The organism is Pseudomonas sp. FBCC-B1667 (genome assembly GCF_059133255.1).
The window spans coordinates 4,707,807-5,162,497 of sequence record NZ_CP101437.1 but is presented as its reverse complement, the minus strand read 5'-3'; the positions used below and the strand labels follow the sequence as shown (position 1 = coordinate 5,162,497).

Annotated in this window: 429 protein-coding genes, 8 tRNA genes, 13 pseudogenes and 1 riboswitch (2 of these 451 cut by a window edge); of the genes and pseudogenes, 275 read left to right on the top strand and 175 right to left on the bottom strand. The window is 58.0% G+C overall.

All coding sequences use genetic code 11. The features are described 5' to 3' along the window. The 12 genes from NL116_RS23870 to arcD (NL116_RS23815) all read right to left on the bottom strand — a co-directional run. On the bottom strand, window positions 1-266 hold the 5' portion of the coding sequence (locus NL116_RS23870) for an RDD family protein (RefSeq protein ID WP_494374303.1). 223 nt of this gene lie to the left of the window's left edge; the window shows 266 of its 489 coding nt (coding positions 1-266); its start codon is at window positions 264-266; the stop codon falls past the left edge of the window. A gap of 95 nt (window positions 267-361) precedes the next feature. After that, complete coding sequence (locus tag NL116_RS23865) at window positions 362-574, bottom strand: cold-shock protein (protein ID WP_003175786.1); 213 nt, start codon at window positions 572-574, stop codon at window positions 362-364. A gap of 404 nt (window positions 575-978) precedes the next feature. Next, entirely contained in the window at window positions 979-2,103 is a 1,125-nt protein-coding gene (gene gcvT / locus NL116_RS23860) for a glycine cleavage system aminomethyltransferase GcvT (RefSeq protein ID WP_494374302.1), read from the bottom strand. Window positions 2,104-2,140: 37 nt separating this feature from the next. Beyond that, window positions 2,141-3,517 carry an L-serine ammonia-lyase gene (locus NL116_RS23855; protein WP_494374301.1) on the bottom strand — a complete coding sequence of 459 codons (1,377 nt, stop codon included), beginning with the start codon at window positions 3,515-3,517 and terminating at the stop codon, window positions 2,141-2,143. Between the two features lie 204 nt (window positions 3,518-3,721). Continuing rightward, the gene (gene gcvP / locus NL116_RS23850; RefSeq protein WP_494374300.1) at window positions 3,722-6,571 is read right to left on the bottom strand and encodes an aminomethyl-transferring glycine dehydrogenase; all 2,850 of its coding nucleotides are present in this window, start codon (window positions 6,569-6,571) and stop codon (window positions 3,722-3,724) included. 12 nt (window positions 6,572-6,583) lie between these two features. Then, window positions 6,584-6,967, bottom strand: coding sequence for a glycine cleavage system protein GcvH (gcvH, locus tag NL116_RS23845; RefSeq protein WP_494374299.1), 384 nt, complete (start codon window positions 6,965-6,967; stop codon window positions 6,584-6,586). A gap of 347 nt (window positions 6,968-7,314) precedes the next feature. Continuing rightward, window positions 7,315-8,823: a transcriptional regulator GcsR gene (gcsR, locus tag NL116_RS23840; RefSeq protein ID WP_494374298.1), complete on the bottom strand. Its 1,509-nt coding sequence runs from the start codon at window positions 8,821-8,823 to the stop codon at window positions 7,315-7,317. 214 nt (window positions 8,824-9,037) lie between these two features. Continuing rightward, complete coding sequence (locus NL116_RS23835; protein ID WP_494374297.1) at window positions 9,038-9,400, bottom strand: DUF5064 family protein; 363 nt, start codon at window positions 9,398-9,400, stop codon at window positions 9,038-9,040. 12 nt (window positions 9,401-9,412) lie between these two features. Then, window positions 9,413-10,342: a carbamate kinase gene (arcC, locus tag NL116_RS23830; protein WP_494374296.1), complete on the bottom strand. Its 930-nt coding sequence runs from the start codon at window positions 10,340-10,342 to the stop codon at window positions 9,413-9,415. A 108-nt stretch (window positions 10,343-10,450) separates the two neighbouring features. Continuing rightward, a complete protein-coding gene (locus tag NL116_RS23825; protein ID WP_494374295.1) occupies window positions 10,451-11,461 on the bottom strand; it encodes an ornithine carbamoyltransferase in 1,011 nt (336 codons plus the stop codon). A 69-nt stretch (window positions 11,462-11,530) separates the two neighbouring features. After that, a complete protein-coding gene (gene arcA / locus NL116_RS23820; protein ID WP_494374294.1) occupies window positions 11,531-12,787 on the bottom strand; it encodes an arginine deiminase in 1,257 nt (418 codons plus the stop codon). A gap of 35 nt (window positions 12,788-12,822) precedes the next feature. After that, window positions 12,823-14,250 carry an arginine-ornithine antiporter gene (gene arcD, locus NL116_RS23815; protein ID WP_494374293.1) on the bottom strand — a complete coding sequence of 476 codons (1,428 nt, stop codon included), beginning with the start codon at window positions 14,248-14,250 and terminating at the stop codon, window positions 12,823-12,825. A gap of 460 nt (window positions 14,251-14,710) precedes the next feature. Here arcD (NL116_RS23815) and arcD (NL116_RS23810) point away from each other — a divergent pair, with 460 nt between their 5' ends. Both arcD (NL116_RS23810) and NL116_RS23805 read left to right on the top strand, forming a co-directional pair. Continuing rightward, window positions 14,711-16,138, top strand: a complete 1,428-nt coding sequence (gene arcD, locus NL116_RS23810) for an arginine-ornithine antiporter (RefSeq protein ID WP_494374292.1) — start codon at window positions 14,711-14,713, stop codon at window positions 16,136-16,138. Then, window positions 16,135-16,998, top strand: coding sequence for a DNA-3-methyladenine glycosylase family protein (locus NL116_RS23805; protein ID WP_494374291.1), 864 nt, complete (start codon window positions 16,135-16,137; stop codon window positions 16,996-16,998). Before arcD (NL116_RS23810) ends, NL116_RS23805 begins: the two co-directional genes overlap by 4 nt. A 131-nt stretch (window positions 16,999-17,129) precedes the next feature. Here the strand turns inward: NL116_RS23805 and NL116_RS23800 are convergent, their stop codons facing one another. The 5 genes and pseudogenes from NL116_RS23800 to gap all read right to left on the bottom strand — a co-directional run bounded on the left by NL116_RS23800 (window position 17,130) and on the right by gap (window position 22,433). Continuing rightward, window positions 17,130-18,461: a CoA transferase gene (locus NL116_RS23800; RefSeq protein WP_494374290.1), complete on the bottom strand. Its 1,332-nt coding sequence runs from the start codon at window positions 18,459-18,461 to the stop codon at window positions 17,130-17,132. 91 nt (window positions 18,462-18,552) lie between these two features. Continuing rightward, a pseudogene (locus NL116_RS23795) lies at window positions 18,553-19,080 on the bottom strand (methyl-accepting chemotaxis protein); the annotation flags it as partial. Window positions 19,081-19,458: 378 nt separating this feature from the next. Beyond that, window positions 19,459-20,424: pseudogene (locus NL116_RS23790) on the bottom strand (methyl-accepting chemotaxis protein); the annotation flags it as partial. A 525-nt stretch (window positions 20,425-20,949) separates the two neighbouring features. Next, complete coding sequence (locus NL116_RS23785; protein ID WP_494374289.1) at window positions 20,950-21,414, bottom strand: methylglyoxal synthase; 465 nt, start codon at window positions 21,412-21,414, stop codon at window positions 20,950-20,952. Window positions 21,415-21,431: 17 nt separating this feature from the next. After that, a complete protein-coding gene (gap, locus tag NL116_RS23780) occupies window positions 21,432-22,433 on the bottom strand; it encodes a type I glyceraldehyde-3-phosphate dehydrogenase (protein WP_494374288.1) in 1,002 nt (333 codons plus the stop codon). A gap of 219 nt (window positions 22,434-22,652) precedes the next feature. Between gap and edd the strand changes: the two genes are divergently transcribed. The 11 genes from edd to NL116_RS23725 all read left to right on the top strand — a co-directional run bounded on the left by edd (window position 22,653) and on the right by NL116_RS23725 (window position 36,178). Then, the gene (gene edd, locus NL116_RS23775) at window positions 22,653-24,479 is read left to right on the top strand and encodes a phosphogluconate dehydratase (protein WP_027922964.1); all 1,827 of its coding nucleotides are present in this window, start codon (window positions 22,653-22,655) and stop codon (window positions 24,477-24,479) included. Beyond that, window positions 24,476-25,426, top strand: a complete 951-nt coding sequence (locus NL116_RS23770; RefSeq protein ID WP_494374287.1) for a glucokinase — start codon at window positions 24,476-24,478, stop codon at window positions 25,424-25,426. The genes edd and NL116_RS23770 overlap by 4 nt, the downstream gene beginning before the upstream one ends. Window positions 25,427-25,582: 156 nt before the next feature. Then, the gene (locus tag NL116_RS23765; RefSeq protein WP_140667520.1) at window positions 25,583-26,314 is read left to right on the top strand and encodes a response regulator; all 732 of its coding nucleotides are present in this window, start codon (window positions 25,583-25,585) and stop codon (window positions 26,312-26,314) included. Continuing rightward, window positions 26,304-27,773 (top strand): ATP-binding protein, encoded by a 1,470-nt coding sequence (locus NL116_RS23760; RefSeq protein ID WP_494374286.1) that lies wholly within the window; start codon window positions 26,304-26,306, stop codon window positions 27,771-27,773. The genes NL116_RS23765 and NL116_RS23760 overlap by 11 nt, the downstream gene beginning before the upstream one ends. A gap of 235 nt (window positions 27,774-28,008) precedes the next feature. Then, entirely contained in the window at window positions 28,009-29,268 is a 1,260-nt protein-coding gene (locus NL116_RS23755; RefSeq protein ID WP_494374285.1) for a D-mannose isomerase, read from the top strand. Window positions 29,269-29,385: 117 nt separating this feature from the next. Continuing rightward, window positions 29,386-30,678: an ABC transporter substrate-binding protein gene (locus tag NL116_RS23750; RefSeq protein WP_494374284.1), complete on the top strand. Its 1,293-nt coding sequence runs from the start codon at window positions 29,386-29,388 to the stop codon at window positions 30,676-30,678. Window positions 30,679-30,826: 148 nt separating this feature from the next. Continuing rightward, a complete protein-coding gene (locus tag NL116_RS23745) occupies window positions 30,827-31,735 on the top strand; it encodes a carbohydrate ABC transporter permease (RefSeq protein ID WP_027922970.1) in 909 nt (302 codons plus the stop codon). After that, window positions 31,728-32,573, top strand: coding sequence for a carbohydrate ABC transporter permease (locus NL116_RS23740; RefSeq protein ID WP_157713172.1), 846 nt, complete (start codon window positions 31,728-31,730; stop codon window positions 32,571-32,573). The genes NL116_RS23745 and NL116_RS23740 overlap by 8 nt, the downstream gene beginning before the upstream one ends. Window positions 32,574-32,575: 2 nt before the next feature. After that, window positions 32,576-33,736 (top strand): ABC transporter ATP-binding protein, encoded by a 1,161-nt coding sequence (locus tag NL116_RS23735; protein WP_494374283.1) that lies wholly within the window; start codon window positions 32,576-32,578, stop codon window positions 33,734-33,736. A gap of 127 nt (window positions 33,737-33,863) precedes the next feature. Then, on the top strand, window positions 33,864-35,210 hold the full coding sequence (locus NL116_RS23730; protein WP_494374282.1) for a carbohydrate porin: 1,347 nt from the start codon (window positions 33,864-33,866) through the stop codon (window positions 35,208-35,210). Window positions 35,211-35,323: 113 nt separating this feature from the next. Beyond that, on the top strand, window positions 35,324-36,178 hold the full coding sequence (locus NL116_RS23725; protein WP_494374281.1) for a D-hexose-6-phosphate mutarotase: 855 nt from the start codon (window positions 35,324-35,326) through the stop codon (window positions 36,176-36,178). Window positions 36,179-36,254: 76 nt separating this feature from the next. Here NL116_RS23725 and NL116_RS23720 read toward each other — a convergent pair whose 3' ends face one another. After that, complete coding sequence (locus NL116_RS23720; RefSeq protein WP_175649041.1) at window positions 36,255-37,115, bottom strand: MurR/RpiR family transcriptional regulator; 861 nt, start codon at window positions 37,113-37,115, stop codon at window positions 36,255-36,257. Window positions 37,116-37,341: 226 nt separating this feature from the next. Between NL116_RS23720 and zwf the strand changes: the two genes are divergently transcribed. The 4 genes from zwf (at window position 37,342) to NL116_RS23700 (ending at window position 41,141) form a co-directional block, all read left to right on the top strand. Then, the gene (zwf, locus tag NL116_RS23715) at window positions 37,342-38,811 is read left to right on the top strand and encodes a glucose-6-phosphate dehydrogenase (RefSeq protein WP_494374280.1); all 1,470 of its coding nucleotides are present in this window, start codon (window positions 37,342-37,344) and stop codon (window positions 38,809-38,811) included. Beyond that, entirely contained in the window at window positions 38,798-39,511 is a 714-nt protein-coding gene (gene pgl / locus NL116_RS23710) for a 6-phosphogluconolactonase (RefSeq protein ID WP_494374279.1), read from the top strand. The genes zwf and pgl overlap by 14 nt, the downstream gene beginning before the upstream one ends. A 17-nt stretch (window positions 39,512-39,528) precedes the next feature. Further along, the gene (locus NL116_RS23705; protein WP_140667510.1) at window positions 39,529-40,194 is read left to right on the top strand and encodes a bifunctional 4-hydroxy-2-oxoglutarate aldolase/2-dehydro-3-deoxy-phosphogluconate aldolase; all 666 of its coding nucleotides are present in this window, start codon (window positions 39,529-39,531) and stop codon (window positions 40,192-40,194) included. Between the two features lie 221 nt (window positions 40,195-40,415). Further along, on the top strand, window positions 40,416-41,141 hold the full coding sequence (locus NL116_RS23700) for an intradiol ring-cleavage dioxygenase (RefSeq protein WP_494374278.1): 726 nt from the start codon (window positions 40,416-40,418) through the stop codon (window positions 41,139-41,141). 2 nt (window positions 41,142-41,143) lie between these two features. Here the strand turns inward: NL116_RS23700 and NL116_RS23695 are convergent, their stop codons facing one another. After that, window positions 41,144-42,325, bottom strand: a complete 1,182-nt coding sequence (locus tag NL116_RS23695; RefSeq protein ID WP_494374277.1) for an aminotransferase class V-fold PLP-dependent enzyme — start codon at window positions 42,323-42,325, stop codon at window positions 41,144-41,146. Window positions 42,326-42,343: 18 nt separating this feature from the next. Continuing rightward, entirely contained in the window at window positions 42,344-42,580 is a 237-nt protein-coding gene (locus NL116_RS23690; protein ID WP_007949456.1) for a DUF3820 family protein, read from the bottom strand. 204 nt (window positions 42,581-42,784) lie between these two features. Between NL116_RS23690 and NL116_RS23685 the strand changes: the two genes are divergently transcribed. Beyond that, a complete protein-coding gene (locus NL116_RS23685) occupies window positions 42,785-43,252 on the top strand; it encodes a ferritin-like domain-containing protein (protein WP_027923861.1) in 468 nt (155 codons plus the stop codon). A gap of 58 nt (window positions 43,253-43,310) precedes the next feature. Here NL116_RS23685 and NL116_RS23680 read toward each other — a convergent pair whose 3' ends face one another. Both NL116_RS23680 and NL116_RS23675 read right to left on the bottom strand, forming a co-directional pair. Next, the gene (locus NL116_RS23680; protein ID WP_494374276.1) at window positions 43,311-43,781 is read right to left on the bottom strand and encodes a MaoC family dehydratase; all 471 of its coding nucleotides are present in this window, start codon (window positions 43,779-43,781) and stop codon (window positions 43,311-43,313) included. A gap of 42 nt (window positions 43,782-43,823) precedes the next feature. Then, window positions 43,824-44,768, bottom strand: a complete 945-nt coding sequence (locus tag NL116_RS23675; RefSeq protein WP_494374275.1) for an alpha/beta hydrolase — start codon at window positions 44,766-44,768, stop codon at window positions 43,824-43,826. Between the two features lie 245 nt (window positions 44,769-45,013). Here NL116_RS23675 and fadD2 point away from each other — a divergent pair, with 245 nt between their 5' ends. Further along, window positions 45,014-46,702 carry a long-chain-fatty-acid--CoA ligase FadD2 gene (gene fadD2 / locus NL116_RS23670; RefSeq protein ID WP_494374274.1) on the top strand — a complete coding sequence of 563 codons (1,689 nt, stop codon included), beginning with the start codon at window positions 45,014-45,016 and terminating at the stop codon, window positions 46,700-46,702. A gap of 385 nt (window positions 46,703-47,087) precedes the next feature. Continuing rightward, window positions 47,088-48,788: a long-chain-fatty-acid--CoA ligase FadD1 gene (fadD1, locus tag NL116_RS23665; RefSeq protein WP_494374273.1), complete on the top strand. Its 1,701-nt coding sequence runs from the start codon at window positions 47,088-47,090 to the stop codon at window positions 48,786-48,788. A 171-nt stretch (window positions 48,789-48,959) separates the two neighbouring features. On the opposite strand, the gene NL116_RS23660 is transcribed toward fadD1, so the two are convergent. Continuing rightward, entirely contained in the window at window positions 48,960-49,337 is a 378-nt protein-coding gene (locus tag NL116_RS23660) for a hypothetical protein (RefSeq protein WP_027923866.1), read from the bottom strand. A 200-nt stretch (window positions 49,338-49,537) separates the two neighbouring features. Between NL116_RS23660 and NL116_RS23655 the strand changes: the two genes are divergently transcribed. The 3 genes from NL116_RS23655 (at window position 49,538) to def (ending at window position 51,398) form a co-directional block, all read left to right on the top strand. Beyond that, window positions 49,538-49,729, top strand: a complete 192-nt coding sequence (locus NL116_RS23655; protein ID WP_053122994.1) for a CsbD family protein — start codon at window positions 49,538-49,540, stop codon at window positions 49,727-49,729. Between the two features lie 173 nt (window positions 49,730-49,902). Then, on the top strand, window positions 49,903-50,862 hold the full coding sequence (locus NL116_RS23650; RefSeq protein WP_494374272.1) for a YihY/virulence factor BrkB family protein: 960 nt from the start codon (window positions 49,903-49,905) through the stop codon (window positions 50,860-50,862). After that, window positions 50,859-51,398 carry a peptide deformylase gene (def, locus tag NL116_RS23645; RefSeq protein ID WP_027923869.1) on the top strand — a complete coding sequence of 180 codons (540 nt, stop codon included), beginning with the start codon at window positions 50,859-50,861 and terminating at the stop codon, window positions 51,396-51,398. Before NL116_RS23650 ends, def begins: the two co-directional genes overlap by 4 nt. A gap of 48 nt (window positions 51,399-51,446) precedes the next feature. Here def and NL116_RS23640 read toward each other — a convergent pair whose 3' ends face one another. After that, window positions 51,447-51,863, bottom strand: coding sequence for a GNAT family N-acetyltransferase (locus NL116_RS23640; RefSeq protein WP_494374271.1), 417 nt, complete (start codon window positions 51,861-51,863; stop codon window positions 51,447-51,449). A gap of 338 nt (window positions 51,864-52,201) precedes the next feature. Between NL116_RS23640 and NL116_RS23635 the strand changes: the two genes are divergently transcribed. From NL116_RS23635 to NL116_RS23610, 6 genes and pseudogenes are all read left to right on the top strand, one after another. Further along, window positions 52,202-53,143, top strand: coding sequence for a fatty acid desaturase (locus NL116_RS23635; protein ID WP_494374270.1), 942 nt, complete (start codon window positions 52,202-52,204; stop codon window positions 53,141-53,143). A gap of 66 nt (window positions 53,144-53,209) precedes the next feature. Next, on the top strand, window positions 53,210-54,001 hold the full coding sequence (locus NL116_RS23630) for a phosphate/phosphite/phosphonate ABC transporter substrate-binding protein (RefSeq protein ID WP_494374269.1): 792 nt from the start codon (window positions 53,210-53,212) through the stop codon (window positions 53,999-54,001). Window positions 54,002-54,119: 118 nt separating this feature from the next. After that, on the top strand, window positions 54,120-54,653 hold the full coding sequence (locus NL116_RS23625) for a sigma-70 family RNA polymerase sigma factor (RefSeq protein ID WP_494374268.1): 534 nt from the start codon (window positions 54,120-54,122) through the stop codon (window positions 54,651-54,653). Beyond that, entirely contained in the window at window positions 54,650-55,663 is a 1,014-nt protein-coding gene (locus tag NL116_RS23620; protein ID WP_494374267.1) for an ABC transporter substrate-binding protein, read from the top strand. Before NL116_RS23625 ends, NL116_RS23620 begins: the two co-directional genes overlap by 4 nt. Before the next feature lie 474 nt (window positions 55,664-56,137). Then, window positions 56,138-56,860, top strand: a pseudogene (locus NL116_RS23615) (PAS domain-containing protein); the annotation flags it as partial. 24 nt (window positions 56,861-56,884) lie between these two features. Continuing rightward, entirely contained in the window at window positions 56,885-57,457 is a 573-nt protein-coding gene (locus tag NL116_RS23610; protein WP_494378122.1) for a methyl-accepting chemotaxis protein, read from the top strand. 50 nt (window positions 57,458-57,507) lie between these two features. Here NL116_RS23610 and NL116_RS23605 read toward each other — a convergent pair whose 3' ends face one another. The 3 genes from NL116_RS23605 to NL116_RS23595 form a co-directional block, all read right to left on the bottom strand. After that, a complete protein-coding gene (locus NL116_RS23605) occupies window positions 57,508-58,041 on the bottom strand; it encodes a hypothetical protein (protein ID WP_494374266.1) in 534 nt (177 codons plus the stop codon). 140 nt (window positions 58,042-58,181) lie between these two features. Further along, window positions 58,182-58,814, bottom strand: a complete 633-nt coding sequence (locus tag NL116_RS23600; protein ID WP_494374265.1) for a glutathione S-transferase family protein — start codon at window positions 58,812-58,814, stop codon at window positions 58,182-58,184. 56 nt (window positions 58,815-58,870) lie between these two features. Then, window positions 58,871-59,302 (bottom strand): PACE efflux transporter, encoded by a 432-nt coding sequence (locus NL116_RS23595; protein WP_494374264.1) that lies wholly within the window; start codon window positions 59,300-59,302, stop codon window positions 58,871-58,873. Between the two features lie 121 nt (window positions 59,303-59,423). On the opposite strand from NL116_RS23595, the gene NL116_RS23590 reads away from it, so the two are divergent. Beyond that, window positions 59,424-60,296: a LysR family transcriptional regulator gene (locus NL116_RS23590; RefSeq protein WP_494374263.1), complete on the top strand. Its 873-nt coding sequence runs from the start codon at window positions 59,424-59,426 to the stop codon at window positions 60,294-60,296. 107 nt (window positions 60,297-60,403) lie between these two features. Here the strand turns inward: NL116_RS23590 and gntR are convergent, their stop codons facing one another. After that, the gene (gene gntR, locus NL116_RS23585; protein ID WP_494374262.1) at window positions 60,404-61,435 is read right to left on the bottom strand and encodes an HTH-type transcriptional regulator GntR; all 1,032 of its coding nucleotides are present in this window, start codon (window positions 61,433-61,435) and stop codon (window positions 60,404-60,406) included. A gap of 214 nt (window positions 61,436-61,649) precedes the next feature. On the opposite strand from gntR, the gene NL116_RS23580 reads away from it, so the two are divergent. Both NL116_RS23580 and NL116_RS23575 read left to right on the top strand, forming a co-directional pair. Continuing rightward, on the top strand, window positions 61,650-62,183 hold the full coding sequence (locus NL116_RS23580; RefSeq protein WP_494374261.1) for a gluconokinase: 534 nt from the start codon (window positions 61,650-61,652) through the stop codon (window positions 62,181-62,183). Between the two features lie 82 nt (window positions 62,184-62,265). After that, complete coding sequence (locus NL116_RS23575) at window positions 62,266-63,618, top strand: GntP family permease (RefSeq protein ID WP_494374260.1); 1,353 nt, start codon at window positions 62,266-62,268, stop codon at window positions 63,616-63,618. A 156-nt stretch (window positions 63,619-63,774) separates the two neighbouring features. Here NL116_RS23575 and alaC read toward each other — a convergent pair whose 3' ends face one another. After that, entirely contained in the window at window positions 63,775-64,992 is a 1,218-nt protein-coding gene (gene alaC, locus NL116_RS23570) for an alanine transaminase (RefSeq protein ID WP_494374259.1), read from the bottom strand. Window positions 64,993-65,131: 139 nt separating this feature from the next. Between alaC and NL116_RS23565 the strand changes: the two genes are divergently transcribed. The 3 genes from NL116_RS23565 (at window position 65,132) to NL116_RS23555 (ending at window position 67,157) form a co-directional block, all read left to right on the top strand. Further along, entirely contained in the window at window positions 65,132-65,794 is a 663-nt protein-coding gene (locus tag NL116_RS23565; RefSeq protein WP_494374258.1) for a LysE family translocator, read from the top strand. Between the two features lie 66 nt (window positions 65,795-65,860). After that, window positions 65,861-66,355, top strand: coding sequence for a GyrI-like domain-containing protein (locus NL116_RS23560; protein WP_494374257.1), 495 nt, complete (start codon window positions 65,861-65,863; stop codon window positions 66,353-66,355). Window positions 66,356-66,668: 313 nt separating this feature from the next. After that, a complete protein-coding gene (locus NL116_RS23555; RefSeq protein ID WP_494374256.1) occupies window positions 66,669-67,157 on the top strand; it encodes a GNAT family N-acetyltransferase in 489 nt (162 codons plus the stop codon). A gap of 72 nt (window positions 67,158-67,229) precedes the next feature. Here the strand turns inward: NL116_RS23555 and NL116_RS23550 are convergent, their stop codons facing one another. Next, complete coding sequence (locus NL116_RS23550; protein ID WP_494374255.1) at window positions 67,230-67,715, bottom strand: GNAT family N-acetyltransferase; 486 nt, start codon at window positions 67,713-67,715, stop codon at window positions 67,230-67,232. Window positions 67,716-67,856: 141 nt separating this feature from the next. On the opposite strand from NL116_RS23550, the gene NL116_RS23545 reads away from it, so the two are divergent. From NL116_RS23545 to NL116_RS23530, 4 genes are all read left to right on the top strand, one after another. After that, the gene (locus tag NL116_RS23545; protein WP_494374254.1) at window positions 67,857-68,282 is read left to right on the top strand and encodes a YybH family protein; all 426 of its coding nucleotides are present in this window, start codon (window positions 67,857-67,859) and stop codon (window positions 68,280-68,282) included. 67 nt (window positions 68,283-68,349) lie between these two features. Continuing rightward, window positions 68,350-68,694 carry a YciI family protein gene (locus tag NL116_RS23540; protein ID WP_194940643.1) on the top strand — a complete coding sequence of 115 codons (345 nt, stop codon included), beginning with the start codon at window positions 68,350-68,352 and terminating at the stop codon, window positions 68,692-68,694. A gap of 27 nt (window positions 68,695-68,721) precedes the next feature. Beyond that, entirely contained in the window at window positions 68,722-69,213 is a 492-nt protein-coding gene (locus tag NL116_RS23535) for an SRPBCC family protein (RefSeq protein ID WP_494374253.1), read from the top strand. Then, window positions 69,213-70,448, top strand: a complete 1,236-nt coding sequence (locus NL116_RS23530) for an RNA polymerase sigma factor (protein WP_494374252.1) — start codon at window positions 69,213-69,215, stop codon at window positions 70,446-70,448. Before NL116_RS23535 ends, NL116_RS23530 begins: the two co-directional genes overlap by 1 nt. Window positions 70,449-70,551: 103 nt before the next feature. Here the strand turns inward: NL116_RS23530 and NL116_RS23525 are convergent, their stop codons facing one another. Then, window positions 70,552-71,406: a LysR family transcriptional regulator gene (locus NL116_RS23525; protein WP_494374251.1), complete on the bottom strand. Its 855-nt coding sequence runs from the start codon at window positions 71,404-71,406 to the stop codon at window positions 70,552-70,554. A gap of 90 nt (window positions 71,407-71,496) precedes the next feature. Here NL116_RS23525 and NL116_RS23520 point away from each other — a divergent pair, with 90 nt between their 5' ends. Then, the gene (locus tag NL116_RS23520) at window positions 71,497-71,934 is read left to right on the top strand and encodes a multidrug/biocide efflux PACE transporter (RefSeq protein WP_494374250.1); all 438 of its coding nucleotides are present in this window, start codon (window positions 71,497-71,499) and stop codon (window positions 71,932-71,934) included. 264 nt (window positions 71,935-72,198) lie between these two features. Here the strand turns inward: NL116_RS23520 and NL116_RS23515 are convergent, their stop codons facing one another. From NL116_RS23515 to NL116_RS23500, 4 genes are all read right to left on the bottom strand, one after another. Next, on the bottom strand, window positions 72,199-72,921 hold the full coding sequence (locus NL116_RS23515; RefSeq protein WP_494374249.1) for a TylF/MycF/NovP-related O-methyltransferase: 723 nt from the start codon (window positions 72,919-72,921) through the stop codon (window positions 72,199-72,201). Beyond that, window positions 72,918-73,784, bottom strand: a complete 867-nt coding sequence (locus NL116_RS23510) for a 2OG-Fe(II) oxygenase family protein (RefSeq protein ID WP_027923890.1) — start codon at window positions 73,782-73,784, stop codon at window positions 72,918-72,920. Before NL116_RS23510 ends, NL116_RS23515 begins: the two co-directional genes overlap by 4 nt. Before the next feature lie 244 nt (window positions 73,785-74,028). Then, window positions 74,029-75,648 carry an inorganic phosphate transporter gene (locus NL116_RS23505; RefSeq protein WP_494374248.1) on the bottom strand — a complete coding sequence of 540 codons (1,620 nt, stop codon included), beginning with the start codon at window positions 75,646-75,648 and terminating at the stop codon, window positions 74,029-74,031. 152 nt (window positions 75,649-75,800) lie between these two features. Then, on the bottom strand, window positions 75,801-76,823 hold the full coding sequence (locus tag NL116_RS23500) for a transporter (protein WP_494374247.1): 1,023 nt from the start codon (window positions 76,821-76,823) through the stop codon (window positions 75,801-75,803). A 273-nt stretch (window positions 76,824-77,096) separates the two neighbouring features. On the opposite strand from NL116_RS23500, the gene NL116_RS23495 reads away from it, so the two are divergent. Together NL116_RS23495 and NL116_RS23490 are read left to right on the top strand one after the other, a co-directional pair. After that, window positions 77,097-78,719 (top strand): methyl-accepting chemotaxis protein, encoded by a 1,623-nt coding sequence (locus NL116_RS23495; protein WP_494374246.1) that lies wholly within the window; start codon window positions 77,097-77,099, stop codon window positions 78,717-78,719. 111 nt (window positions 78,720-78,830) lie between these two features. Then, the gene (locus NL116_RS23490) at window positions 78,831-79,259 is read left to right on the top strand and encodes a hypothetical protein (protein WP_494374245.1); all 429 of its coding nucleotides are present in this window, start codon (window positions 78,831-78,833) and stop codon (window positions 79,257-79,259) included. On the opposite strand, the gene NL116_RS23485 is transcribed toward NL116_RS23490, so the two are convergent. The 3 genes from NL116_RS23485 to NL116_RS23475 all read right to left on the bottom strand — a co-directional run bounded on the left by NL116_RS23485 (window position 79,256) and on the right by NL116_RS23475 (window position 82,104). Continuing rightward, entirely contained in the window at window positions 79,256-80,434 is a 1,179-nt protein-coding gene (locus tag NL116_RS23485) for a GAF domain-containing sensor histidine kinase (protein WP_494374244.1), read from the bottom strand. The two genes, NL116_RS23490 and NL116_RS23485, sit on opposite strands and share 4 nt — an antisense overlap. Window positions 80,435-80,560: 126 nt before the next feature. Further along, window positions 80,561-80,878: a PepSY domain-containing protein gene (locus NL116_RS23480; RefSeq protein ID WP_494374243.1), complete on the bottom strand. Its 318-nt coding sequence runs from the start codon at window positions 80,876-80,878 to the stop codon at window positions 80,561-80,563. 98 nt (window positions 80,879-80,976) lie between these two features. Beyond that, window positions 80,977-82,104, bottom strand: a complete 1,128-nt coding sequence (locus NL116_RS23475; RefSeq protein WP_494374242.1) for a glycerophosphodiester phosphodiesterase — start codon at window positions 82,102-82,104, stop codon at window positions 80,977-80,979. A gap of 236 nt (window positions 82,105-82,340) precedes the next feature. On the opposite strand from NL116_RS23475, the gene NL116_RS23470 reads away from it, so the two are divergent. Continuing rightward, window positions 82,341-82,667: a DUF2025 family protein gene (locus NL116_RS23470; RefSeq protein WP_494374241.1), complete on the top strand. Its 327-nt coding sequence runs from the start codon at window positions 82,341-82,343 to the stop codon at window positions 82,665-82,667. A 125-nt stretch (window positions 82,668-82,792) separates the two neighbouring features. Here the strand turns inward: NL116_RS23470 and NL116_RS23465 are convergent, their stop codons facing one another. Continuing rightward, entirely contained in the window at window positions 82,793-83,101 is a 309-nt protein-coding gene (locus tag NL116_RS23465) for an antibiotic biosynthesis monooxygenase family protein (RefSeq protein ID WP_494374240.1), read from the bottom strand. After that, on the bottom strand, window positions 83,098-83,805 hold the full coding sequence (locus NL116_RS23460; protein WP_494374239.1) for a CTP synthase C-terminal region-related (seleno)protein: 708 nt from the start codon (window positions 83,803-83,805) through the stop codon (window positions 83,098-83,100). Before NL116_RS23460 ends, NL116_RS23465 begins: the two co-directional genes overlap by 4 nt. Window positions 83,806-83,820: 15 nt before the next feature. Here NL116_RS23460 and NL116_RS23455 point away from each other — a divergent pair, with 15 nt between their 5' ends. After that, the gene (locus NL116_RS23455; protein ID WP_494374238.1) at window positions 83,821-84,762 is read left to right on the top strand and encodes a LysR family transcriptional regulator; all 942 of its coding nucleotides are present in this window, start codon (window positions 83,821-83,823) and stop codon (window positions 84,760-84,762) included. A 5-nt stretch (window positions 84,763-84,767) separates the two neighbouring features. Here NL116_RS23455 and NL116_RS23450 read toward each other — a convergent pair whose 3' ends face one another. Both NL116_RS23450 and NL116_RS23445 read right to left on the bottom strand, forming a co-directional pair. Continuing rightward, window positions 84,768-85,301, bottom strand: a complete 534-nt coding sequence (locus tag NL116_RS23450; protein ID WP_494374237.1) for a DUF1003 domain-containing protein — start codon at window positions 85,299-85,301, stop codon at window positions 84,768-84,770. Window positions 85,302-85,421: 120 nt separating this feature from the next. Next, window positions 85,422-86,039 carry a TetR/AcrR family transcriptional regulator gene (locus NL116_RS23445; RefSeq protein WP_494374236.1) on the bottom strand — a complete coding sequence of 206 codons (618 nt, stop codon included), beginning with the start codon at window positions 86,037-86,039 and terminating at the stop codon, window positions 85,422-85,424. A 214-nt stretch (window positions 86,040-86,253) separates the two neighbouring features. On the opposite strand from NL116_RS23445, the gene NL116_RS23440 reads away from it, so the two are divergent. Next, a complete protein-coding gene (locus NL116_RS23440; protein WP_494374235.1) occupies window positions 86,254-87,312 on the top strand; it encodes an MBL fold metallo-hydrolase in 1,059 nt (352 codons plus the stop codon). A gap of 47 nt (window positions 87,313-87,359) precedes the next feature. On the opposite strand, the gene NL116_RS23435 is transcribed toward NL116_RS23440, so the two are convergent. The 3 genes from NL116_RS23435 to NL116_RS23425 form a co-directional block, all read right to left on the bottom strand. Next, the gene (locus tag NL116_RS23435; RefSeq protein ID WP_494374234.1) at window positions 87,360-87,620 is read right to left on the bottom strand and encodes an XRE family transcriptional regulator; all 261 of its coding nucleotides are present in this window, start codon (window positions 87,618-87,620) and stop codon (window positions 87,360-87,362) included. 11 nt (window positions 87,621-87,631) lie between these two features. Beyond that, on the bottom strand, window positions 87,632-87,949 hold the full coding sequence (locus NL116_RS23430; RefSeq protein ID WP_494374233.1) for a helix-turn-helix domain-containing protein: 318 nt from the start codon (window positions 87,947-87,949) through the stop codon (window positions 87,632-87,634). 93 nt (window positions 87,950-88,042) lie between these two features. Beyond that, entirely contained in the window at window positions 88,043-88,810 is a 768-nt protein-coding gene (locus tag NL116_RS23425; protein ID WP_494374232.1) for an AraC family transcriptional regulator, read from the bottom strand. Window positions 88,811-88,922: 112 nt separating this feature from the next. Here NL116_RS23425 and NL116_RS23420 point away from each other — a divergent pair, with 112 nt between their 5' ends. Beyond that, window positions 88,923-89,738: a sulfite exporter TauE/SafE family protein gene (locus tag NL116_RS23420; RefSeq protein WP_494374231.1), complete on the top strand. Its 816-nt coding sequence runs from the start codon at window positions 88,923-88,925 to the stop codon at window positions 89,736-89,738. Window positions 89,739-89,744: 6 nt separating this feature from the next. Here NL116_RS23420 and NL116_RS23415 read toward each other — a convergent pair whose 3' ends face one another. From NL116_RS23415 to NL116_RS23370, 10 genes are all read right to left on the bottom strand, one after another. After that, a complete protein-coding gene (locus NL116_RS23415; RefSeq protein WP_494374230.1) occupies window positions 89,745-90,677 on the bottom strand; it encodes a hypothetical protein in 933 nt (310 codons plus the stop codon). Window positions 90,678-90,828: 151 nt separating this feature from the next. Further along, on the bottom strand, window positions 90,829-91,056 hold the full coding sequence (locus NL116_RS23410; RefSeq protein ID WP_494374229.1) for a DUF7683 domain-containing protein: 228 nt from the start codon (window positions 91,054-91,056) through the stop codon (window positions 90,829-90,831). Continuing rightward, window positions 91,053-92,231 carry a colicin E3/pyocin S6 family cytotoxin gene (locus NL116_RS23405; RefSeq protein WP_494374228.1) on the bottom strand — a complete coding sequence of 393 codons (1,179 nt, stop codon included), beginning with the start codon at window positions 92,229-92,231 and terminating at the stop codon, window positions 91,053-91,055. Before NL116_RS23405 ends, NL116_RS23410 begins: the two co-directional genes overlap by 4 nt. A gap of 470 nt (window positions 92,232-92,701) precedes the next feature. Continuing rightward, the gene (locus NL116_RS23400) at window positions 92,702-92,956 is read right to left on the bottom strand and encodes a colicin E3-like toxin immunity protein (RefSeq protein ID WP_494374227.1); all 255 of its coding nucleotides are present in this window, start codon (window positions 92,954-92,956) and stop codon (window positions 92,702-92,704) included. 7 nt (window positions 92,957-92,963) lie between these two features. Continuing rightward, window positions 92,964-94,181: an S-type pyocin domain-containing protein gene (locus NL116_RS23395; RefSeq protein ID WP_494374226.1), complete on the bottom strand. Its 1,218-nt coding sequence runs from the start codon at window positions 94,179-94,181 to the stop codon at window positions 92,964-92,966. Window positions 94,182-94,372: 191 nt separating this feature from the next. Beyond that, window positions 94,373-95,086, bottom strand: a complete 714-nt coding sequence (locus NL116_RS23390; protein WP_494374225.1) for an HNH endonuclease — start codon at window positions 95,084-95,086, stop codon at window positions 94,373-94,375. Between the two features lie 113 nt (window positions 95,087-95,199). Continuing rightward, a complete protein-coding gene (locus NL116_RS23385) occupies window positions 95,200-95,733 on the bottom strand; it encodes a BRO-N domain-containing protein (protein ID WP_494378121.1) in 534 nt (177 codons plus the stop codon). A 366-nt stretch (window positions 95,734-96,099) separates the two neighbouring features. Next, the gene (locus NL116_RS23380; protein WP_007943877.1) at window positions 96,100-97,350 is read right to left on the bottom strand and encodes a ribonucleotide-diphosphate reductase subunit beta; all 1,251 of its coding nucleotides are present in this window, start codon (window positions 97,348-97,350) and stop codon (window positions 96,100-96,102) included. Between the two features lie 517 nt (window positions 97,351-97,867). Then, complete coding sequence (locus tag NL116_RS23375) at window positions 97,868-98,182, bottom strand: hypothetical protein (RefSeq protein ID WP_494374224.1); 315 nt, start codon at window positions 98,180-98,182, stop codon at window positions 97,868-97,870. 188 nt (window positions 98,183-98,370) lie between these two features. Then, window positions 98,371-98,634 (bottom strand): DUF2790 domain-containing protein, encoded by a 264-nt coding sequence (locus NL116_RS23370; protein WP_494374223.1) that lies wholly within the window; start codon window positions 98,632-98,634, stop codon window positions 98,371-98,373. 416 nt (window positions 98,635-99,050) lie between these two features. On the opposite strand from NL116_RS23370, the gene acs reads away from it, so the two are divergent. From acs to argR, 7 genes are all read left to right on the top strand, one after another. Continuing rightward, the gene (gene acs / locus NL116_RS23365) at window positions 99,051-101,006 is read left to right on the top strand and encodes an acetate--CoA ligase (RefSeq protein ID WP_494374222.1); all 1,956 of its coding nucleotides are present in this window, start codon (window positions 99,051-99,053) and stop codon (window positions 101,004-101,006) included. Window positions 101,007-101,705: 699 nt separating this feature from the next. Beyond that, entirely contained in the window at window positions 101,706-102,482 is a 777-nt protein-coding gene (locus NL116_RS23360; protein ID WP_494374221.1) for an ABC transporter substrate-binding protein, read from the top strand. A gap of 91 nt (window positions 102,483-102,573) precedes the next feature. Beyond that, window positions 102,574-103,263 (top strand): ABC transporter permease, encoded by a 690-nt coding sequence (locus tag NL116_RS23355; protein WP_027923922.1) that lies wholly within the window; start codon window positions 102,574-102,576, stop codon window positions 103,261-103,263. Beyond that, a complete protein-coding gene (locus NL116_RS23350) occupies window positions 103,260-103,958 on the top strand; it encodes an ABC transporter permease (protein WP_140667450.1) in 699 nt (232 codons plus the stop codon). The genes NL116_RS23355 and NL116_RS23350 overlap by 4 nt, the downstream gene beginning before the upstream one ends. 1 nt (window position 103,959) lies before the next feature. Next, window positions 103,960-105,072 (top strand): M14 family metallopeptidase, encoded by a 1,113-nt coding sequence (locus NL116_RS23345; RefSeq protein ID WP_494374220.1) that lies wholly within the window; start codon window positions 103,960-103,962, stop codon window positions 105,070-105,072. A 27-nt stretch (window positions 105,073-105,099) separates the two neighbouring features. Next, a complete protein-coding gene (locus tag NL116_RS23340; protein ID WP_007943885.1) occupies window positions 105,100-105,864 on the top strand; it encodes an ABC transporter ATP-binding protein in 765 nt (254 codons plus the stop codon). 113 nt (window positions 105,865-105,977) lie between these two features. Next, on the top strand, window positions 105,978-106,958 hold the full coding sequence (gene argR, locus NL116_RS23335; RefSeq protein WP_494374219.1) for a transcriptional regulator ArgR: 981 nt from the start codon (window positions 105,978-105,980) through the stop codon (window positions 106,956-106,958). Window position 106,959: 1 nt separating this feature from the next. Here argR and NL116_RS23330 read toward each other — a convergent pair whose 3' ends face one another. After that, complete coding sequence (locus NL116_RS23330; RefSeq protein ID WP_494374218.1) at window positions 106,960-111,825, bottom strand: dermonecrotic toxin domain-containing protein; 4,866 nt, start codon at window positions 111,823-111,825, stop codon at window positions 106,960-106,962. Window positions 111,826-112,112: 287 nt separating this feature from the next. Between NL116_RS23330 and NL116_RS23325 the strand changes: the two genes are divergently transcribed. The 7 genes from NL116_RS23325 (at window position 112,113) to astE (ending at window position 119,979) form a co-directional block, all read left to right on the top strand. After that, the gene (locus NL116_RS23325) at window positions 112,113-113,333 is read left to right on the top strand and encodes an aspartate aminotransferase family protein (protein ID WP_059182301.1); all 1,221 of its coding nucleotides are present in this window, start codon (window positions 112,113-112,115) and stop codon (window positions 113,331-113,333) included. A 200-nt stretch (window positions 113,334-113,533) separates the two neighbouring features. Continuing rightward, complete coding sequence (aruF, locus tag NL116_RS23320; protein ID WP_494374217.1) at window positions 113,534-114,553, top strand: arginine/ornithine succinyltransferase subunit alpha; 1,020 nt, start codon at window positions 113,534-113,536, stop codon at window positions 114,551-114,553. A gap of 84 nt (window positions 114,554-114,637) precedes the next feature. Continuing rightward, a complete protein-coding gene (gene astA, locus NL116_RS23315) occupies window positions 114,638-115,663 on the top strand; it encodes an arginine N-succinyltransferase (RefSeq protein ID WP_494374216.1) in 1,026 nt (341 codons plus the stop codon). Further along, window positions 115,660-117,129, top strand: a complete 1,470-nt coding sequence (astD, locus tag NL116_RS23310) for a succinylglutamate-semialdehyde dehydrogenase (protein WP_494378120.1) — start codon at window positions 115,660-115,662, stop codon at window positions 117,127-117,129. Before astA ends, astD begins: the two co-directional genes overlap by 4 nt. 166 nt (window positions 117,130-117,295) lie before the next feature. After that, entirely contained in the window at window positions 117,296-118,642 is a 1,347-nt protein-coding gene (astB, locus tag NL116_RS23305; RefSeq protein WP_494374215.1) for an N-succinylarginine dihydrolase, read from the top strand. 26 nt (window positions 118,643-118,668) lie between these two features. Continuing rightward, window positions 118,669-118,956: a hypothetical protein gene (locus NL116_RS23300; RefSeq protein WP_046031534.1), complete on the top strand. Its 288-nt coding sequence runs from the start codon at window positions 118,669-118,671 to the stop codon at window positions 118,954-118,956. Window positions 118,957-118,968: 12 nt separating this feature from the next. Then, the gene (astE, locus tag NL116_RS23295) at window positions 118,969-119,979 is read left to right on the top strand and encodes a succinylglutamate desuccinylase (protein ID WP_494374214.1); all 1,011 of its coding nucleotides are present in this window, start codon (window positions 118,969-118,971) and stop codon (window positions 119,977-119,979) included. Between the two features lie 149 nt (window positions 119,980-120,128). Here astE and NL116_RS23290 read toward each other — a convergent pair whose 3' ends face one another. Beyond that, the gene (locus NL116_RS23290; protein WP_494374213.1) at window positions 120,129-120,641 is read right to left on the bottom strand and encodes a 6,7-dimethyl-8-ribityllumazine synthase; all 513 of its coding nucleotides are present in this window, start codon (window positions 120,639-120,641) and stop codon (window positions 120,129-120,131) included. A gap of 101 nt (window positions 120,642-120,742) precedes the next feature. Beyond that, window positions 120,743-120,914: riboswitch (FMN riboswitch) on the bottom strand. Between the two features lie 195 nt (window positions 120,915-121,109). Here NL116_RS23290 and ltaE point away from each other — a divergent pair. From ltaE to NL116_RS23255, 7 genes are all read left to right on the top strand, one after another. Next, window positions 121,110-122,114 (top strand): low-specificity L-threonine aldolase, encoded by a 1,005-nt coding sequence (gene ltaE / locus NL116_RS23285; RefSeq protein WP_494374212.1) that lies wholly within the window; start codon window positions 121,110-121,112, stop codon window positions 122,112-122,114. Between the two features lie 146 nt (window positions 122,115-122,260). Beyond that, window positions 122,261-124,885 (top strand): alanine--tRNA ligase, encoded by a 2,625-nt coding sequence (gene alaS / locus NL116_RS23280; protein ID WP_494374211.1) that lies wholly within the window; start codon window positions 122,261-122,263, stop codon window positions 124,883-124,885. Window positions 124,886-124,976: 91 nt separating this feature from the next. Beyond that, on the top strand, window positions 124,977-126,218 hold the full coding sequence (locus NL116_RS23275) for an aspartate kinase (protein WP_027923937.1): 1,242 nt from the start codon (window positions 124,977-124,979) through the stop codon (window positions 126,216-126,218). Window positions 126,219-126,406: 188 nt separating this feature from the next. Next, window positions 126,407-126,595 carry a carbon storage regulator CsrA gene (gene csrA, locus NL116_RS23270; protein WP_002554426.1) on the top strand — a complete coding sequence of 63 codons (189 nt, stop codon included), beginning with the start codon at window positions 126,407-126,409 and terminating at the stop codon, window positions 126,593-126,595. A 62-nt stretch (window positions 126,596-126,657) separates the two neighbouring features. Further along, window positions 126,658-126,748, top strand: a tRNA-Ser gene (locus NL116_RS23265). A gap of 107 nt (window positions 126,749-126,855) precedes the next feature. After that, window positions 126,856-126,932, top strand: a tRNA-Arg gene (locus tag NL116_RS23260). A gap of 72 nt (window positions 126,933-127,004) precedes the next feature. Next, window positions 127,005-127,081 (top strand) — tRNA-Arg (locus NL116_RS23255). 19 nt (window positions 127,082-127,100) lie between these two features. Here NL116_RS23255 and NL116_RS23250 read toward each other — a convergent pair. After that, window positions 127,101-127,619: a cell envelope protein SmpA gene (locus tag NL116_RS23250; protein ID WP_494374210.1), complete on the bottom strand. Its 519-nt coding sequence runs from the start codon at window positions 127,617-127,619 to the stop codon at window positions 127,101-127,103. Window positions 127,620-127,938: 319 nt separating this feature from the next. Here NL116_RS23250 and mgtE point away from each other — a divergent pair, with 319 nt between their 5' ends. Continuing rightward, window positions 127,939-129,381: a magnesium transporter gene (gene mgtE / locus NL116_RS23245; protein WP_010457218.1), complete on the top strand. Its 1,443-nt coding sequence runs from the start codon at window positions 127,939-127,941 to the stop codon at window positions 129,379-129,381. 103 nt (window positions 129,382-129,484) lie between these two features. Here the strand turns inward: mgtE and NL116_RS23240 are convergent, their stop codons facing one another. Further along, window positions 129,485-129,811, bottom strand: coding sequence for an Arc family DNA-binding protein (locus tag NL116_RS23240; protein ID WP_003178899.1), 327 nt, complete (start codon window positions 129,809-129,811; stop codon window positions 129,485-129,487). A 386-nt stretch (window positions 129,812-130,197) separates the two neighbouring features. Between NL116_RS23240 and phnN the strand changes: the two genes are divergently transcribed. Further along, the gene (gene phnN, locus NL116_RS23235; protein WP_494374209.1) at window positions 130,198-130,758 is read left to right on the top strand and encodes a phosphonate metabolism protein/1,5-bisphosphokinase (PRPP-forming) PhnN; all 561 of its coding nucleotides are present in this window, start codon (window positions 130,198-130,200) and stop codon (window positions 130,756-130,758) included. Here phnN and NL116_RS23230 read toward each other — a convergent pair. Both NL116_RS23230 and NL116_RS23225 read right to left on the bottom strand, forming a co-directional pair. After that, on the bottom strand, window positions 130,733-130,912 hold the full coding sequence (locus tag NL116_RS23230; protein WP_494374208.1) for a PA3371 family protein: 180 nt from the start codon (window positions 130,910-130,912) through the stop codon (window positions 130,733-130,735). The two genes, phnN and NL116_RS23230, sit on opposite strands and share 26 nt — an antisense overlap. A 23-nt stretch (window positions 130,913-130,935) precedes the next feature. Further along, the gene (locus NL116_RS23225; protein ID WP_494374207.1) at window positions 130,936-131,166 is read right to left on the bottom strand and encodes a hypothetical protein; all 231 of its coding nucleotides are present in this window, start codon (window positions 131,164-131,166) and stop codon (window positions 130,936-130,938) included. 289 nt (window positions 131,167-131,455) lie between these two features. On the opposite strand from NL116_RS23225, the gene NL116_RS23220 reads away from it, so the two are divergent. Continuing rightward, window positions 131,456-131,532 (top strand) — tRNA-Arg (locus NL116_RS23220). A 92-nt stretch (window positions 131,533-131,624) separates the two neighbouring features. Then, on the top strand, window positions 131,625-132,962 hold the full coding sequence (gene chrA / locus NL116_RS23215) for a chromate efflux transporter (RefSeq protein ID WP_494374206.1): 1,338 nt from the start codon (window positions 131,625-131,627) through the stop codon (window positions 132,960-132,962). 186 nt (window positions 132,963-133,148) lie between these two features. On the opposite strand, the gene NL116_RS23210 is transcribed toward chrA, so the two are convergent. Further along, on the bottom strand, window positions 133,149-133,289 hold the full coding sequence (locus tag NL116_RS23210; RefSeq protein ID WP_494374205.1) for a hypothetical protein: 141 nt from the start codon (window positions 133,287-133,289) through the stop codon (window positions 133,149-133,151). A gap of 75 nt (window positions 133,290-133,364) precedes the next feature. Continuing rightward, the gene (locus NL116_RS23205) at window positions 133,365-137,510 is read right to left on the bottom strand and encodes a CheR family methyltransferase (protein ID WP_494374204.1); all 4,146 of its coding nucleotides are present in this window, start codon (window positions 137,508-137,510) and stop codon (window positions 133,365-133,367) included. Window positions 137,511-137,719: 209 nt separating this feature from the next. On the opposite strand from NL116_RS23205, the gene NL116_RS23200 reads away from it, so the two are divergent. The 4 genes from NL116_RS23200 (at window position 137,720) to NL116_RS23185 (ending at window position 142,897) form a co-directional block, all read left to right on the top strand. Then, window positions 137,720-139,324, top strand: a complete 1,605-nt coding sequence (locus NL116_RS23200) for a response regulator (RefSeq protein ID WP_494374203.1) — start codon at window positions 137,720-137,722, stop codon at window positions 139,322-139,324. Next, the gene (locus tag NL116_RS23195) at window positions 139,321-140,013 is read left to right on the top strand and encodes a sensor histidine kinase (RefSeq protein WP_494374202.1); all 693 of its coding nucleotides are present in this window, start codon (window positions 139,321-139,323) and stop codon (window positions 140,011-140,013) included. The genes NL116_RS23200 and NL116_RS23195 overlap by 4 nt, the downstream gene beginning before the upstream one ends. Window positions 140,014-140,212: 199 nt before the next feature. Then, entirely contained in the window at window positions 140,213-141,454 is a 1,242-nt protein-coding gene (locus NL116_RS23190; protein ID WP_494378119.1) for a glutamine synthetase family protein, read from the top strand. A gap of 69 nt (window positions 141,455-141,523) precedes the next feature. Further along, window positions 141,524-142,897 carry an MFS transporter gene (locus NL116_RS23185; protein ID WP_494374201.1) on the top strand — a complete coding sequence of 458 codons (1,374 nt, stop codon included), beginning with the start codon at window positions 141,524-141,526 and terminating at the stop codon, window positions 142,895-142,897. A gap of 67 nt (window positions 142,898-142,964) precedes the next feature. Here the strand turns inward: NL116_RS23185 and NL116_RS23180 are convergent, their stop codons facing one another. The 4 genes from NL116_RS23180 to flgA all read right to left on the bottom strand — a co-directional run bounded on the left by NL116_RS23180 (window position 142,965) and on the right by flgA (window position 145,576). Beyond that, window positions 142,965-143,711, bottom strand: a complete 747-nt coding sequence (locus NL116_RS23180) for a flagellar brake protein (RefSeq protein WP_494374200.1) — start codon at window positions 143,709-143,711, stop codon at window positions 142,965-142,967. 92 nt (window positions 143,712-143,803) lie between these two features. Beyond that, window positions 143,804-144,271 (bottom strand): flagella synthesis protein FlgN, encoded by a 468-nt coding sequence (locus tag NL116_RS23175; protein ID WP_494374199.1) that lies wholly within the window; start codon window positions 144,269-144,271, stop codon window positions 143,804-143,806. Window positions 144,272-144,320: 49 nt separating this feature from the next. Next, on the bottom strand, window positions 144,321-144,647 hold the full coding sequence (gene flgM, locus NL116_RS23170) for a flagellar biosynthesis anti-sigma factor FlgM (RefSeq protein ID WP_494374198.1): 327 nt from the start codon (window positions 144,645-144,647) through the stop codon (window positions 144,321-144,323). Window positions 144,648-144,814: 167 nt separating this feature from the next. Further along, the gene (gene flgA / locus NL116_RS23165) at window positions 144,815-145,576 is read right to left on the bottom strand and encodes a flagellar basal body P-ring formation chaperone FlgA (protein WP_494374197.1); all 762 of its coding nucleotides are present in this window, start codon (window positions 145,574-145,576) and stop codon (window positions 144,815-144,817) included. 82 nt (window positions 145,577-145,658) lie between these two features. On the opposite strand from flgA, the gene NL116_RS23160 reads away from it, so the two are divergent. The 6 genes from NL116_RS23160 (at window position 145,659) to flgE (ending at window position 150,704) form a co-directional block, all read left to right on the top strand. After that, entirely contained in the window at window positions 145,659-146,591 is a 933-nt protein-coding gene (locus tag NL116_RS23160; RefSeq protein WP_494374196.1) for a chemotaxis protein CheV, read from the top strand. Between the two features lie 46 nt (window positions 146,592-146,637). Next, window positions 146,638-147,465 carry a protein-glutamate O-methyltransferase CheR gene (cheR, locus tag NL116_RS23155; RefSeq protein WP_010457158.1) on the top strand — a complete coding sequence of 276 codons (828 nt, stop codon included), beginning with the start codon at window positions 146,638-146,640 and terminating at the stop codon, window positions 147,463-147,465. 298 nt (window positions 147,466-147,763) lie between these two features. Then, complete coding sequence (gene flgB, locus NL116_RS23150; protein ID WP_027923954.1) at window positions 147,764-148,171, top strand: flagellar basal body rod protein FlgB; 408 nt, start codon at window positions 147,764-147,766, stop codon at window positions 148,169-148,171. A 3-nt stretch (window positions 148,172-148,174) separates the two neighbouring features. Next, on the top strand, window positions 148,175-148,618 hold the full coding sequence (flgC, locus tag NL116_RS23145; RefSeq protein WP_123432836.1) for a flagellar basal body rod protein FlgC: 444 nt from the start codon (window positions 148,175-148,177) through the stop codon (window positions 148,616-148,618). A gap of 15 nt (window positions 148,619-148,633) precedes the next feature. Continuing rightward, window positions 148,634-149,359, top strand: coding sequence for a flagellar hook assembly protein FlgD (gene flgD / locus NL116_RS23140; protein ID WP_494374195.1), 726 nt, complete (start codon window positions 148,634-148,636; stop codon window positions 149,357-149,359). A 31-nt stretch (window positions 149,360-149,390) separates the two neighbouring features. Beyond that, a complete protein-coding gene (flgE, locus tag NL116_RS23135) occupies window positions 149,391-150,704 on the top strand; it encodes a flagellar hook protein FlgE (protein ID WP_494374194.1) in 1,314 nt (437 codons plus the stop codon). Between the two features lie 285 nt (window positions 150,705-150,989). On the opposite strand, the gene NL116_RS23130 is transcribed toward flgE, so the two are convergent. After that, the gene (locus NL116_RS23130; RefSeq protein ID WP_494374193.1) at window positions 150,990-153,884 is read right to left on the bottom strand and encodes a ribonucleoside-diphosphate reductase subunit alpha; all 2,895 of its coding nucleotides are present in this window, start codon (window positions 153,882-153,884) and stop codon (window positions 150,990-150,992) included. Window positions 153,885-154,621: 737 nt separating this feature from the next. Here NL116_RS23130 and NL116_RS23125 point away from each other — a divergent pair. Next, window positions 154,622-155,344, top strand: a complete 723-nt coding sequence (locus NL116_RS23125) for a response regulator (RefSeq protein WP_494374192.1) — start codon at window positions 154,622-154,624, stop codon at window positions 155,342-155,344. After that, a complete protein-coding gene (locus NL116_RS23120) occupies window positions 155,341-156,951 on the top strand; it encodes an ATP-binding protein (RefSeq protein ID WP_494374191.1) in 1,611 nt (536 codons plus the stop codon). The genes NL116_RS23125 and NL116_RS23120 overlap by 4 nt, the downstream gene beginning before the upstream one ends. A 124-nt stretch (window positions 156,952-157,075) precedes the next feature. Here the strand turns inward: NL116_RS23120 and NL116_RS23115 are convergent, their stop codons facing one another. Further along, window positions 157,076-157,801 (bottom strand): 4'-phosphopantetheinyl transferase family protein, encoded by a 726-nt coding sequence (locus NL116_RS23115; RefSeq protein ID WP_494374190.1) that lies wholly within the window; start codon window positions 157,799-157,801, stop codon window positions 157,076-157,078. 69 nt (window positions 157,802-157,870) lie between these two features. Next, window positions 157,871-158,662, bottom strand: coding sequence for a dienelactone hydrolase family protein (locus NL116_RS23110; protein WP_494374189.1), 792 nt, complete (start codon window positions 158,660-158,662; stop codon window positions 157,871-157,873). Between the two features lie 147 nt (window positions 158,663-158,809). On the opposite strand from NL116_RS23110, the gene NL116_RS23105 reads away from it, so the two are divergent. The 4 genes from NL116_RS23105 to NL116_RS23090 all read left to right on the top strand — a co-directional run bounded on the left by NL116_RS23105 (window position 158,810) and on the right by NL116_RS23090 (window position 162,398). Next, window positions 158,810-159,412: a hypothetical protein gene (locus NL116_RS23105; protein WP_494374188.1), complete on the top strand. Its 603-nt coding sequence runs from the start codon at window positions 158,810-158,812 to the stop codon at window positions 159,410-159,412. A 118-nt stretch (window positions 159,413-159,530) separates the two neighbouring features. After that, window positions 159,531-160,208, top strand: coding sequence for a response regulator (locus NL116_RS23100; protein ID WP_494374187.1), 678 nt, complete (start codon window positions 159,531-159,533; stop codon window positions 160,206-160,208). Further along, the gene (locus NL116_RS23095; protein ID WP_494374186.1) at window positions 160,205-161,551 is read left to right on the top strand and encodes an ATP-binding protein; all 1,347 of its coding nucleotides are present in this window, start codon (window positions 160,205-160,207) and stop codon (window positions 161,549-161,551) included. Before NL116_RS23100 ends, NL116_RS23095 begins: the two co-directional genes overlap by 4 nt. A 484-nt stretch (window positions 161,552-162,035) precedes the next feature. Next, window positions 162,036-162,398 (top strand): DUF6124 family protein, encoded by a 363-nt coding sequence (locus NL116_RS23090; protein WP_494374185.1) that lies wholly within the window; start codon window positions 162,036-162,038, stop codon window positions 162,396-162,398. Window positions 162,399-162,544: 146 nt separating this feature from the next. On the opposite strand, the gene NL116_RS23085 is transcribed toward NL116_RS23090, so the two are convergent. Further along, on the bottom strand, window positions 162,545-163,543 hold the full coding sequence (locus tag NL116_RS23085; RefSeq protein WP_494374184.1) for an AraC family transcriptional regulator: 999 nt from the start codon (window positions 163,541-163,543) through the stop codon (window positions 162,545-162,547). A 338-nt stretch (window positions 163,544-163,881) separates the two neighbouring features. Between NL116_RS23085 and NL116_RS23080 the strand changes: the two genes are divergently transcribed. After that, a complete protein-coding gene (locus NL116_RS23080; RefSeq protein WP_494374183.1) occupies window positions 163,882-165,216 on the top strand; it encodes a dicarboxylate/amino acid:cation symporter in 1,335 nt (444 codons plus the stop codon). Between the two features lie 143 nt (window positions 165,217-165,359). Continuing rightward, entirely contained in the window at window positions 165,360-166,541 is a 1,182-nt protein-coding gene (locus tag NL116_RS23075; RefSeq protein ID WP_494374182.1) for a CaiB/BaiF CoA transferase family protein, read from the top strand. 126 nt (window positions 166,542-166,667) lie between these two features. Here NL116_RS23075 and NL116_RS23070 read toward each other — a convergent pair whose 3' ends face one another. Next, window positions 166,668-167,162 (bottom strand): SprT family zinc-dependent metalloprotease, encoded by a 495-nt coding sequence (locus NL116_RS23070; RefSeq protein WP_494374181.1) that lies wholly within the window; start codon window positions 167,160-167,162, stop codon window positions 166,668-166,670. A 149-nt stretch (window positions 167,163-167,311) separates the two neighbouring features. Next, complete coding sequence (locus tag NL116_RS23065; protein ID WP_494374180.1) at window positions 167,312-167,914, bottom strand: Yip1 family protein; 603 nt, start codon at window positions 167,912-167,914, stop codon at window positions 167,312-167,314. A 280-nt stretch (window positions 167,915-168,194) separates the two neighbouring features. Between NL116_RS23065 and ttcA the strand changes: the two genes are divergently transcribed. Together ttcA and NL116_RS23055 are read left to right on the top strand one after the other, a co-directional pair. Further along, entirely contained in the window at window positions 168,195-169,019 is an 825-nt protein-coding gene (gene ttcA / locus NL116_RS23060) for a tRNA 2-thiocytidine(32) synthetase TtcA (protein ID WP_494374179.1), read from the top strand. Window positions 169,020-169,143: 124 nt separating this feature from the next. Then, the gene (locus NL116_RS23055; RefSeq protein WP_494374178.1) at window positions 169,144-169,818 is read left to right on the top strand and encodes a DNA-3-methyladenine glycosylase I; all 675 of its coding nucleotides are present in this window, start codon (window positions 169,144-169,146) and stop codon (window positions 169,816-169,818) included. Between the two features lie 99 nt (window positions 169,819-169,917). On the opposite strand, the gene NL116_RS23050 is transcribed toward NL116_RS23055, so the two are convergent. From NL116_RS23050 to arsC, 3 genes are read right to left on the bottom strand one after another with little or no spacing between them, the layout of a single operon-like run. Further along, entirely contained in the window at window positions 169,918-170,343 is a 426-nt protein-coding gene (locus NL116_RS23050; protein WP_494374177.1) for a DUF2069 domain-containing protein, read from the bottom strand. Window position 170,344: 1 nt separating this feature from the next. Further along, window positions 170,345-170,941 (bottom strand): NAD(P)H:quinone oxidoreductase, encoded by a 597-nt coding sequence (wrbA, locus tag NL116_RS23045; protein WP_027923973.1) that lies wholly within the window; start codon window positions 170,939-170,941, stop codon window positions 170,345-170,347. Beyond that, window positions 170,938-171,291 carry an arsenate reductase (glutaredoxin) gene (gene arsC, locus NL116_RS23040; RefSeq protein ID WP_494374176.1) on the bottom strand — a complete coding sequence of 118 codons (354 nt, stop codon included), beginning with the start codon at window positions 171,289-171,291 and terminating at the stop codon, window positions 170,938-170,940. Before arsC ends, wrbA begins: the two co-directional genes overlap by 4 nt. 114 nt (window positions 171,292-171,405) lie before the next feature. Here arsC and NL116_RS23035 point away from each other — a divergent pair, with 114 nt between their 5' ends. Beyond that, window positions 171,406-171,873, top strand: a complete 468-nt coding sequence (locus NL116_RS23035) for a TlpA disulfide reductase family protein (protein ID WP_494374175.1) — start codon at window positions 171,406-171,408, stop codon at window positions 171,871-171,873. A gap of 61 nt (window positions 171,874-171,934) precedes the next feature. Here NL116_RS23035 and NL116_RS23030 read toward each other — a convergent pair whose 3' ends face one another. Both NL116_RS23030 and NL116_RS23025 read right to left on the bottom strand, forming a co-directional pair. Further along, window positions 171,935-172,339, bottom strand: coding sequence for an META domain-containing protein (locus NL116_RS23030; RefSeq protein ID WP_494374174.1), 405 nt, complete (start codon window positions 172,337-172,339; stop codon window positions 171,935-171,937). Further along, window positions 172,339-172,773 carry a hypothetical protein gene (locus NL116_RS23025; RefSeq protein ID WP_494374173.1) on the bottom strand — a complete coding sequence of 145 codons (435 nt, stop codon included), beginning with the start codon at window positions 172,771-172,773 and terminating at the stop codon, window positions 172,339-172,341. Before NL116_RS23025 ends, NL116_RS23030 begins: the two co-directional genes overlap by 1 nt. Before the next feature lie 134 nt (window positions 172,774-172,907). Between NL116_RS23025 and NL116_RS23020 the strand changes: the two genes are divergently transcribed. Beyond that, entirely contained in the window at window positions 172,908-173,321 is a 414-nt protein-coding gene (locus NL116_RS23020; protein WP_494374172.1) for a hypothetical protein, read from the top strand. A 6-nt stretch (window positions 173,322-173,327) separates the two neighbouring features. On the opposite strand, the gene NL116_RS23015 is transcribed toward NL116_RS23020, so the two are convergent. Further along, entirely contained in the window at window positions 173,328-174,317 is a 990-nt protein-coding gene (locus NL116_RS23015) for a 2-hydroxyacid dehydrogenase (RefSeq protein WP_494374171.1), read from the bottom strand. Window positions 174,318-174,392: 75 nt separating this feature from the next. After that, on the bottom strand, window positions 174,393-177,149 hold the full coding sequence (locus NL116_RS23010; protein ID WP_494374170.1) for a response regulator: 2,757 nt from the start codon (window positions 177,147-177,149) through the stop codon (window positions 174,393-174,395). 215 nt (window positions 177,150-177,364) lie between these two features. Here NL116_RS23010 and NL116_RS23005 point away from each other — a divergent pair, with 215 nt between their 5' ends. The 8 genes and pseudogenes from NL116_RS23005 to NL116_RS22970 all read left to right on the top strand — a co-directional run bounded on the left by NL116_RS23005 (window position 177,365) and on the right by NL116_RS22970 (window position 186,631). Continuing rightward, a complete protein-coding gene (locus tag NL116_RS23005) occupies window positions 177,365-178,087 on the top strand; it encodes a response regulator transcription factor (protein ID WP_494374169.1) in 723 nt (240 codons plus the stop codon). Then, window positions 178,074-179,504 carry a sensor histidine kinase gene (locus NL116_RS23000; protein WP_494374168.1) on the top strand — a complete coding sequence of 477 codons (1,431 nt, stop codon included), beginning with the start codon at window positions 178,074-178,076 and terminating at the stop codon, window positions 179,502-179,504. The genes NL116_RS23005 and NL116_RS23000 overlap by 14 nt, the downstream gene beginning before the upstream one ends. Window positions 179,505-179,572: 68 nt before the next feature. Then, window positions 179,573-180,367 (top strand): annotated as a pseudogene (locus NL116_RS22995) (PDDEXK nuclease domain-containing protein); the annotation flags it as partial. A 114-nt stretch (window positions 180,368-180,481) separates the two neighbouring features. Then, entirely contained in the window at window positions 180,482-181,384 is a 903-nt protein-coding gene (gene cysM, locus NL116_RS22990) for a cysteine synthase CysM (RefSeq protein ID WP_494374167.1), read from the top strand. Beyond that, window positions 181,384-182,736, top strand: coding sequence for a 23S rRNA (uracil(1939)-C(5))-methyltransferase RlmD (gene rlmD / locus NL116_RS22985; RefSeq protein ID WP_494374166.1), 1,353 nt, complete (start codon window positions 181,384-181,386; stop codon window positions 182,734-182,736). Before cysM ends, rlmD begins: the two co-directional genes overlap by 1 nt. Before the next feature lie 123 nt (window positions 182,737-182,859). After that, window positions 182,860-185,103 carry a GTP diphosphokinase gene (relA, locus tag NL116_RS22980; protein ID WP_494374165.1) on the top strand — a complete coding sequence of 748 codons (2,244 nt, stop codon included), beginning with the start codon at window positions 182,860-182,862 and terminating at the stop codon, window positions 185,101-185,103. 123 nt (window positions 185,104-185,226) lie between these two features. Then, on the top strand, window positions 185,227-186,060 hold the full coding sequence (gene mazG / locus NL116_RS22975; RefSeq protein WP_494378118.1) for a nucleoside triphosphate pyrophosphohydrolase: 834 nt from the start codon (window positions 185,227-185,229) through the stop codon (window positions 186,058-186,060). A 28-nt stretch (window positions 186,061-186,088) separates the two neighbouring features. Then, window positions 186,089-186,631, top strand: coding sequence for a DUF2058 domain-containing protein (locus NL116_RS22970; protein WP_494374164.1), 543 nt, complete (start codon window positions 186,089-186,091; stop codon window positions 186,629-186,631). A 70-nt stretch (window positions 186,632-186,701) separates the two neighbouring features. Here the strand turns inward: NL116_RS22970 and NL116_RS22965 are convergent, their stop codons facing one another. The 6 genes and pseudogenes from NL116_RS22965 to NL116_RS22940 form a co-directional block, all read right to left on the bottom strand. After that, a complete protein-coding gene (locus NL116_RS22965) occupies window positions 186,702-186,890 on the bottom strand; it encodes a hypothetical protein (protein ID WP_140667387.1) in 189 nt (62 codons plus the stop codon). A 341-nt stretch (window positions 186,891-187,231) separates the two neighbouring features. Beyond that, window positions 187,232-188,452, bottom strand: a complete 1,221-nt coding sequence (fabB, locus tag NL116_RS22960; RefSeq protein ID WP_494374163.1) for a beta-ketoacyl-ACP synthase I — start codon at window positions 188,450-188,452, stop codon at window positions 187,232-187,234. 11 nt (window positions 188,453-188,463) lie between these two features. Next, window positions 188,464-188,979, bottom strand: coding sequence for a 3-hydroxyacyl-[acyl-carrier-protein] dehydratase FabA (gene fabA, locus NL116_RS22955; protein WP_008148022.1), 516 nt, complete (start codon window positions 188,977-188,979; stop codon window positions 188,464-188,466). Between the two features lie 247 nt (window positions 188,980-189,226). Further along, the gene (locus tag NL116_RS22950) at window positions 189,227-191,128 is read right to left on the bottom strand and encodes an ATP-binding protein (protein WP_494374162.1); all 1,902 of its coding nucleotides are present in this window, start codon (window positions 191,126-191,128) and stop codon (window positions 189,227-189,229) included. After that, the gene (locus NL116_RS22945) at window positions 191,125-192,057 is read right to left on the bottom strand and encodes an ABC transporter substrate-binding protein (protein ID WP_494374161.1); all 933 of its coding nucleotides are present in this window, start codon (window positions 192,055-192,057) and stop codon (window positions 191,125-191,127) included. The genes NL116_RS22950 and NL116_RS22945 overlap by 4 nt, the downstream gene beginning before the upstream one ends. 147 nt (window positions 192,058-192,204) lie before the next feature. Next, window positions 192,205-192,408: pseudogene (locus NL116_RS22940) on the bottom strand (hypothetical protein); the annotation flags it as partial. Between the two features lie 196 nt (window positions 192,409-192,604). Between NL116_RS22940 and NL116_RS22935 the strand changes: the two are divergent. The 10 genes and pseudogenes from NL116_RS22935 (at window position 192,605) to NL116_RS22890 (ending at window position 200,748) form a co-directional block, all read left to right on the top strand. Next, on the top strand, window positions 192,605-193,630 hold the full coding sequence (locus NL116_RS22935) for an NAD(P)H-dependent glycerol-3-phosphate dehydrogenase (protein WP_494374160.1): 1,026 nt from the start codon (window positions 192,605-192,607) through the stop codon (window positions 193,628-193,630). A gap of 31 nt (window positions 193,631-193,661) precedes the next feature. Continuing rightward, complete coding sequence (locus NL116_RS22930; protein WP_494374159.1) at window positions 193,662-194,006, top strand: DUF4389 domain-containing protein; 345 nt, start codon at window positions 193,662-193,664, stop codon at window positions 194,004-194,006. After that, complete coding sequence (gene sixA, locus NL116_RS22925) at window positions 194,003-194,455, top strand: phosphohistidine phosphatase SixA (protein ID WP_494374158.1); 453 nt, start codon at window positions 194,003-194,005, stop codon at window positions 194,453-194,455. Before NL116_RS22930 ends, sixA begins: the two co-directional genes overlap by 4 nt. A gap of 211 nt (window positions 194,456-194,666) precedes the next feature. Beyond that, window positions 194,667-196,334: an AMP-binding protein gene (locus NL116_RS22920; protein ID WP_494374157.1), complete on the top strand. Its 1,668-nt coding sequence runs from the start codon at window positions 194,667-194,669 to the stop codon at window positions 196,332-196,334. A gap of 32 nt (window positions 196,335-196,366) precedes the next feature. Beyond that, window positions 196,367-196,810: a hotdog fold thioesterase gene (locus tag NL116_RS22915; protein ID WP_140667376.1), complete on the top strand. Its 444-nt coding sequence runs from the start codon at window positions 196,367-196,369 to the stop codon at window positions 196,808-196,810. A gap of 143 nt (window positions 196,811-196,953) precedes the next feature. Next, window positions 196,954-197,760, top strand: a complete 807-nt coding sequence (locus NL116_RS22910; protein WP_494374156.1) for an alpha/beta fold hydrolase — start codon at window positions 196,954-196,956, stop codon at window positions 197,758-197,760. Continuing rightward, on the top strand, window positions 197,757-198,611 hold the full coding sequence (locus NL116_RS22905; RefSeq protein ID WP_494374155.1) for an alpha/beta hydrolase: 855 nt from the start codon (window positions 197,757-197,759) through the stop codon (window positions 198,609-198,611). Before NL116_RS22910 ends, NL116_RS22905 begins: the two co-directional genes overlap by 4 nt. Before the next feature lie 50 nt (window positions 198,612-198,661). Beyond that, window positions 198,662-198,787: pseudogene (locus NL116_RS22900) on the top strand (thioredoxin domain-containing protein); the annotation flags it as partial. Window positions 198,788-198,819: 32 nt separating this feature from the next. Beyond that, window positions 198,820-199,626, top strand: a complete 807-nt coding sequence (locus NL116_RS22895) for a DUF4892 domain-containing protein (RefSeq protein ID WP_494374154.1) — start codon at window positions 198,820-198,822, stop codon at window positions 199,624-199,626. Between the two features lie 66 nt (window positions 199,627-199,692). After that, window positions 199,693-200,748, top strand: coding sequence for an AI-2E family transporter (locus NL116_RS22890; RefSeq protein WP_494374153.1), 1,056 nt, complete (start codon window positions 199,693-199,695; stop codon window positions 200,746-200,748). A 131-nt stretch (window positions 200,749-200,879) separates the two neighbouring features. Here the strand turns inward: NL116_RS22890 and NL116_RS22885 are convergent. From NL116_RS22885 to NL116_RS22875, 3 genes and pseudogenes are all read right to left on the bottom strand, one after another. Next, window positions 200,880-201,041, bottom strand: a pseudogene (locus tag NL116_RS22885) (histidine kinase); the annotation flags it as partial. A gap of 112 nt (window positions 201,042-201,153) precedes the next feature. Next, a complete protein-coding gene (locus tag NL116_RS22880; protein ID WP_494374152.1) occupies window positions 201,154-202,200 on the bottom strand; it encodes a sensor histidine kinase in 1,047 nt (348 codons plus the stop codon). Further along, window positions 202,200-202,958 carry a response regulator gene (locus NL116_RS22875; RefSeq protein WP_494374151.1) on the bottom strand — a complete coding sequence of 253 codons (759 nt, stop codon included), beginning with the start codon at window positions 202,956-202,958 and terminating at the stop codon, window positions 202,200-202,202. The genes NL116_RS22880 and NL116_RS22875 overlap by 1 nt, the downstream gene beginning before the upstream one ends. Window positions 202,959-203,252: 294 nt before the next feature. On the opposite strand from NL116_RS22875, the gene pyrF reads away from it, so the two are divergent. Continuing rightward, on the top strand, window positions 203,253-203,951 hold the full coding sequence (gene pyrF, locus NL116_RS22870) for an orotidine-5'-phosphate decarboxylase (protein WP_494378117.1): 699 nt from the start codon (window positions 203,253-203,255) through the stop codon (window positions 203,949-203,951). Between the two features lie 131 nt (window positions 203,952-204,082). On the opposite strand, the gene NL116_RS22865 is transcribed toward pyrF, so the two are convergent. Continuing rightward, the gene (locus NL116_RS22865; RefSeq protein ID WP_494374150.1) at window positions 204,083-205,087 is read right to left on the bottom strand and encodes an NADP-dependent oxidoreductase; all 1,005 of its coding nucleotides are present in this window, start codon (window positions 205,085-205,087) and stop codon (window positions 204,083-204,085) included. Window positions 205,088-205,314: 227 nt separating this feature from the next. On the opposite strand from NL116_RS22865, the gene NL116_RS22860 reads away from it, so the two are divergent. From NL116_RS22860 to NL116_RS22845, 4 genes and pseudogenes are all read left to right on the top strand, one after another. Further along, on the top strand, window positions 205,315-206,076 hold the full coding sequence (locus NL116_RS22860) for an SDR family oxidoreductase (RefSeq protein WP_494374149.1): 762 nt from the start codon (window positions 205,315-205,317) through the stop codon (window positions 206,074-206,076). Window positions 206,077-206,260: 184 nt separating this feature from the next. Then, a complete protein-coding gene (locus tag NL116_RS22855) occupies window positions 206,261-207,640 on the top strand; it encodes an aminotransferase-like domain-containing protein (RefSeq protein WP_494374148.1) in 1,380 nt (459 codons plus the stop codon). Window positions 207,641-207,748: 108 nt separating this feature from the next. After that, a pseudogene (locus tag NL116_RS22850) lies at window positions 207,749-208,804 on the top strand (methyl-accepting chemotaxis protein); the annotation flags it as partial. A gap of 27 nt (window positions 208,805-208,831) precedes the next feature. Continuing rightward, window positions 208,832-209,713, top strand: coding sequence for a methyl-accepting chemotaxis protein (locus NL116_RS22845; RefSeq protein ID WP_494378116.1), 882 nt, complete (start codon window positions 208,832-208,834; stop codon window positions 209,711-209,713). 64 nt (window positions 209,714-209,777) lie between these two features. On the opposite strand, the gene NL116_RS22840 is transcribed toward NL116_RS22845, so the two are convergent. After that, window positions 209,778-210,548 (bottom strand): hypothetical protein, encoded by a 771-nt coding sequence (locus NL116_RS22840; protein WP_494374147.1) that lies wholly within the window; start codon window positions 210,546-210,548, stop codon window positions 209,778-209,780. Between the two features lie 378 nt (window positions 210,549-210,926). On the opposite strand from NL116_RS22840, the gene NL116_RS22835 reads away from it, so the two are divergent. The 4 genes from NL116_RS22835 (at window position 210,927) to NL116_RS22820 (ending at window position 211,340) form a co-directional block, all read left to right on the top strand. Continuing rightward, window positions 210,927-211,002 (top strand) — tRNA-Glu (locus tag NL116_RS22835). A gap of 2 nt (window positions 211,003-211,004) precedes the next feature. Further along, window positions 211,005-211,080: transfer RNA gene (locus NL116_RS22830), tRNA-Gly, on the top strand. 105 nt (window positions 211,081-211,185) lie between these two features. Next, window positions 211,186-211,261, top strand: a tRNA-Glu gene (locus tag NL116_RS22825). Window positions 211,262-211,264: 3 nt separating this feature from the next. Continuing rightward, a tRNA-Gly gene (locus tag NL116_RS22820) sits at window positions 211,265-211,340 on the top strand. 125 nt (window positions 211,341-211,465) lie between these two features. Here NL116_RS22820 and NL116_RS22815 read toward each other — a convergent pair. From NL116_RS22815 to NL116_RS22800, 4 genes are all read right to left on the bottom strand, one after another. After that, the gene (locus NL116_RS22815) at window positions 211,466-213,205 is read right to left on the bottom strand and encodes a dipeptidase (protein WP_494374146.1); all 1,740 of its coding nucleotides are present in this window, start codon (window positions 213,203-213,205) and stop codon (window positions 211,466-211,468) included. A gap of 197 nt (window positions 213,206-213,402) precedes the next feature. Beyond that, on the bottom strand, window positions 213,403-214,041 hold the full coding sequence (locus tag NL116_RS22810) for a LysE family translocator (RefSeq protein ID WP_494374145.1): 639 nt from the start codon (window positions 214,039-214,041) through the stop codon (window positions 213,403-213,405). 1 nt (window position 214,042) lies between these two features. Beyond that, window positions 214,043-214,813 carry a 2OG-Fe(II) oxygenase gene (locus NL116_RS22805; RefSeq protein WP_494374144.1) on the bottom strand — a complete coding sequence of 257 codons (771 nt, stop codon included), beginning with the start codon at window positions 214,811-214,813 and terminating at the stop codon, window positions 214,043-214,045. A gap of 92 nt (window positions 214,814-214,905) precedes the next feature. Continuing rightward, window positions 214,906-215,532: an alanyl-tRNA editing protein gene (locus tag NL116_RS22800; RefSeq protein WP_494374143.1), complete on the bottom strand. Its 627-nt coding sequence runs from the start codon at window positions 215,530-215,532 to the stop codon at window positions 214,906-214,908. 90 nt (window positions 215,533-215,622) lie between these two features. On the opposite strand from NL116_RS22800, the gene NL116_RS22795 reads away from it, so the two are divergent. Continuing rightward, the gene (locus NL116_RS22795; RefSeq protein ID WP_494374142.1) at window positions 215,623-216,621 is read left to right on the top strand and encodes a LysR family transcriptional regulator; all 999 of its coding nucleotides are present in this window, start codon (window positions 215,623-215,625) and stop codon (window positions 216,619-216,621) included. A gap of 58 nt (window positions 216,622-216,679) precedes the next feature. Here the strand turns inward: NL116_RS22795 and NL116_RS22790 are convergent, their stop codons facing one another. Both NL116_RS22790 and NL116_RS22785 read right to left on the bottom strand, forming a co-directional pair. Continuing rightward, on the bottom strand, window positions 216,680-217,087 hold the full coding sequence (locus tag NL116_RS22790; RefSeq protein ID WP_027924016.1) for a PA2817 family protein: 408 nt from the start codon (window positions 217,085-217,087) through the stop codon (window positions 216,680-216,682). 74 nt (window positions 217,088-217,161) lie between these two features. Beyond that, window positions 217,162-219,609, bottom strand: coding sequence for an acyl-CoA dehydrogenase (locus NL116_RS22785; protein WP_494374141.1), 2,448 nt, complete (start codon window positions 219,607-219,609; stop codon window positions 217,162-217,164). A 248-nt stretch (window positions 219,610-219,857) separates the two neighbouring features. On the opposite strand from NL116_RS22785, the gene NL116_RS22780 reads away from it, so the two are divergent. From NL116_RS22780 to NL116_RS22765, 4 genes are all read left to right on the top strand, one after another. Next, window positions 219,858-220,517: a transglutaminase-like domain-containing protein gene (locus NL116_RS22780; protein WP_494374140.1), complete on the top strand. Its 660-nt coding sequence runs from the start codon at window positions 219,858-219,860 to the stop codon at window positions 220,515-220,517. Between the two features lie 43 nt (window positions 220,518-220,560). Beyond that, the gene (locus tag NL116_RS22775) at window positions 220,561-221,184 is read left to right on the top strand and encodes a glutathione S-transferase family protein (RefSeq protein WP_494374139.1); all 624 of its coding nucleotides are present in this window, start codon (window positions 220,561-220,563) and stop codon (window positions 221,182-221,184) included. 131 nt (window positions 221,185-221,315) lie between these two features. Beyond that, window positions 221,316-222,248 carry an ABC transporter ATP-binding protein gene (locus NL116_RS22770; protein WP_494374138.1) on the top strand — a complete coding sequence of 311 codons (933 nt, stop codon included), beginning with the start codon at window positions 221,316-221,318 and terminating at the stop codon, window positions 222,246-222,248. Continuing rightward, window positions 222,245-223,024 carry an ABC transporter permease gene (locus tag NL116_RS22765; RefSeq protein WP_494374137.1) on the top strand — a complete coding sequence of 260 codons (780 nt, stop codon included), beginning with the start codon at window positions 222,245-222,247 and terminating at the stop codon, window positions 223,022-223,024. The genes NL116_RS22770 and NL116_RS22765 overlap by 4 nt, the downstream gene beginning before the upstream one ends. A 103-nt stretch (window positions 223,025-223,127) precedes the next feature. On the opposite strand, the gene NL116_RS22760 is transcribed toward NL116_RS22765, so the two are convergent. Next, window positions 223,128-223,643: a DUF2062 domain-containing protein gene (locus NL116_RS22760; protein ID WP_494374136.1), complete on the bottom strand. Its 516-nt coding sequence runs from the start codon at window positions 223,641-223,643 to the stop codon at window positions 223,128-223,130. A 135-nt stretch (window positions 223,644-223,778) separates the two neighbouring features. Between NL116_RS22760 and NL116_RS22755 the strand changes: the two genes are divergently transcribed. The 12 genes from NL116_RS22755 to NL116_RS22700 all read left to right on the top strand — a co-directional run bounded on the left by NL116_RS22755 (window position 223,779) and on the right by NL116_RS22700 (window position 235,250). Continuing rightward, entirely contained in the window at window positions 223,779-226,013 is a 2,235-nt protein-coding gene (locus NL116_RS22755; protein ID WP_494374135.1) for a DNA internalization-related competence protein ComEC/Rec2, read from the top strand. A gap of 98 nt (window positions 226,014-226,111) precedes the next feature. Continuing rightward, window positions 226,112-226,750 (top strand): MotA/TolQ/ExbB proton channel family protein, encoded by a 639-nt coding sequence (locus tag NL116_RS22750; RefSeq protein WP_494374134.1) that lies wholly within the window; start codon window positions 226,112-226,114, stop codon window positions 226,748-226,750. Beyond that, complete coding sequence (locus tag NL116_RS22745) at window positions 226,747-227,175, top strand: ExbD/TolR family protein (RefSeq protein ID WP_494374133.1); 429 nt, start codon at window positions 226,747-226,749, stop codon at window positions 227,173-227,175. Before NL116_RS22750 ends, NL116_RS22745 begins: the two co-directional genes overlap by 4 nt. After that, window positions 227,175-228,185 carry a tetraacyldisaccharide 4'-kinase gene (gene lpxK, locus NL116_RS22740; RefSeq protein ID WP_494374132.1) on the top strand — a complete coding sequence of 337 codons (1,011 nt, stop codon included), beginning with the start codon at window positions 227,175-227,177 and terminating at the stop codon, window positions 228,183-228,185. The genes NL116_RS22745 and lpxK overlap by 1 nt, the downstream gene beginning before the upstream one ends. A gap of 24 nt (window positions 228,186-228,209) precedes the next feature. Further along, a complete protein-coding gene (locus NL116_RS22735) occupies window positions 228,210-228,395 on the top strand; it encodes a Trm112 family protein (protein WP_007945752.1) in 186 nt (61 codons plus the stop codon). Further along, on the top strand, window positions 228,392-229,156 hold the full coding sequence (gene kdsB, locus NL116_RS22730; protein ID WP_494374131.1) for a 3-deoxy-manno-octulosonate cytidylyltransferase: 765 nt from the start codon (window positions 228,392-228,394) through the stop codon (window positions 229,154-229,156). The genes NL116_RS22735 and kdsB overlap by 4 nt, the downstream gene beginning before the upstream one ends. Further along, window positions 229,156-229,620 carry a low molecular weight protein-tyrosine-phosphatase gene (locus tag NL116_RS22725; RefSeq protein ID WP_494374130.1) on the top strand — a complete coding sequence of 155 codons (465 nt, stop codon included), beginning with the start codon at window positions 229,156-229,158 and terminating at the stop codon, window positions 229,618-229,620. The genes kdsB and NL116_RS22725 overlap by 1 nt, the downstream gene beginning before the upstream one ends. Continuing rightward, window positions 229,617-230,636: a UDP-N-acetylmuramate dehydrogenase gene (murB, locus tag NL116_RS22720; protein ID WP_494374129.1), complete on the top strand. Its 1,020-nt coding sequence runs from the start codon at window positions 229,617-229,619 to the stop codon at window positions 230,634-230,636. Before NL116_RS22725 ends, murB begins: the two co-directional genes overlap by 4 nt. 240 nt (window positions 230,637-230,876) lie before the next feature. Next, window positions 230,877-231,347: a (2Fe-2S)-binding protein gene (locus tag NL116_RS22715; RefSeq protein WP_494374128.1), complete on the top strand. Its 471-nt coding sequence runs from the start codon at window positions 230,877-230,879 to the stop codon at window positions 231,345-231,347. Beyond that, window positions 231,344-233,674 carry a xanthine dehydrogenase family protein molybdopterin-binding subunit gene (locus NL116_RS22710; RefSeq protein ID WP_494374127.1) on the top strand — a complete coding sequence of 777 codons (2,331 nt, stop codon included), beginning with the start codon at window positions 231,344-231,346 and terminating at the stop codon, window positions 233,672-233,674. The genes NL116_RS22715 and NL116_RS22710 overlap by 4 nt, the downstream gene beginning before the upstream one ends. After that, the gene (locus NL116_RS22705) at window positions 233,674-234,657 is read left to right on the top strand and encodes an XdhC family protein (protein WP_494374126.1); all 984 of its coding nucleotides are present in this window, start codon (window positions 233,674-233,676) and stop codon (window positions 234,655-234,657) included. The genes NL116_RS22710 and NL116_RS22705 overlap by 1 nt, the downstream gene beginning before the upstream one ends. Then, a complete protein-coding gene (locus tag NL116_RS22700) occupies window positions 234,654-235,250 on the top strand; it encodes a nucleotidyltransferase family protein (RefSeq protein ID WP_494374125.1) in 597 nt (198 codons plus the stop codon). Before NL116_RS22705 ends, NL116_RS22700 begins: the two co-directional genes overlap by 4 nt. A 101-nt stretch (window positions 235,251-235,351) precedes the next feature. On the opposite strand, the gene rne is transcribed toward NL116_RS22700, so the two are convergent. After that, entirely contained in the window at window positions 235,352-238,552 is a 3,201-nt protein-coding gene (gene rne, locus NL116_RS22695) for a ribonuclease E (protein WP_494374124.1), read from the bottom strand. A 700-nt stretch (window positions 238,553-239,252) separates the two neighbouring features. On the opposite strand from rne, the gene rluC reads away from it, so the two are divergent. The 3 genes from rluC to NL116_RS22680 are packed head-to-tail and all read left to right on the top strand — an operon-like array spanning window position 239,253 to window position 241,878. Next, window positions 239,253-240,215: a 23S rRNA pseudouridine(955/2504/2580) synthase RluC gene (rluC, locus tag NL116_RS22690; protein ID WP_140667341.1), complete on the top strand. Its 963-nt coding sequence runs from the start codon at window positions 239,253-239,255 to the stop codon at window positions 240,213-240,215. Next, the gene (locus tag NL116_RS22685) at window positions 240,202-240,864 is read left to right on the top strand and encodes an HAD-IA family hydrolase (protein ID WP_494374123.1); all 663 of its coding nucleotides are present in this window, start codon (window positions 240,202-240,204) and stop codon (window positions 240,862-240,864) included. The genes rluC and NL116_RS22685 overlap by 14 nt, the downstream gene beginning before the upstream one ends. A gap of 24 nt (window positions 240,865-240,888) precedes the next feature. Next, entirely contained in the window at window positions 240,889-241,878 is a 990-nt protein-coding gene (locus NL116_RS22680; RefSeq protein ID WP_494374122.1) for a S49 family peptidase, read from the top strand. Window positions 241,879-241,927: 49 nt separating this feature from the next. On the opposite strand, the gene NL116_RS22675 is transcribed toward NL116_RS22680, so the two are convergent. After that, a complete protein-coding gene (locus NL116_RS22675; protein ID WP_494374121.1) occupies window positions 241,928-242,506 on the bottom strand; it encodes a Maf family protein in 579 nt (192 codons plus the stop codon). 106 nt (window positions 242,507-242,612) lie between these two features. On the opposite strand from NL116_RS22675, the gene NL116_RS22670 reads away from it, so the two are divergent. From NL116_RS22670 to NL116_RS22605, 14 genes are all read left to right on the top strand, one after another. Beyond that, window positions 242,613-243,140, top strand: a complete 528-nt coding sequence (locus tag NL116_RS22670) for a YceD family protein (protein WP_494374120.1) — start codon at window positions 242,613-242,615, stop codon at window positions 243,138-243,140. 13 nt (window positions 243,141-243,153) lie between these two features. Then, on the top strand, window positions 243,154-243,336 hold the full coding sequence (gene rpmF / locus NL116_RS22665; protein ID WP_003179396.1) for a 50S ribosomal protein L32: 183 nt from the start codon (window positions 243,154-243,156) through the stop codon (window positions 243,334-243,336). 4 nt (window positions 243,337-243,340) lie between these two features. Beyond that, window positions 243,341-244,351, top strand: coding sequence for a phosphate acyltransferase PlsX (plsX, locus tag NL116_RS22660; protein ID WP_494374119.1), 1,011 nt, complete (start codon window positions 243,341-243,343; stop codon window positions 244,349-244,351). 126 nt (window positions 244,352-244,477) lie between these two features. Beyond that, a complete protein-coding gene (fabD, locus tag NL116_RS22655; protein WP_494374118.1) occupies window positions 244,478-245,416 on the top strand; it encodes an ACP S-malonyltransferase in 939 nt (312 codons plus the stop codon). A gap of 16 nt (window positions 245,417-245,432) precedes the next feature. Beyond that, a complete protein-coding gene (fabG, locus tag NL116_RS22650; protein ID WP_027924041.1) occupies window positions 245,433-246,176 on the top strand; it encodes a 3-oxoacyl-ACP reductase FabG in 744 nt (247 codons plus the stop codon). Window positions 246,177-246,367: 191 nt separating this feature from the next. After that, complete coding sequence (acpP, locus tag NL116_RS22645) at window positions 246,368-246,604, top strand: acyl carrier protein (RefSeq protein WP_003442511.1); 237 nt, start codon at window positions 246,368-246,370, stop codon at window positions 246,602-246,604. Between the two features lie 109 nt (window positions 246,605-246,713). Continuing rightward, window positions 246,714-247,958: a beta-ketoacyl-ACP synthase II gene (gene fabF / locus NL116_RS22640; protein WP_027924042.1), complete on the top strand. Its 1,245-nt coding sequence runs from the start codon at window positions 246,714-246,716 to the stop codon at window positions 247,956-247,958. Then, entirely contained in the window at window positions 247,958-248,773 is an 816-nt protein-coding gene (pabC, locus tag NL116_RS22635) for an aminodeoxychorismate lyase (protein WP_494374117.1), read from the top strand. The genes fabF (NL116_RS22640) and pabC overlap by 1 nt, the downstream gene beginning before the upstream one ends. Before the next feature lie 3 nt (window positions 248,774-248,776). Next, a complete protein-coding gene (gene mltG / locus NL116_RS22630) occupies window positions 248,777-249,994 on the top strand; it encodes an endolytic transglycosylase MltG (protein WP_494374116.1) in 1,218 nt (405 codons plus the stop codon). Between the two features lie 258 nt (window positions 249,995-250,252). Continuing rightward, window positions 250,253-250,888 (top strand): dTMP kinase, encoded by a 636-nt coding sequence (gene tmk, locus NL116_RS22625; protein WP_494374115.1) that lies wholly within the window; start codon window positions 250,253-250,255, stop codon window positions 250,886-250,888. 13 nt (window positions 250,889-250,901) lie between these two features. Then, window positions 250,902-252,893 (top strand): hypothetical protein, encoded by a 1,992-nt coding sequence (locus NL116_RS22620; protein WP_494374114.1) that lies wholly within the window; start codon window positions 250,902-250,904, stop codon window positions 252,891-252,893. A 4-nt stretch (window positions 252,894-252,897) separates the two neighbouring features. Further along, window positions 252,898-254,958, top strand: a complete 2,061-nt coding sequence (locus NL116_RS22615; protein ID WP_494374113.1) for a tyrosine-type recombinase/integrase — start codon at window positions 252,898-252,900, stop codon at window positions 254,956-254,958. Window positions 254,959-255,001: 43 nt separating this feature from the next. Then, complete coding sequence (locus tag NL116_RS22610) at window positions 255,002-255,979, top strand: hypothetical protein (protein ID WP_494374112.1); 978 nt, start codon at window positions 255,002-255,004, stop codon at window positions 255,977-255,979. Beyond that, entirely contained in the window at window positions 255,980-257,269 is a 1,290-nt protein-coding gene (locus NL116_RS22605) for a site-specific integrase (protein ID WP_494374111.1), read from the top strand. Between the two features lie 584 nt (window positions 257,270-257,853). Here the strand turns inward: NL116_RS22605 and NL116_RS22600 are convergent. Both NL116_RS22600 and NL116_RS22595 read right to left on the bottom strand, forming a co-directional pair. After that, window positions 257,854-258,189 carry a hypothetical protein gene (locus tag NL116_RS22600; protein WP_494374110.1) on the bottom strand — a complete coding sequence of 112 codons (336 nt, stop codon included), beginning with the start codon at window positions 258,187-258,189 and terminating at the stop codon, window positions 257,854-257,856. A 369-nt stretch (window positions 258,190-258,558) separates the two neighbouring features. Further along, window positions 258,559-259,056 (bottom strand): helix-turn-helix domain-containing protein, encoded by a 498-nt coding sequence (locus tag NL116_RS22595; RefSeq protein WP_494374109.1) that lies wholly within the window; start codon window positions 259,054-259,056, stop codon window positions 258,559-258,561. Between the two features lie 256 nt (window positions 259,057-259,312). Between NL116_RS22595 and NL116_RS22590 the strand changes: the two genes are divergently transcribed. The 3 genes from NL116_RS22590 (at window position 259,313) to NL116_RS22580 (ending at window position 260,684) form a co-directional block, all read left to right on the top strand. After that, window positions 259,313-259,708, top strand: coding sequence for a DUF6957 family protein (locus NL116_RS22590; RefSeq protein ID WP_494374108.1), 396 nt, complete (start codon window positions 259,313-259,315; stop codon window positions 259,706-259,708). A 211-nt stretch (window positions 259,709-259,919) separates the two neighbouring features. After that, the gene (locus NL116_RS22585) at window positions 259,920-260,210 is read left to right on the top strand and encodes a hypothetical protein (RefSeq protein ID WP_494374107.1); all 291 of its coding nucleotides are present in this window, start codon (window positions 259,920-259,922) and stop codon (window positions 260,208-260,210) included. Window positions 260,211-260,300: 90 nt separating this feature from the next. Continuing rightward, entirely contained in the window at window positions 260,301-260,684 is a 384-nt protein-coding gene (locus tag NL116_RS22580; RefSeq protein WP_494374106.1) for a hypothetical protein, read from the top strand. 969 nt (window positions 260,685-261,653) lie between these two features. On the opposite strand, the gene NL116_RS22575 is transcribed toward NL116_RS22580, so the two are convergent. The 8 genes and pseudogenes from NL116_RS22575 to NL116_RS22540 all read right to left on the bottom strand — a co-directional run bounded on the left by NL116_RS22575 (window position 261,654) and on the right by NL116_RS22540 (window position 270,177). Next, entirely contained in the window at window positions 261,654-262,808 is a 1,155-nt protein-coding gene (locus tag NL116_RS22575) for an alpha-hydroxy acid oxidase (protein ID WP_494374105.1), read from the bottom strand. 93 nt (window positions 262,809-262,901) lie between these two features. Continuing rightward, a complete protein-coding gene (locus NL116_RS22570; RefSeq protein WP_494374104.1) occupies window positions 262,902-263,819 on the bottom strand; it encodes a LysR substrate-binding domain-containing protein in 918 nt (305 codons plus the stop codon). A 694-nt stretch (window positions 263,820-264,513) separates the two neighbouring features. Beyond that, window positions 264,514-265,029, bottom strand: a complete 516-nt coding sequence (locus tag NL116_RS22565) for a TetR/AcrR family transcriptional regulator (protein WP_494374103.1) — start codon at window positions 265,027-265,029, stop codon at window positions 264,514-264,516. After that, a pseudogene (locus tag NL116_RS22560) lies at window positions 264,998-265,728 on the bottom strand (MFS transporter); the annotation flags it as partial. The pseudogene NL116_RS22560 and the gene NL116_RS22565, both read right to left, overlap by 32 nt. 206 nt (window positions 265,729-265,934) lie before the next feature. Then, window positions 265,935-267,164 carry a Zn-dependent hydrolase gene (locus tag NL116_RS22555; RefSeq protein WP_494374102.1) on the bottom strand — a complete coding sequence of 410 codons (1,230 nt, stop codon included), beginning with the start codon at window positions 267,162-267,164 and terminating at the stop codon, window positions 265,935-265,937. A 22-nt stretch (window positions 267,165-267,186) separates the two neighbouring features. Beyond that, complete coding sequence (locus NL116_RS22550) at window positions 267,187-268,116, bottom strand: 2-hydroxyacid dehydrogenase (RefSeq protein ID WP_494374101.1); 930 nt, start codon at window positions 268,114-268,116, stop codon at window positions 267,187-267,189. Continuing rightward, window positions 268,113-268,868 (bottom strand): class II aldolase/adducin family protein, encoded by a 756-nt coding sequence (locus NL116_RS22545; protein WP_494374100.1) that lies wholly within the window; start codon window positions 268,866-268,868, stop codon window positions 268,113-268,115. Before NL116_RS22545 ends, NL116_RS22550 begins: the two co-directional genes overlap by 4 nt. A gap of 13 nt (window positions 268,869-268,881) precedes the next feature. Then, window positions 268,882-270,177: an MFS transporter gene (locus NL116_RS22540; RefSeq protein ID WP_494374099.1), complete on the bottom strand. Its 1,296-nt coding sequence runs from the start codon at window positions 270,175-270,177 to the stop codon at window positions 268,882-268,884. Window positions 270,178-270,328: 151 nt separating this feature from the next. On the opposite strand from NL116_RS22540, the gene NL116_RS22535 reads away from it, so the two are divergent. Continuing rightward, entirely contained in the window at window positions 270,329-271,297 is a 969-nt protein-coding gene (locus NL116_RS22535; protein ID WP_494374098.1) for a LysR family transcriptional regulator, read from the top strand. Between the two features lie 137 nt (window positions 271,298-271,434). Here NL116_RS22535 and NL116_RS22530 read toward each other — a convergent pair whose 3' ends face one another. The 6 genes and pseudogenes from NL116_RS22530 to NL116_RS22505 form a co-directional block, all read right to left on the bottom strand. Then, window positions 271,435-271,701, bottom strand: a complete 267-nt coding sequence (locus NL116_RS22530) for an arginine deiminase-related protein (RefSeq protein ID WP_494374097.1) — start codon at window positions 271,699-271,701, stop codon at window positions 271,435-271,437. Continuing rightward, window positions 271,692-272,213: pseudogene (locus tag NL116_RS22525) on the bottom strand (arginine deiminase-related protein). The gene NL116_RS22530 and the pseudogene NL116_RS22525 overlap by 10 nt, the downstream one beginning before the upstream one ends. Window positions 272,214-272,578: 365 nt before the next feature. Then, window positions 272,579-273,505 carry a hypothetical protein gene (locus NL116_RS22520; protein ID WP_494374096.1) on the bottom strand — a complete coding sequence of 309 codons (927 nt, stop codon included), beginning with the start codon at window positions 273,503-273,505 and terminating at the stop codon, window positions 272,579-272,581. Window positions 273,506-273,578: 73 nt separating this feature from the next. Beyond that, entirely contained in the window at window positions 273,579-274,307 is a 729-nt protein-coding gene (locus NL116_RS22515; protein WP_494374095.1) for a hypothetical protein, read from the bottom strand. Between the two features lie 131 nt (window positions 274,308-274,438). Further along, window positions 274,439-274,660: pseudogene (locus NL116_RS22510) on the bottom strand (DUF7693 family protein); the annotation flags it as partial. Between the two features lie 31 nt (window positions 274,661-274,691). Then, a pseudogene (locus NL116_RS22505) lies at window positions 274,692-275,128 on the bottom strand (inositol monophosphatase family protein); the annotation flags it as partial. A 129-nt stretch (window positions 275,129-275,257) separates the two neighbouring features. Between NL116_RS22505 and NL116_RS22500 the strand changes: the two are divergent. Beyond that, window positions 275,258-276,022: a hypothetical protein gene (locus NL116_RS22500; RefSeq protein ID WP_494374094.1), complete on the top strand. Its 765-nt coding sequence runs from the start codon at window positions 275,258-275,260 to the stop codon at window positions 276,020-276,022. A 3-nt stretch (window positions 276,023-276,025) separates the two neighbouring features. On the opposite strand, the gene NL116_RS22495 is transcribed toward NL116_RS22500, so the two are convergent. The 5 genes from NL116_RS22495 to NL116_RS22475 form a co-directional block, all read right to left on the bottom strand. Beyond that, window positions 276,026-276,835: a DUF5677 domain-containing protein gene (locus NL116_RS22495; protein WP_494374093.1), complete on the bottom strand. Its 810-nt coding sequence runs from the start codon at window positions 276,833-276,835 to the stop codon at window positions 276,026-276,028. Between the two features lie 403 nt (window positions 276,836-277,238). After that, window positions 277,239-277,832, bottom strand: coding sequence for a hypothetical protein (locus NL116_RS22490; RefSeq protein WP_494374092.1), 594 nt, complete (start codon window positions 277,830-277,832; stop codon window positions 277,239-277,241). A 135-nt stretch (window positions 277,833-277,967) separates the two neighbouring features. After that, window positions 277,968-278,516 carry a hypothetical protein gene (locus tag NL116_RS22485; RefSeq protein ID WP_494374091.1) on the bottom strand — a complete coding sequence of 183 codons (549 nt, stop codon included), beginning with the start codon at window positions 278,514-278,516 and terminating at the stop codon, window positions 277,968-277,970. A gap of 83 nt (window positions 278,517-278,599) precedes the next feature. Further along, window positions 278,600-278,734, bottom strand: a complete 135-nt coding sequence (locus NL116_RS22480; RefSeq protein ID WP_258347475.1) for a hypothetical protein — start codon at window positions 278,732-278,734, stop codon at window positions 278,600-278,602. A gap of 237 nt (window positions 278,735-278,971) precedes the next feature. Beyond that, window positions 278,972-279,151: a hypothetical protein gene (locus tag NL116_RS22475; protein WP_494374090.1), complete on the bottom strand. Its 180-nt coding sequence runs from the start codon at window positions 279,149-279,151 to the stop codon at window positions 278,972-278,974. A 530-nt stretch (window positions 279,152-279,681) separates the two neighbouring features. On the opposite strand from NL116_RS22475, the gene NL116_RS22470 reads away from it, so the two are divergent. Beyond that, a complete protein-coding gene (locus NL116_RS22470; RefSeq protein WP_494374089.1) occupies window positions 279,682-280,209 on the top strand; it encodes a hypothetical protein in 528 nt (175 codons plus the stop codon). A 215-nt stretch (window positions 280,210-280,424) separates the two neighbouring features. Continuing rightward, window positions 280,425-280,634, top strand: coding sequence for a hypothetical protein (locus NL116_RS22465; protein ID WP_494374088.1), 210 nt, complete (start codon window positions 280,425-280,427; stop codon window positions 280,632-280,634). A gap of 87 nt (window positions 280,635-280,721) precedes the next feature. Here NL116_RS22465 and NL116_RS22460 read toward each other — a convergent pair whose 3' ends face one another. From NL116_RS22460 to NL116_RS22445, 4 genes are all read right to left on the bottom strand, one after another. Next, window positions 280,722-280,913: a hypothetical protein gene (locus NL116_RS22460; protein ID WP_053160612.1), complete on the bottom strand. Its 192-nt coding sequence runs from the start codon at window positions 280,911-280,913 to the stop codon at window positions 280,722-280,724. 221 nt (window positions 280,914-281,134) lie between these two features. Then, window positions 281,135-281,734: a hypothetical protein gene (locus NL116_RS22455; RefSeq protein ID WP_494374087.1), complete on the bottom strand. Its 600-nt coding sequence runs from the start codon at window positions 281,732-281,734 to the stop codon at window positions 281,135-281,137. Further along, entirely contained in the window at window positions 281,731-282,168 is a 438-nt protein-coding gene (locus tag NL116_RS22450; RefSeq protein WP_494374086.1) for a hypothetical protein, read from the bottom strand. The genes NL116_RS22455 and NL116_RS22450 overlap by 4 nt, the downstream gene beginning before the upstream one ends. Window positions 282,169-282,198: 30 nt before the next feature. Further along, the gene (locus NL116_RS22445) at window positions 282,199-282,471 is read right to left on the bottom strand and encodes a hypothetical protein (protein ID WP_494374085.1); all 273 of its coding nucleotides are present in this window, start codon (window positions 282,469-282,471) and stop codon (window positions 282,199-282,201) included. A gap of 239 nt (window positions 282,472-282,710) precedes the next feature. Between NL116_RS22445 and NL116_RS22440 the strand changes: the two genes are divergently transcribed. Next, window positions 282,711-283,100: a hypothetical protein gene (locus tag NL116_RS22440; protein ID WP_494374084.1), complete on the top strand. Its 390-nt coding sequence runs from the start codon at window positions 282,711-282,713 to the stop codon at window positions 283,098-283,100. Here NL116_RS22440 and NL116_RS22435 read toward each other — a convergent pair. The 6 genes and pseudogenes from NL116_RS22435 to NL116_RS22410 form a co-directional block, all read right to left on the bottom strand. Further along, window positions 283,017-283,238 (bottom strand): annotated as a pseudogene (locus tag NL116_RS22435) (Sir2 family NAD-dependent protein deacetylase); the annotation flags it as partial. The gene NL116_RS22440 and the pseudogene NL116_RS22435 overlap by 84 nt on opposite strands. Before the next feature lie 238 nt (window positions 283,239-283,476). After that, window positions 283,477-285,240, bottom strand: coding sequence for an anti-phage-associated helicase HerA (gene herA / locus NL116_RS22430; protein ID WP_494374083.1), 1,764 nt, complete (start codon window positions 285,238-285,240; stop codon window positions 283,477-283,479). Beyond that, window positions 285,237-286,487, bottom strand: a complete 1,251-nt coding sequence (locus NL116_RS22425; RefSeq protein WP_494374082.1) for a DUF4297 family anti-phage-associated protein — start codon at window positions 286,485-286,487, stop codon at window positions 285,237-285,239. Before NL116_RS22425 ends, herA begins: the two co-directional genes overlap by 4 nt. Window positions 286,488-287,499: 1,012 nt before the next feature. Next, window positions 287,500-288,123, bottom strand: a complete 624-nt coding sequence (locus tag NL116_RS22420; protein WP_494374081.1) for a DUF6338 family protein — start codon at window positions 288,121-288,123, stop codon at window positions 287,500-287,502. A gap of 124 nt (window positions 288,124-288,247) precedes the next feature. Next, entirely contained in the window at window positions 288,248-288,607 is a 360-nt protein-coding gene (locus NL116_RS22415) for a 4-fold beta flower protein (protein ID WP_494374080.1), read from the bottom strand. 66 nt (window positions 288,608-288,673) lie between these two features. Continuing rightward, window positions 288,674-288,820, bottom strand: coding sequence for a hypothetical protein (locus tag NL116_RS22410; protein WP_169922231.1), 147 nt, complete (start codon window positions 288,818-288,820; stop codon window positions 288,674-288,676). A 384-nt stretch (window positions 288,821-289,204) separates the two neighbouring features. Here NL116_RS22410 and NL116_RS22405 point away from each other — a divergent pair, with 384 nt between their 5' ends. After that, a complete protein-coding gene (locus NL116_RS22405) occupies window positions 289,205-290,080 on the top strand; it encodes a helix-turn-helix transcriptional regulator (protein WP_150757618.1) in 876 nt (291 codons plus the stop codon). Between the two features lie 29 nt (window positions 290,081-290,109). Here NL116_RS22405 and NL116_RS22400 read toward each other — a convergent pair whose 3' ends face one another. Continuing rightward, complete coding sequence (locus NL116_RS22400) at window positions 290,110-290,955, bottom strand: hypothetical protein (RefSeq protein WP_494374079.1); 846 nt, start codon at window positions 290,953-290,955, stop codon at window positions 290,110-290,112. 23 nt (window positions 290,956-290,978) lie between these two features. Between NL116_RS22400 and NL116_RS22395 the strand changes: the two genes are divergently transcribed. Next, window positions 290,979-291,155 (top strand): hypothetical protein, encoded by a 177-nt coding sequence (locus NL116_RS22395; protein WP_494374078.1) that lies wholly within the window; start codon window positions 290,979-290,981, stop codon window positions 291,153-291,155. A gap of 468 nt (window positions 291,156-291,623) precedes the next feature. Further along, a complete protein-coding gene (locus tag NL116_RS22390; protein WP_494374077.1) occupies window positions 291,624-292,118 on the top strand; it encodes a PH domain-containing protein in 495 nt (164 codons plus the stop codon). 312 nt (window positions 292,119-292,430) lie between these two features. Here NL116_RS22390 and NL116_RS22385 read toward each other — a convergent pair whose 3' ends face one another. Together NL116_RS22385 and NL116_RS22380 are read right to left on the bottom strand one after the other, a co-directional pair. Then, window positions 292,431-292,754, bottom strand: coding sequence for a hypothetical protein (locus tag NL116_RS22385; protein ID WP_494374076.1), 324 nt, complete (start codon window positions 292,752-292,754; stop codon window positions 292,431-292,433). Between the two features lie 179 nt (window positions 292,755-292,933). After that, window positions 292,934-293,272, bottom strand: a complete 339-nt coding sequence (locus NL116_RS22380) for a hypothetical protein (RefSeq protein ID WP_494374075.1) — start codon at window positions 293,270-293,272, stop codon at window positions 292,934-292,936. A gap of 895 nt (window positions 293,273-294,167) precedes the next feature. Between NL116_RS22380 and tmk (NL116_RS22375) the strand changes: the two genes are divergently transcribed. From tmk (NL116_RS22375) to NL116_RS22290, 18 genes are all read left to right on the top strand, one after another. Further along, window positions 294,168-294,791 carry a dTMP kinase gene (gene tmk / locus NL116_RS22375; protein WP_494378115.1) on the top strand — a complete coding sequence of 208 codons (624 nt, stop codon included), beginning with the start codon at window positions 294,168-294,170 and terminating at the stop codon, window positions 294,789-294,791. Further along, window positions 294,784-295,770, top strand: coding sequence for a DNA polymerase III subunit delta' (locus NL116_RS22370; RefSeq protein WP_494374074.1), 987 nt, complete (start codon window positions 294,784-294,786; stop codon window positions 295,768-295,770). Before tmk (NL116_RS22375) ends, NL116_RS22370 begins: the two co-directional genes overlap by 8 nt. Before the next feature lie 42 nt (window positions 295,771-295,812). Further along, the gene (locus NL116_RS22365; protein ID WP_494374073.1) at window positions 295,813-296,169 is read left to right on the top strand and encodes a PilZ domain-containing protein; all 357 of its coding nucleotides are present in this window, start codon (window positions 295,813-295,815) and stop codon (window positions 296,167-296,169) included. Window positions 296,170-296,183: 14 nt separating this feature from the next. After that, on the top strand, window positions 296,184-296,972 hold the full coding sequence (locus NL116_RS22360; protein WP_494374072.1) for a TatD family hydrolase: 789 nt from the start codon (window positions 296,184-296,186) through the stop codon (window positions 296,970-296,972). A gap of 387 nt (window positions 296,973-297,359) precedes the next feature. Continuing rightward, window positions 297,360-297,998 carry a TetR/AcrR family transcriptional regulator gene (locus tag NL116_RS22355; RefSeq protein ID WP_008152317.1) on the top strand — a complete coding sequence of 213 codons (639 nt, stop codon included), beginning with the start codon at window positions 297,360-297,362 and terminating at the stop codon, window positions 297,996-297,998. A gap of 139 nt (window positions 297,999-298,137) precedes the next feature. Next, the gene (locus tag NL116_RS22350; RefSeq protein WP_494374071.1) at window positions 298,138-299,106 is read left to right on the top strand and encodes a GTP 3',8-cyclase MoaA; all 969 of its coding nucleotides are present in this window, start codon (window positions 298,138-298,140) and stop codon (window positions 299,104-299,106) included. 112 nt (window positions 299,107-299,218) lie between these two features. Continuing rightward, window positions 299,219-299,824, top strand: coding sequence for a DUF4823 domain-containing protein (locus NL116_RS22345; protein WP_494374070.1), 606 nt, complete (start codon window positions 299,219-299,221; stop codon window positions 299,822-299,824). A 15-nt stretch (window positions 299,825-299,839) separates the two neighbouring features. Next, entirely contained in the window at window positions 299,840-300,400 is a 561-nt protein-coding gene (locus NL116_RS22340; protein WP_494374069.1) for a DUF1285 domain-containing protein, read from the top strand. Between the two features lie 189 nt (window positions 300,401-300,589). After that, entirely contained in the window at window positions 300,590-301,306 is a 717-nt protein-coding gene (locus tag NL116_RS22335; RefSeq protein WP_494374068.1) for a FadR/GntR family transcriptional regulator, read from the top strand. 44 nt (window positions 301,307-301,350) lie between these two features. Continuing rightward, entirely contained in the window at window positions 301,351-302,226 is an 876-nt protein-coding gene (locus NL116_RS22330; RefSeq protein WP_494374067.1) for an SMP-30/gluconolactonase/LRE family protein, read from the top strand. A gap of 196 nt (window positions 302,227-302,422) precedes the next feature. Further along, entirely contained in the window at window positions 302,423-303,241 is an 819-nt protein-coding gene (locus NL116_RS22325) for an SDR family oxidoreductase (RefSeq protein WP_494374066.1), read from the top strand. A gap of 122 nt (window positions 303,242-303,363) precedes the next feature. Then, a complete protein-coding gene (locus NL116_RS22320) occupies window positions 303,364-304,368 on the top strand; it encodes a substrate-binding domain-containing protein (protein WP_494374065.1) in 1,005 nt (334 codons plus the stop codon). Between the two features lie 63 nt (window positions 304,369-304,431). Continuing rightward, entirely contained in the window at window positions 304,432-305,976 is a 1,545-nt protein-coding gene (araG, locus tag NL116_RS22315) for an L-arabinose ABC transporter ATP-binding protein AraG (protein ID WP_494374064.1), read from the top strand. A 12-nt stretch (window positions 305,977-305,988) separates the two neighbouring features. After that, complete coding sequence (gene araH / locus NL116_RS22310; RefSeq protein WP_494374063.1) at window positions 305,989-306,957, top strand: L-arabinose ABC transporter permease AraH; 969 nt, start codon at window positions 305,989-305,991, stop codon at window positions 306,955-306,957. Between the two features lie 199 nt (window positions 306,958-307,156). Then, entirely contained in the window at window positions 307,157-307,870 is a 714-nt protein-coding gene (locus NL116_RS22305) for a GntR family transcriptional regulator (RefSeq protein ID WP_494374062.1), read from the top strand. After that, window positions 307,867-308,865, top strand: coding sequence for an ADP-ribosylglycohydrolase family protein (locus tag NL116_RS22300; RefSeq protein ID WP_494374061.1), 999 nt, complete (start codon window positions 307,867-307,869; stop codon window positions 308,863-308,865). Before NL116_RS22305 ends, NL116_RS22300 begins: the two co-directional genes overlap by 4 nt. Before the next feature lie 123 nt (window positions 308,866-308,988). Beyond that, window positions 308,989-310,455 (top strand): purine-cytosine permease family protein, encoded by a 1,467-nt coding sequence (locus tag NL116_RS22295; protein WP_494374060.1) that lies wholly within the window; start codon window positions 308,989-308,991, stop codon window positions 310,453-310,455. Then, window positions 310,448-311,377 (top strand): PfkB family carbohydrate kinase, encoded by a 930-nt coding sequence (locus NL116_RS22290; protein WP_494374059.1) that lies wholly within the window; start codon window positions 310,448-310,450, stop codon window positions 311,375-311,377. The genes NL116_RS22295 and NL116_RS22290 overlap by 8 nt, the downstream gene beginning before the upstream one ends. A gap of 122 nt (window positions 311,378-311,499) precedes the next feature. Here the strand turns inward: NL116_RS22290 and NL116_RS22285 are convergent, their stop codons facing one another. From NL116_RS22285 to NL116_RS22265, 5 genes are all read right to left on the bottom strand, one after another. Continuing rightward, a complete protein-coding gene (locus NL116_RS22285; protein WP_494374058.1) occupies window positions 311,500-311,880 on the bottom strand; it encodes a Rho termination factor N-terminal domain-containing protein in 381 nt (126 codons plus the stop codon). A gap of 25 nt (window positions 311,881-311,905) precedes the next feature. Next, window positions 311,906-312,160 (bottom strand): hypothetical protein, encoded by a 255-nt coding sequence (locus NL116_RS22280; RefSeq protein WP_494374057.1) that lies wholly within the window; start codon window positions 312,158-312,160, stop codon window positions 311,906-311,908. Window positions 312,161-312,204: 44 nt separating this feature from the next. Continuing rightward, window positions 312,205-312,543, bottom strand: a complete 339-nt coding sequence (locus NL116_RS22275) for a hypothetical protein (protein WP_494374056.1) — start codon at window positions 312,541-312,543, stop codon at window positions 312,205-312,207. Between the two features lie 83 nt (window positions 312,544-312,626). After that, the gene (locus NL116_RS22270; RefSeq protein WP_494374055.1) at window positions 312,627-313,832 is read right to left on the bottom strand and encodes an MFS transporter; all 1,206 of its coding nucleotides are present in this window, start codon (window positions 313,830-313,832) and stop codon (window positions 312,627-312,629) included. 112 nt (window positions 313,833-313,944) lie between these two features. Then, on the bottom strand, window positions 313,945-314,595 hold the full coding sequence (locus NL116_RS22265) for an HD domain-containing protein (RefSeq protein WP_494374054.1): 651 nt from the start codon (window positions 314,593-314,595) through the stop codon (window positions 313,945-313,947). 130 nt (window positions 314,596-314,725) lie between these two features. Between NL116_RS22265 and NL116_RS22260 the strand changes: the two genes are divergently transcribed. From NL116_RS22260 to NL116_RS22235, 6 genes are all read left to right on the top strand, one after another. Continuing rightward, the gene (locus NL116_RS22260) at window positions 314,726-315,208 is read left to right on the top strand and encodes a GNAT family N-acetyltransferase (RefSeq protein ID WP_494374053.1); all 483 of its coding nucleotides are present in this window, start codon (window positions 314,726-314,728) and stop codon (window positions 315,206-315,208) included. A 155-nt stretch (window positions 315,209-315,363) separates the two neighbouring features. After that, the gene (locus NL116_RS22255) at window positions 315,364-316,356 is read left to right on the top strand and encodes a 2-dehydro-3-deoxygalactonokinase (protein WP_494374052.1); all 993 of its coding nucleotides are present in this window, start codon (window positions 315,364-315,366) and stop codon (window positions 316,354-316,356) included. A 19-nt stretch (window positions 316,357-316,375) separates the two neighbouring features. Beyond that, on the top strand, window positions 316,376-316,996 hold the full coding sequence (locus NL116_RS22250) for a 2-dehydro-3-deoxy-6-phosphogalactonate aldolase (protein ID WP_494374051.1): 621 nt from the start codon (window positions 316,376-316,378) through the stop codon (window positions 316,994-316,996). A 47-nt stretch (window positions 316,997-317,043) separates the two neighbouring features. Then, the gene (gene dgoD / locus NL116_RS22245) at window positions 317,044-318,192 is read left to right on the top strand and encodes a galactonate dehydratase (protein ID WP_007903915.1); all 1,149 of its coding nucleotides are present in this window, start codon (window positions 317,044-317,046) and stop codon (window positions 318,190-318,192) included. Window positions 318,193-318,379: 187 nt separating this feature from the next. Further along, the gene (locus NL116_RS22240; protein ID WP_494374050.1) at window positions 318,380-319,690 is read left to right on the top strand and encodes an MFS transporter; all 1,311 of its coding nucleotides are present in this window, start codon (window positions 318,380-318,382) and stop codon (window positions 319,688-319,690) included. A gap of 60 nt (window positions 319,691-319,750) precedes the next feature. Continuing rightward, window positions 319,751-320,554: an IclR family transcriptional regulator gene (locus NL116_RS22235; RefSeq protein WP_123432731.1), complete on the top strand. Its 804-nt coding sequence runs from the start codon at window positions 319,751-319,753 to the stop codon at window positions 320,552-320,554. Here NL116_RS22235 and NL116_RS22230 read toward each other — a convergent pair. Continuing rightward, entirely contained in the window at window positions 320,551-321,603 is a 1,053-nt protein-coding gene (locus NL116_RS22230; protein ID WP_494374049.1) for an NAD(P)-dependent alcohol dehydrogenase, read from the bottom strand. The genes NL116_RS22235 and NL116_RS22230 overlap by 4 nt on opposite strands. A gap of 190 nt (window positions 321,604-321,793) precedes the next feature. Here NL116_RS22230 and NL116_RS22225 point away from each other — a divergent pair, with 190 nt between their 5' ends. Then, complete coding sequence (locus tag NL116_RS22225) at window positions 321,794-322,684, top strand: AraC family transcriptional regulator (protein WP_494374048.1); 891 nt, start codon at window positions 321,794-321,796, stop codon at window positions 322,682-322,684. A 184-nt stretch (window positions 322,685-322,868) separates the two neighbouring features. Here NL116_RS22225 and NL116_RS22220 read toward each other — a convergent pair whose 3' ends face one another. Then, window positions 322,869-324,533 carry an electron transfer flavoprotein-ubiquinone oxidoreductase gene (locus tag NL116_RS22220; RefSeq protein ID WP_494374047.1) on the bottom strand — a complete coding sequence of 555 codons (1,665 nt, stop codon included), beginning with the start codon at window positions 324,531-324,533 and terminating at the stop codon, window positions 322,869-322,871. A gap of 547 nt (window positions 324,534-325,080) precedes the next feature. Between NL116_RS22220 and NL116_RS22215 the strand changes: the two genes are divergently transcribed. The 10 genes from NL116_RS22215 (at window position 325,081) to NL116_RS22170 (ending at window position 334,506) form a co-directional block, all read left to right on the top strand. Further along, window positions 325,081-325,830 carry an electron transfer flavoprotein subunit beta/FixA family protein gene (locus NL116_RS22215; protein WP_007945693.1) on the top strand — a complete coding sequence of 250 codons (750 nt, stop codon included), beginning with the start codon at window positions 325,081-325,083 and terminating at the stop codon, window positions 325,828-325,830. Beyond that, complete coding sequence (locus NL116_RS22210) at window positions 325,831-326,760, top strand: electron transfer flavoprotein subunit alpha/FixB family protein (RefSeq protein ID WP_494374046.1); 930 nt, start codon at window positions 325,831-325,833, stop codon at window positions 326,758-326,760. Between the two features lie 80 nt (window positions 326,761-326,840). Beyond that, window positions 326,841-327,674 (top strand): substrate-binding periplasmic protein, encoded by an 834-nt coding sequence (locus tag NL116_RS22205; protein ID WP_494374045.1) that lies wholly within the window; start codon window positions 326,841-326,843, stop codon window positions 327,672-327,674. 9 nt (window positions 327,675-327,683) lie between these two features. Then, window positions 327,684-328,040 (top strand): DUF4398 domain-containing protein, encoded by a 357-nt coding sequence (locus NL116_RS22200; protein WP_027924077.1) that lies wholly within the window; start codon window positions 327,684-327,686, stop codon window positions 328,038-328,040. After that, a complete protein-coding gene (locus NL116_RS22195; RefSeq protein WP_494374044.1) occupies window positions 328,037-328,849 on the top strand; it encodes an OmpA family protein in 813 nt (270 codons plus the stop codon). The genes NL116_RS22200 and NL116_RS22195 overlap by 4 nt, the downstream gene beginning before the upstream one ends. 210 nt (window positions 328,850-329,059) lie before the next feature. Beyond that, a complete protein-coding gene (locus tag NL116_RS22190) occupies window positions 329,060-330,499 on the top strand; it encodes an aminotransferase-like domain-containing protein (protein WP_123432724.1) in 1,440 nt (479 codons plus the stop codon). 89 nt (window positions 330,500-330,588) lie between these two features. Next, window positions 330,589-331,062 carry a translation initiation factor 2 gene (locus NL116_RS22185; protein ID WP_494374043.1) on the top strand — a complete coding sequence of 158 codons (474 nt, stop codon included), beginning with the start codon at window positions 330,589-330,591 and terminating at the stop codon, window positions 331,060-331,062. Between the two features lie 165 nt (window positions 331,063-331,227). After that, entirely contained in the window at window positions 331,228-331,482 is a 255-nt protein-coding gene (locus NL116_RS22180; protein ID WP_494374042.1) for a YkgJ family cysteine cluster protein, read from the top strand. A gap of 41 nt (window positions 331,483-331,523) precedes the next feature. Beyond that, window positions 331,524-332,129, top strand: coding sequence for an START domain-containing protein (locus NL116_RS22175; protein WP_494374041.1), 606 nt, complete (start codon window positions 331,524-331,526; stop codon window positions 332,127-332,129). A gap of 283 nt (window positions 332,130-332,412) precedes the next feature. Next, window positions 332,413-334,506 carry an LTA synthase family protein gene (locus NL116_RS22170; protein WP_494374040.1) on the top strand — a complete coding sequence of 698 codons (2,094 nt, stop codon included), beginning with the start codon at window positions 332,413-332,415 and terminating at the stop codon, window positions 334,504-334,506. A gap of 70 nt (window positions 334,507-334,576) precedes the next feature. Here the strand turns inward: NL116_RS22170 and NL116_RS22165 are convergent, their stop codons facing one another. Continuing rightward, window positions 334,577-334,735 carry a DUF3309 family protein gene (locus NL116_RS22165; RefSeq protein ID WP_172825980.1) on the bottom strand — a complete coding sequence of 53 codons (159 nt, stop codon included), beginning with the start codon at window positions 334,733-334,735 and terminating at the stop codon, window positions 334,577-334,579. A 279-nt stretch (window positions 334,736-335,014) separates the two neighbouring features. On the opposite strand from NL116_RS22165, the gene NL116_RS22160 reads away from it, so the two are divergent. From NL116_RS22160 to csrA (NL116_RS22150), 3 genes are all read left to right on the top strand, one after another. Continuing rightward, a complete protein-coding gene (locus NL116_RS22160; RefSeq protein ID WP_494374039.1) occupies window positions 335,015-335,830 on the top strand; it encodes an SDR family oxidoreductase in 816 nt (271 codons plus the stop codon). A 64-nt stretch (window positions 335,831-335,894) separates the two neighbouring features. Continuing rightward, window positions 335,895-336,227 (top strand): YnfA family protein, encoded by a 333-nt coding sequence (locus NL116_RS22155; RefSeq protein ID WP_494374038.1) that lies wholly within the window; start codon window positions 335,895-335,897, stop codon window positions 336,225-336,227. Between the two features lie 153 nt (window positions 336,228-336,380). Next, entirely contained in the window at window positions 336,381-336,566 is a 186-nt protein-coding gene (csrA, locus tag NL116_RS22150) for a carbon storage regulator CsrA (RefSeq protein ID WP_140667295.1), read from the top strand. Between the two features lie 5 nt (window positions 336,567-336,571). On the opposite strand, the gene NL116_RS22145 is transcribed toward csrA (NL116_RS22150), so the two are convergent. From NL116_RS22145 to NL116_RS22130, 4 genes are all read right to left on the bottom strand, one after another. Beyond that, window positions 336,572-336,799, bottom strand: a complete 228-nt coding sequence (locus NL116_RS22145; RefSeq protein WP_007945785.1) for a YheU family protein — start codon at window positions 336,797-336,799, stop codon at window positions 336,572-336,574. Between the two features lie 140 nt (window positions 336,800-336,939). Beyond that, entirely contained in the window at window positions 336,940-338,130 is a 1,191-nt protein-coding gene (locus NL116_RS22140; RefSeq protein WP_494374037.1) for an osmoprotectant NAGGN system M42 family peptidase, read from the bottom strand. Window positions 338,131-338,272: 142 nt separating this feature from the next. Then, window positions 338,273-340,018 (bottom strand): N-acetylglutaminylglutamine synthetase, encoded by a 1,746-nt coding sequence (ngg, locus tag NL116_RS22135; protein ID WP_494374036.1) that lies wholly within the window; start codon window positions 340,016-340,018, stop codon window positions 338,273-338,275. Between the two features lie 3 nt (window positions 340,019-340,021). Continuing rightward, the gene (locus NL116_RS22130) at window positions 340,022-341,794 is read right to left on the bottom strand and encodes an N-acetylglutaminylglutamine amidotransferase (protein ID WP_494374035.1); all 1,773 of its coding nucleotides are present in this window, start codon (window positions 341,792-341,794) and stop codon (window positions 340,022-340,024) included. A 297-nt stretch (window positions 341,795-342,091) separates the two neighbouring features. Here NL116_RS22130 and NL116_RS22125 point away from each other — a divergent pair, with 297 nt between their 5' ends. Beyond that, window positions 342,092-346,894, top strand: a complete 4,803-nt coding sequence (locus NL116_RS22125; protein ID WP_494374034.1) for an NEL-type E3 ubiquitin ligase domain-containing protein — start codon at window positions 342,092-342,094, stop codon at window positions 346,892-346,894. 6 nt (window positions 346,895-346,900) lie between these two features. Here the strand turns inward: NL116_RS22125 and mnmC are convergent, their stop codons facing one another. Continuing rightward, a complete protein-coding gene (gene mnmC / locus NL116_RS22120; protein WP_494374033.1) occupies window positions 346,901-348,880 on the bottom strand; it encodes a bifunctional tRNA (5-methylaminomethyl-2-thiouridine)(34)-methyltransferase MnmC2/FAD-dependent 5-carboxymethylaminomethyl-2-thiouridine(34) oxidoreductase MnmC1 in 1,980 nt (659 codons plus the stop codon). Window positions 348,881-349,009: 129 nt separating this feature from the next. Between mnmC and pap the strand changes: the two genes are divergently transcribed. Together pap and NL116_RS22110 are read left to right on the top strand one after the other, a co-directional pair. Next, entirely contained in the window at window positions 349,010-350,524 is a 1,515-nt protein-coding gene (gene pap / locus NL116_RS22115) for a polyphosphate:AMP phosphotransferase (RefSeq protein WP_494374032.1), read from the top strand. A 102-nt stretch (window positions 350,525-350,626) separates the two neighbouring features. Beyond that, window positions 350,627-351,811: a thiolase family protein gene (locus NL116_RS22110; protein ID WP_494374031.1), complete on the top strand. Its 1,185-nt coding sequence runs from the start codon at window positions 350,627-350,629 to the stop codon at window positions 351,809-351,811. Window positions 351,812-351,933: 122 nt separating this feature from the next. Here NL116_RS22110 and NL116_RS22105 read toward each other — a convergent pair whose 3' ends face one another. Further along, complete coding sequence (locus NL116_RS22105; RefSeq protein ID WP_494374030.1) at window positions 351,934-352,128, bottom strand: DUF6316 family protein; 195 nt, start codon at window positions 352,126-352,128, stop codon at window positions 351,934-351,936. Between the two features lie 183 nt (window positions 352,129-352,311). Here NL116_RS22105 and NL116_RS22100 point away from each other — a divergent pair, with 183 nt between their 5' ends. Beyond that, a complete protein-coding gene (locus tag NL116_RS22100; protein ID WP_494374029.1) occupies window positions 352,312-353,271 on the top strand; it encodes a DMT family transporter in 960 nt (319 codons plus the stop codon). A 130-nt stretch (window positions 353,272-353,401) separates the two neighbouring features. Here the strand turns inward: NL116_RS22100 and NL116_RS22095 are convergent, their stop codons facing one another. Next, a complete protein-coding gene (locus NL116_RS22095; protein ID WP_494374028.1) occupies window positions 353,402-354,796 on the bottom strand; it encodes a class II fumarate hydratase in 1,395 nt (464 codons plus the stop codon). Window positions 354,797-354,988: 192 nt separating this feature from the next. Between NL116_RS22095 and NL116_RS22090 the strand changes: the two genes are divergently transcribed. The 5 genes from NL116_RS22090 to NL116_RS22070 all read left to right on the top strand — a co-directional run bounded on the left by NL116_RS22090 (window position 354,989) and on the right by NL116_RS22070 (window position 359,323). Further along, window positions 354,989-355,516, top strand: a complete 528-nt coding sequence (locus tag NL116_RS22090) for a DUF2059 domain-containing protein (protein WP_027924097.1) — start codon at window positions 354,989-354,991, stop codon at window positions 355,514-355,516. A gap of 12 nt (window positions 355,517-355,528) precedes the next feature. Further along, window positions 355,529-355,828, top strand: coding sequence for a BolA family protein (locus NL116_RS22085; protein ID WP_008151216.1), 300 nt, complete (start codon window positions 355,529-355,531; stop codon window positions 355,826-355,828). A gap of 101 nt (window positions 355,829-355,929) precedes the next feature. Beyond that, a complete protein-coding gene (gene trhO / locus NL116_RS22080) occupies window positions 355,930-356,871 on the top strand; it encodes an oxygen-dependent tRNA uridine(34) hydroxylase TrhO (protein WP_494374027.1) in 942 nt (313 codons plus the stop codon). Window positions 356,872-356,910: 39 nt separating this feature from the next. Beyond that, a complete protein-coding gene (locus NL116_RS22075; protein ID WP_494378114.1) occupies window positions 356,911-357,513 on the top strand; it encodes a DsbA family protein in 603 nt (200 codons plus the stop codon). Beyond that, window positions 357,506-359,323 (top strand): ABC transporter ATP-binding protein, encoded by a 1,818-nt coding sequence (locus NL116_RS22070; RefSeq protein WP_494374026.1) that lies wholly within the window; start codon window positions 357,506-357,508, stop codon window positions 359,321-359,323. The genes NL116_RS22075 and NL116_RS22070 overlap by 8 nt, the downstream gene beginning before the upstream one ends. Before the next feature lie 13 nt (window positions 359,324-359,336). Here the strand turns inward: NL116_RS22070 and NL116_RS22065 are convergent, their stop codons facing one another. After that, entirely contained in the window at window positions 359,337-364,028 is a 4,692-nt protein-coding gene (locus tag NL116_RS22065) for a hypothetical protein (protein WP_494374025.1), read from the bottom strand. A 178-nt stretch (window positions 364,029-364,206) separates the two neighbouring features. On the opposite strand from NL116_RS22065, the gene NL116_RS22060 reads away from it, so the two are divergent. Together NL116_RS22060 and NL116_RS22055 are read left to right on the top strand one after the other, a co-directional pair. Beyond that, a complete protein-coding gene (locus NL116_RS22060; RefSeq protein WP_494374024.1) occupies window positions 364,207-366,666 on the top strand; it encodes an EAL domain-containing protein in 2,460 nt (819 codons plus the stop codon). Between the two features lie 78 nt (window positions 366,667-366,744). Further along, window positions 366,745-367,506 carry an iron-containing redox enzyme family protein gene (locus tag NL116_RS22055; protein ID WP_494374023.1) on the top strand — a complete coding sequence of 254 codons (762 nt, stop codon included), beginning with the start codon at window positions 366,745-366,747 and terminating at the stop codon, window positions 367,504-367,506. A 73-nt stretch (window positions 367,507-367,579) separates the two neighbouring features. Here NL116_RS22055 and NL116_RS22050 read toward each other — a convergent pair whose 3' ends face one another. The 5 genes from NL116_RS22050 to NL116_RS22030 form a co-directional block, all read right to left on the bottom strand. Continuing rightward, window positions 367,580-368,506, bottom strand: a complete 927-nt coding sequence (locus NL116_RS22050; RefSeq protein ID WP_494374022.1) for a GGDEF domain-containing protein — start codon at window positions 368,504-368,506, stop codon at window positions 367,580-367,582. Window positions 368,507-368,880: 374 nt separating this feature from the next. Continuing rightward, window positions 368,881-369,621: a YciK family oxidoreductase gene (locus NL116_RS22045; protein ID WP_494374021.1), complete on the bottom strand. Its 741-nt coding sequence runs from the start codon at window positions 369,619-369,621 to the stop codon at window positions 368,881-368,883. 178 nt (window positions 369,622-369,799) lie between these two features. Further along, on the bottom strand, window positions 369,800-370,471 hold the full coding sequence (mupP, locus tag NL116_RS22040; protein WP_494374020.1) for an N-acetylmuramic acid 6-phosphate phosphatase MupP: 672 nt from the start codon (window positions 370,469-370,471) through the stop codon (window positions 369,800-369,802). 4 nt (window positions 370,472-370,475) lie between these two features. Then, entirely contained in the window at window positions 370,476-371,174 is a 699-nt protein-coding gene (gene ubiG / locus NL116_RS22035; protein WP_007945809.1) for a bifunctional 2-polyprenyl-6-hydroxyphenol methylase/3-demethylubiquinol 3-O-methyltransferase UbiG, read from the bottom strand. Window positions 371,175-371,232: 58 nt separating this feature from the next. Beyond that, window positions 371,233-372,567 carry a TRZ/ATZ family hydrolase gene (locus NL116_RS22030; RefSeq protein ID WP_494374019.1) on the bottom strand — a complete coding sequence of 445 codons (1,335 nt, stop codon included), beginning with the start codon at window positions 372,565-372,567 and terminating at the stop codon, window positions 371,233-371,235. Window positions 372,568-372,675: 108 nt separating this feature from the next. Between NL116_RS22030 and mtnA the strand changes: the two genes are divergently transcribed. The 32 genes from mtnA (at window position 372,676) to fabF (NL116_RS21870) (ending at window position 411,888) form a co-directional block, all read left to right on the top strand. Beyond that, the gene (gene mtnA / locus NL116_RS22025) at window positions 372,676-373,752 is read left to right on the top strand and encodes an S-methyl-5-thioribose-1-phosphate isomerase (RefSeq protein WP_494374018.1); all 1,077 of its coding nucleotides are present in this window, start codon (window positions 372,676-372,678) and stop codon (window positions 373,750-373,752) included. Window positions 373,753-374,170: 418 nt separating this feature from the next. Beyond that, complete coding sequence (gene gyrA, locus NL116_RS22020) at window positions 374,171-376,825, top strand: DNA gyrase subunit A (protein WP_027924108.1); 2,655 nt, start codon at window positions 374,171-374,173, stop codon at window positions 376,823-376,825. A gap of 228 nt (window positions 376,826-377,053) precedes the next feature. Beyond that, window positions 377,054-378,139 carry a 3-phosphoserine/phosphohydroxythreonine transaminase gene (gene serC, locus NL116_RS22015; RefSeq protein WP_494374017.1) on the top strand — a complete coding sequence of 362 codons (1,086 nt, stop codon included), beginning with the start codon at window positions 377,054-377,056 and terminating at the stop codon, window positions 378,137-378,139. Further along, a complete protein-coding gene (gene pheA, locus NL116_RS22010; protein WP_007899727.1) occupies window positions 378,139-379,233 on the top strand; it encodes a prephenate dehydratase in 1,095 nt (364 codons plus the stop codon). Before serC ends, pheA begins: the two co-directional genes overlap by 1 nt. 10 nt (window positions 379,234-379,243) lie before the next feature. Further along, on the top strand, window positions 379,244-380,356 hold the full coding sequence (gene hisC, locus NL116_RS22005) for a histidinol-phosphate transaminase (protein WP_494374016.1): 1,113 nt from the start codon (window positions 379,244-379,246) through the stop codon (window positions 380,354-380,356). A 28-nt stretch (window positions 380,357-380,384) separates the two neighbouring features. Continuing rightward, window positions 380,385-382,592, top strand: coding sequence for a bifunctional prephenate dehydrogenase/3-phosphoshikimate 1-carboxyvinyltransferase (locus tag NL116_RS22000; protein ID WP_494378113.1), 2,208 nt, complete (start codon window positions 380,385-380,387; stop codon window positions 382,590-382,592). Then, window positions 382,589-383,278 (top strand): (d)CMP kinase, encoded by a 690-nt coding sequence (cmk, locus tag NL116_RS21995; RefSeq protein WP_027924112.1) that lies wholly within the window; start codon window positions 382,589-382,591, stop codon window positions 383,276-383,278. The genes NL116_RS22000 and cmk overlap by 4 nt, the downstream gene beginning before the upstream one ends. Before the next feature lie 120 nt (window positions 383,279-383,398). Continuing rightward, entirely contained in the window at window positions 383,399-385,090 is a 1,692-nt protein-coding gene (gene rpsA / locus NL116_RS21990) for a 30S ribosomal protein S1 (protein WP_027924113.1), read from the top strand. A gap of 218 nt (window positions 385,091-385,308) precedes the next feature. Further along, window positions 385,309-385,587: a hypothetical protein gene (locus NL116_RS21985; protein WP_494374015.1), complete on the top strand. Its 279-nt coding sequence runs from the start codon at window positions 385,309-385,311 to the stop codon at window positions 385,585-385,587. Between the two features lie 144 nt (window positions 385,588-385,731). Beyond that, window positions 385,732-386,028, top strand: coding sequence for an integration host factor subunit beta (ihfB, locus tag NL116_RS21980; protein ID WP_003369729.1), 297 nt, complete (start codon window positions 385,732-385,734; stop codon window positions 386,026-386,028). Between the two features lie 27 nt (window positions 386,029-386,055). Continuing rightward, window positions 386,056-386,295 carry a lipopolysaccharide assembly protein LapA domain-containing protein gene (locus tag NL116_RS21975; protein ID WP_494374014.1) on the top strand — a complete coding sequence of 80 codons (240 nt, stop codon included), beginning with the start codon at window positions 386,056-386,058 and terminating at the stop codon, window positions 386,293-386,295. Between the two features lie 307 nt (window positions 386,296-386,602). Then, window positions 386,603-387,565 carry a UDP-glucose 4-epimerase family protein gene (locus NL116_RS21970; protein ID WP_494374013.1) on the top strand — a complete coding sequence of 321 codons (963 nt, stop codon included), beginning with the start codon at window positions 386,603-386,605 and terminating at the stop codon, window positions 387,563-387,565. Further along, window positions 387,562-388,575 carry an MraY family glycosyltransferase gene (locus NL116_RS21965; RefSeq protein WP_494374012.1) on the top strand — a complete coding sequence of 338 codons (1,014 nt, stop codon included), beginning with the start codon at window positions 387,562-387,564 and terminating at the stop codon, window positions 388,573-388,575. Before NL116_RS21970 ends, NL116_RS21965 begins: the two co-directional genes overlap by 4 nt. Window positions 388,576-389,208: 633 nt before the next feature. Next, window positions 389,209-390,063 carry a dTDP-4-dehydrorhamnose reductase family protein gene (locus tag NL116_RS21960; RefSeq protein ID WP_494374011.1) on the top strand — a complete coding sequence of 285 codons (855 nt, stop codon included), beginning with the start codon at window positions 389,209-389,211 and terminating at the stop codon, window positions 390,061-390,063. A 16-nt stretch (window positions 390,064-390,079) separates the two neighbouring features. Next, window positions 390,080-391,090: a polysaccharide biosynthesis protein gene (locus NL116_RS21955; protein ID WP_123432689.1), complete on the top strand. Its 1,011-nt coding sequence runs from the start codon at window positions 390,080-390,082 to the stop codon at window positions 391,088-391,090. Continuing rightward, a complete protein-coding gene (gene wecB / locus NL116_RS21950; protein ID WP_494374010.1) occupies window positions 391,083-392,204 on the top strand; it encodes a non-hydrolyzing UDP-N-acetylglucosamine 2-epimerase in 1,122 nt (373 codons plus the stop codon). Before NL116_RS21955 ends, wecB begins: the two co-directional genes overlap by 8 nt. Before the next feature lie 41 nt (window positions 392,205-392,245). After that, window positions 392,246-393,262 carry a class I SAM-dependent methyltransferase gene (locus NL116_RS21945; RefSeq protein ID WP_494374009.1) on the top strand — a complete coding sequence of 339 codons (1,017 nt, stop codon included), beginning with the start codon at window positions 392,246-392,248 and terminating at the stop codon, window positions 393,260-393,262. Beyond that, window positions 393,259-394,473 carry a glycosyltransferase family 4 protein gene (locus NL116_RS21940; RefSeq protein ID WP_123432686.1) on the top strand — a complete coding sequence of 405 codons (1,215 nt, stop codon included), beginning with the start codon at window positions 393,259-393,261 and terminating at the stop codon, window positions 394,471-394,473. The genes NL116_RS21945 and NL116_RS21940 overlap by 4 nt, the downstream gene beginning before the upstream one ends. Beyond that, the gene (locus NL116_RS21935) at window positions 394,470-395,693 is read left to right on the top strand and encodes a glycosyltransferase (RefSeq protein WP_494374008.1); all 1,224 of its coding nucleotides are present in this window, start codon (window positions 394,470-394,472) and stop codon (window positions 395,691-395,693) included. Before NL116_RS21940 ends, NL116_RS21935 begins: the two co-directional genes overlap by 4 nt. Next, window positions 395,690-396,487 (top strand): ABC transporter permease, encoded by a 798-nt coding sequence (locus NL116_RS21930; protein WP_494374007.1) that lies wholly within the window; start codon window positions 395,690-395,692, stop codon window positions 396,485-396,487. The genes NL116_RS21935 and NL116_RS21930 overlap by 4 nt, the downstream gene beginning before the upstream one ends. A gap of 8 nt (window positions 396,488-396,495) precedes the next feature. Beyond that, a complete protein-coding gene (locus NL116_RS21925; protein WP_494374006.1) occupies window positions 396,496-397,878 on the top strand; it encodes an ABC transporter ATP-binding protein in 1,383 nt (460 codons plus the stop codon). Between the two features lie 7 nt (window positions 397,879-397,885). After that, window positions 397,886-398,932: an acyltransferase gene (locus NL116_RS21920; RefSeq protein ID WP_494374005.1), complete on the top strand. Its 1,047-nt coding sequence runs from the start codon at window positions 397,886-397,888 to the stop codon at window positions 398,930-398,932. Window positions 398,933-398,984: 52 nt separating this feature from the next. Next, window positions 398,985-399,788, top strand: coding sequence for a glycosyltransferase family 2 protein (locus NL116_RS21915; RefSeq protein WP_494374004.1), 804 nt, complete (start codon window positions 398,985-398,987; stop codon window positions 399,786-399,788). Window positions 399,789-399,803: 15 nt separating this feature from the next. Continuing rightward, window positions 399,804-402,254, top strand: coding sequence for a hypothetical protein (locus NL116_RS21910; protein WP_494374003.1), 2,451 nt, complete (start codon window positions 399,804-399,806; stop codon window positions 402,252-402,254). Between the two features lie 217 nt (window positions 402,255-402,471). After that, window positions 402,472-403,473, top strand: a complete 1,002-nt coding sequence (locus NL116_RS21905; RefSeq protein ID WP_494374002.1) for a lysylphosphatidylglycerol synthase transmembrane domain-containing protein — start codon at window positions 402,472-402,474, stop codon at window positions 403,471-403,473. 54 nt (window positions 403,474-403,527) lie between these two features. After that, the gene (locus tag NL116_RS21900; RefSeq protein ID WP_494374001.1) at window positions 403,528-404,550 is read left to right on the top strand and encodes a glycosyltransferase; all 1,023 of its coding nucleotides are present in this window, start codon (window positions 403,528-403,530) and stop codon (window positions 404,548-404,550) included. Window positions 404,551-404,555: 5 nt separating this feature from the next. Continuing rightward, complete coding sequence (locus NL116_RS21895; protein ID WP_494374000.1) at window positions 404,556-405,572, top strand: glycosyltransferase; 1,017 nt, start codon at window positions 404,556-404,558, stop codon at window positions 405,570-405,572. Continuing rightward, entirely contained in the window at window positions 405,569-406,795 is a 1,227-nt protein-coding gene (locus tag NL116_RS21890; protein ID WP_494373999.1) for a glycosyltransferase family 4 protein, read from the top strand. Before NL116_RS21895 ends, NL116_RS21890 begins: the two co-directional genes overlap by 4 nt. Window positions 406,796-407,138: 343 nt before the next feature. Next, window positions 407,139-409,133, top strand: a complete 1,995-nt coding sequence (locus NL116_RS21885; protein WP_494373998.1) for a polysaccharide biosynthesis protein — start codon at window positions 407,139-407,141, stop codon at window positions 409,131-409,133. Window positions 409,134-409,245: 112 nt separating this feature from the next. Next, entirely contained in the window at window positions 409,246-409,581 is a 336-nt protein-coding gene (locus NL116_RS21880) for a ComEA family DNA-binding protein (protein WP_494373997.1), read from the top strand. 205 nt (window positions 409,582-409,786) lie between these two features. Continuing rightward, the gene (locus tag NL116_RS21875) at window positions 409,787-410,581 is read left to right on the top strand and encodes an SDR family NAD(P)-dependent oxidoreductase (RefSeq protein WP_494373996.1); all 795 of its coding nucleotides are present in this window, start codon (window positions 409,787-409,789) and stop codon (window positions 410,579-410,581) included. Window positions 410,582-410,613: 32 nt separating this feature from the next. Continuing rightward, complete coding sequence (fabF, locus tag NL116_RS21870) at window positions 410,614-411,888, top strand: beta-ketoacyl-ACP synthase II (protein WP_494373995.1); 1,275 nt, start codon at window positions 410,614-410,616, stop codon at window positions 411,886-411,888. Here fabF (NL116_RS21870) and NL116_RS21865 read toward each other — a convergent pair. Then, entirely contained in the window at window positions 411,885-412,442 is a 558-nt protein-coding gene (locus tag NL116_RS21865) for a TetR/AcrR family transcriptional regulator (protein WP_494373994.1), read from the bottom strand. The genes fabF (NL116_RS21870) and NL116_RS21865 overlap by 4 nt on opposite strands. 175 nt (window positions 412,443-412,617) lie before the next feature. Between NL116_RS21865 and NL116_RS21860 the strand changes: the two genes are divergently transcribed. Both NL116_RS21860 and NL116_RS21855 read left to right on the top strand, forming a co-directional pair. Next, window positions 412,618-413,271: a GntR family transcriptional regulator gene (locus NL116_RS21860; RefSeq protein WP_494373993.1), complete on the top strand. Its 654-nt coding sequence runs from the start codon at window positions 412,618-412,620 to the stop codon at window positions 413,269-413,271. Window positions 413,272-413,286: 15 nt separating this feature from the next. Continuing rightward, window positions 413,287-414,138 carry an urea carboxylase-associated family protein gene (locus NL116_RS21855; protein WP_494373992.1) on the top strand — a complete coding sequence of 284 codons (852 nt, stop codon included), beginning with the start codon at window positions 413,287-413,289 and terminating at the stop codon, window positions 414,136-414,138. A gap of 44 nt (window positions 414,139-414,182) precedes the next feature. On the opposite strand, the gene NL116_RS21850 is transcribed toward NL116_RS21855, so the two are convergent. Both NL116_RS21850 and eat read right to left on the bottom strand, forming a co-directional pair. Further along, window positions 414,183-414,350: a DUF2897 family protein gene (locus NL116_RS21850; RefSeq protein WP_081744012.1), complete on the bottom strand. Its 168-nt coding sequence runs from the start codon at window positions 414,348-414,350 to the stop codon at window positions 414,183-414,185. Window positions 414,351-414,473: 123 nt separating this feature from the next. Next, window positions 414,474-415,838, bottom strand: a complete 1,365-nt coding sequence (eat, locus tag NL116_RS21845) for an ethanolamine permease (protein WP_494373991.1) — start codon at window positions 415,836-415,838, stop codon at window positions 414,474-414,476. Window positions 415,839-416,263: 425 nt separating this feature from the next. On the opposite strand from eat, the gene kdpF reads away from it, so the two are divergent. From kdpF to NL116_RS21815, 6 genes are all read left to right on the top strand, one after another. Then, a complete protein-coding gene (kdpF, locus tag NL116_RS21840; RefSeq protein WP_007899818.1) occupies window positions 416,264-416,353 on the top strand; it encodes a K(+)-transporting ATPase subunit F in 90 nt (29 codons plus the stop codon). A gap of 8 nt (window positions 416,354-416,361) precedes the next feature. Continuing rightward, window positions 416,362-418,059 (top strand): potassium-transporting ATPase subunit KdpA, encoded by a 1,698-nt coding sequence (gene kdpA, locus NL116_RS21835; RefSeq protein WP_494373990.1) that lies wholly within the window; start codon window positions 416,362-416,364, stop codon window positions 418,057-418,059. 22 nt (window positions 418,060-418,081) lie between these two features. Further along, window positions 418,082-420,139 carry a potassium-transporting ATPase subunit KdpB gene (kdpB, locus tag NL116_RS21830; protein WP_494373989.1) on the top strand — a complete coding sequence of 686 codons (2,058 nt, stop codon included), beginning with the start codon at window positions 418,082-418,084 and terminating at the stop codon, window positions 420,137-420,139. Window positions 420,140-420,284: 145 nt separating this feature from the next. Continuing rightward, complete coding sequence (kdpC, locus tag NL116_RS21825) at window positions 420,285-420,830, top strand: potassium-transporting ATPase subunit KdpC (protein ID WP_494373988.1); 546 nt, start codon at window positions 420,285-420,287, stop codon at window positions 420,828-420,830. A 132-nt stretch (window positions 420,831-420,962) separates the two neighbouring features. Then, a complete protein-coding gene (locus tag NL116_RS21820; protein ID WP_494373987.1) occupies window positions 420,963-423,614 on the top strand; it encodes a DUF4118 domain-containing protein in 2,652 nt (883 codons plus the stop codon). Window positions 423,615-423,662: 48 nt separating this feature from the next. Beyond that, a complete protein-coding gene (locus tag NL116_RS21815) occupies window positions 423,663-424,361 on the top strand; it encodes a response regulator (RefSeq protein ID WP_494378112.1) in 699 nt (232 codons plus the stop codon). A 42-nt stretch (window positions 424,362-424,403) separates the two neighbouring features. On the opposite strand, the gene NL116_RS21810 is transcribed toward NL116_RS21815, so the two are convergent. Then, window positions 424,404-425,444 (bottom strand): patatin-like phospholipase family protein, encoded by a 1,041-nt coding sequence (locus NL116_RS21810; RefSeq protein WP_494373986.1) that lies wholly within the window; start codon window positions 425,442-425,444, stop codon window positions 424,404-424,406. A gap of 226 nt (window positions 425,445-425,670) precedes the next feature. Here NL116_RS21810 and NL116_RS21805 point away from each other — a divergent pair, with 226 nt between their 5' ends. From NL116_RS21805 to NL116_RS21795, 3 genes are all read left to right on the top strand, one after another. Continuing rightward, a complete protein-coding gene (locus tag NL116_RS21805; protein ID WP_494373985.1) occupies window positions 425,671-425,949 on the top strand; it encodes a hypothetical protein in 279 nt (92 codons plus the stop codon). Between the two features lie 39 nt (window positions 425,950-425,988). Next, window positions 425,989-426,756 carry a CHAD domain-containing protein gene (locus NL116_RS21800; RefSeq protein ID WP_494373984.1) on the top strand — a complete coding sequence of 256 codons (768 nt, stop codon included), beginning with the start codon at window positions 425,989-425,991 and terminating at the stop codon, window positions 426,754-426,756. Window positions 426,757-426,899: 143 nt separating this feature from the next. After that, a complete protein-coding gene (locus tag NL116_RS21795) occupies window positions 426,900-427,697 on the top strand; it encodes an acyl-CoA thioesterase (RefSeq protein ID WP_494373983.1) in 798 nt (265 codons plus the stop codon). Here NL116_RS21795 and NL116_RS21790 read toward each other — a convergent pair whose 3' ends face one another. The 3 genes from NL116_RS21790 to NL116_RS21780 all read right to left on the bottom strand — a co-directional run bounded on the left by NL116_RS21790 (window position 427,698) and on the right by NL116_RS21780 (window position 430,688). Then, a complete protein-coding gene (locus NL116_RS21790) occupies window positions 427,698-428,063 on the bottom strand; it encodes an Mpo1-like protein (protein WP_027925694.1) in 366 nt (121 codons plus the stop codon). It lies immediately after the preceding gene. Between the two features lie 208 nt (window positions 428,064-428,271). Continuing rightward, a complete protein-coding gene (locus NL116_RS21785; RefSeq protein ID WP_494373982.1) occupies window positions 428,272-429,753 on the bottom strand; it encodes a methyl-accepting chemotaxis protein in 1,482 nt (493 codons plus the stop codon). A 119-nt stretch (window positions 429,754-429,872) separates the two neighbouring features. Continuing rightward, window positions 429,873-430,688: a TatD family hydrolase gene (locus NL116_RS21780; RefSeq protein WP_494373981.1), complete on the bottom strand. Its 816-nt coding sequence runs from the start codon at window positions 430,686-430,688 to the stop codon at window positions 429,873-429,875. Between the two features lie 235 nt (window positions 430,689-430,923). On the opposite strand from NL116_RS21780, the gene NL116_RS21775 reads away from it, so the two are divergent. From NL116_RS21775 to NL116_RS21765, 3 genes are all read left to right on the top strand, one after another. Further along, a complete protein-coding gene (locus NL116_RS21775; protein ID WP_494373980.1) occupies window positions 430,924-432,345 on the top strand; it encodes an MltF family protein in 1,422 nt (473 codons plus the stop codon). A gap of 103 nt (window positions 432,346-432,448) precedes the next feature. After that, window positions 432,449-432,883, top strand: a complete 435-nt coding sequence (locus NL116_RS21770; RefSeq protein WP_027925698.1) for a DoxX family protein — start codon at window positions 432,449-432,451, stop codon at window positions 432,881-432,883. A gap of 248 nt (window positions 432,884-433,131) precedes the next feature. After that, a complete protein-coding gene (locus NL116_RS21765) occupies window positions 433,132-433,455 on the top strand; it encodes a class I SAM-dependent methyltransferase (protein WP_494373979.1) in 324 nt (107 codons plus the stop codon). A gap of 3 nt (window positions 433,456-433,458) precedes the next feature. Here NL116_RS21765 and greB read toward each other — a convergent pair whose 3' ends face one another. Genes greB through NL116_RS21750 form a run of 3 tightly spaced genes read right to left on the bottom strand, consistent with a single transcriptional unit; the run spans window position 433,459 to window position 437,178 of the window. Continuing rightward, window positions 433,459-433,956, bottom strand: coding sequence for a transcription elongation factor GreB (greB, locus tag NL116_RS21760; RefSeq protein WP_494373978.1), 498 nt, complete (start codon window positions 433,954-433,956; stop codon window positions 433,459-433,461). A gap of 34 nt (window positions 433,957-433,990) precedes the next feature. After that, a complete protein-coding gene (locus tag NL116_RS21755; protein ID WP_494373977.1) occupies window positions 433,991-436,495 on the bottom strand; it encodes an ABC transporter permease in 2,505 nt (834 codons plus the stop codon). Further along, window positions 436,495-437,178 (bottom strand): ABC transporter ATP-binding protein, encoded by a 684-nt coding sequence (locus NL116_RS21750; protein WP_007943616.1) that lies wholly within the window; start codon window positions 437,176-437,178, stop codon window positions 436,495-436,497. The genes NL116_RS21755 and NL116_RS21750 overlap by 1 nt, the downstream gene beginning before the upstream one ends. Before the next feature lie 10 nt (window positions 437,179-437,188). On the opposite strand from NL116_RS21750, the gene NL116_RS21745 reads away from it, so the two are divergent. The 3 genes from NL116_RS21745 (at window position 437,189) to NL116_RS21735 (ending at window position 439,220) form a co-directional block, all read left to right on the top strand. After that, the gene (locus NL116_RS21745) at window positions 437,189-437,794 is read left to right on the top strand and encodes an arylesterase (protein ID WP_494373976.1); all 606 of its coding nucleotides are present in this window, start codon (window positions 437,189-437,191) and stop codon (window positions 437,792-437,794) included. A 57-nt stretch (window positions 437,795-437,851) separates the two neighbouring features. Continuing rightward, window positions 437,852-438,145, top strand: coding sequence for a hypothetical protein (locus tag NL116_RS21740; RefSeq protein ID WP_003226812.1), 294 nt, complete (start codon window positions 437,852-437,854; stop codon window positions 438,143-438,145). Between the two features lie 103 nt (window positions 438,146-438,248). After that, entirely contained in the window at window positions 438,249-439,220 is a 972-nt protein-coding gene (locus NL116_RS21735) for a L,D-transpeptidase family protein (RefSeq protein WP_494373975.1), read from the top strand. A 122-nt stretch (window positions 439,221-439,342) separates the two neighbouring features. On the opposite strand, the gene oprI is transcribed toward NL116_RS21735, so the two are convergent. After that, the gene (gene oprI, locus NL116_RS21730; RefSeq protein ID WP_003199355.1) at window positions 439,343-439,594 is read right to left on the bottom strand and encodes an outer membrane lipoprotei OprI; all 252 of its coding nucleotides are present in this window, start codon (window positions 439,592-439,594) and stop codon (window positions 439,343-439,345) included. Window positions 439,595-439,790: 196 nt separating this feature from the next. Between oprI and NL116_RS21725 the strand changes: the two genes are divergently transcribed. Next, window positions 439,791-440,168, top strand: coding sequence for a hypothetical protein (locus NL116_RS21725; RefSeq protein ID WP_494373974.1), 378 nt, complete (start codon window positions 439,791-439,793; stop codon window positions 440,166-440,168). A gap of 66 nt (window positions 440,169-440,234) precedes the next feature. After that, window positions 440,235-440,516, top strand: coding sequence for a GNAT family N-acetyltransferase (locus NL116_RS21720; RefSeq protein WP_046031797.1), 282 nt, complete (start codon window positions 440,235-440,237; stop codon window positions 440,514-440,516). A 65-nt stretch (window positions 440,517-440,581) separates the two neighbouring features. Here the strand turns inward: NL116_RS21720 and NL116_RS21715 are convergent, their stop codons facing one another. Both NL116_RS21715 and NL116_RS21710 read right to left on the bottom strand, forming a co-directional pair. Then, on the bottom strand, window positions 440,582-441,658 hold the full coding sequence (locus NL116_RS21715) for a 3-deoxy-7-phosphoheptulonate synthase (protein ID WP_123432647.1): 1,077 nt from the start codon (window positions 441,656-441,658) through the stop codon (window positions 440,582-440,584). A gap of 128 nt (window positions 441,659-441,786) precedes the next feature. Continuing rightward, entirely contained in the window at window positions 441,787-442,230 is a 444-nt protein-coding gene (locus NL116_RS21710) for a PilZ domain-containing protein (RefSeq protein WP_494373973.1), read from the bottom strand. On the opposite strand from NL116_RS21710, the gene NL116_RS21705 reads away from it, so the two are divergent. The 5 genes from NL116_RS21705 (at window position 442,229) to cysB (ending at window position 446,183) form a co-directional block, all read left to right on the top strand. Further along, window positions 442,229-442,615: a thioredoxin family protein gene (locus NL116_RS21705; RefSeq protein ID WP_494373972.1), complete on the top strand. Its 387-nt coding sequence runs from the start codon at window positions 442,229-442,231 to the stop codon at window positions 442,613-442,615. The genes NL116_RS21710 and NL116_RS21705 overlap by 2 nt on opposite strands. After that, window positions 442,612-443,565: a putative 2-dehydropantoate 2-reductase gene (locus tag NL116_RS21700; protein ID WP_494373971.1), complete on the top strand. Its 954-nt coding sequence runs from the start codon at window positions 442,612-442,614 to the stop codon at window positions 443,563-443,565. Before NL116_RS21705 ends, NL116_RS21700 begins: the two co-directional genes overlap by 4 nt. Before the next feature lie 24 nt (window positions 443,566-443,589). Beyond that, window positions 443,590-444,495: a 5'-nucleotidase gene (locus NL116_RS21695; protein WP_494373970.1), complete on the top strand. Its 906-nt coding sequence runs from the start codon at window positions 443,590-443,592 to the stop codon at window positions 444,493-444,495. 96 nt (window positions 444,496-444,591) lie between these two features. Continuing rightward, window positions 444,592-445,131 carry a universal stress protein gene (locus tag NL116_RS21690; protein WP_494373969.1) on the top strand — a complete coding sequence of 180 codons (540 nt, stop codon included), beginning with the start codon at window positions 444,592-444,594 and terminating at the stop codon, window positions 445,129-445,131. Window positions 445,132-445,208: 77 nt separating this feature from the next. Continuing rightward, window positions 445,209-446,183, top strand: a complete 975-nt coding sequence (gene cysB, locus NL116_RS21685) for an HTH-type transcriptional regulator CysB (protein WP_027925712.1) — start codon at window positions 445,209-445,211, stop codon at window positions 446,181-446,183. 9 nt (window positions 446,184-446,192) lie between these two features. Here the strand turns inward: cysB and NL116_RS21680 are convergent, their stop codons facing one another. Next, window positions 446,193-446,675 carry a GreA/GreB family elongation factor gene (locus NL116_RS21680; protein ID WP_494373968.1) on the bottom strand — a complete coding sequence of 161 codons (483 nt, stop codon included), beginning with the start codon at window positions 446,673-446,675 and terminating at the stop codon, window positions 446,193-446,195. Window positions 446,676-446,677: 2 nt separating this feature from the next. Continuing rightward, on the bottom strand, window positions 446,678-447,088 hold the full coding sequence (locus NL116_RS21675; protein WP_494373967.1) for a hypothetical protein: 411 nt from the start codon (window positions 447,086-447,088) through the stop codon (window positions 446,678-446,680). Between the two features lie 124 nt (window positions 447,089-447,212). Between NL116_RS21675 and earP the strand changes: the two genes are divergently transcribed. Further along, entirely contained in the window at window positions 447,213-448,370 is a 1,158-nt protein-coding gene (gene earP, locus NL116_RS21670) for an elongation factor P maturation arginine rhamnosyltransferase EarP (RefSeq protein ID WP_494373966.1), read from the top strand. Window positions 448,371-448,418: 48 nt separating this feature from the next. Then, entirely contained in the window at window positions 448,419-448,988 is a 570-nt protein-coding gene (locus tag NL116_RS21665) for an elongation factor P (protein WP_007943632.1), read from the top strand. A 96-nt stretch (window positions 448,989-449,084) separates the two neighbouring features. Here NL116_RS21665 and NL116_RS21660 read toward each other — a convergent pair whose 3' ends face one another. From NL116_RS21660 to NL116_RS21645, 4 genes are all read right to left on the bottom strand, one after another. Further along, entirely contained in the window at window positions 449,085-450,101 is a 1,017-nt protein-coding gene (locus NL116_RS21660) for an alpha/beta hydrolase (RefSeq protein WP_494373965.1), read from the bottom strand. Between the two features lie 33 nt (window positions 450,102-450,134). Beyond that, window positions 450,135-450,554 (bottom strand): organic hydroperoxide resistance protein, encoded by a 420-nt coding sequence (locus NL116_RS21655; RefSeq protein WP_494373964.1) that lies wholly within the window; start codon window positions 450,552-450,554, stop codon window positions 450,135-450,137. A gap of 345 nt (window positions 450,555-450,899) precedes the next feature. Then, window positions 450,900-451,361 carry a MarR family winged helix-turn-helix transcriptional regulator gene (locus NL116_RS21650; RefSeq protein ID WP_494373963.1) on the bottom strand — a complete coding sequence of 154 codons (462 nt, stop codon included), beginning with the start codon at window positions 451,359-451,361 and terminating at the stop codon, window positions 450,900-450,902. Window positions 451,362-451,431: 70 nt separating this feature from the next. Then, entirely contained in the window at window positions 451,432-452,388 is a 957-nt protein-coding gene (locus NL116_RS21645; protein ID WP_494373962.1) for a LysR family transcriptional regulator, read from the bottom strand. 107 nt (window positions 452,389-452,495) lie between these two features. Here NL116_RS21645 and NL116_RS21640 point away from each other — a divergent pair, with 107 nt between their 5' ends. Then, window positions 452,496-453,245 carry a sulfite exporter TauE/SafE family protein gene (locus tag NL116_RS21640; RefSeq protein WP_494378111.1) on the top strand — a complete coding sequence of 250 codons (750 nt, stop codon included), beginning with the start codon at window positions 452,496-452,498 and terminating at the stop codon, window positions 453,243-453,245. Here NL116_RS21640 and NL116_RS21635 read toward each other — a convergent pair. Further along, the gene (locus NL116_RS21635; protein WP_494373961.1) at window positions 453,235-454,089 is read right to left on the bottom strand and encodes a LysR substrate-binding domain-containing protein; all 855 of its coding nucleotides are present in this window, start codon (window positions 454,087-454,089) and stop codon (window positions 453,235-453,237) included. The two genes, NL116_RS21640 and NL116_RS21635, sit on opposite strands and share 11 nt — an antisense overlap. 96 nt (window positions 454,090-454,185) lie before the next feature. Here NL116_RS21635 and NL116_RS21630 point away from each other — a divergent pair, with 96 nt between their 5' ends. Together NL116_RS21630 and NL116_RS21625 are read left to right on the top strand one after the other, a co-directional pair. Then, on the top strand, window positions 454,186-454,401 hold the full coding sequence (locus tag NL116_RS21630) for a DUF1127 domain-containing protein (protein ID WP_494373960.1): 216 nt from the start codon (window positions 454,186-454,188) through the stop codon (window positions 454,399-454,401). Between the two features lie 64 nt (window positions 454,402-454,465). Further along, on the top strand, window positions 454,466-454,691 hold the beginning of the coding sequence (locus tag NL116_RS21625; protein ID WP_494373959.1) for a winged helix-turn-helix domain-containing protein. The gene runs 1,004 nt beyond the window's last position; the window shows 226 of its 1,230 coding nt (coding positions 1-226); it begins with the start codon at window positions 454,466-454,468; its stop codon lies beyond the right edge, outside the window.

Below are 454,691 nucleotides of genomic sequence, written 5' to 3'. Positions count from 1 at the left end.
GACCAGGTCCAGAACTTGGCGAAGAAACCGAACAGCACAAACAGCAGCACCGTCGAGAGTAATGGGTCCCCGTCCAGCGCGCCGGCTTCAGTCAGGGTGCGCATTTTCTCTTCGCCGAGGATCGCCATCTGGATCATCTTGTAGACGCCACTGGTCACGATCAGCAGGGCGGTACACAACAGGAAGTCATAGAACATCGCTGCCAGGCGACGACCCAGGGTGGCGGCGGGAAAGTCGCCCTGGGGATTGAGCAGGTGTTTCGACATGGCAGCCTCTGGGCGGAAAAAGAAGCCATTTTACGGATTTACGCGCACAAAAAAGCCCCTGATGTCAGCATCAGGGGCTTTTTCGTAACAGAAGATTAGGCTTCTGCTTGTACTTCGTCAGCCTGCATGCCTTTCTGGCCTTGCACAGCTACGAAAGTCACTTTCTGGCCTTCTTTCAGGCTCTTGAAGCCGTTGCCCTGGATGGCGCGGAAATGCACGAACAGATCCGGACCGCTTTCAGGAGTGATAAAACCAAAACCTTTCTCGTCGTTAAACCACTTGACGGTACCGCTCTGACGTTGGGACATTTCTTATTTCCTTTGACGCAAAAATTAATGGCAGTCTCCTTCTCATGAAAGAGTACTGGGGCTGGTTGCAGGAGAGTAAGAAGACGTCGAACGGGATGTAGCTAACTTGTAGGCTACTGCCCAGGTCACGATTCCAAGCGACCCATGCAAACACAGTGATCAAACTCTACGCCAACTACGGGAGAAAAAACAAGCCCCGTCAGAGGCCCGGATTTGCTCAGGTTGAGGGTATTAGTCGATCCACTAGTGCTGTCTTATTCGTTGTCGCTGTTCCCTCGTTTTCGATCGTTATAAGCAACGTTCATAAACGAAAGCTGGCTATAAAGATATGCACTGTTTTATGGCGGTTGCGTTACACATTAGTGCACTGTTAACGCAACCGCGTTACTTATAGAAACAGTCAATCAGCCGCGATAGTAGCGTTGTGCAACAAATGGCATTTTGCTTACAAGCAAAGGCACCTTTTTCCCACGGACAATCGCCCATACAGGTGTGTCGATAGCGATATAAGCGCTGTCAAGGTAACCCATGGCGAGAGGGGCGCCCAGGGTCGGACCGAAGCCGCCACTGCAAACGGTGCCGATGATGTCGCCAGCTTCGTTGACGATTTCTGCGCCTTCACGCACCGGCGTACGTTCCTGAGGCAGCAGACCGACGCGCTTGCGGCTGACGCCACCTTGTTGTTGTGCGAACACGGTTTCAGCGCCAGGGAAACCGCCGGCCCGTGCGCCATCGGCACGACGAGGCTTGGAGATGGCCCACAGCAGGCTCGCTTCGATCGGGGTGGTCTCGGTGTTCATGTCGTGGCCATAGAGGCACAGGCCGGCTTCCAGGCGCAGCGAATCGCGGGCGCCGAGGCCGATGGCCGCCACTTCTGGTTCAGCCAGCAGCGCGCGAGCCAAGGCTTCGGCATTGGCGGCCGGTACCGAGATTTCGAAGCCGTCTTCTCCGGTGTAGCCCGAGCGGCTGACAAAGCAATCCACGCCCAGCAGTTTTACGCGGGCAAACTGCATGAAGGTCATCTTCGACACTTCAGGTGCCAGACGCGTCAGCACGGTGACGGCGGCAGGGCCTTGCAGCGCGAGCAGCGCGCGTTCTTCGAACAGCGACTCGATAGTGCACTGCTCGCCAATGTGCTTGCGCAGGTGTGCCAGGTCCTGGTCCTTGCAGGCCGCGTTGACCACCAGGAACAGTTCGTCGTTACCGAGGTTGGCCACCATCAGGTCGTCGAGAATGCCGCCGTTTTCGTTGGTGAACATCGCGTAGCGCTGCATGCCCACCGGCAGGTCGATGATGTCCACCGGCACCAGGGTTTCCAGGGCCTTGGCGGCGTTGGCGCCGGTCAGGCGGATCTGCCCCATGTGCGACACGTCAAACAGTCCGGCCTGATCACGGGTGTGCTGGTGTTCTTTCATCACGCCGAGCGGGTATTGCACTGGCATGTCATAGCCGGCGAACGGCACCATGCGTGCGCCGAGCTCGATGTGCAGTGCGTGCAGCGGGGTTTTCAGCAATTGTTCGGTGGACATATCCAGCTCCTGAAAAAGTGTGCAGTGCGCGTGAGCATCAGCACTCGATAATGTTGACCGCCAAACCGCCGCGGGCGGTTTCCTTGTATTTGCTTTTCATGTCGGCGCCGGTCTGGCGCATGGTGCGGATGACCTTGTCGAGGGAGACGAAGTGCTGACCGTCGCCGCGCAGGGCCATGCGCACCGCGTTGATCGCCTTGACCGACCCCATGGCGTTGCGCTCGATGCAAGGTACTTGCACCAGCCCGCCAATCGGGTCACACGTCAGGCCGAGGTTATGTTCCATGCCGATTTCCGCGGCGTTTTCCACTTGCTGCACGGTCCCGCCCAGGACCTCACACAAGGCACCGGCCGCCATGGAACAGGCCACGCCAACCTCGCCCTGGCAACCGACTTCGGCGCCGGAGATCGAGGCGTTTTCTTTGTAGAGAATGCCGATGGCCGCCGCCGTCAGCAGGAAACGTACGACGCCGTCTTCGGTCGCGCCGGGAATGAAGCGCATGTAGTAATGCAAGACCGCCGGAACGATCCCGGCCGCGCCGTTTGTGGGTGCGGTCACGACGCGTCCGCCATTGGCGTTTTCTTCATTGACCGCCAGGGCGTACAAGTTGACCCAGTCCAGCACCGACAACGGATCGCGCAACGACGATTCCGGGTTTTTGCACAATTGTCGGTGCAGGGCTGCGGCGCGACGTTTGACCTTCAAGCCGCCAGGCAAGATGCCTTCGTTGCGGCAACCGGCATCGACGCAGTCTTGCATCACTTGCCAGATCTTCAACAAACCGGCGCGGGTTTCCGCTTCCGGGCGCCAGGCACTTTCGTTGGTCAGCATCACTTGGCTGATGGACAGGCCGTAGGTGGTGCAATGACTGAGCAGGTCCTTGGCGCTTTTGAACGGGAAGGTCAGCGGTGTGGCGTCCTCGACGATGCGGTCGGCACCGGCGGCGTCTTCATCGACCACAAAACCACCGCCGACCGAGTAGTACTCGCGACTGCGGATCTGCAGACCGGCGGCGTCAAAGGCGCGAAAGATCATGCCGTTGGGGTGATAGGGCAAGGGTTTGCGAATCATCGCCAGGTGTTCTTTCTCGTTGAACGCAATGCTGTGTTCGCCGAGCAGGTTCAAGCGACCGTTGCCACGGATTGCTTGCAGGCGGGCGGCGACGGTTTCGGTATTCACGGTGTCCGGGTGTTCACCTTCAAGGCCGAGCAACACAGCCTTGTCGCTGCCGTGGCCCTTGCCAGTGGCGCCGAGCGAGCCATAGAGCTCGACTTTGACGCAGGTGGTTGCCGCCAGAAGCTCTTCGCGGCGCAAACCTTCGGCAAAACGCGCGGCTGCGCGCATCGGACCGACGGTGTGGGAGCTGGAGGGGCCGATGCCAATCTTGAACAGGTCGAACACGCTTAACGACATGGTTGTTCTCCGGTTTCTTGTTATAGGTATGGGCGAAATCTGATGCCTGGTACCGAACCCTGTGGGAGCGAGCTTGCTCGCGATGTCGGCCTGACATTCAACATTGATGTCGACTGACACGCCCCCATCGCGAGCAAGCTCGCTCCCACAGGGTTTTGTGGTGTTCTTGAATGTGGGGGCGAGTAGACCCACCCCCTTATCCGTTTAAGCGTAGCTTTCGATCGACGGGCAGGCGCACACGAGGTTGCGATCACCAAACACGTTGTCGACGCGACCGACCGGTGGCCAGTATTTGCCTTCGATCAGGGAGGCCACCGGATACACCGCTTGCTCGCGGCTGTACGGATGCGTCCACTCGCCAACAATTTCCGCTGCGGTGTGCGGAGCGTTCTTCAGCGGGTTGTCTTCCTTGTCCAGAGTGCCGTTTTCCACCGCGCGGATTTCTTCGCGGATGCGGATCATGGCGTCGCAGAAACGGTCCAGTTCTTCCTTGGATTCGCTTTCGGTCGGCTCGATCATCAGCGTGCCGGCGACCGGGAACGACATGGTCGGGGCGTGGAAGCCGAAGTCGATCAAACGCTTGGCGACGTCGTCAACGCTGATGCCGCTGCTGTCTTTCAACGGACGCAGGTCGAGGATGCATTCGTGCGCGACCAGGCCGTTGCTGCCGGTATACAGCACTGGGTAATGCTCTTCCAGGCGACGGGAAATGTAGTTGGCATTGAGGATCGCCAGCTGCGAAGCGCGTTTCAGGCCGGCGCCGCCCATCATCCGAATGTACATCCAGGTGATCGGCAAAATGCTCGCGCTGCCGAACGGTGCCGCGCAGACCGCGCCTTCCTTGCGTTCCATCTGTGCGTGGCCCGGCAGGAACGGGGTCAGGTGCGATTTCACGCCAATCGGGCCGACGCCCGGGCCGCCACCGCCGTGGGGGATGCAGAAGGTTTTGTGCAGGTTCAGGTGTGACACGTCGCCGCCGAACTTGCCCGGTGCGCAGAGGCCGACCATCGCGTTCATGTTGGCGCCGTCGATGTACACCTGGCCGCCGTTGTCATGAATGATGCCGCAGATTTCGCGGATGCCTTCTTCGAACACGCCGTGGGTCGACGGGTAAGTGATCATCAGTGCGGCGAGGTGTTCGCGGTGCTCGATCGCCTTGGCGCGCAGGTCTTCGATGTCGACGTTGCCGCGTGCGTCGCAAGCGGTCACGACCACACGCATGCCAGCCATATTGGCAGTGGCCGGGTTGGTGCCGTGGGCGGACGACGGGATCAGGCAGATGTCGCGACGGTCTTCGCCGCGGCTCTGGTGGTAGGCGCGGATGGCCAGCAGGCCAGCGTATTCACCTTGCGAACCGGCGTTCGGTTGCAGCGAGATCGAGTCGTAACCGGTCGCGGCGCAAAGCATCGCTTCCAGTTCGTCGGTCAGTTGTTGGTAGCCGGCGCTTTGCTCGGCCGGGGCGAACGGGTGCAGGGCACCGAATTCAGCCCAGGTCACCGGAATCATTTCGCTGGCAGCGTTGAGTTTCATGGTGCACGAACCCAGCGGAATCATGGTGCGGTCCAGCGCCAGGTCTTTGTCGGCCAGCTTGCGCAGGTAGCGCATCAGCTCGGTTTCCGAGTGATAACGGTTGAACACCGGGTGGCTGAGGATCGGCGATTGACGCACCAGCGCAGCTGGGAGGGTGCTCTGTACCGAGGCGGCCAGCGCGGCGAAGTCCGGCAGGGTCTTGCCGTCGGCGAACAGCGCCCACAGGGTTTCGATGTCAGCCTGGGTGGTGGTTTCGTCCACCGACAGGCCCAGACGCTGAGCGTCGATGACGCGCAGGTTGATCTGCCGGGCGTGTGCCTTGTCGTGCAGCGCGGCGGTTTGCGCGCCGGTGGCCAGGGTCAGGGTGTCGAAGAAGCTGGCTTGTTCGACGGTCAGGCCCAGAGCGTTCAAGCCTTTGGCCAGAATGGCGGTCAGGTGATGCACGCGGTTGGCGATTTGGGTCAGGCCTTTCGGACCGTGGTACACGGCATACATGCTGGCGATGTTGGCCAATAGCACCTGGGCGGTGCAGATGTTGCTCGTGGCTTTCTCGCGACGGATGTGTTGCTCGCGGGTTTGCATGGCCAGGCGCAGGGCTGGCTTGCCGAAGCGGTCCACCGAAACACCGACCAGACGGCCCGGCATGTCGCGCTTGAACGCATCTTTGGTAGAGAAGTACGCCGCGTGCGGACCACCGAAGCCCAGCGGAACGCCGAAACGCTGGGCGCTACCGATGGCCACGTCGGCACCGAATTCGCCGGGCGGGGTCAGCACGGTCAGGGCCAGCAGGTCAGCGGCCACCGCCACCAGTGCGTTGGCAGCGTGGAAGCGTTCGGTCAGCTCGCGGTAATCGAACACGTCACCGTTGCTGGCCGGGTATTGCAGCAGCGCGCCGAAGAACGGCGTCACGTCAGTCAGTTCGAGTTCGTCGCCGACCACCACGTCGATGCCCAGCGGCTCGGCACGGGTGCGCAGCACGTCGAGGGTCTGCGGGTGGCAATGCACGGAGGCGAAGAAGGCGTGGCTGCCCTTGTTCTTGCTCAGGCGTTTGCAGAAGGTCATGGCTTCGGCAGCAGCGGTGGCTTCATCGAGCAAGGAAGCGTTGGCAATCGGCAGGCCGGTCAGGTCGCTGATCAGGGTCTGGAAGTTCAGCAACGCTTCGAGACGGCCCTGGGAAATTTCTGGCTGGTACGGGGTGTAGGCGGTGTACCAGGCCGGGTTTTCCAACAGGTTGCGCAGGATTGGCGACGGCGTGTGGGTGCCGTAGTAGCCCTGGCCAATGTAGGTCTTGAACAGTTGGTTTTTGGCCGCGATGCCTTTGATCATCGCCAGCGCGTCAGCTTCGCTCAGGCCGTCTTCGAGGCCCAGGACGCTGGTGCCTTTGATGCTGTCCGGGATCACGCTGGCGCTCAGGGCTTCCAGCGAGTCGAAGCCGAGGCTGTTGAGCATGGCTTGCTCGTCGCCGGCACGCGGGCCGATGTGACGGGCGATGAATTCGTTGGCGGTGGTCAGATTGATAGTCATGTCGGTTGCTCCTCAGGCGTCGGCTTGGGCTTTGATCAGACGGTCGTAGGCGTCCTGATCCAGCAGTTGGGCGACGGCAGAGGCGTCGCTTGGCTGGAAGCGGAAGAACCAGCCTTCGCCCAGCGGATCTTCGTTGACCAGTTCAGGGCTGTTGTCGAGTGCCGGGTTGACTTCCAGCACCTCACCGTCGAGCGGCATGTAGACACCGCTGGCGGCTTTTACCGATTCCACGGTGGCGGCTTCAGCGCCTTTGTCGTAGGACTGCAGCTCAGGCAGTTGTACGAAAACCACGTCGCCCAAAGCGTTCTGTGCGAAAGCGGTGATGCCGACAGTAACAGTGCCGTCAGCTTCGGTGCGCAGCCATTCGTGATCTTCAGTAAAACGCAAATCGCTCATGAGAACTCCTGGGGGGCCAGACTCGTCTGGTGGACGCTATTGAATGCTTGGGCAAAAGCCCTGTTATGACGGACTACATAGCAAGAACACGGCCAATGTTGGTTTTATCTCTATTAATCAGTGGTTTGGGGTGTTTTACAGGGCTGGCAAATTCGCTCGCTGTAGCGAAATCGATACGGACAAAGTCAGGGAAGAAAGCTGAGGTGGATCAAAGCCTTGCACAGCCGTCATCGGGGAGGGGTGTAGCGATATCGTTCCGCTGTAGCGCTTTCAGTACAGGTGGAGGTCGTTTTTGAGCAGGAGTTTCAGATAACACACAAAACCTGTGGGGGGGGTCAACCTCAACCTCAGGGCTTGTTGGGTATGCCGTACTTGCGCAACCGATGGGCAATCGCCGTGTGTGAAGTTTGCAGGCGGCTGGCCAGTTGGCGGGTCGAGGGGTAGCTGACGTAGAGTTTTTCCAGCAGGGTTTTCTCGAACGCTTCCATCGCCTGCTCCAGGCTGTCGACGTCGCTGTCGCTTTGGCGCGCCACCGAGGTGCCGGCGATGTCGAGGTCGCCGATGTCGACCAGGGTGCTTTCGCAAATCGCCGCGGCGCGGAAAATCACGTTCTGCAATTGCCGCACGTTGCCCGGCCAGCGATTGCCCAGCAGTGCCGGGTAGGTGCCTGGTGCCAGGCGACAGACCGGACGCTGGATTTGCGCGCAGGCCTGCTGCATGAAGTAGCGGGCGAGCAACAGAATGTCCTGGCCACGTTCGCGCAGGGGCGGGACTTCAACGTTCAACACGTTAAGGCGATAAAACAGGTCTTCGCGGAAGCTGCCTTCGCTGACCATTTTTTCCAGATCGCGGTGGGTGGCGCTGAGAATTCGCACATTGACCTTGACCTCACGATCACCGCCGACCCGGCGAAAGCTGCCGTCATTGAGAAAACGCAGGAGTTTCGCTTGCAAATACGGCGACATCTCACCGATTTCATCGAGAAACACCGTGCCCTGGTTGGCCAGTTCCATCAGCCCCGGTTTGCCGCCTCGTTGCGCGCCGGTAAAGGCGCCGGGGGCGTAGCCAAACAATTCACTTTCGGCGAGGTTCTCCGGCAATGCCGCGCAGTTCAACGCGAGAAATGGCGAACTGTGCCGAGCGCTGATGGCATGGCAGGCGCGGGCAACCAATTCCTTGCCGGTGCCGGTTTCGCCCTGAATCAATAACGGCGCATCGAGTGCGGCCACCCGTTGCGCGCGTGCCTTGAGGGTACGGATCACCGGCGATTCGCCGAGCAAAGCGTCGAATCCTTCGGCGTGATCATGGTGCAGCGCCGAGAGGCGTTCGCCGATGCGGTTGGGTTGATACAGGGTCAGCAGGGCGCCCGCGTCGGTGATCGGCGTGGCGTCCAGCAGCAAGGTCTGACCGTTGACCGTGATCTCCCGCAGCGGCAGGCGAAAGCCCTGTTCCAGCAAGGTGTCGAGCAGCGCCGGGTCGGCAAACAGATCGGCGATGCTTTCACCGGCCGGTTCGCGCCCGTACAGCGCGATCAATGCCGGGTTGGCCAGCAACACTTTGCCGGCACTGTCCAGGGCCAGTACCGGGTCGGTCATGGCCGCGAGCAATGCGTCGAGTTGCAGGTGTCGGCGCTGGCCGGGAAGGATGTCGACCACCGTCACCGCTTGCACGCCACGCACGCTGAACAGCGCATCGCGCAGCTCTTCGAGAACTTCCGGGCTCAGGGTCGGGGCATCGATGTAAACGTTGGGCGGGACCATTTCCACCGCGTCCAGATTGAGATTACGCCCACCGAGCAGGGCCAGGACTTCCTGGGTGATACCGACGCGGTCGATGAAACTGACGTGGATACGCATGGGGCGGTTTTTGGTTCTGGAGTGCGGAGGGGCGCAAGTATGCCTTGGCGGACGGGGAAGGTGAAATCCGGCTCAGGATTTCAGGGCCTACACCGATCCCTTGCAGGAGTGAGACCGGCAAGCCGGCGATAGCGGTGCATCAGTCGACATCCATGGCGAATATCAGTCCGCTATCGCCGGCAAGCCGGTCTCACTCCTACAGGGGGAGTGTGGGTTACTCGAATTTCTCGAGGTCTACCGGGTCGCCGGATTTCATGTCGAGCTGCACGCGAATGTCTTCAAACATCAAATCGTAATGCTTGTGAACCGAGCCGATCTGGCTGTGTGTCTTTGGAATGCCGTACTGCTCGGCGATTTTCGTCACGTTGCTGGCGAAGTTGTAGGCCTCGACCTTGGGCAGAAAAAAGGACTCTTTCATGTCCTTGTCCTGAATGCTGCCTTCCATCCTGAACTGCATCCCTTTTTCCCCTTTGGGACCCTTGCTCACCTCATAGTAGAGGTGAATGTTGTAACTGACATCATCCGGGGTCAGCGCGTGACGCTCGATGTGTAAGTGACCCGGTTCAAACTGTGCCATGGACGTCTCTCCCTACAAGTAAGTAATGCCAGGTTTCGCCGTGCTGATGCGCGTACCTGCCTTGCCCTGGACGATCGCTTCAATGTCCGAGAGTGAACCGATTACCGCAGTTTTTCCAGTGTGGCGGGCGAACTCGCAAGCGGCTTGAACCTTGGGTCCCATGGAGCCTGCGGCGAAGCCGAGTTTTTCCATTTCATCCGGGTGAGCCTGGCCGATGGCTTTCTGGGTCGGCTTGCCGTAGTCGATGAAGGCGGCGCTGACGTCGGTGGCGATCACCAGAATATCGGCTTCAAGTTGTTCGGCCAGCAGCGCCGAACACAGGTCTTTATCGATCACCGCTTCCACGCCTTCCAGTTTGCCCGGCGCCGTGTACATGGTCGGGATGCCGCCACCACCGGCGCAGATCACGATGCTGCCTTTTTCCAGCAGCCATTTGATCGGGCGGATCTCGAAGATACGTTTTGGTTTCGGACTGGCCACCACACGACGGTATTTGTCGCCGTCCGGGGCAATCGCCCAGCCTTTCTCGGTGGCGAGTTTTTCCACTTCGGCCTTGGCATACACCGGGCCGATCGGTTTGGTGGGGTTCTGGAACGCCGGGTCGTTGGCGTCGACTTCGACCTGGGTGAGCAGGGTCGCGAAGGGCACTTCGAAGTCCAGCAGGTTGCCCAGTTCCTGTTCGATGATGTAGCCGATCATGCCTTCGGTTTCGGCACCGAGCACGTCCAGCGGGTAAGGGGACACCGAGGTGTAGGCCGCGGCTTGCAGCGACAACAGGCCGACCTGCGGGCCATTACCGTGGGCGATCACCAGTTGGTTGCCGGCATGGATCTTGGCGATTTGTTCGGTGGCGATCCGGATGTTGGCGCGCTGGTTGTCCGCGGTCATGGGTTCACCACGGCGGAGCAGGGCGTTACCGCCCAGAGCTACGACGATACGCATAATGCAGTCCTTCTACAGAGAGCTGGCAAGTGACTCGGTCCACTGTGGGCGCGAGCAAGCCCGCTCCCACATTGACCGTATTTTGTCAGTGGGAGCCGGGTGAGACTGTTAGATATCCGCCAACGCCGACACCAATATCGCCTTGATGGTGTGCATGCGGTTTTCCGCTTGCTCGAAGGCGATGTTAGCCGGCGATTCGAAGACTTCTTCAGTCACTTCAACGCCATTGGCCAGGTGCGGATAACGCGCGGCGATGTCCTTGCCGACCTTGGTTTCGCTGTTATGGAACGCCGGCAGGCAGTGCATGAACTTCACGCGCGGGTTGCCCGAGGCTTTCATCATTTTCGCGTTGACCTGGTACGGCAGCAGTTGCTCGATGCGCTCGTCCCACGCTTCCACCGGCTCACCCATCGACACCCAGATATCGGTGTGAATGAAATCCACGCCTTTGACCGCCTCTTGCGGGTCTTCGGTGATGGTGATGCGCGCGCCGCTTTCTTCGCCAAAGGCTTTGCACTGGGCGATAAAATCCGCGTGTGGCCAAAGTGCTTTCGGTGCGGCAATGCGCACGTCCATGCCCAGTTTGGCGCCGATCATCAGCAGCGAGTTGCCCATGTTGTAGCGCGCATCACCGAGGTAGGCGTAGCTGATTTCATGCATCGGCTTGTCGCTGTGCTCACGCATGGTCAGCACGTCGGCGATCATTTGCGTCGGATGGAATTCAGCGGTCAAACCATTGAACACCGGCACGCCGGCAAACTTGGCCAGCTCTTCGACGATTTCCTGTTCGAAGCCACGGTACTCGATGGCGTCGAACATCCGGCCCAGCACGCGGGCGGTGTCTTTCATGCTTTCTTTGTGGCCGATCTGCGACGACACCGGATCGATGTAAGTGACGTGGGCCCCTTGGTCATGGGCCGCGACTTCGAAGGCGCAACGGGTGCGGGTCGAGGTTTTTTCGAAGATCAGCGCGATGTTCTTGCCTTGCAGATGTGGACGCTCGGTGCCGGTGTACTTGGCGCGCTTGAGGTCCCGGGACAGGTCGATCAGGTAGTTGAGCTCGCGAGTGGTGTGGTGCATCAAGCTCAGCAAGCTGCGGTTGCGCATATTAAAAGCCATGGTGGATCTCCTTAGGTTTCGGTTATCCCCCGACCTCACACTTTATGAGGGTGAGGTCGGGCTCAAAGATTAATAGTCGATAGGGTCACGAATGATCGGGCAGGTCATGCAGTGGCCGCCCCCGCGTCCACGCCCGAGTTCGCCGGCGCTGATGGTGATGACCTCGATACCCGCCTTGCGCAGCAAGGTGTTGGTGTAGGTGTTGCGGTCATAACCGATAACCACGCCCGGCTCCACGGCCACCACGTTGTTACCGTCGTCCCACTGTTCGCGCTCGGCGGCAAAGCTGTTGCCGCCGGTTTCCACCACCCGCAATGCTTTCAGGTTGAGGGCCTTGGCCACGGTGTCGAGGAACGTACCGTCTTCGCGTCGGATGTCGATGCCGCCCGGTTTTTTCTCGTCGGGACGCAGGGTGAAGGCGACGATCTGGTTTACGACTTCGGGGAAAATGGTGACGAGGTCGCGGTCACAGAAGCTGAACACGGTGTCCAGGTGCATCGCTGCGCGGGATTTTGGCAGGCCGGCGACGATGACTTTTTCCACGGCGTTGTTCTTGAACAGGTTGAGCGCCAGTTGACCAATGGCCTGGCGGGACGAACGCTCGCCCATGCCGATCAGCACCACACCGTTGCCGATCGGCATCACGTCGCCGCCTTCAAGGGTGGAGCTGCCGTGATCCTGGTCCGGGTCGCCGTACCAGATCTCGAATTCGGCGTTGGTGAACTGCGGATGGAATTTATAGATGGCGGTGGCCAGCAGGGTTTCCTGACGGCGCGCTGGCCAGTACATCGGGTTCAGGGTCACGCCGCCGTAGATCCAGCAGGTGGTGTCGCGGGTGAACTGGGTGTTCGGCAGCGGCGGCAGAATGAAGCTGGAGTGGCCGAGGAAGTCGCGGAACATCTGGATGGTCTTGCCACCAAAGCTGTCCGGCAGGTCATCGGCGGAGACACCGCCAATCAGGAACTCGGCGATATGACGCGGCTCCAGGCTTTTCAGCCAGGACTTCACTTCGTTGATCAGGCCCAAACCCACCGAATCGGCGGTGACCTTGCGCTCCAGAATCCAGTCCAGCGCTTCGGGAATGGCGACGATGTCGGTCAACAGGTTGTGCATTTCCACAACGTCGATCCCGCGCTCGCGCATTTTGGTGACAAAGTCGAAGTGGTCACGCTTGGCTTGGGCGACCCACAGCACATCGTCAAACAGCAGTTCGTCACAGTTATTCGGGGTGAGCCGCTGGTGGGCCAGGCCGGGGGAGCAAACCATGACTTTGCGCAGTTTGCCGGCTTCGGAATGCACGCCGTACTTAACTTTTTCCGTGGTCATTACAGTGATCCTCCAGATGACAAATCATTCAGGTGTTACAGGGTCAGGAAGCCGGAATACAGGCCGTAGGCTGCCACTACGGCACCTATGATTACGGCTGCAAAAATCAGCTTCTCGACGTTGGTGAAAACAGGTTTGCCCAGTTCCCGCTTGGCCTTGGCGAACAGGATCACGCCGGGCGCATAGAGCAGGGCGGACAGCAGCAGGTATTTGGTGCCGCCGGCATAGACCAGCCAGACCGCGTAGACCACCGAAATGACACCGATCAACAGGTCTTTCGTGCGTTCGCCCGAGTCGTTCTCGTACGTCTCGCCGCGCACCGCCAGCAGTAGCGCATACGCCGCCGACCACAGGTAAGGCACCAGGATCATCGAGGTGGCGAGGTAGATCAGTGACAGGTAAGTGCTGGCCGAAAACAGGGTGATGATCAGGAACAGCTGGACCATCGCGTTGGTCAGCCACAGCGCGTTGACCGGCACGTGGTTGGCGTTTTCCTTGCGCAGGAACTCCGGCATGGTGTGGTCCTTGGCGGCGGCGAACATGATCTCCGCACACAGCAGCACCCACGACAACAAGGCCCCCAGCAGCGAGATGATCAGCCCGACGCTGATCAGCACCGCGCCCCAATCACCGACCACATGCTTGAGCACGGCCGCCATCGACGGGTTCTGCAGCTTGGCCAGTTCCGGTTGGGTCATGATCCCCAGGGACAGTACGTTCACCAGCACCAGGAACAGCAGCACAGTGATGAAGCCGATGACGGTGGCTTTACCCACGTCGCTGCGTTTTTCAGCGCGGGCCGAGAAAATACTTGCGCCCTCGATGCCGATGAACACCCACACGGTGACCAGCATCATTTTGCGCACCTGGTTCATCACACTGCCCAGGTCCGGGTTTTTCAGGCCCCAGATGTCGGCGGTGAAGATGTCCAGTTTGAAGGCGAAAATCGCGATCAAGACAAACAGCACCAGCGGCACGATCTTGGCGACCGTGGTCACCAGGTTGATGAACGCCGCTTCCTTGATCCCGCGCAACACGAGGAAATGCACACCCCAGAGCAGTACCGATGCACCGATGATGGCTGCCACCGTGTTGCCCTCACCGAAAATCGGGAAGAAATAGCCTAGGGTGCTGAAAAGCAGAACGAAGTAGCCGACGTTGCCCAGCCAGGCACTGATCCAGTACCCCCAGGCGGAAGAGAAACCCATGTAGTCGCCGAAACCGGCTTTGGCGTAGGCGTACACCCCGCCATCCAGATCAGGCTTGCGGTTGGCCAGGGTTTGAAAGACGAAGGCCAGCGTGAGCATGCCGACGGCGGTAATGGCCCAGCCAATCAGGACCGCACCAACGTCGGCACTGGCAGCCATGTTTTGTGGCAAAGAGAAAATCCCGCCACCAATCATTGAGCCGACTACCAGTGCAACCAATGCACCGAGTTTCAGTTTTCCGGGGGATTCAGACATCGCATGACTCCAGTGCAGGAGAAGAGAGACAACAGAGTAAATCTGTTAATTGTTCAACTATCTGACTTAGATCAGTGATTGGCGCATTCCATTGTTAATAAAAGACTTTTGGATGTTGCTGAGGCCACTGACGGATTGCCGAAGAAGGCTAATCCAGAGGGCTTGCTCAGCGCTATCCGAAATAAGAGAGTTTGGCTGGCGATCTTTAAATTAGTTTGTTTTGGCTTTTTCGCAACTATTTGGCGCCCCTTTCCAGTGCGAGATTGAATAATTAGGATTGACCCACGAAATCGCTCTTTTGAATGCCGTTCATAGCGTGATCGGTTATAAATAAAAGGGCCTGAAATGGCGTTATCTAATAAACGTTATTACGCTGTACCTATTTAGTTAACCCAACCCTATGACGGTTTCAAGAACATGACAGCCCTGGCCGACTGTGGAAAAAAATGGAGATGCAGGAATGTCACAACCGACGCAAAAGCTACGCTTGAGCGCACTGATCGCCCTGGTGGTGGGGTCGATGATTGGCGGCGGGATTTTCTCGTTGCCGCAGAACATGGCAGCGCGGGCCGATGCAGGGGCGGTGCTGATCGGATGGGCCATCACCGCTGTCGGCATGCTGACCCTGGCATTCGTGTTCCAGACCCTGGCCAACCGCAAACCCGAACTGGACTCCGGTGTCTATGCCTACGCCAAGGCCGGCTTCGGTGACTACATGGGGTTCTCGTCGGCCTGGGGGTACTGGATCAGTGCCTGGCTGGGCAACGTCGGTTATTTCGTGCTGCTGTTCAGCACCCTCGGTTATTTCTTCCCGGTGTTTGGCCAGGGCAACACGCCGATTGCCATCGGCTGCGCTTCGGTGCTGCTGTGGGCCGTGCATTTTCTGGTGATGCGCGGGATCAAGGAGGCGGCGTTCATCAATCAAGTGACCACCGTGGCCAAGATCGTGCCGCTGATCATGTTTATCGTCATTGCCGCTGTTGCGTTCGAGGCCGACGTCTTTACCCGGGACATCTGGGGTCGCAGCAACCCGAGTTTCGGCGGGGTGATGGACCAGGTGCGCAACATGATGCTGGTGACAGTGTTCGTGTTTATCGGCATTGAAGGCGCCAGTGTGTATTCGGCGCGCGCGGAGAAACGCTCGGACGTGGGCCGGGCGACGGTCATCGGCTTTCTCGGGGTGCTCGCGTTGCTGGTGCTGGTGAACGTTTTGTCGCTGGGCATCATGAGCCAGCCGCAATTGGCGAACTTGCAAAACCCGTCTCTGGCAGCGGTGCTGGAGCACATCGTCGGGCCCTGGGGCGCGCTGCTGATCAGTGTCGGCCTGGCGATTTCGCTGTTGGGCGCGTTGCTGTCCTGGGCGCTGCTGTGTGCCGAGATCCTGTTCGCCACGGCGAAGGACAAGACCATGCCGGCCTTCCTGAAAAAGGAAAATGCCAATCATGTGCCGGTGAACGCGCTGTGGCTGACCAATGTGATGATCCAGCTCTTCTTGCTGATTACCCTGTTTTCCGCCGGCACTTACACCAGCCTGATCTACCTCGCGTCGTCGATGATTCTGGTGCCGTACCTGTGGTCGGCGGCGTATGCGGTGTTGTTGAGCGGGCGCGGCGAAACCTACGAACACGCCAGCGCCGAGCGCACCAAAGACCTGATGATCGGCGGCATCGCGCTGGGGTATGCGGTGTGGTTGCTCTATGCCGGCGGGGTCAAATACCTGCTGCTGTCGGCGCTGCTGTATGCGCCGGGGGTGATTCTGTTTGCCAAGGCCAAGCATGAACAGGGCGAGCCGTTGTTCACTCACATCGAGAAGGGCATTTTTACCAGTGTCCTGATTGGCGCCGGGCTGGCCGCCTATGGGTTGTACAGCGGTGTGCTGTCGTTGTGAGGTTGTTGCTGGCGTATCAACCACCGTATGACGGGGCGGCGATGTTGCGGTTTTTGACGGCGCGGGCGGTGGCCGGCATGGAGGTCGTGACCGATGGAGTGTACTCGCGCAGCATCGGATTGAACGGCGTTCACGGTACGTTTTCGATCGGGCCGGCGGACGGTGATGCACTTGAACTGACGCTGGATTTTCCAGATGAGTCGGCGGTGCCCGAGATCGTCGGGCGAGTGCGGCGGATGTTTGATCTGGATGCGGATTTGCCGACGATTCACCGGCAGTTGCAGCAGGACCCGTTGATGGCGCGCTTGATTGCCGAGCGTCCGGGCTTGCGAGTGCCGGGGGCCTGGGATGGGTTGGAACTGGCGATTCGCGCCGTGCTGGGGCAGCAGATTACCGTGGGCGCGGCGATCCGGCTGGCGGGTAAATTGGTCGCGCAGTATGGCGTGCCGTTGCAGTCGCCATTGGCGGGATTGAGCCATGTGTTTCCTGAGCCGCAGGTGTTGGCTCAGGCGGATCTGGCGACGTTGGGCATGCCGAAAAGCCGCGGGCGGACCTTGTCTGGCGTGGCCCAGGCGCTGTTGGATGATCCGCTCTTGTTTGAGCCAGGGCGGGAGGGCGGTGTGGCGCGGTTGTTGGCGTTGCACGGGATTGGTGACTGGACGGCGCAGTACATTGCCTTGCGTCAATTGCGTGAGCCGGATGCGTTTCCGTCCGGGGATGTGGGGTTGATCAAGGCATTGGCGGCACTTGAAGGCGTGCCGGTGACGGCGCGGGAGTTGTTGCTGCGCGCCGAGGCGTGGCGACCTTGTCGAGGGTATGCGGCGCAGTTGCTTTGGACATCGCTGGGGCGGATGGACTGAGCTGATCCGGGAGGTGTGCTGAATATTTTGGCCCCTTCGCGGGCAAGCCCGCGCCCACAGTTGACCGAGTTCTTCCAGAAGGACTGAGATCGAATGTGGGCGCGGGCTTGCTCGCGAAGGCGATCTGGCAGTCACCACCACTGCGCGCGGTGGGAACCCAATTCAGTGGCCGGCAGTGCCCATTGCAACGGGGTACCGGTGATTTTCAACGGCACATGCAGCCGATGCGCCGTCCCCCAAGGTGTCTGCTCAAGCACCAGCCCTTGATCGTTGTCATCCTCCGCCCGCAACGCCTTCGCAGTTCCCGCGCCATGTTCAATCAACAATTTCGCCGTACGCGCCAACGAAAGCCGCGCCGAACCCCCGCGCCCCAACAACCTGATCGCCGCAGCTGCCATCAAATACCCGGTCGCGTGATCGAGTGCCTGCACCGGCAACGGCGTCGGTTTGTCTGCGCGCTTCCATCGCATCCCGGCCTCGGCAATCCCGCTGCTCATCTGCACCAGGCTGTCGAAACCACGGCGGTTCTGCCAGGGACCGCTCCAGCCGTAGGCGTTGAGGCTTACATCGATCAGTCCCGGCGCCAGTCGCCTGCGTTCGGTAGCGCCGTACCCCAAACGTTCCAGTGCATCGGCGCGGTAGCCGTGCAGGAGAATGTCGGCGTCCTTGAGCAGGGTGTCGAACACGGCGCGATCTTCGCTGTTGTGCAGATCCAGGCGTGCGCAGCGTTTACCCAGGGTGACTTCGGGCACCACGCCGGGTTCGTTCCAGGTCGGTGGGTCGATGCGCAATACATCCGCCCCGAGGCCGGCGAGAAAACGGCTGGCGACCGGACCGGCCAGTACGCGGGTCAAGTCCAGCACCCTGAGTCCGGCCAGCGGCTGAGCGACGGAGCCTTGCCACGGTTTCGCGGGTTGTGCCTGGTCGCGGCTGAATTGAATCAACGGCTCGTCATTCACGGCCAAACCTTGTGGGTGTTGCTGCCATTGCGCCCAGGTGCGCATCTCGGCGGCGCATCCCCCAGCGTCGACCACGGCCTGTTCCAGATCACTGTTGGCCCATTGCGCCACCTTGCTTGCCATCGCGGTGCGGTCGGCGCAGGTGCCAAGCACACTTTCAGCCGCGACTCGGTGATGGGGTGCGTTGGTGTGCAGGCGGATCCAGCCGTCCTTCGTCGCGTAGTCACCGGCAATCGGGTCCCACAACGGCGGAACGCTCCAGCCGACGGGGCGGATCGAGGTGGCGAACCAGAAAGAGGCGAGTCGGCGGTCGACTTCAACACCGGGCAAGCGGCCGGTGTGTTGCTGCAATAACTCGCTGACCGCCTGCCCGGCCACGGCGATGCTGGCGCAGGCGAGGTCGGTCACGGCAAACGCCGAGGGCAGGGCACCGCTCGACGTGAAGGGGATCGGGGTATGGGGCAAGCCGAGTGCGGCTTGAATGGACGTGATTAGATCAGTCATCGAAGGCCCTCCGGAACGAGAGCCCGATCATAGTTCAAAAATCCGGTCATTGATCGTTCCCACGCAGAGCGCGGGAACGATCCTGGTCCCATCAAACCCTGAACTGATCCATCAATTTCATCTGTTGCGTGGTCAGCGAGTTGAGCTGGCTGCTGATCTGCGCCGATTCGGTGGCCTGGCCGGTCAGGGTTTCAGTGACGGTGCGGATTGCCGAGACGTTGCGGTTGACCTCTTCGGCCACCGCGCTTTGCTGTTCGGCAGCGCTGGCGATTTGCAGGTTCATGTCGCTGATCACCGTCACCGCATCACTGATTTTGCCCAAGGCCTGGACCGCTTGCTGAATTTGTCCGGCGTTGTTGTGGGCCTGGGTCTGGCTCGAATGCATAGTGGCAACCACGCCGCGCGTGCCGCTCTGGATACGTTCGATCACCAGGCGAATTTCTTCCACCGAGTCCTGGGTGCGCTTGGCCAGGTTGCGCACTTCATCGGCCACCACCGCAAAGCCGCGACCGCTCTCGCCGGCACGGGCCGCTTCAATCGCGGCGTTAAGTGCCAGCAGGTTGGTCTGCTCGGCAATGCTGCGGATCACTTCCAGGACCGAACCGATCTGCTCGCTGTTCACCGCCAGCGCTTCGACTTCGGTCACGGCTTTGCTGACTTCGTCGGCCAGTTGATTGATGTCGCGGGTGCTGCGCTCGATGATTTGCATGCCGTCACGGGCCGACTGGTCGGCTCCTTTGGCGGCGTTGGCCGCGTTCGAAGCACTGTTGGCGACGTCGTGCGCGGTGGCGCTCATTTCGTTGGACGCGGTCGCGACCTGGTCGATTTCGCGGAACTGCACCTGCATGCCTTCGCTGGTCTGACGGGCTATTTCCGAAGACTGATCAGCAGTGCCGCGGGCGTCGGTGATGCTTTGCTTGATCTGTGCGATGGTCGGTTGCAGCTTGTCGAGGAAGCGGTTGAACCAGCTGACCAGCTCGCCCAATTCGTCTTTCTTGCGGTAGTGCAAACGCTGGGTCAGATCACCGTCGCCGCTGGCAATTGCCTTGAGCATCTCGGCCACGCTGTTGATCGGCCGGGTCACGCCCGAGGCGGTGAGCCAGGTCAGCAACAAACCGATCAGACCGGCCACGACAGCCACCAGCACCGCTTTGATCGTGCCGCTTTGTTGGGCGTCATCGAGGACTGCTTGCAGTTTCACCGAGTCGGCCAGCAACACCTGTTTAGGCAGGTCGACCACCACGGCCCAGGCCTTCGCGTCGGCAATCGGGCTGACCGGGTACACCGCGCGAATCAGTTCACCTTGCTGCAAAACCTTCGGCGCACCACCGCTGAGCAATTGCAGAATGTCCTTGCCGTCCGCGCCCAGAGTATCGCCGATAGACTTCCCGACTTTACCGGCGTCGACACTGTAGGCCGCCAGCACGCCGGTGCCGGAGACGATCAGCATGTGCCCTGCGCTGTTGAACAGTTCACGCTGGGAATCGACCGCCGCCGCTTGCAGCGCGTCGAGGGCAATGTCGACGCCGACCACGCCAATGGGCTTGCCATCCACCAGCAGCGGCACGGAAATGGTGGTCATCAACACTTCTTTTTTCTCAGTGCCGATGGTATCGGCATAGGGGTCAAGCAGGCAGGTACGCTTGCTGTCGCGCGGGCAGGTGTACCAGACGTTGTAGGGTGTACCGCTGAGGTTCAGGGTGGTTTTGGTCAGGTCCTCTTCGACCATGATCGTGTTAAGTACCTCGCCTCCGGCACGGCTCCAGTACGTGGCGAAACGCCCGGCTTCGTTGGACTGGCGGACCGCGTCATTGACGAACTCGCTGTCCTTGCCATCCAGGCCATTGGGTTCGAAGGCCAACCAGACACCTAATACCTTGCCGTTACGCTCGAACGCGGTCTTGATGCTTTGGTTCAACTCTTCACGCAGGGCTCCGGCCTCGATAGAACGCTTGGCGGCCATGTTGCGCATGTCCTTGATCTGGTCCGCCAGGGCGGTCACTACCGTCAGGGTCTCGCCGAAGGTCTTCTGCAGCCGCGCCGCTTGTTCGGCGGCCTTGGCTTGCAGCAGGTCTTGCACACTGTCGGTGAGCATCTTGCTGCTGGAGGCGTTGACCAGATCATCGTTCTGGTTGGTCTGGTAAATGTTCATGCCGACGATCAAGACGACCACGCCGAGCAAACACAGACCGGACAGCAAAACGATTTTCAGACGGATAGAGAGAGAGTCGAACATAGGGCGAGCTCACAAATGGATGAGGTGTTGGCAAGGAGTCGCTATCGACTCGGTACGCCAAATCCATTCAGCGCCATCCAATGCACATCGGCGCCATGTGACGGTTACATGAACCGATGCCGACGAACGGTATGAGGTGAACGTTTGCGCAGGTAAAAGCCCTGAAATGGCCGGGAATTCAGGAAATTCTCGGCAGTGATTGGCGGGTATCCGGGATGCAAGCGCGAGCCAGTTCCGGTCTCAGGTGAAACTTCAGGAGCGACCCAGCAGATAAGTCGAATAGTCGGGTATTCGATGGTCGTGTGCCTGATCCATCAACGGGCTGCTCAGCAGGTAATCGGCACTGCATTCGTTGCAGGCCACCGGGATGTTCCAGACCGCCGCGACCCGTAATAAAGCCTTGATGTCCGGGTCGTGAGGCTGTGGTTCGAACGGGTCCCAGAAGAACACCAGCATGTCGACGCGCTGCTCGGCGATTTGCGCCCCCAATTGCTGGTCGCCGCCCAGCGGACCGCTGATCATGCTCTGCACTGGTAAATCCAGGCGATGTTGTAACAACAACCCCGTGGTGCCGGTGGCGACCAATTCATGCTGCGCGAGTCTGTCTTTATGCCGCTCGGCCCAGTCCAGCAAAAACACCTTGCAGTGGTCGTGGGCGACCAAGGCGATACGCTTGCGCGCCGCCATGGTCTTTTGCATAAAACTGATACCGATCATCGGTTGCTGCTCCACGATCATTCTGCGTTGCACAACGCCAGGCAGTTATCGAGCATGCGGTTGGAGAAGCCCCATTCGTTGTCGTACCAGGCCAGCACCTTCAGCAGCTTGCCGCTGGATTTGGTGTGGTTGGCGTCGAAGATCGACGACAACGGGTTGTGGTTGAAGTCGCTGGAAACCAGCGGCAGGGTGTTGTAACCGAGAATCTTCGAGTGCTGGCTGGCTTCTTTCAGCAGCGCATTCACTTCGTCGGCCGACGCTTCGCGTTTCAGCTGCACGGTCAGGTCCACCAGCGACACGTTGATCACCGGTACGCGCACTGCCATGCCGGTCAATTTGCCCGCCAGTTCCGGTAGCACCAGGCCAACGGCTTCAGCCGCACCGGTCTTGCTCGGGATCATGTTCTGCGTGGCGGAGCGGGCGCGGTAAGGGTCGGTGTGGTAGACGTCGGTCAGGTTCTGGTCGTTGGTGTAGGCGTGGATTGTGGTCATCAGACCGCTCTCGATCCCCAGTTCGCGGTGCAGCACTTGAGCCACTGGCGCGAGGCAGTTGGTGGTGCACGACGCGTTGGAAATGATCTGGTGGTGCTGGCGCAAAATGTCGTGGTTGACCCCGTACACCACGGTGGCGTCGGCGCCCTTGGCCGGTGCCGAGATGATGACTTTGCGTGCGCCGGCCGTAATATGCGCGGCGGCTTTGGCGCGGTCGGTGAACAGACCGGTGCATTCGAACACGACATCAATCTTTTCCGCCGCCCAGGGCAACTCCGCCGGGTTGCGAATGGCGCTGACCGCAATACGGTCACCGTTGACCGTCAGGCTCTCCTGATCGTGCAGGACATCGGCGTCGAACGTGCCGTGAACAGTGTCGTATTTGAGCAGATGAGCGTTGATCGCGCTGTCACCCAAGTCGTTGATGGCCACGATCTGCAGATCCTGGCGATAGCCTTGGGTATACAGTGCGCGCAGGACGTTGCGGCCAATCCGGCCAAAACCATTGATTGCGATTCGAAGAGTCATTTACAGCGCCGCCGTCGTTTTGTTGTTGGAATTACAAGATTATTCGCATAAAAATAGAAAACAAGCCTTTTTAATGGCAATATTTTGTTCAATCTACAACGAGTGACCTGAATCAACTGGTCCGACCGATCAAGAAAACCGTCTGTCATCCCGATCACAGCGGTCCTTGTTCAGCATAGACAATCAGGTCGCCACATCCGTTAGCCTGGAGTTCTACACATGCATCCCCGCGTCCTTGAGGTCACTGAACGGCTTATCGCCCGTAGCCGCGCCACGCGTGAGGCCTACCTTGCACTGATTCGCGGTGCGGCCAGCGACGGTCCGATGCGCGGCAAACTGCAATGCGCCAACTTCGCTCACGGCGTGGCGGGTTGCGGCACCGAAGACAAGAACAGCCTGCGGATGATGAACTCCGCCAACATCGCCATCGTTTCGTCCTATAACGACATGCTCTCGGCGCATCAGCCGTACGAAGTCTTTCCGGAACAGATCAAGCGAGCGCTGCGCGAGATCGGTTCGGTCGGCCAGTTCGCCGGCGGCACCCCGGCCATGTGTGATGGCGTGACCCAGGGCGAGCCGGGCATGGAGCTGAGCCTGCCGAGCCGCGAAGTGATCGCGATGTCCACCGCCGTGGCGTTGTCCCACAACATGTTCGACGGCGCGCTGATGCTCGGCATCTGCGACAAGATCGTGCCGGGCCTGATGATGGGCGCGTTGCGTTTCGGTCATCTGCCGACGATTTTTGTCCCGGGCGGGCCGATGGTGTCGGGCATTTCCAACAAGCAGAAAGCCGATGTGCGCCAGCGCTATGCCGAAGGCAAGGCCAGCCGCGAAGAGCTGCTGGAGTCGGAAATGAACTCCTACCACAGCCCTGGAACCTGCACGTTCTACGGCACAGCCAACACTAACCAGTTGCTCATGGAGGTGATGGGTCTGCACTTGCCGGGCGCTTCTTTCGTCAACCCGAACACGCCGTTGCGCGATGCCTTGACCCGCGAAGCGGCGCATCAGGTCACTCGCCTGACCAAACAGAACGGTGATTTCATGCCGATCGGCGAAATCGTCGACGAACGTTCACTGGTCAACTCCATCGTGGCCCTGCACGCCACCGGCGGTTCGACCAACCACACGCTGCACATGCCGGCCATCGCCATGGCGGCGGGCATTCAGTTGACCTGGCAAGACATGGCCGACCTCTCCGAAGTCGTGCCGACCCTGAGCCACGTCTACCCGAACGGTAAAGCCGACATCAATCACTTCCAGGCGGCGGGCGGCATGTCGTTCCTGATCCGCGAACTGCTGGACGCCGGGTTGCTCCACGAAAACGTCAACACCGTACTCGGCCATGGCCTGCGCCGTTACACCATGGAACCGTTCCTCGATAACGGCGAACTGGTCTGGCGCGAAGGCGTGACCGACAGCCTCGACGAAAGCATCCTGCGCCCGGTCGCTCGTGCGTTCTCGCCAGAGGGCGGTTTGCGCGTGATGGAAGGCAACCTCGGTCGCGGTGTGATGAAAGTCTCGGCCGTCGCATTGGAAAACCAGATCGTCGAAGCACCGGCCATGGTGTTTCAGGATCAGCAGGATCTGGCAGACGCCTTCAAGGCCGGTCTGCTGGAGAAGGATTTTGTCGCGGTGATGCGCTTCCAGGGCCCGCGTTCCAACGGCATGCCGGAACTGCACAAGATGACGCCGTTCCTCGGCGTGCTGCAGGATCGTGGTTTCAAAGTGGCATTGGTCACGGACGGACGCATGTCCGGCGCCTCGGGAAAAATCCCCGCGGCGATTCACGTCAGCCCCGAAGCGTATGTCGGTGGCGCTTTGGCGCGGGTGCAAGAGGGCGATATCATCCGCGTCGATGGCGTCAAAGGCACTCTGGAGCTTAAGGTGGACGCCGACGAATTCGCGGCGCGCGAACCGGCCAAGGGCCTGTTGGGCAATAACATTGGCAGCGGACGCGAGCTGTTTGGTTTCATGCGCATGGCCTTCAGCTCCGCAGAGCAGGGCGCCAGCGCCTTTACTTCTGCCCTGGAGACGCTTAATTGAAACTGGCTTTGGTCGGTGACATCGGTGGGACCAACGCTCGTTTCGCGTTGTGGAAAAACCAGCAACTGGAATCGGTCCAGGTGCTGGCGACGGCTGATCACGCCAGCCCGGAAGAGGCCATTGCGGTCTACCTGGGCGGGCTCGGTCTGGCGTCGGGTTCGATCGGCTCGGTGTGCCTGTCGGTGGCCGGCCCGGTGAGTGGCGATGAATTCAAGTTCACCAACAATCACTGGCGCCTGAGCCGCAAGGGTTTCTGCAAGACCTTGCAGGTCGAGCAACTGTTGCTGGTCAACGACTTCTCGGCCATGGCACTGGGCATGACCCGTTTGCAGCCGGGCGAGTTTCGAGTGGTCTGCGAAGGCACCCCGGAGCCGTTGCGGCCAGCGGTGGTGATTGGCCCGGGCACAGGCCTGGGTGTCGGTACCTTGCTGGACCTTGGCGAAGGGCGTTTTGCCGCGTTGCCGGGGGAGGGCGGTCACGTCGATCTGCCGCTGAGCAGCCCGCGGGAAACGCAGCTGTGGCAACACATCTTCAATGAGATCGGGCATGTCAGTGCTGAAACCGCGTTGAGCGGCGGCGGCTTGCCTCGGGTTTACCGGGCGATTTGTGCAGTCGACGGCCATACGCCGGTGCTCGAAACACCGGAAGCGATCACCGCTGCCGGGCTCGCAGGCGATCCGATTGCCCTGGAAGTGCTGGAGCAGTTTTGCTGCTGGCTCGGCCGCGTGGCCGGCAACAACGTGCTGACCACCGGGGGGCGCGGCGGCGTGTACATCGTTGGTGGCGTGATTCCGCGGTTTGCCGATTTCTTCGTCAAAAGCGGTTTCGCCCGATGCTTCGCCGATAAAGGCTGCATGAGCAATTACTTCAAAGGCATCCCGGTGTGGCTGGTGACCGCGCCGTATTCCGGCCTTGTCGGTGCGGGTGTCGCGCTCGACCAGGCCTGAAACCGAGTCGACTTCATCGCGGGCAAGCCCGCTCCCACAGGATCACCTAAATCCCTGTGGGAGCGGGCTTGCCCGCGATGGGGCCAGAACAGACAACAAATACTCAAGGTCCATCAGGCATAATCCGCCCAATTCAAACAACAAGGACGCCGCCCCGTGAGCTCAGTCAACAAGTCGATTTTGTTGGTCGATGACGATCAAGAGATACGCGAGTTGCTGGATACCTACCTGACTCGCGCCGGTTTCCAGGTCCGCACCACACCCGATGGCGCCGGTTTTCGCCAGGCCTTGAACGAGGCCCCCAGTGATCTGGTGATTCTCGACGTGATGCTCCCGGACGAAGACGGCTTCAGCTTGTGCCGCTGGGTTCGCCAGCACCCACGGCAGGCGCAGGTGCCCATCATCATGCTCACCGCCAGTTCCGACGAAGCCGACCGCGTCATCGGCCTGGAACTCGGCGCCGACGATTACCTGGGTAAACCCTTCAGTCCACGAGAATTGCAGGCGCGCATCAAAGCCTTGTTGCGACGCGCGCAATTCGGTCAGGAACGCAATGGCGGTGAAGTGCTGGCCTTCGACGACTGGCGCCTGGACATGGTCAGCCATCGGCTGTTCCACACCGATGGCGAAGAAGTGATTCTGTCCGGCGCCGACTTCGCACTGCTGAAACTGTTCCTCGATCACCCGCAGGAAATCCTCGACCGCGACACCATCGGCAACGCCACTCGCGGGCGCGACCTGATGCCGCTGGACCGCATCGTCGACATGGCGGTCAGCCGCTTGCGTCAACGCTTGCGAGACACGGAAAAGCCGCCACGACTGATCCGCACCGTGCGCGGCAGTGGCTACCAGCTGGCAGCCAATGTGGTTGCCAGTAATGGCCACTGAGTTTCTGCGCAAGCTCGCCGAGCGCGTGCCGGTGCCCCGTTCGTTGCTGGGGCGGATGTTGCTGCTGACGTTGCTGGCGGTGCTGTTCGCGCAGACGTTGTCGAGCGTGATCTGGGTCTCACAATTGCGTGCCACGCAGCTAGAAGGCCTGGTCACCGCCGCCCGCAGCCTCGCGCATTCAATGACGGCCAGCGTGAGTTATTTCCGCTCATTACCCGTCGCTTTCAGGCCGTTGGTGCTGGATCAGTTACGCAGCATGGGCGGCACCCGTTTTGTGGTGACACTCAACGACAAACCCTTGGGTATGGAAGTGCTGCCGATCACCCCGCGCAAGGAAGCCGTGCTCAAAGCGGTGGACCAGGTGCTGCGCGAATCCCTGGGTCATGACACGGATATCTCGGTGACTTTTGTCAGCCCTGAAGACCTGCGGATCTTCAACAGCGGGCTGAAACTCGATGAGTTGCCGCGCTCCTGGGCGCATTACGCGTTGACACTGGAACCCGTGAACCCGCCCGTGCTGGTCACGCAAATCCAGATGGCGCCGGGGGAATGGCTGTACATCGCGTCATTGCTGCCCGAGCCTTACACCAGTCTTGAAGAGCAAGGCCTGCCGGCGCAGCAGGTCTGGTTCATCGTCCTCACCAGCAGCTTTTTGCTGTTGTTCATCGGCTTGCTGGTGCACTGGCAGAGCCGCCCGCTCAAGCGCCTGGCGCGAGCCGCGCGCGACATGTCGCTGGGGGCTGATGTGCAACCGGTGGCCGAAGGCGGTGGCAGTGAAGTGGTCGAAGTGGGGCGTGCGTTTAACGCCATGCGCGAACGGATCAGCCGTTACCTGACTGAGCGCAGCCAGTTGTTCAGCGCGATTTCTCATGACCTGCGCACGCCCATCACCCGTTTGCGCCTGCGCGTGGAATTGCTGGAAGACGAGAAGCTGCAAGCCAAGTTCGGACGTGATCTGGATGAGTTGGAGTTGCTGGTCAAGGGCGCGCTGCAATGCGTGAAAGACACGGATATTCACGAAAACATCGAGCCGGTGGACCTCAATCATGTGCTCGATTGTCTGGTGGAGCCGTATCTGGCGCCTCACGGCAATGGCCGCGTGACCCAGCAGGGCCGGGCGGTGGCGGCGTATCCAGGTAAACCGTTGGCGCTTAAACGCTGCATTGGCAACCTGATCGACAACGCCCTCAAGTATGGGCAGAACGCGCATTTGCACATCGATGATGATGAGAGCGCGTTCATCCTTCATGTCGATGACGAAGGGCCGGGCGTGCCGGAGCAACGGCTGGAGCAGGTGTTTGAACCGCACTTCCGCCTGGCCGGGCAGCAGCAGGGTTATGGGCTGGGGTTGGGGATTGCGCGCAACATTGCGCATAGTCATGGCGGGGAGGTCAGCCTGCAAAACCTGCGTGAGGGTGGGTTAAGAGTGACGCTTCAACTGCCGCGCAGTGTCGATTAGTAATACCGAGTTATCGTTCTTCGCGAGCAAGCCCGCTCCCACATTCAATCGCATTCCAACTGGATGAACTCGATCGAATGTGGGAGCGGGCTTGCTCGCGAAGGCGTCAGACCATTAAACAAATTTCTCAAGCCAAATGTCACAAGTCAGTGACATAACTCGCCCCCTTCGTTACAAGCCCGCCTCCGCCCGTTGTTTAGACTGCCCTCAGTCAAAACAACAAAAAAGGCACCCCATGGACACCTTCCAACCGGTCTTCAGCAGTTGGCTCAACGCGCCTGCCCATCAGCAATGGCTTGGCGCCGAAGGTCTGCGCCTGCTGGCATTCGCCAAGGCTTCAACGCTTCCCGACGGCTTCGGCAATCTCGATGAAAAAGGCCATCTCTCGGCCAACGCCCGCGCTGAAACCATGAATACCGCGCGCATGACGCACAGCTTCGCCATGGCCCATATTCAGGGCTTGCCGGGATTTGCGGAGCTGGTGGATCACGGTGTCCAGGCCCTCAGCGGCCCGTTGCGCGATGCCGAATATGGCGGTTGGTTTGCAATCGCTGAGGCGCTGGATGACAACACCGGCAAGGCCGCTTACCTCCATGCCTTTGTCGCCCTGGCCGCCAGTTCTGCGGTGGTTGCGCAACGTCCCGGCGCACGCGCCTTGCTCGATGATGCGATCAACATCATCGACACACATTTCTGGAGCGAGGAGGAGGGCGCCATGCGCGAATCCTTCAGCCGCGACTGGAGTGAAGAAGAGGCCTACCGGGGTGCCAACAGCAACATGCACGCCACCGAAGCTTTCCTGGCGCTGGCCGATGTCACCGAAGACAACCGCTGGCTATGCCGTGCGCAGCGCATTGTCGAGCGGGTGATCCACGGTCATGCCGCGGCCAATGATTATCGAGTGGTCGAACATTTCGACCGCCAGTGGCAGCCATTACGGGAATACAACCACGACAACCCGGCCGACGGTTTCCGTCCCTACGGCACCACGCCAGGCCACGGTTTTGAATGGGCACGCCTGCTGCTGCATCTGGAAGCAGCGCGGGTTCAGGCCGGCATGCTGACGCCGGGCTGGCTGGCCACCGATGCGCAAAAACTTTTCGACCACAACTGCCGTCATGGCTGGGATATCGACGGGCTGCCCGGGATTGTCTACACCCTCGACTGGGACAATCGCGCGGTGGTTCGTCATCGCCTGCATTGGACTCATTGCGAAGCCAGCGCTGCCGCCAGTGCGTTGCTCAAACGTACGGGCGATGAGCAATACGAACGCTGGTACCGGCTGTTCTGGGAATTTTGTGACACTCATTTCATCGACCGTTGTGACGGCAGCTGGCATCACGAACTCGATCCGCAGAATCGCCCAAGTGCCGATATCTGGGCGGGCAAACCTGATCTGTATCACGCCTGGCAAGCGGTACTGATACCACGGCTGCCATTAGCGCCCAGCATGGCCACGGCGCTGGCAAGGTTGTCCCAGAGCGCTCCTGTGTAACCATGTGGTGACATTCAAGCGTCCCTTCGTTACCTGCGAGGGGATAACTCCTGTTTAAAATCCTGTGCAGCGCAAGCACCAGACTTGCATGCATAACAACAAGAAAGGTACTTCTAGATGAATGCGATTTCTCGCCTCGCTACTGTCATTTCTCTCGCCTCCCTGTCTGCGCTCCCTCTCAGTGTGCTTGCCGCCGAATCCAAAGGTTCCGTGGAAGTGGTTCACTGGTGGACGTCGGGTGGTGAAAAAGCAGCGGTCGATGTGCTCAAGGCCCAAGTCGAAAAAGACGGCTTCACCTGGAAGGACGGCGCTGTGGCCGGTGGTGGCGGTGCTACAGCCATGACCGTGCTCAAGAGCCGCGCCGTTGCCGGTAACCCGCCGGGTGTGGCGCAGATCAAAGGTCCGGACATCCAGGAATGGGCGTCTACCGGTCTGCTCGACACCGACGTCCTGAAAGACGTTGCCAAATCGGAGAAGTGGGACAGCCTGCTCGACAAGAAAGTCTCCGATACCGTGAAGTACGAGGGTAACTACGTGGCCGTGCCGGTGAACATTCACCGCGTCAACTGGCTGTGGATCAACCCGGAAGTCTTCAAGAAAGCCGGCATCACCAAAAACCCGACCACCCTCGAAGAATTCTACGCCGCCGGCGACAAGCTCAAGGCAGCGGGCTTCATTGCGCTCGCCCACGGCGGTCAGCCTTGGCAGGACAGCACCGTGTTCGAAGCCGTGGTGCTTTCGGTCATGGGCGTCGATGGCTACAAGAAAGCCCTTGTCGATCTGGACAACGCCGCGCTGACCGGTCCGGAAATGGTCAAGGCGCTGACCGAGCTGAAGAAAGTCGCGACCTACATGGACGTCGACGGCAAAGGCCAGGACTGGAACCTGGAAGCGGCCAAGGTCATCAACGGCAAGGCCGGCATGCAGATCATGGGTGACTGGGCCAAGTCCGAATGGACCGCCGCCAAGAAAGTTGCCGGTAAGGACTACGAGTGCGTAGCGTTCCCGGGCACCGATAAGGCGTTCACCTACAACATCGACTCCCTCGCCGTGTTCAAGCAGAAAGATGCGGGCACTGCGGCCGGTCAGCAGGACATCGCCAGGATCGTCATGGGTGAGAACTTCCAGAAAGTCTTCAGCATCAACAAGGGCTCGATCCCGGTTCGCGACGACATGCTGAAGGACATGGACAAGTACGGTTTCGACGCCTGCGCCCAGACCGCTGCCAAGGACTTCCTGGCGGATGCCAAGTCCGGCGGGCTGCAGCCGAGCATGGCGCACAACATGGCGACCACGCTGGCCGTACAGGGTGCGTTCTTTGATGTGGTGACCAACTACATCAACGACCCGAAAGCCGACCCTGCCGATGCCGCCAAGAAACTCGGTGCAGCGGTCAAGTCTGCCAAGTAATGCTTGGCCCCTGTAGTAGCGAGACTGCTCGCGATTGCAATCTGTCAGTCAATGATTGAGTGACTGATACACCGCCATCGCGAGCAGGGCTCACTCCTGCAAGGGGAAGCATTTTCAAAGTGATTTTTCTCCCGTACTGGATTTTCCCATGAGTTCTGTCGCTGTGTTCAGCAAGGCCTCGCCGTTCGATGCATTGCAACGCTGGCTGCCCAAACTGGTGCTGGCGCCGAGCATGTTCATCGTTCTGGTGGGCTTCTATGGCTACATCCTGTGGACGTTCGTTCTGTCGTTCACCAGTTCGACCTTTCTGCCGACCTACAAATGGGCGGGGCTGGCGCAATACCAGCGGCTGTTCGACAACGACCGTTGGTGGGTAGCCAGCAAGAACCTGGCGCTGTTCGGCGGCATGTTCATCGGTATCACCCTGGTAATCGGTGTGCTGCTGGCAGTGTTTCTTGACCAGCGCATTCGCCGCGAAGGTTTCATTCGCACCATTTACCTGTACCCGATGGCGCTCTCGATGATCGTCACCGGTACTGCCTGGAAGTGGTTGCTCAACCCGGGCATGGGCCTGGACAAATTGCTCCGTGACTGGGGCTGGGAAGGCTTCCGCCTGGACTGGCTGATCGATCCGGATCGTGTGGTGTATTGCCTGGTGATCGCTGCAGTCTGGCAAGCCTCGGGCTTTATCATGGCGATGTTCCTCGCCGGGCTGCGTGGCGTTGATCAGTCGATCATCCGTGCCGCCCAGATCGACGGCGCGAGCATGCCGCGCATTTATCTGAAAGTGGTGTTGCCCAGCTTGCGTCCGGTGTTCTTCAGCGCCGTGATGATCCTGGCTCACATCGCGATCAAGAGCTTCGACCTGGTGGCGGCCATGACGGCCGGTGGTCCGGGTTACTCCTCCGATTTGCCCGCGATGTTCATGTACTCCTTCACCTTCAGTCGCGGCCAGATGGGCATGGGCTCGGCCAGTGCGATTCTGATGCTCGGTGCGATTCTCGCAATCATCGTGCCTTACCTGTACTCCGAGCTGAGGACCAAGCGTCATGACTAGTTTCGCTGCCAAACCTTCCATCAGCCTGAGTCGCATCGCGATCTACGCGGTGCTGATCCTTGCGGTATTCCTGTACCTGATACCGCTGGTGGTCATGCTGTTGACCAGCTTCAAGACACCGGAAGACATCAACACCGGCAACCTGCTGAGCTGGCCAACCGTGGTCAGCGGCATTGGCTGGGTCAAGGCCTGGGGCACCGTCGACGGGTATTTCTGGAATTCGATCAAGATCACCGTTCCGGCGGTACTGATCTCCACCGCCATCGGTGCGTTGAACGGCTATGTACTGTCGATGTGGCGCTTTCGCGGCTCGCAATTGTTCTTCGGCCTGCTGTTGTTCGGTTGCTTCCTGCCGTTCCAGACCGTCCTGCTGCCAGCCTCGTTCACCCTCGGCAAGATGGGGCTGGCCAGTACCACCACGGGCCTGGTGTTCGTCCACGTGGTCTACGGCCTGGCGTTCACCACACTGTTTTTCCGCAACTACTACGTCAGCGTTCCGGATGCGCTGGTGAAGGCGGCGCGGCTCGATGGTGCGGGGTTTTTCACGATCTTCCGCCTGATCATCCTGCCGATGTCCACGCCGATCATCATGGTCTGCCTGATCTGGCAGTTCACCCAGATCTGGAACGACTTCCTGTTCGGCGTGGTGTTCTCCAGCGGTGACTCGCAACCCATCACGGTCGCGCTGAACAACCTGGTCAACACCAGTACCGGGGCCAAGGAATATAACGTTGATATGGCGGCGGCGATGATCGCCGGGCTGCCGACCCTGCTGGTCTATGTGGTCGCAGGCAAGTATTTCGTGCGCGGGCTGACGGCCGGCGCGGTCAAGGGGTAATCATGGCTACGCTCGAACTTCGTAATGTAAACAAGACCTATGGCCCGGGCCTGCCGGACACCCTCAAGGACATCCATCTGTCGATCAAGGACGGTGAGTTCCTGATCCTGGTCGGACCTTCGGGTTGCGGCAAATCGACCCTGATGAATTGCATCGCCGGCCTCGAAACCATCACCGGCGGCGCGATCATGATCGACGATCAGGACGTCAGCGGCATGAGCCCGAAAGACCGCGACATCGCCATGGTGTTCCAGTCCTACGCGCTGTACCCGACCATGAGCGTGCGCGAGAACATCGCCTTTGGCTTGAAGATTCGCAAAATGCCCGCCGCCGACATCGAAACCGAAGTGGCGCGGGTGTCCAAGCTTTTGCAGATCGAACACTTGCTCAACCGCAAGCCCGGCCAGCTTTCCGGTGGTCAGCAACAGCGCGTGGCCATGGGCCGGGCCCTGGCGCGTCGGCCGAAGATTTACCTGTTCGACGAACCGCTGTCCAACCTCGACGCCAAGCTGCGGGTCGAGATGCGTACCGAAATGAAGCTGATGCACCAGCGCCTGAAAACCACCACGGTCTATGTGACCCACGACCAGATCGAAGCGATGACACTTGGCGACAAAGTGGCGGTGATGAAGGACGGGATCATTCAGCAGTTCGGCACGCCGAAAGACATCTACAACAACCCGGCCAACCTGTTCGTGGCGAGCTTCATCGGTTCACCGCCGATGAACTTCATCCCCTTGCGTTTGCAGCGCAAGGACGGTCGTCTGCTCGCGCTGCTCGACAGCGGCCAGGCCCGTTGTGAGTTGCCGTTGGGCATGCAGGACGCCGGGCTCGAAGACCGCGAAGTGATCCTCGGCATGCGCCCTGAGCAGATTGTGCTGGCGAACGGCGAGCCGAACGGGTTGCCGACCATCCGCGCGGAAGTCCAGGTCACCGAGCCGACTGGTCCCGACACTCTGGTGTTCGTCAATCTGAATGAAACCAAAGTCTGCTGCCGGCTGGCACCAGACGTTGCACCGGCGCCGGGCGAAACCCTGACCCTGCAGTTCGATCCATCGAAAGTGTTGTTGTTCGACGCCAAGACCGGGGAACGGTTGGGTGTGGCCGGTCAACCGCAAGGTGAAGCCCGGTCTGCGAACGTCGCACAGTTCAAAGGTCGCTGAAGAACAAATGTGGGAGCGGGCTTGCTCCCACAGGGGGAATAAGCGGCGGCTGGCCTGTCATCCGTCGCAACTGATGTAACCACGTTAGAAAAAGAAAAGTTAATAACAATAAAACGAGGATGTAGGGATGAAGAAGAACAACAACGCTCAGCTTATCTGCCAGTTGTCAGCAGTTGCAGCCATGATGCTGGCCGGTAGTGTGCACGCGGCTGACGCGTTCAGTGCTGATTCCGAATGGATGACCGGTGATTGGGGTGGTGAGCGGACCAAGCTGATCGAGCAAGGCATCGACATCAAGATGGACTACGTCGGTGAAGTCGGCGGCAACCTCCACGGCGGTTACAACAACGACAAAACCGCACGTTACGCCGACCAGTTCGGCCTGGGGGCGGCACTGGACCTGGAAAAACTGTTTGGTTGGGATAACACCCAGGCCAAGATCCAGCTCACCAACCGTAATGGCGAAAACATCTCCAACGACCGCGTCGGCGACCCGCGTACCGGCACCTTGAGTTCCTCGCAGGAAGTCTACGGCCGTGGCCACATGGTCCGTCTGACCCAGTTGTGGATCAAGCACCAGTTCCTCGACGGCAAACTGGACGTCAAGGCCGGTTACTTCGGTGAAGGCGAAGACTTCAATACCTTCCCTTGCGAGTTCCAGAACCTGGCGTTCTGCGGTTCCCAAGTGGGTAACTGGGCCACCAACATCTGGTACAACTGGCCGGTCATGCAGGCTGCGGTCCGTGTGAAGTACAACATTTCGCCTGAGTTCTATGCGCAGATCGGCGCGTACAACCAGAACCCGTCGCAGCTGGAACACGGTAACGGCTTCAAGCTCAGCGGCAGCGGCACCGCCGGGACCGTGTTGCCAGTCGAGCTGGTCTGGTTGCCTAACCCGAACAACCTGCCGGGCGAATACCGTGTCGGTTACTACAAAAGCACGGCCGAGGCCAATGACGTCCTTAAAGACGACAGCGGTACGGATGCGGCAACGACCGGCCAACCCTATCGCGAACACAGCAGCAAGCACGGCTACTGGTTCGTTGCACAGCAACAACTCACCAGCCACAACGGTGACAAGACTCGCGGTCTGAACATTGCGGCCAACGCGACGTTCCACGACAAGGACACCAACGTCGTCGACAACTACCAGTCGCTGATGTTTGTGTACAAGGGGCCGTTCGATGCGCGTCCTAAAGATGACATGGGCATCGGTTTTGCCCGTATCCATGTCAACAATGACGTGAAGAAAAACGAAGAAGCGACCAACGCGGCCAACAATGTCACTCAGTACGAGGATCCACTGTTCTCGCCACTGCAGACCACCGAGTACAACTACGAAATCAACTACGGCTTCCACGTTACCAACTGGCTGACCGTGCGCCCTAACCTGCAATACATCACTCACCCAGGCGGTGTGGATGAAGTCGATAACGCGTTGGTAGCCGGCCTGAAAATTCAGTCGGTGTTCTAACGCTGTTGCGATAAGCTCCTCTCTATGTGCGCATATTTGCGGACAGCCCAGGCTGTCCGCTTTTTTTTGGGGTGGCGCACCCCGGGAACAGATGATTTTCAGGACAGTGGCACATGCATGAGCATCCGCTACAACGCTTCTTCAAATCCTTGCGCAACCGTCCGGTGTTTGTGTGGGAGCGCTATCAGAAGCGCGACGTGTTGGTGATCGACCATCCGTTGTGTCAGGCGGTGTTCAGTCGCCAGGGCGCGCAGTTGCTGCATTTCCAGCCCACGGGTCAAAAGCCATGGCTCTGGTGCGCGGCGAAGTGGCCGCAGGTGGGTGCGATTCGCGGCGGCGTGCCCGTGTGCTGGCCGTGGTATGGACGTCATCCGAGCGAAAACGCCTGGCCTTCCCATGGTTGGGCTCGGTTGATCGACTGGAAGCTGCTCGACAGCAGCCACGACGATGATGGCGTGCGATTGCACTGGCAACTTCAGCTGTGCGACTGGCAAGTGGACCTGCATGCGCACCTCGGCGAACGCATGGATTTGCGCCTGAGCACCGAGCATCAAGACACCTTGCCCTGCCAATTGAGTCAGGCGTTGCACGCTTACTGGCGTATAGGTGACGTGGGTGAGATAGCGCTGTCTGGGCTTGAAGGTGCGCAGGGATATGACCATTTGAACCGCCAGAGTTGCCAGCAGGAAGGTGAGTTGCGGGTCGATGGCGGGTGTCAGCGCGTGTTCCAGCATGACGGCGAATTGCAGCTCAAGGACCACGCCTGGCAACGTGAATTGTGCATCGATACCGGCGACCATGCGGACACGGTGGTCTGGCATCCAGGTTCGCGGCCATTGCTCGGCGTGACCTGGAATGAGATTTCAGAGTTTGTGTGTGTGGAGGCGGCCAGCGGCGGCGCGCATAGCCTGAGCCTGGCGCCGGGGGAGAGGGCGCATTTGAGTTTGCAGGCGCGGGTTGGGGGGTAGCTCAAGACTGGCGGTCTTGCGGCTGGCCCCTTCGACTTGCTCGCGAAGAGGCCGGTCACGCAGTCAAGATGTCGGACTAGTTAAACTCATCCCCAACCGGATACCGGCTCGCATTCAGGCTCTCTTTGATCTTGCGCAAATGCGGCTGGAAATCCACCCCGCGGCGTAGCGTCATACCGGTCGCCAGCACGTCCAGCACGGTCAACTGAATGATGCGCGAAGTCATCGGCATGTAGATGTCGGTGTCTTCTGGCAGCGGAATATTCAGGCTCAGCGTGCTGGCCTTGGCCAAGGGCGAACCCTCGGCGGTCAGGCCCAGCACCGAGGCACCGTTCTCACGGGCGATGCGCGCCACCTCCACCAGTTCGCGGGTGCGGCCGGTGTAGGAAATGATCACGAACAATTCGCCAGTGTGCGCCACCGACGCAATCATGCGTTGCATCAGCACGTCGGCGTGGGCGGTGACGGCCAGGTTGAAGCGGAAGAACTTGTGCTGCGCGTCCAGCGCCACCGGGGCCGAGGCGCCGAGGCCGAAGAAGTGGATCTGCCGGGCCTGGATCAACAGGTCGACGGCGCGGCTGATCAGGTTCGGGTCCAACGCCTGCAGGGCACTGTCCAGAGAGGCGATGGCGCTGCCGAAAATCTTCTTTGTATAGGCTTCGGGATTGTCATCGGCCTCGACTGCGCGGCTGACATACGCAGCGCCACTGGCCAGGCTTTGGGCCAGTTGAAGTTTGAGTTCGGGGTAGCCGCTGACGCCGAACGAACGGCAGAAGCGGTTGACGGTCGGCTCGCTGACCTTGGAGGCCTGGGCGAGCGCGGCGATGCTGAACCGTGTGGCCTGCTGTGGGTTGAGCAGGATCACTTCGGCGACTTTACGTTCAGCCTTGTTCAGGTCTTCAAGGCGATTCTGGATCTGTTCCAGTAAATTTCGCACGCGGTCCATATATGTTCCTTGGGTCAGCTGCGCAAATTAGAGTTCGGCTATGCCAAAAGGGCCTTTGATGCAGCCCCAAACGGTGGCCTATCCTACTGATGGCTCCGACCGGCTACCACTCGGAATCTGTATTTTGCGAAAATGTTGTGGTTATTACTACATTTTCTCTTGAGCGATGCCTTGAAAAAAGGTATTTGTAGCTTAACTTGATAAAAGAACAAACATCATGCCTTCGATTACGGTTGAACCGTGCACCTTTGCCTTGTTCGGCGCCCTCGGCGACCTGGCCTTGCGCAAGCTGTTTCCTGCCCTCTATCAACTCGATGGCGCAGGCCTTCTGCACGAGGATACGCGCATTATCGCGCTGGCCCGCGAGCCTGGCACCGAGCAGCAGCACCTGGCATTCATCGGCGCCGAACTGCGTCGTTATGTGGGCGCGAAAGAGCTGGATGAGGCGGTTGTCGAGCGCTTCCTGGCGCGGCTGACCTACCTGCACGTGGACTTCCTCAACGCTGACGATTACATCGCCTTGGCCGACATGGCTGGCAGCGCCCAGCGCGTGATTGCCTACTTCGCCACGCCAGCCGCTGTGTACGGCTCGATTTGCGAAAACCTGGCCAAGGTCGGCCTCGCGGAAAACACCCGCGTGGTGCTGGAAAAACCGATCGGCTCGGACCTGGAATCCTCGCGCAAGGTCAACGACGCCGTGGCGCAGTTTTTCCCGGAAAATCGCACCTACCGCATCGACCATTACCTGGGCAAAGAGACGGTTCAAAACCTCATCGCCCTGCGTTTTGCCAACAGCCTGTTCGAAACCCAGTGGAACCAGAACTACATCTCCCACGTGGAAATCACCGTGGCCGAGAAGGTCGGGATCGAAGGCCGCTGGGGTTACTTCGACAAGGCCGGGCAGCTGCGGGACATGATTCAGAATCACCTGCTGCAACTGCTTTGCCTGATCGCCATGGACCCTCCGGCCGATCTGTCCGCCGACAGCATCCGCGACGAGAAAGTCAAAGTGCTCAAGGCGCTGGCGCCGATCAGCCCGGAAGGCCTGACCACTCAGGTGGTGCGCGGTCAGTACATCGCCGGTTACAGCGAAGGCAAACCGGTGCCGGGTTACCTGGAAGAGCCGAATTCGAATACCCAGAGCGACACCGAAACCTTCGTCGCATTGCGAGCTGATATCCGCAACTGGCGTTGGGCCGGCGTACCGTTTTACCTGCGCACCGGCAAACGCATGCCGCAGAAACTGTCGCAGATCGTCATCCACTTCAAGGAACCGTCGCACTACATCTTCGCCCCTGAGCAGCGCCTGCAAATCAGCAACAAGCTGATTATCCGCCTGCAACCGGACGAAGGCATTTCCTTGCGCGTGATGACCAAAGAACAAGGCCTGGACAAGGGCATGCAGCTGCGCAGCGGTCCGTTGCAGCTGAATTTTTCCGACACCTATCGCAGCGCGCGGATTCCCGATGCCTACGAGCGGTTGTTGCTGGAAGTGATGCGCGGCAATCAGAACCTGTTTGTCCGTAAAGATGAAATCGAAGCCGCGTGGAAGTGGTGTGACCAGTTGATCGCCGGCTGGAAAAAATCCGGTGATGCGCCCAAGCCGTACGCGGCCGGGTCCTGGGGACCGATGAGCTCCATTGCTCTGATCACGCGGGACGGGAGGTCGTGGTATGGCGATATCTGAATTGAAACTGCCTCAGGGCGTCAGCGCCCATGAGTTCAAGAGCCCGGTGTTGTTGGCGCAAGCGTTGGCACTGTCGGTGGCCAGGCAACTGAGTGAAGCAATCGAGGCCCGAGGCACCGCCACGCTGGTGGTATCCGGTGGCCGCAGCCCGGTGGCATTTTTCCAGCACCTGGCCAAGCAGGCACTGGACTGGTCGAACGTGGTGGTTAGCCTGGCTGACGAGCGTTGGGTGCCGGTGGAACATGCCGACAGCAATGCCGGCCTGCTCAAGCGTTATCTGTTGCAAGGCCCGGCGGCCAAGGCTCAGTTTCTGAGTCTGTACAGCGCCAGCGCCAACCTGGAACAGGCGGCCGAGCAGGCCGACCGCTTGTTGTCCGAACTGCCGGTGATCGATGTCCTGGTGCTGGGCATGGGCGACGACGGCCACACCGCCTCGTTGTTTCCGAACAGCCCGAACCTCGCCGACGCCCTGAAAGTCGACGGCACACGTCGCTGCTACCCGATGCTGGCGCCGACCGTGCCGCATCAGCGCTTGACCATGAGCCGTGCGCTGCTGGCCTCGGCCAAACACAAAGTGCTATCGATTTCCGGTCAGTCCAAGCTGACCACCCTGAGTGCCGCATTGGCCGTCGACGATGTCGCCGCCATGCCGATTCGCGCGTTTTTGCAACCTACGTTAGAGATTTACTGGTGCCCATGAGCCAAGGAACAGCCGCTATGACAACCCCATCCCCGACCGTATCCATGGCGGACAAAGTTGCCCTGATCGACAGCCTCTGTGCCAAGGCGCGGATCCTGCCGGTGATCACCATCGCCCGCGAACAGGACGTGCTGCCACTGGCCGACGCCCTGGCTGCCGGCGGCCTGACCGCCCTGGAAGTGACCCTGCGTTCGCAGTTCGGCCTCAAGGCCATCCAGATCCTGCGCGAACAGCGCCCGGAACTGATGACCGGTGCCGGCACCGTGCTCGATCGCCACATGCTCGCCGCTGCCGAAGCGGCCGGCTCGCAGTTCATCGTCACGCCGGGCATCACCCGTGATTTGCTTGAAGCCAGCGTCAACAGCCCGATCCCGCTGTTGCCCGGCATCAGCAACGCCTCCGGCATCATGGAAGGCTATGGCCTGGGCTATCGCCGCTTCAAGCTGTTCCCGGCGGAAGTGAGCGGTGGCGTCGCCGCCATCAAGGCCCTCGGCGGTCCGTTCGGCGACGTGAAATTCTGCCCGACGGGCGGCGTCGGCCCGGCCAATATCAAGAGCTACATGGCGTTGAAAAACGTGATGTGCGTGGGCGGTAGCTGGATGCTTGATCCCGAGTGGATCAAGAACGGCGACTGGGCCCGCATTCAGGAATGCACCGCTGAGGCCTTGGCGCTGCTGGACTGATCCGCTTTACCTGACACTTCGTTGTGTGTTCTACGGCTTTACGGTGCGCTTGGTCGGTGCACCGTTTTTTTTTGCCCAAGGAAAACCAACAGGCAGCCGAGATTCCTTGTAGCAGCAGGTTTCGCCAGCTGCTCCAAATTCGCCTCAGGCGATACATAGTTACCGCCTTCCGACGGTCGGCCAATGCTAGCCTGCGTTCATCTTATGGAAGAGAGAACGTCATGGACGACAACACCCCCGTTGCACCCACATCACCGCTTTACCTGCTGTCTCCCGAGCAGATTCCCGGCCCGTATTTCCGCAATCCGAAATTGATCAGACGCAACATCAGCGAAGGCGCCGATGGTGTTCCCCTGGTCCTGCGCCTGGCAATCGTCGATGCCATGACCGGGCAGCCTGTCATCGGCGCGCTGGTCGATATCTGGCATTGCAATGCGCGCGGGTCCTATTCGGGCTGGAGCAAAATTGATCCGGACAAGGAAGTCGACAACGGTGACATCGGCTCGGTCCCGCGCACCGACGACGACACTTACCTGCGCGGTGGGCAATTTACCGACAAGGAGGGCGTCGTGCGCTTTACCACGGTCTATCCAGGGTTTTACGCCGGTCGCGCACTGCACATTCATGTCGCCGTGCGTATCACCGCCGGCAACAATTACCTGGAAGAACGGCATGTTGCCTGGGTTGGCCAGCTGTATTTACCCGAAGTGGCGTCGCGATCGGTCCTCAACTCCCGTGAGTACGGCGGCCGAAAGGCCTTGGCGTTGACTAACGATCAAGACGTTTATTACAAATACCATGGCGGCGAAGCGTCGACCTTGAACGTGCATACCCTCAGTCGGGATTCGAAAGAGGATGGCTTCTTCGGCGCCACGACCATTGGCATCGACACCTTCGCGGTGTCCTCGCACATCAAACCCGAGGACTTCGACAAATACACGGTGTGACCTCAGCGCAACTCGGTCAGCGCCAGGGCCAGCAGTTCCATGTGTGCGGCAGTGGTGGTCAGGCCCGGCGTGATACGAATGCACGGACCACTCGCGGCGCCGCTGCGCATCACGGTGAACAGGTTGTAGTCGGTGAGCAGCCGCTCGACCATCGGCTGTTGATCGGCCTGTCGGGTGAAACGCATCGACGTGATCCCGCAATACAGGCGAGGATCATCCGGCGTCATCACTTCGATGCCCGGGAGTTCGCGCACCGCACGCACCCACAGGTTGCGCAAGTAGTTGAGCCGGGCACTCTTGGCGGCGGACCCACCCATGGCCTGATGCTCCTCGAACACCAGCGGCAAGGTCAGCAGCGCCGGAATGTTGGGGGTGCTATACGGCGTGCGTGCGCGAATGTCGGTGATCGGGAAATGCATCTCGCCCATGTCAGGGTCGATATCGGCCAGGCGCTCGAGGGCGATGTAGATAAAACCTAGCGTCAGCGGCGCACCGATCCACTTGTGCAGATTGAAGCCGGCGAAGGCGACACCGAGTTCGTCGAGCTTGAAGTCCAGCTGCCCCAGTGCATGGGCGCCATCGAGGATCACGTCGATCCCGTGTTCCTTGGCGGCGGCGGCAATTGCCTGCACCGGCATCACCAGGCCTGTGCGATGGGTGACGTGAGTCAGCGCTATCAGTTTGAGCTTGGGATAGCGCGCAAAGGCGTCGCGGTAGCTGGCCAGCAAACTGTCGAAACTCGCAGGATGCGGGATCTCGATCTCGATCACCTCGACCCCGCGATGTCGCGCCAGCCAACGCATCGCGCCTTTGACGGTGTCGTATTCCAGGTCGCTGAACAGCACCTGATCGCCCGGTTGCAGGCGGTTGTAGTTGCGGATCAACGATTGCAAGCCGTCCGAAGCGTTGCGGGTCAGGGCGACGGTCTCGACAGGCACGCCCACCAGCTCGGCCAACTGCGTGGTGATCTTCAGGGCTTCACCCTGTTCGAAGCGCTGGCGCACATACACCGAGTTGCTGCGATTGATGAGTTCGATGTTGCGCTGGTATTCCTCGACCACCGTTCGCGACATGCGCCCGAAGTAACCGTTTTCCAGGTTGATCGGGCCGGGTTCGACAGCGTAACGGTCGGCAAAGGTCTGCCAGAAGGATTCATCACGGGCGCGGCGGGTGTTATCGGGCATGGGCTAATCGGCTCAGGATCAATGGCGGGGCGCAGGTTTGCCATGTTTGGCGCGCAGGGGTTCGAGCAATTCCGACAAGCCGTTGTGGTCGATTTCCTGCATCAGGGCCAGCAAGCCACCCAGTTCGCCATGGGGAAATCCTTCCCGGGCGAACCAGTTCAGGTACTGGCCGGGCAAGTCGGCGATGATCCGGCCTTTGTATTTGCCGAAGGGCATTTCGCGGGTGATCAACAGTTCGAGTTTTTCAGGGTTCATCAGTCGGTCGTCTTGATTCTATCGGTCTGGAAAATACAGGCATTCTGCATGCAGGCCAATTGACAGATCATGCAAAAAAAACGGATACAGATTTTAAGGTTTTCACTAACTATTTGAATATTAACGAATAAGTAATCCATAAGAAGCTGGCATGCAGGGTGCAATAGTTCATACATCTTTCATCAACCCGCAAGGAATTGAAAAATGACCGACATGAATAAAGAAGCCATCTCTGTACTTAACGACCTGATTGAAACCAGCAAAGACGGTCAGGAAGGGTTCAAGACTTGCGCTGAAGACATCAAGCACCCAGAACTCAAAACGCTGTTCGTTCAGCGTTCTGCCGATTGCGCCACTGCGGCGGCCGAACTGCAATCCGCGGTGCGTTCGATGGGCGGTGATCCGGAAACGTCCACCAGTGTCAGCGGCGACTTGCACCGTCGCTGGGTCGACGTGAAGTCAATGTTCACCGGCAAGGATGAAGAAGCCGTGTTGAACGAGGCAGAACGCGGTGAAGACCATGCGTTGAAGGCTTACCGCGAAGCCATGGAGAAAATCAACAAGCACAACCTGGTGGGGATTCGTGATCTGGTTGAACGTCAGTACCACGGCGTGCAACGCAATCATGATCAGGTGAAAGCCCTGCGCAACCAGGCTCGCGCACGCTCGTAAGCGTTCGTTGCCTGCCAAGAAACGCCAGCCTGCCTGGCGTTTTTTTGTGCGAGGTCGATTAACCGATGCTGATCGCCGGCAATACCGGCAACGTTACGGTCTGCTGCTTGCGCGGCGCGAGGATTTCGGCTTCGCCGTCCACCACCAATTCATCATTCTGGTTGAACACACGGGTGGCGATGCGCACACGAAACTTCGGCAGTTTCTCGAGGATCTCCAGACGCACAGTCAGGGTGTCGCCAATCTTGACCGGCTTCTGAAAGCTCATCTGCTGTCCGATATAGATAGTCCCCGGCCCAGGCAGCTCGCAAGCGACGGCGGCGCTGATCAGTGCACCACTGAACATGCCATGCGCGATGCGTTCCTTGAACATGGTGCCCGCGGCAAATTCGGCGTCCAGGTGCACCGGGTTGTGGTCGCCGGACATCGCGGCGAACAACTGAATGTCGCGCTCTTCGACCTTCTTGCTGTAACTGGCGGTCTGGCCGACTTCGAGGGCTTCGTAAGGGGTGTTGGTAACCTGGGTCATCTGTCTCGATTCCTGTGACGAATAAATGAATCCACAAAAAAACTATTCCGACCGGGGTGGCCGGCGGTGGCTGAGAGCCTCGGCGATCCACTGCAGCACGTCGTTGATCACTTCGTCGCGGTTGCGCTCATTGAACAGTTCATGCCGCGCCTGTGGGTAAATGGTCAGGCGCAGGTTCTGGCTGCCGGCTGCGCGCAAGGCGTCAGCCAGATCTTTCAGACGTTTGCCTTCGCTCACCGGATCACATTCGCCGCCAATCACCAGCAGCGGCAGGCCCGGATCGATCTGGGCGAGATTGGACGCTTTGCTGATTTGCTGCAACCCACCGAGCAAATCGATCCACAGCTGATTGGTGCAACGAAAGCCGCAGAGCGGGTCGTTGGCGTACAGGTCCACTTCTGCCGGGTCGCGACTGAGCCAGTCGAAACGGGTGCGCGCCGGTTTGAATTGTTTGTTGAACGAGCCGAAGGACAGCCATTCGATCAGTGCACTACGGCCCTTGGACCCTTGGCGCAACTTTTCCAGACGGGCGATCTGCCGTGCCGCACGATAGAGCGCCACGGGCTGGAAGTTTGAACCGCTAAGTACCGCACCGTGCAGGCTGGCGCTGTGATGCAGCAAATAAGCCTGGGCGATGTAACTGCCCATGCTGTGACCGAGCAACACAATGGGCACGCCAGGATGTTGTTGACCAATGTGCTGGTTGAGGCTGGCGAGGTCGCCGACGACCTTGCACCAGCCATCGTCGTCGGCGAAATGGCCCAGCGTTCCGTTTTCGGCAGTTTTGCCATGTCCACGCAGATCCGGTGCATACACGCCGTAGCCTTGCTCGCAGAATTTTTCCGCCAGCCGGGCGTAGCGAGCACTGTGCTCGGCCATGCCATGGGCCAGCAGGATCACGGCTTTTAACGGCGAGGCGGGCAGCCACTGGTTGACGAAGAGGCGGCTGTGGTCACTCGCGGTCAGCCAGAACGTGTCGTGGATCATGGCGATTCCTTTGCATGGGCTGCATATGGCATGGGCGTGATTGCATTGTATAGCGCATCCCGCGCTTGCCGTCTGATCAGGCCGCGCCACGGCAGGAAGATTCACGCGGTCAATGACGGCGTTGGCTGTATTTGCCTGAATCGCCATAACTGCTAGTGTCCGTGAAGCCCCGCCTTTCGCTTCATGTTTTTTAGAAGTGACAGAAAAGCGGCCCGGATAGGCTCAGGTCAAAGAGGACAAGAACAATGCAACCTGATTTCTGGAATGACAAGCGCCCGGCCGGCGTGCCCCTGGACATCGATCTTGGGGCCTATAAGTCGGTGATTGAGGTGTTCGAGCGTTCCTGCAAGAAATTTGCTGACCGCCCAGCCTTCAGCAACATGGGCGTGACCCTGACCTACGCCGAACTGGAACGCCAGAGCCTGGCCTTCGCCGCGTACCTGCAGGCCCACACTGACTTGGCGCCAGGGGATCGCATTGCGGTGCAGATGCCCAACGTCCTGCATTACCCGATTGCCGTGTTCGGTGCCTTGCGCGCCGGGCTGATCGTGGTCAACACCAACCCGTTGTACACCGCGCGGGAGATGCGTCATCAGTTCAAGGACTCCGGCGTACGGGCGCTGGTGTACTTGAACATGTTCGGGCAGAAGGTCCAGGAAGTGCTGCCCGACACCGACATCCAGTACCTGATCGAAGCGCGAATGGGCGACCTGATGCCCGCCGCCAAAGGCTGGCTGGTCAATACCATGGTCAGCAAGGTCAAGAAAATGGTCCCGGCGTATTCGTTGCCGCAGGCCATTTCCTTCAAGAGCGCGCTGCACAGGGGGCGTGGCCTGGGGATCAAGCCGCTGAAAGTCAGCCTCGACGACATCGCCGTGCTGCAATACACCGGTGGCACCACCGGTCTGGCCAAGGGCGCGATGCTGACCCACGGCAACCTGGTGGCGAACATGCAACAGGCGCGAGCGTGCCTGGGGCAGTTCGGCACTGACGGCCAGCCGCTGCTGCGCGAAGGGCAGGAGGTGATGATCGCGCCGCTGCCGCTGTACCACATCTATGCTTTCACGGCGAACTGCATGTGCATGATGGTGACCGGCAACCACAACGTGCTGATCACCAATCCGCGCGACATTGGCGGCTTCATCAAGGAGCTGAAGAACTGGCGTTTCTCGGCGTTGCTGGGGCTCAACACGTTGTTTGTCGCGCTGATGGACCACCCTGACTTCAAGACCCTGGACTTCTCCAGCCTGAAGCTGACCAACTCTGGCGGTACTGCGCTGGTCAAGGCCACCGCCGAGCGCTGGGAGCAGCTGACCGGTTGCCGCATCACCGAAGGTTACGGCCTGACCGAAACCTCACCTGTGGCCTGTACCAACCCGTACGGCGATCAATCGCGGATCGGCACGGTCGGCCTGCCGGTGCCAGGCACCACGTTGAAAGTGATCAATGATGAAGGCGTCGAGCAGCCGTTGGGCGAGCGCGGCGAACTGTGCATCAAAGGCCCGCAGATCATGAAGGGCTACTGGCAAAAGCCGGAAGCCACCGCCGAAGTGCTGGATGCCGAGGGCTGGTTCAAATCCGGCGACATCGCGGTGATCGACCCGGACGGTTTTGTGCGCATCGTCGATCGCAAGAAAGACATGATCATCGTCTCGGGTTTCAACGTGTACCCGAACGAGATCGAAGACGTGGTAATGGCTCACCCGAGAGTCGCCAACTGTGCGGTCATCGGTGTGCCGGACGAGCGTTCGGGGGAGGCGGTGAAGTTGTTTGTGGTGGCGCGTGAAGCGGGGGTCAGCCTTGAAGAGTTGAAGGCGTACTGCAAGGAAAACTTCACAGCGTACAAAGTGCCCAAGCACATCGTGTTGCGTGAGTCGTTGCCGATGACGCCGGTCGGGAAGATTCTGCGGCGGGAGTTGCGCGATATCGCTTGATCATTGAATGGCAGACGCTTCGCGCAATCGCGGGCAAGCCACGCTCCCACCGGTTTGGCGTTGTGCACAAAGCATCTGTGCGACGCAGAACCTGGGGGAGCGGGCTTGCCCGCGATGCTTTCAAGGATCTGGAAAGGCCCGGATTTCGGGGCTTTCCAGGCTTAATAGGTTTTTTGCTCTAAAATGACCGCTGGCAATTCTTGAGTCACAAATGTGACCGTAGAGGCCGCTTTTGGCTCTGGTCGACCCTTGGCAAAGCTGCTACTCTCGGCGCGCTTTGTGACTTCTCGGCCTAGTAAAAGCCAGACTCACCGATAAAAACACACACCAATAATAATCGCATCAAATGCGGTGCTGAATTCGCGTTGCTGAGGAGTGGGCTTCCATGATCGAAGACTTTTGGAAGGATAAGTACCCAGCTGGGATTTCTGCCGAGATCAATCCAGACGAGTACCCGAATATTCAGGCAGTGTTGAAGCAATCCTGCCAACGCTTCGCCAACAAGCCGGCATTCAGCAACCTGGGCAAGACACTCACCTACGGTGAACTGTACGAATTGTCCGGCGCCTTTGCCGCTTACCTGCAACAGCATACCGACTTGCAGCCGGGTGATCGAATCGCCGTGCAGTTGCCCAACGTGTTGCAGTACCCGGTCGCCGTCTTCGGTGCCATCCGCGCCGGGTTGATCGTGGTCAACACCAACCCGCTGTATACCGCGCGGGAAATGGAACACCAATTCAACGACTCCGGTGCCAAAGCCCTGGTCTGCCTGGCCAATATGGCGCACCTGGCGGAAATCGTCGTACCGAGAACTGGCGTCAAGCATGTGATCGTCACGGAAGTGGCCGACCTGCTGCCACCGCTCAAGCGCCTGTTGGTCAACAGCGTCATCAAGTACGTGAAGAAGATGGTCCCGGCGTATCACCTGCCGAAAGCCATCAAATTCAACGACGTGCTCAGCAAGGGGCATGGTCAGCCAGTGGTTGAAGCGAACCCGGCCAGCAGTGATGTCGCGGTGCTGCAATATACCGGCGGTACCACGGGCGTGGCGAAAGGGGCGATGCTGACGCACCGCAACCTCGTGGCGAACATGCTGCAATGCAAGGCGCTGATGGGCTCCAACCTCAATGAAGGTTGCGAGATCCTGATCACACCGCTGCCGCTTTATCACATCTACGCGTTCACCTTTCATTGCATGGCGATGATGCTGATCGGCAACCACAACATCCTGATCAGCAACCCGCGCGACCTGCCGGCGATGGTCAAGGAACTGTCGAAGTGGAAGTTCAGCGGTTTCGTCGGCCTCAACACGTTGTTCGTGGCGCTGTGCAATAACGAAGGTTTCCGCAAGCTGGATTTCTCGGCGCTGAAAGTCACCCTGTCCGGTGGCATGGCCCTGCAACTGGCTGCCGCGGAACGCTGGAAAGCGGTCACCGGTTGCGCCATCTGCGAAGGTTACGGCATGACCGAAACCAGCCCGGTAGCCACCGTCAACCCGATCCAGCACATCCAGATCGGCACCATCGGCATCCCGGTCCCTTCGACCCGCTGCAAAGTCATTGACGATGCCGGCGTGGAGCAGCCGCTGGGCGAAATCGGCGAGCTGTGCGTGAAAGGCCCGCAGGTGATGAAGGGCTACTGGCAGCGCCAGGAAGCCACCGATGAGATCCTCGACAGCGAAGGCTGGTTGAAGACCGGTGACATCGCGCTGATTCAGCCGGACGGCTACATGCGCATTGTCGATCGCAAGAAAGACATGATCCTGGTTTCCGGTTTCAACGTGTACCCGAACGAACTGGAGGACGTGCTCGCGACCCTGCCGGGCGTGCTGCAATGTGCGGCCATTGGCGTGCCGGACGAGAAGTCGGGCGAGGCGATCAAGATCTTCATCGTTGCCAAACCGGGCGTGACGCTGACCAAAGAGCAAGTGATGGAGCACATGCGTGCGAACGTCACCGGCTACAAGGTGCCGCGTGCCGTCGAGTTCCGCGATGCACTGCCGACCACCAACGTCGGCAAAATTCTGCGCCGCGAACTGCGCGACGAAGAACTGAAGAAAATCGCCGCGAAAAAGGTCGGCGCGTAATAACAAAGAGCCCCGCGGATGCGGGGCTTTTTTTGTCTGATAGTAGAACTTCTTTGTCTGTCAAAGCGCTTTCGCGAGCAGGGCCGCTCCTACAGTTGATCGCATTCCTTCTGGAGCAACCTGGTCAAAATGGTAGGAGTGAGCCTGATCGTGATGCTGTTGATTTTGCTGTTACAGGCGGAACGGCGCGAAGTTGACGTTAGTACCGGCCGGGCGCATGTCCTGCAAGAACGAATCCTTGTCGGCACTCAGCTCCAGGCTCAGGGCCGCTTTACGCTTGCCTTCATTGCGCACCACCAGGCCTTCAAGCTTCTCGCGCAGGAACACGGTCGGCACTTTCAGGTGCAGCAGCTCGTCGGTGTCCGGCGTGTGCATCAGCAAATGAACCCATTCGTACTGACCAATGGCCAGGCGCGCGACCGGGATATCGAACCACCAGATGTTGCGGTTGCGGTTCAATTCGGTGAAATGGCAGTTGTTGACGCCAAGCACGGCACCGCCAAGTTCCTGGTTTCTGCGGGCAATGGCCTGCTTTTTATCGAGTTTCATAACATTCCTACGGGATTGGATCTTCAGCGCCATGGCCTGAATACGTTGCGCATTCTCGGGGGTTGGTCGCCAAACATAAAGCCCAACCTGCCAAGATCGACGAAATGTGCGGCACAAAATAAATGAAACTCCCTGCAAACGCCCCCGGTCAATCCTTGTGTAACGACATTTCTCATTGATTTGTTCACAGGAGCAACACCATGAGCAGCACTGGCGATAAAGTAAAAGGCATGGCCAACGAAGCCGTCGGCAACGTCAAGCAAGGTGTCGGCAAGGCCACTGACAACACCAAACTGCAAGCCGAAGGCAAAGTGCAGGAAAAGAAAGGCGAGGCTCAGCAAGCCGTCGGCAAGGCCAAAGACGCCGTCAAGAAAGGCGTCGACAAGGCTTGATTCGGCCTTTGACGATGATCAGGAACGGCCATCCACGGATGGCCGTTTTTGTGTCAGCCTGAACTTGAACGCGGAATTTGTTTCAAAGTCGCCAAGTAGGCTACTTTGATGTAGCAAACGGCCCCTGAGTCGCCACGACTTCATCCCTCATATTGCGGCGAAAGGAGACGCTAATGATTTTCCCGGACATGAAAGGCCTGCCCTTGCACCGTGTGATGGTGCGCACGGTCACCGAGTTCATCGACGATGAAATGTCGACCTATGCCTCGGCGCTGGCCTATCAGATGTTGTTCTCGCTGTTTCCCTTCATTCTGTTTCTGATTGCCCTGATCGGTTTCCTGCACCTGCCGGACTTTTTTTCCTGGCTGCGCCTGCAATCGGAACTGGTCTTGCCGCCCCAGGCGCTGGAGCAGGTCAACCCCGTAATTGACCAGCTCCAGCAATCCAAGGGTGGCTTGCTCTCGGTGGGTATCGTGATTGCGCTGTACACCGCCTCCGCCGGTGTGCGGCTGATGATGAGCGCGATGAACGCGGCCTACGATGTGGTTGAAGGCCGGCCGGCGTGGAAGCGCTTCCCGTTGTCGATCATCTACACCGTCGGCATTGCCGGGATGCTGCTGGTCGCGGCCGCGCTGATGGTGCTTGGTCCGCAGTTGATGGGCTGGATCGCCGCGCAAGTCGGTCTCGAAGACTTCATTGTGACGCTCTGGACGATCGTGCGCTGGCCAGTGGTGGTGATTCTGCTGATGGTCGCGGTGGCAGTGATTTATTACGTCATGCCCGACGTCAAACAGGAGTTTCGCTTTATCACGCCGGGATCGGTGCTGGCGGTGGTGGTGTGGATCTGTGCCTCTGTGGGCTTCGGTCTTTACGTCAAGGAGTTCGCCAACTACAACGCCATGTATGGCAGTATCGGCGCGATCATCGTGCTGTTGCTGTACTTCTACATTTCCGCCGCGGTGCTGTTGCTCGGCGCGGAGATGAATGCGGTGATCGAGCACTTGTCGAGCGAAGGCAAGGACCCCGGCGAGAAAGTCCCTGGCGAACACGGCCATGACTACGAAAAACACCACGTTTCGGGATTGGGGCGCGATCACTCGCTCGATTCCTCCACTGACGAAGTCATCAAATGATCCGTGAAATTCTGAAAATGGGCGATGAGCGCCTGCTGCGCGTTGCCCCGCCGGTTCCGGCCGAGATGTTCGACAGCCCTGAGTTGTGGCAACTGATCGATGACATGTTCCAGACCATGGAAAGCGTCGGAGGCGTGGGCCTGGCTGCGCCGCAGATCGGTGTCGACCTGCAACTGGTGATCTTCGGTTTCGAGCACAGTGAACGGTATCCGGACGCCGAGGCGGTGCCGCAAACCATCCTGATCAATCCGTTGATCACACCGTTGAGCCCTACGCTGGAGGAGGGGTTTGAAGGGTGCCTGTCCGTGCCGGGCCTGCGTGGTGCCGTGGACCGTTATCAGCAGATTCGTTACGAAGGTGTCGACCCCAAGGGCCAGCCCATCGTGCGCATCGCCTCAGGCTTCCATGCGCGGGTGGTTCAGCATGAATGCGATCACCTGATCGGCCGTTTGTACCCGTCGCGCATTACCGACTTCAGCAAGTTCGGGTTTACCGAAGTGATGTTTCCGGACCTTGATCCGAACGCCGACGATTAAGCGTCCACCGCCAAACCCTGCAGGGGATCTCCACGGGGCGTTCGGGCTTTATCGGGTTGGCTCAAGCCCCATTGCAATCATCGGCTTGCTGCGCGCATAACGGCTCAACCGTTCCACCATGGCGTACGGCATCTGCGGATCGAAGGCAAAGCCGCGACGTTCATAAAAGCCACGCAGATCCGGATGGCAAAACAGCCACACGGGGAAGTCGAGATCCTTGACCGCCGCCGCGATCAACTCGCCGGCAACCCCTTGTTCGCGACAGGCCGGGTCGACAAACAGCCCCGTCAACCAATGGCCGCCCGCCACCGGTCGCAAGCACAGCGCGGCCACTATCTCCTTGCGTCTGGCCACCCATAACCGAGCGTCGCGCACGGCTTTCATCGGCGATTGATGCGCTCGATAAAATTTGTTCATCAGTGGCCATAACGGCTCGTCGAGCAAGGTGTACTGGGTGTCGGGCATGGGTCTGGACTGTCGGTGTTCAAAGCGGGCGATTATAAAAGAACGTGCGCGCAGGGATAGGTGTATACCTGATCTCACATCCCGTATGAGTGGAGTACGTATCATGGCCAAAGGCATGGATTCAAAGAAAGCAGCGAAGAAAAAGCCGGCGAAAACCGCCGATGAAAAGCGCGCGGATAAGAAGGCCAAGAAGGTGGATGTGTTCGGTCACTGATCCCGCGACAAGGGAGCCCGGCCATCGGGCTCCTGCTGCGCGTCTGACGATATAACCAAATAATCTGCAAGATTTCCCAAGGCCAATGCACAGAAGGGGACTGGTCCCCGATCTGAGCAACGCCATGCCCCATTACTTCGATAGCGCCCACCGAGAAGAAATCGACACCCTGCGTCAACGCCTGACGGCCCGCACCGAATGGCCGACCTGGCTATTGTTGATCGGTGTGTACGGCGGCTGGTTCAGCCTGGTGCTGGCGAGTGACCGATTGGGGTTGTGGTGCAGCACGGGGCTGCTGATGCCAGTGCTGGTGTTGTGGTTGTCGGTGCAACACGAATTGCTCCACGGTCACCCGACCCGTTGGACGTCGCTGAACAAAATCCTCGGCTATGCACCGTTCGCCGTTTGGTACCCCTACACCCTGTACCGCGACAGCCATCTGCTGCATCACCGCGACGAAGACCTGACCCTTCCGGGGCGCGATCCGGAAAGCCGTTACCTCAGTGTGGAGCAGTGGCAGGGCAGTTCGCTGTTCGAGCAAGGCCTGCACCGGCTGAACAAAACCGTGATCGGGCGTTTCATGATCGGCGCGCCGCTGGCTTTGCTGGCACTGGCGAAAGAACAGCAGCAGCGGCTGGTCAACGGTGATCGCCAGGCCTGGCTGATGTGGTTGACCCACGGCGCACTGACCTTGCTGATGCTGGCATTCATTGCCCGCTACAGCGTATTGCCGGTGTGGCATTACCTGCTGCTGATCAGCGTGCCAGCGCAGTCGATTGCGATGATTCGCTCCTACTATGAACATCGCCCGCACGCGCAATCCGAACAACGAACCGTGCTCAATGAAGCCGGCTGGCTTTGGCGCTGGTTGTTTCTGAATCTCAACTTTCACCTGGTGCATCACGACTTGCCGGGGCTGGCGTGGTACGACTTGCCGCGTGCGTATCACGCACGCCGCGAGCAATGGATCGCGCGCAGTGGCGGGTTTCTGGTGCGGGGGTATGGTCAGTTGTGGCGCGAGAATGGTGTGAAAGCCATCGACAGCCCACAGCATCCGTTCCACTGATTTTCTGGATCACCGCCAAATCCCCCTGTGGGAGCGGGCTTGATTGATGTTGTTTGGGATATTTCGATGACACAACACCTTGCCGAACTGCTGATGTACGTCGCTCCCGAGCCTATCCGCCAGGCCAACGAACGCTGGCTGACGCGCATTCTCAAACGGTTCCCTGGCGATCGCCTCGATGCCAGTGACCTGTCCCTGACAGAGCTCTGGCGCTCTCCGTGCCTGTTGCTGACCCAAACCTGCGGCTATCCGCTGATGACGGCATTGCGCGGTCAGGTCCGGGTGATTGGGCGGCCGCGCTATGAGCTGCCGGACAGCACCGCTGGCAACCATTGCAGCCTGTTGCTGAGTCGCGCCGATGATCCTCGGCGGACCTTGCCTGACTTTCGCGACAGCCGTGGCGTGATCAATGGTGAAGACTCCAACAGCGGCATGAACCTGCTGCGCCATCGACTGGCGCCGCTGCATCGCGACGGACAGTTCTTCGCCCGTGTCGCCCTCAGCGGCAGCCACCGCGAAAGCCTGCGCTGGCTGCGTGAAAATCACGCGGATCTGGCCGCCATCGACAGCGTGACCTTTGCCTATCTGGCGCAACACGCCCGGGAAGAAGTCGCCGGCCTGCGCATCGTTAGCCGTAGCGCGTTCAGTCCGACCTTGCCGTATATCTCGGCCGCCGGGACAAGTGATGAACAGGCCGGGCACCTGCTGAATGTGATGAATCAGACCTTGAGCGAACTGCCCGACGTGGCCGAAATTCTTGGGCTGAAGGAAGTGCTGCCTGCCAGCGAAAGCGACTATCAGGTCATCCTCGACTATCAACGGGAAGCGGAACATCACGGCTATAGCCTTTTGTGCTGAAAGTTCCAAATCGAATATAAAAATGCATTTTAGGTATTATTAAAGAATAAGGCGCCTTGTTAGGATCGCGCCACCGGATCACCGGACATTCAGCGACCCCTAACCCTTTGGAGCCTCTATGTCCGGCACCGACGACTCCCATCGTAATCACGTGGGCGGAGTGTTCCGCGCTCATTACCCCTGGTTGTGCGCACGCTTGCGCCAGTATTTGGGAACCGGCGCGAATGTCGAAGACATTGCCGCCGACGCCTTCATGCAATTGCTCGAGTCCCCCGGCCTGACGCCTGTTCGCGAGCCGCGCGCGTTGCTCACCACCATCGCTCGCCGAAGGGTTTATGAGCTCTGGCGGCGCCGCGATCTGGAGCGTCGGCACCTCGAACAGCTGCCGCAGTCGGACCAGGCTCACGGGCCATCGCCTGAAGATTTGCTGCAGCTTTCGCAAACCCTGAACAGCCTGGACCGCATCCTCGAGCGACTCCCGGGCAAGGTCAGGGCGACCTTTTTGCTGTCGCGCGTCGACGGCCTCACGTATCCACAAATCGCCGCCGAGCTGGGTATTTCCCAGCGTTCGGTCAGCGTTTATATGACCCGCTCCCAGGCACTGTGCGCTCAGCACAGTGCCAACCAACCCTTGACCCGGAGGTCCGCATGAGATCGATCAAAACCCTGCTCGGCAGTTCGTTGCTGGCGCTGAGCCTGGTGGTCAGCCAGGTTCCGGCAGCGGAAAAAGCTGTGCCCATCCATTTCGGCGACATCACTTGGGAGAGCGGCAGCCTGATCACCGAAATCCTGCGCCTGATCGTTGAAAAAGGTTACGGCTACCCGACCGACACCTTGCCGGGCAGCACCGTCAGCCTCGAAGCGGCACTGGCCAAGAATGACATTCAGGTGATCGGCGAAGAGTGGGCGGGGCGCAGTCCGGCGTGGGTCAAGGCGTCTGCCGAGGGCAAGGTGTTTGGTTTGGGTGACACGGTGAAAGGCGCCACCGAAGGCTGGTGGGTGCCGGAATACGTGATCAAGGGCGATCCGGAACGGGGCATCAAGCCGCTGGCGCCGGAGCTGAAATCCGTGGCTGACCTGGCCAAATACAAGGACGTGTTCCGCGACCCGGAAGACCCAAGCCGTGGCCGTTTCCTCAATAGCCCCACCGGCTGGACCTCGGAGATCGTCAACAGCCAGAAACTCAAGGCGTATGACTTGACCGCCAGCTACGTCAACTTCCGCACCGGCTCCGGCGCGGCGCTGGATGCCGAAGTCGCTTCATCGATCCGCCGTGGCAAACCGGTGCTGTTCTACTACTGGTCGCCGACGCCGCTGCTGGGTCGTTTCAAACTGGTGAAACTCGACGAACCGCCGTTCGATGCCGACGCCTGGAAAACCCTGGCCGATGCCAACAACCCCAATCCCAAGGGCACACGCTCGATGCCGGCCAGCTTGGCCATTGGCGTGTCGGCGCCATTCAAGGCGCAGTACCCGGACCTTGTTTCGTTCTTTGAAAAGGTCGATTTGCCGATCGATCTGCTGAACCAGACGCTGGGTCGGATGAGCGAAAAACGCCTGCAACCGCGTGAGGTGGCCCAAGCGTTTTTACGCGAACAGCCGCAGGTGTGGAAGGCTTGGGTGCCGGGGGAGGTGGCGACGAAAGTGAGTGCGAGTCTGTAGTTGTGCAGTGTCTGGTTAAAAGCCATCGCGAGCTTGCACGCGATGGTCTCCCGTCTTACACCCCCGCCTGCCTGCTGAACCGATTTTGTCCTCAATTCTTGACTAATGGCGTTGCGTCCTCAACGACGCTGACTATGCTCACCCATGACGGAATATGTCAGTAGACATCAAAGGCTGCCATCAACGCCGTCAGAGTACTCAACCCAAGGCACCAATTGAGTGACCAAGAGCCGAATGGGTCAATGGATTTACTTTTTGACGACATCAGGTTTGGCCCGAGTCCGGGCTATCAAGAGAAGGATGTCTTGATAAGAGTGTTGCGTTAAGGACCCTCCGATTGGACATCATTTATCACCTGACTACCTCATCCCGTGGAGAAACGCGTGTGCCCGTTCCATGGAACGTCGTGGTGGATACGTTGAAAGACCGAAGTTTTGTCATCAACCAGAAGTCCGCGCCTAAGGTGATAAGAACATGTTTAACCTACATCACAAGTCTGACCTGCTGGAAATCGAGCGATACAGTTGTGCCTTGAATGAAGCCAACGCCAGGTTGGCGGCGATCAGTCGTTCGATGGCAATGATCGAGTTCACCCCTGAAGGCATTGTGCTCGATGCCAACGAGAACTTTTGCAGCGTCATGGGTTACAGCGCCGACGAAGTTCGCGGCAAACATCACCGAGTCTTTTGTGAGGAGGCGTTTTATCGCAGTGAAGAGTACGCAAAGCTGTGGCGAGACCTGGCCCGTGGCGAGCCGGTCAGCGGGTCATTTCTGCGAGTGACCAAGCGTGGTAAAGAAGTGTGGCTCGAAGCCAGCTACATGCCGGTGTACGGCGCTGATCGCCAGGTTAAGAGCGTGATCAAAGTCGCTTCGGACATCACCGAACGCGTCAACAAAGAGCATGAAAACGAAAGTCAGCTCGCCGCGATCGGGCGTTCGATGGCGGTGATCGAGTTTTCACCTGACGGCAAAGTCATCACGGCCAATGACAACTTTCTGAAGACCATGCACTACTCGCTTCACGAAGTTGTCGGCCAACACCACAGTATGTTTTGCCACCGCGCCGAAGCCGATTCGCAGAACTACAAAGCATTCTGGGCTTCACTCAATCGCGGCGAATATCACTCGCACCGTTTCGAGCGCAAAGATAAATACGGGCATACCGTGTTCCTGGAAGCGTCCTATAACCCGCTGTTCGACGCCAAGGGTCGCCTGTTCAAAGTGGTCAAGTTCGCCAGTGACATCACCCATCAAGTATCCACCCTGAGAACCGCTGCCGAATCAGCACACAGCACTTCTGTTCAGAACGACGCCTGCGCGCAAAAGGGCTCTCAGGTGGTGCAGCAAACGGTGCAGATCATTCAGGACATTTCCCGCAACTTGAATGAAGCGGCGCTGAGCATTGATGCTGTCAACAAACAATCCGACATCATCGGCACCATTGTTCAAACCATTCGCGGCATTGCCGACCAGACCAACTTGTTGGCACTTAACGCCGCCATTGAAGCCGCTCGGGCCGGGGAGCACGGGCGCGGGTTTGCGGTGGTCGCCGATGAAGTGCGCAGCCTGGCGGCACGCACCAGCCAGGCGACTCTGGAGATTGTCGAGGTCGTACGAAAGAACCACGATTTGTCATTGAGCGCAGTGTCGAGCATGCAATCAAGTTTGAGTCGAACCGGTCTTGGCGTGGAGTTGGCCAATGAGGCGGGGGAGGTGATCCTGGAAATCCAGCAAGGCTCGCGACACGTCGTCGATGCGATCAGTCAGTTCAATTCGACCTTGCAACTGAACTGACTACGGTAAAAATGAAAAAGGGTCCCGGGACCCTTTTTTATGCGCGTGGGTTAAAGCGATGCCAGAAACTTGTCGACTACTTGGGTGCCGCTCTTTTCACTACTGCTGGTGTCTTTTTCGGCCTGCGCCAGCTTCATCTTGTCCTGCATGCGATCGGCAATCTCTTGCGCGACGGCCTGTTGTTTCTCCGGCGGCATGGCTTTCAAGTCTTCTTCGGTAATGCCCATGTCTTTCAGAATACTGTCGCGCAGCCGCTGTTCCGGCGTTTTGCTCATGTAGTCCTTGAAGTCGGTCATTGCCGCGCTGTCCGTGGACTTGGGTTGAGTATCGGCTGCTTGCAGCGCCACGCGGGTTTTGGCGAAGGCTTCATCGATGTTGTCGCTGATCTTGCTCGCTTCGTTCACTTGCTGCGTGGTTTGTTGGGTCGCGGACGCCTGAACCTGCGCCTGAACATTGGTTTGCAGGGCTTGTAGCATCGCGCCCTGCATGCCGCTTTGCAGTCCGGCAGCGGCTTCAGCGCTCGGGTCTTCGCCGGGACGCTTGGACAAAGGGATCATTTGTGTTTGTTTTGCACTGACCAACATGATGAGTTGCCCTGTAGGTAATGGCTGACCGGAGGGCTGGAGCAATTAGCGTGCCGTCGCTTAAGGCCCCTGTTTACGGGGCTCGAAGGGGTGAATAGCGGTCAGGAGTTGCCGTCAGGCGGCAGAGTTCGACCGCGCCGTCACGGCAAGCCATTACAGCCGTGTTTGAGGAAGCCCTGGCGTTGCGCCAGACGCTGGAAATATTCGTCGATGGCGGGGAAATCCGGGCGCTCCATCGGGGTCATCAACCAGCGGTTGACTGACAGCCCGACGACAATGTCGGCGAGGGTAAAACGAGGCCCGGCGACATAGGCTTTGGTGGTCGCGAGTTGATGTTCGAGGATGGCCATTTTCTGGTTCCAGCCGCGCACGCCGACGGCAATCCGGTGGAGGTCCTGAAACTCCGGGTCCTTGCGCACCAGCGCGGTAAACGCGTAGCTCCAGGAAGGGTTGAGCTCGGTGGCTTGCCAATCCATCCACTGTTCCACTCGCGCACGTGCCGCCGGGTCATGCGGCAGCAGATCGGTGTTTTGGTGTTTGCCGGCCAGGTAGCGGCAGATGGTATTGGACTCCCATAGCACGCCCGCGTCGTCGATGATCACCGGCACCTGTGCGTTGGGGTTCAGGCGCAGAAACTCCGGCGTGTGGGTCGAGGCATAGCCGCTGCCCCAGTCCTCACGCTCGTAGGTGACGCCCAGTTCCTCACAGGTCCACAGGACTTTTCTGACGTTGATGGAAGACGCTTTACCCAGAATCTTCAGTGCATGTTCCATTGAGCTACTCCGTTAGCGATTCGATGCTTCAGGAATCTAACAGACATCCGCCGTTATCAGACAGGATCCGGCAGCGCCGACGTTGGCAAACCAAACGTACGATCAAACAACCAGTTAAACGCGAAGGTGTAGCACGGGATGAAGATGATCAGCGCCAAGTCCAACAGGAAGGCTTGCACCAGGCTGATGTTCATCCACCAGGCAATCAACGGGATAAGAAACACTATCAAGGTTAGTTGAAAACCCACCGCATGGGCGATCCGCCGTTTAACGGTGCGGGTGCGTGATAACTGGCGACTTTCCCAGCGCTCGAACAGCGAGGTGTAGATGAAATTCCAGGTCACAGCGAGGGTGGTGATGATCACGGCCAACGGACCGGTACTGCCCGGGGACGTGCCGGATAACAGCGCCAGGCCGACAGCCGAAAATGTCATGCCGATGACTTCATACAATGACACGTAGACCACTTTGCGTTTCACGCCTTGCATAGGTATTTGCCTCTTTTTTGCCAACCAGAAACCAGCAGCACTGGCGATGGCGGCGAAAGATAGCTTCAATAGACGTGACAGAAAAAGTCAGCAGCTTTCAGTTTTATTGATAGGACGATGAATGAATTTCAACAGCGACAGCATCGAGTTGTTTCTTTCGGTGATCGAACGCGGCTCGTTTTCAGCTGCGGCCCGGGCGCTGGGCAAAGTCCCGTCGGCGGTGAGCATGGGCATCGCCAACCTGGAGGCTGAACTCGGTTATCCGCTGTTTGATCGCAGCCACCGCGAGCCGGTGCCAACGGCAATGGCCAGCGCTCTGGTGCCGCACGCGCGACTGATCGCCGAGCAACTGAAACAACTGCAAGTGCATGCGATTGAGTTATCGCTGGGACTGGAAAGCAAGTTGTCGATAGGTGTCGTGGCGGACATCGACAAGGGGCGCTTGATGGCCGCGATCAAGGTGATTGCCGAACGTCATCCACTGCTGGAGATCGAGGTACTCAACGCGCCGCAGGATGATGTGCTGGCCATGCTGCACAGCGGCCGGGTCAGCGTGTGCCTGGCCTTCGCCAGGCCCCGCGTGAATGTGCTGGAGCGGTTTCAGTTTGTCGGCACGGAGCGGATGATCGCCACGCTCGCGGCGGACAATCCGTTGCTTGAGGGGCAGGATGTGTTTCTGGAGGATCTGGTCAACGTCCGGCAAATCATCGTCGCCAGCCGCGACTTGCCGATCAGCGAAACCCGGCCCTTGGTCGGCGAGTCTTACTGGCGCACCGACACTTTGGCGATGGCGTTGGAGATGGTCGAAGCGGGATTGGGCTGGGGCAATTTCCCGGTGGCTGTGGTCCAGCCGCTGCTCGATGCGGGAAGGCTGAAACGCCTGAACTTTCGCAACATCGAGAATGGTCTAGTGCTGCCGGTGCATGCGGTATGGCTCAAGAGCCAACCGTTGCAGAAGGGCGCGTTGGCGTTCGTCGAACTGATGGGCCACTGAAGCGTGATGACCCTGTAGGAGCCGAGCTTGCTCGCGATTGCGGTCTGACAGCCACCTATAGATTGACTGACACTCCGCCATCGCGAGCACGCTCACTCCTACAGGGGTTATGTGCTTTCCCGGATTTTCAATTCAAACCCCATGTCCTGCACCGGTCTGGCCACTGAGTTGCCGGCCAGCAAGGTCAACATCAACTCCGCCGAACGTCGGCCAATCGCCTCGCGCGGGGTATTGATGCTGCTCAGGCGCGGCACCATGTGCGCCGAGGCGGGCAGGTCGTTGAAGCCGAGGATGGCGACTTGTTCCGGGATCTTGATGCCGTGGCGCATGGCCTCAAGCAGTGCGCCCTGGGCCAGGTCGTCGTTGCCAAAGAAGATCGCATCGACATCGGGATGGCTGACCAGCAGTTGCACAAACAGCTCGCCGCCCAATCCAACGGAGGACGCACGCGGCGTCAGCACTTCCAGGTCCGGGTCGTACAAACCGGCCTTTTGCAGGGCTTTGCGGAACCCTTCGCCGCGCAGCAAGGTGCGCTGATCCAGTTGCGCACCGATGTAGGCCAGGCGCTTGCGGCCTCGGGACAGCAGATGTTCAGCCGCTGTTTCGCCGGCGGCCAATTGCGAGAAGCCCACGCAATTCACCCCCGCCGCGCTGTCCAGTTCCATCATGTAGACGCAGGGAATGTTGCTGGCTTCAATCATTCGCCGCGAACTTTCAGTGCGGTCGAAACCGGTCAGCAGCAAGCCGCGAGGCTGATAGGCCATGTAGTTGCGCAGCAGGTTTTCTTCTTCATCGCGGGAGTAGTGGAAGTTGCCGATCAGCACTTCGAAGCCCTTGGGGCGAAGCACCTGATGAATGGCTTCCAGGGTGTCGATGAACAACAGGTTGGACAGTGACGGCACCAACACCACCACCGAATGGCTCTGCGCCGAAGCCAGGGCGCGGGCTGCGGGGTTGACCACATAGTTGAGTTCAAGCGCGGCTTTCTGGACTTTTTCCACCAGTTCGGTGGCCACGGTGCTGACGCCGCGTAACGCACGGGAAGCGGTAATCGGGCTGACCCCGGCCAGTCGGGCCACTTCATTAAGGGTAGGGCGGCCTGTGGTGCGGGTATTTTTATCGTTTTTAGGGGAGGTCATCGGGCGGCTTGCCAAACAAAATTCAAGGCACTAAGGTAGCGCTGTCCCGAAGCGGCTGCAAATGCGTAAGCGAGTTTTGCCTGAACCTCGCTTTTTGGCGCACGGACGAAAATGCTGCAACCCACAAAAATGACAAGAAGGCGTCGGCAACTTCTACTTTTGATCGAGTGTCATAGCTTTCAAAGGTAGCGCTGTCTGCGCGCTGAGGTGTTCCATGAATCATCCCATCACCGCCCTGGTCATCATGGGCGTTGCCGGTTGCGGCAAGACATGCGTCAGCGAGGCCTTGTGCCAGCTCAGCGGCGCCACTGCCATTGAAGGCGATACTTTCCACCCTGCCGCCAATATCGAAAAGATGAGCGCGGGTATCCCCCTGAACGATCAGGACCGTGCCGGCTGGCTCGACAGCCTGTGCGACGAACTGCGCCGCGTCGACGCCTTGGGCGAGCGCCCGGTGTTGACCTGTTCGGCCCTCAAACACAGCTACCGCGAAGTGTTGCGCAGCGCCTTGCCAGGCCTGGGCTTCGTGTTCCTTGAATTGACCCCTGAAGTCGCCGCCGAACGTGTTTCGCATCGGCCGGGCCACTTCATGCCTTCGACCCTGATCGACAGCCAGTTCGCCACCCTTGAATCCCCCGTGGGCGAGCCGTTGACCCTGGCGCTGGATGCATCGACCCGTAGCGTCGAGCAACTGGCGTCGCAGGCGCATGTCTGGTGGCAGGCGCACGGCCTGAAACAGGCCGTATGAGTGGTACTCAAAAAGATAGCGCTGTCCAGATGGCTCGCGAATTACCCGCTTTAATAACAACAACAACCAGGAGACACCCCTAATGTTTGGCATGTCCCACGAGACGTTCCTGCTGCTCGATGCAGTGGTCACGGTGATCGGGCTTATATTCCTGATTACCAAGTTCAAATTCCACCCGTTCATTGCCCTGATCATCGCCGCAGCCTTTCTCGGGCTGACCTCCGGTATGCCGATCGGTACCGTTATCAAGGCGTTCCAGGACGGCTTCGGTGGGGTGCTCGGTTTTGTCGGGATCATCCTCGCGCTGGGCACCATGCTCGGCAAAATGATGGCCGAGTCGGGCGGGGCGGATCAGATTGCCCAGACGCTGATTCGCGCGTTCGGCAAAGACAAAGTGCAGTGGGCGATGATGTTCGCGGCCTTCCTGGTCGGCATTCCGCTGTTCTTCGAAATCGGTTTCGTGCTGCTGATCCCGCTGGTGTTTATCGTGGCGCGGCGCACCGGCGTGTCGATCATCAAGATCGGTATCCCGCTGCTGGCCGGTCTGTCCGCGGTACACGGTCTGGTTCCGCCACACCCGGGTCCGTTGCTGGCCATTGGCGTGTTCGGTGCCGACATCGGTAAAACCATTTTGTACGGGCTGATCGTGGCGCTGCCCACGGCCATCATTGCCGGCCCGATCTTCGGCACGTTCATTGCCAAGTACATCCCCGGTCATCCTAACCAGGAACTGGTGGATCAACTGGCGCGCGAGCCTGAATCGGCCGACCTGCCAAGCTTCAGCATCACGCTGATCACTGTGCTGCTGCCGGTGTTCCTGATGTTGCTCAAGACCTTTGCCGACGTGGTGCTGCCGGACGGCAATTTCGCCCGCTCCTTCATGGACCTGATTGGTCATCCGATCTCAGCGTTGCTGTTGGCGCTGCTGCTGTCGCTGTACACCTTCGGTCACCGTCAGGGCATCGACTCGAAACGCATTCTGAAATGGCTCGATGCCAGTCTCGCGCCGACCGCCGCGATCATTCTGATCATCGGTGCCGGTGGTGGCTTCAAGCAGATGCTGGTGACCAGCGGTGTGGGCGACGTGATCGGCCACATGGCGGTGAATGCACAGATCTCGCCGATCCTGCTGGCGTGGCTGGTGGCGGCGGTGATTCGCGTGGCAACGGGTTCGGCCACTGTGGCAACCATTACGGGTGCGGGCATTGTGGTGCCGGTGGTGGGGATGATTCCGGGTGTGAACCGTGAGCTGCTGGTGTTGGCCACCGGTGCCGGTTCGTTGGTCCTGTCTCACGTCAACGACGCGGGTTTCTGGCTGGTGAAGCAGTACTTCAACATGACCGTGGCAGAAACCTTCAAGACCTGGACGGCGATGGAAACCATCCTGTCCGTGGTTGCGCTGGGCTTTATCCTGCTGCTGTCGATGTTTGTTTAAGCCACACCGTAAAACATAGGTGGTGACACAGAGCTTGTGATTACCCCAGAAACAAATGTGGGAGCGGGCTTGCTCGCGAGGAGGACTTAACATTCAAAGCAGATGTTGAATGTTAGTCCGCCTTCGCGAGCAAGCCCGCTCCCACAGTGTTATGTGTCAGGCGTTAGATTTGGCAATTAGCCCGTCCGCCCTGAACATCCCGCGAATCCCGCGCACAGCCTGACGAATCCGGTCCTGGTTTTCGATCAGCGCGAAGCGCACATGATCATCCCCATACTCACCAAACCCCACACCTGGCGAGACGCAAACCTTGGCTTCGGCCAGCAGCTTCTTGGCAAACTCCAGCGAACCCAGGTGCGCATACACCTCGGGAATCTTGGCCCACACGTACATCGACGCTTTCGGGTTCTCGACCATCCAGCCCAGCTCATGCAGGCCTTTGACCAGCACGTTGCGCCGCTGCCGATATTGCTCGGCGATGTCTTTGACGCATTGCTGATCGCCTTCCAGCGCCGCAATGGCTGCGACTTGCAGCGGCGTGAACGTGCCGTAGTCGTGGTAACTCTTGATCCGCGCCAGGGCGTTGACCAGTTCCGGGTTGCCGACCATGAAACCGATGCGCCAGCCCGCCATGTTGTAACTCTTGGACAAGGTGAAAAACTCCACCGCAATGTCCTTGGCGCCGGGCACTTGCATGATCGACGGGGCTTTCCAGCCGTCGTAGACGATGTCGGCGTAGGCCAGGTCGTGCACCACCAGGACGTCGTATTGCTTGGCGAGGGCGATCACCCGTTCGAAGAAGTCCAGCTCCACGCATTGCGCGGTCGGGTTGGACGGGAAGCCGAGAATCATCATTTTCGGTTTCGGGATCGAGCCACGAATCGCCCGTTCCAGTTCGGCAAAAAAGTCCACGCCCGGAATCAGCGGCACCGAACGCACCTGGGCGCCGGCAATCACGGCACCGTAGATGTGAATCGGATAACTCGGGTTGGGCACCAGCACGGTATCGCCCTGATCCAGGGTGGCCAGCATCAAATGCGCCAGGCCTTCCTTGGAACCGATGGTGACAATGGCTTCGGTTTCCGGGTCGATGTCGACCTCGTAGCGATCCTTGTACCAATTGGAAATCGCCCGGCGCAGGCGCGGAATGCCTTTGGACGTCGAGTAGCCGTGGGTGTCTTCGCGCTGGGCGACAGTTACCAGTTTTTCGACGATGTGCGGCGGGGTCGGGCCATCAGGGTTGCCCATGCTGAAGTCGATGATGTCTTCGCCACGACGACGGGCGGCCATCTTCAGCTCGGCAGTGATGTTGAATACGTAAGGGGGGAGTCGATCTATGCGCGCAAAGCGGCGCGGCGAACCTGGGTTAGCCATTATTGCCTCGGGTAACGTGAGCGCCCGGAACCGTCCGAGCGACGCTGGCCACTGCGGTGGCCTGTTGCGGAAGATAAGGGCAGTCGTGGCACACTGTCCAGCAAGTGTGTAAACAAATTTTTCCGAAGGAAATCGGTTGATGGAATTTAGCAGCGGCTTCTTGCTGAGCCTATCGTTGTGCCTGGATATCGGCGTGGCCAACATTGCGATGATCACCCTGGCCATGCAACGCGGCTATTTTCAGGGTTTTGCGTTGGGGTTGGGGACCTGTGTCGGCGACCTGATCTACGCCGTGCTGGCGCTGGCGGGCATGACCGTTTTGCTGCAATACGAAAGCGTGCGCTGGGTGCTGTGGATCGGTGGTTCGGCGTTGCTGATCTATTTCGCGGCGAAGATGATTTATTCGGCGGTTCACCACGAAGCGGCATTGGCGCAGACCGAAGAGGTGGCGCAGAACTCCCATCGCAAAGAGTTTTTCCGCGGGATCTTCCTCGCCATGTCCTCGCCCAGTGCCATCCTTTGGTTTGCCGCGGTGGGCGGCACCTTGATCGCCCGTTCCGGTGGCGGTGGTGCGCTGAGCTCGGCGCTGTTTCTCGGTGGTTTCCTCTGTGCCGGTCTGCTCTGGAGCGCGGGTTTGTGCTTTGCCGCGAGCCACGGCGGCAAGTTGCTGGGCGACAAACTGCTGCGCTACTCGTACATGGCATCGGCGGCGATCTTCTGCTATTTCGCGGTCTACGTGATCCTATCGGGTTACAACGAGTTTATCGGTGCGTCAGCGGTGGAACAATTGCACGCCCTGTAACTGGGCGAATCGGGTTTGGCTTCTATACTCCCAGCCGAACCCATTTTAAGCCTCAGGAGTTGAGCCATGGATGAGCAAACAGGCGTAAAACCGGCCGAGCCCCGCTTCGTACACGGGCACTTCCTGCTCATTGCAGGGTATGGGGGGCGATTTACCCATGAAACCTCGAAGAAAATTCCCGATCTCTGGGAGAAGTTCATTCCCGAGATTGGCAAGATTGCCGGTCAAAAAAGCGAAGTGACCTACGGCATCTGCTGCAATCCGGACGGCAAAGGCGGATTCGAATACATCGCCGGCGTCGAGATCGACAAGCTCGACGACCTGCCGGATAAGTACCGCTGGGTCGAGGTTCAACCTCAGTATTACGCGGTATTCGAGCACAATGGGGCGCTGGACACCTTGCCTAAGACCTTTCAGTACATTTGGAAAACCTGGTTGCCGCAGTCCGGTAAAGAAGCGGCGGACGCCCCGGAGTTCGAGCGCTACAGCGAAGACTTCAACCCGAAGCTCAACACTGGCGTGCTGGAAATCTGGCTGCCGATCAAGCCGGACAAGCCGTGAACACCGCGAGAGGCGGGCGGCAATTCCGCCTCTCGACGGTTACTTACCCTGCTTCATCCGCCGCGTCCGCATCAGGTCGATCGACAAGGTGACGAAGCCAAACGTGCTGATGCCCAACAACATAAGAAGACCGATCTGAACGCTGCTCATGGTGTGTTCCCCTATTGATGTCCTGAGACCGGCTCCATCAATAATCCGAACCTTCGAGCAATGAAAGCGCCTATACGCAGGCTTTACGGCGCCGGCGGTGATCGATATGAACACCTTATTCAACTATGATTTGCAGCCTTTTCCACGCTGATTCCGAGCCGCCATGAACACCCTTATCCGCAACGTCACTGCCACTGACCTGGACCGCTGCTACGCCATCGAAACTGTTGCCTACGAAGGTGACGAGGCGGCCACCCGCGAGAAAATCGCCACCCGCATCGCCACTTGGCCCGAGGGTTTTATCGTGGCCGAGGTGGATGGCGTGGTAGCCGGTTTCATCAATTCCGGTGCAGCGTTTCAGGTGGAAATGTCGGACGAAGCGTTCAAGGAACTGATCGGCCACGACCCGGACGGCCCGCATGTGGTGATCATGTCGGTGGTGGTGCACCCGGACTATCAGGGGCTGGGGTTGGCGAAGCGATTGATGGGCGAGTTCATTGAGCGGATGCGCGGTTTGGGCAAAACCCAGATTCACCTGATGTGCAAGGAGCGGCATATTCCGCTGTATGCCGGGTTTGGTTTTGCCTATGTCAAACCGTCGGCCTCGGACCATGGCGGGATGGCGTGGCATGAGATGGTGCTCGACTTATAAATCTACCGAATATCCCTTGTGGGAGCGGGCTTGCTCGCTCCCACATTTGTTTGGTGTTGGGTCAGTAGAGATTCAGAAAACCAGCCCCATTCGCCGCTCATACCCAATTCGGCCCCTGTAGGCCTCGCCGCTATCCACCCAGCCGAACTTCGCATACAGCGCGATCGCAGACTCATTGTCCGCATCCACCGACAATTCCAGCCCCTTTATTTCCGGAAATGCCTGGCGCGCCACCTTGGGTAGCGCTTGCAGGCACGCTTTGCCATACCCTTTACCTTGAGCATGCTGATCGACTTGCAGCGCATGCAGGGTGGCGCTGTGTTCATCCGCCCAGGCCGGTAACACGGGCGGACGCTTGAGCAGCAGGAAGGCCACCGGAGCGTCCTCGACCAACAGCGCAAATCCTTTGACGCCGGGGCCGGGTTTGGACAGCAAGGTGTGCAACGCACCATGAATGTCGCCGCTGAACCTGATTTGTTCCTGGTGAACTTCGATGGCCTCGACCTGCTGGCGCTGGCGCGCGTTCAGGCTTTCGTAAGGCACGAGACGGGTTGTCACTGGAGTGTCCTTTTCCCAACACGAATGAGCCTCGGATTCTAGCGAGTTTGCGCCGATGGATTATTTTTATTTCGACTGTCGATTTGGCTTTTGGCCGAACGACTAAGGGTGTCTTCACCACAAAAACCACGGAGAACCACCATGAGCGCGACCCACGAAATCCAGACCCTGATCGACACTTATCGCCAGGCCGTCATCTCCAAAGATGTCGACAGAATCATGGCCCTGTACGCCGAGGACATCGTCTCCTACGACGCGGTCAAGGCCTTGCAATTTCGCGGTAAGGCCGCCTACCGCGCGCATTGGCTGGACTGCATGGAAATGTGCCAGGGCCCGCATAAATTCGACTTCGACCACATGAACATCGTGGCGGACGAGCACATCGCCTTCGCCCATTGGCTGGCCCATTGCGGCGGCACCAACGACAAGGGCGAAACCCAGGCCTGCTGGATGCGCGTGACGGCCTGCTACCGTCGCGACGCCGGGCAATGGCGGATTGTCCACGAACACTGGTCGGCCCCGTTCGACATGGTCAGTGGCGCTGCGTGTTTCAATCTGGAGCCCTGATCGTCGGGAATTTCGCCAACGCGTCAATCTGCAGCCATAGTTGATCCGTTCGATTCAGGAGAGCCACATGAAATACCTATGCCTGGTCTACAGCAACGAGCACACCTTGCACTCGCTGCCCGAGAGCCCGAACGACGCCGAGTGCATGGCCTATGCCGAATCAATCCAGAGTGGCGGCCGGATGCTCGCGGCCGAGGCGCTGGAGTCGGTGCAGACCGCCACCACCGTGCGCATGCGTAACGGCAAGATGTCGATCACTGACGGTCCGTTCGCCGAAACCAAGGAGCAGTTGGCCGGCTTCTACCTGATCGATGCCAAAGACCTCAATGAAGCGCTCCAGGTCGCTGGCAACATCCCGGCGGCCCGGGTCGGCTGCGTCGAGGTGCGTCCCGTTCGTCAGTTGAATCCTTGAATAACAACAACCAAAAAGGAGTTGTGCATGAGCCCGCAATCAGCTGAAAAAAAATCGGCCGAGTTCGAGTTATCCATCAGTCGCCTGATCGACGCACCACGCCAGAAGATCTTCCGCGCCTGGACCGAGCCGGCCTTGCTCGCCCAGTGGTGGGGGCCGCACGGCATGACCACGCCGGAGTGCGAAATGGACCTGTGGGTCGGCGGCCAGTTTCGCACCCTGATGCGCGCACCGGACGGCAGCGAATACCCGACCATGGGCGTGTTTCTGGAGATCGTCGCCCCTGAGCGACTGGTATTTACCGACGCGTTTGTCCCCGGCTGGATTCCCTCAGGCAAACCGTTCATGGCGGCCGAAGTGACGCTCGAGGAGCGGGACGGCAAAACCCTCTACACCGCGCGCGCCATGCATTGGTCAAAAGAGGATCACAAGGCCCACGAAGACATGGGCTTTCATGACGGCTGGGGGCAAAGTCTTGATCGCCTGGAAACGCTGGTAACTGAAGGCATGCCGGACTGATGCCTGGCGAGGCGGTGCAGGCCCGGGTCGAGCAGGTTTACCGCGAAGACTCGCGGCGGATTCTGGCGACGCTGATTCGCTTGCTCGGCGATTTTGACCTCGCCGAAGAGGCGTTGCACGAGGCCTTTTTCATCGCGGTCGAACGCTGGCAGCGGGACGGCGTGCCGGACAATCCGCGCGCCTGGCTGGTGTCCGCCGGGCGCTTCAAGGCCATCGATGCCTTGCGTCGGCGCGCACGTTTTATTGCCTCGCAGCCAATGCTGATCGCGCAGCTGGAGGCGCTGGAGCAGGCCGACTGGAGTGACGAAGACGTGGAAGACGATCGCTTGCGCCTGATCTTCACCTGCTGCCATCCGGCACTTGCCTGCGACGCCCAAGTGCCACTGACCTTGCGCGAAGTCTGCGACCTGACGACAGAGGAAATTGCCCGGGCGTTCCTGTCGGCGCCTGCCACCATTGCCCAGCGCATCGTGCGGGCGAAGGCGAAAATCCGTGATGCAAACATTCCATATCAAGTGCCGACGCTGGCGGAACTGCCCGAGCGCCTCGACAGCGTGCTGCGGGTGATTTACCTGGTGTTCAACGAGGGGTACTCGGCGTCCATCGGTGCTGAAGTGACACGCGAAGACCTGACACGCGAGGCGATCCGGCTGGGGAGGTTGTTGCTGCAGTTGCTGCCGGAGCCGGAGGTCATGGGCTTGCTGGCGATGATGTTGCTGCACGAGTCACGGCGCCATGCGAGGACGTCGGCGACCGGCGAGTTGATCTTGCTGGATGAGCAGGACCGTTCATTGTGGGACGCCGGGATGATTGCCGAGGGATGCGCCTTGGTCGAACAGGCGTTGACCCAGCGGCGTTTCGGGCCTTATTGCCTGCAAGCGGCCATTGCAGCGGTGCACGCCGAGGCGCCGACGCCGCAAGACACCGACTGGCTGCAAATTGTCGGTCTGTATGACTTGCTGTTGCAGGGGATGCCGTCGCCGGTAATTGAGTTGAACCGGGCGGCAGCCATCTCCAGGCGCGATGGACCGTTGGCGGGACTGACCCTGGTTGAAGCGATTCTGGATCGGGGCGAACTGCTGGATTACCACTTGGCGCATTCGGCGCGGGCGGAGTTTTGTCGGCAGTTGGGAAGGGTGGAGGCAGCGCGGGCGGCGTATGAGCGAGCGCTGGAATTAACCCGGCAAGTGCCGGAGCGGCGGTTTCTCGAGGCGCGGATCAAGGCGTTGAAGTGAGGTGATCTGAGGGCCTCATCGCGAGCAGGCTCACTCCTGCAGGTGATCTTCGCCATCACATAGAACCCATGTAGGAGTGAGCCTGCTCGCGATAGGGGCACCGCTATTCCAGCATCTTGGTCAACAACCAGCTCCCGGCCGGCCCAGGCGGATGATGGCGCGACCACAGCGCATCGACAAACACCGGTTTCGGCCAGCCGCGCACGTTGAGCTCCTGCAACGAACCCGGCCCAAACCGCTCCACCAACCACCGCGGCAATGGCGCCCAGCCAAATCCGCCCTGAGCCATTTCCAGCAACATCAAATAACTCGGCGCCGACCACACACGACCCTTCGCCCGGCTCTCATACGGATTGACGATGGTTGCCAAACGCAATTCCCGGTGCTGTCGCAGCACGTCCTGATCGATATGATCGAGCGCCGCCAACGGATGCGTCGGGGAGACGAACAGCGCAATTTCCGTACGCTCTTCAACCGTCGAACTCACCAGATCCGGCGGATAGCTGTCCTGCATTTCGGCGAACGCCACGTGCGCCCGACCCCGTTGCACCAGCGCAATCAAGTCATCGCACTCGGCAATCAGGCACTCAAACTCCAGGTCCGGATAACGCTGCTCAAACGCACCCAGCGCCGCTTCGAAGCGATCGGATTGATAAGTGTCTGAAATCGCCACGGTGAGCTTCGGCTCGACGCCTTGTGACAACTGGCTGGCGGTCATTTCCAGCCGGCTCGTGGCAGCCAGGATCTCCTCGGCCCGTTGCAGCATCACGTGCCCGGCCGGGGTCAGGCTGGGTTTGCGGCTGCTGCGATCGAACAGCACCAGGTTCAAATCGGTTTCCAGACTGGCCACCGCCGCACTGATGGTCGACTGGCTGCGCCCCAGTTTGCGCGCCGCCGCGGAAAACGAGCCTTGGGTCGCCGCCTGGACAAACGCCAGCAGCACTTCGTGAGAGGCCATGAACTATCGCCTTGATCGATGGTTATTGGTTATGAAGTATCGGTGCGATGAAGGATCATGGCAACCACAGTCACTCAGAGGAGTCGGGCCATGAGCGCCAACAAATCCATCACTGAACGTATTTTCCAGGCCGTTGGTTTCGAACTGCTGGCCATCCTGATCTGCACCCCGTTGCTGGCCGGGATCATGAACAAACCGCTGATCGACATGGGCATGGTCACCCTGTTCGTTGCGGCCCTGGCCCTGGCCTGGAACGTGGTCTTCAACGGGCTGTTTGATCGTGTGCTCAAGCACTACAAAAGGGCTCATACCGCGTGGGTCCGGGTGATCCATGCGCTGCTGTTTGAAGGCGGTCTGGTTGCCTTCGGTGTGCCGCTGATTGCCTGGTGGCTGAAGATTGGCCTGTGGGAAGCGTTCCTGCTCGACATCGGCGTGCTGCTGTTCTTCCTGCCCTACACCTATATTTACCATTGGGCGTACGACGTGGTGCGGGAGCGGATGGTGACGCGCAGCGTTTGTGAAGGATGAATAACGCTGTCGGAGGGGGAGTGTATGCAGTGGACGGTGAGCAGTGGTCGCTGCCCCATCCCCGGCAACGGCATTTACCGTTGCGGGTCAGAGGGTTTATGGACTGGCTGGGTGATCCAGTCCACAACCTGAAGCGCAAAACGCATAACCTGAAGGAGATTATGTGCAGGAGTGAGCCTGCTCGCGATAGCGGTGGTTCAGTCAACGGTGATGTTGAATGTTATGGCCTCATCGCCAGCAGGCTCGCTCATACAGGGTTATGCGTTAGACGTGGAAGTAGCCCACGCACGAATCAAACGGCAAACGCTTCAGCTCGATCTTGTTTAGGTCCAGCACTTCGCGCAGGGCTTTGGTTTCGCCCGGGAAGTTGCGGTAAGCCACTTCGTCCAGGACCACGATCGCACCTTTTGGCATGTACGGCAGGAAGGTTTCCAGCGCGACTTTGGTCGATTCGTACAGGTCGGTGTCGAGGATCAGCATGGCCACGACCAGGTCAGGACGGCTCTTCACCCACTCCGGCACAGTCTTGACGATGTCACCCTTGACCAGCTCGCAACGCGGGATGCGGTTGACCGGGCGCAGCAAGTCGTTGGCGTCGATCATGTCCTGGATCAGCGACTGGTCGGTGTCGGAGAACATGGTCTCGTTGACGTCGGCCGGGTCTTCTTTCTTGTCGATGCTCTGGAAGCCTTCGAAGGTGTCGAAGCCAACGATCGAACGGTTGATTGCGTACGGTTCCAGGATCATCGACAAGTGCATGTACAGCATCAGCGAGTTGCCCTTGTACACGCCGCACTCGATGATCGCGCCCGGTACTTCAGCGACTTTCTTGAACAGTTCCATGCGCGACAGGGCAGCGGTCACGCCGATGCGGTTGGCGAACACGAACGGGGCGTCGGCCACGTACTCGGCATCGACCCGTTTCAGAACGTTGGCACGGGTTTCGTTGTACTGGGCCTCGGCAGGCGTGATGCGACGCTTGGTCATTGCTGGATTCCTTGGAAATTCGAAAAGTCGTGGGCGTGGAAATAGTCTTTGAAACCGGCGCCGACGTCAGGGCAGGCGCTGTCGACGTTGATGGCGCCACGCTTGTGCTTGAGGTCATCGAGGTGCATCAGGCGGAAATCCACGCTGAAGCGGGTTTGATCGGTGTGATTGGCGACTGTGCCGTGCAGGTGCGAGCCGGAGAAAATCAGCATCTCACCGGTGTTGCCGGCGATGCGCACTTCAGAGGCGGTATTGATCGCCTCCAGTGGCACCGGGTGCACGCGGACTTCCTCCTTGAGGTTGTCCTTGGCCTTGTGCCGCTGGTTGCTGATCCAGTCGTTGAGGCTCCATTCGCTGGAGGTGTTCTTCACCGGCACGTCGAAGTAACCGGCGTTGATCATCATGGTCTGGTCGGGGCGAATGGTGTGCACCGGCATCCAGGTGTTGATCTGGCAATCGACGCTGCCGTACCACGTGTCGCGGTGCGGCTTGTAGGCGTAGCTGACGCCAGCGTGCAGGTAGTCATAGTTCGGCACCACGCGAATGCGCGGCACGTCGAAAATATACTCGCGCGGGTCGACGCCGATCTCATCGATAAACGACAGGATCAGGTCCTTGGCGCGCTGGCTGTTGGTGAACTGGCCCTTGAGACGCGTTACCAACACCACGAATTCTTCCACCGGCATCAGCGTGTGCAGGGCCTGATGGTTGGTCTCACCGTCGAAAGCGGCGGTGATGCTTTCCTGAGCGAACGCACACAGCTCTTTGGCCGCGCGCAGCTGAGTGTTCAGGAAGATGTCGCCGGCGTAGATGGCTTCTTTGAAGTCAGCTTTTTGCTGAAGCTGATTGATATACAGATTCACGATCCCACTCCTGAATACATCGAGTCTCTTAAGAATCGGCAACACGTTAGCAAACTGAAGTGCCAACTGGCGGGTAGTAGATCAATAAATGTGTAATCGCCCGTATTTGCGACGAAATGCTTTTCATAGGCGATAAAAAACCTGTGGGAGCGAGCCTGTTCGCGAAGAGGGCTGTCAGCCGATACACATGCAGCTGACATTCCGCCTTCGCGAGCCGGCCCGCTCCCACAGGGTCTTGAGTAGGTCAGAACAGTTGGGTGAACAACCAGTACAGGCTGCCTGATAACAGGATCGCGGCGGGCAAGGTCAGCACCCAGGCCATCAGCAGGTTGCGGATGGTCTTCATCTGTAAACCGCCCCCGTTGGCGACCATGCTCCCGGCCACGCCCGACGACAACACATGGGTGGTCGACACCGGCAGGCCGAACATATCCGCCGCGCCAATCGTCAGCATCGCCACGGTTTCCGCCGAGGCGCCCTGGGCGTAGGTCAGGTGCGTCTTGCCGATCTTTTCCCCGACCGTCACGACGATGCGCTTCCAGCCCACCATGGTGCCCAGGCCGAGCGCAATCGCCACCGCGATCTTCACCCACAATGGAATGAAGCGCGTCGAGTTGTCGATCTGCTGCTTGAACAATTGCAGCTTGCCGCGGGTGTCGGCGTCGAAGTTACCGACCTTGTTCTTGTCCATCAGGCGAATGGTTTCGCTGGTCAGGTACATGTCGTTTCGCACGTTGCCCACGGCCTCGGCCGGCACTTTGGACAGCGAGCCGTAACCCTTGACCTGCGCGCCGATGCTGCCGGTGAGGGCGGCGAGCGCCGGGACCAGTTGCGGCGTGGCTTCCTTGCTGCGCACGTATTCGGAGAGTACCGGGCGCGGGTCGGCCGGGGCCGACATCGGCGCGCTTTTGACCAGCGCTTGCTGGGTGACTTCAGCCACGGCCGCGAATTGCAGCGCCTGATCGGCCGGCATGGTGCGGTTCAGCGCGTAAGCCATGGGCAGCGTGCCGACCAGAATCAACATGATCAGGCCCATGCCTTTCTGGCCATCGTTGGAACCGTGGGCGAACGAGACACCGGTGCAGGTCACAATCAACATGCCGCGAATCCACCATGGCGGTGGCGTGTTGCCGACCGGCGCCTTGTACAGCGCGCGGTTCTTGACGAATGCACGCAAGGCCAGCAGCAACAGCGCGGCAAAGCCGAAGCCGACCAGCGGCGACAACAGCAACGCATAGCCGATCTTGGTCGCCTGCGCCCAATCCACGCCACTGGTGCCGTCGTGACCGTGCATCAGGGCATTGGCCACGCCGACGCCGATGATCGACCCGATCAACGTGTGCGACGAAGAGGCCGGCAAGCCTAGCCACCAGGTGCCGAGGTTCCACAGGATCGCGGCGATCAGCAGGGCGAAGATCATCGCGAAACCGGCGGACGAGCCGACCTGCAGAATCAGTTCCACCGGCAGCAGGGCAATAATGCCGAACGCCACCGCACCACTCGACAGCAGCACACCGAGGAAGTTGAAGAACCCGGACCACGCCACCGCAAAGTTCGGCGGCATCGAGTTGGTGTAAATCACCGTGGCCACAGCGTTGGCGGTGTCGTGGAAACCGTTGACGAATTCAAAGCCCAGCGCGATCAGCAACGCTACGCCCAACAGCAGAAACGGGGTCCAGGTGGTCACCACCGTGCCGAGTTCGTGCATGTCGTGCATCAGGCTGTAAGCGGTGAACAGCAGCCCGCTGGCCAGCACGCCGAAAAACACCACCAGGGTGAACAGGCTGGGCTTTTTATCGAGTTGGGGCTTGGCGCTACGGGCAGTGGAGGCCGGAGTATCAGCGGGGTAGGAAGGCGTAGCCATAACGGACAATCCTGATGAGGGAGGTGTGTCAGTGATAGTCGTTGCTAATTGTTACAGAGAGACTGCTTCAGGTCAGGGGTTGGGGTTTTTGTAGTCCGCTGATCTGAAGTGCACCAGGAGGTCGAATAACTCCCACAGGATTTGCGGTGTCTTCAATAATCCTGGCGCTTGCGAAACGCCCAGCGTCCGGCCAGCACGGTAAAGGTTGCGACCAGTGCCACCAGGATCCAGAACCCTTCGGGATCGCCGGACAGAGGAATACCGCCGACGTTCATGCCAAAGAAACCGGCAATGATGTTGATCGGCAACGCCAGCACCGTCACCACCGTCAGCGTAAACAGCGTGCGGTTGCTCTGTTCGTTGAGGTTGGCGGCGATTTCTTCCTGCAGCAGCTTGATCCGCTCCCCCAGGGCCGTGAGGTCGTTGATGATCAGCGCAAACTCCTCGGTGGACTTGCGCAGCTCCTTGACGTCCTCCTTCTGCAGCCATTGCGGCGGTCGATTGAGCAAGCGCAGCAACGACCCCGGCTCCAGCGCCAGCAGGCGTTGCAGGCGCACCAGCACCCGGCGGTTGGCGCCCAGTTCAGCGCGGTTGGTCGACAGCCGCGACGACAACAGTTCATCTTCGATCTGATCGACACTCTGGCTGGTCTTGCGCACGATTTGCGTCAGCACCTCGCCCTGATCGCGCAGCAGATGCACGAGCAGTTCCAGTGGCGAACGAAAACACTCACCGGCCTTCACCGACGAGCGCAACTTGTCCACCGAGTGCAGCGGTTGCAGGCGCGCGCTGATGATCAGCCGACTGCGGGCGCATACCCACAGCGTCGAAACATCCGAGGAGACCATGCTGCTGAGGTTGAACACCACATCGTTGACCACCGCCAACAAGGCCGAATCCACGTGCTCGATACGCGTCGAGCGCGAACCTTCGTGCAGCGCTTCGAAAAACTCGTCGGGCAACTCCAGATGGCTTTTCATCCAGCGCTCGCACGCGGCGTGCGCCAGGTTCAGGTGCAGCCAGAGGAATTCTTCGCTGTCGTCGGGTTGTTGCAGGCATTGCAGCGCCTTGGCCGAATCGATCTCGCGACCGCGTTCACCAGGGCGAAAACTAAACCCGTAGAGCAGGCCGAACAGATCGGTGTCGCGATGGCTTTGGTCGATGCTGTGGTTCATGAGTGCTCGCAAGGGCGTCGCCTGTCGCGGGTTTTACAGGTTCACTTGAGCGGCATCATCGCAATGATTTTTGACAGTTATGTGACAGGTCAATGAAGGCTAAATAGTGGCCATACCGATGGTCGGATTTGATTAAAGAACGGCTCTGGCACGCCGATCTCGCTAACGTTAACGTGCGCGCCTTTGGCCACGAGCCAGGCCGCAGACAGGGATGTCCGGACACCTTTCACGCCCTGTCACGGCGTGTCTCACCCCTGTCATGAGTATCACTCGATGCTGCAAAAATCCCTGAGAGCACAAATCCTCGCCTTGTTGAGCGGCAGCCTGCTGGCGATGTTGCTGATCGCACTGGCTTGCTTTCATTTCCTGTCCAGCGGTGTTCAGAGTTACGCGAATCTGATCGATGGCCCGCTGCACACGTCCCAGTTGATCGATGAAGCCAACCTGCAATTCAAGGTGCAGGTTCAGGAATGGAAAAACGTCCTGCTGCGCGGCAAGCAACCGGCGGACCTGGACAAACACTGGAAGCAATTCGAAGACCGCCAGCGCGATGTGCAAAGCATCCTCGGTGAACTGGCCGGGCAGAAAGGCATGGAGCCGCAACTCAAGACCCGCATCGAACGCCTGCGTGATGAACACCGCATGCTCGGCGCCGCTTACCAGAAGGGTCGTGATGCCTACGTCGCTGCCGGTGCCGACCCGACTGCTGGCGACACCGCTGTGAAAGGGGTGGACCGTGCGGCCAGTGATCAGATGAGCGAACTGGTCGTTGAGCTGCGCAAGCAGGGCGCCGAGGAATCGAAGCTGATCAGTGCCGACGCCGACCGCACCATATTGCTCGGGATCATCGTGATGCTTGCCTCGGGCTTGCTGATCGGGCTGTTGAGCCTGTGGCTGGTCAACCGCAACCTGGTCGAACCGATTCGCAAACTGATCGAATACGTCGCGCAACTCAGCCAGGGCAAATTCTCCGACCGCGTGGCCAGCACCCGTCAGGATGAGCTGGGCAAACTGGCGGTCGCCGCCAATACCCTGCGCGATTTCCTCGCCGAAACCTTCAGCCATTTGCAGCGCAGCGCCAAGGATCTGGACAGTGCCAGTGGCGAACTGAACTCCATCGCTACGCTGATGGCCGGTGGCACCAACGAACAGTTCAACCGCACCGATCAAGTGGCCACGGCGATGAACGAAATGTCGGCCACCGCGCAAGAGGTTGCCCGTCACGCCGCCGACGCCGCGCGCGCTGCCGACGACGCGGATCAGTCCGCGCAGCAGGGCGAAAAAGTCATGCAGGGCACCATCCACACCATCACCCAGATGCGCGGTGAAATCGCCAACACCGCCACGGTCATTCGTCAGCTTGAAACCGACAGCGGCCGCATCGGCAAGGTGCTGGAGGTGATTCGCGGCATCGCCGAACAGACCAATCTGCTGGCGCTCAACGCCGCCATCGAAGCGGCCCGTGCCGGTGAAGCCGGACGCGGTTTTGCGGTGGTCGCCGATGAAGTGCGCAGCCTGGCCCAGCGCACCGCGGCCTCGATCATTGAGATCAACCAGATCATCCTGACCGTGCAAACCGGCGCAGTGGACGCGGCGCAGGCGATTGAAAGCGGGCAGTCACGCAGTGAAGAAAGCGTCCAGCAAGTGACCGAGGCCGGTGCGATGCTGGAGCGGATCACCCAGGCCGTCGAAGCGATTCGCGACATGAACCGCCAGATTGCCACCGCTGCCGAAGAGCAAACCTCGGTCGCCGAGGACATCTCGCGCAACCTCACCGAGATCACCAGCATCGCCAGTACCAATCTGGACAACGTGCAACGCACCGAAGCGGCGAGCCACAACCTGCACGGGTTGTCCTCGCAGTTGAATGACGTGACGGCGCGTTTGAGCGCGTAACGCCGATGGCTGTGTACCGCCTCGCTTGCCGAGTCGGTACTCAGCCGATCTCAATTGTGGTCAAACCATGTCGATGAGGGAGATACCCAAAACCCACAGTGGATAAATCCCATGGTCAGCATCACCTCTGTCTCGATCAACCAGACTCTCACCCCCTCCACCAGCAAAACCTCGATCAGCGATCCCGGCGCAGATACCTCCGTCACCGCCACGCCTTCCGACGACACCAAAGTGGCCGCCGGTGGCGCCCCCGCGTCGAGCGACAGAAGTTCCAGCAGCAGTGAAGAACCCGAAGCGGTGAAAACCTTGCGCGAGCAAATCGCCAAATTGCAAAAGCAGATGCAGGAACAACAGCAGCAACTGCAAGCGGTCCAGGCGAAACAGGAAGACGCCGACGCGAAAGCGGTTGATGTGGCAGCCGCTCAGTCACAGATTGCGACCACGTCGGGTTCGTTGCAGACGGCGACGGCGGCGTTGTTGCAGGCGTTGCAGGATTCCGATTCTAGTACGTCGGGTTCGCTGGTCAGTACCAGCGCTTAAGCCTGTACAGGCAGGCTGAATGTAAACGTCGTGCCCTGTAGCGCGGTCGAGACCACGTCCAGTTTTCCTCCGTGGGACTGGGCAATCTGACTGGCAATGTACAAGCCCAACCCGAGGCCAGTCTGCGGTGTGTCGCTGGCCGGTCGCGAGTAGGGGCGGAACAGGTACGCCAATGCGTCTTCGGCAATCAGCCCGTGATTGTTTACGCTCAGTACGAAATGTTCGTCCTTGATCTGCGCATTGACCTCGATCGGACCTTGGGGATCGCCGTGAGTTACCGCGTTCGCCACCAGATTCGACAGCAGCTGGGCGACGCGTTCGCGGTCGCACGGGACGTTGCGCACATCGCCGATGGAAGATGTTATGACCCGGTCCGGGTGAACACTCTGCACCTCGGAAATTACATGCCGTAAAACCGCATCCAGATCCGCGCAGGGTTCGATGTTCACCGGAATGCCATGGCCAAAGGAGCCGCGAGCGAAGTCCAGCACGTCATCGACCAGTCGGGTGGCGCGTCGGGCACTGGTGAGGATGTGCCGGGCCCGTTGCTGATTGGCCGGCTCAGGCAGTTTGCGCAGGAGCATTTCGGCGCCGGCACTGATGGCGAACAGAGGGTTGCGCAGATCATGGCCGAGCACGGCGATGAACTGTTCGCGCAGCGTCGAGGTTTCACGTTCCTGCTTGAGCGCCGCTTCGGTGTGCTGCTGGTTTTCTTCGGCTTCGATTTGCAGCGCGAGCATCCGGGCAAAGGATTCCATGGTGCTCTGGATCGTGCTGGATTTGAGCGGCGCAGGGTTGGGGTCAAGCGCGCAGAGGGTGCCGAAAAAGCGCCCGTCGGTGCGGAAGACCGGCACCGAGATGTAGCTTTCGAACTGATAAAGACGAGGCGTGTGGTGATTGTGGTAGAGCGGGTCTTCACTGGCCTTGTCGATCACCACCGACTGATGAGCCTGGCGAATTTCGTGGCACAGTGTCGAGACCACGTCCAGCTCACCGCCGACCTGTAAACCGAAGTTCAGTCGGTCAAGCACGGCGCAAGCGATCCAGGAATTTTCCGTCACACGCGCCACCGCGCAGAAACGCAGGCCCGTCAGCTCGTGAATCACTTGAAGGATCGCCGGCACCGCGCTGATCCGACCGATCGTGGCGATGTCTGCTGCCGCTGTTTGCCCCATATCGATCAATCCCTGCGTGAATACCGTGGACCGATTCTAGCGGGCCGGCGGCGTGTTGGCTCGCGCTGAATTCGGGACACAAAAAAGCCGCACGATTCGGCAAAATCGTGCGGCTTTCAAGTGGGTTTACTTGTCCTGTTTGTTGCTCAGGACTTTGCCGGTGGCGGCATCGACATCGACTTCCCACTTGACGCCTTTGGCATCGCGTAGCTCAACCTGATAGACGTAAGCGCCAGCGGCGGTGTGCTCAAGTTCAGTGTCCGTGATGTTTGCGGCGGTACTGCCTGGATGCTCAGCGAGAGCGGCCTGATTGAGCTTTTGCATGTCCATGATGCTGCCATCCTTGAGTAGTCCCGGGATCAGATCCGGGCGAACGTCAGCCTGGGCCAGGCCAGCAGTGAAAGTCAGGGCGGCGGCGGTGAACAGGGCAGTCAACGTTTTCATGAAGTTCTTTCCTTGGTTTGTTCCGTTTAAGTGGGGCCAGATTAGCGATGGCTACTTAATTCATCCTTAATTTCAGAAAGCCGCACCTCGGTCCCGAATCAATACCCATTATTCTGCAGCAACTGCGCAACCGTCCCCGCCGCCGGCCGCTTGTAAAATTTCAACAACTCACTGGCGCGGTTAGTAAAGATCCCGTCCACCCCGGCGTCTGTCACCTTCTGGTAATCCACCGCATCATCAAGGGTGTACACGTGCACCAACATACCTTGATCGTGGGTGAACTGGTTCATCCACGGCTGCACCAGGTCCGAGTAGCTCTGGTCTCCACCCTGAGTCAGCGCAGCGGAAGGCCCGGTGCCGATGGCGCCCTGGGCCTTGGCGTACTCGATCCATTGCTGGAATTCGGCTTTGTCTTTCGGTTCCTGTCTGGCGTAGTAAGTGGCTTTGTCCTTGTCGCCGGAGTCGGCGAACGTCACCTTGGATTTCGGCTCGATGCTGCCTTCGCCGACCCACAACAGCAGGATCTTCGGCACTTTCGGCATCTCTTTTTGCAGCAGTTCAAGGCTGCTCTTCTCGAAGGTTTGCAGCACCACCTTGCCTTTGCCCTGGCCGACCGCCAGATCACTTTTCGCCAGTTTCGAACCGGCCGGGCTCAGCCAGCCACGGTCCTGCAACTTGTCCTTCAGGTCGCGCTCGATGCCGGGGAATTGCTTCGGCTCCTTGGTCTCGATGTACAAGCCTGGCTTGTGCAGTGGGTTGCCTTGGGCGATGTCGATGATCTCGTCCAGGGTCAGAATTTTCAGCCCGACGTAGGACGGACGCGCGCGATCCGGGTAAGCGGTGTTGAACCAACTGCCGGCGTCGAGGGTTTTCAGCTCGGCCATGGTGAACGCGTTGGCCGGGCTGTCCTTGCGATCTGGGAACCGGGTGGCGACGTCGGTGGTGCGCTGCAGGGTGTTGTCGTGCAGGGCAAACAGTACGCCGTCCTTGCTGCGTTGCAGGTCCATTTCCAGGTAATCGGCACCCAGGTCGCGGGCCAGTTTATAGGCGGCAGCGGTGGACTCGGGTGCATCGAACGACGCGCCACGGTGGGCGATCACCGCCGGGTGCGGAATGCCCAAACGGCTGGCCAGCGCGGTCGGGCTGGGTTCGTTGGCGGCCTGTGCCTGGCCGAGGCCGAGCATCAGGCTCAGCAGCAGGGCGCTTTTGGTGAAGGTAACCGGCATGTCGAGATCCTTTCGCAGAGATATTTTCAAAGACGTTTCTTTTAACAACTGAGCGCCCCTCGCGCTATCGCCAGACCGACATAAACGTGTTGAAAGCCCATTTTTTCAGCGCCGGTGTGCGCTGCTTTGCAGTACTCTTGGCCACGGCAATTTCCCCGGCAGAGGGAAAACCGTGTTGTTTTCCTTGCGTGTAAACCATCGATCACCGGTCGTTAACGACCTTTTGTGAGGTTTATATGCGCATCACTTCCGAGCTCATCTGCCAGGCCGCCGAGCAACTCAACGGCTTCGTCGGCCTCAATCGCAAGTCTGGCCATTACATCGTTCGATTCAGCGAAGACGCGTTCGGCATGGACGTGGCCGATGACGGCATTATTCCGGTCAGCGAGTTTGTCTGGGCGCCGGCGCCGGGGCCGGTCATGACACTTAAGCGTGAGCTGATTCAGGTGTTGCTGGATCAGAATATTGATGACCGGATCAACATCACCGAGCCGCTGCGGGTGTATATGCAGCGGCGGGAAGTGCCGGAGATTGTGGCGGTCAGGAGTCTTGTGCGGGGTTGAGATTTGCGGTGCTTTGGCTGGCCTCTTCGCGGGCAAGCCCGCTCCCACAGGGGTTTTGTGTACGACGCAGAACCCCTGTGGGAGCTGGCTTGCCTGCGATGGCGGCCGAAAGGACACCGCAATTTTCAGAGCTGAAACCGATAATCCCGCTCAACCCTGCACACCCGCGTCTGACACGCCGCATACCATGTCGAACGCCCACGCTCACGAATCTCACTGTGCTCGGGATGATGTTTCCACGCCAGAATCGCCGCTTCACTGGCCCAATACGAAACGGTAATCCCGAGCCCGTCTTCGCCCCGGGCCGATTCCACACCGAGAAACCCCGGTTGCTCACGGACGAGCTCCAGCATGCGCTCAGCGGCCTCGGCGTATCCCTGATCGCCTTCGGTGCGCACAGACGTGAAAATGACCGCGTAGTAAGGCGCCGTCATGATTGCTGCCTCATGCAAGCCTCGATGAAGGCACGGACCAGCGGCGGTATCGTACCTTTGAGCGCCGCACGTTCCGGCTGGAACAGCGTGGCGACAAAAAACGGATGACCGAAGAGCTCAACCGCCCGCAAATCCCCCTGGGAATCATGGCCAGCGGCGTGAAGCTGCTGGATCAAGAGTTCACGTTCGAACACAGGATTCACACCGAAGCGGCAGCGATAGCCTTCGCGTACTTCAGCCGTTTCATACGCGTTGGCGATCAACGAACCTTCAACCAACTGAATGCTGTCCTGTGCTTCCACCAGCGAACAGGTCAGCGGCGTCAAAAGCGCCCGCGCGGCATCAGGATGTGTTTCGCCATGTTCGGCATCTTCCCAACCCAACACATGGCGGGCGTACTCCAAAACGGCATGTTGAAACCCGCCGCAAGTCCCGAGGAACGGTCGCTGTTGCTCCCGGGCAAACCGGATCGCCTGTAACGCGCCGTCCATGTTGCGGTAAGGGCTGGCGGGCACGCACCAGAAGCCGTCGAACTCATGCAGCGGTGTGTCGGGGTTGATCTGGTCGGTGGCCAGCCAGTGGAATTGCACGTTCAGCTTCAACTGCTCGGCGACCATGCCGAGGGCGACGGGTATGGCTTGGTGGGCGGTGACTTGAGGGTCGTAGTCACCGATCAGGGCGACGCGGATTAAGAGGGTTTCCACGAGGGCTCTCGACGCTTGTTGATTCCTGGCACCCACTATAGATTGGCGTTCACGCACTCAATATTGGCGTTATCCCAAGTGATCAATGCAGCGACGCACTATCGGCTGGACTATCCCGACCTCGCCCTGATCCTCGCCCTGGTGCGCGGCGGCTCTCTGGCCCGGGCATCGAGCTTGTTGAAAGTCGACGTTTCTACGGTGTTTCGCGCCGTCCGCCGACTGGAAGCGGCATTGGGGCAACAATTGTTCGAAAAGAGCCGTGCCGGGTATCTGCCCACCACACTCGCGCAAACCCTGGCCGAGCAGGCCGAGCGCGCAGAACAAGCGTTGGACGCGGCGCGAATTGGTGTGGAGCAGGGCGGGGAAGTCATCAGCGGCACCGTGCGCCTGACCTGTACCGATTCGGTCCTGCAAGGTTTGTTGCTGCCGGCGCTGGCGCAATTCATGCCGTCCTACCCGGCGTTGAGCATTGAGTTGAGCACCTCCAACGACTTCGCCAACCTCAGCCGTCGCGATGCAGACATCGCTTTGCGCTTGACGCGTACACCGCCCGAGCATTTGGTCGGTCGACGTTTGGCAGATATTTCCTACCGGGTGTGTGCCAGTGAGCGGTATCTAAAGTCGGTCGACCCTGAAGACCTGGCTTCTCTGACCTGGATTGCGCCCGACGATTTCCTGCCCGACCATCCCACCGTCGCCTGGCGGCGTCAGCACTTGCCCGGTGTCACACCGGCTTATCGCTGCAACAGCATGTTGTCGGTGACCGAGTTGGTACGGTGCGGGTTAGGGGTTGCGGCTTTGCCGGATTTTTTGATCGGCGACACGTTGCGGCCATTGACCGCACCTCTGCACGGTTACGACACCGCGCTCTGGTTGCTGACCCGCCCGGACTGCCGAGCATTGCGCTCGGTGGTGACGCTGTTTGATGAGTTGGGGCGGGCGCTGCGATTGCCTTGAGCGCGTTAAGCCTTGGGCGGTTCTTTGCGCACGAAGTGCTGATGCATCTCCGAGGTCAGGTTTTCAATGCGTTCGGTGAGGGTCTTGGTCATCTCGGTGAGCCGGGTGTTTTGTTCGAGCAATTCCAACAATTGCGCGTTGTTTTTTGCGGCTTCGGCCTGACGTTCGCTGTTGGCCACGGCGATGGCCTCACGGTGTTGCGCATCGGCATCGGATTGCGCTTTGTCCCGCGCCGCCTGACGGGTCTGGGCCAGCAGAATCAGCGGCGCGGCGTAGGCAGCCTGCAGGCTGAATGCCAGGTTGAGCAGGATGAACGGGTAGACGTCGAAATGGGTCACGCCAAAGATATTGAGGCATATCCACACCGCCACGATCAGCGTCTGCGCCCCGAGAAAAGTCGGCGTGCCAAAGAACCGCGCGAACGCTTCGGCGCGCAGGGCAAATTTGTCGTTGCCGAAGGTGGGCGCGAGGTGGGCGTGAGCGCGATGGAAGCGTAAATGATCGACGACGGGTTTTTTGTCAGTGTTTGGGGTGGTCATGATGCTCTCTGCATGGCGCGGGGACTGACGATCACTATAGCCCCCGCGTCATTTTCATTCTGAAACACATTGCGCAGTTTTATTTAGCGCCGCGCCATGCAGGGGAAGGGCAGGACCGTGTCATTTTTCGCAGACCTGATAACAGGCCAGGAACATGTCCAGTGCCGACTCCACCACGGTGGTCTGCCTCTCGGGTGACAGGCCCGGCAACCCCATGGAAATCTGCGGCCAGAACGCAAAGGACTTGAGCATTCCCTGAATCTGTTGTGCAGCAAACGCGGGGTCGACCGGTTTCAATCGTCCATCGGCCTGCGCTGTGCGAATCCACACGGTCAGGTCTTCTTCACGCTCGCCCATTCTGGCGACCATGTTCTGCGCACGTTCCGGGGAATGAATCGTGGCGGCAATGGCCACCCGCGCCAGGTCGAGAAAATTGTCATCGCCGAGCATCTGCATTTTTGCCTGCAGCATCACGCGCATCTGATCGCGCAAGGGCAGGTCAGGGCGATAGGCCGTTTCCTGTCCTGACAGTACTCGCGTCCATAACTGATTGAGGATTTCGGCAAACAACTCTTCTTTGCTCGGGAAGTGGTTGTACACCGTGCGCTTCGACACGCCGGCAGTGGCGGCAATCTTGTCCATGCTGGTGATGTCGAAACCGTTGGCACGGAATTCGACAATCGCCGCTTGGATAATGGCTGCGCGTTTTCGGTCGGTGAGGCGCTGTGGAGCTGTCATAAGTTCGCTTCGGCAGGAGGCAGAGGAAAATTACACTTGGTAGTTTACTTGCCATCCGCTTTGATGCAACCTAGAAACTACACTGTGCAGTGTAATGTTTGGTTAATCATGGCCAGCGAAAAATAGATCTCCGGCTGATGCGTGCGTGCTTTGGCCATTTATCGTCCCACGGTGAAGAACTGCCCTCTTGCGGTTTTTCTGGAGTCACTCAGTCATGGCCACTTCAACTTCCCCAGCGGATAACGCCCCTACGCCTGAAGCTTCCCGTCAGGCAGAAGGGCTCTTTCGAAACCATGCCCCCGTGCAACGCGAAGGTGTTCGCAAAACGCTACGCATCATGTGGAACATGATCTTCCGCAAACCGCGCAACACCCGCCCGGCAACCCCGGTGCCGGTGCAAACCCTGACTCAGGCGGCATTGATTGCAGCACCCAACCACAGCGTCTACCGCCTCGGCCACTCCACCGTACTGCTGGAACTGCGGGACAAATTCTGGATCACCGACCCGGTCTTCGCCGAGCGTGCTTCACCGGTGCAATGGGCCGGCCCAAAGCGCTTCCACCAGCCGCCGATCAGCCTGGACGAATTGCCACCGATTGAAGCGGTGATCCTGTCCCACGATCACTACGACCACCTCGATTATTACGCGGTGCTCAAACTGGCGGACAAGGCCAACTACTTCCTCACTCCGCTGGGGGTCGGCGACACGCTGATCAAGTGGGGTGTCGATGCCAGCAAAGTGCGCCAACTCGATTGGTGGCAGGGCACCGAGGTGGACGGCATCCGGTTCATCGCCACCCCGTCACAACACTTTTCGGGGCGCGGTTTGTTCGACGGCAACAGCACGCTCTGGGCCTCATGGGTGATGATCGACGGCGACACGCGGATCTTCTTCAGCGGCGACAGTGGCTATTTCGACGGTTTCAAACGTATCGGCGAACAGCACGGCCCGTTCGACCTGACGCTGATGGAAACCGGCGCCTACAACGTCGAGTGGCCGCACGTGCACATGCAACCCGAGCAAACCCTGCAAGCGCACATCGACCTCAAAGGGCGTTGGTTACTGCCCATTCACAACGGCACTTTCGACTTGTCGATGCACGCCTGGTTCGAGCCCTTCGACCGCATCCTGGCGTTGGCCTGGGAGCGCAATGTGTCGATCACCACGCCGCAAATGGGCGAGGCGTTCAACGTGATGTATCCGCAACGCGGGAGTGCGTGGTGGTTCGGGACGGAAAGTGAACGCGATCAGGTCATCGCGCAGAACGCGTGATGATTGAATGCCGGGCCGAAGGAAGCGGCCCGGGTTCCACCTCCAGACTAGCTCCGCGCATCGAGTAGCGGGTTCAGATATTCCGAGATCTTTGCCACGGTGAAATCGCGAAATTTCCCAAGGAGCATGTCATTCAACTCCTCCTCAGACAGTCCGAGCTTTTGCGCCGCCTCACGCTTGGCCAACCGACCGGTTTCCAGCAGTATCCCGATCTTCATAACGTACTCAGACTTGGCCCGCATCTCGCCCGCATCGGGATCACCGAGCGCCTCATAAATGCGATTGTCACTTCCATCGACTTCAATCATCCGCTGACACCTCACTCAACCATCGCATAATCCGCCCGCCCGACCGGGTTCGGCGTAGTCCCTTTCACATTCATCCCGCGCCCCGGCGCGAACCCCGGGAAAAACACCAACCCCTGCGCTTCAAAGCAATACGCCAACGCCAGCCGAGTGACATCCAGCACATCGCGCCTGGCCTCAAACCGCTCGATGGCCTCTACCGAAACCGCGGATTCTCGAGCCAGCTCATCCACACTCCAACCCAGCATCGCTCGGGCCTGGGCGCAGTGGGCCGGGGTGAATTGGAAGAGGGCGATACGTTCCAGGGTGATTTTCATCGCATGAGAGGCCATGGTGTTCTCCGGGCTCGAGAGTGCTGATTCAAAATGTACTGTGTTTTTGTACAGTTGTTTTGCGCCCGGATCAAACTCATTTTTCGATTTTTGCTATTTCGCGGCTTCCATCCAGACGGACGGTGGCTGCCCCAGTACACGACGAAACATAGTCGAGAACGCCGCTGGGCTGTCATAACCGAAATCCAGCGCGATGCGCGTTACCGCAGTGCCCGACGCCAACCGCGCCAGGGCCAGCACCACGCAGGCACGCTGCCGCCATTGACTGAAGCTCAGGTCGGTCTGTTGTCGAAACAACCGGTTAAACGTCCGCAGGCTGATGTGCAATTGATCGGCCCATTGCTGCGGCGACTGGTGAGCATTCGGCTGCCGCAGAAACGCCTGACACAACCCCAGCAACCGCGCATCGACAGGCAACGGAATATGCAACGGCAGGTGAGTGCTGCGCATCAGTTCGTGTAGCAGCAAGTCGATCAGTGCAACGTCGCGCCCGGCCTCGTCGTACAACAGCGGGATCTCCACCGCCTCCATCAACAAATGCCGCATCAACGGCGACACACTGATCACTTGGCAACGAGCCCCCAGATCAACCGCCGCCGGTTCGATATACACGCTGCGCGTACTCACCCCAAGCATCAGCACCTCATGCGCCATCCCCGGCGGAATCCACACCGCCCGCTGAGGCGGCACCACCCAATTGCCGTCATGCGTGCTGACCTGCATCACCCCGGTGGCGCCATACAACAACTGCGCCCGCCGGTGTTTATGACGAGGCAATAAATGACCGTGGGAATAATCCGTCCCGATCGCCACCACTTTGCGAGGCGTGTCATCCAGCAGATCAATCGAAACATTGCGCACGGGGCGGCTTCCATCGGTTGGCGTAAACGCGAACATTATTGGCTGACTTGCTGAAGCAGGCCAAGGCGCATCGCTCTATCTTCGACCACTCCTATCCAACGGACGACCCGCCATGTTCTATCTCCTGCTGACACTCTTCGGCTGCATGACCGGCATCACAGCGGTGCTGTTCGGCTTCGGCGGCGGCTTCCTCGTCGTGCCATTGCTCTACCGCCTGCTCACCGTCAGCCATGGCGCCGACGACCTCATCGGCCGATCGGCAATGCACATCGCCGTTGCGACGTCGACCTGCGTGATGATCGTCAACGCGCTGGTCGCCACCGGCAAACATCACCGCGCCGGCAATCTCATTCGCCATTACCTGTGGCCATTAGGCGGGTTCATTGGTTTGGGCGCGGTGGTTGGAGCGGTCGCTGCGGTGTGGGTCAGTGGCGAGGTGATTCGCTATGCATTCATCGCGTACCTGGGCGTAACCATTGTGGATTGTCTGGTGAGACGGGGATTTCTTACACGCGCCCATAACGAAATCCCACGGCGATTGGGGAGGGCGCAAGTGTCTGGCGGCGGCGTAGGCATTGGCGCTATCGCGACGTTTCTCGGCGTGGGCGGCAGCGTCATGACCGTGCCGTTATTGCGGCGCTGTGGGTTGAGCATGAGTCAGGCGACATCCATGGCTAATCCGTTGAGCTTGCCGGTCGCGGTGGCCGGGACGGTTACTTATATGGCGATGGCGGGGTTTGCTGAGTTTGATCTGGGACCGTGGTTTATCGGCTATGTGGATCTGCTGGCGTTTGGAGTGTTGACGATGGGATCGTTGGTGGGAATTCGATTGGCCACACCCTGGATTGGGCGGATACCGGATCGAATCCATGCGAGGGTATACGTGGGTTTGCTGGTGTTGGTGATGCTCAGCATGTCTCTGAACTGAGCGCTGTTACTTATCGGCCAACCCCGGCGCTTCCCGAACAATGAAGTGATCCAGGTTCTCAATATTCGCACTCAACACCCCGAACGTCTGCTCGGGGTTTTTCTTGCTCGGCACCTGCTTCAACTCCGGCGTTACGCCATAAAAGAAGCAATACAAATCCTTCCCGCTCTCGATGGCGTGCTTGATCTCTTCCAGAAACGCTTTGCGCTTGCGGTAGTTGTCGATCAGCTTCTTGCTCAAGTAAACATTCACCGAATAAGGCTTTTTCTTCGCCTCATCCGCCTGCTTGAACCAGACCTTATGCTCGAAATCGATGCGAAAGCTCTGGGTGTAATCCTTGATCTCCTTGATCTTGCCCCAGTAAATCAGCCCCTTGTTGTCCTGCAGATACTCGATTTTTTTGAAGAAAGAACCGTACGGCGCCGTGTGCTCGCCAATCTTCAGCGGCATGCGCTTGAGCAGCTCCTTGTCCTCGAAGTTCGACACAAAGCACTCCACCGGGTGGGCGAAGACACTGGTCTTGTCCGGTGCCGTATCGCGGGGAGGGTGCTCTGAGGGATTGTCCGGCGAAACGGTTTTCGGGATGTCTCGAACTTCATCCGCCGCGCCCGCTGGGTTCGACGGCTGACGAACATACTGACGCCGGGTCAGTAACAATTCTGACGGGAAATGTTCCTCGCGACTGTCATCCGTTTCCGCACCGTCCGCGTCCATACCAGACGCCGAGGGCTTGAGACTGACATAAGGACAATCCGCCAAGTGCCGGGTGCTGGGCATGTTCTTGAAGTGCGGGGTGCGGACGTAATTCACGTTTTTGGCGTTGAAGGTTGTCAGCACATTCGCAGCATCGAATGCCGAGCGGCAGGCATCGTTGGGGCACTGGAAGTGTTCTTTGGCGGAGTCGAAGTCCATGGTTTCGTCGAAATTCAGATCGCGCACGTCATAGATCGACAGTTTGTCGTCGAGGCTGAGGCAGTAGGCGAGGTCGAATTCATAGTGGGCTCGGGTCCTTGGGTGAGAAGGGTATTAATAGCGGGAGCCGGGGCGGGTTGCACTGACTGTTTTCAAAACACCGTTAACCCATCACACGTCAATTTTGACTGGTGGTTAAAAAAAGAATGAGATCGGATGGAAACGAAACCGAGCAGGCTTGTTCAATGGCTGTAATTTGATCCTTCGTCAATTGGTAGTCATACACATAGTCCTCTTGATCCTTCCAGCCCATCAATATCGCGAGCTCCTCGCTTTTGATCGGAAGCACGTTCTCATAAGAAGCAAAGTCGTCTCCCTCATAGATACCCATCACCGTGTGCTTCATGGCTCTACCGTCCTCGTTGGCTCTGCAGGCTTTGTCTGATTGCCTGATGCGTGATCAAACTCGCCCAAGTGTTTTCCGCGTTTGTTGTATTTCTCCACTGCGCCGTGCTGGAAGTCCCATTCGTAAATCGTGCCTTTTTTATCCTTCCAACGAGGACGTAGGCCCCCGCCCTTCATGCGGGTTTTGCCTGGGGCCCATTTTGCATCCGGGAAGGCCGGCAATGTATGTGGCTTTGGGTAGTAATGATGAGAAATACTGACAACGACATAGACCGGCCTTACCCCCGACTCCACGGGAAACACCAGAATGAAATCCTTGTACTCCGGCGGATACACCGGTTTCACGATGATGCCGTCAGCCGCTTTCGTCGGCGGGTAAACCCAGATATGCGGTGCTTGCGGGGCGGCTTCCAGCGCCGGAATGCCCAGGATGCCGGAACCCTCCACAGCCGGTGTCCAGATCAGTTCAATGTCGTCACCCAGGTCAGCCACCTGCTGGCGGCCACGCAAGGTGAACTGAACGACATCAACCATTTCCCAATCGCGATTTTTGCCAGTGTAGAAGCCGTATCCCTTGAGGCTGCCGTCAGTCTGTTGCTCGACTCGCAGGCGAACGCGGGTACGGGCCTGTTTGAGCGAACGGAGTTGGTCTTCGGTGTAAAGCGAGCTGTCGCCCAGACTTGATTGTGTGACCAGCGCAACAAGGCCAACCAGCGTTGCTGTTACGGCGCTCGCAGCGACCACGGGAGCAGCGGCGAATGCCGAACCGGCCAAGGCGAGGGAGCCAAAACCGACGGGGATCGCAGTGCCACTGATCTTCTTCAGTGGTACTGCGCCTGATTCATTCGCTTCGCGAGCACCCAGCAGAATCACGTCACCGTAGTCTTTCAGGCTATCGGTCGGCACTATCCCTGAGGGATTCGAGTAATCAATGATGGCGTCCGGCAGCTTGCAGGACTTGGCGAAGACACATCCGGCTTGAGTGGGCCTTTGCTTTTCTGCGATGACCTGACGGCTACGTTCGAAAGCTTCTTGCCTTGCCAGCATGGCCTCGTACGCCTTTTGTCTGGCGTCCCGCTCGGCCAATTCGGTGGCAGTCATGTAGCGGGAGGTGACGTGATGCCCATCACCGGAGGGCGGATTATTAATCCGCGGAATGTCCTTGTTGCCTGCCACTGATCTTCCTTTCGTTCATCCATCGGCAGCCCCGGAAAAGGGGCTGCGCGACGTTAACGAACGTGGCAGATCGTGGCTGTAGGACGAATCCTGTATGACTCTAAGCGTTTTCGCTTTTCATCGGGAGGGCAGCACAATCCTTACGGCTCGCCGTCTTCGTGCACATGTGCCGATGAAGTTTTCTAGGCCATATGAGCGACACGGTTAATTTTTCCTAGTCGCTTTAATGACGACAGCGACTGTTTTGAATAATCCGGCAACAGCGGCAATACACCAAACCTGTGGGAGCGAGTCTGCCGCAGATTTCCTTGTGGCCGAGAGCGCTTGCCCGCGTTGGTCTTCGTAGCAGTCCGGGATCCCGCAAGCACGAGCTGACGAGTCGCGTTTCGTACTAAGTGAAGAAACGAGTAAACAAACCCCGATCAGGAGTCTGGTCGAGGGGGGATCTTTCAACCCACCTATCACTTCGATTACCACTTGTCTCGATAGACGAACGCTACTTGGTAGTCATAAGAAAGCAACTGTATGCGATGGCGGAAATGGGGCTGGAGAGTGCTGACCCAGTCGGGAGGTACATTGAAACCGCCATTGTTCACATTGTTTTCAATGGGCATGCCTAGCGCTTCGATAACAGAGCCATCGTCGCCAAAGTCTTTCGACAATTCTTCCCCTTCGCCCATCTCAGTTTGTTTGTCATACCATTCCAGCCTGATTTTCAGTCCCATAACGTCCTCATAAATATTTTTTGATGCTTCGATTTTTCTTCGGTGGGTCCAGCTGTTCGCCAGTCTCATAGTCGAAAGAACCTAAGTGGCTGCCATCACTTGAACGATAAGCTTCAAGTTCACCATGTAAAAAATCCCACTCGTAAATTGTTCTACCCTTCGCATCCGTCCAGCGATCCCGAAGTCCTCCCGCGTATGGCGTTTTCTTCTTTGTTCTTCTCAATCCAGGAAATGCAGTGATGTCTGCGGTTTCGGGGGCTGGGTGATAGGTGTGGCCCGCTTCGGCTGTGCCTTTGCCCCTAGCACTCACCACAATATAAACCGGTCTTACTCCCGATCCTGCCGGGAACACCAGAATGAAATCCTTGTACTCCGGCGGATACACCGGATTCACAATAATGCCGGCCGCCGCCGGTGTCGGCGGATACACCCAGATATGCGGTGCTTGCGGTGCAGCCTCCAGTGCAGGAATCCCGAGGATGTCCGAGCCATCCACGGCCGGCGTCCAGATCAGTTCAACACCTTCCCCGAGATCCGCAACCTGCTGACTGCCGCGCAATGTGAACTGCACGACATCGACCATTTCCCAATCGCGATTTTTGCCGGTGTAAAAGCCGTAGCCCTTGAGACTGCCATCGGCCTGTTGCTCGACCTGCAAACGAACGCGGGTTCTGGCCTGTTTCAGGGCGCGCAGTTGTTCTTCGGTATAGAGCGCGCTATCACCTAGGCTCGGCGTCCAGAACAACGCGACGACACCGGCCAATGTGGCGGCAGAGGCAGCCTCAAGTGCCAATAAAGGTACAGCGAGAGCCGGGGCTCTAAGTGCCAGTCGACCGATGCCGAGTGCGACGGTACTGCCGCTGATGCTTTCGAGATTCAGCAGCCCGGCATCGTCTACATCACGAGCGCCGAGCCAGGCAATTTCGCCGTAATTCTTGAGGCTGTCTGTCGGCACAACACCCGAAGGATTCGAGTAATCGATGACGGCGTCCGGCAGCTTGCAGGACTTGGCGAAGACACATCCGGCTTGAGCGGGTCTTTGCTTTTCCGCTATGACCTGCCGGCTGCGTTCGAAGGCGTCTTGCCTGGCCAGCATGGCCTCGTAGGCTTTTTGTCTGGCGTCCCGCTCGGCCAATTCGGTGGCAGTCATGTAGCGGGAGGTGACGTGATGCCCATCACCGGAGGGTGGATTCTTAATCCGCGGAATGTCCTTGTTGCCAGCCACTGATCATCCTTTCGTTCATCCATCGGCAGCCCCGGAAAGGGGCTGCGCGACGTTAACGAACATGGCTAATCGTGGCTGTAGGACGAATCCTGGATGACTCTAAGCGGTTTCTCTTTTTATCGGGAGGGCAGCGCAATCCTTACGGCTCGCCGTTTTCGTGCGCATCTGGCGATGAAGTTTTCCAAGCTCAATCACTCAAACTTCAACCGCTCCACTTTCTGAAACAGTGAAGCTGTGAACTCATCCCGGTCGCTTGAATGGTGACAACGACGGTGACAGTTCGGGCACAGCGCCACAGCATTGCTCGGACGATCCGAACCCTCCTGCGCCAAATGCTTAACGTGATGGACTTCAAGAAACGGCTCGCCATCCTTTTCAAACGGAGCGGGCTCGCCACAGCCTTCGCATCTACCGTTAGCTTGTTGGCGAACCCAAGCTCTCACCGAGGGGTCGCGAACAAAAGATTTGCCGCTGGACTGAGTTTGCTCGGGGTGCTCAATCCCCTTTGGCACGTCTTTAATCGGTTGCTTCTCAAGTTTGGCAGCTCGTTGCTCCAGTGTTTCTTCATCCGCCGTCGCGACAAAATCCTCAGGCGTCACAGTACTTGGAGCGTTGAGCGCTTCTCGGATGCTTCGCGCAACATTCGCGCCGACATTCTTGGCGGGTTTGTAACCCTTGATAGGCTCTCGACCCAACTCGGCCATGATCGTAGAGATGTTCTGCATCCGAAACTCAACCGACCCTTTGGTCCGACCGGCTAAGGCTCCCTCACGCAAGATGCGGTTCTCCTCAGTCTTAACGACTTTCTGACCACTCTGCTCGCGGGACAACATGCTGAGATAGGCGTCTACCGCAGCCTGAATCTCAATGTCAGTCCAATCGCTGTTGCTCTTTTCCGTGTCCATAAGATCGCCAAGGGCTGAAAACCCTCGGACGATACTGATTGGCCATTACGACTGTCTACGAAAATTCCTACAGAGGATAGCGACGGATCTCGCATGATCCTACAAACACATCTCTAACCCATCGAGTGCTTTGAAGGATGAAACACTTGCGCAACCTTCCGCCACCAAGACTTCGCCACCTTAGCCCGCCGTTGGGTCTGATCGTTCAACAGGTAAGGCATATCCCGAAGCCGAATCCATCCTTCATCCTGCCAGTGCAGCAAGCTCAGCGACATTTCCGGCCAATCCAACAAACTCAGCATGGGTCGATCTGAATGTCCCGAATGTTCTGCGTCGCGCAAGGCTGGCACCACCTGATGAGTCAACCACTCACGCAACAATCGATTCCCCGGAACGTAGTGATATACCAGCAGTGCATACACGCCGGATTCGCTGAGCATCAGTTGTTTGTCAGGTTGCCGGAAATACTCAATCCACAAAACGTGACGCTGATCTTTGTCGAGTTTGTTGACCATGCGTTCGCTCAGATGGATACCCATCAAGCGACCGATATCGCGAGCGCAAAACCAAGCCTGGTTTTCGAGTAGAAGGGCATGTAGGGCGAGGTTGTGACGAGAGAAGACTGTTATAGAAAAAGAATGGGACATATCCATGACCTCTACGTTTAGATTTTGGAGGGCTTGACCCCAACGTAGAGTGGATTTAAGGAATCCCAACGAGCAAAGCCATCACATTCGAGCAACACATCATCCAAAGGAGGATTGTGCGTCTGTGTTATTGACCAAGCTTCTACGTTGGGCGTTTCTTAGGCACCTGCAATGGAGCTTAGAGGTGCTTTGAGCGGGCATCAATGCGGATACGGCTGTAAGTGCTGTAGGAGATTTAGCGCTATGACGTAGGGGAGTAAAAGGACTACCCATAGCTCATAAAAAAAGCCCCGAACAGATCGGGGCTCTTGCTTTTCAGATTTGTCGATTCAGACGGCAATCGTCAAATCGCGGCGAGCTCGGAAATCAATCCCAGCTAAGCGCACCACCAGTTTGGTATTCGATCACGCGAGTCTCAAAGAAATTCTTCTCTTTCTTCAAGTCCATAATCTCGCTCATCCAAGGGAACGGGTTAGTCGTCCCCGGATACTCTTCCTTCAACCCAATCTGCGACAAACGACGGTTAGCGATGAACTTCAGGTAGTCCTCCATCATCGCCGCGTTCATGCCCAGCACGCCACGAGGCATGGTATCCCGCGCGTATTCGATCTCCAGCTGAGTGCCCTGCAGAATCATCTGCGAAGCCTCTTCCTTCATCTCGGCATCCCACAAGTGCGGGTTTTCGATTTTGATCTGGTTGATCACGTCGATGCCGAAGTTCAGGTGCATGGATTCGTCGCGCAGGATGTACTGGAACTGCTCGGCGACGCCGGTCATTTTGTTGCGACGGCCCATGGAGAGGATCTGGGTGAAGCCGCAGTAGAAGAAGATGCCTTCCAGAACGCAGTAGTAGGCGATCAGGTTGCGCAGCAGTTCTTTGTCGGTTTCGACGGTGCCGGTTTCGAACTTCGGATCGGAGATCGAACGGGTGTATTTGAGGCCCCAGGTGGCTTTTTTCGCGACCGATGGGATCTCGTGGTACATGTTGAAGATCTCGCCTTCATCCATGGCCAGCGATTCGATGCAGTACTGGTAGGCGTGGGTGTGGATCGCCTCTTCGAAGGCCTGGCGCAGGATGTACTGGCGGCATTCCGGGTTGGTGATCAGGCGGTACACGGCCAGGACCAGGTTGTTGGCAACCAGGGAGTCGGCGGTGGAGAAGAAGCCGAGGTTGCGCATCACGATGCGGCGCTCGTCGTCGGTCAGGCCTTCCGGGTCTTTCCAGAGGGCGATGTCGGCGGTCATGTTGACTTCTTGCGGCATCCAGTGGTTTGCGCAACCGTCCAGATACTTCTGCCAGGCCCAGTCGTACTTGAACGGTACAAGTTGGTTGAGGTCGGCGCGGCAGTTGATCATGCGCTTTTCGTCGACAGCGACGCGGGCGGAGGCGCCTTCGAGTTCGGCGAGGCCTTCGGCGACGTCGAGGGTGTCCAGGGCAGCTTTGGCACGGGCGATTGCGGCAGAGTCGTTCGCGGTAACGGCGCGAGCTTCTTGAGCGGCGACACCACCAGCGGTGTCGAGTCGGTCCATGTTGGCTTCGGTCGCGTGGCCGGCGTTAGCGCCTTTTACCACGGCTTCGCCGCTGTCTTCTTTGTCGAATTCGTCCCAGCTCAGCATGACGTGTCGTCTCCTGCGTGAGGGCCAGATGCCCGTGTGAAAACTGATTGGTTGTTTTTCACACGGCCGTACTGGCCGCGTTGGATAGCGTTTTTTGCAGCGGTACACGCAGGCAAATAAACATAAATTTTTACGGGGTTCCGAGAGCCTCTGAGGGGCGCAGAAATCGGTGAGGACGTCGGCGTGGGCTTCAGACTGGCTGTTATCCCTGTAAGGGAATATTGCAGGCCCGTTTAAGCCGGCATTATAGGGAAATTTTTGCGGCCGTGGTGGGGCGAATCCGCGCATGGAGCGGACGAGAAGGCTGGTTTTTCGGTTGGAGCGAGGGTTTATAGGGCTTTGGCTGGAGATCGCGGCTTAAGATTTTTTTTCATAAATTTTGACGTGCTACTTTTTTGTTCAAAAAACAGCCAAAAAAAGCGGTTTTTCACTACATGTTGTGTTTTGAATCGGTTTTCGGTGGTTAGAGACACAACTAAGCCCGACCGAAGCCGGGCTATGAAGTCAGGCTCGATGATCAGCTCAGGCGTGCTGCACCGACGTGATCGGCGCCATCGGCGGCGACTTTGGCCGAACCGGTGCGATCGAAGCCATCAGCAGCGACTTTGGCAGCGCCTGTGTGATCAAAGCCATCCGCGGCCAGCTTGCCTGCACCGATGTGATCGGCACCATCGGCGGCAAAGGAAGCCGAACCGGTGTGGTCGTATCCATCCGAAGCAATAGCCGTTTGTGTGGCGTGGACTGCCGAGCCAGTGCGGTCGTAACCGTCAGCAGCGAAAGTGTTGGCAGCCAGGACAGAAAGGGTCAGGGCGAGGATCAGTTTGGTTTTCATGGCAGTGCTCCAGGTTCGTTAGCGTTGTGTGTCTTGGCTATGAAACGAATGCTACGCCAACTAATTTGATTTAAAAGCGCAGATAAGCGCTTAAAACAATCGTATAAATAGATGTATTGGGTGGGGCGCTACATCAGCCTTGAAGGAGCGAGGCGGATGGGTCGAACCATTAAGAGGCGGGCGAATGATCAGCCGTTAGAGCAGCCGTTACCCATCATGGTGTAGCTAAGAATATGGCGTTGGCCCTTGGAGTCTTCGTATTCCATTTTCATCGGGACAACGCCACAAACATCAGGTACTTCGCTCATGGAAACAACTTTGGCGATGTCCAGGTGAGTGGAGTAAGTGTATTCCTCAACTGCCGGTTGTTGCTGTGCGACATCAGTCGGGACCTCGTCTGCCATGGCGGTTGCGCACAGGCTGCTGAGGGCCAGAACTAATAAAGCTTTCATTTCAAATTTACCTTTTAGAGGTCGAATGGGGTCACGCAACCTTTGTGGGGTTGCGTGTGGAGCTCGTTACCGGAGTGTTTGATTAACTGCCTTCGTGGGGGCTGCAACTCGGTTAATCAGATTGCCTTGTTGGCGTGGCAGATTTTAGGCGTGGGGTTTTCAATCATATAGCCGTGTATTTGATAAACACTTTTGACAGATTTCGTAACAATCCACGGAAACAGGGGGGTTCTACTCCATTTGCAGTCAGACGGGGCGTCCCTCGTATGACACCGTAAGCCTTGCCATCTAAGCCTCACAGGCATTTCACGACATTTTGTAGGGGCTTGTTACTACCATCGTCGAATGGTTCTATAGGCCCGGCCCGGCTACAACTGGGGCCATACAAAAACAACTATTCCACCGAGGTAAGAAAGATGAGTGCGGCTTCCCTGTATCCCGTTCGTCCCGAGGTCCTGGCTAACACGCTGACTGACGAGGCGACCTACAAGGCCATGTACCAGCAGTCGGTCGTCAACCCGGACGGCTTCTGGCGCGAGCAAGCCAAGCGCCTCGACTGGATCAAGCCTTTCACCACGGTGAAACAGACGTCTTTCGACGATCACCATGTCGACATCAAATGGTTCGCCGACGGCACCCTGAACGTTTCCTACAACTGCCTCGACCGTCATCTGGCCGAGCGCGGCGATCAAATCGCGATCATCTGGGAAGGGGATGACCCTTCCGAAAGTCGCAACATCACCTACCGCGAGCTGCACGAACAAGTCTGCAAATTCGCCAACGCCTTGCGCGGCCAGGATGTGCACCGCGGCGACGTGGTGACTATCTATATGCCGATGATTCCCGAAGCCGTGGTCGCCATGCTGGCCTGCACCCGGATCGGCGCGATTCACTCGGTGGTGTTCGGCGGTTTCTCGCCGGAAGCCCTGGCCGGTCGCATCATCGACTGCAAATCCAAAGTGGTGATCACTGCTGACGAAGGCATCCGTGCCGGCAAGAAAATCCCGCTCAAGACCAACGTTGACGATGCGCTGACCAACCCGGAAACCAGCAGCATCCAGAAAGTCATCGTGTGCAAGCGCACCGGTGGCGATATCAAATGGAACCAGCATCGCGACATCTGGTTTGAAGACCTGATGAAAGTGGCGGGCAGTGTCTGCGCGCCGAAAGAGATGGGCGCGGAAGAAGCGCTGTTCATCCTTTACACCTCCGGTTCGACCGGCAAGCCGAAGGGCGTGCAGCACACCACCGGCGGTTACCTGCTCTATGCGGCGATGACCCACGAGCGCGTGTTCGACTACCGTCCGGGCGAAATCTACTGGTGCACCGCTGACGTCGGCTGGGTCACTGGCCACAGTTACATCGTCTACGGCCCGCTGGCCAATGGCGCGACCACGCTGTTGTTCGAAGGTGTGCCGAACTACCCGGACATCACCCGGGTGGCGAAGATCGTCGACAAGCACAAGGTCAACATTCTCTACACCGCACCGACCGCGATCCGCGCGATGATGGCGTCGGGCACGGCGGCGGTTGAAGGCGCTGACGGCAGCAGCCTGCGTCTGTTGGGTTCGGTCGGTGAACCGATCAACCCGGAAGCCTGGGATTGGTACTACAAGAATGTCGGCAAGTCCCGTTGCCCGATCGTTGATACCTGGTGGCAGACCGAAACCGGCGGCAACATGATGAGCCCGCTGCCGGGTGCTCACGCGCTCAAGCCGGGTTCGGCCGCACGTCCGTTCTTTGGTGTGGTGCCGGCGCTGGTGGACAACCTCGGTAACATCATCGAGGGCGTTGCCGAGGGTAACCTGGTGATTCTCGATTCGTGGCCGGGTCAGGCTCGTACGCTGTACGGCGATCATGACCGTTTCGTCGATACCTACTTCAAGACCTTCCGCGGCATGTATTTCACTGGTGACGGTGCGCGTCGTGATGCGGATGGTTACTACTGGATCACCGGTCGCGTGGATGATGTGCTCAACGTGTCCGGCCACCGTATGGGTACCGCCGAAATTGAAAGCGCGATGGTTGCGCACCCGAAAGTCGCTGAAGCGGCGGTGGTCGGCGTGCCGCATGACATCAAGGGGCAGGGCATTTATGTCTACGTCACCCTGAAAAATGGCGAAGAGCCGACTGAGCAGTTGCGTCTGGAACTGAAAAACTGGGTGCGCAAGGAGATTGGTCCGATTGCTTCGCCGGATGTGATTCAGTGGGCGCCGGGGCTGCCGAAGACCCGTTCGGGCAAGATCATGCGCCGGATTCTGCGCAAGATTGCCACGGCTGAATACGATGGGCTGGGAGATATTTCGACCCTGGCGGATCCGGGGGTGGTGCAGCATTTGATTGATACGCACAAGACCATGAATGTTGCTTAAGTAGCGGGTCTTGCGTCATTGAAACCCTGCCGGGTGTTGAGCCTGGTGGGGTTTTTTATTGCCTGGGGTTTTATGTTGGCAGTTTCGGCCCCTTCGCGGGCAAGCCCGCTCCCACATTGGTTCTCTGTTGTTCACAAAATCTGTGTCCGCTGAAGGTCCCTGTGGGAGCGGGCTTGCCCGCGAAGAAGCGGATCAGACGCCGCGTAAACCACAGCCAATAATTATCGGCTTCAGCTGTAGGCCCTTTCCCACTGTTACCCATCCCCCTTCAAGTAACTAAATGTGTAACCGCCCGCGCCCATCCGGGGCGTTGGGAAACGCCAAACCCCATTTTCGCGCCACTTCCGCACCCCGAATAAATAAGCGATAACGCCAAGCTTGCCGGATTAGAAGGGTTTGCCAATAATAGGCCCGCAATTTGCAGCATTGATCGGTTCACTGTCTTTTGCTCTCGCATGATTTTGCAGGGCTGTCAACGCGCTCAGGCGGCTTTCTCGGTGCATCTGTAATTTGTTGTCGCATTGAAGAAATATCGGCTTCGGGCCTGTCGTTAGAATGCCGATCACTCGCTCGTCGGTGGCCGTGTTGAAAACAACACGCGATTCCCAGGACGCAGCAATCGCTTTGTGGTTGTACTCACTCGCATATTGGGCTGTTGCTCACTCTGCCGTTTTTGCCCATTACCGATGGAGTCCCAAGATGAAGAAACTCGTGCTGCTTGGCGCCCTGGCACTGTCCGTGCTGTCGCTGCCAACCTTCGCCGATGAAAAGCCTCTGAAAATCGGCATCGAAGCGGCTTACCCTCCGTTCGCTTCCAAAGCGCCGGACGGCAGCATCGTTGGTTTCGACTACGACATCGGCAACGCACTGTGCGAACAAATGAAGGTCAAGTGCGTCTGGGTTGAGCAAGAGTTCGACGGTCTGATCCCGGCACTCAAAGTGCGCAAGATCGACGCGATCCTGTCGTCCATGTCGATCACTGAAGACCGCAAGAAGTCTGTCGACTTCACCAACAAGTACTACAACACCCCGGCTCGCCTGGTCATGAAGGCGGGCACTCAAGTCAGCGAAGGCCTGACTGAACTCAAGGGCAAGAACATCGGCGTGCAGCGTGGTTCGATCCACGAGCGTTTCGCCCGCGAAGTCCTGGCCCCGCTGGGTGCCGAGATCAAGCCGTACGGTTCGCAGAACGAAATTTACCTCGACGTGGCCGCCGGCCGCCTCGACGGTACCGTGGCAGACGCTACGCTGCTGGATGACGGTTTCCTGAAAACCGACGCTGGCAAAGGTTTCGCCTTCGTTGGCCCGGCGTTCACCGACGTCAAATACTTCGGCGACGGCGTGGGTATTGCTGTTCGCAAGGGTGACACGGCTGATCTCGAGAAGCTCAACGCCGCCATCGCCGCCATTCGTGAGAACGGCAAGTACAAGCAAATCCAGGACAAGTACTTCGCCTTCGATATCTACGGCAAGTAACACGCTACGGCGACAAGTCCGAAATGGCGCAAGCAACAGGATCACTGAGGTTTGCGCCATTTTTTCATCCTAACTTTCGAGGACCTGAATCATGTTGAAAGGCTACGGGGCTGTCATCCTCGATGGCGCATGGCTGACGCTTCAGCTCGCCTTGTCGTCCATGGTCCTGGCCATCGTACTGGGGCTGATCGGCGTTGCGCTGCGTCTGTCGCCCATTCGGTGGCTGGCCTGGCTGGGCGATCTGTATTCCACGGTGATCCGCGGTATTCCCGACCTGGTGCTGATCCTGCTGATTTTCTACGGCGGCCAGGACCTGCTCAACCGCGTCGCGCCGCTGCTGGGCTTTAACGATTACATCGACCTGAACCCGTTGGCCGCCGGTATCGGCACCCTCGGTTTCATCTTCGGTGCGTACCTGTCGGAAACCTTCCGCGGCGCCTTCATGGCGATCCCCAAAGGTCAGGCAGAAGCCGGCATGGCGTACGGCATGAGTAGTTTTCAGGTGTTCTTCCGGGTATTGGTGCCGCAGATGATCCGTCTGGCGATTCCGGGTTTCACCAACAACTGGCTGGTACTGACCAAGGCGACCGCGCTGATTTCGGTGGTGGGCCTGCAAGACATGATGTTCAAGGCCAAGCAGGCGGCAGATGCCACACGCGAGCCTTTCACCTTCTTCCTCGCAGTGGCGGCGATGTACCTGGTGATTACCAGTGTCTCGTTGTTGGCATTGCGTCACCTTGAGAAGCGCTACTCGGTAGGCGTAAGGGCGGCTGATCTATGATCTTCGACTACAACGTCATTTGGGAGGCCTTGCCGCTGTACCTCGGCGGCTTGGTGACTACCCTCAAATTGCTCGCGCTGTCGCTGTTTTTCGGCTTGCTGTGCGCCTTGCCGTTGGGCTTGATGCGCGTTTCGAAGAACGCGGCGGTCAACATGAGCGCCTGGCTCTACACCTACGTGATCCGCGGCACGCCGATGCTGGTGCAGCTGTTCTTGATCTACTACGGGTTGGCGCAATTCGAAGCGGTACGTGAAAGCTTCCTTTGGCCGTGGCTGTCCAGCGCAACGTTCTGTGCGTGCCTGGCCTTCGCGATCAACACCAGCGCCTACACCGCTGAAATCATCGCCGGCAGCCTGCGGGCGACGCCGAACGGCGAGATCGAAGCCGCCAAGGCGATGGGCATGTCGCGCTACAAGATGTACAAGCGCATCCTGTTGCCATCGGCCTTGCGCCGGGCGCTGCCGCAGTACAGCAACGAAGTGATCATGATGCTGCAGACCACCAGTCTGGCGTCCATCGTGACGCTGATCGACATCACCGGTGCCGCGCGCACAGTCAACGCCCAGTTCTACCTGCCGTTCGAAGCCTACATTACCGCCGGCGTGTTCTACCTGTGCCTGACCTTCATTCTGGTGAAACTGTTCAAACTGGCCGAGCGCCGCTGGCTGGGCTATCTGGCCCCGCGGAAGCACTGATATGGAACGCATCGATCACGTATTGCCGTGGGGCCACCTGGGCAGCGAACGCCGGATTTCGGTGTTCCGCTTCGGCAGCGGTGAGCGCAAGGCTTACATCCAGGCCAGCCTGCACGCCGATGAACTGCCGGGAATGCGCACGGCCTGGGAGCTGAAAAAACGCCTGATCGAACTCGAAGCCCAAGGCTTGCTCAACGGTGTAATCGAATTGGTGCCTGTGGCCAACCCACTGGGCCTCGGTCAACTGTTGCAGGGCAATCACCAAGGGCGTTTCGAGGCGGGCAGCGGCAAGAACTTCAATCGCGATTTCGTCGAGCTGAGCGCGCCAGTGGCCGCAGAGCTCGAAGGGCGCCTCGGTGATGATCCGCACGCCAATGTCCAGATGGTCCGCCAGGCCATGAGCGATGCGCTTGCCGCATTGCCACCGGCTGCGAGTCAGTTGCAAGGCATGCAGCGCATCTTGCTCAGTCACGCTTGCACCGCTGACGTGGTGCTGGATTTGCACTGCGACTCGGAAGCGGCACTGCACATGTATGCCTTGCCGCAACATTGGCCGCAGTGGCGTTCGTTGGCCGCGCACCTGAATGTGCGGGTCGGTCTGCTGGCGGAAGATTCTGGCGGCAGTTCCTTCGACGAAGCCTGCTCGCTGCCGTGGTTGCGTCTGTCGCGTCTGTTTCCTGATGCGCAGATTCCGCTGGCGTGTCTGGCGGCTACCATTGAACTGGGTGGTCAGGCTGATACCGGGCGTCTTGAGTCTGAGGCGCACGCCGAAGGCATTCTGGCGTTCCTTGCCGAGCAAGGCCTGATCAGCGGCGAATGGCCAAAACCTGCGCAAGAAGCCTGCGAAGGTCTGCCGTTCGAAGGCACTGAGTTGCTGTTTGCACCGCACCCTGGTGTGGTGAGTTTTCTGCGGAAACCGGGTGAGTGGATCGAAGCCGGTGACGAGATTTTTGAAGTGATCGATCCGTTGTCGGATCGGGTCAGCACGGTGTGTGCTGGTACGTCCGGGGTGCTGTTTGCCATTGAACGGCTGCGTTATGCCCAACCCGGTTTCTGGCTGGCCAAGGTGGCGGGGCGCGAAGCGCTGCGTCACGGGCGCTTGCTCAACGACTGACTGACTGTTTTTGTGAGAACCGACCGCATGTACAAACTTGAAGTCCAAGATCTGCATAAACGCTATGGCAGTCACGAAGTGCTCAAGGGCGTGTCCCTGAAAGCGGCGGCTGGCGATGTGATCAGCATCATCGGCTCCAGTGGCTCCGGCAAAAGTACCTTCCTGCGCTGCATTAACCTGCTGGAACAGCCGCACGCGGGCAAGATTCTGCTCAACAACGAAGAGCTGAAACTGGTCGCCAACAAGGACGGCGCGCTGAAGGCGGCCGACCCTAAACAGCTGCAACGCATGCGTTCGCGCCTGTCGATGGTGTTCCAGCACTTCAACCTGTGGTCGCACATGACCGCACTGGAAAACATCATGGAAGCGCCGGTTCACGTGCTGGGCATGTCCAAGGCCGAAGCCCGCGAAAAGGCCGAGCACTACCTGAACAAGGTCGGCGTGGGTCACCGCAAGGACGCTTACCCGGGCCACATGTCCGGCGGCGAACAACAGCGTGTGGCGATTGCCCGTGCGCTGGCGATGGAACCTGAGGTGATGCTGTTCGACGAACCGACCTCGGCACTCGACCCGGAACTGGTCGGCGACGTGCTGAAAGTCATGCAGGCCCTGGCCCAGGAAGGCCGGACCATGGTGGTGGTGACGCACGAAATGGGCTTCGCTCGTGAAGTGTCGAACCAGTTGGTGTTCCTGCACAAAGGTGTCGTCGAAGAAAGTGGCAACCCGCGTGAGGTGCTGGTCAATCCCCAGTCCGAGCGTCTGCAGCAATTCCTCTCGGGCAGCCTGAAGTAATCGCTCCCGTTATGCACCAAATTAGGTCATGCTGCGCACCGCGCGCCAGATGGTCTAATTTGGTTGCAGCCGCTTTCGGCTTCTAACACTGTTCTCGTTTCGGATTGCCCGCCATGACTGCCCATCGAATTGGTTTCCTGATTTGGCCCAGCACTAAAGCACTGACGCTTGCGCTGGCTGAGGAGGCCTTGCGTGTTGCTCAGCGTGTGCACCCGGACGTGGTTTACGAACTGTCGTTTTTGCAAGCCGAACCGCCGACCGAAGGCGCCTGGCAATTGCCGGGTGAGCCGTGGGCCGGCAAGCTCGAGAATTTCCAGAAGCTGTTTCTGCTCGCCGATGAGCCGCCGACTGCACTTGCGCCGGCGCTCAGCAGTGCGTTGAAACAACTGGTGCGCTCTGGTTGCGTGATTGGCGGTCTGTCGGCCGGTGTGTATCCATTGGCGCAACTGGGTTTGCTTGATGGGTATCGCGCTGCCGTGCACTGGCGCTGGCAGGACGATTTCACCGAGCGGTTCCCTAAAGTCATCGCCACCAGTCACTTGTTCGATTGGGATCGCGACCGACTGACCGCGTGCGGCGGCCTGTCAGTACTCGATCTGTTGTTGGCGGTTCTGGCTCGTGATCACGGCGCCGAACTCGCTGGCGCAGTGTCCGAAGAACTGGTGGTCGAGCGCATCCGCGAAGGCGGGGAGCGTCAACGTATCCCGTTGCAAAACCGCCTTGGCTCCAGCCATCCGAAGCTCACCCAAGCGGTGTTGCTGATGGAAGCCAACATAGAAGAGCCGCTGACCACCGACGAAATCGCCCAGCATGTGTGCGTGTCCCGTCGGCAACTTGAGCGGATCTTCAAGCAATACCTCAATCGTGTGCCGAGCCAGTACTACCTGGAATTGCGCCTGAACAAGGCTCGGCAGATGTTGATGCAAACCAGCAAGTCGATCATCCAGATCGGCCTGTCGTGTGGCTTCTCCTCGGGACCGCATTTCTCCAGCGCCTACCGCAACTTTTTCGGTGCCACGCCGCGAGAAGATCGTAACCAGCGGCGCAGCAGCAGTCCGTTCGAGTTATCGTCGGTGCCGTCCGAGCGCGGCTGATTTACTCGTCGATCTCGGAACCCTCTGAGGTGGAAACCTGCATTTCACCTTGGTTGATGACCTCCTCCACACCAAAATCCGCACGGGTCAGTTCGAAGTAACGGGTCAGTCGCGCCAAGCTTTCTTGCGAAAACGAATTGCCTCTCAACGTGATGTTTTCGGCCACCTCTACCGGTAATTCCAGCAAGTCGCTGGGCACCTCGGTAATCGCATTCATGCTCAGGTCGGCCCAATCCAGATCCGTCAGCCGAAGCAGGCCGTCGGGTATTTCAGTGATGCCTGTGTCATTGAGCAGCACGGTCGACAGTTCCGGCATCTGACTCAGATCAGGCGTGCGCCCCAGCGGGTTGAAACCCAGATCGAGGTAATCAAGCTGCTCCATTTCTGCCAATGCATGGGCCGTCTCTGCTGACAGGCTGACCCGGCAATCGGGAAGTGAGAGTGAGTGCAGGCGTCCCATGTTGAACACCGCGTCGGGAATGTTGCCAAGGTCGCATTCGCGCAGCTGAAGGCTTTTGAGGTTGGGAAAGGACTTGAGGAAACGCCCGAGTCGCGTTGCGCCCTCGGCACTGTGGATCTCCAGCGCGGAAACATGACTGAAGTCTGCACTCAAGGTCGGCAGTTCTCCATTGATGACCGTGCGGACCGTGAGTTCGTACGTGGGCTCAAGTGCGTCGTTGAAATCATCCTGTTCAGATTCACGCTGCCAGCACTTCTCAAGCGCCTGCTTGAGCTCGTCACGGTTGGCTTGCTCGGCAGCGAGCTGGTCGGCACTGAACGGTTCGCCCGTCACGGGGTGCCGGTCCGGAACATTGGCCGTCCAAGCGGACAAATCAGTTTTCAGTCGGGTGAGCTCTTCTTCAAGGCGCGTCAGATACGTGCGGCCATCCTCCAGGCTTCCCGGCAATTCGTAGACAAACTCGCTGGCCTGTTCGACTTCCATGCAGGGGTACAACGCCTTGACGCGATCAACATCGGCGTCGGGGGCCAAGACACCCATGTCGTAGGCGTTCTCGAAGTGGTGTTGCTTGATCAATTCCCGCGCGCGGGTGGACAGCGGGTTGTGGGTGAGGTGAAGGCCGCGCTTGTCGTACAGCGAGCTTTCGAATAGTCCGGCAGGCAACTCGCTGATGCGGTTGTTCATCAGCAGGAGGGTTTCAAGCGTCGGGTGTTGAAGAAGGCTGGCCGGAATCCCTGTCAGGCCGGTATCGCTCAGGTCCAGGTGCGCCAGTTCGCTCATCGTGTCGAAATGTGGCAGGGTTTCAAACGGATTTTTATACAGGTCCAGCATGGCCAATTTGTTCAATGACGTCAGTTTCGACCAAGTGGCTGCGTCGACCGTGATGCCGCAATCGCTTAACACCAAGGCGTGAAGGTCTGGCATTCGACTGAGGTGATCGGGGAGGGTGGCCAGGGAAAAGCGGCGCAACTCCAGGCGGCGCAGCCCGCTGAAACCCTGTAGAAACTCGGGAATGCCCTGCACGCTGCGGGTGCCTTCCAGGGACAACAGCGACACATGGCTGAAGTCGGCGTTCAGTGACGGCAAATCGCCGAGGATTGGCTCTGCAAACCTGAGCGTATATTGGGTCACCCCTTCAGGTGTGTCGAAATCCTGGTCGGACTGTCGGCGCCAGCTGCGCTGGATTTCCTGAGCCAGCAAACGGCGATTGTTTTGCTCGGCGTGTTGCTCCAGCTCGCTGAGCGGGCGCCCGGTTTCAGGATGAGCCGTGGGTGAGTCGCTGACCCAGGCGCGCAGGTCCTGATGCAGTCGGGCCAACTCCCTCCTCAAACGTGAAAGTTCTACTCGAGCACCCTCGGGATGAAGTTGCAATGCCTGGACAATGGACTGCATTTCTTCCTGAGGCAGGTTGGGGTAAACCTCGCGAACCCGGTCGTTGAGCGTCGGTGACTCACTGTTGATTCGACTGTAGCCCTCGGCACCACCGGGCAGCCGCATGGTGGTCGGGTCATAGAGCGGTTTTCGATGGGGATTTTTTGCGAACAGCCTGCGTAAACCCGGTTGCTCCAACGCGTGCTCGGCGATGCGCTGTTTAAGAGACTGGGCGTCTGCGATCGAAGGGTTCAGCTTGCTGCGTTGCGCCTCCGGCAGCGCCCGGAACAAGGCCTGATAGAAATTCCCCGGCGTCGAACCAGTGTCCTGGTGAACCTGGTACGTGCCGTCTTCAGCGCGTATCAGTATTTTTTGAATGGGTGCATCGGGCTGGCCAATGCTGTCGCGCAAGGTGCCGTCGGCCGAGTAATCCCGCACTTCGATACGCAACTGGGCTGGCAAATCGGGCAGTAAGCTCAGGCTTTGTAAGGCCAGTCGGTGGGTGTCGATGGTGTCCAGCGCTTCGGAATAAAAGCCTTCGCAGGCTCGGGTCGCGCGCACGGCTTCCATGGCTTTGAACGCTGCATCCTTGAGTCGCTGGGGCGTGCGGCCGTTGTGCAGTTGTTTCAGCTCGGTGCCGGATGCATTGCTCACCAATTCCTTGGCGATCTCGGCGGGCAGCCCCTGCACATCATCGAGCAGTCGCTGGACTCGCAGATCATCGGTTTTTTCCAGTGCTCGATAGCGCAGATCGAACAGCGATTTGCGGTAGTGCCGGGTAAGTTCGGCGGTCCGTTGCCTGAAGGTTGACGTTTGGTCTTGCGCTGCCGGCATTGGCGTGTCGACAGGCCAGCCGTCGTAGCCGCTCAGCAGTTGATGTTGCAGGGCCACATCGGCCTTTCGGTAGTGCTCGGCTTGATCACTGCCGATCTGCTCGATAAAGGTGTCGATGTCCCGGTTGATCTTGAAGCGCTTGATCGTGTCGGTCAGCAGCGAAGGCGGGCGGTAGTGTTCGGCATGCATCTCACGCACGGCGTTGTCGTGAAAACCGCTGACCTGCAGGATCTGTTCGCGCTCGGCGTTGCTGAACGACTCCACATCGTGGCCGATGCGACGCATGACTGTTTCCCGATCCCATTGCAGCGGCTGCTCCAGCTCGGTGTGCCAGGCGCCGTGGTGGTTGTGCAGTAAAGACGGCTGATAGGCGTCGGCCCGGGTCGGATGCTCGATCTGATACGCGCCGGAGGTGCCATCAGGTTTCACGGCATACAGTTTTCCTTCGAGGGGCAGCAGCGTCTTGCCCCCGTGGCGATAGAGACCAAGTTGATCGGGTTTTGCGCCGTCGGGCAGGCTCTGGGCGTGTTCGTAAGGAATGAGATCCTGCTTCCAGTAGCGGACCTTTCCTGCTGGCGTTGCGACGGGCTTGAGCGGGTCGACCAGCGCGACCGCTTCGCGCGAAAGCAAACGGCTGAAGGCGCCAGCAGCGATTGCGCCTCCCACTGCGAATGTGCCCACTTCAACCACTGTTTCTGCGAGTGTTATCAGGTGCCCGAGCGCCTCCGTTTTCAATCCTTCGGCCAGGTCTACGATGCCTTCGAACGTTTCATCGAGTAACTGGTAGGCCATGTAACCCAGCATCACTTCGCCCAGAAGCGGGACGAACGGCAACGCGACGAACGTCGAGATTTCAAGGAGTATCGAAGCCACTTTGCTGAAGGCGTCCCACGATGCCCAGCGCGCAGTTCGGTTTGCGGAGGCGGTGGAAACGGCCAGCGTGCTGGCATCGTTGAGGATCTTGTTCAGTTGGCGCTGATACAGATGATTCCACAGGTCCGCGCTGAACGGCGTCATTGAAAACTGCAGGTTTGGCCTGTCGATGGGCGTTTCGCGCCAGCTCGGCAGCGGGTCGCCACGCTTGTGCTGATGCCAGGTCACGCGCTGGAGGCGGTGGTTGAGATCAGCGAAAAAGTGCCCCCGTTCCTGATGCTCGACGAAACGGCTGAAGAATGTCTGGTAAGCCGGGGCGCGCAGCTTGCGGGTCAGATCGGCCATGAACGCCAGGGTGTTCGGGTATGCCTTGACTGGATGTTCGGGATCGTCGGGTATGTAGGCGATGATCCGCGTTCCGTTGCGTGCGCGCTCCAGGCTCGCTGCGAAAACGACAATGCCGGTCAGGGAGGAGGACATGATGCTCAGGTCATGGCCGTACAGGGGTTGGCCATGCAGACGCGCCCCCGAACATCCTTCTGCAAGGCGCAGGATCGAGTGATAGGCGTCCTCTGGAATGTCCTTGCGGATATGAGCCATTTGCAGCGCGGCTTTGAGTGCCGTTTTGTGCGAGCCGATCACCTTCGCTTTCAACACCGCGCCGGCCACCGCGTTGGTCAGCCCCAGATTGTCTTTAAGGTAGGTGGTGTAACGGGCGCCGATGTCCAGTTCCCGGCACAGCCGCACAAAGGCGGCAACGGTCAGTTTCTGTTTGACCGCCGGCAGCGTATCGAACTGACCTGCGGGTGATGGTTCGGTAATGAACGTCGACGCGGGCTCGTAAGCGTCAGCCGCCATTTCCGATTCCTGGAAGTTATGCAGGACGGCGTCGAGCAGCGACACCGTCCAGGTGCGTGCGGCGCCCGTCCTGACGCCGAACCAGGGCACGGTTTGCGGAATGTACAGGCGCAGATACGTGGTGTTGACGTCCAGTTCCAGATCAAACCGGGTTTTCAGCGCCGAGGTCAGAATAGGTTCGGCGAAGGCGCGTGCGCTTTGCAGCTTGGACAGGGTCGAGTCCAGGCGATTTCGCTGGGTCCAGTGGTCCTGGCCGAGCTTTTTCAGCGACTGGTGTTGCAGGGATGTCGCGGTGCCGTGCCAGCGCGGCGTGGCAGGCGAGGCGTTTTTGAGGGCGTCGCGTGTGGCGGGCGAGGCTTCCAGTACCCAGGTCGGCAGATTGTTGAACAGGTGATGGTAGTGATCGTCCGGCTGCGTGGCGGATTCATTGCCACCGACATTTGAAGGGCGATCATTTTCGTGTCGACTCATGCGCTATTCCCTTAGCGTTTGGATGAGTCACCAGCAAAACAGACGATGACGGGGCTGGTGCGGTACATATTTACCGCACTGCTCGACAAGCCTGCCTATAACCTGTGCCGGCGGTTTAAACTGCGCCTTTGCGACGGTATATGTCGCATTGCCGTAAACCCGGCTGAAACCGGGGTTTGCGCTATAAGAAGTTGTCGCTTGGCGGCAAGGCCGGGCTGAAAACTGTCCTTACAATCCCCCTCATCGCTCGCCAGTTTCAGGCGAGTGTTCCTCTTCAGGAGACTCCGATGTCCGTTGAGCACGCTGCGGTACAACGCGCCGATTTCGACCAGGTAATGGTTCCCAACTACGCGCCTGCCGCTTTCATCCCTGTGCGTGGTGCCGGTTCCCGCGTCTGGGACCAGTCTGGCCGCGAGCTGATCGACTTCGCCGGCGGGATTGCCGTTAACGTATTGGGCCACGCACACCCTGCGCTGGTCGGTGCATTGACCGAGCAGGCGAACAAGCTGTGGCACGTGTCCAACGTGTTCACCAATGAGCCGGCCCTGCGCCTGGCCCATAAGCTGATCGACGCTACCTTTGCCGAGCGCGTGTTCTTCTGTAACTCCGGCGCCGAAGCCAACGAGGCCGCTTTCAAGCTGGCCCGTCGCGTCGCCTTCGACCGTTTTGGTACCGAGAAGTACGAAATCATCGCCGCGCTGAACAGCTTCCACGGCCGTACCCTGTTCACCGTGAACGTCGGTGGCCAGTCGAAGTACTCCGACGGTTTCGGTCCGAAAATCACCGGCATCACCCACGTGCCGTACAACGATCTGGCCGCTCTGAAAGCGGCCATTTCCGACAAGACCTGCGCCGTGGTGCTGGAGCCGATCCAGGGCGAGGGCGGCGTATTGCCGGCTGAACTGGCTTACCTGCAAGGCGCTCGCGATTTGTGCACTGAGCACAACGCGCTGTTGGTGTTCGACGAAGTGCAAACCGGTATGGGCCGCAGCGGCAAGCTGTTCGCCTACCAGCATTACGGCGTGACCCCGGACATTCTGACCAGCGCCAAGAGCCTGGGTGGTGGTTTCCCGATCGCGGCGATGCTGACCACCGAAGACCTGGCCAAACATCTGGTTGTCGGCACTCACGGCACTACCTACGGCGGCAACCCGCTGGCGTGCGCTGTCGCTGAAGCGGTGATCGACGTGATCAACACCCCTGAAGTGCTGGCCGGCGTCAATGCCAAGCACGACAAGTTCAAGGCGCGCCTGGAGCAGATCGGCGAGAAGTACGGCCTGTTTACTCAGGTTCGTGGCCTGGGTCTGCTGATCGGTTGCGTGCTGAGCGATGCCTGGAAAGGCAAGGCCAAGGACATCTTCAACGCCGCCGAACGTGAAGGCCTGATGATTCTGCAAGCCGGCCCGGACGTGATTCGCTTTGCGCCTAGCCTGGTGGTTGAAGACGCCGATATCGATGCCGGTCTGGACCGCTTCGAACGCGCTGCTGCGAAGTTGACTCAAGCCTGATAGACCCTTCGACGCCTGAGCTTCAGGTGTCGAATCAAATTTTTGTGCCGGGCTTAGTAAGTGTGGGAGCGGGCTTGCCCGCGATGAGGGCCTGACAGCCGACTTCATTGTTATCTGACAGGACGCTATCGCGGGCAAGCCCGCTCCCACATGAGCCGGGCATTTTACTTATGAAAGTTTTTAGAGAAAGGAGTGACACCATGCTGGTGATGCGCCCCGCGCAAATGGCTGATCTGGGCGAGGTACAGCGTCTGGCTGCGGACAGCCCGATTGGTGTCACTTCCTTGCCGGATGACGTTGAGCGCCTCAGCGACAAGATCGCTGCAAGCGAAGCCTCGTTCGCCGCTGAAGTCAGCTTCAATGGCGAAGAGAGCTATTTCTTCGTCCTCGAAGACACGGCCACCGGCAAGCTGGCCGGTTGCTCGGCCATCGTGGCCTCGGCTGGTTATTCCGAGCCGTTCTACAGCTTCCGTAATGAAACCTTCGTACACGCTTCCCGCGAGCTGAAGATTCATAACAAGATCCACGTGCTCTCCCAGTGCCACGACCTGACCGGCAACAGCTTGTTGACCAGTTTCTACGTGCAGCGCGAGCTGGTGGGTTCGCCTTGGGCCGAGCTCAATTCCCGTGGTCGCCTGCTGTTCGTCGCCAGCCACCCGGAGCGCTTTGCCGATTCCGTGGTGACCGAGATTGTCGGTTACAGCGATGAAAACGGCGACTCGCCATTCTGGGACGCCATCGGCCGCAACTTCTTCGACCTCAACTACGCTGAAGCCGAGCGTCTGTGCGGTCTGAAGAGCCGCACGTTCCTGGCCGAGCTGATGCCGCATTACCCGATCTATGTGCCGCTGCTGCCGGACTCCGCTCAAGAAGCCATGGGCCAGGTGCATCCACGGGCGCAGATCACTTTCGACATCCTGATGCGCGAAGGCTTCGAGACCGATCACTACATCGACATTTTCGACGGCGGCCCGACCCTGCACGCCCGTGTGACGGGGATCCGTTCGATCGCCCAGAGCCGCGTCGTACCGGTGAAAATCGGTGAGCCGGTCAAAGGTGTCGGACGTCAGTACCTGGTGGCCAATGCCCAGTTGCAGGATTACCGAGCCGTGTTGCTTGAGCTCGATTACGCGCCGGGCAAACCCGTGACCCTGGGTCTGGAAGCGGCCGAAGCCCTGGGCGTCGGTGAAGGTGCCAGCGTGCGCCTGGTGGCGGTTTAACGCCGGCTTTGATTTCCAGCGAGAAATGCCTGGAAAGCAGCGAAATTTCACGGGTGGCGCAAGCGGCCCGTTTGAGGAGATAGCATGATCGTTCGTCCCGTACGCAGCAGCGATTTACCCGCTCTGATCGACCTGGCCCGCAGCACCGGCACCGGCCTGACCACCTTGCCAGCCAACGAAGAACGCCTGGCCCATCGGGTCGGCTGGGCCGAGAAGACCTTTCGCGGCGAAGCCGGGCGCGCTGATGCGGACTACCTGTTCGTACTCGAAGACGACACGGGCCGTGTGGTGGGCATTTCCGCCATCGCTGGCGCCGTCGGCCTGCGTGAGCCTTGGTACAACTTCCGGGTCGGCCTGACGGTCAGTGCTTCGCAAGAGCTGAACATCTACCGCGAGATCCCGACGCTGTTCCTGGCCAATGACCTGACCGGCAACTCCGAGCTGTGCTCGTTGTTCCTGCACGCCGGTTTCCGCACCGGCCTCAATGGCCGCATGCTGGCGAAGGCGCGGATGCTGTTCATTGCCGAGTTCCCGCAACTGTTCGGCAACAAGATCATTGCCGAGATGCGTGGCGTGTCCGATGAAGCCGGGCGCTCGCCGTTCTGGGAAAGCCTGGGGCGTCACTTCTTCAAGATGGAATTCAGCCAGGCCGATTACCTGACTGGCGTGGGCAACAAGGCGTTCATCGCCGAACTGATGCCGAAGTTTCCGCTGTACACCTGCTTCCTGTCGCCAGATGCGCGCAACGTCATTGGCAAGGTCCACCCGGACACCGAGCCGGCGCTGGCCATGCTCAAGAGCGAAGGTTTCAGCTACCAGGGTTACGTCGATATCTTCGACGCCGGCCCGGCCGTCGAGTGCGAAACCGGCAAGATCCGCGCGGTGCGTGACAGCGAGGCGCTGGTGCTGGCCATTGGCACACCGGGCGACGACGCAACGCCATTCCTGATTCACAACCGCAAGCGCGAAGACTGCCGGATCACTGCCGCACCAGCACGCTTCGCCGCCGGCACGCTGGTGGTAGATCCGCTGACCGCCAAACGCCTTCAACTCAACGCCGGCGATCAAGTGCGCGCCGTTCCGTTGTCTGCTGCTCGGGAGTCGAAATAATGAATTCGCTATACATCGCAGGTGAATGGCTGGCCGGTCAGGGCGAAGCCTTCCAGTCGCTGAACCCGGTGACCCAGCAAGTGCTGTGGTCCGGCGAAGGTGCCACCGCGGCTCAGGTTGAATCCGCCGTGCAAGCCGCGCGTCAGGCTTTCCCGGGCTGGGCCCGCCGTACCCTGGATGAGCGCATTGCCGTACTTGAGGCCTTTGCCGCGGTACTGAAAAACAAAACGGACGAGTTGGCGCGTTGCATCGGTGAAGAAACCGGCAAGCCATTGTGGGAATCAGCGACTGAAGTGACCAGCATGGTCAACAAGATTGCGATTTCGGTGCAAAGCTACCGTGAACGTACCGGCGAGAAGAGCGGCCCGCTGGGCGACGCCACCGCTGTGTTGCGTCACAAACCGCACGGCGTGGTCGCGGTGTTCGGTCCTTACAATTTCCCTGGCCACTTGCCGAACGGGCACATCGTGCCGGCGCTGCTGGCCGGTAACAGCGTGTTGTTCAAACCAAGCGAGCTGACCCCGAAAGTCGCCGAGCTGACGGTCAAATGCTGGATCGAAGCCGGTTTGCCGGCAGGCGTATTGAACCTGCTGCAAGGCGCTCGTGAGACCGGTATCGCCCTGGCGGCAAACCCGGGCATCGACGGTTTGTTCTTCACCGGTTCCAGCCGCACCGGCAACCACCTGCATCAGCAATTCGCCGGTCGTCCGGACAAGATCCTGGCGCTGGAAATGGGCGGTAACAACCCGCTGGTGGTCGACGAAGTGGCAGACCTCGATGCCGCTGTTTACACCATCATCCAGTCGGCCTTCATTTCTGCCGGTCAGCGTTGCACCTGTGCACGCCGCTTGCTGGTGCCGCAGGGCGCCTGGGGCGACACGCTGCTGGCGCGTCTGGTGGCGGTCAGCGCGACGATTGACGTCGGTGCATTTGATCAACAGCCGGCGCCGTTCATGGGGTCGGTTATCTCCCTTGGCGCTGCGAAAGCGTTGATGGATGCGCAAGAACATTTGCTGGCCAATGGCGCAGTGGCCTTGCTGGAAATGACTCAGCCGCAGGCGCAGGCCGCGTTGCTGACCCCAGGTATTCTGGACGTCACGGCCGTCGCTGATCGTCCTGACGAAGAGCTGTTCGGCCCGTTGCTGCAAGTGATCCGCTACGCTGATTTTGAAGCGGCGATTGCCGAAGCCAATGACACCGACTATGGCCTGGCGGCCGGTTTACTGTCGGATTCCGAAGCGCGTTACCAGCAGTTCTGGCTGGAAAGCCGCGCCGGTATTGTCAACTGGAACAAGCAACTGACCGGTGCCGCGAGCAGCGCGCCATTCGGCGGTGTCGGCGCCTCGGGCAACCATCGCGCCAGCGCCTACTACGCCGCAGATTACTGCGCGTACCCGGTGGCGTCGCTGGAAACCCCGAGCCTGGTGTTGCCTGCCGCTCTCACGCCTGGCGTGAAGATGGCGTGATGCCCAATCGCGGGCAAGCCCGGCTCCCACAGGATTTGCGTCGGACACAAAATGTGTGAACACCTCCAAACCTGTGGGAGCCGGGCTTGCCCGCGAAGGCCGCGCCTCGGTCTGACTGAATTGTTACTTGAAGCCTATAACAACAGATTCTCGTGGAGCCTCGCTGATGAAATCCTATGAAGTCAATTTTGACGGTCTAGTGGGGCCGACCCATAACTACGGCGGCCTGTCCTACGGCAACGTCGCGTCCCAGAGCAACAGCCAACAGTCTTCGAACCCGAAGGAGGCCGCGCTGCAAGGCCTGGCGAAAATGAAAGCGCTGATGGAAATGGGCTTTCAGCAAGGCGTTCTGGCGCCCCAGGAACGTCCCGACGTAGCCGCTCTGCGCCGTTTGGGTTTCAGCGGCACCGATGCTCAAGTGATCGAGCGAGCCGCTAAAGACGCCATGCCATTGCTGGTTGCCAGTTGCTCGGCGTCGAGCATGTGGGTGGCCAACGCGGCGACAGTCAGCCCAAGTGCCGACACCGCTGATGGCCGCGTGCATTTCACTGCCGCCAACCTCAACTGCAAATTCCACCGCAGCATCGAACACCCGACCACAAGCCGTGTGCTGGGCGCGATGTTCGCCGATCAGAAACACTTTGCTCACCACGCCGCGTTGCCGGCCGTGGCGCAGTTCGGGGACGAAGGCGCGGCAAACCACACCCGTTTCTGCCGTGAATACGGTGAAGCAGGCGTCGAGTTCTTCGTATTCGGTCGCAGCGCTTTCGATTCCCGCTACCCGGCACCACAGAAATACCCGGCGCGCCAGACACTGGAAGCGTCCCAGGCCGTTGCCCGCTTGCACGGTTTGAGCGAAGACGGCGTGGTCTATGCGCAGCAGAACCCGTCGGTGATCGATCAGGGCGTTTTCCACAACGACGTGATTGCTGTGGGTAACGGCGAGGTGCTGTTCTATCACGAGGACGCGTTCCTCGACACCGAGCAGATGCTGGCCGAGCTGCAAAGCAAACTCGCCAAAGTCGGTGGGAAATTCCAGTCTGTCTGTGTACCGCGTTCCGCGGTCACCGTCGAAGACGCCGTTCGGTCCTACCTGTTCAATAGCCAACTGCTGTCGCGTCCTGACGGTTCGATGCTGTTGATCGTGCCGGAAGAATGCCGTGGCAATGAGCGTGTCTGGCAGTACCTGCAAGGTCTGACCAGCTCCGGCGGCCTGATTCGCGAAGTGAAAGTCTTCGATCTGAAGCAAAGCATGCAGAATGGTGGTGGCCCGGCTTGCCTGCGGCTGCGCGTCGCACTGAATGAAACCGAACTGGCGGCGGTCAACCCAGGGGTTATCATGACGGCACCGTTGTACGGCACGCTGACCGAATGGGTCGACAAGCATTACCGCGACCGCATGACCGATAACGATCTCGCGGACCCGCAATTGCTGCTTGAGTGCCGGACGGCACTGGATGAACTGACGCAAATCCTTAAACTGGGCGCGGTTTATCCATTCCAGATCAATTGAAAGTCTCAAACGAGAGCGTAAAAGACATGAGCGATACCCTGCAGCTGATCCTTGAAGACACCGATGGCACGCAACTGGAAACCTCCTGCACCCGCGTTGCGGTCATGTGGCAAGGCAAAGAGCTGTGGATCCAGCATGATGGCCGTGGCCAACTGCTGATCGGCGTGGACGTTGAAGAAGGTGACGCTGAATACGCCAACCTGCTGCTGCGTCCATTGGCGACTAATCTGGTAAGTCTGCAACTGGAAATGGAACCGGCTGAAGTCGGCGACGAAGACCATGTGCACGGCCCGGATTGCGCACACGACCACTAAGGAAACCGCTCTATGCTCGCCCTCGGCAAACTGCTTGAACTGACCCTCGCCGGCCGTGAACCGGCGGAGAAGACTCAACTGACTGTCGAAGGCGTGCGGATGCGCTGGTTGAGCGAAGGTGCGCTGGAAGTCCGGCCACCTGAAGCGCGCGACAATGGTCTGGACCTGCTGCTGTCAGCCGGTATCCACGGTAACGAAACAGCGCCGATCGAATTGCTCGATCGCCTGTTGCATGACATCGCTCGTGGCGACTTGAAGCCACGCGCACGCATTCTCTTTCTGTTCGGTAACCCCGACGCGATCCGTAAAGGCGAGCGTTTCATCGAGCAGGACGTCAATCGGCTGTTCAATGGCCGTCATGAACAAAGCAGCGGCTCTGAAGCCTTGCGCGCTTGTGAGCTGGAGCGGCTGGCGGCGAGTTTCTTCAGTCTGCCGGATCGTCAGCGTCTGCACTACGATCTGCATACCGCGATTCGCGGTTCGAAAATCGAACAGTTCGCCTTGTACCCTTGGAAGGAAGGCCGCCAGCATTCGCGTCAGGAGTTGGCGCGCCTGCGTGCTGCCGGCATGGAGGCTGTGCTGTTGCAGAACAAGCCGTCCATCGTCTTCAGTTCCTACACCTACGACAAGCTGGGCGCCGAGTCCTTCACCCTTGAACTGGGCAAGGCGCGGCCGTTCGGGCAGAACGCCGGGGTCAATGTTTCCCAGCTGGAAACCCGCCTGAAACAGATCATCGAAGGCACCGAGCCGGAACTGACCGAAGCGTCGCTGGACGGTTTGCAGCTGTACAGCGTGGCGCGGGAAATCATCAAGCACAGCGATAGCTTCCGCTTGAACCTTCCGGCAGACATCGAGAATTTTTCCGAACTGGACGTGGGTTACCTGCTGGCGGAAGACATCGCCAATACCCGCTGGATCATCGAAGAGGAGGGCGCCCGGATCATCTTCCCGAACCCCAAGGTGAAGAATGGCTTGCGCGCCGGCATCCTGATCGTACCAACCACTGACGAAAACCTGGCCTGAGATCAACGCATAATTACTGCGTGAGCGAGCCTGCTCGCGAAGACGGCATAACAAACAACATCACCGTTGAATGTTAATCCGCTTTCGCGAGCAGGCTCGCCCCCACGGTTGGTTTGAGTGAAGTCAGGGACTCACCCAAGTCATGTGTTTCAGACCGCTACCGCGCGCGGCTCACTACGACGCAACGCACGCATCTTGTGCAGCGTATCCGCGCAGGTCTTCGCCGCTTCCTGGCCTTTGTGCACAAAATGCTCGAAGAAAAACTTCTGATGCAGTTCTTCACCGGCATGGAAGTGGTGCGGGGTCAGGGATACCGAGAACACTGGCACTTCGGTTTCCAGTTGCACCTGCATCAGGCCACTGACCACCGACTGGGCGACGAACTCGTGGCGGTAGATCCCGCCATCAACCACCAGGGCTGCCGCGACGATGCCGGAATAACGGCCGGTCTTGGCCAGCAGCTTGGCGTGCAGTGGCATTTCAAAAGCGCCACCGACTTCGAAAAAATCGATGTCCGATTCCTGATAACCCTGGGCAATCATTTCGGTGACGAAGCCTTTACGGCTCTGATCGACGATTTCTTTGTGCCAGCAGGCCTGGATGAACGCAATGCGTTCACCCTGATGGTTTTTGCTTTTGCTATCGATTGCGGTGGGTTGCATGTTCTGACTCCTGTTTATGGTTAAAACAGGGCATATGAATCGAATGGGATTTCAGGGTGCGCACGCTCGCACGAGTGCGGCGGACGGCCCTTTGGCGTCAATCCCGTTCTCTCTTCATCCGGACTATGACCGTCGGCCCCGGGATCACACCGGGTCTGCTGACCTTGTCGTCATACACGGCCATTGCCGTGCCTGTCGCCAAGCGCTCGCGGGCTATGCGCGTTGCGCGCAATTACCGCCGGTGGGGAGTTGCACCCCGCCCTGAGAACGTTTTGCCGTCAGATTGTCTGTCGGCGCAGCGTTTTTAACACATATTGGCGAGCCGCGCATCGCTGCTATCTGATGATTGTTATCGACTTTTTCGCTGGCTTGGGGTGTCTTTTGCGGCTCAAGGGTTGATTATTCGTCGTCATGACCGCAGTAATTCCTACCTGGAAGGGATTTCCCCTGCTTACCGAGGCCAGATTCATGAGCGTTATCGATCTTCGCAGCGACACCGTCACCCAACCCACCGCCGGGATGTTCGACGCAATGGCCAGCGCGGCCACCGGTGACGACGTCTATGGCGAGGATCCGACGGTCAACCGTCTTGAAGCCGAATTGGCAAAACGTCTGGGTTTCGCCGCAGCGCTGTTTGTGCCGACAGGCACCATGAGCAACCTGCTGGGGTTGATGGCGCATTGTGAGCGGGGCGAGGAATACATCGTAGGCCAACAGGCGCACACCTATAAATACGAAGGTGGTGGCGCGGCAGTGCTCGGCTCGATTCAGCCGCAGCCGCTGGAACTGCAGGCCGATGGTTCCCTGGATTTGTCCCAGGTGGCCGCCGCGATCAAACCGGACGATTTCCATTTCGCCCGTACCCGTTTGCTGGCGCTGGAAAACACCATGCAAGGCAAAGTGCTGCCGCTGGAGTATCTGGCGCGGGCCCGCAGCTTTACCCGTGAACATGGCTTGCAACTGCACCTGGACGGCGCGCGACTCTACAACGCGGCCGTCAAACTAGGGGTTGATGCCCGGGAAATCACTCAGCATTTCGATTCGGTGTCGGTGTGCCTGTCCAAAGGCTTGGGCGCGCCCGTCGGTTCGGTGTTGTGCGGCTCGGTCGAGTTGATCGCCAAGGCGCGCCGTTTGCGCAAAATGGTCGGTGGCGGCATGCGTCAGGCCGGGATTCTGGCGGCAGCAGGTTTGTATGCTCTGGATAACAATGTCGAGCGCCTGGCTGACGATCACACCAACGCACAGTTCCTGGCCGAAGGCTTGCGTGCCGCGGGTTACGATGTCGAACCGGTGCAAACCAACATGGTTTACGTGCACATGGGCGACAAAGCTGAAGCGATCAAGACGTTCGCCGCCGAACGCGGGATCAAGTTGAGCGCGGCAGGGCGTCTGCGTATGGTCACGCACATGGACGTCAGTCGTGAGCAAATCGGGCAGGTCGTCGCGGCATTCGTCGACTTTTCGCGCAAGTGATAGCGTTAGCGCTCCAATTGACTGTTTCTATCGTATAAACACGCTGTACCCCGCGCGCAGGGCCGATATAATGCGGCCCTTTGCCGTCGCTTCGTCTGTTGACGTTTCGAACAGGCCTTTGGCCGCAGCCTCCGTGGAAGAACCTAATGAAAAGCGCAGAAATCCGTGAAGCCTTCCTTCGCTTCTTCGAAGAGCAAGGCCACACCCGTGTAGCCTCCAGCTCTTTGATTCCGGGCAACGACCCAACCCTGCTGTTCACTAACGCGGGGATGAACCAGTTCAAGGACTGCTTCCTGGGCCAGGAAAAACGTGCGTACACCCGCGCGGTCAGCAGCCAGAAATGCGTGCGCGCCGGCGGCAAGCACAACGACCTGGAAAACGTCGGTTATACCGCCCGTCACCACACCTTCTTCGAAATGCTGGGCAACTTCAGCTTTGGTGATTATTTCAAGCGAGACGCTATCACCTACGCTTGGAACTTCCTGACCTCCGACCAGTGGCTGAACCTGCCGAAGGAAAAGCTCTGGGTCACGGTCTACGCCAGCGATGACGAGGCGTACGACATCTGGACCAAGGAAATCGGTGTGCCGGCCGAGCGCATGGTTCGCATCGGCGACAATAAAGGGGCGCCGTACGCGTCCGACAATTTCTGGACCATGGGCGATACCGGCCCGTGCGGTCCTTGCACCGAGATTTTCTACGATCACGGCGCCGACATCTGGGGCGGCCCACCGGGCTCGCCGGAAGAAGACGGTGACCGTTATATCGAGATCTGGAACAACGTGTTCATGCAGTTCAACCGCACCGCCGATGGCGTGTTGCACCCGTTGCCAGCGCCGTCGGTCGACACCGGCATGGGCCTTGAGCGGATCAGTGCCGTGCTGCAGCACGTTCACTCGAACTATGAAATCGACCTGTTCCAGAGCCTGCTGAGCGCTTCGGCGAAGGCCATCGGTTGCACCAACGACGCTCAGGCCTCCCTGAAAGTCGTGGCTGACCACATCCGCTCTTGCGGCTTCCTGATTGCCGACGGCGTGCTGCCATCCAACGAAGGTCGCGGCTATGTGCTGCGCCGAATCATTCGTCGCGCGTGTCGTCACGGCAACAAACTGGGCGCCAAGGGCAGTTTCTTCTATCAAATCGTTGCGGCCTTGGTCGCCGAGATGGGTGAAGCCTTCCCGGAACTGAAATCCCAGCAGACGCACATCGAGCGCGTTTTGAAAGCCGAAGAAGAGCAATTCGCCAAGACCCTGGAGCAGGGCCTGAAAATCCTCGAGCAGGATCTGGCTGACCTCAAAGGTGACGTGGTGCCGGGCGACGTCGTGTTCAAACTCTACGACACCTACGGCTTCCCGATGGACCTGACCGGCGACATCGCTCGCGAGCGCAGCCTGACCATCGACGAAGAGGGCTTCGAACGCGAAATGGAAGCCCAGCGCGTTCGTGCCCGTTCCGCCAGCTCTTTCGGCATGGACTACAACAGCCTGGTCAAGGTTGATGTGGCGACCGAATTTACCGGTTACAAAGCGACCAGCGGTTCGGCGAAAGTCGTTGCCCTCTATAAAGAAGGGCAATCGGTCGACGTGTTGAGCGAAGGCGAAGAAGGCGTGGTGGTTCTGAATCAGACCCCGTTCTACGCAGAATCCGGTGGCCAGATTGGTGACTGTGGTTATCTGCAAGCCGGCAACAGCCGCTTCGACGTGCGCGATACCACCAAGACCGGCGGTGCCTTCCTGCACCACGGTGTGTTGGCTTCGGGCAGCCTGATCGTGGGCGCGCCGGTTGAAGCACACGTCGAAGCCGACGTGCGTCACGCCACGTCGCTGAACCACTCGGCAACTCACTTGCTGCACGCCGCATTGCGTCAGGTGTTGGGCGATCACGTTCAGCAGAAAGGCTCGTTGGTCGACAGTCAGCGTCTGCGCTTCGACTTCAGCCACTTCGAAGCTATCAAGCCTGAACAGTTGAAAGCGCTGGAAGACATCGTCAACGCCGAGATCCGCAAGAACTCCGCGGTTGAAACCGAAGAAACCGACATCGAAACCGCCAAGAAGAAAGGCGCCATGGCGCTGTTCGGCGAGAAGTACGGCGATAACGTGCGCGTGCTGAGCATGGGCGGCGATTTCTCGGTTGAGCTGTGTGGCGGTATCCACGCCAACCGTACCGGCGACATCGGCCTGCTGAAAATCATCAGCGAAGGCGGTGTGGCATCGGGCGTACGTCGTATCGAGGCAGTCACCGGTGCTGCGGCGCTGGCCTACTTGAACGCGGCTGAAGAACAACTCAAGGAAGCGGCCAGCCTGGTCAAGGGCAGCCGCGACAACCTGATCGACAAGCTGTCGGCTGTGCTGGAGCGCAACCGTCTGCTGGAGAAGCAACTCGAGCAGTTGCAAGCCAAGGCTGCCAGCGCGGCGGGCGACGATCTGTCGGCTGCAGCTCTGGATGTCAAAGGCGTGAAAGTACTGGCCGTGCGTCTGGACGGTCAGGATGGCAAGGCGCTGCTGGCGCTGGTCGATCAACTGAAAAACAAACTCGGCCGCGCAGTGATCCTGCTCGGCGGTGTCCATGAGGAAAAGGTCGTTCTGGTTGCAGGCGTAACCAAAGACCTGACTGGCCAACTCAAAGCCGGTGATTTGATGAAGCACGCCGCTGCGGCAGTGGGCGGGAAGGGCGGTGGTCGTCCGGACATGGCGCAGGGCGGCGGTACAGACGCCGGCGCTCTGGATGCAGCATTGGCCCTGACCGTTCCATTTGTAGAGCAGGGTTTATAAGGCCGTGTGTCTGGCTCGCGGTCTAGTGGCGGGCCAGAACGCTGTTTGAGTGATTATTTGGGCGCCCTTCATGGGCAGAGGCGGCTTTGAAATGGCTTTGATCGTACAGAAATTTGGAGGCACCTCGGTCGGCACTGTCGAGAGAATCGAGCAGGTCGCCGACAAGGTTAAGAAATTCCGCGATGCCGGCGATGACCTGGTGGTTGTGCTGTCTGCAATGAGCGGCGAAACCAACCGTCTGATCGATCTGGCCAAGCAAATCAGTGGCGACGGCCAACCGGTTCCCCGCGAGCTGGATGTGATCGTCTCCACCGGTGAGCAGGTGACGATTGCACTGTTGGCCATGGCGCTGATCAAGCGCGGCGTGCCCGCGGTGTCCTACACCGGTAATCAGGTACGGATTCTGACCGATAGCGCGCACAACAAAGCGCGTATCTTGCAGATTGATGACCAGAAGATTCGTGGTGATCTGAAAGCAGGACGCGTGGTGGTTGTCGCCGGTTTCCAGGGCGTCGACGAGCACGGCAACATTACCACCCTCGGTCGTGGCGGTTCCGACACCACCGGCGTGGCGCTGGCCGCAGCCCTGAAGGCCGATGAGTGCCAGATCTACACTGATGTCGATGGTGTCTACACCACCGACCCTCGTGTGGTGTCCGTGGCTCAGCGCCTGGAAAAGATTACTTTCGAAGAGATGCTGGAAATGGCCAGCCTCGGTTCCAAGGTACTGCAGATCCGAGCGGTCGAGTTTGCCGGCAAGTACAACGTTCCGCTGCGCGTACTGCACAGCTTCAAGGAGGGTCCGGGCACCCTCATTACTATTGATGAAGAGGAAACCATGGAACAGCCGATCATTTCCGGTATCGCATTCAACCGCGATGAAGCCAAGCTGACCATCCGTGGTGTGCCAGACATCCCGGGCGTGGCATTCAAGATTCTCGGCCCGATCAGTGCCGCGAACATTGAAGTCGACATGATCGTGCAGAACGTCGCGCACGATAACACTACCGACTTCACCTTCACCGTGCACCGCAACGACTACCAGGCGGCGCAAGCCGTGCTGGAAAAAACCGCTGGCGAGCTGGGTGCCCGTGAAGTCGTTGGCGATACCAAGATTGCCAAGGTATCGATCGTCGGTGTCGGCATGCGCTCGCACGCAGGCGTTGCCAGCCGCATGTTCGAATCCCTGGCGAAAGAAAGCATCAACATCCAGATGATCTCGACCTCGGAAATCAAAGTCTCCGTTGTGATCGAAGAGAAGTACCTGGAACTGGCCGTGCGCGCTCTGCACACAGCTTTCGAACTGGACGCGCCGGCCCGTCAGGGCGAGTGATGCGTTTACCAAAGGGCGCGGTCTGACCGCGCCCTTTGTCTTTTTTTGAATGGCGCGGCCGGAAACTGTTCTTTTGCTCGCGCTGGTCAATACTCAGGCATGTAGGGCTGCGATCATTCTGGTTGTGGGTCGAATGTCTTTTTTTTGCAGTCTGTTGTCCCTGAAATGAAATGCGTTAGGAGAAAGGTATGCTGATTCTGACCCGTCGGTGCGCAGAAAGCCTGATCATTGGTGATGGCGAAATCACCGTGACCGTGCTCGGCGTCAAAGGAAATCAAGTGCGTATCGGTGTCAACGCCCCGAAAGAGGTTGCTGTGCATCGTGAAGAAATTTACCTGCGTATAAAGAAAGAGAAGGACGAAGAACCAAGCCATTAATTTTTATCGTTTTTTATGTTTGCAAACGGGGAAAAGGTTGGTTAAGATACGCCCCGTGTTGCGGAGAGCTGGCCGAGTGGCCGAAGGCGCTCCCCTGCTAAGGGAGTACACCTCAAAAGGGTGTCGGGGGTTCGAATCCCCCGTTCTCCGCCATTATTTGCGTAGTACGTTGTAATCTGGCTTCTTCGGTAAGTTGTTGAAATTACTAGAAAAAGTGTTTGACATAGAGATTAGACGGCCTATAATGCGCGGCAACAAATGCACTCGTAGCTCAGCTGGATAGAGTACTCGGCTACGAACCGAGCGGTCACAGGTTCGAATCCTGTCGAGTGCACCATTTAAGAGTTGTTTGCAGTAATGCGAGCGACTTTGCTTCAGCCAGTTGTGGTCTGGTTTAAAAACACAAAATGCACTCGTAGCTCAGCTGGATAGAGTACTCGGCTACGAACCGAGCGGTCACAGGTTCGAATCCTGTCGAGTGCACCAAACACCAAAAAGCCTGCGTCTAACGCGGGCTTTTTGCTGTCTGGGATTTGGCTTTTCCTTTCGTGCATCCTTTCTCATCAAATTCCACATGCGCGCTACGACCTCGCTTGGCGTCGTAGCGGTAGCTCGTTGATGAATTCCTGATATTGATCTTGTCTGGCTTGCCAAGGGCGCTCTCGACGTCCTGTTGACTCATACCGGCGATGACTCGTTGATTGATGATCGCTTCGCGTCGTTCCCTGGCGCTGATCAGATTCCCGCATTTGTCTTCGGCCTGACCCACAATGGTCGGTTCTCTCCTAATGTTTTTCATACCTGATGTTTCGCCAATCTTGGCTTCTGGCATGAGGGCCATCGTGCTGCCGGGTGTGAAAGTGCGCACCTCCTTCAAAGAAAGGCTTTCTCCGGCCGTGCAGCTCAATGTGGTGAAGGTGATGTGCCCATTGGCGGCTTCACATCGGTGAACGGTCGCCGCCTCCAGCAGGAGCGGCAGGCAGAGCAGGGCGGTCAGCAAAAAACAGTACGCAATCGGTGGCATATGTCGTCCTCCTTGACGGTCGATACCAAGGGTAGCTGCTACATTTTTGGAGGATGGTGTGTTTTCTTTTCAGAATGAGTCGTCGCAATTGGATAGATAGGGTGGCGCTCAGGTTTGGCTTGCAAGCGCTTGTTTCAGCCATGATTTTTTAACGTTTAAAACCGTTGGGCGGTGTATCATTGCGCCCGTCAGCCCCGCCGGGGCTTGTGGAATACCTCCATGGACTTACCCAGTAGTTACTCAGTACCCCGTTTCACCAATCATGAATTGACTGATTGATCCTTCCGGCGTGCCCCGCTGCTGGGAGTGGAGTTCGCCTATGTCTGAAGTTGAAGTAAAGAAAACGCAAGAAAGCCTGCAGGACCGCCTCGCTCAAGTTGTTGAGCTGTTGCAGCGTCAGCGGGTTGTCGAAGACCTGACTCATCGCCAGGAAGGTCCGCATCACGACCGGGTCGAGAACCTGGTTCACCGGCAAAATCTCGTCGAGCTGCAACGCAAGCTCGATGATCTGCACTCCGCTGACGTTGCCTACATCCTTGAAGCGCTGCCGCTGGACGACCGTCTAACACTTTGGCAATTGGTCAAGGCTGATCGCGACGGCGACATTCTGCTTGAAGTATCCGACTCGGTCCGTGAAACCCTGATCGCCGACATGGACGATCATGAGCTCCTGGCTGCGGCCAAGGACATGGACGCGGACGAACTCGCTGACCTGGCTTCCGAGCTGCCGCGAGATGTCGTCCACGAGCTGATGGAAACCCTCGATGGTCAGCAGCGTGAGCGCGTTCGCTCCGCGTTGTCCTATGACGAGGAGCAGGTCGGTGCATTGATGGACTTCGAGATGGTGACCATCCGTGAGGATGTCAGTCTCGAAGTGGTCCTGCGTTACCTGCGTCGCCTCAAGGAACTGCCGGGACACACCGACAAACTGTTTGTGGTTGACTACGACGGTGTGCTGAAAGGCGTGTTGCCGATCAAGCGTTTGCTGGTCAACGATCCGGAAAAACAGGTTTCGGAAGTCATGGCCAGCGATCCGGTGAGTTTTCACCCGGACGAGGACGCCTATGATGCCGCTCAGGCGTTCGAACGTTACGACCTGATTTCCGCCCCCGTGGTCGACAAGAACGGCAAGCTGATCGGTCGTCTGACCATCGATGAAATGGTCGACCTGATTCGTGAAGAGAGCGAAAACGAAGTTCTCAACATGGCGGGTTTGCGTGAAGAAGAAGATATTTTTGCATCAGTCTGGAAATCCCTGCGCAACCGCTGGGCCTGGCTGGCGGTAAACCTGATTACCGCATTTATTGCATCGCGGGTAATCGGCCTGTTTGAAGGCTCCATCGAAAAACTGGTCGCACTGGCGGCATTGATGCCGATCGTGGCCGGTATCGGTGGCAACTCCGGTAACCAGACCATCACGATGATCGTTCGGGCCATGGCGCTCGATCAGGTCAGTACCGGAAATACTTCGCGATTGATGCGCAAAGAGCTGGCGGTTGGCTTGATCAATGGCCTGGTATGGGGTGGGGTGATTGGCGTTGTGGCTTACTTGCTTTATGGCAGTTGGTCCCTTGGCGTCGTGATGACGGCCGCCATGACGCTCAATCTGTTGTTGGCGGCGTTGATGGGGGTTTTGATTCCGATGACCCTGGCGCGGCTTGGACGCGACCCTGCGATGGGTGCGAGCGTGATGATCACCGCCATGACCGACAGCGGCGGGTTCTTCATCTTCCTCGGGTTGGCGACGATATTTCTGCTCTGACCTGACCTGCTTTAAAACCCCCGCCCAATCGGCGGGTTTTTTTTGGCTGGATGTCAGGCAAAAAAAAGCCAGCGATTATGCTGGCTTGAGCTTTCGGGGTGAATCAAGAGGCGTCTGCGGCCATTTCAGCGTCGTGTGCGATCAGCGAAACAAGGGCGTTTTGCTGGCGGTGGGACAGTTGACGGAAACGTTGCAGTAATTCGCGTTCGTGCAATGACAGCTCCGGGCTGTCCAGGCGCATGCTCAACTCTTCGCCCAGTGCACCTTCCTGAATAAGACTCTGCTCAAGGCGGGCAATGATTTCGGAATTCATGCTGCGATGATGATTGCGAGCCACCTCGGCAATGCGTTCACGCATTCCGTCTGGCAGACGTACGACGAACTTGTCAGCCGTACGGCTGGAATAAATTGCCTGTTTCAATGGGCGCATATATTTAACCGGTTAGTTCAGGGGAGCGGTTCTCGGGATTGGCCGCAGGATGTCTGTAGGACAAGCTTACTGGCCAAATGTTCAACCTGAATTGAAAGAGGCCCGCATCATGCCTCAAAGAAGCCAGATCATTGGCGTCAATTCTGTGACAAATATTGAGTCGGGTAAAGGCCTAATGCCAGCAGCCCTTGTCAGAAATGTGGACTGGTTGGAAAAATTTTACCCAGAGCCGTATTGCTGAACTCCTCCTCTGCTCCCGCAGGTGATGTCTGAAGACGTCTGAAGGTGCATGCTATGCGAATTCGATCTTTGATCCTTGTCTGGTACAGGATAGTGGCAAATGGCCGATTTACTAGGGGCAGGTGCACAGTAGGGGGCGATTCAAGATGGATGGCAGGTTGATTTATCTGATGGGGCCTTCCGGATCCGGCAAAGACAGCCTCATCGAAGCCGCTCGAAAACCTCTGCAGTCGCTAAACTGCGAAGTGGTGCGGCGGGTTATTACACGTTCGGCGGAGTCTATAGGGGAGGACGCTATCGGCGTCTCTCGCGAAGAATTCGAGCGTCTCAAAGAGGCGGATAACTTCGCGCTGTCGTGGCACGCCAATGGCCTCGATTACGGCATTCCAATACAGATTGATCAGTGGCTCAACGACGGCCGGCATGTATTGGTCAACGGTTCTCGCGGTCATCTTGCTGAGGCGCTAGTACGTTATCCCGATCTTTTCCCGGTACTCCTGACCGTCAAGGATGAAGTGTTGCGCGAACGCCTGGTGCGGCGTGACCGAGAGAGTCTGGCTGAAATTGAAGCGAGATTGCGCCGCAATGGACGATTCACGGCTGACGATACGCAGGTTCATCGACTCGATAACTCCGGCGACCTTGTCGAGACAGTCACTCATCTACTAAATCTGCTGAACCTTAACGCAGCACCGGATCGAACTTGATTTTTCGCCCCGCAATCAACGCCAACACAAACAATCCGCCGAAAACGCCACAGGCAATCAGCGGCAGGGTGATCACCGCCTCCTGAACCAAAGCCAAATGAAGAATGCCGTTCAGTAAGGCAAGGATCAAAAATCCTGCGGCGGGTTTGGACATGCTGTGCTCCTGATAGGGGGGATTCAAAATACAAAGCGTTCGGAAGCCTGCGCCACCGATGGGCCTTCCTGGCTCGCATCCTGGCGAATAAACCCGCGCTGATCGCTCATGACTGCCAATTGCGGGGCTTTTTGCAGTTGCAGGTAATGCGGCATGCGTTGAGCAACCTGCACCGCGCCGTTTTCGGGGACGAAATGAAAACTTGCCAGCACAGCCAGGGCGATTGCATTCGAGAGTAAAAGGGCGCGGTTCATGAGGCTCACCTCTTTTGTTCGTGCAACAAATGAAGCAGCCCGCGTGCCAAGAGTTTATCGGCTATTAAATCCTTTAAAAACAACGAATTAACCTATGGTTAAGAAGGGGTGGCATTGCGAATTGCAATGCTGGCATTTTGAGAGGATGCAAATTGCACGGTAAACAGACCCACAGCCCGGTAGGGCGCTTGCCTACACTTAAAAAGCCCTACGGACGACATGACAAATCCAAGCCTGCCCGTTAACATGCTCGCCGTCCTTCGCGCCGCAATCTTGCGGGGCGACGTGTGTCTCAGTAGCTCAATTGGATAGAGCATCCCCCTCCTAAGGGGAAGGTTGGCAGTTCGAACCTGCCCTGGGACACCATTTATTTCATGGCGCCTTACTCAACGCGCCGTTTCTCTTAGTGCCCGTATCGCACATTCCCTGCTTGTTCGTTTCCAGAGGCTTTGGCGCTAATGGTTGAAGAAAAGCTGTCCAGGCCGGACGCAATCAGTCTTCGTGAGGCGTTCTGGTTCTGGTTGAAGCTTGGCTTCATCAGTTTCGGCGGGCCTGCGGGGCAGATTTCGATCATGCACCAGGAGCTGGTGGAACGGCGGCGCTGGATATCCGAGCGCCGATTTCTGCATGCCCTCAACTACTGCATGTTGCTCCCCGGGCCAGAGGCGCAGCAGTTGGCCACTTATATCGGCTGGCTAATGCATCGAACCTGGGGTGGGGTGATTGCAGGCGCGCTGTTTGTGCTGCCGTCATTGTTCATTTTGATCGCGTTGTCGTGGATGTACATCGCCTTCGGTGAGGTGCCGGTGGTGGCCGGGCTTTTCTATGGCATCAAGCCGGCCGTAACCGCTATTGTCGTGCAGGCGGCCCATCGAATCGGCTCTCGGGCATTGAAAAACAATTGGCTATGGGCATTAGCGGCCGCTTCATTCACCGCAATCTTCGCCTTCAATATTCCGTTCCCGCTGATTGTTCTGGGCGCGGCGTTGATCGGTTATGTCGGCGGGCGCCTGGCGCCCGAGAAGTTCAGGACCGGTGGTCATGGTGCCGCTAAAAAGTCCTTTGGTCCGGCCTTGATCGATGACGACACTCCATCCCCGGAACATGCCCGTTTCAGTTGGTTGAAATTGGCAACGCTGGCCCTGATCGGTGCCGCTCTATGGGCGTTACCGATGGGGATCTTGACCGCGTTGTTTGGCTGGGAAGGCACCTTGACCCAGATGGGCTGGTTCTTTACCAAGGCCGCGCTGCTGACGTTTGGCGGTGCGTATGCGGTGCTTCCCTATGTCTATCAGGGGGCCGTCGGACAGTATGGCTGGCTGACACCGACGCAAATGATCGATGGCCTGGCGCTGGGTGAAACCACACCTGGGCCGTTGATCATGGTCGTGGCCTTCGTCAGCTTTGTCGGCGCGTATGTCGCACAAGTGTTCGGCAGTGAGCATGTGTTTCTGGCGGGAGCCGTGGCCGCCTGCCTGGTCACCTGGTTTACCTTTCTGCCCTCGTTCCTGTTCATCCTCGCGGGCGGGCCATTGGTCGAGTCGACCCACAACGAGCTCAAGTTCACCGCGCCACTGACTGCCATTACGGCAGCCGTCGTAGGTGTGATTCTCAATCTGGCGTGTTTCTTCGGCTATCACGTGCTGTGGCCAAAGGGTTTCAGCGGCCACCTCGATTGGCCCTCGGCACTGATCGCGATCGCCGCGGCCATTGCCCTGTTCCGCTTCAAGCGCGGTGTCATTCAGGTGCTGATGGCCTGTGCACTCGTCGGCCTGGCAGTGCATCTGCTGCGTTAGAAGCAACCCATAGCTCTCCTCGAAGCCCTGCCGGATACATTCGTCCGGCAGGGCTTTTTTGTGTCCGGCCAGCCGACGATCCACATGGCAAACCTGACAGTGCTGTGCCTTACTCCTGAAATCCTTCCATGAGGCGAAAAGGTGCAACACAAAGGCGCCCGATTCTGGTTGTGGACCAACAGTCGGTTACCGCTCCACACCTAGGAAGAAGTGCTCGGCAATGGCTTGCAGGTCGAAGTGCAGGCGTGGGTCAGTGTCGAAGGCGTCACCCAGGTGTTTGTGGGTATTTACGATGACGATGGCTGGGCAATCTGTGAGCAGTTTCACGACCGGCGCGTCGGTGAGCACTATTGCACCGCGTTGAAGTGGGGCGCGCGCCTATTTGAGCGGTTGTCTGGGCGGTTACAACACCGAAGAGCGCCGCAGTGTCTCGATGGTTTCGATGAGGTCCTCGTAGGACACCGGTTTGCCAAGGTGCTGATCAAAGCCCGATTGCCGGGCCTTTTGAATGTCGCTGCTGGCGCCATACCCCGTCAGCGCAATCGCCGGCACATTTTTGGCCTGCGGTAGTTTGCGCAACGCGCTCATCAATTCGTGACCGTTCATGATCGGCATCCCCAAGTCCGAAATGATCAAGTCGAAGCGCGTATGTTTTGCCGCGTCCAGAGCGGCTACCGGCCGGTCGAAGGCGACGACTTCGGCGTCTTCCATTTCCAGCAGCATCTTCAAGGTTTCCAGCACATCGGTCGAGTCATCGACCAACAGGATCGTTAAGCCGCTTAACCTGCCAGCGGTATCGTCGACCTGAGCGGCATGACTCTCTGGGTCATCGGCGTGGGCCATCGGCAAATAGACGCTGAACGTACAGCCTGCGCCCAACCCCTGGGAATTCACTTCGACCGATCCGCGTTGCGCCTCGGTCAATTGGCGGACCAATGACAGCCCGATCCCCAACCCTTCACGGGAATGCGTGGCATGTTGCTTTTCAGCCTGGCCAAACAAATCGAACACATGCTCGAGGTTTTCGGCGGCAATGCCGGTGCCGTTGTCTTTGACATCCAGCCGTATCGTGTTTTCCGCCTGGCTGGCAATCAGTTGGATCAGCCCGTTGGCCGGAGTGAATTTGAGGGCGTTGTTCACCAGGTTCCAGATGATCTGCTCCAGGCGCGTCGGGTCCGCGTGGACCATCAACGGCTCAGAAGGTACCTGCAACTCGACCGTGGTTTCGTGCTGCTCGTTGAGGACTACGGTGTGGATATCGCGCAGCACACTGACCAGGTCGACGGTGACCGGTTGCAGCTTGAGCTTGCCGGTGCGCACTCGGGCCACGTCCAGCAGGTCATCAATGATCCGCGCCTGGCTGGTGACGGCGTCACAAATGGTGTTCACCGCTTTGGCCGCCGGGGGCAGGGATTTGGTCAGGGGCAGGCGGCGCAGCAATTCGGCATTGAGCTGGATCAGGTTCAGCGGGTGCTTGAGCTCGTGGGACATGACCGCAAAGAATTCATCCTTGAGGTAGTTGGTATTGCGCGTCTCGGCCAGTTCCTGGCTCTGTTCTTCGTGCTGACGCTTGTGGCCAGTCAAATCCCGGGCGATTTTCACGTAACCACGCAGGTTGTCCCCGCTGAGCAAGGTTACTTCGCCGCTGCAAAAGAAGCGGCTGCCATCCTTGCGCAGGTGCCAGCGTTCATCTTCGCTGCGGCCCTGGATGCGGACTGCCAGCAGTTCGCTTTCGGGAACCCCGGCGGCACGGTCTTCGGCGGAGAAAATGAAGTCGTAGAAAGCGCCTTCCGCCTCGGCCTTGCTGTAACCGAAGATCAGCTCGGCACCTTTGTTCCAGCTGGTGATGAGGCCCTGTTCATCGAGGGTGATGATCGCGTAATCGCGGGTGCTTTCGGCCACCAGCCGCATGCGTTCTTCGCCCAGGCGTAGCTCTTCTTCTGCCGCGCGGCGTTTGGTGATGTCGATGAACGTCAACACCGTCCCGTCGATGTGGTCTTCGCTGGAGCGGTAAGGCAGCAAGCGGGCGATGTACCAGCGCTTGTCGGTGCTGCTGACTTCCCGTTCGATCATGTTCAACGACTCGAACACCAGCACGGCGTCGCTGGCCAGGGTGTCGTAATGCAGGCGATGGGTGATGTCGAGCAGCGAGCGACCCGTATCGACCGGCAGCATGCTGAAGATGTCGGTGGCGCGCGGGGTGAACCATTTGATCCGCATGCAGCGGTCGACAAACACCGTGGCAATGTCGGTGGAGGCGATCAGGTTCGTCAGGTAGTCGTTGATTTTGTCGGTTTCTTCAACTTTGGTTTTCAACTCGAAGTTGACCGTCAGCAACTCCTCGTTGATCGATTGCAGTTCTTCTTTGCTGGTTTCCAGTTCTTCGGTAGCCGAGCGCAACTCTTCGTTGATCGCCTGCATTTCTTCGTTGGAAGCTTTCAGTTCCTCGCTGGAGACTTCCGATTGTTCAATGGTGTCCTGCAAATGCAACTTGGTCCGTTGCAGTTCGCGCTCAAGATTGGACAGCACTTGGCTTTCGGTCTGTAGCAGGGTCGTGGCGGTCTGTTCGGGCGGGTCGATTTCGACTTCTTCGAAGATCACCAGCACGTAATCGCCATCCGACTCTTCGTCCTTATAAGGCTGAGCCACGAGATCGATCATGTAGCTCAGATCACCGCGCTTGAGCGGTACGGCCCGGGACTTGACCACCAGGCCGCTCTGTTGCACCTGAAACAGGGTGGTGCGGATTTCCAGGCGCAACTCCGGCAGGATCAGCGTCAACAGATTGCGTGACAGCTCGCCGCCCACGTGCCGTAGAAAGCGCCCGGCGCTCTCGCTCATGTGCAGGATGTCGGCGTTGGCATCGACAATCATGCTCGGCGGTGCGGCACTTTCAAGCGCGCGTTGGTGAATATCGGCAAAGGACAGCTTGCGTGGCGCTGTGCTGGGCGGTGTCTCACGGGACGTACTCGCACGCACGTAGCCGCCACGGGGCATGGTCGGCGTGCGACGGCTGTTGGCGGTGCCGGTCTTGGCGCGGAAGATGCGGTTGCGTTTATCCACCGGGGCGAACAACTCGTGGCACGCATCTGCGCTCTCTGAAGTACCGAGGAACAGGAAACCGCCGGGACGCAGCGCGAAATGAAACATCTGCAGGATTTCGCGTTGCACTTCGCGATCCAGATAAATCAGCAGGTTGCGGCAGACGATCAGGTCGATTTGCGAGAACGGCGGATCCGACAGCAGGCTGTGCTTGGCAAACAGCACCCGTTCGCGAATTTCCTTGCGGATCCGGTAGTGATCGTCCTCCTTGACGAAATAATGCCGCAGCCGCGTCGGCGGCACATCGGTGATGATCGCTTGCGGATACAGGCCGGTGCGGCCGACGCTGATGGCGCGCTCATCGATGTCGGTGGCGAACAATTGCATGGTCGCTTTGCTGGCGTCCAGTTGCAGTTGATCGTTGAGCAAGATCGCCAGGCTGTAGGCTTCCTCGCCGGTGGAACACCCGGCGGACCAGACGCGAATCTCTTCTTTTTCCGGTCGCGAGGACACGGCGGCGCTGACCAGCTGCGGCAAGACATCCCGCTCCAGCGCTTCGAACGCCTCACGATCCCTGAAGAAGTTGGTCACGCCGATCAGCATGTCACCGAGCAGCGCCTTGGTTTCTTCGGGATTGCTTTGCAAGTAGCTGTAATACGCTGTCAGGTCCGGCTGGGCCGTGACCTGCAACCGCCGCTCGATCCGCCGTAACACGGTCGCGCGTTTGTAATGCTTGAAGTCGTGGCCGGTGCCGGTGCGCAACTGAATGAGAATGTCGTGGAGCATTTGTTCATTGGCCGCCGCCTCGCGCTCGGACATCGACGTGTTGATTTTCAGGTCGGCCTCGGCGTCAGTGGCGGGGGGCAGGGTGATCTCTCTGGCGTTTTGCCACAGCTCCAGCAATTTTTGCGGCATTTCCGTGACGGGCAATATCAGGTCGACCATGCCGGTCTCGATGGCCGCGCGGGGCATACCAACGAACTCGGCGTCTTCCGGGACTTGGGCCAGGGTCACGCCAGCCTGTTCCTTGATGCGTGACAATCCGACTGCGCCATCGGTGCCGCTGCCGGACAGGATCAGGCAAAACGCACGCTCGCGATGAACATCGGCGAGGTCGCGGAAGAACAGATCGATCGAGGCGTGCCGCGTCGCGTGCGGGTCGCGGCTGCGGACCTCAAGAAAGCCGTCGTCCATGGCCAGGCGCTGGGCCGGCGATATCACATAAACGTGGTTTTTCTCGATGGGCACGGTCTCGGTGACCTGCAGGACCGGCATTTTCGTCGATTCCTGGATGATCTTGTCGGCAATGCTTTGGTGGTCGGGCGACAGGTGAAGAATGATGACAAACGCCATGCCGTTGTCGTGAGGCATGTTCTCGAAAAACAGCTTGATAGCTTGCAGTCCCCCCGCAGACGCGCCGATGCCGACCACCGGAAAATCCAGGTTGCTCGGGCGTGGGGCCTTGTGCTCGGAAGCGCCGGCCGGTTGCTTGGGGGGGATGGTCATCTGTTCTGCCTTCTACCGGCGACATGGGGGGAATCGTTGTAAACGGGGGATGAAGCGCGCGTCGATAAAACAGGATAATCCCGTTTTTAAATAACGCGTTCAAATATTTAGTCATCGCTTGAAGGTCACTGCGTCTCAAGGTATCGGCACTGTTGGCCGATAACCCGAACGGTCATGTTCATCTTCTTAAAACTGCCTGGAAATCTTCGATGCTGTCGTATCACCAAAAGAGTTTTTTGATCGTCGATGATTTCTCGGATTTTCGCAGTTCCGTCAGGTCCATGCTGCGTGAGCTGGGCGTCAAGGACGTGGATACCGCGGATTCTGGCGAACAGGCGCTGCGCATGTGTTCGCAGAAGGCCTACGATTTCATCTTGCAGGATTTTCACCTCGGCGACGGCAAGAAGAACGGTCAGCAAGTCCTCGAAGACTTGATGATCGAGAAGCTGATCAGCCATGAAAGCGTATTCGTCATGGTGACCGCCGAAACCAGTCAGGCCATGGTGCTCAGTGCGCTGGAGCATGAACCGGACGCCTACCTGACCAAACCGTTCAACCGCTCTGGCCTGGCGCAGCGCCTTGAGCGTCTGGAGCAGCGCAAGAACCTGCTCAAGCCGATCCTGCAAGCCCTCGACCGTGGCAAGCCGCTGGAAGTGCTCAATGCCTGCATCGAATTGTGCAAGAAGGACATCCGTTATTCGCCGCTGTGTTTGCGCTACCGCGCGGATGCATTGCGCGACTTGAATCAGAACGAAGCGCTGGAGCGCCTCTACGACAGCATCATCGCGGATCGGCCGTTGCCCTGGGCGTTCGCCGGGTTGGGCCAGCTGCTGTTCAAGCGCGGCCAGGTCAGCCAGGCCAAGGGCATTTATGAAAAAGCCCTGAAAGTGTTTCCGATGATGCCAGCGCTGTATGACGGCATGGCCGACGTGCTGGTGGTCGAAGGCGACACCAAGGGCGCGCAGAAGGTATTGGAAGAAGCCATTCGCCTGTCGCCGCTGGCCGTGCGCCGACAAGCGTTGCTGGGCAAACTGGCGATGACCAACGAAGATTTCGACACCGCCTCCAGAGCGTATCGTCAGGCAGTGTCCCAAGGCGCGCAGTCGCGGTTCAAGGACGCGGAAAGTAACCTCGGCCTGGCTCACGCCTTGATCAGCAAAGGCAGCGAGAAAGGCCTGGATACCCGCACCCGCCTGGAAATCAATACGACCCTCAGCCTTGTAGCCAAGGAAAACCCGAGCGATCCGGGCCTGCAAATTCGTGCGCGCCTGATGAAAGCCACCAGCCTGTTGCTCAACGACGCCGAAACCGCCGAGAAACTCACCGAACAAGCATTGATGCGTCTCGACGGCATGGAGCAATTCATGAGCGCCGAGGCGGCGCTGCTGGTGGCCAAGCAGTTGCAAATGCTCGGTCAGGCAAGCGCTGGCGCCTCGATGCTGAAGAACTGCGCGGAAATCTACGGTGACGACCCGGTGGTGATGAAGGGGATCGCCAAGCTGACCGACGACCCGACCATCCTCAGTTCCAGCAACGCCGCCGCCGAGCTCAACCGTGAAGGCGTGCGGGTGTACAAGACAGGAAACTTGGTGGAAGCCCGGTCGGTGTTCCGCAGGGCGCTGGCGATGCAGCCGAAAAACATCAGTATTGCCCTGAACATGGCGCAGTCGCTGCTGCACGGCACCGACACCAGTGTGCCGTCGGCGGAAATCGACGAATGTCGGGTCTGCTTGAAAATGGTCGGCTTGATGCCCGACACCGACGCGCGTTATCCGCGCTATCAGAAACTGAAAATCAAGGCGTTCGGCGGATGAGCCAAGACAACCCGGCATTGGATTTCTCGACGGTGATTGCCTCCACCGTGCACGACATGAAGAACTCGCTCGCCATGTTGATGCAGGCGCACAGCCAATGGCTGGCGCGCCTGCCCGACCCGGAGCAGCACAGCCCGGAGCAGGGCGTCATCGAGTATGAATTCGCGCACCTCAACGGCATGCTGGTGCAGTTGTTGGGTCTGTACAAACTGGGCGTCAATCAACTGCCGTTGCAACCGGCCTATCATGACCTGGATGATTTTCTCGAAGCGCAACTGGCCAGCCATCAAGAAGTGTTCGCCAGTCGCGGCATTATCGCGACCTATGAAGTCGATCCCTTGAGTCCGCTGGGTTTCTTCGATCGCGAGCTGGTCGCCTCGGTGCTGGGCAACCTCATCAACAACGCCATTCGTTATGCGCGCGAGTCGCTGTTGATCAGCGTCAGTGACGAGGGTGGCCAATTGGTCCTGACCATTAATGACGACGGCGCCGGCTATCCGGTCGAGATGATCGAGTTTCAGGCCGACTATGTGCAAGGCATCAATTACACCAACAGTAGCACCGGCCTGGGCCTGTACTTTGCCGGTCGGATCGCCGCGTTGCATCAGCGCAACGGCGTCGGTGGCAGCACGCGGCTGAGCAATGGCGGCCCGTTGGGCGGCGCAGTGTTCAGCCTTTATCTGCCCTGAGCCTTCTTTATTGTGTGGCGCTGCTTGAAATTCCGAACAGGCGAAGCCTATTTTGTACGGGTCGCCGTTCGCGGCTCGCACAACAAGGGATTGCGTCATGACAACCGATGGCCATCGTTCACTCGCACAGCGATTGACGGGCATTGATGAGATTGAATGTGTCACGCCGGATTTGAATGGAGTTCCCCGGGGCAAAGTCATGACGGCCGAGGGTTTCCTCGAAGGACGTCGGTTGCAGTTGGCGCGGGGTGTGCTGCTGCAATGCATCATGGGCGGGTATCCACCCGCGCGTTTTTACGGCAGCGATGACGGCGACCTCGCGTTGGTGCCGGACCCTGCACATATCTATCGCTTGCCCTGGAGCCAGCAGCCTCGGGCGCTGGCCATTTGCGATGCGGACGAATTGAACGGCGCCCCCTCAAGTCTGTCGACCCGCGGCCAACTCAAGTCAGTGATCGCCCGTTACGCGGCGCTCGGCCTGGCGCCGGTGGTGGCGACCGAACTTGAGTTTTTTGTGTTCGCGCCCAACCCCGATCCGGCTCAACCGTTCCAGCCGCCGCTGGGCGTGGACGGTCGTCGCGAGGGCGGGCAGTCGGCGTTCAGTGTCAGTTCCAATAACGGCTTGCGGCCGTTCTTCAGTGAAGTCTATGAATGCATGGCGGCGCTGGGTCTGCCGCGCGATACCTTCATGCACGAAATGGGTGTCAGTCAGTTCGAGATCAATCTGCTGCACGGTGATCCGCTGCTGCTGGCCGACCAGACATTGCTGTTCAAACACCTGCTCAAGGAGGTCGCGCTCAAGCATGGCCTGATTGTGGTGTGCATGGCCAAGCCGCTGGCACACACGCCGGGCAGTTCGATGCATATTCATCAAAGCGTCGTCGACATCAACACCGGACGGAACGTGTTCAGCGACGAGGCGGGTCAGCCGACTGCGACCTTCCGTCACTTCATCGGCGGTCAGCAGGCCGGGATGGCGGACTTCACGGCGCTGTTCGCACCGAACGTGAACTCGTATCAGCGCTTGTGCCATCCGTATGCGTCGCCGAATAATGCCTGCTGGTCCCACGACAACCGTGCCGCCGGGTTGCGCATTCCGGCCAGCTCGCCGGTCGCTCGTCGGGTCGAAAACCGTTTGCCGGGGGCCGACGCCAATCCGTACCTGGCCATCGCGGCCAGCCTTGCCGCCGGGTTGCATGGTATTGAGAATAAACGGGAGCCCAGCGAGGCGATCCAGGGCGAATTCGAAGTGCCGGATAATCTTTCGTTGCCGTGTACCTTGCATGCGGCTATTGAGCGTCTGAAACGTAGCCAATTGGCGAAGGAACTGTTTGGCACTGAATTCATCGAAGGCTACGTCGCTTCGAAGTCCATGGAGCTGACCAGCTTCTTTGATGAAATTACCCCTTGGGAACGGCGTGTTTTAGCCGCCCAAGCCTGACGCTTCGTCGTCTTCGGGCTATCGTTTCGATAGCCTGATCTTCACTGCAAGGAGCCGCTCGGAACGCCGATGCGCCAAATCTGGAAATCCTTTCGAGCGCTGTATTTCGCCTCGCTGATGATGTTGATCGGCTCGGGCCTGTTGAGCACTTACCTGGCCTTGCGCCTGGCGGCCGATCACGTCGACAGCTTGTGGGTCGGTGCGTTGATGGCGGCCAACTACTTCGGCCTGGTGCTGGGTGGCAAGATCGGTCACCGGCTGATTGCCCGGGTCGGGCATATTCGGGCTTATGCCGCGTGTGCCGGGATCGTCGGTGCGGCGGTGCTCGGTCATGGGTTGATCGACTGGCTGCCGGCCTGGCTGTTCCTGCGGGTGATCGTCGGCCTGGGCATGATGTGCCAATACATGGTCATCGAGAGCTGGCTCAACGAGCAGGCCGATGCCAAACAGCGTGGCATGGTCTTCAGCGGCTACATGATCGCTTCCTACCTGGGGTTGGTGCTGGGTCAGCTGATTCTGGTCATGCACCCCGGCCTGGGTTTGGAGCTGCTGATGCTGGTCGCCCTGTGTTTCGCCCTGTGCCTGGTGCCAGTGGCCCTGACTCGACGGATTCACCCGGCGCCGTTGCACCCCGCGCCGATGGAGCCGCGCTTCTTCATTAAGCGTGTGCCGCAATCGTTGAGCACGGTGCTCGGGGCGGGGCTGATCGTCGGCTCGTTCTATGGTCTGGCGCCGCTGTATGCCTCCCAGCAGGGGTTGTCCACCGAGCAGGTCGGTCTGTTCATGGGTAGCTGCATTTTTGCCGGCCTGCTGGTGCAGTGGCCGTTGGGGTGGCTGTCGGATCGTTACGACCGGGCGCTGTTGATCCGCTGTTTTGCCTTTAGCCTGGCGCTGGCGGCGTTGCCGTTGGCGATCCTGCAGAAAGTGCCGTTGGAGGTGTTGTTCATCTCCGGGTTCCTCTGTTCGCTGGTGCAGTTCTGCCTGTATCCGTTAGCGGTGGCCTTCTCCAATGACCACGTCGAAGGTGATCGCCGGGTCTCGCTGACGGCAATGTTGTTGGTGACCTACGGTGTCGGCGCCAGTATCGGGCCGCTGGTCGCCGGGGTGCTGATGAAGCTGTTCGGCAGCCACATGCTCTATGCGTTTTTCAGTTTCTTCGCGCTGGTACTGGTGTGGCGAATCCGTCCGAAAGCGGTCACCAACCTGCATCAGGTCGACGATGCACCGCTGCATCACGTGGCCATGCCGGACAGCATGTCGAGTTCGCCGCTGGTGGTCTGCCTTGATCCGCGTGTCGATGAGCAGATCGTTCAAGAGCAGATGCACAGCCCGCCGCATCCGGAAGCGGAGCCGGAACCAGAGGTGGAAGTGGAAAGTGAGCCGACGCCACCGGAAGATCCGGATGCTGGACGCGAGCAAAGTTTCACTGAAGCCAGACCTTGATTGTTTGATGCATAAAAAAACGGGCAGTCACCGCAAGGGACTGCCCGTTTTTTGTTGAAGCGTTGGATCAGAAATCGTCTTTGTCGAAGCGCCGTGCTTCACGCTGTAGTTGGTAGACGAAACGCTCGACCTGCCGTTGAACCAGCCCGCTCATGTTGTGAAAACGGATGCCGGCGAAGGTGGTGGAGACCTTTTCTTCGAAATGCAGGTAACGCAGTTCCACCGGGGTGGTCATGCTGCCGAAGGGCAGGGCGGCGACGAAGCGGTCGTAGACCTGGCCCAGCTGCAGCCGGCCGGTGATGTCGCCGTCAAAGCGCAACTTGCAGCCGGTAGCGGAGATATCCAGCAACTTGCCGTTGACCGGCGACTTGAGTTTTTCGCCGCCCAGTTCGACATCCACCAACTGCGCCAACTTCAATGCAGCCCGGAAGGCGTTGCGGCGCTGGTGGTAGACCACTTCGTCAGGGAGTTTGCCGCGATAACAGCGAGTGTTGTTGAACTCGTCGAGGCTCAGCGGGCCGTTGCTTTCCCACGCGATGCGCACGCCGTCGTGGAAGCCTTCGACCCGAAACGATTCGCCCGCCAGCAAGTAGCGTTCGCCATCGCGAGGCACCATTTCATCCAGGGCGATCATATTGTTGTCACGGTCAACCTCCACCAGATAGCTCTGGAAGCGCTGGTTACGTTCGTGGAACGTAATGATCAGCGGGTCGTGGCTTTCTTGCAGTTGCCGCAGGTTACCCGCGATCTCCATGGGCGTGGAGAGCACCTTGGGTGGCTGCGGAGCATCTTCCGCGGTTAAGGCATTGGACACGGTTCATCGTTCTCCGGACAAATGTGACAGCGCATGGCTAGCATACTGCCAGCATGTGAGGCGTCTTGAAAGTGCGAACTCAATCAACAGGTTCACGCCTGACTGAGCGGGCGCGGCTTCGCTAGCTTGGCGGTTGATCCGCGGGCATCGTAAAGCGCGGGTGGTTCGCCGCCGGTGAGGATCTTCAGCTGATTGGCCGTGGCGGCCTGCTGGATCAGGATCGACTGACCATTATTGACATTGATGGCCTGGCACTGAGCCAGAAGATCGGTCAGGGCATCGCTCTGCGCAAGCAACTGATCGCCGATGCTTGACTGGCTGGCGAGTTGCTCCAGACCGTTGCGATTGGTAGGCAGATTGAGGCTTGCGAGCACTTCGCTGCGCTTGCGGCCATGCTGTTCGAGCAGAATGATCATTGCCTGTTTGCGCGCCAGAATGTCTTCGAGCAGTGGCATGTCGCGACCATGCAAGGCGAGGGACTCGGTTTGCAACAACTCCAGCAAGTGTTGCGCTGGAGCAAAGTCGTCGATGATCAGTTGCAGTAAATTAGTGTCGTGCATGGCTGGCCTTGGGGTTTAAGCGTCCAAAAGCCTGGCGCAGGCCGAAGGCCTAGCGCTGGGCTTCGAAGTTGAGCAGTTTGCTGGCTACACGGTTGCTGTCGACTTTATAGCTGCCATCGGCAATCGCTGCTTTCAACTCGGCCACGCGGGCATCGTCGACGGCAGGCTGATCGCGCAGCTTGTCAGTGACCTTCTGCAACTGTTGAGCCTCATTGCTGAGGTGTACCGATTCCCCGCTTTTGGCGGTACTGGCCTGTTCGGCCGGGGTATTCAGCGGCGCGGATTTGCCGGCTTCGGCAGTGTCCTTGTTGGCGCTGGTACGCGTACTGCCGGTCAGTGACGAGGAACTGTTCAAACGGCTGAAATCGATGACCATGATAAAAAACCTCTGGGAATTTGGACGCTTGCCATGTTTTCGGCTCTTCCTGCAAAAACTTTAGGCCCATTTATCAATGAGCCTGCATGCGCCAACGCATTTCCTGCGTGAGGCACAGTTTAGGGAACCGCCACGGCCAGCGCCATGTTTTCGCAAGCACAGAGTTTCTACATGGCCACTTCCACCTGGCCCGGCGCCATGACCTGCGCCTTGATGACCCGTTGGGAGTTGAGGTTTTTTACCCGGATCTGTTCACGCAACCCGCCATTGGACAGGGCTTCGCCCGGCATACGTACGCTGAGCGTACCGCTGCGGGCGGTAATTACGACCTGGTCGCCTTTGGAGATGACTTCGGCTTGTTCGAGATGGACCAGCGTCAGTACCTGATCGGCGACCGTTGGTCGGGTAAGTTTTTGTCCAATCGTCTGCTCGACGGAGGTGAAGTAACCCTGGCCGATCAGGCTGATGTCGCGTTCGCGCAGCATAACGTCGCCGGGCTCGATATAGCCGGCGCGTTTGAGGGGGCGGGTGGTGGTGACAACCTCTCGAAACAGGCGGACTTGAGCGGGCACGAACACCGTCCAGGGCGAGGTGCTGTCGCAACGAACCTTGACCGTAACCCGGCCAATCGGGATCGCCGGGCTCTCCAGGGTGGCTGTCAATTCCTTGTCGCACATGGGCATGCGCAGGCGCGGATCGAGCTGCTTGACCTCGATCTCATAACGACCTTCGGTTTGACTGGTCGCCAAATAGTCTTCTACGGTGAACTCAAGAAAGCCCTGAGTGACGCCGATAAGCATGTCAGGCAAGGTAACTGCGTCAGCAAGGGCAGGGCTGCCAGCGTTGAACAGGCAGACGGCCGACATCGCGCAAAGCACTTGGCGAGCGTGTGATGTCAGGCGTCGGAAAAATGTCGGTTCTGTGTTCATAAGAGTTAAAAAGCAAGCGCCGTGCCGTTTAGCAATGAACGTGCGTCGCAACACACTTAAGCGTTGGTGTAGGAGTCTGTGCATGGCTGGTGTAATGGATGCGGTAAACCAGCGCACGCAACTGGTAGGGCAGAATCGCCTGGAGCTGTTGTTGTTCCGTCTCGACGGCCAGCAGCTCTATGGGATCAACGTGTTCAAGGTTCGGGAAGTGCTGCAATGCCCAAAACTGACGTTGATGCCCAAATCCAGTCCTGTCGTGTGCGGTGTGGCAAATATCCGGGGGGCGACCATTCCGATTCTTGATCTGGCCATGGCGACCGGCTCCGGCGCACTGAAAGATCAAAGCAATCCGTTCGTGATCATCACGGAGTACAACACCAAGACCCAGGGTTTTCTGGTGCGCTCGGTGGAGCGCATCGTCAACATGAACTGGGAAGAGATTCATCCGCCACCCAAGGGTACGGGACGCGATCACTACCTGACGGCTGTGACTCGGGTCGACAATCAGTTAGTCGAAATCATCGACGTCGAGAAAGTGCTGGCGGAAGTGGCACCCACCCCGGAAGCGATTTCGGTGGGCGTGGTCGATGTCGAAACCCAGCACAAGGCTTTGTCCTTGAAGGTGTTGACCGTCGATGACTCATCAGTGGCGCGCAAGCAGGTGACTCGTTGCCTGCAAACGGTCGGCGTTGAAGTGGTGGCGTTGAACGACGGCAGGCAAGCGCTGGACTATCTGAAAAAGCTGGTCGATGAAGGGAAGAAGCCGGAAGAAGAGTTCCTGATGATGATTTCCGACATCGAGATGCCGGAAATGGACGGGTACACCCTCACGGCCGAGATTCGCAACGACCCGCGCATGCAAAAGCTTCATATCATCCTGCATACTTCTTTGTCCGGGGTATTCAATCAGGCGATGGTCAAGAAAGTCGGTGCCGATGACTTCCTTGCCAAGTTCCGTCCTGATGACCTGGCATCCCGGGTAGTCGACCGGATCAAAGCAGCAGATATCAGCTAGGGGCCTTCTGCCCCTGGTGGTTAACACGATTTAAGAGGCGGTATCTTTGTCTACGGGTAATTTGGATTTCGAACAGTTCCGGGTCTTCCTGGAAAAAGCCTGTGGCATTTTGCTCGGTGAAAACAAGCAGTACCTGGTCTCGAGCCGTCTCAACAAACTGATGGAACAGCAAGGCATCAAGTCCCTGGGTGAGCTGGTCCAGCGCATTCAGACCCAGCCGCGCAGCGGTTTGCGCGAGATGGTGGTGGACGCGATGACCACTAACGAAACCCTCTGGTTTCGTGACACCTATCCGTTTGAAGTGCTGAAGAACAAGGTATTGCCTGAAGCGATCAAAGCCGCTCCTGGCCAGCGCTTGCGGATCTGGTCCGCGGCGTGTTCGTCGGGTCAGGAACCGTATTCGCTGTCGATGTCGATCGACGAGTTCGAGCGCGTCAACATGGGCCAGTTGAAAATGGGCGCGCAGATTGTCGCCACCGATCTGTCCGGCACCATGCTGACCAACTGCAAGACCGGCGAGTACGACAGCCTGGCGATCGGCCGTGGCCTGTCGCCCGAGCGCCTGCAGCGTTACTTCGATCCGAAAGGGCCGGGACGCTGGGCGATCAAGGCGCCGATCAAGAGTCGCGTGGAGTTTCGCTCGTTCAACCTGCTGGACAGCTACGCAGCCTTGGGCAAGTTCGACATCGTGTTCTGCCGCAACGTGCTGATCTACTTCTCCGCCGAGGTGAAGAAAGACATCCTGTTGCGCATTCACAGCACGCTCAAGCCGGGCGGCTATCTGTTCCTCGGTGCGTCCGAAGCGCTGAACGGTTTGCCGGATCATTACCAGATGGTCCAGTGCAGCCCGGGGATCATTTACCAGGCGAAATGATTCGTTGGCGGCACAAAAAACGGGAGTCCTCAGGGGCTCCCGTTTTTTTATGCCTGATGATTTCACGCCAACACCCCAATTCAAATGTGGGAGCGAGCAAGCCCGCTCCCACATTTGGATCTGCGTGCCCGTGGGAAAGCGGCAGAAAAGCGGCATCCAGCGGACACCGTTTGCCGCTTTTCTGGCATTGCCGTCCTTGCCACTCCCCGCAAAGCCCGGATTTTCGGGGTATTTCGATTTGGCACGCCGCTTGCTTTGTCACCGTTACGAAAAATCAGGTCACCGAAGGTTTCCCGACATGAGCATCAGCTTCGATAAAGCGCTCGGTATCCACGAACAAGCCCTGGGCTTCCGCGCTCAGCGTGCCGAAGTCCTGGCCAACAACATCGCCAACGCCGACACCCCGAACTACAAGGCTCGGGATCTGGACTTCTCCAAAGTGCTTGCCGCACAGAACGAGAAAACCAAGGGCGGTACGTTTGCCTTGAACATGACCAACAGCCGTCATATCGAAGCTGAAGGCCTGGGCAATGGCGACGAGTCGCTGCTGTATCGCACGCCGATGCAACCGTCGATCGACCAGAACACCGTGGACGCCCAACTGGAACAGTCGAACTACGCGGAAAACGCCGTCGGCTTCCAGGCCAGCTTCACCCTGCTCAACAGCAAATTCAAAGGGCTGGTATCAGCCCTGCGCGGAGAGTAAGTCATGTCTCTATCCAGTGTTTTCAACATTGCCGGTAGCGGCATGAGTGCGCAAACCACGCGCTTGAACACCGTCGCCTCCAACATCGCCAACGCCGAAACCGTCTCGTCGAGCATCGACCAGACTTATCGCGCCCGTCACCCGGTGTTCGCCACCATGTTCCAGGGCGGCCAGAACGGTGGCAGCGATTCGCTGTTCCAGAGCCAGGACGCTGCCGGTCAAGGCGTGCAAGTGCTCGGCGTGGTCGAAGACCAGAGCAACCTCGAAGCGCGTTATGAGCCGAACCATCCTGCTGCCGACGCCAAGGGTTACGTCTACTACCCGAACGTCAACGTCGTCGAAGAAATGGCCGACATGATTTCCGCGAGCCGTTCGTTCCAGACCAACGCCGAAATGATGAACACCGCCAAAACCATGATGCAGAAGGTCCTGACCCTCGGTCAGTGATAAGGGGCGACTCAGATGAGTGTTACTGATACCACCAGCGGTTTGAGCCTCAAGGATGTTTTGGCAAACTCCTCGGTCAAGACCACGAGCACCGGTACCGATGGCCTGGCTGCGGCAACCAGCAGCGCCACCGGCAAGAACGCTTTGGGCAAAGATGCGTTCCTGCAGTTGCTGGTGACGCAGTTGAAAAACCAGAACCCGCTGGAACCGCAGGACAACGGCGCGTTCGTCGCTCAGTTGGCGCAGTTCAGCAGCCTGGAAGGCATCACCAAGCTCAACGACACGGTCAGCGGCATTGCCGGCAACTACAACTCGTCGCAAGCGTTGCAGGCTTCTTCGCTGGTGGGTCGTTCGGTCGTTGCCCAGACCGACACGGCTGTGGTCGACACCTCCAAGAGTTTCAACGGTACGGCAGTCGTTCCGGCTTCGACGAACCCGGTCACCATCAAGATCACCGATACCGATGGCAAAGTCGTTCGCACCATCGACTTGGGCAGCCAGCAAGCCGGCAACGCCAGTTTCATCTGGGACGGCAAGAACGACGCGGGTGAAGTGGCCAAGGCCGGCACTTACAAGTTTGCAGCAACCGCGACTTACGACAACAAGGCGACCTCGCTGGTGACTTACCTGCCGGCAACCGTCAACAGCGTGACCATCAGCCAGACTGGCGGTGAGTTGATGCTGAACCTCGCAGGCCTGGGCAGCGTTGCCCTGTCCAAAGTACAGACCATTGGTATATAGAGCCGACTAGCACGGCACAAAGGAGTGGAATATGTCTTTCAATATCGGCCTTAGCGGTCTCTATGCAGCCAACAAACAACTGGACGTCACCGGCAACAACATCGCCAACGTCGCGACCACCGGTTTCAAATCGTCCCGTGCAGAATTCGAAGACGTGTACTCGGCCACGCGCCTGGGCACCGGCAGCAAGACCATCGGCAACGGCGTGCGTCTGGCCAACGTTGCCCAGCAGTTCACTCAGGGTGACGTGAACAACACGGGCAACGTGCTGGACATGGGCATCCAGGGCAGCGGGTTCTTCATCCTCAGCGACAACGGTTCCCTGAGCTACACCCGTGCCGGTGCGTTCAAGACTGACGCCGAAAACTACGTGGTCGACAACAACGGCAACCGCTTGCAAGGTTACGGCGTCGATGACAATGGCAAGATCATCAATGGCGTGCTGACCGACCTGAAAATTGACACCTCGAGCCTGTCGCCAAAGGCGACCACTCGCGTCGACCAGACGATTAACCTTGACTCCTCGGAAGCCCTGCCGACCGTTACGCCGTTCAACCCGGCTGAGCCATTGAGCTACAACAAGCCAATCTCCACGCAGATCTACGACAGCCAGGGTAACCAGCACAACCTGGACCAGTACTACGTGAAAACCGGTACTAACGCGTGGACTGTGTACACCTACGTGGACGGTCGTTCGCCTTCCAACCCGGCCACCGAGCCACCGGTGCCAGTGACGGCCAACGTGACCTTCAACTCCGACGGTACGGTCAATACCATGACCGGCAGTCCTGGCTTTGCTGTGACCGGTAAAGTCTTCCAGTTGACCGGTTGGGTGCCGGGCGTTGTGACCAATGCCGGCGTGACGCCGAAAATCTGGGGTCCTAACGGTTCGGTTCCGGCTACGGGCGGTTTGGCCTTCGACATGACCAAGACCACCTCTTTCAATTCGTTGACTGCCCGTACCCAGCAATTCCAGGACGGCTACGCCACTGGCCAGATCTCCAGCCTGACGATCGATGAAAGCGGCGTCATGACTGCCAACTTTACTAACCGGCAAACCAAGGCCATCGGTCAGGTAGCGGTCGCCAGCTTCGCCAACGAACAAGGCCTGCAGCCCATCGGCGGTACTCGCTGGAAAGAAACCTTCGCCTCGGGTTTGGCCGGTGTTGATGCACCGAAAACCGGTACCTTGGGTGCGGTGGTGTCCAACTCTCTGGAAGAGTCCAACGTCAACCTGACCAACGAACTGGTTGATTTGATCAAGGGGCAGAGCAACTACCAGGCGAACGCCAAGACCATCTCCACCCAAAGCACCATCATGCAGACCATCATTCAGATGACCTGATGCCTGATAGCGCTGCATAAAGAACCCCTCGAAAGAGGGGTTTTTTTATGGCCTGGATTTGTCTGGGGTATTGGCATTCCGGTTGTCTGTGCTGGCCTCATCGCGAGCAAGTTCGCACCACAGGGTGCCGAGTTGGCCGGGAGGAATACGATCAACTGTGTGAGCCTGCTCGCGATGGCGTCAGCTCGGTCACCACTTTCCTCGAGACAAAAGAAAACCCCCGACCCATCCAGAGGATTGATCGGGGGTTTCGGGTAAGCGGCTTTCAGCGCCTACCGGCTCAGCTTATTGGCAAGCTTCGCAATCCGGCTCATCGATGGCGCAGGCCTTTGGCACTGGAGCAGGGCCGGCCGGTGCTGCCAGGACCGAATCTTCACCGTGGTTGCCGCCGCTGGAAACAGCGTTCAGCTTGCCGGTGTTGATGGTCGACTTCTCGGTGCTGGTCGCGGCCAGGGCACGGAGGTAGTAGGTGGTTTTCAGGCCACGGTACCAGGCCATGCGGTAAGTCACGTCCAGCTTCTTGCCCGAAGCGCCAGCGATGTACAGGTTCAGCGATTGAGCCTGGTCGATCCACTTCTGACGACGGCTTGCTGCGTCAACGATCCACTTGGTGTCCACTTCGAAAGCAGTCGCGTAGAGCTCTTTGAGTTCTTGCGGGATGCGCTCGATCTGTTGCACCGAACCGTCGTAGTACTTCAGGTCGTTGATCATGACCGAGTCCCACAGACCGCGAGCCTTGAGGTCGCGAACCAGGTACGGGTTGATCACGGTGAATTCGCCCGACAGGTTCGATTTCACATAGAGGTTCTGGTAGGTCGGTTCGATCGACTGCGAGACGCCAGTGATGTTAGCGATGGTCGCGGTCGGTGCGATGGCCATGATGTTGGAGTTGCGAATGCCTTTCTGTACACGGGCGCGAACCGGTGCCCAGTCCAGGGATTCGTTCAGGTCAACGTCGATGTACTTCTGGCCACGTTGCTCGATCAGGATCTGTTGCGAATCCAGCGGCAGGATGCCTTTGGACCACAGCGAGCCCTGGAACGTCTCGTAGGCACCGCGCTCGTCGGCCAGGTCGCAGGAAGCCTGGATCGCGTAGTAGCTGACCGCTTCCATCGACTTGTCGGCGAACTCGACCGCAGCATCCGAACCGTAAGGAATGTGCTGCAGGTACAGCGCGTCCTGGAAGCCCATGATGCCCAGACCGACCGGACGGTGCTTGAAGTTGGAGTTCTTCGCTTGTGGCACCGAGTAGTAGTTGATGTCGATCACGTTATCGAGCATGCGAACGGCGGTGTTCACGGTGCGTTCCAGCTTGGCGGTGTCCAGCTTGCCGTTGACGATGTGGTTCGGCAGGTTGATCGAGCCCAGGTTGCAAACAGCGATCTCGTCCTTGTTGGTGTTCAAGGTGATTTCGGTGCACAGGTTCGAGCTGTGGACAACGCCCACGTGCTGCTGCGGGCTGCGCAGGTTGCACGGGTCTTTGAAGGTCAGCCATGGGTGGCCGGTTTCAAACAGCATGGACAGCATTTTGCGCCACAGGTCTTTGGCCTGGATGGTCTTGAACAGTTTGACCTTGCCTGGGTATTCGGTCAGGGCTTCGTAGTACTCGTAACGCTCTTCGAAGGCTTTGCCGGTCAGGTCATGCAGGTCTGGTACTTCGGATGGCGAGAACAGGGTCCACTTGCCGTCATCGAAGACACGCTTCATGAACAGGTCAGGGATCCAGTTGGCAGTGTTCATGTCGTGGGTACGACGACGGTCATCACCGGTGTTCTTGCGCAGCTCGATGAACTCTTCGATGTCCATGTGCCAGGTTTCCAGGTAGGCACACACAGCGCCTTTGCGCTTGCCACCCTGGTTAACGGCAACGGCGGTGTCGTTCACTACTTTGAGGAACGGTACAACACCCTGGGATTTGCCGTTGGTGCCCTTGATGTACGAACCGAGCGCACGAACCGGCGTCCAGTCGTTGCCCAGGCCGCCAGCGAATTTCGACAACATGGCGTTGTCGTGGATCGCGTGATAGATGCCCGACAGGTCATCCGGCACGGTAGTCAGGTAGCAGCTCGACAGTTGTGGGCGCAGGGTGCCCGCGTTGAACAGCGTTGGCGTCGATGACATGTAGTCGAAGGACGACAACAGGTTGTAGAACTCGATGGCACGGTCTTCTTTCTGCTTCTCTTCGATCGCCAGGCCCATGGCCACGCGCATGAAGAAGATCTGCGGCAGTTCGAAGCGGATACCGTCCTTGTGGATGAAGTAACGGTCGTACAGGGTCTGCAGGCCCAGGTACGTGAACTGCTGGTCGCGCTCGTGGTTGATCGCCTTGCCGAGTTTTTCCAGGTCAAAATTGGCCAGGACCGGGTTCAGCAATTCGAATTCGATACCCTTGGCGATGTACGCAGGCAGCGCCTTGGCGTACAGGTCGACCATCTCGTGGTGGGTCGCGCTTTCGGCAACGTTGAGGAAGCTCAGGCCTTCGGCACGCAGGGTGTCCATCAGCAGGCGAGCGGTCACGAACGAGTAGTTCGGCTCACGTTCAACCAAGGTACGGGCGGTCATCACCAGGGCGGTGTTGACGTCGGTCAGGGCCACGCCGTCGTACAGGTTTTTCAGGGTTTCGCGCTGGATCAGGTCGCCGTCGACTTCTTCCAGGCCTTCGCATGCTTCGGTGACGATGGTGTTCAGGCGACCCATGTCCAGAGGAGCAAAGGTGCCATCGGCGCGGGTAATGCGGATCGATGGGTGCGCGTTGACCGCTTCTTCGGCCGGCGCGTGGGCGGCGCGTTGTTTCGAACGGCCGTCACGGTAGATCACGTAGTCGCGGGCTACTTTCTGCTCGCCGGCACGCATCAGGGCCAATTCAACCTGGTCCTGGATTTCTTCGATGTGGATGGTGCCGCCCGAGGGCATGCGACGCTTGAAGGTCGCGGTGACTTGTTCGGTCAGGCGGGCCACGGTGTCATGGATTCGCGACGAGGCGGCAGCGGTGCCGCCCTCAACTGCGAGAAACGCTTTGGTGATGGCGACGGTGATCTTGTCATCGGTGTAAGGAACGACAGTGCCGTTACGCTTGATCACGCGCAGTTGACCAGGCGCGGTGGCGGACAGATCCGAAGTCGAATCAGCGGCCTGCGGCAAGGTGCCCTGCGGGTTCTCGCGAGTTGTGTCGGTTTGCATGGGGGGGGTGTCTCCACATTCTCTATGTTTGTTTGGGCACCCTAAAGGTGCCCACCGTTCTGTCCAAAAGCACTACAACCGACGGAGGTCGGGCATAACAACTTCGGGACAGTAGGAAAAAGGCTAATGATGCCGCTTCCTTGCCGAAGTTTTTGGTCGCGAGCCTGGGCTCGAAACCGGATTCCTTTCAGGGGTGCCAGTTCAAGACTGCAACACCCGTACCGTTTCGGCTGTTCTGGCCGGAAAAAAACGGTGCCATCCGCCTGTGCGGTTTGGGCTTGTAAATTCGTGCTTGGTTCAACCATAAACAGGCAATAAAGCGCTTGAGTTTCTGGTCTGAAATGTGGTTGGGCTTTTAAGCTAAAACCCTACATGTAGGGTTTTTTTGGCGCCGAGGTACAAGATAATGCGTTTTGGAGGGTGTTGCAACGTACTGCCTGTGGATAAACCTGTGCGTAAATTGTGTGTGAAAGGTGGAACGCACGTGCAGGCCGCGACCTAGCTGGATCGAGCCGTTTTTCATCGAATTTCAACGATTGAAAACAGCCGGTTGGAATTTTAAGGGCGCGAACCCTATCACAAAAAACCGGGTTGTCCGAACGCATTTGCCGGCTTGTGTTCTCGGCGGGCGGCGTTTATACAATCGCCCCATGGTTACGCATTCTTATCCTCCCCAATCATTACAAAAAGACGGGCGGATCCTTCCTTATAAGTGTTGTTGGCAAGCAGAGGTCATCGTGGAGCAAGAAGCCTGGCAGGTATTGATTGTGGAGGACGACCAGCGTCTGGCCGAACTGACCCGCGATTACCTGGAAGCCAATGGCTTGCGCGTATCAATCGAAGGCAACGGTGCGCTGGCGGCGGCACGCATCATTAAAGAGAAACCGGACCTGGTGATCCTCGACCTGATGCTGCCGGGTGAAGATGGCCTGAGCATCTGCCGCAAGGTCCGCGACAAATATGATGGCCCGATCCTCATGCTCACTGCCCGCACCGACGACACCGACCAGATCCTCGGCCTCGACCTCGGTGCCGACGACTACGTGTGCAAACCGGTGCGCCCGCGCCTGTTGCTGGCGCGCATCCAGGCCCTGTTGCGCCGCAGCGAAGCCCCCGAGGCCATCCCGGAAAAACAGCGGCGCCTGCAGTTCGGTCCGCTGGTGGTGGACAACGCATTGCGTGAAGCCTGGCTGCATGACAACGGCATCGAGCTGACCAGCGCCGAGTTCGACCTGCTTTGGCTGCTGGTCGCCAACGCCGGGCGCATCCTGTCCAGGGAAGAGATTTTCACCGCCTTGCGCGGCATCGGTTATGACGGCCAGGACCGCTCCATCGATGTGCGTATCTCGCGCATCCGCCCGAAAATAGGCGATGACCCCGAGCACCCGCGACTGATCAAGACCATCCGCAGCAAGGGCTATCTGTTCGTTCCCGAAGCCTGCGTAGACCCGTCGCTGTGAACTCGATCTTCCTGCGCATTTATGGCGGCATGTGCGCGGCGTTGATTTTGGTCGCGGTGCTGGGCGTGCTGGCGTTGCATCTGCTCAATGAGGTGCGCAGCGAGCAATACCGCGAGCGCCTGGCCCACGGTACGTTTTCGTTGATGGCCGACAACCTCAAGCCGATGAACGAAACCGAGCGTCATCGCGCCTTGCTGGTCTGGGAGCGCTTGCTCGGCATTCCACTGGCACTGACCACGTTTGCCCAGACCGACCTCGATCTGACCCAGCGCACCCGCGTACTGCGCGGCCAGGCATTGGTGGAGCAGACCGGTCCGCACGCGGCCAAGGTCTATCGACTGGTCAGTGACAAGGAACAGCTTGTGCTGACGGGCGAGGTGCAGCAGATCAGCGAACAACTGGCCCGTGCCACTATTTATCTGCTGGTCGATGAACTGGTGCGCTACCCGGTGGCGGAGCAGCCCGAGCGGCTGGCGCTGCTGAAAGAAGACAAGGGCTTTGGTTTCGACTTGCGTCTGGTCAAGGTCGAGCAGGCGGACATGGACGAAGACCAGAGCCGTCGAGTGTCCGAGGGCGACACGGTGATGGCGCTGGGCAAGGGGGGCGACTCGATCCGGGTGTTTGCCGGCATGGTCGGGACGCCGTGGGTGCTGGAGATCGGTCCGCTGTACCAGATGAATCCCTACCCGCCGCAATGGCTGGTGTTGATCGCGGCGCTCGGGTTGAGCCTGATCGGTTTGATCGTCTACTTGCTGGTGCGCCAATTGGAGCGTCGTTTGCGTGGCTTAGAAGCCGCCGCCACGCGCATCGCCAAGGGCAGCCTGGAAACCCGCGTGCCGGCGCGCGGCGCCGACTCGGTGGGGCGCCTGGCCGCGGCCTTCAACGGCATGGCCGAGCACTTGCAGCAATTGCTGGCGATCCAGCGCGAACTGGTGCGCGCCGTGTCCCACGAACTGCGCACTCCGGTGGCACGCCTGCGTTTCGGCCTGGAGATGATCGGCTCGGCCACCACGCCGCAGCAGCTGGAAAAGTACCGCGAAGGCATGGACCACGACATCGAGGACCTCGACAAACTGGTCGACGAGATGCTGACCTACGCGCGGCTGGAGCAAGGCTCGCCGGCACTGAATTTCCAACGGATCGATCTGGATGCGCTGGTCAATCAAGTGATCGAAGAACTGGCGCCGTTACGCGCCGAGGTTACGGTGCAGCGGGGGCTGTGCCTGTCGGCAGCGGATTGCGATGATGCCTGGGTTGAGGCGGAACCACGTTACATGCATCGGGCCATCCAGAATCTCGTCAGCAACGCCATGCGCCACGCTTCGTCGCGGGTGACCGTCAGTTATCAGGTGGGGCAGCAGCGTTGCCGGGTGGACGTCGAGGATGACGGGCCGGGTGTGCCGGAGTTGGCCTGGGAACGCATTTTCACGCCGTTCCTGCGCCTGGATGACAGCCGGACGCGGGCGTCGGGCGGGCATGGGTTAGGGTTGTCCATTGTGCGGCGGATTATTCATTGGCATGACGGGCGGGCGTTGATCAGCAAGAGCAAGAGTTTGGGGGGGGCCTGTTTCAGTTTGAGTTGGCCGCGCAATCAGGAAAAGCGCTGAGACCTGTGGTGAATGGTAAGCCGCCTTCGCGAGCACGCGCGCTCCCACATTTTACCGAGTTGACTCAGATCTGATGTGGGAGCGGGCTTGCTCGCGAAGAGGCCGGCCCAAACACCACACACCTTCAGGCTTTAATGCTGACCAGACTCAACAACTGCCCCTCCATCACCCCAAACTGCGCCTCCAGCTCCGTCCCATGTCGCCACTCATTCGACAAATCCGTTAGCAAGCGCAACCGCACCTCACCGGCCTCGGTCCATTCCAGCACCTCGGCGTGTTCAAAATAAAAACGCTGCTTAACAATCGGGTACAGCGCTTTAAACAAGCTTTCTTTCACCGAAAACGTCAGCGTGACCAACATCGCCAGATCATCGCGACGCCCGGCGGCCATGCGCTGCAACTCCGGTGGCGTGAGAATTTCCCCGGCCAGGCGCTCGGCCCGTTCCGGGTTGAGCAGGTTTTCCAGGTCCATCCCCAACCCGCGCCAATCGGTTTTCCTCGCGACTATCGCTGCCGCCCGGCCGGTACTGTGGGTGATGGAGCCGGCAATGTGCGCGGGCCACACTGGCGCCCGGTCTTCGCCGATGGCCGGGATAAAATTCAGGCCTTCCAATTGTTGCAGCGCGGCCCGAGCGCACACCCGTCCGGCGAGAAATTCGGCCTGGCGCTTGGCGACCGAGCGCTGAATGCTCGCCGGCGGCTCGATGGCGCTGCGCCGGAAATCATCGATGGTCAGTTGCGAGCTCTCGAAGTGGGTACTCAGCAACGCCGCATCGGGCAGCACAAACGGCAGCGGCCAATGAGCGTCGAGCGGGGTGCAGCAGGCGGGAAGGGCGGGGGCGGGATTCATGTCGGGCATTTTGCCGTTTAGCGTCCAGACTGGGTAGTAGTGATGGCTTTTGTGGCGAGGGGCTAATGACTAGCCAAATATCTTTTTGAAAAACGCCTGCATATCCGCCCATGAGCGCTCATCTGCCGCCTTGTTGTACCCGATATCCGGCCCACCATGATCGCCATGGCTCAACCGGTCCGCATCCGGATTACTGAACCCATGCCTGGCGCCCTCAAGGCTGACAAATTGATAGTCGGCGCCGGCCTTGTTCATTTCAGCCTTGAACGCGGTGACGGCATCCGGTGTGACCATACTGTCCAGCGCCCCATGTTCCACCAGTATTTTCGCTTTCACACTCCCAGGGGTTGCTGGCGTATTGGTCGCCAGCGCGCCGTGGAAACTGACCACCCCCAGCAGCGGGGAGCCCCGGCGCGCCGCGTTTAGCACCACGCCACCGCCGAAGCAATAACCAATCGCCGCGACTTTATTCGGATCGGTTTGCGGTTGCCGTTCCAACAGCTCAAGTCCGGCCTGAAAACGCGCTGCCGCCGCTGAGCTGTCTTTCAGCACCTCCTGCATGAACGCCATCGCGTCCTTAGGGTGCTCGGTGTTTTTGCCACCGCCGTACATGTCGATGGCCAGCGCGCTGTAGCCCAGACCGGCGAGGTCACGGGCGCGACGCTTGGCGTAGTCGTTCAGTCCCCAGAATTCATGCACCACCACCACACCGGGACGTGGGCGATTGATAGCGTCGTCGTAAGCGTAGTAGCCCATCATTTTCGTGCCATCGGCACTTTGATAAGGGATTTCCTGAGTCTTGATAGCGGCTTGAGTCAGCCCGCTCAAGGCGAGTAATACGAGGGCGAGGAAAACGCGCATGGCCGAATCTCCTGCAAGAAAGTGATCAAAACAGCGGGGTGGATCTGATTCAGCTCAGGTTCAGAGTGCGTTCAGGGGGAGTTCAGGGGGGGGTGAGTAACCTTGCCCCGTACCCAAAAAGCAAATAGTGCATGAGGAAACTCCCCAATGACTACATTCAAAAAACTGCTTCTGGCTTTCGCCGTGATGGGCGCCAGCACTGCGGCGTTGGCCTCCGACGATAATTTCGCCAGCCTTACTCTTGGACAGACCAGCGACAAGGTCAAAAAATCCCACGCCCTGAACGACAACCTTGACCATCCGAACGCCGACGGCGTGATTGGCAAAGACGCCACTTATGGTGTGCGTCTGGGTAAGCAAAACAGCGAGGGCCGCTACTACGCCACTTACGACAACGTGTCGGGGTCGCACAATGGCATTAAACTACGCCAGGAAAACCTGCTGGGCAGCTACGATCTGTTTTACCCGGTAGGCGGGAGCACTAAATTGTTTGGTGGTGCCACGGCTGGCCTCACCAAGCTGACTCAGGAGTCCTCAGGCTACAGCCGTGACAGCGACATCGGTTATGCCATCGGCGGACAAGTCGGTGTGTTGCAGCAGGTTTCGCAAAACACCTCGGTTGAACTGGGTTACCGTTACCTGCGCAGCAACGCCAGCACCGAGATGAGCGAGCGCGGTGGCAGCAAACAGGGCTCGCTGGACCTGACCAGCAGCGCCCAGACCTACTTGTCGGCGAACTACGCTTTCTAACAGGCGCGTCGCGAAGGGGCCGCGCCGGATCAACCAAAAGGCTGATCCGGCGTCGCCATGTTAGCCATCGAGGTGCATTGATGCCCTCTGGAGATGATGATTTGCCCGGGAGAGCGTTATGAAACTGCTGGTCGTCGAAGATGAAGCGCTGTTGCGCCATCACCTGCAAACCCGCCTGACCGAAAGCGGCCACGTGGTCGAATCCGTGGCCAATGCCGAAGAGGCGCTTTACCAGACCGGACAGTTCAACTTTGACCTGGCGGTGATCGACCTCGGCCTGCCGGGCATGGGCGGGCTCGACTTGATTCGTCAACTGCGCGCCCAGGGCAAGACCTTTCCGATCCTGATCCTCACTGCACGCGGCAACTGGCAGGACAAGGTCGAAGGCCTGGCCGCCGGGGCCGACGATTACGTGGTCAAGCCGTTCCAGTTCGAAGAACTCGATGCGCGCCTGAATGCCTTGCTGCGCCGTTCCAGCGGTTTTACCCAGTCGACCATCGTCGCCGGGCCGCTGCTGCTGGACCTCAATCGCAAGCAAGCCTCCCTCGATGAACAACCGCTGGCGCTGACTGCGTATGAGTACCGGATCCTCGAATACCTCATGCGTCATCACCAACAAGTGGTGGCCAAGGACCGCTTGATGGAACAGCTCTACCCCGATGACGACGAGCGTGATCCGAACGTCATCGAAGTGCTGGTCGGCCGTCTGCGCCGCAAACTCGAAGGCCCGGGCGGGTTTAAACCGATCGACACCGTGCGCGGTCTCGGCTACCTGTTCAATGAGCGCTGCACTTGATTCGTTCCCTTCGCGTTCGCTTGATGCTCGCCGCCACACTGTTGGCGGTGTTGTTCATGTTGGCGTTGCTGCCGGCGATGCAAGGCGCGTTCAGCCTGGCGTTGCAGGACTCGATCGAGCAACGCCTGGCCTCGGACGTCACCACGCTGATCTCCGCCGCACGGGTGGAAAACAATTCCCTGCAAATGCCGGCGCAATTGCCCGATGAGCGCTTCAACTTGACCGACAGCCGTTTGCTCGGCTACATCTTCGACCGTGAAGGACACCTGGTCTGGCGGTCGAAAGCCACCGGGCAAGAACTGATTAACTACAAGCCGCGTTACGACGGGCGCGGCAATGAGTTCGCGCGGATTCGCGAGGCCAATGGGCAGGAGTTCTTCGTCTATGACGTCGAGGTCAAGCTGCTCGGCGGCAAAAGCGCGGCGTTCAGCATCGTCACGTTGCAACCGGTGCGCGAGTACGAAAACACCCTTGAAGGCCTGCGCGAAAACCTCTACCTCGGTTTCGGCGCGGCCTTGCTGGTGTTGCTGTCGCTGCTGTGGATCGGCCTTACTTGGGGCCTGCAGGCTTTGCGTCGGCTCAGCCAGGAACTCGACGAAATCGAAAGCGGCACCCTCGAAAGCCTCAGCGAACAACACCCTCGCGAGCTGCTGCGCCTGACCGGTTCCCTCAACCGCTTGCTGCACAGCGAACGCGAACAGCGCAGCCGTTACCGCGACTCCCTGGACGACCTCGCCCACAGCCTGAAAACCCCGCTGACCGTGCTGCAAGGTGTCAGCGAAGACATGGCCCAGCGCCCGGAAAACCGCGAGCAGGCCTGGGTGCTGCAAACCCAGATCGAACGCATGAGCCAACAAATCAGCTACCAACTGCAACGCGCCAGCCTGCGTAAAAGCGGCCTGGTGCGCCACCAGGTGCGCCTGCAACCGGTGCTGAAAAGCCTGTGCGACACACTGGACAAGGTTTACCGCGACAAACGCGTGCGCGTCGCCTTCGACCTGCCGCAACCGTGTTACGTGCCGATCGAGCAGGGCGCCTTGCTGGAAATGATGGGCAACCTGCTGGAAAACGCTTATCGGCTGTGCCTGGGTGAAGTGCGCATCAGCGTGCGTGAAACGCTGAGCGGGGTTGAACTGTGTGTCGAGGATGACGGGCCCGGTGTACCACCGGATCAGCGTGCGCGGATTCTTGAACGGGGGGAGCGGCTGGATCGGCAGCATCCGGGGCAGGGGATTGGGCTGGCGGTGGTCAAGGACATTATCGAGAGCTACAGCGCGAAGCTGACGCTGGGGGATTCGCCGATGGGCGGGGCGGCGTTCCGGATTCATTTTCCGGTGGTTTGACTGAAAGGTTGACGGTGTTCTTTCGTGCCTCTTCGCGAGCAAGCTCGCACACATTCGATTGCATTTCTCCAACAGGAACCCGGTCAAATGTGGGAGCGGGGTTGCCCGCGAAAGGGCCAGCCCATCCACCACAACGCCCACAGTGTGAACAATAAACAGAGATGTTTAAAAAACATCTCCAGACACTCACTCAGGCTACACATCCTTGCGCCGTTGCCTACGACTACGCCAGAATCCGCCGGCTTGTGCGTCTGGGGCGTGGGTTCTATCGTTTGCGGGTCGCTGACGAATCAGCGATCGGGTTTAGCGATCCGATACCCTACACAGACGCAAAAGCTGAAATTCGCGTAATGGCGGCTGTGCGTGGGAGACCTTCGAGGTCTACCCGGGGTTTCTGTGTCCCGGATCGCTAACCTGCGTACAGCCGCCACCTTTACTTGTTTAGCGATAGGTCGTGGCGGCTCAACCAACCACGGAGCTGCACATGTTCAAAATCACGCCCAACCCGCCAGAAACCGATACCGACGACGTCTCCCCCTACGAAACCCCAGAATCAAAAAAACTCAACAAAGCCGCCGACCGCGCCCTCGACTTCTACCTCAAACCGGTCATTCCCAAAGACACTCCGCGCAAACCCAGCACTCTCTACTTCGTCGGGCCCGACACCAATGATGAAGCCTTGCTGGTCAGCGCCTGTGAAACCATGGCGTCGGCGAGTGTGATGCTGAGTGATTTTGCGGGGCAGGTGGAGGGGACGCAGCGCAACACGGTGCTGGGGATTGCGCAGGTTGTGATGCTGGGGGAACTGGCGGTGAACCGGATGCTGGACAGACTCGATCCGCCTTAGCAGTTATTCAGTCAGGTAGACCGCGTCATCGTTCTTCGCGAGCAAGTCGAATCGTCGCACCGCCGCTCCCACATTAGATCTGGGTCAACCCGGTTAAAGGTGGGAGCGGGCTTGCTCGCGAAGGGGCCAGCCGCTTCAACGCAAAATCAACTCTCCTGCGCCCGATAAGCCCCTGGCGTCACCCCGGTCCACTTCTTGAACGCCCGATGAAACGCCGAAGGCTCGGAAAACCCCAGCTGTTCAGCAATCTGCTGCAACGACAAATCCGCGCGCCCCAAGTGATAAATCGCAATATCGCGCCTGAGCTGATCCTTCAATTCCTGAAAACTCGAGCCTTCCTCGCGCAAATGGCGTCGCAACGTCTGGGGGCTGATGTGCATGTGCGCGGCTACGGCTTCAAGGTCTGGCCAGCGAGCGCTGTCGCGGCTGAGCAAGCGGCGCAGTTGGCTGCTCAGGCTGTCGCCGTCATCCGGGCGCGACAGCAGGTCGGCGGGGGAATGTTCGAGGAAATGTTTGAGGGTGCGTTCGTCCTGCAGCAGCGGCATGTTCAGGTAACGACTGTGAAACAGCAGGCTGCTCTGCGCTGAGGAAAACACCATGGGGCAGGGGAACAGCAAGTCGTATTCGGCGCCGTGTTCGGGTCTTGGATAACTGAACGTCGCCTGCTCCAATCGTATGCGCTGGCCGATCAGCCAACTGCCGAGGCGGTGCCAGACCATCAGTTGGCTTTCGGTGAGGAAATGGTCCGGGTCGTGGAACTTCGAATCGTCGAGACCCAGGCGGATCATTTCGTCTTCGCGGGTGAGGGTCAGACGCGGACCGTCGGGGAATAAGCTATAAAACAATAAGCCGCGATGCAGTGCTTTTTCCAGAGTGCGGCAGTGGATCACGGCGTGGCACATCATCGCGAAACTGCCTGTTTTACTCGGGACCGGCCCGAAGCCGAGGTATTCGTCGTCCAGTGCCAGCCACAGGCCCTGGATCAAACGGGTGAACTGCTCAGGTGCGATTCGCGCACGCGGTTCGTCCAGCAGCTCGGGACTGATGCCCAGTTGCTGCAACAGGTCTGAATAGTCATATCCCAGCCGGCGCGCGCCACCGAGAGCGGCACGGGCGAAATGACTGGCGATGGTGCGTTCGCGCATAGAAGGCAGGTCCGTCCATTGAACGACGGATGGTAGCCGCGCTCATCAGTGACGAACAAGGCGGATATCCGCCAAATTGCAGGATGAGGTCGGGTGGATGGGCGGAAATCCGCCACATCGGTGTCATCGCTCAGTGACGAAGAAAAACCTGTAACCCTTGATGTCAAAAGGCTTGCGGGCAATTTGGCGAAGGTGGCACGGGCCTTGCGATACAACGAGCAGATGCCTGCCGTCGCGCAGCTCAAAAACAAATCCCTCCAGAAGCAGGAGGGTTCGCAATTCAGGTGCCATGGACAACAGATGGATGTTGTCACCGGGCACTCTTGAGGAACTTTGCAATGACGACTCGTCAGCCACTGTACAAATCCCTGTATTTCCAGGTGATCGTTGCCATCATTATCGGCATTTTGATCGGTCACTTTTATCCGCAGACTGGTGTGGCCCTCAAACCGCTGGGTGACGGGTTCATCAAACTGATCAAGATGATCATCGCCCCGATCATCTTCTGCACCGTGGTCAGCGGTATCGCCGGCATGCAGAGCATGAAGTCGGTCGGCAAGACCGGCGGCTATGCGCTGCTGTACTTCGAAATCGTTTCAACCATCGCGTTGCTGGTCGGTCTGGTAGTGGTCAACATTGTCCAGCCGGGTGCCGGCATGCACATCGACGTGACCACGCTGGATGCCTCCAAAGTCGCTCAGTATGTGGCGGCCGGCGCTGATCAAAGCGTGGTTGGCTTCCTGCTGAACGTGATCCCGAACACCATCTTCGGCGCGTTCGCCACCGGCGATATCCTGCAAGTGCTGATGTTCTCGGTGATCTTCGGTTTCGCCCTGCATCGCCTGGGTGCCTACGGCCGCCCGCTGCTGGACTTCATTGATCGCTTCGCCCACGTGATGTTCAACATCATCAACATGATCATGAAGCTCGCGCCTATCGGTGCCTTCGGCGCCATGGCGTTCACCATCGGTGCCTACGGTGTTGGCTCGCTGGTGCAGCTGGGTCAACTGATGGCGTGTTTCTACATCACTTGCGTGGTGTTCGTGCTGGTCGTTCTGGGCGGCATTGCTCGCGCTCACGGCTTCAGCGTGCTGAAAGTGATTCGCTACATCCGTGAAGAGCTACTGATCGTGCTGGGTACTTCTTCTTCGGAATCGGTACTGCCACGCATGCTGATCAAGATGGAACGCCTGGGCGCGCAAAAATCTGTCGTGGGTCTGGTGATCCCGACCGGTTACTCGTTCAACCTCGACGGCACTGCGATCTACCTGACCATGGCGGCCGTGTTCATCGCTCAGGCGACCGACACCCACATGGACATCACTCACCAGATCACCCTGCTGGTGGTGTTGCTGCTGTCTTCCAAAGGCGCCGCTGGCGTGACCGGTAGTGGCTTCATCGTGTTGGCCGCTACCTTGTCCGCCGTTGGCCACCTGCCGGTCGCCGGCCTGGCGCTGATCCTCGGTATCGACCGCTTCATGTCCGAAGCCCGTGCCCTGACCAACCTGGTGGGTAACGCGGTTGCCACCCTGGTTGTGGCCAAGTGGGTCAAGGAACTGGACGTTGACGTGATGCACGCTGAACTGGCTTCTGGCGGTCGCGGTATCTCCGACGAACGCGTAGAAGACGACCTGGGCGTGGCTGAAGGCCCAACCCCAACCAACGTCAAGTAACACGCGTTGAATGAAAAACCCGCTTCGGCGGGTTTTTTCTTGCCCGTGATTTGAGCTTAACAGTCACCTTTGCTGACACTTCGGGTGATTGCTGCAATGCCAATGGCTGCCTAGGCTGGAGGCATCGTTCACGGAGATCGTTCATGCTCGGGCCATTGGCATCACTCAAGGTTCTGGATTTTTCGACACTGTTGCCGGGGCCGTTTGCCTCGTTGTTGCTGGCGGACATGGGCGCCGAGGTGTTGCGCATCGAATCGCCGACTCGCATGGATCTGCTGCGGGTGCTGCCGCCGCATGATCAGGGGGTGTCCGCGAGTCACGCCTACCTCAACCGCAACAAGCGCAGCCTGGCGCTGGACCTCAAGCAGCCCGAGGCGCTGGAGCTGATCAAGCAGTTGCTGGCCGACTATGACATCGTGCTGGAGCAGTTCCGCCCCGGCGTGATGGAGCGCCTGGGGCTGGGTTATGAAGCCTTGAAAGCGATCAATCCGAAGCTGATCTACGTATCGATCACCGGTTATGGCCAGACCGGCCCCTACAAAGACCGAGCCGGCCACGACATCAACTACCTGGCGCTGGCGGGACTGGCCAGCTATACCGGACGCGCCGACAGCGGGCCGCTGCCGTTGGGCATGCAAGTGGCGGATGTCGCCGGAGGCTCGCTGCACGGGGTCATCGGCCTGCTCGCGGCGGTCATCGCCCGGCAACAGACCGGGCAGGGCCAGCACCTGGACGTGAGCATGACTGACTGCGCGTTCAGCCTGAACGCCATGGGCGGCGCCGGGTACCTGGCGTGCGGTGCGGAGCCGGGCCGGGAAGACCAGATGCTCAATGGCGGCAGCTTCTATGACTATTACCGTTCACGGGATGGACGCTGGTTATCGGTGGGCAGCCTGGAGCCGGTGTTTATGAAGCAACTGTGTACGGCGTTGGGGCTGGAGGAGTTGTCGCCCCTGGGCTTGTCGCCAAAGCCTGCGGACCAGAAAAAGCTCAAGGACGCGCTGAAGACTGAATTCGAGAAACATGACTTTGATGAGTTGTGTGGGCTGTTTGCCGAACTCGATGCGTGTGTTGAGCCGGTGTTGAATCTGGGTGAGGCGATTGCGCATCCGCAGTTGAAGGCGCGGGAGTTGGTGACTGAGGTGCCGCGTGGGGATGGTTCAACGCAGGCGCAGATGGCCTGTCCGTTGAAGTTTTCAGACGGGTTGCCTGAACCTCGGCATATCGGTGCGGCGCTGGGGCAGCATACGGATCAGGTGTTGGGGGAGTTGGGGTTTAGTGCGCAGCGGATCGAAGAATTGCGGTGTGCCAAGGTGATTTTGTAGTGGGGTAGAGGGCCTCTTCGCGAGCAAGCCCGCTCCCACATTCGACCGAGTTGTTTCAGGGGAATGCGCTTAAATGTGGGAGCGGGCTTGCTCGCGGAGGGGCCGGCACATGCACCGCAAATCTTGCTATTCGACCCGCATCTCCCCGCTAAACACCAAGGTGCTCCGGCACCGCCGGCACAAATACCGCCGGCCCTGCCGCACCAAACCATGGCGCTGCGCCGAAAACGGGAAATCGCTGTCTGCGCACGGGCATTTGTAGATATAGCGCGTCACGCGGCGGCGTTTGACGTCGTAGGTGTGGCAGCGATTGGGCGGCAGTTCGTACACGCCGCGCATGATCAGCTGCCACTCTTCACCGTGTGGCTGGATGCGGTCGCCAAACAGCTGATGAGCGATCAGGTGCGCGACCTCGTGGGCCACGGTTTGCTTGAGGAAATCTTCGGTGTTTTCCCGGTACAGCTGCGGGTTGAAGCGCAGCAGGTTCTCATGCAAATGCGCGACACCGGCTTTTTGACCGCGCAGCTTGAGGCTCACCACGGGGCGTTTGAAAGTTCGTTTGAAAAAGGATTCGGCGAGTAGGTAACAGTCTTCGACGCGGGTATTGAGTTGCTCGGGCATGCTTGATGGATCTCCAGAGACGTCGAGTATGCCGCAACCCTGGAGTCTTGCGAATCGCCGAGGCGCCGAATGGTCGTCGCCTCCGGCATTAGAAGGCCGCCTTGCGGCGGCCTGTATTGGCAGATCTTGTTTTTGGGTGGAAAAAACCATTAGTTCGTATAGACCGGCCCCACGCCGAGTCCCCAGACAATGACTGTGAACGCCATGATGGCGACCAGCACCACCAGGCCTACCGCAAGCACCGAACTTGAAAACAGGAACCCCTCGTCTGATGGAATGTTCATGAAAGTGGGTAGCCCCACGTACAGCAGGTACACCGTGTAGCAGATGGCCGCCGTCCCGACGATCATCCCCAGCCACATGTGTGGGTACAGCGCCGCCAGTCCGCCGATGAACAGCGGAGTCGCGGTGTAGGTCGCAAACGCGACGCAACGGGCCAGGCTCGGGTTGGCGTCATAGGTGCGAGCCATCCAGTGGATGAACGCGCCCATCACTGCAACACCGCCGAGCATCGCCACGTACGACATGATCGTCATCCATAGCGCGCTTTCCTGCGTCAGCATCACGGGTGCACGGCTGCCGATAACCCAGCCGACGTGCGTGGTGCCGATAAACGCCGACACGGCAGGGATCGCCGCCAGAATCAGCGTGTGGGTCAGGTACATGTGGCTGATGCTTTCCTCTTGGTCGCCACGGATTTCTTTCCATTCCTGGTCGGGGTGGGTGAAGAGCCCCACTACGTGATGGATCATGCCAGTCACTCCTCTTGTTTTTACCGTCGCCCCCCATTGGAGCGCTTACAGGCCAAAGTGGCCGCGTAAGTAAAGGTCTGGATTTGAATGCGACCTTATGTCGCAGTATAGAAAGGACTTACCCGCACAGGTAAGAGGGGCTTAGAGCAAATCGCGCTGTAAACACCTTGGTTAATCGCCGACGGGTCTGTGCGTGCAGACAGGAGACCGTGGGCACTTCGCCCCTGATGGGTTTTTGCGTAAAATGCCGGCCTTTCGTCACACCTAACGGATTCGCGTCATGGGCACTCTCACGGTCAACCAGAACAAACTGCAAAAGCGCCTTCGTCGTCAGGCTGGCGAGGCTGTTGCCGATTTCAACATGATTGAAGACGGCGACAAGGTTATGGTCTGCCTGTCCGGCGGCAAGGACAGTTACACCATGCTCGACGTGCTGATGCACTTGCAGAAGGTCGCCCCGATCAAGTTCGAGATCGTGGCCGTGAACATGGACCAGAAGCAGCCAGGGTTCCCGGAGCACGTGCTGCCGGCCTACCTCAAGGCATTGGGCATCGAGTACCACATCGTCGAGAAAGACACCTACTCGGTGGTCAAGGAACTGATCCCGGAAGGCAAGACCACTTGCTCGCTGTGCTCGCGCCTGCGTCGCGGCACGCTGTACACCTTTGCCGATGAAATTGGCGCGACCAAACTGGCCCTCGGTCATCACCGGGACGACATCGTCGAGACGTTCTTCCTCAACATGTTCTTCAACGGTTCGCTCAAGGCCATGCCGCCCAAGCTGCGCGCCGATGACGGGCGCAACGTGGTGATTCGGCCGCTGGCCTACTGCAACGAAAAAGACATCCAGGCCTATTCGGACCTCAAGCAATTTCCGATCATCCCGTGCAACCTCTGCGGTTCTCAGGAAAACCTGCAACGTCAGGTGGTCAAGGAGATGCTGCAAGACTGGGAACGCAAGAGCCCGGGCCGTACCGAAAGCATTTTCCGCAGCCTGCAAAATGTGCAGCCGTCACAATTGGCGGACCGCAACCTGTTTGATTTCACCAGCCTCAAGATCGACGAGACGGCGGCTTCGCGCTTCGTCAACGTTGTAAACCTCTGAACAAAATTGTGGGAGCGGGTTTGCTCGCGAAGGCGTCGTGTCAGTCGATATCAATGTTGCCTGATACACCGCTTTCGCGAGCAAGCCCGCTCCCACAGGTTTTTCGATTACCTCAGGAGAGGGCATGCGCGATTACAAGTGGCTGCACGAATACTGTCTGAACCGCTTCGGTTCAGCAGCTGAACTGGAAGCCCATCTGCCCGTTCCGAAAACCCCGGCACAATTGCGCAAGATCAGCGACGACCGTTACCTCTCGACCATGGCCCTGCGGGTGTTTCGCGCCGGCCTCAAGCACAGCCTGGTGGACGCCAAGTGGCCGGCCTTCGAAGAGGTGTTCTTCAAGTTCGACCCGGAAAAAGTCGTGCTGATGAGTGCCGAGCACCTCGAACGCTTGATGCAGGATGCGCGGATCATCCGCCACCTGGGCAAGCTCAAAAGCGTGCCGCGCAATGCGCAGTTCATTCTGGACGTCGCGCATGAGAAGGGCAGCTTCGGTGAATTGATTGCCGATTGGCCGGTGACGGATATCGTCGGGCTGTGGACGTACCTTAAAAAACGCGGCCATCAATTGGGCGGTTTGTCGGCACCGCGTTTCTTGCGCATGGTCGGCAAAGACACGTTTGTGCCGAGTTACGACGTGGTCGCGGCGTTGAATGCGCAGAAGATCGTCGACAAGGTGCCGACCAGTTTGCGCGACCTGGCCTTGGTGCAGGAGGTGTTCAACCAGTGGCATGAACAGAGCGGCGGGCGGGCGATGAGCCAGATTTCGATGATGCTGGCCTATACCGTCAATCATTAAAGCCGAGTCGCCCCCTTCGCGAGCAGGCTCACTCCTGAAGGGGATTTGTGAACGCCACAGATCCAGTGCAGGAGTGAGCCTGCTCGCGATAGCGGTCTGTCAGGCGACGCTAATCTCACCTTCGCCCGCAAGCTTGCGATTGAGCTGAAACCGCCACCGCACATACAGCAACGCCGAGCAAAAGACCGCCAGGCTCGCGCCCATCTCCAGCAACCCAAACAGCTGCCGATTCGGGTCATACGCCGCCAGCGCGCCCTTGATGAAATACAGGTTCACCACAAAACACATCCACGAATGCCCACGGGCACTGCCGATGATCATTCCCGGCGCCAGCAACAGCAGCGGCACCAGCTCGATCAGCAGAATCACCCACGGCCGCGCGCCATGCAGGTCGGCAAACACCAGGTAGTAGGCGCACAACAGCCCCACCAGACCGAAAAAGCACAGCAGGCTGACGGCGCGCATCGCACGGACCCGTGGCTCGAGCCACTCAATGGACGGCAGAATCTTCGGCTTCTTGGCCACGTCAGTTCCCCAGCTTTTGCGCAGTCTTGGCCAAGCGCAGGCCTAAGGCCCGGCACAGCGCCACTTCATGTTCATTCAAACCGCTTTTGCCATCGGCCCCGGCGTGATGACTGGCGCCGTACGGCGTGCCGCCACCACGGGTTTCCAGCAACGCCGACTCGCTGTAAGGCAGGCCGGTGATCAGCATGCCGTGGTGCAGCAGCGGCAACATCATCGACAACAACGTGGTTTCCTGGCCGCCGTGCAGGCTCGCGGTCGAGGTGAACACGCCCGCCGGCTTGCCCACCAGTGCGCCGGTCAGCCACAGGTTGCTGGTGCCGTCGAGGAAATATTTGAGCGGCGCGGCCATGTTGCCGAAACGGGTCGGGCTGCCCAGGGCCAGGCCCGCGCAGTTCTTCAGGTCGTCGAGGCTGGCGTACAGCGCACCTTCGTCCGGAATGTCCGGCGACACGGCTTCGCATTCGGTGGAGATCGCCGGCACGGTGCGCAGGCGCGCTTCCATCCCGGACTGCTCGACGCCTCGGGCAATCTGTCGGGCCATTTCATTGGTCGAGCCGCTGCGGCTGTAATACAGAACCAGAATGTACGGCGCGCTCACGGCAGCAACTCCAGGATTTGCTCTGGAGGACGGCCGATCACGGCTTTGTCGCCGACTTCGAGAATCGGGCGCTCCATGAGTTTTGGATGAGCCGCGATGGCCGCGATCAATTGCGCTTCGCTCAGGCGGGTGTCGGCGAGGTTGAGGGTTTTGTACTCCTCCTCACCTGTGCGCAGCAATTGCCGGGCGCTGAGGCCGAGCTTGCTCAGCAATCCCTGGATTTGCGCGGCGTCCAGCGGGGTTTCGAGGTAGCGGACCACGGTCGGGGTCAGGCCACGGGCTTCGAGCAGTTCGAGCGCACCGCGGGATTTCGAGCAGCGCGGGTTGTGATAAAGCGTCAGATCGGTCATGTGCGGGTCGCTTCTTGCGTAAAGTGGCGGCTATTCTAACTGTGCAGCGCGCAATCCAGAACCTTGCGAGGCGATGGGTCGCAGGCGCATTCAATTTCGAGCAAGGATTACAACATGACAAGGCGACTGGCAGCGGCATTGGCGATTTTCGGGGTGTTGATGCTGGGGGGCTGCGGCAATGACTATGGCGTCGACCAGAACGGCCAGAAAGTTGCCTCCGAGCGCCTCGACAAACGATGGGTGGTGCTTAATTACTGGGCTGAATGGTGTGGCCCTTGCCGGACCGAGATCCCACAGCTGAACGCGTTGTCCGATCAATTGAAAGAAAAGAAGATCGGCGTGTTCGGGGTCAACTTCGACAACGTGCAGGGTGAAGAGCTCAAGAGCGCCAGCGAGAAACTGGGGATCACGTTCACGGTACTGGCTTCAGACCCGGCCGATCTTTTTGAACTGCCACGCAGTGAGGCCCTGCCGGTGACGTACATCATCGATAACAAGGGCAAGGTTCGCGAACAACTGATGGGCGAGCAGACGGCGGCGGGAGTGATGGCGAAGCTTGAGGCGTTGCAGGCAGTCAAGTGATGTTCGATCGTTCCCACGCAGAGCGTTGGAACGATCATCTACTTGGCCGCAAACAAGGGTATCAACCCTCTTCAAGCCACCAACGCAACGGCTTGCCTTCGGCCGGCCAGAAGCGCATTTGTTCGATTGGCGAAATGTCCCAGCGCTGCACGCCTTCCAGCGCCTGCAAGAAACGTTTTTCCTGCTCCATGACCGCTGGCGCGCACAGCTTGCGGGTGCTGCCGATCTGGCCGAAGCTCAGCTTGTCGCCGTCCAGGGTGTACGGCGCGAACCAGTGGTTGCAGCCGCCGTTGCCATAGGCGCGGCCGTCGTCACCCAGGGTGATGGTCAGGTGGCTGTAGTCCATCAACGGACGTTCGCCGATCCATTCCAGAATGTAGCTACGGTTTTGTTGCAGTTGCACCGGCTCGGCGGCGCAGCCCAACAGGCTGGCACCGACCAGGGAGGTCAGGGCGAGGCGTTTCATCACACGGGCTCCTGGCATTTCGGGCACAGGTGTTTCTCACCGACGGTGGCCCAGCCCAACTCGGCAATGCGCGCGGTGGCAGCCGGCTTTTCAGCCTTGTTGCCGAGTTTGGCGTCGACCGCGAACTCAAAGCTCAGCGCTTTGGCGCAGCTGTCGCAATTGACTTCCCAGGTGTGGATTCCCAACTCGCCGAACACCGGCCCACTGCTCACCGCGACCCATTGGCCGGGCGGGTTGATCAAGTGGCGAACCGTTTCGACGGTCAGGCGCATGGACAAGTCCTTGCTGCCTTTGAGGGTCACTACCAGCACGTCGCCAATCCGGATCGAGCCGCCGTTGCCGGTGACTTGATAACGCCCCGGCACGAGGGCGCGGCATTCGGTGAGGGTGTGTTGCGGGCTCATCAGGGTGTAGCGGAAATCGTGTTCGACCATGGGTCCTCCAAATATGCGCGGTATGCTATCACGGGCCTGCACGCAGGATGGGGCGGGGAGATGACCTTCGATCAGGTTCAAAAAACCTATCGACTCATGGCACACTGCCGCTTTTACACCTCTAGGGAATGGAAATGGCGCTAATCAAGTGTTATGAGTGCAAGCAAAGCATCAGTTCCACGGCGCCTGCTTGCATTCACTGCGGTGCGCCGGCGGCAACGGTGCAAGCGGCCACTTCGACAGCCGCGCCTGTGCAGGCACCGCTTTCTTTCGGGCGCTTGCCGGAAGACGAGAAAGTGGCGAGGGTGACACCGGCTGCGTTCGGACGTAAGCGAAGAGCTCAGGTTGAAACCGAAGTTTCAGTACCGGCAGCGGCTCCGACACCCACGTTGAACGGGCCGCGTCCGGTAGAGCTCTGGTTGAAGCTGATGATTTTCTTCCTGCCGCCGTTTTTTGTCTGGTTCCTGCTGCGTCGCGGGCATTCCGTGGGGCAGCGCTTGCTGGGTTTCGGCTGGCTTGGGCTGATGATCCTGTTGTCCAAAGCCTGAGAGAAATCAGCCCTCGACCCGGTTCTGCGGCGTTCCGGCGGCCCAGGCGCCGATGTTCTGCAAGGTCGTCGCGGCAATCGCGCCCAGGGCTTCACGGGTCAGGAAGGCCTGGTGCGCAGTGATGATCACATTCGGAAAGGTCAGCAGCCGCGCCAGCACATCATCCTGCAGCGGCAGGTCCGAGCGGTCTTCGAAAAACAGCTGCGCCTCCTCTTCATACACATCCAGCCCCAGATAACCCAATTGGCCGTCTTTCAAGGCGTCGATCAGCGCCGGGGTGTCCACCAGACCGCCACGCCCGGTGTTGATCAGCATTGCGCCGGGTTGCATGTGCGCCAGTGATTCGCGGTTGATCAGGTGCTTGCTCTGCTCGTTGAGCGGGCAATGCAGGCTGATGATCTGCGATTCGGCGAGCAGTTCCGGCAAACTCAAATAGCGAGCGCCGAGGGCTTCGACCTGCGGATTGGGGAACGGATCGTAAGCGAGCAACTGGCAGCCGAAACCGTTCATGATCTTGGCGAACGTTGCGCCGATCTGCCCGGTGCCGACCACGCCGACGGTCTTGCCCACCAGATCGAAGCCGGTCAAGCCGTGCAGGCTGAAGTCACCTTCACGGGTGCGGTTGTAGGCGCGGTGCAAGCGGCGGTTGAGCGCCAGGATCAGCGCCACCGCATGCTCGGCCACGGCGTGTGGCGAATAGGCCGGGACGCGCACGATCGCAAGGCCCAGACGTTTCGCCACCGCCAGGTCGACATGGTTGTAACCGGCCGAACGCAGGGCGATCAGGCGCGTACCGCCTGCGGCAAGACGTTCCAGCACCGGGGCGCTGAGGTCGTCATTGATAAAGGCGCAGACCACGTCGTGATGTTCGGCCAGCGCAACGGTGTCGAGACTCAGCCGCGCCGATTGAAAGTGCAATTCGATGCCGGCAGGCCGCTCGGCGCCCAGAAAACTGTCGCGGTCGTAGGTCTGGCTGCTGAAAACAATCGTGCGCATGAATCCTCCTGGATAACTCGGCCAAGCTTTATGTTACAGCTTAGCGCTGACGGTGATCTGCGCCGTTGCGCTGAATCAAGCGTTGATTCGGGCATGCGCGGCCAGTCGATTGATCGCCCGGTCGAGGTCTTCCAATGCGCCGGGTGCTTTCGGGTCCAGTTGCTTGAGCAGAGTTTCACTGCGCTGGCAGGCCGCGCGCAGTTGCGGGACGCCGCAATAACGGGTCGCCCCGTGCAAGCGATGGACCCGTTCGATCAATGCATTCTGGTCGTTGCTTTCCCGGGCAACGCGAATGGCTTCGCGGTCGGCTTCAAGCGAGGCCAGCAACATCGCCAGCATGTCCGCCGCCAGATCCGCCTTCCCCGCCGCCAGGCGCAAACCTTCCTCGGGGTCGAGCACCTGCAAGTCATGCACGCCGCCGTGGCTGTCACTGGAACGCTCCGGCCCGTGGTTACGCAGGGCCAGGCCTGTCCACTTCAGCACCACCTGTGCCAGTTGGCGTTCGCTGATGGGTTTGGTCAGGTAATCGTCCATGCCGCTTTGCAGCAGTGCGCGTTTTTCATTGGCCATGGCGTGAGCAGTGAGGGCGACGATCGGCAACGGTGTGCAATGCCGCTCGCTTTCCCACTGACGAATCGCTTCGGTGCTTTGGCGTCCGTCCATGCCGGGCATTTGCACGTCCATCAGCACCAGGTCGAAGGTTTCGTTGTGCACCGCCTTGACCGCCGCGTAACCGCTTTCAACCGCGAGCACCTTGGCGCCCATGTCTTCGAGCAGGGTTTGCACCAGCAACAGGTTCGCCGGGTTGTCGTCGACGCACAGCACCTTCGGCGCTCGGCTCGACACCGGTTCGCCGGGTTCGCTGCGCTGCTGGCGCGGGTTGACCAGATCGGACAAGGCCCGACGCAGTTTGCGCGTGCAGGCCGGTTTGGCCTGAAGCTGACTGTGCGGGTTCGGCACCGAGAGATGGAACAGTGTCTGCTCGGTGGTCGGGCACAGCACCAGGACTTTGCAGCCCAGGTGTTCGAGGTCCCAGATGTGTTGGTTGAGACGCTCTGGCGGCATGTCGTTGCTGGTGATGCCGAGCACTGCCAGATCGATAGCCTGATCGGTCTGATGCGCGCCGGTCACGCCATTGGTCAGGCTTTCCAGGGTATTGAACGGGGTGACGCTCAGGCCGCAATCTTCCAGTTGATGCTGCAAGGCCTGCCGCGCCAGCTCATGGTTTTCCAGCACCGCCACGCGGCGTCCAAGCAGGGGAGGGCCGGGCAGGTCTTCGGCGTCATCGCGGGTCTTGGGCAGACTCAGACTGATCCAGAACTCGGAACCTTCCCCCGGTGTACTGTCGACACCAATCTCACCGCCCATTTGTTCAATCAGTCGCTTGGAAATCACCAACCCCAGCCCCGTGCCGCCGGGTTGCCGGGACAACGAGTTGTCGGCCTGGCTGAAGGCCTGGAACAGCGCGCGCACGTCCTGGCTCGACAGGCCGATGCCGGTGTCCTGAATGCTGATGCGCAGTTGCACGCTGTCTTCGTGTTCTTCTTCGAGCATCGCTCGGGCGACGATCGTGCCTTCGCGGGTGAACTTGATGGCGTTGCTGACCAGATTTGTGAGGATCTGCTTGAGTCGCAGCGGGTCGCCGACCAGCGACAACGGCGTGTCGCGATACACCAGACTCACCAGCTCCAGCTGTTTGGCGTGGGCGGCCGGGGCAAGGATGGTCAGGGTGTCCTGCAGCAAGTCGCGCAGGTTGAACGGAATATTGTCGAGCACCAGTTTGCCGGCCTCGATTTTCGAGAAGTCGAGGATCTCGTTGATGATCCCCAACAGGCTGTCGGCGGATTTTTCGATGGTGCCCAGGTAGTCGAGCTGGCGCGGCGTCAGTTCGCTTTTTTGCAGCAGGTGGGTGAACCCGAGAATGCCGTTGAGGGGCGTGCGGATTTCATGGCTCATGTTGGCCAGGAACTCGGATTTGATCCGGCTCGCTTCCAGGGCTTCCTTGCGTGCCAAGTCCAGCTCGATGTTCTGGATCTCGATGGTTTCCAGGTTCTGACGAACGTCTTCGGTGGCCTGATCGACGCTGTGTTGCAATTCTTCCTGCGCGTTTTGCAGGGTGCCGGCCATGCGGTTGATGCCGGACGCCAGTTCATCCAGTTCCTGGCTGCCAAGGGGGGGCAAGCGGGTTTCCAGGTGACCGTCCTTGAGTTGCGCCACCGCCAGTTTGATCTGGCTGATCGGCCGATTGATGGTTCGGCCCATGCGCAGGGCCAGCAGCGCCGCGCCGGCCAGACCAGCGGCAATCATCATCAGGCTGGCAAACAGGCTGCGGTAACCGCGCAGCAACATGCCGTTGTGCGAAAGCTCGATTTCGACCCAGCCCAGCAGGCGGTCGGCTTCGTCGGGAATCAAGTCGCCGGCCAGGTTGCGGTGTTTGCCGAATACCGGCAGCAGATAACGCGTCGCATCGTTGCCGCTGCGACGCAGCATCTGCGAACCGTTGCCCAGTGGCGGCGCCTGATTGAGCATGGTCGGGCCGGCGTGGGCTACCGGTGTGCGGTCGGGGGCGAGGAAGGTCACTGCGCGCACGTCTGCTGTTTCCAGCGACTGGGTGGCGATGCGTTCGAGCAGATCATTGTCCTTGTGAGCCATGGCCGGGGCCACCAGTGGTGCAAGCTGCTCGGCAATCATTTCGCCGCGCTGCATCAGTTGGGATTGCAGGTCGGATTGCTGCATCCAGGTGAAATAGCCGCCCAGGACCAAGGCCATCAAAGTGGTCGGCAACAGGGTCAGCAACAGCACGCGGCCTTTAATTCCCAGTTTCTTGAGCACGCATCTCTCCTGCATCCAGCGATTGATTGACCTGCGGGTACATCCGGTACGCGCCACCCGGGCAGTGTAGCGATTTGCAGGCAGGCAATCTTCGTAAAATTGATGTCGTCATTCGTCGGCCGGCGAGCTGCTTTTGCGTCTTGGGCGAACCTTGGGTTGCCCATCGGCAGGCAATCTTGAATAATCGCTCAACTGAGAATTATTTGCAGATACTGATGACTCCCATCCCGATTGGCTGTCCCCGAATCCTTTCCATCGAAGACGACCTCGTGCTCGGTGCTTATGTGCACGAGCATTTGGGCCGTTGCGGTTTTCAGGTGACCTGGTGCCAGAACGGCCAGGAAGGCCTGGCCATCGCGCGCCAGCAAGCCTTTGATGTGGTGCTGATGGATATCCTGCTGCCGGGCCTGGACGGGCTTAATGTGTTGACGCAGTTGCGCCAGAGCCACGCCACGCCGGTGGTGCTGATGTCGGCACTGGGGGCCGAGGAGGATCGTATCAGCGGCTTTCGCCTGGGCGCCGATGACTACCTGCCAAAGCCCTTCAGCATGGCCGAGTTACGCGTGCGCATCGAAGCGATCCTGCGGCGGGTGGCGCTCGACCGTCGACCGACACCGCAGCCGTTGGCGTGTGAGGTGCACAGCCTGCGGTTCGACGATGAACGGTGTGAGGTTTTCCATGGCGAGCATGCCGCCGGCCTGACTCGCAGCGAATATCGGTTGCTGGAAACGCTCAATCGCAATGGCGATGAAGTGTTGAGCAAAGCCTTCCTTTATCAGCATGTGCTGCAACGGGGTTACGCCGCCCATGACCGCAGTCTCGATATGCACATCAGTCAGATCCGCCGCAAACTCAAAGGCATCGGCTATATCGAGCGCGAAGTGCGTACGGTCTGGGGCAAGGGTTATGTCTTGAGTGCTGCCGATGAAATGGTCTGATCTCCCGGGACGGCACTCGCTGTTCTGGAAACTGGCCTGTTTACTGATGGCGTTTTGTCTGCTGATGATCTGGCTGAGTTGGTCCTGGGGTCGGTACATGGAACAGAAAAACCTGTTCCTGTCCGACGAAGCCCGGGGCACGCTGACCCGATACGCCGCCGAAGCCGAGCAAGCCTGGAATCAGCGCCAGAGTGCTGGCGTCGATGTCTGGCTGCAGGGTGTCGGCAAGCGCGAGTCGACGTGGATCGGTGTCATCGGCGGCGATTTGCAATCGTTGAGCAGCTATCCGCTGACGGACAAGGAAGTTCAGCGCCTGACCTTTTTGCGCGGTCTCGATTGGCCCACCAGTCGTCATACCCAAGGCCTGCCATGGCTTAGGATCCCTTTTCCCGACGACCCGACAGCCGGCAGTCTGGTGATCGAGTTGCCCCAACGTTTTGTTCCGGGTCAATACCGGGTGTTCTGGCGCGTGATCACCAACGGCATCATTCCGGGGTTGTTCACACTGCTGTTATGCGTTGTCCTGTATCGACTGCTGGTCGTGCCGTTGAACAGTTTGCGCGAACAGGCCAATGCCTGGCGCGCGGATCAGTTGAACGTACGCCTGTCGAGCAGCACCACCAATCGCGCGGATGAGCTCGGCGAACTGGGCCGGGCCTTCGATCACATGTCCGAGCGCCTGCAAAGCACCGTGGCGCTGCAACAACAATTGCTGCGCGACCTGTCCCACGAACTGCGCACACCGTTGAGCCGCTTGCGGGTGGCCAGCGAAAGCGAACAGGGGCTGACGGCGTTGCGCGAACGCATCGGTCGGGAAGTCGATGGCATGCAGCGTCTGGTGGAAGACACCTTGCAACTGGCCTGGCTCGACACCGAGCGCTCACCGTTGCCCGACGAGGCGATCCAGATTCAGGCGCTGTGGGAGATGCTCACGGAAAATGCCTGCTATGAAAGCGGCTGGCCCATCAGTCAATTGCGCTGCACGGTGGACTCGTCGTGCTGGGTGCGCGGCAACCTCAACACCTTGGCCCAGGCACTGGAAAACATCCTGCGCAACGCCATTCGTCACTCACCCGAGGGCGGTGTGGTGATTCTGGGCGGGCTGCGCAATGGCGATTTCTGGCATGTTTGGCTGGAAGATGAGGGTGGCGGGGTGGCTGAGGCTGATCTTGAGCGGATCTTCTGCCCCTTCATTCGGCTCGACGGCTCGCGACCGGGGGATGGCGGGTTCGGGTTGGGGTTGAGCATTGCGAGGAATGCGGTGCGGCGTCAGGGTGGGCAGCTTTGGGCTGAGAACACCGGGGTTGGGTTGCGGCTGAATATGCGGTTGGTGGCAGAAGTTGATGGTGTGAATGATGACGCCATCGCGAGCAAGCTCGCTCCCACAGTGGAGGTGTGTCGCCCACAAGTGGCGTGATCAATACAGTTCCCCATGTAGGAGTGAGCCTGCTCGCGATGAGGCCCTCCCAGCCACCAAAAAGCCGGGTTGGTTTTACCCGGCGTAATCTGTTCCGTATGCGCCAATTCTACGAGGCTTACCGGGGAGATGAGAAAGTGTCAGCACTGCTGACACAATTACCCTGGACCCACAACTTGCTCATTCTGAGTCAGAGCAAACGCCCCCAAGAGCGTGAGTTCTATTTGCGCCTTGCGGTCCAGGAAAAGTGGTCGACGCGAGAATTGGAGCGTCAGTTCAAGACCGCACTTTTCGAGCGAAGCGTGGCTCAACCGGCAAAAACCTCTTCGGTGCTTAAACAAACTCACCCAGCAGCGCTTGAGATTTTCCGCGACGCCTACATGCTCGAGTTTCTCGACCTGCCGGGTGGCCATGCCGAAACTGATCTGCATAAAGGGTTACTGGTACGCCTCAAAGATTTCCTGAGCGAGCTCGGCCGCGATTTCTGCTTTGTCGGTTCTGAATACCCACTGCAAGTTGGTAGTCGTGATTTTGCTCTGGATTTATTGTTCTATCACCGCGGCCTCAATTGCCTGGTGGCCATAGAGCTAAAGGTGGGGCGATTTGAGTCGGAGTATTTGGGCAAGCTGGACTTTTATCTGGAAGCGTTGGATCGCAATGAGCGCAAACCCCACGAAAACCCCTCCATCGGCGTATTGCTCTGCGCCAGTAAAGAGGACGAGGTGGTCGAATATGCGCTTAACCGCAGTCTGTCGCCTGCACTGATCGCCGAGTATCAAGTCCAGCTACCGGACAAGCAGTTCTTGCAGGCCAAATTGCATGAGTTCTATGCATTGAATATCGCGCAAACAGAGGAATCCTGAACCTGCTCAAGCTGCTTATTCCCATAAGCCATAAGCACCGCACTTTGCGTGATATGGCCTGCGAACGTTTGCCGGTATGATAGGCGCCCCCGCAGTCTGGATTGCGAATACGCCATGACCTTGCAGTACCCAACCATCGCCGATTGCGTCGGCAACACTCCGCTGGTCCGTTTGCAGCGCCTGCCCGGCGCCACCAGCAACACCCTTTTGCTCAAGCTCGAAGGGAATAACCCGGCGGGTTCGGTCAAGGACCGTCCGGCGCTGTCGATGATCACCCGCGCCGAGTTACGCGGGCAGATCCACGCCGGCGACACGCTGATCGAAGCCACCTCCGGCAACACCGGGATTGCTTTGGCGATGGCCGCCGCGATCAAGGGTTACAAGATGATCCTGATCATGCCGGACAACTCCAGCGCCGAACGTAAAGCCGCAATGACGGCCTATGGCGCCGAGTTGATCCTGGTCACCCAGGAAGAAGGCATGGAAGGCGCCCGCGACCTCGCTCAGCGAATGGAAGCCGAAGGCCGTGGCAAGGTGCTGGACCAGTTCGCCAACGGGGATAATCCGGAGGCGCACTACACCACCACTGGCCCGGAAATCTGGCGACAGACCGAGGGCACCATCACCCATTTCGTCAGTTCGATGGGCACCACCGGCACCATCATGGGTGTCTCGCGGTACTTGAAAGAGCAGAACGACGGCGTGCAAATTGTCGGCTTGCAACCGATGGAAGGCTCGGCGATTCCGGGCATCCGTCGCTGGCCTCAGGAGTACCTGCCGAAGATTTATCAGGCGGATCGTGTCGACCGTATCGTCGACATGGCGCAAAGCGAAGCCGAGGATGTGACCCGTCGTCTGGCCCGGGAAGAAGGCATCTTCTGTGGTGTGTCCTCGGGCGGTGCAGTGGCAGCAATGCTGCGCCTGTCCAAGGAAGTTGAAAACGCGGTGATCGTCGCGATCATCTGCGACCGTGGCGACCGTTACTTGTCGACCGGCATTTTCGACGCTGCCAACTGATGGCCAAGCACGAGAGAGGCCTGCGCTTCCAACCCACGGGCGGCAGCAAGGCCCCACAGATTCCGACCGGCAAAAAGCAGCGTTTGAGCATCGAGCGCCTGGCCAATGACGGTCGTGGTATCGCTTTTTTCGAAGGTCGCACCTGGTTCGTCATCGGCGCATTGGCCGGTGAAAACGTCGAGGCGCGGGTGTTGGGCGCCCATGGCAAAGTGGTCGAGGCGCGCACCGAGCGCGTGTTCCAGGCCAGCGAACTGCGTCGCCCGGCACCGTGTCCGCACGCTGGTCGCTGTGGCGGCTGCAGCGTGCAACATTTGCCTCATTCTGAACAACTCGCCCTGAAACAACGCATGCTCGCCGAGCAACTGTCGAAGGTCGCCGGTGTCGAACCGCAAGAGTGGGCAGCGCCGTTGAGCGGTCCGGAATTCGGTTACCGCCGTCGCGCCCGTGTGGCGGTGCGTTGGGACATGAAAGCGAGAAAACTCGACGTCGGATTCCGCGCAGCAGGCAGTCAGGACATCGTCGCAATCAACGAGTGCACGGTGCTGGTACAGCCCTTGCAGCCGATCATGACCGGCTTACCGGAGATACTCCGTCGCTTGAGCAAACCTCAGGCGCTGGGGCATGTGGAATTGTTCAGCGGTTCGTCATTGGCCGTGTTGCTGCGGCACATGGCGCCGTTGTCTGACGCCGACATGACCCTCCTCAAGGATTTCTGCGCTCTCCATGAAGCCCAATTGTGGCTGCACGGGGAAGGCGAACCGCAACCGGTCGAGGCCGATGCGTCGCTGGGTTATCGCCTTGCACAGTGGGACCTGAATCTGGCCTACCGGCCAGGGGATTTCATTCAGGTCAATGCCGGGGTCAACGAAGCGATGATTGCCCAGGCGCTGGACTGGCTGAATCCGCAGGCGGATGAGCGGGTTCTGGATTTGTTTTGTGGCTTGGGTAACTTTGCATTGCCGCTGGCCAAGGCCGTTCGCGAAGTCGTGGCGGTGGAAGGTGTGCAGGCCATGGTCGAGCGCGCTGCCGCGAACGCGGCTAGCAATAATCTGCATAACGCGAAGTTTTTTCAGGCCGATTTATCCCAGCCTTTGACCGATGCCGAATGGGCGCGCGAAGGCTTTTGTGCGGTACTCTTGGACCCACCGCGTGACGGTGCTTTCGAGGCCGTGCGCAAGCTGGCGTCCCTGGGTGCCAAGCGGTTGGTGTACGTGTCGTGCAACCCGGCAACGCTGGCGCGCGACACGGTTGAATTGATCAAGCAGGGCTACCGGTTAAAACGTGCCGGGATTCTCGATATGTTTCCTCAAACGGCACATGTCGAGGCCATGGCGTTATTTGAAGCGAGCTAGGACGGCTCGTCTGGTCCGACTGTCCCGCCCGTGCCGCGCTCGCATGAGCCCCGCGAGCGCAAGCGGGCAACGAAGGTCAGCGATTTGACGCATTGAATCTGCGTCGTAGGGAAGGTAAGCAAGATGGTACAGGTGAGAGCACACCAGCCGATCAATACAGACGGCAGTATCAATCTCGAGGCTTGGCTCGATCATGCGGTCAGTGTCGATCCGGCACTGGATCGCGAAGCCTTGAAGGAAGCGTGCGAGTTCGCTCGTACCTCTGAACAGCAGGCCAATGCGGCGAAGAATCTCTGGTCCGAAGGGACGTCGAGTTTCCGCACGGGCCTTGAGATCGCCGAGATTCTCGCCGACCTCAAACTCGATCAGGATTCACTGGTCGCCGCGATCTTGTACCGCGGCGTGCGCGAAGGGCAGATCTTGTTGCCTGCGATCAGCCAGCGCTTCGGTCCGGTGGTGGCCAAGCTCATCGACGGCGTGCAACGCATGGCGGCGATCAGCGACAGCCTGAGCCCGCGTAAATCCCTGGTGCTGGGCACTCAGGGCCAGGTCGAAAACCTGCGCAAAATGCTGGTCGCCATGGTCGACGACGTGCGCGTCGCACTGATCAAGCTTGCAGAACGCACCTGCGCGATTCGAGCAGTGAAAACCGCTGACGACGAAAAACGCAATCGCGTCGCCCGTGAAGTCTTCGACATTTATGCGCCCCTCGCGCACCGGCTCGGTATCGGTCACATCAAGTGGGAACTGGAGGACTTGTCCTTCCGTTACCTGGAGCCTGACCAGTACAAGCAGATCGCCAAGTTGCTGCATGAACGGCGTCTGGATCGCGAGCGTTTCATCGCCGACGTGATGAGCCAGCTGAAAAACGAATTGCAGGCCACCGGCGTCGATGCCGACATCAGCGGCCGGGCGAAACACATCTATTCGATCTGGCGCAAAATGCAGCGCAAGGGTCTGGAATTCAGCCAGATCTACGACGTGCGCGCGGTTCGCGTGCTCGTGCCGGAAATGCGCGATTGCTACACCGCCCTCGGCATCGTCCACACCCTGTGGCGTCACATTCCGAAAGAATTCGACGATTACATCGCCAACCCGAAAGAGAACGGCTACCGCTCGCTGCACACTGCAGTGATCGGCCCCGAGGGCAAGGTGCTGGAAGTGCAGATCCGCACCCACGCCATGCACGAGGAAGCCGAGCTGGGCGTATGCGCGCACTGGCGCTACAAGGGCACCGACGTCAAATCCGGCTCCAACCACTACGAAGAGAAAATCTCCTGGCTGCGTCAGGTCCTCGAGTGGCACGAAGAGCTGGGCGATATCGGCGGCCTGGCGGAACAGCTGCGGGTTGATATCGAGCCGGATCGGGTTTACATCTTCACCCCGGACGGTCACGCCATCGACTTGCCCAAAGGCGCGACGCCGCTGGACTTTGCGTACCGCGTGCACACCGAAATCGGCCATAACTGCCGTGGCGCGAAGATCAACGGCCGGATCGTGCCGCTCAACTACAGCCTGCAAACCGGTGAGCAGGTCGAGATCATCACCAGCAAGCACGGTACCCCGAGCCGCGACTGGCTGAACCCGAACCTGGGTTACATCACCACCTCGCGGGCGCGGGCGAAGATTGTCCACTGGTTCAAATTGCAGGCCCGCGATCAGAACGTCGCGGCCGGTAAAACACTGCTCGAGCGCGAACTCAATCGCCTTGGCCTGCCGGCGGTAGACTTCGACAAGCTGGCCGACAAGGCCAACATGAAGACTGCCGAGGACATGTTTGCAGCGTTGGGCGCCGGTGATTTGCGCCTGGCGCAACTGGTGAACCTGGCGCAGCAACTGGTCGAGCCGGAGCGCGGCAACGAACAGCTGGAGCTGATCCCGCGCAAAGCCACCGGCTACAAACCGGGCAAGCGTGGCGACATCCAGATCCAGGGCGTCGGCAACCTGATGACGCAAATGGCCGGCTGCTGCCAGCCGTTGCCGGGCGACGCCATCGTCGGTTACATCACCCAGGGCCGCGGTGTGAGCATTCACCGCCAGGACTGCGCCTCGGTGCTGCAACTGGGCGGGCGTGAACCTGAGCGGATCATCCAGGTCAGCTGGGGCCCGGTGCCGGTGCTCACGTACCCGGTGGACATTATCATTCGGGCCTACGACCGTTCCGGCTTGTTGCGTGACGTCTCACAGGTGTTGCTCAACGAGCGGATCAACGTGCTGGCGGTCAACACCCGCTCGAACAAAGAGGACAACACCGCGCTGATGTCCCTGACCATCGAGATTCCGGGGCTGGACGCGCTGGGGCGGTTGCTGGGACGGATTTCCCAGTTGCCGAACATCATCGAAACCCGCCGTAACCGGACGCCTTGAGATGATCAATGTAGGAGTGAGTCTGCTCGCGATAGCGGTGTATCAGTCACGATTGATGCTGACTGATACGCCCCCATCGCGAGCAGGTTCACTCCTGCAGGGTTTTGTGGTGAGAGATAAATGATGTACAGCCTTGAAGACCTGCTGCACCTGATGAACCGACTGCGCGACCCGCAGTTCGGTTGCCCGTGGGACATCAAGCAAACCTACGCCACCATCGTCCCGCACACCCTTGAGGAAGCCTACGAAGTCGCTGACGCCATCGAGCGCGGTGACTTCGATCACTTGCAGGGTGAGTTGGGGGATTTGCTGTTCCAGGTGGTTTATTACAGCCAGCTGGCGCGGGAAGAAGGGCGCTTCGAGTTTGCCGGCGTGATCGACAGCATCACCCGCAAGCTGATCCGTCGCCATCCTCACGTGTTTCCCACCGGTGATCTGTATGCGCCCATGGACATCCCGCGCCTGAGTGAAGAGCAGGTCAAGCAGCGCTGGGAAGCGATCAAGGCCGAGGAGCGCGCCGAGAAATCTGCCGCGCCGCAACAACTGTCCTTGCTTGACGATGTGCCTGCCGCGTTGCCGGCGTTGTCTCGTTCCGCCAAGTTGCAGAAGCGCGCCGGTCAGGTCGGTTTCGACTGGCCGGACGCCTTGCCGGTGCTGGACAAAGTTCGCGAAGAACTCGATGAGGTGCTCGAAGCGATGGCCGACAATGACTCGGCGGCGATTGCCGATGAAATCGGTGACTTGCTGTTTTCCGTTGTCAACCTGGCGCGTCATCTCAAGGTTGATCCGGAAACCGCGTTGCGTGGCGCCAACAGCAAATTCGAAAGACGCTTCCGTTTTATCGAACAGGCATTGCGCGAGACCCACCGTCCCATAGAAGATTGCACCCTCGAAGAGTTGGACGCCCTGTGGGGCGAAGCCAAACGTCAGGAAAAGAATTTGACCAGCTGCGGTTGAGCAGTTGCCTAAGTGAGAAACAAGCACCATGAGCATTTCCCTTCGCGACCAGTTGCTCAAAGCAGGGCTGGTCAACCAGAAGCAGGCCAAACAGGTCGGCAAAGAGAAGCAGAAACAACAGCGCCTGGCCCACAAAGGCCATATTGAACTGGATGACTCGCAGCAGCGCGCGGCGCAGGAAGCGAAGGCCGAGAAGGTCAAGCGCGACCAGGAACTGAACCGTCAACAGCAGGAAAAGGTCGAGGCCAAGGCGCGCGCCGCGCAGATCAAGCAATTGATCGAAGTCTCGCGCCTGCCGAAGTTGATCACCGAGGATTACTACAACTTCGTTGATGACAAGAAGGTCAAGCGCATCTGCGTCAACACGCTGATGCGTAATCAGCTCAGCAATGGTTTCCTGGCCATCGTGCATCACGCGGGCGGTTACGAAGTGATCCCGCGTGAAGCGGCGCTGAAGATCCAGGAACGCGATCCTCAGCGCATCGTGCAGATGAATGTGAAGACGGAAGAAGTGGCTTCCGAGGACGATCCGTACGCGGCCTATCAGATTCCGGATGATCTGATGTGGTAAGCCGCTAACGGCTGCAACAACGACAAACCCCGCTGGTCGCGGGGTTTGTCGTTTTCAATGCTGTAGTTGCTTATGCGGAGCGCAACGCCCTTTGCTGCTCCAATGTTTCCAGTTCGGATTTGTAGTTATGCGCGTCAGTCTCGGAGTGAAACATCCCCACCAGCAGGTCTTGTTGGTGGACGTCCCAAATGCGGATACCGGCGGCTACACCCTCGTGGGATTTATGTGAATCGTCGCGTTCAGTTACTTTGACAGTCATCTGCTAGCTCCAATCTCAATTACCTGCACCAAGGCGTGTGCAGGTCTTTGTTATACGTTTTGTTAGTTTGCTAAGTAAATGCTCGGGATAGTTAACGAACAGTTGCCGATTCTGTAAAAGTCCTGCAGTCCGCGTAATACGCGACATTTGGTCGCATGACGTTGAGTTTTATGACAAAAGCTTCATGTTCGTGAATCACCAAATCGCCGGTTTTGCACGACCTTTGTAATAGCAGGCTTCGCCAACTGCTGCAGGAACTGCGGTGAATTCACTTTATCCAGGCACAAAAAAACGCCCCGAACCAGTCGGGGCGTTTTTGTGTACGGCGAAACGGCGAGGTATTACTTACCTTCCCAACGCTTCAGTACGAGCGTGGCGTTGGTGCCACCGAAACCGAAGCTGTTGCTCATCACGGTGTTGATGGTAGCGTTTTCGCGAGTCTTGGTCAGGATCGGCATGTCTGCCACTTCCGGGTCCAGTTCGTCGATGTTGGCGGAACCCGCCATGAAGTTGCCTTCCATCATCAGCATGCAGTAGATCGCTTCGTGAACGCCGGCGGCGCCCAGGGAGTGACCCGACAGGCTCTTGGTGGAGCTGATGGCCGGGGCCTTGTCGCCAAACACTTCACGCACACCTTTCATTTCCGCGACATCGCCGACCGGAGTCGAGGTGCCGTGGGTGTTCAGGTAGTCGATCGGAGTATCGACGGTGGACATGGCCATCTGCATGCAGCGGATGGCGCCTTCACCGCTTGGGGCGACCATGTCATAGCCGTCGGAGGTCGCGCCGTAGCCAACGATTTCCGCGTAGATCTTCGCGCCACGGGCCAGAGCGTGTTCCAGCTCTTCGACGACGACCATGCCGCCACCGCCTGCGATGACGAAACCGTCACGCTTGGCGTCGTAGGCACGGGAAGCTTTTTCCGGGGTTTCGTTGTACTGGCTGGACAGTGCGCCCATGGCGTCGAACAGGAACGACTGGCTCCAATGCTCTTCTTCACCGCCGCCGGCGAACACGATGTCCTGCTTGCCCATCTGGATCTGTTCCATGGCGGTACCGATGCAGTGAGCACTGGTGGCGCAGGCAGAAGCGATGGAGTAGTTCAGGCCCTTGATCTTGAACGGGGTGGCCAGGCAAGCGGAAACGGTGCTGCTCATGGTCCGCGTAACACGGTACGGGCCAACGCGCTTCACGCCTTTCTCGCGCAGGATGTCCAGCGCTTCCATCTGGTTCAGCGTGGAGGCGCCACCGGAACCGGCGATCAGGCCGGTACGCGGGTTGGAGACTTGCTCATCAGTCAGACCGGAGTCGGTGATGGCGTCTTTCATGGCCAGGTAGGCGTAAGCCGCTGCGTGGCCAACGAAGCGATAGATCTTGCGATCGATCAATTCTTCGAGGGGAAGGTCGATGGAGCCGGAAACCTGGCTACGCAGACCCATTTCGGCATATTCCGGGTTGAACCGGATGCCAGGGCGACTTGCACGCAGGTTAGCGGAGACGGTCTCTTTGTCATTGCCCAGGCACGAAACGATGCCCAGACCAGTGATAACGACGCGGCGCATGCGGATAACCCTTAGAAGTTGTCAGTGGAGGTGAAAACGCCGACCCGAAGGCCTTCGGCGGTGTAGATCTCGCGGCCGTCGACGCTGACCGAACCGTCGGCAATGGCCAGGTTCAGTTTGCCTTTCAACACGCGCTTGATCTGAATGTTATAGGTGACTTTCTTGGCGGTCGGCAGGACCTGGCCGAAGAACTTCACTTCGCCCGAACCCAGCGCACGGCCACGGCCCGGCAAGCCTTGCCAGCCGAGGAAGAAGCCGACCAGTTGCCACATGGCGTCAAGGCCCAGGCAGCCTGGCATCACAGGATCGCCTTCAAAGTGGCAGGCGAAAAACCACAGGTCCGGAGTGATATCCAGCTCGGCGACCAATTCACCTTTGCCGTACTTGCCACCCTCGGCACTGATATGGGTGATGCGATCCACCATCAGCATGTTCGGGGCGGGCAGTTGTGCGTTACCTGGGCCGAACAGCTCACCGCGACTGCAGCGCAGCAGGTCTTCCCGAGTAAAGGCGTTTTGTTGGGTCATGCGAGCTCCTCAATAGTCCCATGCGGCAGGGTGGGGCAAATCTCCCGGCCGATCGAGGCGTTCATGCCTCGAGTCAGCAGCCTACTCATAGACTATTGCGTTGTGGTGAAAGTCACAGCGCCAAGGACATGAATGTACACTTGTGCACTGAAATTATTATTCAAGCCCCTTTTCGGGCCTGTTCGGGTGCCTAAGACTGCCGCACTTTCGCCTTTCACGCCAGTCGCAGATGGTCGAAAGGCCTGTACTACTGCACCCAGCGCTGCAGAATTTGCTGCAAATCAGTTCGTTTGAACGGCTTGGCCAAGTAATCGTTCATGCCCGCCGACAAACAGGCTTCGCGATCACCCTGCAACGCATTGGCGGTCAGAGCGATGATCGGCAAGTCCGCACAGCCGGGTAATTGGCGAATCTGTCGGGTCGCCTCGTAGCCGTCGATGATCGGCAATCGACAGTCCATCAGGATTGCTTCAAAAATCAGACTCTCGGCGCTGCGCACAGCTTGCGCGCCATCGCTCGCGACGCTGACAGTAAAGCCCAGGCTGCGCAACATTGCTTCGATGACGGTCTGGTTGACCGGGTTGTCTTCGACCAGCAGCAAATTGCGCCCCGCGCCATTGTCATTGTCGGTCTGCGTCCTGGATGTCAGCACCGGCAGCGACTGTTTATAGAGTGCCAGCGGGATTTCCAGGGTAAAAACCGAACCCAGGCCTTCTTCGCTCTTCGCGCGCAAGGTACCGCCCATGCGTTCCGCCAGGGTGCGGGCGATCGGCAGGCCCAGGCCGGTGCCACCGTAACGTCGTGAAATGGAATTGTCGGCCTGCTGGAAGGCATTGAACATCAGCTCCAGGCTTTCAGCGGAGATTCCGATGCCGCTGTCGCGTACGGTGCAGGTGAACCACAGCAGTTCGTGATCCAGCGATTGCCACTGCGATTCGATGCTGACGCGGCCATGCTCGGTGAACTTCAAGGCATTGCCGACCAGATTGACCAGAATCTGCCGAATGCGCGTTGGATCGCCTTGGACCTGAAGGGTGCGCATGTCCTCAGGGATCAGCAGATGCAGATCGAGCCCGCGTTGCGCCGCGCTGTGCTGGAACGATTGGGCGCAACTGACGATCAGGTCCGCGAGATTGAACGGGATGTGCTCCAGTTCCAGCTCCGACCGCTCGATGCGCGAGAAGTCGAGAATGTCGTTGATGACCTTGAGCAAATGTTCGGTGGACTCCGAGGCCAGCGCCGCGTATTCGATCTGCTCTTCGGTCATGTCGGTGGTTTCCAGCAATTGCAGCATGCCGAGTACGCCATTCATCGGCGTGCGCAGCTCATGGCTCATCATCGCCAGGAAATCAGACTTGGCGTTGTTGGCCTTTTCCGCTTCCTCGCGTGTCTGGATCAACTGCGCCATGGCCTGATGCTGTTCGCGACTGGCTTGTTCAAGGCCGCTGGCAAGGTTGTTGATGTGTTGCGACAGCGCGCCCAACTCAGTGTCATCGACAATCGGCAAGGGTCGTGTGTAATCGCCTTCCTGGATCGCCTTCACCGCGTTGCCAATGTCGCGGATCGGTTGCGACAGGCTGCCCGCCAGGCGTCGCGCTACCAGAAAAGTGAACAGCAGGGCGAAGAGGGCGAGGATCGCGGCTTTCAACAGGATTTCCTGCTGACGCTGGTTGAAGGCGTCATTCGACAGACCGACGATCACCCGGCCCAGGTAGTCCTCGGAGGGACCGATGCTCGCGGTTTTGGCGCCCTGGAAAAAATCATTGGTGAGCGCGATCTGCTGCAACCGCACCGGTGCTTGAAACACTTCGACCTGCTGCGAGCGCCGGTGGGTTTCCGACGGTTGTTCAACGTACACCAGAATCCGGTTGGCGTTGTCCTGGACCTCCAGGAAACGCACGTTCGGTGTGGCGAGTGTCGCCTTGAGCAGGCTTTCCAGCACCTCGTTATTTCCGGAAATCACTCCGTACTCGGTGGCGGGCGCCAACTGGTTGGCGATCAATTGCCCGGTGTGATTGATCTCCTGACGCAGGTCCTGAATTCGTACGACGGTAAAAAAGCTGATTAATAGCAGCGTCAACAACAGGGCAGGGCCAAGGCTGATTATCTGCGTTCGGGTGCTGATGTCCCAAGGGCGCCGGAAGGTCATGGGCGGCTTTCTCCTTCAGCCAGCTGCAGGGCGGCAGACGCGTCATCAATCTGCTCAATGCCTAATGAACGAGCCACTTGCGGGTTACTTGAGACTTTGAAGTGTTGCGGGTAGAGCGCGCGCGGCCAGCTCGCCGGTGGCAGATCGAGCAATTCGTCGAGCACCTGCAGCCAGTCGCCCTGATCGCTGTACGTGCTGGCCAGGCTGCCGGCCTTGACGAACGCGGCATTCGGGCCGATCAAGGCCAGTTGTCGGGAATAACTGCTCAATAGCAGGTTTTTCGCGGTTCTCGGGTTGTACAGGTCGGGATCGTCGAGGCCCAGCAGCACGTCGCAGTTTTTCAGCAAGTCCTGCAAGGGACGACTGTCATGGGTGTTGTCCCAGCGCTCGGCAACCACATCAAGCGTTTCCCCCAGGGCGGCCAGACGCATTTCTTTCAACAGAAACTCACTGTGACCGTCATACAGCACGCCAACCCGCCGTGCCTGGGGCAGGATCAGTCGAGTCAGGCGCAATTGCCGATCCAGGGGCGGATCACTCCAGAGCAGGCTGAGGCTCGGCGGGAATTTCACGCCGAAACGTTGTTGGGCCTGCAGGCGACTGATGCGCATTACCAGCGTCGCCGGCCCTTGGGTTTCTTGTTGGCGCCAGTCGAGGCTCGGCAGATCCAGCAGAATCAGACGCGTGGCGGCGGGCAGTGTGCCTGGCGAGGGGAGACTCGCCAGTGGCTGGAAATGCACGTTGTCGGCCGGACGCATTTCGCTCAGCGCGCGGACGAAGGATTGCACGCCGGGGCTATCTTCGGTGCCCGTCAACAGAATGTCTGCAGCCTGTATCGGCAGGGCGCCGAGCAGGCAGCCAGCCGCCAGGCACAACCGGGCCAGCAGACGGCCCAGTGGCGGCGATTTCCATGACAGGCAACGGCGCATTTAAAACGTCAGCTCCGCGCTGACATAAACCACGCGACGCTCATCGCCGTTGTTGTCGACGAAGGGGGTGGGTTGGTTGTCCAGGCGCTGCTGAAGGATTTCGGCCTGTTCCAGATTGGCCTTGCCAAGGCCGATGCGTTTGGCGATGCGGGCGCCGCTGGCGTTGATCCATTCGCGGTCAATCACCGTCATGCTCCCCGGAACCGCCGCCGGCGATTGCTTCAGGCGCGTCGCCGTGAGCACTTGCGGGAGCGGTTCGTTGTCGAGGAACAAGTCGTCGGCCAGCAAGGACGGGCTGAACATCAGCGCCAGGACCCGCGGCGAGCGAGGTGAGGGAGAACCAGGCGACACGGCATACCCTTGATCGTGAGGAGTTGGCGCGCATGTTAACCGAGCGCAGTCACTTTTCCATTCACGATGCCGGCATTTTCCTTGGATTTATTGGTCTTCTTCCTACAAGTGTCGGTAATTGATGCGGGGGCTGGCCGCCACGGGGGCGCTCCGTATAATGCCGACATCGCCACTGGTATGGATTAACGGATTGCATATGACTGAACAGCGCCCAATTGCGGTCCTGGGAGGCGGAAGTTTTGGTACCGCCGTGGCTAATCTGCTGGCCGAAAACGGGCATCAGGTCCGGCAGTGGATGCGTGACCCCGAACAGGCCGAGGCCATTCGGGTCAACCGCGAGAACCCGCGTTACCTCAAAGGCATCAAGATTCTCCCGGCGGTAGAACCGGTGACCGACCTGCAAGCCACGCTGGACGCCTGCGACCTGTGTTTCGTCGCGTTGCCCTCCAGTGCCCTGCGCTCGGTTTTGGTCCCGCACGCCTCTCAGTTGAGCGGCAAGCTGCTGGTCAGCCTGACCAAAGGCATCGAAGCCCACACCTTCAAACTGATGAGCGAGATCCTCGAGGAAATCGCCCCGCAAGCGCGCATCGGCGTGCTGTCCGGTCCGAACCTGGCCCGTGAAATCGCCGAGCACGCGTTGACCGCCACCGTGGTCGCCAGTGAAGACGAAGAGCTGTGCCAGCGGGTTCAGGAAGCGCTGCACGGCCGGACCTTTCGCGTGTACGCCAGCGCCGACCGCTTCGGCGTCGAGTTGGGCGGGGCGCTGAAAAACGTCTACGCGATCATTGCCGGCATGGCCGTGGCGCTGGGTATGGGCGAAAACACCAAGAGCATGCTGATCACCCGTGCGCTGGCGGAAATGACGCGTTTTGCGGTGAATCAGGGCGCCAACCCGATGACCTTTCTTGGACTTGCCGGGGTGGGCGATTTGATCGTCACCTGCTCGTCGCCGAAAAGCCGTAACTACCAGGTCGGGTTCGCCTTGGGCCAAGGCCTGAGCCTGGAGGATGCGGTCACGCGTCTGGGGGAAGTCGCCGAAGGTGTGAACACGCTTAAAGTACTCAAGGCGAAGGCTCAGGAGGTGGGCGTTTATATGCCGCTGGTCGCTGGGCTGCACGCGATCCTGTTCGAAGGGCGCACGCTTAATCAAGTGATTGAGCTGTTGATGCGCGGCGAACCGAAAACCGATGTCGACTTTATTTCCACCAGCGGTTTCAACTGACCACGCTTTGTAAAAAAGCAGGGAGCACGACATGAACGATCCGAAAGAAACCAAGTACGAGTCCATCCTGCTGCGGGTGCTGTGGATGATCGTTTTCGTGCTGGTCTGGCAAGTGGCACAGTTCATCCTTGGCACGGTCGTGCTGGTGCAACTGATCTATCGTTTGTTTTATGGCGCCCCGAGCGCCAGCCTGATGAACTTCGGCGACAGCCTGAGCCAGTTCCTGGCGCAGATCGGTCGTTTCGGCAGCTTCCACAGCGACCAGAAACCGTGGCCGTTCGCCGACTGGCCGACGCCGCGTACACCGGAAGGTGAAGCGCCACATGTCGTGGCCCCCGCGCCACATCCGGCCCGAGATGAGGAACCCAAGCTATGAAACTCTGGGTATTACGACATGGTGAAGCTGAACCGTATGGCTCGCGTCCCGATTCGGAACGAGCATTGACAGATCACGGTCGCAAGGAAGTGCTGCTCAGCGCGGCCAAGTTGATGGGGCAGCCCGTCAGTGCGATCTACGCCAGCCCCTATTTGCGGGCGCAGCAAACTGCGCAACTGGTGCGCGAAGCGCTGGGGTTCGAGCCAGACATTCGCACCGTTGAATGGCTGACACCCGATAACCATCCGCAAGCGGTGGCGGAGCAGTTGGTGGCGGTGGATTACGCGTTATTGGTCAGTCACAACCCGTTGGTGGGCAATTTGCTGGGTTACCTGCAGCACGGACATGTGAAAGAGCCTGAAACGGTGAAAACAGCCGGCCTGGCTGAACTCGAAGGTGACTTGCCACTGGCCGGGGCGATGAAGCTCAACGGCATCAAACACCCCTGATCATTTTGCTGGAACAGAGACGCTGTGGGAGCGAGCCTGCTCGCGATGGCGGTGCGTCATTGACATTGCTGTCGACTGACACTGCGCTATCGCAAGCAGGCTCACTCCTGCGATGGCTGCGGTGTTGCTGATTTCTGTAATGAAATAGTCAACCAAGCAACCGCTTGGTTGACTACGCTTGCTCCAGAATAAAAATTCAGGAGCGAGTCGCATGTCTGCTGCTTTTCGTTTGCCGCTGGATGTCTTCTACGAGCGTGAGGCCCGTCATCCACGCCAGCGTTTTCTGGTCCAGCCCACGGGCGGTGGGCAGGTCGAGACCCTGTCCTGGGCCGACGTCGGCCATCAGGCACGCTGCGCTGCGCATTGGCTGAGGGCTCGCGAACTGCCGCAAGGCAGCCACATCGCGCTGATCTCGAAAAACTGTGCCCACTGGATCATCGCCGACCTGGCGATCTGGATGGCCGGGCATGTCTCGGTGCCGTTGTACCCCAACCTCACCGCCGAATCGGTGGCCCAGGTACTCGGCCACTCCGAAGCGGCGCTGGCGTTCATCGGCAAGCTCGATGACTGGCCGAGCATGTCCCGTGGCGTCAGCCCTGACTTGCCAACGATCAGTCTGCCGTTGCACCCATCGGGCACATTCGATTTCAGCTGGGCCGACCTGCAACGCTGCTCGCCCATCCAGGATAACCCCGCGCCGGCAGCCGATCAGTTGGCCACCATCATTTACACCTCCGGCACCACCGGCCTGCCCAAAGGCGTGATGCACAGTTTCGGCAATCTGGGGTTTGCCACCACCCGCGGTACCCAGCTGTTTGGTCTCAACGAGTCGGACCGATTGCTGTCCTATTTGCCACTGTGCCACGTGGCCGAGCGGATGTTCGTCGAACTGGCGTCGATATACACCGGGCAGACAGTGTTTTTTGCCGAGAGCCTCGACACCTTCCTGACGGATTTAAAGCGCGCCCGGCCGACTGCCTTGTTCGGCGTGCCGCGCATCTGGACCAAATTCCAGATGGGCGTATACAGCAAGATCCCGGCAAAACGCCTGGATTTTCTGCTGGGGCTGCCCTTCATTGGCAAGCGAGTAGGGCATAAAGTCCTCGTCGGGCTGGGGCTGGATGCACTGCGCGTCGCCCTGTCCGGCGCTGCGCCCGTGCCACAAACCTTGCTGCTGTGGTACCGCAAACTGGGGCTGGACGTGCTGGAGGTCTACGGCATGACCGAGAGCTGTGGCTATTCGCATATTTGCCGGCTCGGCGAGAACAAGCCCGGCTGGATCGGCAAGCCATGCCCTGAGGTGGAAGTACGGATCGATGAATCGGGGGAGGTCATGGTGCGCAGCGGGGCGACCATGCTCGGCTATTTCAAGGAACCACAGAAAACCGCTGAAACCATCACCGAGGACGGCTTCCTGCGCACCGGCGACAAAGGTGAGGAAGACGCCGAAGGCAACCTGCGCCTCACCGGACGCCTGAAAGAAATCTTCAAGACCAGCAAAGGCAAATATGTCGCGCCGGCACCGATTGAAAATCGCCTGGCGGTGCATTCGCGGATTGAACAAGTGTGCGTGGTCGGTGACGGTTTGAGTGCGCCGCTGGGACTGTGTGTGCTGTCGGCGGTCGGGCAGCAGGACGCGAGCGGCACGGCGAGGGCCGGGTTGCATTCAAGCCTGGAAAAACTCCTGGATGAGGTCAATGGCGTCCTCGACAAGCATGAGCGTTTGCGGCGTCTGGTGGTGGTCAAGGACAGTTGGGCCGTGGAAAACGGCTTCCTGACGCCGACCCTGAAGATCAAGCGCAACGTGATCGAAGCGGCTTACGGCGACCGCTTCGAAGAATGGAGCGAGCGCAGCGAGGCGGTGCTGTGGCAGGATTGAGCCATGAACAAAACCAATAAAGGAAAGCAGCGATGAGTCTGTGGCGTACCACTCCCAACATCGAGCAATTGAACGCGATCCAGAAAAACACCATCGGCGAAGTGCTGGATATTCGCTTCGAAGCCTTTGACGAAGGCTCTCTGACTGCCAGCATGGTCATTGACCACCGCACTCACCAGCCTTACGGCCTGCTGCATGGCGGCGCGTCGGTGGTGCTGGCCGAATCGGTCGGCTCGATGGCCAGCTACCTGTGCATCGACGCCAGCAAGTTTTACTGCGTGGGCCTGGAAATCAACGCCAACCATTTGCGCGGCCTGCGTAGCGGGCGGGTGACGGCCGTGGCCACGCCAATCCACATTGGCCGCACGACACACGTCTGGGACATCCGCTTGACCAGCGATGAAGGCAAGGCCAGTTGCGTGTCGCGCCTGACCATGGCGGTCGTGCCGCTGGGCGAGAACCCGCCAGCACGCTGAACGAAGGGTGCCACAGGGCTCTGCATCGCCGTTTCGGGCATTGCCCTGACCGGACTGTCATCATTCCTGTCACTTACAGTCATTGCTGTCAGTCGTCGTCTTACGGACAATCAACGCCTGTTCTCGCTCATGGACTTGCCGGTATGTCGCAACAGATATTTTTCGCCCACGCCAATGGCTTTCCCTCCGGAACCTACGGCAAGTTGTTCGCGGCGCTGGCGCCCGAGTATCAGGTGACGCATCTGGAGCAGCACGCGCATGACCCGCGTTTTCCCGCGGACGACAACTGGTACAACCTGGTGGACGAACTGATCCACCACCTCAAGCAGCAAGCGGAACCAGTGTGGGGCGTCGGCCATTCCTTTGGCGGTGTGCTGCACTTGCACGCGGCGCTGCGTTGCCCGGAGTTGTATCGCGGCGTGGTGATGCTCGATTCACCGGTCCTTACCCGCACCGATCAATGGGTCATCCGTGCCGCCAAGCGTTTCGGCTTCATCGACCGCTTGACTCCGGCTGGCCGTACCCTGGGACGTCGGGAAGAGTTCGCCGACCTCGAAAGTGCCCGTAGCTATTTCTCGGGCAAAACCTTGTTCCGCAGTTTTGACCCGGAGTGCTTTGACGCCTACCTGCAGCACGGTTTGCACAAGGTCGGTGACACGCTGCGCCTGCGCTTCGATCCGGCCACGGAAATCAGCATCTACCGTGGCGTGCCCCACACCAGTCCCGGTCGTACGCGTCAGCTGCAAGTGCCGCTGGCGGTGGTGCGCGGGCACAAGAGCCGCGTGGTGATGCGTCACCACGCCAGCGCTGTCGGGCGCATGCCGCTGGGTGAATCCCTGACGTTGCCCGGTGGCCATATGTTTCCTCTCGAACGTCCACACGACACCGCCACGTTGCTGAAAACGCTCTTCAGCCGATGGGACGGTCGCAGCCAAAAGGATTGCGCATGAGCAATGCCGTCGAAGAAGTCCGTCTGAGCCTGCCGCACATCGAGCTGGCGGCGCACTTGTTCGGTCCTGAAGACGGCTTGCCGGTGATTGCACTGCATGGCTGGCTGGACAATGCCAACAGCTTTGCCCGGCTGGCGCCCAAGCTCAAGGGCCTGCGTATCATCGCCCTGGACATGGCCGGTCACGGTCATTCCGGGCATCGGCCGCCCGGTGCCGGTTACGCGATGTGGGATTACGCCCATGACGTGTTGCAAGTCGCCGAACAACTGGGCCTCAAGCGGTTTGCGCTGATGGGGCACTCCATGGGGGCAATCGCCTCGCTGATCATTGCCGGGTCGATGCCGGAGCGCGTCACGCATCTGGCGTTGATTGACGGGATCATTCCTCCTACAGACAAAGGCGAGAATGCGGCCGAGCGCATGGGCATGGCCCTGCAAGCGCAGCTGGATTTGCGCGAGAAGCAAAAACCGGTCTACAGCACACTGGACCGCGCCATCGAAGCGCGCATGAAGGGCTTGGTGGCAGTCAGTCGCGAAGCGGCCGAGCTGCTGGCCCAGCGCGGCCTGATGCCAGTGCCCGGCGGTTACACCTGGCGCACCGACAACCGCCTGACGCTGCCTTCGCCGCTGCGTCTGACCACCGAACAGGCCATGGCGTTTGTCCAGCGAGTCAGTTGTCCGGCCAAACTGGTGGTCGCGGCCGACGGCATGCTCGCCAAGCATTCCGAGTTGCTGGAACGTCTACCCTTTAGCCGTGAACAGCTGCCAGGGGGGCATCATTTGCACCTGAACGACGAACCCGGCGCCGACCTTGTCGCAGACTGTTTCAATCGGTTCTTCGCCGTTCCTTGACTTGCGCCGGGCAACTGTCGAGGCTGGGCGGGTTGAAATGGGAGACAACCATGATAGATCGCTATACCGCTGCGACCCCGAACGGCCACAAGGTCTCTATCGTGCTCGAGAAACCCGGCTTGCCCTGCACGGCGCATGTCCCGGGTTTCGACAAAAAGGAACAGAAAATTCAAGGGGCCCAGGCCATGCTGATCCGATGAGCCTGTCCATGCGTTCACTCAGTCTGCTGGCGCTGTGTTGTTTCAGTCCTTTATCGTTTGCCGCTGATGTCCCGGGCAGTCAGGACTTGCCGATCCTGCCGCGCATGGAAGATGCGCAGATCGTCGATTATCGTCCTGCCGTCGAGCTTGAACGGATCTACCCCCTGGGTTCGATCCGCAAAATCAGCGGCCAGTTGCGTTTTGACGGTCAGGTCACGGCACGTGGGCAAACCAGGTCGGTCACCTACGAATTACCGCCGGAACACTCCTCCACCGAAGCCTTCACCGCCGCACGGGAGGCCTTGCAAAAACAGGGGGCCGAGTTGCTGTTCTGGTGCCAGGCACGCGATTGCGGCGAAAGCAGCCTGTGGGCCAACGAAGTCTTCGGCAATGCCAAGCTCTATGGTGCTGATGATCAGCAGGCGTATTTGCTGCTGAGACTGGCGGCGCCGCAGGACAATTCGCTGGTGGCGCTTTACAGCATCACTCGCGGTAATCGAAAAGCGTACCTGCATGTCGAGCAATTCGACGCGGCGGCGCCGTTGGGCGACGTGTTGCCGACGTCGGCCACGCTGTTGCGTCAGCTTAAAAGCACCGGTGAACTCGATTTCCCAAAACTGAACGCTGATCCCGACGACACGTGGCTGCGTCTGATTTCACGCGGGCTGAACCTGGACACTACCTTGCGCGTCAGCGTTTCCAGCGCCAAGGCTGAGGCCTGGCGTCAGGGATTGATTGCGCAGGGCGTGCGTGCGGCGCGACTGGAAGCTGGGACCGTCGAAGGCCCTGGCCTGCACATCGAGCTGTTGCGATAAGCTGCACAGGTGAATGCGCATCGCGCGTTCGCCTACCCTTTGTTGACTGATTTTTTGAGACTTTACATGCCCAATAATGATCGGCTGTTGGTGCAGATTCTGCTCCTGGTGCTGTTTGGCGCGAGCTTCTGGGTGATGGCACCGTTCTGGTCGGCGCTGTTCTGGGGCGCGGTCCTGGCGTTTGCCAGTTGGCCGCTGATGCGTTTGTTGACCCGTTGGCTCAATGGCCGTGAGTCGCTGGCGGCAGCGCTGCTGACCCTCGGCTGGATGTTACTGGTGGCCGTGCCGCTGGTATGGCTGGGGTTCAACCTGGCCGACCATGTGCGTGACGCCACGGTATTTATCAAAGATGTACAGGTCGAAGGCCTGCCGCAGGCGCCTGACTGGCTAGGCAGTGTTCCCTTTGTGGGCGCACGGCTGGTGGTGGTCTGGAACAGCATCGATGAACAGGGCGCGGCGATGATGGTCGCGCTCAAGCCTTATCTGGGGCAGGTCGGTAACTGGCTGCTGGCACGCAGTGCGCAGATCGGCGGCGGGATTCTCGAGCTGACGCTCAGCATCGTATTTGTGTTCTTTTTCTACCGCGACGGCCCGCGTCTGGCGATCTTTGTTCATGGTTTGCTGCAGCGCCTGATCGGTGAGCGTGCCGGGTATTACATTGATCTGGTGGCGGGAACGGTGCAGCGGGTAGTGAACGGCGTGATCGGTACGGCAGCGGCGCAGGCCGTGCTGGCACTGATAGGGTTCCTGATCGCCGGGGTGCCGGGAGCCTTGGTGCTGGGCATCGTGACTTTCTTGCTCAGCCTGATTCCGATGGGGCCGCCGCTGGTGTGGATTCCGGCCACGGCGTGGCTGGCCTGGAAAGGCGAGTACGGGATGGCGGTGTTCCTGGGGATCTGGGGCATGTTCATCATCAGCGGCGTCGACAACGTGCTCAAGCCGTACCTGATCAGCCGGGGCGGGAATCTGCCGTTGGTGATTGTGCTGCTGGGGGTGTTCGGCGGATTGATTGCGTTTGGTTTTATCGGGCTGTTTATCGGGCCGACGTTGCTGGCGGTGGCGTACAGCCTGTTGACTGACTGGAGCAAGAGTCAGGCGCGGGTAGAGGATCGCCGGCCTTAGATGTTTGCATTCAGGCTTAAGGCCCCATCGCGAGCGGGGTCACTCCTACACTGGGTCTATGTGGTTCACAAATCCCCTGTAAGAGGGAGCCGGCTCCGGGCGGCGTTCCGGCGATGCTGTTGATTTTCAGGTTGCGACAAGGCACTTTTCAGCTCGTCCTGATCTACCGCGCCGTCGCCGTTAGTGTCGAGTTTGGCGAGTAGTCCTTTCTGGAACTGTTGGCTGCGGGCGGTGTTAGTTGTGCTACTGGTCGTGCTGGTATAGCGCGTGTAGTTGCTGGCGCTACCGATCAGTGCGCTCACTCCCTGGAATGGAAAACCGGTGGAGACACCGGCCTGTGCAGCCTCAGAGGGCAAGGTGTCGTGGGTATGTGAAGTTTGTACCGGCCAGTACGCACGCACAGGCTCAGGTTCGGGGCAGGCGAATAATCGCGGTCAAACCACCCTCGGGGGTTTCTTCCAGGCTCAATTGCCCGCCCAGCCGTTGCGCGGCCTCGCGGGCGATGGTCATGCCCAGGCCGACACCGCCGGAGTTGCGGTTGCGCGAACCCTCCAGCCGAAAGAACGGCTCAAATACAGCCTCACGTTTATCCGCCGCAATGCCCGGCCCATGGTCAATTATCCGAATTGCCAGGGTTTCGCGGCTGTTCTCGAGGGTGATCAATGCGTGTCCCGCGTAGCGTAGCGCGTTATCCAACAGATTATTGATACACGAACGCAACGCCATCGGCTGGACGTGGAGCGGGGCGCAGTGACCGCTGGCCTGCACATCGGCACCCTGGTCCTGGGCGTTTTCACACAACGACTCCACCAACGCTTGCACGTCCATCCATTGCCGGGATTCGCTGGTGCGGTGTTCGTGCAGATACGTCAGGGTGGCGTCGAGCATGCTGATCATGTCGTCCAGATCCTGACGCATCTGACCTTGCAGCTTCTCGTCGTCGATCTGCTCCAGGCGCAATTTGAGCCGCGACAACGGCGTGCGCAGGTCATGGGACACCGCGCCGAGCATCCGCGAGCGCTGCTGCACCTGTTCGATGATGCGTTTCTGCATCAGGTTGAAGGTGTAGGCTGCCAGCCGCGCTTCCCGTGGGCCCGACTCCTCCAGCGGCGTGCTGTCGAGGTTTTCGCTCAAGCGCTCGGCGGCATCGCTCAGGCGCTGGATCGGCCGGCTCAGCAGTTTGGCGCCGTACCAGGCCGCAATGACCAGCGAAATCAATTGAAAGGTCAGCGGCACCAACGGCCCGCCAAACCATGGCCGAGGTGGCCGGTTTTCAAAGCGTGGGTCCATCGGTGGGCGCTTCCCGTCTACCCCTTGGGAAAACTCCGGCGGTGGTGGAGGGGGCGGGCCGTAATGGTGAAACCAGGCAAATGCCAACAGGTGCGCCAGGAAAATCGCCAGCAACAGCACGCCGAACAGGCGGCCGAACAGCGTATCGAAGCGCGCACGCATCAGCCGATGTCTCTGGCGTCGAACAGATAACCTTCCCCGCGAACGGTCTTGATCAACTGTGGGGCCCTGGGGTCGTCACCGAGTTTCTGGCGCAGGCGCGAGACCAGCAGGTCGATGCTGCGGTCAAAGGCTTCAATCGAACGGCCACGAGCAGCGTCCAGCAATTGCTCGCGGCTGAGCACCCGGCGCGGACGTTCGATAAACACCCAGAGCAGTCGGAATTCGGCGTTCGACAACGGCACCACGAGGCCGTCGGCGGCAATCAACTGGCGCAGCACGCTGTTCAGGCGCCAGTTGTCGAAGCGAATGTTCGCCCGCTGTTCGGTGCGATCATCACGCACCCGACGCAGAATGGTTTGAATCCTCGCCACCAGCTCACGAGGTTCGAACGGTTTGGCCATGTAGTCGTCAGCGCCCAGTTCCAGACCGATGATGCGGTCGGTGGGTTCGCAACGGGCGGTGAGCATCAGGATTGGAATGTCCGATTCGGCACGCAACCAGCGGCACAATGACAAGCCGTCTTCGCCCGGCAGCATCAGGTCCAGCACCACCACGTCGAAATGCTCGGCTTGCAGCGCCAGGCGCATCGCCGCGCCGTCGGTGACACCGCTGGCGTGGATGTTGAACCGGGCGAGGTAGTCGATCATCAGTTCGCGGATCGGGACGTCATCGTCGACGATCAGGGCGCGAATGCTCCAGCGTTTGTCATCGCCGGACGCTTTTTGATCGTCGTTCAAAGGGGCTTGGGTGTTGTGCATGCGTGCGTTCATCTGCCAGGGGAGGCTGCCAACCACAAAGATGGGCTGCGAGGTTGTGGCTTCAGCATAGGCGTCCGGCCCGGAGGCGGGAAGTGCTGTAAGGACGTGTTGCGGCTGCCGACGGTAGCGATGAAGGATGTTGTGAGCGTGTCATGTGTGTATCGGCCTCGACACAATTGACCAAAGGACTAGTCTTGCTTGAGCGCCGATGATGAATTACCGATCATCGGGTCCCGCAGCGCCGCTGGTTCCGCTACAATGCGCGCCGATTTCGTCCTGCCTGAGAGCCCGCACATGTCCGTCTGCCAGACTCCTATCATCGTCGCCCTGGATTTCCCCACCCGTGACGCCGCACTGAAGCTGGCCGACCAGTTGGACCCGAAGCTGTGCCGGGTAAAAGTCGGCAAGGAACTGTTCACCAGCTGCGCGTCGGAAATCGTCGGCACCCTGCGTGACAAGGGTTTCGAAGTGTTCCTGGACCTGAAATTCCACGACATCCCGAACACCACCGCCATGGCCGTCAAGGCTGCGGCGGAAATGGGCGTGTGGATGGTCAACGTTCACTGCTCCGGCGGCCTGCGCATGATGGCTGCCTGCCGTGAAGTGCTGGACCAGCGTTCCGGGCCCAAGCCACTGCTGATCGGCGTGACCGTGCTGACCAGCATGGAACGCGAAGATCTGGCTGGTATCGGTCTGGATATCGAGCCTCAGGAGCAAGTGCTGCGTCTGGCCGCACTGGCGGAAAAAGCCGGGATGGACGGTCTGGTGTGCTCGGCGATGGAAGCCCAGGCCTTGAAGTCGGCTCACCCGTCGTTGCAACTGGTGACCCCGGGCATTCGTCCGGCGGGCAGTGCACAAGACGATCAACGCCGCATCCTGACCCCGCGTCAGGCACTGGACGCCGGTTCCGATTATCTGGTGATTGGCCGTCCGATCAGCCAGGCGGCTGATCCGGCCAAGGCGCTGGCCGCAGTAGTCGCCGAACTTTCCTAAACACCGCAAACCCTGTGGGAGCGAGCTTGCTCGCGATGTGGGAGTGTCAGTCGACATCTTGGTTGTCTGATACGCCGCAATCGCGAGCAAGCTCGCTCCCACATTGGTTTTGGGGTTACTGAAGCTTTGGGTTAAACCTTCAACACCAGCTTCCCGAAATTCTCACCGCTGAACAATTTCATCAGCGTCTCCGGGAATGTCTCCAGTCCATCGACAATGTCTTCCTTGCTCTTGAGCTGCCCCTTGGCCATCCAGCCGGCCATTTCCTGCCCGGCGGCGGCGAACTGGGCGGCGTAGTCCATCACGACAAAACCTTCCATGCGTGCGCGGTTGACCAGCAGCGACAGGTAATTGGCCGGGCCCTTGACCGCTTCCTTGTTGTTGTACTGGCTGATCGCGCCGCAAATCACCACGCGCGCCTTCATGTTCAGACGGCTCAGCACGGCGTCGAGAATGTCGCCGCCGACGTTATCGAAATACACGTCGACCCCTTTTGGGCATTCGCGTTTAAGACCAGCGATGACGTCTTCGTTCTTGTAGTCGATCGCACCGTCAAAACCCAATTCGTCGATCAGGAACTGACACTTGTCCGCGCCGCCGGCAATCCCGACCACGCGGCAGCCTTTGATCTTGGCAATCTGCCCGGCAATGCTGCCTACCGCACCGGCAGCGCCCGACAGCACCACGGTGTCACCGGCCTTCGGCGCGCCCACATCGAGCAGGGCGAAATAGGCCGTCATGCCGGTCATGCCCAGGGCGGACAAGTAGCGCGGCAAAGGCGCCAGCTTCGGATCAATCTTGTAGAAACCGCGCGGTTCGCCGAGGAAATAATCCTGAACGCCAAGCGCGCCGTTGACGTAGTCCCCGACCGCAAACCCCGGGTTGTTCGACGCAACGACTTTGCCTACGCCCAGGGCGCGCATTACTTCGCCCAAGCCGACCGGTGGAATGTAGGACTTGCCCTCGTTCATCCAGCCGCGCATGGCAGGGTCCAGGGACAGGTATTCGTTTTTCACCAGAATCTGACCTGCCGCCGGCTCGCCGACCGGTACTTCCTGATAGGTAAAGGTCTCGCGGGTTGCCGCGCCCACCGGACGTTTGGCGAGCAGGAACTGGCGATTGGTCTGGGTAGTCATGACAGGCACTCAAGATGAATGAAGCCTTGTTGATAGCCTTTCAGGCTCAATGCCGCAAGTTTGGCTGATGCGGCGAATGCACATCGATCCAGTGCAGTGATAGTTGGCATGGCTGTTCTATCACTGCCACGCATGAACACCCAACCGGGCACCTGATAGTGCTGCCGTGGGGCGGCGCTCTGTGACTAGACTGAGCGTTCGTAATCCCCGCACTTGAGGACATAACAATGAGCATGACGTTTTCCGGCCAGGTCGCCGTGGTGACCGGCGCTGCCAACGGTATTGGCCGTGCGACGGCCCAGGCATTCGCGGCCGAAGGGTTGAAAGTGGTGGTGGCCGACATGGACACCGCCGGCGGCGAAGGCACGGTGGCGCTGATTCGTACGGCCGGCGGCGAAGCGACCTTCGTGCGTTGCAACGTCACGCTGGAAAGCGATGTAAAAAATCTGATGGACGAAGTAATCAACACCTACGGGCGTCTCGACTATGCCTTCAACAACGCCGGCATCGAGATCGAGAAAGGCAAACTCGCCGACGGCACGCTGGATGAGTTCGACGCAATCATGGGGGTCAACGTCAAAGGCGTCTGGCTGTGCATGAAGTATCAATTGCCTTTGTTATTGGCCCAGGGCGGCGGTGCAATCGTCAACACCGCTTCGGTAGCGGGTCTGGGGGCTGCACCGAAGATGAGCATTTATGCAGCGTCCAAACATGCGGTGATCGGCCTGACCAAGTCGGCGGCCGTCGAATATGCCAAGAAAAAGATTCGCGTGAATGCGGTCTGCCCGGCGGTGATCGACACCGACATGTTCCGCCGTGCCTATGAAGCAGACCCGAAGAAGGGCGAGTTCGCCAACGCCATGCACCCGGTGGGTCGCATCGGCAAGGTGGAGGAGATCGCCAGCGCGGTGTTGTATTTGTGCAGCGACGGTGCAGCGTTCACCACCGGTCATTCGCTGGCGGTGGATGGTGGTGTGACGGCGTTTTGAAGTCGGTCGACGCGGCGTAGGAAAAAGCCCGCACCTTCGCGTGCTTTTTTACCGTTCCGTGGCGGGACTGATCAATGTGTTTCAAAGGGTTAGAACCGAGGGTTTTGGCGGCGTTGTCGCACATCCCCTCCAGCGCTCCTGTGATTAACTGTTTCCCGCGAAACGGACAGGAGTTTGCTTGCTCATGGAATTGAGAATCGATCGACAGGCATTGGTGCCAGTCGTGCAGCAAATCGTCGACGGGTTGGCCGACTGGCTCCGTCAGGACGGGGTGCTGCCGGGGACGCGTTTGCCTTCAGCGCGGCAAATTGCACGGGTCAATCTGCTCAGTCAATCCAGCGTCGTCGAAGCCTGTGAACGTCTGGTCGCACAAGGCATGCTGGCGCCGCGTCAGGGCGCCGGTTTCATGGTTGCCCAACTTGCTCAGGGACAGGGTTGTCCCTGGTTCGAAGGGGCGGACTTAACGCAGGAGTGCATGACGGGCAATCTGCAATTGGGCTGTGGCAGCCTGCCCGAAAGCTGGCGTGAAACCGACGATTTGAGCTACGCCATTCGCCAGGTGAGCCGCACCGACATGGCTGCATTGTTCAGCTACAGCACACCACTGGGTTTGCCAGCCTTGCGAGAGCAGATCCTCAAGCGTCTCCAGCCACTCGACATCACAGTGGATGAACGACGGATTCTGACCACCACCGGGGCGACCCAGGCGCTGGATCTGATCGTGCGTACGTTGCTCAAACCGGGGGATTGCGTGGTGGTGGAAAGTCCGGGGTATTCGCTGTTGTTCGATCTGCTCAGGCTGAACGGCGTGACGATGATCGAGGTGCCGCGTACCCCCCGCGGGCCTGATACCCAGGCGCTTAAAGCGTTATTACTGACGTACCGGCCCCGTGCGCTGTTTATCAATAGCTTCTACCACAATCCGACCGGCAGCAGCCTGGCACCCGCCGTGGCGCAGCAGGTGCTGCAACTCACCAGAGATCATGGTGTGCTGATCATCGAAGATGACGTCTTTGCCGATTTGCACCGCGGCCCCGGCACTCGCCTTGCAGCGCTGGGGATCGACGACAACGTCATCTACGTCGGAAGCTACTCTAAAACCCTCAGCAGTTCATTGCGCGTCGGTTTTGTTGTCGCCAGCGTCGCGGTGGTTTCGCGACTGGCCGAGGTCAAGATGACCAGCAGCATGGGCGCCTCAAGGTTCTGCGAGTCGGTGCTGGCTTGCCTCTTGGCCAGTGGCGCGTATCGCAAATTGGTCCAGCGTCAGCGCCAGCGATTAAACACCGACAGAGAGGCCGCCTTGCAAATACTCGAAGATGCCGATTGGGAAGTTTTCGGCAAACCCGTGGGCGGGCTTTTCATCTGGGCGCGATCCCGAATGTCCGACTACGCTCAAGTGCGCACGCAAGCCCGACGCTTCGGTGTGTTGTTGTCTTCTGCCACGGCATTCAATCCTCGCGGTGAGGCCTCGGACTGGCAGCGCATCAACGTGGCTTGCGCCTGTGATCCACGCGCCCGGGCATTTTTTCAGGCCACCACTCTGAATCGACCTCAACCGTTCTGAAAACGACGCGGGCGTAGCTTTTTGCCATTATTCCGACGCCAGAGACTTGTGCTGGCACAGGCCCGTTGCGAATCTGCGTCAACAGACTATGTCAGGGGACTAAGCGCAATGATTTCGGCCGTGCAAGGACGTTTTGCCAACCTCGGTATGGCAAAAAAAATGGGTGTCGGGTTTGTCCTGGTGCTGCTGCTGACCGCACTGGTGGCAGCCATCGGCGTATGGTCCCTGCAAACCATCAGTCATCGCTTCGACGGGCTCAAGCAGATGTCGTTGCTCAACAGCGGCTTGCTCAAGGTGCGTCTGCTTGAGCAGGAGTACGCCTTGCACGGCAACCCGAAAACCGCTGACGCCCTGCACGAGGGCGTTGATGGCCTGATCGCTCTGGCGACTCAGCTCAAGGCGGCCTCGGCGGCGAACGTGCCGGTGATGAATGACGTCGAGCAGTCGCTGGGTGCCTATCGCAAGGCGTTCGATGAGTTTGTCTCGCTGAGTCAGGCCAAGGACCTGGCGTTGGAAATGGCCAGTTGGTCGGTGTCCAGCGTGGCCAACAACCTTGATGTGCTGCAGGCCGGCCTGGCCGATGACGGCGCCTACACCATGAAGCAATCCGAGGGTAAGGACGGTGGGCAATTCCTCGAGCAGGCCAGCCAGGTCAGTCAGGTCTCGCGGTTGATGTTGCAGGCCATGAACGAGGCGCGCGTGCGTCTGGACCAGAGCCGCAAAGGTGACGACAGCGCAGGCCAGGGCAAGATCGAACAGGCGGAACAGGCGTTGACCCAGGCCGAACAGTTGAAAACCACAGTCAAGGATGAGGGCTATCAGACGGTTCTGAATGAAGTGAGCGGCCATATCGGCAGTTTCAGCGAAAAACTGACGGAGTACACCGGTCTGTTGGCTCAGGAGAGAACCGTCTACGAACAGCTGCATCAGCGCGCCGCGCAAGTGGTCGAACGGGTGGATCAGGCCTATGTCGCCGAAGACCAGTCGATGCAGGCTGAGTTGAAAAAGAACTCGTTGCTGATCATCGGCTCCTCAGCCCTGGCGTTGCTGGTCGGGCTGGTGGCAGCGTGGGTGATTACCCGGTTGATCGTGGCACCGCTGCGAAGTGTGATCCTGGTTGCCCAGCAGATTGCCGCGGGTGATTTGAGTGCGACGGTTGAAGTGACGCGCCGTGACGAGATCGGTCAGTTGATGCAGGCGATGCAACAGATGGGCGCCGGTCTCAGCAATATCGTCAGTGGCTTGCAGGCCGGTATCGAGCAATTGGCCAGTTCAGCGCATTCTCTGTCGGCGGTGACCGAGCAGACCAACCTGGAAGTCAGCAGCCAGAAAGAAGAAACCGAACAGGTCGCCACGGCGATGAACCAGATGACCGCGACAGTGCACGACGTGGCGCGTAACGCCGAGGAAGCCGCCCAGGCCGCACAGACGGCGGACGGCAAGGTTGAAAGCGGTCAGCAAGTGGTGCGCCAGAGCATGGCACGCATCGAGCAACTGGCGGATTCGGCGACTTCGGCCAGTTCCAGCATCGAAAGCCTGAGCGCAGAGATCCAGAACATCGGCACAGTGCTCAGCGTGATCAAAAGTGTTGCCGAGCAGACCAACCTGTTGGCGCTCAACGCGGCGATCGAAGCCGCGCGGGCAGGCGAGCAGGGCAGGGGCTTTGCCGTGGTAGCCGATGAAGTCCGGGCGCTGGCCAAGCGTACCCAGCAATCGACCGAGGAAATCGAACGACTGGTCAGTGCCTTGCGCTCGGCCGCTCAGTCGTCGGTACAGCAGATTCAGAACAGCGGCGAACTGGTGAAACTGGCGGTCAGCGATGCGTTGCAGACCGAGAGTGCACTGGGGAGTATTGCGGCGGCGGTGTCGTTGATTCAGCAGATGAACCAGCAGATTGCCGCGGCAGCCGAACAACAGAGTTCGGTGGCCGAGGAAATCAATCGCAGCGTCACGAGCATTCGCGCGAGTGCGGATCAGTCGTCGCTGGCGATGCAGGGCAACGCAGCGTCCAGCATTGAGCTGGCACAGCTCGGGCTTGAGCTGAAAGGGATGGTGGGGCACTTCCGGCTCTGAAGAGCCCACCCGACTCAACCCAAAAAAAAGCCACCTTCGCAGGTGGCTTTTCTATTCTCGCAAATCAGTCGTAGATCACTCTCTTTTTCCAGTCTGCATCAGCGTCGACTTGTTTAAGGCCCACGTTCAACTGGTTTGCCTCGCTCTCCACCGCAGCGATGTTGTCCATCACCATGGCGTTGGCGCGCGCCAGAAGCTTCTCCAGGTACTCCAATTGCTCGGCGTAGACTTGCGGATCCTGTTGTTTGCGCAGGTACTGAACGCCGCGTTCGAACGCCAGACGCGCCTGGCCCGGCTGGTTCTGCTGCAAGCAATGCTGGCCAAGGTTGTTGAAGAATTCGATGTGCAGCAGCACCAGGATATGGCGGACTTCGCGGATCCAGCGCTTGGCTTCGTTGGTCGGGAGGAAACCGTCCTGGGCAGCACGGGTGATCTGGCCATGCAGGGCTTCCAGCAGGAAACGTACGTCCTTGGCCTTGGCTTCGGTCTGGATCGGTGCCGGCGGGTTGTTGACCGGGATCGATTCGCCCTGGGCGGCAAGGGCCTCCAGTTCGATGATCCGCGCCCTGAGGTTGGCGCTGGTCTTTTCCAGGTTGAGCAGGCGCTGGCAGACGTTGAGCTCCAGGCGGGTCAACAGCAGCTTGAGCGCCGGTGTCATCAACTGGCCGGGAAAGGTCTCGGTAATCTCGCCGCAGCGACGCAAGCGGTCGTTGAGCTCAACCTTGGTGCGGGCCTTTTCCAGCTTGTTGTTTTCCACCACATGGTTCATGTAGCCAATGGCGATCAATAGTGCGATCCCGGCTACAACTAGCAGGGTGATCATGAGTGGTGTCACCGGTAAGACCTCTTTATAGGGTTTGCGTTCGAGTGTAGTGGCTTGCCATTGGGGCGCATAGACCGCTCGACGACTTGAATCAGCGATGGCCATAAATGTATCGGCCGTTGTTCTGCTTATATAAATGGTGGCGAAGATGATCCAGATTGCCATCATCTTGTTGGCGTGGACTATAACGTCTTGAAGGAGGCCGGAATATAGGCGTTGGGCGCCAGTCCGCGGAAAAGCCCGAAACGCGTCTGAAAGCAGGGCGAAGTCATTGATTTAAATAAATTTATATCTGGGGGTTGACGACCCCTCAATCCATCCATAGAATGCGCGCCACTTACAGCGTAAAGCACACAGCGAAATGCGGTAGGAAGTGAATGTTGTACGTGTGTCCCCTTCGTCTAGTGGCCTAGGACACCGCCCTTTCACGGCGGTAACAGGGGTTCGAGTCCCCTAGGGGACGCCAATGCGGGAATAGCTCAGTTGGTAGAGCACGACCTTGCCAAGGTCGGGGTCGCGAGTTCGAGTCTCGTTTCCCGCTCCATTTTTAAGCAGCGTTGCTTTCGGGCGACGTTGAGTGAAACCAGAACCGACATCTTCGGATGCGGATTTGGGCACTGAAATACACACCATGTGTTTCAGTTAGCGTGTCCCCTTCGTCTAGTGGCCTAGGACACCGCCCTTTCACGGCGGTAACAGGGGTTCGAGTCCCCTAGGGGACGCCATTTGCGGGAATAGCTCAGTTGGTAGAGCACGACCTTGCCAAGGTCGGGGTCGCGAGTTCGAGTCTCGTTTCCCGCTCCATATTTAACAAAAACGCCGCTCAGTAATGAGCGGCGTTTTTGTTTGTGCGTTTTTTATGGCGCAACAAAAAAGGACCTTTGGTCCTTTTTTGTTTGGGCCCGCTGCATGGCGGATCCTGCAAGCGATCAGAGCTTCGGCAACTGCCCGATCCGCCCCATCATTTCGGTCACGATCTGCAGGTCCAGCAGGAACTGGTCGACCGTCTTGAACTCGTTATCCGTGTGGCCGGTGTACTTCACTTCAGGTCGCGCCAGACCGAATTGCACGCCATTAGGCAGTTCATGCACCGACGTCGCGCCGGCAGAGGTGCCGTACTTGTGTTCCATGCCCAGGTTTTCGCTGGCCACGGCCAGCAAAGCCTTGACCCACTCACCCTCAGGATTGCGGTACATCGGCTCGGCGATCGAGTAGTCAAAGGTTGCCGCTACCTGGGTCTTCTTGCTCCAGGCACCAATCTTTTCTGCAATGTCGGCCTTGAGCGCTTCCGGGGACTTGCCCTTCGGCACGCGCAGGTTGACCGCCAGTTTGAAGGTTTTGTCATCCATTCCGACAAAGGTCGGGGATGTGGTCAACGGCCCCATGAAGTCATCTGCAAAACCGATACCCAATTTCCCGCCCAGGTAATCCAGCCCCCAGTTGTCGGCGGCGTAGCGGGCGGCGTCGGTGATGTGGTTGTGCTTGAGCGCGACTTTTCCGTCGAGGCTGTTGATAAAGTCCAGCATCCTGGCGACCGGGTTGACGCCAGACTCGGGCTCGGAGGAGTGTGCGGAAACGCCAGTCACGGTGAGCTTGACGTCTTTGTCGACGACCTTGGCGCTCACCTCGAAATTGCCGCCATTGCGCTTGGCATACTCACTACCGGCCTTTTGCAGGCTGGCGGCCAGTTCGGCAGGCTTGTCAGTCACTAATGTGGCGACCGAAGCTGACGGAATCTGGTTGGTGGCCAGGCCGCCGGTCATCGAGGTGATTTCTGCGCCCTGGCCTTCGCCGCTACGCCGGGCAAAGTTGGCCATCACGGTGCCGTAGCCTTTTTCGGCGATAACCACCGGGTAGCCGCCGTCCAGCGCCAGGTTGTAGTTGGGCGTCGGGTTGTGTTCGAAGTAGTAGGGGATGGCGTCGCCGGTGGTTTCTTCGGTGGTGTCGATCAACAGCTTGAAGTTCCTCGCCAGCGGCAGCTTATCTTCCTTGATCACCTTCATGGCGTACAAGGCCACGACGATACCGTTCTTGTCGTCCTCGGTGCCGCGGCCATACATGCGGTCGCCGATCAGCGTGACCTTGAACGGATCCAGTCGGGTGCCGTCTTTCAAGACCCAGTTCTCCGGCGTCACCGGCACCACGTCGGCGTGCGCATGAATGCCCACCACTTCATCGCCGCTGCCCTCGAGTGAGATTTCATAAACGCGGTTGTCGATGTTGCGAAAGTTCAGGTTGAAGGACTGGGCAAGGCTTTTGATCTTGTCGGCAATCTTGATGAATTCAGGGTTGTCGTGCTGAGCAACGCCTTCCACCTGGAAGGTCGGGATCGCTACCAGTTCACGCAAGGTCTCGGTGGCCGCCGCGCCGTATTTCGCCCGTGCATAGAGGCCAAGCAGCCGATGGATCTCGTTCTGCTGTTCGGGGCTAAGCGTCTTGTTGTCCTGGAAAGCACTGATGGCCGGGCCGAGGTCGGCGGTTTTGGCCAGGTTGCTTTTGGCCACACCTGCCAGGAACTGCCTGAAATCCGTGGCTGAGGCGTCGCTGAAATTCTTGAGAATGGTCGCGCTCTGTTGCGGGGTGATATTGGTTTGCGCGACGACGGAGAACGACGAAAGACTGGCCAGAATCAGAGTCGATGCGGCCAGGTGCTTGAGTGAAAAGTCCATTGCTAGGGGCATTCCTTTGCAGGCGGTTTGTGGGAAGTGTCTGATCGATTGGTCATAAACATTTCCAACCTAACACCACGAAGTCGCGAAAGGGGAGCCCCTGACGCGGGATCTGTCGCACAGAAACGCAAAAGCGACGCAGATATGAAAAAGGCCCGCGAGTCAGACTCGTCGGGCCTTTTGCGCGGGTGCGGGTTTTACATCGACAGAATCAGGCGCCCGGCAAACAGGATCAGAATGACCCCCATCGTCCGTTCAAACCAATGCCCCATGCGCATAAACAGCACGCGCACCCGAGCGCTGGAAAAGAACAGTGCGACGATCACAAACCACAACGCATTCACAAAACACATCCAGACCCCATACAGCGCCTGGATGTTCAGCGGTGTCGTGGTGCTGATGAGGGTGGTGAAAATCGCCAGGAAAAACAGCGTCGCCTTTGGGTTGGTCGCGTTGGTCAGAAACCCGGTAGTGAAAGCCTTCAACAGCGATTGTTCGACGATGGGCTCGTCCGCAACGTTATCGCCTTCAAGCGTCGACTTGGGTTTGCTGCGCAGCAGGCTGACCCCGAGGTAAAAAATGTAGGCACCGCCCACGACCTTGGCCACGGTCAACAGCCACGGCGTGGCATGCATCAGTGCGCCGACCCCGAGCAGGGTGTAAAGCACGTGCACGGAAATCCCCGCGCCGATGCCCAGCGCCGTGCAGATGCCCACCAACCGGCCGAAACGCACGCTCTGGCGGATGGTCACGGCAAAGTCCGGCCCGGGTGCGACCACGGCCAGAAAGTGAAGGGTTGCCAGCGCCAGAAACTCGCCCAGGTAATTCGAAAGCATCTCAACTCCAAAAGGTAAGAGGTGAAGCGTTGCCGCGGTAGCCGACAAAGAACGAAAGGCTCAATCGCGGATCTGCCACGCCCGGTGTCACCGAGTGCATGCAGCGCGAATTGAACATGATGAAATCGCCAGGCTCGGGACGTATCTCCAAGGTCGGAGGGCCGAGCAGGGCCGGGTCGATGCCGTAGCTGTCGCCGCGCATCTCGTCGAACTGGTCCGGTGAAATGTCGTCGTCCCACATCTGCAGCGCGCCGCCCTCGCTCGGCATGTTCAGGTAAACGTTGCAGGCGAACTGCGCTTCCAGGCTTCTGGCCTGGTAACTGTCCGGGGCGTCCTTGGCAAAAATGTCGTGGTGGGCAAGGAAGCACACCCCCGGTTTCACCACCCGGGACAGGCCGACATACATCTTGCGACCGTAGAGGTTTTCCAGGTGCGCGCCTGCCGGCCAGGATTCGTCGAGCATGCAGCGCAGGGTGTCGACTGGGGACGAGTAGGGCGCGCATCGATTGCGCAACTCCGCGATGTTGCGGGTGGCGCGCTCGAAGTAGTCCTCGATCAGCAGCGGCTGGTTTTCCGCTTCATAAAACGCCATGCCGATGCGGCCGATGCTCGGCGCATTGATATAGCCTTCGAAACCGGGGCCGAGGATTTTGTCGCCAATCTGAATCGCCAACGGCTGGGGCAACAGGCCTTTGACGCGGATGGCGAGGACTTCTTCATTTGCCAGTTTTTTTATGCACGTCTCATCGAGACGCTCGACGTCAAGCATCATGTCTTAGGTCCATCTATCAGATAGTCAACAGAACCCGCGAGCGCAGGCTCCCCCGGCGTCAGGCGACGACGGTGCCGCCATCGCCCAAATGCTCAATCCACGGTGTAGTGGACTGACAGCGTTCCCTTCTTCAATGCAAGGGAGGCGATCGTGACCGTGCCCAATTCCTTCAGGCTACGTACATGGGTGCCGCCGCAGCCGTAGGCGGGCAGTGCACCGAAGCCAATTTCCCGGGCGCCTTCGCGCAGTGACGTCAGGCGCGGAAAATCCTCGGCAATCCACCGTTCGATGCCGAGTTGCAGGTTTTGGGCATCGACGTCCTGTGCGCTTTCCAGCGCTTTGAATTGCACCCGACCTTCACCCGGCCAGTGATGGGCCTTGATCGGCATCCAGCCTTTGGCCTGGACGAAGTGGCCGATCAGATGCCCGGCCGAATGCATGCGCGTATTGAACTGACGCCGCTCACCGTCCACGCGAATCTGGATCATGCCCGGTTTTACCGGTTGGTCGACGAAATGAATGATCCGCTCAGGATCCTGAATGACCCGCAGTACCTGACTGTCGCCAATCGAGCCTGTGTCAAAAGGCTGTCCGCCACCTTGTGGGTGGAAAAGCGTGGCGCGCAGCACCACCGCAAATTCGTTTTCGTGGGGCGTGCAATTCAGGACTTCCACGTTGGCTTTGAGGTCATCACTATGGAAAAAGAGGCGAAGCGTCATATTCCATGCCCTTATTAAAGTTTCTGTTTTTATTATATGAAGCGTGGAATTGCGTGATAATCCGTTCAAACATCAAAGGACTGTTGCGCTGTGAGCATAAATCTTCCGCTGCCACTGCTTGGTGAGATGGCGATTTTCGTCAAGGTTGTCGAGACCGGCAGCTTTTCCGAAGCGGCCCGCCAGCTGGGTTCTTCACCGTCGGCGGTCAGTCGCAGCATTTCGCGTCTGGAGAAAGCGCTGGCCACGCGTTTGTTGCAACGAACCACGCGCAAATTGCGCTTGAGCGACGGTGGCGAAGAAGTGTTCAAGCGTTGCCAGGAAATGGTCAGCGCAGCTAAGTCGGTGATGGAAATCAGTGGGCAGTTCACCGACGAACCGGAGGGGCTGGTGCGTATCAGCGTTCCGAAAGCAGTGGGCCGGATCGTGATTCACCCGCATATGCCGGCGTTTTTGCGCCGTTATCCCAAAGTGGACGTGGAACTGTTGCTTGAGGACCGTCAGGTCGATTTGATCGACGACAACGTCGACCTGGCGATTCGCATCACCGACCGGCCGCCTGCAGGGCTGGTGGGACGACAGTTGCTCACCATCGACCATTTGCTCTGCGCGACACCGCAGTACCTGGCCGAACATGGCACGCCGACTCACCCTCATGACTTGCTCAATCACAGTTGCATTTACTTGGGTGAAACCCCGAGCGATGCGCGCTGGAAATTCAAGAAGGGCAGCAAATCGGTGACTGTCGGTGTGCGCGGGCGTTATGCCGCAAATCATACTGGCGTACGTTTTGGCGCGGTGTTGCAGCATATCGGCATAGGCAGCTTGCCCTATTTCACTGCGCGTCATGCCTTGGAGAAAGGGCTGATGGTGCAGGTACTTCCGGACTGGACGTTTCTGGCGTCCTACCACGGAGGTGCCTGGTTGCTGCATTCGCCAACCCGGTATATGCCTCCCAAACTACGAGTGTTGATTGATTATCTGGTGGCGTGTCTGGAGAAGGAGCCGACGTTGGGTCATCCGCTTAAGTCGGAGGGGCCAGTTTGGTCCTCATCGGAGTATGAACTGCCAGAGAGCGACGGCTTGTTCTGAACGTAAAAAAAGGCCCGCATGTTCAACCATGCGGGCCTTTTGTACATCTGATCGGAAATCAGTGCTTGCTGTCGTCGTTCGACATCGCCAGCAACTGCTTTTCCTGGTTCCAGTCAAACGGTTCGTCGTTCTGTTCAGCTTCAAAGCGACGTTCTTCCAGCGCTTGATACAGATCGATTTCATCGTCGGGCATGTAGTGCAAGCAGTCGCCGGCGAAGTACCACAGCAGGTCGCGTGGGACCAGGTGGGCAATCTGCGGGTAGCGGGTGATCACCTGGCAGAGAATGTCCTGGCCCAGGTATTGGCTTTCGATCGGATCGACCGGCAGCAACGCACGCAATTCATCGAAGCGCTCCAGGAACAAGGCATGGCTTTCTTCGGGAACCTGTTCGGCCTCACCCACGGCGACCAGGATGCTGCGCAAGTGGTCAAGCAAGACAAGATGGTCGGCAACGACGTTGGACACGAGATAAGTCCTCAAGAGCAAAACGGGCGCGGGAGTATAAAGCCCCTGCGCCCGTTTTGCATGGGGGCACTGGATCAGCGGACCTTTCCGGGTGCGAGCGCCAGTTCCTCTTTGTCGAAATCATCGACATCAATCACCTTGCGCCGCGCCGCCTCGGCGGCCTGCAGGGTCTGTGCTTCCGCTGCCTGCAAGACACCGGCTTCCAGCGCGGCATCGATGACGTGTTCCCCCGCAGCCGGTTTGACTTGTCCACTCTTGAGCGCAATGTGCAGTTTTTTCTGCAGCGGCTGCGCAGCGTTCAACAGGTTGCAGGCGTGCTGCAAAGCACCGACGGCATCTTCGGCCGATTGCGGGCGGTAGCAACCGCCCAGCAACTCTTCGAGCGTCGGGTCGCCCTTGGCGCGACCAATCACGGCAGCCACTTCGGCGCCGAGTCTGTCCGATGGCCCTTTATGTCGACGGCCGAACGGGAAGACGATCACCCTTAACAGGCAACCCAGCACCTTGTTCGGGAAGTTGGTCAGCAGCTCATCCAGTGCACGTTCCGACTGGCCAAGACTTTCCTCCATGGCCCAGGTAAACAGCGGCGCCATGTGCTCGGGTGAATCGAGATCGTGGTACCGCTTGAGCGCGGCAGAGGCGAGGTACAGGTTGCTGAGTACATCCCCGAGGCGTGCCGACAGGCGTTCGCGGCGTTTCAGTTCGCCGCCCAGCAGCATCATGCTCAGGTCCGCGAGCATGGCGAATGCTGCGGCCTGACGGTTGAGCGCGCGGAAGTAGCCTTGGCTGAGCTTGTTGCCCGGCGTATGTTCGAAGTGCCCGAAACCAAGGTTCAGCACCAGCGTGCTGGCGGCGTTGCTCACGGCAAAACCGATGTGCTTGAGCAGCAGGCCATCGAACTCGGTGAGCGCCTGGTCTTTGTCTTCGCGACCGGCGAGGGCCATTTCCTTGAGCACGAACGGATGGCAGCGAATGGCACCCTGGCCGAAGATCATCAGGTTGCGCGAGAGAATGTTCGCGCCTTCCACGGTGATGAAAATCGGCGCGCCGTTCCAGCTGCGACCTAGGTAGTTGTTCGGCCCCATGATGATGGCTTTACCGCCGTGAACGTCCATCGCGTGGCTGATGCACTCGCGACCGCGTTCGGTAAGGTGATACTTGAGAATGGCCGAGAGCACCGACGGTTTCTCGCCCAGGTCCACCGCGTTGGCGGTCAGCATGCGCGCCGCGTCCATCATCCAGGCGTTGCCACCGATGCGCGCCATGGCTTCCTGAATCCCTTCGAACGCCGACAATGGAACGTTGAATTGCTCGCGAACCTGAGCGTACTGCCCCGTCACCAGGCTGGTGAATTTGGCCGCCCCGGTGCCGACTGCCGGTAACGAAATCGAACGCCCGACCGACAGGCAATTCATCAGCATCATCCAGCCTTTGCCGAGCATTTCCTGGCCGCCGATGAGGAAATCGAGCGGCACGAACACGTCCTTGCCGGAGTTCGGGCCGTTCATGAAGGCAGCCCCCAGCGGCAGGTGTCGGCGGCCGATTTCAACTCCGGCGGTGTCGGTCGGAATCAGCGCCAGGCTGATGCCCAGGTCTTCCTTGTCACCCAGCAAGTGTTCCGGGTCATAGGCCTTGAAGGCGAGGCCGAGCAGGGTCGCCACCGGGCCGAGGGTGATGTAACGCTTTTCCCAGTTCAGGCGCAGACCGAGGGTTTCCTTGCCTTCCCATTCCCCTTTGCAGATCACCCCGGTGTCGGGCATTGCGCCGGCATCGGAACCTGCCAGCGGACCGGTCAGCGCGAAGCACGGAATGTCGTCACCGCGGGCCAAGCGAGGCAGGTAATGGTTGCGTTGTTCATCGGTACCGTAATGCAACAGCAGTTCGGCCGGACCGAGGGAATTGGGGACCATTACGGTCGACGCAAGGTCGCCGCTGCGGGTCGCCAGTTTCATCGCGACCTGTGAGTGGGCGTAGGCGGAGAAGCCCTTGCCGCCAAATTCCTTGGGAATGATCAGCGCGAAAAAGCCATTGTCCTTGATGTGCGTCCAGGCTTCAGCGGGCAGGTCCATGTCTTGCCCGATCTGCCAATCGGTGACCATGGCGCAGAGCTCCTCGGTCGGGCCGTCAATGAAAGCCTGTTCTTCTTCAGTCAGTTGGGCTTTTGGATAGGACAGCAATTTGTCCCAGTCCGGACGGCCGCTGAACAGTTCGCCGTCCCACCATACGGTGCCGGCGTCGATGGCGTCGCGCTCGGTTTGCGACATCGGCGGCAGGGTTTTCTGGAACCAGCTGAACAGCGGCGCGCTGAAGAACTTGCGACGCAGGTCGGGCAGCAACAGTGGCGCCGCAACGGCTGCAATCAACACCCAGAACACCAGCAGCAGCCAACCGGGCGCACGGCTGAAAGCGCCCATCGCGACGATGTAGACCGCAACAACGCACAGGGCGGGCAGGGGGGCGGTGCGACGATGGGCTAACCAGGCTATCCCGACAATCAGAACCAGTATCCACAACAGCAGCATATTTAATCCTCCGTGAACCAGGGTAAAACCGACCTTCAGAGCTTAGACGGCATCCGCCAAACAGGGTGGTCAGAGCGAGGTGATTGAAATCGTGGGAAACCTTGGATGAGATTTGTAGGCTCGGTTGGCAACACGCTCGGGAATTCGTTCGTTTCGTACGCGACAATGCGCCCAAGTTTGGCCGAAACGTCGTTATCTCTGTGCTGAACCTGTCGCTAGACTCGGGGCTTCCCCAGGAGATTGATCTCATGCACGAGTACTTGAGTCCCGGCCGCTTCATCGATAGTGACCACCCCTCAGTGGTGGAGTTCGCCGAAAAACACCGCGGCAGCAGTCGTGACCCGCTCGAGCAGGCGATCAACCTCTATTACGCGGTGCGCGAGGCCGTGCGCTACAACCCCTACACGTTCAGCCGCGACCCGGAGACCTTGCGCGGCAGTTATGCGCTGGCCACCAGGGAAAGCTATTGCGTGCCCAAAGCCACGCTGTTGGCCGGTGCCGCGCGACATTGCGGGATCCCCGCGCGCATTGGACTGGCGGATGTGCGCAATCACCTCTCGACCCCGCGTTTGCTAGAACTGCTGAAGAGCGATGTGTTCGCAATGCACGGTTACACCGAGCTGTATCTGAACGACCGCTGGGTCAAGGCCACGCCGGCGTTCAATCAAAAACTCTGTGAGCTGTTCAATGTCGCACCGCTGGAATTCGACGGGATCAACGACAGCGTTTTCCACCCGTTCAATCGCGATGGCGCACAGTTGATGGAGTATCTGATCGATCACGGCCAGTTCACCGATGTGCCGGAAGCGTTCTTTTTCGAACACCTGGAAAAGTGCTATCCGCACCTGTTCAGCGAGCAACTGCCCGTGCTGTTGGGGGATATGCAGAGCGATTTGAGTCGAGCCTGATCCGGCGTATGCTGCCTGCCCACTTGTCAAAAAAGAGGCGGTCATGCTGAAAATCTGGGGTCGGAAAAACTCGTCGAATGTCAGAAAGCCTTTGTGGGCCGCCGAAGAATTGGGCCTGGCGTATGAAGCCATCGATGCAGGCGGCGCCTTTGGGGTTGTCGATACGCCGGAGTACCGGGCGATGAACCCCAACGGTCGTATTCCGGTGATCGAGGATGACGGCTTTGTCTTGTGGGAATCCAACGCCATCGTGCGTTACTTGATGGCCCGACATGCCGACGGCAGTCCGTGGTATCCGGCGGATCTAAAAGCCCGCGCCACGGCGGACAAGTGGATGGACTGGACCACTTCAAGTCTCGCCGGTCCGTTCCGCACTGTATTCTGGGGCGTGATGCGCACTTCGGCCGACAAGCAGGACTGGCCAGCCATCAAGGCCGCGATCAAGGAATGCGAAGAGCTGCTGTCGATGGCCGATCAAGCGTTGTCGACCAAGCCTTACCTGTCCGGCGATGAAATCGGCATGGGCGACATTCCGCTGGGCAGTTTTATTTATGCCTGGTTCGAGATGCCGATAGAACGCGCGTCGCTGCCGAACCTTGAAGCCTGGTACGCCCGGTTGAAGCAGCGTCCGGCGTATCAAAAAGCCGTTATGACCGCGTTGACTTAATACTCACTATCGACACACTTGACTGTACTTGTGTGGCGGCGACAAGCACCATTGCGCTCATGTGCCGTGGTTGTTCCAGTCGCCGCCGGCCGTCTTTTATCCCTTTCTTCCTTCTTGGTGCGTAATCCGATATGAGTTCCGCTCTGTCCATCCGGCAGCTAACCAAAACCTACGGCAACGGTTTCCAGGCCCTGAGTGGTATCGATCTGGACGTTGCCGAAGGTGACTTCTTCGCCTTGCTCGGTCCTAACGGCGCCGGCAAATCCACGACCATCGGCATTCTCTCGACCCTGGTGAACAAGACCAGCGGAACGGTGAATATCTTCGGTCACGACCTGGACAAGAATCCTGCGCAGCTCAAGCGCTCCATCGGCGTGGTGCCCCAGGAATTCAACTTCAACCAGTTCGAAAAGACGTTCGACATCGTCGTGACCCAAGCTGGTTATTACGGCATCCCGCCGAAAATCGCCAAGGCGCGCGCCGAGCAATACCTGACCCAACTGGGGCTGTGGGACAAGCGCGATGTGCCGTCGCGTTCACTGTCTGGCGGCATGAAGCGTCGATTGATGATCGCTCGTGCGCTGGTCCACGAACCACGCTTGCTGATCCTCGACGAACCAACGGCAGGTGTGGACATCGAACTGCGTCGTTCGATGTGGACCTTCCTCACCGAGCTGAACCAGAAAGGCATCACCATCATCCTCACCACGCATTACCTGGAAGAGGCTGAACAGTTGTGCCGCAACATCGGCATCATCGACCACGGCACCATCGTCGAAAACACCAGCATGAAACAGTTGCTCAGCCAGCTGCATGTGGAAACTTTCCTGCTCGATATTAAAAACACCCTGACCAGTGCGCCGCAATTGCTCGGCTACCCGACCCGTCTGCTCGATGGTCATACGCTGGAAGTCCAGGTCGACAAGACCATGGGCATCACCGCGCTGTTTACCCAGTTGGCGCAGCAGAACATCGACGTGCTGAGCCTGCGTAACAAAACCAATCGCCTTGAGGAGTTGTTCGTGTCCCTGGTGGAGAAAAATCTGTCGAAGGTGGCGGTATGAGTTCCGAGCTGCAGCCCAACCTCGTTGCCCTCAATACCATCGTTTACCGTGAGGTCCGGCGGTTTACCCGGATCTGGCCGCAGACGCTGCTACCGCCGGCCATCACCATGGTTTTGTACTTCGTGATCTTCGGCAATCTGATCGGCAAGCAGATTGGTGGCATGGGTGGCTTCACCTACATGGAGTACATCGTGCCGGGGTTGATCATGATGTCGGTGATCACCAACTCCTACGGCAACGTGGTTTCGAGTTTCTTCGGCAGCAAGTTCCAGCGTTCCATCGAGGAACTGATGGTGTCGCCGGTTTCTCCGCATACGATTCTGATCGGCTACACCCTGGGTGGCGTGCTGCGCGGGCTGATGGTCGGGATCATCGTGACGATGCTGTCGCTGTTCTTTACTGATTTGCAGGTGCATCACCTGGGCGTGACCATTCTGGTGGTGGTGCTGACGGCGACGATCTTCTCGCTGCTGGGCTTCATCAACGCCGTGTTTGCGCGCAACTTCGATGACATCTCGATCATTCCGACCTTCGTGCTGACACCGCTGACTTACCTGGGCGGGGTGTTTTACTCGATTTCCCTGTTGCCACCGTTCTGGCAGACCGTGTCCCTTGCAAACCCGGTGCTGCACATGGTCAACGCCTTCCGATACGGCATTCTTGGGGTTTCGGACATCAAGATCAGCATCGCGATCACCTTCATGCTGGTGGCGACGATTGTGTTGTATGTCGGTTGTGCTCGGCTGCTGGTCAGTGGGCGCGGGATGCGTACCTGATTCAAGACCGCGTCGCCCCCTTCGCGAGCGAGCTTGCTCGCGATGGCCCCGGTCCAGGCAACACAAAAAAACGGCCTCCTACGTTGGAGGCCGTTTTGCATTCCTACATCCGGTTTTTCTTGCGCCGCTTCCACTGCCGCGCTACCCACCAGCGCCAATACATCATGGTGAGGAAGTAGGCGAGGGCACCCAACACCAGCCCTGTCACCACCGAGCCCAGCAAAAACGGCTGCCATAAAGTAGACAATTCGCCGCTCACCCATTCCCAGGACAAGGCGTCGGGCAACTGACGAGTGGGCACATCCAACAGCCAGGCCCCGGTCTGGTACGTGCAGAAAAACACCGCCGGCATGGTGATCGGATTGGTCAGCCAGACCAGACTCACCGCAATCGGCATGTTGCCCCGCACCATGATTGCCAGCACAGCGGCCAGCAACATCTGCAACGGGATCGGCAGAAACGCTGCGAACAGACCGACCGCCATCGCCCGTGCCACGGAGTGGCGGTTGAGGTGCCAGAGGTTGGGGTCATGCAGCAGGGTGCCGAGAAAGCGTAAGGATTTGTGTTCCCTGATGCTGGTCGGGTCTGGCATGTAGCGTTTGAATAAGCGCCGGGGCATAAGGCTTCTCGGTCGGTTAAGGCGGCAAGTATGTCTGGATTCTAAGAACCGCCCATTCAGACTTTGTGACAATTGATAACGGCGCCGGTGCGGTTGGCCGGCTATGCCTAGGTGGGGACTCTCAAGGATGAGTGTATGCGCACTGGGATGATAGCGCTGGCGCTGGGTTTGCTGGCCCTGCGTTTTTTGCCGGTTTTGCCGCCGGTCTGGTTATGGATGTTGCTGCCACTGCCGGGTTTGATGTTGTTGCCATTTCGCACGTATCACTTGGCATTTTTCCTGTTCGGCTTCAGTTGGGCGTGTGCGAATGCGCAGTGGGCGCTGGACGATCGTCTGGCGCTCAAACTCGACGGCGAAACCCGCTGGATTGAAGGTCGGGTGACGGGACTGCCGCAAGATGCTGGCGGCGTAGTGCGATTCGAAGTGACAGATGGTCATTCAAAGCGCACGAAACTGCCCAAGCGTTTGCGCCTGGCCTGGTATGGCGGGCCACCCGTGAGCAGCGGTGAGCGCTGGCGACTGGCGGTCAAATTGAAGCGGCCTGCCGGGCTGCTCAATCCGCATGCCTTCGATTACGACGCCTGGCTACTGGCTCAACATATTGGCGCGACCGGCACGGTCAAGGATGGTGAGCGACTGGCTGAAGCCCGATGGGCCTGGCGTGACGGCATCCGCCAGCGTTTACAAGCGGTCGATGCCCAAGGGCGAACCGCCGCGTTGACCGCGCTGGTACTGGGAGATGGTGCCGGGCTGAGTCGTGAGGAGTGGCAAGTGCTGCAAGACACCGGCACCGTGCATTTGCTGGTGATTTCCGGACAGCACATCGGTTTGTTGGCGGGGGTGGTTTACCTGCTGATCGCCGGGATGGCGCGGCTGGGTCTGTGGCCTGTACGTGTGCCCTGGCTGCCATGGGCATGCGCGCTGGCATTCTCGGCGGCGCTGGCTTACGGGTTGCTGGCCGGCTTCGACGTTCCGGTGCAACGCGCCTGCGTGATGATCGGTCTGGTACTGCTGTGGCGGCTGCGCTTTCGTCATCTCGGCGCCTGGTGGCCGCTGTTGCTGGCGCTCAATGGTGTGTTGCTGCTGGATCCGTTGGCCAGTCTGCAACCGGGTTTCTGGTTGTCCTTCGCCGCCGTGGCGGTGCTGATTTTTACCTTTGGTGGACGGCTGGGTCCATGGCGATGGTGGCAAACCTGGACCCGCGCGCAATGGTTGATCGCAATAGGCCTGTGCCCGTTGTTGATGGTGCTTGGCTTGCCGATCAGTCTCAGCGGGCCGCTGGTGAATTTGCTGGCTGTGCCCTGGATCAGCCTGGTGGTGTTACCGCCAGCCTTGCTCGGGACATTATTATTGGCGGTCCCTTACGTCGGCGAAGGGCTGCTGTGGTTGGCGGGTGGTCTGATCGACGGGATGTTCAAGGCACTGGCATTGATGGCCGGGCAATTGCCCGCATGGACGCCGGTGGCGATACCGTTTTGGAGTTGGGCGCTGGGTACTTTGGGTGCCTTCTTGCTCCTGCTGCCGCGCGGTGTGCCGATGCGCCCTTTGGGGTGGCCGTTGCTGCTGATGCTGGTTTTTCCGCCTCGTCCGCTATTACCGGAAGGTTTGGCTGACGTCTGGCAGCTGGACGTCGGCCAAGGGTTGGCTATTTTGGTGCGTACCCGTCATCACACACTGTTGTATGACACAGGACCACGTTTCGGCGACCTGGACATGGGGGAACGGGTGGTGCTTCCCTCGTTGCGCAAACTCGGGGTGAAAGGGCTCGACCTGATGCTGATCAGCCACGCCGATGCCGATCATGCCGGCGGTGCCCGAGCCGTGGCCAAGGGTTTGCCTGTCCGGCAAGTGCTGAGTGGCGACCCCGAGGGATTGCCAACCGAACTGCACGCGCAAGGTTGTGAAAGCGGCCGGCAATGGACCTGGGACGGTGTGAACTTCCAGCTCTGGCAGTGGACGTCGGCCCATGACAGCAATCAGAAATCCTGCGTCCTGCAAATAGAAGCCGGGGGCGAGCGACTGTTGCTGACGGGTGATATCGACGCCGCTGCCGAACGGGCCTTGCTGGAGAGTCCGCTGGCAGTGGCCACCGATTGGTTGCAGTCACCGCATCACGGCAGCCGCACTTCCTCGTCAATGATTCTGTTGAGCGTCTTGCAGCCCAAGTCCGTATTGATCTCCCGCGGCCAAGGCAATTCCTTTGGCCATCCGCACCCCACAATCGTGGCGCGTTATCGAAAACGCGGTATGGCGATTTACGACAGCGCCGAGCAGGGCGCCATTCATCTGCAACTCGGGCGTTTCCAGCCTCCGTGGACGATGCGTCTGGACCGGCGTTTCTGGCGCGATACACCGCCCGTCAATAAATAACTGAGAGTTATTAAAGCCCGACCGGATGCGACATCACGGTCTTCGGTGCGCCCACCCCCTATGTTAGAGTGGCGCACTTTTTCGAGGGGACTGTCACTGTGTGGGAATTGGTCAAATCCGGCGGCTGGATGATGCTGCCGATCATTTTGAGTTCCATCGCGGCCATGGCGATCGTCGCCGAGCGTCTCTGGACCCTTCGAGCCAGCCGCGTGACCCCGGAGCATTTGCTCGGGCAGGTCTGGGTCTGGATCAAAGACAAACAACTCAATAAAGAAAAACTCAAGGAACTGCGCGCCAACTCGCCGTTGGGCGAGATCCTCGCGGCGGGCCTGGCCAACTCCAAGCATGGTCGCGAGATCATGAAAGAGTGCATTGAAGAGGCCGCCTCCCGGGTCATCCATGAACTGGAGCGCTACATCAACGCCCTGGGCACTATTGCCGCCATGGCCCCGTTGCTCGGGTTGCTCGGCACGGTGCTGGGCATGATCGATATCTTCAGTTCGTTCATGGCCACGGGCATGACCACTAACGCCGCAGTGCTGGCCGGCGGTATTTCCAAAGCCCTGATCACCACGGCGTCGGGCCTGATCGTCGGTATCCCGGCGGTCTTCTTCCACCGGTTCCTGCAACGGCGTATCGATGAGCTGGTGGTGGGGATGGAGCAGGAAGCGATCAAACTGGTCGAGGTCGTGCAGGGTGACCGTGACGTGGACCTGTCCGAGGGCAAAAAAGCGTGAAATTCCGCCGCAAGCAACGGGAGAACGTGGACATCAATCTCGTGTCGTTGATCGACGTGGTGTTTGTCCTGCTGCTGTTTTTCGTTGTGACCACCACCTTTACCCGTGAAACCCAGTTGCGCGTCGAACTGCCGGAAGCAGTCAGCGGCGCGCCGACTGAAAATCAGCAGGTCAAGCAACTGGACGTCGCTATCAACGCAGAAGGCGTGTTCTCGGTGAACAATCGGGTCTTGCCCAAAAGCGACCTGGCGACCGTGATGGACGCGATGCAAAAAGAATCCAACGGCGACACCAATCTGCCGCTGTCCATCAGCGCTGACGGCAAGACTCAACATCAATCGGTCATCACCGCCATGGACGCCGCCGGCAAGCTCGGTTTCAGCCATTTACGCATGACCACTGTCGAGGCGGCGCCCGCGCCCTGATGGCCATGTCCGATCGCTTGCTCGCCGCGTGGTATCAAGGTCATCCGGCCCTGAAGCTGTTGCAGCCGCTGGAGTGGTTGTACCGGCGGGTCGTCATGAACAAGCGCAAACGATTCCTGGCGGGCGAGGGTGAGATCTATCAACCGCCCGTGCCGCTGATTGTGGTCGGCAATATCACCGTGGGCGGTACCGGCAAGACGCCGTTGATCCTGTGGATGATCCAGCACTGCCAGCGCAGCGGCTTGCGGGTGGGCGTGGTCAGTCGTGGTTACGGTGCCAAGCCGCAGCAGCTGCCATGGCGGGTCGAAGCCGACCAGAGCGCGGAGGTGGCGGGCGACGAACCGCTGCTGATCGTCCAGCGTACCGGCGTGCCGTTGATGATCGACCCGGACCGCAGCCGCGCGGTAAAAGCGCTGCTGGCGAACGAGCCGCTGGACCTGATCCTTTCCGATGATGGCATGCAGCATTACCGCCTGGCCCGGGACCTCGAACTGGTACTGATCGACGCTGCCCGCGGCCTGGGCAACCAGCGTTGCTTGCCGGCCGGGCCGTTGCGCGAGCCTGTCGAACGCCTGCAGAGCGTCGACGCGGTGCTCTACAATGGCGCCGCGGAGGATCGCGCCGACGGGTTTGCCTTCCAGCTGCAACCGACCGCCCTGATCAATTTGCTCAGCGGTGAGCGGCGTCCCCTCGATCACTTCCCCGCAGGTCAGGCGGTGCACGCTGTGGCCGGGATCGGCAATCCGCAGCGTTTCTTCACCACCCTCGAAACGCTACACTGCAAACCTGTGCCGCATGCGTTTGCCGACCACGCCGAATACAGCGTGCAGGCCTTGAATTTCACACCGTCATTGCCGTTGGTGATGACTGAAAAGGACGCGGTGAAGTGCCGTGCCTTCGCCGCCGCCGATTGGTGGTACCTGGCGGTCGATGCTGTTCCATCGCCGGCCTTTGTGGCCTGGTTCGATACGCAGCTGATGCGCCTGTTGCCGGATCGTCTTTTGCCTTAACTCCGTTTTATCCAGGGAATGCTCATGGACACCAAATTGCTCGACATCCTCGCTTGCCCGGTCTGCAAAGGCCCACTCAAGCTCAGCGCCGACAAGACCGAGCTGATCAGCAAGGGCGCCGGCCTCGCGTACCCGATTCGAGATGGCATCCCGGTGATGCTCGAAACCGAAGCCCGCACCCTGACCACCGACGAGCGCCTGGATAAATGACCACAGCCTTTACCGTTGTCATTCCATCGCGCTATGCCTCGACCCGCTTGCCGGGCAAACCGCTGCTACTGATCGCCGGCAAGCCGATGATCCAGCACGTCTGGGAACAGGCGAGCAAAAGCAGCGCCCAGCGCGTGGTGGTTGCCACTGACGATGCGCGCATCGTCGAGGCGTGCAACGGCTTCGGCGCTGAAGTGGTGCTGACCCGCGAAGACCACAATTCCGGCACCGACCGTCTGGCTGAAGTCGCCGCGACACTGGGCCTGGCGCCCGACGCCATCGTGGTCAACGTCCAGGGTGACGAACCATTGATTCCGCCGAGCGTGATCGATCAGGTCGCGGCGAACCTGGCGGCCCACACCGAAGCGCGCATGGCCACCCTGGCCGAGCCGATCGAAGACGTGGAAACCCTGTTCAACCCCAACGTGGTCAAGGTCGTCAGCGATCTTGAGGGGCTGGCGCTGACCTTCAGTCGCTCGACCTTGCCATGGGCGCGGGATGCGTTTGCCAAAAGCCGCGAGCAATTGCCGGAAGGCGTGCCGTATCGACGCCACATCGGCATTTACGCCTACCGCGCCGGTTTCCTGCATGACTTCGTCAGCTGGGGCCCGTGCTGGCTGGAAAACACCGAGTCCCTCGAGCAACTGCGTGCCCTGTGGCACGGCGTGCGGATTCACGTCGCCGACGCGTTGATCGCACCGCCTACCGGGGTCGACACCGTTGAAGACCTTGAGCGCGTTCGTCGCCTGCTGGAGGCCTGATGCGCGTACTGTTCGTGTGCCTGGGCAACATCTGCCGTTCTCCAACGGCCGAGGGCGTGCTGCGGCACAAACTGCGCGAAGCGGGGCTGGCCGGTCAGATTGAAGTTGCCTCCGCCGGCACCGGTGACTGGCATGTCGGCAAGGCGCCGGATAAGCGCAGCCAGGCCGCGGCCAAGCTGCGCGGCTACGACCTGTCCGCCCAGCGCACCCAGCAAGTCACCCGCGCCGATTTCGCCACTTACGACCTGATCCTGGCGATGGACAACAGCAACCTGCGTCACCTCAAGGCCTTGCAACCGGCCAAGGGCAAGGCCGAGCTGGACCTGTTCCTGCGCCGCTTCCAGTCGGAGCTCGATGAAGTGCCGGACCCGTACTACGACGGCGACCAGGGCTTCGAACAGGTGCTGGACCTGATCGAGCGCGCCAGTGACTTGCTGGTGATCGAATTGAAGGGGCGGCTATGAGTTTGCAGGTTCAATCACAGGTTTCGCTCAAGCCCTTCAACAGCTTTGGTGTCGACGTTCAGGCTCGCCTGTTCGCCGAGGCCCATAGCGATGCCGATGTGCGTGAGGCCTTGGCCTACGCAGAGCAGCATGACGTTCCGTTGCTGGTGATTGGCGGCGGCAGCAATCTGTTGCTGACCGCCGACATCCCGTCACTGGTGCTGCGCATGGCCACGCGCGGAATTCGCATCCTCAGTGATGACGGCAGCAAAGTCGTGATCGAAGCCGAGGCCGGCGAGCCGTGGCATCCGTTCGTGCAACACACGTTGGCACAGGGCTTGTCGGGCCTGGAAAACCTCAGTCTGATCCCCGGCACCGTCGGTGCGGCGCCGATGCAGAACATTGGTGCGTATGGGGTCGAGATCAAGGACGTGTTTGCCGGCCTGACCGCGCTGGATCGCCAGACCGGCGAGCTGCGGGACTTCACCTTGGCCGAGTGCAATTTTGCTTACCGCGATAGCCTGTTCAAGCAGGAGCCGGGTCGCTGGTTGATCCTGCGCGTTCGGTTCACCCTCGATCGCACCGCGCACCTGCACCTGGAATACGGTCCGGTGCGTCAGCGCCTGACCGAGCAAGGCATCGCGCAGCCGACCGCCACGGATGTCAGCCAGGCGATTTGCAGCATCCGCAACGAAAAACTTCCGGACCCGGCGGTGCTGGGCAATGCCGGCAGCTTCTTCAAAAACCCGTTGGTGCCCGCGACGTTGGTCGCTCAGCTGAAGGGCGAATACCCGGATCTGGTGGCGTATACGCAACCCGACGGGCAAATGAAACTGGCGGCCGGCTGGTTGATCGAGCGGGCAGGGTGGAAGGGGTTCCGCGACGCAGATGCCGGCGTGCATAAGTTACAAGCGCTGGTGCTGGTCAACTACGGCGCTGCCACGGGCCTGCAATTGCTCAACCTGGCGCAGCGCATCCAGAAAGACATTTCAGAACGATTCCATGTCGATCTGGAAATGGAGCCCAACCAGTATTGAAGCTAAGCTTTCAGGACTGATCTCAAAGCCCTGCACACTTCAACTGTGCAGGGCTTTTTTGTTAATGCTGGGTTAACTTAGCCACCTAACGATGCAAGCATTTGTTCCATCAAAGGCCCGGTGCAGACATTCCCGTCGCATAAGAGAGCCTCATTAGCCTGAGCCGATCTGCGGGTCACGAACCAAGATCCCACGTCAGATTGCTCGACCCCATAACCCAAGATCTATGCGGGCGTGCCCATGATTACCCTGAAGCTCAACGGTCAAGACCATCCACTCGACGTCTCCGAGGACATGCCGCTGCTCTGGGCTATCCGCGACGTAGCCGGTTACAACGGCACCAAATTCGGCTGCGGAATGGGCCTGTGCGGCGCGTGTACGATTCACATCGACGGTTCACCGGCGCGCAGTTGCATCACGCCGATCGGCTCGGTGGTCGGGCAGAACGTCACCACCATCGATAACCTGCACGCCGATCCGGTCGGGCAAGTGGTTCAGCAAGCATGGCTCGACACGGCCGTTGCCCAGTGCGGTTTCTGCCAGGGCGGGCAGATCATGTCGGCGACGGCGCTGCTCAAGACCAACCCCAATCCTACGGATGCGCAAATCGAAGAGGCGATGGTCGGCAACATTTGCCGCTGCGGGACTTACAACCGCATCAAGACCGCCATCCGTCAGGCTTCCACCCACTTGAAGGAGGCCAAGGCATGAGCCAGTTACCGAATGATTTTGCCCTGAGCAACCTCAGTAACCTCAGCCGCCGCGGTTTCCTCAAGGGGGTCGGCACGACCAGTGCGTTGGTGCTGGCGGCCAGTTGGGGCTGGCAGGACGTTTTCGCTGAAGAGGCTTCGAAGAAATTCGGCGCCGACGGCATGCCCCATGGCGCGATTGATGATCCCAAGGTCTACGTCAGCATCGCCGCCGATGGCACGGTGACTGTGATCTGCAACCGTTCGGAAATGGGCCAGGGTGTACGCACCAGCCTGACGATGGTGGTGGCCGATGAGCTGGACGCCGACTGGGCGATGGTGAAGGTGCAACAGGCGCCGGGTGACGAAGTGCGTTTCGGCAACCAGGACACCGACGGTTCGCGCAGCATGCGTCACTGGTACGAGCCGATGCGCCGCTGCGGTGCGGCCGCCCGAACCATGCTCGAACAGGCCGCTGCCGCGCAGTGGAAAGTGCCCGTCGCCGAGTGCCACGCGCAACTGCACAAAGTCATCCACACACCGTCCGGTCGTGAATTGGGCTACGGCGCATTAGCCGCGGCGGCCGGTGCGCTGGCAGTGCCCGCGCGTGACAGCGTACGACTCAAGGATCCGTCGCAGTTTCGTTACATCGGCAAGGAAGGCACCAAGGCTATCGACGGTGCCGACATCGTCAACGGCCGCGCCATTTACGGGGCTGATGTGCACTTTGACGGCATGCTCTACGCCACCATTGCGCGTCCGGCGGTGTACGGCGGCAAGGTCAAATCAGTCGACTCCAGCGCCGCGCTGAAAGTCCCCGGTGTGATCAAGGTCCTGCAGATCGAGGGCAGCCCGCTGCCGTCCGAATTTCAACCTTTGGGTGGCGTGGCCGTGGTGGCCAGCAACACCTGGGCAGCAATCAAGGGCCGTGAGGCGCTGAAGATCGAATGGGATGACGGCCCGAACGCCAGTTATGACTCGATTGCCTATCGCAAGGAATTGGAAGCGGCGTCCCTCAAACCCGGCAAAGTGGTGCGCAATACCGGCAACATCGACGAAGCGATGAAGAGCGCCGACAGCACCCTCGAAGCCTCTTATTATTTGCCGCACCTGGCGCAGGCGCCGATGGAGCCTATGGTCGCCATTGCCCGCTTCAAGGACGGCATCTGTGAAGCCTGGGGGCCGAGTCAGGCGCCGCAAGTCACCCGTACACGGATTGGCGAGCGCCTCGGTGTTCCGTTCGATAACGTCACGTTTAACGTCACCTTGCTGGGGGGCGGTTTCGGTCGAAAATCCAAGCCTGACTTCATCATTGAAGCGGCAATCCTCGCCAAAGAGTTCCCCGGCAAGGCGGTGCGGGTGCAATGGACTCGCGAAGACGACATCCACTGTTCCTATTTCCACACCGTGTCGGCCGAGTACCTCAAGGCCGGCCTGAACAAGGACGGTCTGCCCTCCGGCTGGCTGCACCGCACCGTGGCCCCGAGCATCACCGCGCTGTTTGCTCCGGGCATGAACCACGAGGCGGCGTTTGAGCTCGGCATGGGGTTCACCAACATGGCCTACGCGATTCCCAACGTGCGCCTGGAAAACCCGGAGGCGACGGCGCATACCCGCGTCGGCTGGTATCGCTCGGTGTCGAATATCCCGCACGGCTTTGCGATTCAGAGTTTTGTCGATGAGCTGGCGCACAAGGCCGGGCAGGATCCGCTCAAGTACCAGATCAAGTTGCTTGGCCCGGACCGTCAGATTGACCCGCGCACGTTGAGTGAAGAGTGGAACTACGGCGAATCTCCCGAGCGCTATCCGATCGATACCGGCCGCCTGCGCACGGTGCTGGAAACTGCCGCCAAAGCGGCAAATTGGGGGCGTGAAATGCCCAAGGGTCGGGGCCTGGGGCTGGCGGTGCATTACAGCTTTGTTACCTATGTGGCGGCGGTGATCGAGGTCGAAGTCAAAGACGACGGCACGTTGATCGTGCACAAGGCAGACATCGCCGTGGATTGCGGGCCGCAGATCAACCCCGAGCGCATCCGCTCGCAGTTCGAGGGCGCCTGCGTCATGGGGCTGGGTAATGCTGTGCTGGGGGAAATCAGCTTTAAGGACGGCAAGGTCCAGCAGGACAACTTCCACATGTACGAAGTGGCGCGCATGTCGCTGGCGCCCAAGGATGTCGCGGTGCATTTGGTCACCCCGCCAGGCGTTGTGCCCTTGGGCGGTGTCGGTGAGCCAGGCGTGCCACCGGTTGCGCCGGCGCTGTGCAACGCGATCTTCGCCGCCACCGGCAAACGCATCCGCAACCTGCCGGTTCGCTATCAACTGCAAGGTTGGCAGAAGGCGCAAGCCTGATGGACAGCGTCGATCTGAATGTCCTGCGCAGCGTGCTCGAATGGCGCCGCGCCGGTCAGCGGGTGGTGCTGTACAGCGTGGTCCAGACCTGGGGCACCGCGCCCCGGGCACCTGGCGCCATGTTGGCCTTGCGTGAAGACGGCGTGGTAATCGGCTCGGTGTCGGGCGGTTGTGTCGAGGATGACCTGATTGCCCGGTTGCACGACGGACGTATCCCGCCTGACGGGCCGCCGGTGCAGTTGATCACGTATGGCGTCACTCGCGAGGAGGCTGCGCGGTTTGGTTTGCCCTGCGGCGGTACGTTGCGCCTGACTGAGGAGCGGGTCGGCGATCCGCATTGGGTCGCCGAATTGCTGACGCGCTGTGAGGCGCATGAAATCGTCGCTCGTTCGCTGGATATTGCGACCGGTGAAGTGGTCGTGCAGTCTGCGAGCAAATCCGATGGGTTGAGCTTTGACGGCAAGACGCTTCGCGCGATTTACGGTCCGCGTTGGCGCTTGTTGCTCATCGGCGCCGGACAATTGTCCCGTTATGTCGCCGAGATGGCGCGGTTGCTGGATTTCGACGTGTTGATCTGCGATCCACGCACCGAGTTTGTGTACGGTTGGGAAGCGCAGCACGGTCGCTTTGTCTCGGGCATGCCGGATGAGGCGGTGCTGAACATTCAGACTGACGAACGCACGGCCATCGTCGCCCTGACGCACGATCCTCGCCTGGATGACATGGCACTGCTGACGGCGCTGGACTCTACGGCCTTTTATGTCGGCGCGCTGGGTTCTCGGGTCAACAGTCTGAAGCGCCGGGAAAACCTCGCCGTGCTGGGCTTGTCGGCACAGGCCATCGAGCGTTTGCACGGCCCGATCGGGTTGCACATTGGCAGCCACAGTCCGGCGGAAATCGCCCTGTCACTGATGGCCGAAATCGTCGCGATCAAGAACGGTGTCGAACTGAAGCAAAAGAAGCCGTTGCAGGAGGTTGTATGAATGAATCCATCGGCGTCGTAGTGCTGGCGGCGGGGCAGGGCAGTCGTTTTCGCCAGGTGGCGGGGGCTGAGAAGGATAAGTTGTTGGCGGATTGTACCGGGCGTGACGGCGCGGTTCGTTCGGTGATCGAGCAAGTGTTGGTGAATCTGCCCGCGACGATAGAGAGGCGCGTGCTGGTGACGACAGAGGATCGCCCGCAGGTGATTCGCATGGCTCAAGCGTATGGCTGCGAGATTGTGCTGATTGACTCGACGGGCATGGGCGACAGTATTGCGGCGGGGGTGTCGGCGTGTCCGCAGTGCAGTGGCTGGTTGATTGTGTTGGGGGATATGCCGTTTATCCTGCCTTCGACGGTTGAGCGCGTGCTGGCGGGTATGGCTGATAACGCGATCAGCGTGCCGGTGCTGGAGTTTGAGTTTGGGCATCCGGTGGGGTTCGGCCGCAGTTTTGGACCGGGGTTGATGGGGTTGTCGGGTGATCGTGGAGCCAAGCCGCTGTTTGCGCAGGCCAAGGTGGTTGAAGTCGCAGTGGATGATCCCGGAATCCTGTGGGACGTCGATGTGCCTGAATCACTGACCTACAGACCTGCATAAATCCCCTGTAGGCGTGAGCCTGCAAGGGATTGCGGTGATGTTCGGAGGCGTAAAAAAGCCCCGGCTGGAGTTACCAGTCGGGGCTTTTTATGGCCTGGGAGTTAGACGAGGGGTTTAGGCTCGTGCTCTTTTTCCTGGGCTTGTTCGTGTTGCTCTACGGCTTCCTGAACGGAGCGCGGTGCTTCTTCGATGACCGACTCGGCCACAGGCGCCGCTTCGACCACTTCAGTGACAGGCGCTTCAACCGGTGCAGCAGCGGCAGCCAGTTCGGCTTCCTTCTGCAGACGCTCGGCTTCACGCTTGCGACGACGCACTTCACGTGGATCGTTCGGCGCACGGCCATTCTCGGTCAGGGCGCTGACTGGGGCGGCCTCCACCACCGGTGCAGCCACTTCGGCAACGACCGGAGCCGGTGCTTCAACGATCGGAGCAGGTTCGGCAGCCACAACCACTGGCTCGGAAACCATGGCTTCAGCGACTTCGGCTTCAGCTACCGGTGCAGGCGCTTCAACAGCAACCGGCTCGGCAACCCAGTTGAACGCGGTTTGTTCTTCACGAACCTCGCGAACCGCTTCGGTCACGGTTTCGGTGACGGTTTCGGAAGCAGGCTCCGCAGCAGTCACTGGCTCGGCGACAACCGCCGCTTCAACCACTGGTTGGGCTTCTTCCCGAACAAACGCTTCACGAACCGGAGCCACTTCGATTTCCGGAGCAGCAGTCGCTTCGATCGGAGTTGTTGCTTCAACCACTGGCGCTTCAACCGGAGCCGTTTCCTGAACAGCCGCAGTAGCGCGTTCAGCTTGCTCGTGAGCTTGAGCTTCAGCCGGTGCGCTGATCACGGTGCTGGCAACGGCTGCGGTAACAGCCAGGCCTGCGGCCAGATCATCAGTGCTTGGCGCTTCGTTGCTTTCGCCAGCTTCGTTACCTTCGGATTCTTCCGAACCTTCGATCACATTGCCGTTGGCATCGCGTTGACGCTCGCGACGGTTGCTGCGGCGACGCTGGCCACGGGAACGGCGGCGTGGACGATCGCCTTCGGCGCCTTCCTGACCGTCTTCCGGCAGTTGCTCTTCGTTGGAGGTCAGCTCTTCTTCAGCGACGGCGGCAGCGGCTTGTTCAGCACGTGGCTGACGTTCTTCACGCGGTGGGCGTGGAGCGCGTTCTTCACGTGGCTGGCGAGCCGGGCGCTCTTCAGCGGTAACCGTTGCGACAACAGCGGCCGGAGCAGCATCCAGAGGCTCGCGCAGTTCACGAACCGGACGCTCTTCGCGATCGCCACGTGGCTTGCGGTCTTCGCGTGGAGCGCGCGGTGCACGTTCTTCACGAGGGGCGCGAGGTGCGCGCTCTTCACGTGGAGCACGTTCCTCGCGGGCTACGGCCGGGGCTTCTTCACGGGCTTCGCGTGGCTCGCGGGGAGCGCGCTCTTCACGCGGTGCGCGTTCCTCACGAGGCTTACGTTCTTCATCGCGGCGACCATTACGGTTGCGGCTCTGTTGACGACCGTTGCGACGTTCTTCGTTACGGGCCGGACGCTCTGTGGTGACTGGTTTTTCAACCACAACCGGAGCAGCAGGCTCTTCCTTGGTCGCGAACAGGCTGACCAGCGATTTCACCAGACCTTTGAACAGGCTTGGCTCAGGCGCGGCAACCGGTGCAGCCACCGGCGCGGCAGCGACGACTTCGGTCGGAACCGGAGCGTTGGCGCGGGCCGGAGCCGTCTTGACCGCGGCTTCCTGGCGAACCAGGGTGCGGGTCGCGGCGGCTGGCTGGACTTCTTCGACTTCGGCAGCGGCAGCAGCGATTTCGTAGCTGGACTGGCCGACAGCGGCTTCCGGGCTGTCATCGCGCAGACGCTGAACTTCAAAGTGCGGCGTTTCGAGGTGATCGTTCGGCAGAATGACGATGCGGGCACGGGTGCGCAGTTCGATCTTGGTGATCGAGTTGCGTTTTTCGTTGAGCAGGAACGCGGCAACCGGGATAGGCACTTGTGCGCGAACTTCGGCGGTGCGGTCTTTCAGGGCTTCTTCTTCGATCAGGCGCAGGATCGCCAGCGACAGCGATTCAACATCACGGATGATGCCGGTGCCGTTGCAGCGCGGGCAAACGATGCCGCTGCTTTCGCCCAGCGATGGACGCAGGCGCTGACGGGACATTTCCAGCAGGCCGAAGCGCGAGATGCGACCGACTTGCACGCGAGCGCGGTCGGCTTCCAGGCATTCGCGGACTTTCTCTTCCACGGCGCGCTGATTCTTGGCCGGGGTCATGTCGATGAAGTCGATGACGATCAGGCCGCCAATGTCGCGCAAGCGCAACTGACGGGCGATTTCTTCGGCGGCTTCAAGGTTGGTCTGCAGAGCGGTTTCTTCGATGTCGCTGCCTTTGGTGGCGCGCGCCGAGTTGATGTCGATGGACACCAGGGCTTCGGTCGGATCGATAACGATGGAGCCGCCGGAAGGCAGTTCAACGACGCGCTGGAAAGCGGTCTCGATCTGGCTTTCGATCTGGAAACGGTTGAACAGCGGAACGCTGTCTTCGTACAGCTTGATCTTGCTGGCGTACTGCGGCATCACCTGGCGGATGAAGGTCAGGGCTTCGTCCTGGGCTTCAACGCTGTCGATCAGCACTTCACCGATGTCCTGGCGCAGGTAATCGCGGATGGCGCGGATGATCACGTTGCTTTCCTGGTAGATCAGGAATGGCGCGGAACGATCCAGCGAGGCTTCTTTGATAGCGGTCCAGAGCTGCAGCAGGTAATCGAGGTCCCACTGCATTTCTTCGCTGCTGCGGCCCAGGCCGGCAGTGCGAACGATCAAGCCCATGTCGGCTGGAGCAACCAGACCGTTCAGGGCTTCACGCAATTCGTTGCGCTCTTCACCTTCGATGCGACGGGAGATACCGCCGGCACGCGGGTTGTTCGGCATCAGAACCAGGTAACGACCGGCCAGGCTGATGAAGGTGGTCAGGGCAGCGCCCTTGTTGCCACGTTCTTCTTTTTCGACCTGAACGATGACTTCCTGGCCTTCGCTCAGGACGTCCTTGATGTTGACGCGGCCTTCGGGGGCTTTCTTGAAGTATTCGCGGGAGATTTCTTTGAGGGGCAGGAAGCCGTGGCGCTCGGAGCCGAAATCGACAAAGGCAGCCTCTAGGCTTGGTTCGATGCGAGTAATCCGGCCTTTATAGATGTTGGCCTTCTTCTGCTCGCGTGCACCGGATTCGATGTCCAGGTCGTAGAGGCGTTGGCCATCTACCAGTGCAACACGCAACTCTTCGGGTTGAGTTGCGTTAATCAGCATTCTTTTCATGTAGTACCGTCGGTTTCCGGGCTGCCGGAAACGGCGTTCGGCACACACGACTTCTCACGGTCGGTGTCAGGTGCGTCAGGAGTGGTTGGCCACTCCAGTGTCTAGCGAACCCCGACCAATTGGGCCGGTGTCGCGACGTACGCGTCCTGCTTGCTGTGGCTACTTAAGCACTCAGTCAGGAGGAGGAATCAACCAGCGGCTGTGGACGAGATGAAGCGTCTTGATAAAGCCTATTGCTACACAGTCCAGCGGTTGTGCATCTCCACCCTACACGTATCCCTGATAATTCGGGTGCTGCCGCGCGCAGAATCCGCAGCGGGTTGGCATTTACCGTGAGCTCCGAAGGGGGAGGTCACGCATCATGGCTAATTTAGGCGTTGTTTCCGAAGCGTTCGCTCAGGGTCGTTCGTGGCTGACTGCACTTTGTGAACTGGCCGTGAATATTGGCTCCCAAGGCGAGTTAAAACTCTGCTTTGCGGCTTGATTCAGGCCTCATGTCACCTGCGCTCGTTACAGCTGCAAACTCCACCGTTACGTAGCGAAAGCCCCGTAGGACGGCCTCGCGTCCTGGTGAATTGCGTTGGTCAGGGCCGGTTTTTGACCGTTGGTCCGCTGCCCAGGCCGCTTTTGGCGGCGTTCGCGACTATAGCAGCAATGATTAAGTGCTTCAATTCCATAAAAAATTGTTATCATCCGCGCCATGACGACTACAACCCCTTCGACCCCAGCCGTACAACTGCTGGAGGTCTCGCCGGAATATGCCGGCCAACGTATTGATAACTTCCTTCTCGCTCGGCTCAAAGGCGTGCCCAAGACCTTGATTTACCGCATTTTGCGCAAAGGCGAAGTGCGTGTGAACAAAGGTCGGATCAAGCCCGAATACAAGCTGCAGGCGGGCGATATCGTGCGCGTGCCGCCGGTTCGCGTGCCTGAACGCGACGAGCCGGTGCCGCTGGCCCAAGGCCTGCTGCAACGCCTCGAAGCCTCGATTGTCTTCGAAGACAAGGCGCTGATCGTGATCAACAAGCCTTGCGGTATCGCAGTCCATGGCGGCAGCGGCCTGACCTACGGGGTGATTGAAGCCTTTCGTCAGTTGCGTCCCGATTGCAAGGAGCTCGAACTGGTTCACCGTCTCGATCGTGATACCTCCGGCCTGCTGATGATCGCCAAGAAGCGCAGCATGTTGCGCCATTTGCACACGGCATTGCGCGGCGATGGTGTCGACAAGCGCTACATGGCGCTGGTCCGCGGTAATTGGGCGGCCTCGATCAAGCAGGTCCGTGCATCGCTCGGCAAGAGCAATCTGCGCTCCGGCGAACGTATGGTCGAAGTTGACGAGGAGGAGGGGAAGGAGTCGGTGACGGTGTTCAAGGTCCTGCGCCGCTTCGGCGACTTTGCCACCCTGATCGAAGCCAAGCCGATTACCGGCCGCACTCATCAGATCCGCGTTCATACCCTGCACGCCGGGCATTGCATTGCAGGCGATACCAAGTATGGCGACGAAGGTTTCAGCAAGGAAATCCGCGATCTGGGCGGCAAGCGCCTGTTCCTGCACGCCTACATGCTGACGGTGCCGCTACCGGATGGTAGCGAGCTGAAATTGCAGGCGCCTGTGGATGAGATGTGGTCCAAGACCGTGGAGCGACTGAGTGCGCCAATCTGAGTACAAGCTGCTTATTTTCGATTGGGATGGCACGTTGGCCGACTCCATTGGTCGGATTGTGGAGGCGATGCATGTCGCCTCTGAGCGCTCCGGATTTCCGTTGCGAGATGATTTTGCCGTCAAGGGCATCATTGGTCTGGGTTTGCCTGAGGCGATTCGCACCTTGTATCCCGAAATTGGCGATACCGAGCTTGTGGCGTTTCGTCAGCATTATGCCGATCACTACATCGCCGCTGAGGCGGTGCCTTCGCCGTTGTTCGAAGGTGTCGTCGAGTCGATGGAGGCGTTTCGTACCGAGGGTTATCATCTGGCTGTGGCGACCGGCAAGGCCCGTCGCGGGCTGGATCGGGTGCTGAAGTCTCACGGTTGGGAAGATTATTTCGATATCACCCGCGCCGCCGACGAAACCGCCAGCAAGCCGCATCCGCTGATGCTTGAGCAGATTCTCGCCCATTGCGAGGTTCGCCCGGAGCAGGCGCTGATGGTTGGCGATTCGTCCTTCGACTTGCAGATGGCGCGCAACGCCGGCATTGACTCGGTGGCGGTCAGCTACGGCGCGCAATCGATTGACGCGTTGAAGTTGTTCGGGCCGGCACTGGCCATTGATCGTTTTTCAGAATTGCATGCCTGGCTGAATCAGCGGGCTTAACAGGTTTTTGCTGGGGTAGATGTCATGACCGACGAATGGAAAGCGCCCGCCAAGGCGAGCGTAGAGAGCGGTGACGAAAAAAGCTGGAAGCTGCTGGAGAAGACCCTGCTGGCCGGTGTGCAGGAACAGCGCCGCTCGCGTCGCTGGGGGATCTTCTTCAAATTACTGACGTTCGTGTACCTGTTTGTGGCGCTGATTCTGTTCACGCCGCTGATGGACATGGAAAAGAGTGCGACCCGCAGCTCCAACTACACCGCATTGATCGACGTGGTTGGCATGATCGCCGACAAGGAGCCGGCCAGCGCTGACAATATCGTCGGCAGTCTGCGCGCGGCCTTCGAGGACGATAAGGTCAAAGGCATCATTCTGCGCATCAACAGCCCGGGCGGCAGTCCGGTGCAGTCGGGTTATGTGTATGACGAAATCGTCCGCCTGCGTGGCTTGCATCCGCAGATCAAGGTGTACGCGGTGATCTCGGACCTGGGCGCTTCCGGCGCTTACTACATCGCCAGCGCGGCGGATCAGATCTACGCCGACAAAGCCAGCCTGGTGGGCTCCATTGGGGTGACGGCGGCCGGTTACGGCTTCGTCGGTACCATGGAGAAGCTTGGTGTCGAGCGTCGGACGTATACGTCGGGTGAGCACAAGTCGTTCCTTGATCCGTTCCAGCCAGAGAAGCCTGAGGAGACTCAGTTCTGGCAGGGTGTGCTGGACACCACGCATCAGCAGTTCATCAACAGCGTGAAGAAGGGTCGTGGCGATCGCCTCAAGGACAAAGAACATCCGGAGCTGTTCTCCGGTTTGGTCTGGAGCGGTGAGCAGGCGCTGCCGCTCGGTCTGATCGATGGTCTGGGTAGCGCCAGTTCGGTGGCGCGTGACGTGATTGGCGAGAAAGAGCTCGTGGACTTCACCGTTCAGGAGTCGCCGTTCGATCGTTTCTCGAAAAAGCTCGGTGCCAGCGTTGCCGAGCAGTTGGCGATGTGGATGGGCTTTCACGGCCCATCGATGCGCTGATTCTGTGGCTGCATAAAAAAACCGGCCTTTGTGGTCGGTTTTTTTACGGTTAGGGGATTTGCACGCCTTCGGCCAGCAGCATGTCGATCAGGCGAATCAGCGGCAGGCCGATCAGGCTGGTGGCGTCAGGGCCTTCAGTGCTTTGAAACAGGCTGACCCCCAAACCTTCGGCCTTGAAGCTGCCAGCGCAGTCGTAGGGCTGCTCGGCGTGCAGGTAGCGTTCGATGCGCGCCTGGTCGAGCGTGCGCATGTGGACGGTGAACGGTACGCAATCGACTTGGCATTCGCCGGTCTGGCTGTTGAGCAGGGCCAGGCCGGTGAGGAAGGTCACGCTGGCGCCGCTCGCGGCCAGCAACTGTTCGCGGGCCTTTTCGAAGGTGTGGGGTTTGCCGATAACGCGGTCGCCGAGTACCGCGACCTGATCGGAGCCGATGATCAGATGAGCGGTATGGCTGCTCGCCAGAGCCTGGGCTTTTTCTTTGGCGAGGCGTTTGACCAATTCCATGGCGGGCTCGCCCGTTCGGTGGCTTTCGTCGATATCCGGTGAGCTGCAGATGAATGGCAGCTGCAAGCGGGCCAGCAATTCCCTGCGATACACCGAGCTTGAAGCAAGTAATAAAGGCAGCATGCGCAACTCCAAAAGTCAGGTGCGAATTCTAGCGGAGGCTTGCAAGTGACGGACAGGGCTGAATTTCCTTTGACATGGCTGGGTGCATCCCTATAATGCTGCGCCTATGTTGAATGACCCGATTCCACCTCACGTTGACCCGCGCAAATTGGCTGACCGTGGCACCACCCTTCAAGGTGAACTGCTGCTGGCCGATTTGGAGAGACTCTGCGACCCGCTTTCCGACACTGTCGGTACGGTGCAGGCTAAATTCGTTTTTGAACGAGATGAACGTAAATCTGTGGTCATCCACAGCTTTGTCGACACCGAGGTCAAAATGGTTTGCCAGCGTTGTCTTGAGCTGGTCACCCTGCCGATCCATAGCGAATGCAGTTATGCTGTGGTGAAGGAGGGTGCGAATACCCAGTCGTTGCCGAAAGGTTATGACGTGCTGGAACTGGGCGAAGATCCTTTGGATCTGCAGTCACTGATCGAGGAGGAGCTTCTGCTCGCCTTGCCCATTGTGCCTGCTCATCATCCGGAAGAATGCCAGCAGCCGGCGGGTCTCGATGAGCCCGAACCGAGCGAGGACGAGGTAACGCGGTCCAACCCGTTCAGTGTATTGGCGCAGTTAAAGCGTGACCCAAACGTTTAGGAGTTAATCAATTATGGCTGTTCAGCAGAACAAAAAATCCCGCTCCGCCCGTGACATGCGCCGTTCGCACGACGCTCTCGAGGCTAGCACCCTGTCTGTAGAAAAAACCACCGGTGAAGTTCACCTGCGTCACCACGTATCGCCAGAAGGCGTATACCGTGGCCGTAAAGTGATCGACAAGGGCGCTGACGAGTAATCACTTGTCCGCTCAAGTCATCGCGATTGACGCAATGGGCGGGGACTTCGGTCCCCGCAGCATTGTTCAGGCCAGCCTTGCTTGCCTGTCTGCTACACCCTCGCTGCACCTGACCCTCGTCGGTCAACCCTCCCTACTTGAAGAATTGCTCTCTGGCCAATCGGCTGTGGATCGCTCGCGCCTGTCGATTGTGTCGGCGTCTGAAGTCATCACCATGGACGAAAAGCCTGCGCAAGCCCTGCGCGGCAAGCCTGACTCGTCGATGCGCGTGGCGCTGGAGTTGCTGCGTGATGGCAAGGTCCAGGCCTGTGTCAGTGCTGGCAACACCGGTGCGCTCATGGCGTTGTCGCGGTTTGTGCTCAAGACCTTGCCGGGCATTGATCGTCCGGCAATGGTGGCGGCGATTCCGACGCAGAAGGGCTATTGCCAGCTACTCGATCTGGGCGCCAACGTCGATTGCAGTGCCGAGCACTTGTTGCAGTTCGCGGTCATGGGCTCGGTGGCGGCGGAGACGCTCGGCATTGTTCGCCCGCGTGTCGCGCTGCTGAACATTGGCACTGAAGACATCAAGGGCAATCAGCAAGTCAAGCTGGCGGCCACCTTGTTGCAGGCAGCCCGAGGCATCAATTACATCGGCTTTGTCGAGGGTGACGGTTTGTACCGTGGCGAGGCGGATGTGGTGGTGTGTGACGGCTTTGTCGGCAATATCCTGCTCAAGTCCAGCGAGGGTCTGGCGACCATGATCGCCGGGCGCATCGAAGCCCTGTTCAGGAAGAACCTCGCCTCGAAAATGGTCGGCGCACTGGCGCTGCCGTTGATGAGGCGTCTGCAAGCCGATCTCGCCCCTGCCCGGCACAACGGAGCCAGCTTCCTCGGATTGCAAGGGATTGTGGTGAAGAGCCATGGTTCGGCCGGGGTGCAGGGCTTTCAGAGCGCCATTTCCCGAGCGCTGATCGAGATTCAGGAAAACCTGCCGGAGCGGATACACGGTCGTCTGGAGGATTTGTTGCTTTAGGCGTTTTCGTCGGACAATGCTTAAATGTGACCGCTCAGGTTAATTGGCCATCCAACTGTCAGTTTGTTGCGTCCCCCCAAGCGGGACGTCATTTCTCCGACGACAAGATCATTAGGGGCTTGTTACATGTCTGCTTCCCTCGCATTCGTCTTTCCAGGACAGGGTTCGCAGTCCCTCGGCATGCTGGCCGAGTTGGGCGCGCAACATCCGGTGGTCCTCGAAACATTCAAAGAAGCATCCGATGCTCTCGGTTACGACCTGTGGGCACTGACCCAGCAAGGGCCGGAAGAGCAACTCAATCAAACCGATAAAACCCAGCCGGCCATTCTGACCGCCTCGATCGCCTTGTGGCGTCTGTGGCTGGCCGAAGGCGGTGCGCGCCCGGCTTATGTTGCCGGTCACAGCCTGGGCGAATACAGCGCCCTGGTGGCTGCGGGCAGCCTGAGTCTGGGCGATGCGGTGAAACTGGTTGAGCGTCGCGGTCAGTTGATGCAAGAAGCCGTTCCGGCCGGGCAGGGCGGCATGGCGGCAATCCTCGGTCTGGATGACGCTGATGTGCTGGCAGCCTGTGCCGAAGCGGCGCAAGGCGACGTGGTCAGTGCGGTGAACTTCAACTCCCCGGGACAGGTCGTTATCGCCGGTGCCAAGGCTGCGGTCGAGCGCGCCATCGAAGGCTGCAAGGCGCGTGGTGCCAAGCGCGCCATGCCATTGCCGGTCAGCGTGCCATCGCACTGTGAGCTGATGCGTCCGGCGGCCGAGCGCTTTGCCGAGTCCATCGCCGCCATCAACTGGCAGGCGCCGCAGATCCCTGTGGTACAGAACGTCAGCGCCAATGTGCCGGCTGATCTGGAAACCCTGAAGCGCGATCTGCTTGAGCAGCTCTACAAGCCTGTGCGCTGGGTTGAATCGGTCCAGGCACTGGCTGTCAAGGGCGCGACTCAATTGGTCGAATGCGGTCCTGGCAAAGTGCTGGCCGGTCTGAACAAGCGCTGCGCCGAAGGCGTGTCGACATCCAACCTCAATACCCCAGACGCTTTCGCTGCCGCTCGCGCAGCGCTGGTCTGAATCAGGAGAAACTTGCATGAGCCTGCAAGGTAAAGTTGCACTGGTCACCGGCGCGAGCCGTGGCATTGGCCAGGCCATCGCCCTGGAACTGGGTCGTCAGGGCGCCATCGTGATTGGTACCGCGACCTCCGCCTCAGGTGCTGAGCGCATCGCCGCGACCCTGAAAGAAAACGGTATCCAGGGCACCGGTCTCGAGCTCAACGTCACCAGCGACGAATCCGTTGCTGCGGTACTGGCGAGCATCACTGCACAGTTCGGTGCGCCGGCGATCCTGGTCAACAATGCCGGTATCACCCGCGATAACTTGATGATGCGCATGAAAGACGACGAGTGGCATGACGTTGTCGATACCAACCTGAACAGTCTGTTTCGCCTGTCCAAGGGCGTTTTGCGCGGTATGACCAAAGCCCGTTGGGGACGAATTATCAGTATTGGCTCGGTTGTGGGTGCCATGGGCAACGCAGGCCAAGTAAACTACGCAGCCGCCAAGGCCGGTCTGGAAGGTTTCAGCCGTGCACTGGCGCGTGAAGTCGGTTCGCGTTCGATTACGGTAAACTCGGTGGCCCCTGGGTTCATCGACACCGATATGACCCGTGAACTGCCCGAGGCACAGCGTGAAGCCTTGCAGACGCAGATTCCGCTGGGCCGTCTGGGACAAGCACAAGAGATCGCGTCTGTGGTCGCTTTTCTTGCGTCGGACGGTGCGGCTTACGTTACTGGGGCTACAATCCCGGTGAACGGCGGGATGTACATGAGTTAAATGTGACGGATCGTTTCAAAAAAATGTCATACGAGCTGTCTAAAATCCGTTATAAAGCTGCAATCTATTTATAGGCAGAGGGCTGTCGGGTTTGAGGAGTGAAGCTTTCAGTTGAAAAGCTGAAAAGTCTTTCTATACACTTACCCACTGGCCAGCTGCCTGAATTTGTCCATTAGGAGTGAAAACAAGGTATGAGCACCATCGAAGAGCGCGTCAAGAAAATCGTTGCTGAGCAACTGGGCGTTAAAGAAGAAGAAGTGGTCAACACTGCTTCCTTCGTTGAAGACCTGGGTGCCGACTCCCTTGACACCGTTGAGCTGGTGATGGCTCTGGAAGAGGAATTCGAGACCGAAATCCCTGACGAAGAAGCTGAGAAGATCACTACTGTACAAGCCGCAATCGATTACGTTACTAACCACCAGGCTTAATAGCTTGTAATCGTTGCTTGCTGTCATGGAAAAACCGCACTGCCATCACGGCGTGCGGTTTTTTCTTTAGGCCTGATGCAAAGTCGTCATTTGAAAAAAGGAGAGTGCTGTGTCGCGTAGACGCGTCGTAGTCACCGGTATGGGTATGTTGTCGCCACTGGGCACGGATGTGCCGAGCAGTTGGCAGGGCATTCTGGCTGGCCGCAGTGGCATTGGTCTGATCGAACACACCGACCTTTCTGCCTATTCCACCCGTTTTGGCGGCTCGGTAAAGGGCTTCAATGTCGAGGAATACCTGTCGGTCAAGGAAGCGCGCAAGCTCGACCTGTTTATTCAATACGGTCTGGCCGCAGGTTTTCAGGCGGTGCGTAACTCGGGGCTGGAAGTCACTGACGCCAACCGCGAGCGTATCGGCGTGGCCATGGGCTCGGGTATTGGCGGTCTGACCAATATCGAAGAAACCAGCCGCACCCTGCATGATTCCGGCCCACGGCGGATCTCTCCGTTTTTCGTGCCAGGCTCGATCATCAATATGATTTCCGGTTTCCTGTCCATCCATCTGGGGGCACAGGGACCTAACTATGCCATCGCCACTGCATGTACCACCGGTACGCACTGCATCGGCATGGCAGCCCGCAACATCATGTACGACGAAGCCGACGTGATGATTGCCGGCGGCGCCGAAATGGCCGCGTGCGGACTGGGCATGGGCGGCTTCGGTGCTTCCCGCGCGCTGTCGACCCGCAACGATGAGCCGACCCGTGCCAGTCGTCCGTGGGACAAGGGCCGTGATGGCTTCGTATTGTCCGACGGTGCCGGTGCGCTGGTTCTCGAAGAGCTGGAACACGCCAAGGCGCGCGGCGCGACCATCTATGCCGAGCTGATCGGCTTCGGCACCAGTGGCGACGCTTACCATATGACTTCGCCACCTGCGGACGGTGCCGGTGCCGCGCGTTGCATCACCAACGCCCTGCGCGATGCCAAGGTCAACGTTGATCAGGTTCAATACATCAACGCCCACGGCACTTCGACCTCGGCCGGCGACCTTGCCGAAGCCTGTGCGATCAAGTCGGTGTTCGGCGATCACGCCTACAAGCTGGCCGTCAGTTCGACCAAGTCCATGACCGGTCACCTGTTGGGTGCAGCGGGCGCGGTCGAAGCGATCTTCAGCGTGCTGGCGATCAACAGCCAGGTCGCGCCGCCGACCATCAATCTTGATGAGCCGGACGAAGGCTGCGACCTCGACTTCGTACCGCACACGGCGCGCAACATGGACATCGATGTGGTGTTGTCGAACTCCTTCGGGTTTGGCGGGACCAACGGCTCGCTGGTGTTCCGCCGGTTCGCTGACTGATGGACAGCTGGGTCGACGGTCAGCCGGCTGACGCTTTGTCGCTGAAAGATCGCGGCCTGGCTTACGGCGATGGTCTGTTCGAGACCATTGCCGTACGCGGCGGGCAGCCGCTGTTGCTGGAGCGGCATCTGTCGCGTCTGGCGCACGGTTGTTCGCGCCTGGCGATCACTGCGGATCAGGAGCTGGTTCGCTACGAATTGCTGGCCTATGCCGCAGCGCTCGGTGAGGGCGTGCTCAAGCTCATCCTCACGCGCGGCGATAGTCTGCGCGGTTATGCAGCCGATCCTTCGGCGCAAGCCCGACGCATTCTGCAAGGCAGTCCGCCCGCGGCTTATCCAGTTGCGCACGCCGAGCATGGTGTTCGATTGTTCCCCTGTACCACACGACTTTCAAAACAACCCTTGCTTGCCGGGCTCAAACACTTGAACCGCCTGGAGCAAGTGATTGCCCGCTCCGAATGGCAAGACACTGAACATGCCGAAGGCTTGATGCTCGATCAGGCCGGTCGCGTGATCGAAGGTGTGTTCAGTAATCTGTTCCTGGTGCGCGATGGCGTGCTGATTACCGCCGATTTGAAACGCTGCGGCGTCGCCGGTGTGATGCGTGCCGAATTATTGTTTCAAGCCGAGTCATCGGGGATCCCCACGCAAGTGAGCGACATTACGCTCGAACAGCTGCAATGGGCCGATGAAGTCTTTGTCTGCAACAGCGTGTATGGCGTTTGGCCGGTGCGCGCCTATGCTGCGCTGAGCTGGCCGGTTGGGCCGCTCACCCGTAAACTCCAAACCATTGCCCGCGCGCTACTGGATGCTTGATACGTGAGACGTAAATTCTTGCTGCTGCTGGAAACCGGATTGGTACTGGCGGGGCTGTGTCTGGGCGCTTCTGCCTGGAAAATCCATTCGGCGCTGGAACAGCCGCTGAACATCACCCAGGAAGAACTGCTGGACGTGCCCAAAGGCACGACACCCACCCGCACCTTCTATCGACTTGAAGCCGACGGCGTCATCAAGGACGCGTTCTGGCTGCGCGTTTACTGGCGCTTCAATCTGCCCAAGCAACCGTTGCACAGTGGCGAATACCGCATGCTGCCGGGCATGACGGTTGAAGGGCTGATCGACCTGTGGAAGCGCGGCGAAATGGTTCAGTACAGCGTGACGCTGGTCGAAGGCTGGAACTTCCGCCAGGTCCGCGCTGCCCTGGCCAAAGACGAAAAGCTTGAGCAGACCCTCGAAGGTTTGAGCGACAGCCAGGTCATGGAGAAACTCGGTCACCGTGGAATTTACCCGGAGGGGCGTTTCTTCCCGGACACCTATCGTTTTGTGCGTGGCATGACCGATGCCGATCTGCTGAAAAAAGCCTATGACCGCCTCGACGAAGTCCTCGCCAAAGAGTGGGATCAACGTTCTGCTGATGTGCCGTACACCGACCCCTATCAGGCGCTGATCATGGCCTCGCTGGTGGAGAAGGAAACCGGCGTTCCGCAAGAGCGCGGGCAGATTGCCGGGGTGTTTGTTCGACGCATGGCGATCGGCATGTTGCTGCAGACTGACCCGACGGTGATTTACGGCCTGGGTGATCGCTACAGCGGCAAATTGACCCGCGCCCACCTCAAGGAAGCGACCCCGTACAACACTTACGTGATCTCGGGCCTGCCACCGACGCCGATTGCCATGGTCGGCCGCGAAGCCATCCATGCCGCGTTGAACCCGGTGGCCGGCAACAGCCTGTACTTCGTCGCGCGCGGCGATGGCAGCCACGTGTTCTCCGATGATCTGGATGCGCATAACAACGCGGTGCGAGAGTTTCAGCTCAAGCGTCGTGCCGACTATCGTTCCAGTCCGGCGCCGATCCCTGCGCCAGAGGCGGCAAATGGCGAAGCGGCGGAGGCCGAAGCGCCGATTCCAGCAGCTTCGCCTGATCCCGACCCTGAGGCTTTGCCATCGGTGGTTCCACAAGAGCCGCCGCAAGAACCGGCGCCTGCAACGACTCCCGCACCCGCGCCGGAAGCTGTCGCTCCGCAAAGCCCGCAATAATTTTTGATAAGGACTGCCCGTGACTGGCTTGTTTATTACCCTGGAAGGCCCGGAAGGCGCCTTATATCTCTTTGGTATTCAGTGTAAACCAGTGTCGTTATAGTCTCTTGGATTTAAATGTAAACTAACTTGAGGTGCGAAGTCTTCTAGTGTTAGAGGCCTTCCGCCCAGTGTGGCCGTGTGTTTTATTCCTTGACGACTACACATCTCCTCCCCATCATGTAAACCACTCAAGTCTTTCAGTAGTGGTGAATCTCAATGTCAAATGGATGCCTGATCGTCTGCGACGGTAACAACGGAGCTGGTAAATCGTCGGTGATCAAGCATCTCAGTGGGTGGTTGAGTGAGGCTGGTCATGACGTTTTAGTCACTCGCGAACCTGGTGGAACTCCGATTGGAGAGAAGATCAGAGAGGTGGTGCTTGATCCATTAACCCCTGAGCTCTGCGATACGACTGAGCTTCTCCTCTTTGCCGCCGCCCGGGCTCAGCATCTCCAAGAGAAAATCATTCCAGCCGTCCAGCGTGGAGCGATTGTGATCTGTGACCGCTTCACACCCGCCACCATCGCGTTTCAGCACTATGGTCGAGGGCTGCCCCTGGATCTTGTGTTGGCAATCAATGAGATCGCCCTGGGTGGCTTCCAGCCTCACCTCAACATCATTCTTGATATTGATCCTACGGTCGGTATGCAGCGGGTTGCCGGAAGGGGGGAGGTTTTAGACAGAATGGAGTTGCAGAAGGCCGAATTCCTATCACGTGCTCGCGATGGCTTTCTCGCGCAAGCCGAAGACAATCCAGACACCTTTGCGGTCGTGGATGCCTCTCGAAGTTTTGAAGCTGTGTCCGCAGATGTAAAAGCGATCGTAGAGAATCTGTTGGCTCGTTCAGTGTAAGAGCGGGCCTGGCATGCAATACCTCTCCATGTATCACGCTGAGCTTTCAGCGACATCCGTAGATGCAAAGGTCATCCCCGCAAATTATATAGAGCATCCGCTGTTCAGTTTTACGGATGCTTTGTGCTGCGCTTTTCACTACGTGTTTATAAAGTATGTGCCAGATGTCAGTTATTCGAAAGGGTATGCTCTGCGTTCGGCGATAAAGGATTTTCTAGATTTCAGGAAAGATCACAATAATAAGCTCCACCCTGACCTTCATCTGAAGGGGGTTGGGGATATCGGTGTTGAACAGTTTAAGCTTTTTATGGATAGGTTGCGGCGCAATGGCCAAACTCTCTATCCTGCGAGAAGCATAAGATCTGCAGTTTTAAAAGTGGCAAACCACAACGATGATGGGCTTCCACTTTTAACGTTGCCTAGTGTGTTGATTAAAACTAAGGTGAGAGAGCCATTCGATCAAGCTGCCGACGCCAGTTTTTATGAGTCAATGCGGTCGGAAGTTGATGATATGAGGCTCATGCTTGAGTTTCGCAAGCAGGTCGAGCTCGCTGAACCATATCGCTTGGACGAGATCCGCCCATTGATCTCTGAGCTCTTGTTGATGAGTAAGAAATCCGAATGGGTTATTGATCCTGCTCGCGCGTTGAAGACTCTTATGGAGGATGGCTACCCGTTCAAGGTGACCAAGTCCGACTCTTCAATATTGCGCAAAAAACTCCGGAAAACTCCATATGTACAATCAATTACCCGTCCTAGCGATTTTGTACTAAGTTGCTGTCTGCCTTATAGTTATTCGGTTCTCAGGAAGCAAACTCCAGATTCAATTGCTTATGATGACCTGGTGCGCATGTATTATCCTACTGCGCAAAATCAATCAACTTTGGGGCTTTTCATTCAGCGGCAGTCGGGTTGGAACAAAGAGACGGTTATCGCCACTGATAAAAATCACTTTCTGCATCCTATGTCTGAGGTTGCGCATTCTGATGTGGTTCTTGTTGTATCTGAAAAAAGAAAATCCCAGTCGGCCAAATACAGTTATGAATCGCCAAAACTGGCAACCGCCTCATCAAGCAGGTCAGATAAATACTCTATTTTCAATTTGATGGAGCTTGCTAAAGCACTGTCAGAGCCTCTGGCTGCAGTCGTGAATAGTTCGGAGAATTTCGCGTCGGATGATCCGCTTAGACATACCGTATTTCTATGTATTTCTGAACATGAATCTGACTGGGAAATCACAGAATCTGGCCCTGATATTAGGATCAATTCGCTCAATAATCAGAAGTATTGGAACATTGGTGTCGCTGACTTTTTGGGGAAGCACCAGCTGGTTGACGCCGGTGCACAACTTAAAACCGCAATCGACCTTGAGGGCCGGCTTAGGGTCACGTGGGAATACTACGATGTCAAAAAGACCAAGCACCCTCTATCGCTTACCGCTCTGAAACTTGGCCATTCCAGCCTCGAAACTACCAGTGCTCATTACGATAGTTCGGCGATGGCTATCAAAGACAGAAAGGTTCGCTATCGCAGCATTCAGGAAGAATTGGTGGAAAGGTTCCGGAACAATAAGTTTCACGGAATCATCGGCAGCACTGGTCGAACTAAGCCAACTGATCCTACATTTCGTATCTTTACGATTATGGGCCATGAACGGGCTTTGTGGGCATGCACTGACTCAAGCAAACCAGACTATCCGGAAGCAACTGAACTTACTAAAAATGAGCGTTGTACGCGCCTGGATAAGTGCCTATTTTGCAGCCGTATCTATGTCCTTGGCGACTCACTGCCTTTCTTAATGGAGCGGTTATCCACGCTTCAACGAGCGGTTGAGACGGACGAAGAACGCCTTGAGGTACACAAAGATGAAATTGAGATTCTGGAGTTCCTGATAAGGAATTGGGGAAATGAATCAGTCATTGCTGAGGCTCTTATCTACATGAGGGGCTTCGAAGCTTTACTCCCATTTGATATGCGCTCGCTCATCGCCTACATTGAGGATTAATCTCATGGCTAAAAAAGATAATCCAGCAGACGATGACTCTTTCCAATCTCTTTTAGATGAAATAGAACGCGAAGCCTGTGACGCCGCTGATGCGTACTTCTCGGAGTTGTACGAGGCGTCTCATGGTGTTGTCGAAGGAACATCCAGGCAGCGGACGAGCGGATTGGTGGAAAAGCTCGCGGTATCCCCTGATGGGGGTTTCCCAGTTTCAGAGTATTCTAGTTATAACGAGGTGCGATGGGTACTGTTGCGTGCTGAGGGCTTCAAAGATGTTGAGGTATTTATCGATCGCGCTCGGGAAGACCTGCAGGAGTTTAAGCGCGTGATCTGTTACCACTTCATACCCCACTTCCATCCAATTGGAACCATCCGAAGTTTTCGGTCAACTGATACCTATAGTGAAGGCTTTAAATATCTGCAGCGGCATGTTTTTGAACCTAATTTTCTAAATGCATCGCCAGAGCATATTGATCTAATCACTGCTGGTGTGCTGAACGCGGCGCTTGACGATGCGCGAGACTCTGGAGTCATGCGAGCTTATTGGCTTCTATTCTTTCATATTAACTTCTGGATATTTCTGTCTGCTGAAAAAATGATTCCAGAAAAATTCCGTCTGAAAGTGGATTTGAATGATGTTGATACGGTGTCGCGTCGAAAGGATATTCAAGACGTAATTCGTGCAACCGTTGTAGGCTGGAAGCCTTTTTCCGAGGGTGAATTGCGTGATCTGTTAACCTATTCTTTCTTTTGGATTGATAAGGGGATTCCGGTAATTAACGATATACTGGAATATTGCAAAGCTCGGCCCGAAATTGAAAATAAATATTATAGTTACGGCAAGCGCGATCTTGAATTTGAAGCTGTTGTTGGTAAGAAAGTCGACGGCGTCGAAATCGTTGGGTTCTCCCATACTCCCCAAAAGCTTAGACAAAAAGGTAGTGGTGGCAAGATCCTATCTTATTATACTAATTTGTACACATGGCGTAGGGGGTTTCAGTACGCTGTTGATCGAGTGCGAAACGCCATTTTTATTCTCTTCGGTATAATGACGGGGCTGCGTAGGCGTGAATTAGCCGCACTAAAATTCGACGATGTTTACAAAAAGGAGAGTGATGGCCTTTGGTATGTATCGTTTGTTAGGTATAAAACGAGTGACGATCCGAATTATTTTGGGGAGGCTGATGAAATTCCTTTGCCTGACTACCTAGGGGAGGCGATTGAGTCGTACAAGAAGCTCAGAGAGTACGATAAGTACATGCTTAAGGGCTACCTATTTCAGCCTATTATCCCCTCTCATGAGATGAATCTGGCTGACAGGATGATCACAAAGCTCGCCATCAATCTCTCTGCTGAAGTAGGGGTTGACGGTCTACATATTCATCGTTTCCGAAAAACGATTGCTGAGATTTTGATCAATAAATCCGAGCGTAATATCGACATCATCCGAATGCTTTTTGGTCACAGCAGCTACGCCATGGGGCTTCGGTATATCGCGCGAAACCCGTTTTTAGTTTCGTCGGTTGTCGAGACATTGAAGGAGCATTTCGCGAAAGATTTCGTTGACATTCTCCAGTCTATTAATTCTGGCTGTTATGCCGGTGAGGCTGCTAACGATCTCGCGGGACGCATGGTCGAAAGGCCAGACATATTCGTAGGTAAGCTTTTGAAGCTTACAGTGCTTCAGTATGTTAACCACATGTTTGAAGGCGGTGAGGCTTTCCTGGTTCAGCGTACGACGCTAAGTACCTTTTGCATGAGCGGTCTTATCCACCTTGGGGAATCATTGCCACCCTGTCTCGCGAATCGGGCAAATTTGATCTATCCAGTAAGTCCTGACGTGACGAACTGTCATATCAGTTGTTCGCGCAACTTGGTGCTAGGTTCTGCTCAGAGTTCGATCGAGCAAAACCTAAAATTCTATCGGACGATCAAGGCTTCCAATAAGAAGCTTAGTTATGCTGCCTTATTTGAATTAGACCAAAAGATCGGCATTAATGAGAAGTTGTTAGAAGAGTTGCTGAATCCTAAACCTCCTGTTTGTGAGCGTGAGGTAGCGCGACCTTGAATATTCCTTGCGGTAAACGACCTAAGATAGGAGGTAAGATGTTATGACGGTTGTCAATACTGAGCGGCGTCTCAAAAAAATCATCTGCGATCATTACCTCAGTGGCAATGCAGCTCGGCTGACAATCATAGAGGTCTGTGCTCGTGCTGATATCTCTCGACAGGCCTTTCATAAGTCTTACAGCCACTTAAAGCCGTATTTGACGGGTGCCAGGAATGTTGACGAGCTGCTTGTAGGTGATCAGGCTGATGCTGGCAAGACCATCATTCAGTGTCAGAAATTGGTCAGAGAAGCACAAGCGGAGTTGAGGCATGTGCGGGATAACCAGCAAAAGGAATACCAGAAACTTGAGGATAATCTTGTCACCACCCTCATGAATGGTGACGTACTAATCCATCATTCACGCGAGCTTTCAAACGAGTTAAAGAAGAAGGCCTTGCATAATGAAATCCTCAAACGTCAGTTGACGGAAAAGGAGATACAGCTCTCAGGAATGGAAGAAAATGCAAGGCTTGGCCCACCTGGTGCTAAGCCAGAAACTTTACTCATGAAACTCCAACCTAATCTGGCGGATGCCTGTACAAGATTTTTAGAAACAGGGGATCTTGCTGCGTATTATTCTGCGAAAGCCACCGCCATTGCGAAGCTCAAAGAAAAACTGCAACGCATTCTCAGGAAAGGAGTTGTGAGGGTTGTACTTTTTCAAAATCGTTTTATCTCGTCATTTGATAAGTTTGTCGATAGCCATTACTCGGCATCAGAAGGCTCGTTAGTGGTGGTTGATCTACCCTTGGCAGCCAGGTCAGAAATAAGAGATTTTCTACGTGGGTTATCCGGCGCGAAGCCCCTTGAGATATTCGTTCCTCATTGTGATAGCGAGGCGACAATCAAAGCTCAGCGCGGTTTTTTATACGGACAAATACCCGTGCCGGAATTTCGGAGTTTTGATAAAGAATCCCTCCCGACAATTCAAGACGGCTTTGATCGGGTGGTTGTGCATAAAATCGCTCAAGGTGATTAAATGCTCGATATTTCTAGAAAGCTAATTACCTATACATGCCCGGTTTCGGGTAAAGAGACCACTCATTTCATACTTATTGCGGGGTTCGGCAAGAAGCATTTTTTGCTTAGTCATGCCAATCTGTATCTTCGTGCCGCTACATCTCAGTCCAAGGATACCTCTAGTAAATACTCAAATGTTATTTCGGTGTTTTATAGGTATTTAGCTACCTTGTCAAAATATGTGGGTGTTGATATTTCTCAATACCATGCTCTAGTCGATAATGACGATATTAAGAGTTGGCAAGTTCAACGTGAAATTGAACGTCAAGCCAAGCAGTCTTTGAAGCCAAGTACCAAAACAATTGTTGATGAGGGAAAACTTATCTACGGTTTTTTTTATTGGCTGAGCTTGGAAGGCTATTCAAGTTGTTTGAATTTCAAACTTAAGACTTGGCTTCCGAATTTTAAAAATGAGGAGCTGCTTAATTATATAAAGCGCGAGGCGCGCGTTTCGTTGGATGGTAAAGGTATTAAAGCGTTGGATCGGGAGTGGCGGCAGCAGCAAAGCTATTCGCTGATCACGAATCAGGAAATCAAGGACTTCTTGGGTGGTTTTCACGACGCTGTGTACGTTGCTATGTTCAAGCTGGCATTAGGCACAGCAATGCGCCCTATGGATCTATGTGATTTCCCTTATGTTGGAAATGGCGTTAATAAACATATTCAGCCCTATGACAACATGGAGTTTGATGATGCGACTACTGAGTATCGGATATTTTACAGCAAGGGTAAGAAACACCGTGACATTAGAATTCATCAAGGTGATCTAAAAGCGTTATCCGAGCATTATACCAACACGCTTTACCCTGAAAGGGCGAACCTCTACGCTGCACGGTATGGTAGGCCTTGTCCGCCTTCTATTCTGTTCTTGAACGCTGCTGGCGAGCCCGTCACGCCTAAGATGATTTCCACTCGCTCCAATGCTGCGAAGGAGCGAGCTATACGAAACGGTTCACAGATGCGTGCTGATGTTTGTTTCTATGACAGCAGGCACTGGTGGCCGACAATGTTTTTGATCAAGCGGTTTGGGTCTAAATTGCTAGGTGAGCTCAGTGAGGTTAAAGATGTCGCGGCTCAACAAGTATTGAAATCTCAAATGGGTCATTCTTCTTTGCACACTACCTATGATCATTACGTTGATGTGGCTCGTGTGATTCTGCTCGCGCATGAAGGGTATGTGAACGAGCTCTATTTCAATGCTGATCAAACAGTAAGTGAGTTTCTCGAAAAGCCGGTATTCAATGAGTAAGTTTCTACTCCTCCAAGGTAGCTAAACGGAAGCTATTTTGGAGGTGGGTCAGGGCGTCGGGAGTTCTATGTGGCCGGCAATCGACCCCGCACGCCTTCTTCGTCATGTCTTATCTGCACGCTAATCACGCTGACCATAGCCTATTGATCGTCGTCCATGTGTATCCGAGTTCGCGTGCAGCTTCAGACGGCTGTAGCCCTATGCCTTCAATAGCTGAATCTGTTCCTTTCTGACCCGTGCTTCAGCCACTACTTGTGCTGCCTCAGTAATGATGCATAGCCTGCTTCGCGAGACCTTCGGCGACTTTCCTGCCTCGTAGTTTGAGGATGGTTCACATTGTCTCTGCTTTGGGCTTGCCCCCTTCGGGGTACGGCTGTCGTGAACCAAACCCTGACTACGCCAGGTTTTGGCCCTCCGGGCGTTCATCCTCAAGCCTTTGGCCCGTCGTGGGCCGGCGCCCTCCGCTTGCACTTTTGACCACAACGTACGTCGTTATCTCGACGATTAGCCGTTCCATACAGTTGCCGCAATCAGTGATCATAGTGAGCGCACGCCCAGCCGCCTCACCACGTCAGAAGGGGCGTCTACATCGATTTGATTGACACCACTTCTACGTACTTGTACTTTTTCCTAGCAGCCTTCACTGCCTCTTGCTCAGCAAGCAACGAGCTCAACGTATCAGCCTCGTGAATCAACTCGGTCATTTCCCCCTCAAACTTGTTCCCAACCCGGAGCGTGACCCGGAGCCTAGGTGTAAACGCTTTTGCCGCTTTCTTCTTGGCGACTGGAGCTGCTACCGGCTTCGTGAAAACGATCTCTGGCAATGGCTCCTGCACTAGAGGAGTAGACACCTGATCTTCGGGCTGAGGCGTACCGAATAGAGCACGACGCATTTCTTCTTCAGTTAAATCCGGATTCATAAAACATCTCAACGGAGTGGTACTTGGCTAAAAAAACTCACTAGGATTGCTGCTCACCGGGATCCACATGGGAACATGTCTCGACGTCACATCCCCAGTTTGATTTCAATTCGAGGGCCCCTCAATGCTCGAGAAAGCTGTTCTTGGGCAGCAGTCAGCTAGGTAACTTGCACGACAAGCGTACAGCATTAGCGTGCCTGGAATTGGTATTCGATCCGGTACGGAAGCGCGCAATCGCTCGTAGGTAATTTTCAGTATATTCAGACCTGCTTGGCTCACTCTGTCGGCGGACAAATGTTCAACTACTCGTCTACTCGAATTATCGCCAGTACGCTCAAGAGTGGTAGCGGTAAACCTGCGCCATGCTCCTCATCCATCCACTCCAGGGTCGGTCGTATTAATCCTCTTCCAGTATCGATGGACAGTCGAAAGAGCTAGGCCGGTCTCACGTGCAATCTGCGATTGATTCATCCCTGCCGCCTTTAGCTCGCGAACGATGCTTTCGCTCTCCTTATTCTGAGGTTTGCCAGGCTTACGGTGGGCGACCTCTCCATCAGGAAGCTGCTCAGCAAGAGTCCCTAGACCTCCTTCTTTCTCAAACGCGCGAAGCTGCTTTAAAGCTGTCTCCATGAGAGCGGGATAGGGGGTATTCAGCCGTTTGGACATACAAAGAGCTAGCAGAGCTAGAGGATCTATGCGAAGGCCCTCGGCTAGGCTCTCGAACTTCTCAAGAGTAATGCTTGTTTCGCCTCGCTCTAGGGCGCTGAGTTTGGATTTTGCGGAGGCGTCGGAGAGGTCTTCGTGTCGAAGCTGACGCTGCAGGCGCAGTGCTCGGATTACGCCTGCGAGTGCGATTCTAAGCTGCATGGCTCACTCAAAAGTCAGGATATAGCCACACAGGAGGGTTTCCGTTAAATATCAAAATGAGGTAGTATTGCGCATAGTTTGGTTCGGATGGCAGAACAGGCCAGCCCTTCCAATGCGTCCGCCGAGTCGTTGTTGGCAATTTATGGAAATTACTGGAGAGCGGTGAATCGGCCTGGGTGCACAGGGCCGGCCCGCAAGTAAGCCCCAAGCCTCCTGTAGTCGGTCTATCACTCGTCATAAATTCAAGAGGCTGCAGATGGTTGAAGTTTTCGATGAAGGGATTTTGGGAGGCAGCGGCGCTTCTCTAGTCGGCTCAGAACTCAACCTCGAAGACGCGATGGCTGCGGCCCGAAAGCGCTACAAAAGGCTTCCACTCTGCGTCGTTGAAGAGTGGGTCATCTTGGACGCCATTGTCACCGACGCCGAGCGAGCCAAAGTAATCGCTGCCGGTTGCCAGCCAATGTTCCTGTTTGCCCACAAAGTTGTGCATGACGAGCAGCGTCGTTTTGAGCCCGGCCATTGGGTGCGCTCGAGTATGGGCACTTCTTTCAAAGAAGGCTTCCTGTTCGCCACGCGGAACTCTGTCTACGTTTTGCTCGGGCCGGGCCATCGTAAGTCTTCGTCCATCGAAGCAATATTTTCCATCTTCTGATTACCAACCGGTTTCTGCTGGGCAACTGATGTGCTCCAGCAGCTTGAGGCGACACATGTTCAGAACCATAGATAATGACCTTATAGGCATCCCAGGTATGTTCGGGGAGGGTGTATCCCATTGGCGTGGAGTGTCGAGGTTGCTGCGAACGCCTTGGTATCACCTCACCCTGAGGGTCGAAAACGAGGGGCGATTCACCGAGTGTGCGTTGATGGTTGATGACACGCGCAAGCTTCAAGAGATGTTGGTGAGTCAGGGAGCTGGTTTAGCGATCACCGAGATAATGGCTGTAACGCCTTCTTGGATGAATAAGACTGCAGGTTGGCAAATGGAGAGGTTAACCAAAGTAACAGTAGGCGAGGACAAGACTGGCTCCGAGGTTTTCCTACTGGAAGTGGCTGAGGGGACGGTTTACCACACCTCGCATCACTCAGATTTCAAAGTCGAAGCGCTGACGAATCTGACGCTCATCTTTCTCTGGAGCATGATCCAAGGGAATTGAGATTAACAAATATCCTGCACGGTATCTGCGCCCTTGGTTCCGTGCGCAATTCCTGATAACGCCATACGGACTGCCCAATGGAGCGCAATTATGCTGGACACCTTAGATGTAAATTTCCATGGAAAACGTCATACAGACTTTGATCTCATCCGCATCATAAAAGCCGAAGCTCAAGGCTTCGATTTGCCGGTGACCGCTTACCTTTGCGGGGTTTCAATTAAAGCGCGCGCAGGCATCGGCGTAGTTTTCGGCCACAAGCGTAAAGACCAGTACGGTCGTTTTGGCGACGGCCATCTGATCCGGACTTCTGATGTGCTGAAAGTCGAACGCGAGGGGCGATTTTGGGTGATGACAACCGTGAATTCGCGGTATGTGCTCGCTACTTTCCAGCGGGAAAATGGACGTGCAAGCCTTCGTGAGTTCCTGCGTCTGACTAAAGGGCAACCCCACCCGTCTCCACGCAGTCTTCAGTGATGACCCACAGTAAACCGCTAGCCGTGCCCACCCCTTGACCTCAGCGAAGTAGGTGATGCCATGATCGTGAAGGAGAGAGGCCTTCACTATTGCTTCAGATGTTATGAAAGGCGCGACCCTGCAGGTCTTTTCTCATATTGGGTCGTTGAGAAAATCAGATGTTACTGAAGGTAGGGAACGGCAGTGAATTTCGAGCAATTTTCACAATAAGCGGTCTGCGCTCAATCACTAGACTAAAGTACAGAATATATCGCTGACGCAATGCCGATGAGTCCGGCTAACAACGTGAACACCCAGTGCATCGCTATATATTCGCCAATAATTTTTGGCGAAAATCCGTGTGTGTCTTTCCACTTGGCGTTGGTCTTAAGAGAGCCATCTAAAGTTCTACCAAGGAAATTTGCTAGTACATCTACCTTTCGTAACGTCGACTGATGTAGCTTGACGTACGTCTGGATATACATCTTCCGCGACGACAATACCGCGAATATTAGTCTGATCCCCATAGAGTGCATTACCAAGAACCCAATCTGTATGCGACTGGTAGGAAAGATTCTGAGATTACGCAGGTGCTAACCTTTCGCCTGCATTCGCCCTTTGTCATTTTCTACGCCGTGCTTACCTTTAGGGATCGCGACCATGCGCCCGTCCCTCCCTTGAAGGCCGTGTCCACCTGACGGAATTGCGACTATGCGTCCATCCCTTCCTTGAAGGCCGTGGCCCCCCTTCGGGATCGCAGCCATCCTTCCATCCCGACCTTGGAGGCCGTGACCGCCCGGCTTGATCGCTACCATTCGTCCATCTCGTCCTTGAAGACCATGGCCACCTTTTGGGATAGCGACCATTCTTCCGTCTCGGCCTTGCAACCCGTGGGCTCCAGCCCGCGTCGAGGGAAAGTGCAATGAACGCTCGTACCTTTTCACCAACCTTCTTAATAGATTCGAGCAAAGTGTTGCAACCATGAGTTAATTATGGTGTTGGGTAACTACCTGGTAACAGAATGTCGTGATTGATTTGGTTGATGTCGGTATAGCCACAAAGCGCCATTGTAAGATCCATCTCTTTAGCAATGATCTCCAAGGTTTGTCGAACACCCTTTTCCCCTAATGCACCAAGGCCGTAAAGGTGGGCTCTACCGATTAGAGTGCCTTTGGCGCCTAGAGCCAGCGCCTTGATCACGTCCTGTCCGCTGCGGATACCGCTATCGAGCCAGACTTCGACCTGGTCGCCTACAGAGTCAACAATGGCGGGCAGCATCATGACGCTCGAAGGTGCACCATCAAGTTGACGTCCGCCGTGATTGCTCACGATGATTGCGTCGGCGCCGACCTTGACTGCCATTCGTGCATCCTCTACATCCAGAATGCCTTTCAGCACCAGTTTTCCACCCCAGCGCTGCTTTACCCAAGCAATATCATCCCAGCATAGGCTCGGGTCGAATTGATCATATGTCCATTGAGCAAGCTGGCTCAGGTCATCGACGCCTTTGACGTGACCCATGATGTTACCGAAATAATGTCGGCGGGTGCCGAGCATTCCTTTGATCCAGCGGGGTTTGCTCAGCATATTCAGGATATTTGCAACGGTTGGCCGAGGAGGGGTGCTCAGACCGTTTTTCAGATCTTTGTGCCTCTGGCCGCTGAGTTGTAGATCAAGAGTAAGCACAAGTGCATCGCAACCGGCTGCTTTTGCCCGATCTATCAAACGACCGATAAAGTCACGGTCGCGCATGATGTACAACTGGAACCAGAAAGGGGATCCCACCTCATCAGCAATGTCCTCCAGCGAGCAAATGCTAACGGTCGATAAGGTGTAGCGAGTGCCCATCGATGCTGCAGCCCGAGCCGCAAGAATTTCACCGTCGGCGTGCATCATGCCAGCGAGCCCGGTTGGGGCGATAGCGACTGGCATGGCCATGTCGATTCCAAGCATCTTTGCTTTCAGTGAGCGGTTTTCGATGTTGCGTGCTACCCGCTGACGGAATTTAATCTGCGCGAAGTCACTTTCGTTTTCTTTATAAGTGCTCTCAGTCCACGAGCCCGTGTCGACGTAGTCATAGAACATCCTCGGCACACGCCGCTGAGCCAACAGGCGAAGATCTTCTACGCAAGTAATGATGGTCATACAGCCACTCCCCAAGATATTGATGGGGATGCTAGCGCTTATGGGGTGAGATGATGTGGAAAAAAACGCGCTTCCTCTAGGCATTTTTTTCCTTTAGAGCGATTGCTCCAGTTGTGCTCGAGAGTTGGCTACCGCCTCGCAACAAATTTGCTTTAACCAGGTGACGAATTCGTCAGCTGCTACCGAAGGTTGAAGCACGCGCACTTCGTAGTGAAACGAGGGGAGGCTATGAATCTTACCCAAGGGTACTAACCTTCCATCAGCCAACCACGATGTAGCCAGCGATGGCCGAGCAAGTACCATCCCTTGGCCGTTTGCGGCTGCTTCCAACAGCATGCCTAAGTCGAGCAGCGCTGGGCCAGCATTAGGTTCTGGTAGATTCAGTTGGGCTTCCTTAAACCAAGGACGCCAAGGCTCCAACGGTGAGCGTAGTAAGGGGAGTCGGGAAATAGCTTCAGGCAGATCCATCGAATCGTATTTGGCAAGGAGGCTTGGTGCCGCAAGAGGGTGTAGCCGCTCGTCCAAAAGCCGGTGCTCCGGTTCCACCTTAGCGCAATCGCCGCAGATAATGACGTCGAAATTAGCGCCAATGCTGCGCGCCAGCGGCGCCGATAGCTGGATTTGCAGATCTATGTGCGGGAGGGCATCGCTGTGTTCTGGAAGACGGGGAATTAGAATCTGACGAGCGAACGTGGGGGGGCAGCAGATGGAAAGTCGCTGCTTTCTCTGAGTTAGGCGACTGTGCATAGGAATGGCAATCAACTGTTCTAGTATCGGTGTGATCTGTTCAAGATAGGCTAGGCCCTGAGCGGTGAGTGTCAACGTAACTCCGGGACGATTAAAAAGTATGACACCAAGAAGCTGCTCTAAACCCGATATACGCTTTCTGACAGCGCTGCTGGTAACCGATAATGACTCAGCGGCTCGATCAATAGACTCCAGCCGTGCTGCGGCCTCAAATGCCAAAAGGGCATCGAGAGATGGGAGACGATAGTGGTTGAATCCGCTCATGCTTGCTCCCGAACATCAGAATTTACTACCTGTTGCGTGCGGCTGACCGACATTTTTTCGATAAGGAAAAAAGGGTAGCAGCGTATCGCGTTCTTTTTTCATGTTTGTCGCACCGATATACCACGCACCCCGCCGTGTAAACAGCCTGGTGTTGCGAGTCAACAGGAGGGCAGGGCATTTTCCTTCGCAGCGTTCGGTGGTGTTCTGGTGGTTCTGAATTCCGCTGCGACGATAGCGCCAAGTTGAATGTGAGCTTTGCGTTGGGCTGCTGCGACCGTGAAGCGATTGCCTGGGTGACCAGCGCGACTGACTACAGCGGCGAAGCCAATCAGGACTTGAGTCTGGAGAGAGTAGAAAAGAGTTCCCCTACATGTCAGTGCAATGGCTGATTGACGATAAATCAGCATGCCTCGCGGAGCAGACACGCTTCTTCGCGCATCAGATCGAATTACAGCCAGTCACCATGCTGGTTCAAAACTCACAAAGCAATGGCATGGCCGAGAGTTTGGGGAAGACCATAAGCGCGATCAAGTGGCCTGTATGCCGCGACAGAACCTTGAAAAGGCATTAGGATTCTGGCGATTCCCTCCAGCACTACGCCCTTAAGTACAGCTCTCCCAGGGACTTAAGGTGCGTGAACACGGTATCAGAGGTCATTCTATTCGGCTTCCACTTCCCCGTGTCGTGAAGATTTTTAAGCACGACACGTAACGCACGATTGAATTGCTGTAATCACTAACGCCACAGAGTCATCATGTAAGGGCGCAGCCATATCGGGTGATTTCAGCAAATGCCGCATGATTGCAAGCCCGATCACGTACGAGCCTATTAATGCGGCTCGGGCATTGGTGTTGCTGCCAGCCAGCCTGCGCGCCAGTGGTTGCACGAGTTCCAGTTGGAACCGATGCGATACGACAGCCGACATCTCGGGGCTTGCTGCTGCCAGTAATATCAAGCTCAACGGATTGAAGCCGTCATCTTCGGCATCAGGATTATCATTCAATACCTGTTCAACCAGGAATGCCCCGATGCAGTCCAACTGAGGCGGAAAATGCTCTTCGACGTTAAAAGCGCCCCGAATTATCTCGGCGAACAATTGCTCCTTACCACCAAAGTAGCGACTGACCAGCGCGGCGTCGACGCTCGCTACTGCAGCAATTTCTCTTAAGCCGACGTTACGAGGAGCCGGTGGACATGGTGGCGATACCACCTAAAATCACCTGTTTCCAGAATTTGCGAAAGACTTCTGCAAGAGGCACCTTGACCTGTTCTTACGTTTGCTTCGCTTGGTTGAAAGCAGGTGTTTCGGTGATGTTCAGGCGAATGTACAAGCCCACTATGATCAACAGCGCGCTACTCAGAAACGGAATGCGCCAGCTCCAGGCTAACAGGTCTCCCGGTGAGAGCAATGCGGCGATACCAAGGAATGCCAGGTTGGCGATCATAGTGCCTGTTGGAATACCAATCTGGCCCACGAGGCGTACAGGCCACGTTGGTTTGCAGGGGCATGCTCGACCGCCATAAATACCGCGCCACCCCATTCGCCGCCCAATGCCAGACCCAGGATGATGCGTAAGGTCAAAAGCAGAATGGGTGCCCAGATGCCTATGGCGGCGTAGTCAGGCAACAGCCCGATGGCGAAGGTCGCCGTGCCCATCAGTATCAGGGAGATAAGCAGCATCGATTTTCGGCCCAGCTTGTCGCCAAAATGGCCAAACAAGTCAGCGCCAACAATTCGTGCTCCGTAAGCCGAAGCGAAAGTGCCGAACGCTAGTAGAGTGCCGACCAACGCATCGAAGGCTGGAAATATGATCTTGTTAAAGACCAATGCCGACGCCGTCGCGAATACAAACAAATCGTACCATTCGACCGTGGTACCAATAACGCTGGCGACCGCGACTTTTTTCATGTTGACCGGCGCTTCCTAGTAGAAAGCGGATCTGGTATGCACGCAGAATCATTCATGCCTTATATCTCCAAACGAGCGCTTGCTCACGGATGATGTTTTTCAACTGGCAGATATTGGTAGCAGCGCCCGCGTCCGGGCGCTTGTTATAGTGATGTGGGCCTCTTGGGGCTCTTAGTGTGTCGCTCTGGTCGCGCCGCAGAGGGGGTTTAACGTTTCAATCGATCGACTATGGCATTGAGCAGAACATCGCATCCCATAGTTGCATCTTCTGGTAATACGTCCTCAGCCTCGTTGTGGCTCAGACCTCCGACGCAAGGGATAAAAACCATGGTGGTTGGACAATGGCGGGCCAGGAGGATGGCGTCGTGACCGGCACCGCTTACGATGTCCTGATGCGGATAACCGAGCGCCTCGACAGACCGTCGTACCGCACCAATGCAATCAGCATCAAATGGAGTAGCGGGGCTTAGCCAGTGACGCTCGATGTTGAGGGTGAGCCCACGGTTATCGGCAACACGCTGGAAACGCTCTTGTACCTGCTGTTCCATGATCGCGATCTGCGCATCATCGTGATGACGCAGATCTACGGTAAACGTCACGCTGCCAGCAATAGTATTGCGCGATGATTTTGCAATGTTTAGTTGACCAATTGTCACTAGGCCTTTTGGTGCAAAATCGGTGGAAAGCGCTTCCAGTTGTGCTGCCATATCTGCGACCCCGAACAGGGCATCCTTGCGCAGCACCATCGGTGTAGTACCTGCATGGGCACTCATGCCTTTGACCACCACATCCAGCCAGCAAATAGCTTGGCCTCCGGTGACGACACCGACGGGCAAACCGTTATCTTCAAGGATCGGGCCTTGCTCGATATGAGCTTCGAAATATGCGTCGAAGGGGCGTTTGAAGGCTTGCTCACCAAAATGACCGGTCGCTTCGAGGGATTGGGCAACGCTGATGCCGTCGGTATCACAAGCATCCAACGCAGTTTGCAGCGGCAATATACCGGTGAACACTGCAGAGCCGAACATGGCTGGAGTAAACCGCGCGCCTTCCTCATTCGTCCAAACAGCGATTTCAATTGGTCGCTGGCTTTGAATACCTTGATCATTGAGGCTACGAACTACTTCAAGACCGCTCAATACGCCATAAATACCATCAAATTTGCCACCTTTGGGTTGAGTGTCCAAGTGGCTGCCCATGACGATAGGTGCTAGGCAGTCGTCAACGCCTGGAAGACGGGCAAACAGGTTGCCAATAGCGTCGAATGCCAGGCTCATTCCGGCGTCTCTGCACCAACTCATGAACAGCTCTCGACCCGCCTTATCTTCAGCCGAAAGGGCTAGGCGACAGTTTCCGCCTTTTTCGGTTGCGCCAATCCTGGCCATTTCCATTAGGCTGTTCCACAGCCGATCGCCGTTGCAATTCAATACTTTCATGCGATACCTCTAGCGTTTTGAATCAGTAGCCTAGCGAAGGGTCAATCACGTTTTTCAAAGCCTCACCTGCTAAAAGCCGGCGAGTATTTTCTGCGACTTGGCGAGCAATGCATTCGTGCGAAGCAGCAGAGGCCATGTGCGGTGTAACGACAGCTCCACGTGTTTTCCAAAGAACATGATCGCCCGATAACGGCTCCGTTTCGAAAACATCCAGAACCGCACCGCGCAATTGACCGCTAGCCAGTGCCTGCTGCAAGTCGTCGATCACCAGATGTTGACCACGCCCACAGTTGACTATGGCAGCGCCCTGCGCCAGTTTGGCAAAAGTGCGCTTGTTAAGGATGCCGCTCGTGGCGTCGGTCAGCGGTAGCAGGTTGACAAGCAAATCTAAGCCATCGAGGAAACTGTCGAGCTGACCATCGCCGTGGTGAGAGGCAACGCCTTGAAGTTTTCGAGGGCTGCGAGCCCAGCCACGAACGTCGTATCCGGCATCGACCAGATCAGCAACTATTGCCGCGCCCAAGGAGCCCAAGCCCATAACGCCGACTTTGAACTGGCCAGCGGCCCGCTGTGGATGACGCTTCCACAGGGTTAATGGCTGCTGGGCGATGACCCGATCAAAATCGCGGTGGTAATACAGGACTGCCCAACGAACATACTCGATCATGCCCAGACGATGGCCAGGATCAACGACGCGACAGACTGGAACGACTGGGCAAGTGGGATCGGTGCTCAAATGATCGACTCCCGCAGCCACTGAGTGAACCAAACGCAGCCTTGGAAATCTCGCTAGGCTGCCAGCGGGCGGATACCAGCACGCTGCCACTTCGGCCTCTTGCGCTGCAGGATCGTCCACAAGCACCGCATTCACACCGGGTGCGTGTTCAGCGAATGCGGTCTGCAATTGTTTTAGCAATAGCTCATCACTGCTAATAAGCACGATGGTCGTCATGAGCAATAAGACTCTCGTTGGTCTTCGATAAGTGTCAATACGGCCTGCCAAGTCAACTGCACAATTTCTTTAGACTCATCTCGGTTGAATTGCAGTGCAGTCAAGCGGCATACCTCTTCACTGGGCTGCACCAAGGCAGTGTTGCCTGAAAGCGCCTGCACTTGAGCTTGGCAGGCGCGTTCAAGAAAATGAATCTCGTGGAATGCTTGAGCGACATCCCCGCCAGCAGCGAGCAAACCATGATTGCGAAGGATCATCGCGTTGTGCGTGCCGAGATCAGCGATCAGACGGTCGCGCTCGTCTAACGACAGTGCGATCCCTTCGTACGTGTGATAAGCAAGCCTGCCGTAATACTTCAAGGCATGCTGTGTAATTGGTAATAACCCATGCTCCTGCGCGGCTACTGCCATGCCTGCTGCGGTGTGCGTATGGATCACACAATTTAGGTCAGGCCGTGCCATATGAATGGCTGAGTGAATGATGAAACCAGCTGCGTTCACTCGGCTGCCCTTGATGTCACCGTTGACTATCCGTCCATACTGATCTATGCGCACCAAGTCGCTGGCTTTCATACGGTCGAAAATTACGCCGTATTGGTTGATCAAGAAGTGATGCTCTGGCCCTGGTATGCGCAGTGTTATATGTGTGTCGATCAGGTCTGTCATACGGAAATGAGCAATCAGCCGATACAGTGCTGCTAAGTCGCAACGTGCTTGCCATTCCAAAGAATCGATAGTAGCGGGCTTATACATGTTAGCTCCTGATTTAAGGTACTGGCTGCGCAACTGCGGCGGTTTCGCCGCGAAGCCGAGCTAACCCGCAAATGCCGAACAAGGACAGGCCTGCCAGCAAACTGAAAAAAATCGCCAGCGGGAGCCATTGTCCTGCGTAATGAGTGGCAAGAAGAGTACCGATTATGGGTGTGCTACCACCGGCAATGGCGCTGATCAACTGGTAGGCAATGGAAATGCCGCTGTATCTCAAGTGTGGTGGGAAAGCCTGGGCCATATAGCCAGCAATTACCGCGTAGAGCGCAGACAATGTAACCACTGCCATCGCAATGCCTAGGGTCATCAACACAAGGTTTTGGGTAGTTACAAGCACAAACATTGGATAAGGCATGGCCATCGAAAGAAGCGCTGCAAGTTTCAAGAAACGTCCTTCGCCGATGCGTTCAGCGAGCAATGCGCTTATCGGTTGGGAAATAAACTGAAGTATTGTGACAATGAATAGACAATCGAGAATTGTTGCCCGCGAAATGCCTTGATATTGCGTTACATAGGTGATCATGAAGGTATTAGTGAAGAAAAATCCCGCGGAACCAATCGTGACAGCGCACGCTGCGAAGAAAATTTGCCGCCAGCAGGTTCGTAAAACTTCAAGCACGGGGTACTTAGCGGTTTCACCTTTTTCAGCAACAGCCTTAAATTCAGGGGACTCGTCCACTCCAAAGCGAATCGCCAAGCCAATAAGCATTAATACGCCACTTGCCAAGAACGGTAAACGCCAGCCCCAGTCGGCGAACTCTTCAGGTTCCAATGAAGTCACTGCACGGAAGGCAATCAACGCAAGCAAAAGGCCTGCAGGACTGCCCAGTTGTGCAAAGGAGGCATAGAAAGTCTTGCGGCCTGCCGGGGCGTGTTCGCTCGCCATCAGTACCGCACCGCCCCACTCACCGCCAACAGAAATCCCTTGCAGGATCCTGAGTATCACTAGGCCGATAGGGGCCCAGATTCCGACACTGGCGTAGCTTGGTAGCAAACCGATACCAGTGGTTGCAATGCCCATCAAAACCATAGTGAACAACAGCATTTTTTTTCGCCCTAGGCGATCCCCCAGGTGACCGAACACCATCCCAGCCATGGGTCGAGCGATGAAGCCCACCGCGAATGTACCAAAAGCAGCCAGTGTGCTCAGGGCTGGATTTGTACTGGGGAAGAACACTTGCCCCAGAATCAGTGCGGCAGCGGTGGCGTAGATATAGAAGTCATAGAATTCAATGGTAGTGCCCACAAACGCTGCGGCTGCCGCACGGCGTGCTTGGTTGGGGGAGGTTTGCATACAAGACCCTCAGGATTGGCTTTTATGGCAGAGATCTAAGAATGATCAAGGAGCGCTCTGTGGCGCTTGGCGGATTTATCGCTTAGCCTTAATGATTAATCAATTTGCTAATACTTAATTTGATTATTAGCCCACCTACTAATGGTGAAAAATGGATAACAAGGACATGCAGGTAAATGCCCAAAACCCTCAAAGCAGACGCTCCGTCATTGACCGACTGGACTGGAATCTGCTGAGGACTTACTTAGCAATTGGTCAGGAAAAAAGTATCAGCCGCGCTGCTGCTCGCCTGTTCATTACGCAGTCCGCAGTGAGTCAGTCTCTAAAGCGTCTAGAGGAGCAAATGGATTGCGCATTGATTTTGCGCCGGGGCCCCCGATTCGATTTGTCGCCAGCAGGTGAGGAGGTGTTGCGCATTGCTGAAGAGATTTATGGCAATTTTTCGCGACTCGTCATGACGATTCGAAACCCACAAGACGACATTGTTGGAAAAGTTAGAATTTTGACAATCAGCCAAGTCCAATCCACTTTGTACGATGATTTTTTAGTTCAGTTCCACCTCGATCATCCAAGAGTTGAGATAGAAGTCGACGTGATGCGCAGCTCAGATATTCAGAGCTCTTTGAATCAGAAAACCGCAACTGTAGGCCTGGGGTTGTGTCGGTTTCCTCAAACCAAGCTCGAGCGTTTGCGCCTTTTACGCCAGCGCTACGCATTTTTCTGTGGGAAACGCCATAGGCTGTTTGGTCACCGCAGGCTGCCACTGGAAGCGCTTAAAGGTGAAAACTTTGTCAGCTTTACCAGTGATCAAATTGGCGGTAATTTGTCACCACTTACCGTGTTTCGAGATCAGCAGGGTTTTACCGGAAAGATAGTCGCCTCGTCATCAAGCTTTGAGGAAATTAGACGCTTGATAATCGCGGGCTATGGGATAGGGTGTCTGCCCGAACACTTAGTTGATATCGACCTTCACAACGGACTAATTTGGCGGCTACCGCCAGCAGATGGCGTTGTCGATGTAGACGTTTTTTTTATGTGGAATCGAGAACAGCGGATGAGCGCTGCCGAGACGATTTTTATCGAATCGTTCCGCCTTTTTTTGGAGAGTTCCCAAATCTAAACTAAAATTCACCTCGTAATAATTTTAGCAGTTTTAGTGCACGTCAAAGATGCTTCAGCACAATTCGACAAACACTGTCTCAAGGTAATGTAGAAAAATCCCCACCGCCCGAGGATCGGGATTTTCTTATCGAAGGATCACTTCCGAGGAGAAATATGGATTCCAGCAATCATGCAACGGACAGAGCCACCGGCTATCTCGATAGTTGGAACATCCAACGGCACCAATCTTACTGAACGCTCGATGCGTTGACACTGCTCCTTGGTCAGACTGCTAAAGGCTCGGCGAGAGAGGGCCAGGATTCGACCGTCTCTCCCGGACAGCTCGATTGCATTGCCGGCAAACTCATTGATTTGCTGGTTGGTCAGGTCGATAATATCTCGACCTGATTCGATTAGGCGCATACGACCTCTTCAGCTCTAGCCATGTTAGTGAATGTGCCAAAACCAACCAGCGCGAACTCAGTCGCCACACACATCAAAACGTTGGCGTAGTAAATCGGCACTCCCTTCTCATCCGCCGTATCGAACACCATTGGCTCGAAATTGAAGTGTGTACTGGCTCGCTCCAAGGCAATCGGATTTGCTCTATTCGAACGCGCCGCATAGGCCACGCGAGACATGTGGTCGAATACCATGACCCCGGTGCCTTCGAGGAGCAACTCGTCTTGCTCAAGTCCAGAATAGTCAATCTCGTCCTGAACCCGATACTCCTGTTTGAGCATCTCGATTACGTCTGGACGCCTCTCTCAACGACGGTTTGGCGAATACATCGAGTAGATCGCGACATGCCCATCAGGGTGAGTGGAGAACCAATTGTTCGGGAACACAGAGTCTGGGGTGTTCTTCTCACCGAAATCATCGAACAGGTGAGCTCGCACACCTTCAGCCTCTAGCCTCCCGGCAGCCTGGGTCACCTCATCACGAGCGAGCTCAGCAAGGGTTAGTGTCGCGAGATCATGGTTCGAGCGTATCCGTCCGGCCAAGTCATCTATTCACTGAACCGAAAAATGATGAGGAGTGGGGCAAGGCAAGGACTGAAATCGATATCCTCATCGAGGTACAGCGGGATAGATTGAGTAATGACAGGCGTATCCCAGGCCAATAGGAGCGCTCAGCCAGGGATGCGGAGGTGCTAGGATCGGAGCCATAGGGCTGGGGCGCCGCCTTAGTTCCGGCTTGTTCGCGACAGTTGGCCCGTAAGGCGCGCAGCGTGTTCCTGCTGCAGCCCTTCTGCGATTGGGAGAGGTTACTCTCGTGATCTCGGAGATGTATGGCCAGCTTATTCAGGATCACTCATGGCTCTTTTGCCACCAAATGTGAGATCCCATAGGGTTCGGGCATTTCTATGTGTATAGCTTTTAGGATCAATATCGTTGGTGTTGATTTCGAAAAAGCGGCCATCCATGAGCCATTCCATAAAGCCTAGTAGGTCTGGGGAGTAGTCAAGAACATGTAGTTCCTTGAATTTGGAAACCTTGCTTGAGCATATTTTAAACTCGGATCCTGCGAAATAGTTGTCTTGGAAAATAAAGAAGTAATAGCAGCCAATTTTGAAGTGGATGATGGGGAGGTGGTGTAGGGATAGGGCTATTTTTTCTTTCTCATCAGCGATGAAATGGGCTTTCAATCCCTGTCTAATTGAGTATTTTAGCGCGTTATCGTCTATTAGGTTTTCTGGAATGTTTTTGATTAGGTTTTCAATAGGTAATGCGTAGACTGAGTGGTAGCAGCTCTCGGCTTTGTTGTTTAGGTAGTCTCGCATCAGCGATTCTGAAAGTGAGTAGATCGCTTCGAAGGCCTTCTCTTGTGGTTGAGTGTCTTTTAGACGCTCTGTCGACACGATTAATCGCCATGCGATGGAGATTGCGAAGTTATAAACTTCGTCATGTATTGGGTTTGGCGTATTACCTCGATAATACTTTTTGAAAATATCGTCTGTGAAATGTTTTTCGAGTTTTGAGAATTTATCCTCGCAAGTGTTACACATCATCTTGAAGGCCGGGGTGTCGGCCACCATCTTGTCACGATCATTGTTGAAGTAGAAGCTATTAAGCTTGCTGGCTCGCTTTAGCCAGCGCATTACAAACTTGGGGATGATGTGACCGAGTTCGTCTAGCTCTCCTGTTTCGCAAAGCAGGCATGAGGTAGGCATTTTTTCCGCTTTGAAAAGCTCTTCATATACTCTGTGGTTGGTGAGCGTTTCCAACTAAATTCTCCTCTGAGTGGTTTTGTAACCAGGCGATTGAGACGTGCAATTTTTACAAATTATTCAGTTCCTCTCACAGGGCCAGCACGGCTGACGAAGCTGCTAGGTGGGCCATCGGAATGAATTCCAGAACGTCATCGCTCTCCGTGACGGACAGAGCGATATTTACCTGCCTACCGTCTATAATCGCAATATCACAGGTGCTTGAAACAGTTTCGCTGATGGCAGCAGTCTCACTAATCAACGTGAGCATGCACGACACTACAGACTGCCTTACCTGGCTTGCCGGCAAAGACTCGAGGGCTTCAGTAACCACGGCCTGCAGCCTAGCCTGCAACGCCTGAGCTTGCTCCAAGGAGAAGCCACCAGGGAAGCACATCACTCTACCCTCGGTTAGGCCGCATAAGGATTCGGCGCTGTGATGCTGGTGGAAGTAGACGAACCGGGTAACCGCCTGATCATTTACCACGGTCGGGTACGTGAACATCCATGATGTCTCGGCCAGGTCGGCTGCTAGGCGAGGGCTTTTGGCATGTACCTCTGAGAATGAGTCGCGGATATGCAGGATCAATCTCAATACTTCGTCAGGACTGTCGAAACCATGATCTCTGACGAGCGATTTGACAGAATCCAGCATAGCTACTGAGCCTGCGCCAGTGATGACGCCAACCGCTGTCCTGACGATCTTCTCTTCGTTGTCACCGCAAGGGATTCTTACGCCGTACTCGGTGATTTGGGTGACACGTTTGTCAGCCGCGATGATGACCTCATCACCTATATGGGCAACCAAGATACAGGTCATGAATTCCCTCTCTATTCCATGTGAGCCAGGCCGGCGAAGCCGAAGGCGTGGATGTTGAAGCTTCTCGGGTCAAGACATAGCTTGGTTCACTACAGCTAACCCATCAAGGCGTTCACCATTGGATATGGTTTTCAGAGCGCATTCAGCAGGTTCTCAAGCGTCTGATGCTCCCACACAGATAGCAGCGCAATGGGATTTGTGCCAAACCGATCTCTGGAGTTGAATGACCAGCGGCGTGCATCCGGGCTCACACACGCTTCGCAGTAGTCGAGCTCATCACAGTCGTCGAAGATCATAATGCTCCATCCCTCGACATCGACCATGAACATCCCTGCATAGAGCTCGCCCCACGTCTGAACGCCTGCTCTACCATCACAAGGCTTTGCTTAGAAGCTGCTGATTTATAAGGTCTACGAACGTGGGCACGCCGTTTCGGAATAGGTGATCCATGCCCTGGGCCCACGCCAGGCAATCAGAGATGCCGTCAGGAGTAACCGGAGCGTGCACTACACCAAGACTGGCTGGTTGCTGTAAAGCAACCCTACCGCGATCGCAGATCCCTTTAGACCGTTAAGGAAATCGCTGGTGCCGTCGTTGGGGTCGACCACCCATCACCAGTCGTTTCCAGTGAGTAAATGACAGGTTTCCTCTCCCCACCAATCGCAACCACGCACCCTCAACAGCTCAGGTCGTAAGAGTTCTTCGAGCTCGACGTCGATATCGGCTTCGTCGCCAGATTCCCTTGGCCCACCAGGCCTGCAAACCTCTCATTCCAGGAGTAAACCTGCGCGCTCGACGGCACGAATCACGAGGGGAAGTATTTACTGCAGTTGTGTGGTTCGCTCATTTGGGCTTAGCCGGGTCGTGAGAGGGGACAGGATACCTGACGCCACATTGGTGTCCTCGATGCCCTGGTGTAGTCTGAACAGTCCAGAGGGAGTCCCAATTTGATGATCGAACAACTCTTCAAAGCGCTACATCACTACAACGAAGCATACCGCGAACTGATCAACGAAAAAGCGATGCGGCACACGCCTAACCACGGCGACTTCGAGGTCTTTATTCAGTCAGCGCTCAAGCTTACAAAGGCTGAAGACTGGGGCTTTATTTGCTCATCGATGGACATTATCAACGACAGCCTTTTAGGCATTGAGCATTTTTGCAAGTATGGCCTTGATGGCCCGACGAAGTACGATGACTTCGGGGAAAAATACATCCGTTTGTATGGCGTCGTGAATGCCACTTACATTCAGCAACAAGCTCTGCTCAACCTACACCGGATTGCAAACGTCCCGAACCTTCGCGACATTGAGAGCACAGTGGCAAGCCTTCAAGTGCGTGAAGTCAGGAATAAGCTTGGCGCGCACAGTGTTGATTATGCTAATCGCGAGGCTGGAAACACTGAAAGCTTTGTTCCAGTTCGATTTACCCTTTCAGGTATGCGCTGTGATTACTACAACAATACTACCCTACAATATACCGAAGTAGATCTAAAAGTCATTCTTGGTGAGCATGTAGAGCTAATGAATGATATGTACGATGCCATATATCGAAAGTCAGTTGGTACAATATATAAAACCAACAAAGATAAAAGAGAAGAGTTGCTAAAGAAAATTGACGATGCCAAGGTGCTACGAAATGGCGGCATCGTCATGAGAACACCTGAAGGGAAAAGAATCTTTATCACAGCATTCGAATCAGATATGCAGGATTAAATTTCACAAGCCCTTTGAGGTGATAGAGGTAAATCTGTCCAGCACCAGGTTTACCTCTCTATCATATGATGTATCGTCTGTTGCCTCGAGAAAGCCAATCATGATTGCCAGGGTAGGTGATACACAAAAGTTAGCTGCACGAATCACCTCATATTTTGTAGCGGGCCCAAACCTATAGCCACTCCAAGTGTTGCTTTCTTTGTCGGAGACTATATAGCGTTTTAGCGAAGAGGCTGAGTAGTGCATAGCATCGTCAGAAAGATGCTTGTACATAAGGTAATTACTAGAGAGAGAAGACATTTCGGCAATATCTTTCCACTTCAAGTGCTTTCCCTTGTCTCCAGATATCCGCTCATCCATAGCTGCTTCAACGTCGGCAGTTAAAGAGTGGCTGCCTTCTTTCAATGCTACAGCCTGACCCCGCTTTGCAGCTACGCTGTCGTGTTTTAGTAATGGGATAAATGTATCAGGATTGTCTACCAAGGCGCCGATACAAAATGAGTTTTCATAAAGACACCGAGCCATGATCCTTGCTTCTACTACCATGCCTCTTTCAAGGTTCATAATAGCCGACTGAAAATTGCTCAGTGACCTCAGGGCAGAGAACATTGTGAGCACCTTCACATCCATGGTATTACCATGATGCTTTTCAAATCCTGAAATAACTATTTTCTGCAGGAGCTGATTGATATCCCTGAGCAGAGAAAACCACTCTGGATTTTCTCCAGTAACATGATCAATCGTTTCCTGTATATCGCTAGTCACAAATCCATGGATGCTAAATCCGGTATCCCCTGTCGCTTCGGTGCTCAAATCGATCTCCCTGCCTGGTGATTTCACAATCAGCTTAGGTTAGCAAAAGCTGAGGAATGCGTGGCCTGCATTCAAGCATTACCAGCAGATGTTCCCTTCTTCCTGCGGATCAAGCGCAATGTCGGAACCTAGCCCCCCAGTTGAGCCGGGGGTGGAGTCGTATTAACAGTGGCGGTAGGTGATCAGGATGATCGGGATTGGTTGAGTTGAGGGTGCGGTAGGTGGAACGATGGCTACAGTGATGTTAACGGCCAGAAGAATGGTATTAAGAAGGCCGATGATAAAGGTGAAAATTTTGGACGTTATGTTTTCTCATAGTTTTTCTTGATTTAGTGTTGTCATCAGCGAATTGACCATTAAATTTAGAATTTTTAAAAATATTTAAGTTCCATCCAAACTCGATTCAGAAGAATTTTGGTAAAGTCCCCGACGTTACGAATTTGCGATACGCGTCCTGCGCAACCTTGTAGTTAATAATGTGCCAGCCGTGCGCGGTGGGAAATATAAAGCTTTTAATCTCAATCGGAGTAAATGTAAAGCTCTCTGGTAGGCCAAGTTTTTTCTTTGCAGAGGAGTCTGCGGAATTACACTGCTCGCATATTATTACGGGGGCGAATCTTGCGGCTGCAGCTCCTTGCAAGGTATACATACCGCCATAGGCGTCGCTGGCATGATCGTGATGTGTATGAAGACCAACAACCCAGCCTTCAAAACGTGATGGGCTTTTAGGAAATCGCATAGCCCAGCGGAGCAACTCGAATTTTGTACGGTTACAGCACGGGCACCGCCAATCCTCGGTTAATGATTTATACTTTTTCTTGCAGTGACCTCCATCAAACTCTAAATATTCAACTTGTGTTGGAAGCTTTCTGTCTCGATTACGGAAGATAGTAGCTTCGCGATCTTTATTGCGTACCTTGCTACCATCGCAAGCTATGCAAAACTGCTTTATCAGGAAGTCTGGATGACAACTGCAAGTAGCGTCGATAGAACTCATTTGGCCTCCTTTGATTACATAGCCGGATTGCTATGTGGTCAAATTGTAGATCAGCTTGGCACATCGTTCTGGAGGCCGTCATCTCACGTCTCCACACGACATCCGGCGACAATACTTACCAAGCGCGGCCATGGATCACGCCGGGATTTCTCTGACAATGTCACCCTTGATCACGTATTGGTTTTTCACGTACTCACCATCATCACCAGGGGCTTTATCGACAACGATCATGCCGTGCGTAGCGAGGATCGATAAGCCGTCTCTTAGAGAAGTCCACTGTACAGCAGCCCTATTTCTCAAGTTCTCGACATTGATGCTCGAGATCCTTGCTTGATTCGGTCGGACGATCAGTAGCACGGCGTAGATCTTAAGCGCCGCAAGCGCCTTTTCCCCTCGGCGAGAGATCTTCGGAAGGTTCTTAACAACCTCGTTGTTTGGGATTTTGTAGTAGTAGCCGTCCTTTTCTGCCTCGAAATGTGGGCATACCAGCGTGTACTCGGACTTGAGCTTGCCTCCACCAGGCTTGTGTCGAATCCACCCCCGCGCTTCCACGTCAACCAAGGCCTGGCGAACCATTGGCCGACTTAATCCTGTGCGCTCCATCAGCTCGCTGACAGAGGAGACAACTGTGTATGTCTTCGCCGTGGGGGTCATCGTTGCCAGGGCGAAGACGACACGAAGCATCGCCTGAGACCGACCTGCATGAGCCCCTCCTCGAAGGAGCGCAATCTCATCAGACCACCATGCCGGCACTTTCGACCATGGCCTCATTCCTTGTCCTTCTTTTTCACTGATTCCAGCACTGATAGAGCTTTCCAAGCTACGCCGAATGCTGCAAATGCCAGCAAGGCGATAACTCCCGAAGGCCCGCTACTCACGATCTCTTTAGCTAATTCCAACATGGTTGCTAACCCTGGTTTCTCTACGTTGGCTCCTTTGTACTTCAAGGCGCAGGGTCGCTTCTAGAGAGACCTATAGTATCAGGATACTAAAAACACCTTGTATATCAGAAGGTTGACCGATTATTTAGAGTTTTTCAGGGGGCAATGAGAGGTATGCGAATTACCCCTAATTTACTCCTCATTACCCCCTCGAGCGGCCCGTGAATGCCAAAACTGGTCTTACTATTTCACTCCAAATCACCCTCGATCATCGCGCCGTCCTTGCTCAAAACTTTTAGCAACGGCGTTGAGTTCCTCCTGCAGGGTGACCGGCGTGGACGTCTCATACAGAGCCAAAAACGCTTCCTGGGCATCCAAGACTCGTTCGATTTTGCGCTGCTGTTCGGCCTCGCGTCTCTTTTTTAGAAAATCAAACATCTTCAGTACCTCGTCATGTGAGAGGTAAGCATAGGCCGAAGAAAAAAGGCCTTTTTGGGCGGGTTTCCCAAAAAAAGCAGATCTTGGGCATCAAAAACAACGATGCGATAAGTCGGGCATCAAGCAGGCCTTGGGTCTGTGACATCGCTTTCGCCGGCATCGAGTTGATCGCGAATCCATGCGATCAATGCCTCTCGTCCACCAGGGTAACCATCCGGCGCCGCCCGAAGATGGCATCGCGGAGCACCTGGCAAACCTTCCTTGCTGTAAGTCCAGGCACAGGCTCGTCAGGACAATCGGATAAAATCATAAACGAAACCAGTCGGCTTTGATCGTTTTGCCTATTCGTCACGCCAATCTACGGATGGCCTGGCGATAAGTTAGTCATCTACTAATTTTCGCGCGTGGTGCCGGGGTGTTATGCCCGTGTCTAGACGGCTGGATAGACAACGTCAGGCCGTCTATTCTCTAAGAAGCAAGGAGACGGACTAAATGCAGTCTGCGGCCAATTAGAGCGAAAGGAGCAACCAGTGAAGGTTCCATCAAGTCGAAATCCATCCATCTCCACTTCGAAAAATCCGTTCATAGCAACCTCGCTGAACCCTACGGTGGCTACGTCGCTGAATCCAAACGTAGCGACGAGCAAAAACCCGTTCGTGGCCACCAGCCTGAATCCTCATGTTGCTACTAGCAACAACCCGCTGATCGCTACGAGTCTTAACTACAAGGTTGCCTCAAGCCTCAATCCTAGGGTCTCGTCACGTCTTAATCCCAAGGTCAGCAGTTCGTTGAACCCGAACGTATCGTCCAACATTGAAGGGTTGTATCTATGGAATCTCGACCTTGTGCAAGATGGGTTCACCGCCCGAGCAAACGACCGTGTTGTGCTGATGTACGACGTCAATGCCGAGTTCAGTGGGGTGCTGATCTCGGCAAAGGCGAACCATTGGAATCAGTTTGACCTCGATAATAAGTGGGTTGGGTATTGGGTGCATGCTAAGGAAAACACGTGGCTGCGTTACACCTTGCGCAATCAGTGGTACGGCTTTACCACCTGAATATCGATTCACGAGTCAGTGGGGGAGGCGGGAAGCATCTAGCGTCACTTCCTCATCCATGACAAAGCTAAGGTTCAACCGTTGATTTATGCGCTCGCATGTAAGCGGAGCGCACAGGCACGAGGATGAAACCGCGTAGGGCCGAGACTTAAACCCGGTTCACGACAGCCGCTCCCGAAGGGCACGCAACAACCACAATTTACGTGGAGAGGCAGATGGGTAAGGCAGACGATGACGACACAGTCTATTGCGACGTTCAAATGCCCTTGGCGCAAGGCCGGGAACTGCTGCAGTTGGTGAGTATCCTGAGAGAGTCAAATGCTTACCCGGCTCTCAACAGAGTCTTTGAGCGCATGCAATACGAGCTCAGTACCTCAATCGATATCGTTGAGAACGCGCCTACCTGGGGCCCATGGTGTCAGTAAGTCGAGCTTCTGTGGACACCTTTGTGTTGTAGTTTTGAAACCATGTTAAAGAGCTGTGGCTGCAAACAGGTTGCCTGCTCAATACCGTTATTTTTGAACCAAGTCTTTGTATAACTCTCGGGCCTCAAGGATCTGATCCCTGATCTCCTCAGGGTCAATCCTCACGCCACCTCGTGGTGTCGTCTGCAGTGTCTTCAGGCTGTTGGCTGCCTTGATGAACGCTCGCTCTTCTGCTTGAACCCATTCAGGACGTTTGTCTTTCCAAAATGACCATAACATCGGGCTAACTCCACCACTGATTGGATGGAAGCAGTATGTGGGAGCTTCAGGTAATGTCCAAGCCGAGAAGTGACTTAGGTCATCGTGCGAGCGGAGCGCGCAGACCAGGAAGGTCGAAGGCATGAGGATGGAAGCCCGCAGGGCCAAGACCCGTCGATTGACCGGGTTGGTTTACGACAGCCATCCCCAGAGGGGCATGCCCCAAAAATAGGATCTAACGGTTATCGAACCGCGCGCTGATCGTTCGTACGAGAAGCTACACCCATGGCGTAAAGATCATAAGTTTTTCGCAACAACACTTCGTCATCAGACGATACATGTGCGTGCGTAAAGACTGTCGACAAGAACCGCTTGCGTTCGCCGTTGCCAATCTCAGACCAAACCCTAGGTTGCCCTTGAGCATCTGGGACTGCCAAGCGATCAAGAAGGTACTCCTCTAGGCTATGCAACCGCTGCAAGCCATCGATCAAAATATCGCTGTTCTCCGCCGTTGCTCGCCCGACGGCCGAGTCGCACCAATCATTAGTGAGATAGCTTCCAAGATCCCCTCCAGACCACACAGCAACGATGAACCGAGTCTTCTGACCTACATTCCACACCACTGGGCGATGCCAAGACGGAATAGGAATGCCCATTACGAACCCCGAAGCCCAAGGATACTTCTCGTGAGCAGCAGATGGCTCTACCAGGTGTTTTTCCCAACGAGAAACCAAGATATCAATCGGATATTGGTTGGTGCTGGTTGCCAAAATTTGACGAGGCATTCGCAGGCTTGGATCTGAAATTTCGTCATCCGCGTAGCGCTGAAATTTGGAAGTCATGAATGTCCTTGGAGGAGGGGAGTTCTAAAGGTGGACGAAACATCTGAGCGGATGAAATGCCGCCGCCACTCGTCAACGATTGAGATGATCAGTAAGTCACGCTCTGTGGAGATTTCGATCTGCTCACCGTCGATGAGCGCTTGCGCATAGCCCTCAGCGAAGGCTGCAGCCCTGTCAAAGCCCGAAAGGGAGTCAGAGGACTCAATGTAGCTGACTAAACGATCCCACGTCCTGCGTTGACGATGACCTTGGATGGTCTCGGCAAACGACACAGCGCCTTTCAGGCAGTGTGCAAATGCGATCGTTGGTAGGTTCAAAGCTGGTTTCTCGGATGTCATAGATATGACAAACGGTTCGTTCTGAAAAATCTTGAGCTCGATAGGAACATTTTTTCGAAAGCTCACATCATCCATGATGAAGATCTGCCGTCTCACTGCGCCGTTTCCACTCAGGGGAGGCGGGACTCATCCTTCATCTCTTGATAGTTCAGTGAGTGCCGAGGCTAGCGCCGTCGCCTGCTGAGGCGTGAACCTAAAGCGCCATTCATCGATTTTGACTGAAATTACGCCGTTGGATTCTGTGTCCAAGAGAACTGCGTAACTGTTGTCATCGTCTATCAACTCACCTTCGGGGGTGCCTGGCCAAGTGAAGATGGCGAGCCTAAATTCGTCCAAGTCACCCTCGGGCGAACCATGTTTGAACGTGAAAAATCTGTTCGGGGGCAGCTTTGTACTCATGGTCTCGATATTCCTCAGAAAATAAGTCGCATGACTATTTAAACGGAGGCGAAATTCGAAACTTGAGTGGTGGGTTAAAAAAGACATCTGCCTGAAAAATACTTTGCGCAGCGCTAAAGTTTTGCTCGAAATAATCCGTTAAGTTTGTATTTCACGGAAAAGCGCTGTGTGGGAAATGATGAGAGAGCATAATTTTGCGGAAATTATTAGATTCAGGGCCGAGCGCGCATTTTCATCTCATGAAGATGATGAATCGCGGATGCTGTGGAATCATTTCTGAGCTCATGGGCGATTATTTCAACACCCTGGGGCTCGGAGACTTCTTCTACGTTTGTGGAATGAAGGAGGGTGCTTCACATGCCTGGCTTGAAATCGATGGACTGATCGTCGACATCACAGGAGATCAATTCCCTGGCCGACCTAGCATCTATGTCGACACACCAGACGCTTGGTACGGCGAATGGGAGCAGGACACCAATCACCTGGCAGTTCATGAGCCCTCCGCATTTTTCTATGGTGAAGAGCGCCAGTTCCTCGAACGGGTGGACTACCTTTCGGCGGCGCCATTCATACCAGCCCCAGCACAGGCTTGGGTCAGCAAGATAAGCCTCTGGGTTAGCCAACCTTGATGGGTCGAACCGCTCCCATAGTCCCGTCAGTGCTTCTCGAAATGTTGGAATACCGCTCTCTGCTGAAGCCCCCGCACCTGTGAAAACCACGACGTGATTTGCGTCTGCTAAGCACTTCGCAATTTCGTCCATCGGCATCGGCTCATCTCCAGGCTCAGAAGCAAACATCATCCCCAATATCCTGAATCAACCAAGGCGATCTCGTCCTCGAGCGCCTCCAGTACAGCCTTCTGTTTCTGTCAGTGACAGAGGAGCTGGTCAGCGGTGTGCGGATTGGTGGCATGGCTTCAATGATCGGCGACCGACCCGGCGATTGCCTACCTGAAGCTAGGCCGGGCCGTTCGTGCTCCTCGGTTCTCAAGATGAGCAGCAGCGTTTATTTCAGCCACTCAGTTGTAATGTCATCGAAGCTGAGATCTTTCCATTCGTCCTTCCACAACTCCCAATATGGGATGTCGGCAGACGATGGCGCTGGATCGCAGACGTCGATCTTTACCAGAGATGGCATCACCAGTGAATCGCCGATTAAGAGCGCTTCACCGGCGCCCAGGTTTGGCATTTTCTCAATTAGCTTGCCCAACGTGTCCGGCAGCAGTCTGCGAACATAATTCTGATCGCTTGGGTTCGTAAGGCGCATTGCGACAAAGTTGTTGCATTGGGAGAAGATGGTTTCTGAGATCTCGGATGGACGCTGACTGGAAAGCAGCAACGTAACACCGTATTTACGACCTTCTTTTGCGATCCGTTCGATAGACTGTTTTGCTGCTCGGTACTTTGTGAGCTCACTGGTGGGTACGTATTTATGAGCCTCTTCATACACCAGCAGGATAGGGGCATCGTTATTGATGGTTTCCCCGTTTTTCGTCCGGTATACCTTATAGTGGTAGCCATGTTCAAAGATCAGCCGGGAGATAAGCGACACGGTGATGCTCAGTACCTCAAACGGAATTCCGCTCAGGTCGAGGACGGTTACGTTAGCGGTTTTACCTGGCATGTAACCTATTAGGTTACGGAGGGTGCCCTCAAGCGAGGCAGCCTTAGCGTCAGGGCCAAACAGGAATCGCAACCTCTCCTGAGAAACCTTAGACTCAAAGCGTGTGAAAAATTTATCCAGGGATCCATCAGCATAACTACCATTGGTAATGCTTTGAGGTTTTGTTGAGTGGAATTCTAGTTTTTCTTCAAAATATTTCAGGAGGCGTTGGTCATCGTTGAGTAGAATGCCTGTAGTTGGGTCGGTCTTGCCCTCACTCAATAGCTGGTAACTGCCATCGTTGATCATGTAGAGGTTGGAGTTCTTTGCGTTTGTTGTTTCATTCTTGATGTTGTAGAGCGCGTTCATGACTTCATGGATATCAAAGAAGACGGGGCTATCGTAGAAGATCTTAGCGAAAGCCTTGTTGTGCTTCTTTTTATTTTCCGTTACTAGGTATCGGAAAACAGAGGACTGGTTGTAGTTGTCGCGTTCTCCGGTGTCGAGGAGTACCTCTTCTAATTCCTCACTGTTGAGTAACCAGTAGGGGAGGTTCAAGCTATTGATGTCGATATGGTTGGCATCAGGGAAAGCTGTTTTGTACTCGGAGTGAATGTCAAAAATAATAGCATGAGAGTTGTTGGGAGAGTTGCTTGCGGTTTTTGCTGTAGAAGTTTGAATGATTCGGGTGACGGTATTCGACTTGCCCGCACCAGTTGAGCCCACAACGGCAATATGCTTGTTGAAGAACTTGTTTCCGTCAACAGGTACCCTGATCTCAGGATCTGCGAGCAACGCTGAGAACTCGAGTTTCTTGTGTTCGGGTACGGAATCCTCAAAGATTTTTTTGATGTCGTTTAGTGTGGCAGGCTCTACCCCGGTTGGAGGTATAGTCAGAGCATCTCCACCTCGAATGAATTTTCCATCCTTGATTACCCCCAGCGGTAAAGCTTCGATGACATGCCGGCGATCCGATTTATGGTCTACTTCAATCAGAAAGCTCTCGATGATGGCAATGAGAACGCAATCCTCATGGTCTGTCACTCTCAGGTAGGAGCCAACACGCAACAACGGATGGCCATCGGTAAAACTGCCTAGGTCATCTACGCAGATTCGAACTTTGTTAGGGTAAACTGCAATGACCTCAGCTTGCGGTTTTGCTGTCATCTGATCATCTCCTTGATGTCTTCGAGGGAATCAACCTTGATTGCTGCGTACAATGCTGCTTGGGGAAGATCCAAGCCGGCTGTAGGGGTTTCGTGGTAAAACTCGAACACCTCAATGGGGCGGCGATGCGCTCCACGCAATGTGCTATTGAGGTCGGTCAGTTCGTCAATCAGCTTCAGGCGTGTTTCCGTATGAGAAGTAGGCCCTTTCAAGATAGAGTCCACGTAGAATTCTGATCCCTTGAAGTCATGTCCATCAAGGAAGAGGATAGTCGAGTCTCGTAAAGACTTTTTCAGTTCTCTATGTCCTGCTTCATCTGTATTGGCTAGATGAAGGTATGGACAAAATCTGTCGTTATCTCTGATTCTAGAGCTTGCGCGGTTAGAGAACTTTTTACTGAATTTCAGTGCCAAGTCCAGCGCATTTCCCACGTTCAAGCTGTTGCGAGGAAGGTTTACAATAAAAAACCTTGCCTTGTTCTCAATTGATGTGGCAGCGCTCTGCTTGAAATATTTGTCTCGCACCAGAGTGGCATACTTTTTCGCGCCTTGATATTGCTTAAGCCAGCTGCTAAATAGCAAGTTCTTGTTGTTGATTTCCCTGAGGAACCTTTTTTTGGTGGTTTCTCGCGCCGCCTGATTTTGCTCGATTGCTAGGGCTCGGATGTTGTTGATCGATGCAGGGTAAAAAAGGTTTTCGGCGTCTTCTTTTGTGGCGCCTGGTATGGTAGAGGTCAGTAATTTGGTGATGCTTTCAAACTGGCTCTCATAGCTTTGAGCAAATACGTCGATTTCAAGTTGGCCCGCGAATTGGAGTATTTCAGCATCTGTGATGTTATTCTTCGCATGAACCAGTTCGGCCGGGCCTTCTTTCTTTGTTGTTGTCAGGAAGTGAGTTTTAATAAATTCTACGGTTATTAAGTGTCTTTCTGGCAGTTTTTCTTGGCCACTATTGTAGTGGCCGTAAAGTTTGTACTTTGGAAGAGGTGTCTTTGTTGAGCCTACATTCTTGAAGTGAACAATCATTGCTGCGATTGCAGGCTTGATCACGGAGTGGTTGTAATCCGTGGCTGCATAATATTTGCATTGAATGTACTTTTCGTTCGATACGTCATCAATGTCGACGTCTTCGACCCCCTCGACGGTTATACAGGCATCCTCATCGACTGCTTGCAGCAACTGAAGAATTGCGAAATCGAACTGGTAAAAGTAGCCCTTGATGGTCGCGTTGGCAGCCCGGTTAACCATTAATATGTCCTATTAGCAATGGCATCGAGATAGGCGGCGCGAATCAAATATTTGCACCTGCCGTTGAGAGGAGGCCCATGAGACCGTCATAGTTTCGTCGTTATAGCCCGCCCTGGAGACAGAGTATCTATCACCAAAGTGGCATGGTGATAGCGCGTTAGGCGTGGTTGTTTCAAATTGATGCAATTCTAGATTGCAATAGGTTTCGCGCGGAATGTGCCAAGGCGACATCTGTCAGATGTGCGGAGGCGCACAAAAGAGTCGCGGGCTGCTTAACCTATTGGATTTAAATGATTTTTTTGGTGGTGTTGATGTTGAACTGCTCATTTGTCTGATACCTCTACGTTCTACTGAGAACATGCGACATCGAGTAATAGAGGTGGTCGGGGCTAAGCATTTCTACCTCCACATCCGACTTACAGGCAGAAAAAAACCACCGGAAGGCGGTTTAGGGGTCTTGCTCGGGGTCTCCGGCTCGAGCCAGCGGGCTTTGGGCGTGCTGCTCTCGATGTCATTTCCAGTGATTGACGGCATCGGGTGGAAATCTCCAGGGGAGCAGAGCTCTCGATTAGTGTTGGGCTTACCGGACGCTGCAGTGCTGACCATTACAAGACTGCCTTCATCGAGATCGTCTTACCGCTTTGGAGGAGCTGGTGGCGGAGCAGCTGGTGGAGCAGCCGGGCGCTGACTTGTTGTTTGCTTGCTTATGCCGTCATTAACGTGAATCTTGCCGCCAGTTTGATTGGTCATGGTGATCACCGTTTGTTTGGAGGTGGTGGCGCCTTGGGAGGCGTAGCTGGACGCTGGGCAAATGGCTTAGATGGACTTGATTGTCCAATGCTGGGCCGGCGTGGTTGGGGCGATATGCCTCTTTCTTCGTACATGATCAACCTCTTATTTTTTTGGAGCCTTTGGCGGCGCTGGTGGTGGTGCTTTAGGGCGGATATTGGTTGGTGCCGGAGGGCTGACGTTCATGCCATCGTTGGCAATCCGCTGCTCAAGTACATGCTGCCTAGGTTGGTTCTCGTTGCTCACTTTCGGTTACCTCCTCTAAGAACTCGATCAGGTAGACGTCGCAGTTGGCGATGAGATAGCTCTCGATCCCAGGCGTCTCTATCCACTTATTGTTTTCGTCCATCCAGCACGGCTGGGTGATCAGGAAATGACCTTCCTTGGGATCGGTCGGCCATACGGCGGGATACCCGAACAGCCGGCGACCATCGAGCAAGGTCAGCACGACGGTCATACCTTCCCGCTTGCGAAATGCATATATCCACTCTGGGTACGAGGAGCGGGAGGTGAGGGTCAGCCATCTGGCGAACCTGTATAGGTAGTCATGATTCGACGCGAAGGCTAAAAGCAAGCCCAGCACCACCGCCAGGCCGATACCCCAGACACCCTCTACTTGGATCGTCCATTCACCCAATGTGAAGTAGTGCTCACCAACCCAGCCCAGGCCTGCCTTGATGCCTGCGACCATCATGGTGATCAGGCCGGTGCCGATCAGTGCTTGAACGGTGCGTTCGAACTGGCCAGGTTTTTTCACATCTGCCAGCCAGTAGAAAATCATGGCGGTAAGGAAGCCTGGGATCAGCGTCTGAACCAGCGGGATTATTTTTGTGGCCAGGTCTTCCATTACGTACCTCTAAATAAGCCACCAACTGGTGGAATCCCGGAATTCTGCTCAATGACCAAGCAAGGGTGTTGAAAGGTTACTCACCCAAACACGTCCGTGTGTGAGGGAGTTACCTGATTGGTGATTAGAAGAAGAAAAATTGCTGACTGGAGAGCTGAGACCAGGTGCTCCGATTCAACGGTTTCAACGGCCTGAGTTGTCGCAACTGCTTAAGAGGCTTCAGTTGCTTCAACCCCTTAAGTGGCATCAGTCGAAGCATCGGCCTCGTTACGCCAAGTCTTGCACCATCGGTGAAAAAGGCGACATGGCCACTGTTGTCGCGTATGACTCCGTCAGTCATGAGGCCTAGGTGATGTCCCTGGTAGGAATAAACGGAGCCATCATATAGGTAAGCTACGGGGCGACCGCTGATTGTGAAGATGTGCTCACCATCATCGGTATACGTGATGGGGGCACCGGCTCGATCGTAGAAAATCAATGACATGAAAACTCTCCATCCGAGAGGAGGGCAGGGCACCGATGTGCCCTGAGCTCTGTTAAGCGATCAAAATCAATTGGCCGCTTTAGGGCGAATTACGATGCGAAACGGCTGGCCGTTGGCGCGACGTATCACCTTGCCGTTGCGAGTGCGGATGGTCATGCGGTAGATGACCTCGCCTTCGGCTTCGGGCTTGTCGAACATTTCGAGCTGAGACATGGCTTGTCTCCTATCGAGGCGGCTCGAACACAGAACTCGCTACCCTTGCGTCAGCAGCCCACAAGGGCTACCATCACAGAGCTTTCTGAACAAAAGCGCGAGAGATATCTGGAACCAGTTCAGATATCTTTTTCTTAAAGCCGGTCAAGGTGCGAACTTGATCGGCTTTTTCGTTTCTGGCTGATTGCCTCCATCCATGCCCCTTCCGATTCACGTCAGGTGCTGTAGATAAGGGTCTATCGAAACCATGTGCAAAGCCTATCATCATCAATTTGATTAGGTCAAGCGATCGTGTGCTACGATGCGACCATATAAAACGACCGGCCATGCTCTTGGTCGGACAGCAAGACAGGTAAGACGGTGAAAAGGCAAGACGGAGTGGATATGAGTAAATTGAGCGAATACAGCCAGGCCCAGCGTGAGCGCCTGGTTTATATCGATTTTCGCCTGTATTTCACGGGTGTGGTCTCGCGTAATGATCTGATGGATCGATTCGGTTTGGGCGCTGCGGCTGCTACTCGAGATTTTGCTCAGTATCGTGAAATAGCTCCAGGCAACACTGAGCTCGACACCGTCAGCAAGCTTTATGTGATCCGGGAAACATTTTCCCCGCTGGTAGCGCATCCGCCTGAGCGAGTGCTAACTGCTCTAACGCAGGGATACGGGTACAGCCTAGATGGTGAGAAGCCGCTCATTCTCAACGAATCCGTTTCGCTGCTCAGCCAGCCTAAGGTGGAGATCCTTGCACCGATCTCGCGCGCGATTAGCCTGAACCAGGTGGTGAAAATCAGCTATACGTCGGCCTCGGGTGAATCTGAGCGTGAAATTGTACCCTTTGCCATTAGCTGTGATGGCCTTCGCTGGCATGTCCGGGCTTACGATAGAAAGCGCGAAGATTTCGTGGACTTTGTTCTAGCCCGAGTCGGCGCTGCTCAGATTCAGCAGGGGCAGAAGCCCTTGGAGAAAGAGACTCTAAAGAATGATGACCAGTGGAATCGGATGCTGGATCTACCCCTAGTCCCGCACCCTGATAAAAACTGCGCTCAAATCATGATGCGGGACTACGATATGCCTGACGGCGTGCTTAGGCTGCGGGTGCGCGCCGCGATGGCTGGGTATGTGCTGCAGCAGTACCACGTGGACTGCTCGACCGATCACAGCTTTGCCGACGAGGCCTATCGGCTCTGGTTGAGCGACCCCTTGGCTCTCTATGGTGTTAAAAGCGCCAAGCTTGCGCCGGGCTATAAAAGTCCCAACTGACAGTCAGGTCGGGCCCTATCGAGATGAGTTCATCGGTAGGGAATCTGAGCGGGCGTAGAGGGGGAGCAGCGAGAGGCATCCTCCTGCCGAGGCTGCGCAAGTGCCAGCCATTTATTCGCGCAGAGGCGTTCAAGCTGAGTTGATGCTTGAGCGCCTTGAAGGCCCACGTTTACCGGTTGCTGCTGCGCTTGTGCATTAGCCCCAGGGCTTGCAGCGGAAGGGATAATCACCCAGATGCAGGCTACGGCACCAGCAGCAAGAAGCAGCCTCTCCACCATTTTGATGAAGCCTTCGTGTTTTTTCGTCCTGGCATCCTTGTACATCAGCCACAACCGCCAGGCGTAATCCCTCACACTTTGCTGGTGGTGGGCGCTCGTGATCGAAAGGTACTTGAAGAACGTGGAGAACAGCTGCCTGATAACCTTGTCAGTCAATTTTTCTGGGCTCGAGTACATTCCCAAGATGATGTTATCTTCGGTCATCTTCAGCACTGCAGAGCTGTACGGCGACATAAACACTGTGACAGCCCCCGAAGGAGATTGGTTGAGCCACAGTGCAGCATCTTTTTCGAAGAGGGTTTTGGCGACGCCTTGAGGGTGCTTTTCGCTTTTTTCCAAGTTATCGAGGCCTAGCATCCGGAGACCACATGTCAACTGCAACTGGGCAAGGTATTGGCCCTCTGGCAGATGACGGTAAGCGTCTGGAGCGACGGGATGAAGGTAGAAAGAGCCAAAATGGCCAGCTAGCGGTGAGTGCTCAATCTCGTCGAACACAGCCTGAATCCGCTTCACCATCGCTGGCCACATCCGTCGACGCTTCACAGATTCCAGATCATCGAGCTTGATACGCTCTGCATACTTCTCAAAAGCTTTCATGCCGCCTCTACTGCAACGTCCAAATGCCGATGACCAAAGGATACGAGCTTCACAACCTCATCTCCGAACTCCGCGCCTCCGGCAACCACCCTGGACTCGAATCTGTGTTCAAAGAGATGCAAGGCGAGCTTGAGATGTCTATTGAGTTCGTCGAAAGCATGCTGAGCGGCTCAGACGGGTTCTGGCGCAAACCTCATTAGCGGCTGAACGCCATGACCATCAATGATCTGCATCAACGGGAAGCTTTACGCCGAAAAGCACTCTGGGCGCTGGCCCATCTGGCGCCAGGAGATCCTCGAACCGCTCCCATCCTGGAAGTTCTTGAAGGGCTCGATCATGACGATTCCAGCCCCCCAACTAATGAATTGCAGGAGCTTGTGCGCTCAGAATCGCGCTCTGACGGGCGTAAAATCGTGCGAGATGAAAGTATCCCTCAGCCGTGGCGCCAGCGATTTCTCTGTGCAAGTCGAGGCTCAACTCGGTTCGTAGAAGGAGCGTACTTCGACGATTGGGAAAAGTTCTTGCGAGAATGGGATGCGGAAATGGCGCATCTAGAGCGGTGTCGTGTAGCCCGACAAACTTCCTGAACTTTATTCTTTAAGTGAGCTCAAGTTTCTGTGAGGCCATCCGTTTCAATATGGATGAGCCATTAATAATACAGGTGCTTGATGTCTGATGCTGTAGAGTTTCTCGAGGTTTACCGGGATTTTATCTGCTGGAGAAGCAGAGAGTCCGCAGATTTTTATGGTTGCGTTGTGTCTCAAACTCCTGATGGTTACGTGAAGCTGGTTTTCGATGTCGGCGGATTTGAGGTTAGCCAAGAAACTGCGAGTGACTTGGGGCTGTGCTTGGCAGAAGAAGTGGCGACTTCCTATCTTGCTGATGGATTCGATATTAACCCTCCACCTCCGCGTGAGGAGACAGTGTTCAAGCGGGGCGCGTGGGGCGGTGTAACGAGCAATGTAAGCGTGCGTAACGGCAGTCACGAGTTCTTTTCGAGCGGGAGTGGCGAGACGTTGATCCGAGTGAATGGAATTGAAGAGCGCGGCTTTGAAATCGTCTTCGAGCACATGTGTTTTTCGTTTTCGCGGGAAGATGCCCTGTGGCTTAGTGCGAAGTTAATGGCAGTCTGTGGGCGCGCGCCTGCCTTCCCGTTTGGCTAGTTAAGGATGCTTATTAGAAACTGGCGTCGTGGGCATCCATAGCTTCTTGGAGTGAGGAAAACCAAGCGAGCGACTCACCGTCTGCAGATGATTTGAGTCGCTCAGCGACCTGGTGGGTTGCCGAGCCTGATTCGGTTGCGTTGTGTGTGTTGGGGAAGTATTGAGTCGCAGCGACGGCAAAGTTCAACGCTCCCAGGCTCTGTAGGCATACATAATTTATGGAGGCGCCTCCGCTGAGATAGCGCCAAGTAACCAGCTCAATATAGTCAATGTGCGGGTCGGTACTTTTGAGGTTTGGTCGCTTTGGTGCGGTTAGTATTGTGGGCCTTGGTTGTCTTGGTTGTCTTGGTTGTCTTGGTTGTCTTGGTTGTCTTGGTTCTCTTGTGTGTCTTGGTGGTGGGTGGCGCGGCGATGAACAGGATCTACAAGGTGTATGTAAGCAGCTCGTGCCTCTGTGATTTGATCGCGAATTTCTTCGGGGTCAATCGACATTCCGCCGCGTTCGGTCACCATGAGGGTCTTTAGATTATTTACTGCTGCAATGAAATCCTTTTCTTGCCTGATTACATGTTCTGGCCGTTTGTCCCGAAGTAGGTGTCGAGCGACACCGGAGCACCACTTGATAACCTGCCTCATCTCTAGCACCTAGTCTTCCTAAACGCTCCTAAAAAGGGCGAGGTCAGGTGAGTAGTCCTCAATCCCAAGCTTGGCCCGTTGCATAAGCTCCTGGTTAAACATGTCCAGCATTCCGATTTCATCAAGGGGAGAGTGTTCTTGGTTCTCGGTGAAAACCACCAAGCTCCAATCACTCCCGGCTACCTTTCGTATAAGTTTTCCCAGGCAAATACGAAAGCTTTGAGTTTTTCGTCATTCAGATTCTGATCGATAATGATGTCCAGGCGCTCCTTGCTCAAGCGCAGCACCTTAATCGGCGAAAAGAACCTTACAGCTAATGCTTCTTCAATTAGGCTGATAATCCGCAGATCTTGCTCTTGATCCCAAATTACGGCAAACCGCTGTAAGCCAACTGATTTTCGGAATCCCAATGCTGGAGTATGTGGTTGCGAGGACGAAAATATGGTGTAAGAAAGCACCTTGTCGTCGGCTGTATATGAGCTTTCGATTTCAGTATGTAGGAATCGTGAATAAAGCATGGGGTCGGGTTTTCCAAATAATAAGAATCCACTACGCCCGGGGGCAGCTCATTCGGGCGTTTGCGTTGCTGTTTTGTTGTTCTATTTACTGGAATGCAATTAGGGGTGCTGAGTCAAGGGTTTTTTGTGTTTGGTACTAGCTTTCAGATGAGCAAACAGTAATCTATAAGTATGTTTTGATGTTGTTTTTCTAATGGTCGATATATGTGTTTTGTTGTTGTCAATTTATATTCAATTGCTGAGTTTTTGGGGCGGGTAGGGGCAGATGGTTGTTGGTTGTTGTGCGTGAGATTTCTCAGACTTTCCAAGCCTTCGGGGTCGGTGGATATGGGAGGGATGCAGGAGGCGTTGATGCCCTGACCCTCAGAGTTGGGTGGGATTCAGGGCGGGCTTTTTCGTGCTGGCTTCCTCTATATATAGAAGGGCAGCGGGGCCGGATGATCCAGGGTGGGGAAGTGGCTAGGTTGCTCTCGGTCGTAGCAACTACGTCCATGATCGGTGCTTTCGGGAACCGGGTAGCAGATCGAATGGTGTAACGATGGTTGACACCCAGTGTGCAGCGGGGCCGAGGTGCCGCTGGTCGTTGTTGGTTGGCCAGGTTGGGCTGGAGAGCATCTCCCATTCGGCCAGACAGACGGGGTTCAAAGGTATAGAATCCGCGCTCGGCTCGTGTAGGTTTACATTTCGGTCTACCATCGACCCCGCGATTTTCCCTTGTTGGTGCGGTAGAGCGAAAAGCGGTTTACATTTTTACCTCTGCAGTGCCATGTTTACGGCGTGGTTGTCACGATCTGACGATTGCTGCCGATTTTTGATGATTTTGAAGGTGTTCAACCCTTTGAATTTGCTAGGTTTTTTTAGATTTCTACTGGTTCAAATCCGAGTGTCTCTCGGGTTGACATTCGATGCGCGAGATTTATTTGGCGGGGGCAAAAGCACCAATCGCGAATACCTGGCCGAACGCCTGCGCGCTGCCGGTATCGAAGTGCTGCTGACCCGCGAACCGGGTGGTACGCCGTTGGCCGAGCGGATTCGCGAAGTGCTGCTGGCCCCGGTTGATGAAGTCATGAACCCCGACACGGAACTGCTGCTGGTGTTTGCCGCGCGAGCCCAACATTTGGCCGAGGTGATTCGCCCGGCGCTAGCCCGTGGTGCGGTGGTGTTGTGTGATCGCTTCACGGATTCCACTTACGCCTATCAGGGCGGCGGTCGCGGTTTGTCGCTGGAACGTATCGCTACGCTCGAAACCTTTGTCCAGGGCGATCTGCGCCCGGACTTGACGCTGATCTTCGATCTGCCGGTGGAAGTGGGCCTGGCCCGCGCCAGCGCTCGTGGTCGCCTGGACCGCTTCGAACTTGAAGGCCGAACCTTTTTTGATGCAGTGCGCAGTGCGTTCCTCCAGCGCGCTAAGGCGGATCCGGCGCGGTATGTGCTGGTCAATGCCGCCCAGCCGCTGGCGCAGGTTCAGCAATCGCTGGACGCCTTGATGCCGCGTCTGCTGGAGTTGACCCGTGGCTGAAGCCTATCCGTGGCAGGACAGCCTCTGGCAACAGTTGGCCGGTCGTAAGCAACACGCTCACGCCTATCTGCTGCATGGCCCGGCCGGAATCGGCAAGCGCGCGCTGGCGGAACGCTTGATGGCCAGCCTGCTGTGTCAGCGGCTAACCGCGCAGGACGCGTGTGGTGAATGCAAATCCTGCCTGCTGCTAAAGGCTGGCAGTCATCCCGACAATTACATCCTCGAGCCGGAAGAAGCCGACAAGGCGATCAAGGTCGATCAGGTGCGCGATCTGGTCAGTTTCGTGGTGCAGACTTCGCAGATGGGCGGGCGCAAAGTGGTATTGATCGAGCCGGTCGAGTCGATGAACGTCAACGCCGCCAACGCCTTGCTCAAAAGCCTGGAAGAGCCGTCGGGCGATACCGTTCTGCTGTTGGTCAGTCACCAGACCAGTCGTCTGTTGCCGACCATCAAGAGCCGCTGCGTGCAGCAGGCCTGCCCACTGCCGAGCGAAGCGATGAGCCTTGCGTGGCTGGCCAAGGCCTTGCCGGACAGCTCTGAAGAAGAGCGGGTCGAGCTGTTGACGCTGGCCGCCGGTTCTCCGCTGGGCGCGGTCAAGTTGCAGAATCAGGGTGTGCGCGAACAGCGGGCACTGGTGGTCGAGGGCGTGAAGAAGTTGCTCAAGCAACAGCAGTCGCCAACGCAATTGGCCGAAGAATGGAAAAGCATTCCGCAGTTGCTGCTGTTCGACTGGTTCTGCGACTGGTCGAGCCTGATCCTGCGCTATCAACTGACCCAGGATGAAAACGGTCTGGGATTGACGGACATGCGCAAGGTGATTCAGTACCTGGCCCAGAAAGCCGCTCAGGATAAAGTCCTGACTATTCAGGACTGGATCCTCGCCCAGCGTCAGAAGGTGATGAGCAAAGCCAACCTCAATCCGGCGCTGTTGCTGGAAGCGCTGCTGGTGCAGTGGGCCTCGCTGCCTACCCAGAAGTGATCGTCTGCGCCTAGACTCTGTGCATCAGCAGTGGAGGTCAGCATGAATGAACTCGTCAACCCGGGGCCGCGTAACGGCATTTTGTCCCTGACCATCAAGGACAAGTCTGTACTGTACGCGGCCTACATGCCCTTCATCACGAACGGCGGCCTGTTTATCCCGACCAACAAAAGCTACAAGTTGGGCGATGAGGTTTTCATGTTGCTGAACCTGATGGACGAAGCCGAGAAGATTCCGGTCGCGGGCAAAGTCACCTGGGTCACCCCCAAAGGCGCCCAGGGCAACCGCGCCGCCGGCGTCGGCGTGCAGTTCAACGACGGCGACAACACGGCACGCAGTCGAATCGAAACCCACCTGGCCGGAGCCCTCAAGTCCGACCGTCCTACTCATACGATGTAAGTTGCAGCCCTTTTATGCTCGTAGATTCCCATTGTCACCTTGATCGACTCGACCTCGCCGCCCACGACGGCTCCCTGGATGCGGCACTCGATGCGGCCCGTCAGCGCGGGGTAGGGCACTTTTTGTGCATCGGCGTCAGTGTCGACAACGCCGCCGACGTCAAAGCCCTGGCCGAACGCTATGACGACGTCGACTGTTCGGTCGGCGTTCATCCGCTGGACGTGCAGCCGGGCGCTGCGCCGGCGCTTGATTGGCTGTTGCGCGAGCTCAATCACCCGCGCGTCGTCGCGATTGGTGAAACCGGTCTGGATTATCACTACGAACCGGAAGCGGCCGAGTTGCAGCAGGAGTCGTTCCGCCTGCACCTGCAAGCAGCTCAGCAAACGGGCAAGCCGGTGATCATCCACACCCGTGGCGCCCGCGCCGATACCTTGAGCCTGTTGCGTGAAGCAGCACTGCCGCAGGCTGGCGTGCTGCATTGCTTCACCGAAGACTGGGACATGGCGAAGGACGCGCTGGACATGGGCTATTACATTTCCTTGTCCGGTATTGTCACTTTCCGCAATGCCGACGCGTTACGCGATGTGGCCAGCAAGGTGCCTGTCGACCGCTTGCTGGTTGAAACGGACTCGCCGTACCTCGCGCCAATTCCTTATCGCGGCAAACCGAACCTGCCGCAGTACGTGCGTGAAGTAGCTGAGTTTCTGGCCATGTTGCGAGGAGAGCCCTATGAGCGATTTGCCGAGCAGACGACCGAGAATTTCAAGCGGTTGTTCCCGTTGGCGCATGTGAAACCGGTTTAGGGCTCAAAATCGCCATCGATGGCGGGCTCGCTGCCAAGGGTCAAATCGCAGGCAAAAAAAACCCGGGTTCTGGGGGGGGAATCCGGGTTAAGACCATTAGGAGTAAAACAATGGCACGCGGTCCGTTGGTACCAATATCGGCGCAACACTTGGGGGAGATGTCTCGCCGACATTTCAAGTATTGATCACTATTGCGCCTAGTCCAGTTTATGGGCCCCGGTTTTTAAACAATTTTGGAATACGCCCGCTTCGGAAGAGTTCCTATCAATGAGCGAGCTTGCGTGAAATCGTCAAGAAACACAGATATGGTCGGATGATCCGTGCATTTTTGCGTAAGTTAGGCATAATACGCGGCTTCGAATTTTGACCCCAAACAGACCTTTTCTTATGCATAAAGAACCTCGTAAGGTCCGTGAATTTCGTCGCCGCGAGCAGGAAATTCTCGATACCGCGCTCAAGCTGTTCCTCGACCAAGGTGAAGACAGTGTCACCGTCGAGATGATTGCTGATGCCGTGGGTATCGGCAAAGGCACGATCTACAAGCACTTCAAATCCAAGGCGGAGATCTATCTGCGTCTGATGCTTGATTACGAGCGTGATTTGAACGAGCTGTTGCATTCGGCCGATGTCGACAAGGACAAGGAAGCGCTGTCCCGGGCCTACTTCGAATTCCGCATGCGCGATCCGCAACGTTATCGGTTGTTCGACCGCCTGGAAGAGAAGGTAGTCAAGGGCAATCAAGTGCCGGAGATGGTCGAGGAACTGCACAAGATCCGCGCCTCGAACTTCGAGCGCCTGACCCTGCTGATCAAAGGCCGGATCAGCGAAGGCAAGCTCGAAGATGTGCCGCCGTACTTCCATTACTGCGCATCCTGGGCACTGGTGCATGGCGCTGTGGCACTCTATCACTCGCCGTTCTGGAGTAATGTGCTGGAAGATCAGGAAGGCTTCTTCCAGTTCCTGATGGACATTGGCGTGCGCATGGGCAACAAGCGCAAGCGCGACACCGACACTCCGAGCAGTTGAACCATTCAGCTGCCTGATTGCGCCATGATTTCGCTATATGGCGCAGTACCGCAGGAATATACTCAGGCTTGGGTCTTGCCAAAACTTGAATTCTGAGTCAAGTTTTGCGCGTTCCAATTGTCCATTGCCGGAGTGATCCATGATCGTTGACCGTCAAGGCAGGCGTTTTCGCAATTTGCGGATTAGCCTGACCTCAGCCTGCAATTACGCGTGTACCTACTGCGTGCCCAACGGCAAGCGGCTGGTGGCTGCGCAGGATGAATTGTCGGCCGAGGCCATGGCGCGTGGTGTGGCGTATTTGATCGAAGCAGCCGGCATCGAGCGTTTGCGCATCACCGGCGGCGAGCCGCTGGTCAGCCCCAAACTCGAAGCCTTCATGACAGCCGTCGGCCAGATGGGCCTGGAAGACATCAGCCTGACCACCAATGGTCAGCTGCTTGCGAAAAAGCTGCCGTTGCTGGTGGACGCCGGCATTCGTCGTATCAACGTTTCCCTCGACACCCTGGACGCCAGCGCCTTTCGCAGCATCGCGCGTGGCGGCGATCTGGCGACCGTGCTCGACGGCATGGATCAGGCCAGCGCGGCGGGCATGAAGATCAAAGTCAACATGGTGCCGTTGCGCGGGCAGAACCTTGATCAGGTGATGCCGTTGCTCGATTACTGCCTGGAACGCGGCTATGAGTTGCGCTTCATTGAGCTGATGCGCATGGGCCACCTGGCCACCGACTTTAATGCGTTCCTGCAACAGTTCGTCAGCCTCCAGCAATTGCTGAGCCTGATAGGCGAGCGTTATGAATATCTGCAGGCCGATGCGCCGGTCGATGCCACAGCGGTGCGTTACGAGATTCCGGGGCAGGGGCACTTCGGCGTGATCGCCAATGAGAGTGTTCCGTTCTGCCGTACTTGTTCGCGCTTGCGCCTTTCGTCCACGGGCTGGCTGCATGGTTGCCTGTCCTCGAGCAATCGTCATTATGTCGGCGACCTGCTCGACAAGCCTCGCCATCAAGCGCTGCCGGCGTTACAGCGACTATTGGTGAAGGCCTTGGGTGACAAGCAGGAAGTGGCGTTCTCCGGTGGCGCGACAGTCATGAAGATTATTGGCGGCTGATCCGACTTGCTCGCGATTACGTTCTATAAAGCGGCAATGAACTTGAGCTGGCGCGGAAGCTGCATCCAATGGCCATTCGCCGGTTTTCCGTCACCGGCCTCTGGAGGGTAGGATGCGTAGCCTGGTTTTGCTGCTGGCCGTTTTGGTGCTTGGTGGCTGCATGAATGTCAGCGACATGGCTGAAGGGACTCGCTACCAGATGAGCGACGCGGGGCTGCTGGATCACAGCGACAGCCGTCGGGTGAACAACCTGCGAATTCAGCCGGACTCGTTCATTTACATCGCCCAAGGTGCTTTCTCGCCACCGGGCAGTCCTTACCCACGTCCAAACGTGGTGGCCGAAGAAGCCTTCGATGGCTTTATCGAATACTTTCCGATGGTTCGCCGCGCCCGTGCACCCGAAGGCCTCGATCAGGCCATGGCTGAAGCCCGTGCTGCCGGTGCCCATTACCTGCTTTACACGCGGTTTGCCAAGGCTGACGACCGCATCGGCAACTCCGATGAGTGGATCGATCAGGAATACGTGGACCGCCTCGGCATCGACAGCGGCGTAATTCAGATCATGTTGATCGAGACCAGCACCCAGTATTTGATTGATACTGCAACCATCAAGAGTCGTGGCGGTTTACTGACGTTCCACGATAACAAGCCAGAAGACCTGATCGGCCCACCCTTGCAGCAATACGCACGAGGCCTGATCGGGATCAGCGACCAGTAATCCAAGGAGAACACCATGAGTGGCCCGCAAAAAGCCAACGACTTGTTGGGGCAAATCCCCAAGACCATAGGCTTGCCACCGGTCCACCTGTGGAACCCCGATTTCTGTGGCGACATCGACATGCGCATCGCTCGCGACGGCACTTGGTATTACCTGGGCACGCCGATCGGGCGCAAGCCGATGGTCAAACTGTTCTCGACCATCATTCGTCGCGATGGCGATGATTACTTCCTGATCACTCCGGTGGAGAAGGTCGGAATCAAGGTCGACGATGCGCCGTTCGTGGCGATTGCCGTCGATGTGGAAGGCGAGGGTGAGGCTCAGTTGCTGCGGTTTACCACCAACGTTGATGAAACGGCCGAGGCCGGCGCGGAGCACCCGATTCGTGTCGTGATCAATCCGGTCACTCAAGAGCCTGCGCCTTACGTGCATGTGCGCACCAACCTTGAAGCCCTGATCCACCGCAATGTGTTCTACCAACTGGTGGAACTGGCCGTGACCCGTGAAATCGACGGGCAACGCTGGCTTGGCGTGTGGAGTGGCGGGGAGTTCTTCCCCATCGGTCTCGAGCCGTAATACATAACCCTGTGGGAGCGAGCTTGCTCGCGATGAGGCCATAACATTCACCACAATGTTGACTGTTATACCGCTATCGCGAGCAAGCTCGCTTCCACAGGGTTCTCTGTGTTCTTTCGATAATCCGGTTGACACCCAATCATGTGATGATTAGCGTGTTGCTCCATCGTGCGCGGCTTTGAGGTTTCCATGTCCAACAGTTTTCACGCCTCAACGGTCGATTGGCTGGGTTGCTGGATTGCCGCTGGCCAGGTGAAGCCCGGCGAAACCCTCAAGGTTGAAGCCGACCTGGGCGAGCAGCTCGGTGTCAGCCGCACGGTCATCCGTGAAGCCATCAAGACCCTGGTGGCCAAAGGCATGCTCGAAGTCGGGCCGAAAGTCGGCACGCGGGTGTTGCCGGTGCGCCGCTGGAACCTCTTCGATCCGCAAGTCGTCGGTTGGCTGTCACGCAGCGGTTTGCCCGAAAACTTCGTCGACGATTTGCTCGACCTGCGCCGCACCATCGAACCGATGGCCGTGCGCTGGGCCTGTGAGCGGGCGACGGTCGAGCAAGTCCAGGCGATCCTTCTGGCTTACAACGCACTGGAGCGGGCCGTGGACAGCGGCGTCGATTACAACCGCGCCGACCGGGTGTTCCACGAGCGCATCCTTGCCGCTAGCCACAATCAATTCATCGAACAAATGGTCCCGGCGCTCGGCGCACTGTTGGCGGTGTCGTTCGAAGTTTCCGCCGCCGACCCCGACGAACTGCGGCGTACGTTGCCCATCCATAAAGACATGGCCGACGCCATCGCCGCCCGTGACGCCGCGCGCGGGGTGTGGGCGTGCATGACCCTGATTGATAACGCAGACTTGGCGATCAAACGTTTCTACCCCCAAGTCATGGCCGACAAAAAAACCGGCTAACGAGCCACATTTCCCACAAAAACAAGAACAAGGCAGGAGGTTTCATGTCGTTGAATGCGTTGACCCAACACCGGGCGCGGCTCGGCGAAGGCCCGTTCTGGGATGCCCCGACACAGGCGCTGTACTGGGTCGACATTGCCGGCAAACAAGCCCTCCGGCTGATCGGCGCCAACGTCCAGATCTGGGAAATGCCGGAGCACATCTCCGCCTTCATCCCTTGCGAAAGCGGGGATGCGCTGGTCGCGCTGAGCAGCGGCGTCTATCGTCTGGATCTCGACTCGCCGGGCCTTGAGCCGCGTCTGACCTTGCTTTGCATGGCCGACCCGCAACCCGGCAATCGCCCCAACGAGGCCCGTTGCGATGCGCAGGGACGGCTCTGGCTCGGCACCATGCAGAACAACATCGGCGAAAACGGCGAAGACTTGCCGGTCACCCGTCGCTCCGGCGGCCTGTTTCGCGTCGACCGAGATGCCCGGGTCACGCCGCTGCTTCGCGGACTGGGAATTCCCAACACGCTGTTGTGGAGCGAAGACGCCACAACGCTGTTTTTCGCCGACAGCCTCGACGCCACGCTGTACCGCTACTTCATCCACGCCGACGGCAATCTGGACACCGCGTACGTCTGGTTCGGTCCCGACAAGCGTGGGGTCCCGGACGGCTCGGCCATGGACGCCGAAGGCTGCCTCTGGAACGCCCGCTGGGACGGCAGTTGCCTGATACGGCTGACCCCGGAGGGCCACGTTGATCGAATCATTGAACTGCCCGTCAGTCGTCCCACCAGTTGCGTATTCGGCGGCGAAGACCTGAAAACCCTGTACATCACCAGCGCGGCGAGCCCACTCAACCATCCGCTGGATGGCGCGGTGTTGTCGCTTCGAGTGGAGGTGGCCGGAACACTTTGTACACGTTTCGCTGGCTAAATCCCAAAATATGGGATGTAAAATTATATATTGAGATTATTTACCGAGCGGGTTTATAGTCGGCCATCAGTTACACGCACTCACACTTAAAAAAACAAAACAGGTGAAGTGATGCAGCGATTTTCCAGACAGTTTTTCAACCGGACATCGACAGATGCCCGGTTTTTGTCGCGCCCGCGAAAAGGAATCCTGATTCATGGCTGAGTCTCTTTCCTTGCCACCGGTGCCGGAGCCGCCCAAAGGCGAGCGCCTTAAAGACAAAGTTGTATTGCTGACCGGCGCCGCCCAAGGCATCGGTGAGGCCATCGTCGCGACGTTCGCGTCCCAGCAGGCCAGGCTGATCATCAGCGATATCCAGGCAGAAAAAGTCGAGAAAGTCGCGGCGCATTGGCGTGAACAAGGCGCGGATGCAGTGACGATCAAGGCTGACGTCTCGCAGCAGCAAGACCTGCACGCCATGGCCCGGCTGGCGCTCGACCTGCATGGCCGCATCGACGTCCTGGTCAACTGCGCCGGGGTCAACGTGTTCCGCGATCCGTTGGAAATGACTGAAGAAGACTGGCGTCGCTGCTTCGCCATCGACCTCGACGGCGCCTGGTACGGTTGCAAGGCGGTGCTGCCGCAAATGATCGAACAGGGCATCGGCAGCATCATCAACATTGCGTCGACCCACTCCAGCCACATCATTCCGGGCTGCTTCCCGTACCCGGTGGCCAAGCACGGTTTGCTCGGCCTGACCCGCGCGCTTGGCATCGAATACGCGTCGAAGGGCATTCGCGTCAACGCCATCGCGCCGGGCTACATCGAAACCCAATTGAACGTGGACTACTGGAACGGGTTTGCCGACCCGCATGCCGAACGTCAGCGCGCCTTCGACTTGCATCCGCCGCGTCGCATCGGCCAGCCGATGGAAGTGGCCATGACCGCCGTGTTCCTGGCCAGCGATGAAGCGCCGTTCATCAATGCCTCGTGCATTACCATCGATGGTGGGCGCTCGGTGATGTACCACGACTGAGTAAACCGCTTTCAGGCGCGGAACTCCGTCTGAATGCCAATCATCATACGATATGACTATTAGCTTCAACGTTTGCATCGGCTTTCAAATAACGCTCAAAAAAAATAACAAGGAGTCAGCTTATGAATCGTCGTCGTGGGATCCGTTCCCTGTGCTGTGCCGCTCTGGCGGTCACCGCAGTTAGCCTGAGCAGTACGCTGCTGGCAGCCGAGGAAGTGAAAATCGGTTTTCTGGTCAAGCAAGCGGAAGAGCCCTGGTTTCAGACCGAATGGGCCTTCGCTGAAAAGGCCGGTAAAGATAAAGGTTTTACTGTCATCAAGATCGCCGTGCCGGACGGCGAGAAAACCCTGTCTGCCATCGACAGTCTTGCGGCCAACGGCGCCAAGGGTTTTGTGATCTGCCCGCCGGACGTCGGCCTCGGCCCGGCCATCGTGGCCAAGGCCAAGGCCAACGGTTTGAAAGTGATGGCAGTCGATGACCGATTTGTCGATGCCAACGGCAAGTTCATGGAAGAGGTGCCTTACCTCGGCATGGCTGCGTTTGAAGTCGGCCAGAAACAGGGCGCGGCGATGGCCACCGAAGCGAAGAAACGCGGTTGGGACTGGAAAGACACCTACGCGGTGATCAATACGTTCAACGAACTCGACACCGGCAAGAAGCGCACAGACGGTTCGGTCAAAGCGCTGGAAGACGCTGGCTTCCCGAAAGATCACATTCTCTACGCGGCGCAGAAAACCCTGGACGTCCCGGGCAGCATGGACGCCACCAATTCTGCGTTGGTAAAACTGCCGAGTGGCGCGAAAAACCTGATCATCGGCGGCATGAACGACAACACAGTGCTGGGCGGCGTACGCGCTACCGAAACGGCCGGTTTTGTAGCAGCCAACGTGATCGGCATCGGCATTAATGGTACGGACGCTATCGGCGAACTGAAAAAGCCAAGCAGCGGTTTCTTTGGTTCGATGCTGCCAAGCCCGCACATCGAAGGCTACAACACTGCCAGCATGATGTTTGACTGGGTCACCACGGGCAAAGAACCACCGAAATACACCGCGATGGACGACGTGACGCTGATCACGCGTGAGAACTTCAAGCAGGAACTGGAAAAGATCGGCCTCTGGAACTGAGGTGCGGTTGATTTCAACGGCGGCCCTGGCGACGGGGCTGCCTGATCTGTGAAGAGGTGGTTTATGCACGCGCAAGTACAGACACATGAGCACAGCGTCGGCGGCAGTCTGCGCTTCAACGGGATCGGCAAGACCTTTCCCGGCGTCAAGGCGCTGGACGGCATCAGCTTCGTCGCGCACCCGGGGCAGGTTCACGCCTTGATGGGCGAGAACGGCGCTGGCAAATCGACCCTGCTGAAAATCCTCGGCGGCGCCTACACGCCGAGCAGCGGTGACCTGCAGATAGGCGAGCGGACGATGGCATTCAAATCCACCGCCGACAGCATCGCCAGCCGCGTCGCGGTGATCCACCAGGAATTGCACCTGGTGCCCGAAATGACCGTGGCGGAAAACCTGTTCCTCGGGCACCTGCCGGCCAGTTTCGGTCTGATCAATCGTGGCGCCTTGCGCCAACAGGCGTTGGCATGCCTCAAAGGCCTGGCCGATGAAATCGACCCGCAAGAAAAAGTCGGGCGCTTGTCCCTCGGGCAGCGGCAACTGGTGGAAATCGCCAAGGCGTTGTCCCGTGGCGCGCACGTCATTGCCTTCGACGAACCGACCAGCAGCCTGTCGGCGCGCGAGATCGATCGCTTGATGGCGATCATCGGACGCCTGCGCGACGAAGGCAAAGTGGTGCTCTACGTCTCCCATCGCATGGAAGAAGTGTTCCGCATCTGCAACGCGGTGACGGTGTTCAAGGACGGCCGCTACGTGCGCACTTTCGAGGACATGAGTGAGCTGACCCACGACCAATTGGTGACGTGCATGGTCGGTCGCGACATTCAGGACATCTACGATTACCGCGCCAGGCAACGTGGCGCGGTGGCGCTCAAGGTCGATGGCCTGCTCGGCCCTGGTTTGCGCGAGCCGGTGAGTTTCCAGGCGCACAAAGGCGAGATTCTCGGATTATTCGGTCTGGTTGGCGCCGGGCGCACCGAGCTGTTCCGCTTGCTCAGCGGGTTGGAGCGCAACACGGCTGGACGGCTCGAGTTGCGCGGCCATGAACTGAAACTGCGCTCACCACGCGATGCCATTGCCGCCGGGATTCTGCTGTGCCCCGAGGACCGCAAGAAGGAGGGCATCATCCCGCTCGCCAGTGTGGCCGAGAACATCAACATCAGCGCACGCGGCGCGCATTCGACCTTCGGCTGTCTGTTGCGTGGCCTGTGGGAAAAGGGCAATGCCGACAAACATATCAAGGCGCTGAAGGTGAAGACGCCCAGCGCCGAGCAGAAAATCATGTACCTGTCCGGCGGCAATCAGCAGAAGGCCATTCTCGGTCGCTGGCTGTCGATGCCGATGAAAGTGCTGTTGCTCGATGAGCCGACTCGTGGCATCGACATCGGCGCCAAGGCCGAGATCTACCAGATCATCCATAACCTGGCCGAAAGCGGCATCGCGGTGATCGTGGTGTCCAGCGACCTGATGGAAGTGATGGGTATTTCCGACCGCATCCTGGTGCTCTGCGAAGGCGCGATGCGCGGCGAGTTGTCTCGCGCCGAGGCCAATGAATCCAACCTGCTGCAACTGGCTTTGCCGCGCCAACGCGCTGACGGCGTGGCGAACTGAGAGGTGACTATGATGACAACCCAAAACAACGCGCTGCCTACCGAGCGCAAACCCCTGGACCTGCGGCGCTTTCTCGATGATTGGGTGATGCTGCTGGCGGCGGTCGGGATCTTCGTGCTCTGTACGTTGCTGATCGACAACTTCCTCTCGCCATTGAACATGCGCGGCCTCGGGTTGGCGATTTCGACGACGGGGATTGCGGCGTGCACCATGTTGTATTGCCTGGCGTCCGGGCACTTTGACTTGTCGGTGGGCTCGGTGATTGCCTGCGCCGGCGTGGTCGCGGCGGTGGTGATGCGTGACACTGACAGCGTCTTTCTCGGGGTGACGGCCGCGCTGGTGATGGGCCTGATTGTCGGGCTGATCAACGGGATTGTGATCGCCAAGTTGCGGGTCAACGCGTTGATCACCACGCTGGCGACCATGCAGATCGTTCGCGGTCTGGCTTACATCTTCGCCAATGGCAAAGCGGTCGGCGTGTCGCAAGAACAGTTCTTTGTTTTCGGCAACGGCCAATTGTTTGGCGTGCCAGTGCCGATCCTGATCACCATCGTCTGCTTCCTGTTTTTCGGCTGGTTGCTGAACTACACCACCTACGGGCGCAACACCATGGCCATCGGCGGCAATCAGGAAGCGGCGTTACTCGCCGGGGTCAACGTCGACCGGACCAAAATCCTCATCTTCGCCGTGCATGGCGTGATTGGGGCATTGGCCGGGGTGATCCTGGCGTCGCGCATGACCTCCGGGCAGCCGATGATTGGCCAGGGTTTCGAGCTGACGGTAATCTCGGCTTGCGTGTTGGGCGGCGTGTCGTTGAGCGGCGGGATCGGCATGATCCGGCACGTGATTGCCGGGGTGTTGATTCTGGCGATTATTGAAAATGCGATGAACCTGAAGAACATCGACACGTTTTACCAGTATGTGATTCGTGGTTCGATCTTGTTGCTGGCGGTGGTGATTGACCGCTTGAAACAGCGCTGACTGAACCGACGTCATCGCGAGCAAGCTCGCTCCCACAGTGGATCTGCAGTGAACAAAGCTCTTGTACACGACAGAAACCATTGTGGGAGCGAGCTTGCTCGCGATTGACCGCGAAGCGGTCTCTTTCTCTGCCATCCTTCCGTCACTTCCCCTAAATATCCCTTGCCCGCACCGACCCGTTTCGGTTATCACTTTGTACATGATTAGACAGGTACGATTTGACAAGAAACAACGGGTGGTCGACGAACTCATCCGGCGCATTGAAAGCGGTCTCATGGAGGATGGCTTTCTGCTTCCGGGCGAGCATCAGTTGGCTCAAGAATTCAAGGTCAGCCGAGGAACGCTGCGTGAAGCACTCGCCGAGTTGAAACGGCGCCACTACATTGCGACGCAAAGCGGTGTCGGTTCCATCGTCACCTTCGACGGTGTGGTGCTCGATCAGCGCAGCGGCTGGGCCCAGGCGCTGGCCGACAGCGGAGCGCTGGTCAACACCGAAGTGCTGCGGCTGGAAGCGGTGACGCGTGCGGACCTGATGCCGCGTTTCGGCACCGACCAATTCATCACCCTCGACCGGCGTCGGCGCTCCAACGACGGCACGCTGGTCTCCCTCGAACGCTCATTAATGCCCGCGACCGGTGGTCTGGAAAGCCTGCCACGCGTTGGCCTGATCGACAACTCTCTGACCATCACCCTGGCCGCCTACGGCTACATCGGTGAGCGCGGCGACCAATGGATCGGTGCCGAACCGCTGAATGCCGAGGACGCCGAATTGCTTGGTCGTCCGGTGGGCACCGTTTTCCTCAAGGCGCTGCGGACCACCTACGACCGGCAAAACCGCTTCATGGAGCAAGTTGAAAGCTTGCTCGACCCTGTACATTTTCGTTTGCACCTGCAATTTGGAACCCCGAAATGACCGCGCTCAACCGTGCCTTGGGCGCGTTCTACGGACTGGCCCTGGGCGATGCGTTGGGCATGCCGACCCAATCCCTGAGCCGCGCTGAAATCAAGGCGCGCTTTGGTGAAATCACTGACTTGGAAGACGCCGGCCCCGATCAACCGATCGCCGCCAACATGCCCAAGGGTTCGATCACCGACGACACCGAGCAGGCGATTCTGGTCGGTCAATTGCTGATTGAAGGCGAGGGTCGGATCGAACCGTCGGTGCTCGCGCAACGGTTGATCGAATGGGAAGCCGAAATGCAGGCCAAGGGCTCGCAGGACTTGCTCGGGCCGTCGACCAAACGGGCGATCGAGATGATCCTCGCCGGGCATTCGCCGGAAGAGGCGGGGCGTTACGGCACCACCAATGGCGCGGCGATGCGCATTACGCCGGTTGGCATCGCGGTCAATGTCGCCGACCCTGGGCGATTCATCAAAGCGGTGGTGCAAGCCTGTCAGGTCACCCATAACACCACATTGGGCATCTCCAGCGCGGCGGCGGTGGCGGCGGTGATTTCCGCCGGGATCAACGGCATGGATTTGGGCGAAGCGTTGAACCTCGGCCAGCACATCGCGCAGCAAGCCGAAGGTCATGGTCACTGGGTGGCGGGCGGACGGATTGCCTCGCGCATCAGCTGGGCACGCAGCATCAGTGTCGACAGTGACAAGGCGTTGCTGGCGGATGTGATGTACGACGTGATCGGCACCTCGGTGGCCTCGCAGGAATCGGTGGTGGTTTCGTTTGCCCTGGCGCAGCAAGTGGCCATCGGCGAAATGAGTGCCTTTGAAGCGGTGTGCATGGCTGCGGGATTGGGCGGTGATACCGATACAATCGCGGCGATTCTCGGCGCGATGCTGGGGGCCTGCCTGGGCGTTGAGAGTTGGCCGGTCGCGATGATCGACAAGGTCAAGGCGGTTAACTCCTTGGAATTGGAGCCGTTGGTGCAAGGGCTCCTCGCCCTGCGCTGACCTTAGGGCGAATGGCGTCATTTGTGGCGAGGGAGCAAGCTCCCTCGCCACAAGGACAGCCGGGATGTTGTGTCGACTTCCGCAATTGCCTACAACCACAAAAATGGCAATAGGAGTATTTTCATGAGTTCATCAACCGCCGGCCAAAGTGCCGGGCAACTGGAAACGCGTGGCATCGAGCCGGTGCCGGAAGCGGAGTGCAACGGGCATCCGTTGCAACTGTTCTGGGTCTGGTTCGCCGCCAACATTTCCATCCTCGGCCTGCCGCTGGGCGCCACGCTGGTGGCGTTTGGTGGCCTGGCGATCTGGCAGGCAATCATCGTTGCGATCCTCGGCGCCGCCGGTTCCTTCGCGGTGGTCGGGATCATCTCCATCGCCGGCCGTCGTGGCCGCGCGCCGAGCCTGACGCTGTCGCGAGCAATCTTCGGCGTACGCGGCAATATCGGTCCGACCCTGGTTTCGCTGATGTCGCGTCTGGGCTGGGAAACAGTGAACACCACCACCGCCGCGTTCGTGTTGCTGTCGCTGTGCTCGATCTTGTTCGGTTCGCCGGTAGAAGCCAAAAGCGCACCGGTCCTGACGTTGCTGTTTATCGCGATTTTCGTACTGCTGACGTTGTCGGTGTCCGGCCTCGGTCACGCCACGTTGCTGGTGATTCAGAAGTGGGCGACCTATGTGTTCGGCGCGCTGAACATTGTGGTCGGCGGTTTCCTCTGCGCCACCATCGACTGGAGCGCGGTGTTCAACGCCACGCCTGCACCGCTGAGCGCCATGATCATCGGCGTCGGCACCATGGCCGCCGGCACCGGGATCGGTTGGGCCAATGCTGGCGCCGACATGTCGCGCTATCAGCATCGCAGCGTCAAAGCCGTGCGCCTCGTAGCCTCCGCTGCTTTTGGTGCGGGGATTCCGCTGGTACTGCTGATCACCCTCGGCGGCCTGTTGTCGGTGGGGAACAACGACCTGGCGTCTGCCACTGACCCAATCATCGCGATCCGCGACATGCTGCCGACCTGGATGGCCGTACCGTACCTGATCACCGCATTCGGCGGCTTGCTGCTGTCGAATAACCTGTCGGTGTATTCGGCCGGCCTGACCACGTTGACCCTCGGCTTGAAGGTCAAGCGCGTGTACGCAGTGGTAGTGGACATCGTCGCGATCTTCGTCGGTTCGATCTACTTCATGCTGATCGCCGACAGCTTCTACGGTCCGTTCATCACCTTCATTTCCTTGCTGGCGGTACCGATTACCGCGTGGGTCGGGATCTTCGTCGTCGACCTGATGCACCGTCACTACTACAGCCCCAAAGACTTGCTGGACGTCAGCCCGAGCAGCGCTTACTGGTACAGCGGCGGTATCGAATGGCGTGCCTTCGGTGCGTGGGCGGTGGCGATTGTGTTGGGCTTCAGTTTCACCACCCTCGGCACCACCGAACAAACGGTGTGGTTCCGGGGTTTTCTGTCCGATTCGTGGCTGGGCCACAACGGCCTGGGCTGGATCGTCACGTTCCTGGTCGCCGGCGGGATTTACTTCGTCCTCGGCGGCGCCAAGGATCGCCGCGCCGCCATGACTGAGAATGCTCATGCCTAATTTGCTGCACACCGGCCAAGTCATCATCGACCTGGTCATGGCCGTGGATACATTGCCTCAAACCGGCGGCGACGTGCTGGCGAAGTCCGCCAGTTTCGAAGTCGGCGGCGGCTTCAATGTGATGGCTGCGGCCCAGCGTAATGGCTTGCCCGTGGTCTATCTGGGGCGCCATGGCTCCGGGCGTTTCGGTGATCTGGCGCGGGAGGCGATGCAGGCGGAAGGCATCCGGATCGGCATCGCCCAACCCGCAGAACGGGACACGGGGTTATGCGTGGCCGTGACGGATGCCTCGGCCGAGCGCAGCTTCATTTCGTACATCGGCGCCGAGGGTGAACTGACCGCAGAGGATCTGGCCTGCGTGTCGGCCGAGGCGGGTGACGTTGTCTACGTGAGCGGCTACAGCCTGCTGCAGGTCGGCAAGGCGCAGGCACTGGTGGATTGGGTGCTGGAGTTGCCGAAAGGCATTAACGTGGTGTTCGATCCGGGCCCGCTGGTGGAGTCGCCGGATGAGCCCGTGATGCAAGCCTTGCTGGCGCGCATTGATATCTGGACCAGCAACAGTGTCGAGGTATTGCGGTTTACCGGCGCATCAGACATTGCCGAGGCGCTGGATCGCTTGATCGATTACCTGCCCGCCGGGGTGTTGATGGTGGTGCGCGATGGGCCGCAAGGGTGCTGGATCAGCCAGCATGGCGAACGTCAGCGTGTGCCGGGTTTTAAGGTGACGGCGGTGGACAGCAATGGGGCGGGCGATGCGCATGCCGGGGTGTTTGTGGCCGGGTTGGCGCACGGGTTGTCGGCGGTTGAGGCGGCGCGGCGAGCGAATGCCGCGGCGGCGTTGGCGGTCACTCGGTGGGGGCCTGCGACGTCGCCGGGGAGTGCAGAGGTCGATGCTTTAATCCGTAAACATTTCTGCGCCTGATCTACTGCCTTCGCGAGCAAGCCCGCCCCCGCATTCAACCGAGTCAGTTCAGGCAACTCGTTCAAATGCGGGGGCGGGCTTGCGCGCGAAAAGGCCAGTCGATTCAACAACAATCCCGACCCTTAACCCGCCTTGCGCAACGCTTCAATCAACTCCTGCTTGCGCATCCCGGAGCGCCCGGGAATATTCTTCGCTCGAGCCTCTTTCATCAGGCTATCAACCGTCTGCGTATCCCGCGAAGCCTTGCTGTTACGCGAATGGCCTTCACGGGTCGCCACCGCCCGCCGCGATGATTCCTTGCGATCCTCGGACTTGGCACTGGCCGGTTTCTTGCGCCCGGTACCTCCGGCGCGTTCACCGCCACCCGACTGTTTGTTCACGGTCGCCCAGGCGCGGGCCTCTGCTTCATCCTTCGACACGCCTTTGTGCTCGTAGCTGTCTTCGATGTGTTCGGCCTTGCGCTTTTGCTCGGCAGTGTATTTGTCTTTGCTTCCACGAGGCATGGGATTTCTCCTGGCTTCAGAGTGTTCAGATTTCCAGTTTGCGTGCCGCTTCAACCCCGGCGCAGCTGAGCTTGATCGGCAGGTTCAGCGAGTGCTCACCCGCTTCGTTGCACGTCACGTGGCCATGTTGAATCAACCCGCGGTCCTGCAGGGCAGCGAGGGTGCTGGCCACGACTTTCTCCCCGCGATAATTGTCCAGGACCTCCTTGCCCAAACCACTTGGGTGGGCGTGCAACAGGCGGGTCAGAACTTCTTTTTCCAGGTTGTTATCGTCGTTCATGCTTACCTCTTGATGGTGGTGGAGAGGTCGCTCGCGTCGGCGAGCTATTGATTGGCACCGCCCTCGGAACCCGAACCACCGGTGGTGGTTTTCGAGCCGATGCCGCTGCCGGCGTTGTCGGGTGTGCGGGTGTCCGGCTGATTCAGTCCGCCTTGACGGCCGGCGTCGATGCCCTGAGTCCGTGGGTCAGTGCCCGTGGAGGGCGGCAGGCTGTTATCGATGCTGGAGCCGTCGGTGTTCATGCCGGGTGCACTTTGGATGGCGGGCGCTTTCGGGCCCTCGACCGGGTTGGTCGGGCCGGTTCCTTCAGCGAGTGTCGCGGCGAATGCGGCGGACGACAGCAGTGTGGTGAGGGCAAGGGCGGTCAACCTGGACATGAGCATGGCATCGTCTCCGTTTGATAGAGTCCTTACCTGTTGTTGGTCCGCCTGCGATTTGCTTTGGTGCCTGATGAACGACGAACGGTCTAAGCCGGCTGCACGGTTTTAGCCGGCGTCACCCGCCGCCAGATCAAACGGCCCAGGGTGATCAGCCAGTTCAGGACAGCCACGGCCAACACGATCAGCAGCAGCGTCGGCATCCCGTGTTCAACGATGATTTTCCCCGCCAGCAAGGGAAATCCGAACACGCCGATGAAGTAGGAGAGGCTGAACAACAGCAAGGCTTGCGAAGTCGTGCCGTGCGGTGCTTCGTTGGCCGCCAGGCCATTGATCACTGAATAAGTCAGGCCGTATCCGACGCCAAGGATCATGGCCGCCAGTACATAGCTGAATCCGCTGTCGACCACGAAGCCAAACAGCACGATCGAACCCATCATCAGCCCCGACAACAGGCAGGAGGCGCGCAGCGGATCGCGCTTGACCACGATGCCGGCGATCAGCATGCGGCTGCCGATCGCCGCGCCCATAAAGCCGAAAAAGAACAGCGAGTAATCCAGCGAACGGGATGCGGCGTAACTGGTCTGGAAGCTCGACAGACCGCCGAACACGCAACCGCCGAGACCGACCATGATGATCGGGAACACGGCCCGGGACGACAGCACTTGAGCCGTTGCGCGCCAGGAAATCCGTGCGGCCGAGGTGGCAGGCGCGGGCGTTTTCTTGAGTGGTGTATCCAGTCGCCAGAACAGCAAAACGCCAATCAGACTGGCCAGCGCGGCGAGGTAAAACGCTGCAGTCACCGGATAGCCGAGAGCACTGGCGGCACGGCCCAGCAAGGGACCGCTGCCGATTCCAGTCATCATGCTGCCCGACAGCAACGCAAAGTATTTGGCGCGCTGGGCCGGCGTCACCAGGCTGGCCACGATGATCGGCCCGAGGGTGTAGAAAACGCCCCAACCCAGCCCCAGCAACAGTCCGAAAAATAGCAGCAGGTTGCCGAAGCCCGGGGTCAGGGCGAAGCCGAGACTGGCCGCCACCAGCAACCCGCCGAACAAAGCAATCGACCGCGCAGCACCGAGCAAGTCGGACAAATGCCCGGAGACGATCACCGCCGCGAAGGTGCTGAGCATGGCTGCGGAAATCACACTGCCGGCATCGTGTTCATTGCCGCCGCGTGAGCCGATCAGCAACGACAGTAAAAAGGTCGAGCCATAGGACAGCGACAGCAAATAGCTGGCGAGGCAAAACAGACCGAACAACCGGCTGGAGACTGGCTGTGTTGCGCTGGACATGACGCGGTTCCTTGACCCGATAGACGTGAGCGTTATCTATCTATCACGAAGGCCGCCGAGGTTAGGTCTTTGGTTACCGATTTCAGGATCAGTGCTGACCGGAGTATCGCCTTCAGCAGCCGATCTCTTCCTTGAACTGCTCCATGAAACCCTTCAGACGCTCATGCCTGATCTGTGCCAGGCATCGACCGGTGGGGGTCTGGAAGCCGTTTGCCAAGTGCAGCAGCTTCGTCTGGAAATGGTCGAGGCAAAAGCGTGTGTCGTCGTAGTCACGGTGCTGTGCTTGCGGGTCCTGCGGGTCGTACAACGCGCTGCCCATGCGCCCGGCAACGTAGAACGTGCGCGCGACACCGAGCAGGCCGAGGGAATCGAGGCGGTCGGCGTCCTGCATGATCTGCGCTTCGAGCGATGTCGCGGGAATGTTGGCGCAGAAGCTGTGAGCTTCTATGGCGTGGGCCACTGCGCTGATGTTGGCGCGTGACCAATTCAGCTCGGCCAACACCCTGGAGGCCTTCTCGGCGGCCAGTCGCGAGGCGTGCGAACGCAGCGGCGAGTTCTTCTCCACGGCCACGCAATCATGCAAAAGCACCGCCGCGAGCAACACCTCAAGATCGCCACTCTCCTGCGCCTGAATCGTGCGCGCGTTGTGCCAGACCCGCTGCAAGTGCGACAGGTCATGGGCGCCGTCCTCTGAAGGCCCCAGCGCATAGGGCAGCAATTCAGCAGCGAGGGTTTGCAGAGGCGCGAAAGCATCAGTGGTCATAAACATCCTGTTAAGTGAAAAAGTTTTCGGCCGCAACACGGGTTCGTCCATCAAGATCAATTTCCCATGTGACGGACGCAGCGTGGCAACTTAGTATGGCGTTTTCAACCTTTGACGAAGGCACGTCCCCATGACGATCGAGATCCGCCCGGCGACTCCCAGCGATGCACCGCAAATCCTCGGGTTCATCACTGAACTGGCTGACTACGAACGTGCCCGCCATGAAGTCATCGCCAGCGTCGCTGACATCGAGCGCAGCCTGTTCAGCGAAGGCGCCACCGCCCACGGCCTGATCTGCCTGCGCGACGGCCTGGCGATCGGCTTCGCCGTATTCTTCTTCAGCTATTCCACGTGGCTCGGTAGCAATTGCCTGTACCTCGAAGACCTCTACATCACCCCCGAACAACGTGGCGGCGGGGCGGGCAAAACCTTGCTGCGCCACTTGGCGAAAATCGCCTGTGCCAATGATTGCGGACGGTTTGAGTGGAGCGTGCTGGATTGGAACAAACCGGCGATCGAGTTCTATAAATCGTTGGGTGCGCAGCCGCAGGAAGAGTGGGTTCGGTATCGAATGGACGGGGCGGTGTTGCGCGAGTTTGCCGAGGGCCATTAATCGTCAGGATCGTCGGTTAAAAGATCGCAGCCCCGAGCTGCGATTTTTTTGATTTCATCCCAATATATGGGAGTGATATTTATATATTGAGATTTGTCGGCGTCCGGGTTTATAGTCCTGCTCACTCACTGCCAATAAACAAAACAGGTGAAGCGATGCTGGCGCAATTGATCGCGCTCGATTGGGGGACAACCTCATTACGTGCTTACAAACTCGCCGCAGGTGGCCAGGTGCTCGAACAGCGTTCGCTGTCGTCGGGGATCATGCAGCTGCCGCGTACGCCGCGAATCATTAACGGTCAGGAATGCGCCGACGGTTTTGAACTGGCCTTCGATGAGGCGTGCGGTGACTGGCTCGACGCGCAGCCGGATTTGCCGGTGATTGCCTGCGGCATGGTCGGCAGCGCTCAGGGCTGGCGCGAAGCGGCTTACCGCGATACGCCGGCGAATGTCGCCAACCTCGGAACTTCCCTGCAAACAGTACGCAGCCTTCGCGGCGTCGATGTGCACATCGTGCCGGGTGTGATTCAGCGGTCGCGTTTGCCAAATGTCATGCGCGGCGAAGAAACCCAGGTCTTGGGTGTTCTGCAAACCCTGACGAGCGAGGCGGGCAGCGATTTGTTGATCGGCCTGCCCGGCAGTCATTCGAAATGGGTGGAAGTGGCCGATGGCTGCATCGTGCATTTCGATACCTTCATGACCGGTGAAATCTTCGCCGTACTCAGCGAACACAGCATTCTGGGGCGTACCCAGCAGCAGGGCGCGTCCTTCGATGGCCAGGCCTTTGATCGCGGCGTGCAAGTGGCGTTGTCGGCGGACGGCGAGATCGGTCCGCTGTCGACGGTGTTCAGCGCCCGCAGCCTGGGGCTGACCGGTGAACTGAGCGCCACGGCCCAGGCGGATTACTTGTCGGGGTTGTTGATCGGTCATGAGCTGTCAGCGTTGGCAACGGCCCAGCGGCGTCGGCGCAATAGCGTGCACCTGCCTTCGATCATCCTCATCGGTAATGCCCAACTCTGTGCCCGTTACAGCCGGGCCCTCGACGCCTGCGGTTTTGCCCGCGTGACGCTGGCCGAACAAGCCACCGAACGCGGGTTGTGGCAGTTGGCGCTCGCCGCCGGACTGATCATTTCCAATCCATCCCGTTAAACCTGACTGGAGGTCTGACATGCTCAAACACGCCTTGGCGCAAAACGGTCTGATCGCGATTCTGCGTGGCCTGCGTCCGGAAGAAGCGGCGGCCATCGGCGAAGTCCTGTACGCCGCCGGATTTCGCGTCATCGAAGTGCCGCTCAATTCCCCTGAGCCGTACGAAAGTATCCGCATCCTGCGCACTACCTTGCCCGCCGATTGCCTGATCGGTGCGGGAACGGTGCTGACGCCGGAGCAGGTCGAGCAGGTGAAAGCCGCTGGCGGCCAGGTGATCGTCATGCCGCACAGCGATCCGATAGTGCTGCGCGCAGCGAAAGCGGCGGGGTTGTACCTGTCGCCGGGTGTGGCGACACCGACCGAAGCGTTCGCCGCACTGGCCGAAGGCGCGGATGTGCTGAAGATGTTCCCCGCCGAGCAAATGGGGCCGGCGGTCGTCAAAGCCTGGCTCGCAGTATTGCCGGCCGGGACCCTTCTGGCGCCGGTCGGTGGCATCACGCCGGACAACATGCAGGTGTTTATCGACGCAGGCGTCAAAGGTTTCGGTCTCGGCTCCGGATTGTTCAAGCCGGGGATGACGCCAGAGGACGTGGCCGTCAATGCCAAGGCCTACGTGGCTGCCTGGAAAGCCCTTCGCTAAGACTGTTTGGCGCCGTGAGCGCTGCCTCTAATAAGAGAGACAAGACAATGAAAATCACCAAACTGACCACCTTCATCGTTCCGCCGCGCTGGTGCTTCCTCAAGGTCGAAACCGACGAGGGCGTGACCGGTTGGGGCGAACCTGTGGTTGAAGGTCGCGCCCACACCGTTGCGGCTGCCGTTGAAGAATTATCCGACTACCTGATCGGCAAAGACCCACGCAACATCGAAGACATCTGGACGGTGCTGTATCGCGGTGGCTTCTACCGGGGCGGCGCGATCCACATGAGCGCGCTGGCCGGTATCGATCAGGCGTTGTGGGACATCAAGGGCAAGGCCCTGGGTGTGTCGGTCAGCGATTTGCTCGGTGGCCAGGTACGGGACAAAATTCGTGTGTATTCCTGGATCGGCGGCGACCGGCCGGCAGACACCGCTCGTGCGGCGAAAGAAGCCGTCTCCCGTGGTTTCACTGCGGTGAAAATGAACGGCACCGAAGAGCTGCAATTCCTCGATTCCTTCGAGAAAGTCGACCTCGCCCTGGCCAATGTCGCGGCCGTGCGTGATGCGGTCGGGCCGAACGTCGGCATCGGCGTCGACTTCCATGGCCGGGTGCACAAGCCGATGGCCAAGGTGCTGATGAAGGAACTTGATCCGTACAAACTGATGTTCATCGAAGAGCCGGTGCTCAGCGAAAACTATGAAGCGCTGAAGGAACTGGCGCCGCTGACCAGTACCCCGATTGCACTCGGTGAGCGGCTGTTCTCGCGCTGGGATTTCAAGCGTGTGCTGAGTGAAGGTTACGTCGACATCATCCAGCCCGATGCATCGCACGCCGGCGGCATCACCGAGACCCGCAAGATCGCCAACATGGCCGAGGCCTATGACGTGGCGCTGGCGCTGCATTGCCCGTTGGGGCCGATTGCCCTCGCGGCATGTTTGCAGCTGGATGCGGTTTGCTACAACGCGTTCATCCAGGAACAGAGCCTGGGCATCCACTACAACGAGAGCAATGACCTGCTCGATTACGTGAAAGATCCGCGGGTGTTCGATTACGACAAGGGCTTCGTGAAGATCCCGAATGGGCCGGGGCTGGGGATCGAGATCAACGAGGAGTATGTGATTGAACGCGCGGCGGTCGGCCACCGCTGGCGCAACCCGATCTGGCGCCATGCCGATGGCAGTTTTGCTGAGTGGTGAGTGCTATCCGACTCAACACATAACCCCTGTGGGAGCGAGCTTGCTCGCGATAGCGGTGTGTCAGTCACATCAATGCCGGATGTACTGCCGCCATCGCGAGCAAGCTCGCTCCCACAGTTTGATCTCAATGGTTAGCGAGATCTGCGTTTCACACCGACCTCAATAAACATAAAAAGAGGCACTCCTCATGCAACCGCAAACCCTCACTGGGCAAGCGTCGTTGGTGACGCCCAGTCGCAAGCGATTTTTCATCATGGTCCTGTTGTTCATCACCGTGGTGATCAACTACCTGGACCGCAGCAACCTCTCTATCGCCGCCCCGGCACTCACCAGCGAACTGGGTATCGATCCGATCCACGTCGGGCTGATCTTCTCGGCCTTCGGCTGGACCTACGCCGCGATGCAGATCCCCGGCGGCTGGCTGGTGGACCGAGTGCCGCCGCGCATCCTCTACAGCGTCGCCTTGCTGCTGTGGTCGATCGCCACGGTCATGCTCGGTTTCGCCGCCAGCTTCATCGCGCTGTTCGTCTTGCGCATGGCGGTCGGCGCCCTCGAAGCACCGGCATATCCGATCAACAGTCGCGTGGTCACCACCTGGTTCCCCGAGCGCGAACGCGCCACGGCCATCGGTTTCTACACCTCCGGGCAGTTTGTCGGCCTGGCCTTCCTGACGCCGGTACTCGCTTGGCTGCAGCACGAGTTTGGCTGGCACATGGTGTTTGTCAGCACCGGTGCGGTGGGCATTCTGTGGGCGGTAATCTGGTACGCGGTGTATCGCGAGCCGCGTGATTTCAAAGGCGCCAACGACGCCGAAATCGACCTGATCCGCGAGGGCGGCGGGTTGGTGGATATCCAGGCCGAGCAAGCCAAGGTCAAAGCGAAATTCAGCTGGACCGACCTCGGGATTGTCCTGAGCAAACGCAAACTGTGGGGCATCTACCTCGGGCAGTTCTGCCTCAACTCGACGTTGTGGTTTTTCCTGACGTGGTTCCCGACCTACCTGGTGAAATATCGCGGCATGGACTTCATCAAGTCCGGCCTGCTGGCGTCGCTGCCGTTTCTTGCGGCGTTCGTCGGTGTGCTGTGTTCGGGGTTCTTCTCCGACTTCCTGATCCGTCGCGGTTACACGGTGGGTTTCGCTCGCAAGTTGCCGATCATTGGCGGCCTGCTGATTTCCACCTCGATCATCGGCGCCAACTTCGTCGAGTCAACGCCGCTGGTGATCGCGTTCCTCGCGCTGGCGTTCTTCGGCAACGGGCTGGCGTCGATCACCTGGTCGCTGGTTTCAACCTTGGCACCGGCGCGTTTGCTGGGACTGACCGGCGGGGTGTTCAACTTCATCGGCAACCTGTCGGCGATTACCACGCCGATTGTCATCGGTTTCCTGGCGACTGGTGATTCGTTTGCCCCGGCGATTACCTACATCTCGGTGCTGGCATTGATTGGCGCGCTTTCCTACCTCTTGCTGGTGGGCAAAGTCGAGCGTATCAAGTTGTAGTGGCAGGCATCGGGCGACCATAATGCCGCCCGTTCACTCGCTCAACGGTAAAGGCTGGATATGCAGGAAGACGCCCCAAAAATCGCCAAGGACGCCGCCCCGACCGGCACCCAGACCCTGCTTCGTGGTCTGGGTGTGGTTCAGGCCGTGGCCAGTGGTGCACGCGATCTCAAGGAAATCGCCCGGCTGATCGGCACGACGCGCAGCACCACCCATCGTCTGGCCAGTTGCCTGGTGGACGAGCGTTACCTGCGTGTGGTGCCGCAAGTCGGTTATCTGTTGGGGCCGAAGCTGATCGAGCTAGGTTTCCAGGCGCGCGAAGAGCTGCCGCTGGTGACCTTGGCCGGGCCGTATCTGGATGAGTTGTCGGCGCTGACTGGCGACACCATTCACTTGGCGATCCGTGAAGGCGACGAGGTGCTGTACCTCCACAAGAACCCGGGGCGAAATGGCCCCGAAATGCGTTCGCGGGTCGGCCATCGCATGCCGTTGGCGCGCACCGGGATCGGCAAGGCCTTGATGCTCGATGACTCGCAGGAAGAGTGGCAACGGCTGTACGAAGTCAGCTTGCCGGCGGGTGGGAAGAATCTGTTTTGGCCGCAGCACCCGGAGCAATCCTGGGAGCAGTTTCAGCAGCGTATGGTCGAGTATGTGGCCGGCGGTTACGCCTTTGATCTGGAAGACAACGAACCGTCGATCCGTTGTGTGGCAGCGCCGATCCGTGATGCCAGCAAGCGCATCGTCGCCGGCATCAGCATCGCCAGCACCGTGCCTTATATGCCGCTGGAAAAAATGGCCGAGCTGATTCCCCTGATCAAAGGGGTCACAGCCCGGCTCTCGGCAGAGCTTGGCTTGAAGGTCTAGACCTTCAAGGTCGCCATGTCGATCACGAAGCGGTACTTCACATCGCCGGCGATCATGCGGGCGTAAGCCTCGTTGATCTGGCGGATGTCGAGCATTTCGATGTCGCAGGTGATGTTGTGCTCGGCGCAGAAATCCAGCACTTCCTGGGTTTCGGCAATCCCGCCGATCAGCGAGCCGGCGAGCACGCGACGTCCCAATACCAGTTTGGCGGCGTGGACCGGTGGGTCAATCGGTTCGATCAAGCCCACCAGAATGTGCACACCGTCGAAACGCAGGGTGTCGAGGTACGGATTGAGGTCGTGCTGCACCGGAATGGTGTCGAGCAGGAAGTCGAAGTAGCCGGCAGCGGCTTTCATCTGCTCGGCATCAGTCGATACGATTACGTGGTCCGCACCCTGACGACGACCTTCTTCAGCCTTGCTCGCCGAGCGGGTGAACAACGTCACTTCTGCGCCCATCGCTTTGGCGAACTTGATGCCCATGTGGCCGAGCCCGCCCATGCCGAGGATCCCGACCTTGTCACCGGCCTTGACCCCGTAATGCTTGAGCGGCGAATAGGTGGTGATGCCGGCACAGAGGATCGGTGCGGCGCTGGCCAGCGCGAGTTTTTCCGGGATGCGCACGACAAAGTGCTCGCTGACCACGATGCTGTCGGAGTAGCCGCCCATGGTGTTGCTGCCATCGACCCGGTCCGGGGTGGCGTAGGTCATGGTCGGGCCTTCGAGGCAATATTGCTCGAGGTTGGACTGGCAGGCTTCGCAACTGCGGCAGGAATCGACCATGCAGCCGACACCGACCAGATCGCCGATTTTATGTTTAGTAACGTTCGCACCGATGGCGGTGACTTTGCCGACGATCTCGTGGCCAGGCATCAGCGGGTAAACGGCAATGCCCCATTCGTTGCGGGCCTGGTGGATGTCGGAGTGGCAGACGCCGCAGTAGAGAATTTCGATCGCGACGTCGTCGGCCCGAGGGCTGCGGCGTTCGAATTTCACGGGGGCGAGGGGAGTGGTGGCCGACTGGGCGGCGTATCCGATGGCGGTGTACATGAGGAACCTCGCAAAAGCAGTGACAGGTGAGGCGGTGCATTCTGGGCGCCGCACCTTGCACCGGCCATGGCGATTCCTCCGGGTGTCATGCCTATTCCTCCGGCATCCACGCTGGATTGATCAAATGCGCAGTCAGACCTGCGAAGATGCTTTCATCCCTTTTTCCGCAACATTTTTATGAAGAGTTCCCATGTTGTTGACCCGTCATCTCGATGCCAATGCCACGCTGGTTTCGCTGATCCAGCCACTGACCACGCGCGACGGCTTCGCGCCCACCGCGTTGCCGGGTGTGCAGGTTTTGCGTGCCAGTTGTGATGTGGCGCGTGGTCCGCAGATCTATGAGCCGAGCCTGGTCATCATCGTTCAGGGCAGCAAATTGGCGTACCTGGGCCCGCGCACGCTGGAGTACGGCGCCGGGCATTATCTGATTCAGGCGTTGCCGGTGCCGTTCGAGTGCGAAACCTTTGCCGCGCCGGAGGGGCCGATGCTGGGGATTTCCATCGCCATCGACCGGACGTTGCTCGGCGAATTGGTGTTGGCCATGGGGCTGGTGGCGGGGCGCAGTGTTGCGGCGCAGACGCTGGAGTCGATGACCTCGACGGTGCTCGACGACGCGATGCGCGGGTGTGTGGAGCGGTTGCTGCGTTGCCTGCACGATCCGCTGGAATGCCAGGTGATGGGGCAGGCACGTTTGCGTGAGTTGCTGTTCGTGGCGTTGCGCGGGCCGCAAGCCGACGTACTGCGCGCGCTGGTGGAGCAGCAGGGGCAATTCGCCCGGGTCGCGGCCTCGCTCAGTCATCTGCATGCGCATTACACCGAGCCGCTGAATGTCGAAACCCTGGCCAGTTGCGCGAACATGAGTGCGTCGACGTTTCATGAACATTTCAAACGCAGTACGTTGTTGTCGCCGGTGCAGTATCTGAAGCGCCTGCGCTTGCTCAAGGCTCAGCAGTTGTTGCTGTCCGAGGGCCTGGGTGTAGCGCAGGTGGCGCATCGGGTGGGGTATCAGAGCACGTCGCAGTTCAGTCGTGAGTACAAGCGTTACTTTGAGCGTAATCCCGGAGACGAACGCGCTGCGTGATCCACCGAAAATCCAATGTGGGAGCGGGCTTGCTCGCGAATGCGGTGTGTCTGTCGACATCAATGTTGAATGATCAACCGCTTTCGCGAGCAAGCCCGCTCCCACATTTTTTTTGTGGTGTCATCGGAATCGCGGGCAACAAAAAGGCCCCCATTCCGGGAGCCTTGATGTTCAGGCGTTCGACTTACATGTTCGGGTAAGTCGGACCGCCAGCACCTTCCGGTGTCACCCAGGTGATGTTCTGAGCAGGGTCCTTGATGTCGCAGGTCTTGCAGTGAACGCAGTTCTGGGCGTTGATCTGGAAGCGCTTTTCGCCGTCTTCCTTGGTGATCACTTCGTACACGCCGGCCGGGCAGTAGCGCTGGGCTGGCTCATCGTACAGCGGCAGGTTTTTGCTGATCGGGATACTCGGGTCGGTCAGCTTCAAGTGGCAAGGCTGTTCTTCTTCGTGGTTGGTTCCGGAGATGAACACCGAGCTGAGTTTGTCGAAGCTGATCTTGCCGTCCGGTTTCGGGTAGTCGATCTTCTTGCAGTCGGCCGCGAGCTTCAGGCAGGCGTAATCCGGCTTGGTGTCGTGCAAGGTGAACGGCAGTTTGCCACCGAAGATGTTCTGGTCGAGCCAGTTGAAACCACCGCCGACGATCGCGCCGAACTTGTGGATGGCCGGGCCGAAGTTGCGGCTGGCGAACAGTTCGTCGTAGAGCCAGCTCTTTTTGAACGCGTCGACGTAAGTGGTCAGTTCTTCGGTGCCGTCTTTTTCAGCGAACAGCGCCTCGGCCACGGATTCAGCGGCGAGCATGCCGGACTTCATCGCGGTGTGGCTGCCTTTGATCTTGGCGAAGTTCAGGGTGCCGAGGTCGCAACCGATCAGCGCGCCACCCTTGAAGACCATTTTCGGCAGCGAGTTCAGACCGCCTTTGCAAATAGCGCGGGCACCGTAACTGATGCGTTTGCCGCCTTCGAGGTACTGCTTGAGCACCGGGTGATGCTTGAGGCGCTGGAACTCGTCGAACGGCGACAGGTAGGTGTTGCTGTAGGAGAGATCGACGATCAGGCCGACGACCACCTGGTTGTTTTCCAGGTGATAGAGGAAAGAGCCACCGGTGTTCTCGGTGCCCATGATGTCCAGCGGCCAACCGGCGGTGTGAACCACCAGGCCTGGCTGATGCTTGGCCGGGTCGATTTCCCAGATTTCTTTCAGGCCGATGCCGTAGTGCTGGGCGTCGGCTTCGCTGTCGAGGTTGAAACGTTTGATCAGTTGCTTGCCGATGTGGCCACGGCAGCCTTCGGCGAACAGCGTGTATTTGCCACGCAGTTCCATGCCAGGGGTGTACAGGCCTTCTTTCGGATGGCCTTCGCGGTCAACGCCCAGGTCACCGGTGATAATCCCGCGAACCACGCCGTTCTCGTCGATCAGCGCTTCCTGGGCAGCGAAGCCCGGGTAGATTTCTACGCCCAGATTCTCGGCCTGCTGGGCCAGCCAGCGGCACAGGTTGCCCAGGGAGATGATGTAGTTGCCTTCGTTGTGCATGGTCTTGGGCACAAAGAGGTCAGGAATTTTTTGCGCGCTTTCAGCGTTCTTGAGAACGAAGATGTCATCGCGGGTGACCGGCGTGTTCAGCGGGGCGCCGAGCTCTTTCCAGTCCGGGAACAGTTCGTTCAGGGCGCGTGGTTCGAACACGGCACCGGACAGAATGTGAGCACCGACTTCGGAGCCTTTTTCGACCACGCAGACGCTGATTTCCTTACCGGCTTCAGCAGCCTTCTGCTTCAAGCGGCAGGCAGCGGAAAGACCAGCGGGGCCGGCACCGACGATGACGACGTCGAATTCCATGTATTCGCGTTCCACAGGTTATCTCCTACTCAAGGCTCAACAGTTTTTTTTCTAATTGGAGGTTTGGTGTCGCATCCATGAACCCTTGCGCGAGCGCGGAACAGGACAATCGATAGACCACCTTTCTCTCTGGGTGGCGCATTATATCTACACCACTCCTAGCGTCCAATACAAACGTTTGTTTGAATTGGCTCAAAGCCAGAGAAATCAAAGTCACGCGGCTTACGAACGGCCATTTTGCCGTATTGACCGGAATAGGCGTTCCGGTCAAGATACGGTCGGTTTTGCGCTCGCCGTAGGCTGACTGTTGGTTTCAAGAGCACCTCTAAAGACAGGGCGATGGCAGTGGAAAGTGATGCGTAGCGCAGGTTCGGCTCGCAGTTTACACGCCGCGATATTGAATGACTCGTTGGTCACCACTGACGAACGGTCATCCATTTCATGAGCGTGGGTCACTTGACACGTTTGCCGGCGTTTTTAGAGGTGCCCTTGCGCCCGATGAGCATCAACCGCCAGGTTCGCCTAGGCGACTTTCTTTTCACCGGAGAGTAACGAGGAATCCATGAAGGTTCTTGTAGCTGTCAAACGCGTTGTGGATTACAACGTCAAGGTCCGCGTCAAGGCGGACAATTCCGGCGTCGATCTTGCCAACGTCAAGATGTCGATGAACCCGTTCTGCGAAATCGCAGTGGAAGAAGCCGTGCGCCTGAAAGAGAAAGGCGTTGCGACTGAAATCGTCGTCGTCTCCGTCGGCCCGTCCACCGCGCAAGAGCAACTGCGTACCGCGCTGGCTCTGGGTGCCGACCGCGCCATCCTCGTCGAATCCGCCGAAGACCTGACTTCGCTGGCCGTTGCCAAACTGTTGAAAGCTGTTGTCGACAAGGAACAGCCTCAGCTGGTGATCCTTGGCAAACAAGCCATCGACAGCGACAACAACCAGACTGGCCAGATGCTCGCTGCATTGAGCGGCTACGGGCAGGGCACGTTCGCTTCGAAAGTCGAAATCAGCGGCGACAGCGTTGCCGTGACTCGCGAAGTCGACGGCGGCGCGCAGACAGTTTCCCTGAAACTGCCGGCCATCGTCACCACCGACCTGCGTTTGAACGAGCCGCGTTATGCGTCCCTGCCAAACATCATGAAAGCCAAGAAGAAGCCTCTCGAAGTGCTGACTCCGGACGCTTTGGGCGTTTCCACCGCCTCCACCAACAAGACCGTGAAAGTCGAAGCGCCTGCTGCACGCAGCGCGGGTATCAAGGTCAAGTCGGTGGCTGAACTGGTCGAGAAACTGAAAAACGAAGCGAAGGTAATCTAAATGACTATCTTGGTTATTGCTGAACACGACAACAAAGTAGTGGCCCCGGCCACACTGAACACCGTGGCTGCCGCTGTCAAAATCGGTGGTGACATTCACGTTCTGGTTGCAGGCCAAGGTGTTGGCGCCGTGGCTGAAGCCGCTGCGAAAATCGCTGGCGTGAGCAAAGTATTGGTAGCCGACAACGCTGCCTACGCTCACCAGTTGCCGGAAAACGTTGCGCCTCTGGTTGCAGAGTTGGGCAAGGGCTACAGCCACATCCTGGCTGCCGCGACTTCCAACGGCAAAAACATCCTGCCGCGGGTTGCCGCTCAGCTGGACGTTGACCAGATCTCCGAGATCATCTCGGTCGAAAGCGCTGACACCTTCAAGCGTCCGATCTACGCCGGTAACGCCATCGCTACCGTTCAGTCCAACGCTTCGGTGAAAGTCATCACCGTGCGCGCCACCGGTTTCGACCCGGTTGCTGCTGAAGGTGGTTCGGCTGCTGTTGAGTCCGTTGCTGCTGCTCACGATGCTGCGATCTCCAGCTTCGTTGGCGAAGAACTGGCCAAGTCCGATCGTCCGGAACTGACCGCTGCCAAAATCGTCGTTTCCGGCGGTCGTGGCATGCAGAACGGCGACAACTTCAAACACCTGTACGCCTTGGCTGACAAGCTGGGCGCTGCTGTCGGTGCTTCCCGCGCCGCGGTCGACGCAGGGTTCGTACCCAACGACATGCAGGTCGGTCAGACCGGCAAGATCGTTGCTCCACAGCTGTACATCGCGGTCGGTATCTCCGGCGCGATCCAGCACCTGGCCGGCATGAAAGACTCCAAAGTGATCGTTGCGATCAACAAGGACGAAGAAGCGCCGATCTTCCAGGTGGCCGATTACGGCCTGGTGGCAGACCTGTTCGAAGCAATCCCCGAGTTCGAGAAGCTGGTCTAATCCAGCGGCCTGACTTATAAAGAGCCCGACCTTTTGGTCGGGCTTTTTTTTGTTCCGGATTTGAGTGGGAGAGTGTCGCCATGGATCTGCGCCGCGTGTGTGGCTGGTCGTTACTGCTGGGCCTGACGATGTTGCCGACCTTGTCCTATGCCGCGGGCAAGTGCGATCGATTGATCGTGACCGGCAGCCCGGACGCGCCACCGTATGTGTGGCAAGACCCGCTAAATCCTAAAAAACTGATCGGTGCCAGTGCTGACCTGTTGCAGCAAGTGGCGGGGGAGTTGGGTATCAAGATCGAGTTGCTGTATGCCGGCAAACGCTCCCAGGCGCTCGACGAAGTGCGCAGCGGGCGCATGGACATGCTGGCCGACGCGCCGTTGACCGTCAGCGAACTGGAAGCCCTGGATTACATTCATCCACCGCTGCTGGAAAACGACTACCTCGTCTGGACCCGCAAAGACTCGGCATTGGTCTACAACCAGGCCCGGGACCTTCACGGACATCCCGGCGCATTGTCGGAAAAGTCTCGAATGACCCCGGCATTCGGCACGTTTGCCGATCAGCAATTGACCCTCACCCGTACATCCAACCTGACCCAGGCCTTTCAGAAATTGCTCTTGGGCGAGGTCGAATTTGTTCTCGCCGGACGCTATTCAGGCATGGCGGCCGCGCAGGCGCTGAGTATGGCCAACGACCTGATACCCCGTGCCGAGCCGATCGACAAACCCGGCCTGTACCTCGCGGTTTCCCATAACTCCGCCTGCAACGATCCGTGGTTGCGCGGACAGCTGGCCAAAAAGATGACAGAATTGCGCGCCTCAGGACTGACGGACGCCGCGTTGCAACACAATATCGAGCGTTGGAAAGCGCAGCAACAGCAGCAGCAACAACCTGTCAGTGCCCCAAAACAGTAGGGATTTTTAGTGAGTATTCGACCTCTTTTCGCTGCCCTGGCCGTCCTGGCTCTGGCGGGATGTGCAGCCGATCCGGCGCCGAATGAACAGATACGCCTGACCGAACAGGCACTCGTCCAGGCCAAAGCCGTGGGCGCCACCGCCGATGACATGCCGGAAATGAAACTGGCCGAAGAAAAATTCGCCCGTGCCCAAAGCAACATGACCGAGCAGTCCTACAAACATGCGCGCATGCGGGCCGAGCAGGCCGAGCTGGACGCGCGCCTGGCCGAAGCCAAGGTGCTGACCCTCAAGAGCGAGGAGCAATTGAACGTGCTCAATACCCGCATCACTCGTCTGCGCAAGCAACTGGGAGATGCCCAATGAGCCTCAAGTCTAAAGCGCTCGGCAGTTTGATCCTTGCCGGTTGCGCCAGCCTGTATGGCTGCGCCGGCCAGCACAGTGAAGCGGCTTTGCAAGAAGCAGGCGCCGACTTCCAGAAGGTCAAGGAAGATTCCAATGTGCTGCGCATCGCGCCCAAAGACGTGATCCGCGCCGGTGAGTCCCTGGCCCGCGCCGATCGTCTGTCCAGCTATTGGGGCAGTGGTTCGGACGTGGTGCATTACGCCTACCTGAGCCAGCGCTACAGCGAAATTGCCCGGGAGCACACCAATCTGGTGCTCAACGAAGAACGCGCGGCGAAACTCGAACTGGAGCGTCAGCGTCTGCAACTGGCGTTGCGTGAATCCAAACTGCTTAGCGTTCAACAGCAAGGCAAGTGGCTCGAAGAGCAGATTGTCGCGCTGGCGACCACCCAGACGGATCGTGGTCTGGTGATGACCTTGGGCGATGTGCTGTTCGATACCGGCGAAGCCGAGCTGAAAAATTCGGCCAACCGTGTGGTGCTGAAGATTGTTCAGTTCCTGCAGCTCAATCCGAAACGTGTGGTACGGATCGAGGGTTATACCGACAGCACCGGCGGCAAGCAGGACAACCTCAAGCTGTCCCGTGACCGTGCGCAATCGGTGGCTGACGTCCTGATGGACCTGGGCATCGATGACAAACGCATCCAGGTCGAAGGCTACGGCGATGAATTCCCGGTGGACGTGAACGCTTCCGAGCGTGGCCGTGCGCAGAACCGTCGGGTGGAAATTGTGTTCTCCGACGAAAAAGGCCAGCTCGGCGCCGCCCGCTAAGGGTTGCGTCACTGGAAAACCCGGCCTGCCAGACAGCGCCGGGTTTTTTTTCGTCTGCTATTTGCTGGGTTCATCGCAAAAAGCAGTACAGATTTTGCTGACACTGCACTGTACGGTCGACTATTGTGGCAACTGTCCCAGTACACTTCTAAACTGTTCCGGTATTGTTTCACACAAGAATAAAATGCCCGTGAAATCGAGTGCTGCGTCATGACCAATCTCTTGCTCTACCAACGTATTGCTCAACAACTGGCCGAAGACATCCGTCGTGGTGTCTATCAACCGGGGGAGCGCGTGCCTTCGGTGCGCAAGATGAGCTCGCAGCTCAACGTCAGCCATGCGACGGTGTTGCAGGCGTATGCCAATCTTGAAGATCAGGGGCTGATCCGCGCCCGGCCGCAGTCGGGTTACTACGTTCACCAGACGCCGGCCCTGACCGCGCCGACGCCGGACATCGCCCGGGTCGAGCGTCCTGGGCTGGTCACGCGCAGCAGCATCATTCAACAAGTACTGGTCGAATCCCGCCGCGAGGGGGTTTTTCCGTTGGGCGCCGCAGTGCCCAGCGTCGATTACCTGCCGGTGCGGGCGCTGCATCAGCAATTGGCCAAGGTCACCCGTTTCCATAGCCCCCGTGCCTTCAGCTACATGTTCAGCCCCGGGTTTGAACCGCTGCGCCGACAGGTGGCGATCCGCATGCGCGATGCCGGTGTGGTGGTCGATCCTTCCGAAGTGGTCATCACCCATGGCTGCGTCGATGCGTTGCAGATGTCACTGCGCGTTTTGACCCGGCCGGGCGATCTGATCGCCGCCGAATCGCCGACGTATTACGGTCTGCTGCAACTGGCCGACTTACTCGGCCTCAAAGTGATCGAAATCCCGAGCGATCCCGCCACCGGCATGAGCCTTGAAGCGCTGCAACTGGCGGCCAACCAATGGTCGATCAAGGCGCTGGTGCTGACCACGCGCCTGAGCAATCCATTGGGCGGGACCATGCCCGAGGAGCGGCAGAAACAATTGCTGCGCCTGGCGTCGGACTTCGACATCCAGATTGTCGAAGACGATATTTACGGCGAACTGATGTTTGAGCAGGGACGCACCAAATCGCTCAAGGCCTACGATCGACTGGATCGGGTCATCTATTGTTCAAGCTTTTCCAAAACCCTGTCACCGGGCGTGCGGATTGGCTGGATGATTGCCGGCAAATATCAGCAGGAAATCCAGCGCTTGCAGACGTTCAGTACCCACTCGGCGTGCAGCGTCACGCAAATGGGCATTGCGGCGTATCTGGAAAATGGGGGCTACGACCGACATTTGCGCTACATCCGCCAGGAATACCGCAAGAACCTCAGCGCCTTCCAGCTGGCCGTTCAGCAATATTTCCCGGAAGGCACGCAAATGACCCGGCCGACCGGCGGCTTCATTTTGTGGGTCAGTTTGCCGGGGCGGGTCAATACCCAGGAATTGCACGTACGGGCGTTGCAGCAGGGCATCAGTATTGCGCCGGGGCTTATCTTCAGTAATACCGAGCAATTCAATCACTGTATTCGGTTGAACTGCGGCACCCCTTGGAACCGTGAAGCCGAACGGGCATTGATGACGTTGGGTATGCTGGCGACGCAACTTTGCCAGGAGACGGCCGGCGGCTTCTGAGCAGTCGGGCGGTTCGTAATCGGCGGAGCTTGTCATGTGGCGCGCAACAGGCGAGCATATGGCCCTCTGCCGTTATTGCTGTTGGGTTCATGAAGCCGATTTTTCCTGCCGTCTGCCTGTTTCTTTGCCTGTTGATGACCGTTCACGCAGAAGGCGTCATGGCAGCGGCTGCCCAGGAAAAACCTGCCGTCAGCGTAACCGAGAAAAAACCGGCACCTGCCCCAAAAGCCATGCCCGCCAAAAAGCCAACGGCGGCGGTGAAAAAGCGTCCACCCATTGCCTCCAAGTCGAAGGCCCCCGGCGAAGTGGTGAAAACCCAATTGCCTCCCGTCAAACTTGACTTAAGGTTGCCGCCGCAAATGGCTCAAGAACTGAAACCGATCGGCACCGTACCGTTGCCCAAGCACGATACGCTGCTGCCACCCATGTTTGGTGAAAGGACCGGCAGTAGCCCGTTTCAGCTCAACGGTCGGTTGCTCAGTAACGAAATGCAGTTGCAGCTGCGCAATGACGAGCGCAGGGAAGTCGAAGGCGCGGCCCTGGATTTCGAGTTCAAGCAGTAAATCGTTCCCATCTGTAAGCCGCTGGCCAGACGCTTTGTCGGAGACTGCTCAGTCACGCTGATTTGAACGAAAAAACCCTGGTTCAAGTAATTTAAAACAACTGTTTTAGCGGTTACTCTGTGCTCGTCCTTTTTACACATCACACCTCGCGAGGAGCTCGTCGTCATGAAATGCCGTGAAGGCTGTGGCGCCTGTTGCATTGCCCCTTCCATCAGCTCACCGATTCCCGGTATGCCCAATGGCAAAGCCGCTGGCGAACGTTGCGTGCAATTGTCGATCGATAACCTGTGCAATATCTTCGGCAAACCCGAACGCCCCGCAGTCTGTTCGGCCTTTGAAGCCGATGTCGAAGTGTGCGGAAGCAGCAGTGACGAGGCGATCAAATTGCTGGGTTGGTGGGAGAAAATGACCGCAGCGTGATGTGTTCAAACAACGGAACTTCAACAATAAGGAATAAAACCATGGGTTCGCTGCATCGTATCGCTATGTTGTGTGGATTGACTGCCGTGTTGGCCACTGCGGCTGCCCAGGCTGAAGACTGGAAGGTCGCCAAGAACGAAGATGGCATCAAGATCTCTCTGGCCGAAGTACCGGGTTCGGACTACAAGGCCTATCAGGGCGTCACCTTGATGAAGACCACCGTTGCCAAGCTGCGCGCGCTGCAGGAAGACGCGGCCGGCGCCTGTGCCTGGATTCACGAGTGCAAGATGCAGAAGTCGCTCAAGCACGAAGGCGACCAGAGCTGGACCTACACCCAATTCAATACCCCGTGGCCCGTCACCGCGCGTGATTCAGTACTGCACATCACTACCGTTGAAGGCGCCGATGGCAGCCTGACCCGCAAACTCGAAGGCGTGCCGAAGTACATTCCGGAAGAAAAAGGGTTTGTGCGCGTCACCAAAGTCGACGGGTTCTGGAAGTTCGTGCCCAAGGGTGACCAGGTCGAAGTGACCTATCAGGTGCACACCGAGCCAGGCGGCAGCGTGCCCTCAATGATCGCCAACAAGTTCGTGGTCGATGCACCGTTCAATACCCTGAAAGCCCTGAAAGAACGCGCCGAGAAATAATCGCTCGGTTGTTCAGCAAAACGCCCCGACTGGTTCGGGGCGTTTTCGTTTCTGCTCGTGCGCGGCTTTATTGTGTTTCCGGATATACGTTGCACAAAATTTTCACAAAGCCTCCAAGACAATCCGTCCGCATCCGTTGGCCAAACAGTAATCAATGGCAATAAGGCGGGTGATCGTGCAACATTTGCGCACCGCGCAAGCCCCGGGGCCAGGTAATGGCCAACAGAGGGCAGGGCGCCGCTGTACTTTTGAAACTTCAACTTCCAATGGGTCCTAAAACGACATGGCAAACCCGGACGCCCTGAATCAGCAGCGAGCTTCTAGTCGCCTGCTGCAACCGACCGTCAAATCGCATCTGGCCTACACGTTGTTGTGCGCCTTGATCATGATGGTCATGTTCAGCCTGCTGCGTGTTGCGCTGCTGGTTTACAACCGCTCGATGATCCTTGATACCCCGGCTTCGACATTCCTTGAAGCGTTCGCCAACGGCCTGCGTTTCGACCTGCGTCTGGTGGTCTATCTCTGCGTTCCGCTGTTGCTGGCACTGTTCAGCGCGCGGGCCATGGCTGCCCGCGGGTTCTTCCGCTTCTGGCTGACCATCGCGTCGAGCATCGCGCTGTTTCTCGGCCTGATGGAGATGGACTTCTACCGCGAGTTCCACCAGCGCCTCAACGGCCTGGTCTTCCAGTATGTGAAGGAAGACCCGAAAACCGTGATGAGCATGCTCTGGTACGGTTTCCCGGTGGTTCGTTATCTGTTGGCGTGGGCCTTTGGCACGTTGATCCTGACCCTGGCGTTCAAGGGCGCGGACCGTGCAACCCGGCCTCGCGGTCCGTTCAGCGGTGGCAGCATCGGCACGCGCCAGATCGCCCCGTGGTATGCACGCATCGCCGTGTTCGTGGTCTGCCTGCTGATCTGCGTGGTGGCTGCTCGCGGCACCTTGCGTCAAGGCCCGCCACTGCGTTGGGGTGACGTCTACACCACCGATTCGAACTTTGCCAACCAGTTGGGCCTCAACGGCACGCTGTCGCTGATCGCGGCGGCCAAGAGCCGGATGTCCGAAGATCGCGACAATATCTGGAAAGCCACACTGCCACAGCCACTGGCTCAGCAGACCGTGCGTGACATGCTGGTGATGAAAGACGAAAAACTGGTGGATGCCGAAACCGCCGCCGTGCGTCGCGATTACACGCCACTGGCCGACAAGACCCTGCCGATCAAGAACGTGGTCGTGATCCTGATGGAAAGCATGGCCGGTCACTCGGTCGGCGCGTTGGGCGGCCCGGGCAACATCACGCCGTACCTCGACAAACTGTCGAAGGAAGGCCTGCTGTTCGACCGCTTCTTCTCCAACGGTACCCATACGCACCAGGGCATGTTTGCCACCATGGCGTGCTTCCCGAACCTGCCCGGTTTCGAATACTTGATGCAGACCCCGGAAGGCAGCCACAAACTGTCCGGTCTGCCACAGTTGCTCAGCGCCCGTGACTACGACGACGTGTACGTCTACAACGGCGATTTCGCCTGGGACAACCAGTCGGGTTTCTTCAGCAACCAGGGCATGACCAACTTCATCGGTCGTAACGACTTCGTCAACCCGGTGTTCTCTGATCCGACCTGGGGTGTGTCCGACCAGGACATGTTCGACCGTGGCCTGGTAGAGCTCAAGGCCCGGGAAAACGGCAAGCCGTTCTATGCCCTGTTGCAAACGCTGTCCAACCACACGCCGTACGCCTTGCCGACGCCGTTGCCGGTCGAGCGCGTCACCGATCGCGGCAGCCTCAATGAACACCTGACGGCGATGCGTTACTCCGACTGGGCGCTGGGTCAGTTCTTCGAGAAGGCGCGTAAAGAGCCGTACTTCAAGGAAACCCTGTTTGTGATCGTGGGTGACCATGGTTTCGGTAATGAGCAGCAAATCACCGAAATGGACCTGGGCCGTTTCAACGTGCCGATGCTGATGATCGCGCCGGGTATTCAGGAAAAGTTCGGCCAGCGGGACCACACCGTCGGTACACAGATCGACATCGTGCCGACCATCATGGGTCGTATCGGTGGCGAAGTGCGCCATCAGTGCTGGGGACGTGACCTGCTCAACCTGCCTGAAGGCGACACCGGTTTTGGTGTGATCAAGCCGTCCGGCAGCGAACAGACCACGGCCATTATCACGGCTGACCAGATTCTGGTGCTGCCGAAAGAAAAGGAAATGGAGCCGAAAATGTACCGCTACGAGCTGGGTGCCAATCCGCGTTCCGAGGTCGTGCCTAACGATCCACGCACGGCCGAGTTGAAACTCAAGCTTGAGTCGTTCCTGCAAACGGCGACGAAAAGCCTGCTCGACAACACCGCCGGTGTTGTCGACGGCAAGCCGGAGTAGGTTTTCGGCGCAATAAAAAAAAGGCCCTTTTTCAAGGGCCTCTTTTTTGTCCGTTAATTCGTCATATCCGTTAAATTCTGCCAAGCAAGAGCAGAATCAACAGCACTACCAGCACGACGCCGATGATACCCGACGGGCCGTAACCCCAACTTCTGGAGTGTGGGAAAACCGGCAGACCACCGATCAGCAAGAGGATCAGAATAACGATCAGAATTGTGCCCATGTCTATTTCCTTGTTGGAAGTGTTCTGGATTGACCTGTCATTTAACGGTCAGCTGGAAGGTTATTAATTCAAGCTGCTTACAAAGTCCGACTGGTGCGCGAGTCGGAAAATTCCATGTTTTTTTAATGTTTTTTGAAGACCTCTTTATTTCGTTTTTCCAGGATTAGTTGAACCACACGCGCCCACGGTTTGTTCGGGCCATTCAGCAATCTGATGGAGCGTGGGTCGGGCAAGGACCTTCGCTACACTCAGCGCATCTTTCCCGGAACCACAAGGCTGTTTCCTATGCAAAATCGCATGATGATCACTGGCGCGGGCTCGGGCCTGGGTCGCGAAATCGCGCTGCGCTGGGCGCGTGAAGGCTGGCAACTGGCCTTGTCGGATGTCAGCGAGCCCGGTCTGCAAGAAACCTTGAAGCTGGTTCGTGACGCCGGTGGCGATGGTTTTATCCAGCGATGCGATGTACGCGACTACAGCCAGCTGACCGCATTCGCCCAGGCTTGCGAAGAAAAGCTCGGCGGCATCGATGTCATCGTCAACAACGCCGGTGTCGCCTCGGGCGGCTTCTTCAGCGAACTGTCGCTGGAAGACTGGGACTGGCAGATCGCGATCAACCTGATGGGCGTGGTCAAGGGCTGCAAGGCGTTCCTGCCGCTGCTGGAGAAAAGCAAAGGCAAGATCATCAACATCGCGTCAATGGCTGCGCTGATGCAGGGCCCGGCCATGAGCAACTACAACGTGGCCAAGGCCGGTGTGGTGGCGTTGTCCGAGAGCCTGTTGATCGAACTGGCCCAACAGGAAGTGGGCGTGCATGTAGTTTGCCCATCGTTCTTCCAGACCAACTTGCTCGACTCTTTCCGTGGCCCCACCCCCGCGATGAAAGCCCAGGTCGGCAAACTGCTGGAAAGTTCGCCGATCACCGCCACCGACATTGCCGACTACATCTACAAACAGGTGGCAGCCGGCGAGTTCATGATCCTGCCGCACGAACAGGGCCGCATGGCCTGGGCGATCAAGCAGAAAAACCCGCAACTGCTTTACAACGAAATGACCCTCATGGCCGACAAGATGCGCGCCAAGGCCAAACAAAGCGCAGGCTGATCTTGCCCGCAGGCAATGGCGTCGTTAGGGTGGCCGCCATCGGTCACTCTAATGAGACACCTGCATGCTCAATTACCTGTGGTTTTTCCTTGCGGCATTATTCGAAATCGCCGGCTGCTTCGCGTTCTGGATGTGGTTGCGCCAGGGCAAAAGCGTTTTGTGGGTGATGCCGGCGCTGCTCAGCCTGACCGTGTTCGCGCTCCTGCTGACCCGAGTCGAAGCCGCTTACGCCGGGCGCGCCTACGCCGCCTACGGTGGCATCTACATTATCGTCTCGATTGGCTGGCTGGCAGTGGTCGAGCGGATTCGTCCGCTGGGCTCGGACTGGATCGGCGTGGCACTGTGTGTGATCGGCGCGAGCGTCATCCTGTTTGGCCCGCGATTTTCCGCGTCCTGAAGGATCGGTCCTGCATTTAATCGGGTTGTCGGACGCTTCCGTCAGGAGGGTTCCTCCAGTGTTGTAGGGCTGGACTGATTTGCCGTCATCGCATTGAAGGCCCGCTAAACGCCGGGCATCTTCAAGGACCGGTAATCCTCAAGGACCAATACCATGCTTGTACTCAGTCGCGTTGTGGGCGAGATGATTTCCATCGGTGACGACATTTCAGTGCGTATCCTCAACGTCAGCGGCAATAGCGTGCGCTTTGGCGTCGAAGCACCGCAGAGCGTCAATGTGCATCGCGCCGAGGTCTATGAACGCATCCAGGTCAAACTGGCCAAGACAAAGGGGCGCTGAACCGTTCAGTCGAAGAGGTGCTTGGGCACATCGTGCTTGAGCATCAACTGGCACTGCTCGCTTTCCGGATCGAACACGATCAGTGCCTGACCTTTGGTCAATGCCTGACGAACCCGCAATACGCGAGTTTCCAGCGGCGTGTCATCACCGTTGTCCGTGCCGTCACGGGTCACGAAATCCTCGATCAGGCGGGTCAGGGTGTCGACTTCAAGTTGGTCGTAGGGAATCAGCATGGGCACCTCGGCTAAAACAATGTCGGGATGCTACGGCGAATGCTCGGTGACGGCTAGTATCGGGCTGATGTGTTGCCTGTGCAGCCGCCTTCGCGAGCAAGTCGAAGGCGATCTGTCAGCCAAAGATACCAGGCTCGGAGTCAGCCATCGGAGCGCTGCCCGACAAGGCTATCCACCGAAGGCACCCGCGTCTCACTTTCCATCTGCGTCTCATGTTCGATCTGATGACTGAACCGGTCCAGCGACCCCTTCGCCGGTTGCGCATCACTGGCAAACACCGGCGGGCTCAGGATGTAGGCACCAAGTAATCGACTCAACGCCGCCAGGCTGTCGATGTGCGTACGCTCATAACCGTGCGTGGCGTCGCAACCAAAGGCGAGCAGGGCGGTGCGAATATCGTGCCCGGCGGTCACCGCCGAATGCGCATCGCTGAAGTAATAACGGAACAGGTCGCGGCGCACCGGTAATTCGTTGTCACTGGCCAGGCGCAGCAGATGTCGCGACAAGTGATAGTCATAAGGCCCGCCGGAGTCCTGCATCGCCACGCTCACCGCGTGTTCGCTGGAATGCTGGCCGGGTGCGACGGGCGCAATGTCGATGCCGACGAATTCGCTGACGTCCCACGGTAACGCGGCCGCCGCGCCACTGCCGGTTTCCTCGGTGATGGTGAACAGCGGATGGCAGTCGATCATCAACTCCTCGCCACTGTCGACGATGGCTTTCAGCGCCGCGAGCAACGCCGCAACACCGGCCTTGTCGTCCAGGTGGCGGGCGCTGATGTGGCCGCTTTCAGTGAACTCCGGCAAGGGGTCGAAGGCCACGAAATCACCCACGCTGATACCCAGCGAATCGCAGTCGGCGCGGGTAGCGCAATAGGCATCGAGGCGCAGTTCGACGTGATCCCAGCTGATCGGCATTTCGTCCACGGCCGTGTTGAAGGCGTGCCCCGAAGCCATCAACGGCAACACACTGCCGCGAATCACGCCGTTGTCGGTGAACAGGCTGACCCGGCTGCCCTCGGCAAAACGGCTGGACCAGCAACCGACTGGCGCCAGGGTCAGACGTCCGTTGTCTTTCACGGCGCGAACCGCTGCACCGATGGTGTCCAGGTGCGCGGATACCGCGCGGTCGGGGCTGTTTTTCTTGCCTTTGAGGGTGGCGCGGATGGTGCCGCGACGGGTCATTTCGAAGGGGATGCCCAATTCTTCAAGGCGCTCGGCGACATAGCGCACGATAGTGTCGGTGAAGCCCGTCGGGCTGGGAATGGCGAGCATTTCCAGCAGGACTTTTTGCAGGTAGTTGAGGTCCGGTTCAGGGATTTTACTGGTCATGGAAACTCCTGATGAGTGAAGAGCTGATCGTTCCCATGCTCTGCGCGGGAATGCAGCGAGGGACGCTCTGCGTCCCCAGGGCGGACGTGGAACGTCCGATGAGGCATCCCCACGCAGAGCGTGGGAACGATCAAGAAGGGAGCTAGACCGCTGGCTGACTGTGCGGAAACAACAAATCCACAAACCGTTCAGCCGTCGGCTGCGGTTCATGATTGGCCAGCCCGGCGCGCTCATTGGCCTCGATAAACACATACTCCGGCTGGTCAGCGGCCGATACCATCAAGTCGAGCCCGACCATTGGGATATCCAGCGCACGCGCCGCACGCACCGCCGCATCCACCAACGTCGGATGCAGAATCGCCGTGACGTCCTCCAGCATCCCGCCCGTATGAAGATTCGCCGTACGCCGTACGAACAAATGCTCACCCGCCGGCAGAATGCTGCTGTAGTCGTAGCCTGCCGCATGCAACGTACGCTGAGTCTCATGATCGAGCGGGATTTTGCTCTCGCCGCGGGTCGCCGCCTGTCGCCGTCGACTCTGGGCTTCGATCAACGCGCCGATGGAATGCTGACCGTCGCCGACCACCTCTGCCGGCCGCCGAATTGCCGCCGCCACCACTTCAAACCCGATCACCAGAATCCGCAGGTCCAGGCCTTCGTGAAAGCTTTCCAGCAGCACTCGACTGTCGAACGCGCGGGCAGCTTCGATGGCTTGCTGCACCTCTTCAATAATTTGCAAATCCACAGCAACGCCCTGGCCTTGCTCGCCGTCCAGCGGTTTGACCACCACCCGCTCGTGCTCGTCGAGAAACGCCAGGTTGTCATCGGCGTTGCCGGCCAGTTGTTGCGAAGGCAAGTTCAACCCGGCGGCCTTGAGCACTTTGTGGGTCAGGCTCTTGTCCTGGCACAGGCTCATGCTGATGGCGCTGGTCAGGTCGCTCAACGATTCGCGGCAACGCACCCGGCGTCCGCCGTGGCTGAGGGTGAACAGACCGGCATCGGCGTCATCGACCTGCACATCAATGCCGCGTCGAAGGGCTTCTTCGACAATGATCCGCGCATACGGATTGAATTCGGCTTCCGGCCCCGGCCCGAGGAACAGCGGCTGATTGATGCCGTTCTTGCGCTTGATCGCGAAGGTCGAAAGGTTGCGAAAACCCAGCTTGGCATAAAGGCTTTTCGCTTGGCGGTTGTCGTGCAGAACCGACAAGTCCAGGTAACTCAGCCCACGGCTCATGAAGTGTTCGATCAAGTGCCGCACCAATACCTCACCGACGCCCGGTCGCGAACAATGCGGATCGACCGCCAGGCACCACAAGCTGCTGCCGTTCTCTGGATCGTTGAAGGCCTTGTGGTGATTGAGGCCCATGACACTGCCGATGATCGCACCGCTGTCTTCGTCCTCGGCCAGCCAATACACCGGCCCGCCCTGATGACGCGGAGTCAGCAGGCTCGCGTCGATGGGCAACATGCCGCGCGCTTGGTACAGCTGATTGATCGCCTGCCAGTCCGCATCGCTTTGTGCCCGGCGAATGCGGAAACCACGAAACACGCGAGTGGCCTGACGGTAATCGCTGAACCACAAACGCAACGTGTCGGACGGGTCGAGAAACAGCTGCGCCGGTTCCAGCCCCAGAATCTGCTGGGGCGCGGCAACGTACAAAGCAATGTCGCGCTCGCCCGGCTGCTCATTGAGCAACTCCTCGGCGAGGCTGGCCGGGTCGGGAAAGGTGTGCCCGATCAGCAACCGGCCCCAGCCGCAATGCACGGCAATCGGCGCGGCACTCAGTTCGCTGCCGTCTTCGGCCAGGCGTGCCTGCAAGCGTTCATAAGAAGGCGTCTGGCCGCGCAACAAGCGTTGGCTATAAGCCGTGGCGTGGGGTTTCATCGATCAGATTCCTTGCTCGCTGAGCCACAGGTTCAGGGCCGCCAGTTGCCACAGCTTGGAGCCGCGCAGCGGAGTCAATTGACCGTGCGGGTCAGTCAGCAAACGGTCGAGCATGGCCGGTTTGAACAGGCCGCGATCCTGGCCGGGATCGAGCAGCAACTCGCGCACCCAGTTCAGCGTATCGCCCTGCAGATGCTTGAGGCCGGGCACCGGGAAATAACCTTTCTTGCGGTCGATGACTTCACTTGGTATGACCAGGCGCGCCGCTTCCTTGAGCACTTGTTTGCCGCCGTCCGGCAGTTTGAATTTGCCCGGCACCCGGGCCGACAATTCCACCAGTCGATAGTCGAGAAACGGCGTGCGTGCTTCCAGGCCCCAGGCCATGGTCATGTTGTCGACGCGTTTGACGGGGTCGTCCACCAGCATCACCGTGCTGTCCAGACGCAGGGCTTTGTCCACCGCCGCGTCGGCGCCGGGCTGTGCGAAATGTTCCTTCACGAAGTCGCCGGCAGCGTCATTGGCTGTCAGCCATTTCGGCTGCACGGTGGCGGCGTAATCATCGTAGCTGCGGTCGAAGAATGCCTCGCGATAAGCAGAGTACGGATCGGCGGCGCCGTCGACTTGCGGATACCAGTGATACCCGGCGAACAACTCGTCCGCGCCCTGGCCGCTCTGGACCACTTTGCAATGTTTGGCCACTTCGCGGGACAGCAGATAAAAGGCGATGCAGTCATGACTGACCATCGGCTCGCTCATGGCGCGGAACGCGGCGGGCAGTTGCTCGATGATCTCTTTTTCGTCGATGCGCAATTGATGGTGCCGGGTGCCGTAGTGCCTGGCGATCAGGTCCGAATACTGGAATTCGTCGCCGCGCTCGCCACCGGCATCCTGGAACCCAATGGAAAAGGTCGACAGGTTTTCCACACCGACTTCACGCAACAGCCCGACCAGCAAACTCGAATCGACGCCGCCTGACAACAGCACGCCGACATCGACCGCTGCCCGCTGACGAATCGCCACCGCATCGCGGGTGCTGTCGAGCACCCGGTCGCGCCAGTCTTCGAGGGTCAGGTTCATTTCGTCAGCGCGAGGGCCGTAGGGCAGGGTCCACCAGGTTTTCTGTTCGGTGCGGCCATCGGCTTCGATGCGCATCCAGGTGGCTGGCGGCAGTTTTTCGATGCCGGCCAGCAAGGTGCGCGGTGCCGGGACCACGGCGTGGAAGTTCAGGTAATGATTGAGCGCCACCGGGTCGAGTATCGGGTTGATGTCGCCACCCTTGAGCAGCGCCGGCAGTGCCGAGGCAAAGCGCAGGCGCTGGCCGGTGCGCGACAGGTACAGCGGCTTCACGCCGAGACGGTCGCGAGCGATGAACAAGCGCTGGGCATCGCGTTCCCAAATAGCGAAGGCAAACATGCCGTTGAGCTTGGGCAGCAAGGCTTCGCCCCAGGCGTGATAGCCCTTGAGAAGCACTTCGGTGTCACCGCCGGAATAGAAGGCATAACCGAGGCTTTCGAGCTCGGTGCGCAATTCCGGGAAGTTGTAGATCGCGCCATTAAAGGCCAGGGACAAGCCCAATTGATTGTCGACCATCGGCTGCGCCGAGCCGTCCGACAGGTCCATGATTTTCAGGCGACGATGGCCCAGGGCAATCGGCCCTTGAGCCTGAAAGCCCCACGCATCCGGGCCGCGAGGAGCCAGGTGGTGGGTGATTCGTTCAACGGCCGCGAGGTCCGCAGGTTGATGATCAAAGCGTAACTCGCCAGCTAATCCGCACATAAAATCCTTACCGGTTTTTCCGTTGGGGAGGGTCAATCGGTACCCGGCCAAAACGGCGGGTACTCAGAAACTGACCCGGTGAGATCGTGGGAGTTTTAGATCGATAAGTAATAAGAAGGAATAAGCAGGCGTGCGCAATTAACTCAAAATTGCGGTCCATGTGCGGTACATAGTTAGGTTAAGCATAGAAGATGCTGCTGCTTAAGCCGCTGAAAACCCTTGGATTTTGAGTTTTTCATTGAGCAGCAAAGGTATTAACGTCAGGGTCTTTCTTGTATGCAATAAGGAACGTTGCGTATGCCTGTGCAGACCCCTGATACGGCGGCGATCAAGCCGTTCTCCACCACGGACAAGCTCGCGGCCCTCCTGCAGATGACCGGCGATCTGGAAACCGCCGAGTCGCTTCAAAAGACTCTTCCCCCGTGGCTTACAGATGCAACATCGGAAAAAATCGTGGCGTTTGCAGCCGCGACGCGTGAGCTTCAGGCCTGTCAGCTGAAAGTCCAACCGACGCTTGATCGACTCAAGTCGTTGCATGAGTTCTGCCGCGTTGAATTGACAGAGGAACTGATGCGGCAATACGACGTTGTTTTCGATGTAGAGCAAGACCGCGTTGAGCTGCCGGGGTTTGACTGTGGTTGCCCCGGAACCACCGAGCCCGACGATGTGGCCAAACAGGACACGATTGCCCGACGTAGCCTGCTAGAGGCTGCCATGCATAACTTTACCGAGGATGAAACGCAGGACGATGGATTTCCTGCGGGCGCGATTGTACGCGTGGCTTCAACGCCGGATGGCGTGCCCGGGTTGACACCTATGGCGTTTGCCAAGGTTTGCCGCGACCTGGACCTGGGTCGCAAGTACCAGACTCATTTCACGGACACCTTCAAACCTGCCGCGCTCGATTCTGATATCCGTCAGCTCAAGGCCAGTGCCCTGAAGGTCGATGCTCACGCCGCGTACCTTAAGGGGCACATCGGCGACTCGGCGTTTCAGATGCTGCAAGGGCTGACGCTGACCAGCGGTGCCGGAACGGCCTCGGGCGTTACGCCCATCCTTTACGAAACCGCACCGGTTCATCTGCAAGGGCTGGAGATGTTCGGCGCCTGCATGTGGGGGGTGGTGATCTTTTCAAAGCGATCGATCAAGGAGCATCCCGCGCAGTCGTGCGTGGTCTACATGCCGAACGACCCCAACCAGCCGGTTTATGAATACACCACCTTTGCGCTGTTCCGGTGGTACTTGATCCAGCAACTGAAGATCAGCGCTTACGCTGACTTTTTCGCCGGTTACATCGATGAGAGCAACAGGACCGATTTCTTCAAGTCTCTCGCGCAGCAGGCGGACTGGAAGATCAACACGCCAGCCATTCCCACGACACTGTTCACTTTCCTTTATCGAAGCCACGTCACGAAGATGAAAACCGATGCGTCGGTATTGGCCGTGCCGACATCGGAGGTGGACGCCGAAATTCGCCAGAAGCGCCTGTTGGGTTATGAAGAAAGGGGTCTGCTGATTGCCAATATCGCGGGGTTGTTTGTACCCGTGCTGGGGCAATTGATGATGGGTGTTGCCGTCGGGCAGTTGTTGGGTGAGGTTTACGATGGCATTGAAGACTGGCGCCATGATGACAAGGCCGGTGCGATGGCACACCTGCTCAATGTGGCAGAAAACATGGCGATGCTGGCGGCGTTTGCGGCGGGTACCAAGGCCATCGGTTCACTGGTCAAGCGGACTGTCGCGGCGCACCCGGATTTTTTCAATCACTTCATCGCCATCAACAACGCGTCGGGTAAACCCAGGCTCTGGAAGTCGGACGGGGCGCCGTATCAGCAAACGCCGCTGGCGGGTCTGATTGCCAACGCCGAGGGTATCTATCACGTCAATGCCCGGCGTTTCATCAAGATCGATGACGCGGCCTATGAGATTGCCTTCGATCAGGCGCAGGCCGCGTGGAGAGTCAGGCATCCCGCCCGCAGCGGCGCTTATTCACCGTTTGTCGAGCACAATGGTGAAGGCGGCTGGCGCTTCGCTCATGAGCAACCGGAAGCGTGGAGCAACGGTCTGTATGCCTTGAAGCGCATCGATCCACGGCTGGCCGAACTCAATGAAAGCCGGCTGGAACATATACGGAAAATCACCGACACCCCTGTCGCTCGGTTGCATCATCTGGCGGAAAAAAACCGGGGGCTACCTGCACGGTTCAAGGATAGCGTTGCGCGTTTTCGCATCGAGCAACGGCTGACCGATTTTATTGCGGACATGGAGAAAGGCGATACACGACGTGCCGAGTTTTCCCAGGAACAGCTGCATACCTTGCCGTCTATGCCGGGTTGGCCCGCAGACCGTTACATTGAAGTACTCGACGACGAGCGCAAGGTTACTGCGATGTACCCGCCAACGACGTTGGTCCGGGACGAAGAGTTAAGTGTTGAAGTGACCGAAGCGCAGTTGGCCAGGGGCGAGTTGCTGGATACGGTGGTGGCCGGGCTTTATCAGCGTGAGGTCGATGCATTACTGGGCAAGAACGTCCCCAAAGAGGCAGAAAGCGGATTACTTGCGAAGAAAATCGGAGCGGTGGTGAAGTCTGATCGTCGATCCGTCTTCAAGCACCTGTATCAACGGCATGACCAGAGCATGGTCAGCGATGTGCAAAAAGTACGCCGTGCTTTCCCTGAACTGCCTTCGGGTCTGGCGCAGGAGTTGATCGCAACCTCAACCAGTGCCGAACGCCTTCGCCTGCGAGCAACAGGACGGATACCCATGGGGCTGGCACAAAACATCCGGCAAGTGTTGGCCGATATTCGCCTGGACCGCGCGCTGGTCGGGTTTTCGTTACCCGACATTGCCGAGGCCGACACGCGGCAGTTGGCCATACCGTTGCTTTCCCGTCTGCGTGGTTGGAGCAATGACGTGCGGATCGAGCTCCGTGCCGGTTCTCCCACCGGTACGCTGGCCGCCAGCGTGGGTAACGAAAACGCTGCATTCAAACGAGTCGTCATTAGCACTGCCAGCGGACACGAAGCGTTCGACAGCGACGGGAAAACGCTTGGCGCCGCTTCGGGGGCCAACAGCCTCTACAGCGCGATGTTGCGCGCGCTTCCCCTGGAGAAACGCACAGCGCTGGGTATTGCCGGCGTCGGGGACAGCGATGCGGGGCAATTACGTGACCATTTGCTGGGTAAAGGCGTTGAGGATAGAGCCATCACCGAGCGACTGTTTTCAGGCGAGGCTATCGAAGAGACGGCTCTGTCCGGCGACTGCCTGCAAGCCGATCAACCAGTGGCCGGCTCGAGCCACCCTAGAACGCTGGTTCGCAAGGTCAGACAACTTTACCCGCTGTATACCGAAACGCAGGCCCGAACGTTTCTTGACGGGGCAGGCAATGACCAACTGGCGCGAGCGAGGCAGGTCAGACACCGACAACTGGCACTGAAAAAACTGCGAAGTGCACTCCGTGCCTGGCGCTCGGATGAGACCGGTTCGATGTTGCCGGCCGAGAGCGTGGGCGAGCGGCGCCAGAGTCGTTCGCAAGTTTGCGACAGCATGGAAAACAGCTGGCGCCAACTGTCTTTTACACGCAATGAGAAGGGGATTTCGGTACCGGGTTTAAGTCTGAACAAGATGGGCGTTGGCAAACTCCCGATATTGCCACCCGAGGTCACCTTTGATCACGTGCAATACCTGTCTCTCAAGGACATGGAGCTGGATAACGATGTGGCGTATTTTCTCAAGGCGTTCAAGAACCTTGAATCCCTGGAACTGGATGCCAACAAGCTGACATTGCTGCCGGAAATTCTTTCGCATATGCCTGCGCTCAAACACCTCAGCCTGGCGAACAACGATCTGCAGTTGACCGAACAGACCTTGAAGAAGTTGAACGGCCTGAGAACCCTTGAAACCCTCAATCTGAGCGCCAACCGCCGGCTTAGTGCAACGCTGGATGTCGGCCGGTTGTTTAATTTGCGTTATCTGTCATTGCGCGATACTCGCGCGACTGAAATGCCGAAAAATCTGGCACGGCTGCCCAATTTGGACCGGGTTGATCTGCGCGACAATGAGATCAAGGAGCTACCGGACTGGTTGTTTGGCAGCACCCGAAGGTTCAGCGAAACGCTCAACTTGCGGCATAACCCTCTTTCGGAAAACAGTCAGAGCCTGCTCGGGCAATTTCGCCAACGGGTGGGTGTTGGCATGGGATATCTGGAAGACGACATTGCCCGCTTGAACGAGCAACAGGCGAGGGAGCGCTGGTTGCCGCAGGAGTGGGCCTCGACTGTGCGGACCGCAACATGGACTGCATTCAAGGACGATCCCGCCTCGGATGGTCTGTTTCGATTACTGGCCGAGTTGGGCGACACGGCTGATGCCGAATATGTGCGCGAGGACCTGACGCGGCGAGTCTGGAGTGTGCTGGACACCGCCCAGAACAATTCCTCGCTGCGCGAGCAGGTGTTCGAACTGGCGGCCAATCCGATCAACTGCACGGATTCGGCGGCACTGAACTTCAGTCACCTGGAAGTGGCGACGGAAGTGGACAAGGTGGTTAATCCGATCGGGAATGTGCGTTCTACGGCGGCAGGATTGTTGAAGCTGGGCCGCGGTCTGTTTCGGCTCGAGGAACTGGAGAAGATCGCTCAAGGCCACACCAGGCAGGACCTGAAGGCTGATCCGCTGGAAGTCAGCCTCGCCTATCGAACCGGACTGGCCCACACACTGGACCTGCCGGGACAGCCCACCCACATGCGCTATGCCGCTTTGAGCGGCGTGAAACAGGCGGATCTCGACATTGCGGAGCGCAAGATAAAAAGTGCGGAGCTCTCAACGCAATTGAAGAAGTTTCTGCTGCGCCAGCCGTTTTGGACGGATTACCTGAGTCGCCATTACCTTGAGCGATTCGCCTCGATTAGCGCGACGTATCCGCCAAAGTTGCAAGCGGTATTCGAGAAGGCCGAGAACCTGACGACGGCCGATTATCTCAGTCAGGTCTCGGTGATCAAGACCGAAAAAGAAACGGCGGAGAACGCCGTTTTCGAGCGCCTGACCGAGGACCTCATGAAGATGGTGGAGCTGGGCACTTGCTCTCTGGCGGACGGTTGAGCGGTTTCACTTACCCCGGATCAAACGCCGCAAGGCAAAGCGGTTTGGGTGACAGGCTTCGGCAATGGATCTGGGCAATGGCAGCGGTTCGTTGTCGAGCCAGGCGGCCAGCAACTCGCCCGATATCGGTGCGGTAATCAGCCCCCGTGACCCATGGCCGCTGTTGACGTACAAGCCGTTCAGCCACGGGCAAAGGATGTCCGGAGTTTGTCGGGCATCCTTGCTCAGGGCGTTGTAGACGTCGCTGAATGCCTGGGTATCGGCCAGTGGGCCGACAATCGGCAAGTAATCCGGGCTGGTGCAGCGAAACGCGGCGCGGCCTTCAAGCGTTTCGGGTTGCAAGGTGTCTGCACCGAGTCGCGCGACCAGGTCCATCGAGATTTCTTCGAGCATGTGCAGGTTGCCGGCATGCTCCGCAGCGGTCGGTGTCAGGTCATCGTTATTGAAATCGAAACTCGCGCCAAGGGTGTGTTCACCCAAGCGTGCCGGTGCGACGTAGCCTTCGGCGCACACGACGGTGCTCAGGCTTTGGCTTTCAGGTGTCTGTTGCAGGCGGGTGATCTGCCCGCGAATTCGTTTGAGCGGCAGCTCGCTGCTGAATGGGAAACGCTTGATCTCGGCGGCGCCTGCAAGCACCACCACGGGAGCGTCAGCCAGCAATGATGTGCCATCCCACGCTTGCCATTGCCCGTCGACGCGGCGTAGTTCCAGCACATCACGATGGGTAAGCATCCGGATGTTCGGATGCCTCGCTTGCCAGTGGCACAGGGCGGGTGGATGCACCCATCCACCTTCGGGGTAAAACAGGCCTCCCGATTGCAGCGCAATACCGGCGCGGCGCTCGGCTGTTTCGTGATCAAGCAGGTGCAGCAGGTCTTCGGGAAACGCCGCCGCCAACTGCGCCTGACGCTCCGCTTCCTTGGTGTTGAAAGCCAATTGCAGTACCCCGCAATCGTCCCAGTCGATACCGCGATGCAAATGTTCGAGCAGCCGACGGGTATGGCCAAAACCACTGACAATCAACTGTGACAACGCCGTGCCATGGGCCGACAGCTTAAGGTACAACACGCCTTGTGGATTACCTGAGGCTTCTTGCGCGAGCGCCTCGTGACGCTCCAGCAAACTGACGTGCCAACCCCGTGCAGCGAGGCTGGCGGCCGAGGCGCAGCCGGCCAGGCCAGCACCGATCACCAGGGCACGACGCTCGCCATCCTGCGGCGTCGGACGAGCAAACCAGGGCTTTGCGCTAACGGGGGCGGCGCTGTCTTCGGGCCAACCGAGGAACACGCCCCGCAGGATTTCCCATTTGTGGCCGATGCCAGGCGTGCGCTTCATTTTGAAGCCCGCCGCATTCAACAGGCGGCGCACCCAACCCGTGCTGGTGAATGTGCTGATGGTCGAGCCTGGCGCTGCCAGCCGTGCCAGTTCGGCAAACAGCTCGGCGGTCCACATGTCGGGGTTTTTCGCCGGGGCGAAACCGTCGAGAAACCAGGCGTCAATCTGCGCGTCCAGTTGCGGCAACTGCTCCAGCGCATCACCGATCAGCAGCGTCAGGGTGACGCGACCGTCATCGAGGATCAGTCGCTGGAAGCCTTGATGGATCGCCAAATATTGCGCGAGCAACTGATCGGCGAACGGTTTGAGTTCCGGCCACAACGCCAGGGCCCGTTGCAAGTCGGGTGCATTCAACGGGTACTTTTCGACGCTGACAAAGTGCAGCCGCGCCCCCGCCACCGCGTGTTGCTCAAACAACTGCCAGGCACACAAAAAATTCAACCCGGTGCCGAAGCCGGTCTCGCCAATGACCAAGCGGCCACCGTCCGCTAACGCGGCAAAACGCTCACGCAAACTGTTTTGTTCAAGAAACACGTAACGGGTTTCTTCAAGACCGGATTTGTCCGAAAAATACACGTCGTCGAACACTCGCGAATACGGGCGACCCTGGTCGTCCCAGTCGAGTTGGGCGTGAGGCAATGCAGGTTTCATGGCAGGCTCGGCAACGGCAAGGTCGCCATTCTAGCCTCCCCGCCACAAAAGCCCACATTGCAAGGAATTTTCTCTGCTGGTGAACGGCCCAATCCGCTAGTCTTGCTCAATCTGGAAAGGGAGCCGTCCATGTTTGAATCCGCTGAAATCGGTCATGTCATCGACAAAGAAACCTATGACGCCGAGGTGCCGGCGTTGCGTGAAGCCTTGCTTGAAGCGCAATTCGAGCTTCAGCAGCAGCAACGTTTTCCGGTGATCATCCTGATCAACGGCATCGAAGGCGCCGGCAAGGGCGAGACGGTCAAGCTGCTCAACGAATGGATGGACCCGCGCCTGATCGAAGTCCGCACCTTCGACCAGCAGACCGACGAAGAGCTGGCGCGACCACCGGCCTGGCGTTACTGGCGGATGTTGCCGGCCAAGGGCCGCATGGGGATTTTCTTTGGTAACTGGTACAGCCAGATGTTGCAAGGCCGGGTCCATGGCCTGTTCAAGGATGCCGTGCTCGATCAGTCGATCAACCAGTCCGAGCGCTTTGAAAAAATGCTCTGCGACGAAGGCGCGCTGATCTTCAAATTCTGGTTTCACCTCTCCAAAAAACAAATGAAGGCACGCCTCAAGGCCCTGGCCGACGATCCGCTGCACAGCTGGCGCATCAGTCCGCTTGATTGGCAGCAATCCCGGACCTACGACAAATTCGTGAAATATGGCGAGCGCGTGTTGCGCCGCACCAGCCGTGACTACTCGCCGTGGCATGTGATTGAAGGGGTGGACCCGCACTATCGCAGCCTGATCGTGGGCAAGATCCTGCTCGAAGGCCTGCAAAATGCGCTCAAGCGTTCAAAGGTCCATCCCGACAAGGTCAACGCCGCGCCGCTGCCGATCCATATCGATCAGATCAACCTGCTCGACAGCCTCGACTTGACCCTGAGCCTGGACAAGGACGATTACGAAGAACAGCTGATTACTGAACAGGCGCGGTTCTCCGGTCTGATGCGCGACAAGCGCATGCGTCAGCACGCGTTGGTGGCGGTGTTCGAAGGCAATGATGCGGCCGGCAAGGGCGGGGCGATCCGGCGTGTCGCGGCGGCGCTCGATCCGCGCCAGTACAGCATCGTGCCAATTGCCGCGCCCACCGAAGAGGAGCGGGCGCAGCCTTATCTGTGGCGGTTCTGGCGCCACCTGCCGGCGAAGGGCAAGTTCACGGTATTTGATCGTTCCTGGTACGGGCGGGTGCTGGTGGAGCGCATCGAAGAGTTCTGCCCGCCAGCAGACTGGTTGCGGGCTTACAGCGAGATCAACGACTTCGAAGAGCAGATTTCCGATTCGGGCATCATCGTCGTCAAGTTCTGGCTGGCCATCGATAAGCAGACCCAACTGGAGCGTTTCCAGGCCAGGGAAGAAATTCCCTTCAAGCGTTTCAAGATCACCGAAGACGATTGGCGCAATCGCGAAAAATGGGACGCTTACCGTGCCGCGGTCGGTGACATGGTCGATCGCACCAGCACCGAAATCTCGCCTTGGACGCTGGTCGAAGCCAATGACAAGCGCTGGGCGCGGGTCAAAGTCCTGCGAACGATCAATCGGGCATTGGAAGACGCGTTCGAAAAGTCCGACAAGAAGGCCAAAAAGCAGAAGAACTGAGGCGATGGTTACGCATACGCGGGGTGAATGATCGTCGCGGTCGGTTATGAGGTGGACTTATGCTCGGTCCACTCTCAACCGACAACAACAATGAGGTATGCCATGCGTGAAGTGGTGATCGTCGACAGCGTGCGGACCGGCCTGGCCAAATCCTTTCGCGGTAAATTCAATCAGACCCGTCCGGACGACATGGCGGCGCATTGCGTCGACGCCTTATTGGCGCGTACCGGCATCGACCCGGCCAGCGTCGAGGATTGCATTGTCGGCGCGGGCTCCAACGAGGGCGCGCAGGGCTACAACATCGGGCGCAACGTGGCCGTGTTGTCTCGTCTGGGCATCGGCACCGCCGGCATGACGCTCAACCGCTTTTGCTCCTCCGGCTTGCAGGCGATTGCCATCGCCGCCAACCAGATCGCTTCGGGTTGCAGCGACATCATCGTGGCCGGTGGCGTCGAGTCCATCAGCCTGACCATGAAAAGCGTCAATACCGACAACCTGATCAACCCGCTGCTGAAAGAGCAGGTGCCGGGCATCTACTTCCCGATGGGGCAGACCGCCGAAATCGTCGCGCGCCGTTACAGCGTCAGCCGTGAAGCGCAGGATCTGTATGCGTTGCAAAGTCAGCAGCGCACGGCGGCGGCACAGGCTGCCGGTCTGTTCGATGATGAAATCGTGCCGATGGCGGTGAAGTATCGGGTTGAAGACAAGGCCACCGGGCAGCTTCAAATCCTCGATGGCATCGTCGATCGCGACGACTGCAACCGCCCGGACACCACACTGGAGAGCCTCGCCGGCTTGAAACCGGTGTTTGCCGAAGACGGTTCGGTCACCGCGGGCAACTCGTCTCAACTGTCGGACGGCGCGTCGATGACGCTGGTGATGAGCCTTGAAAAAGCCCTGGAACTGGGCTTGAAGCCCAAGGCGTTCTTCCGTGGTTTCGCGGTCGCCGGGTGCGCGCCGGATGAAATGGGCATTGGCCCGGTGTTCTCGGTGCCGAAGTTGCTGAAGGCCAAGGGCTTGCTGGTTACCGACATTGATCTGTGGGAACTCAATGAAGCGTTTGCCTCGCAGTGCCTGTACAGCCGTAACCGGCTGGAGATCGATAACGAGAAGTACAACGTCAATGGCGGGTCGATTTCGATCGGGCACCCGTTTGGCATGACCGGTTCGCGTCAGGTCGGGCATCTCGTGCGGGAATTGCAGCGGCGCCATTTGCGTTATGGCGTCGTCACGATGTGCGTGGGTGGCGGGATGGGCGCGACGGGGTTGTTTGAAGCGGTTCGATGAGCATCAAGAATTTGCGGTGATCATCAGGCCGCCTTCGCGAGCAGGTCGAATCGTCGCACCGTCGCTCCCACAGTTGATCGCAATCCAATGTGGGAGTCTGCTCGCGAAGGCTGCGCCTCGGTTTATCGGCGGGCGCTCAAATCCAGCATCCGCTCGATATACGCCTGAATCTCCCGCGCCGCCGCCTCGGCATTGTCAAACGGCCCCTCGAGCGTATTTTCCCGAGTACTGAAATACAGCTCCCCATTCACACGACACAACCGGTCACTGCGAAAGTGCGTCGCGGGGGCGTTGTCCTGGGCGCGCATGCCGTACATGGCGATCTCCTGAAGGTGAATCTCCTGAGCTTATGCACGAACCCCCGACTGTGCCCGGCCAACTGATCGACGGCCGCTACGACCTGCACAGTTTCATTCGCGTCCACTCGCCAACTGTCCCTGTGTGCCCGACGCCGCTGCGCCTAGAATGGTGCTTCTCGCCATCTGGCTGTTGGGGTTCGCATGCACATTTCATCCGGTCGCTGGGTCTATGGTCTGTTTCTGGCCCTGCTGACCGCGCTGTTGTGGGGAATCCTGCCGATCAAGCTCAAGCAAGTGCTGCTGGTGATGGACCCGGTGACCGTCACCTGGTTTCGCCTGATCGTGTCCGGCGGTTGCCTGTTTGTTTACCTGGCCGCGACCAGGCGTTTGCCGACACGCAACGTTCTCGGCCCGCGAGGTGGCTGGCTGGTGTTGATGGCGGTGCTCGGTCTGGTCGGCAACTACGTGCTTTATCTGATGGGCCTGAACCTGCTCAGCCCCGGCACCGCGCAACTGGTGGTGCAAATGGGCCCGATCATGTTGCTGATCGCCAGTCTGTTTGTCTTCAAGGAGCGCTTCAGCGTGGGGCAGGGGATTGGCCTGTTGGTGCTGCTGATCGGTTTTGCCCTGTTCTTCAATCAGCGCCTGGCCGAGTTGCTCACCTCGTTGACCGAGTACACCACCGGCGTGCTGTTGGTGTTGTTGGCGTCCACGGTCTGGACCTTCTACGCCTTGGGGCAGAAGCAATTGCTCACGGTGTGGAATTCGTTGCAGGTGATGATGGTGATCTACCTGTTCTGCGCGCTGTTGCTGACACCGTGGGTGCATCCGCTTGAAGCGTTGCAACTGAGCCCGCTGCAAGGCTGGCTTTTGCTGGCGTGCTGCATGAATACCCTGATCGCCTATGGCGCGTTTGCCGAAGCGCTGGCCCATTGGGAAGCGTCGCGGGTGAGTGCGACGCTGGCGATCACGCCGTTGGTGACGTTTGTCGCGGTCGCGGTGGCGGCGTGGTTATGGCCCGATTATGTGCATGCCGAGACGATCAATGGACTGGGTTATGGCGGGGCGGTGCTGGTGGTGTTGGGGTCGGCGTTGGTGGCGTTGGGGCCTTCGTTGATGGCGGGGCTCAAGGCTCGTAAGGTACGAATGGCAGCAGGTTAACCGCGTTATCGTTCATCGCGGGCAAGCCACGCTCCCACAGGTTTTGTGTAGATCACAATATCCTTGATCGACTCAGAACCTGTGTGAGTGTGGCTTGCCCGCGATGACTGACTGTCAGGCGCTACACCTCTCAGCCCTTGGCCCCGGCCTCCAGCATATTCTCCGGTCGCACCCACGCATCAAACTGCTCATCCGTCAAATAACCCAGTTGCAACGCTGCCTCCCGCAACGTCAGCCCTTCGGCATACGCCTTCTTGGCAATTTCCGCGGATTTGTCATAGCCGATGTGCGGATTCAGTGCCGTCACCAGCATCAAGCCACGCTCCAGGTGTTCCGCCATTTTCTCTGCGTCCGGCTCAAGTCCGGCGATGCAGTGCTGCTGGAAGTTGCTGCAGCCGTCCCCCAACAGGCGAATCGATTGCAGCAGGTTGTGGATGATCACCGGTTTGAACACGTTCAGTTGCAGATGACCCTGACTCGCCGCAAAGCCGATGGCGACGTCATTGCCCAACACCTGACAGGCCAGCATCGACAGCGCTTCGCACTGTGTCGGATTGACCTTGCCCGGCATGATCGAGCTGCCCGGTTCGTTAGCCGGCAATTTCACCTCGGCGAAACCGGCACGCGGGCCCGAGCCCAACAGGCGCAGGTCGTTGGCGATTTTCATCAACGTTACCGCCAGGGTTTTCAGCGCCCCCGACAGCGTGGTCAGCGGCTCATGGCCAGCCAGCGCGGCGAACTTGTTCGGCGCGGTGATGAAGGGTAGGCCGGAGAGGGCGGCCAGTTCGGCAGCAATCGCTTCGCCAAAACCGTGCGGCGAATTCAGCCCGGTGCCAACGGCGGTGCCACCCTGGGCCAGTTCGCACACGGCTGGCAGCGCGCTGCGGATCGCCCGTTCGGCGTAATCCAGTTGCGCGATAAACGCCGAAATTTCCTGGCCGAAAGTGATCGGTGTGGCGTCCATCATGTGCGTTCGACCGGTCTTGACCAGTTTCATGTGACGCGCCGCCAGCTCGGCCAACCCGCCCGACAGTTCACTGATGGCCGGCAGCAAATGCTGTTGCACGGCTTGGGCCGCCGCAATGTGCATGGCGGTGGGGAAGCAGTCATTGGAACTTTGCGAGCGGTTGACGTGATCGTTGGGGTGCACCGGCGACTTGCCGCCTCGCGGGTTGCCGGCCAGTTCGTTGGCGCGGCCGGCGATGACTTCGTTAACGTTCATGTTGCTTTGGGTGCCGCTGCCGGTCTGCCAGACGACCAGCGGAAATTGATCGTCATGGCTGCCATCGAGCACTTCGTCGGCGGCCTGCTCGATCAGCCGGGCGATGTCGGCGGGCACGTCGCCGTTCCGGTCATTGACCCGCGCCGCGGCTTTCTTGATCAACGCCAGGGCATGCAGCACCGCCAGTGGCATCTTTTCGTTGCCGATGGCGAAGTTAATCAGCGAGCGTTGCGTCTGAGCGCCCCAATAAGCTTCATCCGGGACTTCCACCTGGCCAAGGCTGTCGGTTTCGATACGGCTCATCATGCACACTCCTGTCGGTCTGATAGCGCAGTTTAGGCCGTGATCGTCGGCCGTGGTTCCATCTGTAGGCTTTTTGCCTCTTTAACCCCTCTAATTCAGGCCTGACAAGGCTTGGGGTTGAGTGACACACTTTTTTAGGCGCAGAATGGACGCCCTTGGGGTTTTACCTCGCCTGCTAGAAAAGGAAACTCGATGACTCGTCTTCGTGCCATCTGTACCGCGGTTGCACTGGTTTGCGCCAGCGGCCCAGTTTTTGCCGATACCGCCAGCCACAACGCCAGTGCCGAAGCTTTCCTGACCCTGGCGCACGCTGACAAATTGGGCACTCCGGTGTACATGCAAGTACAGCAAATGTTCGCTCAGCGCTTTGAACAGACCAAAGCCCCTGAATCGAAAAAAGCCTTGCTGGAAACGTATCAAGCCAAAGCCAACGCCGCGCTGGACCAAGCCATTGGCTGGAACAAGCTGAAGCCGGACATGGTCAAGCTCTACACCACCAACTTCACCGAGTCCGAGCTCAAAGATCTGGTGGCGTTCTACCAGTCGCCGCTGGGCAAGAAAGTCCTGGAAAAAATGCCGCAGCTGACTCAGCAATCGGCCCAGATGACTCAAGCCAAGCTGGAAAGCGCAGTGCCTGTGGTCAACAAACTGTTGGCTGACATGACTGCCGAGCTGGACCCGAAAGGCGCCGCCGCTCCAGCAGCCAAGAAAAAGCCTTAAGCGGAGTCCGGTATGACCATGCAACAACGCATCGAATCAACACTGGGCCTGTTACAGCCGCAGCATCTGCAAGTGCTGGATGAAAGCCACATGCACAGCCGTGGGTTGCAGACCCACTTCAAGGCCGTGGTGGTCAGCCAGCAGTTCGAAGGGCTGAACCGGGTCAAGCGTCATCAAAAAGTCTACGGCACGCTCGGCGAGCTGATGGGCGAGTTTCATGCGTTGGCGCTGCATACCTACACGCCTGAGGAATGGGCACAGATCGACGCGGCTCCGGCCTCGCCGACCTGTGCTGGCGGCAGCAAGCATTAAACCCGCGTTTTTTGCTAGAATCCGCAACGCGCCGCTCACCCGGCGCGTTTTTTTTTGAATCCGGTTCACCCTTTGCGAGGGTAGCCACCTGGAGAAATACCATGACACAACAGATTGTCGTGGCGGCACTGTATAAGTTCGTCACCCTGGAAGATTACGTCGCCCTGCGCGAGCCCCTGTTGCAAGCGATGGTCGACAACGGCATCAAAGGCACGTTGCTGATCGCCGAAGAAGGCATCAACGGCACCGTGTCCGGCAGCCGCGAAGGCATTGACGGGCTGATGGCCTGGCTCAAGAATGACCCACGCATGGACGACATCGATCACAAAGAGTCGTACTGCGACGACCAGCCGTTCTATCGCACCAAGGTCAAGCTCAAGAAAGAAATCGTCACCCTTGGCGTTGAAGGCGTGGACCCGAACAAAAAGGTCGGCACCTATGTTGATCCACAGGACTGGAATGCGCTGATCAGCGATCCGGAAGTGTTGTTGATCGACACCCGTAACGATTACGAAGTCTCGATCGGTACCTTCGAAGGTGCCATCGACCCGAAAACCACCAGTTTTCGTGAATTTCCCGACTACATCAAAGCCAACTTCGACCCGGCCGTGCACAAGAAGGTCGCGATGTTCTGCACCGGCGGCATCCGCTGCGAGAAGGCGTCGAGCTTCATGCTCAGCGAAGGCTTCGATGAGGTCTATCACCTCAAGGGCGGCATCCTGAAGTACCTCGAAGAGGTGCCGCAGGAAGAAACCAAATGGCAAGGCGACTGCTTCGTCTTCGACAACCGCGTGACGGTGCGTCATGACCTCAGCGAAGGCGACTACGATCAATGTCATGCCTGCCGTACGCCAATCAGCGTCGAAGACCGCGCCTCCGAGCACTACATCGCCGGCATCAGTTGCCCGCATTGCTGGGATACGCTGAGCGAGAAGACCCGGCGCAGTGCCATTGATCGGCAGAAGCAGATTGAACTGGCCAAGGCGCGCAACTTGCCGCACCCGATCGGCTACAACTACAAGCAAACCCCTTCCGAGGCTTGAATCATGTCTGCGCGCCGCCTGCTCTATGTGATGGATCCGATGTGTTCCTGGTGCTGGGGTTTTGCGCCAGTGGCCAACGCCTTGGTCGAACAGGCGCACGCGGCAGGCGTAGAGGTGCATCTGATCGTCGGTGGTTTGCGCACCGGCAGTGGCGCGGCGCTGGAGCCGACCACCCGGCGCTATATTCTTGAACATTGGCAGGCGGTCACCGAGGCCACCGGCCAACCGTTCAAGACAGAAGGCGCGTTGCCGGAAGGCTTTGTGTATGACACCGAGCCCGCCTGCCGGGCCTTGGTCACTGCGCGCGCACTGGCGCCGGATTGCGCGTGGAAACTGCTGGGCTTGATCCAGCACGCGTTCTACGCTGAAGGTCGCGACGTCACCCACGCCAGCGTGCTGGTGGAATTGGCCGAGAAGGCCGGTCTGCCTCGCATCGAATTCGCCGCTGCGTTCGATCGTGCCGACATGCATGTTGCCACCGCGGCCGATTTCACCTGGGTCCAGGACCTGGGCATCGCCGGTTTTCCTACCCTGCTGGCTGAGCGCAATGGTCAACTGGCGTTACTGACCAATGGCTATCAGCCCCTGAGTGAATTGTCCCCGTTGCTCGGCCGCTGGCTGGAGCGCGCTGCCTGTGCATGATGGTCCCGATGACGTCACGGCTCCCGCGCGTGTCGATCGGCTAAGCTGGGCCGAAATCCGCCGATTGGCCCTGCACCATAAAAAATCCCTGTGGATCGCCAACGGCGTTGCCGTGCTGGCGACCTTGTGCAGTGTGCCGATTCCGTTGCTGCTGCCGCTGCTGGTGGACGAAGTGTTGCTGGGGCACGGTGACACCGCGCTCAAAGTGATGAACTACGCGTTGCCCGAAGGCTGGCAGAAAGCGGCGGGCTACATTGGCCTGATGTTGCTCATCACCTTGCTGCTGCGCTGCGGCGCCTTGTTGTTCAACGTGATTCAGGCAAAATTGTTCGCGGCGCTGGCCAAGGACATTGTCTATCGCATTCGCACCCGGCTGATCGAGCGACTCAAGCGCATCTCTCTCGGTGAATACGAAAGCCTGGGCAGCGGCACGGTGACCACGCACCTGGTCACCGACCTGGACACGCTGGACAAATTCATCGGCGAAACCCTCAGCCGTTTCCTTGTGGCGATGCTGACACTGGTCGGCACCGCGAGCATTCTGATCTGGATGCACTGGAAGCTGGCGCTGCTGATCATGCTGTTCAATCCGTTGGTGATTTACGCCACGGTGCAGTTGGGCAAGCGGGTCAAACACCTGAAGAAACTCGAGAACGACAGCACCTCGCGCTTCACCCAGGCACTGACCGAGACCCTCGACTCGATTCAGGAAGTGCGTGCTGGCAACCGCCAGGGATTCTTCCTCGGTCGACTTGGCCTGCGGGCCCGGGAAGTGCGCGATTACGCAGTCAACTCGCAATGGAAAACCGATGCCTCGAACCGCGCGAGCGGCTTGTTGTTCCAGTTCGGTATCGATATTTTTCGTGCGGCGGCGATGCTCACAGTGCTTTTCTCCGACCTGTCCATCGGCCAGATGTTGGCGGTGTTCAGCTACCTGTGGTTCATGATCGGCCCGGTGGAGCAATTGCTGAATTTGCAGTACGCCTATTACGCGGCCGGCGGTGCGCTGTCGCGGATCAACGAGCTGCTGGCCCGCGCCGATGAGCCGCAATACCCCGGTGGCGTCGACCCGTTCCAGGGCCGCGAAACGGTGGGCATTGAGGTCCAGGGCCTGAGTTTCGGTTACGGCGATGAATTAGTGTTGAACAAGATGGACCTGTCCATTGCCCCCGGTGAAAAAGTCGCGATTGTCGGCGCCAGTGGTGGCGGCAAAAGTACGCTAGTGCAACTGTTGCTAGGGTTGTACACGCCGTTGGCCGGGACTATCCGCTTCGGTGGCTCGACCCAGCAGGAGATCGGCCTGGAAACCGTGCGCGAAAACGTCGCCGTGGTCCTGCAGCATCCGGCGCTGTTCAACGACACGATCCGCGCCAACCTGACGATGGGCCGTGTACGCAGCGACGATGCCTGCTGGCAGGCACTGGAAATTGCCCAGCTGCACCACACGGTTCGAGAGCTGCCCAATGGCCTGGACAGCATCGTCGGGCGCTCCGGCGTGCGTTTGTCCGGCGGCCAGCGCCAACGTCTGGCGATTGCGCGGATGGTGCTGGCCGAACCCAAAGTGGTGATTCTCGACGAGGCGACCTCGGCGCTGGATGCTGCCACCGAATATAACCTGCATCAGGCACTGGCGCGGTTCCTCAGCCACCGCACCACGCTGATCATTGCGCATCGGTTGTCGGCGGTGAAACAGGCTGATCGGGTGCTGGTGTTCGATGGCGGACAGATTGCCGAGGATGGCGACCATCAGCAGTTGATTGCCGATGGTGGGTTGTACGCCAAACTGTATGGGCATTTGCAGCAGCACTAAGGCCGTACGCAGTTCAGTCCCAGATAACTTTCAGCGCGTCTTTGCCACCGGTGTGAGCAAACTGCTGCATCACCACTGAGCAGGAGTCGCACGGTGCCATGGTCGTCGCGACGGTCACCGGGCTGCGAGTGGCGTCGTTCGGGTACTTTTCTCGTATGACGCTGATCAGTTTGCTTTCGCTATCCAGCGAGGTCGGTCGCAGGGTGAGTTCAGGTGTGTAGGTCGCCATGTTGTCGATGGTGCGAGGGATGGCCTGAAACTGCCCCTCAGCTGTCGTACTGAGTGATGTTCTCGGGAACTGTGTCTTGTGATCCACGTTGATGTAGGTGGTGTTGCCGATTTTCACTTCCTTAGCATGGGGCTGCTTTGCAAAAAGGGGTAGAAAACCGGTGTCACCCCCGCTACCGGAGACACTGACATACACTTCGGTGTTTCCGTCAGGATGGGTGACTTCGGCATAGGCTATGTTTCGTGGTCTGTCCATGCTCTTCTTTTTCTTAACGATGATCTGAAGCTCTTTCATCGTGTTGGAAATCTGCAGGGTGCTTCGCTCATTGAGTTTGTAGAGCGGTTTATCAAACAATGTGTTGAAGATTTGTGCAGTCCTCTCGCGCAATAACTCGGGTGCTTCTTTGCTACGCGTCCAGGTTTTGGTTGTGGCGGGGTATTTGCAAACGATCATGCGGGTTAGATGGTCGAACATGACAGCTTGCCCCGGTGTAGTGCTGACTTTTACTCGCGTCATTGTTGCCGGAGGATTGGCCAGGCCACCCAGTGGTATCGCAATTTCATCCATTGTCCGCACTGCCGCTTTCACTGTGTCCACGCCGTAGATGGCGGCCGTATTGTTTGCTTGCATCGACCCGGTAAACACCGTGAAAAGTTCCTTGTACAAGGGATCGCTCTGCAATGCAGAGTCGGGGATGCGTTGCAATCTATGTGATCCCGTGAGGCTTTGCCCTTTGGCAATTTCAGCGAAGTAGTAGTCGGTCGCATTAAGCTGAGTGAATAGATATTCTTTTTTCGCATCGAGTTTTGACTCAATGATCAGCGTACTGACTTGCCGCATATCATCGTCCAGTCCTTCCTGAACACCTTTGACCCGGATCCGTCCATATATTCCTTTTTGAAACTCGATGGTTCCCTCGATACGTGCCTTGGGAAGCATGCGCTTGGGAAGTCCCAAATCGGATTTTCTGCCGGTGAACAGCTTCAAGGTTTCACCCGACCCTGTATAGAGTTGGCCGTCGAGTGCCAGAACGGGCACAGAACGACCCGGTTTCACCGGAGCAGGGGTGTAAATGCGGTCGCCGAACCACGGGCAGAAATCTTCCACCGGATCAAAGCTTCCAGGCTCGGGTGTCGGTGCTGCCTTGGAATAAACAAAGCTGTTCAGGCAGACCTCATCTACACCTCGGCGAACTCGACAGGGTTTGATGTTCAGGTTTTTGCTGGCATCGAGGGTATCTACGCGACGTAAGGCTCCTTGATCCAGTCTGTAGGGGACTTCATCGATCAGCAGCGTCGTTCGACCGTCCACTTCCGGAATCCGATGTACTCGAGCATTTCCAGGAATATCGAAAATGACGTTATTTTCAAAGTCATTTATAGGAGGGTATTCGGATCTGCCGATCGACACCTCTCCGATATCGGCGGTCAATCGTGGACCGTAGGGCTTGCCCGATAACGGGGCGATCAGATGATAGGGTGACGTACTGCCAGAGCTGGTACGACGAATGGCTATGTCCTCGATACCGCCGACCGAGCCCAACTGGTCACCCTGTGCAAGGGGCTTCCAGCGGCCCGGATCTGTTGCTTGCGGCAAACCCTCGATGAAACTGTACTGGCCGGCTCTGCCGAGTGCGGGCTTCAACCTGTTGTACGATTTTTTGACCGCGAATTTAATGCCTGCATACAAACCTCGGGGCACGCCACCCGCGAGCCGTAGCGCTAACGTTGGAAGACCATAGAAAGGAATGGCGTTTTGTACGGTTGAAACAAGCAGTTTTTCAGTCAGTGCGCCAAATCGCGGAAGGGTAGCGCGTACACCCGAGCGGACAGCGGTGGCGACCAGTTTCATTGATCCCGATACAAACTTTCCTAAGGGAAATACAAACGAAACCACATCCACCATCAGGCCAAAAATGGCCCATTCCTTTTTATTTGGATCGCCTGAAAGCAGGTCGCTGATGCTGCCCCAAAACGGTATGAACCCTTTGGCTGAGTCCAGCCAATGAGGGCGTGCGGCGATACGTTCTATCTCTGTTTCGCCCTTGGCTGCGGCGCGAAGCAGTTTTTCGTCATAGTAAAAAAAGTTTCGGGCAATGAACTCGGCAAGTTCCATGGCGCGGGAAGTCGTAAGGGTGGAGCGCGCAAGCGGCTCGCGTTCGATGCGAAGGGTAGGGGCAGTAAATGTATGACCCAATTGTTCAATGATTGCATCACACCGTGCATTTTTTTTTGGAAAGCTACCGGTTTCATGCGCGGCCCAGTCAATTGGAACGCTTTTTCCACGTCGCACCTTGATGACATCAATGTTTCCGAGCAGCGACCCTTTGATTTGTTGCGCTTGTTGTTTGCCGTCGAGCATGGCTGATGAGAAGTCAGCGCGCCTTCGAATAATTCCGGAACGTGGTAAACATTCGTAATAGGAAACCCTGGATTCATATGAGAGTTGCAGAATAAAACCCATTCGAAGTCGCAAAGGCAGCGTAATTTCCGGCGTCTCGTCTTCCAGTTCCAACTCGCTGGTGGCGCTCCTCAAGGTATAGATCTTTATTTCCCCCAGCTCAATGGCTTGACGATCAATATAGGGAAGGGAAGTAAACTGACTTTTCAGCAGTGTGTGATACGCGTTTTTACTCAGTTCAAGGTAATTGTTGAACCTCGATTCAAATAAATTATTTACGTCGGGCAGGGGCTTTTTAGTCAGTGACGCGGGAAGCCAGGGCGCATCGGTTTTTAGTGTGCGATCTGCGTTAAGGCTGATGCCATAACGGCTTTTATGTATGCCGTCTGTGGATGTAATAAACCAGCTTCTGTTTTTATTCAGGGCGCCCGACATATAAACATCTTTAAAAGTGTAGATTTTGTCTTTTAGTGGGGGCGCTTGTAAAATTCCACCGCCTTCAGTATTCCCGAAGTCTTCGATCAATTTCCGTCCGTCGGAAATGAACGCAAAGGAAGTTCGGTTTTCGCCCCATCCTTTTTTCAGCTCTCCCTCGTGCCCGATGCGTAAGGCGTCCTTGAAATACGTTTGTATTTGCGCCTCGGCAATAGCCGATCGTTCGGGATAGTCGGCATCCAACTGAATGATCGCTTTTCTCAAGGCGTCACTGTGTTCGTCGAGTGCTTCAACAGCGAGCGCCTTTTCCTCCGATGAGTAATCCGCATCAGCTCTCTGAGCAATAACGCCGGCGGCAATGGCCCATTCCAGAGTAGGAGGCAATCTGCATAATGCGATGAGCTCCAGCGCTTGTTGATCAGCTTGCACAGACTGCTGAAGAGGAAAGTCCACCAGTTGCTGGAAGCTCATGCGATTGATCGAGTCGGGCTTCATGGCCTCCGCGAGCGTCACGCCATGGACAAAGTTTACCCACACGATTGAGCTTTTATAGGGCAGGTCCTGCGGTATGTCACGTACCTGAAATTCGGCGGGTAGCCGGGGTAGAAGCAGGCGTGCAAGCAGGATGGCTTCGTTAGGCGTCGTTACATGGCCTGAATCAATCAGATAGGCTTCAAATTCGCTGCGCAGGGTTTGATAGCTCTTGCCCCAGTTCGAAGGCTGTTCGAGTCGAAAGCGTGCAAGTGTGCCATCCGGTTCGTCGTCTGTGAGGCTGTACCAGCGTCGAATGGCCTCGGCGACCAGTCTGGCTTCAATGTTGGGGTCGGTCTCTTCCCCTAGGCGTGCGCCGTACCATGCCAACCTGTCGAGCAGCTGCTTTGCGAGTCCCCGCGCTTTGCTACCGTTGAGTAGCCTGTCGAGATAGACCGCAGGGTTGGCGCGCAACTGTTCGATAGTGGTGTTGGCCAGTGCTTCCTTGCCCAGGCTTTCTATGACAGATGTCTCATCGTCTTCAAGGAGGAGGCTGACTGCGTCAAGTATTGGCCTGTGATCGCTTTGGTGGATGAGGCTGCCGAAACCCATGCCATTTTCAAGACCGAGCAGATGATTGGCCCGCCTTTCCTCCAGCTCCAGGATCAGTGTGCTCAGCGTGTCGGCATTTTGAGGCTGCTCTGGCTGCAGGCCGTAGCACCACAGGATCTGAGGCAGACTGAGCAGTCGGTCGGAGCGTATTTGTCCGCCGATGTTCAGGGCTGCTTTCTCGATCCTTCCCGCGAGGCTGTGCAATGCGATGTGTTCGTTTAACGGCAGAGTGATGCTGTTTGCGCTTGCATCAGCCGTTTCATAGACCGCGCGGCCGTCGCTGAACACGACTGCCAGGAAGTTGACGTGGGGGCTTGCTCCCTTCGAACGCCGCAGATCGAGGTAATCCTGCGACTCGAGCAGTTTTTGCAGGTGGACCTGGCCACTGTCATGCTCTTGGGCAAGCGGAGAATGAGGCTGGAGGGAAAGAAAGATCCCGGGCAGAGCGATGGCGTTGGCCTTGGCATCGCGCAGCGATGTTATCAACGCGTCATATTCAGCCAGTTGCGCTGTATGTTGTTGGTACGGGGTGGTTGTCGGAGAAAGGGTGGTCGACATGAAAAAGAGTCTGCGCCTGAAAGTGGACGCTCAGTTTCGGAGTTTCAAGGGCAGTCAATGCGGTACATATATATTGGCTGTGTCGACGGCATGCTTGCCGGGATCGAGAACGCACCCTAGTCTAGCTATAGCGATCACGTTGGGATGATGATCTGGCAGTGCTAAAACAAGGGACCTCATGAATCAAACCCGGACTCTCGGAACGCCACGGTTGTTGGGCATCGTCTGGCCATTTATTGCCGTCGTGCTATTTCAGGCCTTATTGGGTGGCGTCAGCCTGTACGTTCTGTCGGCGGTTCGCGGCTACGTTGCCGGTGAAAGCCTTTGGTCAAAGGGCCAAAAGGACGCCATCTATTACCTCAACCTCTACGCGGACAATCGCGATGAAGCGATTTTCCGCAAATACCAGAGCGCGATTGCCGTCCCTGAGGGTGGCCACGAATTGCGTGTGGCGCTGGATCTCCAGCCGCCCGATATCGAAGCCGCGCGAGTGGCGATCCTCAAGGGGGGCAATCACCCCGATGACGTTTCCAGCCTGATCTGGCTTTACCTCAATTTCCGTCATTTCACCTACCTCGAAAAAGCCATCGACCGCTGGACAGTGGGCGACGCATACCTGCTGCAACTCAATGAGGTTGCGCAAGAGATGCACCAGCGCGTTACCCGAGGTCAGGTCACCACCGCCGATATCTGGCGCTGGAAGGACCGGATATTCGCCATCAACGATGCCGTGACGCCCGCTGCCAAAGCATTCAGCGATGCATTGGGTGAAGGATCGCGCCTGATTCTCCGGTTGCTGCTGGTGACCAACCTCGCCACGGCGCTGGGCCTGATTGCGCTGGCGTTGCTGCGTACCCACAAGTTGCTCAGGCAACGCCATGAATTCGCCGAGGCGCTGCAACTGGAGAAAGACCGGGCGCAGATCACCCTGCAATCCATTGGCGACGGGGTCATTACCACGGATGTCGAAGGCGCTATCGCCTACATGAACCCCGCCGCCGAGGCGTTGACCCACTGGAAAGCCGAACAGGCGACGGGTTTGCCTTTGGCGGCATTGTTCAACCTGCTGGATGAAAACGCACAAGCGGATGGTTTCACGTTGATCGAACACATACTGAGCGGTCAGCTCAGCGGGGGCAGCGAACATTCAAAACTGATTCAGCGTCTGGATGGCAGCACGGTCTCGGTGACGCTGGTTGGCTCGCCGATTCGCAATGCGGGCAAGGTCAGCGGCACCGTGCTGGTGTTGCATGACATGACGCAGGAGCGCCAATACATTGCCAACCTGTCGTGGCAGGCAACTCATGACGCCTTGACCGGGCTCGCCAACCGCCGTGAATTCGAGTTTCGGCTGGAACAGGCACTGCACAACCTCACGCGGCATTCCGGGCGTCATGCCCTGATGTTTCTCGATCTGGATCAATTCAAACTGGTCAACGACACCTGCGGCCATGCGGCGGGCGACGAGTTGCTGCGGCATATCTGCGCCTTGTTGCAATCGGGCTTGCGCGAAGGCGACACCCTGGCCCGCCTCGGTGGCGACGAGTTTGGCATCTTGCTGGAAAATTGCCCGCCGGACGCGGCCGACAAGATTGCCGAGAGCCTGCGCCAGACCGTGCAGAACCTACACTTTGTCTGGAAAGGCAGGCCCTTCGTGACGACGGTGAGCATCGGGCTGGTTCATCTGACGCAAACGCCAACCTCCCTCGAAGCGTCGCTGCGTGCCGCGGATATGGCGTGTTACATGGCCAAGGAAAAAGGCCGCAATCGGGTTCAGGTCTATCACGCCGATGACTCGGAATTGTCGCTGCGCTTTGGCGAGATGGCCTGGGTCCAGCGTCTGCACATAGCGCTGGAAGAGGATCGCTTCTGCCTATACTCCCAGGAAATCGCACCGTTGGGGCATACCGAGCGTGGGGGTGGGCATATCGAAATCCTGTTGCGCCTGCATGACGAAGCCGGCCGCATGATCCTGCCGGACAGTTTTATTCCGGCGGCAGAGCGTTATGGCTTGATGACTGCACTCGATCGCTGGGTGGTGGAGAACGTCTTCAAGGTCATTGCCCAATGTATATCGGAGGAGCGTAAAGGTCCGTTAGCCATGTGTGCGATTAATCTGTCAGGCACTACTATCGGAGATGAGGCGTTTCTGGACTTCCTGCGTGAACAGTTTGTTAGCTATTCTATTCCGCCTGAAATGATTTGTTTTGAAATCACCGAAACCAGTGCCATTTCAAATTTGGGCAGTGCAATCAGATTTATCAATGAGCTCAAAGGGTTAGGTTGTCATTTTTCGCTAGATGACTTTTGTGCCGGAATGTCCTCGTTCGCTTACTTGAAACATTTGCCTGTAGACTTCTTGAAGATCGACGGGAGTTTCGTAAAGGACATGCTGGACGACCCAATTAACCGCGCCATGGTCGAAGTGATCAACCACATCGGCCATGTCATGGGTAAGCGCACGATTGCCGAGTTTGTAGAGTCGCCCCAGATCGAGCAGGCACTGCTGGAAATCGGGGTCGATTTCGCTCAAGGGTATGTGATTGAACGCCCGCATCTGTTTACCTGTGACAGTTTGCAAAGTCGTCCCGCCCGGCCTCAGCCTTTGTTGTTCAAGGCGCCTGGCACGTTCCGCTGATATCTCTTGCTGATCCGAACAATCACAATCAAAAGGAGCCCGACAGTGATCGACACATTCAACCGAACCGGACCACTCATGGAAGCTGCAAGCTATCCCGCCTGGGCTCAACAGCTCATCAAGGACTGCAGCGAGAGTAAGCGCCGGGTTGTCGAACACGAACTGTATCAGCGCATGCGAGATAACAAGCTCAGCGCAAAAACAATGCGCCAGTACCTTATCGGTGGCTGGCCGGTCGTTGAACAGTTCGCGTTATACATGGCACAAAACCTGACCAAAACCCGCTTTGCCCGCCATCCTGGCGAAGACATGGCCCGTCGCTGGCTGATGCGCAATATTCGCGTGGAGTTGAATCATGCCGATTATTGGGTGCACTGGAGCCGGGCTCACGGCGTCAGCCTTGAAGACCTGCAAGCGCAGCAAGTTGCCCCTGAACTTCACGCGTTGAGCCATTGGTGCTGGCACACCAGTTCGGCCGATTCGCTGATCGTCGCCATCGCCGCGACCAATTACGCCATCGAGGGCGCGACGGGCGAGTGGTCGGCGCTGGTTTGCTCGAGTGGCGTCTATGCCGCGGCGTTCCCGGAAGAAGATCGCAAACGCGCGATGAAGTGGTTGAAGATGCACGCCCAGTACGACGATGCGCACCCGTGGGAGGCGCTGGAAATCATCTGCACCTTGGCGGGCATGAACCCGAGCAAGTCGTTGCAAGTGGAACTGCGTCAGGCGGTCTGCAAGAGCTACGACTACATGCACCTGTTTCTGGAGCGCTGCATGCAGCTGGAGCATTCGGATAAAGCACCGGTGGCACGTGAGCGCATGGCGCTGGCGGAAAGCTGATCCATAGGCAACACAAACCAAATGTGGGAGCGAGCAAGCTCGCTCCCACATGGATTAGCGGTGTTGCGAAAACTCAACCTGCCATTGTCAACCGGTTACGCCCCTCGCGCTTGGCGACATACAACGCACTGTCAGCTCTTCGCAACAAGCTCTCGGCAGACTCCCCTGGCAGCAGGGTCGAACACCCGAGGCTGACCGTCAGCTCAACCGCATTGCCGTCCGCCAGATAGTCCTGAGCCTGAGCCGCCGCCCGCAGTCGCTCGCCAACCATGGCCGCTGCTTCACGAGTGGTGTTGGACAGCAGGATCAAAAACTCTTCGCCGCCAAACCGGAACACCATGTCGACATTGCGCAACTGGTTTTTGATCGCGGTGGCGACCGTCTTGAGCACGTCATCACCGGCATTGTGGCCGTAACTGTCGTTGACGTTCTTGAAGTGATCAATGTCCAGCATCAGCAGCGACAATGGCATCAAGTGGCGTCGCGACATCTCGATTTCTCGTTCCAGAGTCTGATCCATGGCGATGCGGTTACCGGTGTCGGTCAGCGGATCGCGCAATGCGCTTTGGGTAGCAGCCCGATAGAGAAGAGCGTTACGCATCGGGAATAGCAGCGCCGAAAGCAATGACTCCAGATTGCCTTGATCAAGCTCGCTGAAGCGCTGATTGCGGCGGAACACCAGTTCACCGAGGTGTTCGCCTTCATGGCTGAGGCTGTAACTGACCGAGTGATGGCCGCGCTGGCCAAACTCCAGCCGCAAATCACTGGCCTGATGCTGATAATTCAAGGCATCCAGAGGCACAACGCGCTGAACTTCGCGGAAGAAAATTCCGAGAATGCGTTGTGGTTCAAGACTGGTTTGCAACTGCTGACCGAGTTGCTGGCGCAATTGCGCAAGGCTGACCGGCCGTTCCAGAAGAGGAGGTTGCTGACCAAATCCCAGGCGTTGCAACTTGGCGCTATCGAAGTCAACTGCGTTGGTCTGGGAAGGTGATTTCATATGGCGTGAGCCCCTAAAGCAGTAAGGCTGTCTTACAGGCTGGGTGAGAGCGGCTTAGGGCTGCGCGTCCTACTGGTCCATCAGTCCCGTGGGAAAGTTGGTGCAAGTTTAGTCCGCTTTGTCGAAGATTAGTAACCTCTCGACTCCGGCGTCCGCCCGGCTGCTTTCACACTGCATGTTTGAGCAAATTTAGAACGAAAGTCGTGCCATTCGGTTCATTCGAATAAAAAGCTATATAAGTCAAATAGTTAGGTTTGATTTTGAGTTTTTATAACGAAAGAGGGCGGCAGTTGTTTGACTGAGTGGGCGTTAGTTACGACTCACTTTGAGTGCCGCGCCGGAAAATCGGCACGGCACAAAAGCGACGCACGGTGTTATTGGGCGTTGAACGCCTGACCATTGATGCCCGTACTGTCCGGGCCCATCAGGTAGAGGTAGACCGGCATGATCTCCTCCGGGGTCGGGTTGTTGAGCGGATTTTCACCTGGGTAAGCCTGGGCCCGCATGCTGGTGCGGGTGGCGCCCGGGTTGATGCTGTTGGAGCGCACAGGGGCCACGGTGTCGACTTCGTCGGCCAGGGTTTGCATCAGTCCCTCGGTGGCAAACTTGGACACGCCATAAGCGCCCCAGTACGCGCGGCCCTTGCGGCCGACACTGCTGGAGGTGAACACCACCGAGGCGTCTTGCGACAGCTTGAGCAATGGCAGCAGGGTGCTTGTGAGCATGAACATGGCGTTGACGTTGACTTGCATGACGCGCATGAAGTTTTCGCCGGACAGCTGTTCGATCGGTGTGCGCGGGCCGATGATCGATGCGTTGTGCAGCAAGCCGTCGAGGTGGCCGAACTCGGTCTCGATCATCGCCGCCAGTTCGTCGTACTGGTGAGGCAGGGCGGTCTCCAGGTTGAACGGGATCACCGCAGGTTGAGGATGCCCGGCGGCTTCGATTTCGTCATACACCTGAGTCAGGTTGGCTTCGGTCTTGCCCAGCAGCAAGACAGTGGCGCCATGGGCTGCGTAGGTTTTCGCAGCCGCCGCGCCAATGCCGCGGCCGGCACCGGTGATTAGAATGACCCGGTCCTTGAGCAATTCGGGGCGAGCGGAATAATCAAACATAAAAAAACCTCACAAAGCAGAAGACACATCGCGGCGCGGCCATTCGCGGGCAAGCCCGCTCCCACAAGGATCGAAGGTGTTCACACATGTTGTATCCACCAACAGGACCCTGTGGGAGCGGGCTTGCCCGCGAAGGCGTCAGCATTTACGCCTCATTTCCATAACCTGAAACCGGCACTCAGCAGCTACAGAGAGCGCTATCCAAAACCTTGCGCAACTCCAGCGGATGGTCCACCACCACGTCCGCGCCCCAGTGACGCGGGTTGTCGTCCGGGTGAATGTAGCCATACGTCACCGCAGCGGTCCTGGTGCCGGCATCGCGGCCCGATTCGATATCGCGCAGGTCGTCGCCGACAAACAACACGCTGGCCGGGTCCAGGTCGAGCATCTTGCACGCCAGAATTAGCGGCTCCGGGTCTGGCTTGCTGTTCTTCACGTGGTCCGGGCAGATCAGCAGCGCGGAACGCTCGGCCAGCCCCAGTTGCTGCATGATCGGCTCGGCGAAACGCAGCGGCTTGTTGGTCACCACGCCCCAGATCAGGTGGGCCTTCTCGATGTCGGCCAGCAATTCGCCCATGCCGTCGAAGAGCTTGCTGTGCACCGCGCACCCGGCCAGATAACGTTCAAGGAACTCGAGTCGCAGCGCTTCAAAGCCTGGTGATTCCGGGTCCATTGAAAAGGTCACCGCGACCATCGCCTTGGCGCCGCCGGAAATCTCGTCGCGGATGTGCTTGTCATTCATCGGCGGCAAGCCGCGATCGGCGCGCATTGCCTGGCAGATGGCAATAAAGTCCGGCGCGGTGTCGAGCAGCGTGCCGTCCATGTCAAAAAGGACTGCTCTGATACGCATCGGCTTACTCCTCGCGCAGGGTCTGGATCATGTAGTTGACGTCCACGTCGGCCGCCAGTTTGTAATGCTTGGTCAGCGGGTTGTACGTCAGGCCGATGATGTCCTTGACGGTCAGGCCTGCCATGCGGCTCCAGGCGCCGAGCTCGGAAGGGCGGATAAACTTCTTGAAATCGTGCGTGCCGCGCGGCAGCAGCTTCATGATGTATTCCGCGCCGACGATGGCGAACAGGTACGCCTTCGGGTTGCGGTTGATAGTGGAGAAGAACACCTGGCCGCCGGGCTTGACCATGCGGAAGCAGGCGCGGATGACCGACGACGGATCCGGCACGTGCTCAAGCATTTCCAGGCACGTGACAACGTCGAACTGCTCGGGCATTTCCTCGGCGAGACCTTCGGCGGTGATCTGTCGGTATTCGACGTTCACACCCGACTCCAGCTGATGCAACTGCGCGACCGCGAGCGGTGCTTCGCCCATGTCGATGCCCATGACGGTTGCGCCGCGCTGGGCCATGGCCTCGCTCAGGATCCCGCCGCCGCAACCGACGTCCAGCACCTTCTTGCCGGCCAGATTGACCCGTTCGTCAATCCAGTTGACGCGCAGCGGGTTGATGTCGTGAAGCGGCTTGAACTCGCTTTCACGGTCCCACCAGCGATGGGCCAGGGCTTCGAATTTGGCGATTTCGGCGTAGTCGACGTTGCTCATGGTTCAGTCCTCTAAAACTTGAAAAATTCTGTTGCCCCGGTTTTCTGGTCCGGGGATCTTACGATTCGGTGCGGCCGCTGATGCGCTGGCCCCAGGCCTTGGCGGTGGCGCATAACTGTTCTTCATCCAGGCGGGTCAGGCGTCGGTCATCCAGCAGCTGCTTGCCGGCGACCCACAGGTGTTTCACACAGTCCCGGCCGGTGGCGTAGATCAGTTGCGAAACCGGGTCGTAGACCGGTTGCTGCGCCAGGCCGGAGAGGTCAAACGCGACGATGTCTGCCGCTTTGCCGATTTCCAGCGAGCCGGTTTCAGCCTCGATTCCCAGCGCGCGGGCGCCATTGAGCGTGGCCATGCGCAAAGCACGATGAGCATCCAGCGCGGTGGCCGAGCCGGCGACGGCCTTGGCCAGCAACGCGGCGGTGCGGGTTTCGCCCAACAGGTCCAGGTCATTGTTACTGGCGGCGCCGTCAGTGCCGACGGCCACATTGACGCCGGCTTGCCACAGGCGCTCGACCGGGCAAAAACCGCTGGCCAGCTTGAGGTTGGATTCCGGGCAATGAATCACGTTGGTGTTGCTTTCTACCAGCATCACCAGGTCTTCATCGCTGATCTGGGTCATGTGAACGGCCTGGAAGCGCGGCCCGAGCAAGCCTAGGCGGTCAAGGCGAGCCAGCGGGCGTTCACCTCGCTGCTCGACCGATTGCTGCACTTCGAAGGCGGTTTCATGGACGTGCATGTGAATCGAGGCGTCCAGCTCTTCAGCGATCACCCGGATTTTTTCCAGGTTTTCATCGCCCACGGTATAAGGCGCATGAGGCCCGAAGGTGATTTTGATCCGCTCGTGGTGTTTGAGATCGCCAAACAACTCCACGCCCTGACGAATGGCTTCGTCCGCCGTGCTGGCGCCCGGGATAGGGAAATCGAGGATCGGAATGGCGATTTGCGCGCGTATACCGCTGTTATGTACGCGCTCGCTGGCAACCTTCGGGAAGAAATACATGTCAGAGAAACAGGTGATGCCACCTTTGATCTGCTCGGCGATGGCCAGGTCCGTGCCATCCCGTACGAAGGCTTCATCGACCCATTTGGCTTCGGCCGGCCAGATGTGGTTTTCCAGCCAGGTCATCAGCGGCAGGTCATCGGCCAAGCCACGAAACAGCGTCATGGCCGCGTGACCGTGGGCATTGATCAGGCCGGGGCTGAGCAGCATGCCCGGCAACTCGCGGACTTCGGTTGCGTAAAGCTTCAACGCTGCCGAGCGTGGGCCGATAAAGACGATGCGGCCGTCCCGGATGCCCAGGCCATGCTCTTTGAGGACAACACCAGCGGGTTCGACGGGTACCAGCCAGGTCGGCAGCAATAACAGGTCGAGCGCAGCGGCAGTGTTCGGCATCGAGGGTCGGTTCCAGTGCTTTTGTAAAGGATGGCGAAGTATACCCGAGCGTCTTCGCGGGGGGATCGCTATAATCGGCGGCTTTTGTGCTTGAGTGCGGGGTGTGGGATGCGCGATCGACTGTTGGCTGCGGAGAAAGTGAAGGCCATCGATTGGCGTGATGGCGCCCTGTACCTGCTGGATCAGCGTGTTTTGCCCTTCGAAGAAACCTGGATCGCCTACACCAGTGCAGCCGGTGTGGCCGAGGCCATTCGTTCGATGGTGGTGCGCGGTGCTCCGGCGATTGGCATCAGTGCGGCGTATGCCATGGTGCTGTCGGCCCGCGCCCGCATTGCCGAGGGCGGTGACTGGCAGGCGGCGTGGGAAGAGGATTACGCGGTCCTGGCCGATTCCCGTCCAACCGCGGTGAATCTGTTCTGGGCCCTGAGTCGCATGCGCGACCGCCTGGATCGTCTCAAGGAAGACGCAGACCCTCTGGCGGCGCTTGAGGCGGAGGCCATCGCCATTCATGAAAGTGATCGCGAAGCCAACCTGACCATGGCCCAATTGGGTGTGGACCTCATCCGCAAGCATCAGGGCAATGCCCAGGCAATCCTGACCCATTGCAACACCGGCGCACTGGCCACCGGCGGCTTCGGCACGGCGCTGGGCGTGATTCGCGGGGCCTTTATCGAAGGCATGGTCGAGCGCGTTTACGCCGATGAAACCCGTCCATGGCTGCAAGGTTCGCGTCTGACCGCGTGGGAACTGGCCAATGAAGGCATTCCCGTGACCCTGAATGCCGACTCCGCTGCCGCACACATCATGAAAACCAAAGGCGTGACCTGGGTGATCGTTGGTGCCGACCGAATTACCGCCAATGGCGATGTGGCGAACAAGATCGGCACCTATCAGTTGGCGGTCAATGCCATGCACCACGGCGTTCGCTTCATGGTAGTGGCACCGAGTTCGACCATCGACATGAACCTGGCCAGCGGCGATGAAATTCCAATCGAAGAGCGTGATGGTCGTGAGTTGCTGGAGGTTGGGGGTAAGCGGATCGGGGCGGATGTCGATGCGTTCAACCCGGTGTTCGACGTGACCCCGGCGGACTTGATCGACGTGATCGTTACTGAGAAGGGCATTGTCGAGCGACCGGATACGGCGAAGATGGCGCAGTTGATGTGCCGTAAGCGTCTGCACTAATCATTTCTCGCGCCTGAGAGATTGCCATCGCGAGCAGGCTCACTCCTACAAGGGAATTGTGATCAACGCATACCCGATGCAGGAGTGAGCCTGCTCGCGATGAGGCCCTGACAGCCAGCAAATACGCTTCATTCCCTTCCGAAATTTTCCTCTAAGCCCCTCTCGTCTCCCTCAAGCCTGTCACCGGTCAACTAACTATGCTCCATGCGCGTCTGGGGGATAGGTGCGTGGCGGCTCTTGTGATAACATCCGGCGTTTTCCGAGGCAGTCCCGCGGGGTTGTCTTTACTGCGCAAATCCATGGTTCATCTTGTTGATTTGTCGTAAGTCGGTGTATGGCACTCAGCCTGCAGCGGCGAGCTTCGTTCGTCCCATATGGATGTGACGAAGTTTCACCAGAAAAAGGAATCGAGCTTCTCATGGGCGAACTGGCCAAAGAAATCCTCCCGGTCAATATCGAAGACGAGCTGAAGCAGTCCTACCTCGACTACGCAATGAGCGTAATTGTCGGGCGGGCCCTGCCGGATGCGCGCGATGGCTTGAAGCCCGTGCACCGGCGTGTGCTGTTCGCGATGAGCGAGCTGGGCAACGACTTCAACAAGCCGTACAAGAAATCTGCCCGTGTTGTCGGTGACGTCATCGGTAAGTATCACCCGCACGGTGATACCGCGGTGTACGACACCATCGTCCGCATGGCGCAGCCGTTCTCGCTGCGTTATCTGCTGGTAGACGGTCAAGGCAACTTCGGTTCGGTGGACGGCGACAATGCCGCTGCCATGCGATACACCGAAGTGCGCATGACCAAGCTGGCGCACGAACTGCTGGCTGACCTGCACAAAGAAACCGTGGACTGGGTGCCGAACTACGACGGCACCGAAATGATCCCGGCGGTCATGCCGACCCGTATTCCCAACCTGCTGGTCAACGGTTCCAGCGGTATCGCCGTGGGCATGGCGACCAACATTCCGCCGCACAACCTCGGTGAAGTCATCGACGGTTGCCTGGCCCTCATCGACAACCCTGAGTTGACCATCGATGAGCTGATGCAATACATCCCTGGTCCGGACTTCCCGACCGCCGCGATCATCAACGGTCGCGCCGGCATCATCGAAGCCTACCGCACCGGTCGCGGCCGTATTTACATGCGCGCCCGCTCGACGATCGAAGACATCGACAAGGTCGGTGGCCGTCAGCAAATCGTCATTACCGAACTCCCTTACCAGCTCAACAAGGCCCGTCTGATCGAGAAGATCGCCGAGCTGGTCAAAGAGAAGAAGCTGGAAGGCATCACCGAACTGCGCGACGAGTCCGACAAGGACGGTATGCGCGTCGTGATCGAATTGCGTCGCGGCGAAGTGCCTGAGGTGATCCTCAACAACCTCTACGCGCAGACCCAGTTGCAAGCGGTGTTCGGTATCAACATCGTTGCGCTGATCGACGGCCGTCCACGGATCCTGAACCTCAAGGACCTGCTGGAAGCCTTTGTTCGTCACCGTCGCGAAGTGGTTACCCGCCGTACCGTGTTCGAACTGCGGAAAGCGCGCGAACGTGGCCATATTCTGGAAGGTCAAGCGGTTGCCCTGTCGAACATCGACCCGGTCATCGCCCTGATCAAGGCCTCGCCAACGCCGTCGGAAGCCAAGGAAGCGCTGATCAGCACTGCCTGGGAATCCTCCGCCGTTGTGGCCATGGTTGAGCGCGCCGGTGCCGACTCTTGCCGTCCAGAGACTCTGGACCCGCAATATGGTCTGCGCGACGGCAAGTACTTCCTGTCGCCAGAGCAGGCGCAAGCCATTCTGGAACTGCGTCTGCACCGTCTGACCGGCCTGGAACACGAAAAACTGCTGGCTGAGTATCAAGAGATCCTCAACCAGATCGGCGAACTGATCCGCATCCTCAGCAGCGCCACGCGCCTGATGGAAGTGATCCGCGAAGAGCTGGAAGTGATTCGCGCCGAATACGGCGACGTGCGCCGCACCGAGATTCTCGATGCCCGTCTCGACCTGACCCTGGGTGACATGATCCCGGAAGAAGAGCGCGTCGTGACCATTTCCCATGGTGGATACGCCAAGACCCAGCCGTTGGCTGCGTACCAGGCTCAGCGTCGTGGCGGTAAAGGCAAGTCGGCCACCGGCGTCAAGGATGAGGACTACATCGCTCACCTGCTGGTCGCCAACAGCCACACCACGCTGTTGCTGTTCTCCAGCAAAGGCAAAGTGTACTGGCTGAAAACCTACGAAATTCCGGAAGCGTCCCGCGCTGCCCGTGGTCGCCCGCTGGTCAACCTGCTGCCGCTGGACAGTGACGAGTACATCACTACCATGTTGCCGGTCGAGGAATACACCGAAGGTCACTTCATCTTCATGGCTACCGCCAAAGGCACCGTGAAGAAGACCCCGCTGGAATCCTTCAGCCGTCAACGCAGCGTTGGTTTGATCGCGCTGGAGCTGGACGAAGGTGACGTACTGATTTCTGCTGCCATTACCGATGGCGAGCGCGAAGTCATGCTGTTCTCCGACGGCGGCAAGGTCACTCGCTTCAAGGAAACAGACGTTCGCGCCATGGGTCGTACCGCTCGCGGTGTCCGCGGCATGCGTCTGCCGGAAGGCCAGAAGCTGATTTCCATGCTGATCCCGGAAGAAGGCAGCCAGATCCTTACCGCTTCGGCGCGTGGTTTCGGCAAGCGCACGGCGATCACCGAGTTCCCGGAGTACAAGCGTGGCGGTCAGGGCGTTATCGCCATGGTCAGCAACGACCGTAACGGCCGTCTGGTCGGCGCGGTCCAGGTGCTCGATGGTGAGGAAATCATGCTGATTTCCGACCAGGGTACCCTGGTTCGTACTCGCGTCGACGAAGTGTCCAGCCTGGGTCGTAATACCCAGGGCGTGACCCTGATCAAGCTGGCCAGTGATGAAACACTGGTTGGTCTGGAGCGGGTTCAGGAGCCATCGGAAGTCGAAGGTGAAGAGCTGGAAGGCGAAGAGGGTGCAGAGTTCATCGGCGAAGTCGTGATCGACGACGTTGTTGATGATCAGCAACTCGATGCCGCCGCTGACGAAGAGCCACAAGAGTAAGCGAACAAACAGGGGGCGGATGAGAATTCGCCCCCTTGTTGTTTGTCCGTAATGAAATTTCGGCGCCCATGGAGATCGAGTGTGGGAGCGGGCTTGCTCGCGAAGACGGACTGACATTCAACATCGATGTCGTCTGTTACACCGCCTTCGCGAGCAAGCCCGCTCCCACATTGGATCTGCGTCGACTGATAAGTTTGCATGACCTACCAAATCAGAGCGAGATTGGATGTGAGCAAGAGAGCCTATAACTTCTGTGCCGGTCCTGCGGCACTTCCCGAAGCTGTCCTGCAGCGCGCCCAGGGTGAACTCCTTGACTGGCACGGCAAGGGCCTGTCGGTCATGGAAATGAGCCATCGCAGTGATGAGTTCGTGTCCATCGCCACCAAGGCCGAGCAGGATCTGCGTGATCTGCTGAATATCCCTTCGAACTATAAAGTGCTGTTTCTGCAAGGCGGCGCCAGCCAGCAATTTGCTCAGATTCCTCTGAACCTGTTGCCAGAGAACGGTACTGCCGACTATATCGACACCGGTATCTGGTCGCAGAAAGCCATCGAAGAAGCTTCGCGCTACGGCAACGTGAATGTCGCCGCAACCGCCAAGCCTTACGACTATTTCGCTATCCCTGGTCAGAACGAATGGAACCTGTCGAAAGACGCGGCCTACGTTCACTACGCGCCGAACGAAACCATCGGCGGCCTGGAATTCCAGTGGATTCCAGAAACCGGTGACGTTCCGCTGGTGGCCGACATGTCCTCGGACATTCTGTCGCGCCCAGTCGATGTTTCGCGTTTCGGCATGATCTACGCCGGCGCCCAGAAAAACATCGGTCCGAGCGGCATCGTGGTCAACATCGTTCGCGAAGACCTGCTGGGTCACGCCCGTTCCCTGTGCCCGACCATGCTCAACTACAAGGTCGCGGCCGATAACGGCTCGATGTACAACACGCCGCCGACCCTTGCCTGGTACTTGTCCGGCCTGGTATTCGAGTGGCTGAAAGAGCAGGGTGGTGTTGAGGCTATCGGCAAGCTCAATGAAGTGAAGCAGCGCACGCTGTATGACTTCATCGACGCCAGCGGCCTGTACAGCAACCCGATCAACAAGTCCGACCGCTCGTGGATGAACGTGCCGTTCCGCCTGGCTGACGACCGTCTGGACAAGCCGTTCCTGGCCGGTGCCGACGAGCGTGGCCTGTTGAACCTCAAGGGTCATCGTTCCGTGGGCGGTATGCGCGCCTCCATCTATAACGCCGTCGACATCGTTGCGGTCAACGCACTGGTTTCGTACATGGCAGAGTTCGAGAAGGAACACGGCTAATGTCTGAGCAAGAACTCAAGGCACTGCGCCTGCGCATTGATGCCCTGGACGAAAAGGTCCTGGAGCTGATCAGTGAGCGCGCACGCTGCGCCCAGGAAGTTGCGCGAGTAAAGATGGCCTCGCTGGCCGAAGGCGAAGTGCCGGTGTTCTATCGTCCTGAGCGTGAAGCCCAGGTGCTCAAACGCGTGATGGAGCGTAACCAGGGGCCGCTGGGCAACGAAGAGATGGCGCGGCTGTTCCGCGAAATCATGTCCTCGTGCCTGGCCCTCGAGCAGCCACTGAAAGTGGCTTACCTCGGCCCTGAAGGCACCTTCACCCAAGCCGCAGCCATGAAGCATTTCGGCCACGCGGTGATCAGCAAGCCAATGGCGGCGATCGACGAAGTGTTCCGTGAAGTGGCGGCCGGTGCGGTGAACTTTGGCGTGGTCCCGGTGGAAAACTCCACCGAGGGCGCGGTCAACCACACCCTCGACAGCTTCCTCGAACACGACATGGTCATCTGTGGTGAAGTCGAGTTGCGGATTCACCACCACCTGTTGGTGGGTGAAAACACCAAGACCGATAGCATCAGCCGTATCTATTCCCATGCCCAATCGCTGGCCCAGTGCCGCAAGTGGCTGGACGCACACTACCCGAATGTCGAGCGCGTGGCGGTGTCCAGCAACGCTGAAGCGGCCAAGCGGGTTAAAGGCGAGTGGAACTCGGCGGCGATTGCCGGCGACATGGCCGCAGGCCTGTACGGATTGACCCGTCTGGCCGAGAAAATCGAGGATCGTCCGGATAACTCCACGCGATTCCTGATGATCGGCAGCCAGGAAGTACCCCCGACCGGCGACGACAAGACGTCGATCATCGTCTCAATGAGCAACAAGCCGGGCGCGCTACACGAGTTGCTGGTGCCGTTCCATGACAACGGTATCGACCTGACTCGAATAGAGACGCGTCCTTCGCGCAGCGGTAAATGGACCTACGTGTTCTTCATCGACTTCGTCGGCCATCATCGCGATCCGTTGGTCAAAGGTGTGCTGGAGAAAATCAGTCAGGAAGCAGTGGCACTCAAAGTGCTGGGTTCCTACCCGAAAGCAGTTCTCTAAGGGGTAGCAAATGAGTGATGACTTCCTCGCCCTGGCGCAGCCGGGCGTACAACAACTTTCGCCGTACGTCCCGGGCAAGCCTGTGGACGAACTGGCGCGCGAGCTGGACCTTGATCCAGCCAGCATCGTCAAACTGGCCAGCAATGAAAACCCGTTGGGCGCGAGCCCCAAGGCGTTGACGGCGATTCAGAGTGCGCTGGCTGAGCTGACCCGTTATCCGGACGGCAACGGTTTTGCGCTCAAGACCCTGTTGGCCGAACAATGCCGTGTCGAACTGAATCAAGTGACGCTGGGCAATGGCTCCAATGACATTCTGGAGCTGGTCGCGCGCGCCTATTTGGCGCCGGGCCTGAATGCCGTGTTCAGCGAACACGCGTTTGCGGTCTATCCGATTGTGACCCAGGCCGTCGGTGCCCTGGCCAAAGTGATTCCGGCCAAGGACTGGGGGCATGACCTGTCGGGCATGCTGGCGGCCATCGATGCCGACACTCGCGTGGTCTTTATTGCCAACCCGAACAACCCGACCGGGACCTGGTTCGATGCCGAGGCACTGGACGAATTTCTGCAGGATGTCCCGGCGCATGTGCTGGTGGTGCTGGACGAGGCTTACATCGAATACGCCGAGGGCAGCGACTTGCCGGACGGCCTGGATTATCTGGCGGCTTATCCGAACCTGCTGGTTTCGCGTACGTTCTCCAAGGCCTACGGTCTGGCGGCGTTGCGGGTCGGTTATGGCTTGTCCTCCGCTGTGGTCGCGGACGTGCTGAACCGTGTGCGTCAGCCGTTCAACGTTAACAGCCTGGCCTTGGCAGCAGCGTGCGCAGCGCTGAAAGATGTCGATTACCTGGCTGAAAGCCGCCGCCTGAACGAGTCCGGCATGCTGCAGCTGGAGGCTGGTTTTCGTGAGTTGGGGCTGAGCTGGATCCCGTCCAAGGGCAACTTCATATGCGTCGATCTCGGTCGCGTTGCTGCGCCGGTGTTTCAGGGCTTGTTGCGCGAAGGCGTGATCGTGCGTCCGGTGGCCAACTACGGCATGCCGAACCACCTGCGCATTACCATCGGTCTGCCGGCGGAAAACAGCCGCTTCCTAGAGGCGCTGACCAAGGTTCTGGCTCGTGGTTGATGTCACTGCACTGCAATCTGCTGTACCTATGATCGGCCGCCTGGTGGTGGTCGGTCTGGGATTGATCGGTGGTTCGTTCGCCAAGGGGCTGCGTGAAAGCGGCCTGTGTCGCGAAGTGGTCGGGGTCGACCTCGATCCGCAATCGCGCAAGCTGGCGGTCGAGTTGGGCGTGGTGGATCGCTGCGAAGAAGACCTGGCCGCTGCTTGCCAGGGCGCTGACGTGATTCAACTGGCCATCCCGATCCTGGCCATGGAAAAAATGCTGGCACGCCTGGCGGCAATGGATCTGGGGTCGGCGATTCTGACTGATGTGGGAAGCGCCAAAGGCAATGTCGTCCGTGCAGCAACCGAAGCGTTTGGCGGCATGCCGCCGCGTTTCGTGCCGGGGCATCCGATTGCCGGCTCCGAGCAGAGTGGGGTGGAAGCCTCCAACGCCGAGCTGTTCCGTCGCCATAAAGTGATTCTGACGCCGCTGGATCAAACCGATCCGGCCGCACTGGCGGTGGTCGACCGTTTGTGGCGCGAATTGGGCGCCGATGTTGAGCACATGCAGGTCGAGCGCCACGATGAAGTGTTGGCGGCGACCAGCCATTTACCGCACCTGTTGGCGTTCGGTTTGGTCGATTCGTTGGCCAAGCGCAATGAAAACCTTGAGATCTTCCGTTACGCTGCCGGCGGTTTCCGCGATTTCACGAGAATCGCGGGAAGCGACCCGGTCATGTGGCACGACATCTTCCTCGCCAACCGCGAAGCTGTCCTGCGCACACTCGATACATTTCGCAGCGACCTCGACGCCTTGCGCGACGCGGTCGATGCAGGGGATGGGCACCAATTGTTGGGCGTATTCACTCGCGCCCGGGTTGCCCGCGAACATTTCAGTAAAATCCTGGCCCGCCGGGCTTATGTGGACGCTATGAACTCCAACGACCTGATTTTCCTGGCACAACCTGGTGGCCGCCTGACTGGGCGGATTCGTGTACCGGGCGATAAATCGATTTCCCACCGTTCGATCATGCTTGGCTCCCTGGCCGACGGCGTCACCGAAGTTGAAGGCTTCCTTGAGGGCGAAGATGCTCTGGCGACCCTGCAAGCCTTCCGCGACATGGGTGTTGTGATCGAAGGTCCGCACCATGGTCGTGTGACCATTCACGGTGTCGGCCTGCATGGTCTGAAGCCCGCGCCTGGCCCGATCTATCTGGGTAACTCCGGTACTTCGATGCGTCTGTTGTCTGGCCTGTTGGCTGCGCAGAACTTCGACAGCACCCTGACCGGTGACGCTTCGCTGTCCAAGCGTCCGATGAATCGCGTGGCCAATCCACTGCGTGAAATGGGCGCCGTGATCGAGACCGCAGCCGAAGGTCGTCCACCGATGACCATTCGTGGCGGCAACAAGCTCAAGGGTTTGACCTACACCATGCCAATGGCCAGTGCCCAGGTTAAATCCTGCCTGCTGCTGGCGGGTCTCTACGCTGAAGGCAAGACTACCGTTACCGAGCCTGCGCCGACGCGCGACCACACTGAGCGCATGCTGCAAGGCTTTGGCTATCCGGTCAGTGTCAGCGGTGCGACCGCATCGGTCGAGTCCGGGCACAAGCTGACCGCGACCCACATCGAAGTCCCGGGCGACATCTCGTCCTCCGCGTTCTTCCTGGTGGCCGCGTCGATCGCCGAAGGTTCGGAGCTGGTGCTCGAGCACGTAGGCATCAACCCGACCCGTACCGGCGTGATCGACATTCTGCGTCTGATGGGAGGCGATATCACGCTGGAAAACCAGCGTGAAGTTGGCGGCGAGCCTGTTGCGGACTTGCGCGTACGTGCAGCTAAACTTAAAGGTATCGAAATTCCCGAGGCCCTGGTTCCACTGGCCATCGACGAGTTCCCGGTGCTGTTCGTGGCTGCAGCCTGTGCCGAAGGGCGTACGGTGTTGCGCGGCGCTGAAGAGCTGCGGGTCAAAGAGTCGGACCGGATTCAGGTCATGGCCGATGGCTTGCTGGCGCTGGGCGTCAAATGCGAACCGACCCCGGATGGCATCATCATCGACGGCGGCCAGATCGGCGGCGGCGAAGTGCATGGTCATGGCGATCACCGGATTGCCATGGCGTTCAGCGTTGCATCACTGCGCGCGACTGCACCGATCCGCATCCACGATTGCGCCAACGTCGCGACGTCGTTCCCGAACTTCCTCGCGCTGTGCGCGCAGGTCGGTATCCGGGTTGCTGAAGAGGCTCAGTCGTGATCAACAAGTCACCAGTCATTACCATCGATGGCCCGAGCGGTTCCGGTAAAGGCACGATCGCCGGGATTCTGGCGAAACGTCTGGGCTGGAATCTGCTGGATTCCGGTGCGCTGTACCGCTTGCTGGCGTTCGCTGCGCACAACCATGGTGTTGATCTGACCAATGAAGAATTGCTGAAGGCGCTCGCGGCGCATCTGGACGTGCAGTTCATCGCTGCGACGGACGGTCAACTGCAGCGAATCATTCTGGAAGGCGACGAAGTCAGTGATGTGATTCGCACTGAAAGTGTCGGCGCCGGCGCGTCCCAGGTCGCTGCATTGCCCGCCGTACGCGAGGCGCTGCTGCAGCGCCAGCGTGCTTTTCAGGAAATGCCGGGGCTTGTAGCCGATGGACGAGATATGGGCACGGTGGTTTTTCCGGACGCGCCCCTGAAGATATTTCTCACTGCCAGTGCCGAGGAGCGTGCGCGCCGTCGATACTTGCAGTTGAAGGGCAAAGTCGATGGTGTTAGTCTGTCGAGTCTGCTAGATGAGATACGTGTCCGCGATGAGCGTGACACCCAGCGAGCGGTAGCCCCGCTCAAGCCGGCGGCTGACGCCATACAGCTGGATTCCACGGAATTGTCCATCGATCAGGTGCTGGAACGCATCATGAGCGAGATCGCCATTCGCGATATCGCCGGGTGACCAAGAAGGCCGCAGGGGACCAGTCATAGTCCTGCGGTGGCTTCTTTTAAATGAAACTAACCCATACCGTCTGGGGTGTGGAGATGGGCGTAGTCTTCGCCCTCATCAACAGGAATTAAAATGAGCGAAAGCTTTGCGGAACTCTTTGAAGAAAGCCTAAAAACCCTGAACCTTCAGGCAGGCTCCATCATCACCGGTGTTATCGTTGATATCGATTACCAAGCTCGCTGGGTAACCGTTCACGCTGGCCTGAAGTCTGAAGCACTCATCCCGCTTGAGCAGTTCTACAACGACGCTGGCGAACTGAACATCAACGTCGGTGACGAAGTTCACGTTGCTCTGGACTCGGTTGAAGACGGCTTTGGTGAAACCAAGCTGTCCCGTGAAAAAGCCAAGCGCGCTGAATGCTGGATTGTTCTGGAAGCAGCCTTCGCAGCCGAAGAAGTGGTCAAGGGCGTTATCAACGGTAAGGTTAAAGGCGGCTTCACTGTCGACGTTAACGGCATCCGTGCGTTCCTGCCAGGTTCTCTGGTTGACGTCCGTCCTGTGCGCGATACTACGCACCTGGAAGGCAAAGAGCTGGAATTCAAGGTCATCAAACTCGACCAGAAACGCAACAACGTTGTCGTTTCCCGTCGCAGCGTCCTCGAAGCCGAGAACTCCGCCGAGCGTGAAGCTCTGCTGGAATCCCTGCAGGAAGGTCAGCAAGTCAAAGGTATCGTCAAAAACCTCACCGATTACGGCGCATTCGTCGATCTGGGTGGCGTCGATGGCCTGCTGCACATTACCGACATGGCTTGGAAGCGTATCAAGCATCCTTCCGAAATCGTCAACGTTGGCGACGAGATCGATGTCAAGGTTCTGAAGTACGATCGTGAACGCAATCGTGTTTCTTTGGGCCTCAAGCAACTGGGCGAAGATCCATGGGTCGCTATCAAAGCCCGTTACCCAGAAAGCACTCGCGTTACCGCTCGTGTAACCAACCTGACCGACTACGGCTGCTTCGCTGAGCTGGAAGAAGGCGTTGAAGGTCTGGTGCACGTTTCCGAAATGGACTGGACCAACAAGAACATCCACCCTTCGAAAGTCGTACAAGTCGGCGACGAAGTGGAAGTTATGGTTCTGGACATCGACGAAGAGCGTCGTCGTATCTCCCTCGGCATCAAGCAGTGCAAATCTAACCCATGGGAAGATTTCTCTGGCCAGTTCAACAAGGGCGATAAAATCTCCGGCACCATCAAGTCGATCACCGATTTCGGTATCTTCATTGGTCTGGACGGCGGCATCGACGGTCTGGTTCACCTGTCCGACATCTCCTGGAACGAAGTGGGCGAAGAAGCCGTTCGCCGTTTCAAGAAGGGCGACGAGCTGGACACCGTTATCCTGTCGGTTGACCCAGAGCGCGAGCGTATCTCCCTGGGTATCAAGCAACTGGAAAGCGATCCGTTCTCCGAGTACGTTCAAGAGAACGACAAAGGCGCAATCGTTAAAGGCATCGTGAAAGAAGTTGACGCTAAAGGCGCCATCATTACTTTGGCCGACGATATCGAAGCGACTCTGAAAGCCTCCGAAATCAGCCGTGACCGCGTTGAAGATGCGCGTAACGTTCTGAAAGAAGGCCAGGAAGTAGAAGCCAAGATCATCAGCGTTGACCGCAAGAGCCGTGTAATCCAGCTCTCCATCAAGTCGAAAGACGATGCTGAAGAGAAAGAAGCAATCCAGAGCTTGAAAGACAAGCCTGCTGCTGACGTCGCTGCTGGTCCTACCACTCTGGGCGACCTGTTGCGTGCACAAATGGAAAAACAGAACTAAGTTCTGTCAGACCATAGAAAAAGGGCGACTTCGGTCGCCCTTTTTTGTGCCTGCGATTTGGTGGGTTCTCCGGTGTGTTTTGGGTGCATTGGTTGCTCGTGAAACCAATATCCCCGATAAGCTGTCTCTTGCTTTAATCGGTTCAATCGTTTGTTTGCAGCTAATCTTTAGTCTGAAGTGAACGACAGTCGGGCGAGCCGCCCGGCATAAGGATGTGAATGAATAAGCTCATTGTCGTCATGGCTGTACTGGCGTTGGCGGGGTGTACCACAAATGCCAAGACTCACGTCGTGCGCGGGGTCAGTGGTATTGAGATTGACTGTTCCGGTCTGGGGTCCGGGTGGGAAAAATGTCGCAAGCGAGCGGATAGGGAGTGTAAGGCGGCAGGGTATAAGGTCTTGGCGAGGTCTGATGACGCGAAGGATGAGGATGAATTCCCTTTTGGCTTTAATCCGGCGGGATACCTGACGCGGACCATGTTGGTTATCTGTCGATGAGTGGAGGTATCGGGGCGTCGGGGTTTTGTATGGCATCTCTGAGGCTTGAAAATATATGTGAAAACTCGGGCTGTTCAAATTCTTTCGAGCATGCTAAAACCTTTGAAGCGCTTTTCCTAGCTGCTTGAAAAAGAAGGGAAAAATATGACGAAGTCGGAGTTGATCGAACGAATTGTCACCCATCAAGGGCTGCTCTCATCCAAGGATGTGGAGCTGGCCATCAAGACCATGCTTGAGCAAATGTCCCAATGTCTGGCCACTGGAGATCGTATCGAGATCCGTGGGTTTGGCAGCTTCTCCTTGCACTACCGCGCGCCGCGGGTAGGGCGTAATCCAAAAACCGGTCAGTCCGTCAGCCTCGACGGTAAGTTCGTTCCTCATTTCAAGCCAGGAAAAGAGCTGCGTGATCGTGTGAACGAGGATGAGGAGGAAGGGCTGTGACGGTCGCCATAATTCAAGGAGCCGCTCATGCGTAATGTAAAGCGCGTACTGCTCGCCTTGTTTGTGTTGTTGCTCGTTTTGGCAATTCTGGCGTTTGTTCTAGAGAATCAGCAATCGGTTTCCTTGCTGTTTTTTGGTTGGGCGGGGCCGCAGCTGCCGGTGTCGCTGGTAGTGGTTCTTGCATTGCTGGTCGGCATGGTCATCGGTCCGATGCTTGGCTGGTTTCTGGGGCGTGCGGCTCGGGCTACACGTAAACGCCTGGTCTGATAGTCAAAACCCTGGAGTGCTGCTGAGGAGACAAGAGCGTTCGCTCGGCAGTTATTCGTCACATTCCCCAAGACATCATTGACGCGGCCCCTAACGCCGATAGACTCATCCGTAACCGACAGTGCGGGTTTGTGTTGGGTGGCCGCTATCGTCAGTGCTGGCATCCTCTTGCGACAACCTGGTCGTGGGATAGCAAAAGACAAACCTGATTGCCTCGAATAAAAGCGCTCATAATCGAGAAGAAGTTCAGCGTTCGCAGCTGAAGCGTAATGGAAGTTTTCAGGATGAATGTGGTGGGCAAGAGCAAATGAGTTGTTCAAAAGTCCTGGTGACAGGGGCGAATGGGTTTGTCGGATCCGCGGTTGTAACCAAGTTGCTGTCGAGTGAGAAATTTTCCGTGGTATGCGGCGTTCGCACTCCGTCCCAAACGGACTTTCCCTGTGATCATCTGATTTTTGAGTTGGGCGCCGAAGTTCCTGTAGCCGCATTGACAGGTATCACGGCGGTCGTGCATGCGGCTGCGCGTGTGCATGTGATGGCAGCGCAGGGGGCGAATGACCTTAGTGCCTTTCGAGTGGCCAACGTCGATGGAACAATCAAGTTGGCGACCAGTGCTGCTCAGGCGGGCGTAAAGCGCTTTGTTTTTATCAGTTCAATTAAGGTCAACGGGGAGCACACCTATCCGGGTCAGCCATTTACTTCGGCCGACCTGCCGGCTCCAGTCGATGCCTATGGAATCTCCAAGCGTGAAGCCGAGGACGCTCTAAGAGAGTTGGGCGCACGCACAGGAATGGAGATTGTAATAATCCGACCTCCTCTGGTTTATGGTCCTGGCGTTAAGGCCAACTTCCTCAGCATGCTTCGATGGGTTGAGCGCGGGGTGCCCCTGCCATTTGGTTCGATTACCAATCGCCGTAGCATGGTCGCATTGGATAATCTGGTTGATTTGATCGAGCGCTGCATCGAGCATCCCTCGGCCCCCGGTAATACCTTTCTCGTTAGCGATGGCGAAGATCTGTCCACGACGCAATTACTTCAGCGTGTAGCTCAATCACTGAGTGTTCGCTCTGTACTGATTCCTTTTCCGCAGCAGATTCTATCTATGGGGTTGGTTTTGCTGGGGAAGCAGGCGCTATCCGTGCGCTTGTGTGGTTCGCTTCAGGTCGATGTGCGGCGAACGTGTGAATTATTGCAATGGTCACCGCCTGTCGGTATTGAGCAAGCGCTGGCGGGTGTGGCGAAACATTATCTGGATACTAAAAACAAATGATCTTTCCGTTGTTGTTGGTAGGGGTGTTTGTCGCGTCCTGGTTGATGACGTTTTACTTGCGACGCTATGCCTTGCGTAACAGTCTCGTCGATGTCCCCAATGCCCGAAGTTCGCACTCGATTCCTACTCCCCGGGGTGGAGGCGTATCCATAGTTGTTTCGTTTCTTGGGGCGTTGTGCGTATGCGCTTTGACCGGAGTGACCTCGTGGGGCGTATTTGCGGGATTGTTCGGGGCGGGTGCTATTGTGGCTTTAATAGGCTTTGCTGATGACCATGGTCACATCGCGGCCCGATGGAGGCTGCTTGGGCACTTTACAGCGGCGGTGTGGTTTTTGTTTTGTGTGGGAGGGCTCGCCCCAATAAATCTGTTTGGATTTGTTGTCGACCTTGGATGGTGTGGAAGTGTATTGGCTGCCATCTATCTGGTCTGGCTTTTGAACTTGTACAACTTTATGGATGGGATCGACGGTATTGCGGGAGCGGAGGCCATCTGTGTCTGCTTGGGTGGGGCATTTCTATACTGGTTGGGCGGCTTCACGAATGAGTTGTGGGTTCCACTCCTGCTTGCCAGTGCCTGTGCAGGATTTTTGATTTGGAACTTTCCACCTGCGAAAATTTTTATGGGTGACGCGGGCAGTGGTTTTCTTGGCCTGATCCTCGGTGGGCTGGCATTGCAGGCAGCCTGGGTCGCCCCGCAATTACTCTGGAGTTGGCTGATTTTGGCGGGTGTTTTCATCGTGGATGCAACCTATACGATGTTGCATCGCTTGATTCGGGGGGAGAAGGTTTATGAGGCGCATCGCAGTCATGCCTATCAATTCGCCTCTCGACATCACCTTAGTCATAAGAAAATCACCCTTGCCGTCATTTTTATCAATGTGCTGTGGCTAGCCCCTGTCGCGTTTTGGGTGGGAAGGGGGGCGCTGGATGGGAGTGTCGGTCTACTGATTGCCTATTTGCCTCTTGTTGTGTTGGCGGTGATTTACAGCGCAGGCAAGGCGGAGACCTGATTCGAATGGTGTCGTCGATCATGCTGTTTGGGAGAGGTGCAAAATAATGTGCGCAGCGGGTCTTGTTGGCGTGATGGCAAGCGCGGGTCTGTGAACGGACAGGGAGTGCTTCGGTGTTGACCGCGCGGTCTCTAAAGCGCTGAATCCGCGGATGTGCGTACTGCCGGCGCCGCTCAATTGCACAAAATTGTATGGTAAACTTTTCTGGTTTTTATGGGGTGAAAGCATAAAGCCAATACTCCATTGGCAGATGTGGCTACCTGAATTGGACAAGGCAGCGTTGCTGCATGCAAGGGGGTGTTGCTTTCGGGTGTAATGTGGTGGCATCCCTTGGGTTAACGCCGGTCTATCCCGCATATCTTCGGTAGCATGGATAAGCAGCGAGTTCTTGGTGGCGATTCTGTTGCAGGTTCGAACAACGTCTTTGTTTTTTTCTTGGGAGCACCGACGGTTGGTCGAAACCGCAAGAATGGATCTCTTCGCAATTAGGCTCCAACCCGCATTGAGTACAGATTCGCGATATGTCCCCCCTTTTGTTGCTCCTCTGGATGCAGCGGGCGAAGACGTTCAACTGATGAGTGGCAACCGGATCATGGACCCGAGTTTTTGGTCCGGGAAGTGAGGAGTATGGCAATGAGAGTTATGGTGTTGGGTGTTTCCGGAATGCTGGGCAACGCAGCCTACAGAGTGTTATCGGCTAACCCCGATTTGAGCGTTTACGGTACCGCTCGGAGCGAGGGTTCCCGGAAGTTTTTCTCAGAGGCCTTGGCCGAGAAAATCATTCTGGGTGTGGATGTCGAAAGTCAAGACTCGCTGATCAAGGCTTTCGGGACGATAAGACCTGATGTGGTGATCAACTGTGTGGGCCTGGTCAAGCAATTGGCCGATGCAAATGATCCACTTCAGGCTGTGCCAATCAATACATTGCTGCCTCATCGTCTTGCCGCCTTGTGCAAGGCGACCGGTGCGCGTCTGGTCCATATCAGCACCGATTGCGTTTTTTCGGGTGAGAAGGGGGGCTACCGGGAGTCGGACTTCCCTGACGCTTACGACCTGTATGGGCGTTCCAAGCTTTTGGGCGAAGTGGATTATCCTCACGCCATTACACTGCGTACCTCGATTATCGGCCGTGAATTGTCCGGGCATCGCAGCTTGGTCGGCTGGTTCCTCGCGCAACAAGGCACCGTTCAAGGATTCACCGGTGCTATTTTCTCCGGTCTGCCAACCATGGAGTTGGCGCGGGTGATCAATGAATACGTATTGCCGCGTCCTGATCTGCATGGCCTGTATCACGTAGCTACTCAGCCTATAAATAAATACGACTTGCTGAAGCTTGTGGCGAAAACTTATGGAAAAGACACTGAGATTGTCCCTTCGGACAGGTTGACGATCGACCGTTCGTTAAATGCGGACCGCTTCCGGGAGGCTACAGGTTACGTTGCCCCCGTGTGGTCGGTTTTAATACAAGACATGCATGACTTCAATTAAGCGCAAGGTTTAGATAATGTTCGATAATAAAGTTTTGATGATTACTGGTGGTACTGGCTCGTTCGGTAACGCTGTTCTGAATCGTTTTCTGAAAACAGACGTTAAAGAAATTCGAATCTTCAGCCGTGATGAAAAAAAGCAAGAAGACATGCGGATTGCCCTGAATGATCCGAAGCTGAAATTCTACATCGGCGACGTTCGAGACTACGACAGCATCCATTCTGCGATGAAAGGCGTCGACTACGTGTTTCATGCGGCGGCACTGAAACAGGTTCCGTCCTGCGAGTTCTACCCGATGGAAGCTGTGCGCACCAACGTCCTGGGTGCAGATAACGTCATGAAAGCGGCGATCGCCAATCGCGTTGATCGCGTCATTGTGCTCAGCACCGACAAAGCGGTATATCCGATCAATGCAATGGGTATCTCCAAGGCAATGATGGAGAAACTCATGGTGGCCAAGGCGCGTATGCAGTCTGAAGGCGAAACCGTTTTCTGCGCGACCCGTTACGGCAACGTAATGGCCTCTCGTGGTTCGGTGATTCCGTTGTTCATCGAACAACTGCGTGAAGGCAAATCGATCACTATCACTGACCCGACAATGACTCGCTTCCTGATGTCGCTGGAAGACTCTGTCGATCTGGTGCTGCACGCTTTCGAGCACGGTGAGCAAGGCGACATTTTTGTTCAGAAAGCTCCTGCGTCCACTATCGAAGTGTTGGCCCAGGCCCTGAAAGAGCTGTTCGCCAAAGACAACGAAATTCGCATCATTGGTACTCGCCATGGCGAGAAGCTCTATGAGTCGCTGGTGTCTCGTGAGGAGTTGGCAAAAGCCGAAGACATGGGGCAGTACTACCGTGTACCTGCCGATAACCGTGACCTGAACTACGCAAAATTCTTCGTCGAAGGCGAAATGGAAATTACCGAATTCGAGGATTACACCTCTCACAACACCACTCGACTCGACATCGAAGGCGTTAAAGAGCTGCTCCTGAAACTGTCGTACATCCAGGAGCAACTCAATGCTTAAGGTAATGACCATTGTCGGGACCCGTCCTGAACTGATCAAAATGTCGCGGGTTATCGCCGAGTTCGATACGCATACCCAGCACATCCTGGTTCACACCGGTCAGAACTTTGACTATGAGTTGAACCAGGTTTTCTTCGATGACCTGGATATTCGCAAACCGGATTACTTCCTCGGTGCGGTAGGCAGCAACGCGGCGCAAACCATCGCGCGCGTGATCGAGAAAGCCGATGAAGTCATGGAAGCCGAGAAGCCGGATGCCCTGATGCTGTATGGCGATACCAACTCCTGCCTGGCAGTAATCGCGGCCAAACGCCGAAAAATTCCGGTGTTCCACATGGAGGCAGGTAACCGCTGCTTCGACCAGCGTGTGCCGGAAGAGCTGAACCGCAAGGTCCTGGATCACCTCAGCGACATTAATCTGGTGTTGACCGAGCACGCTCGTCGCTACTTGCTGGATGAAGGGATTCCACCCGATCGTATTATCAAGTCGGGCTCTCACATGCAGGAAGTACTGGAGCATTTCGAACCCAAGATTGTGGGGTCCACAATCCTCGACAAACTTGAGCTGAAATCGAAGAACTTCTTCGTTGTCAGCGCGCATCGTGAAGAAAACGTCGATACGCCGGCCAACCTGCAAGACCTGTTGAATACATTGCAGGCACTGGTTGAAACCTATGACATGCCAGTCATTGTTTCCACCCACCCACGTACTCGTCAGCGTCTGGAAGCATTGGGGCTCGACGGTCTGGATTCGAGAATCCAGTTCCTCAAGCCATTCGGTTTCTTTGATTACATCAAGCTGCAGATGGAAGCGTTCTGCATTCTGTCCGACAGCGGCACCATCACAGAAGAAGCTTCGCTGCTGGGCTTGACCGCCGTGACGATTCGTAATGCACACGAGCGTCCGGAAGGTATGGACCAAGGCACGCTGATCATGAGCGGCCTGAAATCGGAGCGGGTTCTGGATGCTGTGCGTATCGTCACCAGCCAGGATCAGGCCGGTGCTATTCGTCGTGTGGTACCAGACTATGAAGGTGGGCTGGTGTCGCAGAAAGTGCTGCGGATTGTTTTGAGTTACGTAGATTTTATTAATCGGACCGTTTGGTCGAAGTAAATCCGAATTTAGCGCAAGCAAAAAAATTAGTGAGAGAGATAATGAGCACGAATAGTCAGACGTTGGACGCAATTTACAATGAGGGTGAACGTCTGGTTCCGGGAGAAACTCACGGCCGAGATGAGGTGGTTCGTCACAAGAGCAGTTATCAACTGTTTCGTGACATTATCGAATCCGACATCTTGCGTGATCCGTCGATGCTTGTTTCCGGTTTCACTATCCTGGACATCGGGTGTGGCACCGGGCATGGCACATTCATGCTCAGTGACATTCTAGGCGCGAAGATCACGGGCATCGATCCGAGCATCGAATCGGTTCAGTACGCTAAAGATAACTACGGCGCGAAAAACATTCAGTATGTGAACGGCGATGCTGAGTCGTACGTGCGTGAATCGCGGTCATTCGACTACGTTGTCTCGCGCCATGCGTTGGAGCACGTAGTGGACGGCCTGAATTTTGCGCTGAAAGTAGATTGCCGCAAACGTCTGATGGTCAACGTTCCATTTAACGAAGGTGACGGTAACGTCCATCACCTCGTTCATTGGATCAAAGAAGAGCAATTCGAGGCCTATCCAAATAAAGAGTTCTTCTACGAGGGACTGGATGGCGTTACCGAGCTGACGCGTACCGAAGAAAATCCGCCCAATTCGATTGTTTGCATTTCCAGTGCTCCTGAACTCAAGCCTGTTCGTGAGCTCTTCGAGTTTCCGATTGCTGCATGGAAACCTGAGTTTTTGCAGAATCTGGGTATTGAGGCGCTTGAGTCGGATATCGAAGAGCGCGAGTTGCAGATTCAGCAGGCCCAATTGCAGATTCAGCAGCGCGAGCAATATTTCATCGAGAAAGAAACTCAGCTCGACACTCACCATTCAAACCTGCGTGACCTTGAAAGTGACGTTCGTCGTCGTGAAGCCTGGGTCGCAGAGAAAGAAGCTCAACTTGCAAATCATGAAGCAAACCTCAAAGGCATTCAGGCGGACCTCGTTCGTCGCGAACAAATTATTGCCAATAGCGTGATTGCCCGTCTCGCGCTGAAAGCAGGTTCATTTCGGAAATGAAGGTACTTCAGGTCAATGGCTACGAGTCACCAGGTCGTCGATTTAATGGTCTATCCATTACGCCGTTACTGAAAAAATACGATGTCGAATCTCGACACCTTATTTGGGAGAAGGATACTCAGAACCCCGAAGTCCTGACTTTCGAGGGGAAGAATACAAGGAAAATCAACCGGATTATCAATCGGGTTGAGCGCTTGACCTCAATGCAGTCCGTGTTGTATCCGCACGCCAAGCAGATGATGAAAATGCCTGCCTTCGAGGAGGCAGATGTGTTGCATTTGCACATCATTCACTCGGGCTACATGAGTCTCGGCGACCTGCCGGAAATCACCCGGCGTAAACCGACAGTCTGGACGCTGCATGACCCGTGGGCCATGACCGGGCATTGCGTTTATCCATTCGAGTGCAAGCGCTGGATGACCGGTTGCGGCAAATGCCCTGACCTGGATATTCACTTCCCGCTACTGATGGATACGACGGCGTTTTTGTTCAAGTACAAAAAACGAGCGTACAACAAATCGAAGTTCGACGTAATCGTGGCTTCGAAGTGGATGCGCGATATGGTCGAGGCTTCTCCTCTTTTCGAGGATGTTGATATCCATCAGGTGCCGTTTGGCCTGGACCTGGATTTCTTCAATCCAAATGCCTCGCCGGATGCGCGTAAACGGTTCGGTATTCCAGATGATGCGTTGGTCATCTGCTTCCGGGCTGTGGATAACCAGTTCAAAGGCCTGCCGTACATCATTCAGGCGCTTGAGCGAATTAGTGCCAATCAGCCAATTTGCCTGTTGACGCTCAACAGCAAAGGGTTGATGGAGCAGTTCGCCGATCGATTCCAGCTGGTTGAACTTGGCTGGACCAACGATGAAGAATTGGCCCGCGATGCGTTTGTCGCGTCCGACATCTTCCTGATGCCGTCGATCGTAGAAGCGTTTGGCGTAATGGCCATCGAGGCGTTCGCGTGCGGCAAACCGGTGATCGTGTTCGAAGGGACTTCTTTACCAGAAGTAACTTTTGCTCCTGAGGTAGGGGTATCGGTACCGATGCACGATGGAGAAGGACTCTACCGCGCTCTGCAACACCTGATCGACAATCCGGCTGAGCGTGAAGAACGTGGTCGCAAGGGACGAGAGATTGCCGAGTTGCACTATGGTGACGACTTGTATGCCCAGCGGCTGGCGGAGATATACAAAACGGTTGCTGCTAAATGAAAGTACTGCTTTTGACTGATATTCCACCTTGCCGTAACTTTACGGCAGGATTGGTGCTGGATCGGTTGGTCGGTTTTCTGCCTAAGGATCAGGTCGCGATTTGTGCCGTGGTTAATTCTGCGCTAAATCCCGAGATTCCAGCGGAACTCGAATCGGTTCCGAAGCTGATTTTAAGGAAGCCACGAGAGGCCGCTGTTCGCGTGCTTCCTCGTAAGGCAGGGATCTTGTCGGCATTTCCGTTTGAGTTGGTACAGGCTGGTCGCGTGCAGCGTGAATTGCTGCCGCAAATTGTCGAGTTCGCCAAAGCACAAAAAGTTGATGCGGTGTGGGTTGTATTGCAAGGCCAGACCATGGTGCGTCTGGCTCGCCAATTGACCAAAGCCCTCAATGTGCCGCTGCTCACTCAGGTCTGGGATCCGTTCGGCTGGTGGCTGCAAGCGAACCTTATCGACGGTTTTACTCGCCGTCGTCTGCTTAAAGAGTTCGACGAGGTCATCAAGAACAGCGTTTCCTGTGCCACCGCGTCGTGGGCGATGTCCGAGAACTACACGAATAAGTACCGTGTAGTAAATGCACCGGTTATCGCTGGCCTACCTCGCGAACTGGCATTGCCGCCAGCGACCAAAGCGCATGATAGCGATGAATTCATCATTGCGATGGCCGGTCAATTTTATGCGCAGACAGAGTGGGAATGCCTGCAACATGCCCTGAATGCCTGCAACTGGAAAATTGCCGGCAAACGGATTCGTGTGCGTGTCATGGGTGGCGCTTTCAAAGTATTCACTCAGAGCCCTTCGAATTTTGAGTACCTGGGTTGGCAGAGCCAGGAAGAGACGATTCGACTGTTATCCGAGTCGGACCTTCTCTATTTGCCTTACTGGTTCTCCGGCGAATACCACGAAGAATCCAGTAACAGCTTCCCGTCGAAGGTTGTCACCTACTTTGCCGCGGGCCGGCCGGTGTTCTGTCATGCCCCGGCTTACGCGTCTCCGGCAAAGTACATCAAAGATAATGAGGCTGGCTTTATCTGCGAGTCGCTCGATACTTCGGCGATCATCAGCCAATTGGAAAAAGCAGTTCAGGACACCGAGGCTTACGGTCGTTTTGCCGCTAATGGCCATTCTTGCTTCATGAAGGATTTCACTTTGGAACGCATGAAAGAATCCTTTCTCGCGTTTTTGGGGAATCATACGAAAGCATCAATGGGGATTTCTAATTGAGTCAGAATATCCTCACTGCTCATGTAAGACATTTCGATTTAATCAAGCAACTGATAAAGCGCGACGTCGACATGCGGTTCAAGGGCGCGCTGTTAGGCGTCCTGTGGCCGCTGATCACTCCGTTGATGACGTTGGCAATGTACGCCGTGGTGTTTGGCTACTTCTTGCCTTCTCGTTGGCCAGGTGTCGAAGGCATCACAGGCTTTGCGTTGATGTTGTTTCCCGGTCTCATCGTATTCACGTTCTTTGCCGAGTGTGTAAACCGCGCGCCCAACCTGATTACCTCGAATCCGAATTTCGTCAAGAAAGTGGTGTTCCCGGTCGAGCTTCTGGTTTGGGTACCCATCGGCTCAGCCGTCTTTCAGCTGTGCCTGAGTATCGTCGCGTGGGCGGTTATAGCCCTGTTCGTCAATGGCAGCCTGCAATGGACCATCGTCTTTCTGCCTGTAGTCATCGCGCCTATGGTTCTGTGTCTGTTAGGCATCACATGGTTCCTGAGTGCGCTGGGGGTTTTCCTGCGGGATATCGCGCAGTTGACCATCGTGATCACTCAAGCGTTGATGTTTTTCTCTCCAGTGCTCTATCCGCTCGACAAACTTCCGCAATGGGCCAGTCAGTTGATCATGCTCAATCCGCTGTCGTTTATCGTTGAACAGGCGCGGTTGGTGATGATCAATGGCGTGATTCCCAACTTCCAGGGCTTGCTGGTCTACACCTGCGTGAGCCTGGTCGTCTGCTGGCTCGGCCTTCGTTTCTTCAGATCTGTCAGACACGGCTTTGCGGACGTTTTATGAGTATGGACATGACTACAGAAGTAAAGCCGCAGCCGGTCATTGAAGTTGTTGGTCTTGAAAAGGCCTACCACATCTATGACGCTCCCCATGATCGCCTTAAGCAGATCTTTCTCGGCTGGAAGCGTAATTACTATCGCGATTTCCTCGCACTGAAGGACGTCAACTTCGAAGTTCTGAAGGGGCAATCAGTGGGCGTGATCGGCCGCAACGGTGCTGGCAAAAGTACCCTGTTGCAATTGCTGACCGGAACCCTGACGCCGACTAAAGGCTCGGTGAAAATCAACGGGAAAGTGGCTGCGGTCCTGGAGCTGGGTTCGGGGTTCAATCCCGAGTTCAGTGGCCGCGAAAACATCTACTTGTACGCCAGCTTGTTCGAGTTGAAGAAGTCCTGCATTGAAGAGCGGTTTCAGAAGATTGTTGATTTCTCGGAGCTGGGCGACTTTATCGACCAGCCTGTAAAAGCCTATTCCAGTGGCATGCAGGCTCGCTTGGCGTTCTCCGTTATTGCTCATGTCGACGCTGATATTCTGATTATCGATGAAGCCTTGTCGGTGGGCGATGCGTTCTTTGCGCAGAAGTGCATGCGTTTCCTGCGACAGTTTCAGGAGCGGGGCACGATTCTTTTCGTAAGCCACGATCTCGCTGCTGTCACTGCGTTTTGCGATCATGCGATCTGGCTGGAAGGCGGTGTTGTTCGCGATGCCGGCAGCGCGAAAGATGTCTGTGAAAAGTATTTTGCTCAGCTCTACATGCAACATACCGGTGCCGAGGGCGCTGCTGCGGTAGCCGTTGAGGCAGACAACGAAGAAGAAGTCGAGGACATCGTCGAAGAGGAATCGGTCGACGAAGTTATCGAGCAACGTATCGTTATGCACGATGATGAGTCCATTTCCAAAGGGGCTCAAGAGATCGAGAGCTTCGGCTTCAACCCACAGTCTTCGACATTCGGTACCGGTGGCGCAGAAATACAGAAAGTCAGCTTCGCCAATGCCAAAGGTCGTCAGCTGACGGTGTGTGAAGGCGGTGCGGAAGTTGTCGTAAAGGTTTCAGCCAAGGCTATCCACGACGTGGATTTGCCTATTATCGGGTTCATCATCAAGGACCGTCTGGGGCAGCCTTTAATCGGTGGAAACACCTACCACTCCTACAAGGAGTCGCCAGTCCGGGTTGTTGCAGGCAAACGCATCGACGCTGAATTTCATTTCAAATTGCCGATTCTGGCTGTGGGTGACTATTCGATCGTGGCCGCTATAGCTAACGGTACCTTGCATGAACACGTGCAACTGCACTGGATGCACGACGCCGTGTTATTCAAAGTAGTTGCTTCGAGCATCGACGGCGTTATCGTCGGAGCACCGTTGGACAAAATTATTCTTACCTCGAAGGCTTGACCCGACCATGACACAACAACAAGATCCGGGGCGGTTAGCCTGGGCGGATGTTTGCCGATTGATTGCGATGTTTGGGGTGGTGCTCATCCATATTTCGGCACCGATCTTCTATGAATATAGAAATATAGAACTGAATAGCTTTTTGGTCGCTAATGCCCTCGACTCGATCTCGAGAGTTTCAGTGCCGCTGTTTGCAATGCTTTCGGGGGCACTGCTTTTGGGCCGAGACCTGTCCAAAGGGCTGGGCGGGATTGTGTCCAGGGTTCTAAAGGTTGCTATCCCACTCGCGTTCTGGAGTGTGTTGCACGTTTTCTGGCTGAACTACTGGACCGGTAAACCGCTGAATGTTCCGAATGCACTTTTTCAGGCCCTGCAGGGGCCGGTGATGTATCACCTGTGGTTCGTCTACATGACCATTGGTGTTTACATACTGTTGCCAATACTGCAACCGATCTCTGTGGCTTTGTTGGCCAGTAAGCGGTTGGCGGCCTATTTTTTTGGCGTTTGGTTCGTGATTAATGCGGTGACGGTGTATTTCCCAGTCAATGTCCTTAGTCATTTGACACTTACAGGCTTTTTGAACTGGCCGGGTTACTTCCTGTTAGGTTTCTATATCATTCGTTCAGATGTTTTGAGTAAGGTGCCCGCCTGGTGCAGTGCAGTGGTTTTTTGCCTGGCAAGCCTGGTGACGTTTCTCATCAGTTGGCGGCTTAACTCGCTGTCACCGATTCCGGACGAGACGGCCTTCCTGTATTTCAGTCCTAACGTGTTGATTGCTGCGTGTGCCGCGTTCCATCTGATCAGAAAAATCCGCGTAACCGCCCGTTTGATTCGCCCTGTGGCGTTTTTGTCCAGCATCGTCTTCCCCGTGTATTTTATGCATCTGTTGGTCATCGACCTGATCAAGGCCGGGATGTTCGGATTTACCTTGAACCTTGCGTCAATGTCGACTGTCACATCGATTCTAAGCTTGTCTTTGGCCACGTTTGCGGTGTGTCTGGTGCTGGCAGCTCTGACCCGGTTGATACCGTATTCCGCAAAATTGGTGGGGTAGCTATTAATTTTAATAGAAGCCACCTGAGGACAGGTTCAATTTAGGGGGCAAAATGACCATAAATGAATCGATTCACTCACCGCTTGAAAATTTTTCAAGAGCGGCTTCATCCGTTGAGGATCCAATTGACCTGACTATTGTTATCCCCTGCCTGAATGAGGCGGAAAACATTGTGGGCATTCTGGACAGCGTCAAAGCCGCGGTCACCGGCCAGGCATTCACCACTGAAATCATCGTGGTTGATGATAAAAGTGATGATGAGACTTACAGTCTCGCCTCCGCCTGGGGGCAAGCCAACAGCGATCAACTTCCTGTTCGAGTTATCAGTCGTTCCTTGCATCGCCGTGGCTACGGTGCTGTTGTTCGGTACGGTGCGTCGCATGGTATTGGCCGCTACTGCATTTTCGTCTCGGCGGATGCGGTTGATCCTATTCACCTGATTCCCGCGCTTTACCGCGAGATGGAAGGGGGCGCCGTACTAGCGCAATGCTCCCGTTATATCCAGGAGGGTGATGACGGTACTATTCCCTTCAAATACAAATTTTTTCAATTCTTCTTCCGAATCGGAGTGCGGATCGCGGTGGGTCATTACATTCCTGACTCGACTTATGCGTTCAAGATGTTTCGAAGAAGAGAGACGTTAGGGTTAGGACTCAGCCAAAACAGATTTAGTATCAGCCCGGAAATTACTTTCAAATCTATTCTTATGGGCGGGGAGGTCAAATATATCGCAGGCGCACAAGGTGTGCGCGAGCGTGGGGTATCAAAATTTATTTTTCGCAAGGAAGGATTTGGTTTCGGATATTGCCTGGTTCGAGCCTTTTTGCATAAAACCAAACTTGTTTACTGGTTCTGATGGTGTGTGCGGATAATGTATTGGACATCTGGTGCTAATTTAATCGCCTCGTTATTAAAACGATTGCCAATAAGTCGGTGTGTCCTTGAAGCTTGTGCGATAGCGCTTGTCCTGATATTAACCGCTTTTCCTGATGTGGTATTTAATCATGCCAGTCTGCGGTTAACGGATCAGGTAAATGCGGCAGTTAATGGAATTCCTCTGCGTCCGTTTTACCCTATCCCCAATTCGATAGGGTGGTGGGCAGGGTACAATGATAATGGCGGTGCCATTTATCAATCGGAACCCATGATCGAATTCATGGCGCACGCTATTAAAACTGGTGAGTCTCCTTATTGGAATCCATATTCGGCGGCAGGTGCTTTAGGACCGGAAGCGCTGGTTGACCAGAAGTTTTCAGCGATGACTCTGGTCAATGCGATCTTGGGTGGAGGTTCCCTGGTCTTCAATGTTGTCATTCTGATGGCGCTGTATTTCGGCGTATTCTTCATTTACCGTATCGTGCGGGAAGTTCTCGAACTTTCTCCCGCAGCGGCAACAGCGGCCAGTGTATTTTATCTTTTGAATGGCTACATAACAGCCAATCTTGGTTCAAATGTAACCCAAAGTTATTTTTATGTGCCCGTATGCATCTATACTGCCTTAATGTTTATTGATCGTGCTACAGTGTTTCGGTGGAGTATGGCTGTCCTTGCGTTTGCACTATTTTTTTCCTGCACTTTTATGCCGACGACTATCACGTCGCTGATCGCGATCGGGATTATTGTCGGCGGGTTTTTGATTGGTCATGTTCAAAGTGGTCGATATTCGATAAGGCTTGGTCTGACATTAATCGTGATGCTAGGAATGAGTTTGTTTGCAGTCGTTCTATTGTTAGCCCCTCTTTACTTTCCGTTAATCGAAAATTTGAGAAGTATTGGTACTCTTGAGGATTATTCTAAAAGAAATTTTTCGAGTCTCAGATTTCCGAACGCAGTAGCTTCTTTCTTTTCTTCTTCGCATTTTTTCGAGTCCTATAACGCGGCAGAGCCTAACGCCGTTTCATTCGAGGGCACAGGCTTATCTTTCACGGGTAACACTGTATTTCATAGCGGTGTTATAGCGATTGGCCTTGCTGGGTGTGCGGTTGCAAAACGTTTTACACAGTTGAAATGGTTGGTCGTGCTATGCCAAGCAAGCTGTGCATTCGTAGTAGTCCGTTTGTTCGACCCTATATGGATTCAGGTGGTTTTCTCGAAATTACCAATTATTGGGAATATTGGCAGTCAGTATTGGTGGCCAGTCATTATGTTTCCAATGGTTGTCCTTGTTGGTGTTGGCGTTAATAACCTACAGTCTAAAAATTTTAAAATGTGGCCAAGCGTTGTATTGATGTTTGTCGGAATATGTGCGCTCGTTAAAATTTATTATATGTTCGGCCTTCAGTCGCCTCGACTGGATTACAAAATAGGCGCGCTGATGTCTATTGTGTTGCTACTGGTATTGGTTGGTGTGCTTTTGGTAGTCCACAAGTGGTGGGTCAATAGACAGGTTGCATATTCGTTGCTATTGATTGTTATAGTCGTAATGTTTGTTGAGCTTATGGCCTCGGGAAAAATGATTCGATTTCAAAGAAATGATCTCTTCAATAATATGCCACCGGCACTCCAGTACGTAAAAAATCATATAGGAGTTTATCGTACGTTAAATTTTGGGCAGAGTGGCTTATATCCTGAACTCGGCTCGGCCTTTAATATTCAGGAGGTGACTACTCTTAATCAAGGTGGGCTGCCCGCGTATAGGGATTTCTTTTATTCATCCATAAACTTGGAAAGTAGTCAAAGGCTGGGAGCTCATCCCGGTGCACCCCTAGGTTCATTTCCGTCGTTGATTTCGATTCGAGACTTGCCCGGGAGAAATTCTTTTGACTGGAAGTCAATTGATTTTATAGGCGTTAAGTATTTTTTGTTGCCTTCGAGTTATACGGCTTATCAGGAAAAACTCAAAGGTCTTGGGTTTAATGAAGTGTATAGAGATTTAGCCACTGTCGTTATCGAAAATAGAAATGTGGCTCCTCGCGTTTTTTCAGTCAGCACAATGGCTGGGGGGGGCAAAGAAGAAGCGGTATTGTCGGAAGATTACCGGAAGCACCTTGCTCCTGCTTCTATAGATACTTATAGAAATGCCGAGGTGGTTATTTCGGGTGAGGTTGAACATGAATCTTTGGTGGTGCTGACGGATAACTGGCATGCTAATTGGGCTGCTGTATTGAATGGGAAGAAAGTGCCTATCATAAAAGTGAATAAAGCTTTTAGAGGGGTGGTAGTACCTGCTGGGAAATATATTATACGGATGGAGTATCAGCCACGGACTTTGCCGTGGGCAATTGCTGCTTCGTTGTCTATGTTCTTGCTGCTAATGATTTTGGTCGGGCGACGCAAGCATCTTGATCCACTCGTTCATCGGCGATTGGGTCTGGCGCACTGAGCGATCCTGAATAGGGGAGGTGAGCTTGATTGAGCGACCGACGATTCCCCTAGGTGTGTCAGGCGACGGCTTGATGTTAAGACATCACTTTGTAGATGAAAAACCTAGCTGGTTTATCTATACTCGGCCGTAAAGTCCGGCAGGTGATTAGGATCTGAGTTGTTATCGTAGTAGTTTTAAATCTTCTGCTTGCGTTTTTTAATAATGTCAAGAATGAGTGCTGGATTTTATGGGTTGTATAAAAAAAGGCCACATTTTCCTAATTGTCAAAATAGCGCTGGCTGCTGTGTTGATTTCCTTTCTTCTGAGTAGCGGTCAGCTGGATTTTGAGTCGATATCGGTTGTTTTCAAAAACCTGAATTTTTTTATCCCTGCGTTAATCTGTCTTTTTTTTGGAATTTTGATCAGTGGGTTGCGTTGGTGGTTGTTACTGCGAGCCGCAGCCAACAACATCCCACTGGGAGTTGTTATAAACCTTCAGTTGATTGGTAGTTTCTTTTCTACTTGGTTACCCGGGGCTGCTGGGGGGGATGCAGTTAAGGGAGTGCAAATTTTTCGGCTATTGGAAAGCGGCAGATCCACTGCGTTACTATCCATCGTAGCTGATCGTGTTTTCGCGATGATAGGCTTGGTTTCAATCGCCGCAATGCTAACTTTTTTCCTCAAGGCTGACCTTGCACTTGGTACCGATGTACTTAAATATATAAGTTTACTGAAGTTGCTTGTTTATATTTCCGTTGCTGGCGTAGTGCTTGCGATGCTCGGCATTTTTTTTGCTTTACGTTTTTCGGTAATCGATTATTTTCCTGCCAAGGTTCGTCATTACTTGCATCCTTTTGGCGTTACCATTCTTATATATTTTCGGGCATGGCCGACCTTGATTGTTTGTTGGGGGTTGTCAGTGTTGGCGACAGGTGTCGTCATCGTCGGCATGGTAATGATTGCGTCTATATTTTCATTCTCTGCAAACCCGCAGGTTACCGCGATGGCAGGTGTATTTGGCAATCTGTTCTCTGTTATTCCCATTACGCCTGGCGGGCTGGGAGTGGGTGAGTCAGTGTTCTCTAGAGTGTGCGTTGAACTCTCAGCTCGTGTTGCTCCTTTTGCAACGATTTATCTTGGTTTTCGAGTGGGTATGTTGATCGTCAACATTCCCGGTATGATCATTTCGATAGTTTTTAGTGGCGCGAAATTTTATAAAAAGTCGAGTTTGCACTAATGAATTCTGCATGCGCTATTTTTGATGTCGGGCAGGAGCAGGGTGGTCATAGGTATGAGTTTTCCCCGCGAGGCAAATCCTGTGTCTGGTAGTTTTAAGCCGTTGGTTACGATTGTTATACCCGTGTATAACGGTGCTAACTTTCTGGCTGATGCAATACACAGTGCTCTTGCCCAAACCTACGAAGCTACTGAAATTATCGTAGTTAATGACGGTAGCAATGACGGTGGTGCAACAGAACGCGTAGCTCAGTCGTTTGGTGGCGCAATTCGTTATGTGTCGAAAGAGAATGGCGGTGTTGCATCTGCATTGAATCTAGCAATACAGGAAATGTCAGGTGAGTATTTTTCCTGGCTCAGCCACGATGATCTCTACGTCAAAGAGAAGATCGCCACCCAGATCGCATTCCTGTCGGCGTATGGGATTCCACGAACCATCGTTTACTCCGACTACTCAATTTTTACCGATAACCGTGTAGCGAACGCTACACCGGTAACTATGCCTGGCGTGCACCCTGAGCACTTTCGCTACTGGCTCACCTCCGAGAGCGCATTACACGGTTGCAGTTTATTGATCCCACGATCAGCGTTCGATACCGCAGGATTTTTCAACGAGCGTTTACGAACGACACAGGACTACGAGCTTTGGTTTCGAATGGCGATTGACCATCGCTTTGTTCACATTCCCAAGGTGCTGGTAGGGGCTCGAAGCCACGCCCATCAGGATACGCACAAGATCGCCGACCTGGCTTTCGAAGAAGCGGGAAACCTTTACTTGGGGTTTGTGAAGTCGATTGAGCCTTTTGAGGTACCCGGAAATACGCCTTCAGAGATCGGCGCCAGCTATCTGCGACTGGCATCGAGGCTTTGGCAGCGAGGGTTTTATGGCGCAGCGAAATATTGCGCAGGCATGGCGCGAAAGTACGGAGCTTCTTTCGTCCGGGTTCTTGGCGCACAATTGGTCGCTTCCAGCGTCAGGATCGCAAGGCGACTTGCCCGTACATTATTTTCACCTCAAGCCAGACAGGCTATACGCCGATTTGTCGCTCGTATGCTGACTTTCCATCGAGGCCGTTAGTTTCCTTGAATATTAAGAAAAAGCTGTTTTTACATGCTCCCAATGTACACGTCGGTGGAGGGCTGACGCTTCTGCAGGCGCTGTATTCGGCGCCTGAGTTGAGCATTGATTTTGAGCACCTGGATATTCGCGCAGAAGGGTATTTGCCACCTACTCGAGGAGAAAGACGCTTTGTCCGCCCGACACTCCTCTCTAGACTGGTGGCTGAGTTGCGCCTTTGGTGCCGGGTTTCGCATCAGGATGTTGTGCTGTGCTTTCACGGTTTAGTACCGTTATTCCCCTTGAAGGGTGAGGTGACCGTTTTTTTGCAGAACAGGATTCTTCTGACCAAGGACACGCTGCAAGACTACCCTTTCAGGGCGAGAGTTCGTTTGTCCGTGGAAAGACTGTTGATCAAGGCGCTGTCCCGCAGAGTCAAAAAATTTATCGTTCAGACACCTTCCATGGCGATGCAAGCCCAAAAATATTTGGGTCCGCAGGCAGTCGTCGTTATCTGCCCATTTGTTGTTTCGAGTCACAGTACCAGTATGGCGAAGGGTAGTCGTTTTGATTTTGTGTACATTGCCAGTGCAGATCCTCACAAAAACCACCATAAACTCTTGGAAGCGTGGTGTCTGTTGGCGGAACAAGGGATACGTCCGAGTCTGGCACTGACGGTGCCTTCAGGATCATCGTTTTGCGCCCTGATTGACCAAATGACGCTGCAGTGGCAGCTAAACGTTTCTAACCTTGGGCAGCTCACTCCAATTGAGGTCTCAGCATTGTATGACCAATCGGCGGCGTTGATATATCCCTCTACAACCGAGTCACTGGGATTACCATTGATTGAAGCCAAAGAGCGAAATCTGCCTATTATCGCTGCCGAACTTGATTACGTTCGAGACGTTGTCAAACCGGTTGAAACCTTCAATCCTGATTCCCACGTCTCTATCGCCCGGGCGGTCAAGCGCCATCTCGGTATAGCTGAATGCCCTCAACCGATGCACGGTCCTCAGGTGTTTCTGGAAGAAGTACTGCGATGAGAGTGCTGGTATGGACACAATATTTCTGGCCAGAGAACTTTCATATCAACCAAGTGGTTGGTGAGTTATGCAGGCAAGGTGCAGACGTCACGGTCCTGACTGGCAAACCGAACTACCCCGATGGTGAGATCTTCTCAGGTTACCGCGCTCTGGGCGTTCAGATTGAGCAGCGTGAAGGTGTTGAGATAATCAGGCTCCCATTGCGTTCCAGAGGAAAAAGCTCGGCCAAAGGCCTGATACTTAATTACCTGTCCTTCATCGCGTCGGGTTATTTGCTGGGGCCATGGGCACTGCGTGGGCGCAAATTTGATGTGGTCTTTGTTTACGCACCTTCACCCTTGCTTCAGGCAATGCCTGCGATTTTTGTGTCCTGGCTCAAGCGAGCCCCGCTTGTTTTATGGGTTCAGGATATATGGCCTGAGTCCTTGCAGGCCACCGGCTTTGTTAAAAATCGCCGCGTCCTCAAAATCATAGAGTACGTTGTCCGATACATTTATCGTTTCTCGGATTCAATATTGATTCAGTCCGAAGGGTTCCGTGACTCGGTCCAACGCCTATCCAACAATTGGGTGAAAATAAAGTTTTTCCCTAACTCGGCTGCTGAATCAACCGGTGCAAATGATCTGAGGGGGAGGGTGCTAAGCCGCATTTCGAGCCACTTCTCCGTGGTTTTTGCTGGAAACATCGGGATAGCTCAGTCGTGTACGACCATTGTTGAAGCCGCCAGAATTTTACAGACCTACGAAGATATACGTTTTTTTGTAGTCGGCAGCGGAAGCATGGAAAACACGATTGCGAACATGATCAATGACCAGCATTTGCCCAATATCGAGTTGCTCGGGCGTGTTTCGCCGGAGGAAATTACGAGCATTTACGACGCTTCTTCAGTTTTGCTGCTAACCCTGCGCGATGACCCGATTCTGGCGGCAACGGTGCCCAGCAAGTTTCAAAGTTATCTGGCTGCAGGCAAACCTATTATTGCCAGTTGCAACGGTCAGACGGCACAGGTACTGGCGGACGCTAAGGCCGGGCTTGGTTGTGCGGCGGAAAACCCTTTGCAGTTGTCTGAGGCAGTACTCGAGTTATACGGAAGTGACCGTAAGCGGCTTGAAATGATGGGAGAAAGTGGAAGAGCATATTTTCTAAGCCATTTTCATCTGCCTGCTCGGGTTAGTCAGTTGATTGAGCATTTCGACAGCGTTGTTCATGAATACCACGAATGAATGCACAGGAGCAGCCTTCCAGCCATTTTCGACTCGCCACGCATCAACCCAAAAGACCCTTTTGTGACTTAAGTCAGCGATTTGAAACCTCACAGACCGACGTTTTCAAAACAGATCGTTCCTGTCATGTACGCTGCGCATGAGCTACCTTGAGCAGGTAGTGGGATGGTTGTCTGAGTCGTCAAAATTCAAAATGGTTATCGTCCGTCCGCCAAAACGGGGCCCGGTACACGGTCACTGACACCTCCTCTCGTCGTTTTTTTTCTGTGATGGCTCAGCCTACCTACGTACAATGGGTTTTACCGGGTCAAGCAAGGGAGTAGGCAGATTGGAACAGGGGTATATGGATAAACTGCGCATGTTTTTGCTGGCACTGCCGCGTCGACAGAAGCGGTTGATTCAGGTGCTGACAGACGTCGTTCTCGTTTGGATGGCGCTGTGGATGGCGTTTATCGTGCGGTTGGGGATTGATGAGATGATCAATCCTTTCAAAGTCCACTTCTGGCTTTTCGTCTGCGCTCCGGTTGTCGCGATTCCTTTGTTCATCCGATTCGGCATGTACCGTGCTGTCATGCGCTATTTTGGCAACGATGCCTTGGTTGCCATTATCAAGGCGGTCAGCCTCTCATCGTTGATCCTGGCGCTGGTGGTTTACTGGTATAGCAACCACGAGGCTGTCGTCCCGCGCTCCATTATTTTCAACTACTGGTGGCTCAGCTTAGTGATTATTGGAGGCCTGCGTCTTTGCATGCGTCAGTACTTCATGGGTGACTGGTTCACCGCTGCGCAGCATGTCCCCTTCACCAGTCGCGATGATGGTTTGACCAAAGTGGCTATCTACGGTGCAGGTGTGGCGGGCAACCAGTTGGTGGCAGCCATGCGGATGGGCCGGGTCATGCGTCCGGTCGCGTTTATCGATGACGATTCCAGCATTGCCGACCGCTCTATTTCCGGGCTGCAGGTCTACAAGCCCAAACATATCCAGCAAATGATCGACGTGACCGGTGCGCAGGAAATTCTACTGGCGCTGCCATCTTCGACACGAGCCAGGCGCCGGGAAATTCTCAATTTGCTGGAAGGTTACCCGCTGCATGTGCGCAGCGTGCCTAATTTCACCGATCTGGCCAGCGGTCGAGTGAAGGTCGAGGACATTCAGGAAGTCGACATCGCGGACCTGCTGGGACGTGACGCCGTTCCGGCGCAACCTGATTTGCTTGAACGTTGCATTAAAGGCAAGACGGTCATGGTCACCGGGGCCGGCGGTTCGATTGGCTCAGAACTTTGCCGTCAGATCTTCTGGTTAAGACCGACCACGCTTCTGCTCTTCGAACACAGTGAATTCAACCTTTACAGCATTCTCTCGGAACTGGAACAGCGGGGCATTCGTGAGTCGGTATCGATCAAGTTGTTACCCATCCTTGGTTCCATCCGTCATCAGCATAAACTTCTCGATGTCATGAAGACCTGGCGTGTGGATACCGTTTACCACGCTGCCGCTTACAAGCATGTCCCGATGGTGGAGCACAACATTGCCGAAGGCGTATTGAATAATGTAATTGGGACGCTCAATACGGCGCAGGCGGCATTGCAATCGGGTGTTTCCAACTTTGTGCTGATCTCCACTGACAAGGCTGTTCGCCCCACCAATGTGATGGGCAGCACCAAACGTCTCGCCGAGTTGACCCTTCAAGCATTGAGCCGTGAAATTGCCCCCGTCTTGTTCGGCGACAAGGCTAATGTGTCGCGCGTTAACAAAACCCGTTTCACCATGGTTCGTTTCGGCAATGTGCTGGGCTCGTCGGGTTCAGTCATTCCGCTGTTCCACCGCCAGATCAAGACCGGTGGCCCGTTGACGGTCACCCACCCGAAGATCACTCGTTATTTCATGACCATTCCTGAAGCCGCGCAATTGGTGATCCAGGCCGGCTCCATGGGGCAGGGCGGCGATGTGTTCGTCCTGGACATGGGCGAGCCGGTGAAGATTGTCGAACTGGCTGAGAAAATGATTCACCTGTCGGGATTGAGCATTCGTTCGGAGAAGAATCCGCAAGGGGATATCTCCATAGAGTTTACGGGGCTGCGCCCGGGCGAGAAACTGTATGAGGAGTTGTTGATTGGTGACAACGTCGCGGCCACCCAGCATCCGATGATCATGAGTGCCAACGAAGACCACCTACCCTGGGACGTGCTCAAGGGGCGTTTGACGGAGTTACTGGGGGCCGTTGAACAGGACGACTACGCTCGCGTCCGCCAGATCCTGCGCGAAACCGTCAGCGGCTACACCCCCGACGGCGAAATCGTCGATTGGATCTACCAACAACGCCGCCTCGAACCCTGATTGTTTCACATCCTGTAACCGACACACTTTTGACAGCTCCACTACATAGCCTAAGTTTGGAAGGCAGCTTCGGAAAAGCTGCTTTCTCAAACGATGTTATGGAGCTTCATCTATGCGTACTGGCTATTTTTACTCTTTGGTTTTTGCCCTTCTCACCAGCACCTCTGTTGCCACAATTGCCGCGCCCGCGGTGAAATCCGAAGTGGGAAATGCACCTTTGGTAATGGAAGTTTCTCCTAAGACGCAATCTGGCAAAGTCGATCTCAATGAAGCCGATGCACCGACATTGCAGCGTGAGCTGTCCGGTATCGGGGAGGCCAAAGCCAAGGCGATTGTTGCTTATCGTGAAAGTAATGGGCCATTTTCGTCCGTAGATGAACTGCTGGAAGTGAAGGGAATAGGGAAAGCGATTCTGGACAAGAACCGCGAAAAGCTTCAGGTGAACTAAGCTTGTAACTCAACGCCAGGGGCCGGTCATTGACCGGCCCTTTTTGCATTCTGGCGATTGGGCGGTGAGTCGCCTTTCATCGGCGCACTATAAATTACGGCTATCATATGCCCATAATATTATGCCTATAATTCGCTTGTTTGCCGCTGAGGCGTTCTGATGTTCAGACGCTCACTTTCCTCAAGCATTTCCCTGGAGCACAGTCATGACGTCCACCCAGTCCCAAGGTACGGCCCTTGTCACCGGTGCCTCTTCCGGTATCGGTGCGATTTACGCTGAGCGGTTGGCAGCGCGTGGTTTTGATTTGCTGTTGGTCGCTCGCGACGAGCAGCGGCTTGAGACGGCAGCGAGGAAATTGCGCGCCGAACACGGTGTTCAGGTGGAAGTGATCAAGGCAGACCTGACACAAAAGGATGATGTGCTGAAGATCGAACAACGGCTTCGCAGCGACTCGAGTATCAGTCTGTTGCTGAACAACGCAGGCGTCGCGTCGGATGGTCTGCTGGCGAATGCCGACATGGAACACTTGGAGAAGCTGATTCAATTGAACGTCACCACGGTTACACGCCTGGCATCGGCGGCAGCTGCCGGTTTTGCCAAGGCGGGGCGGGGATCGATCATCAATATTGCGTCGGTGGTGGCCTTGTTTCCCGAGCGCTTCAATGCGACCTACAGCGCCAGTAAAGCGTATGTGTTAAGTCTGACCCAGTCCTTGAATGCCGAACTGGAAGGCACCGGGGTCAAGGTTCAAGCCGTTTTGCCGGGCGTCACGCGCACCGAGATCTGGGAACGCTCCGGTATCGACGCCAGCCAGATTCCGGCGGAGATGGTCATGGAAGCAGGTGAAATGGTGGATGCCGCGTTATCCGGCCTGGATCAGGGCGAACTGATCACCATTCCATCGTTGCCAAACGCCTCCGAGTGGAACGACTTTGTAAAGGCCCGCCTGGTCATGGCTCCGAATCTTTCCAAAAGCACCGCCGCCACACGTTACAAATGAAACACCTTCAACCGAATTGAGGTAATTACGGCATGAGTGATCGTCGAGTAGTTGTCACCGGCATGGGTCTGGTGTCTCCGCTGGGTAGCGGTGTAGAAGCGGTCTGGGAGCGTCTGCTGGCCGGACGTTCCGGTTTGCGAAGGTTGCCGGACGAAGTGGTCGCCGATTTGCCAGCGAAGGTGGGCGGTGTGGTGCCGACTGCCGAGGAGGACGCCGAGGCGGGTTTTGATCCGGATCGGGCGACGCCACCCAAAGAGCAGAAGAAGATGGACCGCTTCATACTGTTTGCCATGGAAGCTGCGCGGCAGGCATTGGAGCAGGCCGGTTGGCAAGCACCGGACGCGAAAGCCCAAGAACGCACGGCAACCATTATCGGTTCCGGCGTTGGCGGATTCGGCGCGATTGCCGACGCGGTGCGCACCACCGACAGCCGTGGTCCACGGCGACTGTCGCCTTTCACCATCCCTTCGTTCCTGGTCAATCTAGCGGCTGGCCATGTGTCGATCCGGCACGGATTCAAAGGTCCGTTGGGCGCTCCGGTGACAGCGTGCGCGGCAGGGGTTCAAGCGATGGGGGATGCCGCGCGGCTGATTCGTTGTGGCGAAGCGGACATTGCGGTGTGCGGTGGCGCTGAGGCAGCGATCGATCGGGTCAGCCTTGCCGGGTTCGCGGCGGCGCGTGCCTTGTCCAGCGGTTTCAACGAAACTCCGGAGCGTGCTTCCCGGCCGTTCGACAGTGATCGTGACGGCTTTGTGATGGGTGAGGGCGCAGGACTCCTGGTGATTGAATCTCTGGAGCATGCCTTGGCGCGAGGGGCGCAACCTTTAGCCGAGTTGGTCGGCTACGGCACCAGCGCCGATGCCTACCATCTGACGGCGGGTCCCGAAGATGGCAACGGTGCGCGCCGGGCGATGTCGCTGGCATTGGCGCAGGCTGGTATTTCAGCAGCCCAGGTGCAACATCTCAATGCGCACGCTACGTCGACGCCGGTAGGCGACCTCGGCGAATTAGCCGCGATCAAGTCGTTGTTCGGCTCAGACAACAAGGTGGCGGTCACGTCGACCAAATCGGCGACCGGGCATTTGCTCGGTGCCGCTGGCGGGATCGAGGCGATTTTCACGCTGTTGGCGATTCGCGATCAGATCGTGCCGGCCACCTTGAATTTCGATAACCCTGACCCGGCGGCGCACGGTGTGGACATCGTCCACGGTCAGGCACGGCCAATGGCTATCGAGTACGCGTTGTCCAACGGCTTCGGGTTTGGTGGGGTCAATGCCAGCGTGCTGTTCAAGCGCTGGCAGGGTTAATCCTGGGGTTGTTTAAGGAATGCGCGGGTCACGTCGAGAATCCGCTGAGCCAGTTCCGGACTCTCGACACTGCGCGATAGCAACAATGCGCCGACCAGGGCGGACATGATGAAGACGCTCTGGTCAGCGGCATCTTCGCCTTCAAGGGTGCTCTCTATTTGTTGAAGCCGTGCGTTCAGCACCACGTCCGAGGTTGGACTTGGCTGCCCACGCAAGCCAAGTTCCGAGGACATGGTCGGCAACGGGCATCCTTCATGTGGCGAAGTCTGGTGCCATTCCGATAAATAAGTGTCGATGAACGCTTCCAGCGGTCGATCCTCGGCGAACAGCTCGGCACACACCACGGCGCACTGATCGCCAGCCTCTTGTAATGCCTCTTCAACCAGTTCGTCCTTGGACTTGAAGTGCGAGTAAAAGCCGCCATGGGTCAGCCCCAACGCTTTCATCAGCGGTTGCAGGCCGGTCGCACCAATACCGTCGCGGCGGAATCGCGCGGAGGCTTCCTTGATGATGCGCTGATGGGTCTGGGCTTTATGGTCCTGCGAGTAACGCATCTGAAATCTCCGCAACAATGCGCCATCTTAACCAATGAAAATAAGATGGTGTTTGTACTTCTACTTCTATAAAGCATGCAGAAGCGTCTAACTCCGTCTTAAGCGGGGCGTGAACTGGCACGGATAGTGATTACCCACTTGCCAGAGATTGTTGAACAATCATAAGGCGAAGCGCATGAGCAACGGGCAATCCCTGGCCGATCACATCACACTGGAATTGCGAGCCGACATTATTGGCGGCCGTTTGGTGCCCGGCATGGCGTTGGTAGAAAACGATCTGGTGTCTGCTTATAACGCTTCTCGCAACACGATCCGCGAAGCGTTGCACCGCTTGGGCCAGGAAGGCTTGACCGTGTATGTCCGCAACAAAGGGGTGAGCGTGCGCAGGCTAGGCGTCGTGGACGTGCGGGACTTGTTCAAGGTCCGGCGCACCCTGGAACTGCAAGCCATCAACGCCAGTCAGCCGCTGCGCGACGATCAATCCGAACGGATGCTCCAGGCCCTGGAAGCCACCGAGCTGGCCAGGGAACGCGAGGACTGGCGTGCCGTTGGCACTCACAGCCTGGCCTTTCATCAACACATTGTCGGGTTGCTGCGCAGTCCGTTGTTTGATGAGTTCTTCACCAACGTCGTCGCGCAATTGCGCCTGGTGTTCTCCACCGCGCCCGATGAATCACATTTTCAGGCGCCATGGCTGGCGCGTGATCGGCAGATCCATGCCTTACTGGCCGAGGGCGATACCCGCGCAGCTGCGGATGCCATGAGCCTTTACCTGGATGATTCGGAACACCTTCTGTTGCAGATATGTACCCCTTCTTCCCATCACTGATCGAGGATTTGTGCCATGTACAAAGATTATCCGGCGGCCTATCAAGTCAGCAAAGGCTCGGCGTTGCAGGTGGATACAGCCTTCTACGAGCGGATTCGAGATGCGAAGGACAGGCGTACGCTGATCGAGCAGTTTGAAGTGCCTATCCGCACTGGCCGCGCCTGGAACGTGCCGGCAGGCCATGTGTTTCGAGTGACCACACCGGTCGGGCCGCAAGTGGGGGATTTCAACGTCTGGAATGCCCAAGACCCACGGGAGCGCTTGTGGGCTGCGCGCACCCGTCAATTGCAGGGCGCCCACGTCAGCACCCACGACCGGCTCTGGTCAAACCTGCCCTTTTTGCGGCCGCTGGTGACCATTACCGACGACAGTCTGGCGAGCTATGGCATCGACGAACATGGTGGTCGTCTGCACGATTTGCTCGGCACCCGTTGCGATCCCTATGTGAACAAAATGCTCACCGGCGAGGACTTCCATCATCACTGCCACTCCAACCTGACCCGGGCCGTGTTGCCCCATGGCCTGACCGAGTTCGACGTGCATGACGTGCTGAACATCTTCCAGTGCACCGGCCTCAACCACGACGACCTTTATTTCATGAAAGCCTGTCCGGCGCAGAAGGGCGATTACCTGGAGTTCTTTGCCGAGATCGATTTGCTGTGCGCGCTCTCGACCTGTCCAGGTGGTGACCTGTCGCTGGCCATGTGGGGGCCAGACGCGCAGGATCCCCTGACCGTATGTCGTCCTCTGGGCGTGGAGATTTATCGGCTGGAGGAGTCACTCCTGGAAGGCTGGAGCCAACCGGAGCGTGCGGCGTACAAAGGCATGCATGGCTTGCACATCGCCAAAGCCGACTGGGAACAATAAAAAAGAAAAACCCTGTCATTCGCTGAGAATGACAGGGGTCTAAGTCAGCGGTCCTGTGCTTCCTTGGCATCCATTTCCGCATTGCGCTCAGCGACGCGTTTTCGTTGCTCTTCGGTCAGGTCGACCTTGGTGGCGGTGTCTCGCAACATCATCAAGCCACCAACGATCGAGCCGATTGCAACGACCAGAATCAACCAGGCATACCAGGGCATAGGGCTCTCCTTGAGGCAGGGCGATCGGCGGAGGTCGCCAATCGATCGTGCATACCACTTTGAGCGATGGAATTTCGCAGTGGTTCCATTCTATGCCTGATATGCCAACTGCACCTGAAGCGTTTACAGCCCGGTCAGCATCGCGTCTGCCGGTGCATCAGCGCGCAATTGCGCGGTCAGCAGGAAGTACATGAAACCAGCCGCCATGAAGCCGAGGAAGACCAGCCCGATCAAGGCGTTGAACCAGGCCATCGCCACCAGGCAGACCACCGCCAGTACCAGCGCGATCATCGGCACCAGCGGATAGCACGGCGCACGGAACGTCCGCTCAAGATTCGGTTCGGTTTTGCGCAGTTTGAACAGACTGAGCATGCTCATGATGTACATCACGATGGCACCGAACACTGCCATGGTGATCATCGCCGCCGTCAGTGTCATGCCGCCGAGGTTAATCAAGCCGTCGCTGTAAATGGCGGCGATGCCGATCACGCCGCCAGCGATGATTGCCCGGTGCGGCGTCTGGAAGCGCGACAGCTTGGCCAGGTAAGTCGGCAGATAACCGGCCCGGGCCAGCGCGAAGAACTGCCGCGAGTAGCCAAGGATGATCCCGTGGAAACTCGCCACCAAGCCGAACAGGCCGATCCACACCAACATATGCAGCCAGCCGGAGCTTTCACCGACCACGGTTTTCATCGCTTGCGGCAGTGGATCGTTGATGTTCGACAGGGTACGCCAGTCGCCTACGCCGCCAGCAAAGAACATCACGCCCATGGCCAGCACTACCAGGGTCAGGATGCCGCTGATATACGCCTTGGGAATCGTGCGTTTCGGGTCCTTGGCTTCTTCGGCAGCCATGGCGGCGCCTTCGATGGCGAGGAAAAACCAGATCGCAAACGGAATCGCCGCAAACATCCCGGCAATCGCCGGGGCACCGAAAACGTCGGAACCGGCCCAACCATTCAACGCGAAGTTGCTGAAACTGAACGCCGGCGCAACCACGCCCATGAACACCAGCAACTCGGCGACCGCCAGCACGCAGACCACCAGCTCGAACGTCGCCGCGAGTTTCACCCCGAGGATGTTCAGGCCCATGAACACAATGTAGGCGCCGACTGCCGCGTGTTTCGGATCGAGGGCCGGAAACTGCACGTTCAGGTAGGCGCCGATTGCCAAAGCAATCGCCGGCGGGGCGAAGACGAATTCGATCAGCGTCGCCAGTCCGGCGATCAGCCCGCCTTTTTCGCCAAAGGCGCGGCGACTGTAGGCGAAGGGGCCGCCGGCATGGGGAATCGCCGTGGTCAGTTCGGTGAAACTGAAGATGAAGCAGGTGTACATCGTCGCGACCATGAACGAGGTCACCAGAAAGCCCAATGTGCCCGCGACGCCCCAGCCGTAGCTCCAGCCGAAATACTCACCGGAAATCACCAGCCCGACGGCGATGCCCCACAGGTGCAACGTGCCCAGTGTGGGTTTGAGTTGTGTGTTCATGCGCTTGCTCCCTGAACGGTTTGGATTGCTCGGGGAGGATGTTTGCAGTGGGCGTGCCAGTGTGGTGATAGCAGTCGTAAAGCGTAAAAAGGTGTCGTATCGGGGATGTTCGCTGCTGGATGTCCGCATTTTTATGCGCCAGTTGAGGGCATGGGTTTCAGTTGTGCCGCCCTCGCGAGCAAGCTCGGCTCCCACAGGATTTGGGTCAATCTCCAAATCCGGCTCCACCACTGAAACCTGTGGGAGCCGGGCTTGCCCGCGATGAGGCCCGGACAGACGCTGCAAAAATCTGCTGTAACGCCCGCATAAACCCACTCTTTACGCTTTCTTTATGCCCCGCCCGCACCCTCGATCTCGTTCCTTTACAGCCTCCCTGCCGACAATGACTCCACACGCGGCAATACGCCGTAACACGGAGAACTTCCATGAGCGTTCTGGACGGAGTGTCACTGCTACTGGCAGTGGGGCTGTTCATTTATCTGTTGGTTGCGCTGTTGCGCGCGGACCGGAACTAGGAGCGGCTATGCACAGTTATGACTATTGGCTGATCCTCGCGTTTTTCGCGGTGGTATTGGTCCCGGCGCCGTTCCTCGGGCGCTTCTGCTACAAGGTAATGGAAGGTCAGCGCACGTGGCTGACGCCGATTCTCGGGCCGGTGGAGCGTGGCTGTTATCGCGTGGCCGGCGTTGATCCGCAAGCCGAACAGAGCTGGCAGAAATACACCCTGGCCTTGCTCGCCTTCAACCTCGCGGGCTTCTTGCTGTTGTTCGCGATCCTGTTGTTCCAGGATCACCTGCCGCTGAACCCGCAAAACCTGCCGGGCCAGGAATGGACGCTGGCGTTCAACACCGCTGTCAGCTTCATGACCAACACCAACTGGCAGGCCTACAGCGGCGAAGCGTCGCTGAGCTACCTGAGCCAGATGGTTGGTCTGACCGTGCAAAACTTCGTCAGTGCCGCCACCGGCCTGGCGGTATTGGTTGCGCTGTGTCGCGGTATCGGTCGCAAGTCGACCAAGACCCTGGGCAACTTCTGGGTCGACATGACCCGCGCTACCCTCTACGGCTTGCTGCCGCTGTGCCTGCTGCTGGCGCTGTATCTGGTCTGGCAGGGCGTGCCGCAAACCTTCGCCCAGTACGTGAATGCCGTGACGATGCAAGGCGTCGATCAAGTGATCCCCCTCGGCCCGGCTGCCAGCCAGATTGCGATCAAGCAACTGGGTACTAACGGTGGCGGCTTCTTCGGTGTCAACTCGGCGCACCCGTTCGAGAACCCGACGGCGTGGAGCAACCTGTTCGAAGTCGGCTCGATCATTCTGATTCCGGTCGCTCTGGTGTTCACCTTCGGCCACTACGTCAAAGACCTGCGTCAGAGCCGCGCGATCATCGCCTGCATGCTGGCGCTGTTCCTGATCGGCGGTGCGACCTCGCTGTGGGCTGAATACCAACCGAACCCGACCCTGAACAACGTCGCCGTCGAACAGACCGCGCCGCTGGAAGGCAAGGAAGCACGCTTCGGCACCACGGCCACGGTGCTGTGGTCGGTGACCACCACGGCGGCGTCCAACGGGTCGGTCAACGGCATGCACGACAGCCTCAACCCGCTGAGCGGCATGGTCGCGCTGGTCAACATGATGGTCGGCGAAGTGATCTTCGGCGGCGTCGGTGCCGGGCTCTACGGCATGTTGCTCAACGTGTTGATCGCGGTGTTTCTCGCCGGCCTGATGATCGGCCGCACCCCGGAATACCTCGGCAAGAAACTGCAAGCCCGGGAAGTGCAACTGCTGGTGGTGACCCTGCTGGTGATGCCGGTCGGCGTGCTGGTGCTCGGCGCGATTGCAGCGAGTCTGCCGGGTCCGGTCGCGGCGGTGAGTAACCCCGGCCCTCACGGTTTCAGTCAGTTGCTTTACGCCTACACCTCGGCCAGTGCCAACAACGGTTCGGCGTTCGGCGGCTTCGGTGCCAACACCGCGTTCCACAACCTGATGCTCGGCCTTGGCATGTTGATCGGTCGCTTCGGTTACATCCTCCCGGTACTGGCATTGGCCGGCAGCCTGGCGATGAAGAAAACCGCACCGATCGGCCAGAACAGCTTCCCGACCCATGGCCCGCTGTTTGTGACCCTGCTAACCGTGACCATTTTGCTGGTGGGTGGTTTGACCTTCTTGCCGACGCTGGCGCTGGGTCCGATTGCTGAACATCTGAGCATGGCTGCCTTTTGAATAAGGAGCTAAGGAATCCATCATGAATATGCCTGTAAGCAAAACCGCCGTCGTCAAGGCGCCGGAACAACCGAAAACAGCGATCTCGGCCCTCTGGCGCCCGGCGCTGGTGCAAGCCTTCGTCAAGCTCGACCCACGGCAATTGCAGCGTGCGCCGGTGATGCTGGTGGTCGAACTGACCGCCGTGTTGACCACCGTGCTGTGCTTCATTCCCGACAGCGCCGTGCCAACCTTCGTCGCTGCGCAAATCGCGCTGTGGCTGTGGTTTACCGTGTTGTTCGCCAACTTCGCCGAGGCCTTGGCTGAAGGTCGCGGCAAGGCCCGCGCCGATAGCCTCAAGGCCGGCAGCGAAGGCTTGAGCGCTCGTCGCAAAACCAGCAACGGCACCTTTCAGGTAGTGCCGGCCGCGAGCCTGCGAAAAGGCGATGTGGTGCGCGTCGAAGCCGGGGAAATGATCCCCGGTGACGGCGAGGTAATCGAAGGTATTGCAGCCGTCAACGAAGCGGCGATCACAGGCGAATCCGCGCCGGTGATCCGTGAGTCCGGCGGCGACCGCTCGGCCGTCACCGGCAACACCCGGCTGGTGTCCGACTGGCTGCTGGTGAAGATCACCGCCAACCCTGGCGAATCGACACTGGACCGCATGATCGCCTTGGTCGAAGGCGCCAAACGCCAGAAAACCCCGAACGAAGTGGCGCTCGACATCCTGCTGATCGGCCTGACCCTGATCTTCCTGCTGGTGGTCGTGACCCTGCAACCGTTCGCCCACTTTGCCAATGGCAGCTTGCCGCTGGTGTTCCTGGTGGCGCTGTTGGTCACGCTGATTCCGACCACCATTGGTGGCTTGTTGTCCGCCATCGGGATCGCCGGGATGGACCGTCTGGTGCGGTTGAACGTGATCGCCAAGTCCGGTCGTGCTGTGGAAGCGGCGGGTGACGTGCACGTCCTGCTGCTGGACAAGACTGGCACCATCACCTTCGGTAACCGTCGTTGCACCGCGGTGCATCCGGCACCGGGCGTCACCGCCAAGGAACTGGCCGAGGGCGCGTTGTTCGCCTCGCTGGCCGATGACACGGCTGAAGGCAAATCCATCGTTGAGTACCTGCGCGGCACTCAGCCACAACCCGAACCTGCCGCTGAGTTGCTGACAGCGGTACCGTTCAGCGCGGAAACCCGTCTGTCCGGTGTCGACTATCAGGGCCGTGTGTACCGCAAAGGCGCGGTGGATTCTCTGCTGGCGTTCGTCGGCCTGAAGCGCGCTGACCTGGCCGCATCGCTGTCCCGGGAAGTCGACAAGATCGCCCAAAGCGGCGGCACCCCGTTGCTGGTCTGCGCCGACGGCAAACTGCTCGGTGTGATTCACCTCAAGGACGTGGTCAAGCCCGGCATCCGCGAGCGTTTCGCCGAGCTGCGCAAACTGGGGATTCGCACGGTCATGGTGACCGGCGACAACCCACTGACCGCCGCCGCGATTGCTGCCGAAGCGGGCGTCGACGACGTGCTGGCCGAAGCCACCCCAGAGAAAAAACTGGCGCGCATCCGTCACGAGCAAAACGACGGTCGCCTGGTCGCCATGTGCGGCGACGGCGCCAACGATGCCCCGGCACTGGCCCAGGCGGACGTCGGCATGGCGATGAACGACGGCACCCAAGCGGCGCGCGAAGCGGCCAACATGGTCGACCTCGACAGCGATCCGACGAAGCTGCTGGACGTGGTGCAGATCGGCAAGGAATTGCTGGTGACCCGCGGTGCGTTGACGACCTTCTCCATCGCCAACGACGTGGCCAAATACTTCGCGATTTTGCCGGCGCTGTTCGCTTCGATCTACCCGCAACTGGGTGTGCTCAACGTCATGCACCTGACCAGTCCGCAGAGCGCGATTCTCTCGGCCATCGTCTTCAACGCTTTGATCATCGTCGTGTTGATTCCACTGGCCTTGCGTGGCGTGCGGGTGCAGGCCGCGAGTGCGGCGGCATTGCTGCGACGCAATCTGTTGATCTATGGATTGGGCGGGATTCTGGTGCCGTTCGTGGGCATCAAGGCAATCGACATGCTGTTGACGGCGTTGCATCTGGTTTGACGCCATCGTCGGAACGCCGCCCGGAGCAAGCTCGCTCCCACAGGGAAATGCGGTGCTTTTGTAGGAGTGAGCCTGCTCGCGATGAACGCACCACGGTGCACCTGACTGAACGTTGTATGTGTTCTGCGAATTCGAGGATTTTGAAATGTCCACAATGATACGTCCGGCCTTGAGCCTGTTGGTCCTGATGACCCTGATCACCGGCGTCGCCTACCCGTTGGTGGTCACCGGAGTCGCCCAGGTCGCGTTCCCGGATCAAGCCAACGGCAGCCTGGTGCGCGATGCCGACGGCAAGGTCCGTGGCTCGTCGCTGATTGCCCAGGATTTCGTCGGTGACGCCTGGTTCCATCCACGCCCATCGGCCGGTGCGTTTGCCACGGTGTCGAGCAGCGCGAGTAACCTGTCGCCGAGCAACCCGGCGTTGGCAACACGGGTGATTGACGATGCCAACAAACTGCTGGTGCCGAGTCAGGGGCCTGTGCCGTTGGCCATGCTGACCACCTCCGGCAGTGGCCTCGATCCACACTTGCCACCGGCCGCGATTGCCTATCAACTGGCGCGTGTTGCCGCTGCGCGAAATCTGCCGGTGTCTACGCTTCAGCAGTTGCTGGACGCGCATATCGAGCAGCCACTCGTTGGCCCGCCGGTGGTGAATGTGCTGGCGTTGAATATCGCGCTGGAAAACCTGTAAGTCGGTGGTGCTGCCATTCGCGAGCAGGCCCCCTCCCACAGGGAAATGCATTCCAACTGTAGGAGCGAGCCTGCTCGCGAAGACGGCAGAACTGTCACCCCATTAACACCTGAATGAAAGAGATCCCCGAACATGAGTGACTCCGGCCGCGCCGACGCGTTGTTAGCAGACTTGCCCCGCGATGGCCGTGGCCGGCTCAAGGTGTTCCTCGGCGCCGCGCCCGGTGTCGGTAAAACCTACGCCATGCTGCAAGCCGCACATACCCAGCTGCGTCAGGGCGTCAAAGTCATTGCCGGCGTGGTCGAAACCCACGGCCGCGCCGAAACCGAAGCGCTGCTCGGTGGCTTGCCGCAACAGCCGTTGGTGCGCTCGGAATACCGGGGTGTGATGCTCGAAGAAATGGACCTCGACGGGCTGCTTGCGGCCAAGCCGAAACTGGTGCTGGTCGATGAACTGGCCCACAGCAACGCCCCCGGCAGCCGCCATACCAAACGCTGGCAAGACATCCAGGAATTGCTCGCCGCCGGCATCGATGTCTTCACCACGGTCAACGTCCAGCACCTCGAAAGTCTCAACGATCAAGTGCGCGGCATTACCGGTGTGCAGGTGCGTGAAACCCTGCCGGACTGGGTGCTGCAAGAAGCCTACGAACTGCTGCTGATCGACCTGCCTCCGCGCGAACTGCTTGAGCGTTTGCGCGACGGCAAGGTCTACGTGCCGGAGCAGGCGCGGGCAGCCATCGACGCGTTTTTCACCCAGACCAACCTGACCGCCCTGCGCGAAATGGCGATGCAAACCGCCGCCGCGCAGGTCGACAATGACCTGGCCCAAGGTTATCGCCAACTCGGTCAAGCGGCGCCAGCGGTACGCGGACGTCTGTTGGTGGGGGTCGATGGCGACGCCCAGGCTGAGCGCCTGGTGCGTCACGCCAGTCGCGTCGCCCAGCGTCGGCATTTGCCGTGGAGCCTGGTGCATGTCGACAATGGCAGCGTGCGTGACGAGCAATCGCGCCTGCGCCTGCAAAGTGCCCAGCAATTGGCCGAACGCCTCGGTGGCGAAGTGGTGTTGCTGCGCGCCGGCGAAGTCGCGAAGACGCTGATCCAGCACGCCGCCGAACGCCGCGCCAGTCTGGTGCTGGTCGGCCAATCCCGGCAACGTTTGCGTCGGCGTTTGTTCGGCGGCGGCTTGGCGTCACGCCTGCTGCGTGATGCACGCGGGCTGGAAATCAACGTCCTCGACAGCGATGACTTACCGCATCAACCGCACCAGCGTTCAGCACAGTCGTTGGTGTGGTTTGACTACGCGCTGGCGCTGGTGGCGACCGTTTTGGCCAGTGCGTTGGCCTGGGGCGTGGCGAGTGTTTTGCCGCTGCCCAATATCTCGCTGGTGTTTCTCGCTGCGGTGCTGCTGGTGGCGGTGCGCAGCAGCCTCGGCCCGGCGCTGGCCTGTGCGGCGCTGTCGTTTCTGACCTATGACTTTCTGTTCATTCCGCCGAATTTTTCCTTCGCCATCCAGCGTGAAGAAGACGTGCTGACCTTGTTGTTCTTTCTGTTGATGGCGGCGCTCACCGGTAACCTCGCGGCCCGGCAACGGCGACAATTGCAGGCACTGCGAGACACCCAGGAAGAAACCACTGAGCTGCTCGACTTGTCCCGCAAACTGACGGCGGCCACCGACCGTCAAGCCGTGGTCAGCGCCGCCGCCCAACACCTCAATGGCTGGAGTGACTTGCAACTGTGCCTGCTCAATCACGACAGGCAGGGTGGCTGGAAAGTCGAAACCGGTGGCCCGCTGGAGTTCTCCGAAGCCGAACGCGCGGCCGCCGATTGGGCCTGGCAACACGATCAGCCAGCGGGCGCGGGCACCGGCACGTTGCCCATGGGGCGTTGGTGGTGGTGGCCGTTATCGGTGGAAGACGGGCCGTTGGCCTTGATGGGCGTGTGCGCCAAAGAAGGCCAGGCGTTAAGCGGCCAGCGTCGGCGTTTGTTGACCGCGCTGAGCCAGCCGCTGGCCCAGGCGCTTGCGCGCGCGCAGCTGGCCGAAGACCTCGAAGCGGCGCGATTGCATGGCGAAACCGAGCAACTGCGCAGCGCACTGTTGGCGTCGGTGTCCCACGACCTGCGCACGCCGCTGACATCCATGCGCGGCAGCATCGACAGCCTGTTGGCCCTCGGTGAAGCCATTCCTCTGGAGGATCGCAAGGAGTTGCTCGAAGGCACGCGTGACGAAGCCGAGCGCCTGGATCGCTACATCCAGAACCTGCTGGACATGACCCGCCTCGGTCACGGCGCGCTGAAGCTGGCGCGTGATTGGGTGTCGCCGGCCGACATCGTCGGCAGTTCCCTCAATCGACTGCGCGCCGTGTTGGCGCCGTTGCAGGTCAGCACCGACGTACCGCCGGAGTTGCCGCTGCTGTTTGTCCACGCAGCGCTGATCGAACAGGCCCTGGTCAATGTGCTGGAAAACGCCGCGCGATTTTCACCCGCCCATGGGCGTCTGCAATTGCGCGCCGGGGCGGATGACCACGAGCTGTTTTTCTCGGTGAGCGATGAGGGGCCGGGGATACCAGAGGAGGAGCGGGCGAAGATTTTCGACATGTTCTACACCGCCGCACGCGGTGATCGGGGCGGGCAGGGCACCGGGCTGGGGCTGGCGATCTGTCAGGGCATGGTCGGTGCGCATGGCGGGCGGATCAGCGTCGCCGACGGCATCGAAGGACGCGGCACGTGCATCACGCTTCACTTGCCCTTGCAGGAGCAACCTGCCTTTGAAAGTGAGCGCTGAAGTGAAGCCTGATACCCTTTGGACATCCCCATGCCGCGATCAGAAACCATGAGCCAGACCGCGACCATTTTGGTCATTGACGACGAACCGCAAATCCGCAAATTCCTGCGCATCAGTCTGGTCTCCCAAGGCTACAAAGTGCTGGAGGCCGGCACCGGCACCGAAGGCCTGGCGCAAGCGGCGCTGAACAAGCCCGACTTGCTGGTGCTCGACCTCGGTTTACCCGACATGGATGGCCAGCAAGTGCTGCGCGAGTTTCGTGAATGGTCGACGGTGCCGGTGCTGGTGCTGTCAGTGCGCGCGGGTGAAGGGCAGAAAGTCGAGGCACTGGATGGCGGCGCCAATGACTACGTGACCAAACCCTTTGGCATCCAGGAGTTTCTGGCGCGGGTGCGCGCCTTGTTGCGCCAGGCGCCTGTCGGTGAAGCTCAGCAAGCGGCGTTGACGTTTGGGCCGTTGACCGTGGACCTGGCGTATCGGCGGGTGCTGCTTGAGGGGGTCGAAGTGGCGCTGACGCGCAAGGAGTACGCGGTGCTTGCGCAACTGGCGCGGCATCCGGGGCGAGTGATTACCCAGCAGCAATTACTCAAGGATATCTGGGGGCCGACCCATACCGAGGACAGTCATTACCTGCGGATTGTGGTGGGGCATTTGCGCCAGAAGCTGGCGGACGATCCGACTCAGCCGCGGTTTATCGTGACCGAGGCGGGGGTTGGGTATCGGTTGTTGAGTGAGGGGGGGCTTTAGGTTTGTGCCAGATTATCTGGCCCTCCGGTTCCCCCGAGAACTTCAGGCATCCCGCTCATTCTCATACCGATCCAGCGTATCCCGCGCAATCTCCCTACCCAGCGCGATCAACTCCGGCGCCTTGTAAAACTCGAAAAACCGGCAAACCCGCTTCGGCACGTTGATCAGGATATCCGGCGGGTACCCGGCAATTTTGTACTGCGCCAGCGACGTCTGCATGACCTCGAAACTCTGGTTGATCAGGTCAAGCAAAGAGGCCGGCCCGACGTTATCGATGATGAACGAACCGGTGGCCGATTTGGGTGCGCCTTCGCGCTCGGGAGCAGCTGCAGGCTGCTGCGCCTCGGGTTCGGCTGATTCGATCCAGGGGTTGATGTCAGCCGCTTCGGCCATCAGCGCTTCCTTTTCCAGCAGCAGCAATTGTTCGGCCTGTTTGCGTCGAAACGGCAGTTTCGAACCGAGTGAATTGATCAGGCTGTCGAAACGACTTTTGAACGCCGCCGGGCGCTGGATCACCGGCAGTTGATAGTGACGCTGGTTAGTGGAGTTGAGGTTGACCGCGATGATCAGGTCGCAATGGCTCGACACCACGGGCACGATCGGCAAAGGATTAAGAATGCCGCCATCGACCAGCATCCGGTTGCCCTGCATCACCGGGGTAAACAGGCTCGGAATTGCCGCCGAGGCGCGCATGGCCTGGTGCAGACAACCTTCCTGAAACCAGATTTCCTGCTGGTTGGTCAGGTCCGTGGCCACGGCCGTGTAGGGAATGCGCAGGTCCTCGATATTGATCTCGCCGACGATCTTGCGGATCTGCCCGAAGACCTTCTCACCGCGAATTGCGCCTAGCCGAAAGCTGACGTCCACCAGACGCAACACGTCGAGGTAATCCAGGCTTTCGATCCAGTTGCGATACTCGTCAAGTTTGCCGGCGGCATAAATCCCGCCGACCACCGCGCCCATGGAACAACCAGCAATGCAGGCGATGTCGTAACCGCGACGTTCGAGCTCTTCAATGACACCGATATGGGCATAACCTCGGGCTCCACCTGAGCCCAGTACCAGTGCGATACGCTTTTTCATGAATCGGCCTCGTCTGACAAGGTTCAACAATGCACCCATCAAGGTGCGTGCTTCAATCGCCAAGGTCGTTCGATGGGCCGGGTGCGTCGTTTTTTCGACACTCCATGGCGGCACTTGGCTATTCTTGCCCACGCTATTGCGAGTTTGCTGTGTGCGGCCAAGGCACTTTTCCCGCCCCGGGCCGTCTTACCTGCACGACTGTTGACCTATCTTGAGGTGGTATTGGATGAAAGCCTGGATTTGCGTACCTTTGATTGCGCTGGCGCTCGCCGGTTGTGCCGGCAAAACGGCTTACCGCGCAAGCTGCGGCAGCCAGATTGACGCCGCTTGGCATGAGCTAGACTTGGCCAAGGCCGAAGGTTTCGCCGGGACTGTCAGTTACTCCAAGGCCCTGTCGTTGCTGACCGGCGCCAAGACCCAGCAACAATTCGAAGCCTACGAAGGCTGCACCAGCAAGGCCGAGAAGGCGCGCTTTTATATTCGTGAGTCGCGTGCCGGTCGTTGAAACGGTGATATAGCGGACACTCGATTCAGGGAGTAAACGATGTCTGATTTGGTTGATCGGTTGGTGGCCCATGTCCTGGGCCTTGAAGTCCGTTTGTTGGCCTGTCAGGCACGTTTGAGTGCCCGCACTGACCCTGAAGCGTTGCATGACCTGCGCACCACGGTTCGCCGTTTGCGCAGTCTGTTGCGACCCTTGCGTGGTCTGCCCGGTGTCGAGCAGGTGGAAGCGGCGGCGTCCCGCGTCGGCGAGCTGACCACGCCGTTGCGCGATCGCGAAGTGCTGGCGGCGTATTTACTTGAGCACGGTCAACCCGAGGCCGCCCACCGGCGCATGGCGCTGATGGACGAGGCGTATCCGGCGGTGGCGGTCAGTCCAGAGCTGGCGCAGTTGTTGATGATCTTCGATGCCTTTCCGCGTTTTCTACGCGCGTCCCAGCGTCAGGGGTTACTCAAGGGCTTGCGCAAGCGCATTGAAAAACGCCTGGGCAAACAGTGGAAGAAACTCGACGCTGCGCTGCACGACCCGGCCCACGACCGTCATCGCTTGCGGCTCTTGATCAAGCGTGTGCGCTATGGCATCGAGGCCTATCCCGAGCTGGACCGATTGCCGAAGGCAGCCTTGCCCCGATTGAAAGCGGCGCAGGGGGCTTTGGGTGATTGGCACGACAGTTGGCAATGGCTGGCCAGGGCGCAAGAGGAGGCCGATTTGCAGCCTTGTGTCGCTGCCTGGAAAACCACCATGGCTGACGCTGAAGCGCGCGCCGACCGTGTTCTCGACAAACTCAGCTCACGCTGCTTCAAATCCTGAAAACACCACAAATAGAAATGTGGGAGCGGGTTTGGAATCTCGGGTGCGGCTTTTCTGTCAGTACTTTTGGCCGGAACAGGCGCTGTATCCACATCGCTGGCTGGTTAAGATCCTCTCTTCTTTTTCCATTCTCCGAGGTCTTCATGCGCTTTTGCGATCTGCTCGACGCCGTCCGCCGGCAACCGCTGGAGCTGTCTATTCCGGCCGGATGGGCGCAGGGTCGGGCCAGTTTTGGTGGTCTGGTGGCGGCGTTGCAATTCGAGGCCATGCGCGCAAAAGTCCCGGCAGACCGGTTGGTGCGTTCGCTGGCGATCACCTTTGTCGGACCGGTCGAGCCTGAGGTGCCGGTCAGCTTTGAAGTCGAGGTGTTGCGCGAGGGCAAAGCCGTCAGCCAGGTGCTGGGCCGGGCAATGCAGAAGGGGCAAGTGGTGACGTTGATTCAGGGCAGCTTTGGTGCCTCACGGCCTTCCGAAGTGGCGATTACGGCTGAACCTGCTCCGCAAATGAAGCACTGGGATGAATGTCAGGAGTTGCCCTTTATCCCCGGCGTGATTCCGGAGTTCATGCGCCATCTGGCAATGCGCTGGGCTGTCGGTGGCATGCCGTTTACCGGCAACACTTCCCGTCAAATGGGCGGTTGGGTACGTTTGCGTGGGGATGTGAAGGAAGAGGCCGTCTCCGAGTCGCATATCCTCGCGCTGGTGGACGCCTGGCCCCCGTCCTTGTTGCCGCACCTGAAAAAAACCGCGATGGGCAGCACCCTGACCTGGACCATCGAGTTCGTCCAGCCGTTGCTGGAATTGAGCACGCTGGAGTGGTGCAAATACCTGGTCGAAACCGAGCACGCCGCAGACGGTTATGGTCATGCGGCTGCGAAACTGTGGAGCGCGGATGGCCGGTTGATTGCCATGAGCCGGCAGACGGTAACGATTTTCGCCTGATCAGTGCCGACGGTGGCGTTCACGCCATGCACGCCACCAGCCGCCGCTGAGGAAAAACCGCGGGAAGGTCAGGAACTGTTCGACCAACAAGCGTGATACCGCGTCTTTGCGATCACTGAACGGCTCGGAGGCTTGCGCCTCCAGGCTGTGACCGTGACGTTGCAGCCCCAGCGCGGCGAGCAGGCCGATCACACCGATGGCGATGTTCAACAGGCTCAGGCTGAACACCCCGGAAACAATCAGCAAAAACGCGACGATGAACAGCGGCACGGCGATCAGGTGCAACACCAGGTTGGTCGGGTGCTGGTGATTGTTCGGGTACGCGCGCCATTGCCAGGCGGGTAGGTTAGGGTGACGTTTGCCCATGTTGAAACTCCTCAATCCGTGTTGACCGTATGATTGAAGAATAGGTGGGAGAAGGACGGTCGGCGAATCGAGGTTGGCTATGGGGGTGATAGGCCGGGATGGTTGGCCGGGCTGACGCCTTCGCGAGCAGGCTCACGCCCACATTTAATCGCATTCCCTTTTAGGAACTCGGTCAACTGTGGGAGCGAGTCCGCTCGCGAAGGGGCCCTCAGAGCTTGAGCTGCCCAATGGCCTTGCTCAACTCCCCAGCCAACGCCGCCAGCTCATGACTGGTGGTCGCAGAATCAATGGTCTGCTGCACAGTGTTCACGGTCACATCGCGAATACTCACCACCGCCCGATTCATCTCCTCCGCCACCTGGCTTTGCTGCTCGGCCGCCACCGCAATCTGCGTATTGCTTTCACGCATCTGCGCCACGGCGCCGGTGATTTCGGCCAGCGCGGCGCCAGCTTCTTGAGCCTGTTTCACGCAGTCGTCGGCCTTGAAGGAGCTTTCTTGCATGAAGTCCACCGCGTCCCGGGTCCCGGCCTGCAAGGCAGAGACCATCAGGGTGATCTCGTCGGTGGAAGTCTGCACACTCTTGGCCAGGTTACGCACCTCATCGGCCACCACTGCAAAGCCCCGTCCCATTTCACCGGCGCGCGCCGCTTCGATGGCCGCATTCAGGGCCAGCAAATTGGTCTGCTCGGCAATGCTGTGAATCACACTAACCACGCCGTTGATCTTCTGACTGTCCTCGGCCAAACGCTGAATCATCTCCGCTGTCTGCTGCACACCGCAGGACAACCCGGTAATCGACTTTTGCACGCGACTCACCACTTGCTGCCCACTGCTTGCCAATGCGTCCGCCGTTTGCGAGAGGTCGCGGGTGGCACCGGCGTGCTGGGCGATGTGATAGACGGTGGCGGTCATTTCATTGATCGCCGTGGCGGCCTGATCGGTTTCGCTTTGCTGGCCGAGCATGCCGTGGCGCACTTCGTTCATGCTCGAAGCCAGGCGCGCGGCACCGACGTCCAGTTGCCGAGCCGTGCTGGCGACGGTGTTGACCACCCGCTGGTAACCGGCCTGCATCGCGTTGAAGGCGTTGGCCATCTGCCCGACTTCATCCTTGCAGGCCAGTGGCACGCGGGCAGACAGGTCGCCAGTTTTTTCGACGTGAAGCATCACGTCTTTCAAGGTGTTGAGCTGGCTCAGCAGGAAGCGGATCAACAGTTGCGAAGCGCCGAGCATGGCCAGCATCAGGATAAATACAGCCACCGCGTACCGGGCAAAACGCTCGCTGAAGACTTGGCTCATGCTCGAGCCAAAAGCGATCACCGCGATTTGCTGGCCATCGGCACGGGTGAACACCTCCGCACCCATCAACGGGTTGTCGCCGAACAGCGGCAGTGGGTTGATCTCGACCCAGCCGTGGCTGTCGGTCAGTTGCAGGAGTGGCTGACCATTCAACAATGGCGCCTGTCCGCGCCCGAAGGTCAGCAGGTTGTCGGCGTTGGGCAGCGGTTGCCCGGCGGGCCAGGCACTGAGCAATCGCGCCTGCGCCTGAGCGGACGCCTGCGCGGTGAGATTGCGAGCCTGTTGTTCGAGCTGCACGGCGTACAGCACCAGCAACAGAGTGGTAAAGAAGGCGACCGCGTTGACCGCCCAGAATTTGTATTTCAGCGAAATATTGCTAAGCCAGGCACCCATGGAGGTCTACTCTGATAGCGGAAACAGCATTGGCAAGGTGCCAGCATTGTGCCGCTATCGAGGAATACGAATTTGATATGGATCAATGTGGGAGCGAGCTTGCTCGCTTCCACAGGGATTCAGACTGCCCGGGGGATTGTGGGCAAGCCGAAAAACGCTCTGGCGCAGGCAGTGGTGTGATCAGCCAGATCCTCTACCGTTTCCCCACGATGCAACGCCACTTCCCGCAGTACCTCAGTCAAATACGCTGGCTCGTTGCGACCGTTTTTCGGCTTCGGCCGCAAGCTGCGTGGCAACAGATACGGCGCATCGCTTTCCAGCATCAAGCGCCCGCGTTTGATCTCTTTCACCAGCGGATGCAGGTGCGTGCCCCGGCGCTCGTCGCAGATCCAGCCGGTGATGCCGATGTGCAAATCCAGATCGAGGTAGCTGAACAGGGCTTTCTTTTCGCCGGTGAAGCAATGCACCACGGCGGCTGGCAATTGGTCACGGTAATCACGCAGGATGTCCAACAGGCGCTGACTGGCATCGCGCTCATGCAGAAACACCGGTAACTGCAACTCGACCGCCATCGCCAGGTGCTCTTCGAGGACTTTTTCCTGCTGCGGGCGTGGCGAGAAATCGCGATTGAAATCCAGCCCGCATTCGCCCACGGCCACCCCGTTCGGTTCCTTGAGCAAGCTGCACAAACGCTGGGCGCTGTCGGCGTTCCAGTCGCTGGCCGCATGCGGGTGAAGGCCCGCGGTGGCGAACAGTCGTTGCGCGGTTTCGTCCAGTTGCTGGCACAGTTCCAATGCCTGTTCGCTGCCCTCGACACTGGTGCCGGTCAGGACCAATTGGCAAACACCTGCGGCGTACGCGCGGTCGAGTACGGCCTGGTGTTTGTCGGCAAAACTGGGGTTGGTCAGGTTGACGCCGATATCGATGAGTTGCATGGTGCTACCTCGGACCATAGGCCGGAAAGCATATCAGAGCTGTAGATTTATAAGAAAAGCCAAGAACTACAACGAGTTAAAGCTGTCTCTTGATGCCGCGAGACAGGCCGGGGTGGTCAAGGTGCCATCACTGTGCCAGTCTTTCGCACTTTGCCAGCGCTCATGGCGCTCTGTTTCTGACGTTCGATTTCATGCTTTTTTCGGAAATCGGCCCAGTATTCTTTCCGGAGAGTGGATGATACGTCCCTCGATTTTGCTACTGCTGTGCTGTTCGTTGCTGCTGCCGATGCCGGCGGTCGCGCGTCTGGCCGGGCCGCTGCAAGCCGTGCCGGCGACCAAGGTGCGCGACCTCGCAGAGATTCGCAGCAGCCGCGTGTTGCGGGTACTGGTCAACCAGAGCCGCAACAGCTCCGGCGAAGTCCAGGGCCAGGCCATCGGCGTCGAATACCACCGCTTGCGCGCCTTCGAGCAATACCTCAACGGCCACGCCCGCGACGGTCAGGAAGTCAGTCTCAAGATCATCCCCAAAGCCAAGGATCAGCTGCTCGGCGCCTTGCAGCGCGGAGAAGGGGATCTGGTCGCGCCTGGGGAGTTGCTTGATTTGCAGCCTGGCCACGCGGTCAGCAGCAGCGAACCGATTGCCAGCGACATCCCGTTGGTGCTGGTGGGGATCAAGGGCGAGCGGCGCTACACCAAGGTCGAACAACTCTCGGGCAAGACCTTGGCGTTGCCCACCGGCAGCGCGGCCGGCGATGCCGTGAGCCAGATCAATTCAAAACTCGCACTGCACAAATTGGCACCGATAACGATCGAGTGGGTCGATCCCAGTCTGGCCGTCGAAGATGTACTGGAAATGGTTCAAGGCGGGATCTTTCACCTGACCATCGTCGAGCAACCGATTGCCGAACGCTGGGGCAAGATCCTGCCAAAATTGCGTTTCGATAAGCAGGTGCTGATCAGTGAGCCGGGTGAAGAGTTCTGGTTTGTGCGCCGCGATGCCTCGATGCTGCGGGCGAGCATTGATCGTTTTCTGACGACGTACAAGAAGTCGTCGGACCAGGACGTAGCGTTTCTGCGGATCTATCGGCGGCTGTACCAAGTGCACTATCCATTGGCCAAGGCCGACCGTCAGCGCCTGGAAAAACTGCGCCCGGTGCTGCAAAAGCACGCCGATGCCCAAGGCATGGACTGGTTGAATTTGGCGGCGCTGGCGTTCAAGGAGTCGGCCCTGCAACCCAACGCCCGCAGCGGTGGCGGCCCCACCGGGCTGATGCAAATCACCCCGTCTGCTGCCCAGCGGGTGGGGGTCAACAACATTCAGGAGCTCGACGCCAACGTGCAGGCCGGGGCCAAGTACCTGGCCATGATCCGCCGCAAATTCTTCGCCAGCCCCAAGCTCAACGAACGTGAACGCATGGCGTTCGTGCTGGCGGCTTACAACATTGGCCCGGAGCGGGTGCAGGGTATGCGCGCCGAAGCCCGGCGGCGTGGCCTGAATCCCAATCAGTGGTTCTTCCAGGTCGAGCGCATCGCCATGGAGCAGGTGGGGATGGGCCCCGTCAGCTATGTTAATAGCGTGAACAAGTATTACTTGGCGTTCGATCGTGAGAGGGAGTCATTGGAGCCGCAGGGACAAAAAATGGTCTCTCGTAAATAATCGACTAAACTGATTGTTATGTCGCAATTATTGCGCTTTTTACATTCGTTTAATCGATTAATATGGCGCCCAACGAACACTCACTCACAATGGATGACACAGCATGAGCTCACTGATCAACAAGGTACTGTTTACCCGCGCCGGTTTCGGACTGACCGCGATACGGATTGTCGTCGGGATCATCTTCGCAGCTCATGGCGCGCAGAAGCTCTTCGGTATGTTTGGTGGCTACGGCATTGCCGGCACCGCGCAGTACATGGAAAGCCTGGGCCTGGCACCGGGTCACCTGATGGCGATTCTGGCCGGCGGTACCGAGTTCTTCGGTGGTCTGGCGTTGATCATCGGTCTGCTGACACGTCCTGCTGCACTGGGCCTGACTTTCCTCTCGCTGGTCGCTATTTTCTCGGTGCACATCCATAACGGTCTGTTCATGGCCAACAACGGTTATGAATTCGCCCTGGCCTTGCTCGGTGGCAGCATTGCGGTATTGATCGAAGGTGCCGGCAAGCTGTCGCTGGACCGCGCCATCACCGACTGACCGCTCTGGCTCAACGAAAAGGCTCGCATTGCGCGAGCCTTTTTTGTTGCGCGTCATTCTTGACACTGTCCGGTCAGCTTCTCTAGGATGTTGCCTATGCGCCGATTTAAACAGCTACTTGCGGGGCGCCAGGTAACTCATCCAGTTACCGATAGAAGCTTGAAACAGGCTTCGAAATACCGCTAAAGCGCTGGTTCGGTGTTGCCTCTCACCTGCCATGCAGAATTTTGAGGCAGAGACACGACTTGATGAACGCACCTAGTCCCGTAACACTTAGCCCCGTAGTACGTCCCGCGCCGATCACGGCACATCTGACCCAGCGTAATCCTAAAATCCTTCTTGGCGGTAAACATCAGCCGACGCTCCTGCGTTACCTCGATGGCTGGCCACGTCGTACCGGTGGGCCTGCAGCCTTCCTGATCCAGTTTGTCGAAGACGGCGAATCGCTGGCTCGATTTGCCAGCGACAGCTTTGACCTGGCGGTGATTCAATCGCCCAGCCTCGAAGATGCGCCGGAAGTGATCAGGCAGCTGACCCGCGTTGCCCGACAAGGCCTGATTACCCGTCGCTGAGGTTCAAGGGTAGTCGATTGCCACGATATACACGCATTGCTCGCCGGTCGGTGTCTGGACCCGAACTTCGGCGTCCAGCGCCTTGCCGATCAGCGCACGGGCGAGGGGTGAGTCGATGCTGATCAGTCCGAGTTTCAGGTCTAGCTCATCCGGTCCGACGATACGGTAGCGCGACGCTTTACCGTCCTCGTCTTCGATCGTGACCCAGGCGCCGAAATAGACCTTGTTCGGGTCGCTGGGTCTTTCGCTGACCACCTTCAGCGCTTCCAGCCGTTTGGTGAGAAAGCGCACGCGGCTGTCGATTTCACGCAGCATTTTTTTGCCGTAGGTGTATTCCGCGTTCTCGGAACGATCACCCTGTGCCGCAGCCTCGCTCACCGACTGCGTCACTTGCGGTCGCCGTACATGCCAAAGCTCATGAAACTCAGCCCGCATCCGCGCTTCACCTTCGGGGGTGATCAGCGCGGTGCCTGCGGGGCGGGGGGGACGATAACGGCTCATGGCAACTTCTTGTAATGGGCAAGGTTTGAGTCTATCAACCCTCGCGCAACACTGTCAGGGGGCTGGCGTTCAGCGCGCGGCGGGTACCGAACACACCGGCGCCACCAATCAGCACCGCACCGATCACCGGCAGCACCAACAGCCATGGATGCGGATGCCACGGCAGGTCGAAGGCGTAGCGGTAAAGCACCAGGCTCACCAGTTCCGAGCCCAGTGCCGCCAATAAACCGCTGACCGCGCCGAGCAAACCGAACTCGATCCGCCGCGCCTTGACCAACAACTGCCGTTCGGCCCCCAGCGCGCGCAACAGGGCGCCTTGGCGAATGCGTTCATCGAGCGTCGCTTGGAGGCCGGAAAACAACACCGCCATCCCCGCCGCCAGTACAAACAACAGCACATATTCCACCGCCAGCGTGACCTGGGCGAGGATGCTGCGCAGCTGTTCCAGCAGGGCTTCGACTTGCAGAATGGTCACCGCCGGGAAGCTGCGCGAGAGGTCGACAATCTGCTGATCGTGACCGGCCGCCAGATAGAAACTGGTCAGGTAAGTCGCCGGCAAATCTTTCAAGGTGCCGGGCTGGAAGATCATGAAGAAATTCGGTTGGAAGTTGTCCCAATTGATCTCTCGCAAGCTGGTGACCTTCGCCTCCCGATTGACCCCGCCCACTGTAAACACCAAGTGATCGCCGAGTTTGAGCTTCAGGCTTTCGGCCACTTTGCCTTCAACTGACACACCGGGAACCTCGTCGGGTGTCTGCTCGGTCCACCAGTTGCCCGCCGTGAGTTTGTTGCCCGCCGGCAAGTCCGCCGCCCAGGTCAGGCTCAAGTCGCGCTGGATCGCTCGATCACCCGCCGAATCCTTGCTGACGATGTCCTGCACCGGCTCGCCATTGATGCTGATCAGTCGACCCGGCACCACCGGGTAGAGCGGCGCGGACTGCGCCGACAGTTGAATCAGACGATCCGTAAAGGCCTGTTTGTCCGCCGGCAGAATGTTCAGCGCAAAATAATTCGGCGCGTTTTTCGGCAATTGGTTTTGCCAGGTGTCCAGCAATTCGCCTCTCAGCAATGCGATCAACGCCATGGACAGCAGAATCAGGCCGAAGGCCAGGGCTTGTCCCGCAGCGGCCAATGGATGACGCAGCAGCTGGCCCAGACCGAGGCGCCAGGGGAGCGAAGCGCGGGCCAGCAGCCGGCGCAGGCTTTTGAGTAGCAGCAAAAGCAAGCCACCGAGTACCAGTGCGGCGATCACGCCGCCGCCGAGCAGGGCGAAGGTCAACACCAGATCAAGGCTCAGGCGCCACATGATCAGGCCGAGGGCGCCCAACGCGGCGCCATAGACCATCCAGGTGCTGGATGGAATCGGCAGCATGTCCCGGCGCAGTACTCGCAATGGCGGCACGCGACCGAGCGCGGCCAACGGTGGCAGGGCGAATCCGGCCAGTGCCACCAGCCCCGTGCCGATCCCGGCGATGGCCGGCAGCAGGCCACCCGGCGGTACATCGGTCGGTAACAAATCATGCAGCAACGCGAACAGCCCAAGCTGTGCCAGCCAGCCGAGGAGGGCACCACTGGCGCTGGCGAGCAACCCGAGTACTGTCAGCTGCAAACTGAACAGCACCATGGTTTCCCGGCGTGACAGGCCCAGGCAGCGCAGCAGTGCACTGGCATCGAAGCGGCGCGTGGCAAAGCGTGTGGCCGACAGCGCTACCGCCACACCGGACAACAGGACCGCCACCAGACTTGCCATGTTGAGGTAGCGCTCGGCCTTGCCCAGTGCGCCGCCAATTTGTCGATTGCCGTCGCGGGCATCCTGCAGGCGCTGGTTGGCCGCCAGACCTGGTTTGATCAGCTGACGATAGGTTTCCAGCGCCTCGGCGTTGCCGCGCCAGAGTTCGCGGTAACTGACCCGGCTTCCGGGTTGCACCACACCGGTGGCGGCCAGGTCGCTGAGGTTGATCAGCACACGGGGCGTGAGGCTATAGAAATTACCGGCCCGGTCGGGTTCGTAGGTCAGGACACGTGCCAGTTTCAGGGTTTTCATGCCAACGTCGATGCTGTCGCCGATCTTCAGATCCAGCGCCGTCAGCAGTCGTGCCTCGACCCAGGCCTCACCGGGCTTCGGTCCGCCGCCGGCTTCTTCCGGTGCGAAGGGCGCCGGGGCACTTTTCAGTTCGCCGCGCAGTGGATAGACCGCGTCAGCCGCTTTAATGCTGGACAGTTGAATACCGTTATCGGTGGCGATGACGCTGGAGAACTCCACCACCTGAGCGTGTTCAAGCCCCAGCTCCGTGCCGCTTTTAATCTGTTCGGGCCGTGCCGGTGAGCTGCCTTCGAGCAACAGGTCGGCGCCTAGAAATTCGGTGGCGCGCAACATCATGGCGCCGTTCAGGCGGGCGCCGAAGTAGCCAATGGCGGTACTCGCCGCCACAGCCACCAGCAAAGCGAAGAACAGCACGCGCAATTCGCCGGCGCGTGCATCGCGCAGCAGTTGGCGGATGGCAAGACTGAACAGGCGCAACAGCGGCAGGCGTGCCATCAAGGCTCCAGTGGGGCGACCAGCAGGCCGGCTTCAAGGCGGATCAGGCGCCGGCAACGATGTGCCAGGCGTTCGTCGTGGGTCACCAGTACCAGCGTCGTGCCGCGTTCCTGGTTGAGTTCGAACAACAAGTCGCTAATGCGCTCACCGGTATGGCTGTCGAGGTTGCCGGTGGGTTCATCGGCGAACAGCACGTCGGGTTCGGCGGCAAACGCCCGGGCAATCGCCACCCGTTGCTGTTCGCCCCCCGAGAGCTGGCGTGGTGAATGGGTCAGGCGCTGGCCCAGGCCGACACGTTGCAGTAACTCGGTGGCACGCTCGCGAGCGTCTTTACGGCCATCGAGCTCCAGCGGCAACATGACATTTTCCAACGCGTTTAGACTGTCGAGCAACTGAAAGGACTGGAACACAAAACCGACATGCTCGGCCCGAATGCGCGCGCGTTGATCTTCATCGAGGGTGCTCAGCCCTTGCCCGGCCAGGGTGACTTCGCCGCTGCTGGGCAGGTCGAGCCCGGCGAGCAGGCCGAGGAGGGTGGATTTGCCGGAACCGGAGGCGCCGACGATGGCCAGGCTGTCGCCCTTGTTCAGTTCCAGGCTGAGTTCGTGCAGGATAGTCAGTTCACCTTCCGCGCTGGGAACCACTTTGCTGAGGTTCTTCGCGGTGAGAATGCTTGCGCCCATGGAGAATCCGATGCGTGTGTGGTTTTTGAGTGCTGGCCTGGCCTTGATGTGCATGGCCCAGAACGCAGCGGCGGGTACTGTCCTGATCGTTGGCGATAGTATCAGCGCAGGTTTCGGACTGGATACCCGGTTGGGATGGGTCTCGCTGCTCGAACAACGGCTCAAGCACGAAGGTTTCGACGATAAAGTGATCAATGCCTCCATCAGCGGCGACACCAGCGCCGGCGGCCAGGCGCGCTTGCCTGCGCTGCTTGCAGAGCATAAACCGGAGCTCGTCATCCTCGAGTTGGGCGGCAATGACGGACTGCGTGGAATGCCCCCGGCTAATTTGCAACAAAACCTTGCGTCGATGATCGACAGCTCCCGGGACAGCGGTGCCAAGGTTCTGCTATTGGGCATGCAACTGCCGCCCAATTACGGCGTTCGTTACACCGAGGCCTTTGCCAAGGTCTACAGCACGCTGGCCACCGAGAAAAACATTGCGCTTGTGCCGTTTTTCCTCGACGGCGTCGGCGGCCATCCGGACCTGATGCAGGCTGACGGCATACACCCGGCGGCCGGGGCTCAGGACAAGTTGCTGGATAATGTCTGGCCTACGCTAAAACCGCTGTTATGACCCTTTTCTAGGCGCAGGCTTTCGGCTAAGGTGGCGGCCCCCGATTTGGAGCCCCCGATGCCGCGTCCTGCCTGGTCACTTTTTGCCTACCAACTGATCGAGCCTGACGAACAGCTGGATCTGTTCGCCTGTCAGGAAGTGCGGGTGCATCTGGTAACCCGTCAACTGGAGTTGGGCGGCTCGGCGGACCGAACCTTGTGCGGCAGCCTGCTGCCTGCACAGCCACGCTGGTCGAGTGTCGATCGTCGAGTGTTTCAGGACCAGCGCCTGTGCTCGCTGTGCCGGGCCATCCTTGAATCGCAAAAACGCGGCACCTCGCCAATCTGGCCAGAGCTGCGGTTCGAACTCTAGCCTATAAAAGATAGCGTGCTATCGGCCAACTCCCCGAAATTCCAGGCGGCGGTGTACAATCCCGTTTTTTATACCCTTGTCGATCATGCGAAGGACTTTCCGGATGTTGCCGCGTTTTCCTGCCGTCACCCGCTGCCTGTCTCTTGCCGCCCTTTGTATGGCCGGTCCAGTTGCAGCGTTGGAGTTTCCCCTGCCGCCACCCGGTGAAGACATCATCGGTCAGGTGCAGGTGATCAAGGCCAAGTACGAAGATACCTTCGCCGACCTTGGTACTGCTTACGATTTGGGCTACACGGAAATGATCGCAGCCAACCCGGGTGTCGATGCATGGTTGCCGGGCGCCGGCACTGAAGTCATCCTGCCGACCCGTTTCATCCTGCCGCCGGGGCCGCGTGAAGGCATCGTGATCAACCTGGCTGAGTACCGCCTTTACTACTACCCCAAAGGCCAGAACGTGGTGTACACCTTCCCGCTGGGGATTGGTCGTGAGGGGTGGGGCTCGCCAATCGCCCACACCACCATCACCGCGAAAACGCCTAACCCGACCTGGACCCCTCCAGCGTCGATCAAGGCCGAGCACGCCGCCGATGGTGATCCGTTGCCCAATGTGGTGCCGGCCGGCCCGGATAACCCTCTGGGACCGTTCAAGTTCAGCCTGGGCACTCCGGGCTACCTGATCCATGGCTCGAATAAGAAATTCGGCATTGGCATGCGCACCAGCCACGGCTGCTTCCGCATGTTCAACAATAACGTGCTGGAAATGGCGAAAATGGTGCCGGTCGGCACGTCGGTACGAATCATCAACGATCCGTACAAATTTGGCGTAAGTGGCGGCAAGGTTTATCTTGAAGCGCACACACCGCTGGATGACAAGGGCAACCCGTCGGTGGTCGACAAGCACACCTCGGTGATCAACGCGATGCTCAAGCGTGAAGACATCACCAACAACCTGCGCATGAACTGGGATGTAGTGCGCGACGTGGTCGCCGCTGAAGATGGCCTGCCGGTGGAAATCGCGGTGCCGAATGGCTCGGCGCCGATGGTGTCGAGTACGCCGCTCGATCCGTTGCAGTAAAGCCTGAAAAAAACCCGCCGACGCAGGCCGCGTCGGCGGGTTTTTTATTGCCCGATGGAAACCTCAGGCAATAAAAAGCCGACCCATAAATGGGTCGGCTTGATAACAATCCCGAGGGATTATTACTTACGGCTAGCTTTGTCCAGCATGCGCAGAGCACGCTCGTTAGCTTCGTCAGCAGTCTGTTGTGCTTTTTGAGCAGCAGCCAGAGCTTCATCAGCTTTACGGTAAGCTTCGTCTGCACGAGCCTGGGAGCGAGCAGCTGCGTCTTCAGTAGCGGTCAGACGTGCTTCGGTTTCTTTCGATGCGCTGCTGCAACCGGTAGCCAGAACTGCGGCCAGAGCCAGAGCAGAGAATTTCAGAACGTTGTTCATCGTGTTCCCCTTCAAGGACTTTCTATTAAGTTAGCTGTCTCCTCAGAGTGAGGAAATAGCCGGCGTACATACTACTCATTACTACTCGTAAGTAAACTGACGTAAAGCAAGAAGCAAAAAAAATTGTAGGCGTTGATTCTTTTTCGAGCAACTTTTAACTGCATTGTTTAAAAAATATCCAGCTGCGAGGCCCGAGATGAGCGAGCCGCTCAAAAAAAGTTCCGCGCACTCACAGGGCTTTTTTTCAGTCTTGGCTAAAGTCTGGCTAAATGAGTTCGCCCATACTTCTGTTCAATTTTTGCGCAGGGGCTCTCATAATCTTTATCCATCTAGAGGTGACTTTAAGAGAGCGGATTCGTCTTATGTCTCAATATCCGGCAATGTTCAGGCTTGCGACCTGCGAAGACCGTCGGTCGAGCCGTCCCTGCGTACCCCGGAACAGCACCTGCTTGTTGAGCATGATGACGAGCGCACCTTGAGCATTTCCGCCAATGGTGCCTACTATTTGATACGTGCTCGGTTGCGCGAGATCGGTGCAGTTCTTCTCGGTGTCCATTGGCACGGGGTGGCGTAGATGTTCCTTCGCCGGAAAAACATCGGTAAGGTAGGGGTCAGAATTCAAGACCCGCGAGGAGTAGTGATGAGCGAGGCGTTGTCCATCCACCATGACCAGGCTGGTCATCAGTTCGAGACCAGTGTGGACGGTCATCGTGCCTACCTGACCTATATGGATCTGGGGAAACAGACACTGGATATCTATCGCACCTTCGTGCCTAACGCATTGCGTGGTCGCGGCATCGCTGCGGCATTGACCGAGAAGGCGTTGGAGTACGCTGATGAAATGGGTTACACCGTCATTCCATCGTGTTCCTACGTTGAGCGTTACATGGAGCGTCACCAGCGGCACGCCGCCAAGCTGTGACCCAAACGAACGCATAAAAAAACGCCAGGTTTAAGCCTGGCGTTTTTGTGTGCGCTAAACGGTGATCAGGTGCGATCGCGTTTGGGCAGCACATCCTTGAGCTTGGCGTGCATGCTGCGCAAGGTGTTTTCGGTGGCGGACCAATCGATGCAGGCGTCTGTGATCGACACGCCGTATTGCAGGTCGGCGAGGTCTTTCGGGATGGCCTGGCAGCCCCAGTTCAGGTGGCTCTCGACCATCAGGCCGATGATCGACTGGTTGCCTTCGAGGATCTGGTTGGCGACGTTTTCCATTACCAGCGGTTGCAGGGCCGGGTCTTTGTTGGAGTTGGCGTGGCTGCAATCGACCATGATGTTCGGCTTGATCTTCGCCTTGTTCAGCGCTTGCTCGCAGAGTGCGACGCTGACCGAATCATAGTTCGGCTTGCCGTTGCCGCCGCGCAATACCACATGGCCGTAGGCGTTGCCCTTGGTGGTGACGATCGACACGCCACCTTCCTGGTTGATGCCCAGGAAACGGTGCGGGCTGGAAACCGATTGCAGGGCGTTGATCGCTACGGTCAGGCCGCCGTCGGTGCCATTCTTGAAGCCGACGGCCGAGGACAGGCCTGAAGCCATTTCGCGGTGAGTCTGGGATTCGGTGGTACGCGCGCCGATCGCCGACCAGCTGATCAGGTCCTGCAGATATTGCGGGGAGATCGGGTCGAGGGCCTCGGTCGCGGTCGGCAGGCCCATTTCGGCCAGGTCCAGCAGTAACTGGCGACCGATGTGCAAGCCGTCCTGGATTTTGAACGAGTCGTCCAGGTACGGGTCGTTGATCAAGCCTTTCCAGCCGACGGTGGTGCGTGGCTTCTCGAAATACACGCGCATGACCAGATACAGGGTATCGGACACTTCCGCGGCGAGCGTCTTCAGACGCTCGGCGTATTCGTGGGCAGCCTTGATGTCGTGGATCGAGCAAGGCCCGATGACGACGAACAGGCGGTGGTCAGTGCCATCCAGGATATTGCGAATGACTTCGCGACCCTTGGTGACGGTGCGCAGGGCGGCGTCGCTCAGGGGGATGTCACGCTTGAGCTGGTCAGGAGTGATCAGCGTCTCGTTGGAGGCGACGTTTAGGTCGTTGATCGGTAAATCAGCCATCGTTTACTCGTCAGGTCACGGGTGCCGGCCGCCAGCGAACCCGCGCGGCGGAGCACAGCAAATTAAGCGCGTCGGGGACCCGAACCTTAGCGCGTTAGGCGCCTGCTCGACAATGGGCACACAGCTGTTTAATCCAGTACAGCCTGTGCAAATGCCTTTCGCACGGTGTCGTGAGAGAACTCGTCGGCATGCGCCTGGACCCATTCGAGGGCCAGCGCCTGAACACCCTGCAAGTCGTCATGCCGGTCATGGAGGCGGCAATACCGTTCGATCTGGCACACTTGCTCGCCCATACGGGCACTGAACATCATCTGCTCGTCGACAAAGGCAATGCCCACCAGGTAGCCGCGTTTGCGCCGCAGGCACCAGGCCACATAGCCCAGATAGCGCAAATCGGGGTTCAGGGTCGGCATGCGCACTTCGAGCGCCGTGCCATGGCGCCAGGCCCGGTGATAATTGCAAGCCATGCCCCCGAGGCTGATAGTGTGCAAGCGCTGTCGCGAGATGCACTCATGCGTGAGCAACGTTAATTCGACGGGTACATCGTCAGGATGAGGAATAAAGCGTCCCATGAACACGGACTCCCTGTGTCGGCCATCTGACATTCTTTCCCCCAGTATAGTGGTCGAATTGGAACTGACCGATTTCGATGCCGATCAACGGCTGCTGGCTATGCATGGCGTTTCCCTGGTGATCTTCACCAGTGTCGGCTGCGCCAGTTGCCGATTTGCCCGTGAGCAATTGCCAAGGCTCGATCTGGCAGTCGATCGACTGTGCTGGATCGACGCCGGGAACAACGGCGGGGTGGTTGAGCGATATCAGGTTTTTCAGTTGCCGGCGCTGTTTTTAGTACGCGACGGTGAGTTCTTCGGGGCATTAAAATCACGCCTGACCGGTACCGAACTCAATGAAGCGGTCGGACGGGCGCTGATGAAAACAGCAGAGGAGTTGCCATGATGGGGGCAGTGACTAAGCCGACAATCGGTGTGATCGGGACCGGCGCAATCGGCGGGTTCTACGGGATGATGCTGGCGCGTGCCGGCTTCGATGTGCACTTCTTGCTGCGCAGTGAATTTTCAGCGGTGGCCGAGCGCGGGTTGCGACTCGACAGCGCGGCGCACGGAGCGCTGACGTTGAACCCGGTTCAGGCCTATTCATCCGCGGAAGACATGCCCGCCTGCGACTGGTTGCTGGTCGGTGCCAAAACCACTAGCAATGCCGACCTCGCGCCTGCCCTCATTCAGGCGGCGGCTCCGAACGCCAAAGTGCTGGTCTTGCAGAATGGCCTGGACGTCGAAGACAGCTTGCGCGAGTTGCTTCCTGACACTTTGCACCTGCTTGGCGGGCTGTGTTTTATCTGTGTCCATCGCACCGGGCCCGGGGAAATTACCCATCAGGCGCTCGGCGCCGTCAACATCGGCTATCACAGTGGTCTTGCGGATGCAGCGGCCCGCGTGGCGATTGTGGAAGAAGGCGCCGGACTGTTCCGCAGCGCTGGCATCGATTCTCACGCCATGCCGAACCTGCAACAGGCACGATGGCAAAAACTGGTCTGGAATGTTCCGTACAACGGTCTTTCGGTCCTGTTGGGGGCCAGCACCACGCCATTGATGGCTGATGCTGACAGCCGGGAACTGATCCGGGCATTGATGGCCGAGGTGGTGCAGGGCGCAATCGCCTGTGGCCACGACCTGCCGGCCGGTTACGCCGACCATCTGTTCATGGTGACCGAAAAAATGCCGGACTATTGGCCGAGCATGTACCACGATTTTCTGCACAAACGACCGCTGGAACTGGCCGCGATTTACGCGCGCCCCTTGTCAGCGGCCAAAGCAGCAGGGTGCGAGTTGCCGCTGATCGAAGCCTTGTATCGCAGTTTGAGTTTTATCGATCGACGCAATACTTGAGTCGATCAGTCCGGGGGGAAAGGCATGGCCAAGACTATCGACGACAAACTGGTGCTGGCGATTTCTTCGCGGGCGCTGTTCGACCTGAGTGAAAGCCACAAGGTTTACGAGTCGAGGGGCGTCGAGGCTTACCGGCAATACCAGATCGAGCACGAGGACGAAATCCTCGAGCCCGGTGATGCCTTCCCGCTGGTGCAGAAACTCCTCAACCTCAATGCCCTGCTCGGTCGCGCCCGGGTCGAGGTAATCCTAGTGTCGCGCAACAGCGCCGACACCGGGTTACGGGTGTTTAACTCGATTCATCACTATGGGCTGGCGATCTCCCGCGCGGCGTTTGTCGGCGGCCGCAGTCCTTATCCGTATCTCAAGGCCTTTGGCTGTGACCTGTTTCTGTCGACGCATGCCGAAGACGTGCGCAGTGCACTGGAGGCCGGGTTCGCTGCGGCGACCATTCTGTCGGGCGGTGCCAGCCGCGCGGCCAGCGATGAATTGCGGATTGCCTTCGACGGCGATGCGGTACTGTTTTCCGACGAGTCGGAGCGGGTCTACCAAGCGGGTGGCCTGGAAGCATTTCAGGCCAGTGAACGTGAGGCCGCCCGTGAGCCGCTGCGTGGAGGGCCGTTCAAAGGCTTCCTGGCGGCCCTCAATCTGTTGCAGCGTGAGTTTCCAGACGACGACTGCCCGATTCGCACGGCATTGGTCACGGCGCGTTCGGCGCCGGCCCATGAGCGCGTGATCCGTACGTTGCGCGAATGGGACATTCGCCTGGACGAATCACTGTTTCTCGGAGGGCTGACCAAGTCGGCATTTCTTGAAGCGTTCGCCGCCGATGTGTTTTTCGACGATCAGGCCGGCCATTGCGAATTGGCCCGTGAAGTCGTCGCCACCGGTCATGTACCGCACGGCATAAGCAACGAGCAAAAAGTTTAAGCCCACCGTTCAACGCTTTACCCAGAGCGTCGCACTCGCCAAGGCACTGCTAAGCTGAATCAAATCTCCGCCATCTTGGCTTGCGAGGAGATCCTAATGATTCAGTCGATGCTGTATGCCACTGACCTTGGCCTATACGCACCGTTGGTAATGCAACATGCCTTGGCCCTGGCGCGGACATTCAATGCCGACTTGTACGTGGTCCACGCGGTTGAGCCCATGGGGCTGTTTGCCGAATCGGTGCTTCAAAGTTACCTCGATGAACAAGCCTTGAACGAGTTTCACAGTCAGGGCCTGAGTACTGTCATTGCCAATATCGAGCAGCGGGTGCTCGACAGTTTTCGTGAAGAGCTGGGGGATGAAGGGGAGCAGGACCTGGCGCGAATCCGCGCGGTGCGTGTCCTTCAGGGGGATCCGTCGCAGGTGATTCTCGACCAGGCGCAGAAACTCTCTGTGGATTTGCTGATCGTAGGTAGTCATAGCCATGGTGCCGGCGCGGAAACGCCCTTGGGCAGGACAGCCGCGCGCGTGTTGCAGCTGTCGCGGGTGCCGGTCTATCTGGTGCCGCTGGTAGAGCGTCGCCGCCAGGAAGATCGCTGGAACACAAATAGTGGCAATTTGACAAAAAAGTTCTAGATTTATTCTTCACGCCATTAATATAGTTATATACCGTCGCTGATGCCCGTGGCGTCTACCTGCTTTGAGGGATTCATATGAAGCTTCAACAATTGCGCTACATCTGGGAAGTGGCGCACCACGACCTCAACGTTTCCGCTACCGCCCAAAGCCTTTACACCTCGCAACCGGGTATCAGTAAACAGATCCGCCTGCTGGAAGACGAATTGGGCGTCGAGGTTTTTGCCCGCAGCGGCAAGCACCTGACGCGCGTCACCCCGGCCGGCGAACGCATCATCACCACCGCCGGCGAAATCCTGCGCAAGGTTGAAAGCATCAAGCAGATCGCCCAGGAATTCTCCAACGAGAAAAAGGGCACCCTGTCGATCGCCACCACCCACACCCAGGCACGTTATGCGTTACCGCCGGTGATCAGCACGTTCATCAAGCAATACCCGGACGTTGCCCTGCACATGCACCAGGGTTCGCCGATGCAGATCGCTGAAATGGCCGCCGACGGCACGGTGGATTTCGCCATTGCCACTGAAGCGCTGGAGTTGTTCGGCGACCTGGTGATGATGCCGTGCTACCGCTGGAACCGTTGCGTCGTCGTGCCTCAAGGTCACCCGCTGACCAAGCTGTCGAAGCTGACCCTCGAAGCCCTGGCCGAATACCCGATCGTGACGTACGTGTTCGGTTTCACCGGCCGTTCGAAACTCGACGAAGCGTTCAGCCATCGCGGCCTGACGCCGAAAGTGGTGTTCACCGCCGCCGACGCCGACGTGATCAAGACTTACGTTCGTTTGGGTCTGGGCGTGGGCATCGTGGCGAAAATGGCGGTCGATGCCAAACTCGATAGCGATCTGGTCATGCTTGATGCGAGCGATTTGTTTGAATCGAGCATCACCAAAATCGGTTTCCGTCGCGGCACCTTCCTGCGTGGTTTCATGTGCGACTTCATCGAGAAGTTTGCCCCGCACCTGACCCGCGAAGTGATGGCCAAAGCCATTCAGTGCCACAACAAGCAGGAACTTGAAGAGCTGTTCGACGGCGTCGAACTGCCGGTCCACTGATCGTTTGTTCTAGACCACCTCGGTAACAGAAAACTGTTGCCGAGCGCCCGCCACCAGAATCTCCACTTCATCCCCTTCGAACTTGCCCAGCAGGTTTTTGCCCAGCGGCGAGCGGGGGGTGATGACGGTGATCAGCTGCCCCACCAGATCGACCTTCAGGCCGGCTGCATCGGGGGCCAGAAACAGCCATTGCTCACGACCGTTCTCGTCTTCCAGACCGAGCAGTGCGCCGACTTCGATGCCGCGCTGATCATCATAAGGACGCAGCATCAGATTTTGGCACAGCGCCAGTGACTGACGGATTTCCTCCATCCGCTTGGCCTGGCCGGCTGCCAGATAGGACGCCTCCAGCCCCAGGGTGTCGTACTTATTTTCTGCGATGTTTTCTTCGTGGGTCGCGGTTTCGTAGGCGGTTTGCGCGGCACGTTCGGCGATGTCGAGATCAATCCGCAGCTTGTCGAGAATCAATTGGTGGACGGTCTGTTTGTTCATGATCAGTCGCAGAATTGCAGGACATTGGCGCGGCTTTTTTCGCTCGGCGCGGTATGGTCCTGCTGCAACCAGAACTGGCATTTCGGGTTGGACAGATTGCGGCTGCTGCTACGGGCCTGATCCATGCGTACTTGCTGCTCGTCCTTGCGCAGGTTCTCTTCGTATTGCTCGAACAACGGGCTCTGCGGTGGAATATCCGGCCTCGGCTGTTCGACAACCGGCGGCTTGGCCAACTGCTCCACCGCGGCGGCGACCGGTGCCAGTTGCTCTTTGAAAAACACCGCTGAGACAAGCCAGCAGGTCAGCGCGATGGCGACAAATCCCAGCCACAAACCGAGGGCAACACTGCCGGTCAATTGCAGGGCACTGAGCTGGATCGGCAACGGGCGGCGCGGGTTGGGACGGTAGGGCATGGCTGCCTCCTGGCGGATGGTCGCGGGCGAGTGGCGATTGTCGCACGAAGATTAATCGCCGTCGGCTCTTCTGCACGAGGTAATTTATGCGGACAATCGGTGCCTTTGCCAACGGGAACCTGGAATGCCTGAACTGCCTCAAGTGAAAAACCGCCGGCGCTGGGATATTTTTTGCACCGTGGTCGACAACTTTGGCGACATCGGCGTCACCTGGCGCCTGGCTCGCCAACTCGTGGCGGATCATGGGCTGGAGGTGCGCTTGTGGGTCGATGACCTGCGCGCCTTCGAACGTCTGTGTCCCGAGATCGATACCCATCTCGCGCAGCAATGGCAGGCCGGTGTCGAAGTGCGCCAGTGGCCGGCCGAGTGGTTGGCCACCGAAGCGGCGGATGTGGTCATCGCCGCGTTCGCGTGCCAGTTGCCGAGTGCTTACATGGACGCCATGGCCGCGCGGGTAAAGCCGCCGCTGTGGATGAACCTCGATTACCTGAGCGCCGAAGACTGGGTCATAGGCTGCCACGGTTTGCCGTCGGTCAAATACAAAACGGTGCAGAAGTACTTCTTCTTCCCGGGATTCCAGACGGGCACCGGAGGTTTGTTGCGTGAAAGCGGGCTGCTTGAGCGACGCCGGCAGTTTCAACAAAGTCCCGAGGCCCAGCGTGAATTCCTTCAAGGGTTGGGCATTGATCGTGCGCCGAATGCGCAATTGATCTCGCTGTTTGCCTATGAGAATGCCGGCTTGTCGAGTTGGCTGGATGTACTGGCCGCCGATTTGACGCCCACGCATTTGCTGGTGCCCGAAGGGCGGATTCTCGGCGATGTCGAACGCTGGCTCGGCGTTGAAGGATTAGCCGCGGGAGCCCTGCATGTCCGTGACGGATTGACTGTCCAGGTGCTGCCGTTCGTCCGACAGGATCAATACGATCACCTGCTCTGGTGCTGCGATTTCAACGCGGTGCGCGGTGAAGACTCCTTCGTTCGCGCCCAATGGGCCGGCCGGCCGATGCTCTGGCACATCTATCAGCAGGAGGAAGACATCCACCTGGACAAGCTCGATGCGTTCCTCGCGCTGTATACAAAAGGCCTGTCCGAGCCTGCCAGCCAGGCGATCAACGGTCTTTGGCACGCGTGGAATGCCGGTCATGAAATGGCCGACCACTGGCGCACGGCCCGCAAACACTGGCCAGAGCTGCAAAAACACGCCGAGGCGTGGTGTCTGGAACAAGCCTTGCAGGTCGATCTTGCCGCGGCGCTGGTACAGTTTTATGTAAATTGGATATGATACGCGGCCTAGATTTTTGTAAATCCCATCCAAATTCGGATATTCGCAATGAAAACTGGTAAAGAACTGAAACCCGGTACCGTGATCCGTCTCGAAAACGATCCTTGGCTGGTTCAGAAAGCTGAATTCACCAAATCCGGTCGTAACAGCGCGATCATGAAGACCAAGCTGAAAAACCTGCTGACCGGTTACAAGACCGAGATCGTTTACAGCGCTGACGACAAACTGGACGACGTGATCCTCGACCGCAAAGAAGCGACCCTGTCCTTCATCAGCGGCGACACCTACACGTTCATGGACACCACTGACTACACCATGTACGAGCTGAACGCTGAAGACATCGAAGCCGTTCTGCCTTTCGTTGAAGAAGGCATGACCGATGTTTGCGAAGCGATCTTCTTCGAAGAGCGTCTGGTTTCCGTAGAACTGCCGACCACTATCGTGCGTCAGGTTGACTACACCGAAGGCTCCGCTCGCGGTGACACTTCCGGCAAGGTGATGAAGCCTGCCAAACTGAAGAACGGTACCGAGCTGTCGGTTGCTGACTTCATCGAAATCGGCGACATGATCGAGATCGATACCCGCGAAGGCGGTTCCTACAAAGGCCGTGCTAAATAAGCACTGCTTGAGTAATGAAAAAGCCCGACCATTGAGTCGGGCTTTTTTGTGGGTTCGATTTCGAATTCAGCGTTGCACACTTGCAGGAGTGCGGTGTTACTTCTCCAAGTGTTCTTTGAGCTCATGCGAGGCTTGCAACATCGCTGACCGCACCGCCGGCACTTGGCTCACCACGTTGAGCAAACCGTAGTCATGGATCATGCCGTTGTAGCGAACCGCCGTCACCGGCACCCCGGCCTCATCAAGCTTGCGAGCATAGGCTTCACCTTCATCGCGCAGAACGTCAGCGCCCGCCGTCTGCACCAGTGCAGGTGGCAAGCCCTTCAGTTGAGCGGTGGTTGCCCGCAGCGGCGAGGCGTAGATCTCGTTACGCTGGTTGGCGTCGGTGGTGTAGTTGTCCCAGAACCACTTCATCATGTTTTTGGTGAGGAAGTGCCCCTCGGCAAACTGGTTGTAGGAGGCGGTGTCGAAGTTCGCATCCGTCACCGGCCACAGCAGCACCTGGAACTTGATCGCCGGGGTGCCCTTGTCCTTGGCCATCAGCGCAACCACTGCCGCCATGTTGCCTCCGACGCTGTTGCCAGCCACGGCCAGGCGCTTGCTGTCGACGTTGATCTCTTTACCGTGCTCGGCCACCCATTTCGTCGCGGCGTAAGCCTGGTTGATTGCCGCCGGGTAATGCGCTTCCGGCGACGGGGTGTAATTGACGAACACCGCAACCGCCCCCGAACCCGCTACCAGATCACGCACCAATCGTTCGTGGGTCGGGAAGTCGCCCAACACCCAGCCACCACCGTGGAAGTACATGAACACGGGCAGCTCGCCCTTGACTCCAGCCGGCCGGACGATGGTCAGGCTGAGCGGTTGGCCGTCGACTTGAATGGTCTTCTCGCTGACATCGGCGTTGGGCAGTGTCAGTTTCACCGAGGCTTGCGCGCCCGTCAGAACGGCGCGGGCTTCTTTCGGTGTGAGTTGCTCCATCGGTTTGCCGGTGCCGGCATTCAGTACGTTGAGGAAGGCCTGGGTGTTGTGTTCAACACCGTCGCCTGCAAACGCATTACCGATGGACAGGGCGAGAAGGGTGCCGGTCAAGACTTTGCTGAAAGTGTTCATGTTCGTTTCCTGTTCGGACCTTGGGATCAGCGGTTAGACGGTGACGTGCAGGCGCACATCGACGTTGCCACGGGTGGCGTTGGAGTACGGGCAAACCAGGTGGGCAGCGTCGACCAGGGATTGCGCGTCGGCTTGTTCAAGCCCCGGCAGGCTGATGTGCAGATCGATGTCCAGACCAAAACCACCAGGGATCTGGCCGATGCCGACATGGGCAGTGATCGAGGCGTCGTTCGGGAGGGTGCGTTTGGTCTGGCTGGCAACGAATTTCAGGGCGCCGATGAAGCAGGCGGAGTAACCGGCAGCAAACAGTTGCTCAGGGTTAGTCGCCGCGCCGCCCGCACCGCCGAGTTCTTTCGGGGTGGCGAGTTTGACGTCGAGAATGTTGTCGCTGGAAACGGCACGACCATCACGGCCGCCAGTGGAGGTTGCGATTGCGGTGTAGAGAGTTTGCATGATGTGAGCCTCATTCGGGTTGGGTGTTTTGCGCTAAATGTTTGCGCGCTAAGTAACTGCGAGGTGAATGTAGCTCGCAAGTATTTAGTGCGCAAGATAAATGTTTGAAAAAGTTTTGATCGAGATTTGGGCGGACGATGTGAAGTGGCGAGTTAGAGCGCTAGACGAGGGATTTTCAGGATTGGAAAAATTGTTGGCGGAGGGCTGAGGAGGTCGAAAGAACCCTGCAAAACGAATGTGGGAGCGAGCTTGCTCGCGATAGCGGAGTGTCAGTCAACAATTTTACCGACTGTCATACCGCTATCGCGACAAGCTCGCACACAGGGGGAATCCTTGGCCAGGGGATCAGAGGCTGTCCTGCAAATTGCTGCGCAACACCTGCAGCTCCGCTTGCAGCTTGTTCAGCCGCTCCACGGTCATCCCGCTAGCGCCGAGGATGCACTGCGGAATACTCCGTGCCTTTTCCCGCAAGGCGCGACCCTGTTCAGTGAGTTCGACGATCACCACCCGTTCGTCTTCGCGGCTGCGGGTACGGCTGAGCAGGCCTTCGACTTCCAGGCGTTTGAGCAACGGTGTCAGCGAGCCGGGATCGGTCAGCAGGCGCGTGCTGATTTCACCGACGGTCAGGCCATCGCGTTCCCATAGCACCATCAGCGCCAGGTATTGCGGATAGGTCAGGCCCAGCGCTTGCAACATCGGTTTATAGACCTTGGTCATCAGCAGCGACGTCGAGTGCAGGGCGAAACAGGCCTGATTATCCAGCAGCAGTTGTTCGCAGGTATCCGGGGTGTCGCGTTCGGTGGTCATCTCAAAAGCCTTGATCGGTAATCTTCATGAATCTAGCGGGCGAATCTTTAATGCGCCAGATAATTCTGGACTAGTGGCGATCCAGCGTGTTCTGCAATGCCAGGTCCCACGGCGGGATTGGGCTGAAGCGAGTCTTGAGGTATTCCAGCAACAACCGGCTGCGCGAGTTGGGTTGTTGCGCCAGTCGCAAGGCATAGATGCCGGCGCTCTCCGGCTTGGGCAGCCCGTTATCGCAGAACAAAGGTAGCAGTTCACCGCGCAGCAGATAGTCGCTGGCCAGCCAGGTCGGCAGGTGGGCGATGCCCAGTCCGGCCAGGGCGCCACAGAGCAACGCCTCGGCATTGTTGGCGCTCATGCGGATCCGCGCCGGGCGGTGCAACTGCATCTTTCCGTCACGTTCGAAGCGCCAGGCGAAGGGCGGGGCCAGGCCATCCCAATCCAGGCCGTCGTGATCGACTAACTGCGCGGGTTCGGTTGGCACGCCGCAGCGTTGTAAATACCCCGGGCTGGCGCAGGCAACGCGCACCAAGCTCGCCAGTGGCGTGGCCACCAGCCGGGTGTCCGCCATTTGCCCGGCACGCAGCACCAGATCGACCTTGCCCAGGTTCAAGCCCTGCATGTCGACAAAGCTGTCGATCAGATGCAGTTGCACATCGAGACCGGGGTAGAGCATCAGGAAGTCGGCAATTACCGGTGCCAGATGCCGTCGTCCGAACGCCGCGGGCGCATCGATTCTGATCAGGCCTTCCGGCGCGCTGCTCAGGGACACCGCTTCGGCGCGTGCCAGCCGAAGCTCTTCGACGATTCGTCGGGCGCGCTCGGCAAAGGCCAGGCCCGCCGGGGTCGCCATTACGGCGTGAGTGCTGCGGGTGAATAACTGGCTGCCGACGGCTTTTTCCAGGCTGTCGATGCGCCGCGCCACGGCCGATGGGGTCAGGGGATGGCGGCGGGAGGCCGCGGAGAAGCTTCCGGATTCCAGTACATCAAGAAACAGCCCAAGCTGTTCGGTCAATTGATTTGGGTTCATGGTGCTCCCGGCTTTGCGAGGTTGGCACAGCCATTGTGCGTTGCTATGCGTTTCCGCGCCATCGCGGACTGCGTAGCATGAACACCCTGACTAAAGAGGAATCCCCTGTGATCGATTTTGTGATGTACCTGGTGTTTGGCGCGGCCCTCGGCACCCTTGGCGGGGTGTTCGGGATCGGCGGCGGCTTGATCGCGATCCCGTTGCTGGGCGTGCTGTTCGGGCTTGATCAACAAATCGCCCAAGGCACCGCGCTGGTGATGGTCGTACCCAACGTCATGCTGGCGCTATGGCGCTATCACCAGCGCAATCGCATTGAATTGCGCCACGCGTTGCCCTTGGCGTCGATGGGCTTCTGTTTTGCCTGGATCGGTTCGATCTGGGCGGTCGGCATCGATGCACAAACCATGCGGATCGGCTTTGTCGCGTTCCTGGTGGCGCTGTCAGCCTACAACCTGATCCGGATGTTCATCGCCAACACCCCAGCCTCGGCGCAGCTGCATTACGGCTGGCCATGGCTGGGTGTGCTCGGCGCGGCGTCGGGGGCCATGGGCGGATTGTTTGGTGTAGGCGGGGCGGTGGTGGCGACGCCGGTGTTGACCAGCATATTCGGCACCAGCCAAGTGGTGGCCCAAGGGTTGTCGCTGGCGCTGGCGTTACCCAGCACCGGCGTCACGCTGGTGACTTACGCGGTGCATCATCAGGTGGACTGGCTGATTGGCGTGCCATTGGCGATCGGCGGGTTGATGAGCATCAGTTGGGGCGTGAAAATCGCCCACGCCATGCCGGAGCGACTGCTGCGCGGTTTGTTCTGCGGTTTTCTGGTGTTCTCTGCGGGGATGCTCGCGTTTAAAGTTTGAAGCCTTCGACGATGTGCTCGGCCAGGCACTCGGTGATCGGCGACGGGTTGTGCAGATTGCGCACGAGCATGATGCAGGCTTCCGGTAGTTGCGGCAGGTTTTCGGCTTCACCGAGGATGCGCATGTCCGGGGTGATCAGGCTTTCCAGCTGTGCGGTCACCGCCAGTCCGGCACTGACCACGGCCATCAACGCCGACAGGCTCGAGCTGTTGTAGGCAATCCGGTAATCGCGGCCCATCGCATCCAGTGCGTTACACGCCCACAGCCGGCAGAAACAATCACTGTTGAACATCGCCAGAGGCAGCGGCGTCTGCTCATGGGCGCTGAAACATTGCGCCTCGGCCCAGACGAAACGTTCCTTGCGCAGCAACTGGCCAATCTCGGTGCCGGGCTCGCGGGTGACGATAGACAGGTCCAGGTCCTGACGCTGCAGCAATTGTTTTGATGATTCGCAGTGAACCTCGATCTGGATCAGCGGGTAGCTCTTGGCGAAGCGCGACAAAATCCCCGGCAGAAAGCGCATCACATAATCGTCCGGCGTCCCGATGCGCACGGTGCCGACCATGTGCGGCTCACGCAGCGTGTTGAACACTTCGCTGTGGAGTTTCAGGATGCGCCGCGCATACCCCAGCAAAACCTGGCCTTCGGCAGTCAGCTTGACCTGTCGCCCATCGCGTTCAAACAGTTGGCGCTGCAACACGTCCTCTTCCAGGCGTTTCATCTGCATGCTCACCGCCGACTGCGTGCGGTTGACCAATTCACCGGCACGGGTAAAACCGCCCTGGTCGGCGATGGCGACAAAGGTACGCAGGACATCCGTATCGATACTGGGGAAAGCCGACATCCATCAATCTCCGAGATGGTTACCATCAGAAACATTCGTTGGATTGATCTTATCGCTGGCGTGAGACTTGAGCCATCCCCAACGGAGGACAACAAGATGAAAGGTCAACATCAACACGTAACAGAAGAAAGATTTTCCATTCATTCGGTATCCGATCTGCTGCACAAGTTTACCCGCTGGTACGAACTTCATCGTGAGCGCGAGCTGCTGGCGAGTTTGAGCGATGAAGCACTGAAGGACATCGGCGTCAGTCGTGCCGATGTCGAACATGAATCGATCAGGCCGTTCTGGGATGATCCGATGCATAAATGATGAGGCCATTGCTACACAAACCCCTCTTTGGTGAGGTAGGTTGCGAGCAGACACGGAGGTATTCATGCCCGCAACGCTGTCCTTTTCCAACAAGCAAGCTCGACGTCTGGCACTGGCTGCCCAAGGGTTCAACGGGCGCCAGCTGCCAGCGACGATCAAACCGGTTCAACTCAATCGACTGATCGAACGGCTGGGCATTCTGCAGATCGATTCGGTCAATGCGTTGGTGCGTTCGCACTACCTTCCCTTGTTTTCCCGCCTCGGCAATTACTCATCCGGCTTGCTCGATC

Excerpts from the sequence above, each read along its gene's own strand:
- NL116_RS23865 (WP_003175786.1), bottom strand. The coding sequence starts at position 574 with ATGTCCCAACGTCAGAGCGGTACCGTCAAGTGGTTTAACGACGAGAAA.
- gcvT (WP_494374302.1), bottom strand. The coding sequence starts at position 2,103 with ATGTCCACCGAACAATTGCTGAAAACCCCGCTGCACGCACTGCACATC.
- NL116_RS23855 (WP_494374301.1), bottom strand. The coding sequence starts at position 3,517 with ATGTCGTTAAGCGTGTTCGACCTGTTCAAGATTGGCATCGGCCCCTCC.
- gcvP (WP_494374300.1), bottom strand. The coding sequence starts at position 6,571 with ATGACTATCAATCTGACCACCGCCAACGAATTCATCGCCCGTCACATC.
- gcvH (WP_494374299.1), bottom strand. The coding sequence starts at position 6,967 with ATGAGCGATTTGCGTTTTACTGAAGATCACGAATGGCTGCGCACCGAA.
- gcsR (WP_494374298.1), bottom strand. The coding sequence starts at position 8,823 with ATGCGTATCCACGTCAGTTTCATCGACCGCGTCGGTATCACCCAGGAA.
- NL116_RS23835 (WP_494374297.1), bottom strand. The coding sequence starts at position 9,400 with ATGGCACAGTTTGAACCGGGTCACTTACACATCGAGCGTCACGCGCTG.
- arcC (WP_494374296.1), bottom strand. The coding sequence starts at position 10,342 with ATGCGTATCGTCGTAGCTCTGGGCGGTAACGCCCTGCTCCGCCGTGGT.
- NL116_RS23825 (WP_494374295.1), bottom strand. The coding sequence starts at position 11,461 with ATGGCTTTTAATATGCGCAACCGCAGCTTGCTGAGCTTGATGCACCAC.
- arcA (WP_494374294.1), bottom strand. The coding sequence starts at position 12,787 with ATGACCACGGAAAAAGTTAAGTACGGCGTGCATTCCGAAGCCGGCAAA.
- arcD (WP_494374293.1), bottom strand. The coding sequence starts at position 14,250 with ATGTCTGAATCCCCCGGAAAACTGAAACTCGGTGCATTGGTTGCACTG.
- arcD (WP_494374292.1), top strand. The coding sequence starts at position 14,711 with ATGTCACAACCGACGCAAAAGCTACGCTTGAGCGCACTGATCGCCCTG.
- NL116_RS23800 (WP_494374290.1), bottom strand. The coding sequence starts at position 18,461 with ATGACTGATCTAATCACGTCCATTCAAGCCGCACTCGGCTTGCCCCAT.
- NL116_RS23785 (WP_494374289.1), bottom strand. The coding sequence starts at position 21,414 with ATGATCGGTATCAGTTTTATGCAAAAGACCATGGCGGCGCGCAAGCGT.
- gap (WP_494374288.1), bottom strand. The coding sequence starts at position 22,433 with ATGACTCTTCGAATCGCAATCAATGGTTTTGGCCGGATTGGCCGCAAC.
- edd (WP_027922964.1), top strand. The coding sequence starts at position 22,653 with ATGCATCCCCGCGTCCTTGAGGTCACTGAACGGCTTATCGCCCGTAGC.
- NL116_RS23760 (WP_494374286.1), top strand. The coding sequence starts at position 26,304 with ATGGCCACTGAGTTTCTGCGCAAGCTCGCCGAGCGCGTGCCGGTGCCC.
- NL116_RS23755 (WP_494374285.1), top strand. The coding sequence starts at position 28,009 with ATGGACACCTTCCAACCGGTCTTCAGCAGTTGGCTCAACGCGCCTGCC.
- NL116_RS23750 (WP_494374284.1), top strand. The coding sequence starts at position 29,386 with ATGAATGCGATTTCTCGCCTCGCTACTGTCATTTCTCTCGCCTCCCTG.
- NL116_RS23745 (WP_027922970.1), top strand. The coding sequence starts at position 30,827 with ATGAGTTCTGTCGCTGTGTTCAGCAAGGCCTCGCCGTTCGATGCATTG.
- NL116_RS23740 (WP_157713172.1), top strand. The coding sequence starts at position 31,728 with ATGACTAGTTTCGCTGCCAAACCTTCCATCAGCCTGAGTCGCATCGCG.
- NL116_RS23735 (WP_494374283.1), top strand. The coding sequence starts at position 32,576 with ATGGCTACGCTCGAACTTCGTAATGTAAACAAGACCTATGGCCCGGGC.
- NL116_RS23730 (WP_494374282.1), top strand. The coding sequence starts at position 33,864 with ATGAAGAAGAACAACAACGCTCAGCTTATCTGCCAGTTGTCAGCAGTT.
- NL116_RS23725 (WP_494374281.1), top strand. The coding sequence starts at position 35,324 with ATGCATGAGCATCCGCTACAACGCTTCTTCAAATCCTTGCGCAACCGT.
- zwf (WP_494374280.1), top strand. The coding sequence starts at position 37,342 with ATGCCTTCGATTACGGTTGAACCGTGCACCTTTGCCTTGTTCGGCGCC.
- pgl (WP_494374279.1), top strand. The coding sequence starts at position 38,798 with ATGGCGATATCTGAATTGAAACTGCCTCAGGGCGTCAGCGCCCATGAG.
- NL116_RS23705 (WP_140667510.1), top strand. The coding sequence starts at position 39,529 with ATGACAACCCCATCCCCGACCGTATCCATGGCGGACAAAGTTGCCCTG.
- NL116_RS23700 (WP_494374278.1), top strand. The coding sequence starts at position 40,416 with ATGGACGACAACACCCCCGTTGCACCCACATCACCGCTTTACCTGCTG.
- NL116_RS23695 (WP_494374277.1), bottom strand. The coding sequence starts at position 42,325 with ATGCCCGATAACACCCGCCGCGCCCGTGATGAATCCTTCTGGCAGACC.
- NL116_RS23690 (WP_007949456.1), bottom strand. The coding sequence starts at position 42,580 with ATGAACCCTGAAAAACTCGAACTGTTGATCACCCGCGAAATGCCCTTC.
- NL116_RS23685 (WP_027923861.1), top strand. The coding sequence starts at position 42,785 with ATGACCGACATGAATAAAGAAGCCATCTCTGTACTTAACGACCTGATT.
- NL116_RS23680 (WP_494374276.1), bottom strand. The coding sequence starts at position 43,781 with ATGACCCAGGTTACCAACACCCCTTACGAAGCCCTCGAAGTCGGCCAG.
- NL116_RS23675 (WP_494374275.1), bottom strand. The coding sequence starts at position 44,768 with ATGATCCACGACACGTTCTGGCTGACCGCGAGTGACCACAGCCGCCTC.
- fadD2 (WP_494374274.1), top strand. The coding sequence starts at position 45,014 with ATGCAACCTGATTTCTGGAATGACAAGCGCCCGGCCGGCGTGCCCCTG.
- fadD1 (WP_494374273.1), top strand. The coding sequence starts at position 47,088 with ATGATCGAAGACTTTTGGAAGGATAAGTACCCAGCTGGGATTTCTGCC.
- NL116_RS23660 (WP_027923866.1), bottom strand. The coding sequence starts at position 49,337 with ATGAAACTCGATAAAAAGCAGGCCATTGCCCGCAGAAACCAGGAACTT.
- NL116_RS23655 (WP_053122994.1), top strand. The coding sequence starts at position 49,538 with ATGAGCAGCACTGGCGATAAAGTAAAAGGCATGGCCAACGAAGCCGTC.
- NL116_RS23650 (WP_494374272.1), top strand. The coding sequence starts at position 49,903 with ATGATTTTCCCGGACATGAAAGGCCTGCCCTTGCACCGTGTGATGGTG.
- def (WP_027923869.1), top strand. The coding sequence starts at position 50,859 with ATGATCCGTGAAATTCTGAAAATGGGCGATGAGCGCCTGCTGCGCGTT.
- NL116_RS23640 (WP_494374271.1), bottom strand. The coding sequence starts at position 51,863 with ATGCCCGACACCCAGTACACCTTGCTCGACGAGCCGTTATGGCCACTG.
- NL116_RS23635 (WP_494374270.1), top strand. The coding sequence starts at position 52,202 with ATGCCCCATTACTTCGATAGCGCCCACCGAGAAGAAATCGACACCCTG.
- NL116_RS23630 (WP_494374269.1), top strand. The coding sequence starts at position 53,210 with ATGACACAACACCTTGCCGAACTGCTGATGTACGTCGCTCCCGAGCCT.
- NL116_RS23625 (WP_494374268.1), top strand. The coding sequence starts at position 54,120 with ATGTCCGGCACCGACGACTCCCATCGTAATCACGTGGGCGGAGTGTTC.
- NL116_RS23620 (WP_494374267.1), top strand. The coding sequence starts at position 54,650 with ATGAGATCGATCAAAACCCTGCTCGGCAGTTCGTTGCTGGCGCTGAGC.
- NL116_RS23605 (WP_494374266.1), bottom strand. The coding sequence starts at position 58,041 with ATGTTGGTCAGTGCAAAACAAACACAAATGATCCCTTTGTCCAAGCGT.
- NL116_RS23600 (WP_494374265.1), bottom strand. The coding sequence starts at position 58,814 with ATGGAACATGCACTGAAGATTCTGGGTAAAGCGTCTTCCATCAACGTC.
- NL116_RS23595 (WP_494374264.1), bottom strand. The coding sequence starts at position 59,302 with ATGCAAGGCGTGAAACGCAAAGTGGTCTACGTGTCATTGTATGAAGTC.
- NL116_RS23590 (WP_494374263.1), top strand. The coding sequence starts at position 59,424 with ATGAATTTCAACAGCGACAGCATCGAGTTGTTTCTTTCGGTGATCGAA.
- gntR (WP_494374262.1), bottom strand. The coding sequence starts at position 61,435 with ATGACCTCCCCTAAAAACGATAAAAATACCCGCACCACAGGCCGCCCT.
- NL116_RS23580 (WP_494374261.1), top strand. The coding sequence starts at position 61,650 with ATGAATCATCCCATCACCGCCCTGGTCATCATGGGCGTTGCCGGTTGC.
- NL116_RS23575 (WP_494374260.1), top strand. The coding sequence starts at position 62,266 with ATGTTTGGCATGTCCCACGAGACGTTCCTGCTGCTCGATGCAGTGGTC.
- alaC (WP_494374259.1), bottom strand. The coding sequence starts at position 64,992 with ATGGCTAACCCAGGTTCGCCGCGCCGCTTTGCGCGCATAGATCGACTC.
- NL116_RS23565 (WP_494374258.1), top strand. The coding sequence starts at position 65,132 with ATGGAATTTAGCAGCGGCTTCTTGCTGAGCCTATCGTTGTGCCTGGAT.
- NL116_RS23560 (WP_494374257.1), top strand. The coding sequence starts at position 65,861 with ATGGATGAGCAAACAGGCGTAAAACCGGCCGAGCCCCGCTTCGTACAC.
- NL116_RS23555 (WP_494374256.1), top strand. The coding sequence starts at position 66,669 with ATGAACACCCTTATCCGCAACGTCACTGCCACTGACCTGGACCGCTGC.
- NL116_RS23545 (WP_494374254.1), top strand. The coding sequence starts at position 67,857 with ATGAGCGCGACCCACGAAATCCAGACCCTGATCGACACTTATCGCCAG.
- NL116_RS23540 (WP_194940643.1), top strand. The coding sequence starts at position 68,350 with ATGAAATACCTATGCCTGGTCTACAGCAACGAGCACACCTTGCACTCG.
- NL116_RS23535 (WP_494374253.1), top strand. The coding sequence starts at position 68,722 with ATGAGCCCGCAATCAGCTGAAAAAAAATCGGCCGAGTTCGAGTTATCC.
- NL116_RS23530 (WP_494374252.1), top strand. The coding sequence starts at position 69,213 with ATGCCTGGCGAGGCGGTGCAGGCCCGGGTCGAGCAGGTTTACCGCGAA.
- NL116_RS23525 (WP_494374251.1), bottom strand. The coding sequence starts at position 71,406 with ATGGCCTCTCACGAAGTGCTGCTGGCGTTTGTCCAGGCGGCGACCCAA.
- NL116_RS23520 (WP_494374250.1), top strand. The coding sequence starts at position 71,497 with ATGAGCGCCAACAAATCCATCACTGAACGTATTTTCCAGGCCGTTGGT.
- NL116_RS23515 (WP_494374249.1), bottom strand. The coding sequence starts at position 72,921 with ATGACCAAGCGTCGCATCACGCCTGCCGAGGCCCAGTACAACGAAACC.
- NL116_RS23505 (WP_494374248.1), bottom strand. The coding sequence starts at position 75,648 with ATGGCTACGCCTTCCTACCCCGCTGATACTCCGGCCTCCACTGCCCGT.
- NL116_RS23500 (WP_494374247.1), bottom strand. The coding sequence starts at position 76,823 with ATGAACCACAGCATCGACCAAAGCCATCGCGACACCGATCTGTTCGGC.
- NL116_RS23495 (WP_494374246.1), top strand. The coding sequence starts at position 77,097 with ATGCTGCAAAAATCCCTGAGAGCACAAATCCTCGCCTTGTTGAGCGGC.
- NL116_RS23490 (WP_494374245.1), top strand. The coding sequence starts at position 78,831 with ATGGTCAGCATCACCTCTGTCTCGATCAACCAGACTCTCACCCCCTCC.
- NL116_RS23485 (WP_494374244.1), bottom strand. The coding sequence starts at position 80,434 with ATGGGGCAAACAGCGGCAGCAGACATCGCCACGATCGGTCGGATCAGC.
- NL116_RS23480 (WP_494374243.1), bottom strand. The coding sequence starts at position 80,878 with ATGAAAACGTTGACTGCCCTGTTCACCGCCGCCGCCCTGACTTTCACT.
- NL116_RS23475 (WP_494374242.1), bottom strand. The coding sequence starts at position 82,104 with ATGCCGGTTACCTTCACCAAAAGCGCCCTGCTGCTGAGCCTGATGCTC.
- NL116_RS23470 (WP_494374241.1), top strand. The coding sequence starts at position 82,341 with ATGCGCATCACTTCCGAGCTCATCTGCCAGGCCGCCGAGCAACTCAAC.
- NL116_RS23465 (WP_494374240.1), bottom strand. The coding sequence starts at position 83,101 with ATGACGGCGCCTTACTACGCGGTCATTTTCACGTCTGTGCGCACCGAA.
- NL116_RS23450 (WP_494374237.1), bottom strand. The coding sequence starts at position 85,301 with ATGACCACCCCAAACACTGACAAAAAACCCGTCGTCGATCATTTACGC.
- NL116_RS23445 (WP_494374236.1), bottom strand. The coding sequence starts at position 86,039 with ATGACAGCTCCACAGCGCCTCACCGACCGAAAACGCGCAGCCATTATC.
- NL116_RS23440 (WP_494374235.1), top strand. The coding sequence starts at position 86,254 with ATGGCCACTTCAACTTCCCCAGCGGATAACGCCCCTACGCCTGAAGCT.
- NL116_RS23435 (WP_494374234.1), bottom strand. The coding sequence starts at position 87,620 with ATGATTGAAGTCGATGGAAGTGACAATCGCATTTATGAGGCGCTCGGT.
- NL116_RS23430 (WP_494374233.1), bottom strand. The coding sequence starts at position 87,949 with ATGGCCTCTCATGCGATGAAAATCACCCTGGAACGTATCGCCCTCTTC.
- NL116_RS23420 (WP_494374231.1), top strand. The coding sequence starts at position 88,923 with ATGTTCTATCTCCTGCTGACACTCTTCGGCTGCATGACCGGCATCACA.
- NL116_RS23410 (WP_494374229.1), bottom strand. The coding sequence starts at position 91,056 with ATGAAGCACACGGTGATGGGTATCTATGAGGGAGACGACTTTGCTTCT.
- NL116_RS23400 (WP_494374227.1), bottom strand. The coding sequence starts at position 92,956 with ATGGGACTGAAAATCAGGCTGGAATGGTATGACAAACAAACTGAGATG.
- NL116_RS23390 (WP_494374225.1), bottom strand. The coding sequence starts at position 95,086 with ATGGACACGGAAAAGAGCAACAGCGATTGGACTGACATTGAGATTCAG.
- NL116_RS23385 (WP_494378121.1), bottom strand. The coding sequence starts at position 95,733 with ATGTCCCATTCTTTTTCTATAACAGTCTTCTCTCGTCACAACCTCGCC.
- NL116_RS23380 (WP_007943877.1), bottom strand. The coding sequence starts at position 97,350 with ATGCTGAGCTGGGACGAATTCGACAAAGAAGACAGCGGCGAAGCCGTG.
- NL116_RS23375 (WP_494374224.1), bottom strand. The coding sequence starts at position 98,182 with ATGAAAACCAAACTGATCCTCGCCCTGACCCTTTCTGTCCTGGCTGCC.
- NL116_RS23370 (WP_494374223.1), bottom strand. The coding sequence starts at position 98,634 with ATGAAAGCTTTATTAGTTCTGGCCCTCAGCAGCCTGTGCGCAACCGCC.
- acs (WP_494374222.1), top strand. The coding sequence starts at position 99,051 with ATGAGTGCGGCTTCCCTGTATCCCGTTCGTCCCGAGGTCCTGGCTAAC.
- NL116_RS23360 (WP_494374221.1), top strand. The coding sequence starts at position 101,706 with ATGAAGAAACTCGTGCTGCTTGGCGCCCTGGCACTGTCCGTGCTGTCG.
- NL116_RS23355 (WP_027923922.1), top strand. The coding sequence starts at position 102,574 with ATGTTGAAAGGCTACGGGGCTGTCATCCTCGATGGCGCATGGCTGACG.
- NL116_RS23350 (WP_140667450.1), top strand. The coding sequence starts at position 103,260 with ATGATCTTCGACTACAACGTCATTTGGGAGGCCTTGCCGCTGTACCTC.
- NL116_RS23345 (WP_494374220.1), top strand. The coding sequence starts at position 103,960 with ATGGAACGCATCGATCACGTATTGCCGTGGGGCCACCTGGGCAGCGAA.
- NL116_RS23340 (WP_007943885.1), top strand. The coding sequence starts at position 105,100 with ATGTACAAACTTGAAGTCCAAGATCTGCATAAACGCTATGGCAGTCAC.
- argR (WP_494374219.1), top strand. The coding sequence starts at position 105,978 with ATGACTGCCCATCGAATTGGTTTCCTGATTTGGCCCAGCACTAAAGCA.
- NL116_RS23330 (WP_494374218.1), bottom strand. The coding sequence starts at position 111,825 with ATGAGTCGACACGAAAATGATCGCCCTTCAAATGTCGGTGGCAATGAA.
- NL116_RS23325 (WP_059182301.1), top strand. The coding sequence starts at position 112,113 with ATGTCCGTTGAGCACGCTGCGGTACAACGCGCCGATTTCGACCAGGTA.
- aruF (WP_494374217.1), top strand. The coding sequence starts at position 113,534 with ATGCTGGTGATGCGCCCCGCGCAAATGGCTGATCTGGGCGAGGTACAG.
- astA (WP_494374216.1), top strand. The coding sequence starts at position 114,638 with ATGATCGTTCGTCCCGTACGCAGCAGCGATTTACCCGCTCTGATCGAC.
- astB (WP_494374215.1), top strand. The coding sequence starts at position 117,296 with ATGAAATCCTATGAAGTCAATTTTGACGGTCTAGTGGGGCCGACCCAT.
- NL116_RS23300 (WP_046031534.1), top strand. The coding sequence starts at position 118,669 with ATGAGCGATACCCTGCAGCTGATCCTTGAAGACACCGATGGCACGCAA.
- astE (WP_494374214.1), top strand. The coding sequence starts at position 118,969 with ATGCTCGCCCTCGGCAAACTGCTTGAACTGACCCTCGCCGGCCGTGAA.
- NL116_RS23290 (WP_494374213.1), bottom strand. The coding sequence starts at position 120,641 with ATGCAACCCACCGCAATCGATAGCAAAAGCAAAAACCATCAGGGTGAA.
- ltaE (WP_494374212.1), top strand. The coding sequence starts at position 121,110 with ATGAGCGTTATCGATCTTCGCAGCGACACCGTCACCCAACCCACCGCC.
- alaS (WP_494374211.1), top strand. The coding sequence starts at position 122,261 with ATGAAAAGCGCAGAAATCCGTGAAGCCTTCCTTCGCTTCTTCGAAGAG.
- NL116_RS23275 (WP_027923937.1), top strand. The coding sequence starts at position 124,977 with ATGGCTTTGATCGTACAGAAATTTGGAGGCACCTCGGTCGGCACTGTC.
- csrA (WP_002554426.1), top strand. The coding sequence starts at position 126,407 with ATGCTGATTCTGACCCGTCGGTGCGCAGAAAGCCTGATCATTGGTGAT.
- NL116_RS23250 (WP_494374210.1), bottom strand. The coding sequence starts at position 127,619 with ATGCCACCGATTGCGTACTGTTTTTTGCTGACCGCCCTGCTCTGCCTG.
- mgtE (WP_010457218.1), top strand. The coding sequence starts at position 127,939 with ATGTCTGAAGTTGAAGTAAAGAAAACGCAAGAAAGCCTGCAGGACCGC.
- NL116_RS23240 (WP_003178899.1), bottom strand. The coding sequence starts at position 129,811 with ATGCGCCCATTGAAACAGGCAATTTATTCCAGCCGTACGGCTGACAAG.
- phnN (WP_494374209.1), top strand. The coding sequence starts at position 130,198 with ATGGATGGCAGGTTGATTTATCTGATGGGGCCTTCCGGATCCGGCAAA.
- NL116_RS23230 (WP_494374208.1), bottom strand. The coding sequence starts at position 130,912 with ATGTCCAAACCCGCCGCAGGATTTTTGATCCTTGCCTTACTGAACGGC.
- NL116_RS23225 (WP_494374207.1), bottom strand. The coding sequence starts at position 131,166 with ATGAACCGCGCCCTTTTACTCTCGAATGCAATCGCCCTGGCTGTGCTG.
- chrA (WP_494374206.1), top strand. The coding sequence starts at position 131,625 with ATGGTTGAAGAAAAGCTGTCCAGGCCGGACGCAATCAGTCTTCGTGAG.
- NL116_RS23205 (WP_494374204.1), bottom strand. The coding sequence starts at position 137,510 with ATGACCATCCCCCCCAAGCAACCGGCCGGCGCTTCCGAGCACAAGGCC.
- NL116_RS23200 (WP_494374203.1), top strand. The coding sequence starts at position 137,720 with ATGCTGTCGTATCACCAAAAGAGTTTTTTGATCGTCGATGATTTCTCG.
- NL116_RS23195 (WP_494374202.1), top strand. The coding sequence starts at position 139,321 with ATGAGCCAAGACAACCCGGCATTGGATTTCTCGACGGTGATTGCCTCC.
- NL116_RS23190 (WP_494378119.1), top strand. The coding sequence starts at position 140,213 with ATGACGGCCGAGGGTTTCCTCGAAGGACGTCGGTTGCAGTTGGCGCGG.
- NL116_RS23185 (WP_494374201.1), top strand. The coding sequence starts at position 141,524 with ATGCGCCAAATCTGGAAATCCTTTCGAGCGCTGTATTTCGCCTCGCTG.
- NL116_RS23175 (WP_494374199.1), bottom strand. The coding sequence starts at position 144,271 with ATGCACGACACTAATTTACTGCAACTGATCATCGACGACTTTGCTCCA.
- flgM (WP_494374198.1), bottom strand. The coding sequence starts at position 144,647 with ATGGTCATCGATTTCAGCCGTTTGAACAGTTCCTCGTCACTGACCGGC.
- flgA (WP_494374197.1), bottom strand. The coding sequence starts at position 145,576 with ATGAACACAGAACCGACATTTTTCCGACGCCTGACATCACACGCTCGC.
- NL116_RS23160 (WP_494374196.1), top strand. The coding sequence starts at position 145,659 with ATGGCTGGTGTAATGGATGCGGTAAACCAGCGCACGCAACTGGTAGGG.
- flgB (WP_027923954.1), top strand. The coding sequence starts at position 147,764 with ATGAGCATCAGCTTCGATAAAGCGCTCGGTATCCACGAACAAGCCCTG.
- flgC (WP_123432836.1), top strand. The coding sequence starts at position 148,175 with ATGTCTCTATCCAGTGTTTTCAACATTGCCGGTAGCGGCATGAGTGCG.
- flgD (WP_494374195.1), top strand. The coding sequence starts at position 148,634 with ATGAGTGTTACTGATACCACCAGCGGTTTGAGCCTCAAGGATGTTTTG.
- flgE (WP_494374194.1), top strand. The coding sequence starts at position 149,391 with ATGTCTTTCAATATCGGCCTTAGCGGTCTCTATGCAGCCAACAAACAA.
- NL116_RS23130 (WP_494374193.1), bottom strand. The coding sequence starts at position 153,884 with ATGCAAACCGACACAACTCGCGAGAACCCGCAGGGCACCTTGCCGCAG.
- NL116_RS23115 (WP_494374190.1), bottom strand. The coding sequence starts at position 157,801 with ATGAATCCCGCCCCCGCCCTTCCCGCCTGCTGCACCCCGCTCGACGCT.
- NL116_RS23110 (WP_494374189.1), bottom strand. The coding sequence starts at position 158,662 with ATGCGCGTTTTCCTCGCCCTCGTATTACTCGCCTTGAGCGGGCTGACT.
- NL116_RS23105 (WP_494374188.1), top strand. The coding sequence starts at position 158,810 with ATGACTACATTCAAAAAACTGCTTCTGGCTTTCGCCGTGATGGGCGCC.
- NL116_RS23100 (WP_494374187.1), top strand. The coding sequence starts at position 159,531 with ATGAAACTGCTGGTCGTCGAAGATGAAGCGCTGTTGCGCCATCACCTG.
- NL116_RS23090 (WP_494374185.1), top strand. The coding sequence starts at position 162,036 with ATGTTCAAAATCACGCCCAACCCGCCAGAAACCGATACCGACGACGTC.
- NL116_RS23085 (WP_494374184.1), bottom strand. The coding sequence starts at position 163,543 with ATGCGCGAACGCACCATCGCCAGTCATTTCGCCCGTGCCGCTCTCGGT.
- NL116_RS23080 (WP_494374183.1), top strand. The coding sequence starts at position 163,882 with ATGACGACTCGTCAGCCACTGTACAAATCCCTGTATTTCCAGGTGATC.
- NL116_RS23075 (WP_494374182.1), top strand. The coding sequence starts at position 165,360 with ATGCTCGGGCCATTGGCATCACTCAAGGTTCTGGATTTTTCGACACTG.
- NL116_RS23070 (WP_494374181.1), bottom strand. The coding sequence starts at position 167,162 with ATGCCCGAGCAACTCAATACCCGCGTCGAAGACTGTTACCTACTCGCC.
- NL116_RS23065 (WP_494374180.1), bottom strand. The coding sequence starts at position 167,914 with ATGATCCATCACGTAGTGGGGCTCTTCACCCACCCCGACCAGGAATGG.
- ttcA (WP_494374179.1), top strand. The coding sequence starts at position 168,195 with ATGGGCACTCTCACGGTCAACCAGAACAAACTGCAAAAGCGCCTTCGT.
- NL116_RS23055 (WP_494374178.1), top strand. The coding sequence starts at position 169,144 with ATGCGCGATTACAAGTGGCTGCACGAATACTGTCTGAACCGCTTCGGT.
- arsC (WP_494374176.1), bottom strand. The coding sequence starts at position 171,291 with ATGACCGATCTGACGCTTTATCACAACCCGCGCTGCTCGAAATCCCGC.
- NL116_RS23035 (WP_494374175.1), top strand. The coding sequence starts at position 171,406 with ATGACAAGGCGACTGGCAGCGGCATTGGCGATTTTCGGGGTGTTGATG.
- NL116_RS23030 (WP_494374174.1), bottom strand. The coding sequence starts at position 172,339 with ATGAAACGCCTCGCCCTGACCTCCCTGGTCGGTGCCAGCCTGTTGGGC.
- NL116_RS23025 (WP_494374173.1), bottom strand. The coding sequence starts at position 172,773 with ATGGTCGAACACGATTTCCGCTACACCCTGATGAGCCCGCAACACACC.
- NL116_RS23020 (WP_494374172.1), top strand. The coding sequence starts at position 172,908 with ATGGCGCTAATCAAGTGTTATGAGTGCAAGCAAAGCATCAGTTCCACG.
- NL116_RS23015 (WP_494374171.1), bottom strand. The coding sequence starts at position 174,317 with ATGCGCACGATTGTTTTCAGCAGCCAGACCTACGACCGCGACAGTTTT.
- NL116_RS23005 (WP_494374169.1), top strand. The coding sequence starts at position 177,365 with ATGACTCCCATCCCGATTGGCTGTCCCCGAATCCTTTCCATCGAAGAC.
- NL116_RS23000 (WP_494374168.1), top strand. The coding sequence starts at position 178,074 with ATGAAATGGTCTGATCTCCCGGGACGGCACTCGCTGTTCTGGAAACTG.
- cysM (WP_494374167.1), top strand. The coding sequence starts at position 180,482 with ATGACCTTGCAGTACCCAACCATCGCCGATTGCGTCGGCAACACTCCG.
- rlmD (WP_494374166.1), top strand. The coding sequence starts at position 181,384 with ATGGCCAAGCACGAGAGAGGCCTGCGCTTCCAACCCACGGGCGGCAGC.
- relA (WP_494374165.1), top strand. The coding sequence starts at position 182,860 with ATGGTACAGGTGAGAGCACACCAGCCGATCAATACAGACGGCAGTATC.
- mazG (WP_494378118.1), top strand. The coding sequence starts at position 185,227 with ATGTACAGCCTTGAAGACCTGCTGCACCTGATGAACCGACTGCGCGAC.
- NL116_RS22970 (WP_494374164.1), top strand. The coding sequence starts at position 186,089 with ATGAGCATTTCCCTTCGCGACCAGTTGCTCAAAGCAGGGCTGGTCAAC.
- NL116_RS22965 (WP_140667387.1), bottom strand. The coding sequence starts at position 186,890 with ATGACTGTCAAAGTAACTGAACGCGACGATTCACATAAATCCCACGAG.
- fabB (WP_494374163.1), bottom strand. The coding sequence starts at position 188,452 with ATGCGCCGCGTCGTTATCACTGGTCTGGGCATCGTTTCGTGCCTGGGC.
- fabA (WP_008148022.1), bottom strand. The coding sequence starts at position 188,979 with ATGACCCAACAAAACGCCTTTACTCGGGAAGACCTGCTGCGCTGCAGT.
- NL116_RS22950 (WP_494374162.1), bottom strand. The coding sequence starts at position 191,128 with ATGACCTTCCGGCGCCCTTGGGACATCAGCACCCGAACGCAGATAATC.
- NL116_RS22945 (WP_494374161.1), bottom strand. The coding sequence starts at position 192,057 with ATGCGCCGTTGCCTGTCATGGAAATCGCCGCCACTGGGCCGTCTGCTG.
- NL116_RS22935 (WP_494374160.1), top strand. The coding sequence starts at position 192,605 with ATGACTGAACAGCGCCCAATTGCGGTCCTGGGAGGCGGAAGTTTTGGT.
- NL116_RS22930 (WP_494374159.1), top strand. The coding sequence starts at position 193,662 with ATGAACGATCCGAAAGAAACCAAGTACGAGTCCATCCTGCTGCGGGTG.
- sixA (WP_494374158.1), top strand. The coding sequence starts at position 194,003 with ATGAAACTCTGGGTATTACGACATGGTGAAGCTGAACCGTATGGCTCG.
- NL116_RS22920 (WP_494374157.1), top strand. The coding sequence starts at position 194,667 with ATGTCTGCTGCTTTTCGTTTGCCGCTGGATGTCTTCTACGAGCGTGAG.
- NL116_RS22915 (WP_140667376.1), top strand. The coding sequence starts at position 196,367 with ATGAGTCTGTGGCGTACCACTCCCAACATCGAGCAATTGAACGCGATC.
- NL116_RS22910 (WP_494374156.1), top strand. The coding sequence starts at position 196,954 with ATGTCGCAACAGATATTTTTCGCCCACGCCAATGGCTTTCCCTCCGGA.
- NL116_RS22905 (WP_494374155.1), top strand. The coding sequence starts at position 197,757 with ATGAGCAATGCCGTCGAAGAAGTCCGTCTGAGCCTGCCGCACATCGAG.
- NL116_RS22895 (WP_494374154.1), top strand. The coding sequence starts at position 198,820 with ATGCGTTCACTCAGTCTGCTGGCGCTGTGTTGTTTCAGTCCTTTATCG.
- NL116_RS22890 (WP_494374153.1), top strand. The coding sequence starts at position 199,693 with ATGCCCAATAATGATCGGCTGTTGGTGCAGATTCTGCTCCTGGTGCTG.
- NL116_RS22880 (WP_494374152.1), bottom strand. The coding sequence starts at position 202,200 with ATGCGTGCGCGCTTCGATACGCTGTTCGGCCGCCTGTTCGGCGTGCTG.
- NL116_RS22875 (WP_494374151.1), bottom strand. The coding sequence starts at position 202,958 with ATGCACAACACCCAAGCCCCTTTGAACGACGATCAAAAAGCGTCCGGC.
- pyrF (WP_494378117.1), top strand. The coding sequence starts at position 203,253 with ATGTCCGTCTGCCAGACTCCTATCATCGTCGCCCTGGATTTCCCCACC.
- NL116_RS22865 (WP_494374150.1), bottom strand. The coding sequence starts at position 205,087 with ATGACTACCCAGACCAATCGCCAGTTCCTGCTCGCCAAACGTCCGGTG.
- NL116_RS22860 (WP_494374149.1), top strand. The coding sequence starts at position 205,315 with ATGAGCATGACGTTTTCCGGCCAGGTCGCCGTGGTGACCGGCGCTGCC.
- NL116_RS22855 (WP_494374148.1), top strand. The coding sequence starts at position 206,261 with ATGGAATTGAGAATCGATCGACAGGCATTGGTGCCAGTCGTGCAGCAA.
- NL116_RS22845 (WP_494378116.1), top strand. The coding sequence starts at position 208,832 with ATGCAGGCGATGCAACAGATGGGCGCCGGTCTCAGCAATATCGTCAGT.
- NL116_RS22815 (WP_494374146.1), bottom strand. The coding sequence starts at position 213,205 with ATGGACTTTTCACTCAAGCACCTGGCCGCATCGACTCTGATTCTGGCC.
- NL116_RS22810 (WP_494374145.1), bottom strand. The coding sequence starts at position 214,041 with ATGCTTTCGAATTACCTGGGCGAGTTTCTGGCGCTGGCAACCCTTCAC.
- NL116_RS22805 (WP_494374144.1), bottom strand. The coding sequence starts at position 214,813 with ATGATGCTTGACGTCGAGCGTCTCGATGAGACGTGCATAAAAAAACTG.
- NL116_RS22800 (WP_494374143.1), bottom strand. The coding sequence starts at position 215,532 with ATGACGCTTCGCCTCTTTTTCCATAGTGATGACCTCAAAGCCAACGTG.
- NL116_RS22785 (WP_494374141.1), bottom strand. The coding sequence starts at position 219,609 with ATGCTGCTGTTGTGGATACTGGTTCTGATTGTCGGGATAGCCTGGTTA.
- NL116_RS22780 (WP_494374140.1), top strand. The coding sequence starts at position 219,858 with ATGCACGAGTACTTGAGTCCCGGCCGCTTCATCGATAGTGACCACCCC.
- NL116_RS22775 (WP_494374139.1), top strand. The coding sequence starts at position 220,561 with ATGCTGAAAATCTGGGGTCGGAAAAACTCGTCGAATGTCAGAAAGCCT.
- NL116_RS22770 (WP_494374138.1), top strand. The coding sequence starts at position 221,316 with ATGAGTTCCGCTCTGTCCATCCGGCAGCTAACCAAAACCTACGGCAAC.
- NL116_RS22765 (WP_494374137.1), top strand. The coding sequence starts at position 222,245 with ATGAGTTCCGAGCTGCAGCCCAACCTCGTTGCCCTCAATACCATCGTT.
- NL116_RS22760 (WP_494374136.1), bottom strand. The coding sequence starts at position 223,643 with ATGCCCCGGCGCTTATTCAAACGCTACATGCCAGACCCGACCAGCATC.
- NL116_RS22755 (WP_494374135.1), top strand. The coding sequence starts at position 223,779 with ATGCGCACTGGGATGATAGCGCTGGCGCTGGGTTTGCTGGCCCTGCGT.
- lpxK (WP_494374132.1), top strand. The coding sequence starts at position 227,175 with ATGGCCATGTCCGATCGCTTGCTCGCCGCGTGGTATCAAGGTCATCCG.
- NL116_RS22735 (WP_007945752.1), top strand. The coding sequence starts at position 228,210 with ATGGACACCAAATTGCTCGACATCCTCGCTTGCCCGGTCTGCAAAGGC.
- kdsB (WP_494374131.1), top strand. The coding sequence starts at position 228,392 with ATGACCACAGCCTTTACCGTTGTCATTCCATCGCGCTATGCCTCGACC.
- NL116_RS22725 (WP_494374130.1), top strand. The coding sequence starts at position 229,156 with ATGCGCGTACTGTTCGTGTGCCTGGGCAACATCTGCCGTTCTCCAACG.
- murB (WP_494374129.1), top strand. The coding sequence starts at position 229,617 with ATGAGTTTGCAGGTTCAATCACAGGTTTCGCTCAAGCCCTTCAACAGC.
- NL116_RS22715 (WP_494374128.1), top strand. The coding sequence starts at position 230,877 with ATGATTACCCTGAAGCTCAACGGTCAAGACCATCCACTCGACGTCTCC.
- NL116_RS22710 (WP_494374127.1), top strand. The coding sequence starts at position 231,344 with ATGAGCCAGTTACCGAATGATTTTGCCCTGAGCAACCTCAGTAACCTC.
- NL116_RS22705 (WP_494374126.1), top strand. The coding sequence starts at position 233,674 with ATGGACAGCGTCGATCTGAATGTCCTGCGCAGCGTGCTCGAATGGCGC.
- NL116_RS22700 (WP_494374125.1), top strand. The coding sequence starts at position 234,654 with ATGAATGAATCCATCGGCGTCGTAGTGCTGGCGGCGGGGCAGGGCAGT.
- rne (WP_494374124.1), bottom strand. The coding sequence starts at position 238,552 with ATGAAAAGAATGCTGATTAACGCAACTCAACCCGAAGAGTTGCGTGTT.
- rluC (WP_140667341.1), top strand. The coding sequence starts at position 239,253 with ATGACGACTACAACCCCTTCGACCCCAGCCGTACAACTGCTGGAGGTC.
- NL116_RS22680 (WP_494374122.1), top strand. The coding sequence starts at position 240,889 with ATGACCGACGAATGGAAAGCGCCCGCCAAGGCGAGCGTAGAGAGCGGT.
- NL116_RS22675 (WP_494374121.1), bottom strand. The coding sequence starts at position 242,506 with ATGCTGCCTTTATTACTTGCTTCAAGCTCGGTGTATCGCAGGGAATTG.
- NL116_RS22670 (WP_494374120.1), top strand. The coding sequence starts at position 242,613 with ATGTTGAATGACCCGATTCCACCTCACGTTGACCCGCGCAAATTGGCT.
- rpmF (WP_003179396.1), top strand. The coding sequence starts at position 243,154 with ATGGCTGTTCAGCAGAACAAAAAATCCCGCTCCGCCCGTGACATGCGC.
- fabD (WP_494374118.1), top strand. The coding sequence starts at position 244,478 with ATGTCTGCTTCCCTCGCATTCGTCTTTCCAGGACAGGGTTCGCAGTCC.
- fabG (WP_027924041.1), top strand. The coding sequence starts at position 245,433 with ATGAGCCTGCAAGGTAAAGTTGCACTGGTCACCGGCGCGAGCCGTGGC.
- acpP (WP_003442511.1), top strand. The coding sequence starts at position 246,368 with ATGAGCACCATCGAAGAGCGCGTCAAGAAAATCGTTGCTGAGCAACTG.
- pabC (WP_494374117.1), top strand. The coding sequence starts at position 247,958 with ATGGACAGCTGGGTCGACGGTCAGCCGGCTGACGCTTTGTCGCTGAAA.
- tmk (WP_494374115.1), top strand. The coding sequence starts at position 250,253 with ATGTCAAATGGATGCCTGATCGTCTGCGACGGTAACAACGGAGCTGGT.
- NL116_RS22620 (WP_494374114.1), top strand. The coding sequence starts at position 250,902 with ATGCAATACCTCTCCATGTATCACGCTGAGCTTTCAGCGACATCCGTA.
- NL116_RS22615 (WP_494374113.1), top strand. The coding sequence starts at position 252,898 with ATGGCTAAAAAAGATAATCCAGCAGACGATGACTCTTTCCAATCTCTT.
- NL116_RS22610 (WP_494374112.1), top strand. The coding sequence starts at position 255,002 with ATGACGGTTGTCAATACTGAGCGGCGTCTCAAAAAAATCATCTGCGAT.
- NL116_RS22605 (WP_494374111.1), top strand. The coding sequence starts at position 255,980 with ATGCTCGATATTTCTAGAAAGCTAATTACCTATACATGCCCGGTTTCG.
- NL116_RS22600 (WP_494374110.1), bottom strand. The coding sequence starts at position 258,189 with ATGAATCCGGATTTAACTGAAGAAGAAATGCGTCGTGCTCTATTCGGT.
- NL116_RS22595 (WP_494374109.1), bottom strand. The coding sequence starts at position 259,056 with ATGCAGCTTAGAATCGCACTCGCAGGCGTAATCCGAGCACTGCGCCTG.
- NL116_RS22590 (WP_494374108.1), top strand. The coding sequence starts at position 259,313 with ATGGTTGAAGTTTTCGATGAAGGGATTTTGGGAGGCAGCGGCGCTTCT.
- NL116_RS22585 (WP_494374107.1), top strand. The coding sequence starts at position 259,920 with ATGGTTGATGACACGCGCAAGCTTCAAGAGATGTTGGTGAGTCAGGGA.
- NL116_RS22580 (WP_494374106.1), top strand. The coding sequence starts at position 260,301 with ATGCTGGACACCTTAGATGTAAATTTCCATGGAAAACGTCATACAGAC.
- NL116_RS22575 (WP_494374105.1), bottom strand. The coding sequence starts at position 262,808 with ATGACCATCATTACTTGCGTAGAAGATCTTCGCCTGTTGGCTCAGCGG.
- NL116_RS22570 (WP_494374104.1), bottom strand. The coding sequence starts at position 263,819 with ATGAGCGGATTCAACCACTATCGTCTCCCATCTCTCGATGCCCTTTTG.
- NL116_RS22555 (WP_494374102.1), bottom strand. The coding sequence starts at position 267,164 with ATGAAAGTATTGAATTGCAACGGCGATCGGCTGTGGAACAGCCTAATG.
- NL116_RS22550 (WP_494374101.1), bottom strand. The coding sequence starts at position 268,116 with ATGACGACCATCGTGCTTATTAGCAGTGATGAGCTATTGCTAAAACAA.
- NL116_RS22545 (WP_494374100.1), bottom strand. The coding sequence starts at position 268,868 with ATGTATAAGCCCGCTACTATCGATTCTTTGGAATGGCAAGCACGTTGC.
- NL116_RS22540 (WP_494374099.1), bottom strand. The coding sequence starts at position 270,177 with ATGCAAACCTCCCCCAACCAAGCACGCCGTGCGGCAGCCGCAGCGTTT.
- NL116_RS22535 (WP_494374098.1), top strand. The coding sequence starts at position 270,329 with ATGGATAACAAGGACATGCAGGTAAATGCCCAAAACCCTCAAAGCAGA.
- NL116_RS22530 (WP_494374097.1), bottom strand. The coding sequence starts at position 271,701 with ATGCGCCTAATCGAATCAGGTCGAGATATTATCGACCTGACCAACCAG.
- NL116_RS22515 (WP_494374095.1), bottom strand. The coding sequence starts at position 274,307 with ATGACCTGTATCTTGGTTGCCCATATAGGTGATGAGGTCATCATCGCG.
- NL116_RS22500 (WP_494374094.1), top strand. The coding sequence starts at position 275,258 with ATGATCGAACAACTCTTCAAAGCGCTACATCACTACAACGAAGCATAC.
- NL116_RS22490 (WP_494374092.1), bottom strand. The coding sequence starts at position 277,832 with ATGAGTTCTATCGACGCTACTTGCAGTTGTCATCCAGACTTCCTGATA.
- NL116_RS22485 (WP_494374091.1), bottom strand. The coding sequence starts at position 278,516 with ATGCTTCGTGTCGTCTTCGCCCTGGCAACGATGACCCCCACGGCGAAG.
- NL116_RS22480 (WP_258347475.1), bottom strand. The coding sequence starts at position 278,734 with ATGTTGGAATTAGCTAAAGAGATCGTGAGTAGCGGGCCTTCGGGAGTT.
- NL116_RS22475 (WP_494374090.1), bottom strand. The coding sequence starts at position 279,151 with ATGTTTGATTTTCTAAAAAAGAGACGCGAGGCCGAACAGCAGCGCAAA.
- NL116_RS22465 (WP_494374088.1), top strand. The coding sequence starts at position 280,425 with ATGGGTAAGGCAGACGATGACGACACAGTCTATTGCGACGTTCAAATG.
- NL116_RS22460 (WP_053160612.1), bottom strand. The coding sequence starts at position 280,913 with ATGTTATGGTCATTTTGGAAAGACAAACGTCCTGAATGGGTTCAAGCA.
- NL116_RS22455 (WP_494374087.1), bottom strand. The coding sequence starts at position 281,734 with ATGACTTCCAAATTTCAGCGCTACGCGGATGACGAAATTTCAGATCCA.
- NL116_RS22445 (WP_494374085.1), bottom strand. The coding sequence starts at position 282,471 with ATGAGTACAAAGCTGCCCCCGAACAGATTTTTCACGTTCAAACATGGT.
- NL116_RS22440 (WP_494374084.1), top strand. The coding sequence starts at position 282,711 with ATGAAGATGATGAATCGCGGATGCTGTGGAATCATTTCTGAGCTCATG.
- herA (WP_494374083.1), bottom strand. The coding sequence starts at position 285,240 with ATGACAGCAAAACCGCAAGCTGAGGTCATTGCAGTTTACCCTAACAAA.
- NL116_RS22425 (WP_494374082.1), bottom strand. The coding sequence starts at position 286,487 with ATGGTTAACCGGGCTGCCAACGCGACCATCAAGGGCTACTTTTACCAG.
- NL116_RS22420 (WP_494374081.1), bottom strand. The coding sequence starts at position 288,123 with ATGGAAGACCTGGCCACAAAAATAATCCCGCTGGTTCAGACGCTGATC.
- NL116_RS22415 (WP_494374080.1), bottom strand. The coding sequence starts at position 288,607 with ATGTCATTGATTTTCTACGATCGAGCCGGTGCCCCCATCACGTATACC.
- NL116_RS22410 (WP_169922231.1), bottom strand. The coding sequence starts at position 288,820 with ATGTCTCAGCTCGAAATGTTCGACAAGCCCGAAGCCGAAGGCGAGGTC.
- NL116_RS22405 (WP_150757618.1), top strand. The coding sequence starts at position 289,205 with ATGAGTAAATTGAGCGAATACAGCCAGGCCCAGCGTGAGCGCCTGGTT.
- NL116_RS22400 (WP_494374079.1), bottom strand. The coding sequence starts at position 290,955 with ATGAAAGCTTTTGAGAAGTATGCAGAGCGTATCAAGCTCGATGATCTG.
- NL116_RS22395 (WP_494374078.1), top strand. The coding sequence starts at position 290,979 with ATGCCGATGACCAAAGGATACGAGCTTCACAACCTCATCTCCGAACTC.
- NL116_RS22390 (WP_494374077.1), top strand. The coding sequence starts at position 291,624 with ATGTCTGATGCTGTAGAGTTTCTCGAGGTTTACCGGGATTTTATCTGC.
- NL116_RS22385 (WP_494374076.1), bottom strand. The coding sequence starts at position 292,754 with ATGAGGCAGGTTATCAAGTGGTGCTCCGGTGTCGCTCGACACCTACTT.
- NL116_RS22380 (WP_494374075.1), bottom strand. The coding sequence starts at position 293,272 with ATGCTTTATTCACGATTCCTACATACTGAAATCGAAAGCTCATATACA.
- NL116_RS22365 (WP_494374073.1), top strand. The coding sequence starts at position 295,813 with ATGAATGAACTCGTCAACCCGGGGCCGCGTAACGGCATTTTGTCCCTG.
- NL116_RS22360 (WP_494374072.1), top strand. The coding sequence starts at position 296,184 with ATGCTCGTAGATTCCCATTGTCACCTTGATCGACTCGACCTCGCCGCC.
- NL116_RS22355 (WP_008152317.1), top strand. The coding sequence starts at position 297,360 with ATGCATAAAGAACCTCGTAAGGTCCGTGAATTTCGTCGCCGCGAGCAG.
- NL116_RS22350 (WP_494374071.1), top strand. The coding sequence starts at position 298,138 with ATGATCGTTGACCGTCAAGGCAGGCGTTTTCGCAATTTGCGGATTAGC.
- NL116_RS22345 (WP_494374070.1), top strand. The coding sequence starts at position 299,219 with ATGCGTAGCCTGGTTTTGCTGCTGGCCGTTTTGGTGCTTGGTGGCTGC.
- NL116_RS22340 (WP_494374069.1), top strand. The coding sequence starts at position 299,840 with ATGAGTGGCCCGCAAAAAGCCAACGACTTGTTGGGGCAAATCCCCAAG.
- NL116_RS22335 (WP_494374068.1), top strand. The coding sequence starts at position 300,590 with ATGTCCAACAGTTTTCACGCCTCAACGGTCGATTGGCTGGGTTGCTGG.
- NL116_RS22330 (WP_494374067.1), top strand. The coding sequence starts at position 301,351 with ATGTCGTTGAATGCGTTGACCCAACACCGGGCGCGGCTCGGCGAAGGC.
- NL116_RS22325 (WP_494374066.1), top strand. The coding sequence starts at position 302,423 with ATGGCTGAGTCTCTTTCCTTGCCACCGGTGCCGGAGCCGCCCAAAGGC.
- NL116_RS22320 (WP_494374065.1), top strand. The coding sequence starts at position 303,364 with ATGAATCGTCGTCGTGGGATCCGTTCCCTGTGCTGTGCCGCTCTGGCG.
- araG (WP_494374064.1), top strand. The coding sequence starts at position 304,432 with ATGCACGCGCAAGTACAGACACATGAGCACAGCGTCGGCGGCAGTCTG.
- araH (WP_494374063.1), top strand. The coding sequence starts at position 305,989 with ATGACAACCCAAAACAACGCGCTGCCTACCGAGCGCAAACCCCTGGAC.
- NL116_RS22305 (WP_494374062.1), top strand. The coding sequence starts at position 307,157 with ATGATTAGACAGGTACGATTTGACAAGAAACAACGGGTGGTCGACGAA.
- NL116_RS22300 (WP_494374061.1), top strand. The coding sequence starts at position 307,867 with ATGACCGCGCTCAACCGTGCCTTGGGCGCGTTCTACGGACTGGCCCTG.
- NL116_RS22295 (WP_494374060.1), top strand. The coding sequence starts at position 308,989 with ATGAGTTCATCAACCGCCGGCCAAAGTGCCGGGCAACTGGAAACGCGT.
- NL116_RS22290 (WP_494374059.1), top strand. The coding sequence starts at position 310,448 with ATGCCTAATTTGCTGCACACCGGCCAAGTCATCATCGACCTGGTCATG.
- NL116_RS22285 (WP_494374058.1), bottom strand. The coding sequence starts at position 311,880 with ATGCCTCGTGGAAGCAAAGACAAATACACTGCCGAGCAAAAGCGCAAG.
- NL116_RS22280 (WP_494374057.1), bottom strand. The coding sequence starts at position 312,160 with ATGAACGACGATAACAACCTGGAAAAAGAAGTTCTGACCCGCCTGTTG.
- NL116_RS22275 (WP_494374056.1), bottom strand. The coding sequence starts at position 312,543 with ATGCTCATGTCCAGGTTGACCGCCCTTGCCCTCACCACACTGCTGTCG.
- NL116_RS22270 (WP_494374055.1), bottom strand. The coding sequence starts at position 313,832 with ATGTCCAGCGCAACACAGCCAGTCTCCAGCCGGTTGTTCGGTCTGTTT.
- NL116_RS22265 (WP_494374054.1), bottom strand. The coding sequence starts at position 314,595 with ATGACCACTGATGCTTTCGCGCCTCTGCAAACCCTCGCTGCTGAATTG.
- NL116_RS22260 (WP_494374053.1), top strand. The coding sequence starts at position 314,726 with ATGACGATCGAGATCCGCCCGGCGACTCCCAGCGATGCACCGCAAATC.
- NL116_RS22255 (WP_494374052.1), top strand. The coding sequence starts at position 315,364 with ATGCTGGCGCAATTGATCGCGCTCGATTGGGGGACAACCTCATTACGT.
- NL116_RS22250 (WP_494374051.1), top strand. The coding sequence starts at position 316,376 with ATGCTCAAACACGCCTTGGCGCAAAACGGTCTGATCGCGATTCTGCGT.
- dgoD (WP_007903915.1), top strand. The coding sequence starts at position 317,044 with ATGAAAATCACCAAACTGACCACCTTCATCGTTCCGCCGCGCTGGTGC.
- NL116_RS22240 (WP_494374050.1), top strand. The coding sequence starts at position 318,380 with ATGCAACCGCAAACCCTCACTGGGCAAGCGTCGTTGGTGACGCCCAGT.
- NL116_RS22235 (WP_123432731.1), top strand. The coding sequence starts at position 319,751 with ATGCAGGAAGACGCCCCAAAAATCGCCAAGGACGCCGCCCCGACCGGC.
- NL116_RS22230 (WP_494374049.1), bottom strand. The coding sequence starts at position 321,603 with ATGTACACCGCCATCGGATACGCCGCCCAGTCGGCCACCACTCCCCTC.
- NL116_RS22225 (WP_494374048.1), top strand. The coding sequence starts at position 321,794 with ATGTTGTTGACCCGTCATCTCGATGCCAATGCCACGCTGGTTTCGCTG.
- NL116_RS22215 (WP_007945693.1), top strand. The coding sequence starts at position 325,081 with ATGAAGGTTCTTGTAGCTGTCAAACGCGTTGTGGATTACAACGTCAAG.
- NL116_RS22210 (WP_494374046.1), top strand. The coding sequence starts at position 325,831 with ATGACTATCTTGGTTATTGCTGAACACGACAACAAAGTAGTGGCCCCG.
- NL116_RS22205 (WP_494374045.1), top strand. The coding sequence starts at position 326,841 with ATGGATCTGCGCCGCGTGTGTGGCTGGTCGTTACTGCTGGGCCTGACG.
- NL116_RS22195 (WP_494374044.1), top strand. The coding sequence starts at position 328,037 with ATGAGCCTCAAGTCTAAAGCGCTCGGCAGTTTGATCCTTGCCGGTTGC.
- NL116_RS22190 (WP_123432724.1), top strand. The coding sequence starts at position 329,060 with ATGACCAATCTCTTGCTCTACCAACGTATTGCTCAACAACTGGCCGAA.
- NL116_RS22185 (WP_494374043.1), top strand. The coding sequence starts at position 330,589 with ATGAAGCCGATTTTTCCTGCCGTCTGCCTGTTTCTTTGCCTGTTGATG.
- NL116_RS22180 (WP_494374042.1), top strand. The coding sequence starts at position 331,228 with ATGAAATGCCGTGAAGGCTGTGGCGCCTGTTGCATTGCCCCTTCCATC.
- NL116_RS22175 (WP_494374041.1), top strand. The coding sequence starts at position 331,524 with ATGGGTTCGCTGCATCGTATCGCTATGTTGTGTGGATTGACTGCCGTG.
- NL116_RS22170 (WP_494374040.1), top strand. The coding sequence starts at position 332,413 with ATGGCAAACCCGGACGCCCTGAATCAGCAGCGAGCTTCTAGTCGCCTG.
- NL116_RS22160 (WP_494374039.1), top strand. The coding sequence starts at position 335,015 with ATGCAAAATCGCATGATGATCACTGGCGCGGGCTCGGGCCTGGGTCGC.
- NL116_RS22155 (WP_494374038.1), top strand. The coding sequence starts at position 335,895 with ATGCTCAATTACCTGTGGTTTTTCCTTGCGGCATTATTCGAAATCGCC.
- csrA (WP_140667295.1), top strand. The coding sequence starts at position 336,381 with ATGCTTGTACTCAGTCGCGTTGTGGGCGAGATGATTTCCATCGGTGAC.
- NL116_RS22145 (WP_007945785.1), bottom strand. The coding sequence starts at position 336,799 with ATGCTGATTCCCTACGACCAACTTGAAGTCGACACCCTGACCCGCCTG.
- NL116_RS22140 (WP_494374037.1), bottom strand. The coding sequence starts at position 338,130 with ATGACCAGTAAAATCCCTGAACCGGACCTCAACTACCTGCAAAAAGTC.
- ngg (WP_494374036.1), bottom strand. The coding sequence starts at position 340,018 with ATGAAACCCCACGCCACGGCTTATAGCCAACGCTTGTTGCGCGGCCAG.
- NL116_RS22130 (WP_494374035.1), bottom strand. The coding sequence starts at position 341,794 with ATGTGCGGATTAGCTGGCGAGTTACGCTTTGATCATCAACCTGCGGAC.
- NL116_RS22125 (WP_494374034.1), top strand. The coding sequence starts at position 342,092 with ATGCCTGTGCAGACCCCTGATACGGCGGCGATCAAGCCGTTCTCCACC.
- mnmC (WP_494374033.1), bottom strand. The coding sequence starts at position 348,880 with ATGAAACCTGCATTGCCTCACGCCCAACTCGACTGGGACGACCAGGGT.
- pap (WP_494374032.1), top strand. The coding sequence starts at position 349,010 with ATGTTTGAATCCGCTGAAATCGGTCATGTCATCGACAAAGAAACCTAT.
- NL116_RS22110 (WP_494374031.1), top strand. The coding sequence starts at position 350,627 with ATGCGTGAAGTGGTGATCGTCGACAGCGTGCGGACCGGCCTGGCCAAA.
- NL116_RS22105 (WP_494374030.1), bottom strand. The coding sequence starts at position 352,128 with ATGTACGGCATGCGCGCCCAGGACAACGCCCCCGCGACGCACTTTCGC.
- NL116_RS22100 (WP_494374029.1), top strand. The coding sequence starts at position 352,312 with ATGCACATTTCATCCGGTCGCTGGGTCTATGGTCTGTTTCTGGCCCTG.
- NL116_RS22095 (WP_494374028.1), bottom strand. The coding sequence starts at position 354,796 with ATGAGCCGTATCGAAACCGACAGCCTTGGCCAGGTGGAAGTCCCGGAT.
- NL116_RS22090 (WP_027924097.1), top strand. The coding sequence starts at position 354,989 with ATGACTCGTCTTCGTGCCATCTGTACCGCGGTTGCACTGGTTTGCGCC.
- NL116_RS22085 (WP_008151216.1), top strand. The coding sequence starts at position 355,529 with ATGACCATGCAACAACGCATCGAATCAACACTGGGCCTGTTACAGCCG.
- trhO (WP_494374027.1), top strand. The coding sequence starts at position 355,930 with ATGACACAACAGATTGTCGTGGCGGCACTGTATAAGTTCGTCACCCTG.
- NL116_RS22075 (WP_494378114.1), top strand. The coding sequence starts at position 356,911 with ATGTGTTCCTGGTGCTGGGGTTTTGCGCCAGTGGCCAACGCCTTGGTC.
- NL116_RS22065 (WP_494374025.1), bottom strand. The coding sequence starts at position 364,028 with ATGTCGACCACCCTTTCTCCGACAACCACCCCGTACCAACAACATACA.
- NL116_RS22060 (WP_494374024.1), top strand. The coding sequence starts at position 364,207 with ATGAATCAAACCCGGACTCTCGGAACGCCACGGTTGTTGGGCATCGTC.
- NL116_RS22055 (WP_494374023.1), top strand. The coding sequence starts at position 366,745 with ATGGAAGCTGCAAGCTATCCCGCCTGGGCTCAACAGCTCATCAAGGAC.
- NL116_RS22050 (WP_494374022.1), bottom strand. The coding sequence starts at position 368,506 with ATGAAATCACCTTCCCAGACCAACGCAGTTGACTTCGATAGCGCCAAG.
- NL116_RS22045 (WP_494374021.1), bottom strand. The coding sequence starts at position 369,621 with ATGTTTGATTATTCCGCTCGCCCCGAATTGCTCAAGGACCGGGTCATT.
- mupP (WP_494374020.1), bottom strand. The coding sequence starts at position 370,471 with ATGCGTATCAGAGCAGTCCTTTTTGACATGGACGGCACGCTGCTCGAC.
- ubiG (WP_007945809.1), bottom strand. The coding sequence starts at position 371,174 with ATGAGCAACGTCGACTACGCCGAAATCGCCAAATTCGAAGCCCTGGCC.
- NL116_RS22030 (WP_494374019.1), bottom strand. The coding sequence starts at position 372,567 with ATGCCGAACACTGCCGCTGCGCTCGACCTGTTATTGCTGCCGACCTGG.
- mtnA (WP_494374018.1), top strand. The coding sequence starts at position 372,676 with ATGCGCGATCGACTGTTGGCTGCGGAGAAAGTGAAGGCCATCGATTGG.
- gyrA (WP_027924108.1), top strand. The coding sequence starts at position 374,171 with ATGGGCGAACTGGCCAAAGAAATCCTCCCGGTCAATATCGAAGACGAG.
- pheA (WP_007899727.1), top strand. The coding sequence starts at position 378,139 with ATGTCTGAGCAAGAACTCAAGGCACTGCGCCTGCGCATTGATGCCCTG.
- hisC (WP_494374016.1), top strand. The coding sequence starts at position 379,244 with ATGAGTGATGACTTCCTCGCCCTGGCGCAGCCGGGCGTACAACAACTT.
- NL116_RS22000 (WP_494378113.1), top strand. The coding sequence starts at position 380,385 with ATGATCGGCCGCCTGGTGGTGGTCGGTCTGGGATTGATCGGTGGTTCG.
- rpsA (WP_027924113.1), top strand. The coding sequence starts at position 383,399 with ATGAGCGAAAGCTTTGCGGAACTCTTTGAAGAAAGCCTAAAAACCCTG.
- NL116_RS21985 (WP_494374015.1), top strand. The coding sequence starts at position 385,309 with ATGAATAAGCTCATTGTCGTCATGGCTGTACTGGCGTTGGCGGGGTGT.
- ihfB (WP_003369729.1), top strand. The coding sequence starts at position 385,732 with ATGACGAAGTCGGAGTTGATCGAACGAATTGTCACCCATCAAGGGCTG.
- NL116_RS21975 (WP_494374014.1), top strand. The coding sequence starts at position 386,056 with ATGCGTAATGTAAAGCGCGTACTGCTCGCCTTGTTTGTGTTGTTGCTC.
- NL116_RS21970 (WP_494374013.1), top strand. The coding sequence starts at position 386,603 with ATGAGTTGTTCAAAAGTCCTGGTGACAGGGGCGAATGGGTTTGTCGGA.
- NL116_RS21965 (WP_494374012.1), top strand. The coding sequence starts at position 387,562 with ATGATCTTTCCGTTGTTGTTGGTAGGGGTGTTTGTCGCGTCCTGGTTG.
- NL116_RS21960 (WP_494374011.1), top strand. The coding sequence starts at position 389,209 with ATGAGAGTTATGGTGTTGGGTGTTTCCGGAATGCTGGGCAACGCAGCC.
- NL116_RS21955 (WP_123432689.1), top strand. The coding sequence starts at position 390,080 with ATGTTCGATAATAAAGTTTTGATGATTACTGGTGGTACTGGCTCGTTC.
- wecB (WP_494374010.1), top strand. The coding sequence starts at position 391,083 with ATGCTTAAGGTAATGACCATTGTCGGGACCCGTCCTGAACTGATCAAA.
- NL116_RS21945 (WP_494374009.1), top strand. The coding sequence starts at position 392,246 with ATGAGCACGAATAGTCAGACGTTGGACGCAATTTACAATGAGGGTGAA.
- NL116_RS21940 (WP_123432686.1), top strand. The coding sequence starts at position 393,259 with ATGAAGGTACTTCAGGTCAATGGCTACGAGTCACCAGGTCGTCGATTT.
- NL116_RS21935 (WP_494374008.1), top strand. The coding sequence starts at position 394,470 with ATGAAAGTACTGCTTTTGACTGATATTCCACCTTGCCGTAACTTTACG.
- NL116_RS21925 (WP_494374006.1), top strand. The coding sequence starts at position 396,496 with ATGACTACAGAAGTAAAGCCGCAGCCGGTCATTGAAGTTGTTGGTCTT.
- NL116_RS21920 (WP_494374005.1), top strand. The coding sequence starts at position 397,886 with ATGACACAACAACAAGATCCGGGGCGGTTAGCCTGGGCGGATGTTTGC.
- NL116_RS21915 (WP_494374004.1), top strand. The coding sequence starts at position 398,985 with ATGACCATAAATGAATCGATTCACTCACCGCTTGAAAATTTTTCAAGA.
- NL116_RS21910 (WP_494374003.1), top strand. The coding sequence starts at position 399,804 with ATGTATTGGACATCTGGTGCTAATTTAATCGCCTCGTTATTAAAACGA.
- NL116_RS21900 (WP_494374001.1), top strand. The coding sequence starts at position 403,528 with ATGAGTTTTCCCCGCGAGGCAAATCCTGTGTCTGGTAGTTTTAAGCCG.
- NL116_RS21890 (WP_494373999.1), top strand. The coding sequence starts at position 405,569 with ATGAGAGTGCTGGTATGGACACAATATTTCTGGCCAGAGAACTTTCAT.
- NL116_RS21885 (WP_494373998.1), top strand. The coding sequence starts at position 407,139 with ATGGATAAACTGCGCATGTTTTTGCTGGCACTGCCGCGTCGACAGAAG.
- NL116_RS21880 (WP_494373997.1), top strand. The coding sequence starts at position 409,246 with ATGCGTACTGGCTATTTTTACTCTTTGGTTTTTGCCCTTCTCACCAGC.
- NL116_RS21875 (WP_494373996.1), top strand. The coding sequence starts at position 409,787 with ATGACGTCCACCCAGTCCCAAGGTACGGCCCTTGTCACCGGTGCCTCT.
- fabF (WP_494373995.1), top strand. The coding sequence starts at position 410,614 with ATGAGTGATCGTCGAGTAGTTGTCACCGGCATGGGTCTGGTGTCTCCG.
- NL116_RS21865 (WP_494373994.1), bottom strand. The coding sequence starts at position 412,442 with ATGCGTTACTCGCAGGACCATAAAGCCCAGACCCATCAGCGCATCATC.
- NL116_RS21860 (WP_494373993.1), top strand. The coding sequence starts at position 412,618 with ATGAGCAACGGGCAATCCCTGGCCGATCACATCACACTGGAATTGCGA.
- NL116_RS21855 (WP_494373992.1), top strand. The coding sequence starts at position 413,287 with ATGTACAAAGATTATCCGGCGGCCTATCAAGTCAGCAAAGGCTCGGCG.
- NL116_RS21850 (WP_081744012.1), bottom strand. The coding sequence starts at position 414,350 with ATGCCCTGGTATGCCTGGTTGATTCTGGTCGTTGCAATCGGCTCGATC.
- eat (WP_494373991.1), bottom strand. The coding sequence starts at position 415,838 with ATGAACACACAACTCAAACCCACACTGGGCACGTTGCACCTGTGGGGC.
- kdpF (WP_007899818.1), top strand. The coding sequence starts at position 416,264 with ATGAGCGTTCTGGACGGAGTGTCACTGCTACTGGCAGTGGGGCTGTTC.
- kdpA (WP_494373990.1), top strand. The coding sequence starts at position 416,362 with ATGCACAGTTATGACTATTGGCTGATCCTCGCGTTTTTCGCGGTGGTA.
- kdpB (WP_494373989.1), top strand. The coding sequence starts at position 418,082 with ATGAATATGCCTGTAAGCAAAACCGCCGTCGTCAAGGCGCCGGAACAA.
- kdpC (WP_494373988.1), top strand. The coding sequence starts at position 420,285 with ATGTCCACAATGATACGTCCGGCCTTGAGCCTGTTGGTCCTGATGACC.
- NL116_RS21820 (WP_494373987.1), top strand. The coding sequence starts at position 420,963 with ATGAGTGACTCCGGCCGCGCCGACGCGTTGTTAGCAGACTTGCCCCGC.
- NL116_RS21815 (WP_494378112.1), top strand. The coding sequence starts at position 423,663 with ATGAGCCAGACCGCGACCATTTTGGTCATTGACGACGAACCGCAAATC.
- NL116_RS21810 (WP_494373986.1), bottom strand. The coding sequence starts at position 425,444 with ATGAAAAAGCGTATCGCACTGGTACTGGGCTCAGGTGGAGCCCGAGGT.
- NL116_RS21805 (WP_494373985.1), top strand. The coding sequence starts at position 425,671 with ATGAAAGCCTGGATTTGCGTACCTTTGATTGCGCTGGCGCTCGCCGGT.
- NL116_RS21800 (WP_494373984.1), top strand. The coding sequence starts at position 425,989 with ATGTCTGATTTGGTTGATCGGTTGGTGGCCCATGTCCTGGGCCTTGAA.
- NL116_RS21795 (WP_494373983.1), top strand. The coding sequence starts at position 426,900 with ATGCGCTTTTGCGATCTGCTCGACGCCGTCCGCCGGCAACCGCTGGAG.
- NL116_RS21790 (WP_027925694.1), bottom strand. The coding sequence starts at position 428,063 with ATGGGCAAACGTCACCCTAACCTACCCGCCTGGCAATGGCGCGCGTAC.
- NL116_RS21785 (WP_494373982.1), bottom strand. The coding sequence starts at position 429,753 with ATGGGTGCCTGGCTTAGCAATATTTCGCTGAAATACAAATTCTGGGCG.
- NL116_RS21780 (WP_494373981.1), bottom strand. The coding sequence starts at position 430,688 with ATGCAACTCATCGATATCGGCGTCAACCTGACCAACCCCAGTTTTGCC.
- NL116_RS21775 (WP_494373980.1), top strand. The coding sequence starts at position 430,924 with ATGATACGTCCCTCGATTTTGCTACTGCTGTGCTGTTCGTTGCTGCTG.
- NL116_RS21770 (WP_027925698.1), top strand. The coding sequence starts at position 432,449 with ATGAGCTCACTGATCAACAAGGTACTGTTTACCCGCGCCGGTTTCGGA.
- NL116_RS21765 (WP_494373979.1), top strand. The coding sequence starts at position 433,132 with ATGAACGCACCTAGTCCCGTAACACTTAGCCCCGTAGTACGTCCCGCG.
- greB (WP_494373978.1), bottom strand. The coding sequence starts at position 433,956 with ATGAGCCGTTATCGTCCCCCCCGCCCCGCAGGCACCGCGCTGATCACC.
- NL116_RS21755 (WP_494373977.1), bottom strand. The coding sequence starts at position 436,495 with ATGGCACGCCTGCCGCTGTTGCGCCTGTTCAGTCTTGCCATCCGCCAA.
- NL116_RS21750 (WP_007943616.1), bottom strand. The coding sequence starts at position 437,178 with ATGGGCGCAAGCATTCTCACCGCGAAGAACCTCAGCAAAGTGGTTCCC.
- NL116_RS21745 (WP_494373976.1), top strand. The coding sequence starts at position 437,189 with ATGCGTGTGTGGTTTTTGAGTGCTGGCCTGGCCTTGATGTGCATGGCC.
- NL116_RS21740 (WP_003226812.1), top strand. The coding sequence starts at position 437,852 with ATGCCGCGTCCTGCCTGGTCACTTTTTGCCTACCAACTGATCGAGCCT.
- NL116_RS21735 (WP_494373975.1), top strand. The coding sequence starts at position 438,249 with ATGTTGCCGCGTTTTCCTGCCGTCACCCGCTGCCTGTCTCTTGCCGCC.
- oprI (WP_003199355.1), bottom strand. The coding sequence starts at position 439,594 with ATGAACAACGTTCTGAAATTCTCTGCTCTGGCTCTGGCCGCAGTTCTG.
- NL116_RS21725 (WP_494373974.1), top strand. The coding sequence starts at position 439,791 with ATGAGCGAGCCGCTCAAAAAAAGTTCCGCGCACTCACAGGGCTTTTTT.
- NL116_RS21720 (WP_046031797.1), top strand. The coding sequence starts at position 440,235 with ATGAGCGAGGCGTTGTCCATCCACCATGACCAGGCTGGTCATCAGTTC.
- NL116_RS21715 (WP_123432647.1), bottom strand. The coding sequence starts at position 441,658 with ATGGCTGATTTACCGATCAACGACCTAAACGTCGCCTCCAACGAGACG.
- NL116_RS21705 (WP_494373972.1), top strand. The coding sequence starts at position 442,229 with ATGAACACGGACTCCCTGTGTCGGCCATCTGACATTCTTTCCCCCAGT.
- NL116_RS21710 (WP_494373973.1), bottom strand. The coding sequence starts at position 442,230 with ATGGGACGCTTTATTCCTCATCCTGACGATGTACCCGTCGAATTAACG.
- NL116_RS21700 (WP_494373971.1), top strand. The coding sequence starts at position 442,612 with ATGATGGGGGCAGTGACTAAGCCGACAATCGGTGTGATCGGGACCGGC.
- NL116_RS21695 (WP_494373970.1), top strand. The coding sequence starts at position 443,590 with ATGGCCAAGACTATCGACGACAAACTGGTGCTGGCGATTTCTTCGCGG.
- NL116_RS21690 (WP_494373969.1), top strand. The coding sequence starts at position 444,592 with ATGATTCAGTCGATGCTGTATGCCACTGACCTTGGCCTATACGCACCG.
- cysB (WP_027925712.1), top strand. The coding sequence starts at position 445,209 with ATGAAGCTTCAACAATTGCGCTACATCTGGGAAGTGGCGCACCACGAC.
- NL116_RS21680 (WP_494373968.1), bottom strand. The coding sequence starts at position 446,675 with ATGAACAAACAGACCGTCCACCAATTGATTCTCGACAAGCTGCGGATT.
- NL116_RS21675 (WP_494373967.1), bottom strand. The coding sequence starts at position 447,088 with ATGCCCTACCGTCCCAACCCGCGCCGCCCGTTGCCGATCCAGCTCAGT.
- earP (WP_494373966.1), top strand. The coding sequence starts at position 447,213 with ATGCCTGAACTGCCTCAAGTGAAAAACCGCCGGCGCTGGGATATTTTT.
- NL116_RS21665 (WP_007943632.1), top strand. The coding sequence starts at position 448,419 with ATGAAAACTGGTAAAGAACTGAAACCCGGTACCGTGATCCGTCTCGAA.
- NL116_RS21660 (WP_494373965.1), bottom strand. The coding sequence starts at position 450,101 with ATGAACACTTTCAGCAAAGTCTTGACCGGCACCCTTCTCGCCCTGTCC.
- NL116_RS21655 (WP_494373964.1), bottom strand. The coding sequence starts at position 450,554 with ATGCAAACTCTCTACACCGCAATCGCAACCTCCACTGGCGGCCGTGAT.
- NL116_RS21650 (WP_494373963.1), bottom strand. The coding sequence starts at position 451,361 with ATGACCACCGAACGCGACACCCCGGATACCTGCGAACAACTGCTGCTG.
- NL116_RS21645 (WP_494373962.1), bottom strand. The coding sequence starts at position 452,388 with ATGAACCCAAATCAATTGACCGAACAGCTTGGGCTGTTTCTTGATGTA.
- NL116_RS21635 (WP_494373961.1), bottom strand. The coding sequence starts at position 454,089 with ATGTCGGCTTTCCCCAGTATCGATACGGATGTCCTGCGTACCTTTGTC.
- NL116_RS21630 (WP_494373960.1), top strand. The coding sequence starts at position 454,186 with ATGAAAGGTCAACATCAACACGTAACAGAAGAAAGATTTTCCATTCAT.